Origin of the sequence: Microbacterium elymi, from assembly GCF_021582895.2 — a bacterium.
Classification (GTDB): Bacteria; Actinomycetota; Actinomycetes; order Actinomycetales; family Microbacteriaceae; genus Microbacterium; species Microbacterium humicola.
In genome coordinates this window covers 456,107-917,479 of the sequence record NZ_CP091139.2, presented here as the reverse complement: position 1 = coordinate 917,479, position 461,373 = coordinate 456,107, and the positions used below count along the sequence as shown (strand labels likewise).

Annotated in this window: 349 protein-coding genes, 3 tRNA genes, 143 pseudogenes and 2 riboswitches (2 of these 497 only partly in view); of the genes and pseudogenes, 293 read left to right on the top strand and 202 right to left on the bottom strand. The window is 70.8% G+C overall.

All coding sequences use genetic code 11. From position 1 onward, the window contains the following. From L2X98_RS04915 to L2X98_RS04830, 20 genes and pseudogenes are all read left to right on the top strand, one after another. On the top strand, positions 1–1,142 hold the final stretch of the coding sequence (locus L2X98_RS04915) for a hypothetical protein (RefSeq protein WP_259612509.1). It extends 1,414 nt beyond the left edge of the window; 1,142 of the gene's 2,556 nt are visible here — the last part of the coding sequence; the start codon falls outside the window, past its left edge; the stop codon is at positions 1,140–1,142. 1,185 nt (positions 1,143–2,327) lie between these two features. Next, a pseudogene (locus L2X98_RS20105) lies at positions 2,328–2,777 on the top strand (carbohydrate-binding protein); the annotation flags it as partial. Between the two features lie 91 nt (positions 2,778–2,868). Next, positions 2,869–7,233, top strand: a complete 4,365-nt coding sequence (locus tag L2X98_RS04910; protein WP_259612508.1) for a beta strand repeat-containing protein — start codon at positions 2,869–2,871, stop codon at positions 7,231–7,233. Beyond that, positions 7,139–10,924: a hypothetical protein gene (locus L2X98_RS04905; RefSeq protein ID WP_259612507.1), complete on the top strand. Its 3,786-nt coding sequence runs from the start codon at positions 7,139–7,141 to the stop codon at positions 10,922–10,924. The genes L2X98_RS04910 and L2X98_RS04905 overlap by 95 nt, the downstream gene beginning before the upstream one ends. A 467-nt stretch (positions 10,925–11,391) precedes the next feature. After that, the gene (locus tag L2X98_RS04900) at positions 11,392–12,564 is read left to right on the top strand and encodes a hypothetical protein (protein ID WP_259612506.1); all 1,173 of its coding nucleotides are present in this window, start codon (positions 11,392–11,394) and stop codon (positions 12,562–12,564) included. Then, the gene (locus tag L2X98_RS04895; RefSeq protein WP_259612505.1) at positions 12,447–14,552 is read left to right on the top strand and encodes a hypothetical protein; all 2,106 of its coding nucleotides are present in this window, start codon (positions 12,447–12,449) and stop codon (positions 14,550–14,552) included. The genes L2X98_RS04900 and L2X98_RS04895 overlap by 118 nt, the downstream gene beginning before the upstream one ends. Positions 14,553–14,560: 8 nt before the next feature. Next, positions 14,561–15,370, top strand: coding sequence for a hypothetical protein (locus L2X98_RS04890; protein WP_259612504.1), 810 nt, complete (start codon positions 14,561–14,563; stop codon positions 15,368–15,370). 158 nt (positions 15,371–15,528) lie between these two features. Next, positions 15,529–15,714: pseudogene (locus L2X98_RS20100) on the top strand (hypothetical protein); the annotation flags it as partial. A 379-nt stretch (positions 15,715–16,093) separates the two neighbouring features. Further along, a complete protein-coding gene (locus L2X98_RS04880) occupies positions 16,094–16,717 on the top strand; it encodes a calcium-binding protein (protein ID WP_354002997.1) in 624 nt (207 codons plus the stop codon). Continuing rightward, on the top strand, positions 16,693–17,544 hold the full coding sequence (locus tag L2X98_RS04875; protein WP_259613195.1) for a hypothetical protein: 852 nt from the start codon (positions 16,693–16,695) through the stop codon (positions 17,542–17,544). Before L2X98_RS04880 ends, L2X98_RS04875 begins: the two co-directional genes overlap by 25 nt. Before the next feature lie 4 nt (positions 17,545–17,548). After that, positions 17,549–18,604 (top strand): hypothetical protein, encoded by a 1,056-nt coding sequence (locus L2X98_RS04870; RefSeq protein WP_259612503.1) that lies wholly within the window; start codon positions 17,549–17,551, stop codon positions 18,602–18,604. Between the two features lie 111 nt (positions 18,605–18,715). Beyond that, positions 18,716–20,656 carry a hypothetical protein gene (locus L2X98_RS22115; protein ID WP_435526249.1) on the top strand — a complete coding sequence of 647 codons (1,941 nt, stop codon included), beginning with the start codon at positions 18,716–18,718 and terminating at the stop codon, positions 20,654–20,656. Beyond that, entirely contained in the window at positions 20,580–23,363 is a 2,784-nt protein-coding gene (locus tag L2X98_RS04865) for a DUF7507 domain-containing protein (RefSeq protein ID WP_435526268.1), read from the top strand. Before L2X98_RS22115 ends, L2X98_RS04865 begins: the two co-directional genes overlap by 77 nt. Before the next feature lie 95 nt (positions 23,364–23,458). Then, positions 23,459–24,576 (top strand): annotated as a pseudogene (locus tag L2X98_RS04860) (GuaB3 family IMP dehydrogenase-related protein). Positions 24,577–24,643: 67 nt separating this feature from the next. Further along, entirely contained in the window at positions 24,644–25,393 is a 750-nt protein-coding gene (locus L2X98_RS04855) for an SURF1 family protein (protein ID WP_259612501.1), read from the top strand. A 9-nt stretch (positions 25,394–25,402) separates the two neighbouring features. After that, positions 25,403–25,869, top strand: a pseudogene (locus L2X98_RS04850) (DUF3817 domain-containing protein). Continuing rightward, entirely contained in the window at positions 25,866–27,452 is a 1,587-nt protein-coding gene (gene guaA / locus L2X98_RS04845) for a glutamine-hydrolyzing GMP synthase (RefSeq protein ID WP_435526248.1), read from the top strand. Before L2X98_RS04850 ends, guaA begins: the two are co-directional and overlap by 4 nt. Before the next feature lie 4 nt (positions 27,453–27,456). Continuing rightward, positions 27,457–28,854 carry a glycosyltransferase gene (locus L2X98_RS04840; protein WP_259612500.1) on the top strand — a complete coding sequence of 466 codons (1,398 nt, stop codon included), beginning with the start codon at positions 27,457–27,459 and terminating at the stop codon, positions 28,852–28,854. Between the two features lie 355 nt (positions 28,855–29,209). Beyond that, positions 29,210–29,834: pseudogene (locus L2X98_RS04835) on the top strand (ClpP family protease). After that, positions 29,831–30,421: a ClpP family protease gene (locus L2X98_RS04830; RefSeq protein ID WP_259612499.1), complete on the top strand. Its 591-nt coding sequence runs from the start codon at positions 29,831–29,833 to the stop codon at positions 30,419–30,421. Before L2X98_RS04835 ends, L2X98_RS04830 begins: the two are co-directional and overlap by 4 nt. 44 nt (positions 30,422–30,465) lie before the next feature. Here L2X98_RS04830 and L2X98_RS04825 read toward each other — a convergent pair whose 3' ends face one another. The 4 genes and pseudogenes from L2X98_RS04825 to L2X98_RS04810 all read right to left on the bottom strand — a co-directional run bounded on the left by L2X98_RS04825 (position 30,466) and on the right by L2X98_RS04810 (position 32,846). Further along, on the bottom strand, positions 30,466–30,708 hold the full coding sequence (locus L2X98_RS04825) for an MBL fold metallo-hydrolase (protein WP_259613194.1): 243 nt from the start codon (positions 30,706–30,708) through the stop codon (positions 30,466–30,468). Positions 30,709–30,779: 71 nt separating this feature from the next. Further along, positions 30,780–31,040 (bottom strand): annotated as a pseudogene (locus L2X98_RS20095) (MBL fold metallo-hydrolase); the annotation flags it as partial. A 214-nt stretch (positions 31,041–31,254) separates the two neighbouring features. After that, positions 31,255–32,483: pseudogene (gene ligD / locus L2X98_RS04815) on the bottom strand (non-homologous end-joining DNA ligase). 39 nt (positions 32,484–32,522) lie between these two features. Beyond that, positions 32,523–32,846, bottom strand: a complete 324-nt coding sequence (locus L2X98_RS04810) for a helix-turn-helix domain-containing protein (protein ID WP_259612498.1) — start codon at positions 32,844–32,846, stop codon at positions 32,523–32,525. Between the two features lie 496 nt (positions 32,847–33,342). Between L2X98_RS04810 and L2X98_RS04805 the strand changes: the two genes are divergently transcribed. Then, complete coding sequence (locus L2X98_RS04805; RefSeq protein WP_259612497.1) at positions 33,343–33,639, top strand: alpha/beta fold hydrolase; 297 nt, start codon at positions 33,343–33,345, stop codon at positions 33,637–33,639. Further along, complete coding sequence (locus L2X98_RS04800) at positions 33,620–34,108, top strand: alpha/beta fold hydrolase domain-containing protein (protein WP_259612496.1); 489 nt, start codon at positions 33,620–33,622, stop codon at positions 34,106–34,108. Before L2X98_RS04805 ends, L2X98_RS04800 begins: the two co-directional genes overlap by 20 nt. A gap of 177 nt (positions 34,109–34,285) precedes the next feature. Here the strand turns inward: L2X98_RS04800 and L2X98_RS04795 are convergent, their stop codons facing one another. Both L2X98_RS04795 and L2X98_RS04790 read right to left on the bottom strand, forming a co-directional pair. After that, positions 34,286–34,993, bottom strand: a complete 708-nt coding sequence (locus tag L2X98_RS04795) for a Bax inhibitor-1/YccA family protein (RefSeq protein ID WP_259612495.1) — start codon at positions 34,991–34,993, stop codon at positions 34,286–34,288. Continuing rightward, positions 34,990–35,202, bottom strand: a complete 213-nt coding sequence (locus tag L2X98_RS04790; protein ID WP_259612494.1) for a hypothetical protein — start codon at positions 35,200–35,202, stop codon at positions 34,990–34,992. Before L2X98_RS04790 ends, L2X98_RS04795 begins: the two co-directional genes overlap by 4 nt. Before the next feature lie 155 nt (positions 35,203–35,357). Here L2X98_RS04790 and L2X98_RS04785 point away from each other — a divergent pair. Then, positions 35,358–36,442: pseudogene (locus L2X98_RS04785) on the top strand (glycerophosphodiester phosphodiesterase family protein). Between the two features lie 265 nt (positions 36,443–36,707). Here L2X98_RS04785 and L2X98_RS04780 read toward each other — a convergent pair. Beyond that, positions 36,708–37,295: a CARDB domain-containing protein gene (locus tag L2X98_RS04780; protein ID WP_259612493.1), complete on the bottom strand. Its 588-nt coding sequence runs from the start codon at positions 37,293–37,295 to the stop codon at positions 36,708–36,710. A 164-nt stretch (positions 37,296–37,459) separates the two neighbouring features. On the opposite strand from L2X98_RS04780, the gene L2X98_RS04775 reads away from it, so the two are divergent. The 3 genes and pseudogenes from L2X98_RS04775 to L2X98_RS04765 all read left to right on the top strand — a co-directional run bounded on the left by L2X98_RS04775 (position 37,460) and on the right by L2X98_RS04765 (position 38,767). After that, the gene (locus L2X98_RS04775) at positions 37,460–37,699 is read left to right on the top strand and encodes a hypothetical protein (RefSeq protein ID WP_259612492.1); all 240 of its coding nucleotides are present in this window, start codon (positions 37,460–37,462) and stop codon (positions 37,697–37,699) included. Positions 37,700–37,786: 87 nt separating this feature from the next. Then, positions 37,787–38,213: pseudogene (gene arfB / locus L2X98_RS04770) on the top strand (alternative ribosome rescue aminoacyl-tRNA hydrolase ArfB); the annotation flags it as partial. A 353-nt stretch (positions 38,214–38,566) separates the two neighbouring features. After that, entirely contained in the window at positions 38,567–38,767 is a 201-nt protein-coding gene (locus tag L2X98_RS04765; RefSeq protein WP_259612491.1) for a hypothetical protein, read from the top strand. 30 nt (positions 38,768–38,797) lie between these two features. On the opposite strand, the gene L2X98_RS04760 is transcribed toward L2X98_RS04765, so the two are convergent. Further along, positions 38,798–38,870: transfer RNA gene (locus tag L2X98_RS04760), tRNA-Met, on the bottom strand. Positions 38,871–39,181: 311 nt separating this feature from the next. Between L2X98_RS04760 and L2X98_RS20090 the strand changes: the two are divergent. The 3 genes and pseudogenes from L2X98_RS20090 (at position 39,182) to L2X98_RS20080 (ending at position 42,238) form a co-directional block, all read left to right on the top strand. After that, positions 39,182–40,802: pseudogene (locus tag L2X98_RS20090) on the top strand (S8 family serine peptidase). Positions 40,803–40,884: 82 nt separating this feature from the next. Continuing rightward, positions 40,885–40,977, top strand: a pseudogene (locus tag L2X98_RS22625) (S8 family serine peptidase); the annotation flags it as partial. Between the two features lie 61 nt (positions 40,978–41,038). Further along, positions 41,039–42,238 (top strand): DUF8811 domain-containing protein, encoded by a 1,200-nt coding sequence (locus L2X98_RS20080; protein WP_354002926.1) that lies wholly within the window; start codon positions 41,039–41,041, stop codon positions 42,236–42,238. 101 nt (positions 42,239–42,339) lie between these two features. On the opposite strand, the gene L2X98_RS04740 is transcribed toward L2X98_RS20080, so the two are convergent. After that, positions 42,340–42,768 carry a DUF8738 domain-containing protein gene (locus L2X98_RS04740; protein ID WP_259612490.1) on the bottom strand — a complete coding sequence of 143 codons (429 nt, stop codon included), beginning with the start codon at positions 42,766–42,768 and terminating at the stop codon, positions 42,340–42,342. Positions 42,769–42,854: 86 nt separating this feature from the next. Between L2X98_RS04740 and L2X98_RS04735 the strand changes: the two genes are divergently transcribed. From L2X98_RS04735 to L2X98_RS04725, 3 genes are read left to right on the top strand one after another with little or no spacing between them, the layout of a single operon-like run. After that, positions 42,855–43,286, top strand: a complete 432-nt coding sequence (locus L2X98_RS04735) for a hypothetical protein (RefSeq protein WP_259612489.1) — start codon at positions 42,855–42,857, stop codon at positions 43,284–43,286. Then, on the top strand, positions 43,268–43,399 hold the full coding sequence (locus L2X98_RS04730) for a hypothetical protein (RefSeq protein ID WP_259612488.1): 132 nt from the start codon (positions 43,268–43,270) through the stop codon (positions 43,397–43,399). The genes L2X98_RS04735 and L2X98_RS04730 overlap by 19 nt, the downstream gene beginning before the upstream one ends. 8 nt (positions 43,400–43,407) lie before the next feature. Further along, the gene (locus tag L2X98_RS04725) at positions 43,408–43,833 is read left to right on the top strand and encodes a hypothetical protein (protein WP_259612487.1); all 426 of its coding nucleotides are present in this window, start codon (positions 43,408–43,410) and stop codon (positions 43,831–43,833) included. A 116-nt stretch (positions 43,834–43,949) separates the two neighbouring features. Here L2X98_RS04725 and L2X98_RS04720 read toward each other — a convergent pair whose 3' ends face one another. Next, positions 43,950–44,381 (bottom strand): VOC family protein, encoded by a 432-nt coding sequence (locus L2X98_RS04720; protein ID WP_259612486.1) that lies wholly within the window; start codon positions 44,379–44,381, stop codon positions 43,950–43,952. 141 nt (positions 44,382–44,522) lie between these two features. On the opposite strand from L2X98_RS04720, the gene L2X98_RS04715 reads away from it, so the two are divergent. From L2X98_RS04715 to L2X98_RS04700, 5 genes and pseudogenes are all read left to right on the top strand, one after another. After that, entirely contained in the window at positions 44,523–45,113 is a 591-nt protein-coding gene (locus L2X98_RS04715) for a carboxymuconolactone decarboxylase family protein (RefSeq protein ID WP_259612485.1), read from the top strand. 9 nt (positions 45,114–45,122) lie between these two features. Beyond that, on the top strand, positions 45,123–45,395 hold the full coding sequence (locus L2X98_RS20075; RefSeq protein WP_354002925.1) for a sigma factor: 273 nt from the start codon (positions 45,123–45,125) through the stop codon (positions 45,393–45,395). Then, entirely contained in the window at positions 45,374–46,015 is a 642-nt protein-coding gene (locus L2X98_RS04710) for a sigma factor-like helix-turn-helix DNA-binding protein (RefSeq protein ID WP_354002924.1), read from the top strand. The genes L2X98_RS20075 and L2X98_RS04710 overlap by 22 nt, the downstream gene beginning before the upstream one ends. Before the next feature lie 47 nt (positions 46,016–46,062). After that, positions 46,063–48,479: pseudogene (locus tag L2X98_RS04705) on the top strand (ATP-dependent helicase). 114 nt (positions 48,480–48,593) lie between these two features. Next, positions 48,594–48,800 carry a hypothetical protein gene (locus L2X98_RS04700; protein ID WP_259612484.1) on the top strand — a complete coding sequence of 69 codons (207 nt, stop codon included), beginning with the start codon at positions 48,594–48,596 and terminating at the stop codon, positions 48,798–48,800. Between the two features lie 385 nt (positions 48,801–49,185). Here the strand turns inward: L2X98_RS04700 and L2X98_RS04695 are convergent, their stop codons facing one another. Both L2X98_RS04695 and L2X98_RS04690 read right to left on the bottom strand, forming a co-directional pair. Continuing rightward, the gene (locus L2X98_RS04695; protein ID WP_259612483.1) at positions 49,186–49,395 is read right to left on the bottom strand and encodes a hypothetical protein; all 210 of its coding nucleotides are present in this window, start codon (positions 49,393–49,395) and stop codon (positions 49,186–49,188) included. Between the two features lie 156 nt (positions 49,396–49,551). Next, positions 49,552–49,758, bottom strand: coding sequence for a hypothetical protein (locus tag L2X98_RS04690; RefSeq protein WP_259612482.1), 207 nt, complete (start codon positions 49,756–49,758; stop codon positions 49,552–49,554). A gap of 29 nt (positions 49,759–49,787) precedes the next feature. Here L2X98_RS04690 and L2X98_RS04685 point away from each other — a divergent pair, with 29 nt between their 5' ends. Continuing rightward, positions 49,788–50,828 (top strand): sunset domain-containing protein, encoded by a 1,041-nt coding sequence (locus L2X98_RS04685; protein ID WP_259612481.1) that lies wholly within the window; start codon positions 49,788–49,790, stop codon positions 50,826–50,828. Between the two features lie 18 nt (positions 50,829–50,846). On the opposite strand, the gene L2X98_RS04680 is transcribed toward L2X98_RS04685, so the two are convergent. Then, positions 50,847–51,461, bottom strand: coding sequence for a MerR family transcriptional regulator (locus L2X98_RS04680; protein ID WP_259612480.1), 615 nt, complete (start codon positions 51,459–51,461; stop codon positions 50,847–50,849). A gap of 80 nt (positions 51,462–51,541) precedes the next feature. Here L2X98_RS04680 and L2X98_RS04675 point away from each other — a divergent pair, with 80 nt between their 5' ends. The 4 genes and pseudogenes from L2X98_RS04675 to L2X98_RS04660 all read left to right on the top strand — a co-directional run bounded on the left by L2X98_RS04675 (position 51,542) and on the right by L2X98_RS04660 (position 54,993). Further along, positions 51,542–51,958, top strand: a complete 417-nt coding sequence (locus tag L2X98_RS04675) for a hypothetical protein (RefSeq protein ID WP_259612479.1) — start codon at positions 51,542–51,544, stop codon at positions 51,956–51,958. A 198-nt stretch (positions 51,959–52,156) separates the two neighbouring features. Then, on the top strand, positions 52,157–53,428 hold the full coding sequence (locus L2X98_RS04670; RefSeq protein WP_259612478.1) for an SseB family protein: 1,272 nt from the start codon (positions 52,157–52,159) through the stop codon (positions 53,426–53,428). 79 nt (positions 53,429–53,507) lie between these two features. Next, a pseudogene (gene ligD / locus L2X98_RS04665) lies at positions 53,508–54,534 on the top strand (non-homologous end-joining DNA ligase). Positions 54,535–54,588: 54 nt separating this feature from the next. Continuing rightward, complete coding sequence (locus L2X98_RS04660) at positions 54,589–54,993, top strand: nitroreductase family deazaflavin-dependent oxidoreductase (RefSeq protein ID WP_259612477.1); 405 nt, start codon at positions 54,589–54,591, stop codon at positions 54,991–54,993. Between the two features lie 107 nt (positions 54,994–55,100). Here L2X98_RS04660 and L2X98_RS04655 read toward each other — a convergent pair. The 5 genes and pseudogenes from L2X98_RS04655 to L2X98_RS04635 all read right to left on the bottom strand — a co-directional run bounded on the left by L2X98_RS04655 (position 55,101) and on the right by L2X98_RS04635 (position 60,284). Further along, positions 55,101–56,145, bottom strand: a pseudogene (locus L2X98_RS04655) (ATP-dependent DNA ligase). 258 nt (positions 56,146–56,403) lie between these two features. Beyond that, positions 56,404–57,522 (bottom strand): HNH endonuclease signature motif containing protein, encoded by a 1,119-nt coding sequence (locus L2X98_RS04650; protein WP_259612476.1) that lies wholly within the window; start codon positions 57,520–57,522, stop codon positions 56,404–56,406. Positions 57,523–58,075: 553 nt separating this feature from the next. Further along, positions 58,076–58,555 (bottom strand): hypothetical protein, encoded by a 480-nt coding sequence (locus tag L2X98_RS04645; protein WP_259612475.1) that lies wholly within the window; start codon positions 58,553–58,555, stop codon positions 58,076–58,078. A gap of 389 nt (positions 58,556–58,944) precedes the next feature. Continuing rightward, the gene (locus L2X98_RS04640; protein WP_259612474.1) at positions 58,945–59,493 is read right to left on the bottom strand and encodes a hypothetical protein; all 549 of its coding nucleotides are present in this window, start codon (positions 59,491–59,493) and stop codon (positions 58,945–58,947) included. Between the two features lie 194 nt (positions 59,494–59,687). Next, positions 59,688–60,284: a TetR/AcrR family transcriptional regulator gene (locus L2X98_RS04635; RefSeq protein WP_259612473.1), complete on the bottom strand. Its 597-nt coding sequence runs from the start codon at positions 60,282–60,284 to the stop codon at positions 59,688–59,690. A 153-nt stretch (positions 60,285–60,437) separates the two neighbouring features. On the opposite strand from L2X98_RS04635, the gene sucC reads away from it, so the two are divergent. The 4 genes from sucC to L2X98_RS04615 all read left to right on the top strand — a co-directional run bounded on the left by sucC (position 60,438) and on the right by L2X98_RS04615 (position 64,029). Next, a complete protein-coding gene (sucC, locus tag L2X98_RS04630) occupies positions 60,438–61,601 on the top strand; it encodes an ADP-forming succinate--CoA ligase subunit beta (protein WP_259612472.1) in 1,164 nt (387 codons plus the stop codon). A gap of 28 nt (positions 61,602–61,629) precedes the next feature. Then, positions 61,630–62,532: a succinate--CoA ligase subunit alpha gene (sucD, locus tag L2X98_RS04625; RefSeq protein WP_259612471.1), complete on the top strand. Its 903-nt coding sequence runs from the start codon at positions 61,630–61,632 to the stop codon at positions 62,530–62,532. Between the two features lie 219 nt (positions 62,533–62,751). Next, the gene (locus tag L2X98_RS04620; RefSeq protein WP_259612470.1) at positions 62,752–63,423 is read left to right on the top strand and encodes an MBL fold metallo-hydrolase; all 672 of its coding nucleotides are present in this window, start codon (positions 62,752–62,754) and stop codon (positions 63,421–63,423) included. A 165-nt stretch (positions 63,424–63,588) separates the two neighbouring features. Further along, positions 63,589–64,029, top strand: coding sequence for a nitroreductase family deazaflavin-dependent oxidoreductase (locus L2X98_RS04615; protein WP_259612469.1), 441 nt, complete (start codon positions 63,589–63,591; stop codon positions 64,027–64,029). Positions 64,030–64,160: 131 nt separating this feature from the next. Here L2X98_RS04615 and L2X98_RS04610 read toward each other — a convergent pair whose 3' ends face one another. After that, positions 64,161–65,624 (bottom strand): NCS2 family permease, encoded by a 1,464-nt coding sequence (locus L2X98_RS04610; protein WP_259612468.1) that lies wholly within the window; start codon positions 65,622–65,624, stop codon positions 64,161–64,163. 105 nt (positions 65,625–65,729) lie between these two features. Here L2X98_RS04610 and L2X98_RS20070 point away from each other — a divergent pair. The 23 genes and pseudogenes from L2X98_RS20070 to L2X98_RS04490 all read left to right on the top strand — a co-directional run bounded on the left by L2X98_RS20070 (position 65,730) and on the right by L2X98_RS04490 (position 83,508). Then, a pseudogene (locus L2X98_RS20070) lies at positions 65,730–67,177 on the top strand (cell division protein PerM). Positions 67,178–67,234: 57 nt separating this feature from the next. Next, a pseudogene (gene purN / locus L2X98_RS04595) lies at positions 67,235–67,835 on the top strand (phosphoribosylglycinamide formyltransferase). Between the two features lie 30 nt (positions 67,836–67,865). Next, a pseudogene (gene purH, locus L2X98_RS04590) lies at positions 67,866–69,471 on the top strand (bifunctional phosphoribosylaminoimidazolecarboxamide formyltransferase/IMP cyclohydrolase). A gap of 85 nt (positions 69,472–69,556) precedes the next feature. Continuing rightward, positions 69,557–69,901 carry a hypothetical protein gene (locus tag L2X98_RS04585; RefSeq protein WP_259612466.1) on the top strand — a complete coding sequence of 115 codons (345 nt, stop codon included), beginning with the start codon at positions 69,557–69,559 and terminating at the stop codon, positions 69,899–69,901. A gap of 619 nt (positions 69,902–70,520) precedes the next feature. Further along, the gene (locus L2X98_RS04580; RefSeq protein ID WP_259612465.1) at positions 70,521–71,006 is read left to right on the top strand and encodes an FHA domain-containing protein; all 486 of its coding nucleotides are present in this window, start codon (positions 70,521–70,523) and stop codon (positions 71,004–71,006) included. Positions 71,007–71,033: 27 nt separating this feature from the next. After that, complete coding sequence (locus tag L2X98_RS04575; protein ID WP_259612464.1) at positions 71,034–71,795, top strand: FHA domain-containing protein; 762 nt, start codon at positions 71,034–71,036, stop codon at positions 71,793–71,795. Between the two features lie 423 nt (positions 71,796–72,218). Then, positions 72,219–73,253 (top strand): annotated as a pseudogene (locus L2X98_RS20060) (FtsK/SpoIIIE domain-containing protein); the annotation flags it as partial. A gap of 187 nt (positions 73,254–73,440) precedes the next feature. Beyond that, a pseudogene (locus L2X98_RS20055) lies at positions 73,441–73,548 on the top strand (hypothetical protein); the annotation flags it as partial. A 550-nt stretch (positions 73,549–74,098) separates the two neighbouring features. Further along, positions 74,099–75,019, top strand: a complete 921-nt coding sequence (locus tag L2X98_RS04560; RefSeq protein WP_259612463.1) for an FtsK/SpoIIIE domain-containing protein — start codon at positions 74,099–74,101, stop codon at positions 75,017–75,019. Positions 75,020–75,196: 177 nt separating this feature from the next. After that, positions 75,197–75,562, top strand: coding sequence for a hypothetical protein (locus L2X98_RS04555; RefSeq protein WP_259612462.1), 366 nt, complete (start codon positions 75,197–75,199; stop codon positions 75,560–75,562). 23 nt (positions 75,563–75,585) lie between these two features. Beyond that, entirely contained in the window at positions 75,586–76,440 is an 855-nt protein-coding gene (locus L2X98_RS04550; RefSeq protein WP_259612461.1) for a hypothetical protein, read from the top strand. Positions 76,441–76,542: 102 nt separating this feature from the next. Next, complete coding sequence (locus L2X98_RS04545; protein WP_259612460.1) at positions 76,543–76,830, top strand: WXG100 family type VII secretion target; 288 nt, start codon at positions 76,543–76,545, stop codon at positions 76,828–76,830. A gap of 111 nt (positions 76,831–76,941) precedes the next feature. Further along, the gene (locus tag L2X98_RS04540) at positions 76,942–77,259 is read left to right on the top strand and encodes a hypothetical protein (RefSeq protein WP_259612459.1); all 318 of its coding nucleotides are present in this window, start codon (positions 76,942–76,944) and stop codon (positions 77,257–77,259) included. Continuing rightward, positions 77,256–78,176: a hypothetical protein gene (locus tag L2X98_RS04535; protein WP_259612458.1), complete on the top strand. Its 921-nt coding sequence runs from the start codon at positions 77,256–77,258 to the stop codon at positions 78,174–78,176. Before L2X98_RS04540 ends, L2X98_RS04535 begins: the two co-directional genes overlap by 4 nt. Positions 78,177–78,217: 41 nt before the next feature. Next, a complete protein-coding gene (locus tag L2X98_RS04530; protein ID WP_259612457.1) occupies positions 78,218–78,541 on the top strand; it encodes a hypothetical protein in 324 nt (107 codons plus the stop codon). A gap of 154 nt (positions 78,542–78,695) precedes the next feature. Continuing rightward, positions 78,696–79,127, top strand: coding sequence for a hypothetical protein (locus L2X98_RS04525; protein WP_259612456.1), 432 nt, complete (start codon positions 78,696–78,698; stop codon positions 79,125–79,127). Then, positions 79,124–79,750, top strand: a complete 627-nt coding sequence (locus L2X98_RS04520) for a hypothetical protein (RefSeq protein ID WP_259612455.1) — start codon at positions 79,124–79,126, stop codon at positions 79,748–79,750. Before L2X98_RS04525 ends, L2X98_RS04520 begins: the two co-directional genes overlap by 4 nt. A gap of 17 nt (positions 79,751–79,767) precedes the next feature. After that, complete coding sequence (locus tag L2X98_RS04515; protein WP_259612454.1) at positions 79,768–80,097, top strand: hypothetical protein; 330 nt, start codon at positions 79,768–79,770, stop codon at positions 80,095–80,097. A gap of 19 nt (positions 80,098–80,116) precedes the next feature. After that, positions 80,117–81,358, top strand: coding sequence for a hypothetical protein (locus tag L2X98_RS04510; protein WP_259612453.1), 1,242 nt, complete (start codon positions 80,117–80,119; stop codon positions 81,356–81,358). Between the two features lie 32 nt (positions 81,359–81,390). Continuing rightward, on the top strand, positions 81,391–82,032 hold the full coding sequence (locus L2X98_RS04505; RefSeq protein WP_259612452.1) for a hypothetical protein: 642 nt from the start codon (positions 81,391–81,393) through the stop codon (positions 82,030–82,032). Beyond that, entirely contained in the window at positions 82,029–82,457 is a 429-nt protein-coding gene (locus L2X98_RS04500) for a hypothetical protein (RefSeq protein ID WP_259612451.1), read from the top strand. The genes L2X98_RS04505 and L2X98_RS04500 overlap by 4 nt, the downstream gene beginning before the upstream one ends. Beyond that, positions 82,397–82,849 carry a hypothetical protein gene (locus L2X98_RS04495; protein WP_259612450.1) on the top strand — a complete coding sequence of 151 codons (453 nt, stop codon included), beginning with the start codon at positions 82,397–82,399 and terminating at the stop codon, positions 82,847–82,849. Before L2X98_RS04500 ends, L2X98_RS04495 begins: the two co-directional genes overlap by 61 nt. 2 nt (positions 82,850–82,851) lie before the next feature. Next, complete coding sequence (locus L2X98_RS04490) at positions 82,852–83,508, top strand: hypothetical protein (RefSeq protein WP_259612449.1); 657 nt, start codon at positions 82,852–82,854, stop codon at positions 83,506–83,508. 250 nt (positions 83,509–83,758) lie between these two features. Here the strand turns inward: L2X98_RS04490 and L2X98_RS04485 are convergent. Continuing rightward, positions 83,759–85,185: pseudogene (locus tag L2X98_RS04485) on the bottom strand (dihydrolipoyl dehydrogenase family protein). Positions 85,186–85,485: 300 nt separating this feature from the next. Here L2X98_RS04485 and L2X98_RS04480 point away from each other — a divergent pair. The 4 pseudogenes from L2X98_RS04480 (at position 85,486) to L2X98_RS04465 (ending at position 91,400) form a co-directional block, all read left to right on the top strand. Beyond that, positions 85,486–86,959 (top strand): annotated as a pseudogene (locus L2X98_RS04480) (AlkA N-terminal domain-containing protein). Continuing rightward, positions 86,956–87,451, top strand: a pseudogene (locus L2X98_RS04475) (methylated-DNA--[protein]-cysteine S-methyltransferase). Before L2X98_RS04480 ends, L2X98_RS04475 begins: the two co-directional pseudogenes overlap by 4 nt. 329 nt (positions 87,452–87,780) lie before the next feature. Next, a pseudogene (locus tag L2X98_RS04470) lies at positions 87,781–89,595 on the top strand (ABC transporter ATP-binding protein). Next, positions 89,592–91,400, top strand: a pseudogene (locus L2X98_RS04465) (ABC transporter ATP-binding protein). Before L2X98_RS04470 ends, L2X98_RS04465 begins: the two co-directional pseudogenes overlap by 4 nt. Before the next feature lie 165 nt (positions 91,401–91,565). On the opposite strand, the gene L2X98_RS04460 reads toward L2X98_RS04465, so the two are convergent. Further along, positions 91,566–92,018 (bottom strand): GNAT family N-acetyltransferase, encoded by a 453-nt coding sequence (locus L2X98_RS04460; RefSeq protein WP_259612448.1) that lies wholly within the window; start codon positions 92,016–92,018, stop codon positions 91,566–91,568. Positions 92,019–92,182: 164 nt separating this feature from the next. Between L2X98_RS04460 and L2X98_RS04455 the strand changes: the two are divergent. Continuing rightward, positions 92,183–94,404: pseudogene (locus L2X98_RS04455) on the top strand (NADP-dependent isocitrate dehydrogenase). Here the strand turns inward: L2X98_RS04455 and L2X98_RS04450 are convergent. Both L2X98_RS04450 and L2X98_RS04445 read right to left on the bottom strand, forming a co-directional pair. Then, on the bottom strand, positions 94,323–94,904 hold the full coding sequence (locus L2X98_RS04450) for a L,D-transpeptidase (protein WP_259612447.1): 582 nt from the start codon (positions 94,902–94,904) through the stop codon (positions 94,323–94,325). The pseudogene L2X98_RS04455 and the gene L2X98_RS04450 sit on opposite strands and share 82 nt — an antisense overlap. After that, entirely contained in the window at positions 94,865–95,908 is a 1,044-nt protein-coding gene (locus L2X98_RS04445) for a hypothetical protein (protein ID WP_259612446.1), read from the bottom strand. The genes L2X98_RS04450 and L2X98_RS04445 overlap by 40 nt, the downstream gene beginning before the upstream one ends. 179 nt (positions 95,909–96,087) lie before the next feature. Between L2X98_RS04445 and L2X98_RS04440 the strand changes: the two genes are divergently transcribed. Together L2X98_RS04440 and L2X98_RS04435 are read left to right on the top strand one after the other, a co-directional pair. Further along, positions 96,088–97,290, top strand: coding sequence for an ROK family transcriptional regulator (locus L2X98_RS04440; RefSeq protein ID WP_259612445.1), 1,203 nt, complete (start codon positions 96,088–96,090; stop codon positions 97,288–97,290). A 72-nt stretch (positions 97,291–97,362) separates the two neighbouring features. Continuing rightward, complete coding sequence (locus L2X98_RS04435) at positions 97,363–98,703, top strand: extracellular solute-binding protein (protein WP_259612444.1); 1,341 nt, start codon at positions 97,363–97,365, stop codon at positions 98,701–98,703. 303 nt (positions 98,704–99,006) lie between these two features. Here the strand turns inward: L2X98_RS04435 and L2X98_RS04430 are convergent, their stop codons facing one another. Next, positions 99,007–99,192, bottom strand: coding sequence for a hypothetical protein (locus L2X98_RS04430; RefSeq protein WP_259612443.1), 186 nt, complete (start codon positions 99,190–99,192; stop codon positions 99,007–99,009). A gap of 74 nt (positions 99,193–99,266) precedes the next feature. On the opposite strand from L2X98_RS04430, the gene L2X98_RS04425 reads away from it, so the two are divergent. Genes L2X98_RS04425 through L2X98_RS04410 form a run of 4 tightly spaced genes read left to right on the top strand, consistent with a single transcriptional unit; the run spans position 99,267 to position 102,391 of the window. Next, the gene (locus L2X98_RS04425; RefSeq protein ID WP_259612442.1) at positions 99,267–99,737 is read left to right on the top strand and encodes a carbohydrate ABC transporter permease; all 471 of its coding nucleotides are present in this window, start codon (positions 99,267–99,269) and stop codon (positions 99,735–99,737) included. After that, positions 99,734–100,633 (top strand): carbohydrate ABC transporter permease, encoded by a 900-nt coding sequence (locus L2X98_RS04420; RefSeq protein ID WP_259612441.1) that lies wholly within the window; start codon positions 99,734–99,736, stop codon positions 100,631–100,633. The genes L2X98_RS04425 and L2X98_RS04420 overlap by 4 nt, the downstream gene beginning before the upstream one ends. A gap of 43 nt (positions 100,634–100,676) precedes the next feature. Next, entirely contained in the window at positions 100,677–101,684 is a 1,008-nt protein-coding gene (locus L2X98_RS04415; RefSeq protein ID WP_354002923.1) for an ROK family protein, read from the top strand. Continuing rightward, positions 101,612–102,391 (top strand): glucosamine-6-phosphate deaminase, encoded by a 780-nt coding sequence (locus L2X98_RS04410; RefSeq protein WP_259612440.1) that lies wholly within the window; start codon positions 101,612–101,614, stop codon positions 102,389–102,391. The genes L2X98_RS04415 and L2X98_RS04410 overlap by 73 nt, the downstream gene beginning before the upstream one ends. On the opposite strand, the gene L2X98_RS20050 is transcribed toward L2X98_RS04410, so the two are convergent. The 4 genes and pseudogenes from L2X98_RS20050 to L2X98_RS04390 all read right to left on the bottom strand — a co-directional run bounded on the left by L2X98_RS20050 (position 102,352) and on the right by L2X98_RS04390 (position 104,991). Beyond that, positions 102,352–102,999, bottom strand: coding sequence for an NUDIX hydrolase (locus L2X98_RS20050; RefSeq protein ID WP_354002922.1), 648 nt, complete (start codon positions 102,997–102,999; stop codon positions 102,352–102,354). The two genes, L2X98_RS04410 and L2X98_RS20050, sit on opposite strands and share 40 nt — an antisense overlap. Then, positions 102,996–104,373, bottom strand: a pseudogene (locus tag L2X98_RS04400) (FAD-binding oxidoreductase). The gene L2X98_RS20050 and the pseudogene L2X98_RS04400 overlap by 4 nt, the downstream one beginning before the upstream one ends. Then, positions 104,370–104,744 carry a YrdB family protein gene (locus L2X98_RS04395; RefSeq protein ID WP_259612439.1) on the bottom strand — a complete coding sequence of 125 codons (375 nt, stop codon included), beginning with the start codon at positions 104,742–104,744 and terminating at the stop codon, positions 104,370–104,372. Before L2X98_RS04395 ends, L2X98_RS04400 begins: the two are co-directional and overlap by 4 nt. Positions 104,745–104,808: 64 nt before the next feature. After that, the gene (locus L2X98_RS04390; protein WP_259612438.1) at positions 104,809–104,991 is read right to left on the bottom strand and encodes a hypothetical protein; all 183 of its coding nucleotides are present in this window, start codon (positions 104,989–104,991) and stop codon (positions 104,809–104,811) included. Positions 104,992–105,686: 695 nt separating this feature from the next. Between L2X98_RS04390 and L2X98_RS04385 the strand changes: the two genes are divergently transcribed. Further along, positions 105,687–105,899: a hypothetical protein gene (locus L2X98_RS04385; RefSeq protein WP_259612437.1), complete on the top strand. Its 213-nt coding sequence runs from the start codon at positions 105,687–105,689 to the stop codon at positions 105,897–105,899. A 131-nt stretch (positions 105,900–106,030) separates the two neighbouring features. Here the strand turns inward: L2X98_RS04385 and L2X98_RS20045 are convergent. The 6 genes and pseudogenes from L2X98_RS20045 to L2X98_RS04360 all read right to left on the bottom strand — a co-directional run. Beyond that, positions 106,031–106,126: pseudogene (locus tag L2X98_RS20045) on the bottom strand (hypothetical protein); the annotation flags it as partial. Between the two features lie 73 nt (positions 106,127–106,199). Then, a pseudogene (locus tag L2X98_RS20040) lies at positions 106,200–106,682 on the bottom strand (RNA polymerase sigma factor); the annotation flags it as partial. A gap of 655 nt (positions 106,683–107,337) precedes the next feature. After that, a pseudogene (gene nagA / locus L2X98_RS04375) lies at positions 107,338–108,475 on the bottom strand (N-acetylglucosamine-6-phosphate deacetylase). A 2-nt stretch (positions 108,476–108,477) separates the two neighbouring features. Then, on the bottom strand, positions 108,478–108,690 hold the full coding sequence (locus L2X98_RS04370) for a hypothetical protein (protein WP_259612435.1): 213 nt from the start codon (positions 108,688–108,690) through the stop codon (positions 108,478–108,480). Continuing rightward, positions 108,663–108,830 (bottom strand): annotated as a pseudogene (locus tag L2X98_RS04365) (beta-N-acetylhexosaminidase); the annotation flags it as partial. The gene L2X98_RS04370 and the pseudogene L2X98_RS04365, both read right to left, overlap by 28 nt. 31 nt (positions 108,831–108,861) lie before the next feature. Further along, entirely contained in the window at positions 108,862–110,043 is a 1,182-nt protein-coding gene (locus tag L2X98_RS04360) for a beta-N-acetylhexosaminidase (protein WP_259612434.1), read from the bottom strand. Between the two features lie 86 nt (positions 110,044–110,129). Further along, positions 110,130–110,212, top strand: a riboswitch (ZMP/ZTP riboswitch). Between the two features lie 49 nt (positions 110,213–110,261). On the opposite strand from L2X98_RS04360, the pseudogene glyA reads away from it, so the two are divergent. Both glyA and L2X98_RS04350 read left to right on the top strand, forming a co-directional pair. After that, a pseudogene (glyA, locus tag L2X98_RS04355) lies at positions 110,262–111,539 on the top strand (serine hydroxymethyltransferase). Positions 111,540–111,737: 198 nt separating this feature from the next. Further along, positions 111,738–112,616, top strand: coding sequence for a bifunctional methylenetetrahydrofolate dehydrogenase/methenyltetrahydrofolate cyclohydrolase (locus L2X98_RS04350; RefSeq protein ID WP_259612433.1), 879 nt, complete (start codon positions 111,738–111,740; stop codon positions 112,614–112,616). A gap of 349 nt (positions 112,617–112,965) precedes the next feature. Here the strand turns inward: L2X98_RS04350 and L2X98_RS04345 are convergent, their stop codons facing one another. The 9 genes and pseudogenes from L2X98_RS04345 to L2X98_RS04300 form a co-directional block, all read right to left on the bottom strand. Then, positions 112,966–114,033 carry an RNA polymerase sigma factor gene (locus L2X98_RS04345; protein WP_259612432.1) on the bottom strand — a complete coding sequence of 356 codons (1,068 nt, stop codon included), beginning with the start codon at positions 114,031–114,033 and terminating at the stop codon, positions 112,966–112,968. Beyond that, positions 114,006–114,473: a YciI family protein gene (locus L2X98_RS04340; protein ID WP_354002921.1), complete on the bottom strand. Its 468-nt coding sequence runs from the start codon at positions 114,471–114,473 to the stop codon at positions 114,006–114,008. The genes L2X98_RS04345 and L2X98_RS04340 overlap by 28 nt, the downstream gene beginning before the upstream one ends. Positions 114,474–114,513: 40 nt before the next feature. Then, entirely contained in the window at positions 114,514–115,074 is a 561-nt protein-coding gene (locus L2X98_RS04335) for a hypothetical protein (protein WP_259612431.1), read from the bottom strand. A 32-nt stretch (positions 115,075–115,106) separates the two neighbouring features. Next, positions 115,107–115,909: pseudogene (locus L2X98_RS04330) on the bottom strand (HpcH/HpaI aldolase family protein). Further along, positions 115,894–116,679 (bottom strand): 2-oxo-hept-4-ene-1,7-dioate hydratase, encoded by a 786-nt coding sequence (hpaH, locus tag L2X98_RS04325; RefSeq protein WP_259612430.1) that lies wholly within the window; start codon positions 116,677–116,679, stop codon positions 115,894–115,896. Before hpaH ends, L2X98_RS04330 begins: the two are co-directional and overlap by 16 nt. Positions 116,680–116,923: 244 nt before the next feature. Further along, the gene (gene hpaD / locus L2X98_RS04320) at positions 116,924–118,087 is read right to left on the bottom strand and encodes a 3,4-dihydroxyphenylacetate 2,3-dioxygenase (RefSeq protein WP_259612429.1); all 1,164 of its coding nucleotides are present in this window, start codon (positions 118,085–118,087) and stop codon (positions 116,924–116,926) included. A gap of 120 nt (positions 118,088–118,207) precedes the next feature. Then, positions 118,208–119,767 (bottom strand): 5-carboxymethyl-2-hydroxymuconate semialdehyde dehydrogenase, encoded by a 1,560-nt coding sequence (hpaE, locus tag L2X98_RS04315; RefSeq protein WP_259613190.1) that lies wholly within the window; start codon positions 119,765–119,767, stop codon positions 118,208–118,210. Positions 119,768–120,304: 537 nt separating this feature from the next. Further along, positions 120,305–120,463 (bottom strand): annotated as a pseudogene (locus L2X98_RS04305) (GntR family transcriptional regulator); the annotation flags it as partial. After that, positions 120,460–121,965 (bottom strand): annotated as a pseudogene (locus tag L2X98_RS04300) (fumarylacetoacetate hydrolase family protein). The pseudogenes L2X98_RS04305 and L2X98_RS04300, both read right to left, overlap by 4 nt. A gap of 135 nt (positions 121,966–122,100) precedes the next feature. Here L2X98_RS04300 and L2X98_RS04295 point away from each other — a divergent pair. Beyond that, positions 122,101–123,530, top strand: a pseudogene (locus L2X98_RS04295) (MFS transporter). Positions 123,531–123,664: 134 nt separating this feature from the next. Further along, complete coding sequence (locus L2X98_RS04290; RefSeq protein WP_259612428.1) at positions 123,665–123,814, top strand: hypothetical protein; 150 nt, start codon at positions 123,665–123,667, stop codon at positions 123,812–123,814. Here L2X98_RS04290 and L2X98_RS04285 read toward each other — a convergent pair. From L2X98_RS04285 to L2X98_RS04275, 3 genes and pseudogenes are all read right to left on the bottom strand, one after another. Continuing rightward, a pseudogene (locus L2X98_RS04285) lies at positions 123,757–124,011 on the bottom strand (type 2 periplasmic-binding domain-containing protein); the annotation flags it as partial. The gene L2X98_RS04290 and the pseudogene L2X98_RS04285 overlap by 58 nt on opposite strands. After that, entirely contained in the window at positions 123,896–124,300 is a 405-nt protein-coding gene (locus tag L2X98_RS04280) for a LysR substrate-binding domain-containing protein (RefSeq protein WP_259613188.1), read from the bottom strand. The pseudogene L2X98_RS04285 and the gene L2X98_RS04280, both read right to left, overlap by 116 nt. Positions 124,301–124,437: 137 nt before the next feature. Then, positions 124,438–124,530: pseudogene (locus L2X98_RS04275) on the bottom strand (hypothetical protein); the annotation flags it as partial. On the opposite strand from L2X98_RS04275, the pseudogene L2X98_RS22620 reads away from it, so the two are divergent. The 4 genes and pseudogenes from L2X98_RS22620 (at position 124,518) to L2X98_RS04250 (ending at position 128,358) form a co-directional block, all read left to right on the top strand. After that, positions 124,518–126,087 (top strand): annotated as a pseudogene (locus L2X98_RS22620) (aminomethyl transferase family protein). The pseudogenes L2X98_RS04275 and L2X98_RS22620 sit on opposite strands and share 13 nt — an antisense overlap. A gap of 83 nt (positions 126,088–126,170) precedes the next feature. Next, a complete protein-coding gene (locus L2X98_RS04260; RefSeq protein ID WP_259612426.1) occupies positions 126,171–126,683 on the top strand; it encodes a TetR/AcrR family transcriptional regulator in 513 nt (170 codons plus the stop codon). Positions 126,684–127,019: 336 nt separating this feature from the next. Further along, a pseudogene (locus L2X98_RS04255) lies at positions 127,020–127,292 on the top strand (FAD-dependent oxidoreductase); the annotation flags it as partial. 379 nt (positions 127,293–127,671) lie between these two features. Beyond that, positions 127,672–128,358: an FAD-dependent oxidoreductase gene (locus L2X98_RS04250; RefSeq protein ID WP_259612425.1), complete on the top strand. Its 687-nt coding sequence runs from the start codon at positions 127,672–127,674 to the stop codon at positions 128,356–128,358. A 66-nt stretch (positions 128,359–128,424) separates the two neighbouring features. On the opposite strand, the gene L2X98_RS20035 is transcribed toward L2X98_RS04250, so the two are convergent. Together L2X98_RS20035 and L2X98_RS04245 are read right to left on the bottom strand one after the other, a co-directional pair. Next, complete coding sequence (locus tag L2X98_RS20035; protein WP_354002919.1) at positions 128,425–128,604, bottom strand: IclR family transcriptional regulator; 180 nt, start codon at positions 128,602–128,604, stop codon at positions 128,425–128,427. A 13-nt stretch (positions 128,605–128,617) separates the two neighbouring features. Then, positions 128,618–129,133 carry a helix-turn-helix domain-containing protein gene (locus L2X98_RS04245; RefSeq protein ID WP_354002918.1) on the bottom strand — a complete coding sequence of 172 codons (516 nt, stop codon included), beginning with the start codon at positions 129,131–129,133 and terminating at the stop codon, positions 128,618–128,620. A 127-nt stretch (positions 129,134–129,260) separates the two neighbouring features. Here L2X98_RS04245 and L2X98_RS04240 point away from each other — a divergent pair. Continuing rightward, positions 129,261–131,140: pseudogene (locus L2X98_RS04240) on the top strand (FAD-dependent monooxygenase). 10 nt (positions 131,141–131,150) lie between these two features. On the opposite strand, the gene L2X98_RS04235 reads toward L2X98_RS04240, so the two are convergent. The 4 genes from L2X98_RS04235 to L2X98_RS04220 form a co-directional block, all read right to left on the bottom strand. Further along, complete coding sequence (locus L2X98_RS04235; RefSeq protein ID WP_259612424.1) at positions 131,151–131,858, bottom strand: response regulator; 708 nt, start codon at positions 131,856–131,858, stop codon at positions 131,151–131,153. Further along, positions 131,855–132,286: a sensor histidine kinase gene (locus L2X98_RS04230; RefSeq protein WP_259612423.1), complete on the bottom strand. Its 432-nt coding sequence runs from the start codon at positions 132,284–132,286 to the stop codon at positions 131,855–131,857. Before L2X98_RS04230 ends, L2X98_RS04235 begins: the two co-directional genes overlap by 4 nt. Then, positions 132,262–133,455 (bottom strand): Spo0B domain-containing protein, encoded by a 1,194-nt coding sequence (locus tag L2X98_RS04225; protein ID WP_259612422.1) that lies wholly within the window; start codon positions 133,453–133,455, stop codon positions 132,262–132,264. The genes L2X98_RS04230 and L2X98_RS04225 overlap by 25 nt, the downstream gene beginning before the upstream one ends. A 127-nt stretch (positions 133,456–133,582) precedes the next feature. Further along, positions 133,583–134,278: a TetR/AcrR family transcriptional regulator gene (locus tag L2X98_RS04220; RefSeq protein ID WP_259612421.1), complete on the bottom strand. Its 696-nt coding sequence runs from the start codon at positions 134,276–134,278 to the stop codon at positions 133,583–133,585. A gap of 87 nt (positions 134,279–134,365) precedes the next feature. Between L2X98_RS04220 and L2X98_RS04215 the strand changes: the two genes are divergently transcribed. Further along, positions 134,366–135,538 carry an FAD-dependent monooxygenase gene (locus tag L2X98_RS04215; protein WP_259612420.1) on the top strand — a complete coding sequence of 391 codons (1,173 nt, stop codon included), beginning with the start codon at positions 134,366–134,368 and terminating at the stop codon, positions 135,536–135,538. A gap of 48 nt (positions 135,539–135,586) precedes the next feature. Here the strand turns inward: L2X98_RS04215 and L2X98_RS04210 are convergent. Continuing rightward, positions 135,587–137,235: pseudogene (locus tag L2X98_RS04210) on the bottom strand (thiamine pyrophosphate-binding protein). A gap of 328 nt (positions 137,236–137,563) precedes the next feature. On the opposite strand from L2X98_RS04210, the gene L2X98_RS04205 reads away from it, so the two are divergent. The 4 genes and pseudogenes from L2X98_RS04205 (at position 137,564) to L2X98_RS04185 (ending at position 140,189) form a co-directional block, all read left to right on the top strand. After that, complete coding sequence (locus tag L2X98_RS04205) at positions 137,564–138,982, top strand: aldehyde dehydrogenase family protein (RefSeq protein WP_259612419.1); 1,419 nt, start codon at positions 137,564–137,566, stop codon at positions 138,980–138,982. Positions 138,983–138,994: 12 nt separating this feature from the next. Next, positions 138,995–139,126, top strand: coding sequence for a hypothetical protein (locus tag L2X98_RS04200; RefSeq protein WP_259612418.1), 132 nt, complete (start codon positions 138,995–138,997; stop codon positions 139,124–139,126). Between the two features lie 142 nt (positions 139,127–139,268). Then, positions 139,269–139,720 (top strand): annotated as a pseudogene (locus L2X98_RS20030) (DUF2127 domain-containing protein). Positions 139,721–140,051: 331 nt separating this feature from the next. Continuing rightward, positions 140,052–140,189, top strand: a complete 138-nt coding sequence (locus L2X98_RS04185) for a hypothetical protein (RefSeq protein ID WP_259612416.1) — start codon at positions 140,052–140,054, stop codon at positions 140,187–140,189. 98 nt (positions 140,190–140,287) lie between these two features. Here L2X98_RS04185 and L2X98_RS04180 read toward each other — a convergent pair whose 3' ends face one another. Beyond that, on the bottom strand, positions 140,288–141,244 hold the full coding sequence (locus L2X98_RS04180; RefSeq protein WP_259613186.1) for an AraC-like ligand-binding domain-containing protein: 957 nt from the start codon (positions 141,242–141,244) through the stop codon (positions 140,288–140,290). Positions 141,245–141,425: 181 nt separating this feature from the next. Here L2X98_RS04180 and L2X98_RS04175 point away from each other — a divergent pair, with 181 nt between their 5' ends. The 4 genes and pseudogenes from L2X98_RS04175 to L2X98_RS20025 all read left to right on the top strand — a co-directional run. Beyond that, positions 141,426–142,940, top strand: coding sequence for an APC family permease (locus tag L2X98_RS04175; RefSeq protein WP_259612415.1), 1,515 nt, complete (start codon positions 141,426–141,428; stop codon positions 142,938–142,940). Between the two features lie 22 nt (positions 142,941–142,962). Then, positions 142,963–143,322 (top strand): YidH family protein, encoded by a 360-nt coding sequence (locus L2X98_RS04170; RefSeq protein WP_259612414.1) that lies wholly within the window; start codon positions 142,963–142,965, stop codon positions 143,320–143,322. Continuing rightward, positions 143,319–143,669 (top strand): DUF202 domain-containing protein, encoded by a 351-nt coding sequence (locus L2X98_RS04165; protein ID WP_259612413.1) that lies wholly within the window; start codon positions 143,319–143,321, stop codon positions 143,667–143,669. Before L2X98_RS04170 ends, L2X98_RS04165 begins: the two co-directional genes overlap by 4 nt. 196 nt (positions 143,670–143,865) lie before the next feature. After that, positions 143,866–144,543: pseudogene (locus tag L2X98_RS20025) on the top strand (DNA glycosylase AlkZ-like family protein); the annotation flags it as partial. Positions 144,544–144,921: 378 nt separating this feature from the next. On the opposite strand, the pseudogene L2X98_RS04155 reads toward L2X98_RS20025, so the two are convergent. Beyond that, positions 144,922–146,363 (bottom strand): annotated as a pseudogene (locus tag L2X98_RS04155) (helix-turn-helix domain-containing protein). A gap of 135 nt (positions 146,364–146,498) precedes the next feature. Here L2X98_RS04155 and L2X98_RS04150 point away from each other — a divergent pair. Beyond that, positions 146,499–148,392, top strand: a pseudogene (locus L2X98_RS04150) (phosphoenolpyruvate carboxykinase (GTP)). Positions 148,393–148,637: 245 nt separating this feature from the next. On the opposite strand, the pseudogene L2X98_RS04145 reads toward L2X98_RS04150, so the two are convergent. From L2X98_RS04145 to L2X98_RS04125, 5 genes and pseudogenes are all read right to left on the bottom strand, one after another. Beyond that, positions 148,638–150,644: pseudogene (locus L2X98_RS04145) on the bottom strand (ABC transporter ATP-binding protein). A gap of 80 nt (positions 150,645–150,724) precedes the next feature. Further along, a complete protein-coding gene (locus L2X98_RS04140; RefSeq protein ID WP_259612412.1) occupies positions 150,725–150,937 on the bottom strand; it encodes an AsnC family protein in 213 nt (70 codons plus the stop codon). Positions 150,938–151,022: 85 nt separating this feature from the next. Beyond that, positions 151,023–152,675 carry a class I adenylate-forming enzyme family protein gene (locus L2X98_RS04135; RefSeq protein WP_259613185.1) on the bottom strand — a complete coding sequence of 551 codons (1,653 nt, stop codon included), beginning with the start codon at positions 152,673–152,675 and terminating at the stop codon, positions 151,023–151,025. Positions 152,676–152,725: 50 nt separating this feature from the next. After that, positions 152,726–153,073 carry a hypothetical protein gene (locus L2X98_RS04130; RefSeq protein WP_259612411.1) on the bottom strand — a complete coding sequence of 116 codons (348 nt, stop codon included), beginning with the start codon at positions 153,071–153,073 and terminating at the stop codon, positions 152,726–152,728. Next, on the bottom strand, positions 152,962–153,762 hold the full coding sequence (locus tag L2X98_RS04125) for a uroporphyrinogen decarboxylase/cobalamine-independent methonine synthase family protein (RefSeq protein WP_259612410.1): 801 nt from the start codon (positions 153,760–153,762) through the stop codon (positions 152,962–152,964). The genes L2X98_RS04130 and L2X98_RS04125 overlap by 112 nt, the downstream gene beginning before the upstream one ends. 213 nt (positions 153,763–153,975) lie before the next feature. On the opposite strand from L2X98_RS04125, the pseudogene L2X98_RS04120 reads away from it, so the two are divergent. The 3 genes and pseudogenes from L2X98_RS04120 (at position 153,976) to L2X98_RS04110 (ending at position 156,649) form a co-directional block, all read left to right on the top strand. Continuing rightward, positions 153,976–154,918: pseudogene (locus L2X98_RS04120) on the top strand (ABC transporter ATP-binding protein). After that, positions 154,915–155,819 (top strand): annotated as a pseudogene (locus tag L2X98_RS04115) (ABC transporter permease). Before L2X98_RS04120 ends, L2X98_RS04115 begins: the two co-directional pseudogenes overlap by 4 nt. After that, positions 155,816–156,649, top strand: a complete 834-nt coding sequence (locus tag L2X98_RS04110; protein ID WP_259612409.1) for an ABC transporter permease — start codon at positions 155,816–155,818, stop codon at positions 156,647–156,649. Before L2X98_RS04115 ends, L2X98_RS04110 begins: the two are co-directional and overlap by 4 nt. Positions 156,650–156,868: 219 nt before the next feature. Here L2X98_RS04110 and L2X98_RS04105 read toward each other — a convergent pair whose 3' ends face one another. Further along, positions 156,869–157,156 (bottom strand): putative endonuclease domain-containing protein, encoded by a 288-nt coding sequence (locus tag L2X98_RS04105; protein ID WP_259612408.1) that lies wholly within the window; start codon positions 157,154–157,156, stop codon positions 156,869–156,871. Between the two features lie 850 nt (positions 157,157–158,006). On the opposite strand from L2X98_RS04105, the gene L2X98_RS04100 reads away from it, so the two are divergent. Further along, positions 158,007–158,480, top strand: a complete 474-nt coding sequence (locus L2X98_RS04100; protein ID WP_259612407.1) for a DUF2269 domain-containing protein — start codon at positions 158,007–158,009, stop codon at positions 158,478–158,480. 197 nt (positions 158,481–158,677) lie between these two features. Here the strand turns inward: L2X98_RS04100 and ribH are convergent, their stop codons facing one another. The 4 genes and pseudogenes from ribH to ribD form a co-directional block, all read right to left on the bottom strand. Beyond that, positions 158,678–159,151: a 6,7-dimethyl-8-ribityllumazine synthase gene (ribH, locus tag L2X98_RS04095; RefSeq protein WP_259612406.1), complete on the bottom strand. Its 474-nt coding sequence runs from the start codon at positions 159,149–159,151 to the stop codon at positions 158,678–158,680. Beyond that, positions 159,148–160,447 (bottom strand): annotated as a pseudogene (ribA, locus tag L2X98_RS04090) (GTP cyclohydrolase II). Before ribA ends, ribH begins: the two are co-directional and overlap by 4 nt. Next, on the bottom strand, positions 160,447–161,112 hold the full coding sequence (locus L2X98_RS04085) for a riboflavin synthase (protein WP_259612405.1): 666 nt from the start codon (positions 161,110–161,112) through the stop codon (positions 160,447–160,449). Before L2X98_RS04085 ends, ribA begins: the two are co-directional and overlap by 1 nt. Next, a pseudogene (gene ribD / locus L2X98_RS04080) lies at positions 161,113–162,149 on the bottom strand (bifunctional diaminohydroxyphosphoribosylaminopyrimidine deaminase/5-amino-6-(5-phosphoribosylamino)uracil reductase RibD). A 66-nt stretch (positions 162,150–162,215) separates the two neighbouring features. Continuing rightward, positions 162,216–162,375, bottom strand: a riboswitch (FMN riboswitch). 79 nt (positions 162,376–162,454) lie between these two features. On the opposite strand from ribD, the pseudogene L2X98_RS04075 reads away from it, so the two are divergent. Beyond that, positions 162,455–164,217, top strand: a pseudogene (locus L2X98_RS04075) (glycerol-3-phosphate dehydrogenase/oxidase). Between the two features lie 26 nt (positions 164,218–164,243). Continuing rightward, positions 164,244–165,787 (top strand): annotated as a pseudogene (gene glpK, locus L2X98_RS04070) (glycerol kinase GlpK). Positions 165,788–165,801: 14 nt separating this feature from the next. On the opposite strand, the gene L2X98_RS04065 reads toward glpK, so the two are convergent. From L2X98_RS04065 to trpS, 5 genes and pseudogenes are all read right to left on the bottom strand, one after another. After that, positions 165,802–166,662 carry an Fpg/Nei family DNA glycosylase gene (locus L2X98_RS04065; RefSeq protein WP_259612404.1) on the bottom strand — a complete coding sequence of 287 codons (861 nt, stop codon included), beginning with the start codon at positions 166,660–166,662 and terminating at the stop codon, positions 165,802–165,804. A gap of 62 nt (positions 166,663–166,724) precedes the next feature. Then, positions 166,725–168,841: pseudogene (locus tag L2X98_RS04060) on the bottom strand (RecQ family ATP-dependent DNA helicase); the annotation flags it as partial. Between the two features lie 189 nt (positions 168,842–169,030). Further along, complete coding sequence (locus L2X98_RS20020; RefSeq protein ID WP_354003095.1) at positions 169,031–169,195, bottom strand: GNAT family N-acetyltransferase; 165 nt, start codon at positions 169,193–169,195, stop codon at positions 169,031–169,033. A 12-nt stretch (positions 169,196–169,207) separates the two neighbouring features. Further along, positions 169,208–169,587 (bottom strand): annotated as a pseudogene (locus L2X98_RS04055) (GNAT family N-acetyltransferase); the annotation flags it as partial. A 74-nt stretch (positions 169,588–169,661) separates the two neighbouring features. After that, positions 169,662–170,672 (bottom strand): tryptophan--tRNA ligase, encoded by a 1,011-nt coding sequence (gene trpS, locus L2X98_RS04050; protein ID WP_435526247.1) that lies wholly within the window; start codon positions 170,670–170,672, stop codon positions 169,662–169,664. A gap of 223 nt (positions 170,673–170,895) precedes the next feature. Here trpS and L2X98_RS04045 point away from each other — a divergent pair, with 223 nt between their 5' ends. Further along, positions 170,896–171,993 (top strand): FAD-binding domain, encoded by a 1,098-nt coding sequence (locus L2X98_RS04045; protein WP_259613184.1) that lies wholly within the window; start codon positions 170,896–170,898, stop codon positions 171,991–171,993. 17 nt (positions 171,994–172,010) lie between these two features. Here the strand turns inward: L2X98_RS04045 and L2X98_RS04040 are convergent, their stop codons facing one another. After that, positions 172,011–172,661, bottom strand: coding sequence for a TetR/AcrR family transcriptional regulator (locus L2X98_RS04040; RefSeq protein WP_259612402.1), 651 nt, complete (start codon positions 172,659–172,661; stop codon positions 172,011–172,013). 137 nt (positions 172,662–172,798) lie between these two features. Between L2X98_RS04040 and L2X98_RS04035 the strand changes: the two genes are divergently transcribed. The 3 genes from L2X98_RS04035 to L2X98_RS04025 are packed head-to-tail and all read left to right on the top strand — an operon-like array spanning position 172,799 to position 176,743. Next, a complete protein-coding gene (locus L2X98_RS04035; RefSeq protein ID WP_259612401.1) occupies positions 172,799–173,557 on the top strand; it encodes an ABC transporter ATP-binding protein in 759 nt (252 codons plus the stop codon). A gap of 55 nt (positions 173,558–173,612) precedes the next feature. Continuing rightward, positions 173,613–176,483 (top strand): FtsX-like permease family protein, encoded by a 2,871-nt coding sequence (locus L2X98_RS04030; protein ID WP_259612400.1) that lies wholly within the window; start codon positions 173,613–173,615, stop codon positions 176,481–176,483. A 17-nt stretch (positions 176,484–176,500) separates the two neighbouring features. After that, positions 176,501–176,743, top strand: coding sequence for a hypothetical protein (locus tag L2X98_RS04025; protein WP_259612399.1), 243 nt, complete (start codon positions 176,501–176,503; stop codon positions 176,741–176,743). A 50-nt stretch (positions 176,744–176,793) separates the two neighbouring features. On the opposite strand, the gene L2X98_RS04020 is transcribed toward L2X98_RS04025, so the two are convergent. The 7 genes from L2X98_RS04020 to sdhC all read right to left on the bottom strand — a co-directional run bounded on the left by L2X98_RS04020 (position 176,794) and on the right by sdhC (position 182,475). After that, positions 176,794–177,666: an exodeoxyribonuclease III gene (locus L2X98_RS04020; protein ID WP_435526246.1), complete on the bottom strand. Its 873-nt coding sequence runs from the start codon at positions 177,664–177,666 to the stop codon at positions 176,794–176,796. Between the two features lie 21 nt (positions 177,667–177,687). After that, positions 177,688–178,575, bottom strand: coding sequence for a YihY/virulence factor BrkB family protein (locus tag L2X98_RS04015; protein ID WP_259612397.1), 888 nt, complete (start codon positions 178,573–178,575; stop codon positions 177,688–177,690). Beyond that, positions 178,572–178,817, bottom strand: coding sequence for a hypothetical protein (locus L2X98_RS04010; protein WP_259612396.1), 246 nt, complete (start codon positions 178,815–178,817; stop codon positions 178,572–178,574). The genes L2X98_RS04015 and L2X98_RS04010 overlap by 4 nt, the downstream gene beginning before the upstream one ends. A 162-nt stretch (positions 178,818–178,979) precedes the next feature. Next, entirely contained in the window at positions 178,980–179,750 is a 771-nt protein-coding gene (locus L2X98_RS04005; protein WP_259612395.1) for a succinate dehydrogenase iron-sulfur subunit, read from the bottom strand. Continuing rightward, complete coding sequence (sdhA, locus tag L2X98_RS04000) at positions 179,750–181,555, bottom strand: succinate dehydrogenase flavoprotein subunit (RefSeq protein ID WP_259612394.1); 1,806 nt, start codon at positions 181,553–181,555, stop codon at positions 179,750–179,752. Before sdhA ends, L2X98_RS04005 begins: the two co-directional genes overlap by 1 nt. 40 nt (positions 181,556–181,595) lie before the next feature. After that, on the bottom strand, positions 181,596–182,039 hold the full coding sequence (locus L2X98_RS03995) for a succinate dehydrogenase hydrophobic membrane anchor subunit (RefSeq protein ID WP_259612393.1): 444 nt from the start codon (positions 182,037–182,039) through the stop codon (positions 181,596–181,598). Between the two features lies 1 nt (position 182,040). Then, positions 182,041–182,475: a succinate dehydrogenase, cytochrome b556 subunit gene (gene sdhC / locus L2X98_RS03990; protein WP_259612392.1), complete on the bottom strand. Its 435-nt coding sequence runs from the start codon at positions 182,473–182,475 to the stop codon at positions 182,041–182,043. 188 nt (positions 182,476–182,663) lie between these two features. Between sdhC and L2X98_RS03985 the strand changes: the two are divergent. From L2X98_RS03985 to L2X98_RS03950, 9 genes and pseudogenes are all read left to right on the top strand, one after another. After that, a pseudogene (locus L2X98_RS03985) lies at positions 182,664–183,780 on the top strand (mannose-1-phosphate guanylyltransferase). A gap of 126 nt (positions 183,781–183,906) precedes the next feature. After that, positions 183,907–185,056: pseudogene (locus L2X98_RS03980) on the top strand (BMP family lipoprotein). 165 nt (positions 185,057–185,221) lie between these two features. Beyond that, positions 185,222–185,592, top strand: a pseudogene (locus L2X98_RS20015) (ATP-binding cassette domain-containing protein); the annotation flags it as partial. Positions 185,593–185,701: 109 nt separating this feature from the next. Then, on the top strand, positions 185,702–186,664 hold the full coding sequence (locus tag L2X98_RS20010) for an ATP-binding cassette domain-containing protein (protein ID WP_354002996.1): 963 nt from the start codon (positions 185,702–185,704) through the stop codon (positions 186,662–186,664). Then, a pseudogene (locus tag L2X98_RS03970) lies at positions 186,661–188,017 on the top strand (ABC transporter permease). The gene L2X98_RS20010 and the pseudogene L2X98_RS03970 overlap by 4 nt, the downstream one beginning before the upstream one ends. 5 nt (positions 188,018–188,022) lie before the next feature. Further along, positions 188,023–189,290, top strand: a pseudogene (locus tag L2X98_RS03965) (ABC transporter permease). Positions 189,291–189,326: 36 nt separating this feature from the next. Next, a pseudogene (locus tag L2X98_RS03960) lies at positions 189,327–189,729 on the top strand (cytidine deaminase). Between the two features lie 167 nt (positions 189,730–189,896). Beyond that, positions 189,897–191,207, top strand: a pseudogene (locus L2X98_RS03955) (thymidine phosphorylase). 49 nt (positions 191,208–191,256) lie between these two features. Then, on the top strand, positions 191,257–192,372 hold the full coding sequence (locus tag L2X98_RS03950) for an adenosine deaminase (RefSeq protein ID WP_259612391.1): 1,116 nt from the start codon (positions 191,257–191,259) through the stop codon (positions 192,370–192,372). Here L2X98_RS03950 and L2X98_RS03945 read toward each other — a convergent pair. The 8 genes and pseudogenes from L2X98_RS03945 to L2X98_RS03910 all read right to left on the bottom strand — a co-directional run bounded on the left by L2X98_RS03945 (position 192,369) and on the right by L2X98_RS03910 (position 200,932). Then, positions 192,369–193,299 (bottom strand): IS5 family transposase gene (locus tag L2X98_RS03945; RefSeq protein WP_259611794.1). Its coding sequence is split into 2 segments (ribosomal slippage): positions 192,369–192,923 and positions 192,925–193,299, totalling 930 coding nucleotides; the frame shifts between segments, so codons are not numbered across the junction. The two genes, L2X98_RS03950 and L2X98_RS03945, sit on opposite strands and share 4 nt — an antisense overlap. Positions 193,300–193,849: 550 nt before the next feature. Further along, complete coding sequence (locus L2X98_RS03940; RefSeq protein ID WP_259612390.1) at positions 193,850–194,722, bottom strand: endonuclease domain-containing protein; 873 nt, start codon at positions 194,720–194,722, stop codon at positions 193,850–193,852. A gap of 466 nt (positions 194,723–195,188) precedes the next feature. Further along, on the bottom strand, positions 195,189–196,337 hold the full coding sequence (locus tag L2X98_RS03935; RefSeq protein ID WP_259612389.1) for a mannitol-1-phosphate 5-dehydrogenase: 1,149 nt from the start codon (positions 196,335–196,337) through the stop codon (positions 195,189–195,191). After that, positions 196,334–196,774, bottom strand: a complete 441-nt coding sequence (locus L2X98_RS03930; protein ID WP_259612388.1) for a PTS mannitol transporter subunit IIA — start codon at positions 196,772–196,774, stop codon at positions 196,334–196,336. Before L2X98_RS03930 ends, L2X98_RS03935 begins: the two co-directional genes overlap by 4 nt. A gap of 105 nt (positions 196,775–196,879) precedes the next feature. Continuing rightward, a pseudogene (locus L2X98_RS03925) lies at positions 196,880–198,551 on the bottom strand (PTS mannitol transporter subunit IIBC). A gap of 31 nt (positions 198,552–198,582) precedes the next feature. Further along, positions 198,583–200,253 carry a phosphoenolpyruvate--protein phosphotransferase gene (gene ptsP / locus L2X98_RS03920; protein ID WP_259613183.1) on the bottom strand — a complete coding sequence of 557 codons (1,671 nt, stop codon included), beginning with the start codon at positions 200,251–200,253 and terminating at the stop codon, positions 198,583–198,585. Positions 200,254–200,255: 2 nt separating this feature from the next. Continuing rightward, the gene (locus L2X98_RS03915; protein WP_259612386.1) at positions 200,256–200,531 is read right to left on the bottom strand and encodes an HPr family phosphocarrier protein; all 276 of its coding nucleotides are present in this window, start codon (positions 200,529–200,531) and stop codon (positions 200,256–200,258) included. Further along, positions 200,528–200,932, bottom strand: coding sequence for a PTS sugar transporter subunit IIB (locus tag L2X98_RS03910; RefSeq protein WP_259612385.1), 405 nt, complete (start codon positions 200,930–200,932; stop codon positions 200,528–200,530). The genes L2X98_RS03915 and L2X98_RS03910 overlap by 4 nt, the downstream gene beginning before the upstream one ends. 121 nt (positions 200,933–201,053) lie before the next feature. On the opposite strand from L2X98_RS03910, the pseudogene L2X98_RS22110 reads away from it, so the two are divergent. Then, positions 201,054–203,024, top strand: a pseudogene (locus L2X98_RS22110) (BglG family transcription antiterminator). Positions 203,025–203,036: 12 nt separating this feature from the next. Here L2X98_RS22110 and L2X98_RS03900 read toward each other — a convergent pair. From L2X98_RS03900 to L2X98_RS03890, 3 genes and pseudogenes are all read right to left on the bottom strand, one after another. After that, the gene (locus L2X98_RS03900; RefSeq protein ID WP_259612384.1) at positions 203,037–203,621 is read right to left on the bottom strand and encodes a GNAT family N-acetyltransferase; all 585 of its coding nucleotides are present in this window, start codon (positions 203,619–203,621) and stop codon (positions 203,037–203,039) included. A 95-nt stretch (positions 203,622–203,716) separates the two neighbouring features. Further along, positions 203,717–205,439: pseudogene (locus L2X98_RS03895) on the bottom strand (phospho-sugar mutase). Between the two features lie 44 nt (positions 205,440–205,483). Then, complete coding sequence (locus L2X98_RS03890; protein WP_259612383.1) at positions 205,484–206,311, bottom strand: purine-nucleoside phosphorylase; 828 nt, start codon at positions 206,309–206,311, stop codon at positions 205,484–205,486. Positions 206,312–206,696: 385 nt separating this feature from the next. Here L2X98_RS03890 and L2X98_RS03885 point away from each other — a divergent pair. Further along, positions 206,697–208,137, top strand: a pseudogene (locus tag L2X98_RS03885) (NAD(P)H-quinone dehydrogenase). Between the two features lie 363 nt (positions 208,138–208,500). Here L2X98_RS03885 and L2X98_RS03880 read toward each other — a convergent pair. Beyond that, a pseudogene (locus L2X98_RS03880) lies at positions 208,501–210,269 on the bottom strand (acetyl/propionyl/methylcrotonyl-CoA carboxylase subunit alpha). 78 nt (positions 210,270–210,347) lie between these two features. Then, positions 210,348–210,993: pseudogene (locus L2X98_RS03875) on the bottom strand (Maf family protein). A 184-nt stretch (positions 210,994–211,177) separates the two neighbouring features. On the opposite strand from L2X98_RS03875, the pseudogene L2X98_RS03870 reads away from it, so the two are divergent. The 5 genes and pseudogenes from L2X98_RS03870 to L2X98_RS03850 all read left to right on the top strand — a co-directional run bounded on the left by L2X98_RS03870 (position 211,178) and on the right by L2X98_RS03850 (position 215,426). Continuing rightward, positions 211,178–212,529 (top strand): annotated as a pseudogene (locus L2X98_RS03870) (class I SAM-dependent RNA methyltransferase). 10 nt (positions 212,530–212,539) lie between these two features. Further along, positions 212,540–213,201 (top strand): annotated as a pseudogene (locus L2X98_RS03865) (response regulator). Continuing rightward, on the top strand, positions 213,185–214,441 hold the full coding sequence (locus L2X98_RS03860; protein WP_435526245.1) for an ATP-binding protein: 1,257 nt from the start codon (positions 213,185–213,187) through the stop codon (positions 214,439–214,441). The pseudogene L2X98_RS03865 and the gene L2X98_RS03860 overlap by 17 nt, the downstream one beginning before the upstream one ends. Beyond that, positions 214,438–214,575: a hypothetical protein gene (locus L2X98_RS03855; protein WP_259612381.1), complete on the top strand. Its 138-nt coding sequence runs from the start codon at positions 214,438–214,440 to the stop codon at positions 214,573–214,575. Before L2X98_RS03860 ends, L2X98_RS03855 begins: the two co-directional genes overlap by 4 nt. Before the next feature lie 2 nt (positions 214,576–214,577). Next, positions 214,578–215,426, top strand: coding sequence for a hypothetical protein (locus L2X98_RS03850; RefSeq protein WP_259612380.1), 849 nt, complete (start codon positions 214,578–214,580; stop codon positions 215,424–215,426). 417 nt (positions 215,427–215,843) lie between these two features. Here the strand turns inward: L2X98_RS03850 and L2X98_RS03845 are convergent, their stop codons facing one another. Together L2X98_RS03845 and L2X98_RS03840 are read right to left on the bottom strand one after the other, a co-directional pair. After that, on the bottom strand, positions 215,844–216,083 hold the full coding sequence (locus L2X98_RS03845) for an acyl-CoA carboxylase subunit epsilon (RefSeq protein WP_259612379.1): 240 nt from the start codon (positions 216,081–216,083) through the stop codon (positions 215,844–215,846). Next, positions 216,080–217,674: pseudogene (locus L2X98_RS03840) on the bottom strand (acyl-CoA carboxylase subunit beta). Before L2X98_RS03840 ends, L2X98_RS03845 begins: the two are co-directional and overlap by 4 nt. 140 nt (positions 217,675–217,814) lie before the next feature. On the opposite strand from L2X98_RS03840, the gene L2X98_RS03835 reads away from it, so the two are divergent. The 19 genes and pseudogenes from L2X98_RS03835 to L2X98_RS03755 all read left to right on the top strand — a co-directional run bounded on the left by L2X98_RS03835 (position 217,815) and on the right by L2X98_RS03755 (position 231,611). Next, positions 217,815–218,609 (top strand): biotin--[acetyl-CoA-carboxylase] ligase, encoded by a 795-nt coding sequence (locus tag L2X98_RS03835; protein WP_259612378.1) that lies wholly within the window; start codon positions 217,815–217,817, stop codon positions 218,607–218,609. Positions 218,610–218,863: 254 nt separating this feature from the next. Beyond that, positions 218,864–219,031 (top strand): annotated as a pseudogene (locus L2X98_RS19995) (PH domain-containing protein); the annotation flags it as partial. A 262-nt stretch (positions 219,032–219,293) separates the two neighbouring features. Continuing rightward, a pseudogene (locus L2X98_RS03825) lies at positions 219,294–220,431 on the top strand (5-(carboxyamino)imidazole ribonucleotide synthase). A 191-nt stretch (positions 220,432–220,622) separates the two neighbouring features. Continuing rightward, a complete protein-coding gene (purE, locus tag L2X98_RS03820) occupies positions 220,623–221,090 on the top strand; it encodes a 5-(carboxyamino)imidazole ribonucleotide mutase (protein WP_259613182.1) in 468 nt (155 codons plus the stop codon). A gap of 270 nt (positions 221,091–221,360) precedes the next feature. Further along, positions 221,361–222,212: an LCP family protein gene (locus L2X98_RS19990; protein WP_354002914.1), complete on the top strand. Its 852-nt coding sequence runs from the start codon at positions 221,361–221,363 to the stop codon at positions 222,210–222,212. After that, a complete protein-coding gene (locus tag L2X98_RS19985; RefSeq protein WP_354002913.1) occupies positions 222,146–222,466 on the top strand; it encodes a hypothetical protein in 321 nt (106 codons plus the stop codon). The genes L2X98_RS19990 and L2X98_RS19985 overlap by 67 nt, the downstream gene beginning before the upstream one ends. A gap of 66 nt (positions 222,467–222,532) precedes the next feature. Beyond that, complete coding sequence (locus L2X98_RS19980; protein ID WP_354002912.1) at positions 222,533–223,114, top strand: hypothetical protein; 582 nt, start codon at positions 222,533–222,535, stop codon at positions 223,112–223,114. Then, a complete protein-coding gene (locus L2X98_RS19975; protein WP_354002995.1) occupies positions 223,011–223,628 on the top strand; it encodes a glycosyltransferase in 618 nt (205 codons plus the stop codon). Before L2X98_RS19980 ends, L2X98_RS19975 begins: the two co-directional genes overlap by 104 nt. 382 nt (positions 223,629–224,010) lie before the next feature. Next, positions 224,011–225,216, top strand: coding sequence for an SH3 domain-containing protein (locus L2X98_RS03805; protein WP_259612377.1), 1,206 nt, complete (start codon positions 224,011–224,013; stop codon positions 225,214–225,216). Next, on the top strand, positions 225,150–225,653 hold the full coding sequence (locus L2X98_RS03800) for an SH3 domain-containing protein (protein ID WP_259612376.1): 504 nt from the start codon (positions 225,150–225,152) through the stop codon (positions 225,651–225,653). Before L2X98_RS03805 ends, L2X98_RS03800 begins: the two co-directional genes overlap by 67 nt. Beyond that, complete coding sequence (locus L2X98_RS03795) at positions 225,647–225,943, top strand: SH3 domain-containing protein (RefSeq protein ID WP_259612375.1); 297 nt, start codon at positions 225,647–225,649, stop codon at positions 225,941–225,943. The genes L2X98_RS03800 and L2X98_RS03795 overlap by 7 nt, the downstream gene beginning before the upstream one ends. Before the next feature lie 187 nt (positions 225,944–226,130). Beyond that, positions 226,131–226,406 carry a hypothetical protein gene (locus L2X98_RS03790; protein ID WP_259612374.1) on the top strand — a complete coding sequence of 92 codons (276 nt, stop codon included), beginning with the start codon at positions 226,131–226,133 and terminating at the stop codon, positions 226,404–226,406. Positions 226,407–226,428: 22 nt separating this feature from the next. Further along, entirely contained in the window at positions 226,429–226,986 is a 558-nt protein-coding gene (locus tag L2X98_RS03785) for a hypothetical protein (protein WP_259612373.1), read from the top strand. An 81-nt stretch (positions 226,987–227,067) separates the two neighbouring features. Further along, on the top strand, positions 227,068–228,204 hold the full coding sequence (locus L2X98_RS03780; protein ID WP_259612372.1) for an FG-GAP repeat domain-containing protein: 1,137 nt from the start codon (positions 227,068–227,070) through the stop codon (positions 228,202–228,204). A 95-nt stretch (positions 228,205–228,299) separates the two neighbouring features. After that, positions 228,300–229,175, top strand: a complete 876-nt coding sequence (locus L2X98_RS03775) for an ABC transporter permease (protein ID WP_259612371.1) — start codon at positions 228,300–228,302, stop codon at positions 229,173–229,175. Further along, positions 229,175–229,921: an ABC transporter ATP-binding protein gene (locus L2X98_RS03770; RefSeq protein ID WP_259612370.1), complete on the top strand. Its 747-nt coding sequence runs from the start codon at positions 229,175–229,177 to the stop codon at positions 229,919–229,921. The genes L2X98_RS03775 and L2X98_RS03770 overlap by 1 nt, the downstream gene beginning before the upstream one ends. 76 nt (positions 229,922–229,997) lie before the next feature. Continuing rightward, positions 229,998–230,507 carry an LbetaH domain-containing protein gene (locus L2X98_RS03765; RefSeq protein ID WP_259612369.1) on the top strand — a complete coding sequence of 170 codons (510 nt, stop codon included), beginning with the start codon at positions 229,998–230,000 and terminating at the stop codon, positions 230,505–230,507. Further along, positions 230,504–230,782 carry a hypothetical protein gene (locus tag L2X98_RS03760; protein ID WP_259612368.1) on the top strand — a complete coding sequence of 93 codons (279 nt, stop codon included), beginning with the start codon at positions 230,504–230,506 and terminating at the stop codon, positions 230,780–230,782. The genes L2X98_RS03765 and L2X98_RS03760 overlap by 4 nt, the downstream gene beginning before the upstream one ends. Before the next feature lie 19 nt (positions 230,783–230,801). Beyond that, on the top strand, positions 230,802–231,611 hold the full coding sequence (locus L2X98_RS03755) for a tyrosine-protein phosphatase (RefSeq protein ID WP_259612367.1): 810 nt from the start codon (positions 230,802–230,804) through the stop codon (positions 231,609–231,611). A gap of 36 nt (positions 231,612–231,647) precedes the next feature. Here the strand turns inward: L2X98_RS03755 and L2X98_RS03750 are convergent, their stop codons facing one another. The 3 genes and pseudogenes from L2X98_RS03750 to rfbA form a co-directional block, all read right to left on the bottom strand. Further along, positions 231,648–233,057: a bifunctional dTDP-4-dehydrorhamnose 3,5-epimerase family protein/NAD(P)-dependent oxidoreductase gene (locus L2X98_RS03750; protein WP_259612366.1), complete on the bottom strand. Its 1,410-nt coding sequence runs from the start codon at positions 233,055–233,057 to the stop codon at positions 231,648–231,650. Between the two features lie 191 nt (positions 233,058–233,248). Next, positions 233,249–234,248: pseudogene (gene rfbB / locus L2X98_RS03745) on the bottom strand (dTDP-glucose 4,6-dehydratase). Further along, positions 234,245–235,115, bottom strand: a pseudogene (gene rfbA / locus L2X98_RS03740) (glucose-1-phosphate thymidylyltransferase RfbA). The pseudogenes rfbB and rfbA overlap by 4 nt, the downstream one beginning before the upstream one ends. A 131-nt stretch (positions 235,116–235,246) precedes the next feature. Here rfbA and L2X98_RS19970 point away from each other — a divergent pair. The 5 genes and pseudogenes from L2X98_RS19970 to L2X98_RS03720 form a co-directional block, all read left to right on the top strand. Then, positions 235,247–235,939 (top strand): annotated as a pseudogene (locus L2X98_RS19970) (acyltransferase family protein); the annotation flags it as partial. A gap of 67 nt (positions 235,940–236,006) precedes the next feature. Next, on the top strand, positions 236,007–236,690 hold the full coding sequence (locus tag L2X98_RS03735) for an acyltransferase family protein (RefSeq protein WP_259612365.1): 684 nt from the start codon (positions 236,007–236,009) through the stop codon (positions 236,688–236,690). Then, on the top strand, positions 236,609–237,352 hold the full coding sequence (locus L2X98_RS03730; RefSeq protein ID WP_354002994.1) for an SGNH hydrolase domain-containing protein: 744 nt from the start codon (positions 236,609–236,611) through the stop codon (positions 237,350–237,352). Before L2X98_RS03735 ends, L2X98_RS03730 begins: the two co-directional genes overlap by 82 nt. A 137-nt stretch (positions 237,353–237,489) precedes the next feature. Then, positions 237,490–238,368 carry a glycosyltransferase gene (locus tag L2X98_RS03725; RefSeq protein ID WP_259612364.1) on the top strand — a complete coding sequence of 293 codons (879 nt, stop codon included), beginning with the start codon at positions 237,490–237,492 and terminating at the stop codon, positions 238,366–238,368. A 561-nt stretch (positions 238,369–238,929) separates the two neighbouring features. Continuing rightward, positions 238,930–240,144 carry a CDP-glycerol glycerophosphotransferase family protein gene (locus tag L2X98_RS03720; RefSeq protein ID WP_259612363.1) on the top strand — a complete coding sequence of 405 codons (1,215 nt, stop codon included), beginning with the start codon at positions 238,930–238,932 and terminating at the stop codon, positions 240,142–240,144. A 17-nt stretch (positions 240,145–240,161) separates the two neighbouring features. Here L2X98_RS03720 and L2X98_RS03715 read toward each other — a convergent pair whose 3' ends face one another. The 4 genes from L2X98_RS03715 to L2X98_RS03700 form a co-directional block, all read right to left on the bottom strand. Continuing rightward, positions 240,162–241,772, bottom strand: a complete 1,611-nt coding sequence (locus L2X98_RS03715; RefSeq protein ID WP_259612362.1) for a glycosyltransferase family 61 protein — start codon at positions 241,770–241,772, stop codon at positions 240,162–240,164. 451 nt (positions 241,773–242,223) lie between these two features. After that, positions 242,224–243,132 (bottom strand): CDP-glycerol glycerophosphotransferase family protein, encoded by a 909-nt coding sequence (locus L2X98_RS03710; RefSeq protein ID WP_259612361.1) that lies wholly within the window; start codon positions 243,130–243,132, stop codon positions 242,224–242,226. After that, the gene (locus tag L2X98_RS03705) at positions 243,077–244,573 is read right to left on the bottom strand and encodes a glycosyltransferase family A protein (protein ID WP_259612360.1); all 1,497 of its coding nucleotides are present in this window, start codon (positions 244,571–244,573) and stop codon (positions 243,077–243,079) included. Before L2X98_RS03705 ends, L2X98_RS03710 begins: the two co-directional genes overlap by 56 nt. Continuing rightward, positions 244,548–246,059: a bifunctional cytidylyltransferase/SDR family oxidoreductase gene (locus tag L2X98_RS03700; RefSeq protein WP_259612359.1), complete on the bottom strand. Its 1,512-nt coding sequence runs from the start codon at positions 246,057–246,059 to the stop codon at positions 244,548–244,550. Before L2X98_RS03700 ends, L2X98_RS03705 begins: the two co-directional genes overlap by 26 nt. 142 nt (positions 246,060–246,201) lie before the next feature. Here L2X98_RS03700 and L2X98_RS03695 point away from each other — a divergent pair, with 142 nt between their 5' ends. After that, complete coding sequence (locus L2X98_RS03695) at positions 246,202–247,638, top strand: glycosyltransferase family 2 protein (RefSeq protein WP_259612358.1); 1,437 nt, start codon at positions 246,202–246,204, stop codon at positions 247,636–247,638. On the opposite strand, the gene L2X98_RS03690 is transcribed toward L2X98_RS03695, so the two are convergent. The 3 genes from L2X98_RS03690 to L2X98_RS03680 are packed head-to-tail and all read right to left on the bottom strand — an operon-like array spanning position 247,589 to position 249,869. Continuing rightward, positions 247,589–248,158, bottom strand: a complete 570-nt coding sequence (locus L2X98_RS03690) for a CDP-glycerol glycerophosphotransferase family protein (protein ID WP_259613180.1) — start codon at positions 248,156–248,158, stop codon at positions 247,589–247,591. The genes L2X98_RS03695 and L2X98_RS03690 overlap by 50 nt on opposite strands. Beyond that, positions 248,080–248,517, bottom strand: a complete 438-nt coding sequence (locus L2X98_RS03685) for a CDP-glycerol glycerophosphotransferase family protein (RefSeq protein WP_259612357.1) — start codon at positions 248,515–248,517, stop codon at positions 248,080–248,082. The genes L2X98_RS03690 and L2X98_RS03685 overlap by 79 nt, the downstream gene beginning before the upstream one ends. Further along, positions 248,472–249,869, bottom strand: coding sequence for a CDP-glycerol glycerophosphotransferase family protein (locus L2X98_RS03680; protein ID WP_259612356.1), 1,398 nt, complete (start codon positions 249,867–249,869; stop codon positions 248,472–248,474). Before L2X98_RS03680 ends, L2X98_RS03685 begins: the two co-directional genes overlap by 46 nt. Before the next feature lie 233 nt (positions 249,870–250,102). Between L2X98_RS03680 and L2X98_RS03675 the strand changes: the two genes are divergently transcribed. The 4 genes and pseudogenes from L2X98_RS03675 (at position 250,103) to L2X98_RS19960 (ending at position 254,579) form a co-directional block, all read left to right on the top strand. Then, the gene (locus tag L2X98_RS03675; protein WP_259612355.1) at positions 250,103–251,941 is read left to right on the top strand and encodes a DUF4012 domain-containing protein; all 1,839 of its coding nucleotides are present in this window, start codon (positions 250,103–250,105) and stop codon (positions 251,939–251,941) included. Between the two features lie 13 nt (positions 251,942–251,954). Further along, positions 251,955–252,497 (top strand): glycosyltransferase family 2 protein, encoded by a 543-nt coding sequence (locus L2X98_RS03670; protein ID WP_259612354.1) that lies wholly within the window; start codon positions 251,955–251,957, stop codon positions 252,495–252,497. A 271-nt stretch (positions 252,498–252,768) separates the two neighbouring features. Beyond that, positions 252,769–253,974 (top strand): annotated as a pseudogene (locus L2X98_RS19965) (CDP-glycerol glycerophosphotransferase family protein); the annotation flags it as partial. A 119-nt stretch (positions 253,975–254,093) separates the two neighbouring features. Continuing rightward, a complete protein-coding gene (locus L2X98_RS19960; RefSeq protein WP_354002993.1) occupies positions 254,094–254,579 on the top strand; it encodes a CDP-glycerol glycerophosphotransferase family protein in 486 nt (161 codons plus the stop codon). On the opposite strand, the gene L2X98_RS03660 is transcribed toward L2X98_RS19960, so the two are convergent. From L2X98_RS03660 to L2X98_RS03650, 3 genes are read right to left on the bottom strand one after another with little or no spacing between them, the layout of a single operon-like run. Then, the gene (locus tag L2X98_RS03660; protein WP_259612352.1) at positions 254,517–255,845 is read right to left on the bottom strand and encodes an O-antigen ligase family protein; all 1,329 of its coding nucleotides are present in this window, start codon (positions 255,843–255,845) and stop codon (positions 254,517–254,519) included. The two genes, L2X98_RS19960 and L2X98_RS03660, sit on opposite strands and share 63 nt — an antisense overlap. Further along, positions 255,842–256,717: an O-antigen ligase family protein gene (locus L2X98_RS03655; RefSeq protein WP_259612351.1), complete on the bottom strand. Its 876-nt coding sequence runs from the start codon at positions 256,715–256,717 to the stop codon at positions 255,842–255,844. The genes L2X98_RS03660 and L2X98_RS03655 overlap by 4 nt, the downstream gene beginning before the upstream one ends. After that, entirely contained in the window at positions 256,630–257,235 is a 606-nt protein-coding gene (locus L2X98_RS03650; protein ID WP_259612350.1) for a hypothetical protein, read from the bottom strand. Before L2X98_RS03650 ends, L2X98_RS03655 begins: the two co-directional genes overlap by 88 nt. Between L2X98_RS03650 and L2X98_RS03645 the strand changes: the two genes are divergently transcribed. From L2X98_RS03645 to L2X98_RS03635, 3 genes are all read left to right on the top strand, one after another. Then, a complete protein-coding gene (locus tag L2X98_RS03645; RefSeq protein ID WP_259612349.1) occupies positions 257,234–257,575 on the top strand; it encodes a ribbon-helix-helix domain-containing protein in 342 nt (113 codons plus the stop codon). The two genes, L2X98_RS03650 and L2X98_RS03645, sit on opposite strands and share 2 nt — an antisense overlap. Further along, on the top strand, positions 257,572–257,949 hold the full coding sequence (locus L2X98_RS03640) for a type II toxin-antitoxin system VapC family toxin (protein ID WP_259612348.1): 378 nt from the start codon (positions 257,572–257,574) through the stop codon (positions 257,947–257,949). Before L2X98_RS03645 ends, L2X98_RS03640 begins: the two co-directional genes overlap by 4 nt. A gap of 176 nt (positions 257,950–258,125) precedes the next feature. Continuing rightward, positions 258,126–258,446: a WhiB family transcriptional regulator gene (locus L2X98_RS03635; protein WP_259612347.1), complete on the top strand. Its 321-nt coding sequence runs from the start codon at positions 258,126–258,128 to the stop codon at positions 258,444–258,446. 279 nt (positions 258,447–258,725) lie between these two features. On the opposite strand, the gene L2X98_RS03630 is transcribed toward L2X98_RS03635, so the two are convergent. Both L2X98_RS03630 and L2X98_RS22615 read right to left on the bottom strand, forming a co-directional pair. After that, on the bottom strand, positions 258,726–259,151 hold the full coding sequence (locus tag L2X98_RS03630) for a hypothetical protein (RefSeq protein WP_259612346.1): 426 nt from the start codon (positions 259,149–259,151) through the stop codon (positions 258,726–258,728). A gap of 74 nt (positions 259,152–259,225) precedes the next feature. Beyond that, on the bottom strand, positions 259,226–259,555 hold the full coding sequence (locus L2X98_RS22615; protein WP_259612345.1) for a hypothetical protein: 330 nt from the start codon (positions 259,553–259,555) through the stop codon (positions 259,226–259,228). Between the two features lie 491 nt (positions 259,556–260,046). Between L2X98_RS22615 and L2X98_RS03620 the strand changes: the two genes are divergently transcribed. Genes L2X98_RS03620 through L2X98_RS03605 form a run of 4 tightly spaced genes read left to right on the top strand, consistent with a single transcriptional unit; the run spans position 260,047 to position 263,817 of the window. Then, positions 260,047–261,477, top strand: coding sequence for a hypothetical protein (locus L2X98_RS03620; RefSeq protein ID WP_259612344.1), 1,431 nt, complete (start codon positions 260,047–260,049; stop codon positions 261,475–261,477). Next, a complete protein-coding gene (locus tag L2X98_RS03615) occupies positions 261,468–261,812 on the top strand; it encodes a hypothetical protein (protein WP_259612343.1) in 345 nt (114 codons plus the stop codon). Before L2X98_RS03620 ends, L2X98_RS03615 begins: the two co-directional genes overlap by 10 nt. Continuing rightward, positions 261,809–263,527: a type II toxin-antitoxin system ParD family antitoxin gene (locus L2X98_RS03610; RefSeq protein ID WP_259612342.1), complete on the top strand. Its 1,719-nt coding sequence runs from the start codon at positions 261,809–261,811 to the stop codon at positions 263,525–263,527. The genes L2X98_RS03615 and L2X98_RS03610 overlap by 4 nt, the downstream gene beginning before the upstream one ends. Next, positions 263,527–263,817: a type II toxin-antitoxin system RelE/ParE family toxin gene (locus tag L2X98_RS03605; RefSeq protein WP_259612341.1), complete on the top strand. Its 291-nt coding sequence runs from the start codon at positions 263,527–263,529 to the stop codon at positions 263,815–263,817. Before L2X98_RS03610 ends, L2X98_RS03605 begins: the two co-directional genes overlap by 1 nt. Positions 263,818–263,851: 34 nt before the next feature. Here L2X98_RS03605 and L2X98_RS03600 read toward each other — a convergent pair whose 3' ends face one another. Further along, a complete protein-coding gene (locus tag L2X98_RS03600) occupies positions 263,852–264,286 on the bottom strand; it encodes a metallopeptidase family protein (protein ID WP_435526244.1) in 435 nt (144 codons plus the stop codon). A gap of 168 nt (positions 264,287–264,454) precedes the next feature. Between L2X98_RS03600 and L2X98_RS03595 the strand changes: the two genes are divergently transcribed. From L2X98_RS03595 to L2X98_RS03585, 5 genes and pseudogenes are all read left to right on the top strand, one after another. Next, a complete protein-coding gene (locus L2X98_RS03595; protein WP_259612340.1) occupies positions 264,455–266,479 on the top strand; it encodes a CDP-glycerol glycerophosphotransferase family protein in 2,025 nt (674 codons plus the stop codon). After that, positions 266,451–266,849, top strand: coding sequence for a CDP-glycerol glycerophosphotransferase family protein (locus L2X98_RS19950; protein ID WP_354002910.1), 399 nt, complete (start codon positions 266,451–266,453; stop codon positions 266,847–266,849). Before L2X98_RS03595 ends, L2X98_RS19950 begins: the two co-directional genes overlap by 29 nt. Next, complete coding sequence (locus L2X98_RS03590; RefSeq protein WP_259612339.1) at positions 266,743–267,030, top strand: hypothetical protein; 288 nt, start codon at positions 266,743–266,745, stop codon at positions 267,028–267,030. Before L2X98_RS19950 ends, L2X98_RS03590 begins: the two co-directional genes overlap by 107 nt. Positions 267,031–267,089: 59 nt before the next feature. Then, a pseudogene (locus L2X98_RS19945) lies at positions 267,090–267,458 on the top strand (acyltransferase family protein); the annotation flags it as partial. A 43-nt stretch (positions 267,459–267,501) separates the two neighbouring features. After that, complete coding sequence (locus tag L2X98_RS03585) at positions 267,502–268,251, top strand: acyltransferase family protein (protein WP_259612338.1); 750 nt, start codon at positions 267,502–267,504, stop codon at positions 268,249–268,251. Here the strand turns inward: L2X98_RS03585 and L2X98_RS03580 are convergent. The 7 genes from L2X98_RS03580 to L2X98_RS03550 all read right to left on the bottom strand — a co-directional run bounded on the left by L2X98_RS03580 (position 268,225) and on the right by L2X98_RS03550 (position 273,839). After that, positions 268,225–268,980, bottom strand: coding sequence for a hypothetical protein (locus L2X98_RS03580; protein ID WP_259612337.1), 756 nt, complete (start codon positions 268,978–268,980; stop codon positions 268,225–268,227). The genes L2X98_RS03585 and L2X98_RS03580 overlap by 27 nt on opposite strands. 11 nt (positions 268,981–268,991) lie before the next feature. After that, positions 268,992–270,212: a glycosyltransferase gene (locus L2X98_RS03575; protein WP_259612336.1), complete on the bottom strand. Its 1,221-nt coding sequence runs from the start codon at positions 270,210–270,212 to the stop codon at positions 268,992–268,994. Next, positions 270,212–271,864 (bottom strand): stealth family protein, encoded by a 1,653-nt coding sequence (locus L2X98_RS03570; protein ID WP_259612335.1) that lies wholly within the window; start codon positions 271,862–271,864, stop codon positions 270,212–270,214. The genes L2X98_RS03575 and L2X98_RS03570 overlap by 1 nt, the downstream gene beginning before the upstream one ends. A gap of 184 nt (positions 271,865–272,048) precedes the next feature. Then, on the bottom strand, positions 272,049–272,603 hold the full coding sequence (locus tag L2X98_RS03565; protein WP_259612334.1) for a hypothetical protein: 555 nt from the start codon (positions 272,601–272,603) through the stop codon (positions 272,049–272,051). Further along, positions 272,600–273,076, bottom strand: a complete 477-nt coding sequence (locus tag L2X98_RS03560; RefSeq protein WP_259613178.1) for a DUF4012 domain-containing protein — start codon at positions 273,074–273,076, stop codon at positions 272,600–272,602. The genes L2X98_RS03565 and L2X98_RS03560 overlap by 4 nt, the downstream gene beginning before the upstream one ends. Then, positions 273,073–273,564: a DUF4012 domain-containing protein gene (locus L2X98_RS03555; protein ID WP_259612333.1), complete on the bottom strand. Its 492-nt coding sequence runs from the start codon at positions 273,562–273,564 to the stop codon at positions 273,073–273,075. The genes L2X98_RS03560 and L2X98_RS03555 overlap by 4 nt, the downstream gene beginning before the upstream one ends. Further along, on the bottom strand, positions 273,456–273,839 hold the full coding sequence (locus tag L2X98_RS03550) for a hypothetical protein (protein ID WP_259612332.1): 384 nt from the start codon (positions 273,837–273,839) through the stop codon (positions 273,456–273,458). The genes L2X98_RS03555 and L2X98_RS03550 overlap by 109 nt, the downstream gene beginning before the upstream one ends. 111 nt (positions 273,840–273,950) lie before the next feature. On the opposite strand from L2X98_RS03550, the gene L2X98_RS03545 reads away from it, so the two are divergent. The 3 genes and pseudogenes from L2X98_RS03545 (at position 273,951) to ahcY (ending at position 276,465) form a co-directional block, all read left to right on the top strand. Next, the gene (locus tag L2X98_RS03545; RefSeq protein ID WP_259612331.1) at positions 273,951–274,157 is read left to right on the top strand and encodes a DUF3499 domain-containing protein; all 207 of its coding nucleotides are present in this window, start codon (positions 273,951–273,953) and stop codon (positions 274,155–274,157) included. A 331-nt stretch (positions 274,158–274,488) separates the two neighbouring features. Continuing rightward, complete coding sequence (locus L2X98_RS03540; protein ID WP_259613177.1) at positions 274,489–274,731, top strand: nucleotidyltransferase family protein; 243 nt, start codon at positions 274,489–274,491, stop codon at positions 274,729–274,731. A gap of 260 nt (positions 274,732–274,991) precedes the next feature. Continuing rightward, positions 274,992–276,465: pseudogene (gene ahcY, locus L2X98_RS03535) on the top strand (adenosylhomocysteinase). 175 nt (positions 276,466–276,640) lie between these two features. Here ahcY and L2X98_RS03525 read toward each other — a convergent pair. Both L2X98_RS03525 and L2X98_RS03520 read right to left on the bottom strand, forming a co-directional pair. Continuing rightward, a pseudogene (locus L2X98_RS03525) lies at positions 276,641–278,249 on the bottom strand (tannase/feruloyl esterase family alpha/beta hydrolase). A gap of 242 nt (positions 278,250–278,491) precedes the next feature. Continuing rightward, on the bottom strand, positions 278,492–279,403 hold the full coding sequence (locus L2X98_RS03520; RefSeq protein WP_259612329.1) for an RDD family protein: 912 nt from the start codon (positions 279,401–279,403) through the stop codon (positions 278,492–278,494). A 17-nt stretch (positions 279,404–279,420) separates the two neighbouring features. Here L2X98_RS03520 and L2X98_RS22105 point away from each other — a divergent pair. The 3 genes and pseudogenes from L2X98_RS22105 (at position 279,421) to katG (ending at position 283,524) form a co-directional block, all read left to right on the top strand. Next, positions 279,421–280,418, top strand: a pseudogene (locus L2X98_RS22105) (stage II sporulation protein M). Between the two features lie 335 nt (positions 280,419–280,753). Beyond that, positions 280,754–281,191, top strand: coding sequence for a Fur family transcriptional regulator (locus tag L2X98_RS03510; RefSeq protein ID WP_259612328.1), 438 nt, complete (start codon positions 280,754–280,756; stop codon positions 281,189–281,191). A 57-nt stretch (positions 281,192–281,248) separates the two neighbouring features. Next, a pseudogene (katG, locus tag L2X98_RS03505) lies at positions 281,249–283,524 on the top strand (catalase/peroxidase HPI). A 149-nt stretch (positions 283,525–283,673) separates the two neighbouring features. On the opposite strand, the gene aqpZ reads toward katG, so the two are convergent. The 7 genes and pseudogenes from aqpZ to L2X98_RS19925 all read right to left on the bottom strand — a co-directional run bounded on the left by aqpZ (position 283,674) and on the right by L2X98_RS19925 (position 291,503). Continuing rightward, entirely contained in the window at positions 283,674–284,441 is a 768-nt protein-coding gene (gene aqpZ / locus L2X98_RS03500) for an aquaporin Z (RefSeq protein ID WP_259612327.1), read from the bottom strand. Positions 284,442–284,470: 29 nt separating this feature from the next. Beyond that, positions 284,471–285,703, bottom strand: a complete 1,233-nt coding sequence (locus tag L2X98_RS03495; RefSeq protein ID WP_354002909.1) for a calcium:cation antiporter — start codon at positions 285,701–285,703, stop codon at positions 284,471–284,473. 769 nt (positions 285,704–286,472) lie between these two features. Continuing rightward, positions 286,473–287,165 (bottom strand): DUF58 domain-containing protein, encoded by a 693-nt coding sequence (locus tag L2X98_RS19935; RefSeq protein ID WP_354002992.1) that lies wholly within the window; start codon positions 287,163–287,165, stop codon positions 286,473–286,475. Positions 287,166–287,775: 610 nt separating this feature from the next. After that, a pseudogene (locus tag L2X98_RS03485) lies at positions 287,776–288,832 on the bottom strand (AAA family ATPase). Between the two features lie 612 nt (positions 288,833–289,444). After that, entirely contained in the window at positions 289,445–290,125 is a 681-nt protein-coding gene (locus L2X98_RS03480) for a DUF4350 domain-containing protein (protein WP_259612326.1), read from the bottom strand. Further along, complete coding sequence (locus tag L2X98_RS19930) at positions 290,122–290,394, bottom strand: DUF4129 domain-containing protein (RefSeq protein ID WP_354002991.1); 273 nt, start codon at positions 290,392–290,394, stop codon at positions 290,122–290,124. Before L2X98_RS19930 ends, L2X98_RS03480 begins: the two co-directional genes overlap by 4 nt. Before the next feature lie 386 nt (positions 290,395–290,780). After that, the gene (locus L2X98_RS19925) at positions 290,781–291,503 is read right to left on the bottom strand and encodes a glycerophosphoryl diester phosphodiesterase membrane domain-containing protein (protein ID WP_354002908.1); all 723 of its coding nucleotides are present in this window, start codon (positions 291,501–291,503) and stop codon (positions 290,781–290,783) included. Here L2X98_RS19925 and L2X98_RS19920 point away from each other — a divergent pair. From L2X98_RS19920 to hpf, 8 genes and pseudogenes are all read left to right on the top strand, one after another. Then, positions 291,502–291,888: a hypothetical protein gene (locus tag L2X98_RS19920; RefSeq protein ID WP_354002907.1), complete on the top strand. Its 387-nt coding sequence runs from the start codon at positions 291,502–291,504 to the stop codon at positions 291,886–291,888. The two genes, L2X98_RS19925 and L2X98_RS19920, sit on opposite strands and share 2 nt — an antisense overlap. Positions 291,889–292,283: 395 nt before the next feature. Next, entirely contained in the window at positions 292,284–292,964 is a 681-nt protein-coding gene (gene mtrA / locus L2X98_RS03470; protein ID WP_259612324.1) for an MtrAB system response regulator MtrA, read from the top strand. 7 nt (positions 292,965–292,971) lie between these two features. Then, positions 292,972–293,925, top strand: coding sequence for a HAMP domain-containing protein (locus L2X98_RS22100; RefSeq protein WP_259612323.1), 954 nt, complete (start codon positions 292,972–292,974; stop codon positions 293,923–293,925). Next, positions 293,895–294,464 (top strand): annotated as a pseudogene (locus L2X98_RS22610) (ATP-binding protein); the annotation flags it as partial. The gene L2X98_RS22100 and the pseudogene L2X98_RS22610, both read left to right, overlap by 31 nt. 296 nt (positions 294,465–294,760) lie before the next feature. Beyond that, positions 294,761–295,045: pseudogene (locus L2X98_RS22605) on the top strand (LpqB family beta-propeller domain-containing protein); the annotation flags it as partial. After that, positions 294,939–296,381, top strand: a complete 1,443-nt coding sequence (locus L2X98_RS22600; RefSeq protein ID WP_494337244.1) for an LpqB family beta-propeller domain-containing protein — start codon at positions 294,939–294,941, stop codon at positions 296,379–296,381. The pseudogene L2X98_RS22605 and the gene L2X98_RS22600, both read left to right, overlap by 107 nt. 558 nt (positions 296,382–296,939) lie before the next feature. Next, entirely contained in the window at positions 296,940–297,227 is a 288-nt protein-coding gene (locus tag L2X98_RS03455; RefSeq protein WP_354002989.1) for a ComF family protein, read from the top strand. Positions 297,228–297,322: 95 nt separating this feature from the next. After that, on the top strand, positions 297,323–297,988 hold the full coding sequence (hpf, locus tag L2X98_RS03450; RefSeq protein WP_259612321.1) for a ribosome hibernation-promoting factor, HPF/YfiA family: 666 nt from the start codon (positions 297,323–297,325) through the stop codon (positions 297,986–297,988). Here hpf and L2X98_RS03445 read toward each other — a convergent pair. Beyond that, complete coding sequence (locus tag L2X98_RS03445; protein WP_354002905.1) at positions 297,948–299,213, bottom strand: hypothetical protein; 1,266 nt, start codon at positions 299,211–299,213, stop codon at positions 297,948–297,950. The two genes, hpf and L2X98_RS03445, sit on opposite strands and share 41 nt — an antisense overlap. A gap of 94 nt (positions 299,214–299,307) precedes the next feature. Here L2X98_RS03445 and L2X98_RS19900 point away from each other — a divergent pair, with 94 nt between their 5' ends. Beyond that, positions 299,308–299,628: a hypothetical protein gene (locus tag L2X98_RS19900; protein ID WP_354002904.1), complete on the top strand. Its 321-nt coding sequence runs from the start codon at positions 299,308–299,310 to the stop codon at positions 299,626–299,628. On the opposite strand, the gene L2X98_RS03440 is transcribed toward L2X98_RS19900, so the two are convergent. Further along, on the bottom strand, positions 299,609–299,938 hold the full coding sequence (locus L2X98_RS03440) for a DUF2249 domain-containing protein (RefSeq protein ID WP_259612320.1): 330 nt from the start codon (positions 299,936–299,938) through the stop codon (positions 299,609–299,611). The genes L2X98_RS19900 and L2X98_RS03440 overlap by 20 nt on opposite strands. Positions 299,939–299,995: 57 nt before the next feature. Here L2X98_RS03440 and L2X98_RS03435 point away from each other — a divergent pair, with 57 nt between their 5' ends. The 5 genes and pseudogenes from L2X98_RS03435 (at position 299,996) to L2X98_RS03415 (ending at position 304,586) form a co-directional block, all read left to right on the top strand. Beyond that, a complete protein-coding gene (locus L2X98_RS03435) occupies positions 299,996–300,421 on the top strand; it encodes a helix-turn-helix domain-containing protein (protein WP_259612319.1) in 426 nt (141 codons plus the stop codon). Between the two features lie 216 nt (positions 300,422–300,637). Beyond that, positions 300,638–300,979: pseudogene (locus tag L2X98_RS22595) on the top strand (DUF8744 domain-containing protein); the annotation flags it as partial. A gap of 49 nt (positions 300,980–301,028) precedes the next feature. After that, complete coding sequence (locus tag L2X98_RS03425; RefSeq protein WP_494337243.1) at positions 301,029–302,426, top strand: DUF8744 domain-containing protein; 1,398 nt, start codon at positions 301,029–301,031, stop codon at positions 302,424–302,426. Between the two features lie 191 nt (positions 302,427–302,617). Beyond that, positions 302,618–303,448, top strand: a pseudogene (locus tag L2X98_RS19895) (cupredoxin domain-containing protein); the annotation flags it as partial. 202 nt (positions 303,449–303,650) lie between these two features. Further along, entirely contained in the window at positions 303,651–304,586 is a 936-nt protein-coding gene (locus tag L2X98_RS03415) for a multicopper oxidase domain-containing protein (protein WP_354002988.1), read from the top strand. A 95-nt stretch (positions 304,587–304,681) separates the two neighbouring features. On the opposite strand, the pseudogene L2X98_RS03410 reads toward L2X98_RS03415, so the two are convergent. After that, a pseudogene (locus L2X98_RS03410) lies at positions 304,682–305,315 on the bottom strand (PadR family transcriptional regulator). A gap of 414 nt (positions 305,316–305,729) precedes the next feature. On the opposite strand from L2X98_RS03410, the gene L2X98_RS03405 reads away from it, so the two are divergent. The 4 genes and pseudogenes from L2X98_RS03405 to L2X98_RS03390 all read left to right on the top strand — a co-directional run bounded on the left by L2X98_RS03405 (position 305,730) and on the right by L2X98_RS03390 (position 310,507). Continuing rightward, the gene (locus tag L2X98_RS03405; protein WP_259612316.1) at positions 305,730–305,909 is read left to right on the top strand and encodes a hypothetical protein; all 180 of its coding nucleotides are present in this window, start codon (positions 305,730–305,732) and stop codon (positions 305,907–305,909) included. Beyond that, positions 305,906–306,286 (top strand): hypothetical protein, encoded by a 381-nt coding sequence (locus L2X98_RS03400; RefSeq protein ID WP_259612315.1) that lies wholly within the window; start codon positions 305,906–305,908, stop codon positions 306,284–306,286. Before L2X98_RS03405 ends, L2X98_RS03400 begins: the two co-directional genes overlap by 4 nt. A 123-nt stretch (positions 306,287–306,409) precedes the next feature. After that, positions 306,410–309,227: pseudogene (gene secA, locus L2X98_RS03395) on the top strand (preprotein translocase subunit SecA). 110 nt (positions 309,228–309,337) lie between these two features. Then, the gene (locus tag L2X98_RS03390) at positions 309,338–310,507 is read left to right on the top strand and encodes a pyridoxal phosphate-dependent aminotransferase (protein ID WP_259612314.1); all 1,170 of its coding nucleotides are present in this window, start codon (positions 309,338–309,340) and stop codon (positions 310,505–310,507) included. A 46-nt stretch (positions 310,508–310,553) separates the two neighbouring features. Here the strand turns inward: L2X98_RS03390 and L2X98_RS22090 are convergent. After that, positions 310,554–310,932: pseudogene (locus L2X98_RS22090) on the bottom strand (Rv3235 family protein). A 204-nt stretch (positions 310,933–311,136) separates the two neighbouring features. On the opposite strand from L2X98_RS22090, the gene L2X98_RS03380 reads away from it, so the two are divergent. Then, positions 311,137–311,679, top strand: a complete 543-nt coding sequence (locus L2X98_RS03380; protein ID WP_259612313.1) for a hypothetical protein — start codon at positions 311,137–311,139, stop codon at positions 311,677–311,679. Between the two features lie 147 nt (positions 311,680–311,826). Here L2X98_RS03380 and L2X98_RS03375 read toward each other — a convergent pair whose 3' ends face one another. Continuing rightward, the gene (locus L2X98_RS03375) at positions 311,827–312,108 is read right to left on the bottom strand and encodes a helix-turn-helix domain-containing protein (RefSeq protein ID WP_259612312.1); all 282 of its coding nucleotides are present in this window, start codon (positions 312,106–312,108) and stop codon (positions 311,827–311,829) included. A gap of 98 nt (positions 312,109–312,206) precedes the next feature. Here L2X98_RS03375 and L2X98_RS03370 point away from each other — a divergent pair, with 98 nt between their 5' ends. The 3 genes and pseudogenes from L2X98_RS03370 to L2X98_RS03360 all read left to right on the top strand — a co-directional run bounded on the left by L2X98_RS03370 (position 312,207) and on the right by L2X98_RS03360 (position 315,619). Next, complete coding sequence (locus tag L2X98_RS03370; protein ID WP_259612311.1) at positions 312,207–312,731, top strand: SAF domain-containing protein; 525 nt, start codon at positions 312,207–312,209, stop codon at positions 312,729–312,731. Positions 312,732–312,845: 114 nt separating this feature from the next. Then, positions 312,846–314,105 carry a CpaE/TadZ family protein gene (locus L2X98_RS03365; protein WP_259612310.1) on the top strand — a complete coding sequence of 420 codons (1,260 nt, stop codon included), beginning with the start codon at positions 312,846–312,848 and terminating at the stop codon, positions 314,103–314,105. Between the two features lie 20 nt (positions 314,106–314,125). Next, positions 314,126–315,619, top strand: a pseudogene (locus tag L2X98_RS03360) (sensor histidine kinase). Positions 315,620–315,670: 51 nt separating this feature from the next. On the opposite strand, the gene L2X98_RS03355 reads toward L2X98_RS03360, so the two are convergent. Continuing rightward, complete coding sequence (locus tag L2X98_RS03355; RefSeq protein WP_039397845.1) at positions 315,671–315,919, bottom strand: WhiB family transcriptional regulator; 249 nt, start codon at positions 315,917–315,919, stop codon at positions 315,671–315,673. A 490-nt stretch (positions 315,920–316,409) separates the two neighbouring features. Here L2X98_RS03355 and L2X98_RS03350 point away from each other — a divergent pair, with 490 nt between their 5' ends. Then, the gene (locus L2X98_RS03350; protein ID WP_259612309.1) at positions 316,410–316,574 is read left to right on the top strand and encodes a hypothetical protein; all 165 of its coding nucleotides are present in this window, start codon (positions 316,410–316,412) and stop codon (positions 316,572–316,574) included. Positions 316,575–316,602: 28 nt separating this feature from the next. Here L2X98_RS03350 and bcp read toward each other — a convergent pair. The 3 pseudogenes from bcp to aroA all read right to left on the bottom strand — a co-directional run bounded on the left by bcp (position 316,603) and on the right by aroA (position 319,931). Beyond that, positions 316,603–317,071: pseudogene (bcp, locus tag L2X98_RS03345) on the bottom strand (thioredoxin-dependent thiol peroxidase). Between the two features lie 438 nt (positions 317,072–317,509). Next, positions 317,510–318,558 (bottom strand): annotated as a pseudogene (rsgA, locus tag L2X98_RS03340) (ribosome small subunit-dependent GTPase A). A gap of 13 nt (positions 318,559–318,571) precedes the next feature. Beyond that, a pseudogene (aroA, locus tag L2X98_RS03335) lies at positions 318,572–319,931 on the bottom strand (3-phosphoshikimate 1-carboxyvinyltransferase). A gap of 96 nt (positions 319,932–320,027) precedes the next feature. On the opposite strand from aroA, the gene L2X98_RS03330 reads away from it, so the two are divergent. Both L2X98_RS03330 and L2X98_RS03325 read left to right on the top strand, forming a co-directional pair. Then, positions 320,028–320,618: a sigma-70 family RNA polymerase sigma factor gene (locus tag L2X98_RS03330; protein WP_259613174.1), complete on the top strand. Its 591-nt coding sequence runs from the start codon at positions 320,028–320,030 to the stop codon at positions 320,616–320,618. Beyond that, positions 320,615–320,857: pseudogene (locus L2X98_RS03325) on the top strand (zf-HC2 domain-containing protein). The gene L2X98_RS03330 and the pseudogene L2X98_RS03325 overlap by 4 nt, the downstream one beginning before the upstream one ends. Positions 320,858–320,985: 128 nt before the next feature. Here the strand turns inward: L2X98_RS03325 and L2X98_RS03320 are convergent. The 4 genes and pseudogenes from L2X98_RS03320 to L2X98_RS03305 form a co-directional block, all read right to left on the bottom strand. Continuing rightward, entirely contained in the window at positions 320,986–321,339 is a 354-nt protein-coding gene (locus L2X98_RS03320; protein ID WP_259613173.1) for a hypothetical protein, read from the bottom strand. A 97-nt stretch (positions 321,340–321,436) separates the two neighbouring features. Further along, positions 321,437–321,796 (bottom strand): annotated as a pseudogene (locus L2X98_RS03315) (diacylglycerol/lipid kinase family protein); the annotation flags it as partial. Further along, positions 321,793–322,686: an FAD-binding oxidoreductase gene (locus L2X98_RS03310; RefSeq protein WP_259612308.1), complete on the bottom strand. Its 894-nt coding sequence runs from the start codon at positions 322,684–322,686 to the stop codon at positions 321,793–321,795. The gene L2X98_RS03310 and the pseudogene L2X98_RS03315, both read right to left, overlap by 4 nt. Further along, a complete protein-coding gene (locus L2X98_RS03305; RefSeq protein ID WP_259612307.1) occupies positions 322,581–323,114 on the bottom strand; it encodes an FAD-binding oxidoreductase in 534 nt (177 codons plus the stop codon). The genes L2X98_RS03310 and L2X98_RS03305 overlap by 106 nt, the downstream gene beginning before the upstream one ends. A 356-nt stretch (positions 323,115–323,470) precedes the next feature. Here L2X98_RS03305 and L2X98_RS03300 point away from each other — a divergent pair, with 356 nt between their 5' ends. From L2X98_RS03300 to L2X98_RS03285, 4 genes are read left to right on the top strand one after another with little or no spacing between them, the layout of a single operon-like run. Further along, positions 323,471–324,067, top strand: a complete 597-nt coding sequence (locus L2X98_RS03300) for a TetR/AcrR family transcriptional regulator (protein ID WP_259612306.1) — start codon at positions 323,471–323,473, stop codon at positions 324,065–324,067. Further along, complete coding sequence (locus L2X98_RS03295) at positions 324,064–324,711, top strand: FAD-dependent oxidoreductase (RefSeq protein ID WP_354002902.1); 648 nt, start codon at positions 324,064–324,066, stop codon at positions 324,709–324,711. Before L2X98_RS03300 ends, L2X98_RS03295 begins: the two co-directional genes overlap by 4 nt. Beyond that, positions 324,597–325,367: an FAD-dependent oxidoreductase gene (locus tag L2X98_RS03290; RefSeq protein ID WP_354002901.1), complete on the top strand. Its 771-nt coding sequence runs from the start codon at positions 324,597–324,599 to the stop codon at positions 325,365–325,367. The genes L2X98_RS03295 and L2X98_RS03290 overlap by 115 nt, the downstream gene beginning before the upstream one ends. Further along, positions 325,331–325,618, top strand: a complete 288-nt coding sequence (locus L2X98_RS03285; RefSeq protein ID WP_259613171.1) for a hypothetical protein — start codon at positions 325,331–325,333, stop codon at positions 325,616–325,618. Before L2X98_RS03290 ends, L2X98_RS03285 begins: the two co-directional genes overlap by 37 nt. Positions 325,619–325,624: 6 nt before the next feature. Here the strand turns inward: L2X98_RS03285 and L2X98_RS03280 are convergent. Next, positions 325,625–329,338, bottom strand: a pseudogene (locus tag L2X98_RS03280) (multifunctional oxoglutarate decarboxylase/oxoglutarate dehydrogenase thiamine pyrophosphate-binding subunit/dihydrolipoyllysine-residue succinyltransferase subunit). Positions 329,339–329,516: 178 nt separating this feature from the next. On the opposite strand from L2X98_RS03280, the gene guaB1 reads away from it, so the two are divergent. Next, positions 329,517–330,974 carry a GMP reductase gene (gene guaB1 / locus L2X98_RS03275; protein ID WP_259612305.1) on the top strand — a complete coding sequence of 486 codons (1,458 nt, stop codon included), beginning with the start codon at positions 329,517–329,519 and terminating at the stop codon, positions 330,972–330,974. Between the two features lie 326 nt (positions 330,975–331,300). Here the strand turns inward: guaB1 and L2X98_RS03270 are convergent, their stop codons facing one another. Further along, on the bottom strand, positions 331,301–331,555 hold the full coding sequence (locus tag L2X98_RS03270; RefSeq protein WP_259612304.1) for a hypothetical protein: 255 nt from the start codon (positions 331,553–331,555) through the stop codon (positions 331,301–331,303). 58 nt (positions 331,556–331,613) lie between these two features. Between L2X98_RS03270 and L2X98_RS03265 the strand changes: the two genes are divergently transcribed. The 3 genes and pseudogenes from L2X98_RS03265 (at position 331,614) to L2X98_RS03255 (ending at position 335,161) form a co-directional block, all read left to right on the top strand. After that, positions 331,614–332,531, top strand: a complete 918-nt coding sequence (locus tag L2X98_RS03265) for a hypothetical protein (protein WP_259612303.1) — start codon at positions 331,614–331,616, stop codon at positions 332,529–332,531. Between the two features lie 241 nt (positions 332,532–332,772). Next, a pseudogene (locus tag L2X98_RS03260) lies at positions 332,773–334,094 on the top strand (hemolysin family protein). After that, positions 334,091–335,161: a hemolysin family protein gene (locus L2X98_RS03255; RefSeq protein WP_259612302.1), complete on the top strand. Its 1,071-nt coding sequence runs from the start codon at positions 334,091–334,093 to the stop codon at positions 335,159–335,161. The pseudogene L2X98_RS03260 and the gene L2X98_RS03255 overlap by 4 nt, the downstream one beginning before the upstream one ends. Positions 335,162–335,212: 51 nt before the next feature. On the opposite strand, the pseudogene L2X98_RS03250 reads toward L2X98_RS03255, so the two are convergent. Further along, a pseudogene (locus L2X98_RS03250) lies at positions 335,213–336,284 on the bottom strand (NADH:flavin oxidoreductase/NADH oxidase). Positions 336,285–336,330: 46 nt separating this feature from the next. Between L2X98_RS03250 and L2X98_RS03245 the strand changes: the two are divergent. The 4 genes from L2X98_RS03245 to L2X98_RS03230 are packed head-to-tail and all read left to right on the top strand — an operon-like array spanning position 336,331 to position 339,487. Continuing rightward, positions 336,331–337,242 (top strand): ADP-dependent NAD(P)H-hydrate dehydratase, encoded by a 912-nt coding sequence (locus tag L2X98_RS03245; RefSeq protein ID WP_259612301.1) that lies wholly within the window; start codon positions 336,331–336,333, stop codon positions 337,240–337,242. Between the two features lie 26 nt (positions 337,243–337,268). Beyond that, a complete protein-coding gene (locus L2X98_RS03240) occupies positions 337,269–338,507 on the top strand; it encodes a DUF2029 domain-containing protein (protein WP_259612300.1) in 1,239 nt (412 codons plus the stop codon). Between the two features lie 9 nt (positions 338,508–338,516). Beyond that, the gene (locus L2X98_RS03235; RefSeq protein WP_259612299.1) at positions 338,517–338,831 is read left to right on the top strand and encodes a thiamine-binding protein; all 315 of its coding nucleotides are present in this window, start codon (positions 338,517–338,519) and stop codon (positions 338,829–338,831) included. Further along, entirely contained in the window at positions 338,828–339,487 is a 660-nt protein-coding gene (locus L2X98_RS03230) for an NUDIX domain-containing protein (RefSeq protein ID WP_259612298.1), read from the top strand. The genes L2X98_RS03235 and L2X98_RS03230 overlap by 4 nt, the downstream gene beginning before the upstream one ends. On the opposite strand, the pseudogene metX reads toward L2X98_RS03230, so the two are convergent. Then, positions 339,484–340,691 (bottom strand): annotated as a pseudogene (gene metX, locus L2X98_RS03225) (homoserine O-acetyltransferase MetX). The gene L2X98_RS03230 and the pseudogene metX sit on opposite strands and share 4 nt — an antisense overlap. Before the next feature lie 278 nt (positions 340,692–340,969). Between metX and L2X98_RS03220 the strand changes: the two are divergent. Beyond that, complete coding sequence (locus L2X98_RS03220) at positions 340,970–342,106, top strand: hypothetical protein (protein WP_354002900.1); 1,137 nt, start codon at positions 340,970–340,972, stop codon at positions 342,104–342,106. Here L2X98_RS03220 and L2X98_RS03215 read toward each other — a convergent pair. Further along, a pseudogene (locus tag L2X98_RS03215) lies at positions 342,042–343,360 on the bottom strand (bifunctional o-acetylhomoserine/o-acetylserine sulfhydrylase). The gene L2X98_RS03220 and the pseudogene L2X98_RS03215 overlap by 65 nt on opposite strands. 170 nt (positions 343,361–343,530) lie before the next feature. Here L2X98_RS03215 and L2X98_RS03210 point away from each other — a divergent pair. The 6 genes and pseudogenes from L2X98_RS03210 to L2X98_RS03185 all read left to right on the top strand — a co-directional run bounded on the left by L2X98_RS03210 (position 343,531) and on the right by L2X98_RS03185 (position 348,037). Beyond that, positions 343,531–344,305: pseudogene (locus L2X98_RS03210) on the top strand (SDR family oxidoreductase). Continuing rightward, positions 344,302–345,021 (top strand): type 1 glutamine amidotransferase family protein, encoded by a 720-nt coding sequence (locus L2X98_RS03205; protein ID WP_259612297.1) that lies wholly within the window; start codon positions 344,302–344,304, stop codon positions 345,019–345,021. The pseudogene L2X98_RS03210 and the gene L2X98_RS03205 overlap by 4 nt, the downstream one beginning before the upstream one ends. 118 nt (positions 345,022–345,139) lie before the next feature. Further along, positions 345,140–345,640, top strand: a complete 501-nt coding sequence (locus L2X98_RS03200) for a thiamine pyrophosphate-binding protein (protein ID WP_259612296.1) — start codon at positions 345,140–345,142, stop codon at positions 345,638–345,640. Continuing rightward, a pseudogene (locus tag L2X98_RS03195) lies at positions 345,529–346,536 on the top strand (thiamine pyrophosphate-binding protein); the annotation flags it as partial. The gene L2X98_RS03200 and the pseudogene L2X98_RS03195, both read left to right, overlap by 112 nt. Then, positions 346,508–346,993, top strand: a complete 486-nt coding sequence (locus L2X98_RS03190) for a transketolase C-terminal domain-containing protein (protein ID WP_259613170.1) — start codon at positions 346,508–346,510, stop codon at positions 346,991–346,993. The pseudogene L2X98_RS03195 and the gene L2X98_RS03190, both read left to right, overlap by 29 nt. Positions 346,994–347,343: 350 nt before the next feature. Beyond that, positions 347,344–348,037: pseudogene (locus L2X98_RS03185) on the top strand (uracil-DNA glycosylase). Between the two features lie 34 nt (positions 348,038–348,071). Here the strand turns inward: L2X98_RS03185 and L2X98_RS03180 are convergent. The 8 genes and pseudogenes from L2X98_RS03180 to L2X98_RS03145 form a co-directional block, all read right to left on the bottom strand. Continuing rightward, positions 348,072–348,368, bottom strand: a complete 297-nt coding sequence (locus L2X98_RS03180; protein WP_259612295.1) for a protealysin inhibitor emfourin — start codon at positions 348,366–348,368, stop codon at positions 348,072–348,074. A gap of 46 nt (positions 348,369–348,414) precedes the next feature. After that, positions 348,415–349,317 carry a M4 family metallopeptidase gene (locus L2X98_RS03175; protein ID WP_435526243.1) on the bottom strand — a complete coding sequence of 301 codons (903 nt, stop codon included), beginning with the start codon at positions 349,315–349,317 and terminating at the stop codon, positions 348,415–348,417. Positions 349,318–349,531: 214 nt separating this feature from the next. Further along, positions 349,532–350,350, bottom strand: coding sequence for an ATP-binding cassette domain-containing protein (locus L2X98_RS03170; RefSeq protein WP_259612294.1), 819 nt, complete (start codon positions 350,348–350,350; stop codon positions 349,532–349,534). Next, positions 350,347–351,135: an ATP-binding cassette domain-containing protein gene (locus L2X98_RS03165; RefSeq protein ID WP_259612293.1), complete on the bottom strand. Its 789-nt coding sequence runs from the start codon at positions 351,133–351,135 to the stop codon at positions 350,347–350,349. Before L2X98_RS03165 ends, L2X98_RS03170 begins: the two co-directional genes overlap by 4 nt. Beyond that, positions 351,132–351,722 (bottom strand): annotated as a pseudogene (locus L2X98_RS03160) (ABC transporter permease); the annotation flags it as partial. The pseudogene L2X98_RS03160 and the gene L2X98_RS03165, both read right to left, overlap by 4 nt. Before the next feature lie 278 nt (positions 351,723–352,000). Then, positions 352,001–352,952, bottom strand: a pseudogene (locus L2X98_RS03155) (ABC transporter permease). A 46-nt stretch (positions 352,953–352,998) separates the two neighbouring features. Beyond that, on the bottom strand, positions 352,999–354,456 hold the full coding sequence (locus tag L2X98_RS03150) for an ABC transporter substrate-binding protein (RefSeq protein ID WP_354002899.1): 1,458 nt from the start codon (positions 354,454–354,456) through the stop codon (positions 352,999–353,001). Positions 354,457–354,540: 84 nt separating this feature from the next. After that, a complete protein-coding gene (locus tag L2X98_RS03145; protein WP_259612292.1) occupies positions 354,541–355,497 on the bottom strand; it encodes an alpha/beta fold hydrolase in 957 nt (318 codons plus the stop codon). Between the two features lie 44 nt (positions 355,498–355,541). Here L2X98_RS03145 and L2X98_RS03140 point away from each other — a divergent pair, with 44 nt between their 5' ends. Both L2X98_RS03140 and L2X98_RS03135 read left to right on the top strand, forming a co-directional pair. Continuing rightward, positions 355,542–356,018 carry a carboxymuconolactone decarboxylase family protein gene (locus L2X98_RS03140; protein WP_259612291.1) on the top strand — a complete coding sequence of 159 codons (477 nt, stop codon included), beginning with the start codon at positions 355,542–355,544 and terminating at the stop codon, positions 356,016–356,018. Positions 356,019–356,078: 60 nt separating this feature from the next. Continuing rightward, positions 356,079–356,543: an SIP domain-containing protein gene (locus tag L2X98_RS03135; RefSeq protein WP_259612290.1), complete on the top strand. Its 465-nt coding sequence runs from the start codon at positions 356,079–356,081 to the stop codon at positions 356,541–356,543. A 13-nt stretch (positions 356,544–356,556) separates the two neighbouring features. Here the strand turns inward: L2X98_RS03135 and L2X98_RS03130 are convergent. The 6 genes and pseudogenes from L2X98_RS03130 to L2X98_RS03105 all read right to left on the bottom strand — a co-directional run bounded on the left by L2X98_RS03130 (position 356,557) and on the right by L2X98_RS03105 (position 360,737). Next, a pseudogene (locus L2X98_RS03130) lies at positions 356,557–357,019 on the bottom strand (Fe-S oxidoreductase). Beyond that, positions 357,016–357,720, bottom strand: coding sequence for an arginase family protein (locus L2X98_RS03125; RefSeq protein ID WP_259612289.1), 705 nt, complete (start codon positions 357,718–357,720; stop codon positions 357,016–357,018). The pseudogene L2X98_RS03130 and the gene L2X98_RS03125 overlap by 4 nt, the downstream one beginning before the upstream one ends. Before the next feature lie 173 nt (positions 357,721–357,893). Further along, positions 357,894–358,679, bottom strand: a complete 786-nt coding sequence (locus L2X98_RS03120; RefSeq protein ID WP_259612288.1) for a PspA/IM30 family protein — start codon at positions 358,677–358,679, stop codon at positions 357,894–357,896. 27 nt (positions 358,680–358,706) lie between these two features. Then, positions 358,707–359,378, bottom strand: coding sequence for a hypothetical protein (locus L2X98_RS03115; protein ID WP_259612287.1), 672 nt, complete (start codon positions 359,376–359,378; stop codon positions 358,707–358,709). A gap of 281 nt (positions 359,379–359,659) precedes the next feature. Further along, positions 359,660–360,058 carry a hypothetical protein gene (locus L2X98_RS03110; protein WP_259612286.1) on the bottom strand — a complete coding sequence of 133 codons (399 nt, stop codon included), beginning with the start codon at positions 360,056–360,058 and terminating at the stop codon, positions 359,660–359,662. Next, positions 360,027–360,737 carry a TPM domain-containing protein gene (locus L2X98_RS03105; protein WP_259612285.1) on the bottom strand — a complete coding sequence of 237 codons (711 nt, stop codon included), beginning with the start codon at positions 360,735–360,737 and terminating at the stop codon, positions 360,027–360,029. The genes L2X98_RS03110 and L2X98_RS03105 overlap by 32 nt, the downstream gene beginning before the upstream one ends. A 131-nt stretch (positions 360,738–360,868) precedes the next feature. Here L2X98_RS03105 and L2X98_RS03100 point away from each other — a divergent pair, with 131 nt between their 5' ends. From L2X98_RS03100 to L2X98_RS03080, 5 genes and pseudogenes are all read left to right on the top strand, one after another. Then, on the top strand, positions 360,869–361,702 hold the full coding sequence (locus L2X98_RS03100; RefSeq protein WP_259612284.1) for a DUF3097 domain-containing protein: 834 nt from the start codon (positions 360,869–360,871) through the stop codon (positions 361,700–361,702). A 69-nt stretch (positions 361,703–361,771) separates the two neighbouring features. Beyond that, positions 361,772–362,483: pseudogene (gene trmB / locus L2X98_RS03095) on the top strand (tRNA (guanosine(46)-N7)-methyltransferase TrmB). A gap of 39 nt (positions 362,484–362,522) precedes the next feature. Continuing rightward, a tRNA-Arg gene (locus L2X98_RS03090) sits at positions 362,523–362,598 on the top strand. Positions 362,599–362,766: 168 nt separating this feature from the next. Beyond that, positions 362,767–362,949: pseudogene (locus tag L2X98_RS03085) on the top strand (MFS transporter); the annotation flags it as partial. 79 nt (positions 362,950–363,028) lie between these two features. Further along, complete coding sequence (locus L2X98_RS03080) at positions 363,029–363,961, top strand: MFS transporter (RefSeq protein WP_259612283.1); 933 nt, start codon at positions 363,029–363,031, stop codon at positions 363,959–363,961. Between the two features lie 157 nt (positions 363,962–364,118). Here the strand turns inward: L2X98_RS03080 and L2X98_RS03075 are convergent, their stop codons facing one another. After that, entirely contained in the window at positions 364,119–364,514 is a 396-nt protein-coding gene (locus L2X98_RS03075) for an NADPH-dependent FMN reductase (protein WP_259612282.1), read from the bottom strand. 137 nt (positions 364,515–364,651) lie between these two features. On the opposite strand from L2X98_RS03075, the gene L2X98_RS03070 reads away from it, so the two are divergent. The 11 genes and pseudogenes from L2X98_RS03070 to L2X98_RS03015 all read left to right on the top strand — a co-directional run bounded on the left by L2X98_RS03070 (position 364,652) and on the right by L2X98_RS03015 (position 377,859). Further along, a complete protein-coding gene (locus L2X98_RS03070; RefSeq protein WP_259612281.1) occupies positions 364,652–364,849 on the top strand; it encodes a hypothetical protein in 198 nt (65 codons plus the stop codon). Positions 364,850–364,955: 106 nt separating this feature from the next. Further along, on the top strand, positions 364,956–366,515 hold the full coding sequence (locus L2X98_RS03065; RefSeq protein WP_259612280.1) for an HNH endonuclease signature motif containing protein: 1,560 nt from the start codon (positions 364,956–364,958) through the stop codon (positions 366,513–366,515). A gap of 68 nt (positions 366,516–366,583) precedes the next feature. Continuing rightward, a pseudogene (argS, locus tag L2X98_RS03060) lies at positions 366,584–368,249 on the top strand (arginine--tRNA ligase). Between the two features lie 472 nt (positions 368,250–368,721). Further along, on the top strand, positions 368,722–369,279 hold the full coding sequence (locus tag L2X98_RS03055) for an LmeA family phospholipid-binding protein (protein ID WP_354002987.1): 558 nt from the start codon (positions 368,722–368,724) through the stop codon (positions 369,277–369,279). A 155-nt stretch (positions 369,280–369,434) separates the two neighbouring features. Continuing rightward, the gene (lysA, locus tag L2X98_RS03050) at positions 369,435–370,844 is read left to right on the top strand and encodes a diaminopimelate decarboxylase (RefSeq protein WP_259612279.1); all 1,410 of its coding nucleotides are present in this window, start codon (positions 369,435–369,437) and stop codon (positions 370,842–370,844) included. Next, positions 370,841–372,172 carry a homoserine dehydrogenase gene (locus tag L2X98_RS03045; protein ID WP_259612278.1) on the top strand — a complete coding sequence of 444 codons (1,332 nt, stop codon included), beginning with the start codon at positions 370,841–370,843 and terminating at the stop codon, positions 372,170–372,172. The genes lysA and L2X98_RS03045 overlap by 4 nt, the downstream gene beginning before the upstream one ends. Positions 372,173–372,174: 2 nt before the next feature. Then, positions 372,175–373,263, top strand: a pseudogene (gene thrC, locus L2X98_RS03040) (threonine synthase). Between the two features lie 18 nt (positions 373,264–373,281). After that, positions 373,282–374,231, top strand: a pseudogene (gene thrB / locus L2X98_RS19880) (homoserine kinase). A gap of 192 nt (positions 374,232–374,423) precedes the next feature. After that, positions 374,424–376,309, top strand: a pseudogene (rho, locus tag L2X98_RS03025) (transcription termination factor Rho). A gap of 24 nt (positions 376,310–376,333) precedes the next feature. After that, complete coding sequence (prfA, locus tag L2X98_RS03020) at positions 376,334–377,416, top strand: peptide chain release factor 1 (RefSeq protein ID WP_259613167.1); 1,083 nt, start codon at positions 376,334–376,336, stop codon at positions 377,414–377,416. Positions 377,417–377,442: 26 nt separating this feature from the next. Then, positions 377,443–377,859, top strand: coding sequence for a hypothetical protein (locus L2X98_RS03015; RefSeq protein ID WP_259612275.1), 417 nt, complete (start codon positions 377,443–377,445; stop codon positions 377,857–377,859). On the opposite strand, the pseudogene epsC reads toward L2X98_RS03015, so the two are convergent. Together epsC and cysK are read right to left on the bottom strand one after the other, a co-directional pair. Continuing rightward, positions 377,850–378,418 (bottom strand): annotated as a pseudogene (gene epsC, locus L2X98_RS03010) (serine O-acetyltransferase EpsC). The gene L2X98_RS03015 and the pseudogene epsC sit on opposite strands and share 10 nt — an antisense overlap. Before the next feature lies 1 nt (position 378,419). After that, positions 378,420–379,358 (bottom strand): annotated as a pseudogene (cysK, locus tag L2X98_RS03005) (cysteine synthase A). A gap of 318 nt (positions 379,359–379,676) precedes the next feature. On the opposite strand from cysK, the pseudogene L2X98_RS03000 reads away from it, so the two are divergent. The 10 genes and pseudogenes from L2X98_RS03000 to L2X98_RS02955 form a co-directional block, all read left to right on the top strand. Next, positions 379,677–380,702 (top strand): annotated as a pseudogene (locus L2X98_RS03000) (ABC transporter substrate-binding protein); the annotation flags it as partial. A 7-nt stretch (positions 380,703–380,709) separates the two neighbouring features. Beyond that, positions 380,710–381,467 (top strand): annotated as a pseudogene (locus L2X98_RS02995) (branched-chain amino acid ABC transporter permease); the annotation flags it as partial. A 201-nt stretch (positions 381,468–381,668) separates the two neighbouring features. Further along, positions 381,669–382,526, top strand: a complete 858-nt coding sequence (locus tag L2X98_RS02990; RefSeq protein WP_259613166.1) for a branched-chain amino acid ABC transporter permease — start codon at positions 381,669–381,671, stop codon at positions 382,524–382,526. Further along, the gene (locus L2X98_RS02985) at positions 382,523–383,149 is read left to right on the top strand and encodes an ATP-binding cassette domain-containing protein (protein WP_259612274.1); all 627 of its coding nucleotides are present in this window, start codon (positions 382,523–382,525) and stop codon (positions 383,147–383,149) included. Before L2X98_RS02990 ends, L2X98_RS02985 begins: the two co-directional genes overlap by 4 nt. A 63-nt stretch (positions 383,150–383,212) precedes the next feature. Next, positions 383,213–383,383 carry an ABC transporter ATP-binding protein C-terminal domain-containing protein gene (locus tag L2X98_RS02980; RefSeq protein WP_259612273.1) on the top strand — a complete coding sequence of 57 codons (171 nt, stop codon included), beginning with the start codon at positions 383,213–383,215 and terminating at the stop codon, positions 383,381–383,383. Then, positions 383,380–383,760, top strand: a pseudogene (locus L2X98_RS22085) (ATP-binding cassette domain-containing protein); the annotation flags it as partial. The gene L2X98_RS02980 and the pseudogene L2X98_RS22085, both read left to right, overlap by 4 nt. Before the next feature lie 52 nt (positions 383,761–383,812). Continuing rightward, positions 383,813–384,103 carry an ATP-binding cassette domain-containing protein gene (locus L2X98_RS22080; protein ID WP_259612272.1) on the top strand — a complete coding sequence of 97 codons (291 nt, stop codon included), beginning with the start codon at positions 383,813–383,815 and terminating at the stop codon, positions 384,101–384,103. Between the two features lie 178 nt (positions 384,104–384,281). Then, positions 384,282–384,545 (top strand): LLM class flavin-dependent oxidoreductase, encoded by a 264-nt coding sequence (locus tag L2X98_RS02965; RefSeq protein WP_259612271.1) that lies wholly within the window; start codon positions 384,282–384,284, stop codon positions 384,543–384,545. Positions 384,546–384,872: 327 nt separating this feature from the next. Further along, positions 384,873–385,139, top strand: a complete 267-nt coding sequence (locus L2X98_RS02960; RefSeq protein ID WP_259612270.1) for a hypothetical protein — start codon at positions 384,873–384,875, stop codon at positions 385,137–385,139. Continuing rightward, positions 385,136–386,317, top strand: a complete 1,182-nt coding sequence (locus L2X98_RS02955) for an alkylhydroperoxidase domain protein (RefSeq protein ID WP_259612269.1) — start codon at positions 385,136–385,138, stop codon at positions 386,315–386,317. The genes L2X98_RS02960 and L2X98_RS02955 overlap by 4 nt, the downstream gene beginning before the upstream one ends. A 24-nt stretch (positions 386,318–386,341) precedes the next feature. Here L2X98_RS02955 and L2X98_RS02950 read toward each other — a convergent pair whose 3' ends face one another. The 3 genes from L2X98_RS02950 to L2X98_RS02940 form a co-directional block, all read right to left on the bottom strand. After that, a complete protein-coding gene (locus L2X98_RS02950; protein WP_259613165.1) occupies positions 386,342–386,689 on the bottom strand; it encodes a histone-like nucleoid-structuring protein Lsr2 in 348 nt (115 codons plus the stop codon). Positions 386,690–386,723: 34 nt separating this feature from the next. Continuing rightward, a complete protein-coding gene (locus L2X98_RS02945; RefSeq protein WP_259612268.1) occupies positions 386,724–387,500 on the bottom strand; it encodes a helix-turn-helix transcriptional regulator in 777 nt (258 codons plus the stop codon). 1,163 nt (positions 387,501–388,663) lie between these two features. Then, the gene (locus L2X98_RS02940; protein ID WP_259612267.1) at positions 388,664–389,146 is read right to left on the bottom strand and encodes a methylated-DNA--[protein]-cysteine S-methyltransferase; all 483 of its coding nucleotides are present in this window, start codon (positions 389,144–389,146) and stop codon (positions 388,664–388,666) included. Between the two features lie 525 nt (positions 389,147–389,671). Here L2X98_RS02940 and L2X98_RS02935 point away from each other — a divergent pair. From L2X98_RS02935 to L2X98_RS02915, 5 genes are read left to right on the top strand one after another with little or no spacing between them, the layout of a single operon-like run. Next, positions 389,672–390,061, top strand: coding sequence for a hypothetical protein (locus L2X98_RS02935; protein ID WP_259612266.1), 390 nt, complete (start codon positions 389,672–389,674; stop codon positions 390,059–390,061). Then, a complete protein-coding gene (locus L2X98_RS02930) occupies positions 390,010–391,425 on the top strand; it encodes a DEAD/DEAH box helicase family protein (protein ID WP_259612265.1) in 1,416 nt (471 codons plus the stop codon). The genes L2X98_RS02935 and L2X98_RS02930 overlap by 52 nt, the downstream gene beginning before the upstream one ends. Then, positions 391,374–392,114, top strand: a complete 741-nt coding sequence (locus L2X98_RS02925; RefSeq protein WP_259612264.1) for a DEAD/DEAH box helicase family protein — start codon at positions 391,374–391,376, stop codon at positions 392,112–392,114. The genes L2X98_RS02930 and L2X98_RS02925 overlap by 52 nt, the downstream gene beginning before the upstream one ends. After that, positions 392,072–393,115 carry a hypothetical protein gene (locus L2X98_RS02920; protein WP_259612263.1) on the top strand — a complete coding sequence of 348 codons (1,044 nt, stop codon included), beginning with the start codon at positions 392,072–392,074 and terminating at the stop codon, positions 393,113–393,115. The genes L2X98_RS02925 and L2X98_RS02920 overlap by 43 nt, the downstream gene beginning before the upstream one ends. Beyond that, positions 393,105–393,305 carry a hypothetical protein gene (locus L2X98_RS02915; RefSeq protein ID WP_259612262.1) on the top strand — a complete coding sequence of 67 codons (201 nt, stop codon included), beginning with the start codon at positions 393,105–393,107 and terminating at the stop codon, positions 393,303–393,305. The genes L2X98_RS02920 and L2X98_RS02915 overlap by 11 nt, the downstream gene beginning before the upstream one ends. A gap of 1 nt (position 393,306) precedes the next feature. On the opposite strand, the gene mscL is transcribed toward L2X98_RS02915, so the two are convergent. From mscL to L2X98_RS02900, 3 genes and pseudogenes are all read right to left on the bottom strand, one after another. Further along, positions 393,307–393,717: a large conductance mechanosensitive channel protein MscL gene (gene mscL, locus L2X98_RS02910; protein WP_259612261.1), complete on the bottom strand. Its 411-nt coding sequence runs from the start codon at positions 393,715–393,717 to the stop codon at positions 393,307–393,309. 36 nt (positions 393,718–393,753) lie between these two features. Further along, a pseudogene (locus L2X98_RS02905) lies at positions 393,754–394,027 on the bottom strand (FmdB family zinc ribbon protein). A gap of 12 nt (positions 394,028–394,039) precedes the next feature. Further along, positions 394,040–394,636, bottom strand: a pseudogene (locus L2X98_RS02900) (5-formyltetrahydrofolate cyclo-ligase). A gap of 32 nt (positions 394,637–394,668) precedes the next feature. Between L2X98_RS02900 and galU the strand changes: the two are divergent. From galU to L2X98_RS02880, 4 genes and pseudogenes are all read left to right on the top strand, one after another. Then, positions 394,669–395,666, top strand: a pseudogene (gene galU, locus L2X98_RS02895) (UTP--glucose-1-phosphate uridylyltransferase GalU). Next, positions 395,666–396,205, top strand: a pseudogene (locus L2X98_RS02890) (GNAT family N-acetyltransferase). Before galU ends, L2X98_RS02890 begins: the two co-directional pseudogenes overlap by 1 nt. A 92-nt stretch (positions 396,206–396,297) precedes the next feature. After that, complete coding sequence (locus tag L2X98_RS02885; protein ID WP_259612259.1) at positions 396,298–397,317, top strand: large exoprotein; 1,020 nt, start codon at positions 396,298–396,300, stop codon at positions 397,315–397,317. Then, positions 397,296–397,367, top strand: a tRNA-Ala gene (locus L2X98_RS02880). The genes L2X98_RS02885 and L2X98_RS02880 overlap by 22 nt, the downstream gene beginning before the upstream one ends. Here L2X98_RS02880 and L2X98_RS02875 read toward each other — a convergent pair. The 4 genes and pseudogenes from L2X98_RS02875 to L2X98_RS02860 all read right to left on the bottom strand — a co-directional run bounded on the left by L2X98_RS02875 (position 397,359) and on the right by L2X98_RS02860 (position 401,294). After that, positions 397,359–397,943 (bottom strand): dihydrofolate reductase family protein, encoded by a 585-nt coding sequence (locus tag L2X98_RS02875; RefSeq protein ID WP_259612258.1) that lies wholly within the window; start codon positions 397,941–397,943, stop codon positions 397,359–397,361. The genes L2X98_RS02880 and L2X98_RS02875 overlap by 9 nt on opposite strands. A 10-nt stretch (positions 397,944–397,953) precedes the next feature. Beyond that, a complete protein-coding gene (locus tag L2X98_RS02870; protein ID WP_259612257.1) occupies positions 397,954–398,430 on the bottom strand; it encodes an FHA domain-containing protein in 477 nt (158 codons plus the stop codon). 68 nt (positions 398,431–398,498) lie between these two features. Continuing rightward, a pseudogene (locus L2X98_RS02865) lies at positions 398,499–400,096 on the bottom strand (AMP-binding protein). Between the two features lie 130 nt (positions 400,097–400,226). Next, positions 400,227–401,294 (bottom strand): Glu/Leu/Phe/Val dehydrogenase family protein, encoded by a 1,068-nt coding sequence (locus tag L2X98_RS02860; RefSeq protein ID WP_259612256.1) that lies wholly within the window; start codon positions 401,292–401,294, stop codon positions 400,227–400,229. A 521-nt stretch (positions 401,295–401,815) separates the two neighbouring features. On the opposite strand from L2X98_RS02860, the gene L2X98_RS02855 reads away from it, so the two are divergent. The 3 genes and pseudogenes from L2X98_RS02855 to L2X98_RS02845 all read left to right on the top strand — a co-directional run bounded on the left by L2X98_RS02855 (position 401,816) and on the right by L2X98_RS02845 (position 404,132). Further along, positions 401,816–402,451, top strand: coding sequence for a putative endonuclease domain-containing protein (locus L2X98_RS02855; protein WP_259612255.1), 636 nt, complete (start codon positions 401,816–401,818; stop codon positions 402,449–402,451). Between the two features lie 80 nt (positions 402,452–402,531). Beyond that, positions 402,532–403,009: pseudogene (locus L2X98_RS02850) on the top strand (YbaK/EbsC family protein). A 661-nt stretch (positions 403,010–403,670) separates the two neighbouring features. Further along, a complete protein-coding gene (locus L2X98_RS02845) occupies positions 403,671–404,132 on the top strand; it encodes an endonuclease domain-containing protein (RefSeq protein WP_259612254.1) in 462 nt (153 codons plus the stop codon). 129 nt (positions 404,133–404,261) lie between these two features. On the opposite strand, the pseudogene L2X98_RS02840 reads toward L2X98_RS02845, so the two are convergent. Continuing rightward, a pseudogene (locus L2X98_RS02840) lies at positions 404,262–405,045 on the bottom strand (IclR family transcriptional regulator). Positions 405,046–405,097: 52 nt separating this feature from the next. On the opposite strand from L2X98_RS02840, the gene hutH reads away from it, so the two are divergent. From hutH to hutI, 3 genes and pseudogenes are all read left to right on the top strand, one after another. Continuing rightward, on the top strand, positions 405,098–406,639 hold the full coding sequence (gene hutH / locus L2X98_RS02835) for a histidine ammonia-lyase (protein ID WP_259612253.1): 1,542 nt from the start codon (positions 405,098–405,100) through the stop codon (positions 406,637–406,639). Then, a pseudogene (gene hutU, locus L2X98_RS02830) lies at positions 406,639–408,289 on the top strand (urocanate hydratase). The gene hutH and the pseudogene hutU overlap by 1 nt, the downstream one beginning before the upstream one ends. Further along, positions 408,286–409,458 (top strand): imidazolonepropionase, encoded by a 1,173-nt coding sequence (hutI, locus tag L2X98_RS02825; protein WP_259612252.1) that lies wholly within the window; start codon positions 408,286–408,288, stop codon positions 409,456–409,458. The pseudogene hutU and the gene hutI overlap by 4 nt, the downstream one beginning before the upstream one ends. On the opposite strand, the gene L2X98_RS02820 is transcribed toward hutI, so the two are convergent. From L2X98_RS02820 to L2X98_RS02795, 6 genes and pseudogenes are all read right to left on the bottom strand, one after another. Then, positions 409,455–409,772, bottom strand: coding sequence for a hypothetical protein (locus L2X98_RS02820; protein ID WP_259612251.1), 318 nt, complete (start codon positions 409,770–409,772; stop codon positions 409,455–409,457). The genes hutI and L2X98_RS02820 overlap by 4 nt on opposite strands. A 124-nt stretch (positions 409,773–409,896) precedes the next feature. Beyond that, positions 409,897–410,079: a hypothetical protein gene (locus L2X98_RS02815; protein ID WP_259612250.1), complete on the bottom strand. Its 183-nt coding sequence runs from the start codon at positions 410,077–410,079 to the stop codon at positions 409,897–409,899. After that, positions 410,076–410,960 (bottom strand): arginase family protein, encoded by an 885-nt coding sequence (locus L2X98_RS02810; protein ID WP_259612249.1) that lies wholly within the window; start codon positions 410,958–410,960, stop codon positions 410,076–410,078. Before L2X98_RS02810 ends, L2X98_RS02815 begins: the two co-directional genes overlap by 4 nt. A 15-nt stretch (positions 410,961–410,975) precedes the next feature. Beyond that, entirely contained in the window at positions 410,976–411,122 is a 147-nt protein-coding gene (locus tag L2X98_RS02805; protein WP_259612248.1) for a hypothetical protein, read from the bottom strand. Further along, positions 411,119–411,442, bottom strand: a complete 324-nt coding sequence (locus L2X98_RS02800) for a SixA phosphatase family protein (RefSeq protein WP_259612247.1) — start codon at positions 411,440–411,442, stop codon at positions 411,119–411,121. The genes L2X98_RS02805 and L2X98_RS02800 overlap by 4 nt, the downstream gene beginning before the upstream one ends. Positions 411,443–411,449: 7 nt before the next feature. Further along, positions 411,450–412,720 (bottom strand): annotated as a pseudogene (locus L2X98_RS02795) (DUF445 domain-containing protein). Positions 412,721–412,757: 37 nt separating this feature from the next. Here L2X98_RS02795 and L2X98_RS02790 point away from each other — a divergent pair. Together L2X98_RS02790 and L2X98_RS02785 are read left to right on the top strand one after the other, a co-directional pair. Continuing rightward, complete coding sequence (locus tag L2X98_RS02790; RefSeq protein WP_259612246.1) at positions 412,758–413,027, top strand: metal-sensitive transcriptional regulator; 270 nt, start codon at positions 412,758–412,760, stop codon at positions 413,025–413,027. Position 413,028: 1 nt separating this feature from the next. After that, positions 413,029–413,435, top strand: a pseudogene (locus L2X98_RS02785) (pilus assembly protein CpaE). A 1-nt stretch (position 413,436) separates the two neighbouring features. Here L2X98_RS02785 and L2X98_RS02780 read toward each other — a convergent pair. Next, positions 413,437–414,647, bottom strand: a pseudogene (locus L2X98_RS02780) (MFS transporter). 350 nt (positions 414,648–414,997) lie between these two features. Between L2X98_RS02780 and nrdH the strand changes: the two are divergent. From nrdH to nrdF, 5 genes and pseudogenes are all read left to right on the top strand, one after another. Further along, complete coding sequence (nrdH, locus tag L2X98_RS02775; protein WP_259612245.1) at positions 414,998–415,231, top strand: glutaredoxin-like protein NrdH; 234 nt, start codon at positions 414,998–415,000, stop codon at positions 415,229–415,231. Beyond that, the gene (nrdI, locus tag L2X98_RS02770; RefSeq protein WP_259613164.1) at positions 415,228–415,677 is read left to right on the top strand and encodes a class Ib ribonucleoside-diphosphate reductase assembly flavoprotein NrdI; all 450 of its coding nucleotides are present in this window, start codon (positions 415,228–415,230) and stop codon (positions 415,675–415,677) included. Before nrdH ends, nrdI begins: the two co-directional genes overlap by 4 nt. Then, positions 415,659–416,264: pseudogene (locus L2X98_RS19870) on the top strand (ribonucleotide reductase N-terminal alpha domain-containing protein); the annotation flags it as partial. The gene nrdI and the pseudogene L2X98_RS19870, both read left to right, overlap by 19 nt. A 43-nt stretch (positions 416,265–416,307) precedes the next feature. Further along, positions 416,308–417,819, top strand: a pseudogene (nrdE, locus tag L2X98_RS02760) (class 1b ribonucleoside-diphosphate reductase subunit alpha). 37 nt (positions 417,820–417,856) lie between these two features. Then, entirely contained in the window at positions 417,857–418,834 is a 978-nt protein-coding gene (gene nrdF, locus L2X98_RS02755; RefSeq protein ID WP_259612244.1) for a class 1b ribonucleoside-diphosphate reductase subunit beta, read from the top strand. A 58-nt stretch (positions 418,835–418,892) separates the two neighbouring features. Here the strand turns inward: nrdF and L2X98_RS02750 are convergent, their stop codons facing one another. After that, positions 418,893–419,198: a hypothetical protein gene (locus tag L2X98_RS02750; protein ID WP_259612243.1), complete on the bottom strand. Its 306-nt coding sequence runs from the start codon at positions 419,196–419,198 to the stop codon at positions 418,893–418,895. Positions 419,199–419,218: 20 nt separating this feature from the next. On the opposite strand from L2X98_RS02750, the gene L2X98_RS19865 reads away from it, so the two are divergent. The 6 genes and pseudogenes from L2X98_RS19865 (at position 419,219) to L2X98_RS02725 (ending at position 422,109) form a co-directional block, all read left to right on the top strand. Continuing rightward, on the top strand, positions 419,219–419,575 hold the full coding sequence (locus L2X98_RS19865; protein WP_354002898.1) for a sigma factor: 357 nt from the start codon (positions 419,219–419,221) through the stop codon (positions 419,573–419,575). Continuing rightward, positions 419,535–420,551 carry an RNA polymerase sigma factor gene (locus L2X98_RS02745; RefSeq protein WP_354002897.1) on the top strand — a complete coding sequence of 339 codons (1,017 nt, stop codon included), beginning with the start codon at positions 419,535–419,537 and terminating at the stop codon, positions 420,549–420,551. Before L2X98_RS19865 ends, L2X98_RS02745 begins: the two co-directional genes overlap by 41 nt. Continuing rightward, positions 420,548–420,916: a YciI family protein gene (locus L2X98_RS02740; RefSeq protein ID WP_259612242.1), complete on the top strand. Its 369-nt coding sequence runs from the start codon at positions 420,548–420,550 to the stop codon at positions 420,914–420,916. The genes L2X98_RS02745 and L2X98_RS02740 overlap by 4 nt, the downstream gene beginning before the upstream one ends. Positions 420,917–420,953: 37 nt before the next feature. Then, a complete protein-coding gene (locus L2X98_RS02735) occupies positions 420,954–421,181 on the top strand; it encodes a hypothetical protein (RefSeq protein WP_259612241.1) in 228 nt (75 codons plus the stop codon). A 9-nt stretch (positions 421,182–421,190) separates the two neighbouring features. Then, complete coding sequence (locus tag L2X98_RS02730) at positions 421,191–421,619, top strand: MarR family winged helix-turn-helix transcriptional regulator (protein WP_259612240.1); 429 nt, start codon at positions 421,191–421,193, stop codon at positions 421,617–421,619. Positions 421,620–421,643: 24 nt separating this feature from the next. Continuing rightward, positions 421,644–422,109: pseudogene (locus tag L2X98_RS02725) on the top strand (DUF3817 domain-containing protein). Here L2X98_RS02725 and L2X98_RS02720 read toward each other — a convergent pair. After that, positions 422,066–422,710, bottom strand: coding sequence for a tellurite resistance/C4-dicarboxylate transporter family protein (locus L2X98_RS02720; protein ID WP_259613163.1), 645 nt, complete (start codon positions 422,708–422,710; stop codon positions 422,066–422,068). The pseudogene L2X98_RS02725 and the gene L2X98_RS02720 overlap by 44 nt on opposite strands. A gap of 115 nt (positions 422,711–422,825) precedes the next feature. Continuing rightward, a pseudogene (locus L2X98_RS02715) lies at positions 422,826–423,059 on the bottom strand (tellurite resistance/C4-dicarboxylate transporter family protein); the annotation flags it as partial. 158 nt (positions 423,060–423,217) lie between these two features. Here L2X98_RS02715 and L2X98_RS02710 point away from each other — a divergent pair. Beyond that, complete coding sequence (locus L2X98_RS02710) at positions 423,218–424,078, top strand: hypothetical protein (RefSeq protein WP_259612239.1); 861 nt, start codon at positions 423,218–423,220, stop codon at positions 424,076–424,078. On the opposite strand, the gene L2X98_RS02705 is transcribed toward L2X98_RS02710, so the two are convergent. Then, positions 424,079–424,447: a VOC family protein gene (locus tag L2X98_RS02705; protein ID WP_259612238.1), complete on the bottom strand. Its 369-nt coding sequence runs from the start codon at positions 424,445–424,447 to the stop codon at positions 424,079–424,081. Positions 424,448–424,616: 169 nt separating this feature from the next. Here L2X98_RS02705 and L2X98_RS02700 point away from each other — a divergent pair. The 6 genes and pseudogenes from L2X98_RS02700 (at position 424,617) to L2X98_RS02685 (ending at position 429,791) form a co-directional block, all read left to right on the top strand. Then, a pseudogene (locus L2X98_RS02700) lies at positions 424,617–427,169 on the top strand (ATP-dependent Clp protease ATP-binding subunit). Beyond that, positions 427,114–427,407: pseudogene (locus tag L2X98_RS19860) on the top strand (LLM class flavin-dependent oxidoreductase); the annotation flags it as partial. The pseudogenes L2X98_RS02700 and L2X98_RS19860, both read left to right, overlap by 56 nt. A gap of 58 nt (positions 427,408–427,465) precedes the next feature. Beyond that, positions 427,466–427,903 (top strand): LLM class flavin-dependent oxidoreductase, encoded by a 438-nt coding sequence (locus L2X98_RS19855; RefSeq protein ID WP_354002986.1) that lies wholly within the window; start codon positions 427,466–427,468, stop codon positions 427,901–427,903. Positions 427,904–427,964: 61 nt separating this feature from the next. Continuing rightward, positions 427,965–428,111: pseudogene (locus tag L2X98_RS19850) on the top strand (LLM class flavin-dependent oxidoreductase); the annotation flags it as partial. Positions 428,112–428,169: 58 nt separating this feature from the next. Further along, complete coding sequence (locus tag L2X98_RS02690) at positions 428,170–428,820, top strand: LLM class flavin-dependent oxidoreductase (protein ID WP_259612236.1); 651 nt, start codon at positions 428,170–428,172, stop codon at positions 428,818–428,820. Beyond that, the gene (locus L2X98_RS02685) at positions 428,817–429,791 is read left to right on the top strand and encodes an epimerase (protein WP_259612235.1); all 975 of its coding nucleotides are present in this window, start codon (positions 428,817–428,819) and stop codon (positions 429,789–429,791) included. Before L2X98_RS02690 ends, L2X98_RS02685 begins: the two co-directional genes overlap by 4 nt. On the opposite strand, the pseudogene L2X98_RS02680 reads toward L2X98_RS02685, so the two are convergent. Then, positions 429,788–431,144 (bottom strand): annotated as a pseudogene (locus L2X98_RS02680) (MFS transporter). The gene L2X98_RS02685 and the pseudogene L2X98_RS02680 sit on opposite strands and share 4 nt — an antisense overlap. Positions 431,145–431,270: 126 nt before the next feature. Between L2X98_RS02680 and L2X98_RS02675 the strand changes: the two are divergent. Beyond that, positions 431,271–432,866 (top strand): annotated as a pseudogene (locus tag L2X98_RS02675) (ATP-dependent DNA ligase). A 5-nt stretch (positions 432,867–432,871) separates the two neighbouring features. Here the strand turns inward: L2X98_RS02675 and L2X98_RS02670 are convergent. From L2X98_RS02670 to L2X98_RS02655, 4 genes are all read right to left on the bottom strand, one after another. After that, the gene (locus L2X98_RS02670; protein ID WP_259612234.1) at positions 432,872–433,525 is read right to left on the bottom strand and encodes an MFS transporter; all 654 of its coding nucleotides are present in this window, start codon (positions 433,523–433,525) and stop codon (positions 432,872–432,874) included. Positions 433,526–433,775: 250 nt separating this feature from the next. Continuing rightward, entirely contained in the window at positions 433,776–434,507 is a 732-nt protein-coding gene (locus L2X98_RS02665) for an MFS transporter (RefSeq protein ID WP_259612233.1), read from the bottom strand. Further along, on the bottom strand, positions 434,504–435,523 hold the full coding sequence (glsA, locus tag L2X98_RS02660) for a glutaminase A (RefSeq protein ID WP_259612232.1): 1,020 nt from the start codon (positions 435,521–435,523) through the stop codon (positions 434,504–434,506). The genes L2X98_RS02665 and glsA overlap by 4 nt, the downstream gene beginning before the upstream one ends. A 41-nt stretch (positions 435,524–435,564) precedes the next feature. After that, entirely contained in the window at positions 435,565–436,461 is an 897-nt protein-coding gene (locus L2X98_RS02655) for an NYN domain-containing protein (RefSeq protein WP_259612231.1), read from the bottom strand. 37 nt (positions 436,462–436,498) lie between these two features. On the opposite strand from L2X98_RS02655, the gene L2X98_RS02650 reads away from it, so the two are divergent. After that, positions 436,499–436,912, top strand: coding sequence for a PLDc N-terminal domain-containing protein (locus tag L2X98_RS02650; RefSeq protein WP_259612230.1), 414 nt, complete (start codon positions 436,499–436,501; stop codon positions 436,910–436,912). On the opposite strand, the gene L2X98_RS02645 is transcribed toward L2X98_RS02650, so the two are convergent. Both L2X98_RS02645 and L2X98_RS02640 read right to left on the bottom strand, forming a co-directional pair. Continuing rightward, complete coding sequence (locus tag L2X98_RS02645) at positions 436,858–437,877, bottom strand: Gfo/Idh/MocA family protein (protein WP_259612229.1); 1,020 nt, start codon at positions 437,875–437,877, stop codon at positions 436,858–436,860. The genes L2X98_RS02650 and L2X98_RS02645 overlap by 55 nt on opposite strands. Before the next feature lie 19 nt (positions 437,878–437,896). Further along, positions 437,897–439,219, bottom strand: coding sequence for an O-acetylhomoserine aminocarboxypropyltransferase/cysteine synthase family protein (locus L2X98_RS02640; protein ID WP_259612228.1), 1,323 nt, complete (start codon positions 439,217–439,219; stop codon positions 437,897–437,899). Positions 439,220–439,310: 91 nt separating this feature from the next. On the opposite strand from L2X98_RS02640, the pseudogene L2X98_RS22075 reads away from it, so the two are divergent. Continuing rightward, a pseudogene (locus L2X98_RS22075) lies at positions 439,311–440,142 on the top strand (sulfurtransferase). Here L2X98_RS22075 and L2X98_RS02630 read toward each other — a convergent pair. The 8 genes and pseudogenes from L2X98_RS02630 to hrpA form a co-directional block, all read right to left on the bottom strand. Next, positions 440,126–441,067, bottom strand: coding sequence for an alcohol dehydrogenase catalytic domain-containing protein (locus L2X98_RS02630; protein WP_259612227.1), 942 nt, complete (start codon positions 441,065–441,067; stop codon positions 440,126–440,128). The pseudogene L2X98_RS22075 and the gene L2X98_RS02630 sit on opposite strands and share 17 nt — an antisense overlap. Before the next feature lie 12 nt (positions 441,068–441,079). Next, positions 441,080–441,265, bottom strand: coding sequence for a hypothetical protein (locus L2X98_RS19430; RefSeq protein WP_290427314.1), 186 nt, complete (start codon positions 441,263–441,265; stop codon positions 441,080–441,082). Then, entirely contained in the window at positions 441,247–442,278 is a 1,032-nt protein-coding gene (locus L2X98_RS19425) for a sodium:solute symporter family transporter (RefSeq protein WP_290427313.1), read from the bottom strand. The genes L2X98_RS19430 and L2X98_RS19425 overlap by 19 nt, the downstream gene beginning before the upstream one ends. After that, complete coding sequence (locus L2X98_RS19420; RefSeq protein ID WP_290427312.1) at positions 442,272–442,784, bottom strand: sodium:solute symporter family transporter; 513 nt, start codon at positions 442,782–442,784, stop codon at positions 442,272–442,274. Before L2X98_RS19420 ends, L2X98_RS19425 begins: the two co-directional genes overlap by 7 nt. Beyond that, positions 442,784–443,092, bottom strand: a complete 309-nt coding sequence (locus tag L2X98_RS02620) for a DUF3311 domain-containing protein (protein WP_259612226.1) — start codon at positions 443,090–443,092, stop codon at positions 442,784–442,786. The genes L2X98_RS19420 and L2X98_RS02620 overlap by 1 nt, the downstream gene beginning before the upstream one ends. 84 nt (positions 443,093–443,176) lie before the next feature. Next, positions 443,177–444,318, bottom strand: a pseudogene (locus tag L2X98_RS22070) (DUF3418 domain-containing protein). 100 nt (positions 444,319–444,418) lie between these two features. Beyond that, positions 444,419–445,156 (bottom strand): annotated as a pseudogene (locus L2X98_RS22065) (DUF3418 domain-containing protein); the annotation flags it as partial. After that, positions 445,156–447,015, bottom strand: coding sequence for an ATP-dependent RNA helicase HrpA (hrpA, locus tag L2X98_RS22060; protein ID WP_435526242.1), 1,860 nt, complete (start codon positions 447,013–447,015; stop codon positions 445,156–445,158). The pseudogene L2X98_RS22065 and the gene hrpA, both read right to left, overlap by 1 nt. Positions 447,016–447,110: 95 nt before the next feature. On the opposite strand from hrpA, the pseudogene L2X98_RS02610 reads away from it, so the two are divergent. Together L2X98_RS02610 and L2X98_RS02605 are read left to right on the top strand one after the other, a co-directional pair. After that, positions 447,111–447,948, top strand: a pseudogene (locus L2X98_RS02610) (aldo/keto reductase). A gap of 4 nt (positions 447,949–447,952) precedes the next feature. Further along, entirely contained in the window at positions 447,953–449,791 is a 1,839-nt protein-coding gene (locus L2X98_RS02605; protein WP_354002894.1) for a thioredoxin domain-containing protein, read from the top strand. Here L2X98_RS02605 and L2X98_RS02600 read toward each other — a convergent pair. Genes L2X98_RS02600 through L2X98_RS02590 form a run of 3 tightly spaced genes read right to left on the bottom strand, consistent with a single transcriptional unit; the run spans position 449,778 to position 453,058 of the window. Further along, positions 449,778–450,950, bottom strand: coding sequence for a cation:proton antiporter (locus tag L2X98_RS02600; protein WP_259612225.1), 1,173 nt, complete (start codon positions 450,948–450,950; stop codon positions 449,778–449,780). The genes L2X98_RS02605 and L2X98_RS02600 overlap by 14 nt on opposite strands. A gap of 16 nt (positions 450,951–450,966) precedes the next feature. Further along, positions 450,967–451,461 (bottom strand): cation:proton antiporter regulatory subunit, encoded by a 495-nt coding sequence (locus tag L2X98_RS02595; protein ID WP_259612224.1) that lies wholly within the window; start codon positions 451,459–451,461, stop codon positions 450,967–450,969. Beyond that, the gene (locus L2X98_RS02590; protein ID WP_259612223.1) at positions 451,409–453,058 is read right to left on the bottom strand and encodes a dolichyl-phosphate-mannose--protein mannosyltransferase; all 1,650 of its coding nucleotides are present in this window, start codon (positions 453,056–453,058) and stop codon (positions 451,409–451,411) included. Before L2X98_RS02590 ends, L2X98_RS02595 begins: the two co-directional genes overlap by 53 nt. Before the next feature lie 22 nt (positions 453,059–453,080). On the opposite strand from L2X98_RS02590, the gene rsmI reads away from it, so the two are divergent. The 3 genes from rsmI to L2X98_RS02575 are packed head-to-tail and all read left to right on the top strand — an operon-like array spanning position 453,081 to position 456,393. After that, a complete protein-coding gene (gene rsmI, locus L2X98_RS02585; RefSeq protein ID WP_259612222.1) occupies positions 453,081–453,902 on the top strand; it encodes a 16S rRNA (cytidine(1402)-2'-O)-methyltransferase in 822 nt (273 codons plus the stop codon). A gap of 29 nt (positions 453,903–453,931) precedes the next feature. Beyond that, positions 453,932–455,506 carry a methionine--tRNA ligase gene (metG, locus tag L2X98_RS02580; protein ID WP_259612221.1) on the top strand — a complete coding sequence of 525 codons (1,575 nt, stop codon included), beginning with the start codon at positions 453,932–453,934 and terminating at the stop codon, positions 455,504–455,506. After that, positions 455,506–456,393 (top strand): TatD family hydrolase, encoded by an 888-nt coding sequence (locus tag L2X98_RS02575; protein ID WP_259612220.1) that lies wholly within the window; start codon positions 455,506–455,508, stop codon positions 456,391–456,393. The genes metG and L2X98_RS02575 overlap by 1 nt, the downstream gene beginning before the upstream one ends. Here the strand turns inward: L2X98_RS02575 and L2X98_RS02570 are convergent. Further along, positions 456,372–457,773 (bottom strand): annotated as a pseudogene (locus L2X98_RS02570) (sugar porter family MFS transporter). The gene L2X98_RS02575 and the pseudogene L2X98_RS02570 sit on opposite strands and share 22 nt — an antisense overlap. On the opposite strand from L2X98_RS02570, the gene L2X98_RS02565 reads away from it, so the two are divergent. The 4 genes from L2X98_RS02565 (at position 457,670) to rsmA (ending at position 459,517) form a co-directional block, all read left to right on the top strand. Then, positions 457,670–457,939: a hypothetical protein gene (locus L2X98_RS02565; protein ID WP_259613432.1), complete on the top strand. Its 270-nt coding sequence runs from the start codon at positions 457,670–457,672 to the stop codon at positions 457,937–457,939. The pseudogene L2X98_RS02570 and the gene L2X98_RS02565 overlap by 104 nt on opposite strands. Positions 457,940–458,070: 131 nt before the next feature. Then, positions 458,071–458,226 (top strand): hypothetical protein, encoded by a 156-nt coding sequence (locus tag L2X98_RS02560; protein ID WP_259612219.1) that lies wholly within the window; start codon positions 458,071–458,073, stop codon positions 458,224–458,226. Next, positions 458,223–458,657, top strand: a complete 435-nt coding sequence (locus L2X98_RS02555; RefSeq protein WP_259612218.1) for a type II toxin-antitoxin system VapC family toxin — start codon at positions 458,223–458,225, stop codon at positions 458,655–458,657. Before L2X98_RS02560 ends, L2X98_RS02555 begins: the two co-directional genes overlap by 4 nt. Positions 458,658–458,659: 2 nt before the next feature. Next, positions 458,660–459,517 (top strand): 16S rRNA (adenine(1518)-N(6)/adenine(1519)-N(6))-dimethyltransferase RsmA, encoded by an 858-nt coding sequence (rsmA, locus tag L2X98_RS02550; protein WP_259612217.1) that lies wholly within the window; start codon positions 458,660–458,662, stop codon positions 459,515–459,517. On the opposite strand, the gene L2X98_RS02545 is transcribed toward rsmA, so the two are convergent. Beyond that, a complete protein-coding gene (locus L2X98_RS02545) occupies positions 459,493–460,890 on the bottom strand; it encodes an HNH endonuclease signature motif containing protein (RefSeq protein ID WP_259612216.1) in 1,398 nt (465 codons plus the stop codon). The genes rsmA and L2X98_RS02545 overlap by 25 nt on opposite strands. A 158-nt stretch (positions 460,891–461,048) precedes the next feature. Between L2X98_RS02545 and L2X98_RS02540 the strand changes: the two are divergent. Beyond that, positions 461,049–461,373 (top strand): annotated as a pseudogene (locus L2X98_RS02540) (aldo/keto reductase); it runs 744 nt beyond the window's last position.

Here is a 461,373-nt window from a genome sequence, read left to right as displayed (position 1 = left end):
TCGTCGGCGCGGCCGGCATGCTGGCCGCGGGCGGCACCGCCGGGGTCGGCGCGGGCGCCGACGTGAAGGCGATCACGAAGAACACCACCGCGACGATCGGCGCCGCCGCGCATGTGCAGGCCGCGGGCGACATCGTGGTCGCAGCGACCTCGAGCGAAGACATCCTGTCGATCTCGGTGGGCGGTGCCATCGGCGGCGAGGGCAGCGGTCGCGCTGAACGCCGCTGTTCCGGTCATCACCGTGACCACCGCCGCGAGCCTGGGGGCGGACGCCATCATCCGGGCGGGCGGCAACGTCATCGTCTCGGCGAACGAGGCGATGACCCTCGACACCGTGGCCGGCAACATCGCGCTGGGCGGCACGGTGGCCGTCGGCGCCGGGGCCGCCGTGCCGATCGTCACCAAGAACACCACCGCCACGATCGGCGCCGCGGCCGACGTCACCGCGCTCGCGCAGTCGGCATCGATCACACACTCCACCGTCGACGACGGATCCACGCAGGTCATCGGGGTCGACCCCACGTTCAACCCGCGTCTTCCCGGCACACCGGGACCGACCGGCAGCCGCGGCCTCGAACCCGACGGCTACACGATCAACCTCGGCTACCAGCACGGCTTCTCCAACGGGCAGCAGGTCGCCTACGACGCCGGCGGTGGAGCTCGATCGGCGGACTGCGCGCCGGATACACGTACTACGTGATCGTGGTCTCGTCGACCGAGATCCAGCTCTCGCAGGCCCCGCGCGGACCCCCGCTTCACCTCACCATCCCCGCCAGCGGTCGGATGGGCCAGGCGCAGCGGTTCGTCGCGACGAGCAAGGCAGGCACCCCCATCACCCAGGGCAGCAAGATCGTGCCCGTCTTCACCCCGGCAGTGGACGTCACCGGTCGGCAGATCGTCCTGCCCTACCTGCTGGATGCCGTCACCGGCGACCAGGTCGTCTACAGCGCAGGTGGCGACACTCCCATCGCCGGCCTCGTCGACGGCCACACCTACTACGTCATCGTCGTCAGCGGCCCGACCGGCACGATGGGCCAGACCATTTCCCTCGCCGACACCAAGTGCCACGCCACCGGCGCCGCCGAAGACTGCAACGGCGACAACGTCGCCCGCAGCCCCTGGCACTGGATGTCACCGGCCTGACCGGCCGCTCGCACAGCATCGTCCCCGCCGGCCAGCTGCCCGCCTCGGACGGCACCCTCGCCGGTCCGCAGCGCGTGGTCACCGGCACCCGCACCGGGTTCGGCGGCGTCGCGGTCACCGCGACCAACAGCGACATGATCGCCTCGGTCGGCGTCAGCGCCGGCGTCTCGGGCGGCGTCGCCGTGAACATCTCCGGCGCGGTCGTGGTCGCACACATCACCACGACCGCCACGATCGGCAAGACGGCCACCGTCACCACCGGCGGTTCGGTCGCCGTCGCGGCCGGCAACAACTACCACCAGCTGGCGGTCGCCGCCGCGGCGAGCCTGTCCGGCTCGGTCGCCGCCGGCGCCGGCGTCACCGTGGGCGTCATCGACATCGTCACCTCGGCGGTGATCGACGACGGCGCGACCATCACCGCCGGGGGCGACATCATCCTCACGGCCCGCGGCCGGGAAGAGCTCGTCGACGTCACCGCCGCCGTCGCCGTCGGCGGCGACGGCGCCGCGGCCGGCGTGGTCGGGGTCACGGTGATCACCGTGACCACCACCGCCTCCAGCAGAACAGGCGTGACCCTGACCGCCGGGAACAACGTGCTGGTGGGCGCGAACGACGACACCCTGCTGACCCTGGTCGCCGCCAACGTGGCCGGAGGCCTGTGGGCCGGCATCGGCATCGGGGTCGGGGTGGCCGTCGTCACGAAGGACACCGAGGCCTTCCTCGGCGGCTCGAACATCGTGACCGTCCGTGCGAAGGGGTCGACGGGTCTTGTCGGCGTCGACGACGGCACGAGCGGTGACGGATCGTTCGGCACCGTGCCGGCCTTCCACGGCCTGGCGGTGCAGGCATCCTCGACCGAGCAGCTGTTCGGCATCGTCGCCGGCGTCTCGATCGGTGCGGGTGCCGTCAGCGGGAGCGTCGGGGTCACCCTGCTGACGGTCACCGTCAAGGCGTTCATCGCCGGCAGCACCCGCGTCAACGGCACCGCATCCGGCATCGACACGACGGTCGGGCCGAACCAGTCCGTGGCGGTGTCGGCCACCGACGCGATGAACACGCTGACCTTCGCCGGCGGCCTCGCGGGCGGCGTGGTGGGCGCAGCCGGCGGCGTCGACATCGGAATCGCGAACGTCAACGTCCAGTCGTACCTGGGCACCGGCAGGCATCATCTGGGCGACGCAGGGCGTGATCCTCTCGGCACTGGCGCTGAAGAACATCCGCACCTTCGCGATCAGCATCGGCGGCGGCATCGTCGGTGTCGCCGGTGCGGTGTCGGTGTGGACGGTCGGAGCGACCCCCACCACCACCTACCAGCAGAACGACCAGGGCACGAAGAAGGGCGCGTACAGTGCCACGGCCACCTACGACGTCGGCGATGTCGTCACGCTCGGCGGGAAGACCTACGCATCGCGGGTGAGCGGCAACAAGAACCACACGCCGACCCCGGGAGACACGGCCTACTGGTCGCTGAGCGATCAGAACCCCACCGGCGGGTCCACCGGCGCCGGCGACGACGTCGCGTCGGGCGCGGGCGGCGGATGGACGTCGATCCTCGCCGGCAGCGCCGTGGCGTGGCAGTCCGGGACTGCGTACCACACCGGCGACCTCGTGACGTACGGCGGCCAGACCTACCGGGCCACCGCCGACCTGGCGGCATCCACCGTCACGCCCGATGCCGACACCGCGAACTGGACCGTCGCGCCCGGGTACCAGGCAGCAGGCCGGCGTGTCCACCGCCGGGCAGGCCGGGGTCGCCGGGGCCGCTCCCGGCGACACCGTGGCATCCCGGCCGTTCACGCAGGCCGCGCCCGCCACCGGCACGTCGGCCACGATCTTCGGCACGGTGCACGCCGGCGCAGACGTACAGGTGCGCGCCACCGACACGCTCGATGTGCTGGCCGTCGCCGGGGTGGCCGCCGTCGGGCTCGGCGCGCTCGGTGCCGGCGTCGCCGTGCTCTCGCTCGACCAGAACACCGAGGCCCGCATCGCCGGCAGCGGGGCGGTCAGCGCCGGCGGCACCGTCGGCGTGCACGCGGTGCTCGACGAGGACGTGCTCGGAGTCGTCGCCAGCGGCGTGGTCGGCGGCTTCGTGATCGCCGGCCAGGTCATCGTGATCCACGACACCAGCGCGCAGGCAGCGCACATCGACGACCAGGCCACCGTGCCCACCGCAGGCAAGATCGACGTCACCGCCGCCGCCGCCCGGTCGGTCGCCGGCTACGCGGTCGGGGTCGGCCTCAGCGTGGTCGGCGTCGGCGCCTCGGTCGCCGTGGTGCTCGTCTCGGGCGACACGCGGGCATCGGTCGGCGACGTCGCCATCGGCGCGGCCGGCCCGATCGGCGCCATCTCGGTCACCGCGACCGACGTGTTCACTCCCACCGACCTGGCCGTCTCGGCTCAGGGCGGCGTGGCCGGTGCCCTCAGCGGGGCGGTCGCGGTCGTCACCTACGGCGGCACGACCCGCGCCGAGCTCGGCGCGCACGGCACCGTGCGCATCGGCGGCGACGTGACCGTCAGTGCCACCGGCATGCACCAGAACGTCCACGCCGACACCGTCAACCTCGCCGTGGCCGGAATGGCCGGCATCGGCATGACCCTCGCCCTGGCCACCGACGACCGCTCCACCGAGGCCGCGCTGCTGATCACCGGCCGCATCACCGCCGCCGGAGACGTCGCCGTGACCGCGACGGCGTGGAACTCGGCGGTCGCCACCGCACCCGGCGGCAGCGGAGGGGTCGCTGCGGCGATCTCGCTCATGCTGCCGTTCGCCACTGTGTCAGGTCACACCAGTGCACAGCTGGACGGCGACGTCGCCGGCGCGCGGTCGATCGCGGTCACCGCCCGCGCCGAGAACTCCGCTTCGGCCACGGCGACGGTCGCCTCGGTCTCGCTGGGTGTGGGCGCCAGCGGTGCGTACGCCCAGGCGCACGTCACCGACGGCGCGTACATCTCGGCCGGCGTCGGGGCCGCGGCATCCCTGACCAGCACCGGTGCGATCGCGGTGACCGCGGCGGTCCAGGGCAACGGCAACACGGCCACGGCGCTCGCACGCGGCGGTGCCGCCGGCAGCATCGGCGCCGGCGTGTTCGTCTCGGACGCGCAGATCGCCGCCGCGGTGACCGCGACCTTCGCCGGGGCGATCACCGGCGCCGCGTCGCTGGCCGTGACCGCGACGGGCACCAACACCGCGACTGCCAGCACCGTCGCCGTGGCGCTGAGCGCACTGGCCTCGGCGGCGGCCAGCGCGGCGCTGGCCGCCATCACCGACACCGCCGACGTGTCGGCGGTGACCACGGGCGGAACCGTCACGGTCACCGGCGCCGTGCAGATCACGGCCGGCGGCACGAACACGGCGACCGCCACATCGGACGCCGGGTCGGCCTCGATCGGGCTGAGCATCGGCGTGACCGTGCCCACCGCCCGCATCGCCGGCGCCGTGACGGCGTCCGCCGGCGGCGACGTCGCCCACGCGGCGTCGCTGCGGGTGCGCGCGACGGGCAGGAACACGGCTGACGCCGAAGCGGTCGCCATCTCGGCCGGGCTGTTCACCGGCAACGGCTCGTCGGCCGACGCGAGCATCACGACGGCCGCGGACGTGACCGCACAGCTCGCGACATCCGCCGACATCACCGTCACCGGCGCCGTCACCGTCACCGCGACCGGCTCGAACACCGCGACCGCCGCCAGCGACGGCGGCGCCGTCGGCGGCATCACGATCAGCGCGATGCTGCCGACCGCCACGATCGCCGGCGCAGTCCTGGCCACCGTCGACGGCACCGTGCAGGCGGCCGCCCTGACCGCGTCGGCCACCGGCGGCAACGCCGCCCGCGCCACCACCGTCGTCGTCTCGATCGGGCTGGCCGACGGAGCCGGCGCGACCGCGACCGCGACGGTGACGAAGGATGCCGGGACCACCGCCGCGATCGGTGCGACCGCGCACGTCACGGTCACCGGCGCCGTCGCCGTCACCGCCGGCGCGCAGAACGCGGCCACGTCGCTCGCGAAGGGCGGCGGCGGAGGTGCGATCCACGTCGGCGTCTTCTCTGCGGCAGGCACGGTGGGCGCACCCGTCACCGCCCGCATTGCCGGGTCGGTCAGCGGCGCGAGCCTCACCGTGACCGCCACCGGCAGCACCACGGCCAAGGCCGACACGCTGGCCGTGGGCATGGGCACTCTGTCGGTCAGCGCCTCCGCCGCGTACGCGCACGTCACCTCGGACGCCGACGTGAGCGCGACGGCCGCGTCCACCGCCGACATCGCCGTCGTCGGCGGCGACGCGGCGTTCACCGCCACCGGTGCGAATCACGCGGCGGCGACCTCCGACGCCGGCAGCGGCGGGCTCCTCGCCATCGGCGTGGCCGTGCCCACGAGCCGGATCGAGGGCGGGGTCGCCGCATCGTTCACCGGCGTGGTCACCGGGGCCGGACTGGACGTCACAGCGGCCGGGACGAACACCGCCACCACTTCGTCGACCCCCGTCGGCGTGGGTGTCGCGGCGGTCACGGTCGCACAGACGGTCGCCGAGATCACGCGGGACGCCGGCGTCAGCGCCACCGTCGGCACCGGCGCACAGCTCACCCTGGGCGCCGACGGCGCATCGGTGAGCGCGACCGCGACCAACACTGCGAGCGCTGCGACGAACGGCGGCGGCGGCGGCGCGGTGGGCATCACGGCGTTCGACGCGACCGCCACCGACGACGGCGGCGCGTCTGCGGGCTTCGGCGGAACAATGCTCACGGGCGCCTCGTTGACCGTGACCGCCGTCGGCACCGATGTCGCCACCAGCAACCTGCTCATCGTCTCGATCGGCCTGGCCGGCGTCAGCGTGGCGACCGCCTCGAGCAGCACGGGGTCTGGCGTGTCGGCGGGCCTGACCGCCGGCGCCCGGGTGCTCGGCGCCGGCACCACCGTGACCGTGAGCGCCCAGCACAGCCAGACCGCCGCGGCCACCACCAAGGGCGGCGCGGGCGGTCTGGTCGCCGCGACCGTGCTGGCCGCAGACGGCACCGTCGACGGCAGCACCACCGCAGCCGTGGCCGACGGCGTGGTCATCGGCACCGCCGGAGCCGCCCCGGCCGACCAGCCGCGGTCGCTGTCGGTGTCGGCCCGCGACACCTCGACCGCGAACGTCACGACGGTGGCGGGCGCGGGTGGGGCGATCTCGGTGCACGCGACGAGGTCCCAAGCGAGCGTGACCCCGACGGTCACCGCATCGATCGGCAGCCCGACGAGCACGACGGCCACGCCGCTCCGGGTCAGCGGCGATCTGAGCGTCACGGCCACCTCGACCCGCGCCGAGGGCAACGCCACCGCGAAGAGCTACGGCGGGGGCGGGGTCGATGTCGGCACCGCATGGGCGAGCGTCACGACGGCGCCGAACGTCACGGCGTTCCTCGGCACCGGCTCCCGGGTCGACGCCGGCGGTGACGTCACCGTGCAGGCCGAGACTCAGGCCACCGGAACGAACCTGGGCGACAGCTACGCTGCCGGCGGCAGTCACACGATCGCCGGCACCACGACGAACGAGGTCAACATCAACGCCGCCGCCGGCACAGTGTACTTCCCGGCACATGGACTGGCCGACGGCGACACCGTGCTCTACATCGGCAGCTCGGTCTCAGGGCTTTCCAACGGCCGCGTCTACACCGTGATCGCCGTCGATGCCGACACGCTGCAGTTCGGCGACACGTTCAACACCGCCACGATCGACTCCGGTGACCTCAGCGGCAGAGCCGGGGTCGACCCGAACCGATCGACGATCCGTTTCGCCTCGCCGCACAACTTCCACGACGGCGACCCGGTGGTGCTCGCCGGAACGGGGTCCATCAACAACACGATCAACGCCGGGCAGACGCTGTACGTGCGCGTCGTCGACGCGCACACGATCCAGCTGTACGCCACCGCTGCCGGCGACGGCCGCCGCCCTCTCGTTCACCCCGACCGCCGTCGGCGGCAACACGATCACTCTGGGCAACTCGTTCTCGGACGGCCAGCGCGTGACCTACCAGACCCCGACGGCACTGAACTTCCGTCAGGCGGCCGTGGGTGTCATCCCGACGTGCAACGACAAGGACCACTGCTACACCGATGACGCGGGCCAGTACGACATCGTCGTCGGCCCCTACGTGAGCACCAACGCCGACGGCACCCCGAACCTGGCCAAGCACGGCCTGGTCACCGGTCAGGCGATCGTCTACCACACCCGCGGCGGGGCACCCGTCGGCGGCCTGGTCGACGGCGGCACCTACTACGTGATCGCAGTCAACGACTACGTGATCCGGCTTGCCGCCACGAGGTACGGCACCACCTCGCACAGCTACGCATGCGGCAACACCACCTGCACCGACGACCCGAACCCCATCCACATCACCCGACCTGCCGACGACAAGGCGACGCAGGAGATCGCGGCGGCGCCGATCTCGGGGCTGACCGACGGCTACACCTATCTCGTCGCGAACCGCACCTCGTCGGGATTCACGCTGAACCACCTCGACGGCACCCCGGTGGTGCTCGGTACCACCGCGACCGACAACGTGCACGGTCAGAACTGGACCGCGCAGGCCGTCTACGGCACGCAGCACATCTTCGCGACCGGCCTCGCCCTGACCGACTGCACCGCCGCCGCATGCCCGACCGACACCTTGCGCCTCGTCTTCGGAGCGACGCTCGGCGGCGGCGCCTACAGCCTGTATGCGGCGAACCCGACCACCGCGCCGTACACGTCGCTGCGGCAGCTGTCGCCGCCGCCCGGTGACGGCCAGTCATCGGCCTCAGCCGCCGGCGGCAGCGGCGGGTTCGTCAGCGTCGCCGTGCCCACCGCGGAACTCTCCGACACCGCGACCGTCCACGCCTCGGCAGGGGGAACCATCACCGCGGGCGGCGACGTCAGCATCACCGCGAACGCCCGCACGAACGACAGCGTGTCCAGCGACAATGGATCGGGCGGCTTCATCGCCGTCGGCGTGGTGAAGTCGACGCTGACCACCGAGGTGACCACCTCGGCCATCGTCGCCGCCTCGGCGACGATCGACTCCGGCGGAAACGTCGCCGTGCTGGCGTCCACCACCCCCACCACGAACCTCTATGCGCACAGCGAGGGCGGCGGGTTCGCCGGCGGCTTCACCGCCGATGGCACGACGACCGTCACCGACAACACGACCGCCTCGATCGGGCGCAACGCGCACGTCGCCGGCAGCACGGCTCAGGTGCTGGCCACCTCGGGCGGCAGCAGCACGGCGTATGTGCACGCCACGATGTACGCGCTGTTCGGCGCGACGCACGTCGGCGGCGGCATGTCGATCACGTCGAATGACCTGGCGCTGCTCGACGGCGACAGCACCACGAACACGACGCTCAGCGGCCGCTACGGCGTCGACATCCGGTCGTGGCACACCCGGTGGTCGTACATGTCCGACCACAACTCGTCGTGCCACTGCATCGGCATCTCGCCCGACGGCTACGGCGGCTCGGCCGCCTTCGGCAACACCGTCATCGGCCGTCAGGGCGTGACCGTCTTCGCCGGCGCCCGCCTGGTCCCGGGCGTCAACGAGGCCGGCAACGCACCGGCCTCCCCGCTCGTGTCCAACGGCGACGGAGCGCTCGTGCTGTACGTGCAGGCCGAGTCCACCGCCCCCGGCCAGGACGGCTCCCTCGTCCGCAGCATCTCGTGGAACTCCGACGTCGTCGTCAATGCCGGGCCCGACCCCTATCTCGTGATCAACCCCGACGGCACCATCGCCACCGCGATCAACGTCACCGTCAACGGGCAGAAGAACCCCGATCTGCGCACCTCCCTGCTCACGACTGCACTCGATCCCGGAACAGTGACCGTCGGCGACATCCGCAACACCGGCACCGGCGACATCTACATGACCAGCGACGGCGGCTCGATCAGCGGCGGCGGCATGGCCGGCGGGCACTACTGGGGCACGTTCACGTACCACCAGAACTTCGACGCGGTCACCCTGATCAACCACTCGGCGCTGCCCATGATCATCGGCGACATCGACGTGATCAACGCCGACGGCACGCCCAAGGTCACGCTGAACACTGCAGGCGGCAGCAACAACGTCAGCGTGCACTTCGCCCTGGTGCAGATCGTCACCCCCAGTCGCGTCGTGATCGACAGCACCAGCGCCTCGACGCTGACCCTCGCCGGCACGATCACGAACCCGATCGGCGAAACCGACGTGCTGAACGTCGCCGGCCCGATCCTGGCCGCCACCGGCCGCGGTCAGACCGTCAGCGGCCACACGACGCTGATCACGACCAACGTCCTGCACCTGGACGCACCGGACGCGAGCATCGGCTCGGCCGCGCACCGCGTCAGCGTCGACCTGATCCAGTTCCCGGGAAGCCCGCTCGAGATCACCGCGGCCGCCGGCGCCGACCTGTATCTCGACCTGCGCACGTGGCTGCGCGATCCGTCGATCCCCGACCCCGCGATCGCCGGCAACCCGCCCTTCGTCATCGCCATCGACCACCTGGTCGCGGGCGGCGACCTGAACCTGCTGCTGCAGGCCACCCGGTACGGCGTCGGGTCTCGTGGTGTGCCGGGCGTCGAGGTCGTCGTGCCGTCCGAGCCGACCGATGCCACGTTCTACAACTTCTTCCGGCCCGACACGACGTGCCCGGGCACCACGGCCGTGAAGTGCCTTTACAACACCGGCGCATTCGGATCCACCCCGCACGCGGTGGCCAGCACGTACGACTTCAGCCTGCTCGACGCCGGCTCGGCCATCGCGAACGGCGCGATCACCGTCGCCGCGGTCGACCCGTCGCCGTCCGCCACCCGCATCAACGTGATCGGCCGGGTCGAGGTGCACCAGAACGGCAACGTCAACGTCCTGACGAACGGCTTCGTCACCCTCACCGAAAGCGCCACCGACAGCACCGCCGTGCATCTGCTGGTGCAGACGGGTGAACTGCCGGATGCCGCCGACTTCGTCACCACGACGACCACGGTCATCGCCGCCGGTCCCAACCGCGATCTGCGCGCGGGACTGATCCAGTCCACCGACGACGACGTCACGCTGACCTCGCCTGCCTCGATCGTGGACGCACCGGTGGGCTCCGGCATCCCGCCCGCCGCCGGCGACGCCGGCGCCGACGTCGTCGGCGTGGACATCACGATGACCGCGGTCGGCGGCTCGATCGGCCAGGACGGCAACTTCCTCGAGATCGACTCGTCGGTCGACCGGTTCGGCGTGCTGACCGCGACGGCCGCCGGCGTGATCCGCCTCACCGAGACCGCCGGCGACGCCTCGGCCGGCTACGCGCACCCCGGCGACCTGAACGTGAACACCGTCACCACCTGCTCCGGCGCGCGCGCCGCCGCGTGCGCCGACGTGAGCCTGGCCACCACCGCCGGCTCCATCCGCGACGGGCACAACCCGCGCGCCGACGGCACCGGCGCGAACGGCGGCACGACGGTGAATGTCACCGGCAACACGATCGACCTGCTCGCGGTCGGCGGCGGCATCGGCACGCCCACGAGCGCTGCGATCGGCGTGTTCACCGGCGACCTGAAGCTCGACTCCGCCGCCGGCATCGGATGCCTCAGCTCGTACACACTGGATTGGCTGCACGCCACCGCCGCCCAGCGCGCCGTGACCGCGACGTGCGACATCGCCGCGCAGGCGAGCTCGGGCATCTGGCTCACCGAACTGGACGGACCGGCGAACATCCTGCTCGCACACACGACGAACGGCGACGTGCGCCTGACCACGACCGAGACGCGCAAGCGAGGGCAACGACATCCTGCTCCTGCACAGCGCCATTGAGAACAGCGGCACCACGCTCGTCCGCGAGGGTGCGCCGCAGACCGTGCCGAACGGTCTGATCCAAGCGGAGCACGGCAACGTGCTGCTGGCGGCCGACGACGTCGTCACCGACCCGAGCGGGCAGATCCTGGCCGCCACCGCTGTGGGCGATGCCGGCACCGGCAACACCACCGACCCGAGCCGGCCCACCAGCACCACCGGCAACATCGACATCCACGGCGACTGGCACCCGGGCGTGAATGACGCCACCGCGAACGAAGGCACCATGATCGTGCTGCGCGGCGAGATCACCGCGGCCGGCCTGACCCGGGTGTTCGGCAACGGCGACGACGACCAGATCAGGTTCGACCAGACGCTGCTGGGCGGCCAGACCCGCGCCTACGGCTCGGCGCAAGCCCACCGCCTACCAGGGCTTCGCACCGGCCGGCGACGGCGAGGACACCCTCACCGTCTATCTCCTGCAGACGATGCCGCGCGCCGGCACCACGCTCACGCTGGACGGACAGGGCGACACCGATCACTACGTCGTCTACACGCACGGCAGCGAGCACGGCGACGCGCACTACGTCATCAACGTGCTCGACAGCGGCGCCGCCGCGGACGGCGTCGACACGCTGACCGCGTACGGCGCCGACAGCACCGCGAGCGGCATCGACCCGAGCACCGGGCGGCCCTACCCGACCGACGACATCTTCCTGCTGCGCGCCGCCTCGTACCTGCCCGGCGAATCCGCCGCCCGTCCCGACGTGTACTGCGGCACCGCCGCCGACGGCGGATGCACGAACCACCCCGCCTACATCGCCGTGCTGCACCCGGCGCCGGGCTCGGGCGACCCGCTGACCGTGGCGCAGACCTCGGGCTACGCCGGGGTCACCGAGCGCATCGCCTACGACAACGCCGTGAACGGCATGCTGAGCGTCTTGGGGCTCGGTGGCAACGACCACTTCGCCGTCGACGACAACGCCGCGATCACGAACCTCGACGGCGGCGCCGGCGCCGACTCGTTCCAGATCGGCCAGCTCTTCGGCATGCGGCGCGACGCGGCGTACAGCGGTCTGTCGCCGGCGGACTGGTTCCCCACCGTCGCCACGACCCGCGGGTATCTGTCCCGCGGCGCCAGCGCCCCCCTGACCGCACAGGGCGGCAGCGGCGACGACACGTTCAGCGTGTACTCCAACCAGGCGGCGCTCCGGCTGGAAGGCGGCGCCGGCAACGACCTGTTCCTCATCCAGGCGTTCGCCCTCGCCCGCACCGACGCGCACGGCACCCTCATCATGGGGCCGGTGTTCACCGGCACCGTCACGGTCAACGCCGCGGCCGGCACCCTCACCCGCAGCGACGGCGGCAGCTTCATCGCCGACGGGTTCGCCGTCGGCCAGACACTGGCGGTCGCCGGCGCAGGCGTCGGCAACGACCATGACGCGGCCCACGCCGCCGTCATCAGCGCGGTCACCGCCACCACGATCACGCTCGCCACGGGGCTCACGGTGGCCGCGCCCTGCAGCACGGCGGCACGTTCGCCGTGTCGCTCAGCTCGGGCCCGGTCACCCGGACGACGCTCACGATCGCCGCCGGGCCGGCGGCGGGCACCAGCACCATCACCCGGGCGGCGGGCAGCTTCCTGGCCGACGGCTACCTGACCGGTCTCGCCATCGGGCTGGTCGGCACCGGGGCCGACGACAACGTCGCCGGCTGCCAGGTCACCGCCACCCAGCCGTGCCTGCCCTACGTGATCACCGAGGTCACCGCGACCACGCTCACCGTGCAGGCGGTGCTCACCCCCGGCGTGTTCACCGCCGCGACGGTCAGCGGCATCCTGCCCAGCCCCGTGCTGACCACCGGCTTCAGCACCGCCGCGCAGACCGATGTGCGATCCGGTGACGGCGACGACCAGGTGTCGTACAACATCAACGCGCCGGTGTCGGTGGACGGCGGCACCGGGTTCAACAAGATGGTCGTGCTGGGCACCGAGTTCGCCGACCACATCGTGGTCACCGCCGCCGCGATCTATGGCGCGGGCATCGCCGTCAGCTACGTGAACGTGCAGGTCGTCGAGGTCGACGCCCTGCAGGGCGACGACACCATCGACGTCCTGTCCACCGCCCTGGGTGTGGTCACCCGCGTGCTCGGGGGCCTGGGCAGCGACGTCATCAACGTCGCCGGCGACGTCGTGGGCGACGTGGTCAGCCGCGACCCGAACGGCACCCACTCCACGATCAATGAGCTCGTCAGCTCGGCCGACCCGGCGTATCGCAACGTCGTGGCCGCCGGCACCCCGGTGTCGGTCGCCCGCCCCACGCAGGGGGCGGTCATCATCGACGAGACCGGCGGCGTCACCTCGGTGCGTCGGCTGAGCGGTGACAGCCCGATCGGCACGCTGGACTCGTACGGCGTGCGGCTCGCGTCCGCCCCGACCTCGGACGTCTGGATCACCGTGTCGGCCGGGCTCAGCCCCGACGAGACCCGCCCCGGCGCCGACACCGTCTTCCTGTGCACCGGAACCGCCACCGCCTGCTCGACGCCCGCCGACTTCTTCCGCACCGTGTACGTCGACGGCGTGCCGCAGTACGAGGGCCTGAACGGGCCGGGGGTCGCCAACCGGTCGATCGTCCTGCACTTCACCGCCACGGACTGGAACATCGCCCAGACCGTATGGCTCGCCGCCGCCAACGACACCACACCCCAGGGCGACATCGTCGTGGCGATCGCGCACTCGGTGATCAGCGCCGACCCGACCTTCGCCGGCGCCGTCGTGCGCGACGTGCTGGCCACCGTGCGCGACAACCTCACGCCGGGCGTCGAGATCGTGCAGCAGGATGCCGCCGGCCAGCCCGACGGCCACACCACGGTGATCGAGGGCACCACCGTCACGCAGCTGACCGACACGTTCACCCTGGCGCTGGCGCACGCGCCGACCGGCACGGTCACCGAGATCATCACCCCCACCGACGGCCGGGTGATCCTCTCCAGCACCGACGCCCGATTCTCGCTCGGGGCCGTGGTCGGCGGCATCCAGACGTACCTCGTCACGTTCAGCGCCGCCGACGACACCCCCGTCACGATCACGGTGCGCGCCGCCGTCGACTTCCGGCGGATGGATCCCGCCTATACGACACTGCAGCTCACCACGCTCGGCACCGGCGCCGGCCGCGACGCCACGTTCGACGCGGTGACCGGGCAGCTGGACGTGCTCGTCTACGGCGACAGCACTCCCGGCGTGTACACGGCGCCCACCGGCGGCAGCACCGTCGTCAGCGTCGCGACCGGCGGCAACCCGGGCGTCACCGACACGTTCACGGTGCGGCTGCTGTCGGCCCCGACCGCGCGGGTCACGGTGGGCCTGGTCACCGACGGCCAGGTGCTGATCACCACCGACTCCGGTTGCGCGACCAGCGTGCTCGGCCGGGTCTGCCTGGTCACGATCAACGGCACCCCGACGCCGGCGGTCACGTTCGACGCGACGAACTGGTGGATCCCGATCACCGTCACCGTCTCGGCCGACAGCGGCTACGTGCTGCCGGCGGGCCGCGCCGACCTGTACACGTTCCCGAAGGCGCCGCACCTGCTGTCGGCGATCCGCGGCCCGCTGCTGATCGACGGCGGCACCGGCGGCGAGCAGCACCCCTGACCACCGCGGTGCTGCTGCCCGCCGAGATCGACACCCCGCCGTTCGGCATCGGCCAGCAGCCGTCCGAGGCGCGCCAGGTCGACGTGCTGAACGTGTTCGACGACGGCAGCTTCGCCGACCACACCGGCGACCTCACCTCGACTGCGCTGACCGGCTTCGGCATGGGCCCGGGCGTCACCTACACCGGCCGCACCTCGTTCGGCGAGCCCGGCTCGTACCCCGGCGGCATCTCGTACGGCACGATCACGGTCGACGCAAACGGCGACTTTGTGACGGATGCCTCGAAGACGACGATCGAGGTGCTGAACATCATGCTCGGCCAGGGCAACGACACCCTGACCATCCACAGCACGATGATCCCCGGGCCCGACCAGCCCGCCGACGACAAGCTGCCGGTCGGCATCCCCGCCCTGCACGGCGGCCTGACCCTGGTGCAGGGCGGTGGCAACGCCCTGCTCGCAGGTGACCGGCACGTTCACCTGGGCGCTCGGCACCGGCGGCACCGCCACCCTGACCCGCACCGACGGCGCGTCGTGGCACGACGCCGGCTTCGCGGTCGGCCAGCGCATCACGCTGCCGGGCAGCGTGGCCTACGGCGCCTACACGATCACCGGGTTCGGCGGCACCGACGGGCAGACGATGCCTGCGCGGGTCCGCTGTGGGCGCTCCGGCCGCCGGCACCCTGGCCGGCACGGTCGCGGTCTACGACCCCGCGTCGCCCCAGACCGGCTACGTGCGCGTCGGCGGCGACCACATCGTCGTCCTGGACGGCCCCGGCATCGGCGCCGGTTCGCCCGGCCCGTCCTCGCCGCTCGTGATCTACGGCGACACGTCGCAGGACGGCGTCTGGTACAGCGGCAGCACGTCGCAGCCGTCCGGCCACGACTTCGGGCCCAAGCCCACGATCGAACCGGTCGGCAACGCGCCCGACTACGTGTTCCCCATCGCCCAGACCTTCACTTACGCCGGCAACGACATGATCGACGCGAGCGCGCTGGATGCCGCGATCCCGGGATCGGGGCTCCCGTCGGTGGGTGTGACGATCTACGGCGGCGCCGGAGACGACACGATCCTCGGCAGCCAGGCTGGCGACATCCTCGCCGGCGGCTCGGGCAACGACCTCATCCTCGGCGAGCGCGGACGCGACCTCATCTACGGCGACTCCGGCGTGAACATCGACGTCATCACCCGTGTGCTCACGGTGGCAACGGCATCCACCAGTTCGCTGCCCGACGCCGACAGCCTGGTCGCCGGCCACGACGTGCTGATCGGCGAAGGGCTCGGCTCGGCCCCCAGCGGCGCCGTCACGCCGGGGGATGCCGACAGCTCCGACGAGGACGTCATCTTCGGCGATCACGGTGCGGTCGTGCAAGACGTGCAAGACCAGCGCACCTGGGCGCTGGACGAGGCCACCGGCACGTTCGTCGAGACCACCGGCACCCGGCCGCAGCGTCTGCAGACCACGACCGAGCTGATGTCGCTGCAGAGCGTGCAAGCGCAACGGTGCGGGCGACACCCTCGAGGGCGACCTCGGCAACGACATCCTCATCGGCGGCGGCGGCAGCGACACGATCTGGGGCAACGACGGCAACGACCTCGTCTTCGGCGACTTCGGCGGCGTGTTCTGCACGCAGCTCGGCACCGCCCCCACCGACCCGACGCAGACGAACCCCGGCTGCCGCATTCAGGCGAGCCTGCTGCCGTTCGACGTGCCGCTGAACGACCACACCTTCGGCTGGACGTCGCTGGACACCCAGTCGGCCGCCAACTGGGGCAACGACCTGATCAACGGCAACGCGGGCGCCGACATCCTCATCGGCGGCGCCGGCAGCGACCGCATCACCGGCGGCGCCGGCGACGACGACATCGTCGGCGGCAACACCGGAGACGCGATCGCGGGAGTGGCGAACACCGGCGGCGCCGGCGGCTACAACGGCGGCGTCGACCACAGCGGCAGCCCGTCGCGTACGGCGACGTGTTCGACCAGACCGGCGGCACCGGCGGCGCGCGCAGCGCCTGCACCACGGCGGCCGCCTGCCGCTACGGCGACTTCCTCGACGGCGGCGCCGGCAACGACGTCATCGCCGGCGACAACGCCACCATCCTGCGGACCGGATCGACGTCCAGCGCCCGCATCCGCGTGCTCACCGGCACCCGCATCCTGAGCCCGGTCGACGGCTCGTCGCTGATCGCCGGCACGAACCTCGGCGCCGGCACCCTGCCGTGCCAGTGGATCGACCCCGACGGGCTGACACCGGCCGCATGCGCCGACTACGGCTACCAGCGCGACCCGCGCGGCGCGCACGTGCGATACATCCAGCTGTACGACCAGAGCTTCACACCGCCCGCCGGCACCTTCTCCGACAGCGACATCGCGGGCGGGGCGGGCGACGACGTGCTGTTCGGTCAGCTCGGCGACGACTGGATCCAGGGCGACGGCTCGGTCATCGACGACGCCGGACGCATCACGATCGACGTGCAGACGCGCGACACGGTCACCGATCGGCGCTCGTCTGCGGAGGATGCCGCAGGCCCGGGCAGCGACGGCGACGACTACGTCGAAGGCAACGGCGGCGCCGACGTCATCTACGGCGACCTCGGGCAGGACGACCTGGTCGGCGGCAGCTTCGACCTGTTCGGGCTCGTCACGCGCGATCAGCGTCCCGACGGCGCCGACACGATCTACGGCGGCGCCGGCACCCGCACCGCGCTGAACGACCCCGGCGACCTGTCGGCCGCCGGCCACGCCCACGACGCCGACGTCATCATGGGCGACAACGGCGACATCTACCGCCTCGTCGGCACCTCGGGCAGCGCGACGCGCGACGCGTACGGACGGGCCAAGCCCGCCCTGGCATTCCTGACGTTCACGTACGACACCGGCACCGAGAAGATCGTGCCGCGCTCATACAGCTCCCTGGACTACACGGTCGGGGTCGCGGCATCCACCGACATCGGCGCAAGCCGATCTGATCCACGGCGACGCCGGTGACGATGTGATCCTCGGTGAGCTGGGCGCCGACGTGCTCGCCGGCGACGGCCAGGACGACACCATCATCGGCGGCACCGGCGATGACCGCGGATACGGCGGCACCGGCGATGACCGCATCCTCGGCGACGACGGCTACTTCGCCGTCAGCCGCAACGGCCTGACCGAGCCGCTGTGGGGCCTGACCGCCCCGAACAGCACCGATGTGCTGCTGGCGTTGCCCGGCCCGTACACGCAGGCGACCACTTTCACCGCCGGTGCGCTGTTCAACCAGGCGCGGCTGCTCGGCTACGACGGCAGCGACCCCACGGTGGGCGGCTACGCCGACATCGTCTACGGGGGCCTGGGCAACGATTGGATCCACGGCGAAGCCGGCGACGACGCCATCTCGGGCGCTGCCCCGCTGCCGTTCTACTACCGCGACATCCCGCAGTCGGCCCTGCTGTCGACGTGGGGCATCGACCCGTCCGACCCGCTGGCGTACAACCCGGCCACCACGAAGTTCGCCGACTACAACGCCGACGACCCGTGGTCCAAGGTCTACGACTGCACCGACGGCACGAAGGACGTCGGCGTCGACGGCACCTGCGCGTCGGGCGCGAAGGTCGACTTCTTCTTGAACTTCACCCCGTATCTGCTGGATGCCGCGGGCCACCCGGTGCTGGATGCGGCGGGCAACGTCATCAAGAGCACGGACGGCTGCGACATCGTCTACGGCGACAACGGCAACGACTGGCTCGTGGGCGGCACCGACAGCAACTGGCTGTTCGGCGGATTCGGCGACGACCTGCTGCAGTCGTCGCAGAACCTCGAGACCGACGGTGAACGGGGCCGACGGCCCGAGGACGCCCTGTGGTCCGACCCGACGTTCGCGTATGGCGGGGCGGGGCGCGACGTGCTGATCGCCGCCAGCGGCCGGGCGCGCATGTTCGACTGGACCGGCGAGTTCAACAGCTTCATCGTGCCGTTCAGCCCGTTCGGCGCCCCGGTGGTCAACCGAGCCCGAACCCGCACATCCAGGCGTTCATCACCGCGCTGTCGGTCGCCGGCGGCCAGGATCTGACATTCACCCCGAACACGCCGCTGGACGAGACGGCGATGCCGATTCCGGGCGGCTCGTACTTCGGCGACCAGCACGGCGGACCGCGCGACCCGCAACCGGGCAACACGCCGGGTGTGCAGATCGACTACCGGGGTCTGGTCGACCTCGGCTTGCAACTGCAACCCGCTGACCACGATCGGCGTGCAGGGCGCCGTCGACGCCGTCGACTCCCGGCATCCGACCGCCGTCGAAGACGCCGACGCGGCACCCGGACCGACCCTGCCCGTGGGCTCGCCGCTCGTCCTGACCTACCTCGTGACCAACAGCTCGACGGTCGCCTTCCGGCTCGTATCGATCACCGACGACAACGCGACGCCCGCCGATACCACCGACGACTTCCACCCGGTGTACGTGTCGGGCGACGCCAACGGCAACGGGCTGGTCGACCCCGGCGAAGTGTGGCTGTTCACCGCCGTGGGCGTGGCCGGCGCCCCGCAGACCGTGCTGGCCGGCGGCCACGAGCACGTCGTGGTCGTCGTGGGCTTCGACCCGGTCGGGCGCGTGCAGGTCACGGCCGCCGACCCCACCGACTACACCGGCACCCGGCCGACCGTGCAGATCTTCAAGGACGTCAACGCAGCCTCACCGTTGCACCCGACCGTGACCGAGCAGGCCGACGATCAGGTCACCGCGCCGCACCTGGCCGCCGGAGCCGCAGTCGTCTACACCTACCGGGTCATCACGAACTCGCCCACACCGGTTCGGGTGGTCGGCGTCATCGACGACAACGGCACCGCCACCACCGCCGACGACTGGTCGCCGGTACCCGTGCTGGTCACGTTCCGCGGCGCGCAGTACAACGCCGGCGACACCGACTTCGACGGCGTGCTCGAAGCCGGCGAGGTCTGGCTGTACACCTCGGCCGGAGTCGCCGGCGCACCCGCCGTCGCGGCGCAGGGCTGGCACGGCAACATCGGCACCCTGACCGCAGCCGACGGCACGGGCGGGACCTACACCGCCACGAACCCGGCGTGGTACTTCGGCGACTCGGGGCTGAGCCTGGTCAAGGCCGTCAATGCGGCCGATCCGCGGCATCCGACCCCCGCCGAAGACGCGAACAGCACCGGGCCCACCGTCGCGGTCGGCTCGCGCCTCGTCTTCACCTACCTGGTCGGCAACTCCAGCGCCGGCGCCATGGTGATCACCGGACTCGTCGACGACAACGGCACCGCAACCACCGCCGACGACGTCACGCTCGCGCAGATGACCCCGCTGTCGGGCGCCGACGGCGTGCACAACGCCGGCGACCTGAACACCAACGGCCTGTTCGACGCGGGCGAGACCTGGATCTTCCAGTGGACGACCCCTGCGAAGCTCGGCGGGCCCTTCGTGAACACCGCGACCGTGACCGCCACCAATGGTGCCGGGCAGTCGGTGACGGCCGCCGACATCGCGCAGTACACCGGCCTCGGCGCGCACATCACGATCCAGACCGCGGTGAACGCGGCCGACCCGCAGCATCCGACGGTCGCAGAGGATGCCGACGCCGCTCCTGGTCCCCATCTGCAGGCGGGCACGACCGTCGTGTTCACCTCCCTGGTCACCAACGACGGGGCGCTTGCGCTGACCGGCGTGGTGGTCACCGACGACCATGGCACCGCGAGCACGGCCGACGACTTCACTGCGGTGGCGGTGCGCGACGCGAACAGCTGCATCGTGGGCGACACCGGCTTGCGACGGCGTGCTGGGCGTCGGCGAGACCTGGCTGTTCACCTCGACCAGTGCCGTGACCCCCGCCCTTGCCGCGGTGACCGGCCTCTACCGCGACGGCTCCTCGGTGACCGCGCAGCCCAGCACGGGCGCTGCGGTGACCGCGACCGACCCCACCTTCTACACCGGCAGCCCGGCTGGCGGCATCCGTATCGTCAAGGCCGTGAACGCGGCCAACCCGGGCGCTCCGACTGCGGCCGAAGACGCCAACGACCTGGCGAGCCCGATGTACGTCGCCGTCGGCGGCACGGTCGTGTTCACCTACCTGGTCAGCAGCCCGAACAAGGTCGCCATCGCCGGTAGCGCGCTGCTGCTCGTCGACGACAACGGCACCGCCACCACCACCGACGACTTCACGCCGGTGGCGGTGACCGTCACGGTCAAGGTGAAGGGCAAGCTCGTCACCTACAACGCCGGCGACGCGAACCGCAACGGCATCCTCGACGGTGCCGAGGTGTGGCAGTTCACGTCCGCCGGGGTCATTCCGGGCATCGCCGCGGCCGGCCTGCACGGCAATATCGGCACCGTGTCGGCCGTGGTCGGGGGCATGGCATATGTCGCCAGCGACCCGGCCTGGTACCTCGGCGTGGTCGCGCAGGTGCAGATCGCCAAGGCGACCAACGCGGTCGACCCGCGGCATCCCACCACCCTCGAAAGCGGCGCCGACGCTGCCCACCAGCTCGTCCTGCCGCTGGGCGCCGCCTTGACCTGGACGTACCTGGTGACCACCCCCGGCGTCGTGGCGGTGCGCGTCACCTCGATCACCGACGACCGCGGCACCGCGAGCACCGCCGACGACTTCCACCCGCGCTACCTCGCCGGCGACGCGAACGGCGACGGACTGCTCGATCCCGGCGAGGTGTGGCTGTACACGTCGGCCGGCGTCATCAGCGCCGCCGTCGTGGCCGGGCAGTACGCCAACACCGCGACCGTCGTGGTGACCGAGCCCCGCACGGGCGCGGAGGCCACGGCGACCGACATCAGCCACCACTTCGGCGCCACCAGCGCGATCTCGATCCGCAAGGCCGTCGACGCCGCCGACCCCTGGCACCCCACCGTTCGCGAGGACGCGAACACGTCGGGGCCGGTGCTGGCCGTCGGATCGACCGTGACGTGGACCTATCTGGTGACCAACACCGGCACCACGGTGCTGGATGTGACCGGACTGGTCGACGACGGCGGCACCGCCGACGGCAGCGGGGCGTTCGCCGTCGAGCAGGAGTGCGCGGGCGCCGCCGGCGACGTCAACGGCAACGGGATGCTGGACCCCGGCGAGACGTGGTGCTTCACGGCGACCGGCACGGTAACCGCCAGCGCGTACCGCAACACTGCGACGGTGACCGCCGACGTGGTCGGTCAGGCCGATCAGTCGGTGACCGCATCCGATGTCGCCACCTACACCGGCACCGTGCCGGGCATCATCGTGCGCAAGTACCTCGACGGCGTGGCGGCGCAGACGAAGGATGCCGCCGTGCTGGTCGCTGCCGGAAGTCACGCGACGTTCACCTATCGAGTGTCGGTGACGACCGCTGTGGCGCTCGCCGACGTCGTGCTGGTCGATGACAACGGCACCCCGGACGACACGTCGGATGACGTCACTCCGAGCTACGTGTCGGGCGACGTCAACGTCAACGGACTGCTCGACCCCGGCGAGGTGTGGATCTTCAGCGCACCGCACCTGGTGCCCGTCGGCGCGTATGACAACGTGGTGCGCGCCCGCGGCGACATGGTGGATTCTTCGGTGCGGGTGTGGGGCGCCGACATCAACTACTCCTTCGGGGTCGTGACATCCATCATCGTCGGCAAGGCGGTCAACGCCCTGGATCCGTGGCATCCGACCAGCATCGAAGACGCCGACACGCAGCCGGCCAAGGAGCTGCTGGTGGGCACCACCGCCGTGTGGACGTATCTCGTCACCAACACGGGCAGCCTCGCGGTGATGTTCGCGAGCCTGCGGGACGACAACGGCACGCCCGCCGACACGTCGGACGACTTCGCACCGGCCCCGGTGCTGGTGACCTGGGCGGGCGCCCAGTACAACGCCGGTGATCTCGACCACGACGGACTCATGGATGTCGGCGAGACCTGGCTGTTCCGGGCGACCACGGTCGTCGGCGTCGGCGCCTATCGCAACACCGCTGCCGCCGTGGTCACCGAACCGGTGACGCACCAGGCGGCCACCGGCAGCGACGTCGCCGGCTACTACGGCAACGGGTTCGGCGAGGGCCTCACGCCCGGGTACTGGAAGAACCACACCGCGCTGTGGCCGGCCCAGTCCGACGGCACCCTCATCTTCTCGCCCGACCAGCTGCTGACCTCGGTGTTCACCGGCGTCCCGGACGCGATGGCGGGGCAGACGCTGCTCGATGCGCTCAGCGCCGGAGGCGGCGGAGTGATCGCGCTGTTCCGGGCCGCGGTGTCGGCGCTGCTGGCGACGACGAGTCAGTACATCTCGTACCCGCAGAGCTCTGCGTGGGTCATCGCGACGGTCGACGCGGCGCTGACCTCGGGCGACGCCGCCCGGATATCCACCCTCGAGGGCCTGCTCAACGGCTGGAACAACTACGAGGCGGACCTGACGCCGCCGACGGTGCAGGCACCGACGGGCATGGCGCCGCCGAGTGCCGTGGTCGTGCAGGCGGCGGCGACCGTCGCGGCCGTGAATGCCGCGGCGGCGCCGGCAGGTCAGCCGGATGCCGCGGCGGCGCCGGCAGGTCAGCCGGATGCCGGCTCGTCCGTCGACCTGACCGCGGCGCCGGCCGCAGCCGTATCGCCCGACTCACCAGTTGATCCAGTGAGCGGATCAACTGGTGAGCCTTCGGCACCCACGGTGTCTGAGGCATCCGCGCCCACCGTGGCCGCGGCGTTCGCACCGACCGCACCGGACCAGACACCGGCACCGCTCGCACCCGGCTCCGACCCGACGCCGCCGCCGAGCACCGCCACCGCGACGATCAGCGGTCGCTCCCACCGGCGCAGTCGGGAGCCCGGCGCCCCCGCGCCGCGATGAGGCGGCGCGCACCTCGGTCCTCCCTCCCCGTCGACCGGGCGACGGGGAAGCCTCGCGTAGGCGGTGGATGCCTCGCGTAGGGTGGAGGAGTGAGCATGGAGATCGAGCTCGGTCGCGCCAAGCGCGCCCGCCGGGCGTACACGTTCGATGACATCGCCGTGGTGCCCTCGCGTCGCACGCGCAACCCCGAGGATGTCTCCACGGGCTGGTCGATCGACGCCTACCAGTTCGACATCCCGGTGATCGGCGCGCCGATGGACTCGGTGGTCAGCCCCCAGACGGCGATCATGCTCGGTCAGCTCGGCGGGCTCGGCGTGCTCGACCTGGAAGGCCTGTGGACCCGGTACGACGACCCCGAGCCGCTGCTCGTCGAGATCGCCGCCCTCGCCGACGGCGACGCCACCCGGCGGATGCAGGAGATCTACTCCGCGCCGATCAAGCCGGCGCTGGTCCGCGACCGGATCGCCCAGATCCGCGAGGCCGGCGTCACCGTGGCCGGCTCGCTCACCCCGCAGCGCACCCAGGAGCTCTACGAGACCGTCGTGGCCGCGGGCGTGGACCTGTTCGTCATCCGCGGGACGACGGTGTCGGCCGAGCACGTCTCGTCGGTGGCCGAGCCGCTGAACCTGAAGAAGTTCATCTACGACCTGGACGTGCCGGTCATCGTCGGCGGGGCCGCCACCTACACCGCGGCGCTGCACCTCATGCGCACCGGCGCGGCGGGCGTCCTCGTCGGGTTCGGCGGGGAGCGGCATCCACCACCCGGGCCACCCTCGGCATTCACGCGCCGATGGCGACCGCGGTCGCCGACGTCGCCGGCGCTCGCCGCGACTACATGGACGAGTCGGGCGGCCGGTACGTGCACGTGATCGCCGACGGCGGCGTGGGCACCTCGGGCGAGCTGGTGAAGGCCCTCGCGATGGGCGCGGACGCCGTCATGCTCGGCGTCGCGCTGGCGCGGGCCACGGATGCCCCGGGCCGCGGGTTCCACTGGGGCGCCGAGGCGCACCACACCCAGCTGCCGCGCGGACGCCGCGTGCCGGTGAGTCGGGTCGCGTCGCTCGAAGAGGTGCTGTACGGACCGGCCCCGGTCGCCGACGGCACCGCCAACCTCGTCGGCGCGCTGCGCAAGTCCATGGCCACCACCGGGTACTCCGACCTGAAGGAGTTCCAGCGCGTCGAGGTCGTCGTGGCCCCGTACGGGGTGGAATGAGCGAGACCCGTCCCGGGACGGACGACCTCCCCGAGGTCTTCCCGCCCACGCTTGCGCGAAGTCCTGCTTGCGCCCGCGGTGGCTCGCGATGCTCGCCCTGTGCCTGATCGTGGCGGGCGTGTTCGCCTGGCTCGGCCAGTGGCAGCTGGGCCGGGCGCTGGACACCGTCCCCGTGGACAGCGGCCAGACCGAGCGGGTCGTGCCGCTCACCGACGTCGTCGAGCCCGGGGAGTACCTGAACGCGCCGCTGGTCGGACAGAAGGCGACGACGGACGGACACTTCGTGGCCGACGACTTCCTCATCGTGTCGCGCCGGATGAACGGCGACGCGGAGGGGTTCTGGGTCACCGGGCAGTTCCGGGTGGATGCCGCAGCCCCCACCTCGCTCGCGGTCGCGCTGGGCTGGGCGCCCACCCGGCAGCAGGCGCAGGATGCCGCGGCCGCCCTGAACGCCGAGGCCGGGCAGGCCACCTCGGTCACCGGGCGGGTCGTCTCGGACGAGGGTCCGCAGGTGCCGCCGCGCGACGATCCGCTGGCGATGACCACCATGTCGCCGGCGGCCCTGCTCAGCCGCTGGCACGACATCGCCGGGCTGGACATGTACCGTCCCTACCTGATCTCGGACGCCGCCCCCGACGGCCTGGTCACGATCGCAGCGCCCGCCCCGGAGGGGCAGAGCGGGCTGAACTGGCTGAACCTCTTCTACGCCGCCGAATGGGCGGTCTTCGCCGGCTTCGCGTTCTACCTCTGGTACCGGCTGGCCCGGGATGCCTGGGAGAAGGAAGTGGAAGAGCTGGAGGAGAACTCGCCCGGATAGGATGGGGGCATGCCCCTCGCCCCGAAACTGGCGTCCTTCCCTGCCATTCGTGGCGCCCTGAAGCTCTACCAGATCTGCTCTGTCATCACCGGCACGTTCCTGCTCTGCTGGTCGCCGAGATGGTGATGAAATACGGCTTCGGCCAGGAGCTGTTCCTGGGCGGCACCGGCGGGTTCCTGTACCTGTCCCCGGTAAGCTACGATGGCCAGTCCACCGGCGACGGCCTCAACCTGAACATGACGATCCTCGTGATCCACGGCTGGTTCTACGTCGTCTACCTGTTCAGCTGCTTCCGGGTGTGGAGTCTGATGCGCTGGCAGTTCTGGCGGTTCATCATGCTGGCCGCCGGTGGCGTGGTCCCCTTCCTGTCGTTCATCATGGAGGGGATCGTCGCCCGCGACGTGAAGCACTACCTGTCCGAGCGTGAAGCCGCAGCATCCGATGCCGGCGCCCCTGCCACCGAAGGAGCCCGGTGACCGAACAGACTGAGACCTCCCAGCGGCCGGTCCTCGTCGTCGATTTCGGAGCGCAGTACGCGCAAGCTGATCGCGCGACGCGTGCGCGAGGCGGGCGTGTACAGCGAGATCGTCCCGCACACCGCCACCGCCGCCGAGATCGCGGCGAAGAACCCGGTCGCGCTGATCCTGTCCGGCGGACCGTCGTCGGTGTACGAAGACGGCGCCCCGAGCTCGACCCGGACGTGTTCGACCTCGGCGTGCCGACGCTGGGCATCTGCTACGGCTTCCAGATGATGGCGCGCGCGCTGGGCGGCGAGGTCGCCAACACCGGACTGCGCGAGTACGGCGCCACCGATGCGCGAATCGTCGGCGACGGCGGCGTGCTGCTGGGCGGTCAGCCCGTCGACCAGAACGTGTGGATGAGCCACGGCGACCAGGTGGCGCAGGCGCCGGCCGGCTTCACCGTGCTGGCCTCCACGCCCGCCACCCAGGTGGCCGCGTTCGGCGACGACGAGAAGTGCTTCTACGGGGTCCAGTGGCATCCCGAGGTGCGGCATTCGGCCCACGGCCAGCAGGTGCTGGAGAACTTCCTGCACAAGGCCGCGGGCCTGGCCGCCGACTGGAACAGCGGCAATGTGATCGCCGAGCAGGTGGAGCGCATCCGCGCGCAGGTCGGCGACGCCCGGGTGATCTCGGCGCTGTCCGGCGGCGTCGACTCGGCGGTCTCGACGGCGCTCGTGCACGAGGCGATCGGCGACCAGCTGACCGCCGTGTTCGTGGACCACGGTCTGCTGCGCAAGGGCGAACGCGAGCAGGTGGAGCAGGACTACGTCGCCTCCACCGGGGTGCGGCTGATCACCGTGGATGCCGCGGACACGTTCCTCGAGCAGCTGGCAGGCGTCACCGATCCCGAGCAGAAGCGCAAGGTCATCGGGCGCGAGTTCATCCGCGCGTTCGAGAAGGTGCAGCGCGACCTCGTCGAGGAGGCGCGGGCCGAGGGCGGCGCTCCGATCCGGTTCCTCGTCCAGGGCACGCTGTACCCGGATGTCGTGGAGTCCGGCGGCGGCACCGGCACGGCGAACATCAAGAGCCACCACAACGTCGGCGGGCTGCCGGAGGATCTCGACTTCGAGCTCATCGAGCCGCTGCGCACGCTGTTCAAGGATGAGGTGCGCGAGATCGGCCGCGAGCTCGGCATCCCCGAGGGGATCGTCGGCCGTCAGCCGTTCCCCGGTCCGGGACTGGGCATCCGCATCATCGGCGAGGTCACCCGCGACCGCCTGGAGATCCTGCGCGACGCCGACGCGATCGCCCGTGAAGAGCTGAGCAAGGCCGGGCTGGACGGCGAGATCTGGCAGTGCCCGGTCGTACTGCTGGCCGATGTGCGCTCGGTCGGGGTGCAGGGCGACGGCCGCACCTACGGGCATCCCGTCGTGCTGCGTCCGGTCTCGAGTGAGGACGCGATGACCGCGGACTGGACGCGGCTGCCGTACGACGTGCTGTCGAAGATCTCCAACCGGATCACCAACGAGGTGCGCGAGATCAACCGGGTGGTGCTGGATGTCACCAGCAAGCCCCCGGGCACCATCGAATGGGAGTAGCGCGATGAGCGCGACGTTCCCGGACGCGGACTACCTGGTCCTGTCCAGCCGGCTCATTCCCGACATGGACGGCGGCTACACGCTGGCCACGCTCGCCCGGGCGCGGCAGATGGCCGAGGCCGGCGTGCACGGGGGAGACGGTCCGCTCCTGCTGACGGTCGATCCCGGTACCCCCGCCGAGCATGCCCGGCACCGCCGCGTCTTCGACGAGCGCGCGCTGATCACCTCGCCGGCGCGCATGCGCAACCTGTTCGACGAGGCATCCGACCCCGTCGGCGGCGCGGCGCGATGGCTGCGGGACGCCGCGCACACCGGCGAGCCGGACCCGGCCCTGGAGTACCGCGTCATCGAGGACCCACGCGGCCGGCCCGCGGTCGCGCTGCCGGTCATCTCCGGCGATCCGGACTGGCATGTCAGCACGGCGGCGGTCGTCGTGTACGCCGCCGACGGGTCGATCGCCGGCGTCCTGGACGGGTTCGGCGCGCTGTACCGGGCCTGGCTCGACCACCTCGTGCAGGGGTTGCGCGCGGGGGACGCCGGGCGTCCGGTCGTCGTGCTGTGCGAGTCGCGTCAGCTCGGCGAGCTGCTGGCCGGCTGGGATGACGAGGGCGTGCGGCTCGTGCACGCGATCCATACGATCCACCTCGAACCGCCGTATCGTCCGGATGCTCCGGTCAACGCGCTCTGGTCGCGCTGGTTCGGCCTTGCCGAGCGGTTCGACGCCGTGCTGTGGCTGACCGCCGAGCAGCGCGCCGATGCGCGCGCACGGTTCGGGCTGGACGGGGTGCACGTGGTGGTGCCTCACGGGGTGGCGGCCGCGGCATCCGTCGTCCCGCCGGCCGAGCGGGATGCCGGCCGGGTCGTCATGCTGAACCGGCTCGCGCCGGGCAAGCGCATCGACCAGGCGATCCGGGCGTTCGCCGGAGTCGTCGCGGTCGTGCCCGAGGCGCGCCTGGACATCTACGGCGAGGGTCCGCAGCGGGCGGCGCTGCAGGGCCTCATCACCGAGCTCCACCTCTGCGCGCACGTCGCGCTCCGGGGAAGCACGGACGATCCCGGCCGGGTGCTGGACGAGGCATCCGCCCTCGTGTTCACCTCGGCGTTCGAGGGGCAGGGGCTCGCCGTGGTCGAGGCGCTCGCGCACGGCTGCCCGGTCGTGTCGTACGACGTGCGGTACGGCCCGCGGGATGCGCTCGCCGACGGCGGCGGCATCCTGGTGGCCGACGGCGACGAGGACGGCCTGACCCGCGCGCTGGTGCAGGTGCTGGACGACCCCGACCTGCGCGTGCGGCTGTCGCGCGAGGCGGTGCAGGCGGCGCGGCGGGTCGACCCGGAGCACGTGATGGATGCCCTGGCCGCCGCCGTGCGGGACGTGCTGGCGGCCCCGTCGCGCCGCGTCTGACCTCACACCCGTCGCAATGGCAGGCTGAATGTGCCCCCGCTGGCTGTGGCAGCGGGGAAGAGGTCGATCGGGCCTGCCGTTGCGACGCCGCCGGCCGGCCACCCCGGCCCGCGGCCCCGCCGCCCCGGCCCGCCGCCCCGGCCCGCCAAGCCCCGGCCCGCCGGGCCTGCCGCCCCGGCCCGCCGCGCCGCCAAGCCCCGGCCCGTCGCCCCGCCGAGTCTGCCGCCCCGGCCCGCCGGCCCGCCAAGCCCCGGCCCGCCAAGCCGCGGCCCGCCAAGCCCCGGCTCCGCCGCCGGCGGATCCGCACCCAGCGGATACCGGCCCGCACCGCGGCACCGGACGCCAACCTGGAGCCATGACACAAGACACGAAGCCCCCGGCCTTCGGCGACACGGCCCGCCGTGAGCTGTACCAGCAGCGGGTGCTGGTCCTGGACGGGCCGCTCGACGACGACAACGGCACCCTGCTGGCGACCCAGCTGCTCGCGCTGGCGGCCGAGGATGCCGCATCCGACATCGCCCTGTGGATCCACTCGCCGGGCGGGTCGGTGCCGGCGATGCTGGCGATCCGCGACGTCATGCGGCTGATCCCGAACGACGTCGCCACCCTGGTGCTCGGGATGGCCGCCAGTGCCGGTCAGTTCCTGCTCTCGGCCGGCACCCCCGGCAAGCGGCGGGCGCTGCCGCACGCGCGGGTGCTGATGCACCAGGGCTCGTCCGGCATCGGCGGGTCGGCCGTCGAGGTCGAGGCGCAGGCCGACGATCTGCGACAGCTTGCGCGACACCGTGCTCGGACTGATCGCCGCCGACACCGGGCAGAGCCCGGAGCGCGTGTTCGAGGATTCGCTGCACGACCGCTGGTACACGGCGGAGCAGGCCCAGGTGTACGGCTTCATCGACGGCATCGTGCGCGAATTCGGCGATGTGGTCCCCCGCCGTCGCCGACCGGTGGGCATCAGCACCGAGGGAGCGGCGGCATGAGCGGGTACACCATCCCGAACGTGATCGCGCAGAACCCGCGCGGCGACCGGATCATGGATGTCTATTCGCACCTGCTCAGCGAGCGGGTGGTCTACCTCGGCACCGCGATCGACGCGGGCGTGGCGAATGTGCTGATCGCGCAGCTGCTCCATCTGGACGCCGAGAGCCCCGAGCGCGACATCCAGCTCTACATCAACAGCGAAGGCGGCGATCCGTCGGCGATGCTGGCGGTGTACGACACCATGCAGCACATCCGGCCGGACGTGGCGACGACGTGCATCGGGCAGGCGGTCGGCGTCGGCGCGGTCATGCTCGCGGCCGGCACGGCCGGCAAGCGCGCCGTGCTGCCGCATGCGCGGGTCGTGCTGCACCAGCCGGCCGGGCAGGGCACCGGGGCGATCCCCGACCTGATCGTGCAGGCCGACGAGCTGGTGCGCGTGCGCGGCGACGTCGAGCAGATCCTCGCCGCGCACACCGGCCAGGACGCCGCGCGCCTGCGCGCCGACACCGACCGCGACCGGTTCTTCACGGCGGCGGATGCTGTGGCCTACGGCCTCGCGGATCGGGTGCTCGCCTCGGCTCGATGAGCCCGTTCCCGGGCCCGTGGGGCCCGTGGACGGGGCGCGGCGGCTCAGCCGGCCGCCGCGCGCACGGCGTCGACGGCGGCCTGCGGCGAGCCGTGCCACGGTGTGCCGTGACCGGGGAGCACCCACTCCGCGTCCAGCCCCGCGATCCGGTCGAGCGACGCGAGCGCCTGCGCCGGGTCGTCGGTGAACGGAGCCGGGGCGGCGCCGGCCCGGCCGGTGAGCACGTTGCGGGTGGTGAGGGCGTCGCCGACGAAGACCGCCCGCGCCACGGGCGAGTACACGGCGATGCTGCCGGGGAGTGCCCGGGCATGCCGATCAGCTGCGGCGCTCCGGGCAGGTCGAGGGTGTCGCCGTCGTGCACCTCGACCAGGTCGGTGAGCCAGGTCGTGCGCATGCCGCCCTTGCGGATGCTGTAGCCCAGAAAGCCGAGGACCGCGCCGAACCGCATCGCGCCCCAGGCGGTCTTGGGCTTGTCGCCGCCGCGGGCGCGATCGGCGTCGGCGGCGTGCACGTAGACCGGGACGCCGGCCTCGCGCCGCAGCCGCTCGGCGAACCCCAGATGATCGGAGTCGCCGTGCGTGGCGATCAGCCCCCGGATGTCGGCGAGCGAACGGCCCATGTCGCGCAAGCTCGTCCTGCAGGTCGCGCCAGTGCCCGGCCAGGCCGGCGTCGATGACGGTGATGCCGTCGTCGGTGACGATCAGATAGGCGGCGACGATGTCGTTGCCGATCCGGCGAAGGTGGGGTCCGAGCTCCATGGGGGTGCCTCCCGGGCGTGTGGGGCGGGTGGGGTGGGTGTATTGGGGTGGGTGCTGTGGGACGAGCGGGCGCGGTCAGCGGCCGGCCCACGGGTCGTAGTCGGCCAGCAGCGGCCCCTGCTCGGGGCGCTCTGCCTCGGGAACGTGCTGCAGGTTGATGCGGACGCGGTACCACTGCGAGCTCGAGCCGCGCATCCCGTCGACGAGCACGTCGGCGGGATGCAGGCATCCCGCCACCGCCGGATGCTCGGTCTTCCACTGTTCCAGCGCGTCCTCGGCCTCGTGCTTGGTCTTGGTCCGGGCGATCTCGATCAGCGGCATGGTCGAGGCGCGGCGCCCGGACTCGTTCTTCCCGCGCGGTGCCCGCTCGGCCGGTCCGAGCTCGTCCGCGAGCCGCAAGCGACTCCAGCGAGCCCGGGGCGTCGTCGATCCCGGCATGCGGGTCGCCCTGGTCGGCGAAGCGCTGCGGCACGGTGCGGACCGTGAACTCCTCGGGGCGCCGGGCCCGCACCTCGTCCCACGCCAGCGGCGTCGAGACCCGTGCATCCGGCAGCGGGCGCACCGAGTACGCGGATGCCACGGTCCGGTCCTTCGCGTTCTGGTTGAAGTCGACGAACACGCTCTCGCCGCGCTCCTCCTTCCACCACCGCGCGGTCGCGAGCCCGGGCGCGCGCGATTCCACGTCGCGGGCGAACGTCTCGGCGGCCAGCCGCACGGCGCGGAAGTCCCACTCCGGCCGGATCCGCACCAGGATGTGGATGCCGCGCGATCCGCTGGTCTTCGGCCAGCCCACCAGGCCGTGGTCGGCCAGCGCCTCGCGCGCGATGAGGGCCACATCCACGATCTGGCCCCACTCCACGCCGGGCATCGGGTCGAGGTCGACGCGCAAGCTCGTCAGGATGCTCGAGGTCGCCGGCGCGCACCGCGTGCGGGTTGAGGTCGAGGCAGCCCAGGTTCGCCAGCCAGGCCAGGCCCGCGGCATCCCGGATCACGGCCTCTTCGGCGGAGGTCCCCGACGCATAGTGCAGCGTCGCGGTGTCGATGTAGTCGGGGTGATTCTCGGGCACGCGCTTCTGGAAGAACGGCTCGGCGTCGATGCCCTTCACGAAGCGCTTGAGCACGAGCGGGCGGTCTCCGGCGCCCCGCAGCGCGCCCTCCGCCACCGAGAGGTAGTACTGCACCAGGTCGAGCTTGGTCAGCCCCGGCTCGGGGAAGACGACCTTGTCGGGGTGCGAGACGCGCACGTCGTGGCCGTCGATCTGCAGGTGCGCGTCGCCGGAGCCCTTCGCCTGTCGGGCGCTCATGTCCGCCACGTTAGCGGCCGAGGGATGCCGCAGCCAGCCCTACGCAGCGTTCACCACCGCGCCGGAAGAGACCGGGCGCAGCCCCTCGGCGACCGCGGAGGCCAGGTCGAGCAGAGTGAGATCCAGCGCTCCGGCGACCGCGGCCAGCATCTCGCTGGAGGGCTCCTTCAGCCCGCGCTCGATCTCGGACAGGTACTGCATCGAGACGCCCGAGCGGCCGGCGGTGTCGGCGAGGCGCTCGCCGCGCTCCTGCCGGGTGCGGCGCAGGACATCGCCCACGGCCTCGCGCCACAGCGGGTCGAGCTGGCGCTCCCGCGGGCGGTGGTGTGCGGGCGCGGGGTGCAGCGGGACGATCTCTGCCATGCGCTCACGATACGGCCACGGGTGCGTCGGCGTCCGGCCGTTCCGCTGACAGCGGACCCGAGACCGGGGCGGGCGCGGGGGTCCGAGTGCTCGCGGGGGACGGCGGGCGGGAGCCCGGGATTCGGCGCGTGTCCTCGCCGAGACCGGGGATCCTCCGCGTGTCATCGCCGAGACCGGGGATTCTCCGCGAAACCCAGTGGCGCGTCCTCGGTTTCGCGGGAGATCCCCGGTCTCGGCGTCGTGCGCGGGCGAACGCGGGAGGCCTGAGTGCTCGCGGGGGACGGCGCGGGCGGGCGGGCGACAGTGCCCGCGGGACGGCGCTTGTGGGATGACGGTGCGACCGCTACTGTGACGACGGTCGTGATCGATCGAGGAGGTGAGTGAGTCCCCGTGAACAGTTCAGCCCAGAGGGGCGCTCTTCCTCGCCTGCGCGACGAGGCGACGATCTAGACGTCGCGGAGGAGTGCCCCGAGACATCCTCTCGGAAGGCACCATCATGCACCTGAATTTCATCGCGGAGACCTCGTCGGATGGCGTGGTCGACCGCAGTTTCACCGTCGGAGACGTTCCCGGCGTCCTGTGGTCGCCGGAACGACCCGTGGCCGGAGCGCCGCTTCTGCTCATGGGTCACAGCGGCGGCCTGCACAAGCGGCACCCCGGCCTCGTCGCTCGCGCACGGAGCGCCGTCGTGCGCGACGGGTTCCACGTCGCGGCGATCGACTCTCCCGGTCACGGCGATCGTCCCCGGTCGCGTGCGGATCAGCAGTGGGTCGATGCGCTGCGACGCGCGTGAGAACGGCGAGTCGTTCGACCCGATCATCGGCCCCTTCAACGCCTCGCTCGCCGAGCGCGCGGTGCCGGAGTGGCAGCAGACGATCGACGCCCTGCAGACGCTCCCCGAGATCGGCGGCGCGGCGCCGGTCGGGTATTCCGGCATGACGACGGCGACCGCGATCGGCATCCCGCTCGTCGTCGCCGAGCCGCGCATCCGAGCGGCGATCTTCGGGGGAGTGTTCGTGTACGACGCGCTCATCGAGGCGGCGCGACGGGTGACGATCCCGATCGAGTTCCTTCTGCCGTGGGACGACCCCGAGATCGACCGCGGCCCGGGTCTGGCGCTGTTCGACGCGTTCGGGTCGGAGGACAAGACGCTGCACGCCTTTCCGGGCTCGCATTTCCGCGTGCCGATGGAGCGGATCGATACCCGGTTCTTCGCCCGCCACCTCGGCGTGCCGGCACGCTCCTCGGCCGAGTCGCGCTGAGCGGCGCCGCCTGACTCCCGAGACCGGGGATCCTCCGTGAAACCGAGCGGTATGTCCCCGGTGTCACGAGAGATCCCCGGCTTCGGCGTCGTGGCGGCCGGCAGGGCGGGCGGACGCGGCATCCGGGGACGACGAAGGGGACCGCCGGGTGGGCGGTCCCCTTCACAACGAGCAGGGTCAGTTGCTGCGCGCGATGGCGATGATCCGCAGGATCTCGATGTAGAGCCAGACGACGGTGACCATGATGCCGAAGCCGCCGAGCCAGCCGTACTTGCGGGGAGCGCGGTTGCGCACGCCCTGCTGGATGAAGTCGAAGTCCTGCACGAGCGAGTACGCCGCCATGATGACCACGAACACGCCGATGATCAGGCCGAGCGGGATGCCGGCGATCTTCATGCTGCTGAGCATGCCGAAAGCGCCCGCAGAGCCGGCCGGGAACGCGCCGAACATCATCATGATGACGTTGATCACCGAGAAGGCGAGGTAGCCGAGCATCGCGATCATCCAGATCTTGGTCGCCCGCTTGGACGCCCGGATCTTGCCGCTCGCGAACAGCGCCAGCGTCACGCCCACGACCGCCAAGGTCGCCAGGGTCGCCTGCAGCACGATCCCGGGCCAGATGAACTCGAAGAACATCGAGATCGCCCCGACGAACAGGCCCTCGAAGGCCGCGTAGGCGAAGATCAGCGCGGGACGGACGGTCTTGGAGAACGAGACGATCATCGCGAGGATGAACCCGCCGGCCATGCCGACGATCCACGGCACCATCGTCGGGCCGGAGGTCGCGGTGACCGTCGATGCCGACCAGATCCAGCCGGCGACGGCGCCGACGACCAGGACGGCGAACAGGGCGAGGGTCTTCAGGACGGTGTCCTCGACGCTCATCCGGTCGGTCTCGATGGCGCTCGCCGACGGGCCGGCGAACTGGCCCTCCAGCTTGCGCGTTGACCGCGGCGGTCTGCGCCTGCCTGCGTGAACGCGGCGCTCTGCGTCTGGCCGCCGATGTTCGCGGCCTGCGGGCCGCCCGGATAGCTCTTGACAGCGCTCTTGTCCTGGAACGCGGGGTTGTTGAAGGCGGGGTTTGCCGAAGGCATGCTCGCACTCTCCAGAAGTCTGTGTCAGGGTCACAGCACGTTGCTGTGCTTCCACGATAGTCGGCACCCCCGCACCGCGCGCCCCCTCGGCCTGTGATTCCCCTTTGAGAGGCCGCGCTCCCGCCGGGTGAACACCCCGCGATTACGCTGAAGGAGTGCCGGGATCTGCTCCGCTCGTGATCGGACACCGGGGCGCGCCCGGATATCGCCCCGAGCACACCCGCGCGTCCTACGCGCTCGCCCTCGCGGAGGGGGTGGATGCCGTCGAGCCCGACGTCGTGGTCAGCGCCGACGGTGTGCTGGTCGTCCGGCATGAGAACGAGATCTCGGGCACGACGGATGTCGCCGACCGGCCCGAGTTCGCGGCCCGGCGCACGACCAAGACGGTCGACGGGCAGCGGGTCGAGGGCTGGTTCACCGAGGATTTCACCTGGGACGAGCTGTCCACCCTGCGCGCCCGCGAGCGGCTGCCCGGCTGCGACCGGACAGCGCGGCCTTCGACGGGCGCGAGCCCGTGCTGCGCCTGCGCGACGTCCTCGACCTCGTCGCCGGGTGCGGCACCCGCGGCTCCGGCTCCCGCGACGCTGGCGGCCGCGGCCCCGGCACCCGCGACGCCGTCGGCCGCGACGCTCGCACCAGCTCCCGCGACGCCGGGATCGTGCTGGAGATCAAGCACGCCACGTATTTCGCCGCTCTGGGCTGGGATGTCGCGGCCCTGGTCGCCGACGAGCTGCACGCCGCCGGCTGGGCGGACGGCAGCCGCCCGCTGATCATCGAGTCGTTCGAGCAGACCGTGCTCGGGCAGGTGCGCGAGCACGGCATCGCCGCGCGTCTGGTGTTCCTGCTCGAGGCCTCGGGCCGGCCGTTCGACCTGGTCGCCGCGCGCGGCTCCGCCGCACCGACCTACGCGCACCTGGCGACGCCGGCCGGGCTGGACGGGCTCGCGGGCGAGGTCGACGGCATCAGCGTCGCCAAGAAGATGATCCTCGCACCCGACCGACTCGGCCGGGTCTCGACCCCCAGTGCGCTCGTCGCCGACGCGCACGCGCGGGGGCTCAGCGTGTTCGCCTGGACGTGCCGGCCCGAGAACACGTTCCTGTCCCGCGCGTTCCGGGGCACGGGCGGGAAGGCCTCCTTCGGCGACTACGCCGCGGAGTGGGGGATGCTGCGCGACACCGGCCTCGACGGGGTGTTCGTCGATCACCCCGACCTCGGCATCCGCGTCTTCCGTGAGGAGTGAATCCCCACACCCGCGCCGCCGATCCGCGAGATCGGGAGAATGCTCCACTTTGCGCCGCTCGAGCGTGCATTCTCCCGATCTCGCGCACGGTGCGCGGCCCGGCCGTGCCGCGCGACGCCCCGGAGGAGTGCCGGCGGCGACCGGGCTGGGCGGTGCCGAGCACGCTCCTCGCGACCGTCGTGCTCGTCGCGGCGGCCGCGTGCTCGTGCCGCGAACTCCTGGAAGGCATCGGCGAGGCGTTCGGCCTCGGCATCCTCACCTCGAATCAGGGCAGGATGGTCGATACCACCGACGCCGCGTTGTTCGACTCGTTCGATTCGCTCACTTGTAGGCCATAGTCGGCGGTCGCTGTCACCGTGGAGGCACCGGCGGTCCCATACACATCCCCGGGTGCCGGCGGCACGGCTGTGATCACAATCGTGGCGCTCGCACCGGGTTGCAGGGCGCCGTCGCCGTAGCAGTACACCGTCTGCTGCATGTATTCCGGCGGCACGATGCAGGTGAAGCCGATCGCGCCGCGGATCACGGCGTTCGCGTTCACGTCCCCGCGCCAATTGGTCAGCCAGCTCACATTGACCGGGGTCGCGACTGCGCTGCCGGCGTTCGTGACAGTGATGGTCCACGCGCCTGCGGCATAGAGCCCCCGCACCGACGCGGGACCGGATATCGTCGTCTGCAGGTCGGGTAGGGCGGGAGCCGTGACCGACGTTCTGACCAGCGCGGTGTTGTTCGTCTCGGACCTCTCGGTGATGGCGCCGGCCGGATCGGCCGAGACCGTGATGGAGACGGAGGCTGTCGCAACGGGGAAGTGCACCGTCACGGGGAGAGAAGCGCTTGCGGCGTTCGTCAGCATGCCGCCCGAGCAGGTGGCGACCGCGCCTGCGGTGCCTGCACGTCCAGCCCGCTGAAGACACGGCCGCGATCGTCGCTCCGCTTGCGGTGATCCGGAGCGACACGCCCCGGGCCGTCGCGCCATTCAGGGAGGACGAATTGGTCACCCTCGCGGTATAGACGGCCGTGCTTCCGCCCGTCGCCGACGTCGGTCCGCTGACACTCGCGACGAGGTCAGGAAGCCTCACGACGGGGTCGATCACGCCGCTGCAGATCGGTGGCGGGTCGGACACCGCACAGTTCGGTCGCGCTGATGCCGGCAACGTGGTGACGAAGACGCCGGTGGCGACCATGACCACTGCTGAGAAGATGGCGGTGAGACGAGACGCCCGACGGTTCATGTCGTACTCCTTGGATCGCGAATGAAGGATTGCCTTCCCACCACAGGAGCCCGCGGGTGCGCGCGCTGATACGCGGTCCCAGGCAGGTGGGACGTCGGGGGATGATGGAGGCATGCCTGCCGCCCATCGCCCCGGTCTGCGGGTGACGGCGGGGCTCACGATCCCCGAGTCGGAGCTGTCGTGGCGCTTCTCGCGTTCGTCTGGTCCGGGCGGGCAGGGGGTGAACACGGCCGACTCGCGCGTGGAGCTGGTGTGGGATGCCGCCGGCTCGGCCGTGCTCTCGCCGGTCCAGCGCGAGCGACTGCTCGACCGCCTGAGCGGGCGGCTCGTGGACGGCGTGCTGACGATCACGGCATCCGAGCATCGGGCGCAGCCGGAACCGGGATGCCGCACGCGCCCGGCTCGCTGCGGTGGTGGGCGAGGCCCTGCGTCCGCCCGCGCCGTCGCGCCGGCCGACCAGACCGGGTCGCGGTGCGCACGAGCGGCGGCTGGCGGCGAAGAAGCGGCGCACCGACGTCGAACGGCTTGCGCCGACCCCCGGATTAGGCCGATTCGTCGAGGACCAGGCGGTAGCCCATGCCCGACTCGGTGAGCAGGTGCCGCGGGTGCGCCGGGTCGGCCTCGAGCATGCTTCCACGTCCGGTTCCGAATGCGACGGTATGGTCGCGCACCGGCATGGCGCCCCGACGCAGTGTCTCAGATGCGCCGTACGCTCGCACCGTGGCCACCCTTGACGATCTGCGGCGCACGGCATCCGCCCTGCCCGGAACCGAAGAGAGGGCGATGACGGGCGGCGCTGCCTGGTTCGTGCGGCGGAAGCTCTATGCGTGGGAGTGCCGTCCATGGCCGAGCATCCCTCAGGACGTGCGCGAGATCATCGCAAGCCGAACTCGTGGTGGGAGTCAAGGTCGGCGATCGCCTCGATGCGCTGGCACTGGTCGAGATGGCGCCGGAGGTCTTCCTGCGCACGACGACCCCCTGGGGCGAGCCGAAGGTGGCGTTCCGCATGCCCCGCATCGACCCCGACCATCTCGTCGAGCTCGTCACGGAGGCCTGGCGCATCCAAGCGCCGAAGTACCTGCGCGGCGACTGATCGGGTTGGTGATGGTCAACCCCGATGTCGACGCGACGGCGGGAGTCGAACCCGTTGCGCGACCGGGTATGAACCGGCGCCCGGAACCAACCGGATCGTCGCGATGACCCCAGGCTAGGCGCGACCGGCGACACCCACACGTTGAGTGACGGCGCATGAACCGCGGTGACGGCGGATGACGACGCGTGTCCGGACGTGACATCCTCAGCGCCCTCCAGGTGAGATGGCTCTCATCTGCGGCGTCGCCCATTGACCGGTGTTCAGGTTGCTCATAGCGTTCACTCTGGTGCCTTCCAGCTCTGCACAACGGAGCCGGTTCTGGGCGCCGCTCAACGAAGAGAAGGCAGATCTGTGTACAGACGGATACTGGCCATCGCCGGCGCCCTGGCGCTGACGATCCCGGCAACAGCCGCGATGGCCGCAACATCACCTGATTCCGATCCCGCAGCACGGTTCACGCAGACGTCACCGTCGACGACGACGGGCGACTTCACGCCGGTCGGTGCCGACCCGACACGTCGCGTGAGCGTCATCGTGCAGATGACCGGCGACCCCGTCGCCGTCGTGCAGGCGGACAAGGGCCGCGCCCTCACCAAGAGCGAGCGCTCATCGATCAAGAGCAAGCTCAAGAAGGAGCAGGATGCCGTCACCGGCAGCATCCGCTCCAAGGGCGGCAAGATCGAAGCGCAGATGCAGTCGGCCTACAACGGCATCCAGTTGACCATCAGCTCCAACCAGATCGACGCCCTCGAGCAGCTGCCCGGCGTCGAAGCCGTGCACGCCACGCCGACCCACACCATCGACAACACCGTCTCGGTGCCGTTCCTCGGCGTCCCCGATGTGTGGCAGAACACCGGCTACACCGGCAAGAACATCAAGATCGCCGTCATCGACACCGGCATCGACTACACCCACGCCGACTTCGGCGGCCCGGGCACCGCTGCCGCCTACAAGGAGGCGCACACCACCGAGACCCAGCCCGCCAACCCCGCCTGGTTCGGCCCGAACGCGCCCCGGGTGAAGGGCGGCACCGACCTCGTCGGCGACGCCTATGACGCGAACGACGCCAACTCGGTCCCCAAGCCCGACCCGAACCCGCTCGACTGCCAGGGTCACGGCAGCCACGTCGCCGGCACCGCCGCCGGCAGCGGCGTGCTCGCCGACGGCTCGACCTACACCGGCGCGTACGACGACGCCACGGAGTCGAACGACTTCGCCGTCGGCCCCGGCGTCGCCCCGCAGGCTGACATCTACTCGGTGCGGGTGTTCGGCTTGCGCCGGCAGCACCAACGTCGTCGTCCCGGCCATCGACTGGGCCGTCGACCACGGCATGGACGTCATCAACATGTCGCTCGGCTCGGACTACGGTCGCGCCGGTGACCCGGATGCCGTCGCCGCGGCCAACGCGGTCGGGGCCGGGGTCGTCGTCGTCGCCTCCGCCGGCAACGAAGGCCACAACCCGTACATCGTCGGCTCGCCCAGCGTGGGCGGCGGCGTCGTCTCGGTCTCGGCCGTCGACAGCACGGCATCCTTCCCCGGCGCAAAGATCGCCCTGCCGGGCGGAACGATCGACGCCATCAACGCGAACGGCGCCGACCTCTCGCAGACGGCGGACATGACCGTCGCCTACCTGAAGGACGACCCGAATACGAGCGAGAACGAAGCGCTCGGCTGCTCGGTCGCCGCCTACACGTCGAACGGCGTCACCTCGGGCGGCAACCAGCTCGCCGTCTCGCAGCGCGGAACCTGCGCGCGCGTCGCGAAGGCGATCTTCGCGCAGCAGGCCGGCGCTGCCGGCGCCGTGATGGTGAACGACTCCGACGGCCTGCCGCCGTACGAGGGCACCGTCACCGAGAACCCCGACAACGGGGAGCCGTTCGATCTCACCATCCCGTTCCTCGGGGTGCGCAAGACCGACGGCGCAAGCGCTTCTCGCCGCCGACGGCCAGACCGCCTCGATCAGCGGCGGGACCATCGCCAACCCCGGCTTCCGGCACTATGCCGACTTCACCTCGGGCGGCCCCCGCTCGGGTGACAGCGCGGTCGCACCGGATGTCGCGGCCCCGGGCGTCAGCATCCGCTCGGTCGCCGTCGGCACCGGCAGCGGCTCGACCGTCATGTCGGGCACCTCGATGGCCAGCCCGCACGTCGCGGGCGTCGCCGCCCTCGCCGTGCAGGCGCATCCGACCTGGTCGAGCGCCGATGTCGCATCGGTGCTGACCACGACCGCCGACCCGTTGAAGGTCGTCGGTCAGGACAACACCGTCGGCGGTGTCGGCCTGGTCGACCCCGCCGCAAGCGGTCGCCGCCACGGTGACGGCTGCCGGCGACACGTTCCGCACCACGAGCGGTCGCGAGACGCAGCCGACGGTGAGCTTCGGCTACGACAGCTCGTCGCTCGGTTTCGTGAAGGCGCGCACCATCACGCTGACGAACCACGGCAGGTCGGCCGTCACCTACAAGGCATCGACGGTGGCCTCGGCCGCCTCGGCGAAGGCGAAGGTGTCGGTGTGGCCCTCCACGGTGACGGTGCGCCCGGGCAAGTCGGCGAAGGTGGCCGTCACGCTGACCGCCCGCGCCGGCGACGTCGGGTCGTCGCTCGCGGACGAGTTCTCGTTCTACCAGTTCGCCGGCGACGTGGTCTTCACCGCGAAGTCGTCGACGCTGCACGTGCCGTACCTGCTGGTGCCGCGCGCTGACGCGAAGGTCGGGGTGACCCACGGGTCGAAGTTCTCCAAGAACGTCACGAAGAAGGGCGGCACCGAGAAGATCACGTTGCAGAACCGGTTCGGTGCGCTGGACGCATCCGCCGACTTCTACACGTGGGGCCTGTCGGACAAGTCGGACCTCGCCAGGGGCCTCGATGACAGCGGCGTCGACTTGCGCGCTGCCGGCGTGCAGTCGTTCGACACGGCGGACGGCACGCTGATGGTGTTCGCGGTGAACACCTACAAGAGGTGGTCGAACGCGGCGAACAACGAGTACGACGTGGTGATCGACACGAACAACGACGGAAATGCCGACAAGATCGTGTTCTCGGCGGACAACGGGCTGGTGACAGCAGGATCGGTCGACGGCCGGTCGACGGTGTTCGTGTACGACGTCGCGACAGGCACCACGGCGGGCCCGTACTTCCTCGCACAGGCGCCCACCGACAGCAGCACGATCCTGCTGCCGATGTACACCAGCGTGCTGGGGATCACCGGGCCGTTCTCGTACACGGTGCAGTCGGCGTCGGTGGTCGACTCGGCCATCGGTGACGAGTTCTCGTCCTGGGCAGCGTACGACCCGAACGCCCCGGCGATCTCGAACGGCCAGTTCGGCACCGTCCCGGCGCACGGCAAGTCGGTGTCATTCGAGGTGGCGGTCGATCCGGCTCAGGTCGCGAAGCAGAAGCCGCTGGGCACGATGATCGTCGTTCCCGACAACCGCGCGGGCGGCGACGAGGCGCTGCTCGTGTCGGCGCGCTAGCGACGGCGCGGCAGCGATCGCGCGACAGCGATTCGCCGGGGCGGTCCGAAAGGGCCGCCCCGGCTCGCGTCACGGCCGGCTCGCGTCACGGCCGGCTCGCGTCACGGCCGGGCCGCGGGGCGGCCGTTCTCGCACGGCAGCGGGGTGTCCGACGTCCCGAACCGGTAGTCGTACGTCTTCCCGCCCGCGGTGACGACCACCCGCATCCCGTCGACGAGCGCCTGAGTGTAGCTCGCCCCCGGCGCCGGGCATCCCAGGGCGCCGTTGGGCCAGGTCATCGCCTCGGCCGAGACCAGGGTCGGAGTCGCCGTCACGCCCCGCCGGCCGAGGTCGGCGACGAGTGCGTCCCAGCGAGCGTCGGGCACCGTGGTCGGAGTGCCGGACGGCGCGGATGCCGAAGGCGTCATGCTGGTGAACGGCGGACGCGTGCCCGACGTCGGGCCGGTGGGGTTGTTCATCGAGGCTCCCGAGCAGCCGGTCAGACACAGCAGGAGGAGTCCCGCCGCGCCGGCCGCGATTCGTGCGGACATCTCGGATCCTTCCCGTTCGCCCCAGGATAAGCGGTCGCCGCCTCGCGCGGTCGGGCCGAGGTCGCGGGCGTCGGTAGGATCAGTCCATGGCGACGGTGGACAGACGAGGTACCCTCTCTGCCGCCCTCGCCGTCCTGGTGCTCGCGCTCGGCGCCGGCGCCGCGGTCCTGGTGGCCGACACCCTCGACACCGGTGCTCCGGGGCATCCCGTGAACCCGATCGACACCTCGGCCGACCCGGTCCTGGCCTGGTTCGCACGCCTCCTGCTCGTCCTGGCGGTGGCGTGGCTGGTGATCGGCATGGTCGCCGCGCGCACGAGCCTGGTGCGGCGCCCCGGCGCCGCTGCCGCCCGGGCCACCTGGCTGGCGGCCACGCGCCCCTGGCGGGCGCGGGAGTCCACGCTCGGGATGCTGTCGCTCGACCGCTGGCTGCTGTTCGGCGTGCCGGTGGCGCTTGCTGATCGCGACGCGCGTCGTGCAGAGCTCCTTCACGGGCTGGCTTGCGCCTGGGCATCGTGATCGGGGCGTGGATCGTCTTCGCGCTCGCTCTGCGGATCGTGGTGCGACGCCGGTCGCCGTGGCCGGTGATGGCGGCCGTCGGCGGAGTCGTGATGCCTGCGCTTGCATCCTGACCCTCATCGTGCTGTCATATGCCGGGCCCAGCGGCTACTGGTACGCGTTCTGGGAGCTGCCCGGTCTGCGCGGCGCATACATCACCGTCGCGTTCGCCCTGTTCCTGTGGCTGTTCATCGCCGCCGGGTGGTCGATGTTCGCCCAGCTGGGCGTGCGGCGGGCGGTCGGGGCGGTGCTGTGCGCGGTCGGTGCGGGCCTGGCGGTGCCAGCCTGGGTGATCGCCGCAGTCGGGATCGAGCGCGCGCTGACGGTCTGGGACGACCGCGGCGGGCTGCTGCCCTGGGGCCTGGAGCGGGTCGTCGCGGTCACACTCCGACTCGACATCCCGGACGAAGCGGTGTGGTGGGCGGCGATCGCCGGCACCGTGGTCCTGATCGTCGGAGCCCTGCTCGCCGTGCGCTGGGATGCCGTGCGCCGACCCGCGACGGGCTGACTCGCCTCACCCGGGTCGGCCCTCGCCTCACTCCAGCCCGCGACCGGCCGCCCGGCCCTCACCCCAGCCCGGCCTGGCCCTCGCCTCACTCCAGTCCGCGACCGGCCGCCCGGTCCTCACGCCAGCCCGGCCGCCCGCATCAGCTCCACGCCGAGCGGGTCGGGGTTGTACGCCACCTCCCAGCGGAAGCCGTCCGGATCGGCGAAGTACCCGGAATACCCGCCCCACTCACGCTGCTGTGCCGGCCGGACGATCTCGCCGCCGGCCGCCGCGACCTCGGCCAGCACGGCGTCCACGTCGGCCGGATCGGGCATGTTGTGCGCCAGCGTGATCGGCGGCGTGCCGCCGGCGGCCGGCAGCGGGCCGATCTCGGCCTCGAACCCGGACCGGGTCCAGAGCGAGAGCATCACGGTGTCGGCGACGCGGAAGAAGATCACCTCGCCCTCGGCTTCGAACGCGGGCGTCCAGCCCAGGCCGTCGACGTAGAACCGGCGAGACGCCACGATATCGGCGACGGCGAGGGTGACGAACGTGATGCGGGTGTCCATGGCCTCCACGGTAGCCAGCGGCCCCGACATCCGCCCGTCGACCAGGGAACCGGATGTCACATCACGCGGCCGGCCGGTGTCTTCATGATGACGGTGTCCAGATCGGCGCCGATCGTCATCACGAATGACGCAGGAGGAGAGATGACCGACACGACACGAATCCCGGCGACCGAGGTGTCGGGCCCGTACGGCGCGGTGGTGAAGTTCGCCGCCCGCAGGATGATGGGCCACGTCCCCGACTCGATCGGCGTGCTGTGGAACCACCGGGCGGTGATGAAGGACTCGATGGGAATCGGCCGCAAGGTCGAAGGATGGAGCGAGCTGGACCCCGAGCTCGCCTCGTACGCGGCCATGGCCGCCGCCGCCACGGTGGGCTTGAGCTTCTGCCTCGACTTCAACTACTTCATGGCGCACAACCACGGGCTGAACGAGGAGAAGGCCCGGCAGGTGCCGCGCTGGCGCGAGTCCGCCGACTTCACCCCGCTCGAGCGCCGGGTGATGGAGTATGCCGAGGACGCGAGCCAGACGCCGCCCGCCGTCACCGACGAGCTGTCCGACGCGCTGCTGGCCGAACTCGGTCCGGCCGCGCTGGTCGAACTGGCCGCCCGGGTGGCCTTCATGAACATGAGCGCGCGCATGAACGTGGCCCTCGGCATCCACTCCGAGGAGTTCGCCGATGCGTGCGGGCTGCCCCCGCTCGCGGCCCGCCCCGCCGGCGCCGAAGCCGCCTAGGCTCGCAATATGGCTGGTGTCGCGCGAGATGCCGAGGACCCGTTCATCACGCACCGCAACCTGCTGTTCACCGTCGCGTACGAGCTGCTGGGATCGGCCGCCGACGCGGAGGACGTGCTGCAGGAGTCCTGGCTGCGCTGGGCGTCGGTGGATGCCGCGCGCGTCCACGATCCGCGCGCGTACCTCGTGCGGATCGTCACGCGGCAGGCGCTGAATCAGCTGCGCACCACCGCACGGCGCCGCGAGGAGTACGTCGGCGAGTGGCTGCCGAGCCGCTGCTGACCCGCCCGGACGTCGCCGACGATGTGGAGCTGGCCGAGAGCCTGTCGATCGCGATGCTCACCGTGCTCGAGACCCTCGGACCGGCCGAGCGCGCCGTGTTCGTGCTCCGTGAGGTGTTCGACGTGCCGTACGACGAGATCGCGGATGCCGTGGGCAAGACGCCGGCCGCGGTGCGGCAGATCGCGCACCGCGCCAAGGACCACGTCTCGGCGCGGCGTCCGCGGATGCAGGTCGAGCGCTCCGAGCACGAGCACGCCGTGCAGCGGCTGGTGACCGCGCTGAACACCGGCGACATCCAGGGGCTGATGGACATCCTCGCGCCGGACGTGGTCTCGGTCGCCGACGGCGGCGGCAAGGTGCGCGGGGCCGCGCGGCGCCCGATCGTCGGGGCGGATCGGCTCGCGCGCTACCTCGTGGGCGGGATGTCGAAGGTCGAGGGCACGCTCGTGGCCACGGCGACCTGGGTCAACGGCGAGCCCGGCATCCGGATGGAGCTGGACGGGCAGCTGGCCGGCGTGGTCACGATCCGGGTCGAGCGGGGACGGATCGCCGAGATCTACTCGGTGGCCAACCCCGACAAGCTCGCGCGGTTCGGCCAGGAGGCGGCGCTGGGCCGGTGAGCCGGGGCGACGCGGGTGTCGGCGTGCGCGCCTAAACTCGTAGAGCCATGACCGACGCATCCTCGCCCCTCATCATCGGCGGAGACTCCGGTCCCCGCCCGGGCGGCCGCCCCGACGACGACCTGCTCGAGGGGCTGAACCCGCGAGCGCGAAGCCGTCGTCTACCGGGGGTCCGCGCTGCTGATCGTCGCCGGCGCCGGATCCGGCAAGACCCGCGTCCTCACCCACCGCATCGCCTCGCCTGCGCAACCGCGAGGCCTGGCCCAGCCAGATCCTGGCCATCACATTCACGAACAAGGCCGCCGGCGAGATGCGCGAGCGCGTCAGCCAGCTGGTGGGCCAGCAGTCGCAGGGCATGTGGATCTCGACCTTCCACTCCGCCTGTGTGCGCATCCTGCGGCGCGAGGCCGCGCAGTTCGGCTTCACCACCTCGTTCACGATCTACGACTCGGGCGACTCGCGAGCGCTGGTCAAGCGCCTGGTGAAGGAGCACGAGGCGGATGCCTTCGGCCTCACGCCGGGTGCGGTGCAGAGCCGCATCTCCAAGCTGAAGAACGAGCTCACCGACGCAGAGGCGTATGCCCGGCAGGCGAACCTGTCCGATCCGGCCGAGCGGAAGTTCGTCGACGTGTTCGGCGACTATCAGCGGGCGCTGCAGAAGGCCAACGCGTTCGACTTCGATGACCTCATCGCGCAGACCGTCTACCTGTTCCGGGCATTCCCGCATGTCGCCGACGTGTACCGGCGCCGGTTCCGGCACATCCTGGTCGACGAGTACCAGGACACGAACCACGCCCAGTACGCGCTGATCCGCGAGTTCACGAAACCGATCGTGGGCACGGCCGCCGAGCCGTATGCCTCCGGCGGCATGATGATCTTCGAGCCCGAGCACGCCCCCGAGGTCGAGGCGGCCTCGCTGACGGTGGTCGGTGACTCCGATCAGTCGATCTACGCGTTCCGCGGCGCCGACATCCGCAACATCACCGAGTTCGAACGCGACTTCCCCGGCGCGAAGGTGGTGCTCCTCGAGCAGAACTATCGGTCGACGCAGAACATCCTGAGCGCGGCCAACGCCGTGATCAGCCACAACTTCGACCGCAAGGACAAGCGACTGTGGACGGACGTCGGCGAGGGTGAGAAGATCGTCGGCTTCACCGGCTACTCGAGCACGATGAGGCGCAGTTCGTCGCGGACGAGATCGACGCACTCCACCGGGGCGGCATGGACTACGCGCAGGTGGCGGTGTTCTACCGCACCAACTCGCAGTCCCGAGCGCTGGAGGAGATCTTCATCCGCGCCGCGATCCCATACAAGATCATGGGCGGCACCCGCTTCTACGAGCGCGCCGAGATCAAGGATGCGCTGGCGTATCTGACCGTGGTCGCCAATCCCGCCGACGAGATGGCGCTGCGCCGGATCATCAACAAGCCGCGACGCGGCATCGGCGACGTCACGGTCCAGGCGATCGCGCGCTACGCCGCCGACGAGCAGATCACGTTCCGGGATGCGCTGGCCAACGCGTCCGCGCTCGGCCTCGGGCCGAAGCTGCAGGCGGCGATCTCGCGGCTGGACGCGGTGCTGGCCGAGGCATCCGAGCTCATGCTGCCCGCCTCGGGCGAGGTCGCCCCGCCGTCGGCCGTCGCCGACGGCCTGGCGCTGCCTGGAGAAGGGCGGCTACCGCGAGGCGCTGCGTGTCAGCCGCGATCCGCAGGACGAGGCCCGGCTGGAGAACCTCGACGAGTTCGTCGCCGTGGCGCGGGAGTTCGCCCGCAACAACCCGGACGGAACGCTGCTGGACTTCCTCACCGAGGTGGCGCTGGTCTCGGATGCCGACGACCTGGACGACGCGTCGGGCACCGTGTCGCTGATGACGCTGCACACCGCCAAGGGGCTGGAGTACGACGCCGTCTTCATCACCGGCGTGGAAGAGGACCTCATCCCGCACCGCATCTCGGCCGGCGAGCCGGGCGGTCCCGCCGAGGAGCGGCGGCTGTTCTATGTGGGCGTGACCCGCGCGCGCCAGCGGCTCTATCTCACGCTGGCGATGACCCGGGCGCAGTTCGGCGAGATCTCGGTCGCGATGCCGAGTCGCTTCCTGCAGGAGGTGCCGGCCGAGCTCGTCGACTGGCGCCAGTCCCCGGGCGATGTCAACTCGCGCGGCGGCACGCAGTCCCGGGCGCTGAACGCCCGTCGGCCCTGGGGACAGCGCCGCACCGACGACCCGCCGGCGCTGAAGCCGAAGTCCACGGCGATGGAGAAGTTCCCCAATCGCATCCCGGCGCGGGTGCGTGACAACGGCGCCATGGAGCTCGCCTCGGGCGACCGCATCCGACACGAAGACTTCGGCGAGGGGATCGTGGATGCCGTGACCGGTGAGGGCGCGAAGCGAGTGGCGCACGTGCGGTTCGAGACCGCGGGCGCCAAGAAGCTCCTGATCAAGATCGCCCCGATCGAAAAGCTCTGAACCGACTGTGCGGATCCGTTGCATCCCATGTCAGCGATCTGATTGAATGAGCGCAAGCGTCAGGGAGGGGCCTGACCACGGGGGCGCCGTTCTGGCGTGGGGGATCGGGGAATCATGGGGAGTTCTGTTCGCGCGCGCGCTCTCGTCGCGACGCTGACCGCGGCGCTGATCGCGTCGATGCTGGCACTGGTGCCGACGGCGGCATTCGCCGACGAGTCGGGGTCGATCACCGGTCACGTGCGAGCTCGACGGCGGCGGCTCGCTCGCCGGCGAGACCGGGTCGACCTGGGTCTTCGCGATTCCGGTCGGGGCGGCCGATGACCCGTACGGTCCCGAGGCCCGCATGTCGACCGAGCCGATCGGTGCGGACGGCGCGTTCGAGATCACCGGCCTCCCGGTCGGGGACTACACGATCCAGACGCGGTGGGGGTGCGACTGCTACCCGGCGCTTCGTCCGCACTTCGACGAGTTCTACGGCGACGTGACGGATGTCGCATCCGCCACGCCGGTGACGGTCTCGGCCGGTGCCATCTCGGCGGGCGTCGACATCTTCCTGGAGCCGGCCGGCTCGATCACCGGCATCGCGCAAGCCCGCATCGGCGACCCTGACGCTGTACCGGAAGATCGACGGCAACTGGACGCCGCTCCCCGCGGCGATCGAACGGCCGGGCGCGCAGTACGCGGTCGGCGGCCTGCACGCCGGCGACTACGCCGTGGCCGCCGCCGCTGCCGGGTACTGCCCGCAGACACCGGATGCGGCGGCTGCGCCCGAGCGCTCCGCCCTCATCACGGTGACCGCCCCGGGATCGGCGACCAGGGATGTCACGCTGTCGCCGGACACCGCCGGGTGCGGGCCCGACCTCGGCTCCGCCGTCCCGACGATCACCGGCACCGCCCGGTTCGGCGACGCGCTCACCGCCAGTCCGGGCGCCTGGACCGCCGGTGCGGTGCTCGCCTACGTCTGGTCCGCGGATGGCGTGGCCATCGCCGGGCAGACCTCCTCGAGGCTGAGCCTGACGGCCGGACTGGTCGGCAAGCGGATCTCGGTGACCGTGACCGGGACCCTGGCCGGCTACCGTCCGGTGTCGCGGGTCTCGGCATCCACCGCCGCGGTGACGACTCGACCGCTCACGGCGGCGACGCCCACGGTGTCGGGCACGGTCGCCGTCGGATCCACGCTCACGGCGAAGCAGGGCACCTGGACGTCGGGGGCCGCACTGTCGTACGAGTGGCTCGCCGATGGCAAGGTCATCGCCGGCGCCACGAGGTCCACGTTCACGATCGCCGCTTGCGCAGTATGCGAAGCGGGTGGCCGTTCGGGTCACCGGCCGGCTGGCCGGCTACACAACCACGTCGAAGGCGTCCGCGGCGACCGTCGCGGTCCGGCTCGGGACGCTGAGAACCGCCGCGCCGACGATCGCGGGCACCACGGCTGTCGGGTCGAGGATCACGGCGAGGCCGGGCACCTGGACAGCCGGCACCGCGTTCTCGTACCAGTGGTACGCCGACGGTCGGGCGATCTCGAGGGCCACCGCCAGCACCTACGCCATCGCCTCCACCCAGCTCGGCAAGCGGATCTCGGTCAGGGTCATCGGCCGGAAGTCGGGCTACCTCACCGTCGTGAGGACGTCGGCCGCGACGGCGAGGGCGCCCAAGGTTGCGACGCCGAGCATCTCGGGCACAGCTGCCGTGGGATCGAGGCTGACGGCGCGGCCGGGAACCTGGACGACCGGCACCGTCTTCTCCTACCAGTGGTACGCGAACGGCACCGCGATCTCGCGGGCGACGGCATCCACACTCGCCGTGACGAGCTCGCGGATCGGCGCCGCGATCACCGTGAAGGTGACGGGCAGGAAGTCGGGATACGCGAGCGTCGCCAAGACCTCCAAGGCCACGCTGCGCGTGCCGAAGGCGGTGACCCCGACCGTCTCGGGCTCGCGATATGTCACCCGGGTGCTCACCGCGAAGCCCGGTGCATGGACGGCGGGGACGGCGTTCACGTATCAGTGGTACGCCAACGGACGTGCCATCTCACGGGCGACCAAAGCCACGCTGAAGCTGGGCACGGCGCAGGCCGGCAAGAAGATCTCGGTGCGGGTCACCGGCAGGAAGTCCGGCTACACGACGGTATCTCGGACGTCCGCCGCGACCGGCGTCATCGGCTACCCGTCCCGCACCACGCCGGCGTCGCTCTGGAACTGTCCGTCGTGGGCGCCCATCAAGGGCAACGCCTCGTCCATGATCTACCACATGCCCGGTCAGCGCTTCTACAACGCCACCCAGCCGGAGGACTGCTTCCGGACTGAGACCGCCGCACGGGCCGCCGGATATCGGAAGGCGAAGGTCTGATCGGGCGCTGATCCGGCTCTACGGCTCGTCGACGGTCGGCCGCAACTCCAGCTGGTGCTGGTGCGCGAGCCGCCGCAGCGCGAGGATCACGGGTTCGTACAGGGCGGTGCCCAGCACGGCGTACGCGGTCGCCTCGGCGGGTGTCTGCCGGGCCGTCGGCGCGACCTCGGCGGCCGCGACATCCCGCATCGGGTCCGCGTAACGGTGCAGCGTCGCCTCGTCCCAGGGCAGGCCGGCATTCTCCACGGCACGGATCGCCGTCTCCAGCTGGCCCACCGCGGCGAAGTCCGGATCGTAGGTGAGGCCCGCCCAGGCGATCGCGGTGCGAGCCCGATCATCGGCGATCGGCTCGTCGACGTACGGAGGCAGCGCACTCACCGCCCGCCCCATGGTCGCGACGGGGTCGGCCAGGGGAGTGTCGATGAGCGCGAGGATGTCGCGCACTCGGCTGAGCGGGAGGCCGCGGACCCCCGCCAGCGCCGAGATGACCCGCAGCCGCGCCAGATGCTCGTCGTCGTACTCGGCGCTGGTCGGGGAGGTCGCCGCGCCGCGGGGGAGCATCCCCTCGCGGATGTAGTACTTCAGCGTCGCGACCGGGACGCCGCTGCGCTCGGACAGCTCGGAAATCTTCATTCCACCCTCGATGCGTTGACCGGATGGCTAGAGAGTACTACTATCCAACAATAGATACTGTGACTATCCAAGGAGGAGAGATGGACCCGATCATCGCGATCGTCGTCGGCGTGACCGTACTCACCGTGATCGGCATCGAGTCCGGGGGAGTGTTCCTGCTGCGGGTCGTCTCGCGCGGGCTGGAGTTCAATGCCCTGCAGAAGTCCTTCTTCCGCGCCGGCCACGCCCACGCCGGGGTGTTGGTGATCCTCGGGATCGTCTGCCTGCTCCTGCAGGCAGCCGCCGGGGTGACCGGCGGCTGGGAGTGGGCGGGCGTCGGCGTGCTGGCCGCGGCGCTGCTTGTGCCCGGCGGGTTCTTCCTGTCGGTCCTCGGATCCGACCCGAAGCGCCCGGGCCGAGCCATCGCGCTGCTGTGGACGGGCGTGGCCGTCCTGGCAGTCTCGCTCGCCGTCACCGGAGTGAGCGTCATCGTGGCGGGTGTCGCCGCGCTGGGATGATCGAGCGCGGCCGGATGCTGCGCCCCGGCGGGCGCCTGTTCATGAAGCGCCCGCGCTCCCAGGTTAGGCTGGCGTAATGGCTCTCTTCCTCGCGGCCCGAAGACGACCGACTCCGGGAAGGACGCGTCGGCGGCCGACGACGGCAGCGCGACGGCACCCGCCCCCGAGGCGGATGAGGCGTCGACTGCGGCTTGCGGCTTGCGGCTTGCGGTCTCGGCCTCGGGCGACGCGTCGGACGGTGGCGAGGCGTCGGACGCGGACGAGGCGTCGGACGCGGACGAGACGTCGGGTACTGCCGAGACGTCGGGTACTGACGAGACGTCGGGTACTGACGAGGCGTCGGACGGTGGTGAGGCGTCGGACGCGGACGAGACGTCGGATGCTGACGAAGCGTCAGACGCTGACGAAGCACCGGGTAGGGACGAAGCACCGGGTAGGGACGAAGCACCGGGTGCGGACGCGGCGACCGACGCGACGGGCGCAGCCGCGGCATCCGCCCCCGACGCGACCGACGACGCCGCGACGCCGTCGGATGCGGCATCCACCGAGGGCGCGCCGCAGGTCGGCATCTCGACCACATCGTACGGCGGCTTCGGTACGGAGAGCACCGCGCGGCCGGCCGCCGCTCCCGCACTGACGGGCGAGGCGCCGCCGCCGAGCGAGACGATCCCCGGGCTTCCGGACAATGTGGTGCTCCGGGCGGCCCTGGCCGCACTCGGCACCGACCCCGAGGGCCACGAGATCCTCAATGTGGCCCGCCAGCTCTTCCAGGGCAACGTGTACCTGCGCGTGCAGGGCAACGCCCAGGAGCTGATGAAGGCGGGCGCCGAGATCCCGCTGGCGGTCGCCACCCGCGATGACGGTCAGTACGTCATGGTCTACAGCTGTGGCGAGGCGCTCGCCGCCGCCGTCACCGCCGACGGCGACACCGAGACGTCCGCGATGGGCCAGGCGGCCCCGGCCGTGCTGCAGTACTCGCTGCAGGGCGACTTCGCCGGAATCATCCTGGATCACGCGTCCGCACCGGCGTCGGTGGTGCTCCCGCGCGCGCTCATCGAGCGCATGTTCGCCGAGGTCGACCCGAACCTGACGCTGAAGCGACTGGTGACCGGGGAGCGCACCGACGAGACCGTCGCTGCCGTCGCCGATGCCCTCGCCACCGTGCCGCTGTGGATCGCGGTCAACCGCGCCTCGGAAGAGGACGACTGGGGCGTCGCCGAGTCGCGCACCGACGACGGCGAGCGGATCCTTCCGGTGTTCTCGCATCCGCTGGAGGTCGTGGCGCTCGGTCGGGATGACCGCCCCACGCCGTTCTCACCCGCCCAGCTCGGCTCGGCGCTTGCGCACCGACGAGGGCATCTCCGGTGTCGTCGTCGACCCGGCAGGTCCCTGGATCCGCATCGACCGCGCCGATCTCGGCCCGGTGATGGCGCTGCCCGAGCCCGAGGCCGAAGAGCAGATCGCCGATGAGGGTTCCGCCGGCGAAGAAGACGACTGACTCACGCCCGGCCACCTGTACGCGGGAACCGGCCGCACGTTAGCCTGAGGCATGGCCTCCGACCGGATCACGCTGACCGCCCCGGGACCGCACGGCGCCCGTGAGATCGGGCTGTCCAGCCCCGACCGCGTCCTCTGGCCCGAGGTCGGCGTCACCAAACGCGAACTCGCCGAGTACTTCCTGGCCGTCGCCGACCCGTTCCTGGCCGCCAACGGCGACCGACCCGTCTCACTCGAGCGTTTCCCCGGCGGCATCGACGGCGAGAGCTTCTTCTCGAAGAATCCGCCGAAGGGGGCTCCCGACTTCGTCGAGGCCGTCACCGTGACGTACAACAGCGGGCGACGGCATCCTCAGCTCGTCCTCACCGAGATCGCGGTCGCCGTGTGGGCGGCGCAGATGAACACCGTCGTGTTCCATCCGTGGGCGTCGCTGGCCTCCGACGCCGACAAGCCGGTCGAGCTGCGGATCGACCTCGACCCGCAGCCCGGCACTGACTTCGCCGATGCGGTCGCCGTCGCCCCGGCGCTGCGCGACGTGCTCGCCGAGGCGGGACTGGATGCCTGGATCAAGACCAGCGGGAGCCGCGGGCTTGCACGTGTTCTGCCCGATCGAGCCGACGCACGAGTTCCTCGACGTCCGGCATGCGGTGATCGCGGCCGGCCGCGAGCTGGCCCGGCGGATGCCGGACAAGGTCACGATGGACTGGTGGAAGGAGGAGCGCGGCCAGCGCATCTTCGTCGACTTCAACCAGGCCAATCGCGACCGCACGATGGCCGGGGCGTACAGTCCGCGCGCGCTGCCGGGCGCCACCGTCTCGACCCCGGTGAGCTGGGACGAGCTGGCCGGCATCGACCCGATGTCGTTCACGGTGCGGTCGATCCCGCAGCGACTGGCCGAGGTCGGCGACCCCTGGGCGGAGTTCTCAGCGAAGCCGGGCCGCATCGACACCCTGCTGGAGTGGTGGGAGCGCGACGTCGCGGACGGGCTCGGCGAGCTGCCCTTCCCGCCCGAGTTCCCCAAGATGCCCGGCGAGCCGCCGCGGGTGCAGCCGAGCCGCGCAAGGAAGACCGATGAGTGAGAATGCGAGCATCGTCGACCGCCTGATCGCGGGGCGCTGCAGACCCCGCGACTGATGCGGATGCCGATCCCGATGTACCGCGCCGGGTTCGGCTGGCTGCTCGGCGGGCGTCTGGTGATGATCGAGCACCTCGGGCGCGTCTCGCACGAGCCGAAGTATGTCGTGGTCGAGATCGTGGAGCGTACGCCGCAGCGGATCGTGGTCGCTTCGGGGCTCGGCCGCCGATCGCAGTGGTATCGAAATCTCAAGGCGAACGGCGTCGCGTTCCTGAGCACCGGTCATGCGCGTCGCGTGCCCGCGCACGTGCGGTTCCTGGATGCCGCCGAGTCGGCCGAGGTGCTCGACCGGTACACGCGCGAGCACCCGCTTGCGTGGAAGCACCTCAAGGGGGCGATGGATGCCGCCGCCGGCGGCGATGCCGACATCCCCCTCGTCGAGTTCACCCGCCCTCGCCCCTGACCCCGGCCGCCGCCGAGGTTGTCCTCGGTTCGCCGAAGTTGTCTCTGGTTCGGCGAGATTGCCGTCATCCGACACGGGTATGCCGGGTTCAGCATGCGGCAGCGCCGCTATTGGAGCACGCTGTCAACATCGAACGCGGCGACCGTCTCGAGCTGCTCGAAGGTGCATGACCGCGGGTCGCGGTCGGGACGCCAGCGCTCGAACTGCACGGTGTGACGGAAGCGCCAGCCCTCGAGTTGGTCGTACCGCACCTCGAGCACGCGCTCGGGCGCAAGCCGCACGAATCTCACGTCCTTCCCGGCGCTGAATCGGGACTTGTCCGTCGCTCCGGTGACGGCATCGCCCGCGGCATCCCGTTCCACCAGCGGGGCAAGCTCGTCGACGAGCTCTGCACGACGGATGTCACTGAATGCCGACACTGCGCCGACGTTGTGCAGAGCTCCATCCGGCGTGTAGAGGCCCAGCAGCAGCGAGCCGACGCCGATTCCCGACTTGTGGATCCGATAGCCGAGAGCGACGACGTCGGCGGTTCGGGCGTGCTTGATCTTGAGCATCGTGCGCTTGTTCGGCGCGTACGGCTGGGCGAGCGGCTTTGCGACCACGCCGTCGAGCCCGGCACCCTCGAATTCGTCGAGCCAGCGGCGCGCGGTCTCTGTATCTCGGGTTGTGCGGGTGAGGTGGATCGGATGCGGGCAGCTGCGCCACGAGGCTCTCGAGTTCGCTTCGTCGCGCCTCGAACGGCTCGGGCTGCAGATCACGGTCGCCGCGGGCGAGCAGGTCGAAGGCGATGAACATCGCCGGGGTCTCGACCGCGAGCTTCGCAACGCGTGAGGCGGCGGGATGGATGCGCTGGCTGAGCGCTTCCCAATCGAGCCGACGGTGGCCGGCCTCACCCATCGGCACCGCGATCTCGCCATCGAGCAGGCATGGTTCTGGCAGGAGGTTCGCGAATGCCTCGACGAGTTCGGGGAAATACCGGGTGAGTGGCTTCGCTCCGCGGCTGCCGATCTCGACGTTCTCGCCGTCACAGGACACGAGGCCGCGGAATCCGTCCCACTTCGGCTCGTAGCTCAGCCCGCCGGCGACACTGTCGGACTCGGGGATGCGGGGCACGGACTTCGCCAGCATCGGCGCAGGGATGTCATACGGCATGAACCCATGATGCCGGTCCGAAGGTTCGGTCGCGAGGGTGACATCCGTGAGGGTGACATCCGTGAGGGCGACATCTGCGAGGGCGACATCCGTGAGGGCGACATCTGCGAGGGGTGATATCGGTGCAGGCGATATCGGTGAGAGCACCCGTCCGCCCCGGTCGCGCGCAGGGTATGCCTGCAAGAGAACCGCAGGGCGAGTCGGTGACCACCTCGGCGCCGCGCGCTTCTCTCTGCTGTCCTGCCCTCGTGTCGTCCGCTACGCGGCGCGCCAGTGTTTCCGCATGAGCGGCGGGGGTGGATCCCAGGCCCATCGGATCGCCGACCCGCTGGGCAGGGGGACGGGTGGATTGGAGCGGCCCGCCGGTGGATGCAGCATGAATTCGCTGTTGTGATCTCGGCGGATGCGCCATCCCTGGTTGTGCAGGAGAAGATGATGGAATCTGCACAGGAGGATCCCGCGATCGACGTCGGTCCGGCCGCCGTCATCACACCAGTGGTCGATGTGATGCGCTTCACAGTACGAAGCGGGGACGGTGCAGCCGCGCCATCGGCATCCTCCGTCTCGGATGGCCAGTGCGATGCGCTGCTTCGACGTGAACAGCCGCTGTTCCCGCCCCACATCGAGCGGATTTCCGCAGGAATCGACCGTCACCGTCACCGTTCCGGTGTCGCACAGCGCACGATCGATCATTGAGCCGGGAAGGACGTCTCCGCCGTCTTCGAGATGGGCGACTGTGGTGAGCCGACCGAACGCATCGCGGGGGCCGATCAGATCCTTGACGGCGACGAGCCGGACGCCCGGCTGGCGAGCGCCGAATACGTCTTCCGCCGAGGCGAGCGACCCCGCCCGCAGGACGCCCATGAGCAGATCGTAGGCGAGCTGGTCGTTCGTGCGTGGATCCTCGATCAGGTCTTGTGAGGCCGCGCGCTCTTCGTCGGTCATGAAGCGCGGGCCGCCTCGTCGGGGGCGGAGTCCCGCAGCCAGGATCGAGTCGACCCATGCTCCCATCTCATCGTCGAAGACGATGTGTCCCTGGTGGCGCCCTTCAGCGTCGCGCCAGGTGCGGAGGGATCGAGCGTCGAACCGCTGGTCGAAGCGCTCTTGCGCTCCGGATTCGTCCAGACTGTCGCGAACCTGCCGGGCGCGGCGTCGCAGCTCTTCGACCGAGTACTCGGCCGACTCCCGCAGGAGTTGTTCGGCCGCGAGCAGCCACGCCTCGTGGGCGAGGCGGGATGCTTCTTCGTCGCCGGTGTCTGCGGACTCCGCATCCGGATGCCCCGCCACGGAGCGGGGAAGGGGAGGCTCGCCGAGGCCCCAGAGGAGTGCCTCGTGTTGGGCGGCAGTGATGACACCGGCCAACAGGGCGCGGCGCAAGCGGTTCATCCCACCGCGTCCGACCCTCGGAACGTCCGGCTTCGACGTCAGTCGCAGCGGGTTGGTCGTTCGCGTCCGGCGGAGACGGGAGCTCGCCCTGATCATCGCCATCAAGCAGGGAGGTGCCCAGCTTGACCTGCCGGCGCGCCTCGGCGCGCGACGAGCCCGAGATCTTCTGCACCATATCGATCGGTGACCGGTGGCCGTCGACGGCGGCCAGGCCGCTCTGGCCCTGCGCGCGCGATGACCGGCGCGCCACGACCCCCGCGGCGACGACGCGAACGCGCTCGAGCGAGGTCGCGAGCGCCGCCGACGTCTTCAGGATCTGCACGACCTCATCGTCTGCCAACGCATCGACGGCGGCCGGCAGCTGAGCCGGATCGACGTCGAGTTCGGGATGCGCGGACAAGGCGTCCGTCAGGTCGCGCGTCTCGGACAAGAAGGTCATACTCAATAATGACATCGACCACGGACATTCGAAGCGAACAACGAGAAATGGTGGAGAACTCGCGTGATTGCGCGCTTCATCCCCGGCTGGGGAGGAACCGATGGATCAGCATCCGGGGCCGGAGGGGTCCTCGGTGCAGGTGTGCGCGACGAGCGCGGTGTGCGCCTCGAGGATCCGGATGCTCTGGGCCGAGCTGGTCGCCGTGACGTACCCCGCGACGGGCCGCCATCTGCCGTCGCCGAAGTTGACGGAGGGTGCGTAGGACACCGTGACGGTCGCGCGGTAGGTGCCGCGCTCGGAGTACGTGTGGCTCGTGCCGGTGGGCGTGAATTGGGCGTCTCCATTGTGCGCCCATGTGGTGCCGCCTGTTCTGGTGGTCGAGCCGCCGCCATCGCCGTACGACCAGTCGAAATGGTGCGGCACGAACCGGACTGCGACCGCGAAGTCGAAGAGTTCGCCGTGGAGCGTCTGCGTGCTGGTCGTGGCGACCAAGTTCAGGGGAAGTCCCGCGATCCCCACGCGGTCGGGTTCGCTGGTCAGCGTCGGGGGAGTTGGCCGGAACGAGACGAGATCGTTGAGGGTCACCGCCGGGATGGTGCGCGTCTTCGGCGACTTGGTGGGGGATGGAGTCGCCGTGGCCTCGCATTCGATGCCAGGCGTCTTGCAATCGACGGGGACTCGACTTCCCGGGATCGCAGGCAGGATGTCGGGGTTGGGGTCCCGTGTCACCAGGGGTGGAGGCGCGCCACGGTTCGACGCGTTGTGCCGGGAGTCAGCTCCATTGTGATTGCTCGACTTGGATGTCCCGGGATCCGTCTTCGAAGCAGCGATATCAATCGAGGACCCGGTGTTCTCAGTGCGTGGCTCTGTCGTCCTAGTCCAGCCGCCGAAGTCAGGTAGGCCCGGATCGTCTGACGTAACAGCGATGCCCCCTATCAACATCGACAGCGTTACGGATACTGCAACCCACGAAGCTAACACCGCGGACCACCGTCCCTGCCCTTGATTTCTGAGATAAGCAGGCTACGGCCGGACGTAGCGGTGTCGTTCAAAGTGACGGCGAGACGCTGAACGTCGACGCGGTTGGGGTCGACGAGCGATTTTCCGGCCGAGTCGACAACCTTGACGTCGGAGACATCGAGACAAATTGCGAGTTCCACCTTGCTCAAATCGGAGGCCGCTGAGGTCGCTCGAATGAGTTCAATTTGGGACTCACCACTCTCCGTGACGCCCGCGGCGTGGTATGCCGTTAATGCCTTCTTGTCGTCGGCGTTTTGTTGGCCTGTGGTCAGATGAAAGACATCCTCAAAAGTGGCGGGGTCGCTGAGATCGACCTTGTTGGTCGCGTCGACGTACGCCCGGTACGTCTCCTCCGCGGCTTGGAACGCCTGCGCCTCGCTGGTGAAGCGCGGCGTGGGGGTCGGCGTCTCGTGCGGCTCGGGTGCGCACCCGGTCAGCAGCCCCGCGGCGCAGACGCCGGCGACGACTGCGGTGACCGTGGCACGGATGAGACGAGAAGACACAAGCCCACGGTAGCGATTCGGCGCGACATCCCGTGGAAGTTATCCACAGCCCCGGACCGCCACAGCCCGACCGCCACAGCCCGACCGCCGCCCCGATCCCAGCCCTACCCCGCGCGCCCGCCCGGCAGTTCCCCCTGCAGGCGCCGCGCGACCTCGGCCGCCGGCATCCGGCGGGGAAGACGGCGATCACGAGATCATCGGGGCCGGCCGCGGCATCCTCGTCCAGCACCCCGAACCGGCGCATCGCTTCGTCCAGCGCCGCGCGCAGCACCGATTCCGGCACCCGCTTGGAACCGCGGATCAGCCGGCGCAGGCACATGGTTGTGGATCGCAGTGACCAGGGCGGCGAAGCCGACGGCATCCACCGGATCCAGCCCCGGCAGGGCCGCGCGCAGATACTCGTCGAACAGGCGCTCGTAGCGGAACACGGTCACGATCTCGCGCTCGCGCAGCGCCGGCACCTGCCGCACCACCGCGTAGCGCTGTCGCGCGAGCTCGGGGTCGGCGGCGAAGTGCCGGAACACCTTGAGCGAGGCGTCCCGCACAGCCACCCACGGGTTGGCGTGCGGCTCGGCCAGATAGTCGCGCAGCATCTGCAGAAGCAGCTCGTGGTCGGCGAAGACGACGTCGTCCTTGCCGCCGAACTGACGGAAGAACGTCGACCGCGAGACCCCGGCCGCCTTCGCGATCTGCTCCACGCTCGTCGCCTCGAAGCCCTGGCGGTCGAACAGGTCCAGCGCGGCCGCCATCACCGCCGTGTGCGCACGAGAGACGGGCGGGGAAGAACTCATCCTCTGAGGGTAGCGGGTGGGATGCCGCGGACCGAGGCCGTTCAGGCTCGGGTAGTAGGCTGTGTGATCGGTCGATTTATCTCGACGTCGAGACGTTTTTCGCCTCGCCACACCGCATCACCACCCCGCATTCGTCCCAGCGAAGGATTGTAAGTGGATCTCTACGAGTACCAGGCACGAGACCTGTTCGAACAGTATGGAGTGCCGGTGCTCCCCGGCATCATCGCCGACACCCCCGAGGAAGTGAAGGCCGCGGCCTTGCAACTCGGCGGCGTCGTCGTGGTCAAGGCGCAGGTCAAGGTCGGCGGCCGCGGCAAGGCCGGCGGCGTGAAGGTCGCCAAGACCCCCGACGAGGCATACGAGGCGGCACAGTCGATCCTCGGCCTGGACATCAAGGGCCACACCGTCAAGCGCGTGATGGTCGCCGGCGGCGCCCGCATCGCGAAGGAGTTCTACTTCTCCGTGCTGCTGGATCGCGCCAACCGCTCCTACCTGTCCCTGGCCAGCGTCGAGGGCGGCATGGAGATCGAGCAGCTCGCCGTCGAGAAGCCCGAGGCGCTCGCCCGCGTCGAGGTGGACCCGCTCACCGGCATCGACCAGACCAAGGCCCTCGAGATCGCGCAGGCGGCCGGCTTCGACGCCGAACTGGCGCCCAAGGTCGCCGACGTGTTCGTCAAGCTGTACAACGTGTACAAGGGCGAGGACGCGACCCTGGTCGAGGTCAACCCGCTGGTCCAGACCGAATCCGGCGACATCATCGCCCTCGACGGCAAGGTGTCGCTCGACGAGAACGCGGCCTTCCGCCACCCGAACCACGAGGCGCTCGAGGACAAGTCCGCCGCCGACCCGCTCGAGGCCAAGGCCAAGGCGAACGACCTGAACTACGTCAAGCTCGACGGCCAGGTGGGCATCATCGGCAACGGCGCGGGCCTGGTCATGTCGACCCTGGATGTCGTGGCCTACGCGGGCGAGAAGCACGGTGGCGTGAAGCCGGCCAACTTCCTCGACATCGGGGGCGGGGCATCCGCCACGGTCATGGCCGCGGGACTGGACGTCATCCTCGGCGACCAGCAGGTCAAGAGCGTGTTCGTGAACGTGTTCGGCGGCATCACCTCGTGCGTGGCCGTCGCCGAAGGCATCGTCAAGGCGCTGGAGATCCTCGGCGCCACCGCGACCAAGCCGCTGGTCGTGCGACTGGACGGCAACCAGGTCGAGGAGGGCCGTGCCATCCTCGCGGCCGCGAACAACCCGCTCGTGACGCTCGCCGCCAGCATGGACGAGGGCGCCGACAAGGCCGCCGAGCTGGCCAACGCCTGAGCCCGCTGACGAGACAAAGGAACAGAAGATGTCGATCTACCTCAACAAGGACTCCAAGGTCATCGTCCAGGGCATCACCGGCGGCGAAGGCACCAAGCACACGGCGCTGATGCTCAAGGCCGGCACCCAGGTCGTCGGCGGCGTGAACGCGCGCAAGGCCGGCACCACGGTCGCCCACACCGACAAGGACGGCAACCCGGTCGAGCTGCCCGTGTTCGGCACGGTCGCCGAGGCCATCGAGAAGACGGGAGCGGACGTGTCGATCGCGTTCGTCCCGCCCGCGTTCACGAAGGACGCGATGATCGAGGCCATCGACACCGACATCCCCCTGCTGGTGGTCATCACCGAGGGCGTCCCCGTCGGCGACACCGCCGAGGCGTGGGCGTACGCGCAGTCCAAGGGCAACAAGACCCGCATCATCGGCCCGAACTGCCCCGGTGTGATCACGCCCGGCGAGGCGCTGGTCGGGATCACACCGGCCAACATCACCGGCAAGGGCCCGATCGGCCTGGTCTCGAAGTCGGGCACCCTGACCTACCAGATGATGTTCGAGCTGCGCGACCTGGGCTTCTCCACCGCCATCGGCATCGGCGGCGACCCGGTGATCGGCACGACGCACATCGACGCCCTCGCGGCGTTCGAGGCCGATCCCGAGACCAAGGCGATCGTCATGATCGGCGAGATCGGCGGCGACGCCGAAGAGCGCGCGGCCGACTACATCAAGGCGCACGTCACCAAGCCGGTCGTCGGCTACGTGGCCGGCTTCACCGCCCCCGAGGGCAAGACGATGGGCCACGCCGGCGCCATCGTCTCGGGCTCGGCGGGCACCGCGCAGGCCAAGAAGGAGGCCCTCGAGGCCGCCGGGGTCAAGGTCGGCAAGACGCCGTCCGAGACCGCCGACCTGATGCGCGAGATCATCACGTCGCTCTGATCGACTGACGCCTCAGAGGGGGCGGATGCCGCGGCCCGCAGTGCGGGATGCTGCGGCATCCGCCCCCTCGGCCGTACGGCTGCGGCACGATGAGGTCATGACAACACTGCCCACAGCGCTCACGCTCGTCGGCGGCCCCACCGCCGTCATCGAATTCGCCGGCGTGCGGCTGCTGACCGATCCCACATTCGACGCCCCTGGCGAGTATCCGGGCGGGGAGTGTCGCTGCACAAGCTCACCGGTCCGGCGCTCGGACCCGACCAGGTCGGCGAGATCGACGTCGTGCTGCTCTCGCACGACCAGCATCCCGACAATCTCGACATCGCGGGCCGCCGCTACCTGGCCCGCGTCGGCACGGTGCTGTCCACCGCCGATGCGGCTGGGCGGCTCGACGGGGTGACCGGCCTGGCGCCGTGGCAGACCCACGCCGTCGACGGTGTGGAGATCACCGGGCTGCCCGCCCGACACGGCCCCGTGGGCGCCGAACGGCTCTCGGGTGCGGTCACCGGATTCCTGCTGCGCGCACCGGGCGAGCCGACCGTGTACGTCTCGGGAGACAATGCCGCCGTCGAACTGGTCGAGCAGATCGTCGACCGCATCGGCCCCATCGACATCGCGGTGCTGTTCGCGGGCGCGGCCAACGTCGGCCGGTTCGGCGACGACGACCTGACGCTCAACGCGCGCACCGCGGTCGAGGCCGCCCGTGCGCTGGGCGACGCGGTGATCGTGCCGGTGCACGCCGAGGGCTGGCACCATTTCAGCGAGACCCGCGAGCGGCTGGTGCGCGAGTTCGAGTACGCCGGCCTCACGCATCGGCTTGCGCGTGCCCACGGCGGGGGAGCGCCTCGTCCTCTGACCGCCCCGGATGCGCGCCGGATGCGCGCGGGATAAGCCCCGGATGCGCGCGAGATGCCGCAGCCCGCAGCATCCGCCCCTTCGTCGCGTCCGCAGACGGGCCTCTTCTCCTGCGCGAGATCACGCTCGTGCACGCGTGGAGCCGGAAAGGGCGTGCACGAGCGTGATCTCGCGCTGACGGCGGCGCGGTAGCGTGAGGACATGCCACTGACCGGAGAGTACAAGCCGAGCACCGCATCGTGGGCGCGCACGCAGGCCGAGACGTTCGAGGCGAGCGGCGGTGCCGAGGCGAACGAGCTGCGCGGCAAGCCGATCATCGTCCTGACCACGGTCGGCGCGAAGACCGGTGCGCTGCGCAAGACCGCGCTGATGCGGGTCGAGCACGAGGGGCACTACGCCGTCGTCGCGTCCAAGGGCGGGTCGCCCGACGAGCCGAAGTGGGCGTCGAACATGCGAAAGCACCCGCACGTCGAGCTGCAGGACCTCGGCGTGAAGCGCGACTATCTCGCCCATGAGGCAGCCGGGGCCGAGCGCGAGACGTGGTGGGCGCGCGCGGTCGAGGCGTTCCCGAACTACGCCGAATACCAGACGAAGACCGACCGGCTCATCGCCCTGTTCGTCCTCGACCCGATCGCGGACTGAGCGCCGCCGCGGCGACGCGCCGGCTCAGTCCTCGTAGCCGATCAGCCAGGTCACGCCGAACCGGTCGGTGGCCTGCCCGTCGTGGGCGCCCCGCGGCCGAGCTCGAGCGGGTCGAGCACCGCCGACACGCGTCAGCCGCCGATGACCGCCTCGAGCGGGCCGCGGGCGAAGTAGATCACGAAGCCGGCGGCGACGATCCACAGCAGCGGGCTGATCAGCCGCGCCTTGCCGGCGAGCGACCGGATGACGACCCAGGCGATGAACCCGGCGCCGATGCCGTTGGCGATCGAGTAGGTCAGCGGCATCACCGACACGGTCAGGAACACCGGGACCAGCACCGACATGTCCTTCAGCTCGATCCGGCGGATCTGCGACATCATCAGTGCACCGACGATCACCAGCGCGGCCGAGGCGACCTCGCTGGGCACGATCGAGGTCAGCGGCGTGAGGAACATCGCGAGCAGGAACAGCACACCCGTCACCAGGTTGGCCACCCCCGTTCGCGCGCCCTCGCCGATGCCGGCGGCGGATTCGACGAACACGGTGTTCGACGAGGCCGAGGCCCCGCCGCCGACGACCGCGCCGACGCCCTCGACGATCAGGGCGGACTTCAGCCGCGGGAAGTTGCCCTTCTGGTCGGACAGGCCGGCCTCCTCGGCGAGGCCGGTCATGGTGCCCATCGCGTCGAAGAAGTTCGTGAAGACCAGGGTGAAGACGAGCATGATGCAGGCGATGGCGCCGATCCGGCCCCAACTGCCGACCAGGTCGACCTGGCCGACCAGGCCCAGGTCGGGCAGGCTCAGCCACTGCGACGGCAGCGTCGGCACCGACATTCCCCAGCCACCGGGGTTCGACTCGCCGCGGGCGCCCAGGTGCCAGATCGCCTCGACGATCATCGCGACCACGGTGCCCGAGACCAGCGCGACCAGCAGCGCGGCCTTGATCTTGCGAGCCATCAGGATGCCCGCCAGCAGCAGGGTGAACACGAACAGCAGCGCCGGGACGGTCGCGATCGAACCGCCGCTGCCGAGGCCGACGGGCGGTGACGGCAGACCGGTCGCGGTGACGAATCCGCCGTCGACCATGCCGATGAACGCGATGAACAGGCCGATGCCGACGGTGATGCCGATCTTCAGCTCCATCGGGACGGCATCCATGATCATGCGCCGCAGGCCGGTGGCCGACAGCAGGACGATGATCAGGCCGTTGATCACCACCAGCCCCATGGCCTCGGGCCAGGTGAGCTGGCCGACCACGCTCACCGCGAGGAACGAGTTGATCCCCAGCCCCGCGGCGAACGAGAACGGCAGCCGCGAGATGAGGCCGAACAGGATCGTCATCACGCCGGCGGTCAGCGCGGTGACGGCGGCGACCTGCTGGTTCTGCAGGGCGTTGCCGGCCACGTCCTGCGTGCCGCCGAGGATGATCGGGTTCAGGATGACGATGTAGGCCATCGTCACGAACGTGACGATGCCGCCACGGATCTCGGTGCCCAGCGTCGAGCCGCGGCGGGTGATCTCGAAGAAGCGGTCGAAGCCGTTCTTCGGGGCGCGGTCGTGCTCTGCGGCGGTGTCGGTGGCAGGGGCTGTGCTCATAGTCGGGGGACCTCCGCCACAAAACCTAGCGCCCCGCACGCCGATTCACAGCATCCATCCAGGAACGCGCGCGAATCGCGCGCGCGGGCGTGGCCGCGAGGTCGGATGCCGCGGGCCTGGGTAGTGTCGACTGCGCCCATGCAACGCCTGCTCATCGTCTTCCTCGCCGCGTTCGACGCCGTCATCGCGGCCGCCGTCGGCATCGCCGTCGTGCTGGCTCCGCTGACGCTGCTGTGGGTGGTGGGGATCGGTGCGCCGGACTGGTCGGCGCTGTGGCCGGCGACCGGCGCGATCTGGCAGCTCGGCCACCTCGTCCCGCTGGCCGTGCACCTGCCCACCGAGTACCTCGCCGTCGCCGGGATCCCGGAGGATGCCGCCTCGTTCTCCCTCTCGCTTGCTCCGCTCGCCCTGGCCGGCAGCACCGCGGTGTTCGCCGCCCGATCCGGGGCGCGTGCCGGTCGCAGCGGGCACTGGGCGGTGGGAGTGCTCTCCAGCGGCGTCGTGTTCGCCGCGGCATCCGCGGTCATCGCGCTCACCGCCCGCACCCCGATCGCCGCACCGCAGCTGTGGCAGGCGGTGCTCCTGCCGACCCTCGTCTACCTGCTGCCGTCGCTGGCCGGCGCCGTCGGCACGGCCTGGCGGGATGCGCCCGGCCTTCTCGCGCAGCTGCGCCACGCGCTGACGGACCTGCCCGGATCCTGGCCCGAGGCGCCCGCGCTCATGCTGCGCGGAGCGGCGGTCACCCTCATCGCGATGATCGGCCTGGGCGCGCTGACGGTCGTCGGCGGTCTGATCTTCCGCGGCGACGAGGTGATCGCGCTGTTCCAGGCCGGCAACTTCGACGCCATCGGCGTGATCGTGGTCGCGCTCGCGCAGCTGGCCTATCTGCCCACCCTCGTGCTCTGGGTGCAGCGTTCCTGGCCGGCCCCGGGTTCGCCGTGGGCGCCGGGACGGCCGTCTCGCCGGCCGGCACCCAGCTCGGCGTGGTCCCGGGGCTGCCGGTGCTCGGCGCGCTCCCCGAGTCGGCCTCGCCCTGGCTGCTCGCCCTGGTCCTGCTGCCGATCGCGGCGGGCGCGCTGGCCGGATGGATGCTGCGCGCCCGGCTTGCCACTCCCGCACACCGGTCGGATCTCGGGCTGCGCGCCGGCCTTGCTGTGGGGGTCGCCGCGCTGAGCGGGGCCGGGGCGGCGCTGCTGGGCTGGCTCTCGTCCGGGGCGATCGGACCGGGCCGGCTGGCCGAGGTCGGCCCGGAGCCGGGACCGTTCGCGCTGGCGTTCGGGCTGGAGGTGCTCGTCGGGGCGGCGATCATCCTGCTGACCCCCCAGCGCCCCCTGCACCCGGAGGTGGCACCGGCGCTCGAGCCGCGTCGCGCCGATCCTGCGCCGACAGCGGATGCCGCGATCCGCGACGTCCCGCGGGACCCGAACCGGCTCGAGGACGAGAACGACACCGCCCCCATCGAGCCCGTGCCGATCGAGCGGGGTCTGCTCGCCTCATCCGAGGACGAGACCGACACCGCCCCCATCGACCCGGGCTTCCTCGGCCGCGACTGACCTGGCGACCGGCGGGACGGGCCGGGCGCCGCTTGCGCCCGTGGGTAGACTGGGCGCGTGCTCACGGTCGCCGTTCTCATCTCAGGCGCCGGCTCGAATCTGCGTGCGCTGCTCGAGGCCGCCGACGACCCCGCGTACCCCGCCCGCATCGTCGTGGTCGGCGCGGACCGGCAGGCCGACGGGCTCGATCACGCCGAGGCCTTCGGCATCCCGAGCTTCACCGTCCCGTACTCGGCCTACCCCACCCGCGAGGAATGGGGGGCCGAGCTGGACGCCCAGCTGCGCACCTGGAGCCCGACCTGGTCGTGCTCAGCGGTCTGATGCGGCCTTGCCGTCGTCGGTGGTGGATGCCTGGGCCCCGCACATCGTGAACACGCACCCCGCATACCTCCCCGAGTTCCCCGGGGCCCACGGCGTGCGGGATGCGCTCGCCGCCGGAGCCACCCAGACCGGAGCCAGTGTCATCGTCGTCGACGACGGAGTCGACAGCGGACCGGTGCTCGCGCAGGAGCGCGTGCCCGTCCTCACCGGCGATGACGAGCACACTCTGCACGAGCGCATCAAACCCGTCGAGCGGCGCCTGCTCATCGACGTGGTGCGACGCATCGCCACCGGCGAGCTGGATCTCGCCGCGTCCCGCCCCGCGCAGAGCGTCTGACCCGATCCCGACAACGAACCAGGAGCACCTATGGCCGGCCCCCGTCACGATCCCTCCCTGTACCGTCAGCGCGATGTCGTGCCGATCAGGCGGGCGCTGGTCTCGGTCAGCGACAAGACCGACCTGGTGCCGCTGGCCGAGGCGCTGGCCGGTGCCGGGGTCGAGATCGTCTCGACCGGGTCGACGGCGGCCACGATCCGCGACGCCGGGATCGCGGTGACCGATGTCGCCGCCGTGACCGGCGTGCCGGAGATGCTGGACGGGCGGGTCAAGACACTGCACCCGAACGTGCACGGAGGCCTGCTGGCCGACCTGCGGCTGCAGGCCCACGAGGACGAGCTGGCCGAGCTGGGGATCCAGCCGTTCGAGCTGGTCGTGGCCAATCTGTACCCGTTCGTGGAGACCGTGCGCTCCGGCGCCTCCAGCGACGACGTGGTCGAGCAGATCGACATCGGCGGACCGGCGATGGTCCGCGCCTCGGCGAAGAACTACGCGAACGTCGCGATCGTGGTCTCGCCGGAGTCGTACCCGGCCATCATCGAGGCCGTCGGCGCCGGCGGCACGTCGCTCGGCCAGCGCAAGGAGCTGGCCGCCCGCGCCTTCGCGCACACCGCCAACTACGACCGCGCCGTGGCGACCTGGTTCTCGGAGGAGACCCTCGCCGAAGGCGTCGACCTGCCCCAGCACCTGACCATCCGCGCCGAGCGGATCGAGCCGCTGCGGTACGGCGAGAACGCCCACCAGCGCGCGGCCATCTACTCGCGCGTCGGCGGTCACGGCATCGCCCAGGCCACGGGGCTGCAGGGCAAGGCGATGTCGTACAACAACTATGTGGATGCCGATGCCGCCCTGCGTGCTGCGTTCGACATGGTGCTGCCGGCCGTCGCCATCATCAAGCACGCCAACCCGTGCGGCATCGCGGTGACCGCGCCCAACGCGCTGGACCCGATCGCCAGCGCGCATCTGCGGGCGCACGAGTGCGACCCGCTGTCGGCGTTCGGCGGCGTGATCGCGGCGAACCGCACCGTCACCCTGAAGATGGCCGAGAACCTCCGCGACATCTTCACCGAGGTGATCGTGGCCCCCGGCTTCGAGCCCGAAGCCCTCGAGCTGTTCAAGCTGAAGAAGAACCTGCGCGTACTGCAGCTGCCCGCCGACTGGACCCAGGAGCGCATGGACGTGCGCCTGGTCTCGGGTGGTCTGCCTGCAGGACGCCGACCGGTTCCCGGACGACATCGAATCCGTCGCCGACAAGTGGGAGCTGGTCTCCGGCGAGCGCCCGTCCGACGCCGAGATGCAGAACCTGATCTTCGCGTGGAAGTCCTGCCGTGCGGTCAAGTCGAACGCGATCGTCTTGGCCAAGGACTCGGCGACCGTGGGCATCGGCATGGGCCAGGTGAACCGGGTCGATTCGTGCAAGCTGGCCGTCGAGCGCGCCGGCGACCGCGTGGTCGGCTCGGTCGCGGCATCCGACGCGTACTTCCCGTTCTCGGACGGTCCCGAGACCCTCATCAACGCCGGCGTCACCGCGATCGTGCAGCCCGGCGGGTCGGTGCGCGACCAGGAGACGATCGATCTGGCCAAGGAGCGCGGGATCACCATGTACTTCACCGGCGAGCGCCACTTCTTCCACTGATCGGGCCGCACCCGGCTTGCGCCCGCGCCTGTGGCCGCGGGCGCGGCCGGGTAAGGTCGATGCGGGAATACGGGAGGACGCATCGGTGATCTGGGAGATCGACGACGCCGCACGCACGATCGAGGGCCTCGACGCGCATGGTCGACCGATGCCCGGCTACGCGGCTTCGCTCGGACTGCTGCCGGCGCGTCCGGGTCAGCGCGTGCTGGCGACCCTGTGCGAGGCGGCGATCGCACTGATCCTGCTGCTGCCGTTGCTGATCGTGGCCCTGCCGGTCCTGGTCGGGGCGGCGTTGGACCCCGAGCCGCAGCAGGTGCTCGCAACCCGGTCCGACCTGATCATCGTGCTGATCTGCGCGGCCGCGTCGTGGTTCCTGTCGATCGCGTTCATCATCGTGCGAGCTCGTCGCTGCACGGCCGCCGCGGGGTGACCGTGGGCAAGGCGATCGCCGGCATCCGGTCGGTCAACGTGCGCACGCTGGAGCGCCCCGGCTTCTGGCGCGGCGCGGTGGTCCGCTACCTGGTCCTGGCAGCGAGCATGATCGTGCCCCTGATCGGGCCGGTGCTGGTGATCGCCGTCTCGCCCCTGATCGATCCTGAGCGCCGCGGCCGCGGATGGGCCGACCTGGCCGGTGCGACCTGGTTCGTCGACGTGCGCCGCGGCCTGAACCCGTACGACGGCAAGCGGATGCGCATCGCCCGCAAGACCGTGACCACCCCGCTGCGCGACGTCGTCACCCGGCTTCCGTCGCTGGCGACCCCGGCCGACCCGGTGGTCGGGGCGGCCGCGTTCCCGGTCGCGCGCAGCACCGGCGGGGTACTCGGAGCGCCCCGCACCCAGGCCTCCGGCGCCGCCGCGCCGGCGGGCGCCGCTTCGGCCGCTGCGCAGTCCCGCCCGCCGGTCACACCTGCGGCGCCCACGCCGCCGCCGCTTGCGCCGATGAACCCCGCGCCGGCGAGCCCCGCCCCGACGAGCCCCGCACCGACGAATGCGGTGGATGCCGCACCTTCGATCTCCCCTCCGGCCAGGGATGCCGCACCCGCCGCCGCGTGGGCTCCGCCCTCGCTGCCGCCCGAGCCCCCGGCGACGACGGGCCAGGCGGGCGCGCCGCCGGCTCCCGCAGCTCGGCCCCGGCGCCGTCGGCCGCAGCATCCCCCGCCCCGACGCCGCCGACCGCCCCTGCCTCGCCGGCCGTCCCGGCAGCGGGCACCGCCACGCTCGTCCTGGAGACGGGGGAGCGCATCGCGGTCGCCGGCGACGGCGTGCTGCTCGGGCGCGCCCCGGCCCGCGCGCGCGGGGACGCCGAGCTCCTCCCCGTCCCGATCGCCGACACGACCAAGTCCGTCTCCAAGACGCACGTCGCGGTGCACCGGATCGACGGGGTCTGGGCCGCCGAGGACCGGCACTCCACCAACGGCAGCGCGATCGTGCGGGACGGCACCCAGCACGAGCTCCTGCCCGGGCGACCGCTGCCGTTGCGGGACGGCGACGAGCTGCGCTTCGGCGACCGTCGCGCCCGCTTCCAGACCGACTGATCCGCCGACCCCGACGAGGAATCTCCGATGAGACTCAAGCTGACCCTGCGGCGCCAGAACGGCCAGACCACCGACATCGCGGTGACATCGGACGCGACCGCGACTGTGCAGGACGTGGCGCGCAAGATCACCGAGACCGACCCGGCACGCCTCGGCGCGGGCCCGGCGGAGGGCATCCTCACCCTCAGCGTCGCCCCGCCGACCTCCGGCGATCACACCGTCCTCGACCCCGACATGCCCATCAGCGACGCTCCGGTCGGGTCCGGGTTCGTCGCGACGGTCACCACCCTCGGCGACCGGTACGCGTCGTCCCGCTCTGCCGACGGCCCGGCGCTGGCGACCCTGCACGTGGTCGGCGGACCGTTCGCCGGGCACGAGTTCGCGCTGCGCAAGGGGTCGTTCACGATCGGGCGGGCGCCGGAGAACGACATCGTCGTCGACGACGCGCTCGTCTCCAAACGGCACGCCCGCATCGAGGTCGGCACGGGCGTGGAGGTCGTCGACCTGAACTCGGCGAACGGGATCGTGGTGGACGGCGGGCTGGTGCAGCGCCTGCGGGTCATCCCGGGCAGCGCTTCATGCTCGGCGACACCGAGCTGGTCGTGCGGATGCTCCAGGACTTCGCGCCGGTCACCCAGGATCCGGTGCTCGAGCGCGGCGGGACGCTGCTGTTCAACCGCAGCCCGCGGGTGGAGCCGCGGTACGCCGGGCAGGAGCTGTCCGAGCCGCGCATGCCCAAGGACCCGGTCACCCGACTCTTCCCGTGGCCGATGCTGGTGGCCCCGCTGATCCTCGGGCTGTCGATGTTCGCGATCAACGGCCACCCGCGCTCGCTGCTGATCGTGCTGATGTCGCCGCTGATGCTGTTCGGCAACTTCATCTCTCAGCGCACCAACCTGGGCCAGCGGCTGCGCAAGGAGTCCGAGGTCTTCGAGCGCACGTTCGAGGAGCTCGAGGAGACGCTCTACCGCGAGCGGCCCCGGGAACGCGAGACCCGCAACGCCGAGGTGCCGCCGGTGGCCGTGGTGTTCGAGCAGGCGATGCGGCTCGGCCCCATGCTGTGGACGCGCCGCCCCGAGCACTGGAACTTCCTCGCGGTGCGCCTGGGCACGTGCGAGGCGCTCTCGCGCACGGTGATCCACCGCTCCGAGGGCACCGACTCGCTGCCCGAGTACGTCGATCGCGTCGACCGGCTTGCAGGAGCGCTACCGCATGATCGACGGCGTGCCCGTGCTCGAATCGCTGCAGAGCGTGGGAGTCATGGGCATCGCCGGGCCGCAGCGCGAGGCGGCGGACGCGCTGCGCGGGCTGAGCGTGCAAGCTGTTCGGGATGCACTCGCCCAACGACCTGGTGGCCGTGGCGCTCACCGAGCCGGAATGGGCGCGGGAGCTGGAATGGCTGAAGTGGCTGCCCACACCTCCAGCGAACGCAGCCCGTTCCGCGACATGCCGCTGTCCGACTCGGCGTCCACCGGCGCCGCGCTGCTGTCCGGGCTGGAAGAACTGGTCATGCGCCGCTCGACCGCCACCGCATCGCCCCGGCCGCCCTACGGCGAGGACTGGGACCCGATGCGGTTCGGCACCGATGTGAAGCGCGCCGCCGAAGAGGCATCCTTCCCCGGTCAGACCGCGGTCGTGGTGATCGTGACCGCCGACGCGCCGGTCGACCGCGCACGCCTCACGCAGGTCCTCGAGCGCGGCGCCGACGTCGGCGTGTACGGGGTGTTCGTGGCTCCGGTCGTCGAGGCCCTGCCGGCGGTGTGCCGCAGCTTCGTGGATGTCGGCGGCGGACTCGAGCATGCCCGCGTGGGCACCGTGCGCAGCGGCGTGGACTACCCGGATGCCGCGGTCGAAGGCGTCTCGAACGAGCTGATGAACGTGCTGGCCCGGCGCCTGGCCCCGGTCACCGATGCCAGCACCGTCGTGGAGGACGCCTCCGACATCCCCAACTCGGTGATGTTCCTGTCGCTGGTGGGATCCGAGCTGGCCACCACCCCGTCGTTCGCGGTCGACCGCTGGCGCGAGAACAACACGATCATCGACCGGTCGGGCCCGGCCCTGCCTCGGCTGAAGAAGGCGGGTACGCTGCGCGCGCTCGTCGGCCACGGCGCGACCGACGCGATGACCCTCGACCTGCGCACCCAGGGCCCGCACGCCCTGGTCGGCGGCACCACCGGTGCGGGCAAGAGCGAGTTCCTGCAGGCGTGGGTGCTGGGCATGGCGGCCGCGCACAGCCCCGACCGGGTGACGTTCCTGTTCGTCGACTACAAGGGCGGGTCGGCGTTCGCCGACTGCGTCGAGCTTGCCGCACTGCGTGGGCCTGGTCACCGACCTCAGCCCGCACCTGGTGCGTCGGGCCCTGACCAGCCTGCGCGCCGAGCTGCACTATCGGGAGCACCTTTTCAACCGCAAGAAGGCCAAGGACCTCCTGGAGATGGAGAAGCGCCGCGACCCCGAGACCCCGCCGGCCCTGGTGCTGGTGATCGACGAGTTCGCCGCCCTCGCCGGCGAGGTGCCCGAGTTCGTGGACGGCGTGGTCGACATCGCCCAGCGCGGCCGCTCGCTCGGCATCCACCTGATCATGGCGACGCAGCGCCCGGCCGGCGTCATCAAGGACAACCTGCGGGCGAACACCAACCTGCGCGTCGCGCTGCGCATGGCCGACGCCTCGGACTCGAAGGATGTCGTGGACGACCCGATCGCGGGCAGCTTCGACCCCAGCATCCCCGGCCGCGGCATCGCCAAGACCGGCCCGGGCCGCCTGGTGCCGTTCCAGTCCGCGTACGCCGGCGGCTGGAGCACGGACGAGCCGCCCGAAGCCGATGTGAGCGTGGCCGAGCTGCGGTTCGGCTCGGTGCAGAGGTGGGAGGAGGATGACCGCGGCGATGCCGACGTGCACGACGGCGACCCCGGCCCCAACGACCAGAAGCGGATCGTGGCCACCCTCATCGCGGCAGCCGCGGACGCCGGCATCCCGGCCCCCCGACGCCCGTGGCTGGACGACCTGGAGGCCACGGTGGACGTGCGCGAGCTGTCGGCCGGGCGTGCCGGGTCGATCCTGCTGGGCAAGCGGGACGTCCCGGAGCGCCAGCTTGCAGGAGGCGGTCCACTTCGAGCCCGACCGCGACGGGTCGATGCTCGTGTACGGGACCAGCGGGTCCGGCAAATCCACCGTGCTGCGCACGATCGCGATCGCCGCGGCCATCGGCCGGCGCACCGAGAACGTCGAGGTGTACGGGCTGGACTTCGGCTCGGGCTCGCTGAAGAGCCTCGAGGTCCTGCCGCACGTGGGATCCATCATCCCCGGCGACGACGCGGAGCGCGTGCAGCGCGTGCTGCGCACCCTGGCCGCGGTGCTGGACGACCGCGGCAAGCGGTTCAGCGCGGCCAATGCGTCCAGCGTCACCGAATACCGCGAGCTGACCGGGCGCGACGAGTCGCGCATCATCCTGCTGCTGGACGGCCTGCCGCAGTTCCGTTCGGAGTGGGAGTCCACCAGCGCCCGGATGCCGTTCTACCAGGTGTTCATGCGGATCCTCGGCGAGGGGCGCCCGCTCGGCGTGCACGTGGTGGCGACCGCCGACCGCTCGGGCTCGGTGCCCACCGCGGTCAGCTCGAACGTGTCGCGCCGCGTCATCCTGCGCCTGTCGGACGAGAACGCGTACTCGCTGCTGAACGCCCCCAAGGATGTGCTGGACGAGCGCTCCGGCCCGGGCCGTGCCATCGTCGACGGCTTCGAGACGCAGATCGCGGTGCTCGGCGGCACCCCGAACGTCGCCGAACAGACCAAGCTGCTCGGCAGCTGGCCGAAGAGCTGCGGACGCGCGGGATCCGCGAGGTCGCCGAGATCGGGTCGCTGCCCACCCGCCTGGCGCTGGACGAGCTGCCCGACCGGGTCGGCGAGTTCCCTGTGCTCGGCGTCGCCGAGGACACGCTCGCGCCGCGCGGCTTCGACCCGGCCGGCACGTTCGTGGTTGCCGGGCCGCCGATGGCCGGCAAGACCACGGCGATGAAGGCGCTGATCACCGCCATGGTGCGCTTCGACCCCGAGGTCAAGCTGTTCCACCTGGGCGGGCGGCGCTCGAGGCTCAAGGAGTTCGCGCCCTGGGTGCGCAAGCGCGACCACCCCGGACGACGCGAAGGACCTCGTCACCGAGCTGAGCGACCTGGTCGCCGACGAGGCGCTCGGGATGCGGCTGATGATCGTGGTGGAGGACGTCCCGCAGTTCGCCGACTCGCCGGCCGAGCGGCCGCTGAAGGCGCTGTTCCAGGCAATCAACCGCAGCGAGCAGTTCCTCATCGGCGATGCCGACATCACCCAGGTCACCAGCGGGTTCGGACTCATCGGCGACTTCAAGGCGGGCCGGAAGGGCATCGTGCTCAAGCCGGATTCGTTCGACGGCGAGGCGGTCTTCAAGGTCCCGTTCCCGAAGGTCAAGCGCGCCGAGTTCCCCGAGGGGCGCGGCATCTTCGTGCAGGCCGGTCGGGCCGTGACCGTCCAGATGCCGCTGGCCGAGGCATCCGTGCTCACCGTCGCGTCCCCGGCCGCCGGATGATCCGCCGGTAGATTGGAGTGGTGGTGAGCAGCGAACCGATCCGTCTGACCGGGAGCGACGACGAGATCGTCGCCGTCGCGCGACGCGCCTGGCGGGTGGTGGCCGCGGACCGCGAGGCGCGCGGCCTGCTGCCGGCCCTGGACCAGCTCGGGCGACAGCGTCGCGCGTACATGGCGGGATTCGCCGCGCCGACGGTCGCGGCGGCCGGATCCGAGACCGCCGCACCGAAGGGCCGACCCGCGTCATCGACCGTCTGGTACGTGCTGCTCGCGCTGGGGCTGCTGGCCGCCACGGTCTCGGCGGCACTGGCCGGCCCGATGATGAAGCGCGTCACGCTCGAGGCGGCGACCGCCGTCCCGGTGATCTTCGCGACCCTGATCGCGGCGATCGTCCTGCTGGCCGTCGCACTGCCCGCGTGGCTGCGCCGCCGGCCGCGGTCCACCGGAGCGCTGACGATGGTGGTCGTCGTCGGGCTGATCATGGTCGCCGTGGTGATCTACCGGTTCGTGATCGGACCGGCCGGCGGCACGACCGACTTCACCGCGGCCCAGCTGGCCTGGTGGCACGCCGGAGCGATAGTGGTGGTGCTCGAACTCGCGGTCCTGGCGCTGCTGGTGCGGCCCGCCCCCGACGCCGCGCCGAACGCGGACGCCGGACGCCTGCGCGACGAAGGCCGGCGACTGCGGGCGGATGCCGCGCGGCTGGCCCGCACGGACGCGCCGGACGCCGTCGACCGGGAGTGGGCGCGCGAGCTCGACACGCTCACCGACGTGCCGGCCGCCACGCGCACCCAGGCGCAGGAGCTCGGACCGGTCGCCTGGCTGGCCTGGACCTTCTACGACGGCGACCTCGACGTCTCTGCCGTCGCGCGGCCCTGAGAACGGTGGGGAATTGTCCCCATCGACGGGGTCCGGCCGATCTTGTTAGGTTCTTCTCATCGGCCCGACGGGGGTCGGGCAATCTGAGCAGAGGAGTTGACGATGGCTGATTTCGGAGCATCGTATTCAGAGATGGAGCAGGTGGCGAACTCGCTGTCGCAGGCTCGTGATGACATTCAGGGTCAGCTGGACACGCTGAAGAGCCAGGTGGACACCCTGCTGGGCGAGGACTTCAAGACGCAGCACGCGTCCGGCAAGTTCGGTGAGGGCTACGAGGAGCTGACCACCGGCCTGAAGAACGCCGTCGACGGCATCGGCGACATGTCCGACGCGCTGACCGGCATGATGCACGCGATCCAGGACCTGGACCAGCAGCTCGCCGGCAGCTGACCGGCCACCGCGGCGTCCGACGACTGAGGTCGTCGGACGCCGCTGTCTCGACATCCGCGCGTCGTCCCGCACGAGGGCACGACCGTCCGCACCACAGGGGGAGGTTCTCACATGGCCTATGACGACATCGACATCCCGATGCGCAGCATGGAAGACCTGGAGAAGGCCGTCAAGGACACGATCGACGAGTTCGAGAACGCCACCCACAACAGCGAGGCGCTGGAATCGGCCATCGGCAGCCCGCTGGACCGGTCCGGTCTGCGCTCGCAGGCGCAGCGGTTCGAAGAGGCGTGGGACGACAAGCGCGACACGCTCAAGGAACACCTGGTCGACCTGCTGGATCGCGTCTCGGGGACGCGGGAGAAGTGGGCGGAACTCGACGCCGAGCTGGCCAAGGCCGTCGACACATCGGATGGAAACGACGGATGACCGAGAACGACCCGAAGTACCGCTCCCTGAGCATGCTGGCCACGCCGGACGGCGGGCACGAGCTGCGCCGGATCAGCGGCAACGCCGAGGACATCCACACGCGCGGCGTGGCGATGAAGGACCTCGGCGAGCGGATGCAGAAGGCGGCCAACTCCCTCAGCGCCCTCGCCTCCGGGACCGAGGGCAAGGGCGCCTCGATCGACAAGCTGCGCGACAGCGCCGATGACGTGCATGAAGACCTGAAGAAGGCGGGCATCCGGTACGCGCCCAGCGGCGAGGTGCTCTCCGACTACGGCAAGACCCTGGGTGAGGTGCAGGGCCCGATCGAGGTGATCGTCACGGAGTGCGAGACCCTGTGGGGCACCGTCCGCACGAAGTCCACCGACCTGGAGACGGCGTCGCAGACCGGCGACGACACCTCGACGCTGCAGTCCGAATTCGACACCGCCGTCCAGGACTGGGAGGACGAGGCACGCAAGTACAACGGCCACTGGGACTCCTGGGACGCCGCGTACGACCGCGCGCACAGCGGACTGGAGGACGCCAACGACAACGGCGTCAAGGACTCGTGGCTGGACAACGCGCTCCCGTTCCTCGATGCGCTGGGCACGGTGCTGACCTGGGTGGGGATCGCGCTGGTGGTCGCCGCCTGCATCATCGGCGGCCCGTTCGTGCTGGCCGCCGCGCTCGTCGGCCTGGCCGCCCTGGGCACCACCCTGCTGCGGTACGCGGGCGGACGCGCCACCCTCACCGACGTCATGTTCGCGGCGATCGCCGTCTTCCCGTTCGGCAAGGCCTTCGGTGCGCTCAAGGGCATCTCCAAGGCCGCCGGCCCGCTCGGCAAGCTCACCGCCGGCCTGAAGGGCGGGAAGGGGATGCTCGGCGACCTGGTGGGCCTGGGGGCAAGACCAGCCTGAAGAGCCTGAAGGGCGTCCTGCAGAACGGCAGGCTCGCGCAGGTGTTCCACGGCAGCGGCGCGCTGAACAAGAGCGGATCGTCCGTGCTTGCGCAACTTCTTCGGCCGCACCGGACAGCCCAGCATCCTCAGCCGTCTCACCCAGGGGTTCGACAACGCCGCCGGCGCGACCATGACCGATGCCGCGGCCGCCCTGTCGAACAAGGCGAAGGGCAACCTCGCCCAGTTCCTGTCGAACACCCCGGCGGTCAGGGCCTGGCCTCGCTGATCGGCGACAGCGCCAGCGGGATCGACAAGGCGCTGAACTTCGTGGATGCCTCCGGCAAGGGCGGGCTGAGCTTCGCCCACGACATGGGCTGGGTCTGAGATGTCGGACGGCATCGCACGACAGATCGAGGTGCCCTTCGACGCGCGGCTCTTCCTCGAGGTGCCGGAGCAGCTGCGGGCGACACGTCCCCGGAGCGCGCACCCTGGCTGCGTGAGGTCTGCGCCCAGAACACCGTCGCAGACGAGTGGAAAGATGATCCCGACGGGCTCCTGGCACGAATGGAGGCGCAGGCTCGCGCTCCTGTCGCCGGAGGCGTTCGCCGCGTTCGCCTACTGCCCGCGGGGACTGCCCGGGGATGTGCTGGTCGAGGTGCACGTCGGCGAGGTCGACGTGGACGAGCTGGATCAGCTCGACGAGCGTGCGACCCCGGTCGCGCTGCCGGAGCGGGTGCGGCCGGTCACCTCGCCGACGCTCGGCGAGGGGCGGGTGACCAGCTCGGTGGCCGCCACCGATGCCGGCGGCGCCATCGGCGAGCTGCGCTTCGAGTTCATCCACGACCGGGTCCTGGTCGAGGTGTACGCGGCGTCCGCCGAGCTCGGCATCCTGGGCGAGGGCCTGTCGATCCTGGAGGAGTTCGCGGCCGGGATCAGCGTGAGCCGGGCGGATGAGGGGATCGTGGCATGACGTCGCTGCGCGAGGAGCTGCTGGGCGCGCCGGACGTGCCCACGATGCGGATGCTGGTGCCCGGCGGCTGGGAGGTGATCCCGCTCGAGGGGGAAGGATACGAACGCTTCGCCCAGCGGTTCCGCACCACCGTCAAGCGCGCCGGCCGGCCCGACGTGGACGCGTACGTGACGTCGATGCTCAAGCGGTGGATCGGCGACCTCCGGGAGCGGGGCGGACTCTACGCGATCCTGCCGCTGGATCTGCCCGACCAGCGGACGCTGCCGATGTCGCTGACCGTCTCGCTCGTCGGCGACGACGCGGAGCATTCGCTGGAGGACTGGGTCACCGCCAAGATCCGCCAGGGGACGACCGAGTTCCTCGACGACGGGCGCACCGTCCTGGCCTGGCAGACCCGGACCACGGGCCGCGGCGAGATGGCGGGCACCGTCTCGTGCCAGTACTCCTACCTGATCCCGGTGCCCGGCACGAGCCGTCGCAAGGCGGTGATGCTGGCCGGGACGCACCTGGTCGAGGTGACCGACCCGGAGGACGCGCCGCACCGCGAGGCGGCCAATGCGCTGTTCGACGCGATGGCGCTCGCCCTCGACTTCGTGCCCACCCCGGCGGCGAATCGCGCGTGATCGAAAGGACCTGACCGATGTCGGATGGCGTGTGGGTGCATTACACCCAGCTCGAACAGGTCAACGAGAAGCTGAAGGCTATCATCACCGAGCTGGACGAGGCGAGCTCGCGGGCGGACGACCTGGATGAGGCGATCGCCCACCCGTTCGGCCAGAACAAGCTGAACGACCGCGCGCACGATTTCGAATCGCGCTGGGATGACAAGCGCCGAGACCTGTCCCGCGACATCGGCAAGGTGCAGCAGCACGTGCAGGGCGTCGTCGACGGGATGAAGGACTGGGACCACGACACGGCGGCCCAGTTCGAGGTCGATGTGAGCGGCCAGCACGAACCGCGACCGGTCTGAGGCAGGGGAGGACGAGCAGATGACTATGGACACGTCGCCCGCCGGCCGGTGGGTCACCACGCTGGACGGTGAGCCCGCAGAGATCCGCAGGCGCGGCAATCAGATCACGTCGCTGGGCAACCAGATGCAGGACGGTTCGACGTTCCTGAAGGGACTGGTGGACCAGGCATCCGATCAGCGCGGCAAGGCGATCGAGAAGCTGCGCGAGGTGGTCGGCGACACCTACGACAAGCTCGGGCAGGCCGGCGACCTCTACCGGCCCACCGGTCCGGTGCTGGTCACCTACGCGGATGCGCTCGCTGAGGTCCAGCCCAAGGTCAACGCCGCGTACGAGCGCTGCGTCGAACTGTGGCAGGAGTACCAGAACGCGCCCGGATATCTGGAGGGCGACCGCCCGTTCTGGGACAAGCCGGACGACGAGTCGCCGGAGGCGGAGGACGCGTCCACCGACGACGCGAACAAGCAGGGCAGGCTCGACGACTACGTCGCCGAGGCGCGGATCTGGGACGGGCACGTCGACACCTGGGAAGAGGCGTTCGACGCCGCCGCCGCCGGCATCGGCGATGCGGTGGCCGGCAAGATCAAGGACGGCTTCTGGGACAACGTCGACGGCTTCGTCGGCGGCGTGCTGAAGGTGCTCCAGGTCGTCGGCATCATCATCGCGATCGCCGCGATCATCATCGGCGGGCCGATCGTCGCGCTCATCGGCGCGGTCGTCGGGGTGCTCACCCTGGCGCTGACCGCCTACCAGTACATCCGCGGCGACACCGGGCTGACCCAGCTGATCTTCGCGGTGATCGGCGTGATCCCGATCGGCAGTCTGGGCAAGCTGTTCCAGGGCGGCGCCGGCCGACTGGCGTTCCTCGGCGAGATGGTCACCGCGTTCAAGCCTTCCAGCTGGTCGGCCGCGATCAGCCAGGGACGCTCGCTGAGCCTGCTGGGGGGCCTGGCCGGCGGCGGGTGGCGCGGGTTCTCCGCCATGTCGCGCGGGCTGTTCTCGATGAACAATCCGAACGGCGTCGGCGACGTGATGATGCGCCTCATGTTCGGCAAGAGCGTGTCGGGCATGGAGGACACCATCACCGCGATGACCGGCGCGACCAACGGCTACTGCCGCTCGACCACGATCGCGGCCGGGTGGGAGTTCGCGCACGGGATGCTGTCGGGCCCGTGGAAGATGGTCAACAACATCGCCACCTGGACCGGCCACGGCGACCAGTCGCCCGGTTCGAAGTTGCCCTGGGTCGGGGCGGCACTGTGAGCGAGGGCGGCCCTGTGAGCGAGGGCGGCCCTGTGAGCGAGGGCGGCTCGGGGTCCGCAGAGGGCCTCGACGGGGAGCTGACCGCCACGAGCTTCGCCCCCGGGTGGATGCCGGTCCCGGCGCTGGCCGGGACGGATGCCGCACAGCCGTGGATCGCGCAGAACGCGAAGGCGCTGCGCGAGGCCTGGGGCGACCGGTGGGAGCCGGTGCACGACCGGCTCGTGCCCGCGCTGCTGCAGGCCGCGCTGGACCACCGCCGGCCCGAGGACGCGCTCGCGTTCCAGGTCTGGCCCACCGACGCCCCGGTGTGCATCTTCGTGCACGCGGCCGTGGGCACCTTCCCCGATGGCACGCGGATGCCGCAGCCCGGCGACGGCATCCTGTGCGACGCCGAGGGACTCGGCCTCGGCGTCCAGCTGCCGATCGCCGAGGAGGTCGGCGGCGTCCAGACGCTGGGCGCCCAGTTTGTGTTCGCCTCGGCCACCCGTGCGGTCTCGGTCGTCGTCGAGCCGACGCTGCCCGAGCTGATCGGTATCCTGATGCCGCAGATCCACGGATTCGTGCAGTCACTGCGCCTGACCGCGCCCGACGGCACCGCGTTCCGCGCCGATCCGCCCGCCCTGCGGGAGGCCGACCCGGCCGAGACCTGGATTGATAGCCTGACAGCGACATGAGCACCCCGTACCCCGATGCCCGCACCTGGGCGCAGGAGCATTCCCTCGCCGACGTGCCGCGTCTGGCGCGACTGGAGGGCTTCGCGTTCCAGGCCCACCCCGAGATCGTCGCGTCGTTCGGGGCGGACGGCGCCGCCATGGCGCGCTTCACCGCGGAGCATCGGCGCACGCCGGAGCGGACCGCCAAGAACGTGCTGGTGGCGGTACTCGGCATCGTGATGGTGCTCGCGCCGATCCTCGGCGTGGCGATCTACGGCACCGCGGCGGCCTACATCGCCCCCAGTGCCGGCCCGCTGCCGGCCCAGGTCGCCGTGCCGATCGCCGGCGTGTGCTTCCTGATCGCGGCGCTGACCCAGGTCGCGCTGTGGATCGTCTGGCTGCGCGGGGTGCGCGCTGGTCGCCGCTGCTGCTGGGGCTGGCCGTGATCGCCGCCGTGCTCGCCGGCTTCGCGACCGCCGGCATCCCGCGGGTCTCCGCCCGCGACGACTTCGCATTCGGCGCGTGGATCGTGCCGGTGTGGGTCACGCTGGTGCTCGGCGGCGTGCTGGCCATCGGCATCCTGCTGCGCGTGCGCGTCCGCACCCCCGAGCCGACGGCGACTGCTGCGACCGCCGCGCCCGCCGTGTCCGACCGCGAGCGCGCACGGACGCTGGTGCGCGCCCTGCCCTCGAGCGAGCAGGGCGCGCTGCAGGCGGACCGTGACGACGCGCTGCGCATCCTCGCCGGCCGTGGCCTGATCGACGACGCCACGCTCGAGCGCGCACTGGGGACCGACCTCGGCACGCTGTTCACGCTCGACCCGATCCGGGAAGGATGACCGTGACCGAATCCGCCACGCCCCGTACACCCGACGAGGCCGGCACGCCCGCGCGGGTCAGCCTGCGCGAGGAGCTCGGCGGCGCGCCCGATCCCGACTTCACCCTGGCGCTGCCGCCGGGGTGGAACCGCCGGGACGCCACGCCCGAGGAGCAGGAGCGGATGACGGCCGCCGTGCGGACCCGGCTGATGCAGGTGCACCGGCCGGACCTGTACGCGCGGATGCGCCAGCTGCTGCGCGAGGCGTTCGCCCAGATGGAGAAGACGAACGTCGTCGCGATGTTCCTCCCGGATGAGGCCGCGCCGGAGGCGCTGTACCTGCCGGCGTCGCTGACCGCCAGCATCCTGCACGCACCGGCGGGGGGCTCGCTCGACGATCTGGTGCGCGAGGCGGTGGCCCGTGAGGGGGCCACGCCGCTGCTGGGCGACAAGCGGTTCCTGCGCGCGGAGCGCGAGCAGACGCAGACGCTGGACGGCGAGTCCGGAACGCTCACGACTGTGGTGTACCTGACGCCCATCCCGGGCAGCGGCCGCCGTCGTGCGCTCGAGCTGACGCTGGTGATCGTGCGCCCCCAGGACGTGCCGGCCGACGACGAGCCGATGGTGCAGATGCGGATGCTGTTCGACCTCTGCGTGTCGACCCTGACCTGGCTCCCCTGACCCCTCTCTCCTCGCCGAAATCGTACGATTTGGCCGAGTGCACATCATTCTGGGCCGGGTTTGATGTGCAGTCGCGAATTTGATGTGCAGTCGCGGGGGAGTGCGGGGGATGCGCGGAGCAGGATGCGCGGCGCGGGGGAGTGCGCGGGATGCTGCGCGGGGGAGTGTGCGGGGCGCGTGCGGGACGCTGCGCGGGGCGCGTGCGGGATGCTGCGCGGGGGCGATGCAGGATGGCGCCCGCCGCCCGCGCTCACGCCGCGTCGCGGCCGTACTGCTCGAGCCAGCGCAGCCAGACCTCGCTGATCGTCGGGTAGGCCGGCACCGCGTGCCACAGCCGGTGCACCGGCACCTCGCCGACGATGGCGATGGTCGCGGACTGCAGCATCTCGGCGACGTCCGCCCCGACGAACGTCGCGCCGACCAGCACTCCGCGCTCCTCGTCCACGATCGCCTGCGCGCGGCCCCGATAGTCGTCGGCGTGCGCGGCGGCGCCGGCGATCTGGGCGAGGTCGCAGTCCAGGACCCGGATGCTGCGGCCCGCCGCCCGCGCCTCCGCCGCGGTGACCCCGACCGACGCGACCTCCGGATCGGTGAACACGACCTGCGGCACCGCGTCGTGGTCGGCCGTCGCGACGTGGCGACCCCAGGGCGCGGCATCCGGTTCCTCCTCCCGGGCGCGGGCGGCGATCACGTCTCCGGCCGCGCGGGCCTGGTACTTGCCCTGGTGGGTCAGCAGCACCCGGTGGTTCACGTCGCCCACCGCGTAGAGCCATTCGGTCCCGGGTACGCGCAGGGTGTCGTCGACGTCGATCCAGCCGCCCGGCTCGAGCCCGGAGATCCCGACGGTCTCGAGCCCGATGTCGCGGGTGCGCGGTCCGCGACCGGTCGCCGCGAGCACCTCGTGTGCGCGCAGCATCCGTCCGTCGTCCAGGGTCAGCTCGACGGTGCCGTCCGGGTCGCGGCGCACCGCCGTCGTCTCGCCGGTGAGGATCTTCACGCCCGCCGCGGTGAGCGCGTCTCGCACGAGCTCCTGTGCGAACGGCTCGACCCGGCCCAGCGACCCCGAGCGCACGATCATCGTCACGCCGCTGCCGAGGCTCGCGTAGGCGGTGGCCATCTCGCACGCCACGACTCCGCCGCCGATGATCGCCAGCGACGCCGGCACCTCGTGCGCCGAGGTGGCCTCGCGGCTCGTCCATGGGCGGGCATCGCGCAGGCCCGGGATGTCGGGGACCGTCGCCTCGCTGCCGGTGCACACCGCCACCGCCTGGCGGGCGTGCAGTGTCACCTCGGGGCCGTCGGCCGGAGTCACCGTCACCTCGCGCTCGCCGGTGAGTCGCCCCTGCCCGCGCACGAGGTCGATGTTCGCGCTCGCAGCCACGAGACCTGGCCGTCATCGTTCCAGTCGTGGGTGAGCCGGTCGCGACGCCGGAACACACCCTGCGGGTCGATGTCGCCGGTGACCGCCTGCCACGCGCCGTCGACGTCGCGCGCGCCGCGCAGGGCGGCACCGGGCCGCAGGAGTCCCTTCGACGGCATGCACGCCCAGTATGAGCATTCGCCGCCGACCAGTTCGCTCTCCACGATCACGGCCGACAGCCCGCCCTGCACTGCACGGTCGGCGACGTTCTCGCCGACGGGGCCCGCGCCGATCACGATGAGGTCATAGGTGTCCATGCGCCCAGGCTAGGCCGGGATGCCGCGGCGCGCCACGCCGCGCGGTTCGCGACGCCGCGCGGGCGCGCCAGGCCGCGCGGTTCGCGGCGCCGCGCGGGCCGCGGCGTCGCGCCGGCCGGCGACCCTGGGCGGCTCGCGAAGGTGGGCGGCTCGCGAGGGCGGGCGGCTCGCGAAGGTGGGCGGCTCGCGAAGGTGGGCGGCTCGCGAGGGCGGGCGGCCTGACCCGGCGACCCCGGGCCGCCCCACGGTCATGTCCGATTTCCGCGAGCCGACGTCGGCGCAGCGTGTCAGGCTGGATCCATGAGCATCCCGAGCATGACCTTCGACGAGCGCTACCGCGCGATCGACTCGCGGGATTCGCGCTTCGACGGCCAGTTCATCACCGCCGTCCGCTCCACCGGCATCTACTGCCGACCCAGCTGTCCCGCCCGCACCCCGAAGCCGGCGAACGTGACGTTCTACCCGACGGCGGCGGCCGCGCACGAGGCCGGCTACCGCGCCTGCAAACGCTGCCTGCCCGACGCCGCGCCCGGCTCGCCGGAGTGGAATCTGCGGACGGATGCCGCGGGCCGAGCCATGCGGCTCATCCAGGACGGCGTCATCGAGCGCGAGGGCGTGCCCGGGCTCGCTGCGCGCCTGGGCTACTCGCCGCGCCAGCTCGACCGCATCCTCACCGCCGAACTCGGCGCCGGACCACTCGCCTTGGCCCGCGCGCACCGCGCGCACACCGCCCGGATGCTGCTGGTCGGCACCGAGCTGCCGGCATCGGACGTCGCATTCTCGGCCGGCTTCGCCAGCATCCGCCAGTTCAACGACACCGTTCGGGAGGTGTTCGGGATGACGCCGCTCCAGCTGCGCGCCCGCCGCCGCGCGGTGCCCGGAGCGCAGGACGGCGGCCGCATCCGGCTCGTGCTCGCCCACCGCAGGCCGATCGACGCGGCCGGGCTGTTCGCGTGGATGCGCGCGCGGGCCGTCCCGGGGATGGAAGAGGCGAGCGCGGACGCGTACGCGCGCACGCTCGCATTGCCGCACGGACCGGCCTGGATGCGCCTGTGGACCGAGGGCGACCGGATCCGCCTGGATGCCCAGCTGACGAAGCTCGCCGACCTGCCCGCGCTCATCGCCCGGGCCCGACGGCTGTTCGATCTGGACGCCGACCCGATCGGCATCGACGCCGCACTCGACCGGCACCCGCAAGCTGCGTCCCGCGCTCGCGCTGACCCCCGGCATCCGCGTGCCCGGCGCCGTGGATCCGGACGAGATGCTGGTGCGCGCCATGATCGGCCAGCAGGTCTCGGTCGCCGCCGCCCGCACGGCGCTCGGCCGGCTCGTCGACGCGCTCGGCGAGCGTCTGCCCGGCGGCGGCATCCTGTTCCCCACCATGGCCGTGATCGCCGAGCGCGGGCCCGAGGTGCTGCGCGGGCCGGGCGCGCGGATCCGCGCGATCACGGGTGCGGCGGCCGCGCTGGCGGCCGGCGATCTCACGCTGTCGGCCGCGGACGATCCCGTGCGGCAGCGCGAGGCGCTGCTGGCGATGCCGGGCATCGGCCCCTGGACCGCCGACTACGTCCGGATGCGGACCACAGCCGACCCGGACGTGTTCCTGCCCGGCGACGTGGCCGCGCGCGCCGGCGCGGCGCGGCTCGGGCTGCCCGGCGAGCCGCGACCGCTCACCGAGTGGGCGGCGCGGGTCGCGCCGTGGCGCAGCTACCTGACCGCGCATTTCTGGCGGGTGCTGACCGCACCCCTGCCCGAGAAGGAGGAAACCCCATGACCGCTCTGGTCGAGACCATCACCACCCCGGACGGGCCGTTCACGATCATCGTCGATGAGGACGGGCGGGTGCTCGCATCCGGCTGGACCGGCGACATCGAGGCCGCCCGCGTCCGGATACACCCCGGCATCCGGCCTGTCGACCTCGTGCCGGGGCGGACGGAGGCCGCGGCCGCCGTCCGTGCATATTACGAGGGCGATCTCACCGCGATCGAGGCCGTCCCGGTGCGTCAGCATGGCACGGCGCTCGCAGCATGACGGCTGGAGCGCCCTGCGCGGCATCGAACCGGGGCATCCGCTCGCGTATGCGGAGTTCGCCGCGGTGCTCGGGCGTCCCTCGGCCGTGCGGGCTGCGGCATCCATCTGCGCCCGCAACGCGCCGGCGCTGTTCGTGCCGTGCCATCGGGTGCTGCGCGGCGACGGCTCGCTGGGCGGCTTCGCCTGGGGGACCGGGGTGAAGCGCAGCCTCCTCGCCCGCGAGGCCGCCGCCTGACCCCGTCCCGCCCGGGGCGGGAGCGGGAGGGAGGGGCGCGGTGTTGCGCGGGGCGAGGGCGCGGGCATAGGCTGAAGGGCTGCCGCGCCATGAGCGCGCCGGCACCCCGCACGATCCGAGGAGGATGCCATGCACCAGGCCGTCTACGACGTCACGCCGGTCGTCCTCCGTCCGATCGTCGCCGGGCTTCGCGTCGCGGGGTAGCGCTTCCGCTTCTGCTGACGTCGTCGATCTCGTCGACCATCCCGCCTGACCCTCCCGCGGCATCGTCCGCGCGCCCCCGCCCGGTTCCGGGCCACCTCTGGCTCGCATCACCCCCTGCAAGGATCATGACCTCCACGTCCTCACCGCGACTGTCCACTCCGCGCGCCCTCGCGCGGCTCTTCCCCTTCGTCAAACCCGTGCTGCCGCGCATGATCGGCGGCCTGCTGACCGCCCTCGGCGCCGCGGTGATGACCCTCATCATCCCGCTGGTGCTGCAGGCGACCGTCGACGGCCCGATCGCGGCCGGCGACATCCCGATGATCGCCTGGGCCTGCCTGGGTGTGCTCGTGCTCGGCATCCTCGAGGCGCTGTTCGTGTTCCTGCGCCGTGCGTTCGTGCTCACCCCGGGCACGAAGGTGGAGTACGAGATCCGGCAGAACTTCTACCAGCGCCTGCAGCGCCTGCCGGTCGCGTTCCACGACCGCTGGCAGTCCGGGCAGCTGCTGAGCCGGATGATGCAGGACATCAACATCGTCCGCCGCTGGCTGGTGTTCGGACTGATCCTGCTCGTGGTGAACATGCTCACCATCGTCATCGGGGCGGTGCTGCTGTTCCGCTGGCACTGGGCGCTGGGCACCGCGTTCATCGTCGTCTCGATCCCGCTGTGGTTCTTCGGCTACCGGTTCGAGCGCAACTACGGCGTGCTGGCCCGACAGAGCCAGGACAAGGCCGGCGACCTGGCCACCGCGGTCGAGGAGAGCGTGCACGGCATCCGCGTGCTGAAGGCGTTCGGCCGCGGCAAGCACGCCCTGCAGAAGTTCACCCGGCAGGCCGAGAGTCTGCGCGGCACCGAGCTTGCGCAAGGCCCGCGAGGTGGGCGAGCTGTGGTTCTGGCTCGACACCATCCCGGTGGTCGCGTTCGCCGGATGCCTCATCCTGGGCATCTGGCTGGCAAGCCTCGGGCAGCTCACGGTGGGCGAGCTGTTCGCGTTCTTCGCGATGGCCACCGCGCTGCGCTGGCCGCTGGAGTCCCTCGGGTTCCTGTTCTCGTTCCTGGTCGACGCCCGCACCGCCACCGACCGCATCTACGAGGTGCTGGACGAGGAGAACACGATCGTCGACCCGGAGCACCCGGCCACGATCGCCGAGCCGCGCGGCGAGCTCGCGTTCCGCGGCGCCCGCTTCCGCTACCAGGATGCCGCGGCCTCCGAACGCGATCTGCTGGACGGCATCGACCTGGTGCTGCGCCCGGGCGAGACGATGGCCCTGGTGGGATTGACCGGGTCGGGCAAGACGACCCTGACCACGCTGCCGACCCGCCTGTACGACGTGACCGGCGGGTCCGTCGAGCTGGACGGCGTGGACGTGCGCGATCTGCGACTGGCCGAGCTGCGCCGGCACATCTCGATGGCGTTCGAAGACGCGACGCTGTTCTCGGCCTCCGTCCGCGAGAACGTGCTGCTCGGCCGGGACGACCTCGATCTGCACAGCCCCGAGGCGCAGGCCGTGCTCGATGAGGCCCTCGAGATCGCCCAGGCGCAGTTCACCTACGAGCTGCCCGACGGCGTGGACACCACCGTCGGCGAGGAGGGGCTGAGCCTGTCCGGCGGTCAGCGTCAGCGACTCGCGCTGGCCCGGGCCGTGGCGGCCAAGCCCGCCGTGCTCGTGCTGGATGACCCGCTGTCGGCGCTGGACGTGGACACCGAGGCGCTCGTCGAGGCCGCGCTGCGGCGCGTGCTGGCCACCACCACCGCCCTGATCGTCGCGCACCGGCCGTCCACGGTCGCGCTCGCCGACCGGGTCGCCGTGCTGGAGGACGGCCGGATCACCGCGGTCGGCACGCACGCCGAGCGCTGCGCACCAGCGAGCACTACCGGTTCGTGATCTCGAGTCTGGAGGCGGACGATATCCGCCAGCGAGAGATGGAGGTGAACCTGTGAGCTCCGTCGTCGGAACCCGCGGCGAAGACCGCGACGACTACACGAAGGCCGAGAGCCGCGCCATCCGGCGACGCTCGGTGCGGCTGCTCGGGTCGCTGATGAAGCCCATGACGCGGCTGGTGGTGCTCGGGGCATTCGTCATCGTGATCTCCACGCTTGCGCGTGATCGGCCCGACGCTGATCGCCTACGGCATCGACACGGCGCTGCCCGGGCGATCGAGGCGGCCGATTGGATGCCGGCGTTCGGGGTGACGATCGTCTACATCGTCACCGGGGGCATCGGTGCGCTGCTGATGGGCTGGTTCGTGGTGCTGTCGGCCAAGATCACCCAGACGATCCTGCTCGACCTGCGCACCCGGATCTTCCGGCACACGCAGCGACTCAGCCTCGAGTTCCACGAGACGTACACGTCCGGGCGGATCATCTCACGGCAGACCAGCGACCTGGAGTCGATCCGCGAACTGCTGGACGGCGGGCTGAACCAGCTGGTCTCGGGTGCCCTGTACGGCGTGTTCACCCTGATCATGCTGTTCCTGCTGGACTGGCGCAGCGGCGTCGTGCTCATCGCCATGGGCATCCCCCTGGCCATCCTGATGCGCTGGTTCTACCGCGAGTCGCAGAAGGGCTACCGCGCCTCGCGCGTGGTCAGCGCCCGGCTGATCGTGCAGTTCGTCGAGACGATGACCGGCGTGCGCGCGGTCAAGGCGTTCCGCAAAGAGAAGCGCAACGACGCCGAGTTCGGCGAGATCTCGGCCGAGTACCGCAACGTGAACCTCAAGCTGGTCAAGCTGTTCGGGGTGTTCGAGCCGGCGCTGATCCTGCTGTCCAACGTGACGATGGCGGTCGTGCTGCTGTGGGGTGCGTTCCGCGTCGTCGACGGCGGCCTGCTGATCGGCTCGCTGCTGGCCGCCGTGCTGTACATCCGCAACTTCTTCAGCCCGCTGGAGGAGGTGGCGATGTTCCTGAACTCGTACCAGTCGGCGACCGCCGCCCTGGAGAAGGTGTCCGGCGTGCTGGAGGAGGAGCCCTCCGTACCGGATCCGGCACGGCCGGTCGACCTGTGGGAGTCGCACGGCGGCCTCCGCTTCGACGACGTCGAGTTCGCGTACGGGTCGGGCAAGACGATTCTGCCCGACTTCACCCTCGACATCCCGGCCGGTCAGACGGTCGCGCTCGTGGGCACGACCGGCGCGGGCAAGTCGACGCTCGCCAAGCTCGTGTCGCGCTTCTACGACCCGACGCGCGGCGCCGTGCGCCTGGACGGCGTCGACCTGCGCGAACTGCATCCCAAGGACCTGCGCCGTGCGATCGTCATGGTCACGCAGGAGGCGTACCTGTTCAGCGGCACCGTGGCTGACAACATCGCGCTCGGCAAGCCCGACGCGTCGATGGACGAGATCCGGGCGGCTGCGCGAGCGGTGGGGGCGGATGCCTTCGTCATGTCGCTTCCGGACGGCTACGACACCGACGTGAACAAGCGCGGCGGTCGCGTCTCGGCCGGGCAACGGCAGCTGATCTCGTTCGCGCGCGCGTTCCTGGCGAACCCGGCCGTGCTGATCCTGGACGAGGCGACGGCGTCGCTGGACATGCCCAGCGAGCGGCAGGTGCAGGAGGCGCTGCAGACGCTGCTGGCCGACCGCACCGCGATCATCATCGCGCATCGGCTCTCGACCGTGGCCATCGCCGACCGGGTGCTGGTGATGGAGCACGGGCGGATCATCGAGGATGACGCACCCGACCGGCTGATCGGCGGCGACGGCAAGTTCGCGCAGCTGCACGCGGCCTGGCGCGAGTCACTCGTGTAGTCGGGCGTCGTGTCGGCTCGCTGCGCGGTCTCTGAGCGTCGGCTCGCTGCGCGGTCCCTGAGTGTCGGCTCGCTGCGCGGTCTCTGAGCGTCGGCTCGCTGCGCGGTCCCTGAGCGAGCGAAGCGAGACGAAGGGCGCGCGGCGACGAGACGAAACGGACCGAGGCTAGACGGAGATCTCGGCGATGACCTCGCCGTACTCCGTCTCGCCGACCGGGGTGAACCCGACGCGCTGGAAGAACTGCTCGGGGCCGCCGCTGCCGGCCTCGTAGATGACATCCACGTGGTCCATGCCGCGCTCGCGCGCCTCGTCCAGGAGCCCGTCGACGAGGAATCGGCCGACCCCGCGCCCCTGCTCGTCCGCGTCGACGTTGATCCGCCACAGCACGGAGCGGAAATGCTCCTGCGGGAAGTCGGCGTCGAAGTTCGCGCTGATGAAGCCGACGACCTCGTCGCCGTCGACCCCGACGCGCTGCCACGAGGTCTGCGGATTGACGACGGTCGCGGCGATCCCGTAGCTGACCGGGGACAGGAATTCCTCCTGGCCGGGCTTCAGTGAGAAATTGTTGACCGCAACGATCGTCGATGCGGACAGTTCCACCAGTCGCAGGTCACCCATACGGCCAGGGTATCCGCAAAGCACGACACGCACACTCCCGAGACGTCGGATGACGTGGGCCGCGGCATCCGAGATATCTCGATATCAAGATATATTGCCGTGCACGGTAGGCTGGATCGACCCTGACGAGCAATCTGTCGAGCAACGGAACGAAGAGGCGAGCGGTGACCGAATCCACCATCATCTACACCTACACGGACGAGGCCCCGGCGCTGGCCACGGCATCCTTCCTGCCGATCATCCAGGCCTTCGCGGGCTCTGCCGGCGTCGACGTCACGACCCGTGACATCTCGCTGGCCGGGCGCATCCTGGCGGCGTTCCCGCAGAACCTGACCCCGGAGCAGCAGGTCGGCGACGCGCTGGCCGAGCTCGGGGGACTGGCCACCCTGCCCGAGGCGAACATCATCAAGCTGCCGAACATCTCCGCGTCGATCCCGCAGCTGAAGGCCGCCGTCGCCGAGCTGCAGTCGCAGGGCTACGACATCCCCGACTATCCGGACGAGCCGACCACCGTGGAGCAGAAGGATGTCCGGGCCCGCTACGACCGGATCAAGGGGTCGGCGGTCAACCCGGTGCTGCGCCAGGGCAACAGCGATCGTCGTGCGCCGCTGGCGGTGAAGAACTACGCCCGCAAGCACCCGCACCTGAACAAGCCGTTCGCCCCCGGTTCGAAGACCCGGGTCGCGACCATGAGCGGCGACGACTTCCGCTCGAACGAGAAGTCGGTGGTGATCGCCGGCGACGACGTGCTGTCGATCCAGCACGTCGCCGCGGACGGCACGGTCACCACGCTGAAGGATGGCCTGAAGGTGCTGGACGGCGAGGTCGTGGACGCCACGTTCCTGTCCGCGCAGGCGCTGGACGCGTTCCTGGTGCAGACCCTGGACGAGGCGAAGGCCGAGGACGTGCTGTACTCGGTGCACCTGAAGGCCACGATGATGAAGGTCTCGGACCCGATCATCTTCGCCCACGTCGTGAAGGCCTACTTCGCCGACGTGTTCTCGAAGTACGGCGACCGGCTCGCCGCCGCCGGCCTCACCCCGAACAACGGGCTGGGCGCGATCCTGGCCGGACTCGGCGCGGTCGAGGGCGGCGACGAGATCGCCGCGGCGATCACCGCGGATCTGGCGGCCGGACCCCGCCTGTCGTACGTGAACAGCGACAAGGGGATCACGAACCTGCACGTCCCGTCCGATGTGATCGTGGATGCCTCGATGCCCGCGCTGATCCGCAACGGCGGCAAGCTCTGGGGTGCGGACGGCGGCGAGGACGACACACTCGCGGTGATCCCGGACTCGTCGTACGCGGGGGTCTACCAGGCCGCGATCGACGACGTGATCGCCAACGGCCCGCTCGACCCGGCCACCATCGGCAGCGTGCCCAACGTGGGGCTGATGGCGCAGGCCGCCGAAGAGTACGGCAGCCACGACAAGACGTTCGAGATCGCCGCGGACGGCCGCGTGCAGATCGTGGGCGGCGAGGGCGAGGTGCTCATCGAGCACGAGGTCCACGCCGGCGACATCTGGCGCGCGACCCAGACCAAGGACATCCCGATCCGCGACTGGGTGCGCCTGGCCGTCACCCGCGCCCGCGCCACCGGCGACCCGGCGGTGTTCTGGCTGGACGCGAACCGCGCGCACGACGCGCAAGCTGATCGCGAAGGTCGCCACCTGTCTCGGCAAGCTGGACACGAGCGGCGTGACCACCACGATCCTGCCGCCGGCCGAGGCGACCCGGTACTCGCTGGCGCGGCTTGCGCCAGGGCCTGGACACGATCTCGGTGACCGGCAACGTGCTGCGCGACTACCTCACCGACCTGTTCCCGATCCTCGAGGTCGGCACGAGCGCCAAGATGCTCTCGATCGTCCCGCTGCTGGCCGGTGGCGGACTGTTCGAGACGGGAGCCGGCGGATCGGCCCCGAAGCACGTGCAGGCATGCCTGAGCGAGGACTACCTGCGATGGGACTCGCTCGGCGAGTTCTTCGCCCTGGCGGCGTCGTTCGAGCACTACGCCCAGGTCACCGGCAATGCGCACGCGCAGGTGCTGGCCGACACGCTGGATGCCGCGACCGGCACGTTCCTGGAGAACGACAAGTCGCCGGGGCGCAAGCTCGGCACCACCGACAACCGCGGCAGCCACTTCTACCTGGCCCTGTACTGGGCGCAGGAGCTGGCCCGGCAGACGGTGGACGCCGACCTCGCGGCCGTGTTCGCGCCGGTGGCCGAGGAGCTCGCGGCGAAGGAGCAGACGATCGTCGACGAGCTGCTGGCGGTGCAGGGCGAGCCGGTCGACATCGGCGGCTACTACCGTCCGGACGGCGCGCTGGTCGCGAAGGTCATGCGCCCGTCGCCGACGCTGAACCGGATCATCGACGGCCTGAGCTGATCGAGGTGTGAGGAGAGGGCGGATGCTGCGGCATCCGCCCCTCTGACGTTCGGTGTGCGCCCGGCCGGCTGCGTGCGGGCGGCCGGTCGCCCTACGGCTGGACCGTGACCTCCATGCCGTACGGCGCCCAGTCGTAGATGTACTTGGCCACGTCGATGGTCATGTTCACGCAAGCCGTGGCTCATCACGTGACCGAAGTTGTGGTGCCAGTAGGTGCCGTGGAAGCCCACGTTCGGGGCGAAGTAGGTCACCCAGGGCACGTTCTTCGTGCAGTACGAGGCGCCCTCGAAGCAGCCCATGTCCTGCATCGGCACCTTCGCGAACACCCGGAAGTACCCGGTCGGGGTGGCGTGCCCGGCCGCACCGGTCGAGACCAGGTAGCTGCGCCACAGCTTGCCGTTCTGATAGAAGTACGCGCGCTGCTCGCTGAGGTCGACGACCGCGCTGCGCGAGATCTTCGTCATGCTCGCCTTGTCGACGGCCACCGGCAGCTTGTACACGCCGTTGCCGGCGGCCAGCTGGGCGGCGAATGCCGCAGCGACCCCTTCGTGTCGCCGAGCGTGCGTCCATCGAGCTGTTCGGTGTCAACGCGCAGCACCTTGCCGGCGGTGTCGGTGATCTCGGTGCCGTTCTGCGGCTTGCGGTCGACCTTCTTCGCCAGCGTGTCGACCGACTTCTGGATGGCCGCCGCGTCGGCGGTGATCGTGAACGCGCCGTCCTTCGGGGCGACGGTCAGCCAGGATGCCGCGACCGCGCGGTCGACGGGCACGGTCCGCTCGTCGCCGACGTAGAAGCCGACCTTCCCGAGCATCGTGTTCAGTGCGGATGCGGTCTTCTTCGCGGTGTCGGTGGAGATCGCCGCGGCCACCGGCACCGGCGCAGCGGTCACCGAGACGGTGGCCAGGCCCTCGGCGAACCCGTCCTGCAGAGCGGTGGCGAGCGCGTCCAGGTCGGCGCCGGTGCCATCGGCTTCCGGCGAGGTGACGTACTTCGCGGCGTCCGCATCGAACGTGACGGTCGCGTCGGTCGGGTCCTCGAACAGAGAGGGCGCCACCGCGCGCAGCGCGGCGTCCGCGGTGGCCGCGTCGACCGTGACCGGTGCGCGCCGGGCGCCGGAGAACCAGGCGCCGATCTTCCACATCGGGCTCTCGCTGTAGGCCGCCTCGGCCAGCGACCGGGCATCCACCTTCGCGCCCAGGTCGGCGCCGGTCAGCGTGGCGTCGACGCCGGCGCCGTGCAGCTCGACCGTGGTGTTCTCCAGCTGCGACTGGATGGCGGCGGCCGCGGCCCCCGGGGTCATGCCGCCCACCTGGACGCCCGCGATCGCGGTGCCGGGTGCGATGAGGACGAGGGATGCCGCGATCACGCCGACCAGGGCCACGGCGACCGGAGTGCCGATCCACAGGCCGACATGGCGCTTGCGCCGCTGCGTCGTCGGCGCCCACTCGTACGCGGTGTCGCCGGACGTCGTGGTCGCGTCCGGCTCTCGCGGAGTCTCGCTCACCTGGCCCCCCGGTTGTGTTACCCCTGCGTCTTATGATAGTCGACGGCTTCGGCGCGACCAGACCGCGAGGTGCTCTGGCGGGCTCGGAGTGCAACGAGAAGATAACATTTTTGTAAACTCCCTATGCAGATCACCCGGCGGGGTTGCGCGTCCGCTGTTCGTAAGGTGTACTAACAAACATGTCTGCACCGGAGCCGCGACGTGGCGCTTCCCCCACACCGGCGGCCGCGCCGTCCGCGAATGCGCCGTACGCACTCGGCGCCGGGGTGCGGCATCCGCGCCACGGCGTCAAGGTCCTGCCCGAGCACGCCCGCACGCACAATCGCGCGCTCGTGCTGCAGACCCTGTTCCACAGCGGGGCGATGAGCCGCGCCGACCTGTCCCGCGAGACCGGACTGACCCGAGTCACCATCTCGGACCTCGTCGCCGAGCTGATCGCCGACGGACTGGTCGCCGAGAAGGGTGTGCGCGAGGTCTCGCGCCCCGGCAAGCCGGCCATGCTCGTCGACCTCGACCACACCGGCCACCGCATCGTCAGCCTCGACCTGTCCGGGCCGACGAGCTTCATCGGCGGCATCCTCACCCTCGACGGCACCATCGTCGTACGCCGGGAGATCCCGCACCCGGGCGCCGGCGGCGCGGTGGTCCAGGCGATCGTCGACTTCGCCCGCGAGCTCGTGGCGGACTCGCACGAGCCCGTGCTCGGCGTCGGTGTCGGCACGCCGGGCGTCGTGGACGCGGCCGGGGTGGTGCTGACCGCGCCGAACCTCGGGCTGACCGGCTTCGATCTGGAGGGCGCGCTGCATGAGGCGCTGAGCCTGCCGGTCGTGGTCGCCAACGACGCGAACGCAGCGGTGCTGGCCGAGTACACGTTCGGCGGAGCGGGCGATGACGTCATCCTCGTCAAGGTCGGGCGCGGCGTCGGATCCGGCCTGCTCTCCGGCGGGCGCCCCATGCTCGGCAGTCGCTTCGCGGCCGGCGAGATCGGGCACGTGACCGTCGCGACCGACGGCGGTCCGGTCTGCTCGTGCGGCAAGGTGGGATGCCTCGAGGCATGGATCTCGGCGCCTTCGCTGACCGCGCGGCTGGCCGCGGCATCCGACGACGCCGCGCGGGAGGGCGTGCTGCGCGACGCGGGCGAGCGACTGGGCATCGCCCTGGCGCCGGTCGTGGGCGCACTCGACCTGTCGGAGGTGGTCCTGTCCGGCCCCACCGAACTGCTCGACGGGCCGCTGGCTGCGGCCGCCGTCGAGACTCTCCGGACCCGGACCCTCGCCGTCGTGCACGAGGGCATCCGGGTGCGCATGACCGATCAGGGGCAGGACATCGTCCTGCGCGGTGCGGCGGTCATGGTCCTGTCCGAACAGCTCGGGGTGTCCTGAACACCCCTTCCAATACCCCCCCGGATAGGTCACCCGGCCTGTCCACACCAAGAGAAAGCACAAGGAGACAGAATGCGCACATCACGCATTGTTGCGGTCGGTGCCGCCGGCATCGCGGCCGCGCTGGCGCTCAGCGCCTGCTCGAGCGCCGGCAACGGCGGGACCGGCGGCGACAACACCACGCCCGACACCAGCAAGACCATCGGCACGGTCGACGGCGCGGGCAAGACGCTCACCGTCTGGGCCATGACCGGCGACTATTCGGACGAGGTGATGAAGAAGATCAACGACGAGTTCGAGAAGCAGACCGGTGCCAAGGTCGACGTCCAGGTGCAGGCCTGGGACGGCATCACCACGAAGCTGACCACGGCGCTGGGCACCACCACGCCGCCGGATGTCGTCGACATCGGCAACACGCAGGTCGCCGGCTACGCCAACACCGGCGGGCTCATGGACCTGAGCGCGTACAAGGACGAGCTCGAGCAGGGCGGCACCTGGGTGGAGTCCCTCGCCGGCCCGGCCACCTTCGACGGCAAGCTGTATGCCGTCCCGTCGTTCGTCGGCAACCGCGCGGTCATCTACAACAAGAAGATGTGGGCGGATGCCGGGGTCACCTCGGCCCCGACCAGCTACGACGAGCTCAAGAGCGACCTCGACAAGATCAAGGCGAAGAACCCGGCGAGCGACTTCTCGCCGTTCTACCTGCCCGGCCAGTTCTGGTACGCCGGAATGAGCTGGGTCTGGGATGCCGGCGGAGACATCGCCACCAGCGACGGCGGCACCTGGAAGGGCTCGTTCTCCAGCGCCGAATCGCAGAAGGGACTGGACGAGTTCAAGTCGTTCCAGAACGCCTACTCGAGCAAGGCCAGCCAGACGCTGAACACCGACAAGCCGAACGAGGACCAGATCATGGCCGACGGCAAGACGGCGACCATCATCGGCGCCCTGTGGGACGCCGGCCTGATCGTGTCCGGCTCCAACGGCAAGATCGCCGAGGATGACCTGGGCACGTTCGCGCTGCCGAACACGGCGGGCGAATCCGGTGCCGCCCACAACTTCGGCGGCGGCGAGGTCTGGGGCATCGCGCAGAAGTCGCCCAACCAGGACCTCGCCCTGGTGTGGACGAAGATCGCGGCGAGCCCCGACATCCAGAACGCGCTCGCGGCGCAGCCGTGGATCCCGAACACCGAGGAGCTCGGCGCCGAGTGGGCCAAGAAGGCGACCACCCTCACGCAGGGCTTCTATGACGCGTCCGGCGTGACCCGGGCCACCCCGGGTGCCGCCGGCTGGGGCACCATCGAGGGCAACAAGAACATGGAGCAGTTCTTCTCATCGGTCGCCAGCGGCAGCAAGTCGGTCGCGGATGCCGCGAAGGACATGGATGCCACGCTGGACAGCACCCTGAACGGCTGATTCCCGCTCCACCCCGATTCGGTTCCCTCGGAACCCAGGAGGAACACCGATGAACACCCCGACTGCGGCCCTGACCGCAGACGAGGGCGTGGCCGCCGCGACGCTCGACGCGCAGCGGCGGCCACGCGGCCCTCGCCGGCGGCCACGCCGGCAGATCGCACCCTGGGTGATGCTCACCCCGGCCGGGCTCGTGATGATCGCGCTGACGGTCGTGCCGATCGCCTTGCTCGTGCTGTTCTCGTTCACCGACGCCAACGCGCGCACGGTGATCACCGGCGCCTACGACTCGGTGGGCATCGGCAACTACACCAAGATCTTCACCGATCCGGAGTTCTGGGCGTCGCTGTGGCGCACACTGTGGTTCACCGCCGCCATGGTCTTCGGCTCGGTCGTCATCGGCCTGGTGCTGGCGAACCTGCTCACCCGGCTCGGCACGGTCATGCGGTACGTCCTGACCATCGCGCTGATCTTCGCCTGGGCCATGCCCACCGTGGCATCGTCGCAGGTGTGGAACTGGCTCTTCCAGCCGGGCTACGGCGTGATCAACTGGCTGCTCACCCAGCTTGCGCATCTTCGGCGATCTGACCCAGACGAACTGGGCCGCCAACACGTGGCTCGGCTTCCTGTGCATCTGGCTGCTGATCGTGTGGCAGGCCGTGCCGTTCATCGCGCTGACCGTCTACGCGGCCCAGACGCAGGTCGATCCGGCCTACTACGAGGCGGCCCGCCTGGACGGCGCGAGCGAGTGGCGGATCTACCGCAACGTCACCCTGCCGTTCATCGCACCCAGCCTCATCCTCATCACGATCCTGTCGGTGATCTGGGACTTCAACGTCTTCAACCAGATCTGGCTGGTCACCCAGGGTGGACCGGACAACACCACCGCCACGCTCGGGGTGTTCACCTTCAAGCAGGCCTTCGTGAGCTTCAAGATCGGCACGGGCGCCGCGATCTCGGTCGTGACCACGCTGATCCTTCTCATCATCACCGGTTTCTACATCCGCCGGCTTCTGCGCTCCGGGGAGGACCTGTGACCGGCATCACCACCGACGAGCCCGTCGGCACCATGACATCCACCCCGACGCCGGTCGTGCGCCGCCGTCGTCGGCGCCGGCGCCGCACCGGCAGCAACATCCTGGCCCTCGTGGTCTCGGTGATCTGGATCTTCCCGGTCTACTGGATGGTCCTGACATCCTTCAAGCAGCCCTGGAACGTGCTCAACGCGACACCGGAGTTCCTGCCGCGCGATCCCAGCCTGCAGAACTACGTCAACGCGCTCACGCAGACCACGTTCTTCACGAACCTGAAGAACTCGGTGATCGTCGTCGCGCTGACGCTGATCTTCGCCATCGTGCTCGCGATGTTCGCCTCGGCGGCGCTCTCGCGGTTCCGCTTCCGCGGTCGCCGGCTGATCCTGGTGCTCATCCTCGCCGTCCAGATGCTGCCCGGCACGGCGCTGCTGATCCCGCAGTTCCTCGTGTTCAACCAGCTGGGTCTGCTCAACCACTACATCGGGCTGATCCTCGCCTATGTGGCCCTGACGCTGCCGTTCTCGATCTGGGTCATGCGCGGATTCTTCCTGGCGATCCCGCGCGAGATCGAAGAGGCCGCCCAGGTCGACGGTGCGAACACCTGGACGATCATGTGGCGCGTGCTGTTCCCGCTCGTGGCCCCGGGCGTGATCGCCTCCAGCGTGTTCTCCTTCATCGCCGCGTGGAACGACTATCTGGTCGCCTACGTGTTCATGAAGGACCAGACGATGTACACCCTGCCGGTGTGGCTGGCCTCGTTCGCGGTGCCGAACCAGCCGATTGACTACGCCGCCCAGATGGCCGCGTCCGTCATCTTCTCGCTGCCGGCCGTGATCTTCTTCCTCATCATCCAGCGCAACCTCGTGACCGGGATGTCGGCGGGGGCGGTCAAGGGCTGATGGGCGTGTGGGCGAGAGCCGCCTCCCGTCGGGAGTGCGGCCGATGAGAGTCGGGCTGGACGTCGGCGGGACGAAGACGGATGCCGTGGCCATCGGAGCGGACGGCCAGATCGCCGCGCGCCTCCGGCTGGCCACCGAGTGGGGGCCGGGCGGCGTCGTGCGCACGGTGGTGGAGGCGGTGCGCCGCCTCGGCCTGCAGGGAGTGGACCCGGCGACGTTCGAGTCGGTCGGGGTGGGGATGCCGGGGCAGGTGCTGCCCGGGTCGACCCACGTCGTGCATGCGGTCAACCTCGGCGTCACCGACCTCGACCTGGCCGCCGCGGTCGAGCCGCTGCTCGGGATCCCGGTGGCGGTGGAGAACGACGTGAAGGCCGCCACGCGCGGCGCCCACGCTCTGCGCCACGGACCCCGCGGTGAGACGATGGCCTACCTCAACCTCGGCACCGGCATCGCCGCGGGGATCGTCCGCGACGGCCGACTGTGGCGCGGCGGCCACGGCACCGCCGGCGAGGTCGGGCACATCTCGGTCGACCCGCACGGACCGCTGTGCCGCTGCGGACAGCGGGGCTGCATCGAGGCGCTCGCCGGTGGTGCGTCGATCGCGCGTCGGTGGGGGCATCCAGGCCGCATCCCGGTGCGGGACATGATGGATGCCGCAGATGCCGGCGACCCCACCGCCCGGGCGCTGCGCGCCGACCTGATGGCCGGCGTCGCCGCCGCGGTGCGCATCCTCGTGCTCACCGCGGATGTCGACGTGGTGGTGCTCGGCGGCGGACTGACCGCGCTGGCCCAGAGGCTCAGAGACGGGGTGGCCGCCGAGCTGGATGCCAGCGCCGAGGCATCCGAATTCCTGCGGTCGCTGCGGCTTGCGGGAGCGCATCGAACTGCTGCCGGCGGGCTCCGCGGCAGCGGCGATCGGCGCCGCACTGGTCGGCGCCGCCCCGGATCTCGACCCGAGAGCACAGGAGGCTGTCACCCATGGCTGAAGTCGTCATCGTCCCCGATCGAGCCGCCGCCGGTGCGCTGGTCGCCGACGAGATCGCATCGCTGATCCAGGCGGACCCGGAGGTGGTCCTCGGCCTGGCGACCGGGTCCACCCCGCTGCCGGTGTACCAGGCGCTGCCCGCGCGGCTGGGGGGCATGGACGTGTCACGGGTGCGCGGATTCGCCCTGGACGAGTACGTCGGCATCGACCCGACGCATCCGCAGAGCTACCGCAACGTGATCCTGCGCGAGGTGGTGGAACCGCTCGGGCTCGACCCGCGGCGCATCCGCACGCCCGACGGCGCGGTCGACGGCGCCGAGCACGCCGGTGCGGATTACGAGCGGGCGATCGCGGATGCCGGGGGCGTCGAGCTGCAGATCCTCGGGATCGGCACCGACGGGCACATCGGCTTCAACGAGCCCGGCTCGTCGTTCGCCTCCCTCACGCGGGTCAAGACCCTCACCGAGCAGACGCGGCGCGACAACGCGCGCTTCTTCGATTCGATCGATCAGGTGCCGATGCACTGCATCACCCAGGGACTGGGCACGATCCTGCGCGCGCGCCATCTGGTTCTGCTGGCGTTCGGCCAGCGCAAGGCCGAGGCGGTGGCCGGGGCCGTCGAGGGGCCGCTCACGGCCTCACTGCCGGGTTCGGCGATCCAGCTGCACCCGCGGGTGAGCGTCGTGGTCGATGAGGCCGCGGCATCCCGCCTGCGCCTGGCCGACTACTACCGTCACGCCTGGGAGAACAAGCCCGCCTGGCAGGGCCTGTAGCGCGCCTCGCCGCCCGCGGCACGGCCGGGCGCTGCGGGCGATCGCCGAGACGGGGGATACGCCGCGAAACCGGGGACTTGCCACTGGATTTCGCGAGGGATCCCATGTTTCGGCGATCGTCTGACGGCACGATCGGCCCGGGCGGACGCGGATCGCCCGGCCGGGCGGACCGGCCCGGGCGGACGCGGCGAGCGGGTCAGGCGACCGGGAAGGCCCAGGCGAGGGGGAGCAGGATGTCGCGGCTCAGCGGCGCGAGTCGCACATGCCCGGCGTCGCCCGGCGTGATCCAGCGCAAGCTCGGCGATCTCGGCGGCGGCCCGGACCTGGGCGGGATCCAGCGTGAGGGCGAACGCGTCGGCCACGACGTCGTGGCCGGGCTCGTTGGCCGCGGCGGCGGTGAAGGTTCCGAGCGATGTCAGGGCCGCGGCATCCGTCGTCACACCCAGTTCTTCCTCGAGTTCGCGCACGAGCGCGGCGGCAGCCGACTCTCCGGGCTCGGGCTTGCCGCCCGGCTGCATGAACGAGGCGGTGCCGCGCTTGCGCACCACCAGGGCGCGGCCGGCGGCATCCATCACAACGGCGGCACTGACGCGGATCGTCGCAGTCACGGGGCGAACACCTTTCCGGGGTTCAGAATCCCGTGCGGGTCGAAGACGGCCTTGATCTGCCGCTGCAGGTCCCACTGATCCTGCCCGAGCTCGTCGGCCAGCCAGCGGCGCTTGAGCACGCCGATGCCGTGCTCGCCGGTGAGCGTGCCGCCCAGCCGCAGCGCGGCGCGGAAGAGGTCGTCGGCGGCATCCCAGATCGGCGCCGGCACCTCGGGGCCGTCGAAGATGAAGTTCGGGTGCAGATTGCCGTCGCCGGCGTGCGCGACCGTGGGGATCGTGACGCCGTGCTCGCGCTCCACCCGCGCGATCTCGTCGAACATCTCGGCCAGGCGGCTGCGCGGCACCGACACGTCTTCGATCAGGGTGGTTCCGAGCGACTCCATCGCGGGGTGCATCGCCCGGCGCAACGCGAGCAGCCGCTCGCCCTCGTCCGGGTCGCCGGAGACCTCGACGGCTCCGCCGGCGGTCCGCAGCACCTCCGCGATCGCGTCAGCTTCGGCGGCGGATGCCGCCCCGTCGGTCTGGATCGTCAGCAGCGCGTCGTCCGTGCCCGGGTCGAGTCCGAGCAGCCGGCGTGCGGCGGCCAGGCACGTGGCATCCATCAGCTCCATGATCGAGGGCTGCAGGCCGGCCGCGGTCACTGCGGAGGATGCCGCGGCCGCCGCGCGCACATCCGGGAACGTGGCCGCGATCGTGTGCACGGTGCCGGGTACGAGCCGGCGCAGCTTCAGCGTCGCACCGACGACGACGCCGAGCACCCCCTCGGAGCCGATGAACAGCGAGGTGAGGTCGAGGCCGGTCACGCCCTTCACGCTGCGGTGACCGAGGTGCAGCATCCGTCCGTCGGCCAGCACCACGTCCAGGGCGAGGACGGCGTCGCGCACGACGCCGTATTTCGCGCACAGCAGGCCGCCGGCGCCGGTGGCGATGTTGCCGCCCACGGTCGAGATCGACCGGCTGGCCGGATCCGGCGCCCACCACACCCCCTCCGCGGCGAGGGCGTCGTTGAGATCGGCGTTGAGGATGCCCGGCTCGACGACGGCGAGCAGGTCGTCGGGGCGCACCTCCAGGATGCGATCCATCCCGCGCAAGCGACAGCGAGATCTCGCCCGCGCCGGTGTTGGCGCCGCCGGCCAGGCCGGTGCCGGCGCCGCGGGGGACCACCGGCGTGCCGGTGGCCGAGGCGATCCGCATCGTCTGCTGCACATCGTCGACGGATGCCGCGTGCACGACCGCCAGCGGCGTGCCGTCCGCCGCATGGCCCGACTTGTCCGCACGGACGGCGGAACGGCCGGCTTCGGTGACGTCGACGCGATCGCCCAGGGCCGCGCGCAGCCGGTCGGCGACCTCGGAGCTCGCGCGATCCGGGCTCATGCGAACCGGCGACGGCCGGCGATCACGCCCGTGGTGACGGCGACGACGGCGAACACGAGGCCGACCCAGGCCTGGCCCATGCTCCACCAGGCGATGGTCGCGCCGGCGTAGACGAGCAGCTCGATCACCGCGCGCACGAACGGGTGCACGCGCAGCACCGCCCGGGGCGAGACGAAGAACGCCCAGAGCAGGATCGCGACGATCGGCAGGCCCAGCCCCATCGCGATGTTCCATGGGAACGGCCAGCCGGCGAAACCCCAGAAGGCCAGGGTGAAGAACGCGAACAGCTCGCACACGAAGGCCAGGACATCCACCGCCGACAGCGGGGCGCGGGTCCCGGGGGCCGGCTCGGCGTGGTCGGGGGAGGACATGTCTTCAGTCTACGCGGGGCTCCGAGGGCGGATGCCGCGGGGCGGCGGCTGTCGTCGGAGCGGGTCAGCCGGCGGTGGTGACGTCGGCGGGGCCGGTGCCGGTGGGGGCGGTGCCGGCGGGGGCGGTGCCGGCGTCCGGGGCGGTGCTGGCGTCGGGGACAGTGCTGGTGTCCGGGGCGGCGTCCCATTCGGCGCCGAGGTCGAGTGGAAGCGGCTCGCCGGTCTCGTCGCCGGCGGCGTAGCGCAAGCGTCAGCGTGACGCCGGCGAATGGCGCGGAGGTGTCGAAGCTCGTCTCGGAGGTCACGGTGATGGTCCCGGATCCGTCGACGAGGACGACATCCTTCGTGACCCCGTTGTCGAGCGTCGCACGCACGGTGGACCCGGTCACGCCGGTCAGCGGGACGGTCAGCGTGTACAGGCGCGGGGTCGACTGGACGTCGCTCGCTGCGCGTGATCTGCCCGACCGCGGGGACGCCATCCGGGAGGCCGAGGGTGGGAGTGGGCGTCGGGGTCGGAGTCGGGGTCGGAGTCGGGGTGGGGGTCGGGGTCGGAGTCGGAGTAGGGGCGGGGGTCGGTGTCGGCGTGGGGCGCGGTGTCGGCGTGGGGCTCGCGGTGGACGACGAATCCGTCGCGGCCGGGGAGGGTTCGCGCGCTGCGGGCGGAGCGATCGGCTGGTCAGCGGGCGCCGGCGCGGATGCCGGAGGGCGGACCTGCTCCGTCCCGCTGACCGGCGCACTCTCGGTCGATGCGGGCACGCGAGTCGCGGCATCCGGCTTCTCGGCGGCGGTGTCGGATGCCGCGGCCGGATCGATCGCCTCTGCTCGAGCCGGCTGCTCCCGGGCTGCGGGAAGAGCACGCGCGGCAGGAGGATCGCGCCCACGGCGACGGCCGCAGCCATCAGGACGCCGGCGGCGGCCAGTCCCGCGATCGCTCCCGCGCCGATGCCGGCAGCGCCCGATGCCGCGCCGGAGCCGGATGCCGCGCCGGAGGCCGCGCCACCACCTGCCCCGGACCCGGCGGTGCTGGACCCGGCGGCTCCGGACCCGGCTCCGGACCCGGCGGCTCCGCCGGCGATCACGGCACCCTTCACGACGGCCGACGGCATCGCGGCGACGGCGGCCACCGGCGAGCCCAGCTCGAGCCAGGCCGCGTAGCCGGTGGCTCCGGCGCCCAGTGTCAACGGCAGCAGCACGAGGGCGAGCCGGTGCGAGACCTCCTGCGCCTCGGCGGCCACGATCGCGCACCGCGCGCAGTCGTGCAGGTGCGCGTCGACTTTGCCGCGATCGCGGGTGCCGAGCGTTCCGCGGGCGTACGCGCCGAGGCGGGTGATCGTCCACTGGCAGTCCGAGCCCTCCGCCGCCGACCGCAGGTGCGCCTGCACCCACGCCTCGCGCAAGCCCGCCGCGGGCGCGCACGGCCAGCTGGGCGACGGCGTTGGCCTTCATCCCGAGCAGCGGCGCGATCTCGGCCGGCTTCATCTGCTCGATCTCGGCGTACCAGAGCACTTCCTGCCACCGAGTCGGCAGGCTGCGGAACGCCTGATGGGTGAGCCCGCGATCGAGGGCATCGTTCGCGGCCTCGTCGCCGGTCGCCGGATCGGCGAGCTCGTCCAGTTCGTCGAACGGCGTCTCGTGCCGGGCGCGGCCCCAGCCGGCGGCGGTGTTGCGGATGCTGGCGAACAGGTAGGCGCGGAATGAGCCGGTGGGCCCGCCGCCGCGTTGGACAGTGCGGAAGATCCGGGTGAACGCCTCCTGGACGAGGTCTTCCGGATCCAGCGACGAGGTCACCGAGCGGGCGACCGCCAGGCCGGACACATGGTGTCGGCGCCACAGCTCGGCGAAGGCGTCGCCGTCGCCGAGGCGGGACAGCTCGACCAGGTCGGCATCCGCCGTCTCCGGCAGGGCGCGTGCGGCGTCCGCGGCGCGTCGACCTCTCATCGTCCCCCCAGAAAGACGGAGCATGCCTGCACCGGCTCGGGCGGTCGGCGCGTCTCCCATTCTGTCGGGGGCGCCCCTCGCGCGCCATCCGGGGGAAGGCTTTTTCACGCTTTACCAGAGGTTTCGGAGGTTCGTCGAGATTTCTCCGGAAGTCGCGTCATGAATCCGGCATCCGTCCGTCTCATGAAGTGACGGCTTGTTCTCCACCGGGGGGCGGAGGACGAGCGGGGCTGCTCCTCGAAGGCAGCCGACGAGGGGTGATGGCGCCGGGGGCGGCGCTTTCACCCCTCGGCCTGTGTCCGGCTGGGGAACGGAGCCAGGTGCCGGGCGCCTCGGTGCCCGGCAGGGTCGGGGTCCGCGCGCCCCTGGGGGCGGGAGCGCGGGCCCCGCCCACCCCCTCCACTTCGTCGAAATCGTACGATCTGGCCGAGTGCACATCAATTTCGGCCCAGGATGATGTTCAGTCGGCCAGATCGTACGATCCCGAGGCGCGTCACCGCCGGGCCCGTCACGCCCAGGGCCGCTCCACCAGCCGGGGCGCGCGTCGCCCGGGCCCCGCCCGCCCGGCCCGCGTCAGGCCCGCCCGGCCCGCGTCAGGCCCGCCCGGCCCGCGTCAGGCCCGCCCGGGCCCCGCGTCAGGCCCGCCCGGGCCGCGTCAGACCGGCCGGCCGTCCACCCACACGCGCCGCACGCCCAGGCCGTCGTCCAGCAGCACCGCGTCGGCGGCCGATTCCGGCCGCAGCGACCCGAACCGGTCCGACACGCCGATCGCGCGGGCCGGCACGATCGTGGCCGCGGCCACGGCGTCGGGCAGCGGCATCCCGCACTCCTGCACCATGAGCCGGACCGCGGCATCCTGCGTGAGCGTGGACCCGGCGATCGCGCCGTCGCCGGCCAGCCGGGCCCGCCCGCCGACGACCGAGACGGTCAGCCCGCCGAGCGTGTAGTGCCCGTCGGCGGCGCCGGCCGCCGCCATCGCGTCGGTGATCAGGGCCACGCGCCCCGGCGCGCGCGCGGTCAGCAGGCGGATCACGTCCGGGTGCACGTGCGTCCCGTCGGCGATCACCTCCAGCGTCACCCGCTCGTCGTTCAGCGCGGCCACCACCGGTCCGGGGGCGCGGTGATGGATGCCGCGCATGGTGTTGAACGCGTGCGTGAGGATCGTCGCCCCGGCGTCGAACGCGGCCGCCGCGGTCGTCTCGTCGGCGTCCGTGTGCCCGATCGCGACCGCCACCCCCGCCGCCCGCAGGCGCCCGATGGCGGCCGTGCCGCCGGCCAGCTCCGGTGCCAGCGTGAGCTGCCGGATCGTGCCGGCGCCCGCATCCAGCAGACGGTCGAGGGATGCCGCATCCGGCGCCCGCAGGCGACGGGGTGTGCGCGCCCTTGTGCCCGACATCCAGGAACGGACCCTCCAGGTGTGAGCCGAGGATCGTCGAGTCCTCGGCCGCCAATCGGGCCACCATGGCCGCCCGCTCGGCCATCGCCTCGATCGACGCGGTCACCAGCGAGATGACCGCACGGGTCGTGCCGTGCGCACGGTGCACGGCACGCGCGGTCGCGATCGCGGCCGGTCCGTCGTCGAACGCCGCCCCGCCGCCGCCGTGCCCATGGATGTCGACGAAGCCGGGAGTCAGCCATCCGCCGGCCGCGTCGTCGGCCTCGTGCGGCGCGAGGTCGCGCCAGCCGTCGCCGGTGCCGCATCCGGCAACCCGTCCGTCGCGGATCGCGACCCACGCGTCGTCCGTGATCTGCCCCTCGTCGATCAGACGAGCGGAGTGGATGACGCGGTCCACGCTCACCGGGACGCCGACCACTCGATCTCGGGCGAGGCGAAGAACCCGATCCCCGCAGCCGTCCACAGCGGCCCCAGCATCCCCACCCGCTCCCGGAAGGACGCCCATGCGCGCTCCGGGCAGCGGCCGGCGACCACGCGATCTCGGCGGCCGCCGCGATGCGCGGGAACGCCTGGGCGTCGAGGTGGGCGGCGGTGCGGAGCGTCTCGGTCCACAGCGGTGCCTCGACCCCGAGGATGTCGCTGTCTGCCAGCCCCGCGATCACCGCGGTCGGCTCCCAGTCGTATGCCCGCCGCACGCTGGTCGGGCCGTTCGCCCAGGTCAGGCCGAGCGGGCTGTCGGCGTCGTACTTCATGTCCAGGTAGACCGCGTCGGCGGGGAGAGGATCACCCGTCCGCCACCGGCGGGGAACGCGCGCGCCTTGTCGTCCATGCCGTCGGTGGGGAGACGTATCCCCAGTACTGGCCGATCGTGCCGGGGGCCAGTCCCGCCGCTGCGCCCGCCTCGTGCCAGGCGATCGGGGTCTTGCCGAGGTCGGCGGCGATCGCCGTGACCCGCCGCATGTATTCGGCGAAGTCCGCGTCGCTGGTGCCGAGGGCCTCGTCTCCGCCCACGTGCAGGTACGGCCCCGGGGTCATCGCCGCCAGGTCGCGGCAGACGTCCGCGAGCAGCGCATACGTCTGCTCGGAGCGGGTCTTCAGCGACGAGAATCCGACGGCGAAGCCGGTGTAGGGCTCTCCCTGGATGGGGATGCCGCCCCCGAACGCGTCCACCACCTCGGTGACCTGGTCGGTGATCACGACCGGCTCCATCAGCTCGGGGTGGGCCAGGCCGATGGCATGTGTGTGGCTCGGGCCGTCGATCTCGGGCACGACGACCATGTGGCGCGCGGCCGCATGCGCGACGATCCGGGCATAGTCCTCGGTCGTGTAGAAGCCACCGGGGTCGCCGCTCGCCGCCGAGCCGGACGCGCGCTCGGTCAGCTCCGGCCGGGACGGCACCTGGATCCGCCAGCCCTGGTCGTCGGTGAGGTGCAGGTGCAGCGCGTTGAACTTCAGGGCGGCGGCGCGGTCGATGTAGCCGCAGACCACCTCGACCGGGAAGAAGTGACGGGCCACGTCCAGCATCACGCCGCGGTACGCGTACCGGGGCGCATCCTCGATCCGGGTGGCGGGGATCGTGACGGACGTGCCGGTGGATGCTGCGGTAAATGCCTGCGCGAATGCTGCGGCGGATGTCGCGAGCAGCTGGACCAGCGTCTGCACGCCGTAGAACAGCCCGGCCTCATCGCCGCCCGTGATGCGCACGCCGTCGGCGTCGACGATGAGGGTGTATGTCTCGGGCGCTCCCTGGGCGAGCTGCGCCAGGACGATGTCACCGCGGCGGGTGTCGCGGTCCGCGACGATCTCGAACGTGCGGCCGACATGGGGTGCGAGCGCCGAGGCCGCGAGCTCGGCCGTCCCGCGGGTCGCGGGCACCGCCACCAGGCGAGTGGCGTCGGTCAGGACGAACGGGTCGGCCGCGGCATCCGTCGTCTGCGCGGCCGGAGTCGGCACCAGGGCTGTCATGCGCACCAGGGCAGTCATGTAAGGAACACTAACAAATCCCGATTGCGCCGACAAGGCACGCGTGCCGACCGCGACATCCGTTATGCTCGGGATGTCGCAACTGGCGTTGAGGTGGGCAACCACCGGGGAGCGACCGACCGGCATTCGACCGCACGCCTGGGCCGATGTGGAACTCAATTCCGTGCTGTTCCGGTGACTGCCGAGTCGAGGAGACTGCTATGACCGATCGCTATTTCAACGCCCCGCTCGCCGAGGTCGACCCCGAGATCGCCGAAGTGCTGGACCGCGAGCTCGACCGCCAGCGCTCGTACCTCGAGATGATCGCATCCGAGAACTTCGTGCCCGTCTCGGTGCTGCAGTCGCAGGGCTCGGTGCTGACCAACAAGTACGCCGAGGGATACCCCGGGCGGCGCTACTACGGCGGCTGCGAAGTGGTGGACGTCGCCGAGGAGCTGGCGATCCAGCGCGCCAAGGACCTGTTCGGCGCGGCCTACGCGAACGTCCAGCCGCACTCGGGCGCGACCGCCAACGCCGCCGTGCCTGCATGCCATCGCCCGCCCCGGCGACACCCTGCTCGGCCTGTCGCTGGACCAGGGCGGCCACCTCACGCACGGCATGAAGATCAACTTCTCCGGCCGGCTCTACGACATCGTCGCCTACGGGGTGGACCCCGAGACCTCGCTCATCGACATGGATGAGGTGCGGCGTCTGGCCATCGGGCACAAGCCGAAGGTGATCATCGCGGGCTGGTCGGCCTACCCCCGGCAGCTGGACTTCGCCGCGTTCCGGGCGATCGCCGACGAGGTCGGGGCGATCCTGTGGGTCGACATGGCGCACTTCGCCGGTCTGGTCGCCGCCGGCCTGCACCCCTCGCCCGTCCCGCACGCGCACGTGGTCTCGTCCACCGTGCACAAGACGATCGGCGGCCCCCGATCGGGGTTCATCCTGACCAACGACGCCGCCCTGGCGAAGAAGATCGACACGGCCGTGTTCCCCGGCCAGCAGGGCGGCCCGCTGATGCACGTGATCGCCGCGAAGGCCACGGCCTTCAAGCTCGCGGCGAGTCCCGAGTTCGCCGAGCGCCAGCAGCGCGTGCTGTCGGGCGCGCGGATCATCGCCGACCGACTGTCGCAAGCCGGAAGTCGCGGCCGCCGGCATCGCCGTGCGATCGGGCGGGACCGACGTGCACCTGGTGCTCGTCGACCTGCGCGAGGCGCAGATCGACGGCAAGCAGGCCGAGGACCTGCTGCACGACATCCACATCACGGTGAACCGCAACGCGGTCCCGAACGACCCGCGCCCGCCGATGGTGACATCGGGTCTGCGCGTCGGCACGCCGGCGCTGGCCACCCGCGGGTTCGGCGACGTCGAGTTCACTGAGGTCGCCGACGTGATCGCCCAGGCGCTGCTGCCGAATCCCGACGTCGCCGCGCTTGCGCGGCCGCGTCGCGGCGCTGGCCGCGGCGTTCCCGCTGTATCCCGACCTGCAGCAGTAGGCCGGGCCTGGCGTCCACAGCATCCGCCCCGTAATATCACTATCAACATAGGTATCCGCCTGGCCCTTGCGGCCGCGGTGACACCCGGGACTGACGGCGAGAAACGACACTCCGGCTGAGAAACGGCGCATTGCAGCGTTTCTCGACCGAGCCGGCGTTTCTCACCGGGACCACACGAGATCGACGAGGAGAAGATCGATGACAGCGCAGAAGCTGGACGGCAAGGCCGCAGCGGCGGAGATCAAGGCGGAGCTGACCGAGCGCGTCGCCGCGCTCAAGGCCCGCGGCATCACCCCCGGGATCGCGACGGTGCTGGTCGGGGCCGACCCGGGCTCGCAGCTGTACGTGGGGATGAAGCACCGGCAGTCCGAGGCGATCGGGATGAACTCCATCCAGGTCGAGCTGCCCGCCGATGCCACCCAGACCGACGTCGAGGCCGAGATCGACCGGCTCAACGCCGACCCCGCCTGCCACGGCTACATCGTGCAGCTGCCGCTGCCGGGGCACCTGGACACGGACGCGATCCTGGAGCGGATCGATCCGGCGAAGGATGCCGATGGCCTGCATCCGACGAACCTCGGTCGGCTGGTGCTCAATGTGAACGGCCCGATCTCCACGCCCCTGCCGTGCACGCCGCGCGGCGTGATCGAGCTGCTGCTGCGCAATGACTACGACCTGAAGGGCAAGCACGTGGTCGTCGTCGGCCGCGGCGTGACGATCGGCCGGTCGATCGGGCTGCTGCTGACGCGCCGTGAGATCAACGCGACGGTGACGCTGACCCACACCGGCACGGTCGACCTGCCGTCGTACCTGCGTCAGGCGGATGTGATCGTGGCCGCCGCCGGGGTCAAGCACATCGTGCGGGCCGAGGATGTCAAGCCCGGCGCCGCGGTGCTCGACGTCGGCGTCACCCGCGAGACCGACCCGGACACCGGCAAGTCGACCGTGTTCGGCGACGTCGACCCGGCCGTGGCCGAGGTGGCCGGCTTCCTCTCGCCGAACCCCGGCGGGGTCGGGCCGATGACCGTCGCGCTGCTGATGACCAACGTGGTCGAGGCGGCCGAGCGGTCCGCCTGAGGCTTCTCCGCTGCCCGGCCGCGCCCGCCGTTCGGATCGCAGGAAGATCTGGCACAGACCCGGCGACACGCCGTGCGACGTGCCCGGGACTGCGAGGCCTTCCTGCGATCTGAACGGCCGGCAGTGGTCCGGATCACGGATCTGGCTGGCCAACGGGCCTGCGACGCGATCGGCGTCTGCCCTTCGGTCGTCCTCGTTCCCGGCCTCGGCTTGCGTCACGCTGGCCGTGACACCGGCGGGCGGTGAGCCGTATGAAGTGGCCGTCCCGATCGGGCCTGACTGTCCCTGATCGCCGGGGAGAATACGGCGCCGGACAGTGCCGCGACCCGCCTTGCGGGACGACGACGCGTCACTCGCCGCCGGCGGCGAGTGACGCGTCCAGCGCGGCGCGGGCCCCGGCGGTCGGAGCCACGGTGACCAGGCCCCGGTACAGCGTGACCAGCGTCGCTCGGTCGAGCACACCCGTGCGCGCGCGGTCGCAGTGCACCGACTGGATGGCCGCCTCGAGCTGGAACCGCCCGAGCGGCCGGCCCAGCGCGGCGGCCCGCCGCAGGAGCGCTTCGCCCTCCGCGATCAGCTCCCGCGACCACAGCGTCGTGTCCTGCTCGTCCAACGGCGGCCAGGGGTCGCCGACCCGCGCGGGCGCCCGCGACTGGGCGAGGGTCAGCAATGCGGCGAGCCCCCAGGCCTCGGCATCCGTGTCCAGCAGCGTCGCGGTCAGCACCGCGAGCCAGCGTGCCTCGTCGGCGATGGACTCACGGATCCGCTCGCCCTGATCGAGCCAGTCGATGGCATACGCTCCGTAGATCGCCTCGAGCACGGCGTCGGTGCGCGCGGGCATATCGGTGCGGCTGGGCACGGAGAACGGGATGCCGCTGTCCCGGATCTTGCGTTTGGCCCGCACCAGGCGCTGGGACATGGTCGCGGGCTCCACGCCGAACGCACCGGCGACCTGCGCGGCGTCGAATCCCAGCACCACCTGCAGCATCAGCGGGGTGCGGATGTCGGGGGCGATGGCCGGATGCGCGCAGGCGAACAGCAGCTCCAGCCGCCGGTCCGGGATGGCCTCGGTGCGCTCGACCATGCCCGCCACGTCGGTTCCGTCCCGCAGGACCGACGCGACGGCGTCGTCCAGTGGGATGCTGGTGCGATGTGCGGCGGACCCGAGCGCATCGCGGCTTCGGTTGCGGGCCACGGAGAGCAGCCATCCTTCCGGATTGTCCGGCACGCCGGTGGCGGGCCATGTGCGCAGCGCCCGCTCGAAGGCGTCGGCGAGACTGTCCTCGGCGAGTGCCAGATCTCTTGTGCCGGCGGCCAGCAGCGCGACGAGTCGGCCGTACGAGGCGCGGGCGGTGCGCTCGGCGACCGCCCGCGCCTCGGCGGCCCGGTTCACTGCACGGGCGTCGTGCCCGACCATGCGCCGTCCACGAAGCGGGTCGCGGTGGGGCGGATCTCCACCGCGCCCCACGGTGCGGCCGGTGCCTTTCCGGCCCAGTCGATCGCGGTGTCGAGGTCATCGACCTCGATCACGAACGTGCCGCCGAGCTGCTCCTTGGTGTCGGCGAACGGCCCGTCCTGGACGAGGAGCTCGCCGTCGCGCCGCCGCACCGTCGTGGTCATCGACGAGGGATGCAGCACCTCGGCGCTGCGCAGCACGCCGGCCGCGTCCAGCGCTTCGGCGTAGGCGGCGAAGGCCCGCATGCCGTCGGCGAGCGCCTCGTCGCCCAGCTCGGCGGCGGTCATCTCGGGGTACTGCAGGAGAAGCGTGTAACGCATGATCCGTCCTTCCTCAGGGGTGTTGACGTGATGATGACGAACGAGCACGCCCCAGATCGACAGCACGCCGCCGATCGACACCTGGTCATCGACACCTGGTCATCGACACCGCGCCGGCGGATCAGTCCTTGCCGAGATCGTCGAGCATCCTGCGCTGCTCCGGGGTCAGGCCGTCGCCGGGACCGCCGGCCAGTTCATCCCGTCCGAGCTGCTCGGCCTCCGACGGCGTCGACCCCGCCGCATCCGCGCCGGCAGAGCGCCCGCCACCGGCCTTGTCATAGAGAGCGGATGCCTGGGCCTCGACCTTGTCGTCGATCAGGTCGTAGATCCACCAGCCGATCAGCAGGATGATCGGCGGCAGCACGTACCCCCACACCCATCCGCTGATCTGGACGCCGGACAGCAGCACCGTCGCGATCCAGACCAGGAACGCGACCGCCACCGCCAGCAGCCCCTGCACCAGCTTCTCGCCGAGCTTCGTGCGCTCTGCGGCCGACCGCGCCGCCATCGAGCGGAACCACTTCGTGACGAGGGGCTTGACCCAGATCACCAGCGCCGTCATCACGATGCCGGCCCACAGCGCCGCCCATCCGACGTGCGCGGGCGTCAGCCAGCCGATGAACAGCAGCACGACGATGTTGAACACCAGCAGCGAGCAGAACCGCACGACCCACTTCTTCATGGATTCAGGATGCCACGACCGGCCGCCTCGGGTCAGTACGAGGCGCGCTCGGCGCGGTCGGCGGCCGGAAGGAACCGGGCCGCCAGTGCCTCGGAGGCGCGGGCGAGCATCGCCACGTCGGCGCCGACGGCGACGAAGTCGGCGCCCCGGTCGATGTAGGCCTGCGCGGCGGCCGGGTCGAACGCGTTCACGCCGACCTTCTTGCCGGCGGCCCGCACCGCCGCGAACGTGCGGTGCACGGCATCCACCACCTCCGGGTGCGTCTGCTGCCCGAGCCGGCCGAGCGAGGCGGCCAGATCCGACGGACCTACGAAGACCTGGTCGACGCCGTCGACCGCCGCGATCTCGGCCGCGGCATCCACCCCCGCGCCGTTCTCGATCTGCACCGTCAGCGACACGTGCGTCGCCCCATCGCTGAGGTAGCCGTCGACCCGGTTCCACCGGGCCGATCGGGCCAGCGCCGAGCCGACCCCGCGCACGCCCGCGGGCGGATAGCGGGTGGCCGCGACCGCGGCGCGGGCCTCGTCGGCCGACGCGACCATCGGCACGATGATGTTCTGGGCGCCGAGGTCGAGCACCTGCTTGATCGCGACCGTGTCGTTGGCGGGCACGCGCACCAGCGGCGCGATCGGATACGCCGCCACCACCTGCAGCTGCACCAGCACCGACTGAAGCGAGTTGGGCCCGTGCTCCATGTCGATCAGCAGCCAGTCCAGGCCCGAGCCGGCAGCCACCTCGGCCAGCACCGGGCTGCCGTGCAGGCCCACATGCCGATGAGGGGGCGGGATGCCGCGGCCAGCCGATCGCGGAAGGTCGAGGTCAGGCGAAGCGACATGTGATGGTTCCCATCGGTCCGTAGTCGCACAGCACGCTGTCGCCGCGATGCACCCACATCGGCCGGGTGAACGACCCCGCCAGGATGATCTCGCCGGCCTCCAGCCGTGCGCCGTGCTGGTGGAACTTGTTGGCGAGCCACGCCACGCCGGTGGCCGGGTGGTTCAGGACGCCGGCGGCCACGCCGGTCTCTTCGATCGTCTCGTTGCGATACAGCATCGCGGCCACCCAGCGCAGGTCGATCTGGTCGGGGCGCATCGGGATGCCGCCGAGCACCATCCCGCCGTAGGCGGCGTTGTCGCTGATCGTGTCGACGATCGTGCGCCCCTCCAGTTCGATGTGCGAGTTGAGCACCTCCAGCGCCGGGGTCACGTACTCGGTGGCCCGCAGCACGTCGAACAGCGAGCAGTCCGGCCCTTCCAGCGGGCGGCTCAGCACGAACGCCAGCTCGACCTCGATCCGCACGTTCGAGAAGTCGTCGAACGGGATGACCGCGCCGTTCTGCCACACCGTGTCGTCGAACATGACGCCGTAGTCCGGCTCGGTGATCCCGGTGGCCGCCTGCATCGCCTTGGAGGTGAGGCCGATCTTCCGCCCCACCAGGCGCCGACCTGCCGCCAGGTTCTTGTCGCGCCACACGCCCTGGATCGCGTACGAGTCCTCGATCGTGGCGTCCGGATACCGTGCGGTGATCCGGGGGATGACGGTCTTGGCACGGTCGGCCTCGGCCAGCTCGTCGGCGATCTGCGCGATGGTGTCGGGGTCCAGCATCCTGTTCTCCTTCTTCGGCTGTTCGAGGTTACCGGCCCTTCGTCTCGCTTCGCTCGCTCAGGGACCTGGGGAAGCGAGTCCGCTCGCTCAGGGACCTGTAAGCGAGTCCGCTCGCTCAGGGACCTGGGGAAGCGAGTCCGCTCGCTCAGGGACCTGGGGAAGCGAGTCCGCTCGCTCAGGGACCGGTGTTCGCGCAGGTACCTGAGCGAGGAGCGCAGCGACGAGACGAAGGGCCGGTGACGACCTACAGCTGGTGGCCGAGCTTGTACTCGCCCTGCTTCCACTCCGGCATCTCGCCCTCGTCCGCGGAGCGCGTGTACGAGAAGCCGTCGGCGCCGATGGTCGCCTCCAGCTCGGTCGCCTCGGTGCGCGCCACCACCGGCTGCGGGGTGCCGTCCAGGTCCAGGACGAGCGAGGCATCCGTGTACCAGGAGGGGACGACGGGGTTGCCCCACCAGTCGCGGCGCTGGTTGTCGTGCACGTCCCAGGTGACCACCGGGTTGTCGGGGTCGCCGGTGTAGTAGTCCTGGGTGTAGATCTCCACCCGGTGCCCGTCCGGGTCGCGCAGGTACAGGTAGAACGCGTTCGAGACGCCGTGGCGGCCGGGGCCGCGCTCGATGCAGTCCGACTGCCGCAGCGCGCCGAGCTTGTCGCAGATCGCGAGGATGTTGTGCTTCTCGTGCGTCGAGAACGCGATGTGGTGCATGCGCGGCCCGTCGCCGCCGGTCATCGCGGTGTCGTGCACGGTGGGCTTGCGCCGCATCCACGCGGCGTAGACGGTGCCCTGCTCGTCCTGGATGTCCTCGGTCACGCGGAACCCGAGGTCCTGCATGTACCGCGTCGCGCGCGGGACGTCGGGGGTGACCTGGTTGAAGTGGTCCAGACGCACCAGCGACCCCGGGGTGTACAGGTCGTAGCGCCAGGCGAGGCGCTCCACGTGCTCCACGTCGTGGAAGAACTCGTACGGGAAGCCGAGCGGGTCGGTGACACGCACCGAGTCGCCGATGCCCTTGACATACCCCTCGGCGCGACGCTCGACGCGGCATCCGAGCTCGGTGAAGAAGGCCACGGCGCGGTCGAGATCTTCGGCGGCGCGCACCCGGTAGCTGAAGGCGGCGACCGCGGCCACCGGCCCCTGGCGCAGCACCAGGTTGTGGTGGATGAACTCCTCGAGCGAGCGCAGGTAGACGGTGGTCTCGTCCTCTTCGGTCACGGTCAGCCCCAGCACGTCGACGTAGAAGTCGCGCGAGCGCTTCAGGTCGGTGACCACGAGCTCCATGTACGCGCAGCGCAGGATGTCGGGGGCCGGTGCGGTCGGGGTCGGCACCGGGTTGGCGGTCACGATCGGCGCCTCCTGGGATACGTAGAAGCCCGAGGAGGTCATCGTCATGTCTTTGCGGTCGGTCATGTCAGCGTCCTTGCGTGTGATCTCAGGTCCCTGAGCGAGGATCGAAGCGACGAGACGAAGGGCCCGGGCGCTTCGTCTCGCTGCGCTCGCTCAGCGACCTGTGGGGTGGGGATGGTGGGTTCAGCGGGGGTCCGGGTCGTCCAGGTCGACCTCGGTGAAGTGGTCCTGCTTGCCGAAGGTCGGGTTGTGCACCGCGCCGAGCGTGATGTGCACGGCCTGCTGGTCGGTGTAGAAGTCGATCGAGCGGTAGCCGCCCTCGTGGCCGAGGCCCGAGGCCTTGACCCCGCCGAACGGGGTGCGCAGATCGCGCACGTTGTTCGAGTTCAGCCAGACCATGCCCGCCTCGACGGACTGGGCGAAGTTGTGCGCGCGCTTCAGGTCGTTCGTCCAGACGTACGCCGCCAGGCCGTACTTCGTGTTGTTGGCCAGGGCGAGCGCCTCCTCGTCGGAGTCGAACGGGGTGATCGCCACGACCGGCCCGAAGATCTCCTCCTGGAAGATCCGCGCGTCGGGGGAGACGTCGGCGAACACGGTCGGGGCGATGAAGTTGCCGAAGGCGAAGTCCTTCGGCTGGCCGCCGCCGGCGACCAGGCGCCCCTCGGTCTTGCCGAGCTCGACGTAGCTCATCACCTTCGCGTAGTGCTCGGGGTGCACCAGCGCCCCCACCTCGGTGTCGGGGTCGTGCGGGTAGCCGACCTTGACCCGCTGCGCCTGGGCGGCGTAGCGCTGCACGAACTCGTCGTAGATCGACCGCTCGACGAGGATCCGCGAGCCGGCCGTGCAGCGCTCGCCGTTCAGCGAGAAGACGCCGAAGATGGTGGCGTCGATGGCGGCGTCCAGGTCGGCGTCGGCGAACACGACGGCCGGCGACTTGCCGCCCAGCTCCATCGACAGGCCCTTCAGGAACGGCGCGGCGTTCCCGAAGATCAGCTGACCGGTGCTGCTCTCGCCGGTGAACGAGATGAGCGGGACGTCGGGATGCTTCACCAGCGCGTCGCCGGCGTCCTCGCCGAGTCCGTTGACCAGGTTGAACACGCCCTGCGGCAGGCCGGCCTCTTCGAAGATGCCCGCCCACAGCGACGCCGACAGCGGGGTGAACTCGGCCGGCTTGAGCACGACGGTGTTGCCGGTGGCCAGGGCCGGGCCCAGCTTCCACGACTCGAGCATGAACGGCGTGTTCCACGGCGTGATCAGTCCGGCCACGCCGATCGGCTTGCGGTTGACGTAGTTGATCTGCCGGCCGGGCACCTTGAAGGTGTCATCGGCCTGGGCGACGATCAGGTCGGCGAAGAAGCGGAAGTTCTCCGCCGCGCGGCGGGCCTGCCCGAGCGCCTGCGTGATCGGCAGGCCCGAGTCGAAGCTCTCCAGCTCGGCCAGCCGCGCGTCGCGGGACTCGACGATGTCGGCGATCCGGTGCAGCACCCGGGAGCGCTCGCGCGGCAGCATCCGCGGCCACGGGCCCTCGGTGAACGCGCGCGTGGCGGCGGCGACGGCCCGGTCGATGTCGGCCTTCTTGCCGGCTGCGGCCTGCACGTACACCTCGTTGGAGACCGGTTCGAGCACGTCGAACGTGTCGCCGTCCAGCGAGTCGACGAAGGCGCCGTCGATGTAGTGCTGGATGCGCGGGGGCAGGTCGGCGGGAACGTGGCGCCGATCGAGGGCGGGGGCGGTGTCGGTCATGATTCCTCCATCGGGGAGTTCGGGGAAGGGGAGTCGTGGTGGCGGGCGAGCAGGAACGCGTCCAGCGTCCGCCAGCGGTGGTTGCGCGCGGCCAGTTCGATCTGCAGCGCGTCGGCGCCGTCCTCGATCAGCCGCAGGAGCTGCTCGTGCTCGGCGACCGAGTGCGCGGCGCGGTCGGGGACGATCGCGAAGGTCGAGTCGCGCACTCCCGGCAGGCGCCGCCAGCCCCGGTGCACGAGGTCCAGGATGTGCGGATTCGGGCACTGCTCGAACAGGATGGTGTGGAACCGCTGGTTCAGGCGGGTGAACTCGTGCGGGTCGAAGTGGTCCAGCAGCGAGCCGCATCCGCTCGTTCACCGCGCGGGCCTGCGCGAGCTGCTCCGGCGTGATCCGCGGCGCGGCCAGCGAGATCGCCGACCCCTCGACGAGGCCGAGGGTCTGCATCGTGAAGACGTACTCGCTCTCATCGACCACCGAGACCCGGGCGCCGACGTTCCGCTCGAACGTGACCATGCCCTCGGCCTCCAGACGTCGGATCGCCTCCCGCACCGGCACGACGCTCATCCCCAGCTCGTCGGCGATGGTGCCGAGCACCAGCCGGTAGCCGGGTGTGTACCGGTGCTGCGTGATGCGTTCGTGGATGAACGCGTAGGCCTGCTCGGATTTGCTCAGCGCGGCGGCGACGGTGCTGCTCATCGGTCCTCCCGCGCGTGCTCGGCCTCGTACCGAGCACGCCACTGCGCGTTCATCGGGAACAGCCCGTCGATGCGGTGTCCGGCCGCGACCTGCGCGGCAACCCAGCCGTCCTCGTCCTCCTGGGCGAGGGCGGCGTCCACGACCTCTTCGACCATGGCCGTCGGGATGACGATCACGCCGTCGCTGTCGCCGACGATGACGTCGCCGGGCTGTACGGTGGCGCCGCCGCAGGCGACGGTGAGGTCGTGGTCCCAGGCGACGTGCTTGCGTCCGAGCACCGCCGGGTGCGAACCCTGCGAGAAGACCGGGATGCCGACGGCCGCGACCGCGTCGTAATCGCGCACCGCGCCGTCGGTGACGATGCCGGCCGCGCCGGCGGCGTGCGCGCGGATCGCGAGGATGTCGCCGAGCGTGCCGGCGCCCGCGTCGCCGCGCGCCTCGATCACGATGACCTCGCCCGGGCCTACGGCGTCGAACGCCTGCTTCTGCGGGTTGTAGCCGCCGCCGTGCGCGCGGAACAGGTCTTCGCGGTTGGGCACGAACCGCAGGGTCTTGGCGGTGCCGATCAGCTTGGCGTCGGGGTGCATCGGGACCAGGCCGTCGATGGCGACGTTGTTCAGGCCGCGCTTGCGCAGGTTGCGCCGACAGGCCGGCGACGGGGGCGCGCTCGAGCTTGGCGCGCTCGCGCGCTCAGCGCCGGCTGCGGGTCGGCCAGTCCCGCGGCGGCGCGCGTGCCCCAGGCATCCGCCCGCTGCGCGTCGTCGACCGCGGGCAGCGAGCCGATCGCGGCGTCGAAGCCGTCGGCGCCCTGGACCACGGTGGTCAGCAGGCGGCCCGAGGTCGGTGCGCCGGGGGCGGTGGGCGCGTCGAGCTCGACCTCGACGACATCCCCGGGGACGACGACGGAGGAGCCGGCCGGCGTTCCGGTGAGGATGACGTCGCCCGGCTCGAGGGTGAAGTGCTGCGACAGGTCGGCGACGAACTGCGCGAGCGGGAAGATCAGACCGGCCGAGGTGTCGTCCTGCACGAGTGCGCCGTTCACCCAGGTGCGCAAGCCGCAGGGCCGCGGGGTCGACGGTGCGGGCGTCGATCAGGTGCGCGCCGATCGGCGTGTAGCCGTCGCCGCCTTTGGAGCGGACGTTGGACCCCTTGTCGTTCGCGCGCAGGTCGTACACGCCGAAGTCGTTCGCGGCGGTGACCCAGCCGACGTGGTCCCATGCGGTCTCGAGCGGGACCCGGCGGGCGGCCGTGCCGATCACCACGGCGATCTCGCCCTCGAATGCGAGCAGCTCGGTGCCCGCGGGCCGCTCGATGCTCGCGCCGGAGGCGGCGACCGAGCTGGACGGCTTGAAGAAGTACGACGGGGATGCCAGGCGCCGGCCGCGCTGGTCGGCACGCGAGGCATAGCTCAGATGCACGGCGATGATCTTGCCCGGGCGACCGGGAAGCCCCGCGAAGCGCGGGTCGGCGGCATCCGTCGTCGATGTGCTGTCAGTGCTCATGAGCCCCCTCGCCCTTGTGTTGTATCTGAAATCGTATATGATCAATCGGAATCCGGCAAGCGTTCCGGTTCTCCCGGAATGGCACTAGCCTCGGGCCGGGGACAGCGCAGTCACCACAGACAGAGGAGTCGACACATGAGTACACCGGCAGCGGACGGCCCGGACGAGGACATCCTCACCCCGACCGGCACCATCGCGTCGCCCAAGGATCGCCGGCGGGTCGTGTTCGCCACGGTCATCGGAACCACCGTCGAGTGGTACGACTTCTTCATCTACGCGTTCGCCGCGGCCACCGTGTTCGCGGCCCTGTTCTTCGAGCCGATGGGCGAGGACTTCGCGCAGATCGTGTCGTTCTTCAGCGTCGGCGTGAGCTTCCTGTTCCGTCCGCTGGGCGCCTTCCTCGCCGGTCACTACGGCGACAAGATCGGACGTCGTCCGATGCTCGTGATCACCCTGCTGCTGATGGGTGCGGCCACCACCCTGGTCGGCGTCCTGCCCACGACGGCGGTCATCGGCGTCTGGGGGCCGATCCTGCTGATCTTCCTGCGCGTCGTGCAGGGCATCTCGGCCGGCGGCGAGTGGGGCGGCGCGGTGCTCATGGCCGTCGAGCACGCCCCGAAGAAGAAGCGCGGTCTGTTCGGCGCGTCACCGCAGATCGGGGTGCCGATCGGCCTGCTCCTGGCATCGATGGTCCTCGCGGTCGTCGAGGCGATCTTCCCGGGCGTGCCGGCCGGCTCCGACATCGCGCTGGCCGACACTCCGTTCGGCCAGTGGGGCTGGCGCATCCCGTTCCTGCTGTCGATCGTGCTGATCGGCGTGGGCTACTGGGTGCGACGCCGCGTCGAGGAGAGCCCGGTGTTCGAGGAGATCGCCGAGCGCAAGGCCGAGACGCGGATGCCCATCGTGAAGCTGCTGCGCCACCACCTGCTGCTGGTGATCGTCGCCGCGCTCGTGTTCGCCGGCAACAACGCCGTCGGCTACATGACCACGGGCGGATATGTGCAGCATTACGCCACCGACCCGAAGGGGCCGATCGGCCTCGACGCCGGCCCCGTGTTCTGGGTCGTCGCCCTGTCGGGCGTGACCTGGCTCGTGTTCACCTGGCTCGGTGGATGGCTCTCCGACAAGATCGGCCGCCGCAACATGTACATCATCGGCTGGGTCTGCATGCTCATCGGCATCGCCGTGCTGTTCCCCCTGGTCAACGTCGGCACCATCTGGTCGATGCTGATCGCGCTGGTCATCCTCACCGTGGGACTGGGGTTCACCTACGGCCCACAGGCGGCGCTGTACTCGGAGCTGTTCCCGGCCTCGATCCGCTTCTCGGGCGTGTCGATCTCGTACGCGATCGGTGCAGTGCTGGGCGGTGCGTTCTCGCCGCTGATCGCACAGGCGATCTTCCAGGCGACAGGGTCGACGACGTGGATCACCTGGTACCTCGCGGGCGTGGTCGTGATCGCGTTCATCGCGACGCTGCGCTGCGCGACCGCACCGGCATCCCGCTCGACCCGGAGCACGAGGATCAGCAGGCCCGCGGTCAGCTCTACGGCATGAAGCAGGCCTGAGCGCGCGGCGCGCTCTCTCGCGCGCGCGCGCAGCGCTGGGCTTGCAGCGCTCAGATTGCCGAGACCGGGGATTCCCGTCGAGACCGACGACATCGTCATCGGTCTCGACGGGATTCCCGTGTCTCGCCGCTGCCGTGGGGGATGCCGCATCCGTCCACCGGATCGAGCGGGCGAACGCGATCAGCGCCCGCACCCGCTCCGGCGGCTCGGTCTGCGCCGACCAGATCACGTCGATGCCCACCGGCGCCACCGGCGGATCGATCTGCTTCATGACCACCGGGTAGCCTTCGTAGCTCGCCGGGTTCGCGGGGCGCTGGACGAGGATGCCGTAGCCCAGCCCGCGTCCGACGAGGGTGCGCACGACCTCATAGCTGCTGGTGCGGTGCCGGATGCGGGGGACCAGCCCGCGCGCGGCGAACAGCGACAGCGTGTGGGCGCTGGACGGCGGCGCATCGAGGAGGATCAGGTCGCGGTCCGCGACGTCCTCGAGCCGGACCGCGGCGGCCTCCGCGAGCGGGTCGGATCCGGCGACGAGCACGTGCGCAAGCCAGGGCGAACAGCTGCTCTCGCCGCGGCATCCCCGGAACGAGCGTGTCGTAGACGAACGCGACATCCACCTCGCCGGACTCGATCCGGCCCTCCATCTGATCCTGGGTGGCCTCGAAGATGTGCAGCTGCACGCGCGGATGCGCCTCGCCGAAGTCGTGCAGCAGCGGCGGCAGGACGGTCGGGGCCAGCGTCGGGTAGCAGCCGATCGTGATCGGGCCCACCAGTTCGCCGCCGCTGCCGCGAGCGACGTCGTGAGCTCCCGCGCCGCGGCCAGCAGGGGCCGCGCCTGTGCCACGGCATGCGCGCCCGCGCTGGTCAGGGTGAGGCCGTGCGCACGCCGCCGTACGCACAGGCGCGTCCCCATCACCCGTTCCAGCTCGGTGATCGCATCCGAGACGGCGGACGCCGTGATGTGCAAGCTGTGCAGCCGCCGCGGCGATGGTGCCGGCATCCGCCGCCGCGGTGAGGTACGACAGCTGTCGGAGGGTGAAGTCCGGAAGGTCTGGAGCATCCATACGTAGATTCTGCTTGGGTTTCACCCAGACACAAACCGCTTTTGCATGTCAAGCTCGTCGCCCACACTGGAGGGGCGGCGATGATGCCGAACCGAACGACGGGAGAAAACGCCATGTCAGACAATCTCGAAGACGCCATCGCCGAGGCCGGCAGCCCGCAGAAGCTGCTGTGGAGTCGCAGACCCCGCCGTCGATCGTGCCCCGGGTGGTGCCCGAGTTCACGAACTGGCGCGATGAGCAGCGCGCGTGGCAGCGCACCGCAGTGCTCTACGACCAGTCGCACCATATGTCCGATCTGAACATCAAGGGGCCGGATGCGCTCAAGCTGATCAGCGACCTCGCGGTCAACAGCGTCGCGAACTTCCCCGTCGATGTGGCGAAGCAGTTCGTGGCGGTCAGCCCCGACGGTCACGTCATCGGCGACAACATCCTGTTCCACCTCAGCGACGACGAGTACCAGGCCGTCGGCATCCCGCCGTCGATCAACTGGATGCACTACCACGCCGAGACCGGAGGCTACGACGTCGAGGTCTGGCGGGATGACCACTCGGGCTATCGTGACGGCGACCCGGTGCTGTATCGGTACGAGATCCAGGGCCCCGGGGCGATGGAGGTCATCCGCGAGGCGATCGGCGGCGAGCCGCCGCAAGCTGAAGTTCTTTCACATGACCACGCTCACGATCGCCGGCAAGCCGGTGCGCGCGTTGCGCCACGGAATGGCCGGCGAGCCCGGCCTCGAGCTGTGGGGGCCGTGGGAAGACAACGCGGTGGTGCGCGCCGCGCTCATGAAGGCGGGGGAGACGACCGGACTCACGCCGGTCGGCGGCCGTGCGTATCACACGAATGCCCTGGAGTCCGGGTGGCTCCCGCGGCCGCTGCCGGCGATCTACACCGACGACAGCCTGGCGGACTATCGGCGCTGGCTCACAGACAAGGCCCGCGGGTACGAGCGGACCGCACCGCTGGGCGGCAGCTTCTACTCCGAGAACATCGAGGACTACTACGTCACGCCGTTCGAGCTCGGCTACGGCAAGATCGTCAAGTTCGACCACGACTTCATCGGGCGCGAGGCGCTGGAGCGCATGGTCGCCGAGGGCAGGACCGACACCCGCCGCAAGGTCACGCTGGTGTGGAACGGCGAGGACACCGGTGCGGCGTTCGCGTCGATGTTCCAGGACGGCGTGGGGGCGAAGTTCTTCAACCTGCCGATGGCGCTGTACGACACGTTCCACTTCGACCGGGTCGAGGTCGACGGGCGCCTGGTCGGACTGTCGACGTGGACCGGATACTCGGCGAACGAGCGGCGGATGCTGTCGCTGGCCGTCGTCGAGTCGGAGTTCGCCGAGCCGGGCACCGAGGTCGAGGTGGTCTGGGGCGAGGACCCGGTGTCGTCGAAGGCGCAGGTCGAGGAGCACGTGCAGGTCAAGATCCGCGCGACCGTGCAACCGGCGCCGCTCACGGTGGAGGCGCGCACCGACTATCGCGCGAACTGACGGCCGCGACGGTGCCGGGTGGATGCCGCGGCCTGGGTAGTCTGCCGGTGTGAGCGAGAGTGCGACCTCCGGCCGGCTGGCGCTTGCGCGCGACCATCGCGGTCGTGGCGCAGGGCGGGCTGCGGTCGCTGACCTATCGGGCCGTGGCGGCGAAGGCGGGGGTGTCGCACGGCCTGGTCCGGCACCATTTCGGCACCCGCGACCAGCTCATCGCGGCATCCCTCGACTACGCGGTGACCGAGAGTCTGCGCGCGTCGAGCATGTTCGACGAGGTGACGGATGCCGCGGCCTTCGCCGCCGGGATCGAGACGCTCGCGCAGCGGGACGGCGACATGCAGGCGTTCCAGTACGAGCTGCTGCTGGAGGCGCGGCGCCGGCCCGAGCTGCGCCCGCACGCGCAGCGCTACTATGCCGCGTATCGCGACGCGAACGCGGCCGCGCTGCGGCGGATCGGGGTGCGCGACGAGGCGCTGATCGACGCGATCTGGTTCGCCCTGGACGGGCTCGTGTTCCGCCAGGTCGTGCTCCCGGAGGACGTCGGGCCGGTGCTCGACCGCATCCGCGCGCTCGTCCGGGCCGCGGCATCCCCCGCCTGACTCGCCCTCCGCCGAGGTTGTCCTCGGTGCGTCGAGGTTGTGCCTTGTTCGCCCAGGTTGTCTTCGGTGCGTCGAGGTTGTGCTTTGTTCGCCGAGGTTGTCGTCGGTGCGTCGAGGTTGTGCTCTGTTCGCCGAGATTGTTCTCCGAACTTCGAGGACAATCTCGCGGGACGGAGGACAACCTCGCGGGACGGAGGACAATCTCGCGGGACGGAGGACAACCTCGGCGGGGGACGGGGAGGCGCGGGGAGGGCGGGTTGACTATCCATTTGGATAGTCATACAGTGTGGGCACCGCCGAGGACGGCGGAGACCACAGCGACCGAAGGCGGAACGCATGAGCACCGACCTGTCCACACGCCACGTCATCGTCGTCGGCGCCGGCTTCTCCGGCCTCGTCGCCGCGCGCGAACTCGAGGGCGCCGGCATCCGGGTGACCGTCCTGGAGGCGCGCGACCGCATCGGAGGACGCGCCTGGACCGACGAGCGGATGGGGCACGCCCTGGAGATGGGCGCCACCTGGGTGCACTGGTTCCAGCCCTTCGTCTGGACCGAGATCACCCGCTACGGCCAGTCGATCTACCCCAGCCCGTACCACGAGCAGGCGTACTGGCTCACGGCCGGCGACGTGCATTCCGGGCCGGAATCCGAGATGGATGCCAAGCTCAGCCGGCCGCAGGAGCGGATCTTCGAGGGGTCGCGCGAGTTCTTCCCGTACCCGCACGAGCCCCTGCACATCCTCGACTCCGGCGACGACGACCTGATCGCCCGCTTCCGCGCGGCCGACCAGGGCGGCGTCCTGGATGCCCTGCGCGACGGCACCTTCACCCAGGAGGAGATCGACCTCGCCGATGCCTACTGGAACGCCGGCTACAACGGGTACGGCGCCAGCGGGTCGCCGCTGATGGCCAAGCACTGGGCGTCCCTCAGCGACCACCGGCTTGCCCCTGCTCGACGACCAGACGCTGCGCTACAAGCTCACGAACGGCATGCGCGGGATCTACGAGTCCATCGCCGCCGACCTGCACACCGACATCCGGCTGAACACTCCCGTCGCGGCGATCGCCCACGACGAGCAGGGCGCGCAGGTCACGCTTGCCGACGGCGGCATCGAGCGAGCGGATGCTGTGATCCTGACGGCACCGCTCGGAGCGCTCTCGAACCTCTCGTTCACGCCGGCGCTTCCGGCGAAGGCGCAGGAGGTCGTCGATGCGGGCTGGAACTGCACGGGATTCAAGATCTGGATCAAGATCCGCGGGCATCACTCGTTCATCGCGACCGCGCCGACCGGCCACCCGATCGCGATGGCGCGCAGCGAGTACTTCCTCGACGACGACACGACGATCCTGGTCGGGTTCGGTCCGGACCGCACGAAGATCGACTGGGATGACCGCGACCAGATCCAGGAGATCGTCAGCCGCTGGCGTCCCGACCTCGAGGTGATCGAGGCCACCAGTCACGACTGGGGCGGCGACCGATGGACCGGGCAGACGTGGGCGACGCCGCGGTCGGGGCAGTTCCTCGAGGGGTGGAGTCTGTTCCGCGGCACCGATACGCGCCTGCGCTTCGCCGGCGCCGACTGGGCGAAGGGCTGGAACGGCGTCGTCGTCGACGGCGCGATCGAGTCGGGCATCACGACCGCGCGCGGCCTGATCGACGAGTTCCGCACGGCCTGACCGCGGCATCCCCGCCCCGACCCGGGCCGCCCCGCTCCGAACCCAGGCCCGCGCCGCCCGCCCCGGTCAGCCGCCGATCGAGGCGCGGATCACGTCGGCGGCCCGCTGCAGGCGCGCGGCGAGCTCGCCGGCCCGACGCTGGTCGCCCAGCGACACCACCGCGATCGCGGCCGGGGCGCGCCCGCGCAGCGGCAGGGGGACGGCCACGGCGTGCAGGTGGGGGATGACCTCGTCGTGGCTGACCATGAACCCGTGCGGCTCAGCCGCGCGCAGCTGCTCCTCGATCTGCGCCGAGATCGTGGCGGGCCACTGCGACCGCGGGAGCAGGCTGAGCACGGCGCGTCCGGGGGCGCCGATGCCGAGGGGATGCCGCGAGCCCGGCCGCTTGCGCCACCGACGCGCCGGCGTGCCGCGGCTCGACGCTCACCAGGGTCACGCACTCGTCGCGGTCGAGCACCACCAGAAAGCAGGTGAGCCCCACGTCGTTGGCGACCGCGGTCAGCTCGGGCAGGGCCTCGGACTGCAGATCCCGCGCGACGCCGGCGGCCAGTGCAGCCAGGCGCGCGCCGAGCGCGATCCGCCCGCCGTCGGTGCGGCCGGTGAGGCCGTGGTGCTCGAGCGTGCGCACGAGCCGGTAGGCCACTGAGCGGTGCACGCCGAGGCGCCGGGAGACCTCGTCGATCGCGAGCGGCTCGGCGGCATCGCTGAGGATCTCGAGGATCCGGATGCCGCGGCTCAGCGTCTGGCTGGCGGGCGCATCGCTCGTCTCGGTCACAGTCCTCCGCTCGCGGGCCTTGATCGGCGGCCGCCTGTCGTATACGATTCTGTTCAATAGTAGAGTGTCGCGTTCCAATATAGAACAATGCCGTGAGAAGCGACACCCTCGATGCCGAGGAGAATCCATGCAGTTCCATCACAACGGTTACGTGTCCGGTGAACCCCGCGTCCTGCCCGCGGCCGGAACCGGGATCGACCGCCCGACTGAACTCCCCGACGAGGTCGACGTGCTCATCGTCGGCTCGGGCCCGGCGGGGATGCTCCTGGCCGCCCAGATGTCGCAGTTCCCCGAGATCACCACGCGCATGATCGAGCGCCGGCCGGGCCGACTCGCCCTCGGCCAGGCCGACGGCATCCAGCCCCGCAGCGTGGAGACGTTCCAGGCGTTCGGCTTCGCGCCGCACATCGTCGCCGAGGCGTACAACATCGCGTGGATGAACTACTGGACCCCCGACCCGGAGCATCCCGAGAACATCATCCGCACCACGCGCCAGGCCGACTACGCGCAGGACATCAGCGAGTTCCCGCACCTGATCGTCAACCAGGCCCGGGTGCTCGACTACTTCGCCGAGGCCGCGGTGCGCGGTCCCGGCCGGATCACCCCCGACTTCGGCATCGAGTTCGTCGGCCTGACCGTGCACGACGAGGGCGAGTACCCGGTCGAGGTGCGGGTCCGCTACGTCGCGGGGGAGCGCGAGGGGCAGGAGCGCACCATCCGGGCCAAGTACGTCGGGGGCGCCGACGGCGCCCGCAGCCAGGTGCGCGAGGCCATCGGGCGCAAGCACGTGGGGGCGTTCGCCGCGCACGCGTGGGGGGTGATGGATGTCACGGTGGAGACCGACTTCCCGGACTGGCGCACCAAGTGCGCGATCAACTCCGAGGCCGGCAACATCCTGCACATCCCGCGCGAGGGCGGATACCTGTGCCGGGTCTACGTCGACCTGGGCGAGGTGCCCGAGGGCGACCACCACCACGTGCGGCAGACGCCGCTGGAGAAGACCGTCGCCAAGGCCAACGAGATCCTGCACCCGTACACGATCGAGGTGAAGCAGGCCGGCTGGTACAGCGTGTACGAGGTCGGGCACCGGGTCACCGACAAGTTCGACGACGTCGAGGTCGGCTCGGACCGCGCCCCGCGCGTGTTCCTGATGGGGGACGCCTGTCACACGCACTCGGCCAAGGCGGGGCAGGGCATGAACGTCTCGATGCAGGACGGGTTCAACCTGGGCTGGAAGCTCGGGCTCGTGCTCACCGGCCGCAGTCCCGAGGAGCTGCTGTCCACGTACTCGGCCGAGCGTCAGCCGGTCGCCCAGGAGCTCATCGACTTCGACCGGCAGTGGTCCTCGCTGATGGCGCGCAAGCCCGAGGAGATCTCCGACCCGCAGGAGCTCGCCGACTTCTATCTGGCCACCAGCGAGTTCCCGTCCGGCTTCATGACCCAGTACTCGCCGTCGATCATCACCGGCGACGCGACGCATCAGGAGCTGGCCACCGGCTACCCGATCGGCAAGCGGTTCAAGTCCGCCGCGGCGGTGCAGGTGTGCGACGGCAACGTCACGCACATCGGGCATCAGCATCAGGCCGACGGCCGCTGGCGGATCTATGCATTCGCCGACCGTCCCGGTCAGGGCGAGGCATCCGCCCTCGCCGACTGGGCGGAGTGGATGCGGACCTCACCCGATTCGCCGATCGTGCAGTACACACCGGCCGGGGGCGATGAGGACGCGGTGTTCGATGTCAAGGTCATCTACCAGCAGCACTTCGACGCGGTGGATGTCGTGGCGGCGCCCGCCGTGTTCCGCCCCGCTGCGGATCGCTCGAGCTGATGAACTGGGAGCGCGTGTTCGCCGCCGGCGACGGCATCGACATCTTCGCCGAGCGCGGGCTGTCGCGCGACGGCGTCGTGGTCGTCGTCCGGCCCGATCAGTACGTCGCGGCGGTGCTGCCGCTGACCGCGACCGACGAGCTGGCGGCGTTCTTCGCGCAGAACCTGGTCGCGGTGTGAGGCGGCCGGCTCAGCTCCCGCGCACCTCGCGGTAGCGGTGCTCGGGCCGGCCGGTCGCCCCGTACCGCAGGCGCAGCTCGACCAGCCCCTGCTGCGCCAGTGCCGACAGGTAGCGCTGGGCGGTCGGCCGACTCACCCCGATCGCCTCGGCGACGTCGGCCGCCGAGACGTCGTGGTCGGCATGGCGCACCGCGGCGCGCACCAGCCGCAGCGTCTCGGCCGACTGCCCCTTGGGCGGCGTGGTGATGCTGCCGGTGCGCATGAGCTGGAACAGGCCGTCGACCTCCTGCTGATCGGCCTCGCCGCTGTCGGAATCCAGCTCTGCGAGCCGGAAGTGCAGGTCGCGGAACGCGTTCAGGCGCTCGGCGAGCGTGGCGAACCGGAACGGCTTGACCAGGTAGTGCACCGCGCCCTGGGTGATCGCGGCCCGGATGTGCGCGAGATCGCGCGCGGCGGTGATGACGATCACCCCCGGCTGCGTCGGCGCCTCGCCGAGTCGGCGCATGATCTCCAGCCCCGACTGGTCGGGCAGGTACAGGTCCAGCAGCATCAGGTCGGGACGGTCCGCGCGCACCTGCTCGAGCGCTTCGGCGGCGGTGTGGGCGATCCCGCTCACCGTGAACCCCGGCACCTTCGCGACGAACTGCGCGTGCAGGTCCGCCACCCGGAAGTCGTCGTCGACGATCAGGGTGCGCACGGCGGGCAGGTCCTCGGTCACTGCAGCACCGCCGCGGTCTGCGGTGCGGTGCGCCGCGGCACCTCGACGGTGAAGACGGCGCCGGGTCCCTCCGAGACGTCGATCCGGCCGCCGTGCTGGACGACCACCCGGTGCACGAGCGCGAGGCCGAGCCCGCGGCGCCGCTCGCCGGCGTTCGGCTTCGTGGTGAATCCGTCGTCGAACAGGCGGGCTGCGGCATCCGGTGCGATTCCGGGCCCGCTGTCGCTGACCTGCACCCGCACCCGGTCGCCGTCCGCCAGGATCTCCACCTCGATCCGCCCGGGCTGGGGGCCGGCGACGGCGGCGTCGATGGCGTTGTCGACGAGGTTTCCGAGCACCGTCAGCAGCACCCGCGGGTCGGCCTCGGCCGTGCCCAGCTCGGACCGATCGGACAGCGTGAGCGTCACTCCGCGTTCGGCCGCCACCACCGACTTGGCGACCAGCAGGCCGACCAGCTGCGGGCTGGCGATCTGCTGCCGAGACGCGCGGCCAGGTCCGAGGCGGTCGCCGAGAGCTCGGCCACGTAGGCGGTCGCCTCGGCGACGCTGCCGAGCTCCAGCATCCCGGACAGCGCATGCATCCGGTTCGCGTACTCGTGCTGCTGGGCGCGGAGCGCGTCGGTGAGGCCGCGCACGTTGTCCAGCTCGCGCAGCAGGCCCTCCTGCTCGGTGCGGTCCGACACGGTGATCACATGGCCGAGGTCGCGGCCCTGCAGGTGCACCGGCATCCGGTTCAGCACCAGGACGTGCTCGTCGGTGAGCAGCACGAGGTCGGCACCGGTCACGTCGCCGCTGAGGATGTCGCGGACCCGCCCGGCTGGGACGACGTCGCCCACGCGCATCCCGAGTTCGGCGTGCGGGATGCTCAGCAGCCGACGCGCCTCGTCGTTGATGAGTGCCACCCGGTCGTCGGGGTCCAGGCCGATCACGCCCTCGGCGACGCCGTGCAGCATGGCTTCGCGCTCTTGCAGCAGGGTGGCGATCTCGCTGAGTTCAAGCCCGAACGTCTGGCGCTTCAGGCGGCGGGCCAGCAGGAACGAGCCGAGCACCCCCACGGCCAGCGCGATGCCCGAGTACAGGGCGATCGAGGGCATCCAGCGCCACAGGCCGGATTCGATCTCCTCGGCGTCGATGCCCACCGAGACCTCGCCGACGATCCGGCCGGACTCGGCACGCAGCGGCACCTTGGCGCGCGCCGACAGGCCGAGGGTCCCGCGCTCGACATTGACGACGGTCTTGCCCGACAGCGCCGAGCTCGGGTCGGTGGACACCCGCTGCCCGATGCGGTCGGGCACCGGATGCGAGTACCGCACGCCCTGGTCGTCGGTGACGACGACGAACAGCGCCCCGGTGGATCGCCGCGCCGCCTCGGCGCGGGTCTGCACGACGCCCTGGGGATCGTGCGCCAGCACGGCGTCGGCGATCCCCGGCTCGACCGTCACCGTGTTGGCGATCGCGAGGGCGCGCTGCTCGAACTGGTGCACGAGCATCTCGTGCGCCTGCCACAGCGACAGGGCGAAGCCCACGAGCAGGGCCGCCACCAGCATCGCCACCTGGGTGCGCAGGATGCTGGTGGACAGGCGGCTGCTGCGGGCCATCGGTGCTCCTGCTTCTTCGCGGGTGCGGGTGCGGATTCGAGGGGGCGGATACGGGTGCGGGTGTCATTGTCCCACCTCGGGACGGGCGCGGACCGGGAGTCGACCCCGCGCAGAATGCACGAAACCCTCAGCGACCGGCGGTGAGGGCGGCCACGCCGTCGAGGATGCGGTCGATCCCGAAGCGCAGCGCGTCGTCGCGGCGCGCGCCCGCGTCGGCGAAGGCGGCCAGGGTGAGCGGGTACGCGGCCGCGCGGTCGTCCGGGATGCTGCCGATGGTGTCGGCCAGCTCCTGCTCGGGCGCGGGCCGGGCGCGTTCCTGCCGCACCAGGCCGAGCACGTGGCCGACCAGGAGCACGAGCACGTCGAGCTTCTCGGCACCGGCCAGCGGCAGCTTCGTCATCGCCGCCAAGCCGGCCTCGTACCAGGCCAGCTCGGACGGGCCGGGGGATGGGGACGCTTGCGCCAACTCGACCGCCCACGGGTGCGGTGCCATCCGGTCGTGCAGCTGGGTGCCCCACGCGGCCAGACGGGCGCGCCACGATGGCCCCTCGATCGGGTCCGGCGCCCCGTCGAGGGCGCGGTCGAGCATGATCGCGTCGAGCTCGGTGCGCCCCGGGACGTAGCGATACAGCGCCATCTTCGCGGCGTCCAGCCGGTCGGCGACGACCTGCATGGTGACGGCATCCAGACCGCCTTCGTCGGCGATCGCGATCGCGGCATCTGCGATCGTCGGCACCGACAGTCGCGGCTTGGGTCCACGGCGGGGGCGCGGGTCCGATCCCCACAGCAGCGCGACGAGGGGCGCGGCATCCGGTGTGCTCATCGGCTCTCCTCGAGAAGATAATTGCGTCTAGCGTACGCGATAAGTATTGTGTCTGGGAGACGCAATTAATTTTCGGAGGAGCACATCATGAGGATCCTGATCTCGGGGGCCGGCATCGCCGGCGCGGCACTGGCCGGCTGGCTCGGCCGCAACGGGTGCGACGTGACGGTGGTGGAGAAGGCGTCGAGGATCCGGCCCGGCGGCCAGGCGGTGGACTTCAAGGGGCGCACGCATCGCACCGTGCTGGAGCGGATGGGCGTGTACGACGACATCCGCGCACAGCAGACCAGTCGGACCGATTGGCGCATCGTCGACGAGAGCGATCGGGTCCAAGCGGTGATCCCGGGCGAGTTCATCGGCGGGGATCTGGAGATCCTGCGCGGCGACCTCGCCGGCATCCTGCACCGGCGCAGCGCGGCGGACGCGAACTACGTGTTCGGCGACGAGATCACGGCCCTGACCGAGAGCACGTCGGGCGTCGAGGTCGGATTCGCGGGACGCCCCGCCGCGCGGTTCGATCTGGTGATCGGCGCGGACGGCGTGCACTCGGCGGTGCGCCGCGCCGCCTTCGGCCCCGAGTCGGATCATGTGCACCCGCTGGGCTACGTGTACGCGGTCGCGGGCGGCGCGGTCGATCTGTCCGGGCTGGAGACGTCCCTGCCGGACGGTCGCGCCGTCGCATACGGGTACAGCCGACCGGGCCGTCTGGCGCTGGCCGGTGGGCAGAAGGCCCCCAGCCTGTTCGTCTTCGCGGCGGATCCCGGCGACTACGACCGGCGGGATGTCGACGCCCAGCGCCGTCTGCTGCGTGCCGCATTCGAGGGGGTCGGCTGGCGGGTGCCCGAGATGATCGCGGCGGCGGTCGAGGCATCCGACTTCTATCTGGATGCGCTCACGCGCACCCGGATGCACTCGTTCACGCGGGGACGCGTGGCGCTGGTCGGCGACGCCGGCTACGGCAACACGCTCGGCGGCTTCGGCACCGGGCTGGCCCTGGTCGGCGCGTACATCCTGGCGGGCGAGCTGACGGCGGCCCGCGGCGACCATGCCGCCGCGTTCGCGGCGTACGACCGGCGCATGCGGCCGCTGACGAAGGTCGCGCGCAGCGGAAACGCCGGGCGCTTCCTCGCGCCCGGGTCCGATCGTGCGATCCGACGCCGGAACAGGACCTTCACGAACCGCGCGATGCTGGGCACCATGATGTGGATGACGGAGCGGTTCGCGACCGACCGGACCGTGCCCGACTACCGGATGGCGTGAGCGGTCCGATCGTGAACCCGACTCTCGATCGCACGCGGTTCGCCGTGATCAGGAGTTCACGCGGATGATCTCCTGCTGGTACGGCGCGATCACGCTCGACGAGATGCGGCAGTCCAGCAGCAGGAACGGGCGTTCTGCGGCCGGCTGCGCGGCCCACGCGGCGAGCCGGTCGAGGTCGCGCAGCGTGCGAACCACGACGCCCTCGGCGCCGACCGCTGCGGCGAGTCCGGCGAAGTCGACGTCGGGGATCAGCATCGGCGCGGTCGCCAGCCCCTTCAGCCCGTAGAGGTTCACCTCGGCGCCGTAGGCGCCGTCGTTCCACACCACCGCCAGGCCACGGCCGCCGGCGGTGCGCACGGCGCTCTCCAGATCGGCGATCGCCATCAGCCCCCCGCCGTCGCCCGTGGTCAGCACGATGGTCGCGTCGGGCTTGCGCGAGCGCGGCGCCCGGGACCGAGGGGAAGCCGAGGCCGATCGACTGGAACGCCGTGCCCACCATGATCATCCGGTCGGGGGAGGCGACCGGCCAGTACATGTTCGCCCAGCCGATGAAGTGGCCGCCGTCCGAGACGACGACGCGATCCTCCGGCAAGCGCCCCGATGCGCACGGCCACCGCCCGCGGGTCGAGGCGGCCGTCGGCGGCGTACTCCTCGCCCTGCTCGCGGGCCGTCAGCGCCGGCAGATCGATCTGCTCGCGCCAGCCGCGCGGCACGGCCCCGATCGCGTCGAGTTCGGCGACGAGGGCGGATGCCACGGTCGCCGCGTCGCCGCGGATGAAGCCGCCCACGTGCGCGTGCGTGGCGGCGGGCGCGACATCCACCTGCACCACGCGCGTGCCGGGGGCGAACAGCTCGCCGAAGCGCATCGTGAACTGGTTCAGCGCGGCGCCGAACACGACCGCGACATCCGCCTCGTGCACGAGTGCCATGCCCCCCTCGGCGCCGAACCCGCCCGCCACCCCCAGGTCGTAGCGGGCGTCGGGGAAGACGCCGCGACCCAGTGCCGTCGATGCCGTCACGGCGCCGATGCGGTCGGCCAGTGCCCCCAGCGGCCCGCTCGCCCCGGACAGCCAGGCTCCGCGGCCGGCGAGCAGGAACGGATGCTCCGCCCCCGCGAGCACCTGCGCCAGTTCGGCGATCTCGGCCCGGCCGAACGCGGTCGGGGCCAGGGGAGCGGGCAGGACCGGAGCGGGCGCATCCGGAACCGGGCCGGCCTCGAGCGCGGCGACATCATAGGGGATCGCCAGGACCGTCGGCACCCGGTAGGCCAGCGCATGCTCGATCGCGATGACCGTCGTGGCCGCCGCATCCGCTCGTCCCACGGTGTAGGTGCGCGCGCCGACCGCCGAGGCCATCGCGATCTGGTCCACGTCCCACGGCCGGGGCCCGCTGGTGGGCTCGTCGCCGACCACGAGGATGAGCGGGATGTGCGCCTGCACGGACTCGGCCAGGGCGGTCAGCGTGTTGGTGAATCCCGCGCCGTAGGTGGCGGTGGCCGCGGCGATGCGCCCGGAGGCGCGGAAGTGCGCGTCGGCGGCGACCACGCCGCCGGCCTCGTGGCGCATGGCGGTGTAGGTGGCGCCGGTGCCCCGCACCAGGGCGTCGAGCAAGTACGCATTGCCGTTGCCCATCACCCCGAACACGTGCTCGATGTGCGCGGCGAGGGTGGTGGCGACGTGGGCGGAGACGGAGGGCATGGCGAAGCCTTTCGAGACAGGGACGGATGCGGATGCCGTATGTGTCTCGCGCGCCGCGGTCATCGCGGTGGCTGCGTGCCCCTTTTCCGAGCACCGGCGGCGCGGGCCGCCCGACATCCCGATTCTAGTGCCGGTGGCCGGAACTGCGAGCACGGCCGCGACGGGATGCCGGGGAGGACCACCGGCCGCCCTCGCATGTGGCGCGGCCCTACGCGGGCAGACGAGACCTCTGCACTGGCAGTCAACCCTCCGTGCTTCGCGACGGCCGAGAATGGGAGCAGAGTGCGGTCGGATGCCGCGCCCCATCGACTTGACGAAGGAGACACCGATGTCTGAGCTCACGCCGGAAGAGACCGCGCTGCTGAACCGGGTCCAGGCCCCCGCGGGTCAGGGTCGTGAGATCCCGGATGCTGCGACCCGGGAGATCATCGGGCGGGCGCCGGAGCTGTCGGTCGCCGACCTGGACGACGCGATCGCACGCGCCAAGGCCGCGCAGTCCGGCTGGGAGGCGCTCGGGCACGCGCAGCGCAGCGCCCTGCTGCTCAAGGTCGCCGACGCGATCGATGCGAACGCCGAGCCGCTCGCACGCATCCTGTCGCGCGAGCAGGGCAAGCCGCTGAACGGTCCCAATGCCCGGTTCGAGGTCGGCGCGTGCTCCGCGTGGCTGCGCACCGCGGCATCCACGGTCCTGGAGCCCGAGGTGATCGTGGACGACGGCGAGACGCACGCCGAACTGCATTACCGCGCGATCGGCGTGGTCGGGGCGATCGGCCCGTGGAACTGGCCGATGATGATCGCGATCTGGCAGATCGCGCCCTCGCTGCGCATGGGCAACACGGTCGTGATCAAGCCCAGCGAGTACACGCCGCTGAGCGTGCTCGCGATGGTCGCGGTGATGAATGAGGTGCTGCCCGCCGATGTCCTGATCGCGATCTCGGGCGGCCGCGAGGTCGGCGCCCGGCTGGCCGCCCATCCCGACATCGACAAGGTGATGTTCACCGGGTCGACCGCGACCGGCCGCAAGATCATCGAGAGCTCGGCGGGAAACCTCGCCCGGCTCACCCTCGAGCTCGGCGGCAACGACGCCGGAATCGTCCTGCCCGGCACCGACCCGCAGGCGATCGCGCAGGACCTGTTCTGGGGTGCGTTCATCAACACCGGGCAGACCTGCGCGGCGCTGAAGCGCCTGTACGTGCATGACTCGATCTACGACGACGTCGTGGACGCGCTCAAGGGCATCGCCGAGCAGACCCCGATGGGTGACGGGCTCGACGAGGCCAACGTGCTGGGCCCGCTGCAGAATCGGCAGCAGTTCGACATCGTCAGCCGTCTCGTCGAGGACGCGAGGGCGAACGGCGGACGCATCGTCACCGGCGGCGCCCCGGCCACCGAGCTCGGCGAGCTGTTCTACCCGATCACGCTGGTGGCCGATGTCAAGGACGGCGACGCGCTCGTCGATGAGGAGCAGTTCGGGCCGGCGCTGCCGATCATCCGCTACTCGGACGTCGAGGATGCCGTCGCCAGCGCGAACCGCCTGAACGTGGGGCTGGGCGCCTCGGTGTGGGGCGACCGCGAACAGGCACGCGAGGTCGCCGCACGCGTGCAGGCCGGCACTGTCTGGATCAACTCGCACGGCGGCGTCCACCCGATGATCCCGTTCGGCGGCGTCAAGGGCTCCGGCTACGGACTCGAGTTCGGCGTCGAGGGCCTGAAGTCGGTCGCCGTCCCGCAGATCATCAACGGCTGAGCGAGGAAGAACATGACGACGACAGCGATCATCGTCGGCGGCGCCGGCGCGGCCGCGATCACCGCCGATGCGGCCGATACCGCGGCAGCCCGAGGCGTGGGAGGCGACGTGCCCACCCTCGCGTTCGAGCACGCCGGCGTGTGACGCCCGCGCGGCCGGGTCGTTCCCACAGGCCCCATCGACATCGGCGGTAACCTGCGCTGCATGAGGATGTCGCGCGCGCGACGGCAGTGGCTGCCTCGACCGCCTCTTCTGGATCGGGCTGATCCTGAAGGGCCTGGACGGCGTGCTCGAACTGATCGGCGGCGTCCTGTTCCTCGTGCTGACCCCGTCGCAGATCTCGCAGATCGTCCAGGTGCTCACGCAGCACGAGCTCTCAGAGGATCCCCACGACCTCATCGCGAACGCACTCGTGCGGTTCGCGGCATCCCTCGACGTGTCGGCCGCGCTGTTCGGCGCGATCTATCTGCTGCCGACGGGGCGGTGAAAGTCGTGCTCGTGGTCGCGGTGCTGCGCGATCGGCTCTGGGCGTACCCGTGGCTGATCGGATTTCTCGTCGTGTTCATCGGCTACCAGATCTACGACATGATCGTGCACTTCACGTGGGGGATGCTGGGGATCACGGTGTTCGACGTGTTCATCGTCGCGCTCACCCTGCGCGAGTACCGACTGCATCGGGCACGACATCATGCGCGTCACACCGAACGCAGCGGCAGCGCGCCCACTGACGGGCCGTGAGCGCCGCGGCGCTGATGCGGTAGAACGGTCTGGTGACGGGACCCGGCAGAGCCCGATCGGAGGCGCCCTCGCGCGTGCTCGCGCCGCGGTGTGGATCGCGCTGGCGCTGCCGGCCCCACCCGTGCTGCCCGCGCCCGCGCTACACGCTGGCTGACCTCGCGCGCCAGACCACCGAGCGCGGGTTCGTCGTGCCGGTGCTGGTGCTTGCGGCGACGACCGGGATGCTCGGGGTCGCGGTGGGCTCCCTTCCACTGCTGGGCACACGGCTCGGCCTCGATGCCGTGCTCAGCGCCGCGCCGGTCGCTGTGCTCGCGCTGGTTTCGGCCGCGAAGTGGGCGACGCGGGCGGACCTCTGCTCGTCGGCGCCGTCGGGACCGCGGCATCCCTCGCCGCCAGCTTCGGCGTGCTCGCCGTGATCACCGCCGCGATCGCGGTCATCGGCGTTGTGGGCCTGCGCCCGCCCCGCTGAGGGCTCCGGCGGGTGGAGCCGGCCTGCCCCCAGGTTCAGTCGCGCAGCGCACGGTTGACCAGCTCGGTGTCGGTGAACTCCATCTGCCGACGCAGGGATCACGTGGCCAGCGACGCCCGGAACTCGCTGGGCGCGACGCCGTATTCCGCCTTGAACGTGCGGCTGAAGTGCGCGGGGTCGGCGAACCCCCATCCGGCCGCGATCGCGGCGACCGGCCGGTCGGCGAGCAGCGGGTCGGTCAAGTCGCGTCGGCACTGCTCCAGGCGCCGCGACCGGATCCAGGTCGAGACCGTGGTGCCCTGCTCCTGGAACAGCCCGTGCAGGTGCCGGGTGGAGATGAAGTGCGCGGCCGCGATGGATGCCGGGGTCAGCTCGGCGGCGAGGTTGCCGTCGATGTGGGTGTGGATGCGCTGCATCAAGGCGCGGTGCGGATCGGCGGCATCGTCCAGCCCGAGCTCCTGGGAGAAGACCGTCGCGATCAGGTCGAGCGCGCTGTGGGCCAGGCGCGCGCCGACGGCACCGGTGAACTGCTCGAGGTTGGCGGCCAGCTGCGCCAGATAGGGGCCGACGACCGCACCCACACCCTCGCTGCCCGAGACGCGGACGGCCGTGAGCTCGCCGACCAGGTCGGTCGGGAGGCGGAGCAGGTGGCGGGGGAACATCGCCACCAGGGTGCGGAACTCGTCGTCGAACACGAGGGAGTACGGGCGGCTGGTGTCGTAGACCGCCAGGCTGCCCGGCTCGAGCACCGCCTCGCGGCCGTCTTGGACGAGCAGACCTCGCCCGGCCAGCATGAGGTTCACCTTGAAGAACGCGCGCTCGTCCCGGGCGATCAGCTGCGGCGTCCGTTCGACCACATGCGGTGTGGCCTGCACCTCGGTGAGGTGCACATCGTCGGCCCCGGCGGCGCGGATCACTCCGCCGAAGCGCTGAGCACGGGATGCCGTCACCAGCAGCGGGACGAAGGATTCGTTCACCGCAGCGCGGAACGCGGTCACATCGCGCGCGACATTGGTCGCGACCGGACCGGGCTTCGTGGTCGCCGACACGGGCATCATCACCTCGCACTCTGAGCGTTCCTGGCATTGTATACGATTCGGTGCGCCCTGCCCAGGGGTGCGGCGTGCCCGCGCGGACAAGGACCGTGCTCGCCCGGTCATGCACGACCAGGCGATTCGAGCCATGCTGGTGCTGGCGGGGTCACCCGAGTCCGCCCCGGCACCGAAGGAGCTGCCCATGTCTGCACCCACGACATCCACCACGCGCACCGCTGCGCACCGCCGCCTGGGCGTGATCGCGGTCGCCTTCATGATCGTCGCGGCCTCGGCCCCGCTGACGGTGGTCGCCGGCGGAGTGACGAGCTCGCTGTCGGTCACGCATGTCGTCGGCATCCCGTTCGGATACATCCTCCTGGCGGTCGTGCTGGGGATCTTCGCGATCGGCTACGCCGCGATGAGCCGCTTCATCACGAACGCGGGCGCGTTCTACTCCTACGTCGCGCAGGGCACGGGTCGCCCGATCGGCGTCGGGGCGTCGGTGCTCGCGCTGATCGCGTACAACGCGATGCAGATCGGCATCTGGGGGATGCTCGGGTTCCAGGTGTCCTCGTTCATCGAGCAGAAGACCGGGTGGGCCAGCCCGTGGTGGCTGTGGGTGCTGATCGGCATCGTCATCGTCGGCATCATGGGCGTGAACCGCGTCGACCTGTCGGCGAAGGTGCTGGGAGTCCTGGTCGCACTGGAGTTCGTCGTCGTGATCGTGTTCGACGTGATCGCTTTCGGGAACCCGGCGGAGGGGTTCACCGCGGCGCCGCTGACGCCGTCGGCGCTGTTCGTCCCGGGTGTGGGCGCCGCGCTCGCCTTCGGCATCGCGGCGTTCATGGGGTTCGAGTCCGCCGCGATCTACGGCGAGGAGTCGAAGGACCCCAAGCGCACGATCCCGCGCGCGACGTTCCTGGCCGTCTGCGTGATAGGTGTCTTCTACGCCCTCTCGTCCTGGGCGCTGACGCTCGCGGTCGGACCCGACAAGATCTCAGACCCCGCCGGCATCACCGCCGAAGAGGCCGGTCCGCCGCTGTTCTTCGACTTCGTCGCCGCGCACCTGGGTGTGATCTGGGTCGACATCATGTCGGTGCTGTTCATCACCAGCCTGTTCGCGGCCCTGGTCAGCTTCCACAACGCCGTCGCGCGGTACTCGTTCTCGCTCGGCCGCGAAGGCGTGCTGCCGGCCGTGCTGGGCACCGTCCGGGTGCGAAGCGGCGCGCCCTGGGCGGGCTCGCTGACCCAGAGCGTGGTGGCCGTGATCGTGATCGTCGGGTTCGCGATCGGCGAGCTGAGCTGGGACCCGGCCAGCGGACCTTTCGCGGTGCTCACGCTGTTCACCTGGCTGACGAACCTGGGTGCGTTCGGCCTGGTCCTGCTGATGGTGCTCGTCTCGATCGCAGTGATCGGATACTTCCGGCGCGACGCGCGGGACGTCGGCGTGGGCAGCCGCCTGGTGGCGCCGATCATCGCCGTGATCGCCCTGGGGGCGGTGTGGGTGCTGATCCTGGCGAACTGGAACGTCATGCTCGGGCAGACCGAGTCCACGCCGACCACGTTCATCCTGCCCGCCGTGCTGCTGGTGCCGTCCATCGCCGCGGTGTTCTGGGGAATGTGGCTGCGCAAGGCGCGACCCTCGGTGTACCGCCAGATCGGGCACGGCACCGAGCAGGAGCAGGCGGCGCGCCTGGGGGCGGATGACGTCGTCTGATCGCCGCCGTAGGATCGACGGTGTGACCGAGAAGCGCCATCCGCAGAGCGTCTATTCCGTGGGCGACGAGCCGGATCCGCGCTTCAGTCTCGCCAACGAGCGCACGTTCCTGGCTTGGATCCGCACCTCGCTCGCGCTGCTGGCCGTCGGGGTCGCGATCGAGGCGCTGAAGCTCGACATCCAGCCGGTCCTGCGCTTCATCGCCGCCGTCGTGTTCGTGCTGCTGGCCGTTCTCGCCGCGATCCACTCCTGGCTGTCGTGGGCCCGGCACGAGCGCGCGATGCGGCTCGGTCGCGCGCTGCCGGGGCCCTCGACCGGACCGGTGATCGTGATCGGGGTGGTGCTGGCCGTCCTGCTGCTGGTGGTCGGCCTGTTCCTATGACGGATGCTGCGCACGAGCGCCCGTTCGACCCCGGTCTGCAGACCGAGCGGACGCTGCTGGCCTGGCGGCGCACGTGTCTCGCGCTCGTGGTGGGCAACGCCGTCGCGATAAAGTACCTGATCGATGCGCTCGGGGGATGGGCGGCGCTGCTGGGTGTGGCGGGGATCGCGCTGGCGGGGATCGCCTGGGTGCTGTGCACGGTGCGCTATCGGCGGGTGCACCTCGGACTCGTCCGCGATCAGACGCTGGTCTCGGGCGGGCGGCTGCCGGCGCTGGTGGCCGCGGCGGTCGCCGTCATCTGCGTCGCGGCGCTGATCCTGCTGTTCACGCTGTGGCGCCCGTGGTGAGACCGGCCCGCACCGTGCTCCGACGGGCGGCGCCAGCGTGCGTGACGTCGCCGGCGACGTCGGAGCCCGGCGCGAGGATGTCAGAGTGACGATCACGCGCCGGGCCCCCGCCTCCCGCACCCGCCTGCTCGCCCAGCGCCTCCGGTCCCACCGGCTGTCGGCGCCGGCCGCCACCGTCGCGGAGGCCGCCGACCACATGCTGGCGGTGCAGGCGCAGGAGTTCTGGGGCGGGCGCTGGGCGCTGGCCGCCCGCACCCGCGGCGCTCCCACCCTCGCCGACGTGGACGCTCTGTTCGACGCGGGCCGGCTGGTGCGCTCCTGGACGATGCGCGGCACCATCCATATCGTCCCAGCGCGGGATCTGCCGTGGATGCTGTCGGTCACCGGTGCCCGGCAAGCTGCGCGCCGCGGCCGGCCGTCAGCGCCAGCTCGGCCTGGACGAAGAGAGCATGCGGCGCGCCGAGACCGCCGCGGTGGTGGCGCTGCGCGGTGGCGGGCGTCTGAACCGCGCCGAGCTGTTCGAGGTCTTCTCCGCAGCCGGGGTCGATCCGGGCGGGCAGCGGGGCTACCACCTGCTGTATGCACTCGGCGTGCGGGGCGTGCTGTGCCAGGGTCCGGTGGTGCGCCGCGAGGGCGCCATCGCGCGCGAGCAGTGCTTCGTCCTCGTCGACGAGTGGGTGACGGATGCCGTGACCCCGCCGGATCCGCTGGTCGAGCTGTTCGTCCGCTACATCGACGGGCACGGCCCGGCCGACGCGGGCGACTTCGCATGGTGGTCGGGACTGCCCCTGACCGTCGCGCGGCAGGCGGCTGCAGCATCCGCCGGTCGCCTCGTCGAGGTCGACGAGGACGTGTTCGTCGCGCGCGACCTGCCGCGCAGCCGGCCGCGCGCGCCGAGCGTGCTGGCGCTGCCGTCGTTCGACGAGTACTACCTCTCCTACCTCGATCGCTCTCGGGTGTGCGCTCCCGACGTTGCCGCGGTCGTCGGGCCGGCCAAGAACGGCATGGTGCGCCCGATCGTGCTCGCCCGCGGTGCGGTCGCGGGGGTCTGGGCGCACTCCAAGGCGGTCGGCCGACACGCGGACGACCCGGTGCCGGAAGCTGCTCGTCCCGGATGCCGCCACCGACGCCGAGGTCGCTGCGGCGCTGGAGCGCTACGCCCGATTCATCACGGGCTGAGGCATCCCGGCCGGGGCATCCGGACCGCAGGCATCACGGGAGGGCCGAGCGGGGCTGCGCCGGGCGCACCGGCTCAGGCGGGCGCGTGCTTGTCCAGGAAGGCGTACACCTCGCCGTCGTCCACGCCGGGGAACAGACCGCTCGGCAGCGGGCTGAACATCTGCATGTGCACCCGGGCGCTCGGCCAGGCGCGGCCCTCCCACCGGGTCGACAGCTCCCGTGAGGGGCGGCGGCAGCGCTCTCGTCCGGGCAGGTCGAGGTCGCCCGCGCGGTCGTCCCGCGGCCGCGGAACCATTTCGCGTCGTCGAACGGCACGCCCACGGTGATCGAGAACTCGCCGTTCGTGCTGGTCCCGGTCTGAGTCGCGCACCAGAACGTGCCGGCCGGGGTGTCGGTGTACTGGTAGTGCTCGACGGTGCGGTTCTGCTCGTCGAACGCCGATCGGGCGGAGAACTTCCGGCACACGGTCTGCCCCTCGACGGCGCCGGTGACATCCATCGGCAGCGGCAGATCGTCGTTCTCGTAGACCCGCGAGATCGCGCCCGAGCCGTCCACCCGCAGGAAGTGCAGCCGGATGCCCAGGTGCTGGGTGAGCAGGTTCGTCATCCGCATCCCGGCCGCCTCATGCGTGACCCCGAATGCGTCGCGGAAGTCCTCGACCGCCAGGTTGCGGTCCTTCTTGGCCTGCTGCAGGAACCCGACCGATGCTGTCTCGGGCATCAGGCAGGAGGCGGCGTAGTAGTTGATCTCCAGCCGCTGCCGGAGGAAGTCGGCGTAGTCGGTCGGCGGCGTGTGGCCGAGGAGCCGATGCGCCATCGCCTGCAGCGCCATCGAGCGCAGACCGTGGCCGCCGGGGATCGAGGCGGGTGGCAGGTAGATCCGCCCGTTCTCCAGATCGGTCACCGACCGGGCCGAATGCGGGAGGTCGTTGACATAGATCAGCTCGAATCCGAGCTGCCGAGGCCATGATGCTCACCGAGCGGTGGGTGAGCGCACCCGAAGTATGACCGGCCGCCTTCAACTGCTTCTCGGCGAGCTGCTCGATCTCGGGCAGGTAGTTGTTCTGCGTGCGCATGTGCAGCCGCAACCTCGGTGTTGGCCCGGCGCGCCTCTTCGGGGGTGGCGATGGCCTCGTGCTCGCGCCGCTGCAGTTCACGGTGCGAGCCCGAGCACGGACTCGATCATCTCGTCGCTGGTGCTCTTGGTGACCTTGATCGGCGGGATGCCGAGCCGCCGGAAGACCGGGCTGGTCTGCGCGCGGTCCAGCTCGATCTCCAGGGCGGCCCGGTGATTGGGCGGCTCCGCCGACAGCAGGTCCGTGACATCCGTCCCCGTCACCCGGGCGATCTCCTGCAGCAGCGAGAGCTTGGGCTCGCGCTTGCCGTTCTCGATCAGGCTGAGGTGGCTGCCGGCCACGCCGACCTGGGCGCCGAGCTCGTCGAGCGTGAGCCCGAGGGTGACGCGATGGTGACGGATGCGGTGGCCCAGAGTGCTGAGCTGGACGGAGGACGCCATTCCTTGAGGATAGCGAAAGAACCCGGCTTCTTTGCGCGCATTTCCCGGGAAAGACCCGCGATGACCTTGCGAGAGTGGAGGCAGCGAAGATCTGATCGTCCGATCCGATCCACCTGTCGACTTTTGGGAGCAGACATGGCCCTTGCCGAATCGTTCACCCGCACCGCCTCGAACGGCATCCGAGCCCTGCGTGACGTGCGCGAGTTCGGCAGCCGCCCGGACATCACCGGTCCGGGGATGCAGGAGCTCGTCGACTGGGTCGACGAGATCGCCGCGCTCACCCAGCCCGACCGCGTCCACTGGATCGACGGGTCTCGGGCCGAGAACGACGCCCTGCTGCGCCAGATGACCGACGAGGGCAAGCTGATCAAGCTCAACCCCGAGTGGCGGCCGGGCTCGTACCTGGCCCGCTCCGATGCGAAGGATGTGGCGCGCACCGAGGCGCGCACGTTCATCTGCTCGGCCACGGCCGACGACGCCGGGCCCACCAACAACTGGGCCGATCCCGCGCAGATGCGCGAGACCCTGAACGGGGTGTTCGCCGGCTCGATGCGCGGCCGCACCATGTTCGTGATCCCGTTCTCGATGGGCGCGGTGGGCGGGCCCCTGTCGCACATCGGCGTTCAGATCACCGACAGCGCCTATGCCGTGGCATCCATCGGCATCATGACCCGAGTGGGCGAGAGCGTCACGCAGCTGATCGCCGAGGGTGCGCCGTGGGTGAAGACGGTGCACTCGGTCGGCGCTCCGCTCGAGTCCGGGCAGCCGGATGTCGTGTGGCCGTGCAACGACGAGAAGTACATCGTGCACTTCCCCGACACGCTCGAGGTCTACTCCTACGGCTCCGGCTACGGCGGCAACGCGATCCTCGCGAAGAAGTGCTTCGCCCTGCGGATCGCCTCGGTCATCGGCCGGAATGAGGGATGGCTCGCCGAGCACATGCTGCTGATCCGCGTCATCTCGCCCGAGGGCAAGAAGTACCACCTGGCGGCGGCGTTCCCGTCCGCGTGCGGCAAGACGAACCTCGCGATGCTGCGGCCGACGATCCCCGGCTGGCGTGTCGAGACCCTCGGCGACGACATCGCCTGGCTGCGGCCCGGCGAGGACGGACGGCTGTGGGCGATCAACCCCGAAGCGGGTTTCTTCGGCGTCGCGCCCGGGACCGGCGAGTCGACCAACGTCACCGCGGTCGAGACGCTCTGGGGAAACACGATCTTCACGAACGTCGCGCTGCGCGCCGACGGCGATGTGTGGTGGGAGGGGCTGACCGACATCGTGCCCGAGGGCCTCACCGACTGGGAGGGCAACGCCTGGTCGCCCGACTCGGGACGCCCCGCCGCCCACCCCAACTCGCGCTTCACGGTCAGCGCGGCGCAGTGCCCGCAGATCGCCGACGACTGGGAAGAGGCCGTCCCGCTGGACGCGATCCTGTTCGGCGGCCGCCGCGCCACGAACGTCCCGCTCGTGGTCGAGGCCACCGACTGGACGCATGGAGTGTTCCTCGGCTCGACCATCTCCAGCGAGCGCACCGCCGCCGCCGAGGGGACGGTCGGCGAGCTTGCGCCGCGATCCGTTCGCGATGCTGCCGTTCTGCGGATACAACATGGCCGACTACTTCGGCCACTGGCTCAAGGTCGGGCAGAAGATGCGGTTCGACAAGGCGCCGCGCATCTTCCAGGTGAACTGGTTCCGCAAGGGCGCCGACGGCCGGTTCCTGTGGCCGGGCTTCGGCGACAATTCCCGTGTGATCGAGTGGATCGTCCGCCGTGTCGACGGTGCCGTCCCGGCCGTCGACAGCGCGATCGGCCGGCTGCCGCGCACCGAGGACCTCAACCTGGACGGACTGGATGTCTCCGCCGACGACCTCGCGGAGCTGTTCGCGGTCGACCCGTCGACCTGGGCGCAGGAGGCCGATCTCACCGAGGAGTTCTACGCGAAGTTCGACGGTCGCGTCCCGCCGGCGCTGCAGGCCGAGCTGTCGGCCCTGCGCTACCGCCTGAACCAGGCCTCCGCCGCCGCCACGTCCTGATCTCTCCTCGAGATCGTACGATTTGGCCGAGTGCACATCAGTCTTGACCGAGATTGGTGTGCACTCGGCGATTTGATGTGCAGTCGCGGCGCGGGTCGGGCGCAACGCGCGGGTCGGGCGCAACGCGCGGGTCGGGCGCAACGCGCGGGTCGGGCGCAACGCGCGGGTCGGGCGCAACGCGCGCCGGGCGCCCCGGGCGCGGGCGCGGTGGCGCAGGCCGCGGGTGCGGGCCGCCCCGACCCGCGCTACACCAGCAGCTGGTGCTTGGCCAGGTCGCGGTACAGGGGCGTGGACTCGACCAGCTCGGAGTGCGTGCCCTGACCGACCACCCGCCCGTGGTCCATCACCACGATGCGGTCCGAATCGACCACGGTCGACAGCCGGTGCGCGATCACGATCAGCGTGCGCCCCGTGGCCACCGCGTCGATGGCCTCCCGCATCCGCTGCTCGTTCAGGCCGTCCAGTGACGAGGTCGACTCGTCCAGCAGCAGGATCGGGGGAGCGGCCAGCAGCGCCCGCGCGATGGCCAGCCGCTGCCGCTCGCCTCCGGAGAGCATGACCCCCGCCTCGCCGACCTGCGCGTCGATGCCGAGCCGGCTTGCGCTCGATCACCTCCCCGAGGTTGACCGCCCGCAGCACGCGCTCGCAGTCGGCATCGGATGCCTCGGGTGAGGCCAGCCGCAGATTGTCGGCGATGGTGCCGGCCAGCGTCGGAGCATCCTGCTCCACATATCCGAGCTGGGCGCGCAGGGCGTCGCGATCCAGGGCGCGCACATCCTGCCCGCCGACGAGGATCGCGCCCCCGGTCGGGTCGTAGAACCGCTCGATCAGGGCGAGCGTGGTCGACTTGCCCGCCCCGGACGGCCCGACCAGCGCCACGCGAGTGCCGTGCGGCACCGTGAACGAGACGCCGTGCAGCACCTCACCCCCGGCATCCGTCGCCCGCTCGACCTCGTCCAGGCCCGAGGTGTCCACCCGCGCCGACTCGAGCAGCGCCAGCGCCTCGGACTCGGTCTTGCGGCGCGCCTCGACCACCGCGGCGGGGTACGCGAAGCGGACGTCGCGGAACTCGATCGCGGGGAAGGATGCCGCACCCTGGGCCGCGTCGCGCTCCGAGATGCGGAGATCTGACGAGACGAGGACGTTCTCGGCCGATCCGGTCCTCATTTCGGGAGATCTCCGCACCTCGTGCGCGGGCGAGCCGGCGACCCTCGCCGCGATCGCGGCATCGTCGGCGGTCTCGGTGGGCAGCTCCAGCACCTCCTGGATGCGGCCGAGCGCACCCAGGGCCTGGTTCACCGACATGATCGCGCCGAAGAACGTGCCCAGCGGCTGGATCAGCATGAACAGGAACATCACGAACGTGACCAGCGACGCGATCGAGATCGCGCCTGCGGCCACCCGGTACCCGCCCACGCCCAGCACCACCAGCAGCGACACCTGCAGCGCGATCCCGGCGATCGGCACGACCAGCGCCGACGCCTTGGCGATCCGCACGCCGACGTCGTACGTCTCGCGCGCCACCGTCGTGATCGCCGTCTGCTCGCGCTCGGCGGCGCCCGCGGCGCGGATGGTGCGGATCGACCCGACCGCCCGCTCGACCCCCGAGGCCAGCTCGCCGACCTTCTCCTGCTGCACCCGGGTGTGCCGGCGGATGCGGCCGGACAGCGTGCCGACCACCGCGACGGATGCCCCGATCACGATGAGGATCAGCACGAGCAGCGAGCGGATCGATGACGGCCATGGCGATCAGGGCCCCCAGGAAGATGAGCGAATTGCCCACGGCATCCGCCAGTCCCTGCGTGAGCACCGCGTACAGCAGCGTCGTGTCGGTGCCCACGCGCGAGACGATGTCGCCGGTGCGGCGCGCATCGAACTCGCTGATCGGCAGGTGCAGGATGCGGGCGATCAGGCGCCGTCGACTCGAGTACACGACCGCGGTACCCGTCCGCTCGAGCAGATAGTGCTGGTAGCCCGAGACGATGGATGCCGCGACCACCAGCGCGACGAGGATCCACACCAGCGATCCCAGCGGACTGCCGGACTGGACGCGGGCGATCACCTGGCCGACCACCAGCGGCTGCCCGAGGCTCGCGGCCGCGCCGACGATGCTCAGGACGATCACGATCGTGATCACGCCCCGCTGCTCGAATATGTACGGGCAGCAGCTGGCTGATGCTGGCGCGCGGGCCGTCCGGCTTGCCACGACGGAAGGGGGAGCGGCGTGCGGGAGCCTGCGTGGTGGCGGACATGGATGTCTCCAGGGGATGTGGCAGAGGATGTGACAGCGGATGCGACGATGACGAATCGGACGACAGCGATGGCGCCGGGTCTATCTTCGTCCGAATTTCTTATGAGCGGCCTGGCGCGTCACGGCGAGGGCATCGGCGATCGCCACCCAGGAGTAGCCCTGGTTGCGCGCGCGCCGCACCTGCTCGGCCTCGGCGCGGGCCAGCTCGGCCCGTGCTGCCCGCAGTCGCCGCAGTTCGGCCAGCGGCTCACCGCCCTCGGCTGCGCCGATCGCCGTGCGTGCTTCGTCACTCATGCTGTCAACCATAGTTGACACCTTTCGAGGATGTCAACTCAGGTTGACATCCTCGACGCCACCCGCGCTATCCGCGCTATCCGCGCTACGGCGAGACGAACCGACCCTCCTGGGCGTCGGCGGACGCCTGCTCCTTGAGCTTGAAGTGCTGCTTCTTGCCGGTCGCCGTGTACGGCAGCTCTGACACGAACGTGTACCGTCGCGGCCGCTTGTAGTCGGCCAGCTTCACGCTGGCGCGCAGGTGGGCGTCCAGCTCGGATGCCGCGGCCGCGACATCCGTCAGCGCACCATCCCGCGGCTGCACGTACGCGACGACCAGCTCGCCCCATTCCGGGTCGGGCAGTCCGACGACGATCGAGTCGGCCACCGACGGATGCGAGGCGAGCACCTCTTCCACCTGGACCGGGTGCACGTTCTCGCCGCCGGAGATGATCATGTCGTCCTTGCGGCCGACGATGGTGACGATCTCGTCCTCGTCCCAGCTGGCCAGGTCGCCGGGGTAGACCCAGCCGTCGCGGAACTTCTCCGCCTGTTCGTCGGGGTTGCCCAGGTACGCGTAGCCGGACTTCACCGACCGCATGATGATCTCGCCGATCTCGTGCCCGTCCTTGCGCGCCAGCTCGTCGGGGGCCGAGATCCGGTCGGTCTGGACCCGCACCACGGCGACGTCGTCGTCCAGGCAGGCGCGGCCGGCGGCACCGGCGGCCGCGGGCAGGTCGTCCGGTCGCAGATACGTGTTCCAGAACGCCTCGGTGGTGCCGTACCCGTTGGCGATCCGCGGGGTCAGCACGCGCTGGTAGCGCAGCGCCGCATCGTGGCTGAGCGGGGCGCCCATGGTGACGATGCCGTGCAGGCTGGACAGGTCGCGGGGCCGTGCCTCCTGCGCGTCCGCCAGGCGCTCCAGGTTGGTCGGTGCCCCGACCACATAGGTGAGGCGGTGCTCCTGGACCGCATCGAGCACGATCTCGGGGTCGAACTGTGGGAGCGTGACGACCTCGGCACCGACGAAGAACGCGGTGTTCGGACCGGCGCAGTAGTTGCCGCCGCGGTGGAACCAGGGCGACATGTTCATGGTCTTGTCACTCGGTCCGAGCGGGAAGTGCATCGTCACGTCGTGCGCGGTGAGCATCTCGTTCAGGCTCGTCAGCGGCACCGCCTTGGGCATGCCGGTGGTCCCGCTGGTGTACAGCCGGCTGGTCTCGTCCCAGGTGCTCGCGCCCTCGGGGGCGTGGAAGGATGCCGCGTCCGCGGCGATCAGGTCCTCGAACGGGATCGCACCCTCGACGAGCCCGTCGGATCCGCCGCCGACGGCCGCGAGGATGCGGGGTCGGTGCGCGGCGATCTCGAGCGCGGCCGTGACGTTCGCGGCATCCGTTCCGTCGTAGACGAACACCGCGGGCTTCGCGCCGTCGAGGATGTGCGCGGTCTCGGCCGGCGCCAGCCGGAAGTTCATCGGCGAGCTCACCGCGCGCAGGCCCTGCGCGGCGATGTACAGGAACGCGAACTCGGGGGTGTTCTTCAGCTGGTGGCAGACGATGTCGCCCACGCCGACGCCCCGGGATCGCAGCCCTGCGACGAGGCGCCCGGTGACGGCGCCGAGCTCGGCGTACGTCCACGACCGGCCCGTCGGCGGATCGGTGAGGGCAGGGCGACGCGCGTAGCGGTGCGTGTTCCGCGCGAACGCGGCCGCCCAGGTGAAGCCTCTCGAAGACCCGCTGCAAGCTCGCTCGGGTCGTATTCCGTGTTGCCGGCCATCTGATCACTCCTGACGACGTCGTGAGACTGTCGTCAGCTTATCCAGCCCCGGGCCGTGCGCGCGATCAGCGCCAGACATCCGCCGCGATGTCGACCACCGAGCGGATCTTGGCCCACTGCTCGTCCTCGGACAGCTCGTTGCCCTCTTCGGTCGAGGCGAACCCGCACTGCGGGCTCAGCGCCAGCTTGCTCCAGCGGCGCGTACGCGGTCGCCTCGTCGATGCGGCGCGTGATGTCGTCCGGATTCTCCAGCTGCCCGGTCTTGGTCGTCACCAGGCCCAGCACCACGGTCTTGTCGCCGGCCGGCAGGAACCGCAGCGGCTCGAACCCGCCGGCGCGGTCGCTGTCGTACTCGAGGAAGTAGCCGTCGTACTGCACCACGTCCAGCAGCTTGCCTCGGCGATCGGCTCATACCCGCCGGACGAGATCCAGGTGGAGCGGAAGTTGCCGCGACACACGTGCGTGGTGACGGTGAGGTCGTCGGGCTTGCCGGCCAGCACCCGGTTGAGGATGTCGGCGTAGCGCTCGGCGATGCCGTCGGTGTCGATGCCGCGCTCGCGCGCCTTGGCCAGCTCGGCGTCCGAGCACAGATAGGCCCACGCGGTGTCATCCAGCTGCAGGTACCGCGCTCCCGCGTCGTAGAAGGCCCCCAGCGCGTCGCGGTACGCCTGCACCAGGTCGTCGACGATGGCGTCCCGTCCGTCATATGCCGATTCGGCGATATGCCCCGGCTCGAGGCGGAAGTCGAGCACGGTCGGGGCGGGGATGCTGAACTTCGGCGTGGCTCCGGTGCGGGCCGCGGCATCCCGCACGTACCGGAAGTGGTCGAGGAACGGATGCTGCGCGTCGAACCGGATGGGGCCCGAGATCTCCACGCCGCGCGGCTTGGTCTGCACGCCCTGGAACTGGATGCCGTGGTCCAGCTCGACGATGTCGACGCCGCCGAGGAACCCGAGGAAGTCGAAGTGCCACCACGACCGCCGGAACTCGCCGTCGGTGGCCGGCTGCAGGCCGGCGTCGCGCTGGGCGCGCACCAGGTCGTCGATCGCGGCGTCCTCCACCGCGCGCAAGCCCGGCGTCGTCGAGCTCGCCGTCGGCGTGGCGGCGGCGGGCGGTCTTCAGGGAGGCGGGGCGCAGGAAGCTTCCGACGATGTCGGCGCGATACGGGGGAGTGGTCACCGTGCGATGGTAGAACGGCGCCGCGCCGGCCGCGGCATCCGCGTGTCATCCGGCGTCATGCGCGACGGCCGATCCGTGTCGGCGGTCTTGGTTAGAGTGGTGCGGTGCCCGCCCCCGTGATCCGCGCTGCCCACCTCGTCAAGGCCTACAAGGTGAAGGGCAAGGCAGACTTCCTCGCCGTCGACGGCCTCGACTTCGAGGTCGCGCCGGGCGAGTCGTTCGGCCTGCTCGGCCCGAACGGCGCCGGCAAGTCCACCACCATGAAGATGGTCGGCGCGGTGTCGACCCGCACCTCCGGCGAGCTGGAGATCCTGGGTCTGGATCCCGACCGGTACGGCCCCGAGATCCGCTCGCGGCTGGGCGTCGTCCCGCAGGAGGACAACCTCGACGGCGAGCTGAACGCCCGCGAGAATCTCTACGTCTACGGGCGGTATTTCGGCCTGCCCGGCAAGGTGTGCGCGCAGAAGGCCGACGAGCTGCTCGAGTTCGCCCAGCTGGCCGACAAGGCCAAGAGCAAGGTCGATCAGCTCTCCGGCGGCATGAAGCGGCGCCTCACCATCGCGCGCGGCCTGATCAACGACCCGCGCATCCTCCTGCTCGACGAGCCCACGACGGGCCTGGATCCGCAGGCGCGGCACATCCTGTGGGACCGCCTGTTCCGGCTGAAGGAGCGCGGCACCACGCTCGTGCTGACCACCCACTACATGGACGAGGCCGAGCAGCTGTGCGATCGGCTGATCGTGGTCGACCACGGGCGGATCATGGCCCAGGGCACGCCGTCGTCGCTGATCCGCGAGCACTCCAGCCGCGAGGTGCTCGAGCTTGCGCTTCGGCGCCAGCCGCAACAGCGAGGTCGCCGCGACGCTGGACGGCATCGGCGAACGCATCGAGGTGCTGCCGGACCGCATCCTCATCTACGCCCGCGACGGCGAGGCGGCGCTGGACCGCGTCACGGCGCTGGGCCTGCAGCCGCTGACGAGCCTGGTGCGCCGCTCGAGCCTGGAGGACGTGTTCCTCCGGCTGACCGGAAGGTCGCTGATCGAATGACCCTGCGGCCGGCTCAGGGGGGACCGGATGCTGTCGCCCGCGTGCATCCGTCGCTGGACGAGCTGCGGGCCGAGGCGCTGGAGCGCGGCCGCCTGCCGCGACGGTTCGGCTCCTGGTACGCCACCGAGCACATGCTCCGCGCCATGCGCGCGTACGGCTGGACGATCGTGGTCGGCGCGCTCGGCAGCCACTGGTCTACCTGTTCGGCCTCGCGATCGGACTGGCCGCGCTCATCCAGCAGGACATTCCGGTCGGCGACGGCCGGAGCGTGTCGTACCTGGTGTTCGTGGCGCCTGCGCTGCTGATGACGGCCACCATCTCGGTGGCGTCCGAAGAGTTCACCTACCCGGTGATGGCCGGGTTCAAGTGGCGGCGCTACTTCTATGGATTCAACGCCTCGCCGCTGTCGTCGCCGCAGATCGCGAACGGCGTCACCCTCGCGGCCTCGGCGCGGATGCTGTTCGCGGCGGCCGCCTACTACCTGTTCATCTGGGTGTTCGGAGCCGTCTTCCCCCTGATGACCGTGCCGGCCCCCGCGACGGGCTGGATCTCCATCCCGGTGGGCATGCTGGCCGGTCTGTCCTTCGGTATGCCGCTGATGGCATACGCGGCATCCCTCGAAGAGGACAAGGGCCAGTTCGCGCTCGTGCAGCGCTTCGTCTTCATGCCGATGTTCCTGTTCTCGGGCACGTTCTACCCGCTTCAGGTGCTGCCGGTCTGGCTGCAGTGGATCGGCTGGGTCTCACCGCTGTGGCACGCCACCGAGCTCGGGCGGATGGCCACGTTCGGCGGCCCGGTCGATGCGCTGATGCTCGTGGTGCACCTGGCCTACCTGCTCGTGCTCACCGTCGGCGGCTACCTGCTGGTGCGTCGTGCGTTCACTCGGAGGCTGGCGAAATGACGGATGTGGCGCAGGACCTGCGGCCCGAGGTGAGCTCGCGGCGCGGCGGCGTGCGCGCCCTGTGGGCGGGCAACCCCGGTGCCGTCGTGCAGCGCGGGCTGATCGCGGCGCGCTCCTCGAGCTGGGTGGTCATCCTGTCCGGCTTCTTCGAGCCGGTCTTCTACCTGGCATCCATGGGCCTCGGGCTGGGCACCTTCATCGGCGACGTGGACGTGCCCGGCGGCGGATCGGTGTCGTACGCCGCCTACATCGCGCCCGCGCTGCTGGCGGTCTCGGCGATGAACGGCGCGATCTACGACTCGACCTGGAACGTGTTCTTCAAGCTGAACTACGGCAAGCTCTACGAGGGGATGCTGGCGACCTCGCTGGGCCCGCTGGATGTCGCGTTCGGCGAGATCCTGTATGCGCTGCTGCGCGGACTGCTGTACGCGTGCGGATTCATGATCATCATGCAGGCGTTCGGGCTGAACCTGGCGGCGACGGCGATCCTCGCGATCCCGGCCGTGCTGCTGGTGGCGTTCGGGTTCGCGAGCCTGGGCATGGCCGTGACCAGCTACATGAAGACGTTCCAGCACATGGACTGGGTGAACATCGTGCTGCTGCCGATGTTCCTGTTCTCGGCGACCCTGTACCCGATCTCGATCTACCCGGACTGGATCCAGGGCGTGATCATGGCGTTCCCGCTGTGGCACGGCGTCGAGCTGATCCGGGCACTGACCACGGGCGCGTTCACGACCGCGATGATCTGGCACGTCCTCTACTACCTCGTGATGATCGCGGTTGGCCTGGTCTTCACCACCAAGCGCCTGCGCGCCCTCTTCCTGGACTGACGGGCCCCCGGCATCCCCACCCCCTGGACCCGTGGGCCCTCACCCCGCGCCCCCGCGGTGCCCTCACCCCCGCGCCCGGTGCCCTCACTCTCGCGCCCGGTGCCCTCACCCCCGCGCCCCCGGGTGCCCTCACCCCGGCATCCACGTCCGTGACTCGTCAGTTGTGGTCGGAATTCGTGCGGCGATACCGACCGCTTCTGACGAGTCACGAGAGGGGAGTCACGACCGGCGGGCCAGGGCGGTGCGCAGGTCGGCGAGGAAGTCCTCGGGATCGTCGAGGTCGGCCTGGGTGACGGCGAGATAGACCCATCCGAGCGCCTCCAGACGGCGGCGGCGCGCCAGGTCCTTCCGCCACTGGGTCCGGTCTTCGCGGTGCTGGTCGCCCTCGTACTCGATCGCGATCTTCAGGTCGGGATATGCGAGGTCGACGCGGGCGACGAACGCCGCATCGCCGTCGACCACGTCCCGGTTCACCGCGGGCGGAGCGAAACCGGCCTCGATGATCAATACGCGCAGCTCGGACTCCTTCGGCGATTCGGACTTCGGGTCGAGCAGGCTGCAGAGCCCGAAGGAGCCGTCGCCGGTACGTGCGGCGCGGATGGGACGCGACCGCCGCCGTCAGTCGTGTGCGCGCGGACGACCCGCCCCGGCGCACGATCACATCGCCGACGGCAACGAGCTGGGCGAGCGTGAGCATCGATGCGAGGTCGCAGAACGTGCGCTCCGGTGTGGTGGCGGGCACGCGCGTCCGCGTGTCGGCGTCCTTCTCGTCGAACGCGGACTCGTGGCCGCGCACCCGCTTGCCGCGCGGCGCCCGCCCGCGAGGCACCATCACGTCGAAGACATCCTCGCTCTCCAGCGCGAGCGGCAGCGGCAGATCGTGCAGCCGGGCGGCCGTCACGTGGCTGAACGCGGCCGATGCCGGCAGCCGCGTCTGCAGCGCCGCGCATTCGTGCCCGAAGGGCAGCGCCACGCCGGCGGGCGACCGGACGCCGCGGTGCGGGCGGGTGAGATCCTGCGCCCGCGTGCGGCCGCGCGGGATGCCGTGGGCACGTGCGGTCGCGACCGAGAACGACCGCCCGGGGAAGGGATCGGGAAGAGGAGCGGGACGCCGGGGCATCCCCCAGCATGTCGCGTCGCCCCTCACCCGCGTCGAAGTTATCCACAGCGCCGGCCACCGGCATCCGCCCCCGGATGTGACTCGTCAGAACCGGTCGGAATCCCGCGTGTGATTCCGACCACTTCTGACGGCTCACGGACGGGACGGGAATAGGGACGGGACGGGAATAGGGACGGGAGACGGGGACGGGAGACGGGAGGGGCGGCGGGCACCTTCAGTGTGACGTAAGCTTGGGGCATGGACACTGTCATGAGCATCCTGCACGTCGCCAGCGCCGTCTTCATCGTCGGTCCGATGGCGATCATCCCGATGACCGGGCTGCGCACGCTCCGCTCCGGGAACGCAGGCCAGGCGCGGTCGCTGGCCAAGTCGACCGTGCTCTTCTCCTGGCTGTCGCTGCTGACCTTCATCTTCGGCTTCGGCGCGATGGGGATGGCGCCCAAGGAGTACGACCTGAGCTTCACCACCCCGTGGATTCTGTGGTCGATCATCGCCTACGTGATCGCGTTCGTGCTCACCGTCTTCGTCGTGGTGCCCCAGATGAACAAGGCGGCGGACCAGGCCGAGGCCGCGGGCGCGGATGCTGCGGCCAAGCCGGCCGGCTACGGCGCGATCGCCGGCAGCAGCGGCATCGCCACGCTGCCTGCTCGTGGTGGTCGTGCTCATGATCTGGAAGCCCTGACGCGCGGCACCGGCGCCGCCGGACGCTGAGACCGGGGCATCCTCGTCAGACCGACGGGGATGCCCTTGGTCTGGCGGAGGATCCCCGGTTTCGGCGATTCTCGACCGGGCGCGGCCGGATGGCCTCGACCGGCGATGAGACCTCGACCGCACAGGATCAACCATGCAGGCTCGACCGCACAGGATCAACCATGCAGGCTCGACCGCACAGGATCAACCAGGCAGGCTCAGCCGCGCAGCGCGCGCAGCACCCCGACCATCCGCATCGCGGCCTCGGCGGCCTCGGCGCCCTTGTCCTCCTGTGATCCGGGGAGGCCGGCGCGGTCCAGCCCCTGCTGCTCGTCGTCGCACGTCAGCACCCCGAAGCCGACCGGACGGCCGGCATCCAGCGCGACGCGATTCAAGCCGTCCGTGGTCGCCGCCGAGACGTACTCGAAGTGCGGGGTGCCGCCGCGGATGATCACGCCCAGCGCGACCGCCGCATCCGCGCCGCCGGCGAACGCGGCCTGCGCCGCCACCGCGAGCTCGAACGACCCCGGCACGCGCACCAGCCGGTGCGCGGCGCCGGCCGCATCCAGCGTGCGCTGCGCCCCGGCGATGAGCCCGTCCATGATCGTCTCGTGCCAGGCCGCCGCGATCACCACGACGTCCAGCCCGGTCCCGTCCACCGGCCGCGCCGAGGGCGCTCCCGTTCCGCTCACGCGTTCGCTCCCTCGTGCTGCGGCGCATCGCCGTCCGACCCATGCATCCCGGCCAGCGCCTCGGCCAGGTCGTCCGCGTCGATGATGTGGCCCATCCGGTCGCGCTTGGTCTCCAAGTACTGGTGGTTGTTCGGCCCGACGCCGACCAGCAGCGGCACCTGCTCGACGATGTCCAGGCCCAGCGCGCGCAAGCGCGTCACCTTGTCGGTATTGTTGGTCAGCAGCCGCACCCGCTGCACGCCCAGGTCGGCGAGGATGCCCGCCGCGGCGGCATAGTCGCGGGCGTCGGCGGGCAGGCCCAGGGCCAGGTTCGCGTCGACCGTGTCCAGTCCGCCCTCCTGCAGGCTGTACGCGCGCAGCTTGTTGATCAGTCCGATGCCGCGTCCCTCGTGGCCGCGCATGTAGACGACCACTCCGCCCTCGGCGGCGACGGCATCCAGGGCCGCCTGCAGCTGCGGGCCGCACTCGCACTTCAGCGATCCGAACGCCTCGCCGGTCAGGCACTCCGAATGCACCCGCACCAGCGGCGCCTCGTCGGACAGGTCGCCCGAGACCAGAGCCAGGTGGTCGGTGCCGGTGATCCGGTCCTTGTACGCCAGGAACCGGAACCGTCCGTGCGCGGTGGGGACGGATGCCTCGGCCCGCAGGCTCACGCGGCGCTTGTGCGCCGGCGGCTCGGTGCGCGGCTCGTGCTCGTCCAGGTACGCGATCAGCTGCTCGATGGTGATCACCGGGATGTTCTCGCGCTCGCCCATCTCGATGAGTCCGGGCAGTCGCATCATGCCGCCGTCGTCGGCGACGACCTCGGCGATCGCGCCGACCGGGGTCAGCCCCGCCAGCCGCATCAGGTCGACGGCCGCCTCGGTGTGGCCGCTGCGCTCGCGCACGCCGCCGTCCACCGCGCGCAAGCGGCAGCACGTGCCCGGGGCGGATCACCGACGCGGGCGTGGCCTCCGCGTTGGCGAGCACGTTCAGCGTGTGCGCGCGGTCGGCGGCGCTGATCCCGGTCGAGATGCGGTCGGCGGCGTCCACGCTCACCGTGTAGGCGGTGCCGCGCGAGTCCTCGTTGTGCGCGACCATCGGCGGCAGATCGAGCCGGTCGGCCCACTCGGCGGGCATCGGTGCGCACAGGTAGCCGCTGGAGTAGCGGATCGTCCACGCGAGCCATTCGGGCGTCGCCAGCTGGGCCGACAGGATGACGTCGCCCTCGTTCTCGCGGTTCTCGTCGTCGGCGACGAGCACCGGGCGGCCCGCGCGCAGGCTCTCCAGCGCTTCGGGGATGGTGGACAGGCTCATCATGCGACCCCTTCGGTCGATGCGGATGCGGCGGCGAATGCGGCGGGGACGGCCGCGGTCGGGGAGAAGGCCAGCAGGCGTCGCACGTGCCGGGCCAGGATGTCGGTCTCGAGGTTCACGCGCTCGCCAGGTGCGCGCTCGCCGAGGGTGGTCGCCTCGAGGGTCTCGGGGATCAGTGACACCTCGAACCAGGGCTCGGCGGCCGTGGCGGGGCTCGCCGCGCTCACCGTGAGCGAGACGCCGTCCACCGAGATCGACCCCTTGTCGACGACGAGGTCGGCCAGGGCCGCCGGCATCCCGATCCGCAGCACCCGCCACCCCTCGCCCGGTCGCACGTCGAGGATCTCGCCGGTGCCGTCGATGTGGCCCTGCACGATGTGGCCGCCGAGGCGGTCGTCGGCGGTGAGGGCGCGCTCGATGTTCACCCGCCGGCCGGTGGCCGCCTCGTCCAGGGTCGACATGTCCAGCGTCTGGCGCATCACGTCGGCGGTGAACCAGTCCGTGCCGCGGTCGACGACCGTCAGACACACCCCCGACACCGCGATGGAGTCGCCGTGCCCCGCGTCGGTGACGGCGGTCGGGGCGTGCACCGTGAGACGGGTGCCGTCACCGGCCGGTTCGACGGCGGTGATCTGCCCGATCTCCTCGATGATTCCGGTGAACATCTACGATCTCCTTTCGGCCCGGGGCGCGTCCGGGCGGGGGTGCGCGACGATCAGCAGGTCGTCGCCGAGCTTCTCGATCGACGTCACGCGCAATCGGCGTGCCGCCGCGATGGTGTCCACGCCGACGTCGGTGATCGCCATCCGGTCGCCGCCGAGCAGGACCGGTGCGGTGTACGCGAGGACCTCGTCGGCCAGTCCGGCGCGCAGGAACGCGCTGGCGACCGTGGGGCCGCCCTCCACGAACAGCCGGTGCATGCCGCGCGCATGCAGGTCGTCGACGGCGGCGCGCAGATCGTCGTAGAACAGAGGGGGTGCGGATGCCGGTGCACGGCCGCGTCCGCCGGGATCGGGCGCGTGCCCAGCACGACCGGGACGGGCTGGTCGTCGGTCAGTCGGCCGTCGCGGGTGCGGGCGGTGAGGGCGGGGTCGTCGGCCAGCACGGTGCCGGTGCCGACGAGGATCGCGTCGGAGGCGCCGCGCCGCTCGTGCACGTCGGCGCGGGCGGCCGGTCCGGTGATCCACCGGCTCGTGCCATCGGATGCCGCGGCCCGGCCGTCCAGGCTCTGCGCCCACTTCACCGTGATGAACGGACGCCCCAGCCGGGTCGCGATCAGCCAGTCCTCGATCAGGGCGACGCCGTCGTCGACGAGCACGCCGCCGGAGACATCCACCCCCGCGGCGCGCAGCCGGGCGGCACCGCCGCCGGAGCGGAGGCCGGGATCCTCGGCGCTGAACACGACGCGGGCGACGCCGGCCTCGATCAGGGCGAGCGCACACGGGCCGGTGCGGCCGGTGTGGTTGCACGGCTCGAGGGTGACCACCGCGGTGGCCCCACGGGATTGTCCGGGCTGCAGGTGGGACAGCGCGTCGACCTCGGCGTGCGGGGTGCCGGCGCCGTGATGCCAGCCTTCGGCGAGGATCCGCCCGTCCGGGGAGAGGATGACCGCACCCACCTGCGGGTTCACGCCGCGGGGGCCGCGCCGGGCGAGTTCGAGCGCACGACGCATGGCGTCCTGCTCGATCCTGCTCGCCGGCATCCGCACTCCCGATTGGCCTGGTGGCTCCGGGGCGGGCGGCGGCAGCACATCGAATGATGCGCTGCGCGTCGCTGCCTCCCATCCGGACTCGCGATGGCGGACCATCGCATCACCGTCGGTCCCGGAATTGCACCGGGTCAACCGCGTCGGCATCTCGAGGATGCGCGTCCGCGGCTCGCGGACTGTCACCGCCGGTTCGGATTCTCACCGACCCCGGAGCACGTTAACGCTCCGAGTCTACCCAACGCGCGTGCACCTGGATCATTCCCGCCTCAGACCGACATAGCCTGGAGGCAGGGGGACGCATGGACGACGGCACGGGAACGCTGGATCGGGACGGGTTCGCGCGGTTGCGGGCGCGGCCGTACGCGGACGTGCTGGTGGTCGGCGGCGGCATCAACGGCATCGCGACCTTCCGCGACCTCGCCCTGCAGGGTGTGGATGTCGCGCTGGTCGAGCGCGGGGACTTCGCCGGGGGCGCCTCTGCGGCCTCCAGCCACATGATCCACGGCGGCATCCGCTACCTGGAGAACGGCGAGTTCCGGCTCGTGCACGAGGCGGTCACCGAGCGCAACATGCGCTGCGCACCGCGCCGCACTACGTGCGGCCGCTGCAGACCACGATCCCGATCTTCTCCACGTTCTCCGGCGTGCTCTCCGCGCCGCTGCGGTTCCTGCGCCATGGCGTGGGGGCGCCGCGCGAGCGCGGTGCCGCGCTGATCAAGATCGGCCTGGTGATCTACGACTCGTTCTCGCGCGGCGGCGGCCGGGTGCCGCGGCACGCGTTCCACGGGCGGAGGGGCTCGCTGCGGCGGATGCCGCACCTGAACCCCGAGGTGAAGTACACGGCGACGTACTGGGATGCGTCGCTGCGCGACCCCGAGCGGCTCGCGCTGGACGTGCTGCGCGACGGCGTGGCCTCGGCCCGCGCGGCGGAGGGCGGGGCGGACCGCGCCCGCGCGGCCAACTACACCGCGGCGGTCGGCCTCGACGACGGCCGCGTCGTGCTGCGCGATGCCGACACCGGCGACGAGGTGCGGTTCACGGCATCCGTCGTCGTCAATGCGACCGGCCCGTGGGTCGACCTGACCAACGCCGAGCTGCGTGAGCCCACCCGCTACATGGGCGGCACGAAGGGATCGCACATCGTCCTGGACCACCCCGATCTGCTCGCGGCCACCGGCGGCCGGGAGCTGTTCTTCGAGCACCGCGACGGACGGATCGTGCTCATCTACCCGCTGAAGGGGCGGGTGCTGGTGGGCACCACCGACCTCGAGCACGACATGGCCGACCCGATCGTGTGCACCGACGCCGAAGTCGACTACTTCCTCGGGCTGATCGCGCACGTGCTGCCCGGAATCCCGGTCGCCCGCGACCAGATCGTCTACCGCTATGCCGGGGTGCGCCCGCTGCCCGGCCACGGCGACCTGGCCCCCGGGTTCGTCTCGCGCGACTACCGGATCGAGCAGGAGCGGCTGCCGGGCCGGGCGGATGCTGCGATCCTGAGTCTGGTCGGCGGAAAGTGGACCACCTTCCGGGCGTCCGCGGAGCACCTGACCGATCGCACGCTGCAGGCGCTCGGGTGGCCGCGCCGACGGTCGACCCGGGGGCTGCCGATCGGCGGCGGCCTCGGGTTCCCGGTGACCGAGCGCGCCCGGCAGCAGTGGATCGCCGACCACGGGACGGCGGTGGGCCCGGTGCGGGCCGGGGTGCTGCTGTCGCGTTACGGGACGATCGCGGCCGACGTGATCGCCGCGATCGGCGACGACCCCGACGACGCCGCGCTGCGCACCGTCGCCGAGTACAGCACCGGCGAGCTGCGCCACCTGGCCCGCACCGAGGCCGTGCACCACCTCGAGGACCTGCTGATGCGCCGCACGAGCATCGCGTTCACCGGGCAGGCGAGCGAGGACGCCGCGCGCGAGGTGGCCGACGCCGTCGCGCCGGTGCTGGGGTGGGATGCCGCGGCCTGCGATGCCGAGGTGGCCCGGGCCGTCGCGGCCGTGCACGCGGCCACGCCGTCGCCCGCCACCGGCGCCGGGGCGGAGGGCGAGCCCGCGATAGCCTGACCTGACGGATCGGCGAAGGAGGCAGCGTGGCCGGACATGTCCTGGCGATCGACCAGGGGACGACCTCGACCCGGGCGATCGTGTTCGACGCGCAGGGGCAGATCGTCGCGGTCGCCCAGCGCGAGCACGAGCAGATCTTCCCGCACGCGGGATGGGTGGAGCACGACCCGGTCGAGATCTGGACGAACACCGAGTGGGTCGTCTCGCACGCGCTCAGCCGCGCCCGGCTGACCGCCCGCGAGGTCGCCGGCATCGGTGTCACCAATCAGCGCGAGACCGCGATCGTCTGGGACCGTCGCACCGGCCGCCCGATCTGCAACGCGATCGTCTGGCAGGACACCCGCACGCAGGAGCGCATCGACGCGCTCGCCGCCGACGACCCGGCCGGCACCCAGCGGTTCGCCGACGTGACCGGGCTGCCGCTGGCGACCTACTTCTCGGCCTCCAAGATCGCCTGGATCCTGCGCACCGTGCCCGGCGCGCGCGAGGCGGCCGAGGCCGGCGACCTGCTGTTCGGCACCCCGGACACGTGGGTGATCTGGAACCTCACCGGCGGCGCGCGCGGCGGCGTGCACGTCACCGATGTCACGAACGCCTCACGCACCCTGCTGATGGACCTCGAGCGCCTCGACTGGTCCGAGCGGATGCTGCAGGTCTGGGACATCCCGCGCGCCATGCTCCCCGACATCCGCTCGTCGTCCCAGGTCGTCGGCGAGGCGCAGCTGCCCAGCGTGGCCCGCGGCATCCCGATCGCCGGGATCCTCGGGGATCAGCAGGCGGCCACGTTCGGGCAGGCCGCGTTCGAGGTGGGCGAGTCGAAGAACACGTACGGCACCGGCAACTTCCTGATCGTGAACACCGGTGAGGAGATGGTGCGCAGCGAGCACGGCCTGATCACCACGGTCGCCTACCGGTGCGGCGACGAGCTGGCCCGGTACGCGGTGGAGGGGTCGATCGCCGTGACCGGGTCGCTGGTGCAGTGGCTGCGCGACAACCTCGGCATCATCTCGCGCTCCGAGGATGTGGAGACTCTCGCCGCCACCGTCGACGACAACGGCGGCGCCTACTTCGTGCCCGCGTTCTCGGGGCTGTTCGCGCCCTACTGGCGGCCGGATGCGCGGGGAGCCCTGGTGGGGCTCACCCGGTACGTGAACAAGGCGCACATCGCCCGGGCCGCGCTGGAATCCACCGCGTTCCAGACGCGGGACGTGATCGAGGCGGTGGTCGGCGACACCGGGCAGACGCTGCCGGATCTGCGGGTGGACGGCGGCATGACCCGCAACGACACGCTGATGCAGTTCCAGGCCGACATCCTCGGGCTGCCGGTCGTGCGCCCCGGGTGGTCGAGACCACGGCGCTCGGCGCCGCGTACGCGGCGGGCCTGGCCACCGGAGTGTGGTCGGGCTTCGACGAGCTGCGCGCGCTCTGGCAGGAGGACCGCCGGTTCGAGCCGATGATGGACGCCGACGAGCGCGAGCGGCGCTACCGGATGTGGCAGAAGGCGGTGTCGAAGTCGCTGGACTGGGTGGATGACGATGCCCGCACGCTGATGGGCACGCACGACACGTGATCGCCCGGTCGCGGCTATTTCAGCAGCCGCGACAGCCGTCGGTCGGCGAGCGGCTTGCCGCCGGTCTGGCAGGTCGGGCAGTACTCCAGGCTGCGGTCGGCGAAGAACACGCTGCGCACCGTGTCGCCGCAGACCGGGCACGCCTCGCCGCGCCGCGCGTGCACGCGCATGCCGCGGCGCTTCGCGTCCTTCAGATCGGCGGGTGGCTTGCCGGATGCGGTGGCCACGGCATCCGTCAGGGTCTCGATCATCGCCGCGTACAGGCGATCGACGTCGTCCGGGCCGAGGCCCGCCGCCAGGGCGTACGGCGACATGCGCGCGGCATGCAGGATCTCGTCCGAGTAGGCGTTGCCGATCCCGGCGATCACGGCCTGGTCGCGCAGGCAGCCCTTGATCTGGGTGCGCTTGCCGGCCAGCAGGCCGGTGAACACGTCGCGGGTGAACGCCGGATCGAGCGGATCCGGACCCAGCCGGGCGATCCCGGGCACGTCCTCCGGCGCCCGGACGACGTAGACGGCGAGCGACTTCTTCGTGCCGGCCTCGGTCAGGTCGAACCCCGAGCCGTCCGACAGCGCGACCCGCAGCGCGATCGGCGTCCGTCCCGGCCGGATGATCGTCGACGGCAGGGTGTCGTACCAGCGCAGCCAGCCCGCCTTGGCGAGATGGAAGACGAGATGGCCGGCGTCCGTGGCGATGTCGATGAACTTGCCATGTCGGCTGACGCCGGTCACGGATGCCTCGCGCAGCGCCTCGATCGGCGGGTCGTAGGTCTTCAGCGCCGCGATGTTGGCGACCGTGGCGCGGACGATGCGCACGCCGGTGATGCGGCCGTCGAGGAAATCGGCCAGACCCTGCACCTCGGGCATCTCCGGCATGGAGCCATCCTGCCACCTGCGCCCGACGTCCGGTGGGGCGGCTCGGCGGACGTCAGCGCTTGCGCCAGGGTGAACGGCAGTACGCCGGCCGCCCCGGCATCGTGCAGCGCCCCGGCCGCGACCGTGAGCGACCAGCGGCTGTCGGCCACGTCGTCCACCAGCAGCACGGGTCCGCCGAGCGAGGCGAGCGCGGTGGCCGCGGCATCCGGCACCGCGAAGCGGCCCCACACGGCGGCGAGCCGATAGGCGCTGTTGCCGCCGGGTTCGCCGCGGGGCCCGTCGTCGACCGCGTCCAGCGCACCCAGGTACGGCAGGCGGCCGATGCCGGCGAGTGCTTGTGCGAGCGAGGCGATGAGCGCGGGCCGGCTGCGGGAGGGCATCGACACGACCGCGGCGGGCCGCAGCTTCCACTCCCATTCGGCGAGCACCCGCGTGCACGCCTGCACGAGCGCCGTGTCGACCGGCGCGTCCGGTGCCCCGGTCGCGAACAGCTCGCGCATGCGGTTGCCCCAGCCGAGGTCGGTGAGGCGGGCGAGCGAACGCCCAGGCGAGAGGTTGCGTCCGGCCGCGATCCGGCCGGACACCGGGATGCCGAGAGCCGCCATCCCGGTCGGCCACAGTGACCGCGGTGCGAGCTCGACCCCGACGCGGTCGAGGGTGGCGGATGCCGCGGTCGCCGCATCCACCGGGACCTCGACCGGGTACCAGCCGCCGGCGCAACGGTCGCAGCGGCCGCAGGGCTGGGCGTCGGGGTCGTCGAGGGCGGACTGCAGGAACTGCATCCGGCATCCGTCGGTGGTCTCGTACGCGAGCATCGCGGCGGCCTCGTCCTGCCGCGCCTGGCCGATGCGGTCGTAGCGCGCGTGGTCGTACGCCCAGTCGGCGCCGGTGGCGACCCATCCGCCCTGCACGCGGCGCACCGCGCCGTCGACGTCGAGCACCTTCAGGAGCACCTCGAGCGTGGACCGCTTCAGGTCGGCGCGGGTCTCCAGCGCCGCGGTGGACAGGGGCCTCTCCGCGCCGGCCAGGGCCTCGAGCACCTGCGTGACCCGTTGCGGGGTCGGCATCGAGGCGTGCGCGAAATAGCTCCAGATCGCCGGATCCTCGCGGCCGGGCAAGAGCAGCACGTCGGCGTTCTCGGTGGCGCGCCCCGCGCGGCCGACCTGCTGGTAGTAGGCGACGGGGGAGGAGGGCGCCCCCAGATGCACGACGAACCCGAGATCGGGCTTATCGAACCCCATGCCCAAGGCGCTCGTGGCCACGAGCGCCTTGACCGTGTTCGCCTTCAGGGCGTTCTCGGCGTCCTCGCGCTCGGCCGTCTCGGTCCGGCCGGTGTACGCGCGGACGTCGTACCCCGCCTCGCGCAAGCGCAGCGGCGGTGTCGTCGGCGGCCGCCACCGTCAGGGTGTAGATGATGCCGCTGCCGGGCAGGTCGCGCAGGTGCGCGATCAGCCAGCCCAGCCGAGCGGCATCGGCGGGCAGTCGCAGCACGCCCAGCCGCAGCGACGACCGGGCCAGCGTGCCGCGGATGGTGAGCACCTCGTGCCCCGCACCGCCCAGCTGCTCGGCGACGTCGGTGACGACCCGGGCGTTGGCCGTGGCGGTGGTCGCCAGCACCGGGACGCCGGACGGAAGCGTCGCCGCCAGCTCGCGCAGGCGCCGGTAGTCGGGGCGGAAGTCGTGACCCCAGTCCGAGATGCAATGCGCCTCGTCGATCACCAGCATCCCCATCCGGCGCACGAGTGCCGGCAGCTGCTCGTCGCGGAAGCCGGGGTTGTTCAGCCGCTCCGGCGAGACCAGCAGGACGTCGACCTCGTCCGCCTCGAGCGCGGCCCTCACCTGCGCCCACTCGGTCGGATTCGCCGAGTTGATCGACACCGCGCGCACTCCGGCGCGGGCGGCGGCCTGCACCTGGTCGCGCATCAGCGCGAGCAGCGGCGAGACGATGATCATCGGTCCGGCGCCGCGTCGGCGCATCAGCAGGGTGGCGACGAAGTAGACGGCGGACTTGCCCCACCCGGTGCGCTGCACCACCAGCGTCCGGCGCCGGTCGCGCACCAGCGCGGCGATCGCCTCGAACTGCCCGTCGTGGAAGTCGACGGCCGGCGCGCCGACGAGGGTGCGCAAGCACCTCCAGCGCCTCGGCCCGCAGTGCGGTGTCGTCGGGTGCGTCGGCCATCCCTCCAGCGTGCCATGCGCGGCCGACATCCCCTCGCCGTCGAAGCCCGTCGAAGCATGACTCGGCAGAAACGGTTGGAATCTTCGCGGCGATTCCGACCACTTCTGACGGCTCACCGGATGGTGACGGGTGCCACCGCGCCAGACCTCCAGGGCGAGACGTCCCGGGCGAGAGGCCAGGGCAGAGACGTCAGGGCAGGACGGGCCAGTCGACCGGGGTCCGGTCGTCGCCGGACAGCAGCGCGGCGATCCAGCCGTCGTGCCGACCGCGCACATCGGACAGGCCCTGCCGCAGCATCCCCTCGTACCGGAAGCCGAGGCCGCGCGCCGTGCGCGCCGACGGGACGTTTCCCACGACCGCGCGCCATTCGATCCGTGCCAGCTCCAGCTGAGCGAAGCCGACGTCGATGACCGCGCGCGCGGCCTCGGTCAGCAGCCCTGGCCGCGGGCGGATGCTGCCATCCAGTATCCGATCTCGGCGGCCTGACCGCGCTCGAGGTGCGCGAGCCCCAGCATCCCGATCCAGGCGCCGTCGCGCCGGATCGCCCAGTTCAGCTCGGTTCCGGCATCCCACCCGTGCGCGGCATGCTCGATGAACTCCTCCGCGTGCTCGCGCGTGTACGGAGACGGCAGCGTGGTCCAGCGCGGCACCTCGGGATCCTGCGCCGCCGCCGTGATCGCCGCGGCGTCGGCGAGGGAGGGCGGGGCGAGTTCGAGGCGCGCGGTGCGCAGGACGATCGGTTCCATCCGTTCAGGCTAACGGTCCGACGCCACGCCGACGCCACGCCGACGCCACGCCGAGGCGCGGCAGGATGCCGGGGTCAGAGCACGACGCGACGAAGCAGGCCGACCTTCTCGTACACGTCGGCCAGGGTGCGCTCGGCGATCTCGGACGCCCGCGCGGCGTTGGCGGCCAGTGCGCGGTCCAGCTCGGCCGGGTCGTCCAGCAGTGCCAGCGCGCGCTCGCGCACCGGCCCGAACTCGTCCACCACGACCTCGGCCAGGCCCTTCTTGAAGTCGCCGTAGCCGCGGCCGGCGTATTCGTCCTCGATCGCGGGGATCTGCCGGCCGGTCAGGGCGGCATAGATCACCAGCAGGTTCGAGACGCCCGGCTTGTTCTCGCGGTCGTAGCGGACCGAGCCCTCCGAGTCGGTCACTGCGCGCATGACCTTCTTGGCCGAGGCGCTCGGGTCATCCAGCAGCCACAGCACCCCGGCATCCGACTCGGCGGACTTCGACATCTTCGCGGTCGGGTTCTGCAGGTCGTAGATGCGGGCGGTGTCCTTCTGGATCACCGGCGTCGGCACCTCGAACGCCCGGCCGTAGCGCGTGTTGAAGCGCTCCGCGAGGTCGCGGGTGAGCTCGACGTGCTGCTTCTGGTCCTCGCCGACCGGCACGATGTCGGTCTGGTACAGCAGGATGTCGGCGGCCATCAGGACCGGGTAGGTGAAGAGTCCGACCGTGGTCTGGTCGGCACCGTACCGCTGCGACTTGTCCTTGAACTGGGTCATCCGGCCGGCCTCGCCGAACCCGGTGATCGTGGACAGGATCCAGGTCAGTTCGGCGTGCGCGGGCACGTGCGACTGCACATACAGCGTCGACCGCGACGGCTCGATGCCGGCGGCGATGTACTGCGCGGCGGTGCGCCGCGTCTTGACCCGCAGCTCGGCCGGGTCGTTCGGCTGGGTGAGGGCGTGCAGGTCGACGACCGAGAAGAACGCGTCGTAGGTGTCCTGCAGGGTGCGCCACTGCAGCAGGGCCCCGATGTAGTTTCCGGCCTGGAGGGAGTCGGCCGACGGCTGCATTCCTGAGTAGAGACGGGGCTTGTTCACCACACAAGTCTATTGAGCGGATGCTGCGCCCTCTGCCACGCGGTCCGGAGGCGTCCGGAGCCCGGCCCTCGGTGGCGCTCGCCGCCGGGCGGAGCTACTCTTAGACCATCGGTCGAACCGTTGGTCTAAGAGGTGATCCGAGTGAAGGTGCTGATCGTCGGAGCGGGTATCGCCGGCCCCACCCTGGCCTACTGGCTCGCGCAGGTCCGGACACGAGCCGACACTGCTCGAGCGCGCGCCGCGACCGCGGGAAGGCGGCTATCTGCTCGATTTCTGGGGATCCGGCTTCGACGTCGCCGAGCGGATGGGCATCGTCCCCCGGCTGATGGAGCTGGGCTACCGGATGGAGGAGATGCGCGAAGTCTCCGCCGACGGCAGACGGCGCGCCCACTTCGATCCGCTCCGCCTCGTGGACATGGCCGGAGGACGCTACGTCAGCATCGCGCGCTCGGACCTCGCGTCAGCCATCCACGAAGCGCTGGACGGACAGGTGGAGACCATCTTCGACGACACCGTGCAGGCCCTCGACGACGACGGCGACCGGGTCCACGTCCGATTCGAGCGCGGCGGGACCCGCGATTTCGACCTCGTGGTGGGGGCGGACGGACTGCATTCCCGGGTGCGCACGCTGGCGTTCGGACCGGAGCAGGACTACGAGCGCGACCTCGGCATCGCCGTTGCCGTGTTCGACGTCCACGGCTATCGGCCGCGGGACGAGCTGGCCGCCGTCACGCACACCGAAGTCGGCGTGCAATCGCTGCGGGTGGCGCTGCGCGACGACACCACGATGTTCTGCTTCATGTTCCGCCACGACGGCGCCGTGCCGGTCGATGACCTGCCCGCGCAGCACGAACTGCTGCGGATGCGGCTGCGCGACGTGGGCTGGGAGGTGCCGGCGATCCTTGCCCAGCTGCCGAACGCCCGCACGTTCTACCTGGATCGGGCCAGCCAGATTCTGATGCCGTCGTGGAGCCGCGGCCGGGTGGCGCTGATCGGCGACGCGGCGGCCTGCCCGTCGCTGCTGGCCGGGCAGGGATCGGCGCTGGCGATGATCGAGGCGTACGTGCTGGCCGCCGAGCTCGCCCGCTCGGACGGCGACCACGCCGCGGCCTTCGCAGCCACCGAGCGGCGACTGGCCCCGGTCGTCCGCGGCAAGCAGGATGCGGCCATCGGGCTGGGATCGGCCTTCGCCCCGCGCAGCCGGCTCCAGCTGATGCTGCGCAACGCCGTGCTCGGCTTCATGGGGATCCCGTTGGTCGCGGGACTCGTGATGGGCCGGAGCCTGCGCGATCCGATCGAGCTTCCGCCGCCGCCCGCGTGAGCCGGGCGGCTCAGCCCTCAGTGCTGAGCCGTACCATCGCGTCGTACAGCTTGCTCCTCCGACAGGGGCGGCTCGGGGAGCGGATGGGCCCGCTCGGCCCGATAGGCGTCGAGCATGAGAGCGAGCTGACGCCGCCAGGACTGGGGCGCTCCGGTGCGGGTGGCATCGATCATCCGGCCGTTCGACCAGATCAGGGTGACGATGTCGGCCCGTCTGAGGTCGGCACGCACCCGGCCTGCCTGCTGGGCTCGCGTGAGCACATCATCGATCTGCCGGCACATCTCGTCGTGGATGCGCTCGGTGTGCGCGTTGCCCGGGAAGCGACGGGAGAGGAAGTCGTTGAAACCGCGGTCTCCCGCCTGCACGCGGAACAGGTTCTCCAGATAGGCGGCGAACCCTTCCCACGGGTCCTCGATCTTCAGCGCCCGCTCGGACCCGTCGACGAACTCCCGAAGCCGAGGCTCGAGCGCGGCCAGGAGCAGGTCCAGGCGGGTCGGGAAGTGGCGATAGAGGGTCCCGATGGCGACGCTGGCATCGCGAGCGATCCGTTCCAGGGAGGCATCCACTCCGGACACGGCGAACTCGCGCCGGGCCGCGGCCAGGAGGCGGTCTCGGCGCTCCTGCGCATCACGGCGCCGGGGCCGCTGCGTGCCTTCGACCGTGCTCATGGACCAAATCTACCTCGGATCGGGAATGCATGAGGCATCCCTCCGGTTTGACCCGGACAGTCGGAGGGGTGCCTCATGTTGGTGCTCGATCGACTACGTGGGCGCAACCGCGCACCACCGCTACGAAGGAAGTCATCATGACAGTGACAGCGGCGCGAGCCGATTCCGACGGCCGCGCCGTGCGGCTCGAGTCGGTCGTCAAGCAGTACGGCAGCGGCCCGTCGGCGGTGGTGGCGCTGCGCGGCATCGATCTCGTCCTGGACCGGGGATCGTTCACCGCCATCATGGGACCGTCCGGCTCGGGCAAGAGCACCTTCCTGCACACCGCCGCCGGCCTGGACACCCCCACGAGCGGCTCGGTCTGGATCGGCGACACCGACATCTCGCGGATGCGGGCCAACCGGCTCGCGAAGTTCCGGCGCACGCATGTCGGGTTCGTCTTCCAGGCCTACAACCTCCTTCCCGCGCTGACGGTCGAGCAGAACGTGACGCTGCCGCTGCTGCTGGCCGGCCGGCGCGTGGAGCGCGCCTGGCTGGACCGCATCATCCGCGCCGTCGGCCTCGACGAGCTTCGACGGCGTCGGCCCGCGGAGCTGTCCGGCGGCCAGCAGCAGCGGGTGGCGATCGCGCGTGCGCTGATCACACGACCGGATGCCGTCTTCGCCGACGAGCCGACCGGCGCACTCGACTCGCGGACCGGCCGACAGGTGCTCGACCTGCTCGCGCAGATGACCCGCGAACTGGACCAGACCATCATCATGGTCACGCACGACCCGGCCGTCGCCGCACGCGCCGACCGCGTCATCTTCCTCGCCGACGGCGCCTTCGTCGGCTCCGAAGTCGGAGCGACGACGCAGCAGATCGCCGATCGCATGACCGCCTGGGGGACGTGGTGAACGCGCTCATCCGGGCGATGATCCGGCAAGGCGAGGGACACTCGCCGGCGTCTTCGTGGCAGTTCTCACCGCGACGATGCTGGCGACCGGGCTCGGCGTCCTGATCGAGTCCGGCGCACGCGGCGGGGTCGTCCCGGAGCGCTACACCGCCGCCGACGTGATCGTGGGGGCCGAGCAGTCGTGGCGGACCCCCGAGGGGACGACGTACGCGCTTCCCGAGCGCGTGCCGCTTCCCGCCGACGCGGTCGCGGCCGTTCGGTCGCTTCCGGACACGGCGCACGTCGTCGCGGACGCGACCGTGCCGCTGACCTGGTCCGGATCTCGGGTCGAAGGCCACGGCTGGAGCGCCGCGGCGCTCACCCCGTACCGGATCAGCGCGGGGCATGCTCCCCGCGCCGCGGACGAGGTGGTCCTCGACCGCAAGCCGGGGGCGCGCACGAAGCTCGGGGCGACGATCGTCCTCGCCCATGGCGGCATCGGCCGCGACTATCGGGTGGTCGGGATCGCCGCGGCCACGACGGGCGACCAGCCGTCGCGCGCCCAGCACGTCTTCCTCACGGATGCGGCGGCATCGGCACTGGCGCCCAACGCCGCGGCCGTGCAGATCATCGGCGTGTTCGCCCGCCCGGGCGTCCCACCGCGCGCACTGGCCGACCAGATCCGCGCACGAGTGCCCGACGTCGTCACGTACACGGGCGACGACCGCGGCGCCGCCGAGTTCCTGGATGCCGGTGCCGCACGAGCAACCTTGGTGGAGATCGGCTCGTCCTTCGCCGGCACGGCCATCCTCATCGCGCTGTTCGTGGTCGCCGGCACGCTTTCGCTGTCGATCCAGCGCCGTCGGCGCGACTTCGCCCTGATGCGCGCCGTCGGGTCGACGCCCCTGCAGATCCATCGACTCGTCGCCCAGGAGGTCCTGATCGTCGCGGGCGCCGGCGCGCTCGCCGGCGTGATCCCGGGGTTCCTGCTGGCCGGCGCGATGCGAATCGGCTTCGCGCAGGCGGGCGTCATCCCATCGGACTTCGCCCTCACGTTCGGTCCGCTCCCGGCGCTGGTCGCCGTCGCGGTGATGGTCGCGGCATCCCAGCTCGCCGCCGCCGTCGCGGCTCGGCGCCCGGCGCGCATCAATCCGATCGAAGCGTTGCGGGAGGCATCCACCACCCCGTCCCGTCTCGGGCGTGGTCGCCTGATCACCGGCGTCGTCTTCGCCGTCATCGGCGTGCTCCTCAGCGCCGTTCCGCTGTTCGTCCCCGGCACCATCGCCGTCGCCGGGCCCGTCGCGGCCGCGCTGCTGCTCATCGTCGCGGTCGGCCTGCTCGGTCCTCGCCTCGTGCGCGGTGCCGTCACGCTCTTCGGCGGGCCGCTGCGGCACCTGAGGTCGCCGTCCGCCTTCCTCGCGGCCGCGAATGCGCGCAGCAACTCGCGGCGACTGGTCGCAGCGATCGTCCCCTTGGCGCTCGGCATCGGCCTCGGCCTGGTGCAAGCCGGCACGCAGTCGATCATCGCGGCCGAGGCCGCCACCCAGTCGCACGCGGGCGTGACGGCCGATCTGATGGTGACCGGCGGCGGATCCGGTCTGGGAGCCGACGCGCTCGCGGCCATCTCGCGGACGTCGGGTGTGACGGTCGCGAACCCCGTGGCGCTCAGCGAGATGATCTTCCGCTTCGTCCAGCTGGGCGACCCGACATCCGAGCAGTACTCGGTCCAGGGGATCGATCCGGCCGCGACGTCGGCGACGATGGATCTGGGCGTGGTGGCCGGATCGATCGGATCGCTGACCGGTGCGCGCACCGTCGCCTTGAGCTCCGATGCCGCCCTTGCGTCGAGTGTGGGTCTCGGTGACACGGTGCAGGGGCGTCTCGGCGACGGGTCGGCGGTCACAGCGAAGGTCGTCGCGATCTACACCCGGGGGCTGGGGTTCGGCGATGTGACGATGACCAATGCCGCGCTGCGCGCCCACACCACGACCGGCCTCAGCGACTATGCACTCGTCGACGCGCAGCCGGGGCAGACGGCGCACGTGCAGACGGCACTGGATGCCGCCGGCTTCACCGTCGCGGACCGCAGCGGACTGCGCGCGGCGGGCGACGGTGCGCGCGCTGCGAACTCGCTGGTCAACCTGATCGCGCTCGCGGTCATCCTCGGCTACATCGCCATCGCGGTGGTGAACACCCTGGTGATGGCGACGGGGGAGCGGCGGCGTGAATTCGCGCTGATGCAAGCTGGTCGGGGCGACCCGGCGTCAGGTGCGGGCGATGATGCGCACGGAGTCCGTGATGGTCGTGGTGCTGGCGGCGGTGCTCGGGGTGCTCATCGCGGTGCCGCCGCTGATCGGCATCAGCTTCGGAATCGCGGGTCGGCCTCTGCCGGACATCTCGCTCGTGGAGAGTGTGGCCATCGTCGGCTCGCTGAGCGTGATCGGGCTGATATCGCTCGCGATCGCGACGCGGACGGCGATGCGCAGCGCGCCCATCGCCGAGATCGGCTCGCGACAGTAGACCACCCCGACGCACCCGGTCAGAAGGGCGTCCTTCCGCCTGTCCGGCGGCGGATCGCGGTTGAATGGTGGACATGGCCCGCCCCCGCTTCCAGCGACTGCCCGCCGACCGGCAGGACACGATCATGGATGCTGCGCTTGCGCGAATTCGCCGCGCACGGGTTCGGCGGGGCGTCGCTGAACCGGATCATCGCCGCGGCGGAGCTGTCCAAGGGGTCGCTCTACTACTACTTCGACGGCAAGGAGGATCTGTACGCCGACGTCATCCGTCGACAGGTGGAGCGGCTGGTGCACGACGGCGGCCCCGCGCCGACGTTCGCCGGGTCGGATGCGGACGCGTTCTGGGGCCGCCTCGAGGAGTACTACCTGCGGCTGATGCGACTGCTGGAGGAGGTTCCCGCGACCGGTGCGCTGCGCGCGACTGGCTGACCGGCCCCGCTCCGTCGATGCGCGCCGCGGAGGAGGAGGCCGAGCAGGCGACCCTCCCGTGGCTGATGGAGGCCGTGGCGGCGGGGCAGCGGATCGGCGCTGTGCGCACCGACCTGCCCGACGAGCTGCTGATCGCCCTCGCCCTGGGTATGGGGCAGGCGATGGACACGTGGCTGATCACGCGCCGATCCGGCGAACGGGACCTCGCGGACGCCGTGCATGCGCTGATCGACATGATGCGGCGCGCCTTCCAGCCCTGACTCCCGCACGCCGGAGCGGGGAGGAACCACGGCCGCGTGCCTCGGCGGGATCAGACCGCGTACTCCGCCACGACGGGGGCGTGGTCGCTCCACCGGGTGTCCCAGGATGCGGCGCGCCCGATCCAGTAGCCGCGCACCCGCTCGGCCAGCGCGGGGGTGGCGAGGTGGTAGTCGATGCGCCACCCGGTGTCATTGTCGAACGCCTTGCCCCGGCTCGACCACCAGGTGTACGGGCCGTCGACCTCGCCGTGGAACCGGCGGCCGACGTCGACCCAGCCCAGGCCCGTGCCGGTGGATCCGTCCACGCCGTCGACGGGGGCACCGGCCTCGCCGAGGAACCGGTCGAAGTACGCCCGCTCGCGCGGCAGGAAGCCTGCGTTCTTCACGTTCCCGCGCCAATTGCGGATGTCCAGTTCGCGGTGCCCGACGTTCAGGTCGCCCATGATCAGCGCCAGCGCGCCGTCGGCGGCCAGCTGCGGCATCCGCTGCTCCATCGCGTCCAGGAAGACCCACTTCGCGTCCTGCTTCGGGGTCCCGACCGCGCCGCTGTGCACATACGCGCTGACGAGGGTCAGGGTGCTGCCGCCGAGGTCGAAGTCGGTCTCGAGCCAGCGACCGGCCGAGTCGATGCTGTCGTCGCCCAGCTCGGTGCGCACCGCCTGCGGTGCCACGCGCGAGACCACCGCCACGCCCGCGCGCCCCTTGGCGACCGCCTCGTCGTTCACGATCTCCCAGCCGGGGAGCACCGCGTGCAGCTGCTCGGCCGTGGCGCGCACCTCCTGCAGGGCCATGATGTCGATGTCGGCGGACTCGAGCCAGTCGAGCATCCCGTTGCGCACGGCGGCGCGGATGCCGTTGACGTTGATGGAGGCGATGCGGAGGGAATCGGGGACACGTTCGAGTGCAGGCACGCGTTCCACCATAACCGCGACGTGCGACAACGCTCAGCGAGCGGGCGGAGGTGCGGACGACTCGATCTCGGCGAGCTCGTCTTCCGCTTCGCGCACATCGCGGGCTGCGCGCCGGCGATGCCACCACGGCGCCGAATCCTGCGCGGAGCGAGCATCACGCAGTCGTACATGCGCGGCCAGCAGCTGCGCTTCATGCTCGGCCAGGGCCCGGTCGGCCTCGCTCGGAGTCGCGAGCGGGATGTCGCGATCCGTCGCGGAGACGGCGATCCACGACGCGGCGACGAGGATCACGATGCCGATCAGGCGGAACCACAGCAGAAGGGCGATGATGACCGAGAACGTCGTCAGCAGGGGGTTCGACGGTGTGTAGGCGAACAGGAGGCCGACCCCCAGCTGAAGGACGGCGATCGCCGCGCCGCCGAGCATCGCCCCGGGCCAGATGCGTCGCCAGGGAAGCGACGTGCCGGTCAGGAAGCGGAAGAGTCCGGCCAGCGCCGCCCCGGTGATGATGAACCCGATGACTCCCGACAGCAGCTCGACCGCGACCTGAATCCACAGGGACCGCTCGTCCAGTCCCACCAGCCGCAGCGCGTCCAGTGCGCCACTGGCGATGCTGCCGACCACCGCGCCGACGATCAGCGCGAGACCGAACATGGCGCCGGCGACGAAGTCACGCGCCTTCAGGAACACGTAGCTGCGCGGGTCGAACGGCAGCCCGAAGATGTCGCGCACCGCGCGACGGGTGAACGTGACGAATCCGATCGCCGTCCAGATCGCGACGACCACGGCGACGGCGCCGGTGATCGCCAGAACACCGCTCGCGTTGCGGGTGACCTCCGTCACAGCGTCCGGCGAGATGAGCCCGCCGTCCTGCGGGGGACTGATCAGGTTCGGAATATAGCTGTTGACGAGGTGGATCATCCGGTCGACGGCCGCGGGCTTGCCCCGACCCAGATCCCGACCGCCGCGAACGCCACGTACACGACCGCGAAGATCGCGAACAGAGACTGGTAGCTGATGCTCGCCGCCAGCAGGAATCCGTTGTTGCGCAGGAAATGCCGCCATACCCGGATGGGGAACCACGCCAGCGTGCGTCGGGTGATCTCGGATGCACGGGTCAGCGGATCGTCGAACCGCTCCCGCAACGCTGCGGCTTGCGGCATCCCACCGCTTGCGCAACGTCTCTTCGTCGGGCGTGCCAGGTTCCAGCAGCGCCCGCTTGCGGGCGTCTGCCGCCATCGCCCGTGCACGCGTCTGACTCACAGCTCACACATTAGCGAGCGCCCGGCGGAAACCGCCGAGCGCTCGCACAGAGGGGATGAGGATCAGCGCCCGCCGCGCAGGACGGCCTGCTTGACCTCGGCGATTGCACGGGTGACCTGGATGCCGCGGGGGCACGCCTCGGTGCAGTTGAAGGTCGTGCGGCACCGCCACACGCCCTCCTTGTCGTTGAGGATGTCCAGGCGCACGTCGGCGGCGTCGTCGCGCGAGTCGAAGATGAACCGGTGCGCGTTGACGATGGCCGCCGGGCCGAAGTACTGGCCGTCGGTCCAGAACACCGGGCAGGACGAGGTGCACGCCGCGCACAGGATGCACTTGGTGGTGTCGTCGAAGCGGGCGCGGTCCTCGGCGGACTGCAGCCGCTCGCGACCCGGCTGCGGTGCGGAGTGGGCGACCAGGAACGGCTGGACCGCCTTGTACGCGTCCAGGAACGGGTCCATGTCCACGATCAGGTCCTTCTCCAGCGGCAGGCCCTTGATCGCCTCGACGTAGATCGGCTGGGAGATGTCCAGGTCCTTGATCAGCGTCTTGCAGGCGAGCCGGTTGCGGCCGTTGATGCGCATCGCGTCCGAACCGCAGATGCCGTGCGCGCACGACCGACGGAAGGTGAGCGACCCGTCCTGCTCCCACTTGATCTTGTGCAGGGCGTCCAGCACGCGCTCGGTCGGGTACATCTCCACGTCGTAGTCCACCCAGCGGGGTTCGGCATCCACCTCGGGATCGAACCGCCGGATGATGAACGTGACCAGGAAGGACTGGATCGGCGCCTCGCCGGCCGGTGCCGGCTGTTCCGACTCGACGACTGCGGCGGACATCAGTACTTCCTCTCCATCGGCTGGTAGCGCGTGATGACCACGGGTTTCCAGTCCAGCGTGATGTGGTCGGTGGCGTCCGAGGAGTGCGGGTCACCGGTCAGGTACGCCATCGTGTGCTTCATGTAGGTGTCGTCGTCGCGCTTCGGGTAGTCGTCGCGCATGTGGCCGCCGCGGCTCTCCTTGCGGTTGCGGGCGGCGTAGACGACGACCTCGGCGATGTCCAGGAGGAAGCCCAGCTCGACGGCCTCGAGCAGATCGGTGTTGTACCGCTTGCCCTTGTCGTCGACGTGGATGTTCTTGTACCGCTCGCGCAGCTCCTCGATCGTGCCCAGCACCTCGGTCAGCGACTCCTCGGTGCGGAACACCTGGGCCTTCAGGTCCATGTCGTTCTGCAGCGTCTTGCGCAGCGCGGCGACCCGCTCGGTGCCCGAGTTGTCGCGCAGCGTCTCGATCAGCGTGCGCACCTCGGCGGCCGGGTCCTCCGGCAGCGGCACGAACTCGGCCGTCTTGACGTACTCGACCGCGTTGTTGCCCGCGCGCTTGCCGAACACGTTGATGTCCAGCAGCGAGTTGGTGCCCAGGCGATTCGATCCGTGCACCGACACGCACGCGCACTCGCCGGCCGCATACAGCCCGGGCACGACGTCGGTGTTGGTGCGCAGCACCTCGGCGTCGTTGTTGGTCGGGATGCCGCCCATCGCGTAGTGCGCGGTGGGCATGACCGGCACCGGCTCGACCACGGGGTCCACGCCCAGGTAGGTGCGGGCGAACTCGGTGATGTCCGGCAGCTTGGTCTCGAGCACCTCGGCGCCCAGATGCGTGCAGTCCAGGTAGACGTAGTCCTTGTGCGGGCCCGCACCGCGGCCGTCCAGCACTTCCTGGACCATGCTGCGGGCGACGATGTCGCGGGGTGCGAGGTCCTTGATGGTGGGGGCGTAGCGCTCCATGAAGCGCTCACCCGACGCGTTGCGCAGGATCGCGCCTTCGCCGCGGGCGCCTTCGGTGAGCAGGATGCCGAGGCCGTACAGGCCGGTCGGGTGGAACTGGAAGAACTCCATGTCCTCCAGCGGCAGCTTCTTGCGCCAGATGATGCCGACGCCGTCGCCGGTGAGCGTGTGCGCGTTGGAGGTGGTCTTGAAGATCTTGCCGAACCCGCCGGTGGCGAAGATGATCGCCTTCGACTGGAACACGTGCAGCTCGCCGGTGGCCAGCTCGTATGCGACCACTCCCGCGATCTGGGTGCTGCCGTCGGCATCGTCCACGGTGATCAGATCGAGCACGTAGAACTCGTTGAAGAAGTTGATGCCCAGCCGCACGCAGTTCTGGTACAGCGTCTGCAGGATCATGTGGCCGGTGCGGTCGGCCGCGTAGCAGGCGCGGCGGACCGCCGCCTTGCCGTGGTCGCGGGTGTGCCCGCCGAACCGGCGCTGGTCGATCTTGCCCTCGGGCGTGCGGTTGAACGGCAGGCCCATGTTCTCCAGGTCGATGACGGCGTCGATGGCCTCCTTGGCCAGGATCTCGGCCGCGTCCTGGTCGACCAGGTAGTCACCGCCCTTGACGGTGTCGTAGGTGTGCCACTCCCAGTTGTCCTCCTCGACGTTGGACAGGGCCGCCGCCATGCCGCCCTGCGCCGCGCCGGTGTGCGACCGGGTGGGGTACAGCTTGGAGATGACCGCCACGTTGGCGTTGGGGCCGGCTTCGATCGCCGCTCGCATGCCGCCGCCGCCGGCGCCGACGATGACGATGTCGAACTGGTGGTAGTGCACGCCGTCCTTGACGACGTCGCCGGATGTGGAGGTACTCACGTGTGGGCTGCCTTCGTTTCTCTCGGGCCGTTCGTGCGGGTCAGGCGGGGCAGATGCCGGCCAGCGAGCTGGGCACCGGCGGGATGCAGGGGTCGAAGGTGAAGACCACGAGGGTCCCCAGCAGGATCAGCAGCCCCGCGACGATCCACAGCGCCCAGATGAGCACGCGGCGGGTGCCGTTGTGCGTGACGTAGTCGTTCACGATCGTGCGCATGCCGTTCGTGCCGTGGATCAGGCCGAGCCAGAGCATCAGCACGTCCCACCACTGCCAGAACGGCGTGGCGTACTTGCCCACGACGAAGGCGAAGTCGATCTGACGCACGCCCTCGCCCATGACGAGGTTCACGAACAGGTGGCCGAAGATCAGCACCACCAGCAGCACGCCCGAGACGCGCATGTACGCCCAGCCCCACTTCTCGAGGTTGAGGCCCTTGCGGCGCGGCGCGAGCGGAGTGCGCGGATCGGCGATGGTGTCGCTGGTCATGTCAGTGCCCCCCGGTGATCTCGGCGACGATGACCATGAGCTGGCGCGGGACGAATCCGGCCATGGTGATGAACCACAGGCCCAGCACGCCCCACCACAGCTGGCGCTGGTACTTCGCGCCCTTGGCGGAGAAGTCGACGATGATGATCCGCAGTCCGTTGTACGCGTGGTAGGCGATGGCGGCGACCAGGATGATCTCGCCCACGCCCATGATCGGGTTCTTGTAGGTCCCGATCACGGCGTCGTATGCGTCCGGGGCGACCCGGATCAGCGCCGTGTCCAGCACGTGCACCAGCAGGAAGAAGAAGATCCCGATGCCGGTGATGCGATGCAGCACCCAAGACCACATGCCCTCGCGACCGCGGTACAGCGTTCCCCGCGGTGTTCGGGATGTCGTCTCGGCCACCGTCGGTGTGACGCGTGCTGGTGCAGACACGTCCGTCCTCCTTGGGTCGAACTCGAGGTGGGGCGGGTCGATGCCCCTTCGGGGCCGGAAGGCCTCGGCGTCACGCAGGCGCGTCCCCATCCTATTCCCCCGCTGTGGGTCGGGCGATTTAGGCGGCCCTAACCGGACGGGTGCACCGCGGGCTGTGTCGGGGGACTGGCCGCGGATACCCTGGGGGCATGGCCGATCCCATCTCCGACTTCTATGCGATCATCCCTGCCGGTGGCATCGGCAGTCGGCTGTGGCCGCTCTCCCGTGCCGACGCGCCGAAGTTCCTGCACGACCTGACCGGCTCCGGGCACACCCTGCTCCGCGACACCTGGGATCGGCTGGAGCCGCTGACCGGACCGGACCGGATCGCGGTGGTGACCGGTCGCGCCCACCGCGCCGCGGTGGAGAAGGAGCTGCCGGCGATCGCCGACCGCAACGTGCTCCTGGAATCCGAGCCGCGCGACTCGACGGCCGCGATCGGCCTGGCCGCGGCGGTGCTGTCCCGGCGTGAGCCGGACGTCATCGTCGGCTCGTTCGCCGCGGACCACGTGATCGCGGTGCCGCATCTGTTCGACTGGGCGGTGCGCCAGGCGATCCAGGTCGCCCGCGAGGGATACATCTGCACCATCGGCATCCCGCCCACCGAGGCCTCGATCGGATTCGGCTACATCAAGAAGGCCGATGAGCTCCTCGTCGACGGCGCCCCTGAGGCGGCTCTGGTGGAGCGGTTCGTGGAGAAGCCGGATCTCGAGACCGCGCAGCAGTACTTCGCGGATCGCTCGTACCTGTGGAACGCGGGCATGTTCATCTCCCGCGCCGACGTGCTGCTCGGCGAGATCGCCGAGAGCCGACCGCAGCTGTACGCCGGGCTGATGGATCTCGCCGAGGCGTGGGACGACCGGGATGCCCGGGGTCCGGTGGTGGACCGGGTGTGGCCGACGCTGGAGAAGATCGCGATCGACTACTCGGTGGCCGAGCCCGCCGCCGAGCGCGGCCGGCTCGCGGTGATCCCCGGGCACTTCGACTGGGACGACGTCGGAGATTTCGCCAGCCTCGCCAAGCTCAACTCGCACGGGCGCAAGAACGATCTGGCGATCCTCGGTCCGAACGCGCGGGTGCTCTCGGACGCGGCCAGCGGCATCGTGGTCAGCCAGACCACGCGGGTGATCTCGCTGATCGGCGTGAAGGACATCATCGTCGTGGACACCCCGGATGCGCTGCTGGTGACCACCAGCGAGAACGCGCAAGCGGGTCAAGGGCGTCGTGGACGCGCTCAAGCTCACCGGTCGCGGCGACGTGCTCTAGCCGCCGATCGTTGCGGGTTGATAACCATTCACCCGCGCACGGGGGCGGAATGCGCAATTCGAGTGTCACACTGGGTAACTTGTGAAGAATCGCCGTAACCCTGCGGCCCGTTCTGTGGAGGTCGAGTTGACCATCTCTTCTGCTCGCAAGCTCGTCGGCGTCACCGCCGCCGCCGGCCTGCTCCTCGCGCTCGCCGGCTTGCGGCACGGCACCCGAGGCCAACACCCCGACCGAGGGCGGCCAGACCGCCGTCGCCGGCTTCAAGCCCTGCATCGTCTCGGACGACGGCGGCTGGAACGACCGCTCGTTCAACCAGTCGGCCAAGGAAGGCATCGACAAGGCCGCCAAGGAGCTCGGCGTCACGTCCGTCGACGTCGAGTCGGACTCGGCGAGCGACTTCGCCCCCAACCTCGAGAGCCTCGTCGGTCAGAACTGCACGCTGATCATCTCGGTCGGCTTCAAGCTGTCGGCTGACACGGTCAAGTCGGCCCTGGCCAACCCCGACATCAACTACGCCATCATCGACGACGGCGCCGACAACACGGGTGCCAAGGACAAGGACGGCAAGGACATCCCGGACGGCAAGCCCGACGCCCCGAACATCAAGCCGATCCTGTTCAACACGGTCGAAGCGGCCTACCTCGGCGGCTACGCGGCCGCCGCGGTCTCGCACCAGGACGGCGTCGACAAGGTGGGCACGTTCGGCGGCCTGCAGATCCCGTCGGTCTCGATCTTCATGGACGGCTTCATCGACGGCGTCAAGAAGTTCAACGACGACAACAGCGCCAAGGTCGCCACCTACGGCTGGGACGTCGACTCGCAGAAGGGCTCGTTCACGGGCGGCTTCGCCGCCAACGACACCGCCAAGCAGACCGCGAAGGGCATCCTCGACCAGGGCGTCGACGTGATCCTGCCGGTCGGCGGCCCGATCTATCAGAGCGCCGCAGCGGCGATCAAGGACAGCGGCAAGGACACCATGATGATGGGCGTCGACTCCGACCTGGCCGTCGCCGACCCGTCGGTGGCGGACATCACCCTGGTCTCGGTGATGAAGCAGATCAACCAGGCCGTGTACGACACCGTGCAGTCCGCGGCGACCGGCAAGTTCGACGTGGCGCCCTACATCGGCACCCTGGAGAACGGCGGCGTGGGCCTGTCCAGCTTCCACGACTTCGAGAGCAAGCTGCCCAGCGGCCTGACCGACAAGCTGGACGAGCTGAAGAAGCAGATCATCTCGGGTGACCTCAAGGTCACCTCGGTGAACTCGCCCAAGTAGTCGAATGGGCGCGGGCGGTCGGATCGGATGCCTCGCATCCGGCCCGGCCGCCCTCCTTCGTGGGGACCGGCAATGCGGATAGGGTGCACAGTATGAAGCTCGAGCTGCGAGGCGTGACGAAGCGCTTCGGAAGCCTGGTGGCCAACGATCACATCGATCTCGAGCTTGCGCAGCGGAGAGATCCATGCGCTCCTCGGTGAGAACGGCGCCGGCAAATCGACGCTGATGAACGTGCTGTACGGGCTGTACCAGGCCGAGGAGGGCGAGATCCTCCTCGACGGTGTGCCGCAGCACTTCACCGGACCGCGCGACGCCATCGCCGCCGGGATCGGGATGGTGCACCAGCACTTCATGCTCATCCCGGTGTTCACGGTCGCCGAGAACCTGATGCTGGGCAACGAGGACACGAAGGGTCCCGGCATCCTCGACCTCGCCGCTGCCCGCCGCCGCGTGCGCGAGGTGTCCGACCGCTTCGGCTTCCACATCGACCCGGACGCGCTCGTGGAGAACCTTCCGGTGGGCGTGCGCAGCGCGTCGAGATCGTCAAGGCGCTCGCCCGCGACGCGAAGATCCTCATCTTCGACGAGCCGACCGCGGTGCTGACCCCGCAGGAGACCGACGAGTTCATGCGGATCATGCGCCAGCTTGCGCGACGAGGGCACGGCCATCGTGTTCATCACGCACAAGCTGCGCGAGGTGCGCGAGGTCGCCGACCGGATCACCGTCATCCGGCTCGGCAAGGTCATCGGCGAGGCCAGTCCGACCGCCAGCAACACCGAACTGGCCTCGATGATGGTCGGCCGGGCGGTCGAGCTGACCGTGCACAAGGATCCGCCGAAGATCGGCACCGGGGGGCTCGAGGTGCGGGGCCTGCGCGTGCTCAGCGCCGACGGCACCGTGGTGGTCGACGGCGTCGACTTCGACGTGCGTCCGGGCGAGGTGCTGGCCATCGCCGGCGTCCAGGGCAACGGCCAGACCGAGCTGAGCGAGGCCATCGTCGGCCTCCAGGAGCGCGTCGAGGGCTCGATCGTGCTCGACGGCACCGAGCTGGTTGGTCAGAGCGTGCGCGAGGTGCTCGACGAGGGCGTCGGGTTCGTGCCCGAGGACCGGCAGGAGGACGGCCTGGTCGGCACGTTCTCGGTGGCCGAGAACCTGATCCTCGACCGCAGCGGCGACCGTGCCTTCCAGTCCTTCGCCACGATCCGCCGCGGCGATCTGGACACGTTCGCCCGCGACAAGATCGCCGAGTTCGACATCCGCACCCAGGGGCCGGCGAGCCCGGCCGGATCGCTGTCCGGCGGAAACCAGCAGAAGGTCGTGATCGCCCGCGAGCTCAGCCGCGACCTCAAGCTGCTGCTGGCCACCCAGCCCACCCGCGGCGTCGACGTCGGCTCGATCGAATTCATCCACAAGCGCATCGTCGCGACGCGGGATGCCGGTGTCCCGGTGGTCGTCGTGTCCACCGAGCTCGACGAGGTCGCCGCCCTCGCCGACCGGATCGCGGTGATGTACCGCGGCGGCATCGTCGGGATCGTCCCGGCCGACACCCCGCGCGACGTGCTGGGCCTGATGATGGCCGGCGAGACCCCGACGGAGGACGCCGCATGAGCGACCGAGTCCCCGGCGCAGGACCCGAGAACGTCGGCCTGCCCCCCGAACAGCTGCCCACGGCATCCGGACCGCTCACCGGACAGTCCGCACCCGGTCCGCAGGAGGTCCCGCCCGCGCCGCGCTCGAACCAGCTGATCCGCGAGATCCTGCGCGGATCAGTGGTGACCACCATCCTCGCCATCGTGGCGGCGATGGTCGTCGGCGGGATCCTCATCGCCGTCACCGACGAGAACGTGCAGAAGGCGTCCGGCTACTTCTTCTCCCGCCCCGGCGACACGTTCGTCGCGATCTGGCAGTCGGTCTCGGGCGCGTACTACGCCCTGTTCCAGGGCGCCGTGGTCAACCCCGGGGCGAACTCGTTCATCAAGTTCATCCGGCCGCTGACGAACACCCTCGGCTTCGCTTGCGCCGCTGATCGCGGCCGGCCTCGGCGTCGCGCTCGCCTTCCGTGCGGGCCTGTTCAACATCGGCGCGCGCGGCCAGATGCTCATCGCCTGCGCGGTCGCCGCGCTGGTGACGTTCAACCTCGACCTGCCGATGTGGCTCCACCTGCCTCTGACGCTGGTGGCCGGCATCGTCGGCGGCGCCCTCTGGGGCGGCATCGCCGGCCTGCTGAAGGCGCGCACCGGCGCGCACGAGGTGATCCTCACGATCATGCTCAACTTCGTGGCGCTGTACCTGGTCAGCTGGCTGGTGCGCACCCCGGGCCTGCTGCGCAAGCCGGGGCAGAACCAGCCGATCTCGGCCGCCACGCCCGAATCGGCGCAGTTCCCATCGCTGCTCGGACCGCAGTTCCCGCTGCTGAACTGGGGCTTCCCGGTGGTCATCCTGGCGACCCTGATCGTCTGGTGGCTCATCGAGCACTCCAGCCTCGGGTTCCGGCTGCGGGCGGTCGGCGAGAACCCGCACGCCGCCCGTGCGGCCGGCATCAGCGTGCCGCGGATGTACGTGTACGCCATGCTCCTGGCCGGTGGGCTGGCGGGTCTGGCCGGCATGAACCAGATCCTCGGGTCGGTCACCAGCGGCTTCGATGGCGGCATCGACGCCGGCATCGGCTTCGACGCCATCACCGTGGCGCTGCTCGGTCGCAGCCGTGCCTGGGGCACGTTCTGGGCCGGACTGCTGTTCGGCGCGCTGAAGGCGGGATCGTTCACCATGCAGGCGGCCGAGGGCATCCCGGTCGACATCGTGCTGGTCGTCGAGTCGATGATCGTGCTGTTCATCGCCGCCCCGCCGCTGGTGCGGGCCATCTTCTTCCTGCCGAAGGACGACTCCGAACTCCCGCCGCGAGCACGCGCCCGGCGCGCCCGCAAACGGGCGGCGGCCCAGACGAAGGCGGTGGCCTCATGACCGCGATGACCGCCGCGGTTCCGCCGCTCGAACTGGGCGTGGTGCGCATCCGGAATCTCAAGCTGCCGATCACCCTCACGCTCGTGACCGTGCTGCTGGGACTGCTGTTCCTGCTCTCGCCGGTCACCGGCCAGAGCCTGTTCCGGATCGGGGACGGCGTCTCGTTCTCGATCGCCGACATCTCGGTGCCGTCCGCCCTCACGGTGTGGATCAGCTGGGTCATCCTCGTCGTCCTGACCGCGTGGAGCTGGTGGGATGCCGTCGGCTACCGCCGCACCGGGCTCTGGCTGCCGATCGTGTATGCCGTGCTGGGCATGTTCGGGTTCCTGACCTGGGCGGCCCAGGACGGAGGAGTCGTCCCCGTCGCGGGCACGCTCGCCGGTGCGCTGTCGCTGTCGGTGCCGCTGGTCTACGGCGCGCTGGCGGGCGTGATCGGCGAACGTGGCGGCGTGGTGAACATCGCCATCGAGGGCAGGCTTGCCTGGGCGCGTTCAGCGCCGTGCTGCTGTCGAGCATGACCGGCAACCCCTTCGTCGGACTGCTGGGCGCCATGTTCGGCGGCGTGTTCGTCGCGTTCATCCTCGCGGCGTTCGCGATCAAGTACCTCGTCGACCAGATCATCGTCGGCGTCGTGCTCAACGTCCTCGTCTCGGGACTGACCGGGTTCCTGTACGGCGCCCTGCTGGCCCCGAACCAGCAGACTCTGAACAGCGCCGCGACGTTCCCCAAGTGGAAGATCCCGCTGGTCGGCGACATCCCGGTCATCGGTCCGGTGTTCTTCAATCAGCCCTTCATCGTGTACCTGATGTACATCGTGGTCGCCGTCGTCGCCTGGGGGCTGTACCGCACCCGCTGGGGACTGCGCCTGCGCGCGGTCGGCGAACACCCGCAGGCGGCCGACACCGTCGGCATCAAGGTGAACCCCACCCGTTTCTGGAACGTGCTGCTGGCCGGCGCGATCGCCGGCATCGGCGGCGCGTACTTCACCTTGGTCTCGGTGCCGCACTTCACCAAGGACATGACCGCCGGCCTCGGCTTCATCGCGTTGGCCGCCGTGATCTTCGGCGGCTGGGATCCGATCAAGGCCACCCTGGCCGCGCTGCTGTTCGGGTTCGCCACGAACCTGCAGAACCTGCTGACCGTGCTGAAGACGCCGATCCCCAGCGAGTTCATGCTGATGCTGCCCTACATCGTGACGATCCTGGCGGTCGCGGGGTTCGCCGGCAAGATCACCGCCCCGGCCGCCGACGGCAAACCGTATGTCAAGGGATAGCCGCGGGCGCGGCATCCGCCACCCGAGGAGCAGAACGTGACCGACATCGACTGGGACGCGCTGCACACGGCCGCGCGCGAGGCGTCCGAGCGCGCGTACGCGCCGTACTCGCGATACCGCGTGGGCGCCGCGGCACTGGTCACGGACGGCCGACTCATCCAGGGCTGCGATGTCGAGAACGCGTCGTACGGGGTCACCCTCTGCGCAGAATGCGGGCTCGTCTCGGATCTGCACATGTCCGGCGGCGGCCAGCTGGTCGCGTTCGTCTGCGTGAACGGCGACGGCGAGACGATCATGCCGTGCGGCCGGTGCCGGCAGCTTGCCGTTCGAGCATGCGATTCCCGGGATGCTGCTGGACACCGTCTCGGGCATCCGCACCATCGACGAGGTCCTGCCGGACGCGTTCGGCCCGCGCGACCTGGAGAGGGCCGGCCGTTGAGCGCGGAGGGCAGGTCGTTGAGCGAGCGCCGGCGAGACGAAACGACCACGCGGGGTCGGGAGGCGGGTCGTTGAGCGAGCGCCGGCGAGACGGAACGACGGGGGAGAGTCATCGGGAGGCGGGTCGTTGAGCGAGCGCCGGCGAGACGGAACGACGGGGGAGAGGCGATGACCGAGCTCTTCGACGCCGTCGACATCATCCGCGCCCAGCGCGACAAGACGGGGATCGACCCGGACGCGCTGCGATGGCTGGTCGACGCCTATACCCGCGAGTACGTCACCGACGCCCAGATGGCGGCGTTCGCGATGGCGGTCCTGCTGAACGGCATGGAGCGGGACGAGATCCGGGTGCTCACCGAGGCGATGATCGCCTCGGGCGAGCGGATGAGCTTCGCCGGTCTGGGCAAGCGCACCGTCGACAAGCACTCCACCGGGGGCGTGGGCGACAAGATCACCCTGCCGCTGGCACCGCTGGTCGCCTCTTTCGGCGTCGCCGTGCCGCAAGCTGTCCGGTCGCGGGCTCGGACATACCGGCGGCACCCTGGACAAGCTCGAGTCGATCCCCGGCTGGCGCGCGGCGCTGTCGAACGACGAGATGCGCGCGCAGCTGCGCGAGATCGGCGCCGTGATCTGCGCCGCCGGCTCGGGCCTGGCACCCGCCGACAAGCGCCTGTACGCGCTGCGGGATGTGACCGGCACGGTTGAGGCGGTGCCGCTGATCGCGTCCAGCATCATGTCGAAGAAGATCGCCGAGGGCACCGAATCGCTCGTGCTCGACGTCAAGGTCGGCTCCGGCGCGTTCATGCACGACCTCGCGAAGGCCCGGGAGCTCGCTCAGACGATGGTCGCGCTCGGCACCGACTCGGGGGTGGCCACCACCGCGCTGATCACCGACATGGACACGCCGCTGGGCCGCGCGATCGGCAACGCCAACGAAGTGCGCGAGTCGGTCGAGGTGCTGGCGGGCGGCGGACCGGCGGATGTCGTCGAGCTCACCGTCACTCTCGCCCGCGAGATGCTCGCCCTGGCCGGGCAGCCGGACGCCGACGTCGAGGCCGCCCTGCGGGACGGCCGGGCCATGGATGTCTGGCGGCGGATGATCCGCGCACAGGACGGCGATCCGGATGGCGCGCTGCCCACCCGCAAGAAACGCAGACCGTCACCGCGGACGCCGCGGGAGTCGTGAGCCGGCTGGATGCCTGGGACTTCGGTGTGGCCGCCTGGCGGCTGGGGGCCGGGCGCGCCCGACCGCAGGATCCGGTGGTGCATGCGGCCGGGATCGACCTGCACGTCAAACCGGGTGATATCGTGGCGGCCGGTCAGCCGTTGTTCACGCTCGGCGCCGACGATGCGGCGCGCATCCCGCGCGCTCTGCAGTCGCTCGAGGGCGCCTGGGACATCACCCCCGGCACCGCCGAGCAGGCTGCGGCGACATCGCCCGCACACCGCCCGATCGTCATCGAGCGCATCACGGCGTGACCGGCCGCGGCCGGCGGCCGCGGCATCCCCACACCCGGCAAGGAGAATCATGCCCATCGACCAGAACGGCGACACCCTGATCGGCGGCGTCTCGCTGCGCAGCCTGCCGAAGGTCTCGCTGCATGACCACCTCGACGGCGGCGTCCGCCCGGCGACGATCATCGAGCTCGCCGAGGCGGCCGGCATCGACGTGCCCGCACCGGATGCCGCCGCGCTCGGCGCGTGGTTCGCCCGGCAGAGCGACTCGGGCTCGCTGGTCGAGTATCTGAAGACGTTCGACCTCACCCTCGCGGTGATGCAGACGCGGGAGGGGCTGACCCGGGTCGCGCGTGATTTCGTCGAGGACCTGGTCGCCGACGGCGTGGTCTACGGCGAGGTGCGGTGGGCGCCCGAGCAGCACCTGACCGCCGGGCTGAGCCTGGACGACGCGGTCGCCGCGGTGCAGGAGGGCATCGCGCAGGGCGAGGATGCGGCCGCCGCGGCCGGCAGCGACATCCGGGTCGGGCAGCTGATCAGCGCCATGCGGCACACCGATCGCGCGCTGGAGATCGCCCGACTCGCCGTGTCGTGGCGCGACCGCGGGGCCGTCGGGTTCGACATCGCCGGGCCCGAGGACGGTTTCCCGCCGTCGCGGCTGCGCGAGGCGTTCGACTACCTGGCATCCGAGTTCTTCCCCGCCACGGTGCACGCCGGTGAGGCCGCCGGGCTGGATTCGATCCGCTCGGCGCTGCTGGACGGGCGGGCGCTGCGGCTCGGTCACGGCGTGCGCATCGCCGCCGACCTCGAGTTCGCCGGGCGCGAGGGCGACGACGTGCAGGTGCGCTTCGGCGACCTGTCGCGCTGGGTCCGCGACCGCGAGATCCCGCTCGAGCTCTCGCCCTCATCGAACCTGCAGACCGGCGCGATCGCCGCCTGGGGGACCGAGCTGGCCGACCACCCGTTCGACCTGCTGTACCAGCTCGGCTTCGCCGTCACGGTCAACGTCGACAACCGCACGATGAGCGCCACCTCGCTCACCCGCGAGCTGGCGCTGCTGGCCGAGACGTTCGACTACGACCTCGAAGACATCCAGGCGTTCCAGCTCAACGCCGCCGCGGCGGCGTTCCTGCCGGTCGAGGAGCGCGCCGAGCTGATCGACGTGATCGCCACCGGGTTCGGCGACTAGGGCGTGTCTCCCAATAGGCGTTGCCAGGTGAGGATGGCGCAGAGGGTGACGCCGGCGCGGTAGGTGATTGCGAGTTTGTCGTAGCGGGTGGCGATGCCGCGCCATTGCTTGGCGAGGGCGAAGAATCGTTCGACGACGTTGCGGCCCTTGTATGCCTCGGCATCGAGCGCGGGCGGGCGACCACCGTGGCGGCCGCGGCGTTTGCGCGCTGCGGCTTGGTCGCGCTTGTCGGGAATGACCGCCTTGATCGCCCGCCGCCGCAGTTCGCCGCGGATCACGCCGGTTGCGTACGCGCGATCGGCGAGCACCGCGTCGGGGCGGGTGCGTGGCCTGCCACGGCCGAGTCGGGGAACGTGGATCTGGGCGAGCACCTCGATCAGCATCGCGCCGTCGTTGCGCTGCCCGCCGGTAACGATCATGCCCAACGGTCGGCCGTGCCCGTCGACGGCCTGATGGATCTTCGTGGTCAGGCCGCCGCGGGAGCGGCCGATGCCGTGACCGGGCGGCTCAATCTCCTGCCAGGGCAGATTCTTGTGATTCGATCCCGCCCCCTGTGTCCTGCTCGGGGCGGGTGGTGTTCGTCGCGTGCTGATGTGCGCGGGCGATCGTGGCATCGATCGAGACTGCCCAGTCGATCTTGCCGGCCGCGTCGGCCTCCGCGAGGATCTGCGTCAGCACGCGATCCCACGTGCCGTCGCCGGCATAGCGGCGGTGCCGTTTCCACACCGTCTGCCACGGACCGAACTCATCGCGGGGCAGGTCACGCCACGGGATCCCGGTGCGGAACCGATACGCGATCCCCTCGACGATCCGCCGGCTGTCTCCGAACGGGTGCCCACGCCGGCCTGAGTTCGAGGGCAGCAATGGCTCGATCCGCGCCCACTGCTTGTCCGTGAACACCCGATACCGCGACCCCGTCGACCTCACCCAGCCAGCATCCCGCGAGCCTCACCAAACATATGGGAGACACGCCCTAGCGGCATCCCACCGCCCCGGCGAGAGCGGGAGGTTCCGGCGTCGACACACTGCGCGCCGGCGCCCCTGGCCGCGGCGGCGTCGGGGCGGCGGCGGCGCGGTCTGGGCGGCGGCGGCGCGCAGAACTCCGGAGATTCGAGGCGTCGACCGCCGGCACGCCGGGGCACTCCCGCTCGGTGGCACAGGTTTCCGGAGTTCTGCACGCCCGCGGCTGGCGCCGATTTCCGCACGCGGGCGGCCGGCGCCGGCGTTCTGCGCGCCGGCGCCCTGGCCGGCGGCGGTGTCTGGGCGGCGGCGGTGTGCAGAACTCCGGAGATTCGAGGCGTCGGCCGCCGACACGCCGGGGCACTCTCGCTCGGTGGCATAGATTTCCGGAGTTCTGCACGCCCGCGGCTGGCGCCGATTTCCGCACGCGGGCGGCCGGCGCCGATTTCCGCACGCCGGCGGCCGGCGCCGGCGTTCTGCACGCCGGCGGGCGGCGCCGCGGGCGACGCGGCCGTGCTCAGCGGCGGTGCGGTGCGGTCGCGAGGACCGCCTTCAGAGCGGCGAGGACGCGCTCGGGATGGTACAGGATGTCCTCGGCGAGCAGCCGGATCGTGGTGTACCCCTGCGCGGCCGCTTCCAGGTCTCGCCGCCGGTCCCGCTTCTGCGCCGTCCAGCCCGAGTGGAACTCCTCGCTGTCGCATTCCACGATGAGCCATCCGTCGACGACGATGTCGACACGACCGACACGCGGGATCCTGACCTGCACGACCGCATCACACCCCAGACCGCGCAGCATCAGCCGCACCAGCGTCTCGGGTCCGGACTCGGCCCGTTTGTCGAGCAGGCCGCGCAACCGCCGGAACCTCCGCGGCAGCCGCGCGAAGACGGCGTTGATCTTCTTCTCGTCGACGATCCCGTGATGCCAGGCGCTGTCCATCGTTGCGAGGGCATGGCGGGCTGCTGGCACCGGCAGGCCTGGGCCAGTGCCTCGACGACATCGGCGGCCAGGGCGCCGCGTCGGCGTGAACTCGGCCGCCAGTGCCGGATGACGCCCTGCGCCGGAACGGGCAGCCGGCTCGCCTTCGGCGGCACCTGCACATGCAGGGCGTCGTGCGTGTGCACGAAGATCCCCAGCGAGCTCAGCAGCGAGACGCAGTCGAGCCGAGCCCCGAGGCGACCGGCCCGGACGAGCTCGGCCGGGGTGTCGGGGCCGACATAGTGGCCGTTGCGCGAACCGGATCAGCTGCTCACCGGCGACGAGGGCGGCGACCTGACGCCGGGCTATTCCTTGCTCGGCGAGCGCGGCCGGCCCCAGGAACGTCGCCGGCAGGATGGCGGCGGCCAGCTCGCGCGGAGTCTTCTTCGCCGTCGCTCGCTGCCATGACCCCATGACACCGGTCCGATCCGCGCCGTGGGGCGCGGATCGGCAATCTGTGGACACGTCGCGCACATCGCAGCCCTGGGGAGGAACCGATGGCCGGCTCCCTGTCCTGGCGTGGCCGCGCAGAACTCCGGACTTTTCGCCTCCGGCAGCCCGACACGCCGAAGATCGACGACTCGGGCGCGCGATGTTCCGGAGTTCTGCACGCCCCGGGCCGGGAGAGCCGGGTGGCTCCCTGCCCTGGCGTGGCCGCGCAGAACTCCGGACTTTCCGCCCCCGGCGGCCCGACACGCCGGAGATCGGCCACTCGGGCGCGCGTTGTTCCGGAGTTCTGCACGCCCCGGGCCGGGAAGGCCGACCGACTGCACGCCCCGGACTGGGAAGGCCGGCCGGGCCCACGCCCCGGACTGGGAAGGCCGGCCGGCTGCACGCCCCGGGCCGGGAAGGCCGGCCGGGCGAGCACCCTTCCGGTCCCTCAGAAGCCGACCTGCTGCTCAGCGACGATCTCGCGCACGGACCCATACAGGGGGTGGGATGCCGCGAGCCCGGTGACCTCGGTCGTGAACTGATCTGCATCCAGGTCGCGCAGCATCTGCCCGAGCTGGACGGACTGCGGGTCCTCGGCGGAGTCGAACCGCAGTGCGGCGGCCATCGCCTGCACCAGCGCGCCCACCGGCAGCCCGCGTTCGGCGGCCTCGGCCGCCGGGCCCACGAACCGCTCGTGCCGCGACAGCTTGCGCAGCGGCTGACGGCCGACGCGCCAGACCGTGTCCGGCAGCGCGGGGTTGCGGAACCGGTCGAGGATCGTCGCCCGGTACTGGGCCAGTTCGGCCGGGTCGAACTCGTGCTTGGCCGCCAGCAGCGCCGAGGTCTCCTCGAGCGTCGCCGCCACCCGCGCGGCGATACCGGGCTCGGCCAGGGCGTCCGAGATCCGCTCGATCCCGGCCACGGCGCCGTAGTACGCGGTGGTCGCGTGCCCGGTGTTGACCGTGAACAGCTTCCGCTCGATGTAGGGCGCGAGATCGTCGACGAAGTGCGCACCCGGGATGGTCGGCGGGTGCGCACCGAACGGCGGCCGCTCGATCGCCCACTCGAAGAACGGCTCGACCGTGACATCCACCCCGGCGCCCTCCGGCTGCCCGGGCACGATGCGGTCCACGGCGGTGTTCGCGAACACCGCGCGCGCCGACAGCGACGTCCACTCGTCGCCGGCGGCGGCCACGATCTCGTCGCGGAGCACGTCCGTCGCGTTGATGGCGTTCTCGCACGCCATCACCTGCAGCGGCGCCGCGTCGGCCGCCCGGCGGCGCAGACCCTCGAGGATCAGCGGCGCGACGAAGCGCAGGATCGTGGGACCCACCGCGGTGGTGGCGACCTCGGCGGTCGCGACCTGGTCGGCGACCTCGTCGGGATGCTCCGCGCTGTTGATCGCGCGGAATCCGGTCACCGTGACATCCCGGCCTCCCGCGCCGACCTCGTGCACGGTGTAGGAATCGGCCGCGTTGATCGCGTCGACCAGGGCGGCCGCGACGTCCGAGAACACCAGCTCGTACCCGCCCTCGTGCAGCAGCAGGCCGACGAAGCCGCGCCCGATGTTGCCGGCGCCGAAGTGGACGGCCTTCATGATTCGTTGACGCTGGACAGCAAGGCGAACAGCTCTTCGGGCGTACCGGCCGCCTTCAGCTTGGCGACCTCGTCGTCGTCGGAGAACATGATCGCGATCTGGGACAGGATCTCGAGGTGCTCGTCGCCCCTTCCGGCGATGCCCACCACGAACGTCACCGGCTCGCCGCCCCAGTCCACGCCGCCGTCGTAGCGCACGAACGACAGCGCCGAGTCGAGGATGGCGTCCTTCGTCTCGTTCGTGCCGTGCGGAATGGCCAGCTCGTTGCCCATGTAGGTCGAGACCGTCTGCTCGCGCTGCTGCATCGCGTCGTAGTACGCGTTCGTGACCGCGCCGGCCGCCTCGAGGATGTCGGCCGCCTCCTTCATCGCATCTTCCTGCGTCGCACCGGACGAATGGATGCGCACCTGCCCGAGGGCGAGGACTTCACGTGCCATGGCTGTCTCCTGTCTGGCGGATGTCTCGACCTGCGAGACCCGGATGTCGGCCGAGGGCCGCGGGGCCGGGGGCGTCACGCCGGCCCGACCCCGCGGCGGTCTCGGTTACTCCTTATCCTGGTGCTGCTCGCGCACCAGGTCCACGACCTCGTCGTACTTGGGCGAGTTCATGAAGTTGTCCACCGACACATGGATCGAGTTCGGCGACTTCGCCCGGGCCCGGTCGGTGAGCTGGTTCTGCGTGATGATCAGGTCGGCCGTGCCGTCCAGGTTCGCGATGGCCTGGTTGACCACCGTGACCCCCTCGACGCCCGCCTTCTTGATCTTGTTGCGCAGGACGCTGGCCCCCATCGCGGACGAGCCCATCCCGGCGTCGCAGGCGAACACGATGTGATCGACCCGCTTGTCGGTGAGCACTGCTCCGGCGGCCACACCGCCGGCGGTCACCTCGTCGGCGATGGTCGTACCCTCGCCGGCCGCGGTCCCCTCGGCCGAGGCGCGCAGACCCGACAGCGCGTCGGACGACTTGCCCTTGTTCGCCTCGGTCTGCGCGATGGCCGCTGCCAGATCGCCGGCGCCCTCGGTGGCCAGATCCCGCTTGCGCGTGCGCAGCAGGAACAGCGCGGACACCAGGAACGACACGGTGGCGGCGAGGATCACCGACAGCGTGACCCCGACGTACCCCCACCCCGGCCCGAAGTTGCTGTCGCCGGATGTCTGGATCAGCACCGCGATGATCGACCCGGGAGCCGCCGGCGCCCGCAGTCCGCTGCCGAAGATCGCGTTGGTCGCGACGCCGGTCATGCCGCCGGCGATCGCCGCGATCACCAGGATCGGCTTCATCAGCACGTACGGGAAGTAGATCTCGTGGATGCCGCCGAGGAACTGGATGACGATCGCACCGGGGGCCGAGGCGCGTGCCACGCCGACGCCGAAGAACGTGAACGCCAGCAGGATGCCCAGGCCCGGGCCGGGGTTGGCCTCGACCAGGAACAGGATCGAGCGGCCGAATTCGAGCGATTGCCTGCGTGCCGATCGGCGTGAACACGCCGTGGTTGATCGCGTTGTTCAAGAACAGGATCTTCGCCGGCTCGACGATGATCGACAGCAGCGGCAGCACGCCGTGCTGGACGAGGAAGTCCACGATGGCGCCCAGGCCGTCGCTGATCCAGGTCATCACCGGACCGAACACGAAGAAGCCGATGATGGCCAGGATCATGCCCAGGATGCCGGCGGAGAAGTTGTTCACCAGCATCTCGAAGCCGGGGCGGATCTTGCCGTCCCAGATCCGGTCCATCCACTTGGTCAGCAGCGCCGCCAGCGGCCCCATCACCATGGCTCCGAGGAACATCGGGATGGTGGTGCCGACGATCACGCCGACCGTGGCGATCGAGGCGACGACGCCGCCGCGCTCGCCGTAGACCATCCGGCCGCCGGTGTTGGCGATCAGCAGCGGGAGCAGGTAGGTGATCATCGGCGAGACCAGGCCGACGTACTGCGGGAACGTGGCCCCGCCTTCGGCCGCCTGGGCGAGCTGGGTCATCGCGTGCTGCCAGCCGATCTCATCGGCGTTGCCGAAGCCGCCGAGCACCGGGGCCAGCGGCGTCCACCATCCGAGCCAGCCGGTGGCGATGAACAGCGCGGTGATGAACCCCCACGCGATGAATGCGGCGATATTCGGCATGATCATGCCGGACAGGAAGGTGCCGAAGCGCTGGACTGCGACTTGGGCCTTCTTGCCACCCGCCGGTGGGGCGGTGAGCGACGTCGTCGTCATGGTGACTGCCTCTTTCTTGTGTGCGTGGTTTTCAGGAGGATGCGGCGGCCCGGGCGGCCGCGCGCGCGGAGGCCGCGTCGTCTGCGGCCAGAGCAGCCTCGGCGACGCGTCCGGCGTCGTCGAGCGTGTGGTCCCGCAGCAGCGCGCGCACGTCGGCCAGCGCGGCGGGGGCCATCGACAGGGTGGTCGCGCCCAGCCCCACCAGGACCAGCGCGAGCAGGGGGTCGGCTGCTGCCTCGCCGCAGATGCCGACCGGTTTGTCTGCGGCGCGGCCCGCAGCGCCCACGGACTGCACCAGCCGGAGGACGGCGGGATGCCACGGGTCCTGATAGCCGGCGACCGAGCCGAGCACCCGGTCGGCGGCCATCGTGTACTGGGTCAGGTCGTTCGTGCCGATCGAGGCGAAGTCGGTGACGGCCAGCACCCGGTCGGCCAGCAGCGCCGCCGCCGGGATCTCGATCATCACGCCGGCGGTGCGGATGCCGTGCTCGCGCGCCAGTGCGGTGAAGTAGCGGGTCTCCTCGACGGTGGCCACCATCGGGGCCATCACCCACAGATCGGCGCCCTCGCCGCGTTCGCGGGTCGCGGCATCCGCTTCGGCCAGCGCGGTCAGCTGGTCGCGCAGGATGCTCTCGTGCGCCCGCAGCGCCCGCAGTCCGCGCAACCCCAGCGCCGGGTTCTCCTCGTCGGCGTCGTTCAGGAACGACAGCGGCTTGTCGGCGCCGGCGTCCAGCATCCGCACCACGACCTTCTGGCCGGGGAAGGAGGCCAGCAGCGGCTCGTACTCGGCCCGCTGCGCGGACACCGTGGGGGCCTCGTCGGCGCTCAGGAACAGGAACTCGGTGCGGAACAGCCCGACCCCTTCGGCTCCGAGCGCGACAGCCGCGGCCGCATCGCCCGGCTTGCCGAGGTTGGCCAGCAGCGGCACCGCCGTCCCGTCCTTCAGGGCGCCCGGCGTGACCGGCGCCGTCGCGGCCGCGGCGTGCGCGTCGGCGCGTCGGCGTGCCTCGGCCAGCTGGTCGGAGCTGGGCTGCGTGGTCACCACGCCGGCCGCGGCATCCACGATCACCGTCTCGCCGTCGGTCAGGGCCGTCGCCTCGGCCACCCCGACGATCGCGACGATCGACTTCTCCCGGGCCAGGATCGCCGTGTGCGAGGTCGGACCGCCGTCGGTCGTGATCAGCCCGAGCACGTTGTCCAGGTCAAGCAGGGCGGTGTCGGCCGGTGCCAGGTCGCGGGCCACCAGGACGAACGGATGCCCGGGGTCGGGCACCCCGGGCGCGGGAACGCCGCGCAGCCGGGCCAGCACGCGCTGCGCCACGTCGTCCAGATCGGCGGCGCGCTCGCCGAGGTAGCCGCCCATCGCCGACAGCGTGTCGCGGAATGCGGCGAAGGCGTCGAAGACCGCCCACTCGGCGGTCTTGCCCGCGGTGATGCGCGCGTCGATCTCCTCCGCGAGGGAGGGATCCTCGGCCATCATGGCCTGCGCCTCCAGGACCTCCTGGGCCAGCCCCCCGGCCTTGGCACCCCGGTCCTCGAGTTCGCGCGCCACCGCGGGCAAGGCATCGTGCACCCGCGCCGTCTCTTCGTCGGGCGAGCGGGTGCTGGCCGCGTCGGTGGGGGCGGGCAGCGGATCGGCCATCCGCGCCACCGGGCCCTGGGCCACGCCCAGGCCGATGCCCACCCCGGTCATGGTCGCCATGGTCACGCCGCGTCGTGGTCGGTGGTCAGCAGCTCGCTGAGCCGGTCCAGCAGCTCTTCGGCGCCGTCGCCGTCGGCGGTCAGGGTGACCTCGTCGCCCTGCTCGGCGCCCAGCGAGATGACGCCGAGGATGCTGGCGGCGTTCACCGGCTTCGCGTCGCCCTTGGCGACGGTCACGGGGATGCCGGCGTCCTTCGCCGCCTGGGCGAACAGCTTGGCCGGTCGCGCGTGCAGCCCGTGTGCCGAGCCGATCTGCACCGTTCTGGTGGCCTGCGTCATCTCTGATTCCTCTCGTCGGCCCGCTCCGGCGGGATGTTGATGGGCGGGATGCTGATGGGCGGGATGTCGGTGGGTGCGGCGTCGGCGGGGGAGATGGGCGCGTGGGCCACCTCATCCGCCAGGGCGAGTGCGCGGCGGCCATCGCGATCGCCGAAGATGTCGCCGGGCAGCACCGCCACCCGCACGCCGTGGGCGGCGGCATCCCGTTCCAGCTGGGGGCGGCGGTCGGACAGGTGCGGGCCCAGCAGCAGCACGTCGGCGGCGTCCAGGCAGCCCGGCAGCGAGGCGAGCGAGACGGCCGCGGCACTGTGCGCGAGCCCGCGCTCGGCGATCGCGCCGCGCAGTCGCTGTGCGACGAACGTGCTGGACGCTCCCGCGCCGCACATCACGATGATCTTCATCGACCGTCCTCCTGATGGTCATTGTGGCCAAGGGCGCTCGCCGGTGACAACCAGAGCTCTTTCCCCGGGGAGGAAAGCCGGTCGCCGTCCGGCGGGGCGTCCGCGGCGCGGCGGGTCCGGCATGGTGTTGACTGGATGGCGACGCATCCGACGCGCGGCATGGAGGCCGACGGTGACCAGAGCACGACAGGACCGGCTGCTCGGGCTGCTCGTGCGCGACGGGGACTGGATCACGGCGGCCCGCCTGGCCGACCTGCTCGGGGTGACGCCGCGCAGCGTCCGCTCGTACGTGGCCGCGGCCAACGCGCGGGTGCCCGGCGCGGTCGCGGTCGAGTCGGGTCCGCAGGGCTATCGGGCCGGCCCGGATGCCGGCTCCGCCCTGCGTTCGGAGGCGGATGTCGGCACCCCCGCGACCGGCTTGCACACGCTGGTGCGGACGCTGCTGGACGCGCCGGATGACCTGGACGTGTTCGAGACCGCCGACGCGCTGCACGTGTCCAGCGCCACGCTGGAGGCCGACCTGGCGCGCGTGCGCGGGCTGCTGGGCGGCACGACGCTGGTGCTGGAGCGCTCGTCCTCGCGGGTGCGGCTGGACGGCACCGAGGGCGCCCAGCGACGACTGCTGAGCCGCCTCGTCCACGAGGAGACCGAGGCGGGCGGGTTCGATCCGCGCGCGCTGCGGCGCGCGCTCGGCGAGGACTCGACCGGAGCGGCCGCGTTCGGCCCGTTCGAGGCCGCCCTGCGGACCGAGATCGGACGCCGCGGATACTTCGTGAACGAGCTCGGCATCGCCGACGTGCTCATGCACATCGCGATCGCCGCCGACCGGGTGGCGCAGGGACGGCCGCTGGAGGCCGCGCACGAGACGTCCACCCCCGCCGTCGACGAGATCGGCGAGCTGCTGGGTGCGCTCGTGCACGAGCACCTCGGCGTGCGACTCGGGGCCGGCGACCGGCAGCATCTGGCCACGCTCGTGCTGAGCCGGTTCGTCACTCCCGGACCGGCGGTGCCCGCGGCATCCCGCCCGCCGCTGGACCCCGAGATCGAACGCGTCGTGCGCGACCTGGTGGTCGAGGCGGCCGACGAGTTCCTGGTCGACATCGTGTACGAGGACTTCATCCGGCGACTGGCGATGCACGTGCAGAACCTGCGGCAGCGGGCCCGCGAGGAGGCGTGGTCGCGCAATCCGCTGACCCGGTCGCTGAAGTCGACGTATCCGATGATCTTCGACATCGCCGTCTCTATGGTCAGCGGCCTGCGCGACCGGCTCGACATCACCGTGCCCGACGACGAGATCGCCTACATCGCGATGCACGTGGGCGGGCGGCTGGAGCGCAGCCGACGGGCCGAGCAGCTTGCCTGACCGCGACGATCGTGTGCCCCGGGTACTACGAGCTGCGACGAGCCGCTGCGCTCGAGCATCGACCGGTCGCTGGGGCAGGCGATCGAGGTGGTCGGGCTCGAGTCGCGGCTCGACCTGGACTGGGACGCGATCGACACCGACCTCATCCTGACCACCATCGACGCGCCGTCGCTGGGGGAGCGCGTGGTGCGGATCCAGCCCTTCCTGACGGATGCCGACGTCGAGCGGGTGCAGGCCGCGGCATCCCGCATCCGCCGTTCGCGCCGACTGGCCCGCCTGCGCCGCGAGCTGGAGCGCTACTTCGACCGGGCGGCGTTCGTGCCGCAGCTGGCCGAGGGAAGCGAGGAGGACGTCATCCGCACGCTCGGCGGGATGCTGGTGGCCCAGGGCGTGATCGACGACGACTACGTGCAGCGCACGATCGAGCGGGAACGACTGTCGTCCACGGCGTTCACCGACGCGCTGGCCGTGCCGCACGCGCTGGGCATGACCGCGACCCGCACCGTGATCGCCGTCGGGATCGCCGTGCCGTCCATCGCGTGGGGCGACACCCGCGTGCAGGTGGTGGCGATGGTCGCGTTCTCCGAGGCCGACCGCGAGGCGTTCCAGACCGTGTTCGAGCAGCTCGTCGAGGTGTTCAGCGAGAACGACTCGGTGCAGCGCATGGTGCGCCGCGGCGCCGACTTCTCGTCATTCCTGGACGAGCTGGTCGCCGTGATCGACGGCTGAGCCCGCCCGCGCTCAGTCCCGCTCGAGGCGCGCCAGCAGCCCACGGCGCACGGCCGGCCACTCGTGCGGCAGCACCGAGTACACGACGGTGTCGCGCAGCGTGCCGTCCGGCAGCACCCGCGCGTTGCGCAGCACGCCGTCCTGCTTCGCGCCGAGCCGCTCGATCGCGGCGCGGGACTGGCGGTTGTGCCAGTGCGTGCGGAACTCGACCGCGATCGCGTCGCACGCCTCGAACGCGTGCCCGAGCAGCAGCAGCTTCGCGGCCGCGTTCACCTCGGTGCGCTGGGCCTCCAGACCGAGCCAGGTGTGGCCGATCTCGACGTGCCGGTTGGGCTGGTCGATGTTGCAGAAGCTGGTCATCCCCACGATCCGCCCGGTGGCGATGCGGCGCACCGCGAACGGGTTCATGTGCCCCTCGTCGCGCCAGGCGAGGCGCCGTGCGATCTCGGCGGGGACATCCGCCGGCGACGGCACCGTGGTGTACCACGCGCCCTCCAGCCCGACGGCCGCCTCGGTGAGATCGCCCGCGTGCGTCGCGGCCAGCGGCTCCAGCCGGACGTGACCGTTCTCCAGAGAGACAGACTCTACGAAATCCACGGCACGAGCCTAGACCCTGCCGCCGCGCGTCCCGGGCCGCGGCATCCGTCCGTCGCCGGCGCGGCCGCGCACTCTCGCCCCGCGTACCGGCGCCGCTATTGCAGGGCGTCGAGCAGGGCCGCGACCGCGTCGCGCAGCGCGGAGAGGCGGGATGCCGCATCCGCCGCCGACGCGCCCCGCACATCCAGGTACGCCTTCAGCTTCGGCTCGGTACCCGACGGCCGGATCAGCACGCGCGCGCCGTCGTCGAGCCGCAAGCCGCAGCATGTCGGTCGGCGGCAGGCCGTCCAGTCCGTCCTGGAAGTCGTCCATGCCCGCCACCGGCGCCGCGCCCAGCGTCTCCGGCGTCGAGGTGCGCAGGGCCGCCATGATCCGGCCGATGACCGCGACATCCTCGACCCGGATCGCGACCTGATCACTCGCGAAGGCGCCGAACGTCTCGTCGAACTCGGTCAGCAGGTCGCCGAGCGTGCGCCCCTCGGCGCGGGCGCCGCAGGCCAGCTCGAGCACCGCGACCGCGGCCGAGATGCCGTCCTTGTCGCGGACGATGTCGGGACTGACCAGGTAGCCCAGGGCCTCTTCGAACCCGTAGACCATGCCGGGGGCGCGCGAGATCCACTTGAAGCCGGTGAGCGTGGCCGCGAACCCGAGCCCGTAGTGCTCGGCCACGGCCTGCAGCCCGGGGGACGACACGAGCGAGCAGGCCAGGGTGGCGTCCTCGGTGTCGGGTGCGGTCGCGTCCCCGGCCGCGCGCGCCGCCGCGACCGCGCGGGCCGCCCGCCAGCCCAGCAGCAGCCCGACCTGGTTGCCGCTGAGTCGGCGCCAGCCCCCTCGGCGTCCGGATCGGGGATGCCGACGGCCAGCCGGTCGGCGTCCGGGTCGTTCGCGATGATGAGGTCGGCATCCGACTCGCGGGCCGTCTGGAACGCGAGGTCCATCGCCCCCGGCTCCTCCGGGTTCGGGAAGGCCACCGTGGGGAACGCGCCGTCCGGCTCGACCTGCGCGGTCACCGGCACCGGCGGCGGGTAGCCGGCGGCGTCCACGATCCGCTGCACCGTCTCGAACCCGACGCCGTGCATCGCGGTGTACACCCAGCGCAGGCCGTCGGCGCCGTCGGGCGCCGGGCCGACCGCCGCGGTCGCGGCGACGTACTCGTCGATCAGCGACTCGGGCGCGGTGGCGTAGCCGGTCGACCGCGGCAGCGCGCTGACCGCGGTCTCGTTGGCGATCCGCTGGATGTGCGCGGCGATCTCGGCATCGGCGGGCGAGACGATCTGCGAGCCGTGGTCGGGGCCGCCCAGATACACCTTGTAGCCGTTGTCGTCGGGCGGGTTGTGGGATGCCGTGACCATGACGCCGGCGTCGGCGCCGAGGTGGCGCACGGCGAACGCGAGCACCGGCGTGGGCAGCATCCGCGGCAGCAGGACGGCCTGCAGGCCGGCTCCGGCGAACAGCTCGGCCGAGTCGGCGGCGAACACCGCCGAGTTGCGGCGCCCGTCGTATCCGATCACGACGGTGGGCGGGGCATCCGGTCCGGTCCGCTCGTTCAGGTAGGCGGCCAGGCCGGCGGCCGCCTGCGCGACCAGCACCCGGTTCATGCGGCGGCTGCCGGCGCCGAGGCGTCCGCGCAGGCCCGCGGTGCCGAAGGCAAGGCGCCCGTCGAACCGGTCGGCGAGGTCGGCCGCGGCATCCGTCTGTCCGTCCTCGGCGCGGTCGAGCGACTTCCCGCAGCTCGGCGCGGGTGTCGCCGTCGGGATCCTGCGCGAGCCAGGCCCGGGCGCGGTCCAGGAGGGCCTCGTCCGGCCCGGAGCCTGGCATCGGGTCGCCCTCGGCGGGATCGGTGTCCATCGGGTCTCCGCTCATCAGATCGCCGCCACGACGCGGGCCAGCAACTGCGAGATGACCGGCCCGGCGGCCTGTCCGGCCTCGAGCACCTCTTCGTGGCTGAGCGGAGTCTCCTGGATGCCGGCGGCGAGGTTCGTGATCAGCGAGAAGCCGAGCACCTCCATGCCGGCCTCGCGGGCCGCGATCGCCTCGAGCGCGGTCGACATCCCGACGATGTCGCCGCCGATGATGCCGGCCATGCGCACCTCGGCGGGCGTCTCGTAATGCGGGCCGCGGAACTGGCAGTACACACCCTCGTCCAGCGCGGGCTCGACCGTGCGGGCGAGGGCGCGCAGGCGGGCGGAGTAGAGGTCGGTGAGGTCGACGAACGTCGCGCCCTCCAGCGGCGAGGCCGCGGTGAGGTTGATGTGATCGCTGATGAGCACGGGCTGGCCGGGCGAGAATGTGCGGCGCACCCCGCCCGCGCCGTTGGTGAGCACCATGATCGTCGCGCCCGTCGCGGCGGCGGTGCGCACGGAGTGCACGACCCGGCGCACGCCGTGGCCCTCGTAGAAGTGGGTGCGGGCGCCGATGACCAGCACCCGGGTGCCCGACGGGGTCAGGATGCTGCGCAGCGTGCCCGGATGCCCCTCCAGGGCGGGGCGGCTGAATCCGGTGACCTCGGTGGCCGGAACGGTCGCGGTCGTCTCGCCGACCAGGTCGGCGGCCCGACCCCATCCGCTGCCGAGGGTGAGCGCGATGTCGTGGTGCTCGACGCCGGTCAGGCGCGCGATGTCGGCGGCGGCGGCGCGGGCGATCTCGAACGGATCGGCGCCCGGGTCGTCCAGCGGGTTGGCGTCATTCATGCCCCCACGGTAGCGCCGCGCGCCCGCCACGGCGAGATCCGCCGAGGTTGTGCTTGGTTCGCCGAGGTTGTGCTCTGTTCGCCGAGGTTGTGCTTGGTGCGCCGAGGTTGTGCTTTGTTCGCCGAGGTTGTGCTTGGTTCGCCGAGGTTGTGCGTGGTGCGCCGAGGTTGTCTTCGAGCTCGGGGACGATCTCGCGGGTCGGGGAACAACCTCGCGTGACGGAGGGCAATCTCGCGGGACGGGGGACGATCTCGCGTGACGGGGGACAATCTCGCGTGACGGGGGACAATCTCGGCGTACCGAGGACAACCTCGCGGGGAGGGATGCCGCGGCCCGGCCGGCCGGCATTTCAGTGCGGAGGGGGTGCCGGGAGAGAATGGATGCCATGTCCTTGAGCTTCGAGCGCACCCAGTCCGTCGCCGTCCTCGGCGGGGGGCCCGGCGGTTACGAGGCGGCGCTCGCCGCCGCCCAGCTGGGAGCCCAGGTCACGCTCGTCGAGCGCGCCGGCGTCGGTGGATCCGCCGTCATCACCGACGTCGTCCCGTCCAAGAGCCTGATCGCCACGGCCGACGCCGCGGTCGCCATCGCCCAGGCATCCGATCTCGGAGTGCAAGCTGTTCGCGAAGGGCAAGGAGGGCAAGCCGCTCAAGCCCGAGGTCGCGATCAACCTCGCCGCGGTGAACCATCGCCTGCTCTCGCTGGCGCGCCAGCAGTCCGACGACATGCGCGCGGCCCTGGTCGAGGCGGGGGTCCGGATCATCTCCGGTCACGGGCGGCTCGAGGGCGGCAACGCCATCGTCGTCTCGACCGGCCCCGGCGGCACCGACTTCGACCGCATCGAGGCCGACACCCTCGTCGTCTCGGTCGGCGCCGCTCCGCGCGAGCTGCCGAGCGCGAAGCCGGACGGCACGCGCATCCTCACCTGGACCCAGCTGTACGACATGAAGGCGCTCCCCGAGCACCTCATCGTCGTCGGGTCCGGCGTCACCGGCGCCGAGTTCGCCGGCGCCTACATGAACCTCGGATCGAAGGTCTCGCTGGTCTCCAGCCGGGATCGCGTGCTGCCGGGGAGGACCAGGATGCCGCGGCCGTCCTCGAGAAGGTGTTCAAACGCGGCGGCATGCAGGTGCTGTCGAAGTCCCGCGCCGAGAAGGTCGTCAACACCGGCGACGGCGTCGAGGTCACCCTGTCGGATGGACGCGTGATCACCGGCAGCCACTGCCTGATGGCGGTCGGGTCGATCCCGAACACCCGCGGGATCGGACTCGAGGAGGCCGGCATCCAGCTCACCGATTCCGGGCACATCCAGGTGAATCGGGTCGCGCGCACGTCCGTGCCCAACATCTATGCGGCCGGTGACTGCACGACGTTCGTGCCCCTGGCATCCGTCGCCTCGATGCAGGGCCGCACCGCGGTCTTCCACGCGCTGGGGGATGTCGTGATCCCGCTGGAGCGGCGCCGGATCGCCTCGAACATCTTCACCGCGCCCGAGATCGCGACCGTCGGCTGGCAGGAGGCGGATGTCGAAGCCGGCCTGATCAACGGCGTCGCGTACAAGCTCCCCTTGGCGGCAAACCCCCGCGCGAAGATGATGGGCATCGCCGACGGCTTCGTCAAGATCATCGCCCGCTCGGGCAGCGGCACCGTGATCGGCGGGGTGATCGTCGCGCCGAAGGCGTCCGAGCTGATCTATCCGGTGGCGGTCGCGGTCGAGCGCCGGCTGACCGTCGACCAGCTCTCCCGCGTGTTCGCGGTGTATCCGTCGCTGTCGGGCAGGCATCACCGACGCCGTCCGCGCGATGCACCAGATCAACGCCGACGGCTGAGGCCCCGCGCCGCTGCCGGCCGCGGCATCCCACGCTTGTGCCCGCGGGGAGAGGTTCGGTCGTCGCGAAATGCGGGTCCGAGGCATCCGAAGTCGCCGTTCGTGACGACTGAATCCCGCGGTGCGCCTTCGGTCGACGCGAATAGCTGCTGTTCGGCGTGCGGGAGCGCCATATGCGTCGACGGAATCCCGCCGGTCCGGTTCGGTCGACGCGAAATGCGGGTCCGAGGCATCCGAAGTCGCCGTTCGTGACGACTGAATTCGGCGCTCCGCCTTCGGTCGTCACAGAGTGTGGGTCCGAGGCATCCGAAGTCGCCGTTCGTGACGACTGAATTCGGCGACGACGGGATGCCGCATCCGCCCCTTACGAGATCGTCAGCAGCTGGTGCCCGGCCGACACCGTCGACCCGGCCACGGCGTTGATCGCACCGATGACGCCGTCCTTGTGCGCTTGGATCGGCTTGCTCCATCTTCATCGCCTCGAGCACGACGACCAGGTCGCCCTTGACGACGGGCTGGCCGTCCTGCACGGCGACCTTGACGACGGTGGCCTGCATCGGCGACTTCACCGCGTCGCCGGACGCCCCGGCCGAGGCGGTCGTGGTGTGCGAGCGGCGCGACGGGGGAGCCACGGCCGGACGACCCGAGGCCACCGGCGCGGCCGCGATGCGGTCGGGCAGGCTCACCTCGAGCCGCTTGCCGCCGACCTCGACGACGACGGTGTGTCGGGTCTCGGCCGGGTCCGGGTCGCCGATCTCGCCGTCCCAGGGCGGGATGTCGTTGACGAAGTCGGTCTCGATCCAGCGCGTGTACACGCCGAATCGGCCGTCCTCGGCGGTGAATGCCGGGTCGCGCACGACCTTGCGGTGGAACGGCAGCACGGTGGGCAGACCGCCGACCTCGAACTCGTCCAGCGCGCGGCGCGCGCGCTCGAGCGCCTCGGCCCGGTCGCGCCCGGTGACGATGATCTTCGCCAGCAGCGAGTCGAACGCGCCGCCGACCACGTCGCCGGCGGTGACGCCGGAGTCAAGGCGGGTGCCGGGTCCGCCGAACGTCTTGAACACCCGGATCGGCCCCGGCTTGCGGCAGGAATCCGCGCCCCGGGTCCTCGCCGTTGATGCGGAACTCGAAGGAGTGCCCGGTGGGCTCGGGGTCGTCGTAGTCGAGCGTGCCGCCCTCGGCGATGCGGAACTGCTCGCGCACCAGGTCGATCCCGGTGACCTCCTCCGAGACCGGATGCTCCACCTGCAGGCGCGTGTTCACCTCGAGGAAGGACACCGTGCCGTCGGCGCCGATGAGGAATTCGCACGTGCCCGCGCCGACGTAGCCGACCTCGCGCAGGATCGCCTTCGACGATGTGTAGAGGATGTCCCGCTGCGCGTCGGTCAGGAACGGCGCCGGAGCCTCTTCGACCAGCTTCTGGTTGCGTCGCTGCAGGGAGCAGTCGCGCGTGGAGATGACGACGACGTTGCCCGCGGCATCCGCCAGGCACTGCGTCTCGACGTGCCGCGGCTTGTCCAGATACTTCTCGACGAAGCACTCGCCGCGCCCGAAGGCGGCGACCGCCTCGCGGGTGGCCGACTCGAACAGCTCGGCGATCGTGTCCATGTCGCGGGCGACCTTCAGCCCGCGTCCGCCGCCGCCGTACGCGGCCTTGATGGCCACCGGCAGGCCGAACTCCTGCGCGAACGCGATGACCTCGTCGGCGCCCGAGACGGTGCCCTGCGTGCCGGGGGCCAGCGGCGCGCCGACCTTCTCGGCGACGTGCCGTGCGGTGACCTTGTCGCCGAGCGACTCGATGGCCTCGGGCGACGGGCCGATCCAGATCAGTCCGGCGCCGATCACGGCGCGGGCGAAGTCGGCGTTCTCGGCAAGGAAGCCGTACCCGGGGTGCACCGCATCGGCGCCCGAGCGGCGGGCGATGGAGAGGATCTTGTCGATCGACAGATACGTCTCGGCGCTGGTGGCGCCCTCGAGGGCGTAGGCCTCGTCGGCGAGGGTGGCGTGCAGCGCATCGCGGTCCTGGTCGGCGTACACCGCGACCGAGGCCTTCCCGCTGTCTCGCGCCGCTCGGATGATTCGTACGGCGATCTCGCCGCGGTTCGCGATCAGGACCTTGGCGATTTCAGGCATGGACTTCAGCCTACCCAGCGCCTTCCGACCGCTTTTGAGTGCATCGCACAAGAAACACGCGAAATGATGTGCAGGTATCTACGAGGACGTCCACGTATCCGTCCACCGCAGCCCCAGCGCACGCACGAGTCGACGCAGGGTCGACAGCGACATCCCGACCACCGTCGACGGGTCGCCGTCGACGCGCTCGATGAACGGTCCGCCCAGGCTGTCGATCGTGAACGCGCCGGCCACGTGCAGCGGCTCACCCGAGGCGACGTACGCGTCGATCTCGTCATCGGTCATGTCGGCCGTGAAGGTGACGGATGCTTCGGCCACGGCATGCTCTTCGACCGGAGACTGCCCCGGGGCCAGCCGGAACACGCTGTGCCCCGAATGCAGGACGCCGGTGCGCCCCCGCATGTCCCGCCACCGCGCGGTGGCCGTCTCGGCGGTGTGCGGCTTGCCGAGGATCTGGCCGTCGAGCACGAACATCGAGTCGCCGCCGATCACGATCCCGTCGAATGCCGGGTCGTCCGCGGCCAGGCGGGCCGCGACATCCGCCGCCTTGCGCCGGGCCAGGAGCAGGACGTACTCGTCCGGATCCAGCGCCCGGCCCTCGGAGGACTCGACCGCGCTGACCACCGCGTCCTCGTCGACGTCCGGCGCGAGGGTCTCGGGCTCGATGCCGGCCTGCCGGCAGCATGAGGCGGGCGGGGGATGTCGAAGCCAGGCACACGCGCATGGGCTCCACCGTATCCTCACCCGCGTCCAGATCGCCGAGACAGGGGATCGGCCGTGAGACCGGGGACGTGGCCCGTGGTTTCGCGGAGGATCCCCGGTTTCGGCGAACCGCCGCCCCGAGCCCACCCCGCCCCGCACCCCACCCGCCGGACCCCCCGCCCCGCACCATGTGAAACGATCGGATGATGCAACCGGGCGACCAGATCGATCTCGACATCACCGCCGTCGCGCACGGCGGGGTGTTCGTGGCGCGACACGAGGGCCGGGTCGTGTTCGTGCCCGACACCCTCCCCGGCGAGCGGGTGCGCGTGCGGCTGACCCAGACCGGAGAGAAGTCGTTCTGGCGCGGCGAGGCGCTCGAGGTGCTGGATGCCTCACCCCACCGTCGCCCGCATGTCTGGCGTGCCGCCGACATCGACACCCCGCCCGAGCAGCGACCGGGCGGCGCCGATTTCGGGCACATCGAACTGGACCACCAGCGCACGCTCAAGCTCGAGGTGCTGCAGGACGCGCTCACCCGGATGGGCGGTATCGACCTGCCGGTGCGGATGCTGTCGGTGCCCGGCGACGATGACCGCGGCGGCCTGCGCTGGCGCACCCGGGTCAGTCTGCACGTGGACGACGAGGGCCGGATCGGCCCGTTTGCGGCCCGCAGCCACCGCATCGTTCCGGTGGACGAGCTGCCGTTGGCGACCGCCCCGATCGAGCGGGTCGCGGCGACCCTGCACGCGAACGCGCCGGGCCGGATCGACCTGGTGCAGCCCTCGGACGGCCGGGTCCGGATCGTCCCGCGGCCCGCCGAGCGCGCCGCCCGTCGGCCGGCCGCCCGGCACCGGCGCGGCGCCCGGCATCTGAGCGAGACCGCACGCCGCCAGAACCAGGCCGTGGCCGCACGTGCCCAGCACTCCGCCCAGGTCGCGCACGAAGTGGTCGAGCAGCGCGTGGGCGAGCGCGCGTTCCGAGTGGATGCCGGCGGCTTCTGGCAGGTGCACCACAGTGCTGCCCTCACTCTCAGCGACCTCGTCGCGGCAAGCGCTGCCGGACGCGCTGGACCCGGACGGGTTGCACCTGGACCTGTACGGCGGGGTCGGCCTGTTCGCCGCGACGATCGGCGAGCGGGCGGGCGAGTCCGCGCGGGTGATCAGCGTCGAATCCGATGCCCGGGCCACCGAGCACGCGGGCGAGAACCTCGCCGAGTGGGTCGGCGCGCGGGCCGAGACGGCGCGGGTCGACCGCTGGCTGCCGCAGCCTGCGCGAATCCGCCTCGCCGGGCGAGCTGGAGCGGCTCCGCCGCGGGGCGGTGGTCCTGGATCCGCCGCGCTCCGGCGCGGGCGCCGCAGTGGTGGCCGAGATTGCGGCGCTGGGTCCGGCATCCGTCGTCTACGTCGCGTGCGACCCGGTGGCGCTCGCGCGCGACCTGAAGACGTTCCGCGCCGCCGGATACGAGGCATCCGACATCACGGCGGTCGACCTGTTTCCGCACTCGCACCACGTCGAGGCCGTGGCGGCGCTCACCCGGACGGCGGCACCGCGCTAGCCTGATGCCTATGACCGACGTGGCCCTGATCGACGACCATGAGTCCGTGCGCCTGGGGCTGGAGGCCGCCTGCGCGCGCGCCGACGAGATGGATGTCGTCTTCTCGGCAGCTCGGTGACGGCCTACCTCGAGTGGCGTGCGCTGAGCGGCTCGCGCCCGGCCGACGTGGTGGTCCTGGACCTGACCCTCGGCGACGGCACGACCGTGACCGAGAATGTGCGCCGGATCGCGTCGGACGGCTCGAGCATCATCATCCACAGCGTCGCCGACCGCCCGGCCGCGGTGCGCGAGGCGCTGGCTGCCGGCGCCGCGGGGATCGTGAGCAAGTCGTCTCCGATCGACGAGGTCATCGTGGCGGTCGGGGCGGTCGCCCACGGCGAGCCACTGAACAACGTGGAGTGGGCCAGCGCAGTGGATGGCGACCGGGCGTTCGCCGACGCCCAGCTGTCGGCGCGCGAGCGCGATGTGCTGCGGCTGTACGCGGCCGGGCTTCCGCTGAAGATGGTCGCCGACCGGCTGGGGATCGCCTATTCCACCGCGAAGGAGAACATCAACCGGGTCCGGGTGAAGTACGTCGATGTCGGACGCCCTGCTCCGACGAAGGTCGACCTCCTGCGCCGCGCCGTCGAGGACGGCATCCTGACCCCCATCGAGGATGCCGGTGACGCGTGACACCGATCGCGCCGCGCTGAGCGCCGCGTGGGGCCAGCTGCCGCAGTCCCGCGAGACGGTTGCGCGACTCGGCTCGTTCACCCGCACCCGGGTCGAGCGGATCATCGGCCTGGTGGTGGCCGTCGGCTGCATCGCCCTCGGGCTGCAGGGGCTGTTCGCCGCGATGGATGCCCCGGCCGAACGGCCGGAATGGCACCCCATCCTCGAGATCATCGTGTTCGGCGCGCTCGCGCTCATGCTGCTGGCGTGCTTCGCGGGCCGCGGGCTGCGGGTGTTCGCCCCGTTGTTCGCCGCCGCCTACATCGCCTGCCTCGTGCTCTGGCCGATCGCGGCGGCGGGCATGCCCGCCTCGCACTCGGTCGAGCCGTGGATGTTCTACCTGATCAACATCGGCACCGTCGCCTCGGTGCTGGCGTTCACGCTTCCCTGGCAGATCGTCTTCACCCTGGCGATCCCGGTGCTGTGGGGCATCTCGCGCCTGGTGCAGTGCGGATTCGCCCCGGGCTTCGCCGTGCCGGTCGCGCTGGACGTGTCGTTCGCGCTGATCCTGGGCGGCATCCTGGTCGCACTCGGCTGGGTGTTCCGCACCGTCGCCGCCAACGTCGACACCGCACGCGCCCAGGCGGTCTCGTCCTACGCCGCCGCGGCCGCGGCCGAGGCCACCGAGCAGGAGCGGGTCGCGGTGGGCGCGCTCATGCACGACAGCGTCCTGGCGGCCCTGATCGCGGTCGAGCGCGCGCAGAGCCCCCGCGAGCGCACCCTGGCGGTCGGGATGGCACGCGAGGCCCTGACCCGCCTGGCCAACGCCGAGCGCGATGCGGGGATGGGGTCCGAGGCTCCGGTCGATGTGGACTCGATCGCACGCGAGATCGAGGCATCCGCTGTCGAACTCGGCCACCCGGTGCGAGTGGAGCTCACTCGCGGCGCCGGTGAGATCCGGCTCCCCGGGGTCGTCGCCCGCGCCCTCGCGCTGGCGGCCGCGCAGGCGATCGCCAATGCCATCCAGCATGCGGATGCCGCGGGTCTGCGCGTGAGCGTGACCTGCGCGAGCGAGCCCGTCCAGGTCTCGGTGCTGGTCCGCGATTCCGGTCCGGGATTCGATCCGGCAGCCGTCCCGGACGACCGTCTGGGGATCAGCGCGTCGATCGTGACCCGGGTGGCCGCTGTCGGTGGACGGGCACGCATCGCGTCGGACGAGCACGGAACCCGCGTCGCCCTGGAATGGGCGGAGGGCGCATGAACCGGAGTGTGCGCGGCATCCTCACCGCCCTCGGGGCGGCGTTCGCCCTCTACCTCGCCGCCCGCGGCCTGGTCTGGGCCGGCGGCGACGTCGACCGCCCGATCATGCGCTGCTGTCGGTCGCGCTGTACATGATCGTGGCCGCGCTCTGCCTGTTCATCGACGGGCCGCCTCCGCCGCCTCCGGCGGCCGAGTCCGGCGATGACGAAGAGATCGGCATGATGACGACGGGACGGCGGGGGCCGAACACCCTGCCGCTGTGGGTGTGCGGGCTGGCGCTGCTGGTGGCTCTGGTGATCCCCAACACGGTGCCGTTCGCGTTGGATCCTGCCTCGCGGACCTCGTCTTTCGGCACCTGGTACGTCGGGGCGATCGGGCTGCTGATGACGATCATCATGGTGCGGCGGCGGCCGTGGATGTCGTGGATCGGCCTTCTTGCGCTGGGGGTGTCGACGATCGCCTGGCTGGGTGTGGGGCCTGCGTTGACGGCCGGACTCGTCGGCTCGGTGATGTGGGTCGTGGCCGCGCAGCTCGCCTGCTGTCGATGGACCGTGCCGCGCGCGACACGGCACGCCTGGCCCAGCTGCGAGCGGGCGGCGTCGGCGTGGCGGGCCGCGCAGCTCGGCCGGCAGCGCGAGCGGCGCATCCAGGTTCAGCGTGCGCTGGCGGTGGCGGGGCCGATCCTGTCGCGCGCGATCGAGAAGGGCGGCGACCTCGACGAGCGCGAGCGTGCCGAGGCGCGCATCTCCGAGGGCAGCTGCGCGACGAGCTGCGCGGGGCGCGGCTGCTCGACGACGGCGTGCGGGCCGAGCTGGATGCCGCCCGTCGTCGCGGCGCCACGGTCTCGGTCGTCGACGAAGGCGGGCTCGACGGGCTCGCCGAGCCCGATCTGGAGGAGATCCGCGCCGATCTGGCCGCCGCTGTGCGCGAGGCCGAGTCGGACCGGCTGTACATCCGTGCCTCGGCGCATCCGCGGATCGCGGTGACCGTCGTCGGACGCTCCGCCGCCGGGGGATCCCAGTCGGCCCACTCCGATGAGGACAGCGTCGACCTGTGGCGTGAGATCCCGCGCCCGGCGGTCGACGAAGACTGAACCCGCCAGAGCGCGAGCCCGGCGGGTCGAGACGACCCGTGACCGGGCGCCTGCGCCGAGGAGCGCCGAGGCGAAGAGAAAGGCGAGGGGCGGCGAAGCCGCCCGCCCCTCGCCCGTGGTGGACGGTTACCCGAAAACCATCCACGGTGGCCGAACCTGAACTCGTCTACCCTGGACGAGCCGGCCAGCCGAACGCAGAAGCGTTCCAGCAGTTCAAGTATCCGACGGTGGCAAGCGGTGTGTCTGTAGGTATTTTGGGGGACATTTACGCGCGTAACGTCGGGCAGGATGCGGCATCCACCCGGCGCCCTCAGCCGCCGAAACGCCCCCAGCCGAGGTCCCGTCGCAGCGGGCTGCGCAGGCTGCGCGCCGAGATCTGCCAAGCCGAGCGGTCCGACCGGTCGGCGGCGGTGGCGGATGCCTCTTCCTGGCTGTAGACCTCGGTGACGACCGCGATCAGGGCGGCCAGCTCCTCGTCGGTCGGGGTGCCGCGCACCACGTCGACACGCAGCGTCGAAGCGTCCGCTGCGGGCGTGTCCGGCAGGCTCATAGCGGGATGTTACCGTGCTTCTTCGGCGGCTGGCTGGCGCGCTTGCCGCGCAGGGCGCGCAGCGACTTCGCGATGAACACGCGGGTCTGGGCGGGCTCGATGATGCTGTCCAGCTCGCCGCGCTCGGCCGCCAGGAACGGGGACGCCACGTTGTACAGGTACTCGTTCGCCAGCCGCGCCCGCACGGCGGCGATGTCTTCACCGGCCTCTTCGGCGCGCTTGAGCTCGCCGCGGTACAGGATGTTGACGGCGCCCTGACCGCCCATCACGGCGATCTCGGCCGTCGGCCAGGCGACGTTGACGTCGGCGCCGAGCTGCTTGGAGCCCATCACGATGTACGCGCCGCCGTAGGCCTTGCGCAGGATGACGGTGACCAGCGGCACGGTCGCCTCGGCATACGCGTAGAGCAGCTTCGCGCCGCGGCGGATGACGCCGGTCCACTCCTGGTCGGTGCCGGGCAGGTAGCCGGGCACGTCCACGAGCGTGACGATGGGGATGGAGAATGCGTCGCAGAACCGGACGAATCGGCTCGCCTTCTCACCGGCCTCGATGTTCAGGGTGCCGGCCATCTGGTTCGGCTGGTTGGCGATGATCCCGACCGTGCGGCCGTCGATCCGCCCGAGCCCGACAACGATGTTCGGTGCGAACAGCGGCTGCACCTCGAGGAAGTCGCCGTCGTCGACCAGGTGCGTGATCACCTGGTGGATGTCGTACGGCTGGTTGGGCGAGTCCGGGATGATCGCATTCAGCGTGCGATCGGCATCCGTCGTCTCCCATTCGAACCCGGTCTCGTACACCGGCAGCTCGGCCATGTTGTTGTCGGGCAGGTAGCTGAGCATCGTGCGGACGTAGTCGATCGCGTCGTCCTCGTCTTCGGCGAGGTAGTGCGCGACGCCCGAGCGGGTGTTGTGCGTGTAGGCGCCACCCAGCTCTTCCATGCCGACGTCCTCGCCGGTGACGGTCTTGATCACGTCCGGCCCGGTGACGAACATCTGGCTGGTCTTGTCGACCATGATCACGAAGTCGGTCAGGGCGGGGAGTAGACCGCGCCGCCGGCCGCCGGGCCCATGATGATCGAGATCTGCGGGATCACCCCGGATGCGGCGGTGTTGAGGCGGAAGATCTCGCCGTACTTGCCGAGGGCGACCACGCCCTCCTGGATGCGCGCGCCGCCGGAATCCAGGATGCCGATGATCGGCATCCCGCCGCGCAGCGCGAGCTCCATGACCTTGATGATCTTCTCGCCGGCCACCTCGCCCAGCGACCCGCCGAACGTGGAGAAGTCCTGCGCGTAGACGGCGACGGTGCGCCCGTGGATCGTGCCGACGCCGGTGACGACCGAATCGCCGTAGGGCCGGGACTTGTCCATCCCGAACGCGGTGGTGCGGTGCCGCACGTATTCGTCGATCTCGGTGAACGAGCCGGTGTCCAGCAGCAGCTCGATGCGCTCGCGCGCGGTGAGCTTGTGCTTCGCGTGCCGCTTCTGCAGCGCGGATGCCTCGGCATCGACGACCGCCTCCTGGTAGCGGTTGCGCAGATCGGCGATCTTGCCGGCGGTCGTGGAGAGGTCGGGTTCCGTCACGCATTCCACCCTAACGATCCACCTGCCGCGACGGTTGGAGACCACGCACAAGGGGTTGCCCGATCCCCTGTGGACCTCCTCTGCCTCCGCCTCGTCCCGCCCCGCCGGTGGCGGCTCCGCGCGCGGGCGATGCCCCGTAGGGTGATGCCATGACTGAGGCATATCCGCGGACCGCCGCGGTCAGTCCCCGGGTGCAGGTGCGCTCCTCGACCGGGTCGACGAACGCGGATGTCGCGGCCGCCGTCGCGGCGGATCCGCTGGGGTGGCCGCATCTGTCCCTCCTGCTGACGCACGATCAGCGCGCCGGTCGCGGCCGGCTCGACCGCTCCTGGACCGCACCGCCGGGGACCGCCCTGGCCGTCTCGGTGCTCGTGCGGGTGGCGGATGTCCCGCCCGCCGCGCGCGGCTGGATCCCGCTGATCGCGGGGGCGGCGATGACCCGTGCGATCCGCGCGCAGCTGGGTGGCTCGGGGCATTCGGCGGCGCTGAAATGGCCGAACGACGTGCTCGTGGACGGCGGCAAGATCTGCGGCATCCTCGCCGAGGTCGTCGCCCCGGATGCCGTGGTCATCGGATCGGGGATCAACACGACCATGGCCCGGGTCGACCTGCCGGTGGTCACCGCGACCTCGTTCGCCGCCATCGGCCGCACCGTGGATGAGGACCGGCTGCTGGCCGACTACCTCGTGGCGCTGGACGAGCAGCTGACCGCGCTGGCCCGCAGCGGCGGACGCGCGGCCGAGGCCGGGGTGCGCGGCGAGGTCGAGGCGCTGTGCGCGACGATCGGCGCCGACGTGCGGGTGTCGATGCCCGACGGTTCGACGCTGGAGGGGCGCGCGCAGCGCCTCGACGACGAGGGCCGGCTCGTGGTGCAGTCGGGTGCGACCGAGATCGCAGTCTCGGCTGGGGATGTCGTGCACGTGCGCGGCGCCGCCCCGCTCTGATCGCGACCCGCCGACATCCCGCGCGGATGCGGGAGATGTCGGCGGCGGCGGCCAGAATGGGGGCATGACGCAAGCCGACGAGCATCGGGGGGCGGCCGTTCGCGCCTGCTCCGGGCTCGCCCACGCCCGAGCTGCGGGTGGCGCGGTTCCGCCCGCACGCCCGCCGCCTCATCTGGTCGGCCCTCGTGCTCATCGCCGTCGCCGGCGCCGTCGGCTACTTCTGGAGCAACCTGCCGTCGCCCTTCGAGAATTGGATGCTGGCGGCCGGCGCCGCGGTGGTCGTGTTCCTCCTCGTCCTGCTGCCGTTCCTGGCCTGGTGGGCACACGTCTACACGCTCACCACCCGGCGGATCATCGAGCGCCGCGGCATCCTGCGCGTGCGACGCCGCGATCTCGAGCATGTGCGCGGGTACACCATCACCGTGCGCCGCGGCATCCTCCAGCGTCTCTGGGGCGTGGGCACACTCACCCTCTCGGACGGCGTGGACGACCCGATGCAAGCTGGAAGAACGTGCCCAGCGTCGCGCTCGTGCACGAGGCGCTCGTCGACCAGGTCGAGGTCAACCAGATCCTCGCGCACCGCGACGCGACCTCGATCCCGCTCGCCTCGTCGACCTGACCGTCGCGGCGGCGCCGACACGGGCGCCCGGCGTGCGCGAGAATGGACCGGACGAAAGGAGCGGGATGTCCCTGCGAGTCGGAGTCGTCGGTGGTGGCCAGTTGGCGCGGATGATGATCGCTCCGGCGGTCGAGCTCGGGATCGAGCTGTCGGTGCTCGCCGAGCAGGAGGGCATGTCCGCGAAGCTGGCGGCGACCGCCGTCGGCGATTACCGCGACCTCGACACGGTGCTCGCCTTCGCGCGCGACGTCGACGTCGTCACGTTCGACCACGAGCACGTGCCGCAGGAGGTGCTGCGCGGTCTGGTCGATGCCGGCATCGCCGTGCGGCCCGGTCCCGATGCCCTGCAGTACGCGCAGGACAAGCTGCTCATGCGCGCACGGCTGGACGAGCTCGGGATGCCGCAGCCCGACTGGGCCGCGGCATCCGAGCCGGCGCAGCTCCAGCAGTTCCTGGACGGCCACGGCGGCCGGGCGGTCGTGAAGACCCCGCGCGGCGGCTACGACGGCAAGGGAGTGCGGGTCGTCCGCGTCGCGGCCGAGGCCGAGGACTGGTTCGCGAGCCTGGCCGAGGACGCGCGCGGCGGGGCGCTGCTGGTCGAGGAGCTCGTCGACTTCCGGCGCGAGCTGTCACAGCAGGTGGCGCGTCGGCCGTCCGGCCAGATGCGCGCCTATCCGGTCGTCGAGACCGTGCAGCGCGAGGGTGTGTGCGCCGAGGTCTTCGCGCCCGCGCCCCATCTGACCGCGCGGCTCGCCAACGCCGCGGCCGAGGTCGGAACGGGGCTGGCCGAGGGGCTGGGCGTGACCGGGATGCTGGCGGTCGAGCTGTTCGAGACGACCGATGACCGGGTGCTGGTCAACGAGCTGGCGATGCGGCCGCACAACTCCGGGCACTGGTCGCAGGACGGCGCGGTGACCGGCCAATTCGAGCAGCATCTGCGCGCGGTGCTGGATCTGCCGCTGGGCGATGCCACGCCGCGGCAAGCCGTGGGCGGTCATGGTGAACATCCTGGGCGGGCCGTCCTCCGGCCGCATGGACGAGCCGTTCGCGCGCGTGTTCCAGGCCCACCCCGACGTGAAGGTGCACACCTACGGCAAGGAGCCGCGGCCCGGTCGCAAGGTCGGCCACGTCACCGCCGTGGGCGATGACCTGGACGACGCGGTCTACGACGCCCGCGCCGCCGCGGAGTTCTTCGCGAGCTGAGCGCGGCTTGCGCTCGGTCGGGGTGCCACGAGCCCCGGACGGCAGCCCCGTGGCGAGCAGGCCGGTCCGCCCATCCCGCCGGTTCGCCATGAAGAACCGCGCCGTTGCGGGGATCTTCCAGGCGGGCGCCCTACCCTTGTCGGGTGACCGAGCCGCTGCATTCGTCCGCCTCGCCCCTCGTCGGAGTCGTCATGGGCTCCGACTCGGACTGGCGGGTCATGAGTGACGCCTCCCAGGCGCTGACCGACTTCGAGATCCCGCACGAGGTCGAGGTGGTGTCGGCCCACCGCACGCCGGACAAGCTGATCGAATACGGGCGTTCCGCCCGTGCGCGCGGCCTGAAGGTGATCATCGCCGGCGCCGGCGGCGCCGCCCACCTGCCCGGCATGCTCGCCTCGGTGACGGCGCTTCCGGTGATCGGCGTGCCCGTGCCGCTGGCCACCCTCGACGGGATGGACTCGCTGCTGAGCATCGTCCAGATGCCCGCCGGCATCCCGGTCGCGACCGTGTCGATCGGCGGGGCGAAGAACGCCGGGCTGCTCGCGGCGCGCATCCTCGCGGCATCCGACCCTGCCCTCGCCGACCGCGTCGAGGCGTACGCACGAGAGCTGCAGGCACAGGTCGAGCTGAAGAACCACCGGCTCAAGGAGTCTCTGTGACGGCGGCCACCGCCGGCCGCCACCTCATCGAGGAGCGGCCGATCCGGTATCCGGATGCGTCATCGACCCCGATGATGACCCGGCGCGGGTGGTGGCTGGTGATCCTGAACTTCCTGATCCCCGGGTCGGCACAGGCGGTCGCCGGCAACCGTCGCCTCGGCCGATTCGGCCTGGGCGCGACCCTCGTGATGTGGCCGCTGCTCGATCCTCGCCCTGCTGGGCGCGCTGCTGTGGCGATCCGGATTCCTCACCATCGTCACCAACCCGATCGTGCTGCTCGCCGTCGAGGCGCTGCTGGTGCTGTACGTCGTGCTGTGGATCATCCTCACGATCGACACGCTGCGCCTGGTGCGCCTGGTCAAGACCGGACCGCGCGCCCGGGTCGCGATCGCCGTGCTCTCGGTGGCGATGCTGGTGGTCGCCGGCGGGACGGCCGCCTACGCGGTGCGGGTGACGGATGCCGCGCGCAGCGCGCTGGGCAGCATCTTCAGCGCGTCCGGCCCGGCCGTGGACCCGTCCGACGGCTACTACAACATCCTGCTGCTGGGGGCCGACAGCGGGAAGGGCCGCGACTCGATGCGGTTCGACTCGATCTCGGTGGTCTCGGTCAACGCCGACACCGGGCGGGTGATCATCACCGGCATCCCGCGCGATCTCGAGGGCTTCCCGTTCCCGAAGGACAGTCCGATGCACGCGCTGTACCCCGACGTGCACACCGGGCACGGCAGCGCGACCTGCGGCTGGACGGGCGCCATCAACCAGCTCAACACCGAGCTGGACGTCTGCCGTGACGGCAGCAAGATCTATCCGGACGCCGAGAAGAAGGGGTCGACCCCCGGCGTCGAGGCGACGAAGGATGCCGCGGAGGGACTGCTGGGCATCGACATCCCGTACTACGCGTTCATCGACATGGCCGGCTTCGCCGCCCTGGTTGACGCGCTCGGCGGCGTCGACATCACGGTGACCGAGCGCCTGCCCGAAGGCGGCGGGCCGAAGTACGAGGGCAGCCGGTCACCCAGTGGGCGACGGGCTGGATCGAGAAGGGCAAGCAGCACATGGACGGCAAGACCGCCCAGTGGTATGCCCGTTCGCGCAAGACGACGAGCGACTGGGACCGCATGAAGCGGCAGCGGCAAGCTGCAGGAGGCGATCCTGAAGCAGTTCACCCCGGCGACCGTGCTCAGCCGGTTCGAAGACATCGCGAAGGCGGGGGAGCACCTGGTCAAGACCGACATCCCGTCCTCGATGCTGGGGTACTTCACCGACCTCGCGATCAAGGCGAAGGGGCACAAGGTCACGACGATCGAGCTGACGCCCGCCCAGCAGGTCGACCAGACCGCGCCGGACGTCGAGTACGTGCATACCCTGGTGCATAAGGCGCTGCATCCGCCGACTCCGTCGTCGTCGCCGAAGGGATGAGCCTGTGAGCGTGCCTGCGGGTCGTGCTCGACCAGCTGGTCGGCCCGACCGACCCCGATCTGGCCATGGCCTCGCGCGAGCTCGCGCACGCGCTGGTGCAGGCGGCGCCGGCGGGCTGCGACGTCGGGGCGATCGTACCGTCCGGGCCGTTCGACATGGCGGGCCTCGCCGAGGTGCGGCGGCTGGGCATGGCGCGGCGTGAGCTGGCGGCGGCCTGGCAGCTGGGCGTCACCGCGGGCGTGGGCGGGGGACTGATCCACTCGCCGACGCTGCTCGCGCCGCTGTCGCGGCACGACCGGGTGAACGATCACGATCAGACCGTGGTCACCCTGTGGGACCTGCTGGCGTGGGAGCACCCCGACGAGCTGACCCGCCCGGCGCAGACCTGGTCGAAGGCGATGCCTGCGGCGCGTGCGCAAGCACGCCGATGCGGTCGTCGTGCCCACGCATGCGATGGCCGAGCGGCTGGCCGGCATCGTCGACCTGGGCGGACGCATCCGGGTGATCACGGGTGCCGCGCCCACGGGGTTCACGCCGCCCACCGATGCGGTCGGCCGGCGGCGCACCCTCGGCGTCCCGGAGGCCGTGATCGCGCTCGTGGGTGATGCCGCACCCTCTGCCGCGCTGACGACGGGCTTGCGCGCGGTGGCGGCATCCGGAGCCGACCTGCCCATCGTCGTACTCGACGCGCAGGAGGGGCAGGAGCCGGCCATCGTCGACCTGGCCGCCGCGGCCGGCATCGGCGAACATCGGATGCAGGTGCCCGTGGGCATGGATGCCGCGGACCGCGCCGCCGTCCTGGACGCGACGACGCTGCTGATCGCCCCGACCCGGCGCTCCGCCTTCCCCTGGCGCGTGGTCGAGGCGATGGCCATGGGGGTGCCGGTCGTGGCCGCCGCCTCGGCCGATCACCGCGAGGTGATCTTCGACGGCGGCAGTGTCGTCGGCGATGCGACGGACGATCGGCAGGATGTCGACGCCCTGGAAGACGGGATCCGCGGGGCGCTGGCATCCGTCGCCGGGCTCGAGCGGCTCGGCGTGCTCGCCGGCGACCGCGGTCGTGCGTTCTCCTGGCGCGGTGCCGCCGACCGCGTGTGGCAGCTGCACGCCGACCTCTGAGCCCCAGCTCGTTGGGCGAGGGAGTGCCGCCCCTCTCACAGCTCGTTGAGCGAGGGAGCGCCGCCCCTCTCACAGCTCGTTGGGCGAGGGAGTGCCGCCCCTCTCACAGCTCGTTGAGCGAGGGAGTGCCGCCCCTCTCACAGCTCGTTGAGCGAGGGAGCGAAGCGACCGAGACGAAACGCCGCCGACCCCCGTTCACGCCCTCCTGCCGACACTGTGAACACGTCGCATTCGGCGTGTCGCAAAACGAATTCTCGGTTCCGGGTGGTAATCACCCGCCACATCAGTCACAATGTTCACATGTTCGCCCGCAGTCATTCGATCCTGTCCGCGCGCTGGCGTTGGCTCATCCTGATGCTGGCCGCGTTCCTCGCCGCAAGCCGTGCTCACCGCCGTCTCGCCCGCGCCGAAGGCGCAGGCAGCCGAGTTGCCGGGGACGATCGTGGACGGTGGATACTTCATCTCGGATGCCGAGTTCTATCGGGCGAACTCGATGACCCAGGCGCAGATCCAGACCTTCCTGAACAGCAAAGCCTCCTGCGCCAGTGGTGCGACGTGCCTGAAGAACTATCGGGGCGACCTGACCGCGCGTAAGGCCGACAGCTATTGCAAGGCCGTGGCGGCCGAGAAGAATGCGACCGCCGCCCGGATGATCTACCGCACCGCCAACGCATGCGGGATCAATCCCAAGGTCATCCTCGTGATGCTGCAGAAGGAGCAGGGCCTGGTCACCTCGAGCAGGCCGAGCGACTGGAATATCGAGCACGCCATGGGCCAGTCGTGCCCCGACACGCCTGCCGGCTGCTCCGCGGCGGCGGCGGGCTTCTGGAACCAGGTCTATCTGGGCGCCCGGCAGATGCAGATCTACACGAAGTACCCCGCCTCGTTCGGGTATCGCGCCAAGCAGTACAACACGATCAAGTGGGCGCCGAGCTCGTCCTGCGGCACGTCGAAGGTCTACATCAAGAACCAGGCCACGGCGAATCTCTACAACTACACCCCGTACCGTCCGAACATCGCGGCCCTCGCTGCCGGCTACGGGACGGGTGACAAGTGCTCCACATACGGCAACCGCAACTTCTACAACTACTACGTGAGCTGGTTCGCCCCGGGCTCGTCCAGCTCGAAGGGCGCCCCCGCCCAGGTGGGCTCGTGCACGGTGCCGGCGACGGCGGATGTCGCAACCCGCAGCGCGACCGCCACGGTCAAGGTGCAGTCGCTGAACGCACGCAAGGCGCCCACGACGCTCTGCGGCAGTGGCATCCGAGCGCTCGACAAGGGGACGAAGGTGACCGTCACCGGCGTTTACGGGGCGTGGTCGCACATCAAGGTCGGCGGCTCGACGCTGTGGGTGGTCAGCGAGTATCTGAAGACCAGCAGCGGCAAGGCTCGGGAGGCGGATCTCCGGCGTCGGTGGGGTGTGCGCAGCCGGCCCGCGTTGCGAGCGCGTCTGGCACGGCGATTGTCACGGTGGCCGCGCTCAACGCCCGGACTGCGCCCAGCACAGGCTGTGCCGTCGGCGTGCAGACCCTCAAGCAGGGGCAGAAGTACACGCGGACCGGGACGTCCGGCGTCTGGTGGCGGTTGAAGGTGGGCACCAAGACGCTGTGGGCGCACAGCGACTACCTGGCGCTCGAGAAGGCCGCCTCGACACCGAAGCCGTCGCCCAAGCCGACGACCAAGCCCACCCCGAAGCCGACCACCACCACGAAGTACGTGGCGGTCGCGCTGAACCTGCGCGCGAGCGCGAGCCTGTCGGCCAAGATCGTGACCACGATGCCGCGCGGCGCCAAGGTCACGGTGCTGAAGAAGGCTGGCAGCTGGAGCCAGGTCAAGTACGGCACGAGAGGCGGATGGGTCGCGAACGCCTACCTGACCAGCTCGGCGGGCTCGTCGTCCGCGAAGCCGTCGACGCCTTCCTCGACGGCGCAGAAGACCATCGCGGCTCTGAACCTGCGCACGAGCGCGAGCCTGTCGGCCAAGATCGCGATGACGCTGCCCGGGGCGCGAAGGTCACGGTGCTGAAGAAGAGTGGCAGCTGGAGCCAGGTCAGATACGGCTCGCGGACCGGGTGGGTCGCAAACGCCTATCTGACCAGCACGTCTTCCTCCGCTTCGAAGCCGGCCGCATCAGCCTCGAAGACGCAGACGACCGTGGCCGCGCTGAATCTGCGCACGAGCGGCAGCATGTCGGCGAAGATCGTGACGGTCCTGCCGCGCGGTGCGAAGGTCACCATCCTGAAGAAGAGCGGAAGCTGGAGCCAGGTCAAGTACGGCTCGAAGACCGGCTGGGTGTCCAACCGCTATCTGAGATGATCCGCGCGCCGGGGTGTGGATGCTGCCGGCACCGACACCTGCGTACGCTGTGAGGGCTCTGAATCTTGGCGTGTCGCACTCGACCAGAGAAGGCCGAGTGGTATTCGCGAGTCACTTCAGTCACAATGTTCACATGCCCCCTCGCAGCCGCCCGCTTCCGACTGCCCGTTGGCGATGGCCCATCCTCTTGCTGTCTGCCGTCGTCGCCGCGGCTCTTTTGACCGCCGTGGCACCGGCGCCACGCGCCCAGGCCGCCGAGTTGCCAGGGACGATCGTCGACGGCGGATACATCATCTCCGATGCGGAGTTCTACCGGTCGGGGTCGATGACGGAGGCGCAGATCCAGACGTTCCTGAACGCCAGGGTTGGGACGTGCGCGTCAGGAGCGACCTGCCTGAAGAACTACCGCGGAGACATCGGGGCGCAAGCCCAAGGACTCGTACTGCACGGGTGCAACTGCTGAGAAGGGCGTCACTGCGGCGCGGATGATCTACCGGGCCTCGATCGCCTGCCACATCAACCCCAAGGTGATCATCGTGATGCTCCAGAAGGAGCAGGGGCTGGTCACCTCGACCAAGCCCAGCGCCTGGAACTTCGAACACGCGATGGGGCAGAACTGTCCCGACACGCCGGCAGGCTGCTCGGCGGCCACCGCAGGCTTCTGGAAGCAGGTCTACCTGGGCGCGCGCCAGATGCAGATCTACACGAAGTACCCCACCTCGTTCACCTACCGCGCCGGCCAGTACAACACGGTCAAGTGGGCTCCGAGCTCGTCGTGCGGCACGTCCAAGGTGCTGATCAAGAACCAGGCCACCGCGAACCTGTACAACTACACGCCGTATCGGCCGAACATCGAGCTCTGGCCGCTGGGTGGGGCACCGGTGACGCCTGTTCGACCTACGGCAACCGCAACTTCTACAACTACTACGTCGCGTGGTTCGCACCGACGGCATCGACGTCATCCGGCGCGCCGGCGCAGATCAGCGCGTGCACGAATCCAGCTGCGGCGGATGTCGCGACCCGCACCCAGACGGCGAAGGTGAACGTCTCGGCGCTGAACGCCCGCACGGCACCGACCACGCTGTGCGGCAGCGGCAAGCCGTTCCCTGTCCGGCGGGACCGCTGTGACCGTCACCGGCGTGTACGGGGCATGGTCGCACATCAAGGTGGGCACGGCGACGTTCTGGGTGGTGAGCCAGTATCTGACCATCGACGGCACATCCGGCGATGGGGCGCCGGCGGTGACCGGTTGCGCCGTCCCGGCGAACGTGGCGAGCGCCTCGGGGACGGCGGTGGTCACGGCATCGTCGCTGAACGCGCGGAGCGCTCCGACCACCGACTGCTCGACCGGCATGGTGTCGATCACGAAGGGGCAGAAGTACAGCCGCACCGGCACCTACGGCGAGTGGTGGCGGCTGAACATCGGCGGCAAGGCGATGTGGGCGCACAGCGACTATCTGGCGCTCGAGGCGGCCCCTGCCCCGGCCGCAGCACTGACGCGAGCGGGCGTCGGCGATCTGAACGGAGACAAGACCTCGGATGTGCTCGCGGTGCGCAACGACGGAAGGCCTTGCCTGTACCCCGGCGACGGCAAGGGCAGATGGCGCGCGTCGTCGACTCCGGTTCCGTCGTGGGGGAGCGCACGACTCGTTCCGCTGGGCGACTTCTCCGGTGACGGCCGTCCCGACGTCGCTGCGGTGCGCAGCGACGGAAGTCTGTGGCTGTACCGGGGCAACGGCACCGGGGGCTTCGCGTCGCCGGTGCGGATCGGCACCGGCTGGGGCTCGTTCACCGCGCTCATCGGCGGAATCGACTTCGATGGCGACGGTCACACCGATCTGATCGCGCGCAGCAGAACCGGCTATCTGACCCTCTACCGGGGGAATGGGAAGAGCGGCTGGGTGTCCGAGCGTCGGCCGGTGATCGGCAACGGCTGGGCGCCATTCACCGCGCTGTTCACCGCGACCGACTTCGACGGCGACCGACGTCCGGATCTGATCGCGCGCAAGTCCGACGGCACGCTGTGGCTGTACCGGATGAGCGGAAGCGGCTCGTGGTCGGGTGCACGGAAGATCGGCACCGGGTGGGGAGCGTTCACCTCTGTGTTCAGCCCCGGGGACTTCAACGGCGACGGCAGTTCCGACGTCCTGGCCCGAAAGCGCAACGGCGAACTGTGGCTGTACCGCGGCAACGGCTCGGGGGGCTGGTCGGGCTGGTCCGTCGTCGGCACGGGCTGGAACGGCATGGTCCAGATCCACTGAGCAGACAGCCGTGCCCCAGACGGTTCTCAGCCACGCGTCTACTAGGATTGCGGATGGCCCGGAGCGGACTCACGCGGCCGCTAGGACACACACCCGTGACAAATACTCTCGATAAGAGCGCCTTCGATACGCCTGGGCGCGGCAGGGGCCTGCTGGATGTCTTCCGGTACCGCTACCTCCTGCGCCTGCTGATCAGCAAGACGACTTCGCTGCGCTACCGCAACTCCGTGCTCGGCTGGCTCTGGTCATACGTGCGACCGACCGTCCAGTTCCTCGTCTACTTCCTTGTCGTCGGCGAGATCATGGGGTTCAAGCGGGGGATCGACTCCTTCCCCATCTACCTGTTCTCCGGGCTCGTCGTCGTCAACCTCTTCAACGAGGCGATCGGCGCCACGACCCGCGCGATCGTGGACAATAAGGCACTCGTCCGGAAGATCTATCTTCCCCGAGAGCTGTTTCCGATCTCCGCCGTTGTCGGCTCGTTCATCCACTTCCTTCCGCAGCTCGCGGTGCTTCTGCTCGTCTGCATCCTGTTCGGATGGGTGCCGACCTTCGCCTCTGTCGGTCTCCTTCTGGCCGGTCTGCTCATCGTGGTCCTGTTCGTTCTGGGCGTCGGACTGCTCTTCTCCGCCATCAACGTCCGGTTCCGAGACGCGCAGAACTTCATCGAGATCATCCGGACCATCGCGACCTGGGCCTCGCCCATCATGTACACCTGGGTGATGGTGCATGACCGCGCCCACCACTACCCCTGGATCTTCGATATCTACATGAGCAACCCCATCACCGTCGCGGTCGAGATGTTCCATGAGGCGATGTGGTCGCCCATCGTCCCCGAGACCGCGCGATTCGGGTGGCCGCCCGACTTCGGCTGGAACATCGCCGCAGCCATCGGCGTCATCATCGTCGCTCTCGCGCTCGGCCAGCTCGTCTTCCGCCGCTTCGAGCGCACGTTCGCTCAGGATCTGTGATGCGCGCGCACACCACCACACAGCAGCCGGCCATCGTTCTCGAGCATGTCTCGAAATGGTTCAACAAGCGCTCCACGCGCTCCTTCAAAGAGACGTTCATCAACTGGGTGAAGCATCAGCCCGTCCGGGCACAGCAGTTCCAGGCGCTGAAGGACGTCACGTTCAGCATCGACGAAGGCGAGTCCGTCGCTGTGATGGGGCTGAACGGTTCGGGCAAGTCCACGACATTGAAGCTGGTCTCGGGGGTGATGGGTCCGGATGAAGGACGTGTTCTCACCCGAGGCCGCGTCGCCGGTCTGATCGAGGTCGGTGCGGGCTTCCATCCCGATCTCACGGGACGTGAGAACGTCTTCCTGAACGCGGCGATCCTCGGCATGAGCGAGAAGGAGACCAAGGAGCGCTTCGACGAGATCGTCGCGTTCAGCGAGATCGGCGAGTTCATCGATCAAGAGGTCAAGCACTACTCCTCGGGCATGTTCATGCGTCTGGCGTTCAGTGTCGCGATCCACGTCGAGCTGGACGTGCTTCTGGTGGACGAAGTGCTCGCCGTCGGTGACGCCCCGTTCCGTGCCAAGTGCAATGCGAAGCTGAAGGAGATGGCTGAGCAGGGCATCACCATGATGATCGTCAGTCACAGCGCGGGCCAGGTCAAAGAGCTGTGCAGCCGCGGGATCGTCATCCGCAAGGGTGCGGTCATCTTCGACGGCCCGATCGATGACGCGTTGCAGGTCCTCGAGCAGAACTAGGCTCGTTGCCGTGTCTCCGCCTATGTGCCTGCTTTCGGTCCGATAGCCTGGTGCTGTCAACTGCCCCAGAGCGATTTTGGACCCCGTGATCACTGTCTCCCTTGCCCCGTACGAAGATGACGAGGGCAATCGCATCGAATACGACGGCCCGGTCACCGACACAATCAAGGTCACCTTCCGCGGCAAGAACAATGTGGCCAGGATTCATGCGAAGGCGAGCGCACCGGGCCTGAAGGTCGACTTCAACAGCAGCAACGGCACGTTCGTGCTCGGGGCCAATCCGGTTCGGCGCCCCTTCTCAGGTGGTGTTCGCGTCGGTGAGGATGCCACGGTTGAGATCGGCGACAACGTCTCGTCGACGTCCGGGATCACGATCTCGGCCGTCGAGGGTGTGTCCGTCATCATCGGCAACGACGTGATGTTCGCGAGCCAGAACCAGGTGCGGGCCGATGACGGTCATCCGATCTTCGACGTCCGCAGCGGCGAACGCGTCAATCGGGCACGGACCATCCGCATCGGCAACCACGTCTGGGTGGGCTTCGGTGCGATGATCCTCGGGGAGCTTCGATCGGCGAGGGAAGTGTGATCGGCGCCGGAAGCATCGTCACACGCAAGATCCCCAACAATGTCGTCGCGGTGGGGACCCCCGCGCGAGTGATCCGCAAGCACGTTGCCTGGGAGCGCATCCATCTCGGCGCGGACGCACCGTTCTACAAGCCGGATGCCTCGACGGTCAAGAAATCGAAGTACTGGAACCTCACGCTCGAGACTGGCGCTCCCGAGCGGCGGACGCTCGCAACTCGGGTTCGGCGGCGCCTGGGCCGCGAATGGATCCGCATCAGAAACCGACGGTGTTCGTGAGCACGATGAAGGGCCTCTGATGACCGGTTCCGCCTCGTTTCTGCAGGTGACGTACAACTCGCGTGGACTGGGCGGATTGCCGACGGCAGACGGTGGCGCTCTGGCATCCGGGATCCTGTATCGGGCAGACGCCCTCTCCGGTCTGACGGATGGGGGCCAGCAGGCCCTTGCCGATCATCGGATCGGCACGGTCATCGATCTGCGCACCGATGCCGAGCGGGCCCGGGCAGCTGACCGGTTGCCGGCCGACGGCAGCGTGCGACTGGTCTCGCTGCCCGTGCAGGGTGGCGCGATGGACGAGCTGGTGCAGAAGCTGATGCCCTCCACCGACGATGTCGGACTGTCCGAGGAGCAGATCGCGCTGGTCGTGGATCAGGTGCCCACGCTCGAGGATCTGTATGTGGCGATCCTCGACGGCAGTGCGACGCAGTTCGCCGAGATCGGGCGCGTGGTCGTGGCGGCGTCGGGCACCGATCGCCCCGGCGTTCTGTTCCACTGCACCGCGGGCAAGGATCGAACCGGACTGGCGGCGGCGCTGCTTCTGCTGGTCGCCGGCGCGGCGCGCGATGTCATCGTCGCGGACTATGTGCAGACCGGCACGAACCTGGCGGGCGGTCTCGCAGACACGCTCACCGCGCTGATCACGACTCTCGGTGTTCCCCTCACGCCACGGCTGAAGACGCTGGCGACCGAATCCCCGGCATCTGCGATCGAAACGGCACTGGACTGGATCGAGTCCGAGCACGGCGATGTCGCGGGCTACCTCCGCACCGGCGGCCTGACCGACGCCGAGATCGACGAACTGAGGCGGGTGCTCCGGGTCGCATAGCCTCGGTCCGATGCGGCAGGCGAGGTGCTGGTGGGCTCAGGTGCCGAGGTACGCACGCAGGCGCTCGTCGGCCTCCGCCGGGACGAAACCGGTGTGTTCCATGCGTTCCAGATCCAGCAGGCTGTTGCGCGGCCGCGGCGCGACCGGCGCAGTCGCCGACGCGAAGTACTCTTCCGTCGACACTCCGGTGACCCGCGCGGGGTCGTGGCCGGTGAGCTCGAAGACCCGTCGGGCGACGTCGGCCCAGCTGGTGGGCTGTCCGGCGCCGGTGAGGTTGTACGTGCCGTAGGCGGCTCGCCGAGTGAGCAGATGGCGGATGCCGCGGGCCAGGTCATCGGTGAAGGTCAGGCGTCCGATCTGATCGTCCACGACCTTCGGGTCGACGCCGCGCTCCGCGAGTGAGGCCATGGTGCGCACGAAGTTCTTGCCCTCGCCGATCACCCACGAGGTCCGCACGATGTAGTGCCGGCGCACGGTCGAGACCAGCGCGTCGCCGGCGGCCTTCGTCTGCCCGTAGACGCCGAGCGGGCTGATGGCGTCGTCTTCGCGATACGGCCGGTTCAGCGTCCCGTCGAACACGTAGTCGCTGGAGACGTGGACCAGGGTCAACTGGTTGTCGGTCGCGATCTGCGCGAGCGCCGCCACGCCGGTGACATTGGCGGCCCACGCGTCGGAGCGCCCTGACGCCGTCTCGGCGCCGTCCACGGCGGTGTAGGCGCCTGCGTTGATGATCGTGTCGTACTCGCGCCAACGTCGGGCGGTGGTGAGGTCGGGGGACGACAGGTCGAGATCGGCGCGCGTCGCGTATTCGACGTGTGCCGCATCGCCGAACTCGGCGTGGAGGGCGCGGCCGAGCTGGCCGCTCGCCCCGATGACCAGCGTCTTTCGCGGCGGCACCGGGGTGACCTCGGCGAGGCCGGGGTGCGCGGCATCCTTCGCCGAGAGCTCGGCGTCGGCCAGCGGGATCGGCCAGTCGACCGCTGCCGTCTCGTCGGCCAGGTTCAGGAAGGTGTACGACGCATCGGGCGACCAGTGGTCGTTGACGAGGTAGGTGTAGGCGGTGTCGGCCTCGAGGGTCTGGTACGCATTGCCGACGCCGCGCGGAACGAAGATCGCCCGTGACGGGTCGAGTTCGCAGGTGAAGACCGCGCCGAACGTCGGGCCCTCGCGCAGGTCGACCCAGGCTCCGAAGATGCGGCCGGTGGCCAGCGACACCCACTTGTCCCACGGCTCGGCGTGGATGCCGCGGGTCGTGCCCACCGCGTCGTTGAACGAGATGTTGTTCTGCACCGGCCCGAAGTCGGGCAGCCCGGCCGCCGTCATCTTCTCGCGCTGCCAGTTCTCCTTGAACCACCCGCGGCTGTCGCCGTGGACCGGCAGCTCCCAGACGACGAGGCCTGGAATGGGCGTGGGCGTTGCGCGCAGCGGCTTGCCGTATTCGGTCATCGTGAGTTCCAGGTCCCTGAGCGAGCGAAGCGAGGAACCAGCCAGGTCCCTGAGCGAGCGAAGCGAGACGAAGGGCCGGTCATCGCGGGCTCCAGGTCCCTGAGCGAGCGAAGCGAGACGAAGGGCCGGTCATCGCGAGTTCCAGGTCCCTGAGCGAGCGAAGCGAGACGAAGGGCCGGTCGACGCGATCATCACTGCCCCTTCGAGGCGTAGAACGCCTCGGTGGCGTCCTTCGCGGGCGCCCACCACGCCTCGTTCGCGCGGTACCAGTCGATCGTGGCGGCCAGACCCGCCTCGAAGTCCTGATATCGGGGGAGCCAGCCGAGTTCTTCGCGCAGCTTGGTGGAGTCGATCGCGTAGCGCAGGTCGTGCCCGGCTCGGTCGGTGACATGGTCGTAGGCGTCGGCATCCCGTCCCATCTGGGTGAGGATGAGCTCGATCACCGCCTTGTTGTCCTTCTCGCCGTCGGCGCCGATGAGGTAGGTCTCGCCGATGCGGCCCTTGTCGAGGATCGTCAGCACCGCCGACGAGTGGTCGTCGGCATGGATCCAGTCGCGCACGTTCAGGCCCGCGCCGTAGAGCTTCGGCCGGATGCCGCGGATCACGTTCGTGATCTGGCGGGGGATGAACTTCTCGACGTGCTGGTATGGGCCGTAGTTGTTCGAGCAGTTCGAGATCGTCGCCTGCACGCCGAACGAGCGCACCCACGCGCGTACGAGCAGGTCAGAGCCGGCCTTGGTCGACGAGTACGGCGACGACGGGTTGTACGGGGTCTGCTCGGTGAACCGGTTTGGGTCGTCCAGTGCGAGGTCGCCGTAGACCTCGTCGGTGGAGATGTGATGCGAGCCGCGTGCCGTGGCGACGGGCGGCCTCGAGCAGGGTGTACGTGCCGACGATGTTCGTGTCGAGGAACGGACGCGGGTCGTGCAGGGAGTTGTCGTTGTGCGATTCCGCGGCGTAGTGGACCACCGCATCCGTCTGCGCGAAGAGTTCGTCCACCAGCGCGGCATCGGCGATGTCGCCCTGCACGAAAGCGAACCGGTCATCGGGCAGGCCGGCCAGCGACGCGCGGTTGCCGGCGTAGGTGAGCTTGTCGAGCACGGTGACGTGATGGTCGGTGTGCTCGATCACGTGGTGCACGAAGTTCGATCCGATGAACCCCGCCCCACCCGTGACGAGCAGGCGGCTCATGAGCGTCCTCTCTTGAGCAGGTCGAGCAGGTACGAGCCGTAGCCGGATTTCACCAGACTCTCGGCACGGTCCTGCAGCTGGATGTCCGACAGGAATCCCTGCCGCCAGGCGATCTCTTCGGGGCACCCGATCTTCATGCCGGTGCGGCGCTCCATCGTGCGGACGTAGTCGCCGGCGTCGGTCATCTGGTCGAACGTGCCGGTGTCGAGCCAGGCGGTGCCACGGGGGAGAACCTCGACCTGCAGCGCGTCCCGCTCGAGGTATGCGCGGTTCACGTCGGTGATCTCATACTCACCGCGCGGGCTGGGCTTCAGGCCCCGGGCGATCTCGATCACGTCGTTGTCGTAGAAGTAGAGCCCGGGAACGGCGTAGTTGCTCTTGGGCTGCGCGGGCTTCTCCTCGAGAGATCGCCCGTCCGTCGCCGTCGAATTCGACGACGCCGTACGCCTCGGGCTGCGACACCCAGTATGCGAAGACGGCACCGCCGTCGACCTCGGCGAATCGCTTGAGCTGCCGGCCGAGGCGCGGCCCATAAAGCAGGTTGTCGCCCAGCACGAGGGCGACCTTCTCGTCGCCGATGAAGTCGGCGCCGATCGTGAACGCCTGCGCCAGCCCGTCGGGTGAGGGCTGCTCGGCGAAGGTCAGCGAGACCCCGAACTGCGACCCATCACCCAGCAGCCGTTGGAAGAACGGCGCATCGTGCGGGGTGGTGATGACGAGGATGTCGCGGATGCCGGCGAGCATGAGTGTCGACAGCGGGTAGTAGACCATCGGCTTGTCGTAGACCGGGATCAGCTGCTTCGAGACGCCCAGGGTGATCGGGTGAAGTCGTGTCCCCGAACCCCCAGCGAGAATTATGCCCTTCACATCAGCCATCTTGGCAGAGTGGGCCGGGACTCATCGATGCTTCCGGAGTCATTCAGGGTGGGTCGCGTAGGATCCATGGGTGACCGTCTCTGAAAAGCCCGACTTCGTCGCGCCCGCGAGTCGAAGCTCGCGTGCGGCCACGAAGGCGCAAGCGGGCCCCCTCGGCGCCGACACCCGTGCGGGCCGACATCCAGGCGCTGCGCGCTCTCGCCGTGCTGCTCGTGGTGGTCTACCACTTCTTCCCGGGCCGCGTTCCCGGCGGTTTCGTCGGCGTCGACGTCTTCTTCGTGATCTCCGGCTTCCTCATCACCAGCCATCTGGTCTCCAAGCCCCCTCAGAACGGCCGTCAGCTCGCCGATTTCTGGGGCCGCCGCATCCGCCGGCTGCTGCCCGCCTCGTTCCTCGTGCTGGTGGTCACCCTTGCGGTGACCGTCATGTGGGCCCCGCAGACGGTCTGGACGAACGTCGCGAAGCAGGTCGCCGCCGCCGCCGCGTATGTGGAGAACTGGTTCCTCGCCGGACAGGCCGTGGACTATCTCGCCATCGACGACGCGCCGAGCCCGGTTCAGCATTTCTGGTCGCTGTCGGTCGAAGAGCAGTTCTACCTGGTCTGGCCGATCGTCGTGCTGTTCGCCATCTGGTTCATCCGCAAGCGCCGGCGCGATGCCGACCGGAAGGCCGTCGGCATCGCAATCGCGGTGATCGTGGGTCTGTCGCTGATCGCATCGATCTGGATCACGGCGACCGATCCTGCGGCGGCCTATTTCGTCTCGTGGACGCGCGCCTGGGAACTCGGGCTCGGCGGCCTCGCCGCCTGCATCTTCCCCTGGGTGCAGCGAGCGGCTGGACGGGCACGGCGTCACCCGTCTGGTCGTCGCCTACGTGGGCCTGGTGTTCATCGCGATCGCGGCGTTCACCTACACCGGCGCGCTGCCGTTCCCGAGCTACACCGCCGCGCTGCCGGTGGTCGGCACGGCACTGGTGTTGGTCGCGGCGATCCAGCGCGGCCCACTCTCGCCGCTGCGCGCGATGTCCTGGCAGCCGGTCCAGGTGGTGGGGGATGTCTCGTACAGCATGTACCTCTGGCACTGGCCCGCCCTGGTGCTCCTGCCGTACGTGCTCGGCCACGATCTGCACCGATCGACCAAGGTGCTGGCGATCATCGCGGCCTTCGTGCTCGCGTGGCTCACCAAGATCTTCGTCGAAGACCGATTCCGGGGGCGCAAGCCGCTCGGTGTCCCGCTGCGACGGTCCTTCATCTTCGCCCTCACCGGCATGATCGTGATCGCCCTCGCCAGCGGTGCGGTCGTCGGCACCGTCAGCGCACAGGCGGCGGCCGCCCAGTCGAAACTCGACCACGCGCTCAACGACGCCGACTCGTGCTTCGGCTCGCGGGCTCTGGTGAACGCCACGTCGTGTTCGCCGCACGGTGACAAGCTGCTGACGACGCCCGTCTTCGCAGCACAGGACAAGCCGAAGCCGTACACCGACGACTGCTGGATCCTCGGCGACTTCAGCGACCAGAAGACCTGCCACTACGGGCAAGCGACCCCAAAGCGAAGAAGGTCGCGCTGATCGGCAACTCGCACGCCGGACACTGGCTGCCGGCACTCGAGGAGATCGCCAAGACCGAGAACTGGTCGATCACGACCTATCTCATCTCCGAGTGCTACACGGTCGACGTCATGGTGGACTTCGGAACGCCCGAGCGCTCGCAGAACTGCCTCGACTGGAACAAGAAGGTCATCGACGAGATCCCGAAGGACCACTACGACCTCGTCGTCTTTTCGAATCGGACGTGGGCGAAGATGCCGGGCAAGACCCGCGCTCAGACGTGGACGGCCGCCGGCGCCGCATACACCCGCGTGCTGACGAAATGGGCAGACGCCGGCACTCCGACGCTTGTGCTGCACGACACGCCCTACGCCACCGAGTTGAAGAACGTGCCGGATTGCGTGGCGGCCCATCTCGACGACCTCTCGGCCTGTGACGGCACCAGAGCGCGTGAGCAGAAGGACCCCCTCGCCGATGCGGCCGCCCGGATGTCGAATCCCGACGTGAAGATGCTCGACCTCACCGATCGCATCTGCTCGGGAGAGACCTGCTACTCGGTCCTCGGCGGCGTGATCGTCTACTTCGATCGCGGTCACATGTCGGCGACGTTCGCGAAATCGCTGACCCCCGACATCAAGAAGGCGGCGCTGTCGGTCATGGCGGCGAGGTCCGGCGCAAAGTAGCCGCTCGCGCCGCGCGGTCGGAGTCCACAGCGTTCCCACAAGCACGACGTCCTTAGACTGGACAATCGCCCGTGGGGACTGTGATGGGCGGACGACAGGACGAATGAGACAGTGACGGCAAGGCACCACGCTTCTCAGTGATCACGCCGATGTACAACGTGGCGGCCTACCTGCCTGACTTCTTCGAGTCACTCGAGAGCCAGTCCGTCGGCATCGATGGACTCGAGATCATCCTCGTCGATGACGGATCGACGGATGACACGGCCGCGGTGGCGGCGGAGTTCGCTCACCGGCACCCGCAGTCGGTCCGCGTCCTCCACAAAGAGAACGGCGGCCAGGCAAGCGCCCGCAACCACGGACTCGACCACGCCACGGGGGAGTGGGTGACGTTCCCGGACCCTGATGACCGTGTCTCGAAGCACTATTTCCGAGACGCCGCGGCGCTCACCTCGGACGACCGTCCTCAACCGGTCGCGATGGTCACCGCTCGGATCAAGATGTGGCACGAGGTGGAGGAGGGCGCGGACGTTGTACGTGACACCCATGCGCTCGCCGACCGCTTCGAAGACGGCACGCGGATCGTCGATCTGGACGTGGAGCCCGACACGATCCAGGCCCACGTCACCACGGGGTTCTTCCGCCGCGACATCATCGAAGGCCGTGGCCTGCGGTTCCGTGAGAACCTGCGGCTGCGTTTCGAAGACGGAAATTTCGTCTCCCGTTACCTGCTCGGCTTCGACCGGCCGCGCGTCGCCCTCGCTGCGCACGCCGACTACTTCTACCGCCAGCGGGCGGACGCATCGTCACTCGTGCAGAGCAGCGCGACGAATCCGGCGAAATACACCGACACCATTCGCCATGGCTATCTCGATGTCGTGGCGGCAGGCCGACGGCGCGCTCCCGGCCTGGGCGCAGATGCTCATCATCTACGACCTGCTCTGGCTCTTCCGTGCGTCGCAGGGCGGCGTGGTGCGCCGCGCCCGGTTCCCGGAGAGCATGTATCGCGAGCTCGATGAACTGCTCCCCGAGATCACTCGCCATCTCGATGAGGATCTCATCCGAGGCTTCAACGCGATGGCGGTCTCGGATTGGATGAAGGACGCCCTCATCCTCATCAAGCGCGGCGGCGGGCACGGGACGGTTCACCTCGGACGCATCGATCCGACGCGCGGTCTCATCGCACTCAACTACCGTTATCGCGGCGATGAGCCGCACGACGAGCAGCTTCTCGTCGATGGGGAGCGCCACGCGCCCCGCTACACCAAGGACTGGGCTCTCGAGTTCGCGGGGCGTCCCATCGTCTATCAGCGGACGATCTGGACCACGATCACGCCCCACCTGGTGCTCTCACTGGACGGCGTAGAGGTGCCGATCCTCGTTCGACAGAAGCCCGCAGGCTTCGCTCCGGCGACCCCAGAGGTCATCGCGGAGCGGATCGCCGGCGCCACCCGGAAGTCCGTTCCGTCGGCGTCCGGGCTCTCGACCTATCGCAGGCTTCGACGGCGTGCCGGGCTGACCGTGCGCGAAGCGGGCGCCGTGATGATCCGGCGGGTTCGTCCCGGGAGGCCCTCGGCCGCGTGCGCACGGCCTGGGGGGCGATGCCCCTCGTTCCGGAGAAGTTCTCGCGGGCATGGGTCTTCATCGATCGGGATGTCGACGCGAACGACAGCGCGGAGATCCTCTACAAGTGGGTGGCACAGAACCATCCGGAGATCAATTCGTGGTTCGCGATCCGGAGGGACTCTGCCGATTGGGCGCGCCTCGAAGCAGAGGGTGTGCGGCTGGTCGACTACGGGTCACCCGAGTTCGCGCGGCTGCTGCTCTCGGCCGAGCACGTGGCATCGAGTCACGCCGACCGGTTCATCACGAATCCGATTCCGAAGCGGCTGGGGCGGTACGCCTGGACCTTCACCTTCCTTCAGCACGGCGTGATCAAAGGTGACATCTCCGACTGGTTGAACCCGAAGCCGATCTCGACGTTCATCACCTCCACCCAGGGCGAGTACGACTACATCGTGGGACGCTCCGCCTTCCGATATGGCGCGAAGGAGACGCGACTGGCCGGGCTTCCGCGGTTCGATGCCCTCCTCCGACAGGACGCCGCCGTTCCGGACGAGGAGCGCGACATGGTCCTCGTCATGCCGACCTGGCGCGACTACCTCGTCACCGGCATGGTCGGCTCCTCGCGCGGACGCGGGGCAGTGGACGGCTTCGCCGACACGCCCTACGCCCAGCAGCTCGCGGCTTTCTTCCGCTCACCGCGCCTGGCGGAGGCCGCCCGCAGGACCGGTTCGCAGGTCGTCTTCATGCCCCACCCGAACATGCACGCCTACCTGGATCGCTTCGATCTTCCCGCGGACGTGCGGGTGGTGTCCTACGACGACGTCGATGTGCGCGAGATGATCGTGCGCGCTCGCGTGCTCGTCACCGACTACTCCTCGACGGCGTTCAACATGGCGTACATCCAGCGACCGATCGTGTACTTCCAGTTCGATCGTGACGAGTACTTCACCAGCCACACCGAACGCCCGGCGTACTTCGACTACGAACGCGACGGATTCGGGCCCGTGACGACGGAGGCCGACGCAGCGGTGGCCGCGGTGGACGACGCGTTGTCGGGGACGCTGGACGGCGTCTACGCCGAGCGCATGCGGCTGACATTCCCCGTGCGCGACGGACAGAACTGTCGGCGGGTGTTCGAAGCGATGCTCGAGGCGCGACGCGTGCGCCCGGCCGAAGAGCGGCTCACGGCGGCGCCCAACGACTCCTGGACGGTGGACGTCGCCGGCTGACACGTCCGGCGCGAGAGTCACCCGAGGGAGCGAAGCGTCTCGCGCAGCGCGGCCCCGTTCCGCTCGAAGTCGAATTCCCATGCCGAATGGAACGCCCGCGGATCGAATGTCCTGCCGGCTTGAACACGGTCCGGTGCGCTCCAGAAATAGTGGAGTTCAGCGCCGAGGCCCATGGCGTAGAGCTGCTCATTCCGGGCCGCATAGGCCTCGTGATTCAGGACGATCATCGCCTGCAGCTTCTCTGCGAAGAGCACGTTGAACATCGCCGAACCGCCGAATCCCGCCACCACGCGGGCATCCGCGAAGAGCTCGGCCTGGGTATGGAGCGTGTGGTCTTCGGGGAAGACCACTTCGAAGCCGTGCTCACGGAAGAGCTCCTCCACGGCCGGCGCATTCCGGCAGTCGCGGTGCACCATGCCGGGGCGACGGGACACGAACAGCTTTCGGCCGACTCCGGTCCGGTCCGCATCGACGAGCCCCTTCCGGAGGCGCGCCCACACGTCGCGGATCATCGGATGGAACCAGAACGGCTCGTGGTTCTGCCACAGGACAGTGCAGGCGACGAGCGAATCCACTTCGGCGGGAGCCGGCTGCCAGACCACGTCGTGGTCGTCAAGCCCGTACGCGAGCAGCAGTTCCCGCTCATACGTGGGCTGATAGCCCGGCGGTATGCGGACGATCGCCCGGAGGTCGGGAAGACGTCTCTTGGCCTCATCCCACCCCCACAGCTTGGCCGGAACCTCGGTGATGAAATGGCCGAAGTGCCCGTGGTAGGCCGTGGTCAGGTCGTAGATCGGGCCGCGGAGAAGGGGGACCGGACCATCGAATCTCGCCGGGATCGATACGAAGTCGGGCGTGACATCGGGGGCGAGCACGGTGCCGGGAATCGCCTCGGTCGGAAATCGGAACGACGGCGGCAGGAGCGTCTGATCGTGCACCCATGCCATGTGGCTGAGCACACGGATGCGTCCGCGATAGTGGCGCATCGTGATCTCGGGGGTGTCCAACTCGGTGTGCAGATTCTCGACGGAAGGATTCGGCGTGTTCGTGCGCACCGCGGCTTTTGCGGTGACATGGGCGCCCGGCCGCGTATCGATCAGGTCGATGGACAGGCGTGGCGTGCGCGTGGCAAGAGAGGCGATCCGCCGCTCCGGCACCTTCAGATAGTGGGCTCTCGCCTTCGTGTGCACCGCGTAGGAGTCGATCCCTTCGACATGTGAGGTCGCGGAGATGAGGTCGTCTGCCAGCGGTCCGGTCGTCGGTTGGGACGGCAGGCGCCCCTCGACCACGCCGGCCCAGCCGGACACGCCATCCCGGGCTTGGGCGCCGGGACGATGGTGGACGTACAAGCCGTTCGCGGCAAGATGCGGGTACACGGCGCGCCAGAGCGCGACCGACTGCCCCTCGTCGGCCGGGCGGCGCGCATCGATGATGATGTCCGGTGGCGGCGCGTCACGCATCGAAGCCGCGATGGAGTCGGGCGATGCCATCCGGTGGACGTGCACCCCGGGTTGACGGGTGCGGCTCGGCACGAAACCGGTTGCGTACACGGTGACGTCGTCGGTGAAGAACGTGCGAAGCCAACGTTGGACCCGCCAGCGTGAGGGGCGATCGGCGACCACGACCACCCGGCGGACCCGGCCGGCAGCGGGCGGCAGAAGACCGCGGATGCGATCTGCGGCGGACGCCGTCGACGGGCGCCGTCGCCACTGCCAGAGGAGGTACCCCAGGGCGCGGCGCGCAGCGCCGCGTGCCGTCACGCCCCTGTCCTCTGCCCGGCGTCAGGGCGATGGAGACCGGTCGCCGCAGGCGGCAGGCATGGCAGCGCGGGCACGGTCCGGCGATTCATATCGTCATCCTAGGGACAACCGGCCCCGACCGGCCCCTCGTCAGCTGAGCAGATCTCTCACCTGATGCGTGATGCGTCTGCACGACTGCCCATCGACGAGCGGGAGAGTGCGCTCGACACGTGCCCGGTAGAGGTCACGCTCGGCGAGATACCCGAGGTCGTCCAGCTGCCTTCTCACGATCTCGACGGCATCCGGGACCGAGGTGGCGACCGGTCCGAAGCCGTGGTCTTCATAGGACCAGTACCCGGGAACGTAGGTGTGGCCGCCATGGAGGAAGTCGTCCCGGTCGAATTGGAAGTACGCGACATCCGCCCCGGCGAGTCGCAGCCTCGAAGAAGATCGAAGAGTAGTCGGTCACCACGACCCGGCAACGCGTCAGGAGTTCGTGCACGTCGTGGACCACGGTGATCAGGTCGACATGCGGTGCAACCAGATCGGCGTCGATCTGCGATCGGAAGTTCGGATGCGGGAGGAAGGCGATCCTCGCCCCGGCCGCCTGCGCCAATGCGGCGAGTCGGGGGTCGTTCACCAGCGCGAGCCAGTTCTGTCCGAACTCCGAGCGCTCGAAGGGCTCCCTCAATGTGCGCCCGCCGCCGACCGCCTTCGGCCCGAGAAGGCGGTGTCGCCAGGTTGGAGCGAGCAGGATGATGTTGCGTTCAGCGGGGTCGGCGGCGGCCACGAGCCGTGCGACCTCGTCGTGGCGGGGGAATCCGGTCAGCTTCGCCTGCATCCCGGTGAGGACATAGGACGAACCGTCCTCGATGATCGAGTTCTGCTCGTCCACACTCGCAGTGGTGATGAGGTCGATCCGCTTGCGGTTGAACCAGATGGAGAGATCATGCTGCAGGACGCCGTGCTCGAGGTAGACGTATCGCCACGGTCGGGATCTGCCCGGGTAGTGGCGTTCGGGAACGGGGTCAGACACCTCCACGTCGAGATGTGTGGAGAGCACGACGAGAGCTTCAGCGAGGACAGCGCGATGCTCCCCTGACCCGTATGCGATCAGGCGGAATCCCTCTCGCTTCAGGCGATTCCAATCGGCGCTGTCCTCGGCCACGACGAACCATGCGTTGATGGCCGGCTCATGCCGACGCAGGTGACGGTAGAGGTACTCCGCGCTGTCGCCCGCCGCGCTCACCCGATCCATGAGGACCCAGGCGTCGGAGTACTTCCTGTTCATCCCGAGGAGTCGCCGCATCCTGGTCCAACGGCGGGCGCGCATCCCGTCGCCGCGTCCCCGCACCCGCGGACTGGATCGGAACGACCCGGGCACCAGCGCAAGCCAGCTCGGCACGAGCGCGCCCTGCCACGCGGCGGAGGAACCGCGCGGCTTGCGCCCTCGTCGCCGACGATGCCCGGCGCTGGCGCGGGCGCGGACGCAGTCCGCGTGCCTGGTACACGGACGATTCCAGGGCGACGGCGTGGTCATCGAGCTGTACGGTGACGACGGAGCGGGGAGCGAACCACAGGATGCGCTCCCGCACGAGTGTCTGCCCGAAGACGTCGAGCCGACGGGTCTTCGATACCACGGGCTCCACCGGTCGCCCGTCGTGCGCGAAACGCTCGACAGGCAGCGCTCGGGCGAACAGGTATCTGATCTCGACGCCACGATGATCATCGGTCACCACCTTCGCGATGCCCTCTGCGGGCAGCGGCGATCCCTTGAGCGCGAGCAGAAGGCAGCGGTGGTCGACACCGAGGCTGGTGACGTTGTACGAGTGGATGCTCGAATCCGCGACGTGCGCGAGCACGGCGGCGAGGGCGGCCAGGACGCGCTCCCGGTCAGCGTCCGACATCCACGTGGCCTTCTTGCTGATGTCGTTCTCGCGCGGGAGGAACCATCTCACGTCGTAGAGGAACATCATGTCGAGCCAGGCAGGGACATTGCCGTCGGACTCTGCTCGTTCGAAGAGCGGGAGGTATCCCCGTTCGAATCGGCCGAAGTTGAAGTCGGGATTGTGGCCGCTGTTGTCGACGGCGGAATCGGCGGCGGTCCGCTTCCGGTAGAAGTACTCTGCGTCGGAGACCATCAGGACACGGCGCGACGGGGCGGCGAGAAGGTATTCCGCGACGAAGAGCGCGTCCTCGGCGATGCTCAGCGATTCGATGAACCGCACGTCGTCCCGTTGGAGCATGTCGCGTCGGAAGAACGCCGACGCCGCCTGCGACTGCACCGCCTGCGGTTCGCGGTCGAGGTCGATGACACGAGTGCCATCGGCGAACTTGAACTTCAACGCGTGCGTGTCCGTGGCGCGCCCCGCGGCCTCGGAGAACCATTTGACGTTCGCCGCGGCGATGACAGCATCCTTCGAATCCGGTGCCAGGAGCGCGTCGGCGGTCGCGGCGAAATAGCGGTCACCCACGAAGTCGTCGCCGTCGGGCAGCGCGATCCAATCGCCGGCGGCCACGGCGATGCCGGCGTTCCGTGCCGAGCTCACGCCGCCGTTCGCCTTGCGGATGACCCTTCCGGAGCGGGCAGCGGCGTCGAGCCAGCGTTCCGCGATCTGAGCGGAGTCATCCGGCGAGCCGTCATCCACGAAGATGAACTCGAGTTCATATCGCCCGCGGCGCTTGCGCATCGAACGCGCGCAGCAGATCGGGCAGGTATCGCGCCGACCGGTACAGCGGAACGACGACGCTGAACCGGACGATCGAATCGGTCATATCGGATCTCGGAGCGATGCCATGGCGGCGACCTCGACGGTCACGACCTGACCGGTCAGGTCCGCGCCGATCACGTGGGTGGTCACCCGTGCCACTTCGTCGGGGTCGAGGCAGCGTCCCGCTCGGCTCGTCTCCGAACGCGGCCGTGCGCATCGGCGTTGCCGTGCGCTGGGGGTTGATGCAGTTGATCCGTACGCCGCTGTCGGCCCATTCCTCGGAGAGCGCCTGGGTGAGGTTGACGACACCGGCCTTGGTCGCCGAGTACGTGCTGTAGTTCGCGCGTCCCCGGGTGTACGAACTCGACGTGAACAGGATCACCTGACCCTGCGTCTGCGCCAGGTATCGGTACGCCTCGCGACACACCAGCGCGGGAGCGGTGAGGTTCGTCTGGATCGTCCTCTTGAGATCGCTCTTCTTCGTATCGATCAACGGCGCGATCTGGAGCACCCCCGCGGTGATCACAACGGCGTCGATTCGGCCCAGCTCATCGGCGGCCTTCGCCAGCGCCTTCCGCACATGCTTGGCTGAGGTGACATCCGTCCCGGTCGTCGAACGGCTGAACTCGACGACACGCGCACCCGCCTCCTGCGCGAGTCGGACGATGCTGGCACCGATCCCGTAGCTTCCGCCGAACACGACGACGCCCTTTCCGGAAAGATCGGGAAGGGTGCCCATTTCCTCGAGGGATAGGCTCGCGGACTGCAGCTGGAAGAGCTTGTCTGCGATGTGGACGTCGATGGGCTCGGTGACCTTCATGTTCTCGGCTGTGCCTTCGACGACGAAGATCGGCACGTCGGGAAGGTACGTGAAGACGACCCCGCAGTCGTCGGTCGCGTGGAAGTCCGGATCGCGACGGGCGATCGCGTAGGCCTCGCGGATGGTGCGCAGACGAAAGGCCTGCGGGGTCTGCCCGCGACGGAGCATCGAGCGGGCGGGGATGCCCGAGACCAGACCGTTCCCGTCGACCTCGATGATGGTGTCTGCCGAGGGGATGGCGGTGTCGACCGCGTCGTAGCGGTCGAGCGCGGTCACACAGTCATGGATGATGCGGCTGTCGATGAACGGACGCACCGCATCGTGGAACAGCACCTTCAGATCGTCGCCGTCCAGGGCCGCGATCGCGAGTTCGGTGGTGTCGTTGCGCGTCGCCCCGCCCGGCAGGATGCGCGTGAGCTTCGGGAACCTCGCGTCGTCCTTCAGATGATCGAGCTCGGCGATCGCTCCGGGGTTCATCATCACGATGATCTCGTCAACGTCGTCGCTGGCCTGCACCGCTTCGAGCGTGTGCTCGACGATCGCCTTGCCCGCGATGCGGATGAGCTGCTTCGGAATGCCGAGGCCGACGCGGACGCCGATGCCGCCGGCCAGGACGACTGCCACCGTGCGGGTGCTGTCACTCACGTGTCGATACCTCGTGGGATTCATGGGTCTTCAGGATGCGCCGCCGTATGCGGCGTCCGCCCATATCCTACGGTTCACCCGCTGGGACCGTTCACGGAGACGGCGGCGCCGCGAGGGCTGTCACGCATAGGATCGATGAGCCATGATCCTGTTGAGCGCAGTCATCCCTCTGTACCGCGTGGAGAAGTACCTGCCCGATCTGCTCGGGAGTCTGTCTGCGCAGAAGCCCGGCGGGTATCGGCTCGAGGTGATCTTCGTCGACGATGGATCTCCCGACAGGTCCGGAGCCATGGCGCAGGAGTGGCTCGAGCGATCGGGGATCGACGGTCGCGTGATCCGCCAGGACAACGCCGGCGTCAGCGCCGCGCGCAACGCCGGCCTTCGCGCGGCTCGCGGCGAATGGGTGACGTTCCCCGACTCCGACGACTACGTCGCCCCCGACTTCTTCCGGCGTGTCTCGCGTTTCCTCGCGCGGCACGGCGAGCGGGTCACGATCGCATCCACCCGCCTGGTGCGGCTCCGCGAGCCCGATCCCAAGATCCGCGATGTGCACGCGCTGAAGTTCCGCTTCATGGCGGGCGATCGCGGCGTGCCGATGGCGACGAACCCCGACTTCTTCCAACTGAACGTGGCCTCGGCCTTCTTCCGGCGGCGGGATATTCTCGATCGCGGCCTACTGTTCCGCTCGGGACTGCACGCGTCCGAGGACGCGCTGTTCGTCGCCGAGTTCCTCCTCGACATCCCCGATCCGGTGCTCGGGCTGGTGGCGGATGCGCGATACGTCTATCGCAAGCGGGCCAGTGGTGACTCGGCGGTCGACCGGTTCCGGAGCGACCCGGACACGTACATCGAGCGCTTCCGCGACGGCTATCGCGGGATCCTGGAACGCGCCGCCGCCCGCGGGGCCGTGCCCGGATGGCTCCAGTCGATGTTCCTCTACGAATGCCAATGGATCCTGCCGCCTCAGCTGACCAGCGAGGGGTACGCGGCCGTGCTCGATGACGCGGGACGCGCGGCGGCTCTCGACGCGCTCGCCGCCTGTGCGCGCCACGTGACCGAGCAGCGCCTCTTCGAGTACGACGCGACCGCGCTGCCGATGGAGTCTCGCCTGCTGCTGCAGCGTCTCGCGGGCCGGTCGATTCCGGCCTGGGTGGGCGCCTATCGCGACAGCCGGGACGTGGTGACGATCCCGGTCGCCGACCCGGCAGCAGTGGAACTGCACGGTCCGCACGACGAGATCCTCGTCGTCGAGCCGGTGGTCAGCACTCCTGACTATTTCGGACAGCGGCTGCTCCACCGTTGGGAGGCGTCTGCGCCGGCAGCCCGCTGGGCGTTCGCCGATGCGGAGTATCGATCGATCGTGGAGCGCACATCCGGCGACACCGGTGCGCAAGCAGGACCGCCATCGTCGTCGACAGTTCGGTCAGCTCCGCCGGGCCGTGCCGGCCCGCGCCGGCGAGGTCCGGGTGTGGAAGCCGGTGCCGGGCCCGGGGGATCACTTTGGCGGCGTCTGGTCTGGGAAGCGCAGCTCACGCGCCACCGCGCGGTGCGGCTGATCCGGCGTCTACTGCGTCGATGATCAGCCCGGCGATGGCGTCGGCGCACGGGGTCTTTGTCGTCTTCGCCACAGCCGAGACCTGGACCCACCGGCCCGCGAACGCCTGGGTTGCTTCCCGAGTTCCTGTGCCGGCGTCGATCGCCGCCGCCAGAGCAGGGATGTCGCGGACGATCGGTCCGGGCAGATCCCGACGGTAGTCGAGGTAGAAGTCCCGCGACGCGATGTACTCGTCCAGATCAGGCGCGAGGAAGTAGCAGGGGACGCCGAGCACGGCCGCCTCGTACAGCGCCGATGAATAGTCGGTGATGAACAGGTCCGCCACCTGCAGCAGCTCCTGCGTCGAGAAGCCGGGCGCCGTATCCACAGCCGGGCCGAAATCCACCGGCATGAGCGGGTGGACCTTCACCACCAGGTGGACGCCGATCTCCGCCAGCGCCGCAGTGAGCGCCGCGGCATCCACGATCACTGTGCCGTCGAGCCGGAAGGTCGGCGCGAAGACCGCCACGCGGGCAGTGCGCAGGTGCGGATGAACGTCGTGGATGCGGGCACGGGTGGCGTTGGAGCGCTCCGGGTCGAGCAGCCGATCGACCCGGGCAGCGGCGCGACCGTGACGTTGTCGATGCTCGTCCCGAACGCATCGGCGAACGCGGGGCGGCACTCCGGTCCGCTCGCGAGCACGACGTCGTACCCCTGGTGCATCCGCATGGCCTGCGCCAGCCGACGATCGCGACCCTCTTCGTGATCCAGGATGCTGAGGCCGAACTTCTTGAACGCACCGAGTGCGTGCCAGATCTGCACGACGGTGAGTCCCGGGCCGTGCCGCAGCAGGCTCGCGACCATCGCGTACGTGTCGATCACGAGCGCCCGAGAGGTGGCGACATGATAGAGCTGCGCCAGCATGTGGAACGAGTAGCCGATCTTGGCGAGGTACCCCGGGGGACCATGCGCACGAGCGTCACCACGCGCACGCTCGGGTCGGCGCGCCGGATCGCTGCGGTGAGATCGACGAAGTCGTTCGGCACCGTCTCGTGCTCGCGGCTGATCATCACGACCTTGCGGCGGCGCGGCAGCACGCGCAGCGGTGCGTAGGCGATGTTCAGCCCGATCCGTGCGGCGTGGGCGACCAGGAGCCGCAGGCCCATCGACCCGGATGCCCGGGTGGGCTCGACGGCGCTGCCGCCCGGGGCGGCGGCCTCGGGGCGTCCGGCGTCGCGCGGAGTCAGGATGAGCTCGCGGGTGATCCGCTCCGAAGAGTGACCGTCGCACGCTCCCATGAAGAAGTCGACGAAGCGCTCCTGCGTCTCCCCGTGCCGCACAGTCCTGATCGCGTCTGCGAGCCGAGCGGTGTCGGTCACCAGCGGGCCGGTCACATAGTCGGTGAGCGGGTAGTAGAAATCGCGGTCGGACGTGTACTGCTCCAGGTCGGGGCAGAAGAAGACGATCGGCCGGCGCAGGAGCGCGTACTCGAAGATCGTCGACGAGTAATCGGTGACCAGCACGTCGGCCGCCATCAGCAGCTGGGTGATCTCGCGATCGCCGGTGACGTCGATGATGCCGGTGACGCCCGGGCGGGCGACGGTCAGCGGCGCGACGAACGGGTGCATCTTGACCATCACGACCCACTCGTCGCCGAGGCCGCCGGCCAGGGCGTCCCAGTCGATGCCGTCGTAGTCGAAGGTCGCGGTCAGCTGCCCGTTCCCGCGGAACGTCGGTGCGTACAGGGCGATGCGCGTGTGCTCACCGATCCCATACCGAGCCCGCACCTCCCGATTCGCCTCGGCGACCGTCGCATCATCGAAGAACACGTCGGTGCGGGGGACGCCCAAGGGCTTCACCCTCGAGACGTCGATTCCATACGCTTCGGCGTAGTTCCCGCGGACTCCTTCGCTGCTGACCGTGGCGTCCGTGTAGTTGCGGTGGATGATCGACCCGGGGATCGGCCCCCCGGGCAGGCCCGCCCGGCTGTGGCCGACGCGCTTGAACGCGCCTGCGGCGTGCCAGACCTGCAGCAGACGCGACTCGGCTCGAATCCGGAACGGGTAGATCAGCGGGTAGAAGTCGTCGAGGACGATCGTCTGCGCTGTCGCGGTCACCCAAGGCAGGCGCAGGGTGTCGCGGATCGACCGGCGCGCACGCAGGTTCCGCTTGAAGATCCCGATGATCTCGGCCTCGGGGTTCTGTCGCATGATCTCGTCGCGGAGCGATCCGATGTTGCCGGAGTAGTCGGAGCGCGAGTCGGAGAGGAACACCACCCGGTCGGGCTTGACCCGAGCGAGGCGGGTGAACAGGTGGTAGGCGAGGAAATACGGTGCCCAGCGCCACTTCTGGAGGAAGCGCTGCGACGCAGCATGTTGCGCAGGCTCGGCATCTCACCCCTTCCCGGTTGCGTGCAGGAGTGCCTGATTCTATGTGACCGCGCTATGGGGTGAAGAGGACGGGCGTGGCTCTCGGCCTGGTCACAGTGAGCTACCGGTAATCTCGTCAGGTGCCCAAGACTCCTTCATCTGGACGCTACCGCGTGGATCGTGCCGGTTCCCACGCGGCACCGCGGCGACGCCGCCGCTGGCCCTGGATCACCACCTCGGTGGTCGGCGGGGTCGTCGTCGCCCTGGGTGCCGTCACGGCGGTGTTCGCCGTGCAGGCGATCTCGGTGAAGGACGACCTGATGTCGGCCAAGTCCGAGATCTCGTCGATCACGAAGTACATGAAGAGCGGCGACTCGGCCAAGATCGCCGCCGCCGGCGACGAGGTGCTCACGCTCACCCGTCGAGCCGACTCCACGGTGAAGGGGCCGCTGTGGGAGGTGGCCGCCGGCATCCCGCTCGTCGGCCAGAACGTCGATGCGGTGCGCAAGGCGACCGAGGCGACCCACGTGCTCGCCGAAGGCGCGATGCCCGCGGGCGTGAAGCTGCTGAGCACGCTGCAATTGGACAAGATCTCAGTCAAGGGCGGCGGAATCAACCTCGCCCCGATCAGCGAAGCCGCAGACTCGCTGCCGGCCATCACCACCGCGTTCACCCAGGCTCAGAGCGAGCTGAAGAGTGTCGACCGCTCCAAGCTCCTGCCGTTCGTGGACAGTGCCGTCGGCTCGCTGTTCGACGTCATGGACCAGGCGGGTCCGGCGTTGAAGAACGTCCAGCACTATCTGCCGACGCTGTTGAAGATCGCCGGTGCGGATGAGAAGCGCACGTACATGCTGATCTTCCAGAACAACGCCGAGTCGCGAAGCGGCGGCGGGTTGCCGGCGGCGACAGCGATCGTCAACGTCGACAACGGCAGCGTCAAGCTCGCGAAGCAGACCGGCACCTACAGCTTCCCGCGCAACCAGCAGGTGGTCGACCTGCCCCCCGAGACCCTGGCCCTCTACGAGCCCGACACCTTCATGGGGTTCGGCAACTTCACCCGCACGCCGAACTTCCCGACGACTGCCCAGGCCTTCGACAACCTGTGGTTCAACACCAACGGCGAGCACCTCGACGGTGTGATCTCGGTCGACCCGGTCGTGCTCTCGCACATGCTCAAGGTGACCGGACCGATCGAGACGGCCGATGGACGCAAGCTGACCTCGGGCAACGTGGTCGAAGCCCTGCTCTACGACGCGTACAGCCGCTACCCGGTGAACGCCGTCCAGGACGCCTTCTTCGCCGACGTGGCCGCCCGCGTGTTCAACAAGGTGGCGTCGGGCAAGTGGGACGTGATGAAGATGCTCACCCAGCTGGAGACATCGGTGAAGGAGCAGCGCCTGCGCGTCTGGTTCCCGCGCAAGGACGAGCAGGCGATGGCGGTCGAGCTGGGCCTGGACGGTGCGATGGCGACGACCAACAAGAAGACGACCGAGGTCGGGATCTTCGTCAACGACGCGGCCTACAGCAAGCTCGAGTACTTCATGAAGACGAAGGTCAATGTGACCTGCAGCGCCGCGGACCGTACGATCACCACCTCGATGAGGATCGCGAACAGCGCACCGCTCGAGGGGATGACCAAGTACCAGCTCGGCATCCGGAACAAGCGCTACGGGCTGCCTGAAGAACACGTTCATCCAGGACATCATCTACTTCGCGCCGACCGGCTCGAAGATCACCGCGGTCGATCCGCAGTTCGGCGACTCCTACGCCGACATGCGCAGCGGCGTCGAGGACGGGCGCAACGCCCAGAGCATCCGCGTCTTCGTCCCGAGCGGCGAGACGAAGACCGTCTCGTTCACCAGCACACTGCCCAAGGGCGACCTCGGGCCGCTGTCGGTGCGGTACACCCCGACGGTGACGACCACACCGGTCACCGTGGCGAAGACCTGCGACGGACTCTCTCGTCGCCGCAGTCCTGACAGACTGATGCCTGTGTCGGCCCACACTGACGTGTACTCCATCGTCACGCCCCTGTTCAACGTGGCGGCCTACCTGCCGGAGTTCCTGGAATCGCTGGAACGGCAGACGATCGGGTTCCACCGGCTGCAGGTCGTCCTGATCGACGACGGGTCCACGGATGATGGTGCGACGGCCCGCATCGCCCGGGCGTTCGCCGCCGAGCATCCGCAGAACGTCACGTTCCTCTCTCAGTCGAACGCCGGTCAGGCTGCCGCACGGAATCGGGGCCTCGAGCTGGCGACCGGCGACTGGCTGACCTTCCCCGACCCGGATGACGTGCTCCGTCCTCGGTACCTCGAGGAATGCGAGAAGGCCCTCGCGCGCCATGGCGACGACGACGTCGACATCGTCTCCGCCCGAATCCTCCTCTGGTACGGGAGGGGGATCGGGCATGACAGCCACGCTCTGGCGGCACGGTTCCATCAGGGTCCGACGCTTGCGGCATCTCGACGAAGAGCCGAACTGGATTCAGCCGCACGTGACGTCGGCCCTCATCCGCCGCCGGGCCGTCGCTGAACTTGGCATCCGGTTTCCGGAAGAGCTCCGCCTCCGGTTCGAAGACGCCGCATTCGTCGCCGAGTATCTGCTGCGGACCACGGACCCGACCGTGCTCTTCGTCCCGCGTGCGCATTACCTCTATCGGCAGCGGGCCGACCACTCCTCGACCGTGCAGGCCAACCGCGGCGACCCCCGCAAGTACGTCGATCATCTCCGACACGGGTTCCCTCGGCTCATCGCCGCCGCAATCGAGCAGCATGGTCGCGTTCCGCGTTGGGCGCAGAACCTCATGCTGTACGACCAGTTCTGGATCCTGCGGTCGTCTCAGAAGGGGGAGGCTCGTCACACGCGCTTTCCCGAGCAGATGTATCGCGATCTCGATGACCTCGTCTCGGCGTATCTGACCCACATCGATGCCGAGAGCATCCGCGAGTTCTCGATCATGTCCGTCGAGGCATGGATGCGCGACGCCCTCCTCATCAAGAAGGGCGAGATCACCCACGGTCAGCTGCTCGCGGGTCCGCGAGATGAGCGGCGCGGTCTGCGCGCGGTCGTCTATCGTCATGGTGAGGATGCTCCGACCGAGCGGGTCTTCGTCGGTGAAGCGGTCGTGGAGCCGCGATTCGCGAAGACGCAGGGGCTGGAGTACGTGGGGCGGACGATCGTCTGGCAGCGGACCATCTGGCTGCCGGCCGAAGCGCGCGTGCGGATCGCGCTCGATGGCGTCGATCATTATCCCCAATCGCCGGCAGGGAGTGGGAAGCCGCCCTTCGCCCCGGATGACCGGGGCTGGCGCGTGCGCGCACACCGGCTCGGGCACGCCGTCGAGGCACAGGTGCTTCGCATCGGCAGAGGGCTGAATCGTCGTCGGGGCCGAAGCCTCGCCATCGTCCGGCGCACGCTCGCCACCCGTTCGGTCCGCTCCGCCCAGGAGTTCCGGAACGCGTGGGTGTTCATCGACCGCGATGTCGATGCCAACGACAGCGGCGAGGACCTCTACTGGTGGGTGCGGGAGAACCATCCCGAGATCAACGCGTGGTTCGTGGTGCGACGGGGCACGCCTGACTGGGAGCGAATGTCCCGCCAGGGCGCCCGGCTGGTCGGATACGGCGAGCCGGAATTCTTCAGCCTGATGGCGCACGCGGACCACTTGGCATCGAGCCATGCCGACCGATTCATCACCGACGCGCTCCCGCGGAGGATGCGCGGCAGGTATGTCTTCACCTTCCTTCAGCACGGAGTCATCAAGGGCGACATCTCGGAATGGCTGAACCGGAAGAGGATCGACGTCTTCGTGACGTCCACCCGGGCGGAATACGACTACATCGTGGGACCGTCGCCGTTCAAATTCGGCACGAAGGAGGTGCGCCTCACCGGGCTCCCGCGCCACGACGCCCTGCTCAAGCTGGCGCAGCGACGCGACGGAGGTCGAGCCTCGAAAGTCTTGATCATGCCCACCTGGCGCGACTACCTGGTCGGCGACATGGGGAAGACCTCGGCCGACCGCGCGCAGATCGCGGCGTTCTCGCAATCGCGCTATGCGCGCAGCTGGGGGAGCTCCTGCGCCGCCCCGAGATCGCCGAGCTCGCCGAACAGGGGTACGAGCTCGTCTTCATGCCGCACCCGAACATGCACGGCTATCTGGCGGATTTCGACGTCCCGCCGCACGTGCGCAGCGTGTCGTACGCGGATGAGAACGTCCGGCATCTTCTCGCCGACTGCGCCGCGCTGGTCACCGACTACTCATCCGTCGCATTCAACGCTGCCTTTCTGCGGATTCCGGTTCTCTACTATCAATTCGATGCCGAGGAGTATCGGGCAGGGCACACCGAGCGGGATGGGTACTTCGACTACGCGGACGGAGGCTTCGGGCCGGTCGCATCGGATGCCCGCTCGGCTGCCGGCGCACTCCAGCACCTCGTCACGGAGGGGGTCACGCCCGTCTATCGTCGGCGCATGGAAGACGCCTTCCCGGTTCGGGACGGAGGGAACTGCGCGAGGGTCTTCCGGGCGATGGTCGAGGCGACGCGGCCGCCCTCACTCGGCGGGGAGCCCCCGTTGGCTGTCCGCGGCATCCATCCTCTCGCGCCACGACCGTGACTGACCGGCCCTGACGAGGCAGACGACGAGGATCAGCCAGCCGGCGCCGAACAGGGCGAAGCTCTCGAACAGCGAGTTGACCACGATCGTGACCAGGATCAGCGGAGTCCAGGCGTAGACGGGGGAGCGGCGCTCCCCGGCGACGAGCCAGGCGCGGATGAGGGCGACACCGACCATCGCCACGAACAGGAACGCTCCTACCCACCCGACCTGCAGCACGAGGTCGGCGTATGCGTTCAGCGCCGTCGTGTAGTCCTTGCCGAGGGAGAAGTTGATCGCGACGAACGGGTACTGCTCGCGGGGCCACGGACCGAACCAGCCGAACCCCTGCACGGGGTAGAACCGCACGTACATCGACAGCACCCGCCAGAGGTTCGCACGGATGGAGAAGTCCGACCCGGCGGCCGCGATGAGCTGGTGCCGGAAGAGGTAGGCGGTGGCAAGGCCCAGCACCACGACCGCGCCCAGGCTCCACTGCAGCGTCATGCGGTTGTGTGGGCTGGTGCGCCGCACGAGCACGAGGGCGCCGGTGGCCAGCCCCACCGCGACGGCGAGCACCAGCACGGTGGGGGAGCCGCTGAGCACCGCCAGGACGCCGCCCGCGGCCACGGAATAGACGGCCACGCCCGGGCGCACCGAGGCCGTCCGCCACTCCACCACGAACGTGATGAGGGCCAGCACCGCCACGAACCCCAGCATGTTGCGGGTGCCGAAGATGCCCTCGACGGGCCCGAACTCGATGATGTTGCCCTCGATGCCGAACCAATGCACGGGGGTGGTCATCAGGATGCCGATGACGATCTCGATCGCCAGCGAGATCGACAGCAGCCAGCGCATGACATCGCCCAGCGCCCGTGCGGTCTGCAGGGTGTCGCGCACGTGGCCCACCACGATCGCCAGGAACGCGATCGCCACGAGCGAGACCCACCCCACCACCGTGTCGGGCGCCGACTCGCTCCAGAAGACGCTGATGATCGTCCAGGCCAGGAACACCAGCAGCGACACCGGGACCAGCCGCAGGAACGAGAGCTCGCGGCGGCGGGCGATCAGCATCCCGAAGCCGATGACGCACAGCCCGACGATGATCGTGACGTAGGTGACGAGGCCGGCCATCCATTGGATGGCGTGCGACGAGAACACCACGGCGAACGCGGTCAGCGTGAACGCCCGTGCCATGCCCGCCGAGCGCAGCGCTCGGGCAGCCAGCGCGGGGTCGGGATGCTGCGGTCCCCGCTCACCGGCGGCTCCCGGCCGGGGACTGCTCATCGCCGATCAGCTCGCCCCGCTCGATCGCCACCCGCTGCTCGATCGGCCCGACGCCGACGTGCGGCGACTGCTTGATCTTGAACGCGAGCATGACCACGAACATCCACCCCCACAGCAGCAGGGGCTCGGACTCGGCCAGCCCCTGCACGAGCAGGCACGGCGATCACGAGCGTGGGCAGCAGGGTCAACGGGGAGTACGGGCGGTCGGCCCGCAGATCCCAGCGGGGACGATCGACAGCGAAGAACCACGCCCGCCAGGTGAACGCGAGATACAGCAGCGCCATCAGCACGACGCCGATGATGCCCAGCTGCATCGACACGTCGATCCACATGTTGTGCGCCTGCATCACCGACTGGCCGTGGTCGACGACCCAGCGGTCGAAGTGCGGGTCGCTGGGCAGCCAGGGGGTGGCGAATCCCCACCCGACGACAGGATGCTCCCCGGTGCGCGCCAGCACCGCCTGCCAGATGCGCTCGCGACCGGTCAGGTCGGCCGAGCGGCCGAGGACGGCGAAGATCCGATCGCGCAGCAGCCAGACCGTGAGCGCCCCGCCGATGCCCACGACCGCGAACAAGCCGTAGTAGAGACTTCGCCGCTCCGGGGTCTTCGCGCTGCGCATGAGCAGGACGGTGACCAGGACGACCGCCGCGAACACCGCCGACAGGTACACCGTCGCCGACGACGCGCGGTACAGCAGATAGACCGCGATCAGGATCCATACGCCCAGCAGCGCGCGCCGCGGCGCTCTGGCGGCCATCCTGATCGCGAATACGATGATCGCGATCAGGCACACTGCCGCCAACGGGTTCGCGTTGCCGAAGATGCCCTGGATGCGACCGCCGTTGAACAGGTTGCCGCGACTCCAGAACACGATCGGGTCGTACTCCTGGGCGGGTAGCTGGAATTCGGGCGCAGCGGCCCGCGCACGAACAGCGCGACCGCCAGTTCGAACAGGAGCGACAGCCCCAGGCACCATTTGAGGGCCGAGCCGATCGCCCTCACCACCTCGCGCCAGGTGAGCACCGCCGCCACGAACAGCCCCTGGAAGGTCGTGATCACCAGCAGCAGCCAGGTCAGCGCCGAGGTGCCGAGCCAGTGCGACCACAGCATCGACAGCCCCGCCCACACCAGATAGGCCATGACGAACCAGGGCACGCGCCGCCAGTTCACCGGGGGGCGGATGCTGAGCCAGAGCGTGATCGAGACGACCGCCGACAGCACGGTCACGGCGCCGGCGCCGGCCGCGCCGACGGCGTTCACAGTGAAGGTTCCGGACAGGGCCAGGAACAGCACGAAGATGCACCACGCGCGCAGCAGGATATGCCGCGTCTTCTCGCGCACCGGTGCGCTCGGCGGTGCCGACACGGGGTGTTTGGAGAGGACGGCCATGGTGGCATTCAGGCTATCGCGCGCACCTGTGCGGGACGGCTTCGACGCTGCTGGTTCGCGTGCGGTGATGTATGATTACATCATGTTGCGTACGCAGATCTCGCTGACGGTCGAGGAGCGGCGGCTCCTCGACGCTGAAGCGGCGCGGACCGGGCGTTCGATCTCTGCGCTCATCCGGGACGCGGTCAGCAGAACATACAGCTCGCGGCGCGACGTCGATTCTGATCTCGTGGCGATCGACGCGGCAATCGGCGCCTGGGGCGGCCGCGACCTCGATGGCGCGGCGTATGTCGAGAGCATTCGCTCGGGTCGTCGCCTCACGGGCACGGCCGCGCTGTGACGGTCGTCGTCGATACCTCGATCCTCATCGATGTCCTTCGGGGAGAACTCGCCGCGGCCGCGGTGCTCCGGAAGGCGCGAGCGTCGGGGCCGCTGCAGGCAAGCGAAGTCACCAGGTTGGAAGTCCTGGCGGGAATGCGACCCCGTGAGGAGGATGCGACTCGGGCGCTCTTCGCGGCATTCACCTGGCACTCCATGGATGGGCGGATCGCCGAGATCGCCGGAGAACTCGGCCGTCAGTGGCTTCCCGGCAATCGCGGCATCGACTCCGCCGATCTCGCCATCGCCGCTACCGCTGTCGCGCTCGACGCAGGTCTGCTCACACGGAACGTGAAGCACTTCCCGATGTTCAGCGGACTGTCTGCACCGTATTGACCATCCGGGTGGTGTGCGGGCGGGTCGTCATCCGATGGGGACACGCTCCCGGCGCGTCGCGAAGCTTCAACCGAAGGATGAGGCTTTAGTATCTGCGACTTGACCATCTCGAATGACACCTGTGTAATTATCAGCAAGCGCGTATCGCGTGGGGGGAAAGCAGGTTGGAGAACGAGATGACGGGCGCACAGTACCGCTCAGGCGTTCCCGCAGATTGGTTCGTCGATCCGGTCGATCTGGGAGTGCCGGGAGTCCGGCATCCAGTCGAAGAGGACAATCCGCTCGCATGGCAGGCAGATGCACTGTGCGCGCAGACCGATCCGGAAGCGTTCTTTCCGGAGAAGGGCGGCTCGACGCGCGACGCGAAACGCGTCTGCACGACGTGTGAGGTTCGGGCTCAGTGTCTCGAGTATGCGCTTCAGAACGACGAGCGCTTCGGGATCTGGGGCGGACTCAGCGAGCGCGAACGCCGCAAGCTCAAGCGACGGGCGTCGTAGGGGGGTGTAGCCGGGGCGGGTCGATTCGACTCGCCTTCGGCTCGCTCGCCGATGCGGGCGGGTAGGTGGCCTCGCGGGGCACCGGCCCTTCGTCTCGCTTCGCTCGCTCAGGGACCTGGCGGGCTTGCGCGGGGCACCGGCCCTTCGTCTCGCTTCGCTCGCTCAGGGACCTGGCGGGTTTGCGCGGGCACCGGCCCTTCGTCTCGCTTCGCTCGCTCAGGGACCTGGTGGGTTTGCGCGGGGTACCGGCCCTTCGTCTCGCTTCGCTCGCTCAGGGACCTATCGGACACCGGCATCTCGCTTCGCTCGCTCAGGGGCCTGGCGGGCTCGGCGCGTCGAGCGGGAACCGCCGCGCGGCTCGCCTAGGCTGACCAGGTCATGCCCGCCCGAGTCCACGCCCTTCTCGTCGTGCGTTCCGACGCGCGTCTGCCCGCCGCACACCGCCTGGAGCGGATGCTGGCCGCGCTGCAGGCGCAGACGCGCCCGCTCGAGGCCGTCACGATCGTGGTGTGCGGCGAGGATGCCGACGTCACCGCGTTCGCCGCGGCATCCGGTTCTGCCGCCGTGCTGACGGCGCCGCGGACCACGGGCTTCGCCGCGGCGGTGCAGCTGGCCGGCGCCCGGATCTCGGACGCCCAGCTGGCCGGCGACGCCGTCTGGCTGCTGGCGCAGGACACGGTGCCCGAGCCGGACGCGCTCGCCCACCTCAGCGACGCGCTCGAGATCGCGCCCTCGGTCGGGGTCGCCGCGCCCAAGCTGGTGCAGTGGGACGACCGCGATCACATCGTGTCGCTCGGCACCACGATGACGAAGTTCGGCCGCACCGTCGGGCTCGCCGACGGCGAGTACGACCAGGGCAGCACGACGCGACCGAGGACGTGCTCGGGTCGGACGTGCGCGGCATCCTGGTGCGGGCCGACGCCTGGCGCGAGCTGGAGGGCCTCGACCCCGCCCTCGTCGGCGCCGACGAGGGACTCGACCTCGGCGTGCGGACCCGGTTGGCCGGCGGACGTGTGGTCGTCGTGCCGGCGGCCCGGGTGGCCGTGTACGGCGACGGCGTCGCCGGGCTGCCGGCCTTCCCCCGAGCGCACGTTCCACACCTGGTACATGCGCCGCCGCGCGCAGGTGCATCGGCGCCTGGCCTATGCGCACCCGGCGGCGCTGCCGTTCCTCTGGCTGGCGATCCTGCCGATCGCGCTGTGGCGCGCGGCGGTCCAGCTGGTCGCCAAGACGCCCGGGCGGATCCTGCCCGAATGGGGGGCGGCACTGGCCGGGTTGGTCAATCTGGTCGCCGTCCGCCGCGCGCGTGCCCGCATCGGCCGCGCACGTCGGGTCGCGTGGAGCCAGCTGGCACCGCTGCGCGTGAGCCGCGACGAGCTGCGCAGCTCGCCTGCACCCGATCTCGACGTGAACGAGACCGGTGCGCGTCGCGACGATCTGCGCTTCTTCTCCGGCGGCGGCGCCTGGACCGTGCTCGGGGCGCTGCTGGTCTCGATCGCGGTGTTCCCGTCGCTGCTGGTGTGGCCGGCGCTGGGCGGCGGCGCGCTCGCGCCGCTGCGCTCCACCGTGCTGCGCCTGTGGTCGGATGCCGCCTTCGGGCTTGCGCCCGACCGGGCTGGACGAGGTCGCCCCCGCCGACCCGTTCTCGGCCGTGATGGCGGTGCTGGGAACGCTGTGGCCCGGCGACCCGTCCCGCGCGCTCGTCCTGCTCTGGCTGCTCGCGCTGCCGCTGGCGGTGCTGGGCGCATGGTTCGCCGCGACGCGAGTCACCGATCGGTCGATGCTGCGGATCACCGCCGCCGTCCTCTGGGCGCTCGCGCCGACGTTCTTGACGGCGCTCATGCAGGGACGGCCCACCGGCGTGCTCGTGCACCTGCTGCTGCCCTGGCTGTTCTATGCCGGCACGGTCGCGCACCGGTCGTGGGGCGCCGCCGGCACCGCGTCGCTGCTGTTCGCCGCGACCGTCGCGTGTGCGCCGTCGCTGGCGCCCGCTCTGGTCGTGCTGTGGGCGGTGACGCTGCTCGTGATGATCACCGTGCGCCGCGGCCACGGCGCCGCCCGCGTGGGCTGGATCGTCATCCCGGCGGTCGTGCTGGCGATCCCGGTCGTGTTCCATCAGCTGCGCGCGCAGAACCCGTGGGCGCTGCTGGCCGACCCGGGCATGCCGTGGGCCGGACCCCAGGTGGGGGCGGATGCCGCGGGTCGGGCGCTGCTCGCCGCGGGATCGCCGACCGCCGACCCCGGGGGCTGGGCCGCACTGCTGCACGACGGCGCCTTCGGCGGCGGGGCGACCGGCCTGCCCGCCGCCTGGCTGCTCGTGCTGCTCGCACCGATCGGAGTGCTCGCGGTGCTCGCCGTGTTCACCCGCCGATGGCTCGCCGGCGGCGCGCTGCTGCTGGTCGCCGTGCTGGGGCTGGTCACCGCCTTCGTCGCCGTCGGGATCGCGGTGGCGTTCGACGGGGGCCAGGCCGTGCCCCTGTGGCCGGGGGCGGGGCTCAGCCTCGCCTGGGCCGGCGCGGTGGCCGCCGCCGTGCTCACCCTCGACACCGGTTTCGCGCTGCGCCCGTCGCCGGACGCCGACCGTGCGCTGGCGGCCGGTCGCACCCGCGTGCTCGTCGGCGCCGTGGCCATGCTGGCCTTGGCCGTCTTCGCCCTCCCGATGCTCACCGCCAACCTGCGCGGGACCGCCCCGCTCGCGGCGGGACCGGCCTCGACCCTGCCGGCGTTCGTCGCCGCCGAGGGTCGCAGGCAACGTCGACACCGGGACCGTCATCCTGCACCCCCTCGCGTCCGGCGCCGTCGGCGCACAGGTGGTGTGGGGCGAGAGCCAGACGCTCGGCGGGCAGACCACGGCCCTGTCCACCCGCACCGCCGTCGACGATCACGACCGAGTGCTGGCCGCGATGGCCGCCGACCTGGTCACTCCGACCTCGTCAGAGGTGGTCTCGCGCCTGAAGGCCGAAGGCATCGGCTTCGTGCTGCTCGCGCCCGCGGACGAGAACGCCGACCTTGCGCGCGGGCTTGCGGCTGACCGCCCTCACCGCGCTCAACCAGCGGTCGGGCCTGGATGCCGTCGGCGACACCGACAAGGGCACGCTCTGGCGCGTCACCGGCGCCGTGACGCCCCGCGCCGACGCGTCTTCGGGGGTGACCTCGCTGGCACGCGGCATCGCGCTGGCCCAGCTGATCGCGGTCGGCGCCGCACTGCTGCTCGCCGTGCCCACCGCCGCATCGCGTCGTCGGGCGCGCCACTCGCCGCGGGTGGTCGGACGTCGCGAGGCCGGCCCCCCGCCGGTGCGCGAGGACGAGCGTCCACCGGCCCCCGCCGGCCGCCACCTCGGATCCGACGAGGAGGACGAGACATGACCCGCCCCGCGTGGATGCGCGCCGCCCGGATCGGCACGACCGTCCGGTTCACCGCCGGTGCCGTCATCGCCGCCGCGACGGCCGTGGTCGTCGTCGGCGGGGTGGCGTTCGCCTGGGTGCCGCACACGGCGGCTCCGGCATCCGTCACCGTCGCCCCGGCCGCCGCCGACACCGTGCTCACCTGTGCGGGCCCGCTGCTGGCCATCGGCCGCGATTCGGCCGAGGCCGGCAAAGTCTCGGTGGCCGCCGCCGAGAGCCTCGCCACGGCCGGATCGTCGATGACGCAGGACGTCCTGAAGGTGCCCGGCGTGGCGGGCGACGCCGGTCCCACGCGATTGATCGCCCCCGCCGAGGGACGCGCGATCCCGCAGGCCGCCGGCGCGGGCTCGGCCAGCGTGAACGCCGAGGACCTCAGCGGATTCAGCGCCTCGGGCTGCACGCCCGCGCTCATGGAGTCCTGGCTCGTCGGCGGCGGGACGACCACGGGGGAGTCGGGTCTGCTGCTGCTGGCCAACCCCGGCACCGTCGCGGCAACCGTCGATCTGACCGTGTACGGCACCGAGGGCCCGAGCACGCCCGGTGCCGGCACGAACATGGTGATCGCCGCCGGTTCGCAGCAGGTCATCGCGCTGGCCGGACTCGGCATCGGCCAGGAGTCGCCGGTCATCCGGGTCACCGCGCACGGCGCACCGGTGCGTGCGGCGCTGCAGTCGAGCGTCACCCGGGGGCTGAACCCGGGCGGCGTCGATCAGGAGGGCGCGATCGCGGCCGGCTCGACCACCCAGGTGATCACCGGCGTGCGGGTCACCTCCGAGCCGCAGGACCAGCCCACCACGATCGTGCGACTGCTCTCGCCGACCGCCGAGGGCACCGCATCCATCAGCGTCGTCGGCGCACACGGGACCACCGGCCCCGCCACCGAGGTGCCGATGAAGGCCGGGGTCCCCGTGGAGGCCCCGCTGGACGGGCTGGCGCCGGGGGAGTACACCGTGATCGTCACGGCCGCGCAACCGGTCGTCGGCGCGGTCTGGCAGGCCACCGGCACCGGCAAGGGCGACGACTTCGCGTGGGTGGCGGCGGCCCGGCAGCTGCCGGCCGGCGACGACGGCACACTGTTCGCGGTGCCGGACGGGCCGGATACGCAGCTGGACGATCGTGCCGGCCGGAGCAGACCCGGCCGACGTGGTCCTGACGTCGGCCGCCGGTGGCGGTACGAAGAAGTTCACCGTGCCCGGCGGTCAGACTTCGGTGGTCTCGGTCGAGGCCGGCGCGGCATACCGGCTCGCGGCATCCGCCCCGGTGCACGCAGCGGTGACGTTCGCCGGCGACGGCGCGGTCGCCGGCTTCCCGGTCTGGCCGCAGGACGCGGCGTCCGCGCCGGTGAAGGTGTATCCGTAGCGCGCCGCTGTTGTCGCCCTTGGCGCGGGCGGCGGCGGGGCTGCCGCCGTGCGGCATCCAATACCAATTCTTGGTACTATCTCGCTATGGCGCAGAACACCTCTATCAGCCTTGATGATCACTTCACCGACTTCCTCGCCAAGGAAGTCGAATCGGGACGCTATCGGTCAGCCAGTGAAGTCATCCGTGCCGCGCTCCGGATGTTCGAGGACCAGGAGACGCAGATGACCGCACTCCGAGCCGCTCTCATCGCGGGTGAGGAGAGTGGGGAGCCCGAGGCCTTCGATTTCGATGCGTTCATCGCGTCCAGGCGATAGTGAAGACCTATCGGCTCACGCCGGCCGCGAAACGAGATCTCTCGTCGATCTGGGACTACACGCAGGAGCGATGGGACGCCGACCAGGCCGAGCTGTATGTCACTGAGATTCGTGCCGCGATCGAGCGCATCGCCGCCGATCCCGCTCGCGGACGCGCGTGCGACGAGGTCCGTCCGGGATATCGTCGGTACAGCATCGGCAGCCACATGATCTTCTACTTCGACCGCGCTGACAGCGTCGACATCATCCGCATCCTGCATCAGCGGATGGACCCGATGCGGCACCTCTGAACTCTGGCACGAGCCCGGCACCGTCGTCCGGACGTCAGAAGTCGCGGAAGCGCTCCGAGCCGAGGTCCCACGGGTCGCGGTTCATGTACTCGGCCGCGGCGCGGAAGACGCATCCCTCGACCTCCACCCGGCGGTGCAGATCGTCGTTGCGGTGCAGATGGCTGAGTCGCTCGATCGGGATGCGGAACAGCACGATCCGCTTCGCCGCGCGATCGACGAGCCAGCGCGGGATGCCGTCGTCATCGGATGCCGCGGGCATGTCGGCGACCTCGAAGCTGACGTCGCGGAGCTCTTCCCACGCGGAGCGCAGGAATTCTGCGGCCGTGCCGACGGTGAGATCGAACTTCTCGTAGCGGTTCTCCAGCGGCGGCAGCGGCGGCCGGACCACCGGACTGCGCCCCTGGCGGCCATGCCGGCCGTGCCGCGCCGGCACCGGGCGCGGGAGCTCAGGAGCCTTGCGCCGCATCATTCGTCCATCCTACGGGCGCCCGGAGATCGCTCGGAGTCTCCAACGTGCGGAGGGCCTCCATCGGCCCGTCGATGACACGGGTAGAATCAACGGGATATGAGACGCGTCTCACGAATTTCCGATCTCGAATCGGGTGGGACAGACACAGGAACGAACGATCGCGCACACATGACTTCGGCCGCCCTCTCGTTGATCGTCCCCGTGCGCGGCACGGGCCCCAACCTCGAGTACTTTTTGGGAACTCTGGCCACCCAAACGCTCTCCGTCGATACTGAGTGCATCTTCGTGGTCGCAGGCGACCCCGCACTCCAGGGCAAGGTCGCGGCACGCGTTGGCGTCCACGGGATTCAAGCCGAAGTCATCAGCTCGGCGAGTGTCGACATCGCGATCGCGCGCCGCGAGGGTCTTGCACACGCGACGGGCGATTGGGTCACCTTTCCGAATGCTCGGGACGGACTCGGGGAAGGCTATGTGGCTGCGATTCGTTCCGCAGTTGACGCCTACGGAGACGAAGCCGATGTCTTCGCGGTGCCCTCGGTGGCGATCGGCCGGAGCACGGCGACAAATCCCGCCCGCGAGCCGAGCCTGACCAGGCTGGACGAAGCTCTCATCGGACTGCCGTCCGATGTCAGCCGCCTGGTGTTTCGTCGCCGTCCGGTCCCCGCGAGCGGGACGGCACTGGGGTCGTATGCCGACGTCCTCCTCATCCTGGATCTACTGGAGACACCGCCGAAGAAGCTGCGGGTGATCGAGGGCGCGCGTTACCTGCGCCGACCGATGCCATCGACCGATCCGCAGACCGACTTCATCCGCCGCGCAGGGGAGAACTACCTCGCCTTCCTCGACGACGTGGCCGGTCGCGTCGAGCCCGACATGTCGTCCGGGTCCAGCTGGCGGCACCGACTTGCCGCGCGCGAGTTCTTCCGGCTCGTGGAGTTCGAGAATGCCACGACCAAGCGCGCTACCACGCTGGCCGGCGAGATGGGCGAGAGGTTCCGGGCTGAGCCGCGTGGCCTGCTCCTCCTTTTCGACGAAGACTTGCTGGCGAGAGTGGGAGCCGAGACGGCATTCGACGAGCGCCGCGACATCCTGTTGGGACTTCGCGGGCAGGGCGGCGTGTCGCCGGTGGCGCACATCGTGAACGTCGACGTGGACGCGGGACTCGTGGAGCTTCGGCATTCGCGTTGGGAGGCGGTGCCAGACGAGACGGTCGCCATCGACGGCGAGGCGATCACTCCGGCTCACGGAAAGACGCGCGTGCTCGAAGCGTTCGGCATTCCCGTCCTGAATCAGCGGATCATCTGGGTTCCTGCGACCGGCCGGCTCCTGATGTCGGTCGCGGACACCGCGGTCACCATCGCGTTGGCGGACGGCCGCACGCCACCGGAGAAGGCGGATGCCGCCCGGCTGTCGGCGCTTCAGCGCCGCGGTGCACGAAAGCGCACGGGAGCGCATGTTCGCGAGCAGTCACTGGCCGCGCGGCTCACACGCGGGCAGAAGCCGCTGCGCCGCGCCCGAGCCACATGGTTGAGCCGCGCCGCCGCCGTGCGGGTGCTGGCGCACATGCCCGTATTCGGCCGTCAATTCCGTGATGCCTGGCTGTTGATGGATCGTGCGGACATGGCACGTGACAACGCCGAGCACATGTACCGGTGGCTGCGCGAGCATCATCCGGAGGTGAATGCGTGGTTCGTGCTCCGCTCTGACTCGCCCGATTTCGCCCGACTCAAGTCGGAGGGTTTCCGGATGGTGGAGTATGGCTCTCTGCGCCACCAGATACTCCTGAACAACACGAAGCAGTACCTGTCGTCCCACGTCGGAATCGATGTGAGTCGGCCGATCTTCGACCGATACCTGCTGCGAGACGCGCCGTGGACATTCACGTTCCTGCAGCACGGCGTCATCCACAACGACCTGTCACTTTGGCTGAACCGCCAGAAATTGCGGCTGTTCATCGCCTCGACCCACCAGGAGTACGCGGGGCTCGCCGGCGATGGTTCCCCCTACGTCTTCACCGACCGCGAGGTGCGGTTGACCGGGCTGCCGCGATTCGACAAGCTCCGCCGGATCGCCGATGCGAATCCGGTCGATGAACGACGGACGATCGTGATCGCGCCGACCTGGCGGAACGGCCTGTTCCAGCCGGCAGAGCGGACCGGACAGCTTGCGCAAGCCGAAGCCCGGATTCCGTGAGTCGCCGTTCATTCAATCGCTTCTGGCCGTGCTCAACGATGAGCGTTTGAAGGCTCTGTCAGAGCGCGGATACACAATAAAGTTCGTGCCCCATCCGAACCTGGCGGCGCACTTCCCGTACGCGGATGTTCCGCCCTACGTGTCGGTCACCACCTACGACTCCACGGACGTGCAAGAGCTCATCGGCAGCGCCGCGGTCTTCCTCACCGACTATTCATCGGTCGCATTCGACGCCGCCTTCGCCGGGGCAAGCCGTCGTATACATGCAGTTCGACGAGGGCGCCATCTATGGTGTCGACCACACGCTCTTCCCGGGATATTTCGACTTCGGTCGCGACGGGTTTGGGCCGGTCTGCCGCAGCCTCGATGAGGCCCTCCATGCGGTGAAGGCCGCCGCCGACGACGGTGCGCCAGCTGTCTATCAGCAGCGCGCCAAGGATACTTTCGCTCATTGGGATTCGAGTGCCTGCGCGCGTGTGTACAGCGCCGTGCTCGGGCTTGTTGAGGCACAGGGCCCCGAAGATCCCGTGCTCTTGCGAACACGCTTGTAGACTCGTCGCGGTGCTCCTGTGGGCACGACGCTCTCTCGCCTTCGTCCTCAGGAGATCACATGCCGGCCACACCTGCCTCTGGGCCGCATACGCGGTTCAGGTTGCTCGACGGCCTTCGACTGGTGGCAGCATTCGCCGTTGTCGGCTACCACTACACCGCGTTCCGCCATCAGTTCTGGGGTGACGTCTTCCCCGCCCAGGAGTTTGCGTTCCTGTCCAAGTTCACGGCGTACGGTGCCCTGGGTGTTCAGCTATTCTTCCTGATCAGTGGCTTCGTCATTCTCATGTCGGCGCAAGGGCGAACGGTGCCACAGTTCGTCACCTCGCGCGTTTCGCGTCTGTATCCGACATATTGGGTCGCCGTCATCGCGGCGACGTTCCTCACAACCGTGATAGCTCCGGGCCTCTTGAAGCCCGTGTCGCCCCAAGGATTCCTCGCCAATCTCACGATGGTGCAGGCAAGGACTTGGCGTGCCGCACATCGATGGCGTGTACTGGACATTGTGGGTCGAGCTGCTGTTCTACGTGCTTATGTGCGGCTTACTGTCGATCGGCCTGACCGAGCGTCGAGTCCTCGCCTTCGCGTTCCTTTGGCCTCTTGTGGCCTCGCTCGCGCGAGTCACTCACGTTGACTTCCTCACGTGGGTGCTCTGGCCACAGTACGCACCGCTCTTCTGCGGCGGGATGGCCCTCTACCTCATCTATTCGAACGGGCACAGCCTCATTCGTTGGCTCCTTGTGATCTACAACCTCTGTATCGCCGCACAGCAAACCGTCGACAACTTCGTGATGACTTCTCTCCAGCGGAACACGGGCCTGGATCTGTCTCCGCTGGTGGGGACGCTTGTGGTTGTGGGAATGTTCGCGGTGGTGGCTGCCGTAACGGTCACGCCGTTGCGCAGAGTGGGGCCTGCGTGGCTTTCGTATGCCGGTGCACTGACCTACCCGCTCTATCTCTTCCATGAGGCATGGGGTTGGTGGATCATCGATATCCTTCACGACAACGTCGGAAAGTGGGTCACGCTCGCCGTCGCGGTAGTGGTAAGCGTGGCGATCGCGGCGGCTGTGGAACGGTGGATCGATCGTCCGCTACGCCCGCGATTCACCAGTCTGTTGAAGCGAGGCTTCGTGCGAGGCGGCCGCGATACATCGGTAGCGAAGGTGTCCGAACCAGCTGCTGTAGAGCGTCCGGAATTATCGCTCGGAGAGCTGGATCACTAGGGCATTGTCCCGAGCGAATGCAAGACGGGCGTAGGAGCGTCGCGCGGGGGTTGTCCGGAACAACTCCTCGTCCACGTCGTCAATCACCTCGCGCTCCGGGAAAACCCGTCGACGGCGGAGGTCAGGAATATCGGACATAACCGCCGCAAGAGGCACTGCCTGTGTTTGGACTCCTGCAGGGGAAACCGCGAGGTGGAACGTCTCAGAACGGGCAAGCCAGAGGGATGCCAGCATCGCAGTATCGACAGAAAAGGTCATCGTCGGTGAGAACGGGCGAGGCGCAGTCGTGTGCGGGCTCTCAACGGTCGCGCTGCGCGCAAGAAGCAACTCCACGGCCTCGTCACGGTTCCACGCTCCTGACATTCGCACCGTGAGAATGAGCTCACCTTTGGCCCATCGCGCTGAGAGCAGTTCCGAGTGTCGAGGCTGGTTCCAGATCTTCAGTCCCGCATAGCCGTCGAAGGTGCGATACGGGATGCCCCACTCAAACCCTGCAGAAGCTGCTGGTGGGCGGCCAACGAGGGCGCGTGCATCGATCGAGGTCGGCCGTACACGAGCTGAGCGTGTCGCGGAGAGCGGACGGTGCAGGTTCCAAATCCCGGCAGTGAAGTCCGATACCCGGCTCTCTCCGTGCTCGTCAAGGTCGACACGATCACCGGCAGCATTCTTCCAGAAAGTGCCAGAAGGGATGCCGGTGACAGCGATCGTCTGCGGGGACTGCGACAGCACACGCACTGGCTTCATCGGACTGGCGGCGTGGCGACGCCGGATGAACGCTCTCGCATGCTTGATGACACTCCGGGCGCGACTCCGCATCGTCGTGTGGGCGCCTCGACCGCGGACAAGCCGCTCGAATGTGTCGGCGACTCTCTCCGGCGCATATCGCTGGGAAGACTTGCGCGCAAGCCGAGCCGAGCAATTGCCTTCGCTCGTCGTCGGCCATGAGATCCGTTCAGCTGCCGGGCGATGGCATTCTTGTCGCCGAGCGGAGTCAGGATGCCGTCAGCATTGTCGTCGATGATCTCACGTGGTCCATCCGGGCAATCGGTGCTGATGACTGGGACTCCGTTGCGCATACTCTCGACGATCGTCATCCCGAACGACTCCCGCTCGGATGTCGAGACCGTGATGGATGCGCGAGGCCATTCGGAGTCCATGTCAATGGCGGCGCCCATGAAGTCGACGAGTTCTCTGACACCAAGTGCCAGGGCGTGAGCTTCAAGCTGTCCGCGGGCTTGACCGTCGCCGTAGAGGCGCAGTCGCCACCCTGGGTACTCGTCGACCGCGAGCGCGAAGGCATCCAAGAGAAGGTCGTAGCGCTTTTCTCGGGCTAGTCGGCCTACGCCGAAGACCAGCCTTGTGTCGAGAGTAGCGGGGGCAATGAGAGGCTCGGGAATACTGTTTGGCAGTACTTCCACGCGCCCTGGTGGCATCGACAGCGATGCCATGACGCGATCGCGATCGGCGGCCGTGACTGTCGTGATGAGGTCAAGCCGCGAGTACACCTCACGCATCCGAGACACGACAGTGCGGGGGATGGCCGAGTGTGTCATGTGCTCCTGCGCAACGAGCGTGGCCCGTTCAGCGCCGTACTCCGCGACAAGAAGGTTGAGCGAGGGACGAGTGCCGACGATGACGTCGGACCGGGACTGATTGAGATGTTGGACGATGCGTTCGTCCGTCAGTTCGCTGTACTGTCGGAAGTACTCTTCGGCGGCTGGCACTAGTCTGCTGGGCTTGTTGTGTAGGCCGTTTCCGCGATCAGCGCCAGCCGGCCGCATATCGACGAGGTACCGAACTCGGATCCGTCGGTCGATGACGAGCGACGGCGCTGCCACACGGCGGAAGACTGATGTGATCGTGACGTCATGGCGCTCTACCAGAGCGTTCGCCAGGTTGATGACGGAACGAACTGTGCCACCGACACCGTAGATGTTCTGGTGGAGGAACTCGATCCGCATCACTTTTCCCAGGGGGAAGCGATGGGGAAGTAGGCATCCAGGAAGGGGCGGACGACGTCGAGCTGGGCGTCGAGGTCTGTGTCCGCCGTGAACGTATCGTTCAGGCAGAATGCATCAGCGTCACGCCTCGTCCGGAGCCTGTCGAGTCGGAGCTGGAGGTCGCGCACCGACAGGCCGATGTAACTGAAGGAGAGACTCGATGCCACTGCACGCCCGACGTTGAAGGCATAGTGGTGTGCGAAGTTCGACGGGACGTTGATATCTGTGGGGGAACGGAAACGTGCTCGAGCTGTCTTAGCAAATGCTTCGCCATAGCGATCGGCCATCTCAGCGATCACTGACTTCAGCAGAGGGTACGGCGCGTGCTCCATGACCTGGGCGATTGAGACGCCGAATGAGTCCTTGATGAGGTCCCGCACATTTTTGGTCGCGGCGTCAACGGGAGAGTCCAGCGCGCTCCGCTCGCTGAAGGGTACTCGTGTCGGCGACGGGAAGAACTTGGCAAGTCCGTTCGGGAAGAAGAATTTGCTCGGGAGGACCGGGCGGCCCAAAAACATGTCGTCGTTGAAATAGAGGAAGTGTTCGGACAGATTCGGGATGCGGTGAAGGTTGGCCTCTATGGCATGCGAGTTGAAGACTGGAAGGACGGAGAGGTCGGGGAAGATCTCGCGATGATCGATGATCTCCACGCCGTTACCGGTGCTCAACCAATCCGGGGACTGCCCGTCCGTCACGATATAGACGCGATTGATCCATGGGGCGTTCGCGTAGAGCGAGCGAAGCGAGTATCGCAGTTCGTCGCGATTGACGAAGCGTGACAGGGCGGCGGCCTCGGAGTGGATAGGTTCACCGGAATACGCCGCTCGCCTCTGTTCCCAGTCCGGATCGTTGCCGTCCACCCATGTGTACACGACGTCGATCGGGAAGCGGACTTGATCAGGGAGGTCCTGGACGAGTTGCGAGCGCGCGGTCAGGCGGAGACCGCTCGGGCGCCGGTGATTGCTCAGCCGCGTAAACGCCGACGCATCGATCTCGACTTGTGCGCTCTCATCGGTGATGATCTTCGTGGCGCGATTCGGTCGGGGCGCAACAAGCCGATGTCGTCGGTCTTCATCCGACAGGGCCACGAAGGAATGAACTCCTTCCCTCCACTCGTCTCGAGTCCAGAATTCAATCTCAACCCCATGGGATGCGCCGAAGACATGTGACTGAGTTGGGTCGGCGACGCTCCACCAGACTCGGATGACCTTCGCGTTCTTCAGCTGCCGAGTGATGTCCACTGAAGTGCTGGTCAGTCCGTGCTGTGAGGTCGTGGGCGCAGGAGTGAGCTGACGGACATGCGCGGGGCGGTCAGCACTGACGGTGGTATTCCGTATGGCCTCGATGGCTGCATCACGGTCGTCCGCAAGTACGCCGAGAGTCGCCCCGTACGGGGAGAACCCGGGAACGGCGAAGTAGCCTATTTGTGCTTCCGTCAGAATTCGCTGGACAGCATCAACGGATGCATATCGGACCGTAAGGGAACGTGGAAGCGGATGTACGAGGACCTCGGCGTCAGTATCGTCCTCACTGCGCTCGGTCGGGAGCGTGAGCAGATCGATGGGGGTGAACGTCTCGGCGATGTCGCTGAATCGAGTGTCCGAGTCCGTCATCGCGGTCTGTGTTTCCTTTCGCGGCAGTCGTGGATGTCATCGGCTCATTGGGCGATCGCCCGATACCCCGGCAGCGACGGTCGCTCTGGCACTGACGTGCCTTCCTGCGCACGATGACGTCATAAGTATCTCAGACCGAGTGGACAGCGCGCGGCGACGTGGGCGACGATGCCGCAGGCCGGGCTCAATTCCCCGCGAACAGCGGGGCGCAGGAGTTGGAGATCGACACCGGAGTGTCGGTGACGGTCGGCGAGTAGCGCACCGACAGCGGCCCGAGTATACCGGCGGGCAGGGTGCTCGTGTACGAGATGGTCTTCGTCTCGCCGCTGGCCACGAAGTAGCGGGTGCTCTGCACGTTGCGATCGCGCTCGACGCCGGTGCGCGTGGCCGCGGGGTCGTCGGCGTCGGGCGTGACGCCGGTGATCTTCGAGCCCGGCGGGGCGAAGTACATGACGTCGAGGATGAACGACTGGCGAGGGATGCCGTAGCCGACGTTGCGGATGCCGAGCTGGTAGTTGGTCATCCCGTCCATCGGCACGTCGTTGGTAATGGTGACAGAGGTCGTCACGGTGCGCGCGGGCGCGTCGCAGGTGATGGCGACCTTCGTCTTCATGAAGTACTCGAGTTTGCTGGCCGCATAGTCGTTCAAGAAGATGCCGACCTCGGTCGACGCCTTGTTCGAGGTGGGCAGCGCGCCATCCAGCCCCAGATCGGTGACCATCGCCTGCTCGGCCTTCACCGGGAACCAGAGGTGCAGCCGCTCGCTCGTTCACCGATCGCTCGAGGGCGTCGAGCATCTTCAAGACGTCCCACTTGCCGGCCGCGACCTTCGTGAACACGCGGGACGCGACATCCCCGAAGAACAGGTCCTGCCTGCGCGCCCGAGTAGCGCTGATAGGTGTCGTAGAGCAGCGTCTTGACGACGTTGCCCGAGGTGAGCTTCGTGCCGTCCGCCGCAGTGACCGGACCGGTGACGGCCAGGATGTGCGAGAGCACGACGGGGTCGACCGTCACGACGCCGTCGAGGTGGCTCCCGGTCGTGATGTTCCACAGCGAGTTGAACGCTTCGGCGGTGGTCGGGAAGTTAGGTGTGCGGGTGAAGTTGCCGAATCCGGTGAACGTCTCGGAGTCGTACAGCGCCTGCATCTGCTCGGGCGGGTCGATGACCTTGATGTCGCGGCGGAAGCTGTAGGTGCTCGTCTGATCGGTCAGCGTCGTCTTTCCGTCGTCGACGTTGACGATCGCCGTGGCGGCGGGCAGCCCGCCGCCGAGCGCACCTCGGCGTTGTTCTGGAACACGATCATGTAGGTGCGCGGGCCGTCGCCACCGGCGATGTCGAGGATCGTCGGCAGATACTTCTCGGCATTGCGCAGCGCCGGCGTCGCCTCTTCGATCACGTCGACCAGCGAGCCGATCGCGTTGTCCACCGCGGGAAGGATGCTGCCGCGATCGATGCCGTCGACCTTCTCGTACGCTGCGGCGAACGCCTTGTTGATCGCGGGGAGGGATGCCTGGGCCTCACGCAGCGGTGCCAGGTCGACGCCGCCCTCCTCGGCCGTCTGGTTGTCGGCCTGCAGGTTGCCCAGGACCGTCAGGCCCGGGGCAGCGCGCCGTCGACGAGGTCGTACGTCGCCTGCGTGGCCCGCCGGACGGCGTCGACGTTCGGACCGGCGAACGGGATGACCGAGGCGACCGTCCACAGCGGGTTGCCGACCGTGTCGTTGGCGTGCGCCGCCTTCTCGTGCGCGTGCTGTGCGGTCGCGTCCACCCGGGCGGTGTCGCCCTTCTTCACGTCCTTCAGCACCGACGACAGGTCGCTCTTGGCCGCGGTCAGGTCCGACCACACCGACCGCGCCTGGAAGGCGAACACGACGCCGCCCACGATGAGGACCAGCAGGATGCCGCCCACGGTCCAGGCGGTGATCCGCGGCCAGCGGCGGCGCGTGCGCGCAGGAGAAGCGGTGGGTTTCGGCATCCCACGAGCGTAGCCAGGGCATCCTGTGACGCACCCGTGGGGCGCGGGGTGTGTCGCCGGCGGCGCGCCGGTGGGCGGATGAGGCATCCCGGCCCGCTACCGTGGAGGCAAATGCGCCAGAGACTGTGCTCCAAGGTGGGGTGTGCCCGCGAAGCGGTGTCGACCCTGACATACGACTACTCCGACCAGATGGCGGCCGTGGGCCCGCTGGGGCGCGAGGGCGATCCGCACGCGCACGATCTGTGCGCCATCCACACCGAGCGGCTCTCGGTGCCGCGCGGCTGGGTCGTCGTACGGCACGAGACGCTGCAGGCGTAGGCGACGGCGACTCGGGAGTCGGTTCGACTCGCCGTACTCGCCCGCGTGTAGGAGGCGCCAGCTCCCTGGGTCGGTCAGTATAGTAATTGCTATACTGACGGTATGAGTTCAAGCCTGGCGGACATCGCCCGCCACAGCGATGAGATCACGGCAGCTTGCTCGTCGTGAGCTGGTGGGGGCAGTGCGACGGGCGGCCGCCGAGGGCCGGACGCAGGCGGAGATTGCGCACGAGATCGGCCGGAGCCAACCCGAGGTGTCTCGTCTCCTCCGATTCCATGGAACGACTCCGCTTGGGCGGCGACTGCGGAAGAATGCCGGCGCCGTGCGCAAGATGGTCGCTGATGCGGGCGGCTCTCGGGTACGTGTGTTCGGTTCTGTGGCCACTGAAGAGGAACATGCAGCCTCGGACGTCGATCTGCTCTTCAGCATGGGAAAGCCCTTGAGCCTCATGCAGTTGGAGCGACTGGAGGGCAGCCTCGCCGAGCTTCTCGGCGTCTCCGTGGACCTCGTGCCCGAGTCGGCCCTGCGCCCCGACATCCGCGACCGGATTATGTCGGAGGCGGTCGCACTGTGAGCCGGACGACGGCCGAGCTCCTGCGTGAGGCGTTCTCGCATCTTCAGATGGCGGACAGATAGCCCGATCTTCCGACGATTCTCCGAGCCGTCGAGCAGGAGCTTGCGACCGGTGCCCACGACCATGAAATGCTTGATGCGAAGCGCGATGTTGATGAACTCCGGGCCGCCAAAACAGCGGAAGATGGCGATCGTGTGTCACCCGACGAGTTGCGCGCCGAAGACGATTCCTGATTCTGACCGCCGTGGGACAATGGGGGGATGCCGACATCCACGCCCGAGGCTCCCGTACGCCCGCTCGACTACCGCGTCGCCGACCTGTCGCTGGCCGAGGCCGGACGCCACCAGCTGCGCCTGGCCGAGAACGAGATGCCCGGGCTCATGGCGCTCAGGGACGAGTTCGCGGCATCCCAGCCGCTGAAGGGCGCCCGCATCGCCGGCTCGCTGCACATGACCGTGCAGACGGCGGTGCTCATCGAGACGCTCACAGCGCTCGGCGCGCAGGTGCGGTGGGCCAGCTGCAACATCTTCTCCACCCAGGATGAGGCCGCTGCGGCCGTCGTGGTCGGCCCCGGCGGCACGGTCAGCGCGCCGCGCGGCGTGCCCGTGTTCGCGTTCAAGGGCGAGACCCTCGCCGAGTACTGGGACTGCGCCGACCGCATCTTCGACTGGTCGGCCGAAGGGTTCGACGGACCGAACCTGATCCTCGACGACGGGGGAGACGCCACCCTCCTCGTGCACAAGGGCGCGGAATTCGAGAAGGCGGGGGCGGTTCCGGATGCCGCAGCCGCCGACTCCGCCGAGTACCGGGTGATCCTCGACCTGCTCCGCAAGAGCCTGCAGCGCGACCCGCAGCGGTTCACGCGCATCGCCGAGGGCCTGCTCGGCGTGACTGAAGAGACCACGACCGGGGTGCACCGCCTGTACGAGCTCGCCGCATCCGGCGACCTGCAGTTCCCCGCGATCAACGTGAACGACTCGGTGACCAAGTCGAAGTTCGACAACACCTACGGCATCCGGCATTCGCTGCCGGACGGGATCAACCGCGCCACCGACGTGCTCATCGGCGGCAAGGTCGCCTTCATCGTCGGCTACGGCGACGTCGGCAAGGGCGCCGCCGAGGCGCTGCGCGGCCAGGGCGCCCGCGTCATCGTCAGCGAGGTCGACCCGATCTGCGCGCTGCAGGCCGCGATGGACGGCTTCCAGGTCGCGCGCCTCGAGGACGTCATCGACCAGGTCGACATCCTCATCACAGGCACCGGGAACACCCGGGTCGTCACGGTCGAGCACCTGCTCGGGCTGAAGCACCTGGCGATCGTCGGCAACGTCGGCCACTTCGACGACGAGATCGACATGGCCGGGCTCGAGGCGCTGCCGGGCGCGGTGAAGGTCGAGATCAAGCCGCAGGTGCACGAATGGCGCCTGCCGAGCGGGCGCAGCATCCTGGTCCTGTCGGAGGGCCGGCTGCTGAACCTCGGCAATGCCACCGGCCACCCCTCGTTCGTGATGAGCGCCTCGTTCACGAACCAGGTGCTCGGCCAGATCGAGCTGTTCACCAAGCACGAGCAGTACCCGATCGGCGTGTACACGCTGCCGAAGATCCTCGACGAGAAGGTCGCACGGCTTGCACCTGGACGCACTCGGGGTGCGGCTCACGACCCTGAGCGACGAGCAGGCCGCCTACCTCGGCGTGCCGGTCGACGGGCCGTACAAGCTCGACCACTACCGGTACTGAGGTCTGGGCGGCGCGCGCGCCGCGGGCGCGGGCGCCTACGCCGTGCAGAACTCCGGAGATCTGGGGCGCGGCGAGCGGCGTGTCCGCGGAATCACGCCGTCCCGGTGCCGCGCCATGCGCGATCCTCCGGAGTTCTGCACGCCGCTCAGCGTCGGGCGGGGCGCAGGCATCCGGATCAGGGCGCCACGCAGGTGAAGCTCGACGCCTTGTCGGGGTTGTGGCCCGTGTACTTCGGCCAGTTCGGGTACTCGCACAGCGGACGGGTGCGGTCGTTGCTGGCGGCGTTCGCATCGATCGTCTGCAGGTGGCGGGGCGCCTTGTTCTTCTCCACCCAGTTCATCAGCGCGGGCAGGGCGTCGTACGTCGCGCTGTACGGGCCGAAGCCGTGCGAGAAGCCGGGCATCGTGTAGAACTTCAGGAACGAGCCCAGCCGGTCGCCGTACTTCGCCGACTGGCGGTCGTAGAACTGGATGGTGTTCTCGGGCGAGATACCGTCGTCAGCCAGTCCGGTGGTCAGGAGCATCTTGCCGCCCCGCTTGGCGAACGCCGAGAGGTCGACGCTCGTGCTGTCCAGCTGCTTTCCGACCTCTTGGATGCGGCTGGCCCACTGGTTCAGGTTGAAAGTGCGCGTGTCGTAGCTCGGATCCCGCGTCACGATGTTGGTCGCGATCGCGTTCAGCACCGAGTACTGGAAGGCCTCCTTGCCGCTGGCGGGGTTGGCCGGCTGGTCCACCGAGCCGAGCGTGAACACCGTGTAGGTGCCGCCGTACAGGATCGGCGCCCCGGCGGCCACGCTGTTGCCCTCGATCGGGAACCCGATGTTGTGCGGGCTCGCGATCTTCGTCACCGCATTGATCTGCGCATCCGAGAGGCACGTGTCCCCGGCATCCGCCCCATCCGGGCAAGCGCAGCGTGGTGACGTTGAACGTCTGCTGGCACGCCGTCACGTTCGAGATCACGCCGTCCTTCAGCCCGTCCAGCGGATCGCAGGCGGCGTACACGGCGTGCACCAGCAGCTGCGTCTTGGCGGTGTTCAGCCAGCCCGCCCCGCCGTCGGAGTACAGCGCATCGCGATACACCGACCCGATGCCCGCGTGCATCATCGCCACGTTGTAGGACGGCGTGCCGGCCACGACCCCGTCGTAGTCCTTCGGATACAGGCCCGCGGCGTTGATCGCCTCGTGCCCGCCCTGCGAGAAGCCGATGAAGTAGAAGTACTTCGGCGTGCTGCGGAACGCGGTCTTCATCAGCGCCATCGCCACGTCGTGCGTCTTCTTGATCGACTGCGTGCCGTAGTTCGCGAGTGCCTCGTCGTTGAGTCCGAACGTCGAGTCGAAGCCGCCGGTGCCCTTGTGGCCGCCGTCGGAGCCGAGCGTGACGAAGCCCTGCTCGAGCGGGGTCTTCTGACCCGCCGGCTGCAGGGCGTAGGCATCCAGTCCGGTCACCAGCGAGCCGTCATAGCCGCCGCCGCCCATCTGCACGGCGCGGTGGTTCCAGTTCGCGGGCAGGTTCACCTGGAACTCGATCGGGGGCGCCGCCGAGTCGACGGGCAGGATGTCGCCGACGACCTGGCACCGGCCGACGCCGTCGTCGACCACCCAGGTCGCGGTGGTGACCGTGGCGCCCGTCGTGGGCAGCCCGATCTTGTTCGCCCCGATGGAGGCGTCACCGAGACCGGTGCACGCGCGCTCGGTGATCGCTGCGCTGGTGCCGTGCCCCGGACCGTGCCCGGAGTTTCCATGGGCCGAAGCCGGCCCGGCGCCTGCCACCCATCCGTTGATCATTCCGCCGGTGAGCAGCACGGCGCTCAACGCCGCGATCACTGCTGTCCTTCTCATCGCCATTCTCCCTCGATCGGCTCTGTGGGAAGGCCTTCCCGCGCCCGACTCTCTCGGGCTGTGACCAGGATTGTCAACGAAATTGGATGAGCTTTCGGTGAGAATCGGCGGGGGCGCGGCGCGCGCTGGCGCGCGGGCCGTGCAGAACTCCGGAGATCTGGGGTGCCGCGGGTGGCGTGTCCGCGGAATCACGCCGTCCCGGCGCCGCGCCCTGCGCGATCCTCCGGAGTTCTGCACGCCGCGCGGCGGCAGCGCCCGGCACTCAGCGCTGCGGGAACCCGCGGGGCGCGGCGGTGGTGCCGGCCAAGAGCCGGGCGACGCGCTCGTCCTCCAGCCGCAGGGCCGTGTACTCCCGGTCGCGACGCGCCGCCACCGCCGCGCGGACGAGGGTCTCGGCATCCGTCTGCGGGACGGGTGAGACGAACGGCGTCACCTCGGCGGCGAGGGATGCCGCGAGCCGGGCGCGTGCGGACGGCTCCATCCGCTCGGCCTGGCGGACGAACTGCGCGCAAGCGCCGGGCCAGCGGGTCGGGCAGGCGCGAGACATCCGCCACCTCGGCCCACGGCAGCAAGGCCGGCGGCATGTCGGGCGCGTGCGCGGGCAGCGCGGGCGTGCGCGTGCGCTGACAGTAGGTGCCGGCCATCAGATCGCCCAGCCGCTGCGACCGGGGCGTGAACGCGCCCACCAGCGCGGCGATGCCGCCGAGCGTCATCCACAGCTCGAGCACCCCCACCAGCGCCCGGATCAGCGCCTGACGGAACCCGGCCGCGCCCCCGTCGGCTCGCACGATCCGGCCGCCGACGGCGAAGCGGCCGAGGCTGCGCCCGCGGGTGAGGGTCTCGACCGCCGTCGGCAGCACGACCGTGACGAGCACGATCACCGTCACGCCCAGGATGCTGGAGGCATCCGTGCTGATGATGTTGCGCCCCAGCATCCAGCCCGAGACCCAGGCCAGCAGCAGCAGGAACGCGACTCCGACGAGCATGTCGATCACGGTGCCGAGGGCCCGCAGGAAGAAGCCCAGCGGCTGCACGTCGAGCGCGACGGCCTCGCCGGTGAGCACCTCGTCCGGCACGATCGCGATGGGTTCGGCGGCCATGACCTACAGTGAACCACATGGACCTCGACGCCCTGGCAGCCGCCCGAGGCCCGGAGTGGGAGCGCCTGGATGCGCTCAGCCGGCAGCGTCGGCTCGACGGGTCGCAGGTGGACGAGCTGGTCACGCGCTACCGTGCGGCGTCGGCCGACCTCGCCGACATCAAGACCTCGGCCGGACGCACGACGCTCGGCGACTACGTGTCCACGATCCTGGCCCGGGCGCGACTGCGCCTGACCGGCAGCGGCGTCGAGACCGGCGGCGCGCTGCCCCGGTTCTTCCTGCGGCAGCTGCCGGCCGCGCTCTACCGGCTTGCGCTGGACCACCCTCGCGATCGCGCTCGGCTTCTTCGCCGTCGGATCGCTGGTCGCGGTCTGGATCGCCTCGGACCCGCAGGTGCTGGCGGCCCTGGGCAGTCGCGCCGACCTGGAGTACTACGCCGAGCACCAGTTCACCGACTACTACCGCGAGAACCCGGCCGCCGTGTTCGCCGGCACCGTCTGGACCAACAACGCCTGGATCGCGGTGCAGTGCGTGCTGTTCGGCATCACCGGCATCTGGCCGCTGTACGTCGTCATGCAGAACGCCGTCGGCGTCGGCACGGCCGCCGCCGTGATGACCTCGCTCGGCCACGGAGACGTGTTCTGGCAGTTCATCGCCCCGCACGGGATGCTGGAGCTGACCAGCGTGTTCGTCGCGGCCGCCGCCGGGCTCCACGTGTTCTGGTCGTGGGTGGCGCCCGGGCGGCGCAAGCCGCGGCGAGGCGCTCGCCGCCGCCGGGCGCTCGCTGGTCACCGTCGCGGTCGGACTCGTCTTCAGCCTCGCACTGTCCGGCGCGGTCGAGGGCTTCGTCACGCCGCAGCAGTGGCCCTGGCCGGTGAAGGTCACGCTGGGCGCGCTCGCGCTGGCGGTGTTCCTCTTCTACATGCTCGTGGTGGGCGGCCGGGCGTTCCGCGATGGCGAGACCGGCGACCTGGTCGAGAGCCAGACCGGCACCCCTCGGCTCGTCGCGGGGTAGTGCGGGGCGACGGCAGCCCTTCGTCTCGCTCGCGCTGCGCGCGGGCTCGCTCAGGGAGCTGGGGGATAGCGCGCGGGCTCGCTCAGGGAGCTGGGTGATAGGTCCCTGAGCGAGCGCAGCGAGACGAAGGGCCGGGGGTGATGGCGCGGGCTCGCTCAGGGAGCTGGGGGATAGGTCCCTGAGCGAGCGCAGCGAGACGAAGGGCCGGGGGCGAGAGCTGGGCTCGCCGAGCGAGCTGGGTGATAGGTCCCTGAGCGAGCGCAGCGAGACGAAGGGCCGGGGGTGAAAGCCGCGCCGCACTTTTGTTTTGATCAAATAAAGGCTAGGGTGGGGGCATGCACGCGTACGCCGAGACTCCGGATGCCGCGACCGCCATCCGCGGCGCGGGGCTGCGGGTGACCGACTCGCGCCGCGCCGTGTTCGACGCGCTCGGCTCCCGCCCGCACGCCAGTGCGGAGGACGTGTACCGGGTCGTCGCGCCGGTGCTGGAGCATCCCAGCCTGCAGTCCGTGTACAACGCGCTCGGCGATTTCGCGGATGCGGGCCTGGTGCGCCGCATCGAGCCGGCCGGTCGACCCCAGCTGTTCGAGCTGCGCGTCGGCGACAACCACCACCACCTCGTCTGCACCGAGTGCGGAGCCGTCGTCGACGTCGACTGCGTCGTCGGCGAGGCGCCGTGCCTGTCGCCGTCCGACGCGGCCGGATTCACCGTGCACGAGGCCGAGGTCACGTTCTGGGGCACCTGCGCCGACTGCGCAGCATCCGCCGCCTGAACACGACCCGAGACACCGCACCTCAAGACAACGCACACATCGGAGAAGGGATATCAGATGACCGACAACATCACCGAAGAGACCGAGGGCGTCATCCCCACGCCCACGGACGAGGAGCAGGCCGTCGCCACCGAAGAGGCGAGCTGCCCGGTCGTGCACGGCGTGAGCCGGGCCGGCGGCTCGAGCGCACGCAACTGGTGGCCGAACCGCCTGAACCTGCGCGTGCTGGCCAAGAACCCCGCCGAGACCAACCCGCTCGACGAGGACTTCGACTACCGCGCCAACTTCGAGAACGTCGACCTGGACGAGCTCCGCCGGGACATCGAGGACGCGCTGACCACCCGCCAGGACTGGTGGCCCGCCGACTTCGGCAACTACGGTCCGGCGATGATCCGCATGGCCTGGCACAGCGCCGGCACCTACCGCGTGACCGACGGCCGGGGCGGCGGCAACTCGGGCAGCAGCGGTTCGCCCCGCTGAACAGCTGGCCCGACAACGCCGGTCTCGACAAGCCGCGGCGCATCCTGTGGCAGGTCAAGAAGAAGTGGGGCAAGCAGATCTCGTGGGCCGACCTGATGATCTTCGCGGGCAACGTCGCGCTCGAGCAGATGGGCTTCACCACGTTCGGCTTCGCCGGCGGACGGGTGGATGCCTGGGAGCCCGACGACGACGTGTACTGGGGCTCGGAGAACACCTGGCTCGGTGACGACAAGCGCTACACGCCCGGTCAGAAGCGCGACCTGGAGAACCCCCTCGCCGCCGTGCAGATGGGGCTGATCTACGTCAACCCGGAGGGCGTGGGCGGCAACCCCGACCCGCTCGAGCTGGCCGGCGACATCCGCGAGACGTTTGCGCGCATGGCGATGAACGATGAGGAGACCGTCGCGCTGATCGCCGGCGGCCACACCTTCGGCAAGACCCACGGAGCCGGCTCGGCCGACCTCGTCGGGCCCGCGCCGGAAGGAGCCCCGATGGAGCAGATGGGCATCGGCTGGAAGAACGCCCACGGCACCGGCAAGGGCGACGACCAGACCGCGAGCGGCCTGGAGGTCACCTGGACCTATCACCCCACCCGGTGGGACAACGAGTTCTTCCACATCCTGTTCGCGTACGAGTGGGAGCTGATGGAGAGCCCGGCCGGCGCCAAGCAGTGGCGGCCGAAGGCGGGCGCCGGCGCCGACATGGTGCCGATGGCCCACGACGCCACCAAGCGTCGCGAGCCGCGGATGCTGACCAGCGATCTGTCGCTGCGGTTCGACCCGATCTACGGGCCGATCTCGAAGAAGTTCAAGGACGACCCGCAGGCCTTCGCCGACGCGTTCGCCCGGGCCTGGTTCAAGCTCACCCACCGCGACCTGGGTCCCTCGACCCGGTACCTGGGCGCGCTCGCCCCGACCGAGGAGCTCATCTGGCAGGACCCGGTGCCGGCCGTCGACCACGTGCTGATCGACGCCGCCGACGCAGCCGCGCTGCGCCAGGAGATCCTCGCGTCCGGTCTGACCGTGCCCGAGCTGGTCGCCACGACGTGGGCGGCGGCAGCATCCTTCCGCAACAGCGACAAGCGGGGCGGTGCCAACGGCGCACGCCTGGCGCTGGCGCCGCAGAAGGACTGGGAGGTGAACAACCCGGTGCGCTCGGCCAAGGTGCTCGAGGTGCTGCGCGGCATCAAGGAGCGCTTCGACGCGGCGCACGCCGCGGACGGCAAGCGCGTGTCGCTGGCCGACCTGATCGTGCTGGCGGGCAACGCCGGCGTCGAGAAGGCGGCGAAGGATGCCGGATTCGACGTCACCGTGCCGTTCCACCCGGGACGCACCGACGCCACGCCCGAGCAGACCGACGTCGACTCGTTCTCGTACCTCGAGCCGGTCGCCGACGGATTCCGCAACTACACCGGCCCGATGGCGGCGGCCGCCGACCTGCCGGCCGAGTTCCTGCTGGTCGACCGGGCGAGCCTGCTGAACCTCACGGCTCCGGAGATGACGGTGCTCGTCGGCGGGCTGCGGGCGCTGGACGCGAACTGGGACGGGTCGAAGCTGGGCGTGTTCACCGACCGGCCGGGCGTGCTCACGAACGACTTCTTCGTCAACGTGCTCGACATGGGCACCGAGTGGAAGCCGGTCGACCCCGGATCTCACGCGTTCGCCGGCACCGACCTGAGCACCGGGGCGCAGAAGTGGATCGGCACCCGTGCCGACCTCGTGTTCGGCTCGAACTCCGAGCTGCGCGCCGTCGCCGAGGTGTACGCCGCGGATGACGCGGGCGAGAAGTTCGTGAACGACTTCGTCGCCGCCTGGGGCAAGGTCACCGAGCTGGACCGCTTCGACCTGGAGTGACACGCGCCCGACGGAGGGGCCCGATTCCACCGTTCGGTGGGACCGGGCCCCTCTGGCGTGGGTGGGGTCTGGCGCGGGTGTGTCGGCGCGGTGCGTCGGCGCGGTGCGTCAGATGCACTCTCGCGGGAGGCGGTCAGGCCGGGAGGTGGTCAGGCCGGGAGGCGGTCCATCGCGGGGGCCAGCAGCGCGCGGTGCACGAGGCCGGCGATCGCGCCGCCGACGAGCGGGAACACGATGAACACCCACAGCTGGGCCAGCGGCCCGACGCCGCCGTAGACCGCCGCGGCGATCGAGCGGGCGGGGTTGACCGACGTGTTGTCGATCGGGATCGAGATGAGGTGGATGAGGGTCAGGGTGAGGCCGATCGCGATCCCGGCGAAGCCGACCGGAGCCCGCTTGCTGGTGGATCCGGCCACGACCAGGACGAACACGCAGGTCAGCAGGATCTCGATCACGATCGCCGCCCCCAGGCCGAACCCGCCGGGGGAGTGGTCGCCGAAGCCGTTGGAGGCGAAGCCGCCGGACTGCGCGGTGCTGAGCCATCCCTCCGGTCCGAACAGCCCGACCAGCACGAGCAGCGTCGAGCCGACGAGACCGCCGACGACCTGCGCGACCCAGTAGCCGACGACATCCTTCCAGGCGAACTTGCCGGCGATGGCCATCCCGAGCGTGATCGCCGGGTTGAAGTGGCCGCCTGAGATCGGGCCCCATGCATAGACGCCGACCAGGACGGTCAGGCCGAACGCGAGCGCCACGCCGAGGTGGCCGACCCCGAGCGGGGTGCCGGCCGATCCGACCGCGAAGTCGGCGGCGAACAGGGCGGTCCCGACACCGCCGAAGACCAGGACGAGGGTGCCAATCGCCTCGGCGATCATTCGAGTGACGAGCGTGGGTGCTGCTGAGGTGGAATCCGACATGGGATTCTCCTTTCATCGATGCCGCGAGATTATCGGCACCCGTGCACGTTTCCGGGCGCGCGACACGGCGTTATCGAAGAGTTCACCTTGATCGGGTGAGTCAGGCGAACACCGCGATCGCGTACAGGGCGAACACCGCCAGATGCGCGGAACCATGCACTGCGGTCACCCGGCGAGCGGCGAACGTGGCGATCGACAGCACCACCGAGACGGCGAGCAGCGAGCGCCATCACCGGGTCGAGGGCGAACACCGGGTGCGCGCCGGTGACGAGGCCGACCACGAGCACGGCGGGCACGGTGAGTCCCACCGTGGAGACGAGGGCTCCGTGGCAGAGGTTGCTCACCCGCTGGATCTCGCCCGCGTTCGCCGCCCGCACGGCGGTGATCGCCTCGGGCAGGAAGACGATCGCCGCGATCAGGATGCCGGACAGCGCCGGCGGCGCCTGCACCAGCGCGAGCGCGCGATCGAGCATCGCCGCCAGATCGTGCGAGAGCAGGACGATCGGCAGCATCGTGAGCGCGAGGAGCGTGAACCGGCCGCCCAGCTCGCGGGAATGCGCGCGCACGGCGGCACGGGAGAGTGGATGCTGCGCCCCGGCCGCGCGCACCTCGGTGAAGTCCATCGCCTGCGCGCCGGTCTGCCGCCAGAGGAAGAAGCCGTACAGCACGACCGTCACCGCGATCACGGCGACGGCCTGGGGCACGGTGAACGAGCCGTCGGCACCGATCAGCTGCGGCATCCCGAACGCGACGGCGACGAGGACCACCAGCATCCCGAGGTACTGCGAGGTGCCGGTGCGATTGTGCCGCAGGCCGCCATGCCGGATTCCGCCGACGAGCAGCGCGACGCCGATGACGAGGTTGAGGATGATCATCGACACCGCCAGCACCGAGTCGCGCGCGATGGTGGTGTGCTCGCCCGGCCCCAGCATGATCGCAACGATCAGCACGACCTCGATGAGCACGATCGACAGGGTCAGCACGAGCGTGCCGAACGGGTCGCCGAGGCGGGCGGCGAGGCGTTCGGCCTGGTGCACCACGCCGAACGCGCACACGACGATCACCGCGATGGTGCCGACGAGTCCGGCGATCAGCAGCGGCGTGCCGAGCAGCGCGCCGAGCAGCGCGAGGATCGCGACGGCGAGCCAGCCGAGCAGCATGCGGCTGACGGCCGCGGGGGTGAAGAGGCGGCGCAAGCGGGTGCGGGATGCCGCGGCATCCCGGTCGGAGGGAGCCGGTGCCGTGCGGGTCGGGACGATCATGGCGGATCCTGTTCCCGGGGTCGTCCCCGTCAGGATGTCGCCGCGCCGGGTCGTCCCGGGCAGGCATCCAGGCTATCAACGGAGCCTGTGCAGACGCGGAGCGCGGGGCACGCGGTGGCGGGCGGGTTGCAGCTGGAGGCGTGGCCGGGGCGCGGCGGTTGCTGCCGTGGTTCGGTCGTCACAAAGTGTGGGTTCTGCGGCGACGGGGCGCGGTTCGTGACGACTGAAGGCGGATGCCGTGGTTCGGTCGACGCGAATGGGGGGGTTCTGCGGCGTCTGGGCGCGGTTCGTGACGACTTAGCTCGGATGCCGTAGTTCGGTGGACGCGAATGGCTGCGTATTCGCGTCTGGAGCAGCGATATGGGTCGACTGAACTCGGATGCCGCAGTTCGGTCGACGCGAATGGTTGCGTCTCGTCCCGCGGAGCAGCGATATGCGTCGACTGAAGACCGACTGGGCGTTCGGTCGTCACGGACTGCGGGTTCTGCGGCGCCAGGGCGCGGTTCGTGACGATCGAAGATGGATGCCGCGGTTCGGTCGTCACGAACTGGGGGTCCTGCGGCGTCTGGGCGCGGTTCGTGACGACTGAAGGTGGATGCCGCGGTTCGGTGGACGCGAATGGCTGCGTGTTCGCGTCTGGAGCAGCGATATGGGTCGACCGAATTCGGATGCCGCAGTTCGGTCGACGCGAATGGTTGCGTTTCGTCGCGCGGAGCAGCAATATGCGTCGACTGAACGCCGCCGCACAGCGCCGCCGCCGCGCGCCGCCTCAGAGCCGCCCGGCGGCCTTCAGCGCGAGGTAGCGGTCGGCGACGCGGGGCGGCAGATCCTCCGGGCCGTCGGCCAGGGCCTCGGCACCGGCCCGGGCGACGGCCTGTGCCACCTGCGCGGCATCCGCGAGCGTCTGCTCGGCAGCGGCCGCCCGATACACTTCGCCCACGGTCGTCCGCGCCGCGGTGCGCGCGGCGAGCGACGCATCGGTCACCGTGCCGACCAGCACGCGCGCATGAGCGGTCAGGGCCGGCAGCGACCCGAGGAATCCGCGCGCCGAGGCGGGGTCGTCCTGCGCGGTCAGCAGCACGACGAGGGACGGTCGCACCGCGAGGGCGCGGATCTGCGCGAACGCGGCATCCCAATCGGTGTCGATCAGCGACGGCTCGACCGGAGCCATCGCATCCACGAGGGCCGGCAGCAGCGCCTCGCCGTCCACGCCCGACACCCGGGCGCGCACGGCGCGGTCGAACATCACCAGATGCACGTGGTCGCCGGCCTGGACGGCGAGGGCCGACAGCAGCAGCGCGGCTTCCATCTCGGCATCCAGCCGGACCCCGTCGCCCACCCGCGCCGCCGAAGTGCGCCCGGTGTCGATCACGATCACCACGTGCCGGTCGCGCTCGGGCCGCCAGGTGCGCAGCATCGTCGTGCCCGCGCGGGCGGTCGCCCGCCAGTCGATCGAGCGCACGTCGTCGCCGCGCACATACGGGCGCAGGCTGTCGAACTCGGTGCCCGCCCCGCGGATGAGCACGCTCGTGCTGCCGTCCAGCTCGCGCAGCCGCGCCAGGCGCGAGGGCAGATGCCGCCGGGAGGTGAACGGCGGCAGCACCCGGATCGCGCCGCGCACGTCCAGGCGCCCCTGGCGTCCGGCGATGCCGAGCGGGCCGAGGCTCGCAGCACCACGAACTCCGACACCAGCTCACCCCGGCGCCGCGGCCGCAGCGGCACGCTCAGCCGCAGCGGCTCGTCCGGCGCGAGCCGCACCGGCAGCCGCTCGCGGGGAGCCCCGGCGGTGGGCTGCCACGCGTCGCGCAGCCACCCGCGCAGTCGCCGCGGCCCGCGCAGGGTGAGGGATGCCTCGACCCGGTCGTGCAGCAGGCTGCGGCGCGGCAGCGACCGCTCCACGCGCACGCCCCGCGGATCGGCCGCGGCCGCAGCATCCACCCCCGCCACCACCGCGGACAGCAGCGGCCATCCGGCCGCCGCCGCCCAGGCATCCACGCCGGCTGTCGACAGCAGCACGACGGGGATCGCTCCGAGAGCGATCAGCATGGGGAGGCGGCCGGTGACGTACATGCTCACATCGGGACGCGGGTCTGCTGCAGCACCGAGGTGAGCACGGCGTCCACCGAGACGCCCTCGAGCATGGCCTCCGGCCGCAGGCGGATCCGGTGCCGCCAGGTCGGGACCAGCATGGTCTGCACGTGGTCCGGCGTGATCGCCGGGTATCCGCCCAGCCATGCCCACGCCTTGGCCGCCGCCAGCAGCGCGGTCGCCGCGCGCGGGCTGACCCCCAGCTGCACCGACGGGCTCTGCCGGGTCGCCCGGGCCAGGTCGACGAGATAGCCGAGCACCTCGTCGGTGACGGCGACGGATGCCGCGGCCGCCCGCGCCGCCCGCAGCTGCGTGGCATCGGCCACGGGCCGGATTCCCTCCAGCGTGTGCGGATCGAAGCCGTCGGCGTGCCGGCGCAGCGCCTGCAGCTCGGCGTCGCGCTCGGGCACGCCGATCACGAGCTTGAGCAGGAACCGGTCCAGCTTGCGCCTCGGGCAGCGGATAGGTGCCCTCGTGCTCGATCGGGTTCTGCGTCGCCGCCACCAGGAACGGGTCGGGCAGGGCGCGGGTCACGCCGTCGGCGGTGACCTGGTGCTCCTCCATCGCCTCCAGGAGCGCGGCCTGCGTCTTCGGCGGCGTGCGGTTGATCTCGTCGGCCAGCACGATGTTGGTGAAGATCGGCCCCTCGCGGAACTCGAACTCGCCGGTGCGCGCGTCGTACACCAGCGAGCCGGACACGTCGCCGGGCATCAGGTCGGGCGTGAACTGGACGCGCTTGGTGTCCAGCCCGAGCGCGCGGCTGAACGCGCGCACGAGCAGCGTCTTGGCGACGCCGGGGACGCCCTCCAGCAGCACGTGGCCGCCGGCGAGCAGGGCGATGAGCAGGCCGGTGATGGCTCCGTCCTGGCCGATCACGGCGCCGCCGACCTGCTGGCGCACCTGGTGCAGCGCCTCGCGGAGGGCTGCGTCGTCGCGGTCGGGGCTCAACGACCCGGGGTCGGCGCTCAACGACCCGGGGTCCTCGCTCAACGTCCCGGGGTCGGCGGTCGGGGACGGGGGTGCGTCATACGGGTCTGTCATGGGTGGGTCCTCCCGGTATCGGTGGGCGGCTGGTCTTGTGTCGTGCCGGTGGTGTCGGAGGCGGGGTGCAGCGCCCGATGCGCGGCGCGCTCCAGCTCGCGCAAGCCGGTCGCTGAGCGCGAGCAGCTCGCGATCGGTGCCGACGGGATCGTCCCGCAGGATGCCGCGGACCAGCGCCCGCGGCATCCCCAGCAGGTCGGCGACCGCATCGGATGTCTCGTCCGCCGCCGCGGTGGTCCCGATTCCCAGCAGCCGGGCGAGCCGGGTCAGCGCGCCGATGCGCAGCCGGTCGGCGACATGGGCGGTGTCGCGCGAGCGGGCATAGAGCCGGGCGCGGCCCTCGGTGGTCTCGGCGGCGCGCACGGTCACGGGCAGGCTCTCGGCCACGAGCGGTCCGAACCGGCGGCCGCGCCAGATGCCCGCGCCGACGCCGGCCGCCAGCAGCGACGATCACCGGACTCACCCACCGCGGCGTGAGCTGGCCGAGCGTGGGGGTCGCCGCGCCGGCATCGGCATCCCGCGCCGAGGGGATGTACCAGATCAGGGTGGGGTGCACGCCCATCAGGGTGATGCCGAGCGCCGCGTTGCCGTGCTGGGCGAGGGCGGCGTTGGTCAGCAGCGCCGTCCCATCGACGATGGTGGCGGTGGTGCCGGCGGTCGTCCGCTTCGAGCAGGGCGGCGTCCGGGCCGACGCGGTAGCAGGCCGTGACATCCCGGTCCTGCGGCAGCGTGTACAGCGCGCCGGGCACGATCGCGCCCGCGCGCTGCGCCGCGGGCAGCGCGCAAGCCGGGGGCGACCGGCGCGTCCGCGCCGTAGCCGGAGGCGCCGGAGTCGAACAGCAGCCGGGCGCTGCGCGACTGCGGCTGGACGATGACGACGTCGTCGGCGGCGTCGGCCAGGCCCTGGAACGTCTTGTCCGACAGCAGCGGGCTGTCCGGCAGCACCAGCGTGGCGACTGCGGCGCGGGACTCGGTGCGCCCCGCGGCGCTCAGGGCCCGGTCCAGGGCGTCGCGGTCGCGGGCCACCTGCACCTGCACCCCGTGACCGCGCAGGATGTGGGCGAGCGCCTGTGCGCCGTCCGGTCCCGCCGACTCGGGGTCGAGCATGTCGCGCTTGGTCCACTGCCCGACGCTGGAGAGCACTGCCGCGGCGATCCCGGCCGCCACGAGCACGACCGCGATCACGACCCATGCGGTCGCGCGCCGGCGGCGCGGGTCGGCCGTCCGGCGGCCGACCGCGGGGGCGACGGCGGCGGGTGCGTCGGTCGCCGCCGTGCGGACGGCGGTGGTCATCGGACGAGCTCCGCGGCCGCATCCACCGGTCGCTCCGCCTGCACCGCGTCATCCGCGCGGGCCACGGCGCCGTACAGCGCCGCGGTGCCGGGGCGGCGCAGGTAGCGGACGTCGTCGAAGGCGGATGCCGCGGCATCCAGGTCGTCCGCACGCCCGGGGAAGGCCCGACCGGCGGCACGGGCGAACGCGTGCACGGTGGCGCCCGGGACCAGCTCGACGGCGCGGCGCTCGACCAGGCCGCGCGCCAGCGCCCGGAAGCGGAGGATCACCGCCTGCCCCCAATCCTCATCGGCGACGGCGGATGCCGCGGCCCGGCGCAGCTGCGCGGCGGTGCGGGTCTCGGTGTCGCCGAACAGCTCGGTCGCGGCGCTCGATCCGCGTCGGGCCAGACGCGAGCGGCCGGCGAGGATCGCCGAGACGATGATCAGCGCGATCAGGATCGCCGCGACGGCCAGGGCCAGCCAGAGTCCCCACGCGTCGGGGGCCTGCCCGCCGACCAGGGAGGAGAGGAAGTCCTGCACCGCGCGGGCGATGCGGTCCACCGGGGTGGGGCGCGCCTGGGCATACGCCGGATCGCTGAGCTCGTGCTCGGCCCACTGGCGCGCCTGATCGCCGTCGGGGGTGAGCGGCGGGATGCCATCCGACAGCGGTCGGATCACGGCATCCCCTGCTCGTCCGGCCTCTCGCCGGGCGCCGCCCACTGCGTGGGCGCGGGTGCGGATGCCGGGGGTGCGGATGCCGGGGGTGCGGATGTCGGGGCTGCGGCCGGCGGCGGGTACGGGCCGGTGGCGGACGCCGCGTACGGGCCGGAGCCGGGCGTCGCATACGGCGGCTGCGCGGGAGCGGTCGGCGCGGATCCGGCACCGTACGGCGGGTACGCCGCACCATAGGGCGGCGCCGTTGCATACGGTTGCGCGGGACCATAGGGCGCGTATGCGGGCATCGGGGGGCGGGCCATCGTCCGGCCGATGTGCAGCGTGTACGGATCCGCGAGGTCCTGGGCCCCGGCATCCCGCCGTTCCACGTAGGCGAGCAGGTCGAGGTCGAGGCCCTCGCGGCGCATGCGGCAGTCGATGTAGAGGATCGAGGTGGCCGTGGCCTGCACGACGATCGCGACGGACTGGATCAGCAGCGTGATGATCTCGGCCAGCCCGAGCGTGACGATGACGCTGATGATCGCGCTGGTGTCCGCATCGCCGGTGGGGGCGATGAACTGGGTGAGAAGACCGCCGATCAGACCGAACGGCAGCGTCACGATCTGCGCCATCGCGCCGAAGATCAGCTGGATCAGCACGACGATGCCCAGGATCGGCCAGAACCGGCCGCGGGTGAGGCGCCACGACCGGGCGATCGCCCCGCGGATCGTGGCGCGCTCCATGATGATCGCCGGCGGCGCCAGCAAGCTTCGTCGACAGCCACAGCACGACCGGAATGGCCGCGAGCACCGCCAGCACGGTCAGCACGATCGCCGCGACCGGCGCCAGGGCGCTGAGCGCGAAGACGATCCCGGTGACCGCGCCGATGGCCAGCAGCATGGCCAGCGTGAGCAGGAACGTGTAGCCGATCAGCCGCCCGGCCACCGGCCGCACCTGGGCCCACAGCCGGGCGAGCTCGAGCCTCTCGGCGACCGCGCCGCGAGCGACCTCGGTCATCACGACGCCCTGCACGATGACGCCGAGGGCGGCGGCGGCCAGACCCAGCACGAACGCGGTGACGATCACGATCGCCACGGATCCGGCCCGGATCGTGGCGAAGTCGGGTGAGGATTCGGGCACCGTCTGCAGCCGCGAGAACGACCAGAACGAGACCGCGCCCACCCCCAGGATCAGCACGAGGAACGCCACCACCTGCACCACCAGGGCGAAGCCCAGCAGCACGCGCGGGTTCTGCCGCAGCGCGGTGAACGACCGGCCCAGCACCGTGCCGAAGCCGAGCGGATGCAGCGGGATGATCCCCGGGCGCGACGCCGGCGTCCAGGTCGGGTACGCGGTCACGAAACCTCCTCGCGCGAGCGGGTCCGACTCCCATCGTGTCACACCCGGGCGAGGCTGCCGCCCGGATTCGGCGTGCTCGGCTACGCTGTGGACAGCGCACGGGGACTGCGCTGTCGCAGCGTGCGGCCACGAGCCGCGCCGGATGAAGGACGAAACGCGATCATATGACTTCACGGATCCTGGTGGTCGACGATGACACCGCCCTCGCGGAGATGATCGGCATCGTGCTGCGCACGGAGGGGTTCGAAACCGCCTTCTGCGCGGACGGGGCCAAGGCCGTCGATGCCTGGCGGGCCGAGCGGCCCGACCTGATCCTGCTGGATCTGATGCTGCCCGGCATGGACGGCATCGAGATCTGCACCCGGGTGCGCGCCGAGTCCGGCGTGCCGATCATCATGCTCACCGCCCGCACCGATACCGCCGACGTGGTCAAGGGGCTCGAGTCGGGCGCCGACGACTACATCGTCAAGCCGTTCAACCCCAAGGAGCTCGTCGCCCGCATCCGCACCCGGCTGCGGCCGGGCGCCTCCGGCACCGTCGAGGTGCTGCGCATCGGCGACCTCGAGGTGGATGTCGCGGCCCACGAGGTCCGTCGCGCCGGCGAATCCATCTCGCTGACCCCGCTGGAGTTCGAGCTGCTGGTGGCGCTCGCGTCCAAGCCGCAGCAGGTGTTCTCGCGCGAGATGCTGCTGGAGCAGGTGTGGGGGTACCACTACAAGGCCGACACCCGCCTGGTGAACGTGCACGTCCAGCGGCTGCGCGCCAAGGTCGAACTCGACCCGGACAACCCGAAGATCGTCACCACCGTGCGCGGCGTGGGCTACCGCGCCGGTGCCGTCACCTGAGGCATCCATGTCCGCCTCGACGGCGTCCACGAACGTCCCGAACGGCACCACCTGGCGGGACTGGGACTGGTGGCGGGCGCGCCTGGAGGATCTGAGCACCCTGTGGCGGCGGTCGCTGCGGTTCCGCACCCTGGTGATCACCCTCGCCCTGACCGCGCTGACGATCATCGTCGCCTGCGTCTGGATGGCCCTGGCGATCCAGAACGACCTGTTCGAGTCGCGCAAGTCCCAGGCGCTCACCGACGCCCGCCGCGCCGTCGACACCGCCCAGACCACCCTGTTCGACGCGGTCATCCAGGACGACCCGGTGCAGGTGCAGAACCTGCTCAAGAGCGTGCAGACCTCGCTGGCCCAGCAGTCGGCCACCGACATGACCCTGGCCGTGCGGATCGACAAGACGCCGTCTGCGCTGGCGCCGCCCGGGTTCACCTCGGGCGGCCTGCGCGAGGACATGATCTCGCCCGAGATGCGCAAGCATGTCAGCGCCGAGGGCGCCACCGACACGCAGTGGGGGCAGTCGATCGCCCTGCCGTCGCCGGACGGGTCCATGCGCCCCGGCATCGTGGTCGGCCAGCAGATCATCGTCCCCGAGATCGGGGCGTACGAGCTGTACCTGGCGTACGACCTGGATGACGCATCCAAGACCCTCAGCTTCGTGCAGGCGACCCTGTGGATCGTCGGAACCGCCCTGGTCGTGCTCATCGGGGCGATCGCCTGGTTCACCCTGCGGGCCGTGACCACCCCGATCCGGCAGGCGGCCGAGACCAGCGCCCAGCTCGCCGGCGGCGACCTGGGCGTGCGCCTGACCGTGCACGGAGAGGACGAGCTGGCGACCCTGGGCCGCTCGTTCAACGCAATGGCCGACAGCATCCAGTCGCAGATCAATCAGCTCGCCGAGCTGTCGCTGGTGCAGCGAGCGGTTCGTCTCGGATGTCTCGCACGAGCTTGCGCACCCCGCTGACCACGATCCGGCTCGCCGCCGACATGCTCAACGACCGGCGCGACGACTTCGACCCGGCCACGGCCCGGTCGGCCGAGCGCTGCACGCGCAGGTGCAGCGCTTCGAGCTCGCTGCTGACCGACCTGCTCGAGATCAGCCGCTACGACGCCGGGTCGGTCGAGCTCGAGCTCGAGCCGACGAGCCTGGCCCACCTCGCCGAGGACGTGATCTCGTCGATGTCGCAGCTGGCCGAGCAGGACGGCAGCGACGTGCGACTGGTCGCCCCGGGCGGGTATTCGCCGGTCGAGATGGATCCGCGGCGCATCCGCCGGATCGTGCGCAACCTGCTGGGCAACGCGATCGAGCACGGGGAGGGGCGGCCCATCGTGGTCACCGTCGACAGCAACCAGCAGGCGGTGGCCCTGGCCGTCCGCGACTACGGGATGGGGATGACCGAGGCCGACGCCGAGCGGGTGTTCGACCGATTCTGGCGCGCCGATCCGTCGCGCAAGCGCACGATCGGCGGCACCGGACTGGGGCTGTCGATCGCCCTCGGCGACGCCACGCTGCACCGCGGCACCCTGTCGGTGTGGTCGAGCTGGGCCGCGGCACCAACTTCGTGCTCGCCCTGCCGCGCGGGGCGGGCCCGGTCGAGGGCGCCTCGCCGATCCCCGTCGACCCGGGGGACGACGGCGGGTCGCTGGACGAGCTCGGACTCACCCAGCCGATCTCGCTGCACGACATCGACGCGGCCTCGCCGCACACCGAGCGGGGAGGTGCGGCATGACCCGCCGGCCCCTGCGGCGCACCGCGATCCTGGCCCTGCTGACCGCCGTCGCGCTCGCCGCCTCGGCGTGTGCCGGGCTGCCCGCCTCGGGCCCCGTGTTCGCCGGGCTGCCCCGGGGCCGCCGCCCCGCCGGACTTCTCCTTCGTCCCGCAGAAGCCGCAGGACGGCGCCTCGCCCGAGCAGATCGTGCAGGGCTTCATCGACGCCGGTCTCGGCCCGGACGGCAACTGGTCGGTCGCGCAGCTGTATCTGGCGCCGTCGTTCCAGGGCAAGTGGAAGCCGAGCGAGAACACCACGATCGACGACCGCTCGGCGCGCGAGTACACCGTCGCCGACGACGGCACGGTCACGCTCACCGTCACGCAGCGGGCCACGGTCGACGCCACCGGCGCCTACAAGCCGTCCGAGGGCGGGCGCAAGCCCGCTGAAGTTCAGCCTCGACCAGGTGGACGGGGAGTGGCGGATCAGCGCTGCGCCGAACGGCATCGTGCTGGGCGCCGACCAGTTCACCAGCGTGTTCCACCAGTATCCGCTGATGTACTTCGACCCGGCTTGGCGCTACCTCGTGCCGGACGTGCGCTGGTTCCCGTCCAGCAACGCCGCGACTCGCGTGGCGCAGACCCTGATCGACGGCAAGCCCAGTCCCTGGCTGAGTCAGAGCGTGGTCTCGGCGTTCCCGGACAACGTGTCGATGAACGTGCCGTCGGTGCCGATCCAGGGCGGGGTCGCGCAGGTCGAGTTGTCCGGCCCGCTGCTCGCGCTCGAGTCGGCCACGCTCGACCGGATGCAGACGCAGCTGCAGCGGAGCCTGGCCAGTGTCGGCGGGGTCACCGACGTCTCGATGACCTACGGCGGCACCCCGCTGGAGGCACAGGGCGTGTCCACGGCATCCACCCGCATCGACACGCGTGCCCTCGTCCGCACCGACAAGGGCTTCGGATTCATCGCCGCACAGGACAAGATCGAGCCGATCCCCGGCATCACCGAGGCGATGTCCACGATCAACCCGGTGGCGGTCGACCTGGCCCCCGACTACACGGTGGCCGCGGTGCGCACCCGCTCCGGGGTGGTGGCACGGGTCCCATCGCACGGCCCGATCGTCAGCCTGGACCAGCGGACCGGGCTGATCAACCCGACGATCGACCCCCGCGGCTACATCTGGTCGGTCCCGCGCGACAGCCCCGACGAGCTGCTCGCCTACGACTCGGCGGGCAAGGCGATCGAGATCGCCGGCGGCGCCTGGTCGAACGCGTCGCAGGTGACGAGCATGACGCTCTCGCGAGACGGGACGCGCCTGGCGGCGATCCTCACCGTCGGCGGGCAGCCGGTGGTCGAGGTGTTCGGCATCGTCCGCGACGCCGACGGCCGGCCGAAGTCGCTGGGGGATGCCACGCCCGTGGCCAAGCTGCCGGCGGCCGGGATCGACCTGGCCTGGCTGGACGACAGCACCCTCGGCGTGATCGCCGGGTCCGGGGCATCCACGGTCGAGATCCGCCAGGTCGTCGGCGGGCCGGGATCGTCCATGTCCGCTCCGGAGGGGGTGACCGCCATCTCCGGGACGACGGGCACGACGGTCCGGCTGCTCGGGCGCGACGGCACGCTGTACGCCCAGCGCGGATCGAACTGGGAGCAGGCCGGCGCGGGCATCCGCGTCCTCGGCGACGCGCAGGGGATGCCCGCCCAGGGCTGATCCGTCGGTTCCTCCCCAGCTGTGCCCGCGCGGGCACGGATGCTGCGGCATCCACAGATTCGGCAGCTCGGCCGCGCGGTCGCCCGCCCCGCGGGCAGGATCGGTGCATGGCCGAACCGGGGGATGCGGGCGCGCTGCACCGGATCGTCGGCGACGCGGTCGCGGACGCGCTCGCCCTCGTGTTCCCGATCGACTGCGCCGGGTGCGGTGCGCCGGATGTCGCCCTGTGCGACGACTGCCGGTGGATGCTGCGGCCCGCCGTGACCGAGCGCACGCTCGAGGACGGACTGCGGGTGCGCAGCGGCCTGGACTTCGCCGGCGTGCCGGCGCGGGTGCTGCGCGCGCTCAAGGAGGACGGGCGCACCGGCCTGGCGCGGCCGCTCGCCCGCGCGCTGCGGGCCGCCGCCGGCGGGCCGGCGGACGCGTGCGGGGTCGCGCGGGGCGCGCTGGTCGCGCCCGACGTGGTGGTCGTGCCGGTGCCGACCTCGCGGGCCGCGATGCGCCGCCGCGGGTATCGGGTGGCCGAGCTGGTGGCCCGCCGGGCCGGGCTTGCGCCCGATGCGGGGGCTGCGCGGCGTCCGGACCGTCGCCGACCAGCGCGCGCTGGACCGGGACGCGCGGGCGGCCAACGTCGCCGGGAGCATGCGCGGGCGCGCAGCGCTGAAGGGAGCGCGCGTGCTGATCGTGGACGACGTGGTCACGACCGGGGCGACCCTGACCGAGGCGGCCCGCGCGCTGCGCGCGGTCGGCGCCGAGGTGGTCGGCGCGGCGACGGTCGCAGGCGACCGGGCGTCGGCATCCGTCCTCGGGGTCTGCGCCTCAGGATCCGTGATGAGATCGCGCTGAGGCGTGACAGCGGGCAGTGCGCCGACTACGGTGGGGGACACAAGGCGACTGATGGTCCGCCCTTGGCCGGGGGGACCGGAACAAGGAGGTCAGGGATGGAAACCAGCATCGTCGGCGTGGGTGTGAGCGTCTCCGATCGATTCCGCAGCGTGGTCGAGGAGAAGTCGATCCGCATCGAGAACCTCGCGCCGCGCGCACAGAGCATGGACGTCAAGGTCACGCACCGGGCGTACCACAACGGGCGCATGGAGGACTCGACGGTCGAGCTGACGCTCACCGGGAAGGGACTGCCGATCGTCCGGGCCGAGGCCGTGGACGGCGACAAGTTCACCGCCCTCGATCTGGCCGTGGACAAGCTCACCGAGCAGGTCCGCCGGGCGAAGGAGAAGCGCGTGGACGCGCGACGACACCCGCGCGGAGCCAAGCTCGACAAGGGCAGCGGCGCCCTGCAGGGCGTGGATCTGCAACCCGCGTCCGCCGACATGCTGAAGGCGGTGGCCACCGGCGAGATCCCGATCCTGACCGGGGCGGAGGACGAGGAGGACTACACCCCCGTCGTCATCCGGACGAAGCGGTTCGACCCGGAGTGGATGACCGTCGAGGATGCCGTGGACCGGATGGAACTGGTCGGCCACGACTTCTTCCTCTTCATCGACGCCCGCACCGACCACCCGAGCGTGGTGTACCGGCGCAAGGGCTGGGACTACGGGGTCATCTCGCTCACGGCGGTGGCCCCGCCGGAGGCCGCACTGGTCTCCTGACAGGCGCGGGTGCGGGGGCGCCCGCCCGCGGGCGGTCGAGGGGCTCGACCGCCCGCGCTCTGCGGCCCGGTCGTGGTCGCGAGTTCGACGCCCGTGGCCGCCTACGCGGCCGGTCACACGGGTTCAGCTGTCGCGCTTGCACACCGGACGCGCGCTTTCGCGTGCAACAGCGACAGATGAGGCAACCGCCCGGAGCGGTGCTCAGTCGAAGATGTCGCCCAGGATGCTGCCGATGACCAGGCCGCCGAGGATGCCGCCCATGGCGTCGCCCGTTCCGCCGCGCCGGCCGCCCTGGCCCCAGCCGCCGGGTGCGCCGCCCCAGCCGGCATCGGCCTGCGGCCGCGCCGCGTCGATGTCGCGCTGGGCCAGCTGCGAGCGCCTCGGCCGCAAGGTATCCGGCGCGGCGGGCCAGCGCCAGCGCCTGCTCTCGCTGATCCTCGTCGATCTCGCGGGCGCCGAGCGCGGCATCCGGTCCGACCAGCCGCGAGAGCTCTTCGCGGATGCGCTCGGCCTCGGCGTGACGGGTGCGGGCGTCCGCCCCGATCCAGCCGCGATGCCCGCCGATCAGGTCGCGCACGATCGCCAGCTGCCGGTCGGCGTCGTCGATCGCGTGCCGCACCTGGTCGGCGGACGGGATCGGATGCTCGGCCCGCTCGCGTGCGGTCGCGATCGCGGCATCCAGCCCGGCGTTGGCCTCCCTCAGCGCGGTCAGCAGCGAGAACGGGTCGGTGGTCACCCCGGCGGGAGGCAGGGCGGACAGTGCCTTCTCGAGGCGCTCGACCGCGGCGCCGACCTCGGGGGTCTGCGGCGCGGTGCGGGCGACGACGAGGTCTTCGCGCGAGTCGTCGACGACCGCGCCGAGCGTGGACTCGGCCCGCAGCGCCTCGATCTCGAAGTTGTCGACCGCGTCCAGCAGCGCGCGAGCGCGGCGGACGGCTTCGGTGGCGGCCTCGAGCGCGAGATTGGCCGGCTCGCGCTGATCGGCTTCGCGTCGGTCGTGCGCGACGCGCGCGCTGTGCTCGGCGAACCCGATCAGCTGCTCGGCCTCGGCCGGGTTGGAACGGACCTGCCGCAGGGCGCTGTCCGCATACCGGGCGCCGAGCCGATCGATCGCGGCGCGGGCCGGGTCGAGACGGGCGCGCAGCGCGACGGTGTCGTCGCGCACGCCGGCGAGGATCTGCGGCGCGCGCCGCGCGAGCGCGATCCGGTCGGACAGCGCCGACATCCGCTCTTCGATGAGGTTCTCGGCCCACTCGCACAGCTTGCACGATGCGGGCGTTGCGGGTGCGGAGTTCGTCCGGGGTGTCCGGGATCTCGTCGTGGTTGAGCTGGTGCAGCTGGAACGCCTCGCGCAGGTGATGGCGCACCGAGGTCAGCGCCTCGCGCAGGGGCGCCGTCGCGTCCTCGCCGAGCTCGGCCTCGGCGAAGGCCAGCTCGTCCGCGGTCAGCCGCAGGCGCTCGTCGGTCGCGATCAGCGCGGCGTCGGCGCGGCGGGCGAGGTCGACGTCCTGCCCGGTGATCTGATCGCGCGTGCGCCGTCCCCAGAATCCGCTCATGGCGGCATCTTAGGAGGGCTCGCTTGCAGAGCGCTGTGTGCCCAGTGCTGTGCGCGCGGCCGGATCAGGCGACGTTGCGGATGATGATGCGCCAGCGCTCCGGGCCCTGCTCGAGGTAGGCGGTCTTGAACGCGTCGCCGTACCGGGCCTCGAGCTGGCTCAGCAGCGGGATCGGGTTGTGGGTCGCCGAGATGATCATCGCGGCGCCGGGGCGCAGGGCGTCGATCGCGCCGAAGATCGCCGCGTGCCGGATCGCGTGCGGGATGGTCTGGACGTCCAGCTCGGGCAGATCCTCGTCGACCTCTCCGCAGGTGCACCCTGCCGTCGGGTTCTGGGCGGTGGGGTTCTGGTCGACCGCCTCGTCGTGTGAGCGGTGGATCTCGATGCTGGCCATGGCTGCTCCGTTCGTCAGTGTGTACACGCGTGCCCAGAGTTTATTACACTGGATCCCGTGGAAATTGACGAGGGCAGACGCCGCCGCATCGCGGCCAACGGGAGACGTCACTCCGCGACGCGGGAAATGGTGCTGCGGATGGTCGAGGCGCAGACCGCCCCCGTCTCCACCGCGGCGCTGACCGACGCCACCGGACTGCACGAGAACACCGTCCGCGGCCACCTGGAGCAGCTGCGGGCAGACGGATATGTCCGCCGCCAGCGCGAGGATTCCACCGGCCGCGGCCGGCCCGCCTGGCTCTGGCAGGCCACCAGCCCCGAACCGGCCAACCCGTATGCCGGCCTGGCCGCCGCGCTGGCCGACACCCTCGCCCGCACGAGCGCGGACCCGGCCGGGCAGGCCCGCGAAGCGGGGCGCGCCTGGGGGAGCAGATGGTCGCCGACCGCGACGGCGAGGACGCCCGGTCCACGGTCGTCGAGGTGATGCGCGAGCAGGGCTTCGCCCCGAACGACACCGGAGACGTCGTGCTGCTCGAGCGCTGCCCGCTGATCGAGGCAGCCTCGCGGCATCCGGCCATCGTCTGCGCGGTGCACCAGGGCATGATCGACGGCATCCTGGGCGCCCGCGGCTCGGATGCCGAGAGCCGGCTGATCCCGTTCACCGGACCCGGCGAGTGCACCCTGCGTTGCAGGCCGCGTCGTGAGCGCCGCCCACGACAGACGCCGTCCGACCTGGCGTCTGGTCTGGATCCTGCCGGCGGGGCTGGCACTGCTGGCCGGGCTCGACGCGGCGCTCCTGCTGATCGGCGTGCCCGCCCCGGTCACCTCCGCACGCCTGCCCGAGGTGCACGGTCCGCTCATGGTGCTCGGCTTCGTCGGCACTCTCATCGCGCTGGAACGCGCCACGGCGCTGCGCCGCTGGTACGGCTACCTCGCCCCGGCGCTGCTCGGGCTCGGCGGCATCCTGCTGCTGGCCGACCCCGTGCCGCTGACGGCGGCCAAGGCCGTGCTCGTGGCCGGCACCGCCGCGTTCGCGCTGGTCTACGTGCCGCTGTGGCACCGCCAGTTCGACGCGCCGCTGCTGGTGCAGCCTGCTGGGCGCCGCGATCGGATGCGCGGGGGCGATCATCTGGCTCGGCCAGTCCACGATCGACCGCACGCTGCCGTGGCTGATCGGCTTCGTGGTGCTCACCATCGCCGCCGAACGGGTCGAGCTGGCCCGCATCACGATGGGCCCGCACGCCGGCACGCGGCTGCTCGTGCACGCCTGGACGGTCGTTGCCGCCCTCGTGATCGGCGTCGTCTCGCCGACGCTCGGCGCGATCGCGATGGGCCTGGCGCTGCTCGGCCTGGTGCTGTGGCTGGTCGTGCACGACGTCGCCCGGCGCACCATCCGCGCCGGCGGCGGCGCCCGGTACATGGCCGCTTGCATTCTCGCCGGGTACTTCTGGCTGGCCGTGGCCGGCGTCGCGCTGCTGTTCGGCGAGCCGACCTCGCAGCCCGTCTACGACGCGGTGGTGCACGCCGTGTTCCTCGGCTACACGATCTCGATGATCATGGCCCACGCCACCACCATCCTGCCCGGCGTGCTGCACATCGCGCTCCCGTACCGCCCCGCGTTCTGGGTGCCGGTCGTGCTCGTGCAGGCTGAGCCTGGTGGTCCGCCTCTGGCTCGGCGACGCGCTCGGCCTGCCGCTCGGCTGGCAGATCGGCGGCGTGCTGGGGGTGGCCGGGCTGCTCCTGTTCGTGATGACCGCGGTGACCAGCGCCGTCCTGGGCCCGACGAAGAACGCCGCGAAGAACCCGCCGAAGAAGAAGACGACGGATGCCGCGACCGCGACGTTCGGGATGTTCGCACACCGCGTGACGACGGCGCCGCGCCCCACCCCCGGTGCCGCACCGGCCTCGCCCGAAGGAGACGCATGAGCGCCCCCACTCCGCCGACCCCCGCCCCCGCGCCGCGGCCGCAGGATGAGAAGGCGCCGAACCGCGGATTCTGGGTGCTGCGCGACATCCCGACCCTGATGTGGCTGATCTTCGTCGTGATCGCGGTGATCGCGCACCGCTGGCTGCCGGTGGCCACCTGGCTCATGCTCCACCTGCTGCTGCTCGGGGCGGTCACCCACGCCATCCTGGTGTGGAGCCAGTACTTCTCGTATGCGCTTGCGCTCCGCACCCACCCGGGGCGATCGCCGCCGCCAGTCGGTGCGGCTGCTGCTGGCCAACGGGGAGCGCTGCTGGTCGTGGCCGGGATGATGAGCGCCCTCTGGCCGCTCACGCTCGTGGGCGCGGCATCCCTCATCGTCGCGGTCATCTGGCACGGCGCGAGCCTGTACGCGCGATCGCGGGCAGCCTGCCGGGCCGGTTCGGACACACCATCCGCTACTACATCGCCTCGGCGGCGATCCTGCCGATCGGGGCGGGGTTGGGCGCCTGGCTCGCGCACGACAACTCCGCAGGCACCCTGGTGCTGGCCCACGCGCTGCTGAACGTGCTGGGCTGGATCGGGCTGACGGTGGCCGGCACGATCGTGACGCTCTGGCCGACGATCCTGCGCACGCGCGCCGATGCGCGGGCCGCGGCGCGCGCGGATGTCGCGCTGCCGGTGCTGGCGGCGGGCGTGCTGGTGGCCGCGGCCGGCGCGGCGGCGGGACTGCTGCCGGTGCTGGCGCTCGGGTTGATGGCGTACGCGGTGGGTCTGGGCATCATCGCGACCTCGCTCTGGCGGGCGGCGCGGCAGGCGCCGCCGCACACGTTCGCGGCGCTGTCGGTGGGGATGGCGTTCCTGTGGTGGACCGGGTGCGTGATCGCGATCATCGTCGCCACGATCGTCAGCTTCTGGAACGGGGCGGGCCTGGCCGGCGTCGAAGCCGCGGTGGCCGGGACGGTGCCGTTCCTGGCGGCGGGCTTCGCCGCGCAGGTGCTGGTCGGCGCGCTGAGCTATCTGATCCCGGTCGTCGTGGGCGGCGGGCCGACGCCGGTGCGCGTGGGCACGGCGGCGTTCGACCGCGGCGGCGCGCTGCGGATCGCGACCGCCAACGCCGCGCTCGTGGTGTGTGCGCTGCCGGTCTCGAGTCTCATGCGGGTCGTGGCATCCGTCCTCTACTTCGTCGCGATGGCGTCGTTCCTGGTGCTGATGCTGCTCGGGATGCGCGCGCAGGCGCGGGCGAAGCGCTCGGGGGCGGGGCTGGCCGCGACGAAGGCCGGTATGGCCTCGGGCGAGCGGCCGCACGGGCCGATCACGCCCGAGGGCGACAAGCCGCACCGGGCGGGCCAGGCCGTGGCCGGGCTGCTGGCGGTGGTGCTGGCGGTGGCGGTGACCGCGGCGATCGACCCGATCTCGCTCGGGTGGGGCGCGCCGGCGACCGGCCCGACGGATGCTCCGGTGAAGGTCGTGCAGGTGGATGCTGCGGACTTCCGCTATTCGCCGAGCACGATCGAGGTGCCGGTCGGCACGCGACTGAAGATCGAGCTGACCAACACCGACCCCTCGATGGTGCACGACCTGGTGTTCGCGAACGGTGTGGCCGGTTCGCGGCTCGCGCCCGGGGCGAGCGAGACCATCGATGTCGGCGTGATCACGGGCGACCTGGAAGGCTGGTGCTCGATCATCGGTCATCGGCAGCGCGGGATGACGATGACGATCACGGCGACTGGGTCCGCGGCATCCGCCGGGGCCGCGGCATCCGCTTCTCCGTCCCCATCCGCGATGGATGCCATGGGCGACATGCCGGGGATGCCGGGCATGGACCACGGCGCCGCCGGCGGCATCGATCTCGCGGCCGATCCCGGGCCGGGGTTCCGGCCGTACAAGGCGGCGCTGCCCGGCGCTGCCCGCGGCATCCGGCCCGGTCACGCACCGGGTGACGATGACGGTGACCGACAAGAAGGTCGAGGTGGCGCCCGGGGTCATCCAGACGCTCTGGCTGTACAACGGGACGGCGCCCGGCCCGGTGCTGCACGGGCGGGTCGGAGACACGTTCGTGGTGACCCTGGTGAACAAGGGCGACATGGGGCATTCGATCGATTTCCATGCCGGATCGCTGGCGCCGGACGAGCCGATGCGCACCATCCCGCCGGGGGAGTCCCTGGTCTACACGTTCACCGCCAACCGCTCGGGCATCTGGATGTATCACTGCTCGACCATGCCGATGACGGCGCATATCGCCAGCGGAATGTACGGCGCGGTGGTCATCGAGCCCGCCGGCCTGCCGGCGGTGGACGAGTCGTACGTGCTGGTCCAGGGGGAGTACTACCTGGGCGCGCACGACGGCGGCCTGGTCGACACCGCCAAGATCGCGGCCGGCACGCCCGACCTCGTGGTGTTCAACGGCTATGCCAATCAGTACGACCACGCCCCGCTGCCGGCGAAGGTCGGCGACCGGGTGCGCATCTGGGTGCTGGATGCCGGACTCGACCGCGCCACGAGCTTCCATGTGGTCGGCGGCCAGTTCAACACCGTGTGGGCGGAAGGCGCATACCTGCTGAAACGGTCCGGAACCTCCGGTTCACAGGCGCTGGCGCTGGCGCCCGCGCAGGGCGGCTTCGTCGAGCTGACCTTCCCCGAGGCCGGGCACTATCCGTTCGTGTCGCACTACATGATCGACGCCGAGCGCGGCGCGCACGGCGTGTTCGACGTGACGAAGTAGGCCGCGGTGAACCGGTGAAATGGGGTCGGGACCGCGCTCGACCCGCAGGCTGAGGCTACCCGTGCCCACGCCGACCGGGCGCAGGATCGCCTCGCTCATCGCGCGGCCTCCTCGACGCGGACCGGCTCGACGCGGACCGGCTCGACGCGGACCGGCCGGCCGCGCCGCGGCCGCTCGGTCGACAGCTCCAGGCCGATGGCGTGGCGCGGCCGCAGCGCCAGGCGCTGCTCGGTGTGATCCAGCCACCGCACCTCGGCCTCCGTGGCGAAGATCATCGAGTCCACGACGAGCGACCAGGCGAGCTCCTCCGCGCCCTCCGGATCGGCGCCCGCATACTTGGCCCGGTTCAGCTCCTGCAGCTGCGCCAGCGACGCCCGCCGCTGCGTCTGGATCACCGCCGTGACATCCACCCCCGGCAGCGTCGCCGCCAGCGCGAGCTTGACCGCGAGCTCGTCGCGCGTGCCCTGGCCACGGGCCACGGGCGAGCCGAGCCATGACCGCACCTCGGCGCGGCCGGCATCCGTGATCTCGAAGAAGACGTGCCCCTGCTCGTCGACCTCGCCCTTGGCGACGAACCCGTCGCGCTCGAGGCGCTCCAGCGTGTTGTAGATCTGCCCCACATTCAGCGGCCACGTCGACCCAGTGCGCCGGTCGAATTCGTGGCGCAAGCTGGTATCCATAGCAGGGACCCTGATCCAGGATCGCCAGCAGGCTCTGCTTGACAGACATCCGCGTCTCCTTCGATGGCATTTCCGGGTATGTAATTGCCGAGTATATACATACCGAGAAACCTGGCCCCCTGCTCTCGGACGCGGCGTGTCGCGCCTCGTCGTCACTCCCGCTCCTTGCCGAGACCAGGGATCTGCCGTGAGACCGATGACGCACCCCTCGGTCTCGCGGCGGATCCCCGGTCTCGGCGAAAGGTCGCGGCGGATCCCCGGTCTCAGCGGATCCGCGGTCGCGGCGGGTCCCCGGCGGCGAAGGCGCGCGCGAGGGCTCGGGCGTGTCGGGATCGGTAGAGTCGGGGCATGGATGCTCCGACAGTGCCGCCGGCGCCGGTGCGCATCGTGCGGCGCACCTGGGTGTGGGGTGTGGGGCGGCATCTGCCTGATCGCGAGCGTTCTGCCCGGCCTGCTGTGGTCGGTGAGCGTGCCGATCGGCGCGTCGGGCGTACTCGATGTGGCCGGCGCCGCGCTCTGGTGCGCCGCGTTCGTGCTGTTCGCCATCGGCCGCGACAGCGTCGTGGCCCGCCGGATGCTGGGGATGATCATGCTGATCGGCCTGGGCGTCTGGCCGCTGCGCTGCGCAGCATCCTGCCCATGATCCCCGCGCTGGGCGCTCCGGTGGACGACGCCAACGAGGACGCTCGGGCCATCGTCGGGATCGTGATCGAACTGGTCCCGGTCGTGCTGGCTGTCGTCGCCGTTGTGCAGGTCTGGCGCGCCGGCGTCGTTCCGCGGGCGTTCGGCTGGATTCCGGCCATCGCGCTGGCCCTGTGCGTGGTTCCCGCCCTCGTGCAGTACGCCGTGTTCGCCACCCCGGCCTTCGCCACGGGCGACGCCATCCTGGCGTACGGTTCCGTGCTCATCCTCTGTCGGACGGTGGCGCTGGTCGGCCTCGGGGTGGTCGCGATCGTCGCCGGGCTGCAGGCCCGGGCCGCGGCATCCGGTGTGCCGGTGTATCCGCCGGCGGACGCCTGATCGGATCCGCCGCCTGCCAGCCACCTCAAAGGTCACCGATGGATAACATAGGTGGATGTGCCCGGGCGTCGGCGCGCGACGAGCGTCAGCGCGGCACGCCCACCCGATAGATGGAGATCCTCCGTGGCCAACCCCCTCGAGAAACTGCTGCGCGCCGGTGAGGGCCGCCTCATTCGGCGACTCCAGCAGGTGGCGCGAGCCGTGAACGCGCTCGAAGACGAGTACGCGGCGCTCACGGACGACGACCTGCGCGACGAGACCGCGCAGTTCCGCGAGCGGCACGAGAACGGCGAGTCGCTGGACAAGCTCATGCCCGAGGCGTTCGCCGCGGTGCGCGAGGCCGCCAAGCGCACCCTCGGCCAGCGCCCCTACGACGTCCAGCTCATGGGCGGCGCGGCGCTGCACCTCGGCAACATCGCCGAGATGAAGACCGGTGAGGGCAAGACGCTGGTCGCCACCCTCCCGTCCTATCTGAACGCGATCGCGGGCAAGGGCGTGCACGTCATCACGGTCAACGACTACCTGGCCAGCTACCAGTCCGAGCTGATGGGCCGCGTGTTCCGCGCGCTGGGCATGACCACCGGCACCATCGTGTCGGGGCAGACCCCCGAGGTGCGCCGCGAGCAGTACAACGCCGACATCACCTACGGCACGAACAACGAGTTCGGCTTCGACTACCTGCGCGACAACATGGCCTGGCAGAAGCAGGACCTCGTCCAGCGTGGCCACCACTACGCCATCGTCGACGAGGTCGACTCGATCCTCATCGACGAGGCCCGTACGCCGCTGATCATCTCCGGGCCGTCGTCCGGCGAGGCCAACCGCTGGTTCACCGAGTTCGCCAAGATCGCGCGCACGCTCGAGCCCGAGGTCGATTTCGAGTTCGACGAGAAGAAGCGCACCGTGGGCGTGCTCGAGCCGGGCATCGCCAAGGTCGAGGACTACCTCGGCATCGACAACCTGTACGAGTCGGCCAACACCCCGCTGATCTCGTTCCTGAACAACTCGATCAAGGCGATGGCCCTGTTCAAGCGCGACAAGGACTACGTCGTGATGAACGACGAGGTGATGATCGTCGACGAGCACACCGGCCGCATCCTGGTCGGGCGCCGGTACAACGAGGGCATCCACCAGGCGATCGAGGCCAAAGAGGCGGTGCCGGTCAAGGCCGAGAACCAGACCCTGGCCACCGTCACGCTGCAGAACTACTTCCGGCTCTACGAGAAGCTCGCCGGCATGACCGGAACCGCCGAGACCGAGGCGGCCGAGTTCATGTCGACCTACAAGCTCGGCGTCGTGCCGATCCCGACGAACAAGCCGATGATCCGCAAGGACCAGGCCGACCTGGTCTACAAGAACGAGCAGGCCAAGTTCGTCCAGGTCGTCGAGGACATCGCCGACCGGCACGAGACCGGCCAGCCGGTGCTGGTGGGCACGGTCAGCGTCGAGAAGAGCGAGTACCTGTCGCGGCTGCTGGCCAAGAAGGGCATCAAGCACGAGGTCCTGAACGCGAAGAACAACGCGCGCGAGGCCGAGATCGTCGCCCGCGCGGGGCGCAAGGGCGCCGTCACCGTCGCCACGAACATGGCCGGCCGCGGCACCGACATCATGCTCGGCGGCAACGCCGAGTTCCTCGCCGTGCAGGAGATGAAGGCCAAGGGACTGGATCCGGAAGAGACCCCGGAGGAGTACGAGGCCGCCTGGGACGACGTGTACGCCGAGATGAAGGCGAAGGTGGATGCCGAGGCCCAGGATGTCGTGAAGGTCGGCGGACTGTACGTGCTGGGCACCGAGCGGCACGAGTCGCGCCGCATCGACAACCAGCTGCGCGGCCGCTCGGGCCGTCAGGGCGACCCCGGCGAGAGCCGGTTCTACCTGTCCCTGACCGACGATCTGATGCGCCTGTTCCAGTCCGGCGCCGCCGAGGCGATCCTGAACCGGACGAACTTCCCGGACGACGTGGCGATCGAGTCGAAGATGGTCTCGCGGGCGATCAAGAGCGCCCAGGCGCAGGTCGAGGCGCGCAACGCCGAGATCCGCAAGAACGTCCTGAAGTACGACGACGTGCTCAACCGCCAGCGCGAGGCGATCTACGCCGACCGCCGGCAGATGCTCGAAGGCGACGACATCGCCGACCGGGTGGAGCACTTCATCGAAGACACGATCACCGCGATCATCGACGACCACACCTCGGTGGGCCACACCGAGAGCTGGGACTTCGACGCGCTGTGGACCGAGCTGAAGACCCTGTACCCGGTCAGCGTCACGATCGACGAGGTGGTCGCCGAGGCCGGCACGAAGGGCCGGATCACGCCCGAGGGCCTGAAGCGCGAGATCCTCTCCGATGCGAAGATCGCCTACGGCAAGCGCGAAGAGACCCTGGGCGACGCCGCAGTCCGCGAGCTCGAGCGCCGCGTGGTGCTCCAGGTGCTCGACCGTCGCTGGCGCGACCACCTGTACGAGATGGACTACCTCAAGGACGGCATCGGCCTGCGTGCCATGGCGCAGCGCGACCCGCTGGTGGAGTACCAGCGCGAGGGCTTCCAGATGTTCCAGACCATGATGGGACAGATCAAGGAGGAGTCGGTCGGCTACCTCTACAACCTCGAGGTCGAGGTGCGCGCACAGGCCGAAGGCGAGCTGGATGTCGAGGCCAAGGGCCTGGTCGCGCCGGCGCCGGACAACCAGCGGCTGCAGTACTCGGCATCCAATGACATCGGCGAGGTCGAGGTGCGCAACGACCGCGGGCAGGTGCGAGCAGGCCGCGACCAGCCGGCTGCGCCAGGCAGCCGCGGCGGCCGCAGCCGCGACGCCGGCGGCCGAGCAGACGGATGCCCCCACCGCCCGCGGCGCGTTCGGTCAGCCGACCTCGGCCCCGCCGCAGTCGGCCCCGGCCGCGCAGAACCGCGCCGATCGCCGCGCCTCGCAGAAGCGGAAGTAGCCTCCCGGCCCCGGCGCAAGGGCCGGGGCGCGGGGGATATCCTGATCGGATGACTCCGCTTCGCCCGCTCGACCAGTCGACCAAACTCAAGGACGTCCTCTACGAGATCCGTGGAGCAAGCCCTGGTCGAGGCCGGACGGCTGGAGGCCGACGGGCACAAGATCCTCAAGCTGAACACCGGCAACCCGGCGATCTTCGGCTTCGACGCGCCGTACCAGATCGTGCGCGACATGATCGAGGCCGTCCCGTACGCGCACGGCTACAGCGACAGCCGCGGCATCATGTCGGCGCGGCGCGCCGTGGTCTCGCGCTACGAGGAGATCCCCGGATTCCCCGCCTTCGACCCCGACGACGTGTACCTGGGCAACGGTGTGTCCGAGCTCATCACGATGACGATGCAGGCGCTGCTGGACTCCGGGGACGAGGTCCTCATCCCCACCCCGGACTACCCGCTGTGGACGGCGATGACCAGCCTCGGCGGCGGGACGCCGATGCACTACCGGTGCGACCCCGACAACGACTGGCAGCCCGACCTCGAGGACATCCGCAGCAAGGTCACCGACCGCACCAAGGCGATCGTGGTGATCAACCCGAACAACCCCACCGGGTCGGTGTACACCCGCGAGACGCTGCAGGGGATCGTCGACATCGCCCGCGAGCACTCGCTGCGCTGCTGGCGGACGAGATCTACGACCGCATCCTGTACGACGGGGCGCAAGCACATCAGCCTCGCGACCCTGGCCCCGGACCTTCTCTGCCTCACCTTCAACGGCCTGTCCAAGACCTACCGGGTGGCCGGCTACCGCAGCGGGTGGCTGGTGATCACCGGGCCGAAGGACCACGCGAGCGGCTTCATCGAGGGCATCACCCTGCTGGCGTCCACGCGGCTGTGCCCGAACGTGCCGGCCCAGCACGCCGTGCAGGCGGCGCTGTCGGGCGTCCAGTCGATCGACGCGCTGATCGGACCGACCGGGCGGCTGCACGAGCAGCGCGACATCGCCTGGCAGGGGCTGGAGGCCATCCCCGGAGTCAGCTGCTACCGGCCGCAGGGGGCGCTGTACGCGTTCCCGCGGCTCGACCCGAACGTGTACGAGATCCGCGACGACGAGAAGTTCATCTACGACCTGCTGATCGCCGAGCACGTGCTCGTGGTGCAGGGGACGGGATTCAACTGGCCCACGCCCGACCACTTCCGGATCGTCACCCTGCCCGAGCCGCGGGTGCTCGCCGACGCCGTGGAGCGGATCGGCAACTTCCTCTCGTCGTACAAGCAGCGGTAGCCAGAGCAGCGCTGGTCAGAGCAAGCGGTAGTCAGAGCAGCGGTCGTCAGAGCAGCGCGAGGGACGTCGCCCGCCAGCGGTGGTCCATCCCCTCCAGCCGCAGCGCCACGGCGCGCGTGCGCGCAGGTCCCCCGATCACGACCACGGCTTCGACCACGTCGTCCGCGGGCGACGTGCGGTGCACCGACCGGATGACGTGCACCGGCCGGGTGGGGGCGACGCCGCGGGCGCTGCGCGCGCGGGCCGCGAGCGCGGCGCGCAAGCGCGACCGAGCGGAAGACGTCCTCGGTCATCCAGCGCGCCAGCTGGTGCACGTCGCGGACGCCGGCGAGCGCCTCGAGAACGCCCTGGGTGAGGTTCGCGAGCAGGGGATCCGGGTCGGGGAGAGCCTGCGGCCGAGGTCCGCTCCGGCGCGCCCGGATCATGGTCGTGCTCTCGCCGGGGGACCATCCGCACCGCGGGCTCCGTCGCCATCGGGCACCTCTCTCCCTCTCCCACGTCCTGTGCGCGGAAGGTCGCCAGGTCTTCCGCGACCCAGTAGAGCACACAGGCAACTCCCAGGTTGATGAGAAGCCTCTCACCTGTGGATAACTCGTCTCGTCCGGAGCGGATCGCGTACTCTCTGGGGCGTGCGCTGGGATCGGTTCTTCGAAGACCTCGAGGATCAGCTCGACTCCGAATGGGAGGCCGAGCGCGTCGCGCTGGACTCCGAGGCGGAGCGACTGCGCCTGTCCCGTCTGCCGCTGCGCGAGCGGCTGCGCGCCCTGGCCGCCGATCCGGCGCCGCCGCTCTCCCTCACCCTGGCCGACGACCGCACCCTGGCCTGCCGGCTGACGGCGGTCGGCGTGGACTGGATCGGCTGCACCCTGCTCGCCGGGAGTGCGAGGCCGGAACTGCGTGCGGGGCACGGAGCGGGCGCGGTGATCGTCCCCGCCGAGGCGATCCGCGAGTTGGGGATGCCGGAGGCCGAGCGCTGCGCGAGCGCCCGGGGCGACGGCATCCCGACCCGGGCGGGGCTGAGCGAGCGGATGACCCTCGGCTTCGTGCTGCGTGACATCGCCCGGCGGCGCGCGGCGGTGACCCTGCAGCCTGCGGGGCGGACGCACCCTCACCGGGACGATCGACCGCGCGCTGGCCGATCACCTCGACCTGGCCGTGCACGACCTCGGTGAGCCGCGCCGGTCCGGCACCGTCACCGGCATGCGGCTGGTGCCGTTCCACGCCCTCTCCTGGGTGGCATTGGACGAGCCGACCGCGCCCCGGTGACGAAGACCCGGACCGACGGCGGCCCGTGACGGTTCGTCAGTCCGGCCGGCGGGTCAGTCCGGCCGGCGCACCGTCCCGGTGCCCCACAGCTCGGGGAAGCTGGCCGCGTTGGACTGCCGCCACAGCGCGATCCGCCGGGCCTCCTCGGCCTGCTCGTCCAGGTACCCCGTGACGCTGTCCTCATCGATCCGCCACTGCGGCGGGCGCCCCACCCGCACTCCGCGCAGCCGGCCGTCCATGGCCAGTGCGATCACCTCGTCGACGGACACGCTGAGCGCCTCCGCCACCTGGGCGGGGGTGATCAGACGCACCTCGGGACGAGGGGTATCGGGCATGCACTCATTATGACCGGGGAGGGGGCGCGCACCGCCGCTCGGCGGCACCTGTGGATAACTTTCGACGCCCTCGTCCGTTCTGGGCCACGATGGAGGTCATGAGTGGACTGGACAGCGCGGCCGCGGCCGATCGACGCGTCCCCGCGCGCCGACGCGGCTTCTGGACGGATGCGCGCTTCTTCCTGGGGATCGTTCTCATCGCGGCATCCATCGGCGGCGTGTGGGCCGTGGTGGCGCTGTCCCGGCAGACCACGCCGGTCTATGCCGCCTCGCACACCATCGTGCCGGGGCAGGAGCTGACCGCCGACGACCTGACGGTGGTCGACGTCGCCCTCGGGCACACCGTCGATTCCTATCTCGTCCCCGGCGGCGCACTCGACGCGGTCGCCACCCGCACGATCGAGGCGGGCGAGCTGGTCCCGCGGGCGGCCTCGGCCCCGGTATCGGCGGCGACCGTCACCACCGTCGTGGTGCGCAGCGCGTCGAGGTGCCCACCGCCGTGCGGGCCGGCACCGCGGTGGAGCTGTGGGCGGCTGCACAGACCGGACGCGACGAATACGACCCGCCGAGCATCCTCATCCCGCGCGCCACCGTGGTCCAGGTCACCCGCGACGACTCGATGATCGGCGGCGGGGCGGCCTCGCTCGAGCTGGTCATCCCGCGGGCCGAGGTCGCCGACACGCTGGCCGCGATCTCGGCGCAGTCCGCCCTGTCGGTCGTGCCGCTGGGGGTCGCGGATGACCTCGCTCGTGCTGGCCATGGCCGCTGCGCAGGCCGCCGTGCTGGCCGCCCAGCTGACCCGGGCGGGCACGCCGCCGGCCGCGGTCGTGGACCCGCGCGCCCCGGCCGACGGCGCCGCGGACGAGGCCCTGCGGGCCGCCGACGCCCTGGTGCTCGACGTGGACCGACAGACCCTCACCGCGCCGCTGGTCGCCGCCTGCGATGCGGGCGGCGTGCGGATCCTGCCGCTGTGCGGGACGGATGCCGACGCCCGACTGGCCGCGACGTTCGGGCTCGGCCCGATCCTGCCCGCCGACGCCGACGCGTGGGCGATCATCGACGCCGTCGCCGTCGCGCCGGACGCGGCCGCGCGGCCGGGAGCGAGCACCCGTGCCGAGGGATCGTCACGGGTGATGGCGGTGTGGGGGCCGTCCGGCGCGCCTGGACGCTCCACCCTGGCGATCGAGCTTGCCGCCGAGCTGAGCCGCGGCGGCACGCACGTGTGCCTGGCCGACGCCGACAGCCACGCGCCGTCGCTGGCGCTCATGCTCGGCCTGGCCGACGAGGGGCCCGGCTTCGCCGTCGCCTGCCGGCAGGCCGGCCGAGGCGCCCTGGATGCGGCCGAGCTGGAGCGGATCAGCACGCCGGTGAGCGTCGGCGACGGCTCGATCGACGTGCTTCCCGGCATCAACCGCCCTTCGCGCTGGCCCGAACTGGCCGAGCAGCGGGTGGCTGCGGCGCTGCAGGCGTGCGGGCAGTGGGCCGCGCACACGGTCGTGGATGTGGCATCCTCGCTGGAGCGCGACGAGGAGATCGTCAGCGACCTGACCGACGGACCGCGACGGAACGCGGCCACCCTCGCGGCCCTGGCCGCGGCCGACCGGGTCGTCGCGGTGGTCGCCGCCGACCCGCTGGGGGTGGCGCGATTCCTGCGCGCACATGCCGAGCTGCGGGCGACCATCGGCACGACCCCCGTCACGGTGATCGCGAACCGGCTCGGCCGGGGACGCTCGGCATCGATGCGCACGGGCAGGTGCGGCGGACGCTGGAGCGGTTCGCCGGCATCCGCGACGTGTGGTTCGTGCCGCAGGATCCGCGCAGCGTCGACGCCGCACTGCTCGCGGCCCGCCCGATCGCCGACGTCGCGCCGAAATCTCCGCTCACCCTGGCGATGCGCCGCGTCGTGGCCGAGGCGATCGCCCCACCCGCGGCATCCACTCGCCCCACCCGGCGACGTGCTCGCGCGCGGACGCGGGTGCTCGCACCGGATGGCGTGATCGCCCCATAGGCTGTTCAGGTGTCGACCCTCACCGATCTCGTCTATGCCGAGGGCCTCTCCGATGAGGCCGACGTGGAATGGTTGCACCGCCTCGCCGGCGACGGGCAGCTGCTGGCCGACTTGGCCGTGGCCGACATGGTGATGTGGGTGCCCACCGCGGACGGGTCGTTCGCCGCCGTCGCGCACACCCGGCCGGGGGAGCGGCGACGCTGTTCTATCGCGACATCGTGGGCGAGCGGGTGCGCCCGCAGTGGCGCACGCAGGTGCGGTCGGCGTTCACCAGCGGCGAGATCGTCGACTCGGCCTCGCCGGACTGGTTCGAAGAGACCCCGACCCGGGTCCGGGCCGTCCCGATCGTGCGCACCCGGCCGCGGGCGGGCGAGCAGCCGCACGTCATCGGCGTGCTGACCCGGCACACCAACCTGGGCGAGGCGCGCACGCCGTCCCGGCAGCAGATCACGTTCAACGACTGCGCGGACGACCTGTTCGGGATGATCGCGTCCGCCGACTTCCCCGATCTGTCGGCCCCGACCGGGCCGCGTCGCGGGGCGCCGCGTGCATCCGACGGGCTGATCCGGCTGGACGTGGACGGGATGACCACGTTCGCCAGCCCGAACGCGCTGTCGGCGTTCAACCGGCTCGGGTTCGACGACGAGCTCGAGGGGCTGCCGCTGATCGAGATCGTGACCGACATCCTGCCTGAGAAGCATCAGTTCGACGAGTCGCTGCCGCTCGTGGTCACCGGCCGGGCGCCGTGGCGCACCGATCTGGAGGCCCGAGGCGTGACCGTCTCGCTGCGTGCCATCCCGCTTGCGCGATCACGGCACCCGGATCGGGGCCATCGTGCTCTGCCGCGACGTGAGCGAGATGCGTCACCAGGAGCAGGAGCTGATCACCAAGGACGCGACGATCCGCGAGATCCACCACCGGGTGAAGAACAACCTGCAGACGGTGGCGTCGCTGCTGCGCATCCAGGCCCGACGCACGCACTCGGACGAGGCGCGGGACGCCCTCACCCAGGCGATGCGGCGCGTCTCGGCGATCGCCGTCGTGCACGACACGCTCTCGGAGGGGCTCGCGCAGAACGTCGACTTCGACGACGTGTTCCAGCGGGTGCTGAAGCTGGTCGCCGAGGTGGCCGCCGGCGCGAACACGCAGGCGCGCACGCACACCACCGGCACGTTCGGCACGCTGCCGAGCGAGTACGCGACGCCGCTGGCGCTGGCGCTGACCGAGCTGGTCACCAACGCCGTCGAGCACGGGCTGGCCGGCAAGGAGGGCGTCGTAGAGATCGACGCCAGCCGGAACGACGAACGGCTCGAGGTGAGCGTGCGCGACAGCGGCGTGGGCCTGCCCGAGGGACAGGTGGGCCAGGGGCTGGGCACGCAGATCGTGCGCACCCTCATCCAGGGCGAGCTCAGCGGATCGATCGACTGGCACACGCTGGAGGGGCTGGGCACCGAGGTGACCATCGACATCCCGCTGCGCTACATCGAGCGCGACGTCAGCTGAGGAGTGCCGGCTCGCGCGGTCTGCTGACCGGGGGTCGGCGGGCGGGCGGCGTCAGCTCGCGCGGCGCGCGCGGGCCGCGCGGCGCTTCAGGGCGCGGCGCTCGTCCTCGGAGAGGCCGCCCCATACGCCCGAGTCCTGTCCGGTCTCAAGGGCGTACTGCAGGCAGATCTCGGTGACCGTGCAACGGGCGCACACCGCCTTGGCCTTCTCGATCTGATCGACGGCCGGCCCGGTGTTGCCCACCGGGAAGAACAATTCGGGGTCGACGGTGAGGCATGCGGCTTTGTCGCGCCAATCCATTGCAGGGTGCTCCTTGACTGAGGGATGTCTGGTCGTGTCGGGTCGCGATCCAGGGCGAATTCGGGTTCCGCTAGCCTGGAAGCTGTGCGAGCTCGGTGCTCGCCCCACGCCGCTGTGGGAGCACACAACGTGAACAATGCTTTCACAGCCCTGCGGCCGAATCAAGGTTTTTTCTGACGACTTCCCCGCCGGAAGCTAGCAGTTCGCCGAGTGCGCGGGCTGCCGCGGCACGGACGGAAGGAAGACCAGAGGATGCGAACCAACGCGTCGGCGCGGATCGCGACGATCGTCCTGGCGCTGGAGGCGCTCGGCCTGCTGATCGTGGCGGGCTGGCAGGTGCTGGAGCTGATGTCGGGCGATGCCGGCTCGGCCGTGAGCGGGATCGCGCTGATCGTGCTGACAGTCATCGGCGCGGCCGCCGTCGCTGCGTTCGCCGTCGGCACCGCGCGCGACATCTCCTGGGGACGCAGCGGCGGGATCGTCGCGCAGCTTGCTCGTCCTGGCCGTCGCTCTGGGCGCGGTCACCGGCGCCTACGCCCACCCGCTCATCGGGCTCGGGCTGGCCGTCGTCGGTGTCGCGGGGCTGGTGCCGCTGATCCTCGAGGTGCGCCGCGCGGGGATCGATCGCAAGCGCGACGAGGACGGGCGCCGCTGACTGCTCGACGCGGGGCCGTGGGCTCGGTTCAGTCGACGCCGAGCGCCGCGCGCAGGCGGGCGACGTGGCCGGTGGCCTTCACGTTGTACTGAGCCAGCGTGATCGTGCCCTCGGCATCCATCACGAATGTCGAGCGCAGGACGCCTTCGATCTCCTTGCCGTAGTTCATCTTCTTGCCCCACGCGCCGTACGCGTCGTGCACGGCGTGGTCGGGGTCGCTGAGCAGCGGGAAGGTGAGGCCGTCGCGCTCGCGGAACTCGCGCAGCTTCTCCTCGGTGTCGCGCGAGATGCCGAGCACGGTGTAGCCGGCGCCCTCGAGCGAGCCGATGCTGTCGCGGAAGTCGCACGCCTCGGTGGTGCAGCCGGGCGTCATCGCCGCGGGGTAGAAGTAGACGATGACCTTCTGCCCGCGCAGGCTCGTGCAGCGACACCGGGTTCCCATCCTGATCGGGGAGGGTGAAGTCGGGCGCGGGGTCTCCGGGATTCAGCTGTGCCATACCCCCAGCCTACGGCCGCCCCGCCTCCGCCTCCCGCCGAGGTTGTCTTCGGTCCCGCGAGGTTGTCTTCGGTCCCGCGAGGTTGTCTTCGGTCCCGCGAGGTTGTCTTCGGTCTCGCGAGGTTGTGCTCGGTCCCGCGAGGTTGTCTTCGGTCTCGCGAGGTTGTGCTCGGTCTCGCGAGGTTGCGCTTGGTCTCGCGAGGTTGTCTTCGGTCTCGCGAGGTTGTCTTCGGTCTCGCGAGGTTGTGCTCGGTCTCGCGAGGTTGTGCTCGGTCTCGCGAGGTTGTGCTCCGGGTCCGGGACAACCTCGGCGGACGGAGGACAACCTCGGCGAACGGAGGACAATCTCGGCGGACGGAGGACAACCTCGGCGAACGGAGGACAATCTCGGCGGACGGAGGACAACCTCGGCGAACGGAGGGGGAGTGAGGGGAGGGGGTCAGCGATCGGCGAACGTGACGAGGAGGCGCTGCAGGGAGTCGAGCCGGCCGGGGGCCGTCGGGCCGAGGCGCCCCGACTCCACCGCCTCGATGATGGCGCAATCGGGCGCGTCCGGCAGGTGCGTGCACCCGCGCGGGCATTCCTTCGCCGCCTCGGCGAGATCGGTGAACGCGTCGAGGATGTGGTCGGGGTTCACGTGCCCGAGGCCGAACGAGCGCACCCCCGGCGTGTCGATCACCCAGCCGGCGCCCGCCGGCCCGCGATACCGCAGCGACACCGTCGAGCTCGAGGTGTGGCGCCCGCGCCCGGTGACCTCGTTCACGTGCCCGGTCGCACGCCGGGCCTCCGGCACGAGGGCGTTGACCAGCGTCGACTTGCCGACGCCGGAGTGCCCGACGAACACGGTGGCGTGCCCGACCAGCGCCGCGCCGATCTCGTCGGCCGGCATGTGGTCGCGCCGGCTCCGGAAGACGGTCAGGTCGATGCCCTCGAAATGGCGCAGGAACTCGGTCGGGTCGGCCAGATCGGTCTTGGTCACCACGAGAAGAGGGCGGATGCCGGCATCCAGCGCCGCGATCAGGTAGCGGTCGACGAGCCGCTCGCGCGGCTCCGGGTCGGCGGCGGCCACCACGACCAGCATCTGGTCGGCGTTGGCCACCACGATCCGCTCGACCTGATCGGTGTCGTCGGCGTTGCGTCGGCGAGCGTCCGGCGCGGCTCGATCCGGACGATGCGCGCGAGCGTCCCCTCGTCGCCGGACGTGTCGCCGACCAGCCGCACGCGGTCGCCGGTCACGATGGGCTGCTTGCGCAGTTCGCGCGCGCGACTGGCCAGCACCGTGTGCTCGGTGGGCGTGTCCTCCTCGACCAGCACGTGATATCGCCCGCGGTCGACCCCCCAGACCTGGCCGGTGATCGCGTCGGCGTGCTCGGGCCGGCGCTTGGTGCGCGGCCGGTTCGCCTTCGGGTTCGGGCGGACGCGGACATCCGACTCGTCGAACTCCTCGTCGTCGTCCTCGTCCTCGTCGTCGCCGTCGAGCCAGCTCATCGCGCCTGCGCGGCTATGCCGCGGATTCCCCCGACTCGTCGCCCAGCATCCGCGCCCACAGCTGCGGGAACTGCGGCATGGTCTTGGCGGTGGTGCCGATGTCGTCGACCTCCACCCCGGGCACGACCAGGCCGATCAGGGCGCCGGTGGTGGCGATCCGGTGGTCGTGGTGGGCCTTCCACAGCCCGCCGTGCAGCGGCCGCGGCACGATGCGGATGCCGTCCTCGAGCTCGTCGGCCTCGCCGCCGAGCGCCCGCAGGTTCGTCACCAGGGCCGCCAGGCGGTCGGTCTCGTGCTGCCGGATGTGGCCGATGCCGTGGATCGTCGTCGGCGCATCGGCCAGCGCGGCCAGCCCGACCAGCGTCGGGGCCAGCTCGCCGGCCGCCGACAGGTCGATGACGACGCCGGCGATGCGCTCGCCGGCCGTGACATGCAGCGCCCCGCCGCGGCGATGGGTGCGCGCTCCCATGAGCGAGAGGATGTCGGGGAGCATGGCCCCCGGCTTGCGTCGAATGCGCGGGCCACCCCGACACCGACACACGTCCGCCGACGGCCATGGCCGCCGCGAGGAACGGCGCGGCATTGGACAGGTCGGGCTCGACGTGGAGGTCCTTGCCCCGGATCGATCCGGCGGGGACGACCCACTCGGTGGGGCTGGGCCGCTCCACCAGCACGCCGCGTCGGCCCAGGGCCTCGATGGTCATGTCGATGTGGGGGATGCTGGGCAGTCGGGCACCCTCGTGCACGAGGTGCAGTCCGACGTCGAACCGGGTGGCCGCCAGCAGCAGGCCCGAGACGAACTGGCTGGATGCGCTCGCGTCGATCGTCACCTCGCCGCCGCGGATCTGCCCGCGCCCGCGGACCGTGAACGGCAGCGCCCAGTGCCCGCCGTCGTCGATGTCCACGCCCAGATCGCGCAGCGCCTTGATCATCGCGCCCATCGGCCGGTGCAGCGCACTGGCATCGGCGGTGAGTTCGATGTCGCCGGCCACGAGTCCCGCCAGCGGCGCGACGAAGCGCATCACGGTGCCGGCCTGACCGCAGTCCAGCGTGCCGGTGCCGCGGAACGGCGTGACCGGGGTGATCACCAGGTCGTCGCCGAACTCGCCGTCGCCGGGTTCGGCGACGATGTCCACGCCGAGGGCGCGCAGCGCCTCGATCATGCGGGCCGAGTCATCCGAGTGCAGCGGTGCCCGCAGCCGGCTCGGGCCGTCCGCCAGGGCGGAAAGCACCAGCTCGCGATTGGTCAGCGACTTGGAGCCGGGGATACTGACGGTGGCATCCAGCGGGCCGGGGGCCTGCGGCGCGCACCAGGGCGCGTCCGGGGTCGGCGCGGGCCCGGACGTGTCGGGGGAATACCGGAGGTCGGTCATCGGGTTCTACCCTAACGAACCCCCGAGAGGAGCCGGATGATCGCCACCCTGGAGCGCGCTATCGCGCCGGAGATCGCACACGTAGACTTGCCCGCGATGGACCAGTCACAGGCCGCCTCAGACGCGCGCACCCAGTTCGAGGAGCAGGCCCTCCCCTTCATGGACCCGCTGTATGCGGCGGCCATGCGCATGACGCGCAATCCGGCGGATGCCGCCGACCTGGTGCAGGAGACGTTCGTCAAGGCGTTCGCCTCCTGGAAGACATTCACCCAGGGCACGAACCTGAAGGCCTGGCTGTACCGCATCCTCACCAACACCTACATCAACACGTATCGCAAGAAGCAGCGCGAGCCGTACCAGAGCCCGATCGACGAGCTCGAGGACTGGCAGCTGGGCGGGGCGGAGTCGACGACCGCGCGGACCACCCGCTCGGCCGAGGCTGAGGCCATCGACCACATGCCGGCCAGCGTCGTCAAGGACGCGCTGCAGTCGATCCCCGAGGATTTCCGGATGGCGGTGTACCTCGCCGACGTCGAGGGCTTCGCCTACCAGGAAATCGCCGACATCATGAAGACCCCGATCGGCACGGTCATGAGCCGTCTGCACCGTGGCAGACGCCTGCTTCGTGAACTGCTCGCCGAATACGCACAGGAACGCGGGATCACCGCAACAGGGAGCAAGAAATGACGGACTGCGGCTCGAGAAGGCCAGGAAGGACCTCGAGGAGTACCTCCGCAACGAGGTGTGCAGGCACCGCCGCGACGGACATCCGGGACCACCTGGAGACCTGCCCGGGATGCCGCGACGAGGCGCTCGTCTCGCGCACGCTCACCGAGGTGGTGGCGCGTTCGTGCGCCGAGGCGGCACCCGAGCAGCTGCGCGAGCAGGTGCTGTCGCGGCTGCGCGAGGTGCAGGCCACCCACTGAGTCTGCACTCCGGCGGTTCGACGTCACGTCGTGCCCGCGCCGTCAGGTGGTGAACACCCGCAGCGCGCCGGGGACGGCATCCACCCGCACCGGGAGCGGCCCGACCGGATCGCCGTCGGCGTACGCCGTCACGCCGGGGAGTCCAGCCGGATGCTGCGCACCCGGTACGTCGACACCTCGTCGAGCGCGGTGTGCGTGCCGCGATAGACCCGCGGCAGCAGGCGCAGCAGATGCAGGCGCCCGGCGGGGTGGACCACGGTCACCTCGAGCAGGCCGTCGGCGAGGTCGGCGTCCGGGCAGATCGGGATGCCGCCGCCGTAGCTCGGCCCGTTGCCGATCGCCACGAGCACCAGATCCTGGTCGAGGCGGGTCACGGTGCCGTCGGCCTTTTCGAGTTCGAGCGCGAACGGGAGTCCGCGCAGCGTGAGGAACTCGATCAGCAGGGCGATGTTGTAGCGGGACGAGCCGCGGGGCCATCGCATCCGGTTCGCGCGGTCGTTGACCCGCGAGTCCAGGCCGCTGGCCAGCACGGTGCCGAACAGCGTGCTGCCCGTCGGCGCGGGTGATCCGGGCGAGATCGATCGTGCGCGTGCGGCCCGCGACGACGGCGTCGACCGCGGCATCCACGTCCCCCTCGGCCAGGCCGAGGGCGCCGGCGAAGTCGTTGCCGGTGCCGATGGGCAGGATCCCCAGCGGGATGCCGCTGCCGGCCAGCTCGGGCAGTGCGAGCGCGACCGTGCCGTCCCCACCGGCCACCAGCACCGCGTCGGCGCCGGCGTCGATGGCGATCCGCAGGAGCGCCGTCGATTCGGCCGCCGAGCCGCCGGCGACCATCGACACCGCCACCCCGCGCGCCCGCAGCCGTGCCGCGGCGCGCACCGCCGCATCGGATGCCGTGCCGGCCCGGGCGGCCGGGTTCAGCAGGAGGGCGACCGTCATGCGTCGCCGTCCGCGGCCACCAGCACGCCGGGATTCATGATCCCGTGCGGATCGAGCGTGCGCTTGGCGGCGCGCAGCAGGTCCACACCGAGCGGTCCGATCTCGTCGACCAGGTAGGGGCGGTGATCGCGCCCCACGGCGTGGTGATGGGTGATGGTGCCGCCGGCGTCCTCGATGGCGCGGGATGCCGCATCCTTGGCCCGCTGCCACTGGCCCAGCGGATCCGGCCCGAGCGCGGCCACGACCGTGAAGTACAGCGACGCGCCGGCCGGGTAGACGTGCGAGATGTGGCACATCACGATCGGCCGGGACAGTGCGGCGTCCAATGCCGTCGTGACCGCGTCCTTGAGTGTCGGCAGGCCGGCCCAGGTGGTGGCGGTCTCGAGCGTCTCGGCGAGCACGCCGATGTCCATCAGCGCGTCCCGCAGCCCGGGGGAGGAGAACCGCCCGCGCTCCCAGGAGTGAGCCGGATCGTCGCCGCGGTCGCGTCCCCCGTGCGCCGCGCAGATCTCGGCCGTGCGCAGACGGGCGGCTGCGGCATCCGTCTCGGTCTCGGCCTCGAACGTGGCCACGGCCAGGCAGCCGCGCAGGCGGGTGAGATGCCCGCCGAGGGTGGCGTTCACCCGCGTCTCGGCCGCATCAGAGAGCCGGATGACGGTGGGACGGATGCCGCGCTGGGTGAGCGCGCGGATCGCCTCGGCGCCGGAGGCGAAATCCGGGAAGGTCCAGGCCCCGTAGCCGGTCGCCGCCGGGCGCGGCCGCACCTGGACGGTGACCTCGGTGATCACGCCGAACGCGCCCTCCGAGCCCAGCAGCAGCTCGCGCAGATCGGGCCCGGCGGCGCTGCGCGGGGCGCGCCCGAGGTCGAGCTCGCCGGCCGGGGCGGCCACCCGCAAGCCGGTGCACCAGGTCGTCGAACCGGCCGTACCCGCGCGAGGCCTGCCCGCTGGAGCGGGTCGCAGGCATACCCGCCGAGCGAGGCGAATTCGAAGCTCTGCGGGAAGTGCCCGAGGGTGAGCCCATGCGCGGCGAGGAGCTGCTCGGCCTGCGGGCCGGTGGTGCCGGCGCCGAACGTGGCCAGCAGCGACATCTCGTCCAGCACGAGCAGGGCGGCGGTGCGGGCGAGGTCGACGGCGACCACCGGGCGTCGGCGGCCGGTCGCGGCATCCGTCCCGCCGTCCGGCTCGACTCCGCCCACCACCGAGGTCCCGCCGCCGAACGGCACGACGGCGATGCGGCGGGCATCGCACACGGCCAGCAGCGCCGCCACCTCGTCGTGCGAGCGCGGGCGGGCCACCGCATCGGGTGCGGCCTGCACGATCCCGAGCCGGCGGCGCAGGCAGATCGGGACTGCTCTTGCCGCCCAGATGCCGCACGCGCGGCTCGTCGTCGACCGTGATGTCGGCGGCGGTCCGCAGCGCCGCGAGGTCGTCGGCGCCCAGCCGCGAAGCCGGCAGCACCGGCGGATCGCCGCGGGGAACCGGATGCGGGCTCCCGCGCAGCAGGGCGCGGGCGATGGTACGCGCGCCGGGCGGAAGAGCGGTCTCGTGCGTCCCGTCGCCCCACGCGTCCCACCTCAGGGGCGGCTGCGGGTCGGGAACGGCGAGCGGGGCAGGCGTCGTCGCCTCATCCGAGGGCATGGCGACAGTATGACATAGAACGTATATTTGTCACATGGTCGACGCCGATACCCAGACGGTCATCCTCGAGGCCGCACTGCACGAAGTGCGGGCGCACGGCATCCGGCGCACCACGGCGTCGGACATCGCCCGTCGGGCCGCGGTCTCGCGTCAGACCCTCTACCGGTACTGGCCGGACGTGCCCGCACTCCTGGCCGCTCTGATCACGCGCGAGCTGGTGGCCGTTCTGCCGCCGCCGGGAGCGCCGGCCGATCTGGAGCACCTGGTCGGGATGCTGGTGGACACCGCCGACCGCATCCGCCGGATGCCGCTGCTGGCGCGGCTGCGCGAGAGCGACCCCGAGCTGCTGGCCCGGTACACGTTCGAGAGGCTCGGCACCAGCCAGCGGCAGATCCACGCCGAGGTGCGCGGGCGGCTGGAGTCCGGGCAGCGGGCCGGATTCGTGCGGGCAGGGGACGCCGCCGCACAGGCGGCGATGGTGCTGCTGATCACCCAGTCCGCCGTGGTGTCGGCACCGCTGGTGGCCGAGTGGGTGGATGCCGCGGCCTGGCGCCGCGAGCTCGCTGACGCGCTGGGCGGCTACCTCGGGCACGGCGATCTGGGACGGGCCGGGACGGGGCGGGCGGGATGACGATCCTCGGGCGGTTCCCACAGCCGACGGCGCTGAACGCCGCCCGGCGCCGACGCGAGCTGGCCGTCCTCGGCGACCGTCCGCAGGTCGACGTGCTGGTGATCGGCGGCGGCATCACCGGCGCCGGCATCGCGCTGGATGCGGCATCCCGCGGCCTGCGCACCGTGCTCGTGGAGGCGCACGACCTCGCGTACGGCACCAGCCGGTTCAGCTCCAAGCTCGTGCACGGCGGCCTGCGCTACCTGGCGACAGGCCAGTTCGGCATCGCCTACGAGAGCGCCGCGGAGCGCCACCTGCTGATGACGCGCATCGCGCCGCACCTGACCCGTCCGCTCGCACAGCTGACGCCGCTGCACGGATCCGGGTATATCGCCCGCGGGGCATATATCGGACTCGGGTACGGCCTGGGGGACGGACTGCGGCGCGTGGCGGGCACCCCCGGCCGCGTGCTGCACGCCCCGGCCCTGATCGGTCCGGCCGAGCTCGTGCGGCGCGCGCCCGCCGTGCGGCAGGAGGGCTGCACGGCGGGGTGCTCGGCTGGGACGGGCAGCTGTTCGACGACGCCCGCCTGGTGGTGGCCGTCGCACGCACCGCGGCCGGGTACGGGGCATCCGTCCTCACCCGCACGCGCGCGCAGCGGGTGACCGGCGACGGCGCCGTGCTGCGTGACGAGCTCAGCGGCGACGAACTGGTCGTGCGGGCACGGGCGGTGGTCTCGGCCGTCGGCGTGTGGGCGGGCGGCATCGACCCCGACGTGCACCTGATGCCCAGCCGCGGTACGCATCTGATCGTCGAGACCGCGCGGCTGGGCGGCTCTGACGTCTCGTTGACCGCCCCGGTGCCCGGCTCGTCCAGCCGCTTCGTGTTCACCGTGCCCGCCCCGCACGGCCGTGCCTACATCGGGTTGACCGACGTCCCGGCGCCCGGTCCGATCCCGGACGTGCCTGCGGCGACGGATGCCGAGATCGACATGCTGCTGGCCACGATCAACGGCGTGCTGGCGCGGCCGCTGACCCGCACCGACGTGATCGGCACCTTCGCCGGCCTCCGGCCGCTGCTGACCGACGGGCCCGGGGCGAGCAGACCAGCGATCTGTCGCGTCGGCACGCGGTGGTCGAGTCGGCGGACGGCGTGCTGTCGGTGGTCGGCGGCAAGCTCACGACCTATCGCCGGATGGCGCAGGACGGGGTGGATGCCGCGCTGCGCCGCCGGTTCGCACAGGATCCCGACGACCGGCCGTGCCGCACGGCGCGGCTGCCGCTGGTGGGGGCGTGGCCGCGCGCTCGGATCGGCGAGCTGACCGCGCCCGCGCGGTTCGTGCGCCGCTACGGTGCCGAGGCGCCGTTCGCCGCCGGGCTGGCGGCCGGGCCGGACGCCGCCCGCGGCGTCACCGCGCAGGAGCTGGTCTGGGGCGTCGCGGTGGAAGGCGCGCTCACCGTCGACGACCTGCTGGATCGGCGCACCCGGCTCGGGCTGGTGGCGGCCGACCGCGACGCGTCCGCGTCGGCCGCGGCATCCGCCTTCGACCGCGCGGGCGTGACGCCTGCCTGACCTGGGCTACAGCGTGAGCGCCTGCTCGAGGATGGCGGCGGCCTCGGCCGCGTGCACCTTCGGCGAACCCGTGGCCGGCGACGCCGCCGCCGCCCGCGAGATGCGGCGCACCGGGCGCCCGCCCAGGTGTTCGGCGATCTCGAGGGCGATGAACGGCCACGCGCCCTGGTTCTCCGGCTCGTCCTGCACCCATACCAGCTCGGCGTCCGGGTACTGCGCGAGCACGGTGTTCAGCTCGTCGATCGGGGCCGGGTAGTACTGCTCCAGACGGACCAGCGCGATCTCGGGGTTCGGGTTCTTCTCCAGCTCGGCGCGCAGATCCCAGTGGATCTTGCCGGCGTGCAGCAGCACGCGCTTGACCCCGGCCTTGTCCGCACCGCGGTCGTCGTCCAGCACCGGCTCGAACTTCCCGCTGAGGAAGTCCTCGACCTGACTGGTCGCCCCGCGCAGACGCAGCATCGCCTTCGGCGTGAAGACCACGAGCGGACGACGCGGCAGCGCGTACGCGTGCCGGCGCAAGCAGGTGGAAATAGGATGCCGGGGTCGAAGGCCGGGCGACGGTCATGTTGCTCTGCGCGCACAGCTGCAGGTACCGCTCGATCCGGGCCGACGAGTGGTCGGGTCCCTGACCCTCGTACCCGTGCGGCAGCGGCAGCACGACGCCCGACTGCTGGCCCCACTTCTGCTCGGCAGACGAGATGAACTCGTCGACCACGGACTGGGCGCCGTTGCCGAAGTCGCCGAACTGCGCCTCCCACAGCACCAGGGCGTCCGGCCGCTCGACCGAGTAGCCGTACTCGAACGCCATCGCCGCGTATTCGCTGAGCAGCGAGTTGTACACCCAGAAGCGCCCCTGGTTCGCCGACAGGTTCGTCAGCGGGATCCACTCCTGCCCGTTCTGGCGGTCGTGCAGCACCGAGTGCCGCTGCACGAACGTGCCGCGCTGGGAGTCCTGGCCGGCCAGCCGGACGGCGGTGCCCTCCAGCAGCAGCGATCCGAACGCGAGCAGCTCGCCCCAGCCCCAGTCGATGCCCCCGCTGCGGGTCATCTCGCGCCGCTTGTCCAGCAGCTTGTCGAGCTTGGGATGCACGGTGAAGCCCTCGGGCTTGTTCACGAACGCGTCGCCGATGGACTCGATCACCTCGCGGGTGACACCGGTCGTCTCGGGCTCACCCGTGAACGCCGCCGTGACCGAGGCATCCTGATGCACGACCGGCGAGGTCCCGGTCTCGGCCGCATGCGTCTCGGCGAAGGCGATCTCGAGGCGGTCCTGGAAGTCCTTCTTCGCGGTCTCGTACTCGTCCTCGGTGATGTCGCCGCGACCGACCAGCGACTCGGTGTACAGCCGGCGCACGGAGCGCTTCGCCTCGATCAGGTTGGTCATCAGCGGCTGCGTCATCGACGGATCGTCGCCCTCGTTGTGCCCGCGGCGGCGGTAGCAGACGATGTCCACGACGATGTCGCGGTGGAACTGCTGGCGGTAGCGGAACGCGACCTCGGCCACGTGCACCACGGCCTCGGGGTCGTCGCCGTTCACGTGCAGGATGGGCGCCTGGATCGTCTTGGCGACATCCGTGGCATACACCGAGGTGAAGCCGTCGTTGGGCAGCGTGGTGAAGCCGACCTGGTTGTTGACCACCACGTGGATGGTGCCGCCGGTGCGGTAGCCGCGCAGCTGCGACATCTGCAGCGTCTCGACCACCACGCCCTGGCCGGCGAACGCGGCGTCGCCGTGCACGATGATCGGCAGGTAGGTGAACGAGCCCATCGGCTTGCGGTCCTGCTTGGCCCGCACGATCCCCTCGACCACGCCGTCCACCGTCTCCAGGTGGGACGGGTTGGCGGCCAGGTGGATGGGCAGCTGCTCGCCGCCGTCGGCCACGAACGTGCCGTCCATGCCCAGGTGGTACTTCACGTCGCCCGAGCCGCTCTTGTTGCCGACCGCTACCGACCCCTCGAACTCGCGGAACACCTGGCCGTACGTCTTGCCGGCGATGTTGCTGAGCACGTTCAGCCGGCCGCGGTGGGCCATGCCGATGGCGGCGCCGTCCATGCCGGTCGTGGCCGCACCCTGCAGGATCTGATCGAGCAGGGGGATCAGCGATTCGCCGCCCTCCAGGCTGAACCGCTTCTGGCCCACGTACTTGGTCTGCAGGAACGTCTCGAATGCCTCGGCCTGGTTCAGCTTGCCGAGGATGCGCAGCCTGCTCGTCGTGGCCGGGCTTCTGGTACTTGACCTCCATGTTGTCCTGGAACCACTTGCGCTGGGTCGGGTCCTGGATGTGCATGTACTCGATGCCGATGGTGCGGCAGTACGAGTCGCGCAGGACACCGAGGATGTCGCGCAGCTTCATCTGCCGCTTGCCGCCGAAGCCGCCGGTCACGAATTCGCGGTCGAGATCCCAGAACGTCAGCCCGTGGGTCTCGATCTCCAGGTCCGGGTGCGTCCGCTGCACGTACTGCAGGGGATCGGTGTCGGCCATCAGGTGTCCGCGGACCCGGTACGAGTTGATCAGCTCCTGGACGCGCGCCGTCTTGTCCACGCGCTCGGCGACGTCGACCTTGATGTCCTGCGCCCACCGGATCGGCGCGTAGGGGATCCGCAGCGCCGCGAAGATGTCGTCGTAGAAGCCGCGCTCGCCGGCCAGCAGCTCGTGCACCTTCTTCAGGAACTCGCCCGAGCCGGCACCCTGGATGACGCGGTGGTCGTAGGTGCTGGTCAGCGTGATCGTCTTGCCGATGCCCAGTTCGTTCAGGGTCTTCGCGCTGGAGCCCTGGAACTCCGCCGGATACTCGAGGGCGCCGGCGCCGATGATGCAGCCCTGGCTCTTCATCAGCCGCGGCACGGAGTGCACGGTGCCGATTCCGCCCGGATTGGTCAGCGACACCGTGGTGCCGGCGAAGTCGGCGGCCGTGAGCTTGTTCGCCCGGGCGCGCTTGATCAGATCCTCGTACGAGGCGAGGAACTCGTTGAACGTCAGGGTCTCGGCGCGCTTGATGCTCGGCACGAGCAGCGCACGGGTGCCGTCGGGCTTGGGCAGGTCGATCGCGATGCCGAGGTTCACGTGCACGGGCGCGACGACCGAGGGCTTGCCCTCGACCTCGGCGTAGAACACGTTCTGGCTCGGGAACTCCTTGAGCGTCTGGATCAGCGCCCAGCCGATCAGGTGGGTGAAGCTCACCTTGCCGCCGCGGGTGCGCGCCATGTGGTTGTTGATCACGATCCGGTTGTCGATCATGAGCTTGGCCGGGATCGTGCGGACGCTGGTCGCGGTCGGGACGGTCAGCGACTGGTCCATGTTGGCCGCGAGCGTCTTGGACATCCCGCGCAAGCGGGGTCACGACATCCTCGTCGGCCTCATGCTCGGCCTCGCCGTTGGTGGGCTTCACCTTCGGGGCCTGGGCCGGCACCGGCTGGGGCGCGGCGGGCTTGGCGGTGGTGCGCGCCACCGGCTTGGCGCCGATCACGGGCACGGGCGCCGTGACCGGGTGGGCGTCGGCGGACGGGCTGGTCACCGCGGGGGCCGTGGTGGCCGTGTCGTCGGTGCCGCTCGGTGCGCTGGTGTCGACGGGGTGGTAGGCCTCGAGAATCGGCCACCACGCCTTGTCGACCGAGTTCCTGTCCTTCGTGAACTGCTCGTAGAGTTCGTCCACGAGCCATTCATTGGCCCCGAACTCTCCTTCGCTTGAAGTCCCGACGCCGCTGACCTGGCTCGACACGTCCGTTCGCCTGCTTTCCTCGCTGAGAATGTGGGTCATACGAGGCCCTCCGAGGGCCCTGCCGCATAACGGTCAAGCCTAGTCCAGACACCTGGGCACAGGCTTGGCGCGCGGCGCGCGTCGAAGGCACGATTCGGCATCACTTTCCGCTCCGGAAGGAATCGTTACCCTTGACGTCATGGAGTTCTACGGCGAGCAGCCCGCGGTCGATCTGACGTATTCCGACGTGTTCCTGGTGCCGCGCCACTCGGACGTGCGCTCGCGGCTCGACGTGGACCTGTCACCGGGCGACGGGACCGGGGCGACGATTCCGCTCGTGTCGGCCAACATGAACTCCGTCACCGGCGCCCGGCTGGCTGCCACGCTGGCCCGACGGGGCGGGCTCGGCGTGCTCCCGCAGGACATGCCGCTGCAGGAGCTGGATGCCGCGATCCGCTGGGTGAAGGCCCAGCCGGTGCCGTGGGACACGCCGATCGTGCTGCCCTCGCACACGACGGTCTCGGCCGCGGCCCGCATCCTGCCGCCGCTGGAGGGCTACGGCATCGTCGTCTCGGATGCCCCCAGCGAGCAGATGACGATCGACGACGTGCACGGCGTGGTCTCGGCGGGGCGGCTGGGCACGGCCCTGCCGGACGCACGGCTCGGCGATCTCGTGCACGCGCGACCCACCGCGATCGACGCCGACGACGTGACCGATGCCCGGCATGCGTTCGACCTGATCGTGGACAGCGCGGCCGAGACCGTCTGCGTGCTGCGTCACGGCATGCTGGTCGGCACGCTGTCGCGTCGCAGCGCGCTTCGCAGCACGGTGTATCGACCGGGCGTGGACGCCGACGGCCGACTCATCGTCGCGGCGGCGATCGGCATCAACGGCGACGTGGCGGCCAAGGCGCAGGCGCTTGCGGCGGCCGGGGTGGACGCCCTGGTGGTCGACACCGCGCACGGACACCAGGACGGCATGCTGCAGGCGCTGCGGACGGTCGCCGATCTCGGGCTGGACCTGCCGCTGGTCGCGGGCAATGTCGTGACCGCCGAGGGGGTGCACGACCTCGTCGTGTCCGGAGCGTCGATCGTCAAGGTGGGCGTCGGTCCGGGTGCGATGTGCACGACGCGGATGATGACGGCGGTCGGCCGTCCCCAGTTCTCGGCGGTGCTGGAGACCGCGCAGGCGGCGCACCTGATGGGCGCCCACGTGTGGGCGGACGGCGGCGTGCGCTACCCGCGCGACGTGGCGCTCGCGCTCGCGGCGGGCGCGGCATCCGTCATGATCGGCTCGTGGTTCGCCGGCACTGTGGAGGCGCCCGGCGAGCTGCTGGCCGACCTCGACGGCCGCGTGTACAAGGAGTCGTGGGGGATGGCCTCGACCAAGGCCGTGCACGAGCGGTTCGGCCGGCTGGACGCGTACGAGCTGGCGCGCAAGGAGCTGTTCGCCGAGGGCATCTCGTCGTCGCGCATCTATCTGGACCCGCTGCGCCCGGGCGTGGAGGACCTGATCGACATGATCACCGCCGGCGTCCGGTCGTCGTTCACCTACGCGGGCGCCCGCAGTGTCGCGGAGTTCCAGGACCGCGCCCGCGTCGGCCTGCAGTCCGCCGCCGGGTACGACGAGGGCAAGGCTCTGCCGGTCAGCTGGTAGGCGGGATCCCGGCGTCCGCGCTGTCGTTTCCCGCTTACGCTGTCGTCTTGGCGGCGGCGTCCGGGTCGCGCTGTCGTTTTCTGCTTGCGCTGTCGTTTCTTTCGGGCGCGGATGCTGATTTCGGTAGCGCGAGTCGGTCGGACCTCGCGGGGCGCTTCACTCCGGCGTCCGCGCTGTCGTTTCCCGCTTACGCTGTCGTCTTGGCGGCGGCGTCCGGGTCGCGCTGTCGTTTTCTGCTTGCGCTGTCGTTTCTTTCGGGCGCGGATGCTGATTTCGGTAGCGCGAGCGCTCGCCGCCGGGGCGTTCGAGAGCCGGACCGTCGACGACTACGGGCGCGGCTTGGCGCAGGGCAGGCCGTCGCCGGTCAGGATGTCCCACAGTCGTCGCGGGTCGTCGGCATCCTTCGCCTCCCAGCGGGAGAAGCCGCGCACCTCGCGGCGGATCTCGTTCTCGCGGTTCTTCTCGTCGATCACGATCGCGGCGGGATTCCGATCCACTCCGAACTCGGGGCTCAAGTACTTTCCTCGCCCGTCGACTTCGCCCCAGTGATCGGCGTCGGGGAAGTAGAAGTCGCCGAACACGAGGCGACCGCTCGGCAGCGTTCGCCGCTCCTGCAGCCGTGGCGTCGGGAATCCGAGCTTGCGCGATGACGACGCGGCTCTGCGATTCGCGGACGTTCGCGGCCAGCGGGTTGGCGAACTCGATGACGCGCCGGGCTCGCGCGTCGCCGCGACGGGGTTCGCTGCGGTCGAGCAGGGCGAGAATCTCCGCGATGGTGGTCAGCGGTCCGCCGGGTCGGTTGAGCCAGATCGCCTGATCCACGGCGCTGACCGCGCGGATGAACGGAAGGTACCGGGCGAGATCGAGCGCGGTCTGGGCTGCGCTGGTGATCTCGTGTGCGCCGAACGGCGTGCGTTCGACGTCGTCCAGGCCGAGCGCGTGTCGCCGCACCGCCCCGCCGGAGCGGCCTCCCGTGGTGCGCCGGGTCGTGACATCCACTCGGCGCGGCCACATGCCGAGGACGTCGATGCCATGCACCGCGGCCGCGGCGAGATGCGAGACAGCGGCGGGCTTGACGAGCCGACGCACCACCTCGTGGACGCGGGCGGCATGCTGCTCGATCGGCTTCAGGCCGTTCCAGTCGTCGGTCCTGGCATACGCGCCGGCCGTGATCCGGATCCATTGACGGGACTCGATCGCGCGTCGCAGGGCCGTGTCATCGATGAGTTCCAGGGGGCGGTCTCGGCGGCGGACGATCAGCAGGTCGGCGGCGGTGCGAACGGTCATGTCTCGACTGTGCCGCATCGGCGGGGACGTCCGAGGCTGAGCGAGGCGATCTGGGGAAGGGAGCACGGTTGCTTTCGGATTCGACCGTCTGGGAGGAGGCGCCGCCGCCCCGGCGCGATCGTTTTCTGCTTGGGCGGTTGTTTCTGTTCGCGCGGTCGTTTTCTGTTCGCGCTGTCGTTTTCTGTTTGCGCGGGTGTTCTGGCCGCGCCTCTCCGGGTCGCGCTGTCGTTTTCCGCTTGCGCGGGGGTTTCTTTCGGGCGCGGATGCTGATTTCGGTAGCGCGAGTCGCAAGCGCTGGTGGTGAGCGCGGGTGGGGAGCGCGAGTGGTCGCGCGGCGCACACGGCCCCCGCGCGGCGCAGCTCCCGCCCGGCCGCAGCCCCCACGGCCCCCACACCGCCCCGCGCAAGCGCCGGCCGGCGGCTGTCGTAGACTGTTCCGCACGATGGACGACCCGCCGAGTCGCAGACCCACGCCCCACGAACCTGCCCCTGCGAACGGGGGTGACGCGTGATGGACTACGTCATGCTGGGCGTGGGGCTCCTGTTGACAATCGGGACCGGCCTGTTCGTGGCCAGCGAGTTCGCCCTCGTGAATCTGGACCGGGCCGACCTCGAGGCGCGTCAGGATCGCGGCGAGACCCGGCTGCAGATCACGATCGGCGCGCTGAAGAAGACCTCGACGCATCTGTCCAGCGCCCAGCTGGGCATCACGCTGACCACGCTGCTGACCGGTTACATGATGGAGCCGGCGATCTCGAACCTGCTGCGTCCGGTGTTCGCCGCGTGGGGTGTGCCGGTCGCCGCCTCCGGGCCGATCGCCGCGATCATCGGCGTCGCGATCGCCACGATCCTGTCGATGATCCTGGGCGAGCTGGTCCCGAAGAACTTCGCCCTGGCCCTGCCCCGGCAGACCGCCAAGCTGGTGCTGCCGTTCCAGGTCGCATTCACCGCCGTGTTCCGGCCGGCCGTGGCCGCGCTCAACGGCTCGGCCAACGGGGTGCTGCGCGCGATGGGCGTCGAGCCCAAGGAGGAGCTGTCCGGCGCCCGCACCGCGTCCGAGCTGTCCAGCCTGGTCCGCCGCTCGGCCAGCGCCGGCGTGCTCGAGCAGGACACGGCATCCCTGCTGGATCGCAGCCTCACCTTCTCGCGGCTGACCGCGGCGGACGTGATGACCCCCCGGCCCAGCATGCATGCGCTGGCCGCGGACGACTCCGCCGACGAGGTCATCCAGCTCGCGCGTCGCACCGGGCACAGCCGCTTCCCGGTGTACGACGAGTCGATGGACGACATCGTCGGCATCGTGCACCTGAAGGCCGCCGTCAGCGTGCCCGCCGAACGTCGGGGGATGTCCCGGCCGCCGCGCTCGCGTCGGAGCCGCTGCGCGTGCCCGAGGCGGTGCACCTGGACAGCCTGCTGGCCGAGCTGCGCTCGCGCGGATACCAGCTGGCGATCGTGATGGACGAGTACGGCGGGACCGCCGGGATCGTCACCCTCGAGGATCTCGTCGAGGAGATCGTCGGCGAGGTGCTGGACGAGCATGACCGCCGTCGTGCCGAGATCGTGCGCGGCGGAGAGACCGTCACGTTCCCCGCGGACTGGCGCCCCGACGAGCTCGAGGACCGCGCCGGGGTGCGCGTGCCCGTCGGCGACGTGTACGACACCGTCGGCGGTTACATCATGAGCGTGCTCGAGCGGGTGCCCCGGCCCGGGGACGAGGTCGAGATCGAGGACGGCACGCTGAGCGTCGCCCGGATGGACGGCCGGCGCATCGAACGGGTCACGTTCACCCCGGCTCCGCACCCCGCCGAGTCCGAGGACGGTGAGCGCCGATGAGCGACTGGGCCGGAATCGCATGGCTGGTGATCCTGCTGCTGTTCAACGCGTTCTTCGTCGGCGCGGAGTTCGCCGTCATCACCGCGCGCCGCTCGCAGATCGAGCCGCTCGCCGAGGCCGGGTCGCGTGCGGCCAAGACGGCGCTGTTCGCGATGGAGCACGCCACCCTGATGCTGGCGACCACCCAGCTGGGCATCACGATCTGCTCGCTGCTGATCCTGAACGTGTCCGAGCCGGCGATCCACCACCTGCTGGCGGCGCCGCTGGGACTGACCGGGGCGGCCGAGGCGACCGTCGACGTCATCGCGTTCGTGATCACCCTGGTGCTGGTGTCGTACCTGCACGTCGTGTTCGGCGAGATGGTGCCGAAGAACCTGGCGTTCTCGCTGCCCGACCGGGCGGTGCTCCTGCTGGCGACGCCGCTGGTCTGGGTCTCGAAGGTGTTCCACCCGGTGATCGTCGTGCTGAACTGGATGGCCAACGCGGTCGTGCGCCTGTTCCGGGTCGAGCCGAAGGACGAGGCGGCGTCGACCTTCACGCTGGACGAGGTGGCCACCATCGTGAACCGGTCGCGGATCGAGGGTGTGCTGGAGGATGCCTCCGGCACGGTCGCCGCGGTCGTCGAGTTCACCGACAAGAAGGCCGCCGACACGGCAGTCCCGCTTCCGGACCTGGTCACGCTGCCGCGCACCACGACCCCGGCCGCGATCGAGCGCGCCGTCGCCCAGCACGGCTTCTCGCGCTACGTGATCGTGGACGAGACGGGCGAGCCGGTCGGGTACGTGCACCTGAAGGACGTGCTGGCCGCTGCGGAGAATCCGGATGCCCCCGCCGACGTGGACCGTCCGATTCCGGCCAAACGCATCCACCACATGGTGCCGCTGCTGGCCACCACCGACCTGGAGGACGCCCTCGCCCTCATGCGGCGCGCCGGCCGGCATCTCGCCCAGGTGCGGGACGCGGAAGGGAACACCGTCGGCGTCCTGTTCCTCGAGGACGTGATCGAGGAGCTGATCGGCGAGGTGCAGGATGCCACGCGCCGCAGTCATCGCGGCAACGGGCGCTGACCGGCCCGGCCCTCAGGCCCGGCGCAGCCGCCCCGGCGATGCGCCCGGCCCTCAGGCCGGCCGCGGCCGCGCCCGCAGGTACTGCGCCGGCCAGTAGTCGATCGTCTCGCCCAGCTCGGTGCTGGCCCGCAGGGCGAAGTGCGGGTCGCGCGACCACTCCCGCGCGGCCATCACCGCGTCCGCCGAGCCGTCCGCCACGATCTGCTCGGCATGGGCGGCGTCCTCGATCAGCCCCACCGCACTGACCGGCACGCCCGCCTCACGGCGCACGTGCGCCGCGAATCCGACCTGATAGCCGGGTCCGGTCGTGATGCGCTGGTGCGCGACCAGGCCGCCGCTGGAGATGTCGAACAGGTCGGCCCCGTGCTCGGCCGCCCAGCGCGCGACCGTCGTGGTCTGGGCGAGATCCCAGCCGCCGTCGGCCCAGTCCGTCGCCGACAGCCGCACCAGGATCGGCAGCTCCGGCACCGCCCGGCCCACGGCATCCACGATCCGGCAGCAGCCGCGCGCGGCCGCGCAGATCTCCGCCGTAGTCATCGTCGCGACGGTTGGACAGCGGCGAGAGGAACTGGTGCAGCAGGTAGCCGTGCGCGCCGTGCAGCTCGACCAGGTCGAATCCCGCCTGGCGTGCCCGCACCGCCGCGGCGGCGAAGCCGTCGACCACCCGGTCGATCCCGGCCTGATCCAGCGCGGTCGGCGCGGCCAGCCCCTCGAACGCCACCGGCGACGGGGCGACGGTGGGCCATCCGCCGTTCACGACCGGCACCGAGCCGGACTGCGGCGCGAACGGCGCCCACGTGGACGCCTTGCGCCCGGCGTGGGCCAGCTGCACCCCGGCCACCGCACCGCGGGCGTGCAGCGCGGCCACGATCGGCGCCCAGGCATCCCGCTGCGCGTCGTTCCACAGCCCGGTGTCGTCGGGTGAGATCCGTCCCTCGGGCACGACGGCGGTGGCCTCGGCCATGACCAGGCCCGCCCCGCCGGAGGCGAACTGCGCGAGGTGGGTGTGATGCCACTCCTGCGGCATCCCGTCCACGGCGCTGTACTGGCACATCGGCGAGACCCACAGCCGGTTGCGCACGGTCACGTCGCGGATGGTCAGGGGAGTGAAGAGGATGCTCATTCGCGGGACTCCGTGCGGGATGGGCGGTGCGGGATAGGGTGGCGACATGGTCGAGGCGGCGGTGTCGTGGACGGCTGCCGATGCGGCCGGTGCCCTGACGGGCCCAACCGCCGCCGATGACAAGTATTCCCGGGGAGTGGTCGGAATCCGCACCGGATCGGACCGGTACCCCGGCGCGGCGGTGCTCGGCGTCGAGGCGGCCTGGCGCACCGGGACCGGCATGGTCCGCTACCTCGGCGACCTCCGGCCCACCGAACTGGTGCTGGCCCGGCGGCCCGAAACCGTGACGGCGGATGGCCGGGTGCAGGCCTGGGTGGTCGGGTCCGGGACGGATGCCGCATCTCGTCCGCCGCAGCAGACCGCGGCGCTGCGGCACGTACTGGCCGGCGCCGTGCCGGTGGTCGTGGACGCCGGCGCCCTGGACCTGGTGGACCAGGCCGGTGCGCCGTGCGTGCTCACCCCGCACGCGCGCGAGCACGCGGCCCTGCGGGCCCGGCTCGGGCTGCCCGGCGACCAGCCGGACGACGATGCCGGGCGTGCAGCATCCGCTCGTCAGACCGCCGCGACCCTCGGCGCGACCGTGCTGCTGAAGGGCTCGGTGACGATCGTGGCCACCCCGTCGGGCTGGACGGCCCGGGTCGACGCGGCCACGCCCTGGCTGGCCACCGCCGGCACCGGCGACGTGCTGGCCGGCGTGCTCGGTGCGCTCGTCGCGTCCGCGCAGGCGCAGGCTCAGGCGGACGGCGCGGGACTGGATGCCGAGGCCCTCGGCGCGCTGGCCGCGACGGCCGCGTGGGTGCACGGGCAGGCGGGGCTCCGCGCCGCGCGGCGCCGCGGGGGCGACGCGCCCGGTCCGCTGACGGCACTGGATGTCGCCGATGCGGTCCCGCCGGTGATCGCGGCGCTGCTGGCATCGCATTCGGCCCCGACATCCGCCCCGGCCCGGTCAGGGGGATGATCGCCGCGCCCGCTTAGGATGTCAGGGTGTCGAGGCGGGCGGGGATGTGGATCGCGTTCGTCCTCGTGCATCTGCTGGTCGCGGTCCTCGGCTTCGTGCTGCCGAACCAGCCGATGGGCGACGTCTACCTGGTCTATGAGCCGTGGTCGCTGAAGGCGCTCGCCGGCAGCGGAATCGTCGGGATCACCGAGCCGTGGGTGTACCCGCAGCTGGCACTGGTGCCCATGGTGCTCGCGCACGGGTTCGGCTGGATCTTCGGCTACGTCGTCGGCTGGGTGATCCTGGTGACGCTCTGCAACGCGCTCGCGTTCGGGATGCTGCTGGGCAAGGGACACTCCCGAGGGCGCACCGCGGCGGCGGCGTTCTGGCTCGCGTCCATCCTGCTGCTCGGTCCGGTCGGGCTGTACCGCATCGACGCGATCACGGTGCCGCTGGCGATCGCCGGATGCCTGTGGCTGGTCGGCCGGCCCTGGCTGGGCTCGGTGCTGCTGGCGGTCGCCACCTGGATCAAGGTGTGGCCGGCGGCGCTGCTGGCGGCCGCGGTCATCGCGGTGCGGCGTCGCGCGGCGGTGATCGGGGGAGCCGTGGTGGTCAGCGCGCTCACCCTGGTCACGGTGATCGCCGCCGGCGGGGCGCGCTACGCGTTCGGGTTCATCGGCGACCAGACCGGTCGCGGGTTGCAGCTGGAGGCGCCGGTGAGCACCGTCTACCTGTGGCGGGCCGTGGCCGGGATCGACGGCTCCTTCATCTACTACGACCCCGACATGCTGACGTTCCAGGTGACCGGTCCGAATGTCGATGTCGTGATCGCGCTGATGACCCCGCTGCGCCTGCTCGCCATCGTGGTGGTCGCGGCACTGGGCGCCGTGCAGGCGTGGCGCGGAGCATCCTTCGTCGCCCTCTTCCCGACCCTGGCGCTGGGCCTGGTGACGGCGTTCATCCTGTTCAACAAGGTCGGCTCGCCCCAGTACCTCACCTGGATCGCGGTGCCGCTCGTGGTCGGGTTGGCCATCCGCCGTCGGTACTGGCGGGCACCGGCCGCCCTGGCCCTGGCGATCGCGGTGCTCACCCAGGCGGTCTACCCGCTGACCTACGGCGGGCTGCTGGCCGCGCAGCCGTTGCCGGCGGCGCTGCTGACCGCCCGGAACGCCCTGGTCCTGGTCCTGTTCGTGTGGACCGTGGTGCGGCTGGCGCGGGTGCCGGTGCGTCCGCGGACGGCACGGACGCGCGTGCACCAGGGTGTGCGCCCGACCGCGGCGCGGTAGCGTCGGAACATGCTGATCGCCTTCTCCATCGCCCCCAGCGGGACGGGCCGTTCGGACGGCTCGGTCCACGATGCCGTCGCCGCCGCGGTCCGGGTCGTCCGCGATTCCGGCTTGCCCCATCGCACCACCTCGATGTTCACCGAGCTCGAGGGGGAGTGGGACGAGGTGATGGATGTCGTGAAACGGGCGACCGAGGCGGTGATGCCGTTCGGCTCCCGCGTGTCGCTCGTGCTGAAGGCCGACATCCGCCCGGGCTACACCGGCGAGCTGGACGCGAAGGTCCAACGATTGGAGACCGCGCTGGAGCGGTCGGACCAGGAATGACCGACATCCCGGTCGCGGGGACGGCGATCCTCGTGCGCGACGGCGGCCACGGCCCCGAGGTGCTGATGATGCAGCGCCCCGACCACGGCTCGTTCGCCGGCGCGTGGGTGTTCCCCGGAGGGCGGATCGAGTCCGTCGACCTGAGCGACGGCGCCGACGAGATCGACGACGCCCGGCGCGCTGCCGCCCGCGAGACCGCCGAGGAGGTGGGGCTGCTCATCGACGCCGACGACCTCGTGCCGTTCAGCGCCTGGACGCCTCCGGTGGGCATCCCCAAGCGCATCCGCACCTGGTTCTACCTGGGACGCGCGGCCGACGCCGCGCTCACCCTGTCGGCGGCCGAGGTGGTCTCGGCCGAGTGGGCGCGTCCCGAGGACGTGCTGGCGCGGCACGCGCGGGGCGAGCTCACGCTGTATCCGCCGACGTGGGTCACCCTGCACGGGCTGACCGGAGCCGACGATGCGACCGCGCTGACGGCATCCGTCCAGGCCACCGGCATCCGCTCGTTCCGCACGGTGGTCCGGCGGACCGAGGGCGCGCCGGCGTTCGTCTGGGAGCCGGATGTCGCGCACGACCCCGCGGTCGCCTTCGACGCGCCGGGAGTGCGGCACCGGCTGCTCACCGACGAGCTGCCCTGGCGGTATCTGGTCGACTAGCTGTCCATCAGCCGTCGCAGGTGCGCGCCCACCCGATCGGTCTCGATCAGGAAGCCGTCGTGGCCGAAGTCGCTGGACAGCACGACGGCCTCGTCCCCGTCGAGGGTGTGCGCGATGCCGCGGGCGATCCGGTGCTGCCCTCGACCGGGAACAGGCGGTCGGTGTCGATGCCGAGCACGAGCGTGGTCGCCGTCACGCGCGCGAGGGCGTCCTCGATCCCGCCGCGGTCGCGGCCCACATCGTGCGAGTCCATCGCCTCGACCAGCCGGATGTACGTGTTCGCATCGAACCGTCGGGTGAACTTGTTGCCGTGGAAGTCGAGGTAGGACTCCACCGCGAACCGGCCGTCATGACCCAGCGGACTGACGCCGGACTGCCACGACCGGCTGAAGCGCATGTTCAGCTCGGCCGGGCTGCGGTAGTTCAGCAGGGCCATCCGGCGGGCCAGGGCCAGCCCACGATGCGGACCGCCGCCGTCGCCGGAATCGTAGTACTCGCCGCCCGCGAAGTGCGGGTCGATCTCGATCGCCTCCAGCTGCACCGAGTTCAGCGCGATCTGGTCGGCCGTGTTGAACGGCGGCGCCGACAGCACCCCGAGCCGGGCGACCCGGTCGGGGAACGTGACGGCCCACTCCAGGGCGTGCATGCCGCCCATCGATCCGCCGATGACGGCCGCCCAGCGATCGATGCCCAGCGCATCCGCCAGCATGGCCTGTGCGGCCACCTGGTCGCGGATCGTCAGATACGGGAAGCGCGAGGCCCATTCCCGCCCATCCGGCCCGATGCTGGCGGGACCGGTCGACCCCTGACATCCGCCCAGCATGTTCGGGGCGACCACGAACCAGCGGTCGGTGTCGATGGGGCCGCCGGGGCCGACGATCTCGTCCCACCAGCCGCCGGTGGGATGCCCCGGCCCGGCCGGTCCGCGCAGGTGGCTGTCGCCGGTGAGCGCGTGCAGGATGAGCACGGCGTTGTCGCCGGCCTCGTTCGGCTCGCCCCAGGTCTCGTACGCGAGCCGCACGAACGGGAGGTCGCGGCCGCCCTCGGTGCGGAAGGCGCCCAGTCCGGCGAAGCGGCGACCGCCGACCGGGTCACCGTCCCGCCACGCACCCGTGGCCGGGGGCCGCCCGAGCAGGGATCGGGCATCCGCCTCCGTCACCGGTGCGCTGGGCACGGTGTCCTCGGAGGTCTGCTGCCAATCCATGGGTCCATTCTCTCGTGTTCGCCCCCGGCCGCCCGGCCTGTTACGCGGCGCCGCCGCGCGGCATCCCGGCCCCGCGGCATCCCGGCCCCGCGGCATCCCGGCCCCGCGCCAATCCGTCGAAACCGGGGATTCTCATCCAGACCGGGTGCGTTTCACTGGGTTTGGCGGAGGATCCCCGGTTTCGACGATGGCGGGGCGGGCACGAGCGGGCTGGGGCGCAGGGGCGCCAGCGCGGGCGCGAGCGCGGGATGTCGGAGGGGCGGCATAGGGTCGCGCGCATGGACGAAGCGATCGAATATCTGCTGGCCGGCGACCCCGCGATCCGCTGGCAGGTCATGCGGGATCTCACCGACGCGCCGGCCGCGCAGGTCGCGGCCGAGCGGGCGCGGGTGGCGAACGAGGGCTGGGGTGCGCGCCTGCTGGCCGAGCAGGCCGAGGACGGACTATGGGACGGCGGTGTGTACCGCCCCGGCTGGGCCGACGAGGCCCGCCCCATGTACGACGCCTGGACGGCGACCCACTTCAGCGTGCAGCAGCTCGTGGACTTCGGAGTCGATCCCGCCGATCCGGCGGTGCGCCGGGCCATCGACCGGATCCGCGACGCGGTGCGGTGGGACCACGGCGGCGAACCCTATTTCAGCGGCGAGACCGAGCCGTGCATCAACGGCGTGGTCGTCACGGCGGGCACGTACTTCGGCCAGGACGTCGACAGGGCGGTCGCGACGATCCTGGCCGGGCAACTGCCCGACGGCGGCTGGAACTGCTGGGCGGAGTACGGTGCGACCGTCTCGTCGCTGCACTCCACGATCTGCGTGCTCGAGGGCCTGTGGGCCTGGGAGCAGGCCACCGGGGGGACGGATGCTGCGCGGCAGGCGCGACGCGCGGCCGAGGAGTATCTGCTGGACCGGCGGCTGTTCCTGCGGCGCAGCACAGGCGCCGTGATCGACCCCCGGTTCACCTTGGCGTCCTACCCCGTGCGGTGGTTCTACGACGTCCTGCGCGGGCTCGAGTATCTGCGCCGCGCCCGGCCGGAGCGCGATCCGCGGTGCACCGAGGCGATCGAGCTGATCCGCGGCAAGCGCGATGTGCACGGCCTGTGGGCGCTGGAGAACACGCACGAGGGCCCGATCCTGTTCGAGCTGGACGACGAGCGGGAGGGCTTCCCGAGCCGCTGGGTCACGCTGCGGGCGCTGCGCGTGCCTGCGCTGGTGGGACGACGCCTGAGCCCCGACATCCTGGCGCACGCGGCCGGAACGCCGAAACCAGGGATCCTCGTCCAGACCGAGCGCGTTGCGCTGGGTGTGGCGGAGGATCCCTGGTTTCGGCGAATCCTGGCGGCGGCCGGAGCGGTCAGACCCGCGCGGCCTCGCCGACCTTGCGCGCGGCGGCCAGCGCCTGCTCGAGGTCGTCCTTGAGGTCGGCGACGTTCTCCAGCCCGACCGACAGCCGCACCAGGCCCGGGGTGACGCCGCTGCTGAGCTGATCCTCGGGGAGAGCCTCGAGTGCGTGGTCGAGGCCGGGTGGATCACCAGCGAGCGGACGTCGCCGATGTTGGCGAGGTGGCTGAACAGCTTGAGGTTGTCCACGAACGCGCGGCCGACGTCCACGCCGCCCTTCAGCTCGAACGACAGCACCGCGCCCACGCCCTTCGGCGCATAGGTGTTGGCGGTCGCGTACCAGGGCGAGCTGGGCAGTCCGGCGTAGCTGACGGTCGCGACATCCTCATGGGCCTCCAGCCACTCGGCGATCTCCTGCGCGTTCTGCACGTGCCGTTCGATGCGCAGCGAGAGGGTCTCGATGCCCTGGATCAGCTGCCAGGCGCTGTTCGGCGAGATCGCCGGGCCCAGGTCGCGCAGGCTGCACCCGCGCCTTGATGATGTACGCGATGCCGTCACCGAGGACGCCGGAGTAGCTGACGCCGTGGTACGACGGGTCCGGTTCGGTCAGGCCCGGGAACCGGTCGGCGTGCGCCGACCAGGGGAACGTGCCGCCGTCGACGATCACGCCGGCGATCACGGTGCCGTGCCCGCCGAGGAACTTCGTCGCCGCGTGGATGACGATGTCGGCGCCGTGCTCGAACGGACGGATGAGGTACGGCGTGGCAATCGTGTTGTCCACGATCAGCGGAACACCGGCCGCGTGCGCCACGTCGGCGACCTTGCGGATGTCGAGCACGTTGATCTTCGGGTTGCCGATGGTCTCGGCGAACAGCAGCTTGGTGTTCGGGCGGATCGCGTCGGCCCAGGCCTGCGCGTCGTCCTGGTCCTCGACGAAGGTCGTCTCGATCCCGAGCTTGGCCAGCGTGTACTTGAGCAGGTTGTACGTGCCGCCGTACAGCGCGGAGGAGGCCACCACGTGGTCGCCGGCGCCGGCGATGTTCAGGATCGACAGCGTGGCCGCCGACATGCCGGATGCCACGACGAGGGCTGCGGTGCCCCCTCCAGCGCGGCGAGGCGCTGCTCGACGACATCCTGGGTCGGGTTCTGGATGCGGGTGTAGATGTTGCCGGTCTCGGCCAGCGAGAACAGGTTGGCGGCGTGCTCGGTGTTCTTGAACACGTACGAGGTGGTCTGGTAGATCGGGGTGGCGCGCGCGCCGGTCACCGGGTCGGGCTGGGCGCCGGCGTGGATCTGCGCGGTCTCGAACCGCCAGTTCTCGGTTGCGGACATCGGAATCTCCTCGGGGTCGGGTGCCGTGCGGGTCGGGATCGCTCCGCCGGGACACGTCCGACAGTACGGATGCCGCGGCCCGTCGACAACGCCCGGGAAATGTGACGTAACCTGCCCGGTCGCGCGCCGGGTGCGGCGCTTGCGCCCCGCGGGCTGAGTACCGTGGAGGGATGAGCAGACGTGCAGTGGTGACAGGGGCCAGCTCGGGCATCGGGGAGGCGACGGTGCGTGCGCTGCGCGCCACCGGATGGGATGTCGTCGGGGTGGCACGCCGCGCCGACCGGCTGGCCGTCGTGGAGGCCGACACCGGGGCCGTCGCGTTCGCGGCGGACCTGACCCAGCAGGCGGATGTCGACGCCCTGGCCGGCTGGCTCGATGAGACCGGAGGCGTGCGCGCGCTGGTGCAGGTGGCCGGCGGTGCCCGGGGCACCGATCGGGTCGAGGACGGCGATCCCGCCGACTGGCAGTGGATGTTCGACGTCAACGTGCTGGCCGCCCAGCGGCTGGTGGCGGCGCTGCGCCCGGTTGCGCCGGGCCGCGGCATCCGACGGCCATGCCGATCTGGTGTTCGTCACGTCGACCGCCGCGCAGGGCGCCTACCCGGGCGGCGCGGGCTACAACGCGGCCAAGGCGGGCGAGGCCATGCTCGCGCATGCGCTGCGGCTGGAGCTGAACGGCGAGCCGATCCGGGTGGTCGAGGTCGCGCCCGGGATGGTGCGCACCGAAGAGTTCACCCTGAACCGGCTCGGCGGTGACGCGGCGGCCGCGGAGAAGGTCTATGCGGACGTGGAGGCTCCGCTGCGCGCGGAGGATGTCGCCGACGTCATCGCGTACGCGCTGAACGCGCCCGGCCACGTGAACCTCGATCTGATCACGATGCGGCCGGTCGCCCAGTCCGCCCAGCATCTGCTCGCGCGCGGGCCGCTGACGGTGCGCGGCGAGTGAGCGTCCATCTCGTCGGCGGGGGCTGGCAGGACCAGCCGGACGGTGTCGCCTACGCGCCGTTCGTCGCCGAAGCCACCGCGCGCGCACTCGAGGCTGGTCGCGACATCCCGCGCGTCGCCGTCGTCGCCGTGCGCCACGGTGACGGGGAGGATCATGCGGCACGCCTCATCGCCGCCGCAGTGCCGGCCGGGGCGATCGACCCGGTCGTCACCGCGGTCGCCGAGACGGGCCGGGTGCCAGAGGCGGCCTTCGACGGCGTCGACGGCATCATCATCGGCGGCGGACTGACGCCCGCCTATCGCGACGTGCTCGAGCCGTGCTTCGACCGCATCCGGGCAGCCGTCCTCGCCGGCGTCCCGTATCTGGGTTTCTCAGCCGGCTCGGCGATCGCCGCGACGCACGCACTCGTCGGCGGATGGCGCATCGGCGGGGTCGAGATCGCACCCGAAGACGTCGCAGAGGACCTCGAAGAGGTCACCGTGGTGCCGGGCATCGGCCTCATCGACATCAGCGTGGAGGTCCACGTGGCGCAGTGGGGCGCGCTCTCGCGACTGGTCGCCGCCATCGAGGCCGGGCTCATCGAGTCGGGCGTCGGCATCGACGAGAACACCGTCCTCATCGCGGGGGACGGCGCCCTGCGCGTGGCCGGCGCCGGAAGCGTCTGGACGGCAGCCGGATCGCCGCAGGGCGTCGTCGTCCGCACGCTCGGCAGGTGAGTCGCGACACCACTAACTCGCGCCTCTCCATCCCGCAAGGGGGTGGTTCCGGCCCGTCCGCCGTCTTATCGTCGGACCATGTCGGAGTCACACACCACCACCTTCGGAACGGGATTCGATGACATCCGCCGGCTGGCCGCACAGCTGCGGGTCGATTCGCTGCGGGCGACGCAGGCGGCGCAGTCGGGACACGCGACCTCGAGCCTGTCGGCCGCCGATCTCATGGCGGTGCCTGCTCGCGCGGCACCTGGAATACGACTGGCACGCCCCGAACGATCGCGACGGCGATCACCTCATCTTCTCGAAGGGGCATGCCTCACCGCTGCTGTATTCGATCTTCAAGGCCGCCGGGGTCATCGACGACGACGAGCTCGTGCACACCTACCGGCAGTTCGGGTCACGCCTGCAGGGTCACCCCACTCCGGTGCTGCCGTGGGTGGATGTCGCGACCGGATCGCTGGGGCAGGGCTGCCGATCGGCGTGGGTCTGGCCTGGGTCGCCGACCGGCTGGAGAAGCGCGACGATCACGTCTGGGTGCTGTGCGGCGACGGCGAGTTCGCCGAGGGCTCGGTGTGGGAGGCGCTGGAGACCGCCGGCGGCAAGCGGCTGGCCGGGCTGACGGCGATCGTCGATGTCAACCGGCTCGGCCAGAGCGGCTCCACCGCGCTCGAGTGGGACATGGACGCGTACGTCCGCCGGGTCAGCGGCTTCGACGTGGACGCGGTCGTGATCGACGGACACGACCTCGAGGCGATCGACCGCGCGCTCTCCGACGCGCGTGCGAGCGACCGGCCCACGGTCGTCCTGGCGCGCACGATCAAGGGCAAGGGCGTCCCCGAGGTCGAAGACCTGAACGGCTGGCACGGCAAGGCGCTGCCGGACGACATGACCGCACGGGCCATCGACCGGCTCGGCGGGGTGACCAACGGCATCCTCGAGCGGCATCCCGCCCGGCACGTGCCCTCGCCGACGGATGCGGACCGGGCCGCGGCGGGCGGGGTGCCGCGTCCGAGCGTCGAGCTGCCGCGGTACGAGAAGGGCGACGAGGTCGCCACCCGTGCGGCGTTCGGCGCGGCGATCGAGGCGCTCGCCGTGGTCGAGAAGGTCGCGGTCGTGGACGGGGACGTCGGCAACTCCACCCACGCCGGTCAGTTCGCCGAGGCGGCCCCGGACCGGTTCTTCGAATGCGGCATCGCCGAGCAGCAGCTGATCTCCACCGCGGTGGCGCTGTCGGTGCGCGGCTTCACCCCATACGCCGCGACGTTCGCCGCCTTCTTCTCGCGCGCCTACGACTTCATTCGGATGGCGGCCATCTCGCGGGCGGACCTGCGCCTGTGCGGGTCGCACGCCGGCGTGGAGATCGGCGAGGACGGCCCGTCGCAGATGGCGTTGGAGGACATCGCCGCACTGCGGGCGATCCTGGGCTCGACGGTCCTGTACCCGGCCGACGCGACCAGCGCGGCGGCGCTGACGGCGGCCATGCTCGATGTGCACGGCATCTCGTACCTGCGCACCACCCGCGGCGCGTACCCCGTGCTGTACGACGCGGACGAGACGTTCCCGATCGGCGGCAGGCAAGACCCTGCGCGAGGGGGAGGATGTCGCACTGATCGGCGCCGGCGTCACCGTCCACACCTGTCTGCAGGCCGCCGAACGCCTCGCCGAGAAGGGCGTGCAGGCGCGGGTCATCGATCTCTACTCGGTCAAGCCGGTCGACGCCGAGGGACTGGTCACGGCGGCCGAGGCATCCGGCGGCCGTCTGGTCGTCGTCGAGGACCATCACGTCGAGGGCGGTGTCGGGTCGGCGGTGCTCGAGGCGCTGGCCGACGAGGGGGCCCGGCCGCGGGTCCGGCTGCTGGGCGTGCGCGGGCTGCCCGGCTCGGGCACCGCGCAAGAGCTGATGGATGCCGCCGGTATCGGCGTGGACGACGTCGTGCGGGCGGCGATCGGCCTGGTGGAGGGGGAGTCGTGAGCGATGACGAGCGGCGCGATCCCTCGGCGGTCACCGCCCAGCCGGCGCTGACCCGGTCGACCGGCCGACGCTGGCTCATCTGGGGCGCCGCGCTGGGCATCGTCGTGGTGGTGGTGCTCGGGTTCCTGGTGCCCGTCGAGCCGACCACGGCGATCATCGGCCTGGTCCTGGTGATCGCGATCTATCTCGCCATGGTGGTCGTCCGGCTCGCCGTGCGGCCGCGGCGCGCGCGGCTGCTGACCCTGGCCTCGCTGCTGGGCGGGATGGCGGTGGTTTCGGTGATCTCCATCCTCATGGTCGGCGTGGTGTCCTCCGGGCAGGTGTGATCGCCCACCGCCTACGCTGGTCGGGTGGCGATGACACTTCCCGAACTTGCCGATGCCGGACTCATCGACGCCGACTGGGCCGGCGAGCTCGCCCCGGTGGCCGGCGACATCGCCGCATTGGGGGAGCGCCTGCGCGCGGAGGTGGCCGCCGGGCGCCACTACCTGCCCGCCGGCGACCGGGTGCTGCGCGCGTTCGCCCGGCCCCGCTCCGAGGTGAAGGTGCTCATCGTGGGTCAGGACCCGTACCCGACCCCCGGGCATCCGATCGGGCTGTCCTTCGCGGTGGACAGGCACGTGCGGCCGCTGCCGCGCAGCCTGTCGAACATCTACCAGGAGCTGCAGGCCGACCTCGACATCCCACCCGCCGCGCACGGTGACCTGTCGGGCTGGAGCGAGCAGGGGGTGATGCCTGCTGAACCGTGTGCTCACCGTCGCGCCGGGGGCCCCGGCATCCCACCGCAACTGGGGGTGGGAGAAGGTGACCGAGCATGCCATCGGTTCGCTGGTGGCCCGCGGCGGACCGCTCGTGGCGATCCTGTGGGGGAGGGATGCTGCAAACCTCCGCCCGCTGCTGGGTCAGACCCCGAGCATCGCATCCGCGCACCCGTCGCCGCTGTCCGCGCACCGCGGGTTCTTCGGCTCGCGCCCGTTCTCCCACGCGAACGAACTGCTGGTGGCGCAGGGCGCGACTCCCGTGGACTGGCGCCTGCCGGACTGACCGGGAGCGGGACGATCCCTCGGGCCGCGCTCGCTCAGCGGCCGGTGCGACGTTCGCGCTCGAACGCCTGCACCTCGTGCACCAGATCGCGCCACGGCCCCTGCATCCGCGACTCGGAAAGCCGTGCCGCGCGCTGCGCCTCGTCCAACTGGGCACGGATCTCCCACGCGAACCTGTCCGCCCCCTCGGGCGGCTCCTGGGCGGTGGCGTCGTCCCACGGGCACTGTCGGATCAGCGCAGCCCAGCGCGACGCGTCATCCCCGGACGGACGAGCGGTCCAGGACCGCCGCAGGCCGGCGATGCCGCCGGTGCGGATCACCGTCACCGACACGGCCGACGCATCGGCCGGGACGTCGGCGGGACCATCGTCCGGTTCGTCAGCGGGATGCGGAGTGTCCATCGGCGAGCACGCCGACGCTCGTCCACGCGGAGCGAACGGCGGCGACCTCCTTCGCATCCTCACCGTACTCTGCCGCAGCGGCCGCGAGGGTCTCGTCCGCGAACCGGGCGAAGTCGGCGTCCGCGGGCAACTGCCCGCCGGTGACGGTCCGATACCAGATGAGGCCCGCGCGCTCCCAGGCGTACCCGCCGATCGCGATGGCTGCGAGATAGAACGCGTGGTTCGGGATGCCGGAGTTGATGTGCACGCCGCCGTTGTCGTCGCTGGTGGTCACGTAGCCAGCCATCGTCGCCGGCTGCGGATCCTTGCCGAGGACGTCGTCGTCGTACGCGGTGCCGGGTGCCTTCAGCGAGCGCAGGGCGACGCCCTGCACCTCGGCCGAGAAGATGCCGGCCCCGACCAGCCAGGTGGCCTGGTCGGCGGTCTGCTGCTTCTGGTACTGCTCGGTGAGCACCCCGAACACGTCCGAGATCGACTCGTTCAGCGCGCCGGACTGCCCCTGGTAGTCCAGGCCGCCCGAGCTCTCGGTCACGCCGTGGGTCAGCTCGTGCGCGATGACCGTGATCGACCCGGTGAACCCGGTGAACACGTCGCCGTCGCCGTCTCCGAACACCATCCGCTGCCCGTTCCAGAACGCGTTGTCGTAGTCCGTGCCGTAGTGCACGGTGGCGTCCAGCGGCAAGCCGCGACCGTCGATCGAGTCGCGCTGGTAGGCGTTCCAGTAGAAGTCGAACGTCACCCCGAGCCCGTCGAACGCCTGATTGACCGCGGTGTCGGCCACCGGGGGCTCGTCCTCGGTGCGCACCGTCGTGCCCGGCAGCGTCTCGGTGCCGGCCGCGTCGGCGATCGTCCGATCCGGCGACGGGGAGGTGCGGGCCACGAGGGTCCCGCCCTCGACGCTGAGTTCGAGCCGGCTGCGCTTGCTCGTGATACCGCGGCGCCGCGACCAGTGTGTGCTTGCGCCGCCTGCGCCGCCCGCGCCAGATGCGGCTTCTGCGTGCCCGCCACCCGCGTCAGCAGGAAGGGCGGGACGATCCCGTACTCCATGATCCGAGAGTAACCCCCACCCCCGACGGCGGGGCGGATGCCGCGGCTCAGGCGCCCGGGTCGATCACCGGGATCGATGCCAGCAGTCGGCGGGTGTACGCCACCTGCGGCTCGAGCAGCACCTTCTCCGTCGGCCCCTCCTCGACGATCCGGCCGTCCTTCATCACGATCACCTCGTCGCACAGGCTCTGCACCACGCCGATGTCGTGCGAGACCAGCACCAGCGCCAGCCCGTCCCGTGCCCGCAGCTGGCGCAGCACCTCCAGGATCTGGGCCCGCACGGTCACGTCCAGCGCCGACAGCGGCTCGTCGCCGATCAGCAGCCTCGGTCGGTGCACGATCGCCCGCGCCAGCGCGATCCGCTGGCGCTGGCCGCCGGAGAACTCGTGCGGGAACCGGCCGGCCATCTCCGGCTCCAGGCCGACGTCGGCCAGCACGTCCCGCACCCGCTCGCGTCGCCCGGTGCTGCCCGGCCGGCCGTCGCCGTCCAGGCCGAGCGCCCACAGCGGCTCGCCGACGATCCGGCCCACGCTCATGCGCGGGTCCAGCGACGCATACGGGTCCTGGAACACGATCCCGGTCCCGCGCCGCAGCCAGTGCAGGGCACGTGCGCCCGCCCTGGCGTCCACCGGCCGGCCGTCGAAGGCGACGGTGCCGGCCGTGGGCGCGTCCAGCGCGAGCAGGAGACGGACCAGCGTCGATTTGCCCGAGCCGGACTCGCCGATGATCCCCATCGCCGAGCCCTCCCGCACGTCGATGTCGGCGTCGTCCAGCGCCGTGGTCAGTGCGCGCGGGCCGAAACCGGTCCGCCGGGCGGGGTAGCGCCGGGTCAGACCCCGTCCGCTGAGCAGGAACGGCGCCGTCATGATCGTCCCTCCGGCTTCCACAGCGTCGCGGTCGCGTCGCGCAGCGAGCCCTGGGTCACCGGTGAGGCCGGTTCGGTGAGCAGCCGGCGCACCGGCGCCGACTCGACGACGTGGCCGTGCTCGAGCACCACACCGTGGTCGGCGATCTTCGACAGCACCGCGAGGTCGTGCGTGATGAACACCAGCGACATGCCGTCGTCGTCGACCAGGGACTGGAGCAGCTCGAGGATCTCGGCCTGGATCGTGACATCCAGCGCCGTCGTCGGCTCGTCCGCGATCAGCAGCCGCGGCCGGCAGGCCAGCGCCATCGCGATGGCGACCCGCTGGCGCTGCCCGCCGGAGAGCTGATGCGGGTAGCGGTCCACGATCCGCTCCGGATCGGGCAGGTGCACGCGCGCGGCCTCGGCCACGGCGCGCTCCCGCGCCGCCCGACGGGACACGTGCTCGTGGATGCGGACGGCTTCGGCGATCTGCCGGCCGACCGTGCGGATCGGGTTCAGCGCCGTGCGCGGCTCCTGGAACACGATCCCGATCTCGTCGCCGCGGATGTCGGCCAGCTCCCGGTCGGGCAGGCCGATCAGCTCGCGATCGTTCCAGCGGATGCTGCCGCCGGCGGTCGCGCCGTCGGGAAGCAGCCCCAGCACGGCCAGGGCGGTCAGCGACTTGCCCGAACCGGACTCGCCGATCAGGCCCATCCGCTGCGAGCCGGCCACCTCGAACGAGATGCCGTCCACGACCCGCCGCCCGGCGATCTCGATCGTGAGGTCGCGCACCTGCAGGCTCACGCGATCACCTCCGGTTGCGGCATCCGCTCGTCCGACCGCCCGGACAGGGTCGGGTCGGTGACCTCGCGGAGGGCGTCGCCGAGCAGATTCAGGCCGAGCACGGTGAACGTGATCGCCAGCCCCGGCCACAGCACGGACAGCGGGTGGACGGTCAGGTACTGCTCCAGCTCGGCCAGCAGGAGCCCCAGCTCGGCTGGGTGGCCTGCGCGCCCACGCCCAGATACGACAGCCCGGCCTCGGCGAGCACCGAGACGGCCATGCCCCAGGACAGCTTGCACGATGAAGATCGGCGCGACATTGGGCAGCAGATGCCGGAACAGGTTCTGCCCGGGGGTGAGGCCGGACGCGACGCCGGCCAGCACGAAGTCGCTGTGCAGCACGCGGCGCAGTTCGGGGCGGGTGACCCGCGCGATGTTCACCCCGAATCCGATCCCGACCGCCCAGATCACCACCCACAGCGAGCGGCCCCAGATCGCCGAGATCATCAGGGCGATCAGCAGCACCGGAAAGGCGATCAGGATGTCGACGAACACCGCGACCGATTCGCGGAGCCAGCGCGCGGTGAGGGCCCCCAGCGCGGCCAGTGCGATCCCCACCACGGTGGCGACCACGGCCGACCCGATCGCGACGACCACCGTCGTGCGCGCCCCGTTCATGATCAGGCTGAGGATGTCGCGGCCCGACCCGTCCGTGCCCAGCAGGTGCGGCCACCCCGGCGTGAGCCAGCGGGCGGCGATGTCGACGTGCTGGGCGTCGAACGGGGTCCACACCAGCGAGACTCCGGCGGTGACCAGGATGACGGCCGCCACCACCACGCCGAATCGGCCGGTCGAGCGGCGCCACAGGCGGCGCACCCACGAGCCGTTCATGCCGCCTCCCGCTGCCGCGGGTCGATGGCCCGGTGGAACAGGTCGACGAGGAAGCCGATCAGCAGGACGAACCCGGTGAGGACGAGCAAGCTCGCCCTGCACCTTGATCAGATCCCGGTTGCCCACGTCCTCCACCAGCATCCGCCCGATCCCGGGGAGGGAGAACAGCTGCTCGATCACCACCGCGCCCACGATGATCCCGGCCACCTGCAGGCCGAGCACGGTGATCACCGACAGCGCCATGGTGGGCAGTCCGTGCCGGATCAGCGCCTGGGTGCGGGTCAGTCCCTTGGCGGCCGCGGTGCGCACGAAGTCCTGGCCGACCGCCTGCAGGGTGGCGCTGCGGACGAAGCGCAGGAGCATGGCGCCCTCGACCACGCCGATGGTCACCGCGGGCAGCAGGAGCGCTCGCGCGGCCAGGCCGGGCTGCTGCCATCCGGCGCGGGGGAAGCCCTGCGCCGGCAGCCAGCCCAGCCACACCGCGAACACCACCACCAGCATCATCCCCGCCCACACCACCGGCACCGCGGCGACCGCCTGGGAGGAGACGTTGACGGCGGTTCCGCCGGCGCGACCGCGCAGGATCGCGCTGAGCACGCCCAGCGGCACGGCGATCACGAGCGCCACCGTCATCGCCATCAGCCCGAGCGGCACCGTCACCTGCGCCTTCTGCGCGAGCTCGCTGAGCACCGGCGTCCCGGTGATCAGCGACGCGCCGAAGTCGCCGTGCAGGATGCCGGTGATCCAGGTGCCGTACTGGGCGGGCAGCGGCGCGTCGAGGTCGAGCTGACCGCGAATGGCATCGATCTGCTCGGGCGTGCTGTTCGTGCCGGCGATGAGCTGGGCCACGTCTCCGGGCAGCACCCGGAGGGTGAGGAAGATCAGCACGCTGGCGACGAACAGCCCGACCACCAGGAGGGCCAGTCGCGTCAGCGCGTAGCGGATCACCCCTTGCTCTTGGCGATCTCGGCCAGGTTGAGGCGTTCGTTGACGTTCACAGACGGCATACCGGTGATGTTAGTGCCGACCGCGACCACGGATGCGCCGTTGTACACCCAGTCGGCCGCCGCGTCCTCGGACACGATGCGCGCGGCCTGCCGCAAGCCCGGCCGCTTCGTCCTCGCTGGTCGCGCTGAGCGACTGCTGGTACAGCTCCTGCACCTTCGGGTTGTCGTAGGTGAAGTAGTAGTCCGGGTTCGCCCAGTTCTCGAAGTCGCGGGCCTCGGTGTGCAGCACGAAGCTGAGCTCGTAGTCCTTGTTCTGGTACACGTCGTTCAGCCAGGTGGGGAACTCGACCTGGTTCACCTTGAGGGTGATGCCGACGGCGTTCAGGTCCGAGACCAGGATCTGCGGGATGGTCGTGCCGTACCCGTTGTAGATGGTCAGCGTCAGCGTGATGTCGGAGGCGCCGGCCTCCTTCAGCAGCTTGCTTGGCCTTGGCCGGGTCGTACGGGGCGATCGAGGACAGGTCCTCGTAGCCGGGGTCCAGCTCGGGGATCGGGCCGTACAGCGTCTGGCCGGAGCCGAGGGCCGTGATCACGGCCTTGTGGTCGATGGCCTGCCGGATCGCCTGGCGCACCCGCTTGTCCTTCAGCCACTTGCTGTGGCTGTTCATCGCCAGGGTGCCCTTGTCGGTGGACTTGCCGAGCACGAGCTTGTAGTCGCCGTTCGCCTCGATCTGGTCCTTCAGATTGGCGTCGAACCCGGTGACCACGTCCACCTCGCCGGCCTGGGCGGCGTTCAGAGCCGCCTGGTTGTCGGGGATGTAGTCGAACACGATCTCCTTGACCTTGGCCGGGGTGCCCCAGTATGCGTCGTTGCGCGCGAACGTGATGGAGTCGCCCTGCTTCCAGCTGGACAGCGTGAACGGCCCGGTGCCGTTGGCCTTGGTCTTGTAGTCGACCTTGTCGTCCTTCTTCAGGATGACGCCGGACCGGCCGGACAGATTCCACAGCAGGGTGGAGTCCGGCTCGGACATCGTGATCGTGATCTTCTGTCCGTCGGCGGTGACCGACTTCACCCGCGACAGCCGGCCCGCGTCGGCCCAGCCCTTCTGCGTGCGGTGCTGGTTCAGCGACCAGACCACGTCCTCGGGGGTGAGCTTCTGCCCGTCGTCGAAGGTGACGCCCTCGCGCAGGGTGAAGGTGTAGCTGAGACCGTCCGGAGCGGCGGTGAAGTCGCTGGCCAGGGACGGCACGATCTTCTGGTCCGGGGTCCGCGAGACCAGGCCCTGGTAGATGTTGTCCATCAGGATCTGGTCGAGGGCGGCCCCGGAGGTCTGCCGGATGTCGAGATTGCTGGGCTCGAGGACCAGACGGATCGCGACCGACGCGTCCGGGTCGGGCGTCCCGCCCGCGGTGGGCGTCGTCCCGCCGTCGCCGGTGCAGCCGGTCAGGGCGAGCGAGGCGGCGGCGACGAGTGCGGCGGCGGCCACCAGGGTGCGTCGAAGCATGAGGTTCCTTTCGCGGGCTGCGGACAAGCCTAGACCGACCGATCGACGACCGTTCGCCGTAAGTCATCCCCACGCAACACAGCGTCAGTCGCCGGCCGCTGCGCCGGATGCCGTCGCGCGCTCGCGCAGCATCCGCCCGAGCGGCACCGGCAGCTCCTCCTGCACGTTGTGGCCGGAGGCCACCACGACGACCGCGGCCTGCGGCAGACGCGCGGAGAAGTCGGCGGCCTCGTCCGCGGTGACGTAGCCGTGGTCGCCGCGGATCAGGGTGACCGGCGCGGTCACGCGCGCCAGGTCGCCCCACCCGCCACGGTCCAGGACGGTGCCCACGGCATCCGGCCCTCCGGTCGGCGGGTTCGCCGCCATCGCGGCGGCGAGGTGGGCGAAGTGGTGCTTCCACTCCACCCGTCCGTCCGCGCGCACCCGGGAGTTCAGATATACGCCGCGGGTCGCGGCGGTGCGTGAGCCGCCGAGCCCGAACGCGAGCGCCCGCTCGACCAGTTCGTCCCGGGTCGCCCAGTCGGTGGGTCCGGCGAAGAACTGCGCGATCTGCTGGGCGTTGCCGTTCGGGTCGATCCCCGGCGTGATGTCGACGATGACGAGCTCGCGCACGAGCTCGGGGGCGGATGCTGCGACGGATGCCGCGGTCAGGCCGCCGAGCGACTGTCCGACCAGCAGCTGCGGACGATCGGTCCACGCGCGCAGGCCGGCAACGACATCCGGTGCGAGCACGGGCGGGACATAGGCGAGGTCGTCCCGCCAGGACGAGTCGCCGTGCCCGGGCAGGTCGATGGCCAAGGCGGGCAGGCCCAGGGCGAGGATCGTGGTGTCCCAGGTGTGGGCGTTCAGCCCCGCGCCGTGCAGGAATGTGACGGCGGGGGCCGCCTCCGGGTCGTCGGCGGGCGTGTAGCGCAGAGCGCTGAGGGTGCGCCCGTCCGGCAGGGCCAGGCTCAGCCGCCGGCCGGTGGGAACGGGACCGTCCAGCCCGTTCTCGGCGGACTGTGCGGGCAGGAACGAGAATTCGTTGAAATCGTCGGTCACCCCGACATTCTCCCAGCACGCAGGCACTCGATAGGCTGGCGCACATGACCGATCAGCCCCGCGTGCACCTGTCCCGGGCGTTCCGGCCCGCCTTCGATGCGCTGGACGCCTTCTCCAAGACTGTGCGGGAGCAGGCGACTCAGTCCGGCATCGACGACCGGCTGGCCGAGATCGTCCAGGTGCATGCCTCTCAGCTCAACGGCTGCGCCTACTGCGTGCGCATCCACGTCGACCGGGCGGTGGAGGCGGGGCTGGATGCCGACGTCATCGCCCAGATCGCGACCTGGCGCGAGTCGGGCGTGTTCACTGAGCGCGAGCGGGCCGGGCTGGAGCTGGCGGAGGCGTTCGTCTTCATCCACGAGGACGGCATTCCGGACGACGTGTACGACCGGGTGGGCGGCATCCTCTCCGAGAAGGAGTACGTGGCCCTGAGCTGGCTGCTGGTCTCGATCAACTCGTTCAACCGGGTGGCCATCGCCGGGCGCTACCCGGTGCCGCCGCGCACGAAGACCGGCGCCTGACGTCTGACGCAGCTTCCGCAAGGTTAGGCATGCCTATCCTTGCGGTACACTGATCAGGTCATGGCCGCACACACCTCCACCCGCACGCCGATCAGCGCCGTCGCGCGCCGCCGCGCACGGCTCGGACTGGTGCAGCACCTGATCGCCGCCGACGAGTCGTCGCTGGGCGAACTGCAGGCGCTGCTTGCGACGCTGCCGCTGTGTGCGACCGGCCGCGTATACGTCGAGGTGCCGGATGCCTCCTGGATCGGAGAGCTGACGGTCCCCGGCCGGATGACGGTGACCTGGCTGGACCGCTCGGCCCGCAGCGGCGCTCCGGGCTCGGGTCGGGCCTGTGCGCGCGGCGCGGCGCTGTCGCGCGCCGTCATCGCGTGGGCCGACGAGATGATGTGCGCCCCGGGTGACGAGACCCGGGTGTTCCTGCTGGGCGGCTACCTCGGAACCGCCGAGATCGCGGACCACTTCGCCGAGCACCTGGATCGTCCGGTCGAGACCCTGCACGTGCCGGCCGAATACGGCCTCTGAGTCCGCACGGCCGTCAGCGCGCCGATCCTCGCGGCACGTAGTTGCCGTCCTCCAGCCCGGCCTCGATCTCGAATCGGTTGCGCAAGCGGGTCGCGCCCGGCCAGCAGGTACAGCAGCGGCATCAGGATGCCGTATCGGCGCCACTGGCGGGCGTGCACGGCCTCGTGTCTGAGCACGGCGTCGCTCGGCTCGGCGTCGCCGGTGAGGAAGCAGGATCCGACGCACACGCCTCCGCGGCGGAACGTCCACGGCGGCAGCCCGCGGAACACCCAGAGTCCGTCGCGCCGTTCGACCCGACCGGTGCTCCACAGTGCGCCCCACATCCAGCCGGTGACCGTGCCGTACCAGGCCCCGGCGTGGCTGATCGGAGAGTCGAGCAGGAACGGCGGGATCAGACGGTCCCAGACCCGGCCGCGTGCCACCGCCCGCTGCGCCCGCCGCTGCCAGTCCTCCGGCGGAATCGGGATCGGGCTCATGCCAGCGCCCCGACGATGCGCAGGATCGCCCCGAGATCGGCGACCGCGGCGGACGGAGAGGCGGGCGAGAACTCGGTGATCGCCCCGCCCAGCAGCGGGGCGACCTTCCGCACGTCCGAGATGGCAGAGGTCACGGCCGCGACATCCGGTCCGAACGGCTCGGGCGCGCTCAGCCCGGTCATCGCGGCCGGGTCGAGCACGTCGAGGTCGACGTGGATGAACACGCCCGAGGGGCGGCGCGCGGCCACGGCGTCCGCGAGCGTGCCCAGTTCGTCCACGGGCACGACGGCCACGCCCAGGCGCTCGATCAGCTCGGCCTCGGCGGGGTGGATCTCGCGCACCCCGACCAGAATCAGCCGATCCGGCGCGAGACCCAGCTCTGCCGGGCGGGGGACCCGCTCGTCGACCAGGGCGCGCACGGCCATCGAGTCGTAGGCGCCGGTGGGTGACGATTCCGGGTCGTGCAACCCGGCATGGGCGCTGAACCACACCACGACCGCGTCCGGATCGGGCGCGCCACCGGTGGCGCCGATCGCGGCCAGCGCCGCCGTCGTGGCCACCCCGGCGTCGCCGCCGACCGTCAGCACCGGCTCGTCGATGTCGGCCAGCGCCGTCAGCTGCGCGCGAGCGGAGTGCTGCAGGGCGCTGAGCCGGTGGACCCCGGAGTCCAGGGACTCGCCCGCCTCCATCGGGACGTCCACCGTCAGGCAGGCGGACCGGGGCAGGTCGCCGGCGATGGCCGTGGCGCCGTCGATCAGCTTGCATCGCGCGCGACGAACTCGACCCCTGCCATTGGGGGACGACGAGGAATCGGGTCATCGTGACCTCCTGGCGGCGCCGACCATCGCGAGGATACCCGGCGCCGCGGTCCGGCTCAGGAGCCGGGGGTGTACGGCGCGGACGGCGCGTCGATCGCGTTCTGGGCGGGGGCGGCCGCCACGGCGGGAGCGTCCCCGGCCTTCAGCGCGGCCAGCCGCGCCTCGACCTCGGTGAGCTCGCCCATGTCGTCCAGCTGGTTGAACTGGGCGTCCAGGCTCGAGGCCGCCAGCTCCTGCTTACCCTGGGCGAGGGCCTCCTCGCGGCGGATCTTCTCCTCGAAGCGACCCAGGTCGCTGGTCGGGTCCATCACGTCGATCGACTTGACGGCATCCGCGACCTTGTTCTGGGCCTCGGCCGTCTTCTGCCGGGCGATCAGCTCGGCCGACTTGGCCTTGAGCTCGCCGAGCTTCTGCTTCATGCCGTTCAGCCCGTCCTTGAGCTGTTCGACGGTCTTGTTCTGCGCGGCCAGCTGCGGCTCGGCGGACTTCGCCTCGCTCTCGGACTGGATCTGGCGCTGCAGGGCGACCTTGGCGAGATTGTCGAACTTGTCCGCCTCGGCGGTGTGCCCGGACCCGCGCAGCTGGTCGGCCTTCTTGCTGGCTGCAAGCGCCTTGCCTGCCCAGTCGGCGGCGGCCTGGACATCCTCTTCGTGGTCGCGCTCGAGCAGACGCAGATTGCCGATCGTCTCGGCGATGGCCGTCTCGGCATCGGCGATGTTGTTCGTGTAGTCGCGCACGAGCTGGTCGAGCATCTTGCGCGGGTCCTCGGCGGAATCGAGCATCGCGTTGATGTTCGCACGCAGGAGCGTGGAGATCCGGCCGAAGATGGACTGCTTTGCCATCGGGTGTTCCTTTCCTGAAGGGTCGTGTCAGGTCGTTGCGGGCACGGGCGGGGGAGAGCTGGGCAGGTTCAGAAGCGACCGCCTCCTCGCCGGCCGCGGGTGCCGCCGCCGCCGAAGCTGCCGGCGGAGAACCCGCCGCCACCCCCGCCGCCGCCGAACCCGCCGCCGAAGCCGCCACGGCGTCCGCCGCCGCTGAGCAGGGAGTTGATCACGATCCCGCCCAGCATGGCGCCGAGCATATTGCCGCCGCCTCCGGATCCGCCGAGTCCGGCTCCGCCGAAACCGCCGACGTCGCTCTGAGCCCCCTGCAGGGCGAGCCCGGCCAGCTGGTCGGCACGCTGGGCGTGCCTGCAGGGCCTGATCCGGGTCGGTCGATTGCAGCTGCTGCGCCTGCACGAGTTCGGCCCCGGCCTGTGCGAGCCGGGTGCGGGCGTCGGCGCCGATCGCGCCGCGCCGCGCGGTGACATAGTCCTCGGCGGCCGAGACCTGCGCCTGGGCTTGGTTGATCGTCTGCCCGAGCATCTGCTCGGCCCGGCGGCGCCGTGCCTGGGCGTCGCGCGCGCCGGCGACCACCTGGTCGATCTGCGCGTTGACCGCCTCCAAGCCCTTCAACGTGGCGAGGGGGCGCTTCTGCGCGCTCGCGATGTCGGCGCGGGCCGCCTCGACCTGCGCCTGCGCGGCCGTGACCGCCGCGGCCACCTGGCCGTCGGCGTCGGGCAGCCCCGACGCCGTGGCGATGTCGCCCTCCAGCTCCTGGATCAGCGCGGCCGCCTGCTGCTGCCCGGCGGCCAGGTCGTCGCCGAGCTTGCCGATGGCCGCCTCCAGCGGCTGCGCCTGGTCGGCGGCCTGCTCGGCCGCGCGGATCGCGACGGCCGCCTGGCCGCCCTCGCCCGCCGCGATGGCCTGCGCGGCGGCGGCGAGCTGCTCGTCGGCGAACGCGAGGCGCTGCTGGGCCTGCGCGATGTTGTCGGTGACGGTGGTCAGGGCCTCGGGGGCGTATTCGGCGGTGAGCGTTGCAGGCGGGCGGCCGCGGCATCCATCGCCGCCTGTGCGTCCTCGCGCTGCCTGTGCACCCGGTCGAGCGCCTCGGGCGCGTTCTGCTCCAGCTTGCGCAAGCTCGTCGAAGGCGGCGGCCTTCTCGTCCAGGCTCTTGTTCGACTCCTCGCACAGCTGGATGATCTGCGCGTTCCAGGCGCGCTGCGCTCCTCGGTGTCCTCGGTCGCGTCGTCGAGCTTCTGCTTCAGGGCGAAGGCCGCGTCGAGGTTGGCCTTGGCCTGGGCGAGCGCGGCGGCGAACTCGCCGGTCGCGTCGTCGCCGAACTGCGCGCGGGCGAAGCCCAGTTCCTGCTCACTCGTGCGCAGGGCGTCGTCGGTCTGCACCAGTGCCGATCCGGCGCGACGCACCAGCTCCTTCAGATCGAGCCGCTCGCAGCGCCGGGCCGCTCGTGCCGGCTGCGGCCTTGCGCCGCCGGGAGCGCACGAGCACGATGACGAGCACGATCGCCACGACCACGACGACGATGATCAGGATGACGGTGAGCACGCCGCCCCCGGAGCCGCTGGAGCCGTCGGCCGCCCCGGATCCGCCGGAGGCGGCGTCGGCCAGACCCGCGGTGGCCGCCGTGACCGCCCCCGCCCAGTCCTCGGAGGCCAGCGCCGGCTGGATCCGCTGCTGCTCGATGGTGCCGAGCGCCTCGGTGGAGACCGGGCCGGACGAATCGCCGGACAGATAGAACTGGCGCGAGGTCACCGCGACCGCCAGCAGATACTGGTTCGGGCCGAGGCCGTTCTGGCTCGCGGTCTGGTTCGCCCATCCTTCGGCGTCCGACGGCGAGGTGAACTCGTCGACGTAGACGACCCAGAGGTTCATGTCGGTGTCGTCGGCGAACTTCTGCGCGGCCTGCTCGGCGTCATCGTGCTGTGATGCGGTCAGCGCCCCGGCGTCGTCGAGCACGTAGTCCTGGCCGAGCGTGACCGGATCGGTCGCGAACGCCGCGGCCGGGGCGAGGATCAGCGCGGCGCACGCCACGAGACCGGCCACGATCCGACGAACGCGCATCGGTCTCCCTTCCCACCGGGCGGACAGCCCTGACGGCGAGTCTATTCAGACTGTGCGACGCTGCGGTAGAGGGCGCGTCGCTTCGCCGCTGCGGCCCCGATCCGGATAGGCTCGCCGATTCGGGAGGCGACATGGACGACCGCTACGGAGCCGATGTGCTGGCCGGCGGATGGCGTCGGCAGTTCCAGCGCGAGCTGCCGCGCGTGGAGGCGGTCCGCGACACCGTCGTGGAAGTCGCCGAGGACGGGTTCTGCGGTGCGGTGGTGTCGCTGTCCGGCGGGCTCGCCGAGCTGGAGGACCGCCACGGCCGCCGCCGCGTGTTCCCGCTGGGACCGGGCTTCCTCGTCGACGGGGAGCCGGTGATCCTGACTGCGCCGACGGCGACGCCGTCGAGCGGACCTCGACGCACGGCATCCGGTTCGTTCGTCGCGGGGAACGAGCGCGCACGGGTCGCGCGCGCCAGCCGCATCTTCGTGGAGGGGCGGCACGACGCCGAGCTGGTCGAGAAGGTCTGGGGCGACGACCTGCGCGCCGAAGGCGTGGTGGTCGAGTACCTGCAGGGCGTCGACCTGCTCGATGCCGCGCTGCGCGAGGACCCGCCCTCGCCGGCGCGCCGCTACGGCGTGCTCGTGGATCACCTCGTGCGCGGTTCGAAGGAGTCGCGCATCGCCGAGGCGATCGAGCGCGGCCCGCACGGCGCGCATCTGCGCATCGTCGGGCATCCGTTCGTGGATGTCTGGCAGTGCGTGACCCCGGCCGCCCTCGGGATCGCCGCCTGGCCGCAGATTCCGCGCGGGATCGAATGGAAGGTCGGCGTCTGCCGGGCCTTCGGGTGGCCGGCCGACGACCAGGCCGACATCGCCAGGGCCTGGCAGCACATCCTGTCCAAGGTCCACTCGTTCCGCGATCTGGAACCGGCGCTGCTGGGTCGGGTGGAGGAGCTCATCGACTTCGTCACCGCATGACGCCACCGCGTGACGACGCCGTGTGACCGTGCGGGATCGGGCGCCGCATACCCTTGAGGCGTGTCTGACATGGAACCGCGCACCTACCGCGAGAAGCCGGTCTCGTTCGTGCGCCGCGGCGGGCGGATGAGCGACGGGCAGGAGCGCGCGTGGACCGAGCTGTCGCCCCGCTACCTGCTGCCGGTGCCGCGCGACGCGGCCGCGACCAGTGTGGCGCCGGACGCGCGCATCGACCCCGCCCAGGTGTACGGACGCTCGGCCCCCTTGATCGTGGAGATCGGATCGGGCCAGGGGCACGCGATCGTGCATGCCGCCGCGGCGCGCCCCGAGGTGGACTTCCTCGCGGTGGAGGTGTTCACCGCGGGCCTGGCCCGCACCATGCGCGACGCGGACGTCGCCGGGGTCGACAACCTGCGCCTGGTCGAGGCGAACGCGCCCGAAGTGCTGCGGCATCTCGCCCCCGGCATCCGTCGACGAGCTGTGGATCTTCTTCCCGGACCCGTGGCACAAGAAGCGGCACACCAAGCGGCGCCTCGTCACCGCCGAGTTCGCCGGCATCGCCGCCGTATCGCTGCGCGTCGGCGGGACGCTGCGGCTGGCCACCGACTGGGAGGACTACGCCCGGCAGATGGTGGTCGTGATGGATGCCGCACCCGGCTTCCGTCGTGCGTTCGAGGGGGACTGGGCGGCGCGTTTCGACGGCCGGGTGATGACCGCGTTCGAGCGGAAGGGGCTCGCGCGGGGCCGCGACATCCGCGACCTCGCGTACCTGCGCGCGTGACGGGAGGGCGCGTTCCGCACTGATAGTCTTGACCGGTGCGCCTCCGTAGCTCAGGGGATAGAGCGTTGGTTTCCGGTACCAAAGGTCGCAGGTTCGATTCCTGTCGGGGGCACCATCCGCAGAGCCGGTCCGTTCGGACCGGCTCTTGCTCACTCAGTGAGCGGCAGCGGTCCGCGGCATCCCGCACCCCTGCCACGATGGGGCGGTGACCGTTCCCGCCTCCGCCCCGAAGTTCGGCGTCCTGCGCAGCTGGAAGACCGCGCCCTATCTGGTCGGCGCGGGCATGGCGATGATGGGCGACAACATCGAGCACGTCATCACCTACCTGGTGCTGTGGAACACGTTCCACTCGCCGGTGCTGGTCGGGTTCCAGCTGGTCAGCCACTGGCTGCCGTTCCTGCTGCTGTCGGTGTACGCCGGGAGTCTGGCCGAGCGGTTCGACTGCCGGCGGATCATCCAGGTCGCCCAGGTGCTGTTCATGCTGGTGTCGCTGTGCTGGGGCATCCTGTTCCTCACGGGCACGCTGCGAGCTGTGGGAGGCCTGCGTGCTCCTGGTCGTGCACGGCCTGGCCGGATGCCTGTGGGGACCGGCCGAGCAGATGATGCTGTACGACTTCGCCGGCCGCGAGCAGCTGCCGTCCGCGGTGCGGATCAACGCGACCTTCCGCAGCCTCGGGATCCTGTTCGGACCCGTGGTCGGCTCGGTGCTCCTGCTGCTGCTCGGGCCCACCGGCGGCATCTTCTTCAACATCGTGTTCTACCTTCCGCTGACGATCTTCCTCATGCGCACCCCGTTCACCGGACACACCCGGTCGGCCAGCCCGGCGAGCGGGCGGGTGTCGCTGTGGGCCTCGTTCCGGGTGCTGGGAACGGTGCGCCGCAATCACGTCATCACCGGAATGCTGATCCTGGCCGCGCTCGCATCGGTGACCATCGGCGCGGTGCTGCAGACCGCGATGCCGGTCTTCGGCGCCCGGTTGACGCCGGTGGGAACCGACGGCGAGCTCGTCTACGGCGCGCTGCTGTTCGCCCTGGGCATCGGCGGGGTGCTCGGCGGATTCTTCCTCGAGGCCAGCGGATGGTTCCGACCCACCCCGACCACTGCGGTGGTCAGCGCGGTGGCGTTCGGCGGCTTCGCCGTGCTCTTCGCCTTCACCGGCTCGATGATCGTGGCCGTGGTGGCCTTGGTGCTGACCGGAGTCGCCCAGATCACGGCCACCTCGACCGGGCAGGCGCTCGTGCAAGCTCGAGGCGCCGCCGGGCGAGCGCGGCCGGGTCCTGGGCGCCTACAGCATGTTCGGCCCCGGCATGCAGACCTTCAGCGGCGTGACCGTGGGAGTCGTGGGGAGCCTGGTGGGCATCCCGCTCACGGTGATCATCGGCGGCTCGGTGCTCGTGGCCGGAGCCGCGCTGACCGGCCTGTACATGTCCCGCGGCCGGCGAGCCGCGGGCGCGCTCGGCTGATGCGGCGCCGCTGAGGCTGACGCGGAGGTCGGCGACGCGGATGTCGGCGACGCGGACGGTATCGGCGAGACCGGGGATTCGCGTCGAGACCGAGTGCGATCTGCTCGGTCTCGCGGCGGATCCCCGGTTTCGGCGAGTGGATGCCGCCGCCGCCCGGCCCGCGGCGCCCGGTCAGCCGCGCAACGTGCGCAGCGCCCCGTCCAGGGCTGAGATCTCGTCGAGCTGGGCGCGCAGCATCCGTTCGTTGCTCTCCGTGGGCTCGAATTCGCCGTCGTCATTCAGGTGCTGTGCCGCCCACGCGAGTTCGACGTTCGCGCTGGTGGGGACCAGCCCCAGCGCCTGCTGCACCGGGCGCAGCGCGACCACGCCGCGGGTGCCGCCCGAGATCCCTCCGTAGCTCACGGTGCCCACGGGCTTGCGTCGCCACTCCTGGTGCAGATGGTCCAGCGCGTTCTTCAGGCTGGGCGCATAGCTGTAGTTGTACTCCGGCTGGACGAAGATGAACGCGTCGGCGGCGTCCACGCGCGCGCTCCACGCCTTGGTCGTCTCGTGCGTGTACTGCCGCAAGCCGAGGATGATTCGGCTCGTCCATCAGCGGCAGGGCGATCTCCTTGAGATCGGCCCAGTCCAGCTCGAAACGCGCGTCCTGATCCGCCTCCCGGCGCACCCACTGGGCGATCGGCAGTCCGATGCGCCCCTCCCGGATGCTGGCGACGACGATCATGAGTCGGATCATTGCTCTCCCTTCCGGCATCCATTCAACTCGCCCTCGGGGAGCGGCGCGGACCGAGGATGCCGCGTTCCGGCGGTTCGCGCGCATCAAATATTCGAGAATGGACGACCTGAGGGACGGGATGCTGCCCGCGCGGCCGTCGATGGACGGCGTCCACGATCCCTTTTGAAAAAGGGAGGCAAAGGTATTGTGATGCGTAGAGAGATTCGATACTATGGAGGTATTGAATCAGCGATCCAGTCAGCAGTGATCCAACGAGCCGAGAGGGGAACCAGATGTCATCATCGTCTGCGGGCCGGTCTGCGGTGCTGTCGGAGTTGGATCAGCTGGTCGAGGACCTGACCGGGTCGCGGGCTCTGGCGGCGCGGGCGTTCGCGGCGGAGATGTTCTTCTTCGAGCGGGTCGGCGGGGTGGTCGAGGAGCGGGAGCGGGAACGCGCCGTCCGGGACGGGAATGGGGCGGTCATCGCGTCGTCGCAGTTGGGGATGCGGGAGGTGTATGCCGAGGTCGCGGCCGCGTTGCGGCTCAGTGAGTGGCAGGTGGCGCGGAAGGTGTCACAGGCGTGGAGCCTGACCCACCGGTTCTACCAGACGCTGTGCGAGGCCAGCGACGGCCGGATCTGGCCGGAGCACGCGACCCTGATCGCGGAGACCGGTGCGGTGATCGAGGACGATCAGGTGCGCCGTCAGTACGAGGCGGTCGCTTTGGATATGGCGGGGGAGATGACCCCGGCCCAGCTGCGGCCGGCGCTGTCCGGGCTGGTGTCCCGGCTGGACCCGGAAGGCACCCAGCAGCGGGTCCGGGACGCCGTGAAACGCCGGAGGGTGACGGTGCGGGAGTTGGAGCCGGGGCTTGCCCGGATCACCGCGGACCTGCCCACCGCCCAAGGTGTCGGGATCGTGAACCGGCTGCAGGAGATGGCCGATCAGCTGTACGAACAGAACGCCGCCGACCGCGCCCAAGCCCAAGCCCAAGCCGAAGCCGCGGATGCGAACGCGGATGCGAACGCCGGGGCAGACCCGAACGGCGACCGTGCCGACGCCGACGCGAACGCGGATGCAGACCCGAACAGCGACCGTGCCAACGCCGACACGGACACGGACTCGGACGGCGTCGCGGACGGCGGCAGCGATGATGCCGAGTCTGGGGAGGCCGAGTCTGAGGAGGCCGGGTCTGGGGAGGCCGGGTCTGGGGAGGTCGTGTTCGATGAGCGGACCCGGTCGCAGATCATGGCGGACGTGTTCTGTGACCTGCTGCTGACCAACATCCCGGACGGGCACGGCACCACAGAGCAGGCGAGAGAGAACCTCGGGGCGATCACCGGGACGGTGCAGGTCACCATCCCGGCCCGCACCCTGACCGGCGAAACGGTCGGCGGGGGTGAGGTGGTCGGGTTCGGGGCGATCGATGATGACACCGCCCGGGACCTGGCCGGGACGGCGCGGGTCTGGACCCGGGTGTTCACCGACCCATGCACCGGGGTCCCGACCAGTGTGGACCGGTACCGGCCCTCGAAGCGACAGCGGCTGTTGTTGCGGGTGCGGGATGAGCACTGCCGGTTCCCCGGCTGCCGCCGCCCCGCCCACAAATGCGACATCGACCACACCACCGCGTACGCCGACGGTGGCACCACGTGCCTGTGCAATCTGGCCCACCTGTGCAAACGGCACCACACCCTGAAACACGAGACCGACTGGACCGTGATCCAGCTGCCCGGCGGGATCCTGGAATGGACCGCCCCCACCGGACGCATCCACCACACCCGACCACCCGGCACCGTCAGATTCCAACCCATCACTGCGAACGCCCTCGCCCGCGACCCCGCACCCTTCTGACTCGTCCCGTTCTGACTCGGTCCCTTCCGAGGGGTTCCGCAGGCGCCGGACCGTAGAATCGATGACCTATGGATCCCGCAGCCCTCTCCGCCGCCCTGCTCGATGTCATCCGCCCGCTCGCGCAGGCGCGACGAGCCGGGTCCGTCGACGACCTCACGGCGGATGATCTGCCGCTCGATCGCCCGAAGAACCGCGACCACGGCGACTGGGCATCCAACGCCGCGATGAAGCTCGCCAAGCGGTTCGAGGCCAACCCGCGCGAGCTGGCGGCACAGATCGCCGACGGCCTGCGCACCGTGGACGGCATCGCATCGGTGGAGGTGGCCGGTCCCGGCTTCATCAACATCCGGCTGGATGCCGCGGCCGCCGGTGCGCTCGCGAAGACCATCGTGGACGCGGGCCCCGCCTACGGCACGAACGACTCTCAGCGCGGCCTGTCGGTGAACGTCGAATTCGTCAGCGCCAACCCGACCGGACCGCTGCACATCGCGCACACGAGATGGGCGGCCCTCGGCGACTCGATCGTGCGGCTGCTGCAGGCCAGCGGGGCGCATGCGGCGCGCGAGTACTACATCAACGACGCCGGCGTGCAGATGGACCGCTTCGCCGACTCGGTGCTGGCCGCCGCCCGCGGCGATGCCACGCCCGAGGGTGGGTACCCCGGCGCGTACATCACCACGCTCGCGCAGCGCGTGCTCGCCGCGCGCCCCGATCTGCTCGATCTGCCGCCGGAGGAACAGCTCGAGGTGGCGCGCGAGCTCGGCTACGAGTACCAGCTCGGCGAGATCCGCGGCTCGCTGGAGCGGTTCAACGTCCCGTTCGACATCTGGTTCTCCGAGCGCACCATGCACGTGAAGGATGCCGACGGACTCAGCCTCATCGACCGCGCGGTGGAGCGGCTGCGCGAGCAGGGGCACGTGTTCGAGCAGGACGGCGCGGTCTGGGTGCGCACCACCGACTTCGGCGACGACAAGGACCGCGTCATCCGCCGTTCGAACGGCGAGTACACCTACTTCGCCGCCGATGCCGCCTACTACCTGGACAAGGGCGACCGCGGCTTCACCGAGCGGATCTACCTGCTCGGCGCCGATCACCACGGCTACATCGGACGGCTCAAGGCCCTGGCCGGTGCCGCCGGCGATGACCCGGACACCAGCATCCAGGTCCTCATCGGGCAGATGGTCTCGATCAACGGCGCGCGGCTGAGCAAGCGGGCCGGCAACATCATCGAGATGGACGACCTGATGAACTGGCTCGGCACCGACGCGCTTGCGCTACTCGCTGGAGCGCTCGCCCGCCGATTCCCCCCTCGATCTGGACCCGGAGGTGCTGCAGAAGCGCACCAACGACAACCCGGTGTTCTACGTGCAGTACGCACACGCGCGCACGCACAACGTCGGCCGCCATGCGGCCGACAGCGGCGTGGACCGCGGCCAGTTCGCCCCGGCGACGCTCACGCACGAGACCGAGTCGGCCCTGCTGGGCGCCCTGCAGGAGTTCCCGCGGATCGTGGCGTTCGCCGCCGAGGTGCGCGAGCCGCACCGGATCGCCCGGTACCTGGAAGAGCTGGCCGGGCTCTACCACCGCTGGTACGACAACTGCCGGGTCATCCCGCTGGGCGACGGCGAGGTCGAGCCGGTGCATCACACCCGGCTGTGGCTGAACGACGCGACCGGGCAGGTGCTGCGCAACGGTCTGGGCCTGCTGGGCGTGAGTGCGCCGGAGCGCATGTAGACAGCCCATGTGAAAGGGCAGAGGAGGCGAGAGCAGATGGATGATCGACAGCCGGCGGATCCGACCGAGCCGCTGAACATCCCGCCGCGCCCGCCGCTTCCGGATGCCGTCACCGCCCCGATCGCGGGGCAGAGCGCGCCGGAACGAGCGGCACTCGTCGAGCCGGAGGCGACGACGCTGCCCCTGCCGGTGGTGCCACCGCAGACCATGGCGCAGCCGGGCTACGCGCCGGCGGCGCCCGCGCCCGTGCCGCCCCGGCCGAAGCGCCGCCGCCGCGGGCTGCGCGTCGCCGTGGGACTGAGCATCACCGTGGTGGTGCTGGCGGTCCTGGCCGGCGTCGGCTGGTTCGCCGGCAACGCCTGGGCGAAGAACCTCGTCATCGATCAGGTCACCAGTCGCACGCAGGAGGCGCTCGGCGTGGCCTCGGACCACCCGGTGGACGTGCAGGTGACCGAGCCGATGCTTCCGCAAGCTGATCACCGGCGCGCTGGACGAGTTGACCGTCACCGTCCCGGACGCGCCGCTGGGCAAGACCACCGGCACGGTGACGGTGCACGCGACCGGCGTGCCGGTCAGCGGCGACGCGCCCGCCCGCAGCGTGGACGCGTCCGTGAAGCTCGCCCCGGACGCGATCGCGAAGCTCGCCGGCGACCTCGGGCGCACCGTTCCGGGGTCGTTGAAGGTCGACGGCGGAAACGTGGTCGTGGAGCTGGACCCCTCGCAGTTCCTGTCCGGCGTCTCATTCGGACTGACGCTGAAGCCCTCGGCGAAGGACGGCCAGCTCGTCCTCACCCCGGTCGCGTTCGACGTCGGCGGGGCGTCGATGTCGGCCGACACGATCCGTGCGCGGTTCGGCTCGCTGGCCGACGGCATCCTCGCACCGCGCCGGGTGTGCGTGGCGTCCGCGTTCCCGAGCGGTCTGACCCTGTCGAAGATCGCCGTCGACTCCGCCGCGGTCACCGCCGACTTCGCCGTGGACCCGCGCATCCTCTCCGACCCGGCGCTGCAGAAGCCGGGAAAGTGCCCGTGAGTCCCGGCGCAACGCAGAAGGGCGCACGCGCCCGGTGCCATAGACTGCTGGCAACACCCGGTGAATGCGTCTGCGCGCCGCTTCAGGCACGCGGAGCGACCGGAGAATCCGTTCCGGAACCCCCGCGCCGAAGCATCCACTGATTGGTCCCCGCCTTGTCCGCCTCGCACTCCTCCGCCGCCGCACCGGAATGGCTGGCCGTTCCCGACGACGCGAATGCGCTCACGGCCGGGATCTGGCCGGCCTCGGCCGCCCGCGACGCCGATGGCGAGCTGCGCATCGGCGGTGTCGGTGTGCAAGCGCTGCGCGCCGTCCACGGCACCCCGCTGTACGTCGTGGACGAGGACGAGGTGCGCGCCCACGCGCGACGAACCCTCGCCGCCTTCACCGCGGCGGCCGCGTCGCACGGCACCCGCGCCCGGGTCTACTACGCCGGCAAGGCGTTCCTGTGCACCGAGGTCGTCCGCTGGGTCACCGCGGAAGGGCTGGCGGTCGACGTGTGCAGCGGGGGAGAGCTCGAGGTCGCCCTGGCTGCCGGCGCCGACCCGGCCCGGATCGGGTTCCACGGCAACAACAAGAGCGTCGCCGAGCTGGAGCGCGCCGTGACGGCGGGCGTGGGCACGATCATCGTGGACAGCCTGATCGAGGTGGAGCGCCTCGCGGCAGTGGCCGCCCGACACGATGTGGTCCAGCCCGTCCTGGTGCGCGTCAACAGCGGCGTGCACGCCGAGACGCACGACTTCCTGGCCACCGCGCACGAGGACCAGAAGTTCGGGTTCGCGATGGATGACGCGCCCGCCGTGGTCGCGCGCATCCGCGACCTGTCCGCCCTGCACCTGCTCGGTCTGCACTGCCACATCGGCTCGCAGATCTTCGGCGCCGCCGGCTTCGCTGAGTCGGCCGCGCGCCTGGTCGACCTGCACGCGCGCCTGCGCGAGGACGGCGAGCTGCCCCTGCTCAACCTCGGCGGCGGCTTCGGCATCGCCTACACCGCCGCCGACACCCCGGAGCCGATCGAGCAGCTCGCGGCCGGGATCGTGGACGCGGTCGCGCGCGAGTGCGCGGTCCGCGGCATCCCGATCCCAGACCTCGCATTCGAACCCGGCCGCGCCATCGTCGGCCAAGCCGGGGTCACGCTGTACGAGGTGGGCACGGTCAAGCCCGTGCACCTGGACGCGGACCGGACGCGCACGTACGTGAGCGTGGACGGCGGGATGAGCGACAACCCCCGCCCGGCGCTGTACGGCGCGCAGTACTCGGCGCGGATCGCGTCGCGGATGGCGGATGCCGAACCCGCCCTGGTGCGCGTGGTGGGCAAGCACTGCGAATCCGGTGACATCGTCGTCGATCACGAATACCTGCCGGGCGACGTCACGCCCGGAGACCTGCTGGCCGTGCCGGCGACCGGGGCGTACTGCTTCTCGCTGGCCAGCAGCTACAACGACCTGCCGCGACCCGCCGTGGTCGCCGTGCGCGCGGGCCAGGCCCGCGTGATCGTGCGCGGGGAGACGATCGCCGACATCCTCAGCCGGGATGTCGGGGTCGCATCGGAAGGGACTGCATGATCGACTACCGCCGCCTCCGCGTCGCGCTCCTGGGAGCGGGCGCGGTCGGATCACAGGTCGCGCACCTGCTGCACACGCACGCCGACGAGCTGGCCGACCGGGCCGGCGCCGCGCTCGAGCTGGCCGGCATCGCCGTGCGCGACGTGGATGCGCCGCGGGATGTCGAACTGCCCCGCGAGCTGCTGACCACCGACGCCGAGACGCTGATCGTCGGCAGCGACATCGTGATCGAGCTGATGGGCGGCATCGAGCCGGCCCGTGCGCACATCCAGCTCGCGCTGAACTCCGGCGCCGACGTGGTCACTGCGAACAAGGCGCTGCTGGCCACCCACGGCACCGAGATCTTCGATGCGGCCGACCAGGTCGGCGCGTCCGTGTACTACGAGGCGGCCGTCGCCGGCGCCATCCCCATCATCCGGCCGCTGCGCGATTCGCTGGCCGGCGACCGGGTCAACCGGATCATGGGCATCGTCAACGGCACCACGAACTACATCCTCGACCGGATGGACGGCGAGGGGGCCGAGATGGCCGAGGTGCTCGCCGACGCGCAGCGACTCGGCTACGCCGAGGCCGATCCCACCGCCGACGTGGAGGGCTACGACGCGGCGCAGAAGGCCGCCATCCTGGCCAGCCTCGCGTTCCACACCACGGTGCCGCTGGACGCGGTGCACCGCGAGGGGATCACCGGCATCACCAAGGGGATGATGGATGCCGCGCGGCACGCGGGGTACGTCATCAAGCTGCTCGCGGTGTGCGAGCGGCTGAGCGGCCGAGCGGATGTCGCGGACGGTGCAGAGGCCATCTCGGTCCGCGTCTACCCCGCCCTCGTCCCTCGCGATCACCCCCTGGCATCCGTGCACGGCGTGAACAACGCCGTGTTCGTGCAGGCCGAAGCCGCCGGCGATCTGATGTTCTACGGCGCCGGGGCGGGTGGGATGCAGACCGCGTCCGCCGTCCTCGGCGATCTGGTCTCGGCGGCCCGGCGTCACATCGCCGGCGGCGCCGGGGTGGGCGAGTCGACCCGGGCCAACCTGCCCACCGTCGACATCGGCAAGGTGGTGACCCGCTACCAGGTCACCCTCGAGGTGGACGATCGCCCCGGCGTGCTCGCCCGGGTCGCCGGCATCCTGTCCGACGGGCGGGTCTCGATCGCCACCGTGGAACAGTCGATCGCCGAGCCCACCGGGCCGGACGAGGCGGGGTCGGCCCGCCTCGTGATCGGAACACACACAGCTGTCGAGCAGGACCTCAGCGAGACCGTCATGCGGCTCGCCGAGGACGACGTGGTCGAACGCGTCGTCTCGGTCCTGCGCGTGGAAGGAGACTGACAATGGCACACCTCTGGCGCGGAGTGCTCCGCGAATACGCCGACCGGCTCGGCGTCACCGACGCCTCGACGGTGGTCACCCTCGGCGAGGGCGGCACACCGCCTTGCCGGCCCCGTCGCTGTCGCGCCGCACCGGCGCGGACGTCTGGGTGAAGTACGAGGGGATGAACCCCACCGGCTCGTTCAAGGACCGGGGCATGACCGTCGCGCTCTCCCGCGCCGTCGAGCGCGGTGCGAAGGCCGTGATCTGTGCCTCGACCGGGAACACCTCCGCGTCGGCGGCCGCCTACGCGGCACACGCGGGCATCACCGCGGCGGTCCTCGTTCCCGAGGGCAAGATCGCGATGGGCAAGCTGAGTCAGGCCGTCGCGCACAACGGCAGGCTCATCCAGGTGCGCGGCAACTTCGATGACTGCCTCGAGATCGCCCGCGAGCTGGCCGACAACTACCCGGTGCACCTGGTCAACTCGGTCAACCCCGACCGCATCGAGGGGCAGAAGACCGCCGCCTACGAGGTCGTCGAGGTGCTCGGCGACGCGCCCGACTTCCACTTCATCCCGGTCGGCAACGCGGGCAACTACACCGCCTACAGCCGCGGCTATCGCGAAGAGGCCGAGCGCGGCGTGGCCACCCGGGTGCCGCGCATGTTCGGATTCCAGGCCGAGGGGTCGGCACCGATCGTCCGCGGCGAGGTGGTCACCGCGCCCGAGACCGTCGCCACGGCCATCCGCATCGGCAACCCCGCCTCGTGGCATCTCGCCCTGGAGGCGAGGGACGCCACGAACGGCTGGTTCGGGGCGATCGATGACACCCGCATCCTGGCCGCGCAGAAGCTGCTGGCCGCCGAGGTCGGCATCTTCGTCGAGCCGGCGTCGGCGATCAGCGTCGCCGGACTGCTGGACCGCGCCGAGGCCGGCGTCATCCCCGCGGGCGCCAAGGTCGTGCTCACCGTCACCGGGCACGGGCTGAAGGACCCGCAGTGGGCGCTTGCGCAACGCGGACGGATCCGAGGTCACGCCCACGGTCGTGGATGCCGAGACCCGCTCCGTCGCCGAGGTGCTCGCGCTGAAGCCCGCGGAGGCGACCGCGTGAGAGCACCCGTCCTCCCCGGTGGTGCCGGGACGCGCCGTCGCGGTGCGCGTCCCGGGCACCAGCGCGAATCTGGGGCCGGGGTTCGACACGCTCGGACTGGCACTGAGCGTGTACGACGAGCTGGTCGTGCGCGCCCTGCCCGAGGGCGAGCTGCGCATCGAGGTCGAGGGCCCGGGGGCCGACGCCGTGCCGCGGGACGCGTCCAACCTGGTGGTGCGCGCGATCGCCTACGCGTTCGAGGCGGTCGGGCGTCGCATGCCCGGCATCGCGCTGACCACGCACATCGTGATCCCGCACGGCCGGGGACTGGGCTCGTCCGGTGCGGCCGTGGTCGCGGGGCTGCTGGCCGCGCAGGGACTGCTGACCGGGGACGTCGAGTTCGGCCCGTCCCTGCTGCCGTCTGGCCACCGAGCTGGAGGGTCATCCGGACAACGTCGCGCCGGCCCTGTTCGGCGGACTGACGATCGCGTGGATGGATGAGAACGGTCCGCAGTTCAAGAAGCTGCTGGTCCACCGGGGCGTCTCGCCGCTCGTGTTCGTCCCCGAGTTCACGATGCCGACCAGCATCGCGCGCGAGCTGGCGCCGCTGCAGGTGCCGCGCGAGGACGCGGTGTTCAACGTCTCGCGCTCCGCGCTGCTGATCGCCGCCCTCACCCAGAGCCCGGAGCTGCTGCTGGCGGCCACCGACGACAAGCTGCACCAGAACTACCGGGCGCAGGCGATGCCGGCCACCGATCAGCTCGTGCGCGCGCTTGCGCGCGGCCGGCTTCGCCGCGGTGCTGTCGGGCGCCGGGCCCAGCGTCCTGGTGCTGGCCGACGGACCCGGCCGCCGCCTCGAAGCGGCGCGGCTGGCGGCATCCGTCACGGACACGCCCTGGGAGCCGCTGATGCTCGCCGTCGACTTCAAGGGTGGTACAGTGAGAGAGCATATGGAGGATGCTCCGCAGCCTGCATCGCCCGCGAAGTAGGACCGCGAGAATCTCCACCTCCATCGCATTTCTGCGAACCCCCGCACTGCACCCGATGCCGACGTGAACGTCGTGTCCGGGCCCAGGAGGCCCGTACCCGGTCCATGACCCGGTCGAGGGGTTGCCGACGCGCGTCGATGACGGCGTCATGTGCGGTCATGCATATCCATTCGTTTTCACAAGGGAGTACTCGTGGAGTCCATCTCCGAGATCCACGCCGACGCATCCACCGCGCCGGCCGCCGATGCCGTCGAGCCCGCCAAGGCTCCGCGCAAGCGCGCCCCGCGCCGGGCCAAGTCCGACACCGCCGCACCGGCGACCGAGTCTGCTCCGGCCACCGCGGCCGTCGAGTCCGCTCCGGCTCCCGCGGTCGAGTCCGCTCCGGCCTGCCACCGAGCAGGCGCCCGCCGAGGAGGCACCGGTCAAGAAGGCGCCCGCTCGCGGACGCCGCACGTCCACCAAGAAGACCGCCGACGCCGAGGCGCCCGCCGAGGCCGGCACCGAGCAGACCAAGGCCGAGCCCGCCGGCACCGAGGCCGCCCCGGCCGAGCCGACGAAGTCCGAGCCCGCGAAGTCCGAGCCGACGAAGGCCGAGCCCGCGAAGAGCGAGCCCGCGAAGAGCGAGCCCGCGAAGTCGGAGTCGTCGGACAAGCCCGACACGTCGGACAAGCCCGACAAGTCCGAGAGCGAGCAGTCCGAGTCCGGTGAGCAGTCCGGCCGCAACCGCAACCGCAATCGGAACCGCAACCGGAACCGCAGCGGGAACGGCAGCGGCAGCGGCGGCCAGCAGAACGCCTCGACCGACGACGACGACCAGTCCGGCGCCAACGCCCGCGGCCGTCAGCGCAACAAGCGGCGCGGTCAGCCCGGCGACGAGTTCGAGACCGAGATCAGCGAGGACGACGTCCTCATCCCGGTCGCCGGCATCCTCGACGTCCTGGACAACTACGCGTTCGTGCGCACCACCGGCTACCTGCCCGGCGCCACCGACGTGTACGTCTCGCTCGGCCAGGTGAAGAAGTACAACCTGCGCAAGGGCGACGCGATCGTCGGCGCGATCAAGCAACCGCACGAGGGTGAGCAGTCCGGCCGGCAGAAGTATCACGCCCTGGTCAAGGTGGAGTCCGTCAACGGCCTGTCCGTCGAGGATGCTGCGGGCCGGGTCGAATTCGGCAAGCTGACGCCGCTGTACCCCCAGGAGCGCCTGCGCCTGGAGACCGCGCCGGAGAAGCTGACGCAAGCGGATCATCGACCTGGTCGCCCCGATCGGCAAGGGCCAGCGCGGCCTGATCGTCGCCCCGCCCAAGGCCGGCAAGACGATCGTGCTCGAGCAGATCGCCAACGCCATCGCGACGAACAACCCCGAGGTGCACCTGATGGTCGTGCTCGTGGACGAGCGCCCCGAAGAGGTCACCGACATGCAGCGCACGGTCAAGGGCGAGGTCATCGCCTCGACCTTCGATCGTCCGGCCGAGGACCACACCACGGTGGCCGAGCTGGCGATCGAGCGCGCCAAGCGCCTGGTCGAGCTGGGTCGCGACGTGGTCGTGCTCCTGGACTCGATCACGCGCCTCGGCCGTGCGTACAACATCTCCGCGCCCACCAGCGGCCGGGTGCTCACCGGCGGTGTCGACGCCTCGGCGCTGTACCCGCCCAAGCGCTTCTTCGGCGCCGCCCGCAACATCGAGAACGGCGGATCGCTCACGATCCTGGCCACCGCGCTGGTGGAGACCGGCTCGAAGATGGACGACGTCATCTTCGAGGAGTTCAAGGGCACCGGCAACAGCGAGCTGCGGCTGAGCCGCCAGCTGGCCGACAAGCGGATCTTCCCGGCGGTGGACGTGAACGCGTCCAGCACCCGCCGCGAGGAGATGCTGCTGAACCCCGACGAGGTCAAGATCACCTGGAAGCTGCGCCGCGCCCTGGCGGGCCTGGACCCGCAGCAGGCCCTGGAGGTCGTGCTGGGCAAGCTCAAGGAGACGCAGTCCAACGTCGAGTTCCTCGTGCAGATGCAGAAGTCGATCCCGGCGCCCACGGCCGGCGGCCACAGCCACGGGCACGAGAACAGCATCCGCTGAGGCGCGTCCGTGTCCGAACCCGTCATGTTCGAGTCGGTCAAGGCGCTGATCGATGAGCACCGGGCCGTCCAGGAGGAGCTGAGCGACCCGGCGGTGCACGCCGACGCGGTCCGCGCGAAGCGGGTCAACCGCCGCTACGCCGAGCTGTCGAAGATCGTCGCCGCGCACGACGCGTGGCGCACGGCATCCGATGATCTTGACGCGGCCCGCGAGCTGGCGAAGGAAGACGACGCGTTCGCGGCCGAGGTGCCGGGGCTGGAAGAGCAGCGGGCCGCCGCGCAGGAGCGGCTGCGGCGACTGCTGATCCCGCGCGACCCGGACGACGCCCGCGACGTGATCATGGAGATCAAGGCGGGGGAGGGCGGTGCCGAATCGGCGCTGTTCGCCGCCGACCTGCTGCGCATGTACCTGCAGTACGCGGCCTCGAAGGGCTGGAAGACCGAGCTGCTGGAGCGCAACGACTCCGACCTGGGCGGCTACAAGGACGTCCAGGTCGCGATCAAGGGCTCGGGGACCGATCCGGCGCAGGGCGTGTGGGCGCACCTGAAGTACGAGGGCGGCGTGCATCGCGTGCAGCGCGTGCCGGCCACCGAGTCGCAGGGGCGCATCCACACCTCCACCACCGGGGTGCTCGTCTTCCCCGAGGTCGACGCGCCGGACGAGATCGAGATCAGCCAGAACGACCTGAAGATCGACGTGTACCGCTCCAGCGGACCCGGCGGGCAGTCGGTGAACACCACCGACTCGGCGGTGCGCATCACCCACGTCCCGACCGGGATCGTCGTCTCGATGCAGAACGAGAAGAGCCAGCTGCAGAACCGCGAAGCGGGCATGCGCGTGCTGCGGGCGCGGCTGCTGGCCCGGCAGCAGGAGGAGCTGGCCGCCGCGGCATCCGACGCCCGCCACTCGCAGATCCGTGGCATGGACCGGTCCGAGCGCATCCGCACCTACAACTTCCCGGAGAATCGGATCGCCGACCATCGCACCGGGTACAAGGCGTACAACCTCGATCAGGTGATGGACGGGGCGCTCGAGCCGATCATCGACTCGTGCATCGCCGCAGACGAGGAAGCACGGCTGGCGGCCCTGGCCGACGGCGAGGCGTGAGACCGCCGCGCCGCTAGGCTCGGGCCATGATCACGTTCCTCATCCGTGCGCTCATCTTCCTGGTCTCGGCGGCGCTGGGGCTGATCGTGGCCGACCTCGTCCTCCCCGGATTTGTCCTGCACTGGAGCGACTGGTGGGGCTTCGTCCTGGCGATCGTGATCTTCGCGATCCTGCAGAGCATCCTCGCCCCGTGGCTGGTGAAGATCTCCCGCCGGCACGCGCCGGCGCTCCTGGGCGGCATCGGCCTGGTCTCGACCTTCGTGGCACTGCTGATCGCCGTGCCTGCCCGCCGCCGGCATCGGCATCGACGGCCCTGCGGCGTGGATCTTCGGCACACTGATCGTCTGGGTGGTCACGGCCCTTGCCACCTGGCCGCTGCCCGGGCTGTTCCTGAAGAAGAGGATCGCCGCCCGGCGGGCCGGCTGAGCCGGTCTCAGATGTAGTACTCGGGCGCCGTCAGCAGCGCGCGGGTCTGCTCGCCGTCGCGGCGCGGCCGGGGCTTTGCCGGGATCCCGACGAGGATGCTGTCGGCCGGGGCATCCTTGGTGACCACGGCATTCGCTCCGATCACGAGCCCTCGCCGATCGTGATGGGACCGAGCACCTTGGCGCCGGCGCCGATCGCCACCCCCGCGCCGATGGTCGGATGCCGCTTGCCTCCCTCGCGCTGCCGGCCGCCCAGCGTCACGCCGTGGTAGATCAGCACATCGTCGCCGACCTCGGCGGTCTCGCCGATCACCACCCCCGCGCCGTGGTCGATGAACACGCGCCGGCCCAGGACCGCGCCGGGATGGATCTCGATGCCGGTGAGCCAGCGCGTGAGCTGCGACCCGGCCCGGGCCGCGAACCGTATCTTCCGGCGCCACAGCGCGTGCCAGGCCCGGTGCGCCCAGACCGCGTGCAGCCCCGGATACAGCATCGCGATCTCGACCGCGCTGCGCGCGGCCGGATCGCGCAACCGTGCGGCGGCGAGGTCCTCACGAATCCGGCCGATGACAGCCATCTCAGTCCTCGCGCAGATCCTCGAACAGGGCGGTGGACAGGTATCGCTCGCCGGTGTCCGGCACGATGACCACGATGTTCTTGCCCGCGCTCTCCGGGCGCGCGGCGATCTGCAGCGCCGCCCACACCGCGGCGCCGGCCGACATCCCGGCCAGGATCCCCTCCTGGGCCGCGAGCTCCCGGGACACCCGCAGCGCATCCTCGAACTCGACGCCGATCACCTCGTCGTACACCTCCGTGTCCAGCACGGGGGAACGAAGTTCGGGCCGATGCCCTGGATCTTGGCCGGGCCGGCGTGGCCCTCGCCCAGCAGCGGCGAGGCGGACGGCTCGACGGCGACCACCTTCACGCCCGGGCGGCGCTCCTTGAGCACCTGCCCGACGCCGGTGATCGTGCCGCCCGTGCCGACGCCGGCCACGAACACGTCGACCTCGCCGTCGGTGTCGCGCCAGATCTCCTCGGCGGTCGTCGTGCGGTGGATCTGCGCGTTCGCGGGGCTGGAGAACTGCTGGGCGAGGATGCTGCCGGGCGTTTCGGCCACGATCCTCTCCGCCTCGGCGAGGGCGCCGGTCATGCCCTTGTGCGGGTCGGTGAGGACGATCTCGGCGCCGAACGCCTTGAGCAGGATGCGCCGCTCCTTCGACATGGACGCCGGCATGGTCAGCACGACGCGGTAGCCGCGTGCGGCGCCCACCAGCGCCAGGGCGATGCCGGTGTTGCCGCTGGTGGACTCCACGATCGTGCCGCCGGGCGCCAGCGCGCCCGCCTTCTCGGCCGCATCGACCAGGGCGATGCCCAGACGGTCCTTCACGCTCGAGCCCGGGTTGAAGTACTCGAGCTTGGCCAGCACAGTGGCCTGCGAGCCCATCGGTGAGGCGATTCAGCCGCACCAGCGGGGTCTGGCCGAACGCCGTGGTGATGTCGTTGTGGATGCCGGCCATCGGGCTGCCTCTCAGTCGGTACGTGCGGGGTCGGTACGTGCGGGGTCGTCGGTACGTGTGGCACTCAGCCTAGAGCGGCCGGGCCGCGTCCGCGGCGCATGTGTCGGACGGCCGCCGTCACATTGCGTCACTGAAAGTCACACGTGGACACGCGCGCCGCGGCGGCCCGACGTCGGCCTATCGTCGGCGGCATGCCCCGAATCATCTCCCGCATCGCGCTGACCGGCGCCAGCATCCTCGCCCTCGGCGCCCTCGCCGGCTTGCAGCCTCTCGGCCCAGGCGACCGGCGCGAACACGACCTCCGACACCGTCACCTTCGGCGTGTCCGCGCCGCTGACCGGCGAACTGGCCGACTACGGGCGCCTGTGGAAGGAAGGGTTCGCCGTGGCCCTGGACGAGATCAACGCCGCCGGGGGAGTGGACGGCAAGCAGGTGCGGCTGGAGTGGGAGGACAGCCAGTCCGACCCGAAGCAGTCCACCGCGATCGCGCAGAAGTTCGTCGCCGACAACGACATCATCGCCGAGCTCGGCGACTTCTCCTCCAACGCGTCCATCGCGGCCAGCCCCATCTACACCGCCGGCAAGCTCGTCCAGTTCGGCTTCACCAACTCCAACCCCGACTTCACCCTCAAGGGCAGCAAGTATCAGTGGAGCACCTCGCTGACGCAGGACTTCTTCCAGGACTGGAACGCGAAGACCGTGCGCAAGTATGCCAAGAGGGTGGCCGTGGTCTACCAGGAGACCGACTGGGGCAAGAGCGCGTACGGCTTCTTCACGGACGCCGCCGCCAAGGACGGGCTGGACATCGTCTCGTCGGCGGCATTCCAGCCGGACGGCACGGACTTCCGGCCGATCCTGATCCAGGCCCGGGACGCGCATCCGGATGCCGTGGTGCACATCGGGTACGGGCCGGACGGCGCACTGGTGGCCAACCAGCTGCGCGCCGTCGGCTTCGACGGACCGTTCTTCGGCGGGCAGAATGTGCCCGAGTTCACCCAGAGCGCGGCCAAGTCCGCCGAGGGAGACATCATCTCGGGCGCGTTCGTGGCCGATGACCCGAGCCCGGCCGTGCAGAAGTTCGTGGCCGCGTTCGAGAAGAAATGGGACGGCGAGGTGCCCGGCGACTTCTCGGTGTACGCGTACGACGCGCTGACCACCATCGTGCAGGCCGCGCGCACCGGCGGGGCCACCCGTGAAGGCGTGCTGAAGGGCCTCACCGAGTCCACCACGTTCCCCAGCATCCAGTGGGGCGAGTTCTCGTTCGACACGCAGACCCGGCGCCCGGACAGCCCCTCGCTGAAGGAGCTCATCCTCAAGGACGGCTCGTTCGTCCTCAACGAGTGACCGGCCCATGCTCGACACCTTCATCGCCGGCCTGCTGCACGGCAACGCGTACGCCCTGGTGGCGATCGGGATCTCGCTGATCTTCGGGGTGACGAACGTGGTGAACTTCGCGCACATGTCCGTGTTCGGACTCGGCGCGATGCTCGCCTGGTTCTTCGTCGTCCAGCTCGCCTGGCCGTTCCCGCTCGCCCTGGTCGCGGTGCTGGCCCTGACCGGCCTGCTGGGGGTGCTGATAAACATCACCGTGGTCCGTCCGCTGGCCCGCTATCTGCCGATCGCCGCGCTGCTGGCGACCTATGCGGCCGCACAGATCCTGGACAGCCTGTCGCAGTGGGGCTTCGGACCGCGGGTGCGCCCCTTCCCCGACGTGCTGCCCACCGGCAACCTGCAGCTGGGCGGGCTGCGGCTGGGCACCTCCGACGTGGTCATGTTCGCGATCACGATCGTGGTGATGGCGGGGCTGGCGGCCTACCTGAAGTTCGGCCGCAACGGCCGGGCGATCCGGGCCACCGCGCAGGACCCGGATGCCGCGCTGCAGATGGGCATCCCGGTCGGGCGGATCCAGAACCTTTCGTTCTTCATCGCCTCGGCCCTGGGGGACTCGCAGGTGTGTTCGTGGCGCTGTACACCTCCACGGTCTCGCCGACCATGGGCACCACGCAGGGGCTGACCGCGTTCGTGGCCGCGACCCTGGGGGGTCTGGGCTCGATCCCGGGTGCGGTGATCGGCGGATTCCTGCTCGGCGTCGGCGAGGCGTTCGCGGTGTCGTGGTTCGGCGACGGCGTGCACGACATCATCACGTTCACGGTGCTCATCCTCGTGCTGCTGATCCGCCCGGGCGGGATCCTCGGCCGCACCCCGGCGATCCCGGCCGAGCCGCTGACCGGCACCTTCCTCGGACGCGGCCGACCCATCCGCCTGCCGGTGTGGGCGGTGGTGGCGGCGATCGTGGCCGGCGGCGTGCTGATGCCGCTGTTCGGCGACCGCTATCTGCTCACCGTCGGCGCACAGGTGGCCGTCTACGCGCTGATCGCCGTCGCCTTCACGGTGACCACCGGCCAGGCCGGGGTGATCGCGCTCGGGCAGGCCGGGCCGATCGCCGTGGGCGCGTACACGTCGGCGCTGCTGACCATGAGCCTGGGCTGGTCGTTCTGGGCGGCGCTGCCGATCGGCGGCCTGGTCGCCGCCGTCGTGGCGTCGGTGCTGTCGGCGCCGCTGTGGCGGGTCAAGGGGCATTACATCTCGATCGCCACGCTGGGGCTGGGCATCGTCACCGTCGCCCTGATCCGGGTCGCCGAGCCGATCACCGGCGGCGTCTACGGGCTCTACGGCATCCCGGCGCCGACGATCGGCTCGCTCAGTCTGAACACCCCGCTCGCGTCCTACCTCATCTCGGTGGTCCTGCTGCTGGTCACGCTGCTGGTGGTCACCCGCCTGCGCCGCTCGCACCTCGGCCGGGTGATCTCGGCGACCGGCTCGGATGAGACGGCGGTACTCGCCTCGGGCGTGCGCGGCCGCGACTACAAGGCGCTCGCATTCGCGGTCTCGGCGTTCTTCGCGGGGATCGGCGGCGTGCTGCTGGCCTACCAGTACACGTACATCGACCCCGACGTGTTCTCCCTGAACATGTCGCTGCTCGTGCTGACGATCGTCGTGCTGGGCGGGGTGAACGCGCCGTTCGGCGCCGTCCTCGGCTCGATCGTGCTCATCGGCGCGATGGAGGTGCTGCGCATCGCCCCGGAGGCGCGCGTCATCCTCTACGGCCTCGCGGTGATCCTCGTGGTCCGGTTCCGTCCCGGGGGATTGTGGGTGAGGAGCGCATGAGCGCGCGCACGCCGCTGCTGGCGGCATCCGGTCTGCACCGTCGGTTCGCCGGCGTCCAGGCCGTCGACGACGTGAGCCTGCAGGTGGATCGGGGCGAGGTCGTCTCGATCATCGGACCCAACGGGTCGGGCAAGACCACCACGCTGAACCTGATCGCCGGCACGCTCCGACCCGACGCCGGCCAGATCGAGCTGGAGGGCCGGCGCATCGACGGGAAGGGGCCGGCCGCGATCGCCGATGCGGGGATCGCCCGCACGTTCCAGAACGGCCGGGTCTTCGGCGCGCTGTCGGTGCGCGACAACGTCGAGGTCGGCCTGCACTCCACCCTCACCGCGATCCGGCCGTTCCGCCGGCTGTCCACCGTGTTCGGGCTTGCGCTGGATCGCGCTGGTGGCCGAGCTCGTCGTCGCCCTGGTGCCGACGCCGGCCGCGCGCCGGGAGCAGGAACGGATGTCGGCCGCCGTCGACGCCGAACTCGGCCGCTTCGGGTCGCGCCTGCAGCCGCGGGCCGACGACTTCGCCTACACCCTGTCGTACGCCAACCGGCGCCGCACCGAGATCGCCCGTGCCCTGGCGCTTGCAGCCGACGCTCCTGGTGCTGGACGAGCCGACGGCCGGGATGAACCAGAGCGAGACCGCCGAAGTGCTCGAGGCTTGCCCTCGAGCTGAAGGCGCAGGGGCAGACCATGCTGCTGGTGGAGCACAAGATCGATCTGGTCATGACCCTGTCGGATCGGGTCATCGTGATGGACGGCGGCCGGGTCGTGGCATCCGGTTCGCCCGACGACGTGCGCCGGGAGCCGGCGGTCATCGAGGCCTACCTCGGCCGACGGCGCGAGCGGAAGGGCGTCGCATGAACGCGCTGCTGAGCCTGGATGCGGTCGACGTGTACTACGGCGCATTCCACGCCCTGCGCGGGGTGAGCCTGGATGTCGGCGAGGGCGAGATCGTGAGTCTTCTGGGTGGCAACGCCTCGGGCAAGTCCACCACGATGAAGACGATCCTCGGGCTGAACCGGGTGCGTGCCGGCACCATCGCGTTCGACGGGCGGCCGATCACCACCCTGCCCACGCCCGCCCGGATCGCCGCCGGGATCGCGTCCGTGCCCGAGTCGCGCCGCATCTTCCCGGAGATGACGGTCGACGAGAACCTGCTGGCCGGCGCCTACACCCGCCGCGACCGCGACGGGATCGCCGCCGACGTGGAGCGGATGCGCGTGCACTTCCCGCGGCTGGCCGAGCGGCGCCGCCAGCACGCCGGCACCCTCTCCGGCGGCGAGCAGCGAGATGCTCGCATTCGCCCGCGCGCTGATGAGCCGGCCGCGGCTGATCTGCATGGACGAGCCCACCATGGGGCTGTCGCCGAAGCTCGTCGACCAGGTGCTCGACGAGATCGTGCGGCTGAACGTCGAACTCGGCGTGGCGGTGCTGCTGGTCGAGCAGCAGGCCGAGCTGGCCCTGTCGATCGCCGAGCGCGGCTACGTGCTGGCCACCGGCGAGATCGCCCTGGCCGGGCCGGCCGACGCGCTGCTGGACGACCCGCACATCCAAGAGGCCTACCTCGGGAGGAACAGATGACACTTACCGACCGTCAGCGACTGGGGTTCTTCACCCGGGTCCTCGAGGACGCGCCCGCCGCGGATCGCTACCGCTTCGCGGTGGAGCAGATCGCAGCGGCCGAGCGCGTCGGCTACGACACCGCCTGGGTGGCCCAGCACCACTTCCACCGCGACGAGGGCGGCTGCCCTCGCCGTTCGTGCTGCTCGGCTACGCCGCCGCCCTCACACGCCGGATCACGCTCGGCACCGGCATCGTCACGCTCCCGCTGGACCACCCCCTGCGGGTGGCGGAGGATGCCGCGGTGCTGGCGCGGCTGTCCGGCGGCCGGTTCGAACTCGGCGTGGGCAGCGGCGGCACGCCCAGCGCGTTCGCACCGTTCGATCAGGATCCGGGCAGCGCCCCGCGATCTACCAGGATCATCTGCGCCGGCTGGACGAGGCGCTGGCCGGGGCCACGCTGACCGCGGACGGCGGCGCCCTCTACCCGGCGGCGCCCGAGCTGCGCGCCACGCTGTGGGAGGCGACGTTCTCCGCCTCCGGCGCGGCGCGGATCGGCGCGGCCGGCCACGGGCTCATGCTCTCGCGCACCCAGCCCCGCACCGACGGCGAGCCGGACCTGTCCACCGTGCAGGCCCCGATCGTCCAGGCGTACCGCGAGGCGCTGCCCCCGGCATCCGTCCTCGCGTCTTCGCCTCGCGCAGTGTGTTCGTCACCGACGACCGGGTCACCGCACGCGCCCTGGCCGAACGCGGGCTCGAGCGGGCGCTGCCGTATGCGCTTGCGAGCGGGTGGAGATCCCGTCCGGGGCGACCACTGCGCAGGCGCTGGCCATCCTGGACGTGCACATCGGCACGCCGGACGAGGTGATCGCGCAGCTGGCGTCGGACGCGGTGCTGCGGGAGGCGAGCGACATCGTCTTCCAGGCGCATCCGGTCGATCCCGCGCACGAGCTGGTGGTGCGATCGATCCAGCTGATCGCCGGCACCGTCGCGCCCGCCCTCGGCTGGGCGCCGGCCGGCGCGCGGGCCGCCGCACCGGTGGGAGGACGCGGATGAGCGCCGGGACAGACGCGCCGGATGTGATCGACGCGCTCGCCGGGATCGGTGCGGGATCCGACGCCGACGCGCTGCGACGGGCCCGGCCCGCCGCGCGGGAGAACGCCCAGCTCGCGCACACCGCGCTGTTCGTCCCCACCGACGCGAGCCAGGTGTCGGTGATCGAGCGACACACCATCGCGGCGTGGACCGCCGCCCTCGCCGGGGCGGCCGCGACGGCGGAGCCGCACCGCCGGGCACTGGCCGAGGCCGCCCCGGACGTGGATGCCGCGCTCGAGACCGCGCTGCCGGAGGCGGTCGCCATCGGCCCGTACGGCGCGTATCCGCCCGGTCCGCTCAGTATCGAGGACGAGGACGGTCCGCACTGGACCGCGTCCGCGCCGCTGCGCGCGACGGTCGGCGGGCGGTTGGCCGCCGCGCTGGAGCACGCGCATCTGCTGACTTATCGGCCGCGGGATGCCGATCGCGCGGCACTGGGACGGCTCGGCGAGGCCGGGTGGTCCGACACCGGCATCGTCACGCTCTCGCAGCTCGTCTCGTTCGTCCACTTCCAGCTTGCGCGTGGTCGCCGGCCTGCGTGCCCTCCAGGAGGCCTGACCATGCCCGCACCCGCCGTGAACACTTTCACCCAGGACATGCTGGGCTGGGCGCCGTGGCTGCCGCCGCTGCCCGAGGAAGAACTGACCGACGAGCATTACGCCGCGCTGGTGGAGCGCTCGCGCGCGTCGAACCCGTACTTCCGCCTGCTCGTGCGCGACCCGGCGATCCTCGGCGCGCGCACCCGGGCCGACAACGACATCTTCTACAACGAGGATGCCGGACTCGGACGGGCCGAGCGCGAACTGGCCGCCGCCACGGCATCCCGTGTGAACGGCTGCCTGTTCTGCGCGTCGGTGCACTCCCGCTTCGCGTCGTTCCACTCCAAGCGCCGCGACGATGTGCAGCGCCTGCTGGACGAGGGGATCGACGGCGCTCAGGACCCCCGCTGGACGGCTGTCATCGAGGCATCCGCCGCACTGACGGCCACGCCGCCGGTGTTCGGCACCGCACATGTGCGGGCGCTGCGAGACGTGGGGCTGGACGATCTGGCGATCGCCGACGTCATCCACGCCGCCGCGTTCTTCAACTGGGCGAACCGGCTGATGCTCTCACTCGGCGAGCCGACCGCGCCGCAGTGATGTCGGCGGGACGGTCGGCGGGAGTCAGTGCGCGGCGTCGTAGGCGTCCAGGACGGATGCCGGAACCCGGCCGCGGTCCGAGACGGTGAAGCCGTTCTCCTTGGCCCAGGCGCGGATGGGAGCGTAGTCGCGCTGGCCGGCACGCTGGCGTCCGCCGGACTGCGTCGGGCGCCGACCGCCGCGACCGGACACGGCCCGCGCCGCCGACACATACGACGACAGCGCGTCACGCAGCTGCGCGGCGTGCTCGTCGGTCAGATCGATCTCGTATGCGACGCCATCGAGCGAGAACAGCACGGTCTGGCCCGATCCCGGGTCCAGAACGGCGCCATCGATGTCGTCGACGAGCTGATGAATGATTTTGCGAGCCATGACGGATATCTTATCGGCCGGATATTCAATTGCGTCAAGGAAGGATTCCGGCACGCCGGGCGGTGGCCACCGCCGAATACCGGGTCGACGCATTCAATTTCGACATCGCGGAGGCCAGATAGGACTTGACCGTCCCCTCGCGCAATCCGAGGGACAATGCGATGTCGCCATTCGTGGCACCGAGTGCCGCACAGGCGAGCACGTCGATCTCGCGCGGAGACAGCCCGGCATCGAGCCGGATTCCCGGACTCGGGGCCGACAGCGCGGCCAGCCGCGTCTCGATCTGCGTCAGCCGTGCCCGCAGCTGCGGGTCCTGCACGTCGGCGGCGACGCGGCGCAGTTCGGCGTATGTCTCGCGCAGCTCCTCCTGCACCGCCGGCGCCATCGTCTGGTCCGCGGTGCGGCGCGCGTCCTCCTGTGACCGCAGGTCGGCAGCGAGGTCGTCGGCGATCGCGAAGGCCGGGCGGGCGGCCAGGTCGCTGACCGGGGCCTGTCCCCACGAGCCGCAGTAGAGCACGCCGCGCGCACTGCCGGCCACGATCACCGGCACCGCGAACAGGGTGGCGATGCCCTCGCCGAGCACCATCGGATCGTAGTCGTGGGTGATGCCCTTGGCCGTGCGATAGTCCAGCGTCAGCCGCGGGCGCGTCTCGACCACCGCCCGCCCGCCGAGGCCGCGGCCAGCGGCCACGATCAGGCCCTGCAGGTGGCGGGTGCGGGCGCCGGCGACGGCGCTGACGTGCACCGCGCCGTCCCGCAGCATCCCGCCGAAGGCCACCGGAAAGCGCGTCCGGCGCGGGAGCTCGGCCACCGCGCGCGCGACGAGGTCCGCATCGGGATCCGCCGTGGACCGACCGGGTGACGCTGCTCGCACGCGCTGCCTGCTTCCGACGTCGCATCCGGATGTGGCTTCCGGATGTCGCGCTCTTCGTGGCCTCGACGCTACCATCGCCATCGCCCTCGCCCTCGCCCTCGCCGTCGCCGTCGCCGTCGCCGTCGCCGCCCCTGCCCCCGCCCCCGCGCCGCGCTCGCCGGCGGCCCCGCGCCGCGCCTCGCGCCTCGCCCGCCGCTCGCCCGCGTCGCCCCCGCCCCGCGCCCGCCGGCGGCCCCGCGCCGCGCCTCGCCCGCTCGCCCGCCCCGCGCCCGCCGGCGGCCCCGCCCCGCGCCTCGCCCTCTCGCCCGCGCCTCGCCTGCCCCGCGCCCGCGTCGCGCTCGCCGGCGGCCCCGCTGGGTTCGCGCTGCTGTTTTCGCCATTCGCGCATGTTTCTTTCGGGCGCGAAAGCGGGAAACGATAGCGCGACTGTCATCGCATCGATAAAAGGGGCAGCGCGACCGGAAATCGACCGCGCGAACGGGAATCAGCAGCGAGCGGGAATCGACCGCGCGAAAGGACCGCCGGGATGAGATATCGACTGGATGAGATATCGACTGGATGAGTGGGGGATCTCGACGGTGGGATGACTCTGCGGAGATCACGCGCTATCGACTTCTGCATTCGCGCGTGATTCTTTCGGGCGCGAATGCGGGAAACGATAGCGCGACGCTCATGCCGCCGAAAAGCCGACAGCGCGAGCGGAAAGGGACAGCGCGAGTCGAAAGGGATAGCGCGAGCGGAAAGAGACAGCGCGAGTCGAAAGGGATAGCGCGAGCGGAAAGGACAGCGCGAGCGGGAGACGCAGCGCGAGCGCCGTTACGCGGCGGCAACATGACCGCGACGCGCGTCGACATGACGCGGCAACATGAGCGCGCTGCGACGCGACGCCCGGGACACGACGCTGCGACGCGACGCCCGGGACGCGACGCTGCGACGCGACGCCCGGGACGCGACGCGGCGACGCGACACCCGGACGTGATGCCGCGACACGACGCGGCGACACGAAGTCGGGACACGACGCCGCGCGTCGACACGACAACACCGGCCCGGACACGACGCGGCCCCGGACGGGTCCGGGGCCGGGTCGCGCGGCGGGCGGCCTACTCGCCTGCTGCGCGCTCGTGTTCCAGCAGGAAGCGCTTGACCTCGGCGCGGCCGCCGTAGCCGCCGATCGATCCGTCGGCGCGGACCACGCGATGCACGGGCACGACGATCGAGAACGGCGAGTGCGCGCAGGCGTTGCCGACGGCGCGCGCGGCACGGGGGTGGCCGGCCATCGCCGCCACCTCGCCGTACCCGGCCGTCTCGCCGTAGGGGATGTCGCACACCGACTCCAGCGCAGCCTGGGCGAAACCGCGGGTCAGCCGCCAGTCCAGCGTGAGCGCGAACGCCCGCCGGGTGCCCGCGAAGTACTCGTCGAGCTGGCGGCGGACGTCGTCGGCTCCGGCGTCGTCGCGACCCGGGCAGCGTGTGCAGCGCGACGGTGAGCGCGGCCACCTGCGCGTCGACGTCGCGCTCGTCGTCGTCCCCGCGCAGGACGTGCGCGGTGACCAGGCCGGCCTCGGTGAACGCGAGGAGCACATCCCCGACGGGAGACGGGTGGACGGTGAAGGTCGCGTGCATCATGGGTCCATCCTGGCAAGGGCCGCCGAACGACCGAGGCCGAGAGAGCCGATCGGTGGACAAGTCGGGTCGAAGGCCGGTCCCTGGCGACCTGGGGAGGAACGGCCGATCAGCCCGGCGTGTCCGTGCAATCCGGCGAAACTCGCCCGCGCTCCCGGCTTGCGCCCACCCTGCGCGCTTAGGGTGTGTCTGTGTGGCGAGCTGGAGCAGCGCTCTGGTGGGCGCGGAGGATGACCCGATCGCGGCGGGGGTGACGCCGGCGTCGCTCATGCTCTCCGAGCCGGGGGTGAGCGTGATGCACGTGGCAGAGCCCGAGCGCGAGCGCATCCGCGCCCAGGCCGCCGAACTCGGCGGACGCTCCACGTCGCTGCCAGTTCTCGGACGCGATCGACGCCGGCATCGAGATCACCAAGGCGCACCCGGGCAGCCTTCCGCAGTTCATCACGGGGCGCTCCACGCTCCTGTCGAACCTCTTCCGCGACGAGGTGGGGCTGCGCGGCGCTCGCCGGGCCGCCGCCCAGGTGGCGACGAAGAACGTCGAGCTGCGCACCGCCCGCGGACTGGATGTCGTCCGGCTGGCCGTGGGGCTGGCCACCTGGGCCGACGGCGACCGGGCGTACTGCGCGCCGATCCTGCTGCGCCCCACCGCCATCCGCCGGCACCACACCGATTTCGAGGTCAAGCTGCACGGGTCCTTCACCGCCAACCCCGAGCTGGTCCGGGCGCTGGCCACCCAGTTCGGGGTGCAAGCTGGACGGCGCCCATCTGGCGGCGCTGGCCACGGCCGGCGGCGTGTTCAACCCGCAGCCGGTGATCGACCGGCTTGCGTCAGCTCACCGCGCACATCCCGTCCTTCAGCGTCCGCCCGCGGCTGATCGTCTCCACGTTCGGCGACATCGGGGCGCGGATGTCGCGCGATCTCGCGCGACTGGACCACCCGGTGCTGAACGCCCTCGGCGGGCACCGCGACGATCGTGAGCTGCTCGCTCTGCACCGGGCGCGCCCCGCGGTCACCGACCCGGACGAGCGGCCCCCGGCATCCGACACCTTCCTCCTGGACGCGGATGCCGAGCAGGAGGACGTCCTGGCCCGGATCACCGACGGCCAGTCGCTGGTGGTGCACACGCTGCCGGGCACCGGCGGGACCCAGACCGTGATCAATGCGCTCGGCGCGCTCATCGACGACGGCAAGCGCGTGCTGGTGGTCAGCGCGCGCCGGTCCACCCTCGAGGGGGTCCGTCACCGCCTCGCAGGGATCGGACTGGGCGGACTGGCCGTCTCGCCCGTGCACCTGCGGCGTGATCTGATCCGCGCGATCGGCCGCAACGAGAAGGCCGCCCAGCCGCGCACCTCCGACATCGACGACGCCCTGGTCCGCCTGCGCACGGTGCTGCGCGACTACCGGCGCGCGCTGACCGCCGACCGCAGCGAGCTGGGCGTCTCGGCGCTGGAGATCGTCCGTGAGCTGACCGCACTGGCGGCCACGCATCAGCCGGCTGCGGCCACCACCCGCTTCGACTCGGCGACGCTCGAGCGGCTGAAGAACGCGCGCGCCGAGGCCGCCGACAAGCTCGTCGCGGCGGCGCGGCTGGGCGAATTCCGCTTCGGCCCGGACGACTCGGCCTGGTACGGGGTGACGTTCGGCTCGACCGAGGACGCCCGCGCCGCGCACGCGCTCGCCCGCCGGCTTGCATCGCGAGGACGTGCCGGCGCTGCTCGAGCGCGGGTACGAGCTGATCGCGCAGACGCGCATGCGGCCGTTCGCCACGATCGCCGAGCTCGGCGCGTACCTGCGGCTCCTGCAGGGCATCCGCGACTCGCTCGACAAGTTCAGCCCGACGGTGTTCGAACGGGGGCTGACCGAGCTCATCCAGGCGCACGGTCCGCGCCGCGACGCCGGGCAAGCTGTCGGCGGCCGACCGCCGACGGCTGCGTCGCCTGGCCCGCGAGTACGTGCGCCCGGGCGTGCACGTGCCCGACATGTACGAGTCCCTCGTGCGGATCCAGCGCCAGCGCACCGAGTGGGAGAGGTACGCCGAGGCGGCACTGTCGGCCCCGGGCGTCCCGGTCGGGCTCGGCGACGTCTGGGCCCTGTGGCAGCGGACGCAGGCGGGGCTGGAAGAGCTGGATGCGGTCCTCGGGCGGACGGATGCTGCGCGCCTGTCGACGCTGCCGGCCCCCGGTCTCGTGCGCAGCCTGGCGGGACTGGCCGCCGATTCGGAGTACTTCGACAACCTGATCGAGCGGGCGACGCTGCGCGCCGAGCTCGCGCGGATGGGTCTGGAGCCGCTGCTGGTCGAGCTGAGTGTGCGACACGTGCCCGAGGACCGGGTGCGGGCCGAGCTGGAGTACGCCTGGTGGCAGTCCGCTCTGGAGCACGTGCTGCGCAGCGACCGGGCGCTGCTGGGTGCGAACACCGCCGTGGTCGACCGGCTGGAGCGCGATTTCCGGCTCGTCGACGAGGCGCACGTTGCGGCATCCGGCCCCCTGCTGGCCGCGCGGCTGGCGACCCAGTGGCGCATCGGCATCGTCGATCACGCCGACGAGGCCGCCGCTCTGAAGCGGGCGCTCAAGCTCGGCGACGTGACCGCCGACCAGGTGACGCGCATCGCGCCGGAGCTGACCGACACGCTCGTCCCGGCGTGGATCGCCTCGCCGTACGACATCCCGCTGATCCCGGACACCGTCCGGTTCGACGTGGTCCTGGTGGCGGATGCCGGTGCCCTGTCGCTGGCCGAGGCGGCGCCCGCGCTGCGCCGGGCACGCCAGGTGGTCGCCTTCGGCGACCCGGTCACGCAAGGCCCACCCCGTTCCGCATCGCCGCCGGCCGCCCCGGTCCCGGCGACGAGCCGGCCGAGGACGACGAGCCGTTCGACGCCACCAGCGTGTTCGCGCGCCTCGCCGAGCTGGTGCCGGTCGAGACCCTGACCCGCAGCTATCGCGCCGGGGGCGAGGACCTGGCCGCCCTGGTCAACGACGCGTTCTACGGCGGCGAGCTCGCATCGCTGCCCTGGGCAGGCTCGTACCTCGGCCGTGGCAGTCTCTCGGTGGACTATGTCGAGGGCGGATCCGGCGCGCCCGACGCGGACAGCGGGGCGGTGGAGAGCCCGGACGCCGAGGTCGCCCGGGTGGTGACCCTGGTCGTCGAGCACGCCGTGAACCGTCCGCGCGAGACCCTCATGGTGGTCACCGCGAGCCCCAAGCATGCGGAACGGGTCCGCGTCGCCGTCGATTCGGCGTTCGCCGGCCGTTCGGACGTCGCCGACTTCGTCTCGCGCGACACGGCCGAGCCGTTCGCCGTGCTCACTCTCGAGGAGTCGGTGGCCGAGAGCCGCGACCGGGTGATCTTCTCCCTCGGGTTCGGCCTGACCCGACACGGCCGGGTGCTCAGCGACTTCGGCGATCTGTCCACCCCCGACGGCGAGCGGCTGCTCACGGTCGGGATGACCCGGGCCCGCCGGTCGATGGTGCTGGTGTCGTGCATCCGTCCGTCCGCGTTCGACGACGGACGTCTCGAGCACGGCGCCGCGACGCTGATGACCGTGCTCGGCGGGATCGCCGCCCGCGCCCGTGAGGCACGGCTGGAGGACCTCGCCGACCCGCTGACCCTGGCGCTGGCGCGCGAGCTGCGGCGCCTGGGCGTCTCGGTGGACGTGCACTACCGCGGACTGCTGCCGCTGGTCGCGCAGTACGGCGGCAAGGCCGTGGTCGCCGAGAGCGACCCCGAGACCGGCTCGGGCTCGCTGCGCGAGGCGCTGCGCCTGCGCCCGCAGGTGCTGCGGCGCCTGGGCTGGCATTACGTGCGCGTGCACTCGTTCGACCTGTACAGCGATCCGGCCGACGTCGCCCGGCGCATCGCCGGGATCCTCGGTGTGAATCCCGAGTCGCCGACGTCGGATGCCGACACCCAGCCGATCGATGTCGACTGAGCAGGTTCCGCCCGAGGGTGCGTCGCGGGACGGCGACCACCAGCGCATCGTGCGGGTGCGCGGGTCGCGGCGGGCGAAGCTGACCCCGGCGCCGGGGACGACGAACGAACCGGTCCCCGCCGACGAGGAGTCGACGGGGACCGGTCCGAATGACGAGCGGATGCGGCAGGAGAAGCCGCCGCACTACTGAGTCAGGACCGCGGCTTCTCCAGCAGGTCGCGGATCTGCACCAGCAGCTCCTGCTCGCTGGGAAGGGCGGGCTCCTCCTCGACGACGCCGGCAGCGAGCTTGGCCGCGCGACGCTCCTTGTATCTGTTCATCGGCAGGACCAGCACGAAGTAGACCACCAGCGCCGTGGCCAGGAACGTGATCAGCGCCGAGATGATCGCGCCGATGCCGAGGTGGGCGGTCGCGAAGATGCCGGGGAAGTCGATCGTCCACTTGGCCAGGTCGCCGCTGGGCACGAACGCCCCGACCAGCGGGTTGATGATCGCCTCGACGAACGCGTTGATGACCGCCGCGAACGCAGCGCCGATGACGACTGCGACGGCCAGGTCGATGACATTGCCCTTGGTGATGAATTCCCTGAAGCCTTTGATCACGTCGGTTCCCCCGAGAGTGTGCCGGCCTGGGCCGGGTCAAGAGCCCGCTGATGCGGCGGAGGCTTTTGTCTCCGGCTTCGATGATGTACCAGCGGCGGCGGTACCGCCGCTCGAATCGCCGGATGACGGGGCTTTCCGTGAGTCGGTGCGGTAGAAGCCGGACCCGTTGAAGGTCACGCCGATGGATCCGTACTGCTTGCGCAAGCGGGCCGCCGCATTCCGGGCAGACCGTCAGTGCGGGCTCGGCGAACGACTGGACGGCGTCGAAGCGGTGACCGCATTCCTTGCAGGCGTAGGCGTAGGTGGGCATTGTTCTCCGATTTCAGCGCCCGGCGGGCGCAAGGACGACGGTGCGGGTCGGGGTGACCACTCCGGTGACCGGCTGATCGTGCAGATCGCGGGGCACCTCGTCGACGAGTTCGCTGTCGTAGACGACGGCGTACACCGGCGGGCAGTTCTGGATCGAGCCGAGCGTCTTGTCGAAGTAGCCGCGGCCCCAGCCCAGGCGCATGCCGGATCGGTCGACCGAGGCGGCCGGGATGATCATCAGGTCGACGTCGTTGACCGCGATCGGCCCGAGCAGCTCGCCCACCGGCTCGGGCAGGCCCAGCAGCCCTCGGCGACGTCGCCGTCCGGGTCGGCCACGGTCCAGTCCAGGAGTCCGTCCACGCGGGTGATCGGCAGCAGGACGCGGATGCCGCGGGCCACGGCCGCGTTGACGAACTCGCGCGTTCCCGGCTCGGTCGCGGTGGACAGATAGCACGAGACCGACCGGGCGCCGAAGGATTCCACCAGCGCGTCCAGCTTGCGCGGTGATGCCCTCCGCGGCCGCGCGGCGCGCGGCTTCCGTCAGCAGCTGGCGTCGTTCGCGCAGCTCCGCGCGCAGGGCGCGCTTCGCGTCATCTATCGGATCCGCCATGCACTCGAGTCTACGGTCGCTAGCATGTTGCCATGCCGCACAAGCCGTTCAAGGCCGTCATCCCGGCCGCAGGTCTGGGGACTCGCTTCCTGCCCGCCACCAAGGCCATGCCCAAGGAGATGCTTCCGGTCGTGGACAAGCCGGCGATCCAGTACGTCGTCGAGGAGGCCGTGAACTCCGGCATCCAGGACGTGCTGATCATCATCGGACGCAACAAGAACAACATCGCCAACCACTTCGACTCGGTGCCCGAGCTGGAGTCCACGCTCGAGCGCAAGGGCGATGTCGACCGGCTGGCGCAGGTGCAGTACTCCAGCGATCTGGCCGACATCCACATGGTGCGCCAGGGTGAGCCGCGCGGCCTCGGGCACGCGGTCTGGCGGGCCAAGGCGCACGTCGGAGACCACCCGTTCGCGGTGCTGCTCGGCGACGACCTGATCGATGAGCGCGACCCGCTGCTGCCGAAGATGCTCGGCGAGTACGACAAGCACAACGCGACCGTGATCGCGCTGATGGAGGTCGACCCGGCGCAGATCCACCTGTACGGCGCGGCCGCCGTCGAGCCGACCGACGACCCCGATGTCGTGCGGGTGACCGGCCTGGTGGAGAAGCCCACCGCCGAGGAGGCGCCGTCCAACCTCGCCGTCATCGGCCGCTACGTGCTGCCGCCCGAGGTCTTCGAGATCCTCGAGCGCACGCAAGCCGGGCAAGGGCGGCGAGATCCAGCTGACCGATGCTCTGCAGGAGCTCGCGGCCGACCCGGGCGCCGGGGTGTACGGCGTCGTGTTCCGCGGGCGGCGCTACGACACCGGCGATAGGCTGGACTACATCAAGGCCATCGTGCGAGCTGGCCGCAGACCGTGAGGATCTCGGCCCGAGCTTGCGCCCATGGCTCGCAGGAGTTCGCGGCGACACTGTAGCCGCCCGGGCCGAGGGGGCGACGTGGATCTCACCGACCCGCACCAGTACGGGGCCGTGTCAATCCGGCTGGTCCGCGCCAAGGACGCGCGCGCACTGCAGCACGAGCTGATGGCCAACCGCGGATGGCTGCGCCCGTGGGAGGCCACCAGCCCGGACGGGCCGGTGTCGCTGGACATGCGGCTGGGCATCCGCCGGCTGCCAGCAGTACCGCGACGGGAACGGCGTGCCGTTCGTGATGGAGTGGGACGGGCAGCTGGCCGGACAGCTGAACGTGTGGGGGATCGCCCGCGGCTCGCTGGCCTCGGCGACGATCGGCTACTGGGTCAGCGAGCGGTTCGCCGGCCGCGGCATCACGCCGATCTCGGTCGCGCTGGCCACCGACATCTGCTTCACCGAGATGCGCCTGCACCGGATGGAGATCTGCATCCGCCCCGAGAACAAGGCCAGCCTGCGCGTGGTCGCCAAGCTCGGGTTCCGGTATGAGGGCTGCGGCGGCGCTACATCCACATCGACGGCGACTGGCGCGACCACTACGCCTTCGCGCTGGTGCGGGACGAGGTCCCCGAGGGGGTGCTGGCCCGGTGGGTGGCGGGGCGCGCCCCGCAGGATGCCGCGGCCATCCCGCCGGCGGATCGTCTGTCTGCCTGAAGCCGCACTCGCGGTCCGTGCGGGCGGCATCGTCGCCGCGACACGCGAGCGGATGCCGGGGTACCGGGCCCCCGTCGCATACCGTGGTGTGCATGGGTGGGCAGGTGCTGGGTGGGGGGATCGTCGTCCTCGTGGCGGTGGTGCTGTGGCTCGTGTACCTGCTGCCCAGCTGGTACAGCCGGCATCAGTTCGACGCCGCCGAACGCAACGCGGTGCGCCTGAACCAGGCGCTGCGGGTGCTCGCCCAGACGAGCGAGACCCCGGACGAGGTGCGACTGGAGCTGAACGCGCGCACCGCTCTGGCGCAGCAGAAGGTCGCACGCAAGGCGCAGTCCGAACGCGAAGAGGCCGCACGCCGGGCGCAGGTCGAGCGGGATGCGCTGGCGAAGAAGACCCTCGACGAGCGCGAGCAGGCCGAGCTCGCCCTGCGGCGCGCCGAGCTGGAGCGCGCACGCGCCGAGCGGGTGGCCGCGTCGCGGCAGCCGGAGGTGCGCCGCGCGCGCGCCCGTCGGCGCCTGCGGCTGACCGCCACCGTGATCGGGCTGGCCGGGCTGGGCCTGGCCGGATGGGGCGCGGTCGTGCTGGCCTTCGGCCCGTCGGCGACGGGTGCGGCGCCGGCGCTCATCGGGACCGGCGGTGCGCTGGCTGCGGCATCCGCCCTCGTGCTGGTGCGGATGTCGCGGGTCGGCGCCCGCGCTGCCGTGCGGGCTGTGGCGCCCATCGTGGCCACGCCGCGTCGGGTCGTGGCCGCGCCGCAGGATGTGTCGCTCGAGGACGAGCGGGCGTGGCGTCCGCGCGAGCTTCCGCGGCCGCTGACGGCCTCGGCCGGATCGCGCGCCGCCGCCCTGCTCGATGCCGCCGCAGCCCGCGAGCAGGCTGCGCCAGGCCGCGCTGGACGACGCGCTGCGCGAGCGCGCCGAGCAGGCACGACCGCCCGAGCTGGACACCGCCCGACTGGCGCGGATGGGGCACGTGGACGACGCCGAGATCGAGGCGCACGTGCGCACGCTGCGGCAGCGGGCCGCCGGCTGACCCGTCCCGGCGCGATTCTGACACCCGCGGCAGCCATGATATTGTTGCTGAGGTTCACGGGCCTGTGGCGCAGTTGGTAGCGCGCTTCGTTCGCAATGAAGAGGTCAGGGGTTCGAATCCCTCAGGTCCACCGTGTGATGCCGTAGCGGTGCAGTTCCACGTCGCCCTCGAACCGCGCGTGCTCGATCAGTTCGAGGTCGACCGGCTGTGCCCCCGGGTCGAACAGCGGCCGCCCGCTGCTCAGGATGACGGGGTGGACGAACAGCATCAGCTCGTCCAGCAGCCCGGCGGTCAGCAGCTGCGTGGCGATCGTCGCGCCGCCGATCCCGATGTCGCCCTCGCCGTCCGCGCGGATCCGGGCGAGCCGCTCGATCGCGTCGGGTCCGCCGACGACCTGTGTGCGGTGCCCGGCCTCGGTCCGGGTGCGCGAGACCAGGTATTTGGGCTTGTCCGTCCAGATCCGCCCGTACTCGCGCAGCACTTCGTCGAGCGACTCGTCGTCCCGCGCGTTCGGCCAGAAGGCCTCCATCGTGTCGTAGATCACCCGACCCTGCACCATCGCCGACAGCGCGGCGGCGCGGGCGTTGAACTCGCGGTGCAGGTTCTCGGTGATGTGCAGCCAGTCTCCGCCGCCCCGCTCGTCGGGGTCGCGTTCGATGCGCAGGTCGACGGACACATTCATCCAGTACACGAAGCGGGCGGTCATGGGTCTCCGGTCAAGTCATCGATGGCGGGCTCGTGATCACCGGATGCTCCCCGGTGTAGTCCGGACGCTCGGGCTGGTGCGGGTCGTGCGCACCCTCGCCGCCCTGGCGGCCGCCGTACGGGAGTCCGTGGTCGGCGTACTCGTCGCGCGCGTATACGAACGCCCACTCGCCGAGCACGAATCGCGCCCCCGTGCGCAGCACCTCGCCGAGCTTGCCGCCGATCGAGTCGACGGGCACGTGCCGGGCGCTGGTGGTCGCGGGTCCGTGCAGCACCAGGACGTACTCGTCTTCCGGATCGTGGTGGATCTCGGCGTGCAGCGGCTGCAGTCCCGCCAGCCTCAGCTCGACGTCGTCGGCGGAGCCGATGCGGACGACGTCGCGATCAAGCGGCAGCGTCCGGTGCCGGTCCTCGTGGCTGACGATCAGATGCGGATTCCCCGAGCCCCACGAACTGTGCGTCGTGGTCGGGGTGTATTTGCCGTTCATGGCCAAACCCCCTCGTCGCAGAGTTGGATCTGTAGCCAGGATAAGCCTCCGCGTGCCGACCGGGGCGGTCAGGCCGTCGCGGCGACCGCCTCGCGGGCGCGAAGGTCCTTGCGCAGGATCTTGCCCGAACTCGACTTCGGGATCGCGTCGATGAACTCGACCCGGCGCACCTTCTTGTACGGCGCGACCTGCGCGGCGACGAAGTCCATCACCTCTTCTGCCGTCAGCTCGACCCCTGCCGCCGGCACGACGAACGCCTTCGGGATCTCCTGCTTCTCATCGTCGAGCACCCCGATCACCGCGACATCCGCCACCTTCGGGTGGCCCAGGCAAGCGCCTCGAGCTCTGCCGGCGGCACCTGATAGCCGTGGTACTTGATCAGCTCCTTGACCCGGTCCACGACCGTGAACCAGCCGCCCTCGTTGTAGGTGGCCACATCGCCGGTGTGGAAGAAGCCGTCCGCATCGATCGCGTGGGCCGTGGCATCCGGCTTGTTCAGATAGCCCAGCATCACCTGTGGCCCCTTGATCCAGACCTCGCCGGCGCGCGTCTGCCCGTTCTCGTCGACCTCGGTGATCTCTTCTCCGGTGTCCGGATCGACGAGCTTGGTCAGCGTGTTCGGCAGCGCGCAGCCGACCGAGCTCAGCGGCATGTCGTGGCGGGTGTGCGGCACCGCGTGCGTGACCGGGCTGGTCTCGGTCAGCCCGTACCCCTGCATCACGCGGGCGTGGATGCGGCGGCCGGCCGCGTCGGCGGTCTCGCCGTCCAGCGGGGCGGCGCCGGAGAACACGGAGTGCACGGTGGAGATGTCGTACTGGTCCACGATCGGATGCTTGGCCAGGGCCACCGCGATCGGCGGCGCGATGTACAGGTAGGTGCAAGCCGAAGTCCTGGATGTTCTTCAGGAACTCGACCAGGTCGAACCGGGGCATCGTCACCAGGCTGGCGTGCTGGCGCAGGGCGAGGTTGAGCAGCACGGTCATGCCGTAGATGTGGAAGAACGGCAGGACCGCCAGGACCCGGTCATCCGACTTCAGGTCGATGTTGACCCGCGACTGCTCGACGTTGGCGACGAGGTTGCGGTGGCTGAGCATGACGCCCTTGGGCACGCCGGTGGTGCCGGACGAGTACGGCAGCACGGCGATGTGCGTGGCCGGGTCGAAGCTCACGGCCGGGGAGTGCGCTGCTCGGTCAGCAGTTCGCGCAGGTTGGGATGGCCCTCGGCGCCGTCCAGGACGATGACATGGTCGTCCGGGATGTCGCAGGCTGCGGCGGCTGCGGCGGCCTGGGGGAGGAGGGGGCTGACCGTGACGATCCAGGTGGCCCCGGCATCCTCGATCTGCTTCTGGATCTCGCCGGCGGTGTACAGCGAGTTGAAGGTGGTGACCGTCGCGCCCAGGCGCAGCGCGCCGTGGAAGACGGTGGCGAACGCGGGCACGTTCGGACAGAGCACGCCGACCACGGTGTCGCTGTCGACGCCGCGGACGGCCAGCGCCCCGGCGAACGCGTCGATCTGCGCCTTGAGGGCGCCGTAGCTCGTCTCGGCGCCGGTGGCCGGGTCGATGAGGGCGATGCGGGCGCTGTCCTGCGCGCTCAGGTCGCCGAAGAGGTAGTCGTAGACGCTGAGCTCGGGGATCTCGACGTCGGGGAAGGGGCTGTGGAACACGAGGTCTCTCCTTTGATTCGTCGTGCACGCCGGTGCTGGTGCCGGCCCCCGGCGTCGTCGCCGGTTGCGTCCATCATGCCACCCGGACTCGGTTCCACGAATGCTGGAACCGAGTCCGGGTTCCCGGGCGCTAGACCCGGGCGCCGCGGGCGGCGTCGAGCCGTTCGGCGGCGAGGCGCTCCGCCGCCACCAGCGGTGACGTCCCGGACGCCTCGGCATCGTCGAAGATGCGGCGCAGAGTGTCGCCGATCCCGCTCACGCGCTGCATGATCTCCTCGCGGGTGCCGTGGTGCTTGGCCTCCAGGTCGAGGTAGATCACCCCGCCCGCGTTGACCACGAAGTCCGGCGCGTACAGGATGCCGCGGGCGGCCAGGCGGTCGGCGCCCGAGCGCTCGGCGAGCGGGTTGTTGGCCGGGCCGCAGACGGCCTTCACCGCCAGTGCGTCGATGGTCTCGTCATCCAGCACCCCGCCCACCCCGGCGGGCACGAACACCTCGCCGGGCACGTGCCGCTCGGTGCCGGGGGTGACCCAGGTCGCGCCGAGCCGGGTGGCCGATTCCTTCTTGGCCGGGTTCACGTCGGTGACGGTCAGGATCGCACCCTCGGCACACAGCCGCTGCGCCAGGCGGCTGCCGACCTGGCCGAGGCCCGATATGGTGATCCGCGTGCCGGCGATCTGGCTGCTGCCGGTGACGCGCTCCAGCGTCGCACGCAGCGACTCGTACACGCCCAGGCTCGTCGGTCCGGCGGGCTCGCCGGCGCCGCCGGCGGCATCGGGCAGTCCCACCACGTGGTCGGTGCGCTCGCTGACGGTGAGCATGTCCTCGGCGGTCGAGCCGACATCCTCCGCGGTGCGGTAGAGGCCGCCCAGCGACTGGACCGCGTCGCCGAGGTCGAGGAACGCGGCGCGGCGCTGATCGGCATCCAGCGTCTGACCGGGCTCGAGCCGGATCACCGACTTGCCGCCGCCGGCATCCAGCCCCGCTGCCGCGTTCTTCAGCGTCATCGCGGCCGAGAGCCGCAGCGCGTCGCCGAGCGCGTCGCTCCAATGCGGGTAGGTCCACAGCCGAGCGCCGCCGAGGGCGGAGCCGAGAGCGGACGAATGAAGCGCGACGGTGAGGAACAGGCCGCTGCGCGGACCCGTGATCACCTCCACGCGTTCGTGGGTGAATTCGGGCAGGGGCAGGGTGTGCGTCATCGCGACTTCTTTCGGCGGGCCTTGTGGGCGTGTGCTGAGCGATGCCGCCGCTTCGCGGCATCCGTCTCCATTGTGCCCGGTTTCGCTCGGGCTCGTCGTGTCGCAACGGCAGGCTGAACCCGACGCTTTGGCTCTGGTCGAGCGCGACCAGCCCCGTTTCGCCCTGCCGTTGCAACCGATGAGCATCCCGTCCCCGTCCCTTCCTCCCCAGTCCGGGGCGGAGACGGTGTTGTCCACCGATCGACGGGTGCGGCCCCACGGGGACGGGCATGACTGCCAGCGTGTCGGGCATGACACAGCCCGATGTCGGACCGGCCCCGATGCTCCGCCGCACGAAGAGGCTCAAGGCCGAAGGATGGACCGACCGAGGGATCCGCGCGGCGGTCGCGGACGGCGGCATCCTGCGACTTCGGCAGGGCGCCTTCGGTGATCCCGCGACCGACCAGCGTTGCCTCACAGCTGCCCGGCTCCGCGGACGATTGACCTGCGTCACCGAACTGCGACGGCGAGGGATCTTCGTCTTGGAGAAGTCCGCGGATCATGTGCACATCGACCCCTCGGCCGCGCGGCGGAAGGTGCTGCCGGACAAGGAGGTCGTCCACCGTCGAGAGCTTCGGCGCACGCCGCACCCGGACGCGATGAGCGTGGAGCCCTTCGACGCCCTGCTGGATGCCGTGATGTGCCAGGAGCCACGTGCGGCGATCGCGTCGATCGACTCCGCGCTGCACCACGGGCTCTTGCCCGCGTCAGATGTGGATGAGCTCTTCCAGGCGCTGCCGCGGCGGTTCCGGCGACTCCGGCATCTGGTGGACGCGAGCGCCGAGTCGGGGCCGGAGACGTTCGTCCGCCTGATCCTGCGGGCGCTGGGATGTTCCTTCCAGCCGCAGGTGGTGATCCCGGGCGTGGGACGGGTCGATTTCCTCGTGGACGGATGGCTGATCATCGAATGTGACAGCAAGGCGTATCACTCGTCGTGGGACGATCAGCTGGAGGACCGCCGCCGGGACCTGGCGGCAGGCCGAGCGGGGATACGTGACGCTGCGCATCGTCGCCGCGGACATCCTGGGACACCCGGACAAGGTGCGCACGGCGATCGCAGGCATCCTCCGCACGCACGACCGCTGACGTCGCAACGGCAGGCTGGATCACAGGAATAAGTGGTCTGAACCGACCCGGCGGCCGATTCCGCCTGCCGTTGCGTCGTCGCCGGGCTCTGGCCCGCCTCTAGGCTGAGGGCATGTCCGACACCCTCTCCGCGCGCAGCCGTCTGGTCCAGGACGCGCTGACGCGGGCCGGCATCTCCGGCGAGATCGTCACGCTTCCCGACTCCGCCGCGACCGCACCGCTGGCCGCGGCGGCGCTCGGGGTCGACGTGGGCGCCATCGCGAACAGTCTGGTCTTCTGGTCTGACGACCAGCCGCTGCTGGTGATGACCAGCGGCGCCCACCGCGTCGACACCGCGGCGCTGGCCCAGCGGCTCGGGCGCGGCGGCATCCAGCGGGCCACACCCGACCAGGTGCGCTCGGCCACCGGCCAGGCGATCGGCGGCGTCGCGCCGGCCGGGCACCCGACGCCGATCACCACGGTCGTGGACCGGTCGCTCGCCGACCACCCGCAAGCTGTGGGCCGCCGGCGGCACCCCGCACACGGTGTTCCCGCTCACCTTCGCCCAGCTCGTCCACCTCACCCGCGGCACCGTTGAGCGGGTCGACTGATCACTCCGACAGGATTTGCCGGCAGGTGATGGCCGCGGTCGCCGACCATGCCTGCGGCCGGCACGCCGCCGGATGGGGTTCGCTGACGCGCTCTCGACAGGACGCTCCGGCACCGGCTCCTCCCCAGCGGCGGACGTGCCCGCCGTCGTCCACAGATCGGGGACGGGCCGGCCGCTGTCCACCGCCGTCGGGGACGATCAAGGGATGCCACAGCCCCTGAATCGCCCCGTGAACCGCCCCGTGAACCGGCCCGCCCGCGATGACGTGCCGGCGGCGTTCGTGCGGCGATGCAAGAAGGAGACGAAGCTCGTCCCGAAGCATTGGCCGGCGTGGTCCCGCGGGGAACTGCTCGCGGCAGGATGGCGCCCCAGGCAGATCACGGCGGCTGCGGCATCCGGCACGCTCGTCCGTCCCCGCGGCGGCGTGTACCTGACGCCCACCGCGCCGGACGACGTCGTGGATGCCTGCCGCGTGGGCGGCAGACTCGCGTGTGTGTCCGAGTTGGCGCGCTGGGGCGTCTTCGTGCTCGACGGCGCCGCCCTGCATGTCGCCGTGCCGCGGACGAGCGGCCGCCTGCGGCAGGTCGATCGGAGCGTCCGGGTGCACTGGGTCGCGTCGGCTTGCGCACGGGTGGGCCAACACAGACATCGTCGAGGCGCTCGTGCAGGCTGTGCTCTGCCAGCCGGTCCGAGCGGCGATCGCGACGCTGGATTCGGCGATTCATCGCGGACTCGTCGGCGCCGAGCAGCTCGATGCCGTGTTCGACGCACTTCCGCGGCGGTTGCGGGTCATCCGCAAGCATCTGGATGCCGCGGCCGAGTCGGGGGCGGAGAGCATCATGCGCATCATCCTGCGCCGACTCGGGTGCCGCGTGCAGAGTCAGGTGAAGATCCCCGATGTGGGACGGGTCGACTTCCTCGTCGACGGCTGGCTGATCGTCGAGTGCGACAGCGAGGCCTATCACGCGGACTGGGAGCAGCAGAAGAAGGACCACCGTCGCGATCAGGCGGCGGCCGCGCGAGGTCTGGTGACCTACCGCCCGATCGCCGAGGACATCTTCTGGAACGCCGACGTCGTGGTCCGCGCCGTGAGGGGCCTGCTGCTCACGCGTGCGGTTCGCTGAGCGGCCGTGTTCACATCGCAGGAAGATCCGCGCCGCCGGGCTCCAGATCCGGCGTGTCGCGGGGTCTGACGCAGACGGTCCTGCGATCTGAACACGCCGACACCGAGATCCGCACGGAAATAAGCGGCCTCAGCGCCCCGAGATGCGGCGGGACAGTTCGGCCGAAGCGGCCGCCACGACGGGCGCGAGGGATGCCGCATCCCGGCCTGGCTCGTCGGGCCAGGTCACCGCGATCGCGGCGGCAGGCCAGCCGGCATGGTCGGTCACCGCCACGCCGATCGAGCGGAGTCCGAGGGTGACCTCGCCGTCCTCCAGCGCGTAGCCGTCGGCGCGGACCGTGCGCGAGCTCCACGCAGCTGGCCGGGGCGGGACGGACCGCGTCCCGTGCGGTCGGCGAAGGCCGAGGCGTCCGGGTACAGCGCCCGCACCTGCTCGCGGGCAGCGCCGCGAGCATGGCCCGTCCGGTGGCGGTCAGGTGCGCCGGCAGTCGCACACCCACATCGGTGACCAGCGCCGGCCGGCGCGGGGCGCGCTCCTCGACGAGGTAGAGCACGTCGCGCCCGGTCATGACGGCCAGGTGGGCGCTCTCGCCGGTGCGGTCGGCGAGCCCCGCCACCAGCGGCCGGCCGAGCCGGGCCAGGGCTGCTGCCGGGCGAAGCCGCCGGCGAGCTCGAACGCGGCGGTGCCCAGCCCCCAGCGCTGCTCGCGCTCCAGGTGCACGGCGAAGCCGTGCTCGGCGAGCGTGCCCAGCAGGAAGTACACCGTCGAGCGCGGCAGCCCGAGGTGGTCGGCGATGGTGCGCGCCGCGACCGGCCCGCGCTGCCCGCGCCAGGAAGGAGAGGATGCGCAGCGTCTGGTCGGATGCCGGCACCTGAGGCCGCGAGGGACGCGCCCGGTCTGGGATCACAGACACAGGATGCCATACGGATCTCCCGCACGGGGCGGCGACGGTGTGGAATCAGGGCATGGCCACCCCGCAGCCTCCCGTCGTCATCGGCATCACCCCGCTGACCCCCGCCGAGGTCGTCGCCGTCGCCCGGCACGGCGCGCCCGTCGAGCTCGCCCCCGCCGCGCTGGACCGGGTCGCCGAATCGCGCGCGCTGATCGAGCGGCTGGCCGGCGACCCGGCGCCGCACTACGGCGTCTCGACCGGGTTCGGCGCCCTGGCCACCACGTTCATCGCCCCCGATCGGCGCCGGCAGCTGCAGGCCAGTCTCATCCGCTCGCACGCTGCCGGCACCGGCGCCGAGGTCGAGGATGAGGTCGTCCGCGCGCTGCAGGTGCTGCGGCTGCAGACCCTGGCCAGCGGACGCACCGGTGTTCGCCCCGAGGTCGTCACCGCCTACGCCGGCCTGCTGAACGCCGGCATCGTGCCGATCGTGCGCGAGTACGGCTCGCTCGGCTGCTCGGGCGATCTGGCCCCGCTCGCGCACGTCGCCCTGGCGGCCATGGGCGAGGGAGAGGTCCGGGTGGCCGGGCAGGCGATGGATGCCGCGGCCGCGCTGGCCGCGGCATCCCTCACGCCCCTCGTCCTGGCCGAGAAGGAGGGGCTGGCGCTGATCAACGGCACCGACGGCATGCTCGGGATGCTGCTGCTGGCCCTCGCCGATCTCGAGGTGCTGCTGGACACCGCCGATGTCACCGCCGCGCTGTCGGTGGAGAGCCAGCTGGGCACCGATGCGGTCTTCGCCGCGGATCTGATGGCGCTGCGTCCGCAGATCGGCCAGGCCACGAGCGCCGCGAACCTGCGCGCGCTGCTGAACCAGTCGCCGATCGTGGCCAGCCACAAGGGTCCCGAGGACGGGCGGGTCCAGGACGCCTATTCGCTCGCGCTCTCCCCGCAGGTGCACGGCGCGGCCCGCGACACCGTCGACCATGCCCGGCAGGTCGCCGTCCGCGAGCTGGCGGCCGTGGTGGACAATCCGGTCGTCACGGTCGACGGCCGGGTCGAGTCCAACGGCAACTTCCACGGCGCGCCGATCGCGTACGTGCTGGACTTCCTGGCGATCGCGGTCGCCGACGTCGCCTCGATCTCGGAGCGGCGCACCGACCGTGCGCTGGACGTCGCGCGCAATCGCGAGCTGCCGCCGTTCCTGGCCGACGAGGCCGGCGTCGACTCCGGGCTGATGATCGCGCAGTACGCGGCCGCAGGGATCGTGTCCGAGCTCAAGCGTCTGGCCGTCCCGGCATCCGTCGACTCGATCCCGTCCTCGGCGATGCAGGAGGACCACGTGTCGATGGGCTGGGCGGCGGCCCGCAAGCTGCGCCGCGCGATCGACGGCCTGGCCCGCGTGCTGGCGATCGAGACCATCACCGGCACCCGTGCGCTCGACCTGCGCGCGCCGCTGCCGCCCGGGCCGGGCACCGGGGCGGTGCGCGACCTGCTGCGCGCGCAGGGGGTCGCCGGTCCCGGCCACGACCGGTTCGTCAGCCCCGACATCGAGACCGTCACCGGTCTCGTCCTGAACGGCGCCGTGCGCGCCGCCGCGTTCGAAGGAGAAAGATGATGGATGGAGCACGTCCGGTCACCGCGCCGCGCGGCGCCGTGCGCACGGCCAAGAGCTGGGGCGCAGAAGCCGCAAAGCGGATGCTGATGAACAACCTCGACCCGGAGGTGGCCGAGCACCCCGACGACCTGGTGGTCTACGGCGGCACCGGGCGGGCGGCGCGCAAGCTGGGAGGCGTTCGACGCCATCGTGCGCACGCTCGACGAGCTCGAGTCCGACGAGACGCTGCTGGTGCAGTCGGGCAAGCCGGTGGGTGTGTTCCGCACGCATGAGTGGGCGCCCCGGGTGCTGATCGCCAACTCGAACCTCGTCGGCGACTGGGCGACCTGGCCCGAGTTCCGCCGGCTCGAGTCGCTCGGGCTGACGATGTACGGCCAGATGACGGCCGGCTCGTGGATCTACATCGGCACCCAGGGCATCCTGCAGGGCACGTACGAGACGTTCGCCGCGGTCGCCCGCTCGCTCGGCCGGGAGTCGCTGGCCGGGACCCTGACGCTCACCGCCGGATGCGGCGGCATGGGCGGCGCGCAGCCGCTGGCGGTCACCATGAACGACGGCGTCGTGCTGATCGTCGACGTCGACGAGTCGCGCCTGGCGCGCCGGGTGGCCAAGCGCTACCTGGACGAATACACCACCGACCTCGACGACGCGCTGGCCCGGGTGCTGGCGGCCAAGGAGCAGCGGCACGCGCTGTCGGTCGGGGTGGTGGGCAACGCGGCCGAGGTGTTCCCGGAGCTGCTGCGCCGCGGCATCCCGATCGACATCGTCACCGACCAGACCAGCGCGCACGACCCCCTCGCGTACCTGCCGATCGGCATCGGCGTCGCGGACTGGAAGGCCGAGGCATCCCGTGATCCGGAGGGCTTCACCGCACGGTCGCGCGCATCGATGGCCGCACACGTGGACGCCATGGTGGGCTTCCTGGATGTCGGGGCCGCCGTCTTCGACTACGGCAACTCGCTGCGCGCCGAGGCGCAGGCCGGTGGCTGCGAGCGCGCGTTCGCGTTCCCCGGCTTCGTGCCGGCCTACATCCGGCCCCTGTTCTGCGAGGGCAAGGGCCCGTTCCGCTGGGCGGCGCTGTCCGGCGACCCCGAGGACATCTACCGGACCGACCGGGCGATCAAGGAGCTGTTCCCGAAGGATGCCGCGCTCCACCGCTGGCTGGACAAGGCGCGGGAGCGGGTCGAGTTCGAGGGACTCCCGGCGCGGATCTGCTGGCTCGGGTATCAGGAGCGGCACCTGGCCGGGCTGAAGTTCAACGAGATGGTCGCATCCGGAGAGCTGTCGGCCCCGATCGTCATCGGCCGCGACCATCTGGACGCCGGCTCGGTGGCCTCGCCGTACCGCGAGACCGAGGCGATGGCCGACGGGTCGGATGCCATCGCCGACTGGCCGCTGCTGAACGCCCTGCTGAACACGTCCTCCGGCGCGTCGTGGGTGTCGATCCACCACGGCGGCGGCGTGGGCATCGGCCGGTCGATCCACGCCGGACAGGTCTCGGTCGCGGACGGATCGGCGCTGGCCGCCTCCAAGCTCGAACGGGTGCTGACCAACGATCCGGGCTCGGGCGTGATGCGACACGTGGATGCCGGATACGACCGCGCGCGAGCGGTCGCCCGCGACCGCGGCCTGAAGGTGCCGATGCTGTGACGGCCACACTGCTGACGAACATCGGTGAGCTGACCACCAACGTCGCCGCGGCCGGTGACGCCTGCGGCACGCGACGCGACGCCGCCGTCCTGATCGAGGGCGGGCGGATCGCCTGGGTCGGTTCTGCGGCGCGCGCCCGCGAGGCGGACGGCGTCGAGGTGGTGGATGCCGGGGGTCGGGCGGTGATCCCGGGGTTCGTCGACAGCCACACCCACCTCGTCTTCGGCGGCGACCGGGCCGACGAGTTCGCCGCGCGGATGGCCGGCGAGCCGTATGCCGCGGGCGGCATACGTACGACGGTGGCCGCCACACGCGCCGCGGGCGACGACGAGCTGCGGCGCCGGCTCGCCGGCTTCGTGGCCGAATGCCGCCGGCAGGGCACCACCACGCTGGAGGTCAAGACCGGCTACGGACTGACCGCGCACGACGAGGCGCGGCTGGCGCGGCTGGCCGCCGAGGTCACCGGCGAAGTGACGTTCCTGGGCGCGCACGTGGTGCCCGCCGAGTACACGCACCGTCGCGACGACTACGTCGATCTGGTCTGCGACGAGATGCTGCGCGCGGTCGCACCGCACGCGAAGTGGGTCGACGTGTTCTGCGAGACCGGCGCGTTCAGCCCGGACGAGTCGCGCCGGGTGCTGGCCGCCGGCATCGCGCACGGGCTCGTGCCGCGGGTGCACGGCAACCAGCTCGGCCCCGGCGAGGGTGTGCGCATCGCGGTCGCGCTGGGCGCGGCATCCGTCGATCACTGCACCTACGTGACCGACGCGGATGTCGCGGCCCTGGCCGGCACCGAGACGGTGGCGACGCTGCTTCCCGGCGTCGAGTTCTCCACCCGGCACCCCTACCCGGACGCCCGCCGGCTGATCGATGCCGGCGTGACCGTGGCGCTTGCCAGCGACTGCAACCCCGGCACCAGCTTCACCAGCTCGATGCCGCTGATGATCGCCCTGGCCGTGCGCGAGATGGGGATGACGGTGCCCGAGGCGGTCTGGGCGGCCACCGCCGGGGGAGCCGCCGCGCTGCGCAGAGACGACATCGGCGTCCTCGCGCCCGGAATGCGCGCCGACCTCGTGGTCCTCGAGGCCCCCAGCCGCACGCACCTGGCCTACCGGCCGGGAGTTCCGCTGGTCGACCGCGTCTACCGGGACGGCGTCCGCGCGAACTAGCCCGGCAGGGCCACGACCTCGCGGGTGCGGTCGGGCCACCGGACGGTGATCTCGTGGCCGGAATCGGCGGGCGCCAGCTCGATCTCGGGGATCAGCGAGCCGGTCTGGTGGATTCGCAGCGGCTTGCCCTGTCCGTCCACGGGCACTTCGCGCATCTGCGGGATCGGCGGCGGCTCGGGTCCACGGCGCACCGCGACGATCACCGGGTAGCCGGCCGGCACGTCGCGCACCGTCACGTGGGGGACGACCTGGACCGCGCCGTTCGGCAGGTCGGAGCGCGCGGTGTCGACCACGGCGTCGAAGGGCACCAGCACGCGCAAGCTCGGAGTCGGAGCTCGTGGCCGTCCTCATCGGGCACGCAGATGTCGACGCCGCCGGCCACCGGCGTCAGCAGCACGTCCTCACGCCCCGCAGCGGTCACCGCCCAGCCGGTGAGCATCACGCCGGGGACCGCGCCGGCGCCCTCGACGCGCAGGCATCCGCAGCCTGCCAGTCGCCGTGCGCGGCCACGCCCACGGTCATCCGGCCGGCGGTGCGCGGCCGGTGATCGAACGGGACCCACTCCGTCGCTGTGCCCGCTTCGTCCAGCAGGGTCGCGGCGTCGGGTGCGGTCTCGCTCATGTCGTGCGTCCCGCGAGCCCGGCCAACAGCTCCAGCACGCACAGCGCCGCCAGGCGCACGGTGCGTCCGTCCGGGGCGTCGGCGGTGGCATCCACCTCGGCCAGGTCGGCCGAGACCACGTGCGGCGATGCGGCGATGCCCCGCACCAGCGCCCGCAGCTCCCACGCCTGCAGACCGCCGGGAACGGATGCCGGGCAGCCGGGCGCGACGGATCGGTCGCACACGTCCACGTCGATGTCCAGATGCACCCGGCCGGGCCCGGCGACCTCCACCGCCTGCGAGACGACGTCGTCGATGCCGCGCCGACGCACCTCGTCGAGTGTGATCACCGTGATGCCGAGGTCGGCCGCGCGGCGCGCGTAGGCGGCGGAGTTCGCGAAGTCGGCGATGCCGATCTGCACGATCTGCCGCCCGTCCAGGCCCGCTGCCGCCAGCCGGCGCACCGGCGAGCCGTTGGACTCGCCGTCGCGCAGGTCGTAGTGCGCATCCAGCGTGATCAGGCCCGCGGCATCCGCGCCCTGCGCTACCCCGTAGGTCAGTGAGTTGTCGCCGCCGAGGGCGATGACCAGCCGGGCGGCCGCCGCGAGTGCGCGCACCCGGTCGCGCACGCGCGCCTCGCCCTCGCGGCCGTCGGGGTCTGCCACATCGCCGGCGTCGACGATGCGCAGCACCTCGTCCAGGTCGACGGCGGGCGGGCCGATCAGCGTCGGGCTGTAGCGCGCCAACGCCGCACGGACCGCCGCGGGCGTGGCATCCGCCCCCGTCGGCGAGAGCGAGGTCAGGTGCGCCGGCACGCCGACCAGCGCGGCGTCGCAGGAGCCGCCGTCGAACGCCGGCCACGAGCCGGCGCGCGGCCAGAGCGCGTCTTGGGAAAGAGCCACATCGGCACCGTATCGCTACCGCGGGGTGTCGAGGGTGAAGGATGCCGGATCCGGCGTGGTCGCGGCATCCGGCTCGTCCGCGTCCCAGGTGAACACGGCGACCGCGCAGGTGGGCATGCGGGCGATCCCGCCGCCGGACAGCCGCGACGCGAGCGCGCTCATACCGGGGTCGTGCGCGACCACCATGACCGATCCGGCCCCGGTGCGGGCGGCGCGGGCCAGCAGCGCTCGGCCGGAGCCCCGTACAGCTCCGGCTCCAGGTCGACCGCGACGCCGAGCTCGGCGGCGAACGCCTCGGCCGTGGTCCGGGCGCGCAGCGCGGTGCTGGACAGGATCACGTCGGGGCGCAAGCCCGGTCTCGGCGATCCGCCGGGCCATCCGGGGCGCGTCGCGCAGCCCCGGTCGTTCAGCGGACGGTCGTGGTCTTCCCGCGCGGTGGTCCAGTCCGACTTCGCGTGGCGCACGAGCGCGAGCACCTTCATATCGCCATCATCCCAGCAGCAGGTTCGCGACGGTGTAGATGGCCAGGCCGGCGAGGGCGCCGATGACGGTGCCGTTCAGGCGGATGTACTGCAGGTCGCGGCCGACCATCAGCTCGATCTTCTCCGTGGTCTCGGCGGCATCCCACCGCTCCACGGTGTCGGTGATGATCGAGGCGATGTCGTGCCGATAGCGGTCCACGGCGAACACCGCGGCATCCGTCACCCACCCGTCCACGCGGCGCTCGGAGCGCGGGTTCGGTGCGCAGCCGCCCGCCCACGTCGGCGACCGCGGCCACCGCCCGGGTGCGCAGGGCGCCGGCCGGATCGGCGAGGGCCGACAGCAGGCCGCTCTTGACCGTGCCCCACACCTGGGCGGCGAGCTCGCGGACCCGCGGGCTGTCGAAGACGGCGGTCTTGGCGTCCTCGAACCGCCCGATCATCGCCGGATCGTGCTGCAGCCGGTCGGCCAGGCGCACCAGGTATCCGTCCAACGCCAGCCGGGCGGGATGCCGCGGGTCGGCCCGCACGGCGGCCGCGAACTTCACCGCCTCGCCGTACACGGTGTCGTCCACGAACCGGTGCGCCACCCGCGGCACCCACGACGGAAGCCGGCGAGAGACCAGGCCACGGAAGGCCGGGCGGTTCGCCGACAGCCAGGACGACAGGCTGTCCACCGCCAGATCCACCGCGCCGTGGTGGGCGTCGGCATCCACCACCCGCTCGAGCCACGCCCCGGCCGGCGGCCCCCACTCGGGGCGAGCAGGTGCTCGCGGGCGAGGGAGGTCAGCACCTCCTGCACGTCCGCGTCCGACAGCGCGCGCAGCACGCCCGAGGCCATCGCGGCGCCCTCGGCGGTCACCCGCTCGGCATGCGCGGGCTCGCCCAGCCAGGCGCCCAGCCGCGCAGCCAGGGCGGTCGACTCGAGCTTGGTGCGCACGACCGGGCCGGACAGGAAGTTCGTCTCGACGAACTCGCCCAGAGTGCGGCCGATCTCGTCCTTGCGGGTCGGGATGATGGCGGTGTGCGGGATGGGCAGGCCGAGCGGATGCCGGAACAGGGCCGTCACCGCGAACCAGTCCGCAAGCGCGCCGACCATGCCGCCCTCGGCCGCCGCCCGCACATAGGCGAGCCAGCCGAATCGCTCCTCCAGCACGAAGGCCACCACGAACACCGCGGCCAGAGCCAGCAGCGCCCCAGGGCGATCCCCTTCATCGTGCGCAATGCGCGCCGGCGCTGCTGGTCGGCGGGGCTCAGCAGGGCCGTCGGAGTGCGCACCATGGCGCCATCCTGCCACGCAGGCGGGTACTCTTGCGGCGTGATCGACGACATCAAGAAGCGCGCTCTCCACCGCACGGCCATCGTGGAGGGACAGGTGCGGGGGCTTGCGAAGATGATCGAGGGCGAGGACTACTGCATGGACATCATCGCCCAGTCCCGGGCGATCCAGAAGGCGCTCGAATCGCTGGACAAGCTGCTGGAGAACCATCTGCGCACGCACGTGACACACATGTTCGAGCAGGGGGGCGACGAGCGCGAGCAGGCGGTGGCCGAGCTGCTCAAGGCGTACGACGTGCAGAACCGCTGAGATGATCTCGACCGAAGCCGCGCGCGCCCTGCACGATGCCGGCCTGCTCTGGCATCCGCACTCGGGCGATCGCTTCCAGCTGGACGAGCCGGAGTTCGAGGCGGACGTCTTCACGGTCAGCGACATGACGATCGAGGCCCGCACCTACCCGACCGGCAGCATCCTCGCATTCAACGGGACGACCGAATGGGCGCTGGACTCGGTCGCGCAGGAGGACGCGCTCTGGCTGCCCAGTGAGGAGCAGCTGCGCGAGCCCTGCGCGGCACCTTCCGGTCGCTGCGGCGGCTGACCGACACCTATCGGGTGGAGATCGAGCTGGACTCCCGGATGCTCGGGTTCGAGCATCCGGAGCCGTGCGACGCGTACGCGGCCGCCCTGCTCGAACTGCTGCGCCGCGTCACCGACTGAGTCACGAGGTGATGGTGCCCACCGGCTCGGTGTCCGGGATCGGGCTCGGATCGCGGAAGCGCAGGTCCGGGAAGCCGCGGACGAACACGACGCACACCACCAGTCCCGCCGCGGCGAACGCGGCCGCCGTCCAGTAGGCGCCGGACGGGCCCATCCCGTCGATCAGGAACCCGGCGAACGCCGAGCCGGCCGCCGCGCCGATCAGCTGCCCGGTGTTGACCCAGCCGAACGCCTCGGCGGTGTCGCTGAACTTCACGCTCGCCGTGGTCATCGCCGAGATCACTGCGAACGCCGGCGCGACGCCGATGCCCGCGATCAGCAGCGAGCCGCTGACCCACCACACGTTCAGGAACAGGGTGGTCACCAGCAGACCGACCAGCACGATCGCCATCCGCCGGGCCATGGCCCACCGGCCCATCGGGATGCTGCCGAGACCAGGCCGCCGGCCAGGCTGCCGACCGCGAACACGGCCAGGACCAGCCCGGCCTCGACCCCGCCGTTCCCGAACGTGGCGACCACGCCGGCCTCCACGGCCGCGCAGGCGCCGACGAGCAGGAATCCGACGAGGGTCGCCAGCAGCGACGGGCGGGCGGGCGAGCACCTTGCCGAACCGGCGGCGGCTTGCGCGGGATGCGCACCTGGCCGAGCTCGGGGGACAGGATGAACCACGTCCCGCCCGCCAGCAGGATCACCACGATCAGCAGCAGACCGGTGACCGTGCCGATCTGGGTGGACACCAGCGTGATCACCACCGGCGCGAGGATCCAGATGATCTCCTGCAGCGAGGCGTCCAGCGAGAACAGGGGCGTGAGCTGGCGCGAGTTGACCATCTTCGGATAGATCGTGCGCACGGCCGGCTGCACCGGCGGCGTGGACAGCCCGGCCAGCAGCCCGAGCACCATGTACGCCGGCAGGGGCACGTGCAGCAGGGCGATGCCGGCGACGGATGCCGCGCACACGAGCATGGTGAGGGTCAGCACCCGCCGCATGCCCCAGATGCCCATCCAGCGGCTCGTGATCGGGCCGGCCACGGCCTGCCCGATCGACGCGGCCGCCAGCACGAGTCCCGCCGCCCCGTACGAGCCGGTGATCTGCTCGACGTGCAGCAGGATGGCCAGGCTCGTCATCCCCGAGGGGAAGCGCGCCGTCAGCTTGCGCCGTGATGATGCGCCCGATGCCGGGCGTGCGCAGTAGATCCCGGTATCCCGCCACGGGTCAACGTTACCGGGGCGCGACACGCCGCGACACGCCGAAGGGCGTTTTCCACAGCGGATCGGATGTCGGAACCGGCTCGTAGCGTCGGGGGTGTGGATGGATGCGTCCGCGGTGTCCGAAAAGGCACGTGATTCAGGCGTTTCCCAGGCTCGAAACCCGGTCCGGTCCTGTGGATGAATCGGTGGAGAACCTGTGTTGTAGATGGGGAGAGCGGTGGAAAACTACACGGATGTAACTACTATCCCTTGTGGTGCTTCCCGTTGTCGGTACCCATATGTAGTATTGGAGCTCCGGCGGGGGGATCGCCGGGACAGACGGATCGAATGATGAGGGGAGAGGTGGTCGACATGGCGATCACGGTCTACACGAAGCCTTCCTGCGTTCAGTGCAACGCGACATACCGCGCACTGGATTCGAAGGGCCTCGAATACGAAGTCCACGACCTGACGGAGGAGCCGGCGGCCCTCGAGCAGGTCAAGGCGCTGGGCTACCTGCAGGCGCCCGTCGTCATCACCGACGACGGCCACTGGTCGGGGTTCCGCCCGGACAAGATCGACGAGCTCGCCGCCCGTCTGGCCTGACATGCCCACCGCGGTCGCAGGCACCGCTGCTCGTCGACTTCTCCAGTGTCTCGGGGAACACGGCGCGCTTCGTGGACAAGCTCGGCCTGCCGGCGCGGCGCATTCCGCTGCACTCCGGTCCGCACAGCTCCGAGCCGCCGCTGCGGGTGGACGAGCCGTTCGTGCTGGTCACCCCGACGTACGGCGGCGGGCAGGGGCGCGGTGCCGAGAAGGGCTCCGTCCCGAAGCAGGTCATCAGGTTCCTCAACGACGAGGACAACCGCAAATGGATCCGCGGGGTCATCTCCGCGGGGAACACGAATTTCGGCGAGGCGTACTGCCTGGCCGGAGAGATCATCAGCCGCAAGTGTCACGTGCCGCACCTGTATCGGCTTGAACTGTTCGGCACGCCCGAGGACGTGGCTCAGGTGAGCGACGGATTGGAACGATGGTGGAAGCTGCATTGACGGATGACGTCCCCTTCAAGACCGACGCGCGGTTCGAGGGCATGGATTATCACGCTCTGAACGCGATGCTGAACCTGTACGGCCCGGACGGGAAGATCCAGTTCGACGCCGACAAGCGTGCGGCACGGGAGTACTTCCTGCAGCACGTCAACCAGAACACGGTGTTCTTCCACTCGCTCAAGGAGCGCCTGGACTACCTGGTCGAGAAGGAGTACTACGAGCCCGAGGTGCTCGCCAAGTACCCGTTCGAGTTCATCCAGGAGCTCAACGACCGCGCCTACGGCATGAAGTTCCGCTTCTCCACGTTCCTCGGCGCGTTCAAGTACTACACCAGCTACACGCTGAAGACCTTCGACGGCAAGCGCTACCTCGAGCGGTTCGAGGACCGGGTCGTGATGACGGCGCTCGGCCTGGCGGACGGCGACCAGCAGGTGGCCCGCGACCTGGTCGACGAGATTGTGTCGGGTCGGTTCCAGCCGGCGACCCCCACGTTCCTGAACACCGGCAAGGCGCAGCGCGGCGAGCTCGTCAGCTGCTTCCTGCTGCGGATCGAAGACAACATGGAGTCGATCGCCCGCGGCATCAACTCGGCGCTCGAGCTGTCCAAGCGCGGCGGCGGCGTCGCGCTCGCTGCTGAGCAACATCCGCGAGTCCGGCGCGCCGATCAAGCAGATCGAGAACCAGTCCTCCGGCATCATCCCGGTGATGAAGCTGCTCGAAGACAGCTTCAGCTACGCCAATCAGCTGGGGGCGCGGCAGGGCGCCGGGGCGGTCTATCTGAACGCCCACCACCCCGACATCATGCGGTTCCTGGACACCAAGCGTGAGAACGCCGACGAGAAGATCCGCATCAAGACGCTGTCGCTGGGCGTCGTCATCCCGGACATCACGTTCGAGCTGGCCAAGAACGGCGAGGACATGTACCTGTTCTCCCCGTATGACGTCGAGCGCGTCTACGGCGTGCCCTTCGGCGACATCTCGGTCACCGAGAAGTACCGCGAGATGGTGGACGACCCGCGCATCAAGAAGACGAAGATCAATGCGCGCGAGTTCTTCCAGACGCTGGCCGAGATCCAGTTCGAGTCGGGCTACCCGTACATCATGTTCGAGGACACCGTGAACCGGGCCAACCCGATCAAGGGCCGGATCAACATGTCGAACCTGTGCAGCGAGATCCTGCAGGTCAACACGCCGACCACGTACAACGAGGACCTCTCGTACAACGAGATCGGCAAGGACATCTCGTGCAACCTCGGTTCGATGAACATCGCGCTGGCGATGGACGGCGGCGACCTCGGCAAGTCGGTGGAGACCGCGATCCGGGGGCTGACCGCGGTCAGCAACCAGAGCCACATCTCGTCGGTGCGCTCGATCGAGGACGGCAACGACCGGTCGCACGCGATCGGCCTGGGTCAGATGAACCTGCACGGCTACCTCGCGCGGGAGCACGTGCACTACGGCTCCGAGGAGGGGCTGGACTTCACGAACATCTACTTCTACACGGTGCTGTACCACGCGCTGCGCGCGTCGAACAGGATCGCCATCGAGCGCGGCGAGGCCTTCGACGGATTCGCCGACTCGACGTACGCGTCGGGGAGTTCTTCGACAAGTACATCCAGCAGGAGTGGAACCCCGCCACCGCGAAGGTGACGGAGATGTTCGCCGGTCACAGCATCCCCACCCAGGAGGACTGGGTGCAGGCTGAAGGCCTCCATCCAGGAGCACGGCATCTACAACCAGAACCTGCAGGCCGTGCCGCCGACCGGATCGATCTCGTACATCAACAACTCGACCAGCTCGATCCACCCGATCGTCTCGAAGATCGAGATCCGCAAGGAGGGCAAGCTCGGCCGCGTCTACTACCCGGCGCCGTTCATGACGAACGACAACCTGGAGTACTACCAGGACGCGTACGAGATCGGCCCGGAGAAGATCATCGACACCTATGCGGTGGCCACGCAGCACGTGGACCAGGGGCTGAGCCTGACGCTGTTCTTCAAGGACACCGCCACCACGCGCGAGGTCAACCGGGCGCAGATCTACGCCTGGCGCAAGGGCGTCAAGACGCTCTACTACATCCGGGTGCGTCAGATGGCACTGGAGGGCACGGAGCTGGATCAGTGCGTCAGCTGCATGCTGTGACCCCGGTATCGACAGACTTCGCGAAGAAGGACCGAACATGACCCCTGAACCGCTCAAACTGCTCTCGACCGTGCAGGCGATCAACTGGAACCGCATCGAGGACGAGAAGGACCTCGAGGTGTGGCACCGGCTGACGGGCAACTTCTGGCTGCCGGAGAAGGTGCCCCTGTCCAACGACGTCCAGTCGTGGAACACGCTCACCGCCGACGAGAAGCTCCTCACGATGCGGGTGTTCACCGGGCTCACCCTGCTGGACACGATCCAGGGGACCGTGGGCGCCGTCTCGCTGATCCCGGATGCCATCACCCCGCACGAGGAGGCGGTGTACACGAATATCGCCTTCATGGAGTCGGTGCACGCGAAGAGCTACTCGTCGATCTTCTCGACGCTGGCCTCGACGAAGGACATCGACGAGGCGTTCCGCTGGTCGAACGAGAACGAGAACCTGCAGCGCAAGGCGCAGATCGTCATGGAGTATTACCGTGGCGACGACCCGCTCAAGCGCAAGGTCGCCTCGACGCTGCTCGAGTCGTTCCTGTTCTACTCGGGCTTCTACCTGCCGATGCACTTCTCGTCCAAGGCCAAGCTCACCAACACGGCCGACATCATCCGCCTCATCATCCGCGACGAGGCCGTGCACGGCTACTACATCGGGTACAAGTTCCAGAAGGGGCTCGAGCGGGTCGACGAGGCCCGGCGTCAAGACCTGAAGGACTACACCTTCTCGCTGCTGTACGAGCTGTACGACAACGAGGTGCAGTACACGCAGGACCTGTACGACGGCGTCGGGCTGACCGAGGACGTCAAGAAGTTCCTGCACTACAACGCCAACAAGGCGCTGATGAACCTCGGCTACGAGCCCATGTTCCCGGCGACCGTGACCGATGTGAACCCGGCCATCCTGTCGGCCCTGTCGCCGAACGCCGATGAGAACCACGACTTCTTCAGCGGGTCGGGCTCGTCGTACGTCATGGGCAAGGCCGAGGCCACGGAGGACGACGACTGGGACTTCTAAGCCTCTGAGTTGCACAGACGAGGGGTGGATGCTGCGCAGCATCCACCCCCTCGTCGTGTCATACACCTCGTGAACCGCGCGTACCCGCATGAAGCAGCACGGCGAACGACGTCGGGATCGAGCGGATGAATGCCGCGTGGCGCGCCACGGCGGCCCGACGCCGCGCCATGCGTTCCTGCTCGCGTTCCCAGCGCATGTCGCTGATCCGGTCGCTGAACTCGCGGGCCGCGGAGTGGCTCATGGTGTCGGCGTACATGTCGCTTCCTCTCGTCGTGGGCCGGCGCGGTCGGCCGTCCTCATCGACACCACGATCGACACCGGAGATTTCGACACGCACGAAAGGGTTGAGAATCTCTTCCGGCATCCTGTCGAATTGACCCGGACGTGTTCGTGGTGATGATGAGGGTCGCCGCACGTGCGATCGAGAGGAGCGCGATGGTCGACGCGGATGCCGCGATCTCGCGCACCTACCGCGAGGAGTGGAGCATGATCGTCGCCGGCCTCGTCCGCCGCTACGGCGACCTCGACATCGCCGAAGAGACCGCTGCTGAAGCGTTCGCCACGGCTGTCGAGCGCTGGCCCGTCGACGGTGTGCCGCCGAATCCGGGTGCCTGGATCACTACGACCGCGCACCGCAAGGCGGTCGACCGGCTTGCGCCGCGAGGCCAGGCGCGACGGCAAACAGAGGGAGGCGCTTCTCATGGAGGACGACTCGCCTGCCGAGCCGGTCGGCGTCGTTGAAGACGACCGGCTGCGGTTGATCTTCACGTGCTGCCAACCGGTGCTGTCGATGGATGCCCGTGTCGCGCTCACCCTGCGGATGATCGGCGGTCTCACCGTCGCCGAGATCGCCCGGGCCTTCCTGGTGCAGGAGAGGACGATGGGGCAGCGGATCAGCCGCGCCAAGGCGAAGATCAAAGCTGCGGGCGTGCCGTTCCGGATGCCAGAGCATGACGACGTACAGGAGCGTGTCGCCGGGGTGCTCGCCGTGCTCTATCTGATCTTCAATGAGGGCTACTTCGCGTCGGGGGAGGACGTTGATCCGATCCGTCGCGACCTCACCGATGAGGCGATCCGTCTCGCACGACTCGTGAGAAGACTTCTCCCTGCGGGTACACCCGAGGATGCCGAGGCGACAGGCCTGCTGGCGCTGATGCTTCTCACCCAGGCGCGTGCCGATGCGCGCCTCTCCGCCGACGGGGAGCTCATCCGACTGGATGAGCAGGATCGCGGCTCCTGGAACCAGGACCTCATTCACGAAGGCATCGCACTGCTCGACGGTGCGCTGGAAACCAACGGCAGGAACATCGCCGGGCTGGGCCGCTACCGACTGCTCGCCGCGATCAACGCGGTGCACGTCTCCGCACAGCGGGCGCAGGACACCGACTGGGGCCGAATCGTCGCTCTGTACACCGCCTTCGAACGCATCGACCCGAGTCCGATCGTGCGGCTCAACAGGGCCATTGCGATCTCCGAGTACGACTCACCCGACGTCGCCCTCGCGCTCATCGAGCCGCTGGGCGGAGAGCTGGGCGGCCATCACGCCTTCCAGACGACGCGCGCGGAGCTGCCGCGTCTGACCGGGCGTCGGCAGGAAGCGCGCGCAGCCTACGACCGCGCGATCGAATTGGCGGTCAACCCGGCCGAGCTCGCACTTCTCACCCGTCGGCGGCACGAACTCGCCGACACGACGAACAACGACGGAGGAACCTCATGACCAGCACATATCTCGTCATCCACATGACGGATCGGACAGGAACCGCGCTCGACCAGGCGGAAGATCGTCGGATGCTCGATACCTGGGCCGAACAGGGCACGAACGCCGGGATGCTCGAGCTGGGCGGCCCGGTCGCCGGGCCGGAACGGGCGAAATCGGTCGCCGTGCGCGACGGCGAGGTTCTCGTCACCGACGGTCCGTTCCCGGAATTCAAGGAGTGGTTCGCCGGGTACGACCTCATCGAGGCCGAGTCGATCGAAGAAGCTGCCGCCTACATGTCGGGGCATCCGTTGGCCGTCGCCGGGCGAATCTACCTCCTTCCCGTCGTCGCTCTGCCCTGGGACGGGCAACAGGGCGTGTCTTGAGAAGTAGTCTGACGCCTCACCGAGCTATGGTGAGCCTATGAACGACTACTCCGGAATGGCCGGCCTGGGCTTCGGCGTCCTGCTCGTCGGGCTCATCGTCTACCTGGGCACGCTGGCACTGGCCCTGTGGATCGGGTACCTCATCATGCGCACCGCCGTGAAGAACGGTGTCCTGCTCGCCGACGAGGAGCGCGCGCGGCGAGCAGGCGGGTTCCCTCCCGGAGCGGGGCCGCGTCCGCCGATGCCTCCGGGTCGCCCCTACTAGCATTGCCCTATGCCTCAGCGTCCGCCGTTCAGTCCCGTGATCTCCCTGCTGACGGTCGGGAGCATCTGGGACGGGCAGCTGAACGCGCAGCTGAAGGACCTGGGCCTGACCACCCGGAAGTACGGGCTGCTCGCGCACATCCAGGCCACGCCCGGCATCTCGTTCTCGGAGTTGGCGCGGCGTTCGCAGATCACCGTGCAGACCGCCCACACGGCGGTGCGCGCGCTGGTCGGAGACGGGCTGGCGGCGGATGCCACAGCCCACGCGGGCGCAGCATCCACCCTCCGCGTCACCGAGAAGGGGGCCGCGGCGCTCGCCGAGGCCGATGCGCGGCTCGCGCGCCTGGACGCCGTGTTCTCGCAGGCCTCGCCGGCGCTGACCGACGCTCTCGAGGGGCTGCACGAGGAGCCGTTCGGAGAGGACCTTCAGAATCCCTGAAGGATCTTCAGTTACACTGAAGGTATGTTCCGCTCTCCCTCCCGACTCTTCCGTGTCTTCGCCGTCGCCGAAGCCATCACGTGGACCCTTCTGATCACCGGTCTGATCCTGCGCGCGACCGCCGGGCTGGCGGTGGCCGTGCTGATCGGCGGCGGCATCCACGGGTTCGTCTTCCTCTGCTATGGCGCCACCGCGATCCTGGTCGCCAAGAACAACCGCTGGGGCGCGTGGCCGACGATCGTCGCGATCGGCTCGGCGATCGTGCCCTACGCGACGATTCCGGCCGAGATCTGGCTGCACCGCACCGGGCGGCTGGCCGGCGACTGGCGCCGGGAGGCCACCGACGATCCGCGCGACAGCACGTGGCATGACCGGCTCGCTGCGCTTCTTCCTGGTCCGACCGGTGCTCCTGGGCGGCCTGGCCGTCGTCGCGGTGGCGGTGCTGTTCACCGCGCTGGTGGTGATCGGTCCGCCCGGCGGGCGGGCCTGACCGGCCGCAGCACGTCGCGCCAGATGGTGACCAGCATCCAGACGAAGGTCCCGGTCCACGCCGCCAGCGCCACCCACATCTCGACGTAGCCGATCGTGTGCACGATCGGCAGATGGTCGACGTCGCCGAGGAACTGCGAGCCCACGCCGTACATCCCCAGCGGGAAGACGATGCTCCACAGCGTGGCCTCGTAGCGGAAGGGGATGCGGTGGCGCACGTGCCGCCACCAGCCGGCGATCACCAGCGGCGGGATCAGCCAGGTCCCGAACGCCCAGAAGAACACCGAGGCGCCCGCGATCAGGCCGCGCGTGGCATCCACCATCGGCGCATCCGCCATCTGCACGATCCGCGCACCCGCCACGACGGTGATGGCGGTGGCGCCCATCGCGACCCAGTACGGCGGCGTGAGGTCTGCGGGCCGGAACGGCACGGTCAGCATCCGCACCCCCACGAACACCCCGACCGCGCAGTAGAGGAAGGTCCCCACCGACCAGGAGAAGACGGCCAGCAGCGCCAGGGCCGGCCGCGCGGGAGCGAGTTCGGGCTCGACCTCGAGGGTCGCCGCCAGCACGGCGATCGATTGGCTGGCGACCGCCCAGATGAACCAGGTGCCGTTGGCGGTGGTGATCGGCTTGCGCCTTGCGGTCGCCGAGCACCGCCGTCCACGGCACGGTGTAGCCGAGGATGATCCACGCGATGGATGCCACGAGCAGCAGCACCAGCGACACGATGTGGAAGCCGCCCTCCTGACTGAGCCGGCTGCCCAGCACGCAGGTGGCGGCCACGAATGTGAAGAACCCGAACGCGCGGGCCGGGTCGGCGAAGTCCTCCGCCAGATTCGCGCGGTGGCGCACCGTCCGCACGATGTTCAGCACGATGAGGACGACGTACGCGATCGCGGCGACGGCCAGGAGCAGGACGGATGCCGCGACCCAGCCGTTCGTGCGCATCCCGACCGAGACGATTCCACTGGCCATGACCAGCGCGAAGTACCCCGGGGTCAGCTCCGCGACGCTCCGGTCGGCACGGCCGAGCAGCGTGGACGTCGTGGACACGCCCCAAGGCTAGCGCCCCGCGGATCCGGCCCGCGGGGTGCAGGATCGTGAATATGCAGCTCTCCAGCACGTCCACCCAGCGCACCTACCGGTATCTGCGGATCTCGATCGTCGGCGCCGTGGCGGCCCTGGCGGCATCCCTGGTCGCCGTCGTGGTGGCCGACGGCGCGGTGACCTCCCTGAGCGCACTGTTCTACACGCCGGGGCGCACGGTGTTCACCGGGGTGCTGTTCGCCATCGCGCTGGCGCTGCTGGCCCTGTCCGGTCACAGCCTCGAGCAGATCCTGCTGGATCTGGCGGCGCTGTTCGCCCCGCTGATCGCGATCATCCCCACCCCGATCCAGGCCGGCGATGCCCCGGGCGTCGACCCGGAGTGCTCATCGTCGGTGCCGTGCGTGCCGGCGGATGCCGCCCCCGACGTGCGCAACGGCATCGTGACCTTCGCGGTGATCGCCGTCCTCGGCGTGGTGCTGGCGCTCGTGCTGGCCCGCGTGCAGCGCACCGCGTCGACCGGCGTGCTCGTGGCCGCCCCAGTGGCGGTGATCGTCGCGATCGGCGTGATCGGCTGGATGCTCACGGCACCCGACAGCCTCCTGCGCCTCGGCCACCTGGTGGCCACCGGCGCCTTCTTCGCCCTGACCGCCGCGGTCGCGGTGACCGCGGCGATCACGTCGGCGGATCGGTGGCGCGCGCTGTACGCCGGCGTCGCCATCGGGATGGCGGCCTTCCTCGTCTACCTCGGCATCGTCATGATCGCCCGGCTCGCCGGCGCCGACCAGACCGGGCAGCCCTGGATCCTGGTGGGGGAGTCCGGTCTGGTCGTGCTGTTCGCGGTGTTCTGGATCGCCCAGACCGTGCAGAAGTGGGACGAGGTGGATCCGTCGCTGCGGGCGCGAGCCGTGCCCGCCCGCTGACTACCGGGCCGGCACCTGCTGCAGCGTCCAGCGGTTGCCGTCGGGGTCGCGGAACGTCACGAAGCGGCCCCACGCCTGCTCGTCGACTCCCTCGGCCTCGGCGCCGGCCGCACGCAGGTGCGCGAGCGCCTCGTCGGCATCCGGAACGACCACCTGGATGGTGTTCTGCCGCCCCGGCTCGAGATCGATGCCGAGGTTCGTGCCGAACGCGATCGAGCACGCCGACCCGGGCGGGGTCATCTGCACGAACCGCAGTCCGTCGAACGGCGTCTGGTCGTGGTCGGGGTGGAACCCGATCCGGGTGTAGAACTCCTTCGCGCGGTCGACGTCGGTCACGGGTACGAAGATCAGCTCGATGCGCCAGTCCATGGGGTCTCCTTCGAATGTGTGACTCCGACGCTACGCGGGGGCTCCGACATGCTCGGACGTGCTGCCCGCGACCTGGAATACCCGGTGCACCGTCGCGTTGTAACTTGATACAACCGTGCTCAAGTTCGTAGACTTGATGCACATACACTCAAGTTTCGAGGAGTACTGAATGTTCGATGACGGCACACCCCCGATCGAGGGCGCCGAGAACGGCGCGGGCGCGTTCGACGACTTCCTCGCGCGCTACCTCGCCGGCGAGCGGGCGCGTCAACAGCGCTCGGTCGATCTGAGCCGCTTCATGACCGCCCGCACCCAAGAGGTGCTGCAGAACGCGGTCCAGTTCGCTCTGGGGCGCGGCCAGCGCGAGGTCGACACGCTGCACGTGCTGCGGATGCTGATGGACGTCTCGCCCACCCGCGAGGCGGTGCGGCGCGTCGGCGCCGACCCGGCGGCCATCGCCCGGGCGGCCGAGCAGCGGCTGCCGGCCGAGACGCGTGCGATCGGCGAGACCGACGGCGCTGTGATGACCCCGTCGCTCGAGCGGGCGCTGTTCCACGCGTTCCAGGTCGCCCGCTCGTCCGGATCCACCTACGTCGACCCGGAGCACCTGTTCTTCGCCCTCGTGCTCGCCCAGGACATCCCGTCCGGGCAGGTGCTGGCCCAGGCCGGGGTGACCGCCGAGGCGCTCACCCAGGGTGCGAACGAGACCATGACGGCCGGCGGAACGTCGGCTGCGGGCGGCGCGGAGCAGGGCGACACGCCGATGCTGGCCCAGTTCGGCACCGACCTGACCGCCCTGGCCGAGGCCGGCGAACTCGATCCGGTGATCGGACGCGCCGACGAGATCGAGCAGACGATCGAGATCCTGTCACGCCGTACCAAGAACAACCCGGTGCTGGTCGGCGAGGCCGGCGTCGGCAAGACGGCGATCGTGGAGGGCCTGGCCCGAGCGATCGTGGCGGACGAGGTGCCCGAGCAGCTTGCGCGGCAAGCGGGTGATCGCCCTGGACCTGGCTGCCATGGTCGCCGGCACGCGCTACCGCGGCGACTTCGAGGAGCGGCTGACCAAGATGATGGACGAGATCGCGGCTCACTCCGGTGAGCTGATCGTGTTCATCGACGAGGTGCACACCGTGGTCGGCGCCGGCGGCGGCGGGGATGCCGGCGGGATGGATGCCGGCAACATCCTCAAGCCGCGCCTGGCGCGCGGCGAACTGCACCTGATCGGCGCGACGACGCTGGGCGAGTACCGGCGGATCGAGAAGGATGCTGCGCTGGAACGCCGGTTCCAGCCGGTCAAGGTCGGCGAGCCGAGCGTGGGCGACGCGATCCGGATCCTGCACGGCCTCAAGCCCGCGTACGAAGAGCACCACCGGGTGAGCTACACCGACGACGCGCTGCGCGCCGCCGTCGAGCTGAGCGACCGGTACCTGACCGAGCGGGTGCTTCCGGACAAGGCGATCGACCTCATCGACCAGGCCGGCGCCCGGCTGCGGCTGCGCCTGGGCGTGCGGACCGACTCCGGCGTGCTGCCGGCAGCTGGCCGATCTGGAGGCGGAGAAGAACGCCGCCGTCTCGGCAGAGCACTACGAGGACGCCTCGCGGCTGCGCGATGACATCGCGGACGTGCAGCGGCAAGCTGGACGAACTGGTCGCCGCGCCGGCGGCGGATGCCGTCGTGGACGAGCCCGAGATCGCCGCCGTGATCAGCCGGGCCACCGGCATCCCGGTCGCGCGTCTCACCGAGAGCGAGCGCGACCGCCTCGCGATGCTCGAGCACGAGCTGCACGCGCGGGTCATCGGACAGGACGACGCGGTGACCGCCGTCGCCAAGGCGGTGCGGCGCAACCGCACCGGCATGGGCGACGCGCGCCGGCCGATCGGCTCGTTCCTGTTCCTGGGCCCGACCGGCGTCGGCAAGACCGAGCTGGCCAAGGCTCTCGCGCAGTCGCTGTTCGACGACGAGAGCTCGGTGATCCGGTTCGACATGAGCGAGTTCGGCGAGCGGCACACGGTGTCGCGCCTGGTCGGCGCACCCCCGGGATACGTGGGCTACGACGAGGCCGGGCAGCTCACCGAGCGGGTGCGGCGCAACCCGTACTCCGTCGTGCTGTTCGACGAGATCGAGAAGGCGCATCCCGACGTGTTCAACCTGCTGCTGCAGGTGCTCGATGACGGGCGCCTGACCGACGGGCAGGGGCGCACGGTCGACTTCCGCAACACCGTGGTGGTGATGACCTCCAACCTCGGCAGCGAGTTCCTCGCGTCCCGCGGCGGGGCCATCGGATTCCTCGCCGACGGCGGGGGAGAGACCGGGTTCGGGTCGGAGAAGGACCTGCGCGATCGGGTCATGGGCAAGCTCCGCGAGGCGATGCGTCCGGAGTTCCTGAACCGGATCGACGAGATCGTGCTGTTCCGCAAGCTGGATCGCACGCAGCTCGGCGAGATCGTCCGGCTGCTGCTGGACGCGAGCCGCACGCGGCTGGCCGGACGGGACGTGCGCATCGAGGTCACCGACGCCGCCGTGGCGTGGCTGGTCGAGAACGGCTACGAGCCCGAGTACGGGGCGCGCCCGCTGCGCCGGCTCATCCAGCGCGAGGTCGACGACCGCATCGCCGACCTGTTCGTGTCGGGTGCGCTGGGCGACGGCGGAGCGGTGACCGTGGATGCCGTGGAGGGGGCGCTGGCCGTCACGGCGGCGCCCGTGCACCAGGCGGCGTGACCCGCACGGGGGAGGTGCGTGGCACACTCGGGACATGAGCGATGCACCCCTGTCCATCGGAGTGGCCGGCACCCTCGGCCCCGCGGCGATCGCACAGATCGCCGCGGCGGCCGAGGGTGCCGGCCTTTTTGCCCTCTGGGTGAACGACACCCCCGGCGGCGACGCGCTGGCCGCGCTGCAGGCGGCCGCGCGGGTCACCGATCGGCTGATGCTGGGCACCGGTGTCGTGCCGCTGGACCGCTTGCACCCCGGAGGAGATCCTGGCCAAGGCAGACGGCCTGCCCGAGGGCCGGCTGATGCTGGGGATCGGCTCGGGTCAGGCATCCGGTCCGGTCCTGGCGCCCATGCGCAACGGCATCGACGCCCTGCGTGCGGGGACGGATGCGCCGATCGTCGTCGGCGCGCTCGGCCCGAAGATGCGGGCGCTGGCGGCCGAGGCCGGCGACGGGATGCTGCTGAGCTGGCTGACCCCGCAGGACGCCGCCGCGCAGACGGCGAGGGCGCACCTGGCTGCGCCGGGCTGCGCATGTCGCGCTCTACGTCCGCACGGCCCTGGAGCCGGGCGGGATGCCGCGGCTGCGCGCCGAGGTGCAAGCGCTACGCCCGCTTCCCGAAGTACGCCGCGAACTTCGCACGGCTCGGCGTCGACCCGGCCGAGACCGTGCTCACGCCCGACAGCGGGACGCTGCCGGCCTACCGTCGCGCCGTCGACGAGGTCGTGCTGCGGGCGATGACCGCCGGCGACGATGTCGCCGATTACCTGCGGTTCGTGCAGATGGCGGGCAGGATGGGGGGATGACGAGCGTCGGCGCCATCTTCACGCCCCACCCGAATCCGCCCGAATCGTTCCGCGCCGCGGTGCTGGCCGCCGAGGACGCGGGGCTCGACGCGCTGTGGGTGTGGGAGGACTGCTTCCGCACCTCGGCGTTCGCCGCGGCATCCGCGGCCCTGGCCTGGACCGCGCGCCTGCGCATCGGGATCGGCATCGCGCCCATGCCGCTTGCGCAACGTCGCGGCCACCGCGATGGAGATCGCGACGATCGAGCGACTGTTCCCCGGCCGGCTCATGCCCGGGGTCGGCCACGGCGTGCTGCCGTGGATGGCCCAGGCCGGCGCCCGAGTCGCGTCGCCGCTCACCCTGATGCGCGAGTACGTCCCGGCGCTGCGCGCGCTGCTGGCCGGCGACGAGGTCACCGTCGACGGACGATACGTGACGCTCGACCGGGTGCGGCTTGACTGGCCGCCGACCGCGGCGCCCCGGGTCTACGCGGCCGCCGAACGGCCGAGGACCCTGGCACTGGCCGGCGAGGTCGCCGACGGCACGGTCCTGGACATGGGGCACACCGTCGACGAGGTGGCCACGGCCGTGCGGACGGTGCGCGCGTCGAACGCCGTGCAGCACGTGGTGGCCTACGTCGTCGCCGCCTTCGGGACGGATGCCGCAGCCCGCGCCGTCGGCCACTTCGGCGACGACGCGCCGGACGACGCCGCCGATCGGGTGCTCGCAGGCTCGATCGAGGATATCGCCGCCGGAGTGCGCCGCTTCGCGGCGGCCGGCGTCGACCACGTCGTGCTCATGCCCACCGACGACGCCGATCTGACCGACTACTACACGGCGGCGGCGGAGGTCGGGCGGCGGGTGCGGGGGTGAACCCGGTCGCCACCCTCGCGGGCGGGTCGGGCTTCGTCGGACGAGCGCTGACCGAGGCTCTGCACGCGGACGGGTACCGGGTGCGGCACATCGGCCGCGCCGGCCCGGACGCGCGCTGGGACGACGCCGACGGCGTGCGGCGAGCGGTCGACGGCGCGGCCGTGCTGGTGAACCTCGCCGGCAAGTCGGTCGACTGCCGGTACACCGATCGGAACCGGGACGAGATCCACCGGTCGCGGGTCGCGACCACGCGGATGCTCGGCGATGCGGTGGCGGCGGCATCCGCCCCGCCCGGCCTCTGGCTGAACGCGAGCACCGCGACGATCTATCGGTACGCGCTGGACCGGGCCCAGACCGAGGACGGCGGCGAACTCGGCGAGGGCTTCTCCGTGGACGTCGCGCGCGACTGGGAGGCGGAACTGTTCGCGGGCGACCTGCCCGGCACGCGGCGGGTCGCGCTGCGGATGGCGATCGTCCTGGGCGACGGGCCGGCGACCGCTCGCCTGTTCACGCTCGCCCGGCTCGGGCTGGGCGGCCCGCACTTCGACGGACGATGGTTCCCACATCGGCGCTATCGCGGCATCGGCACACAGCCCAGCGGTGACGGACGCGCGGCGTGGCACCGCTCGGGCGGGCGACAGCGATTCAGCTGGATCCACCTCGACGATGTCGTCGGCGCGGTACGGTTCCTGCGCGATCACCCGCAGATCACCGGTCCGGTCAATCTGTCATCGCCGCACCCGACCGATGACCGCACGCTCATGGCGACGTTGCGTCGTGTGGTGGGGATGCCGATCGGGGTGCCTGCCCCGCGGTGTGTGCTGGAGCCGGCCATGTGGGCGCTGCGCACCGAACCCGAACTGGTGCTGAAGAGCCGGTGGGTGCTCCCGCAGCGGCTCACCGATGCCGGATTCGCGTTCACCCACCCGGAGCTGGAAGAGGCGCTGCGCGACGTGTGGCGGGGCCGCTAGCGCCCCCGGCCCTCGTCGGCGATCGGCACGTGCGGGATCAGCACGGTGCACGCCACCAGGAGCACCGCAGAGGCGGCGACGCCGATGAAGACGGCCACCGACCCGGCCTGGATGGCGGAGGGATGCTGCGGCCCGCCGCCGGTGGCGATGACCGCGTTGGCGATCGCGCCGTACACGGCGACGCCGATCGAGCTGCCCACCGAGCGGGCGAGCATGTTCGTGCCCGAGACCACGCCGCGACGGCGCAGGTCGACCGAGGACTGCGCGGCGATCAGCGACGGATTGGCGACCAGGCCCAGGCCGAGTCCGACCACGAAGCACGCTGCGGCGGTGAGCACGAGCGACGGCGTCGCGGCGAACGCGAGCAGGCAGCGCGCCGCCCACGGCCAGCACGCTGCCGATCACCGCGGTGGACCGGAACCCGATGCGCAGATAGAAGCGGCCCGCCAGCGATCCGCTGATCGGCCAGCCTAGGCTCAGCGCCGCCACCGCGAGCCCGGCCAGCAGCGGCGACGCGCCGGCGGTGGACTGGAGGAACGTCGGGACGAACGAGGTCAGGCCGATGAGCACGGCGCCCACGCCGAGGGCGGCCAGAGACGTGGTGACCACGACCCGGCTGGACAGCACCCATGGGGCGAGCACGGGATCGGCCGCCCTCCGCTCGACGAGGGCGAACGCCACAAGGAGCGCGCCGCCCAGACCGAAGCATCCGATGCTCTGCCAGCTCGCCCACGCCCAGCCCTGCCCGCCCTCCAGCACGCCGAGCACGAGCAGGACCAGGGCGGCCGTGAGCAGCGCCGCCCCGGCCACATCGATCCGCTGGCGGTGCCGCTCGAATCGCTCGTGGTAGCTGCGGGTCAGCATGAACAGGGCCAGCAGGCACAGCGGCACGTTGATCCAGAAGATCCACCGCCACGACAGGAACTGCGCGAACACGCCGCCCAGGGTCGGCCCGGCCACCGACGAGATCGCCCACACGCTGGCCAGGTACGCCTGGGCGGTGGCGCGTTCGCGCACCGTGTAGATGTCGCCGGCGATGGTCATGCTCGTCGGGGTGATCGCGCCCGCGCCGAGACCCTGGACGGCGCGGAACACGATCAGGGCGGTCATGTTCCAGGCGAGAGCGCTGGCGACCGAGCCGGCCAGGAACAGCAGGATGCCGATGATCATCATCGGCTTGCGGCCGAACGTGTCGCACAGCTTCGCGTACACCGGCACCGACGCGGCCTGGGCCAGCAGGTAGATCGAGAATAGCCAGGGGAACTGGCCGAATCCGCCCAGGTCGGCCACGATCGTCGGCACGGCGGTGGCCAGGATCGTCGAGTCGATGGCGATCAGGAAGCCGGCCAGCATGAGCGAGAGCAGGATCTGTCCGCGTTCGCCGCGCAAGCCCGACCTCAGTGACCATATGCCCACTCAACCATGCGTCGCGGGGTGCGCATTCCCCCGGCTGTCGGCGGTGGGTGCGAGAATGCGGGGATGCTGCTGGCTGAGGTCGTCGACACGCTCGAGGCGGTCACCGCCACCTCTTCGCGCCGGGCGAAGACCGAGGCGCTCGCGACGCTGCTGGCCCGCGTCGAGCCGGCGGAGATCCCGGCCGCGATCGGGTTGCTGACCGCGGCGCCGCGGCAGGGGCGGCTCGGCGTGGGCTGGCGCGCGCTCGCCGCGATGACCGCCGCGATGACCACCGTGCACGCGGATGCGGCGGCCGTGGGCATCGCCGACGTCGATGCGGTGTTCGCGGAGCTGGCCGCGACATCCGGTGAAGGATCGTCCGGGCGACGGACCGCCCTGCTGCACGAGCTGGCGGAGCGCGCGACGGCCCGGGAGTGGGACCTCCTGGCCCGCGTGCTGCAGGGGAGCTGCGCACGGGCGCCCTGCAGGGCGTGCTGCTGGAGGCGATCGCCCGCGCCGCAGATGCCGACCCGGCACTGGTGCGGCGCGCGGCCATGCTCTCCGGCGATCTCGGCGAGACCGCGCAGCTCGCCCTGACCGGAGCCGATCTGGCCGCCGTCGGCCTGCGGGTGGGCCGCCCGGTGCTGCCGATGCTCGCGGGGACCGCGGCATCCGTCGCCGCCGCGCTGGAGACGACCGGTGCGGCATCCGTGGAGTACAAGCTCGACGGCGCCCGCATCCAGGTGCACCGGCGCGGCGACGACGTGCGCGTGTACACCCGCACCCTCGCCGACGTCACCCATCGGGTCCCCGAGATCGTCGCCGCCGTGCGGGCGCTGCCGGCGGATGCGGTGATCCTCGACGGCGAGACGCTGACCCTGGACGAGGACGGCGCGCCGCGTCCGTTCCAGGACACGATGGCCCGGTTCGGCACGGACGGGATCGGCACAGCGGGGATCGGCACAGCGGGGATCGGCACAGCGGGGATCGGCACAGCGGGGATCGACACAGCCCCGCCGGCGCTGCGCCCGTGGTTCTTCGACATCCTGCACGTGGACGGACGTGACCTCATCGACGAGCCGCTGCATGTGCGGCAGGCCGAACTGGCGCGTGTGGCCGGGCAAGTCTGCGGGTCCCGGGGATCGTCACCGCCGACCCGGACGCCGCGCAGCGGCTGTCGGCCCGCGCACTGGCGGCCGGCCACGAGGGCGTCGTGGTCAAGGGGATCGAGGCGCCGTACGCCGCCGGGCGGCGCGGGGCGACGTGGATCAAGGTCAAGCCGGTGCTCACCTACGACCTGGTGGTGCTGGCCTGCGAATGGGGATCCGGCCGGCGGCGCGGCTGGCTGTCGAACCTGCACCTGGGTGCCCGCGACCCGGCCGGCGCGTTCGGCGATCCGGACGGGTTCGTGATGGTGGGCAAGACGTTCAAGGGGCTCACCGACGAGCGCTGCGCTGGCAGACGGCGCGCTTCGCCGAGATCGAGACGCGACGCACCGCGTCCACCGTGTACGTCGAGCCGGTCACCGTGGTCGAGATCGCGATCGACGGCGTGCAGCGCTCGACCCGGTACCCCGGCGGCATCGCGTTGCGCTTCGCCCGGGTCAAGGGGTACCGGCCGGACAAGAGCCCGGCCGACGCCGACACGATCCAGACGCTGCGCGCGCTGCGCGGCTCGTGACCGGATCAGGCCGCGTCATGCCCCGGGTCTGCGCCGCTGGCCACCGACTCCGGGATCTCACCGGGCCGGAACTTGGGCAGACGACTGGCCGGCACGATGGCGGCCGCGCTGACCCCGGCCAGGATCAGCAGCCCCAGGCGCAGCGCGCCCAGGCGCGCGCTCTCGTTGATCTCGACCGCGGCCGCCACCTGCTGGTCGGTCAGGTCGGTCGCCGCCAGCACCTCGTCGAGCCGGTCGTTGCTGACGAAGTTCACGCTGCTCAGCGGGATCTGCGCGGTCACCTCGTCCGGAAGATCGGGATGGGCCGCGATCGCCGTGGTGATCCCGCCGGCCAGCAGACCCACCAGCAGCGCACCCGAGACCGCCGTCCCGACGGCCGAGGCGAGATTCTGCGTGGTGCCGCGCACCGAGCCGACGTCGCCGGCGAGCTCCTTCGGCGAGGCCGTGACCAGTACGTTGAACACCAGCGTGACCAACGACCCCTGCCCGACGCCGAAAACGAACAGCCCGAGGATCGTGGGCAGCGTCTCCCAGTTGTTGGTGACCACGAACGAGAGCCAGACCAGCGCGGCGGTGGTCAGGATGAACCCGAACACCCCGATCTGGCGCGGCGAGAACCGGCGGTAGAACCGCACCACCACCATCGCGGCGACGAACACCGTGAGGTTGAACGGCAGGCATGGCCAGGGACGTGTCGAACGGGGTGCGCCCCTGCACGATCTGGATGTACAGCGGCACCGTGAAGTTCAGCGCCGCCTCCAGCGCCACCACGATGAACATCGCGTACACCGCGGCGCGCTCACGGGACGAGCCGAACACCGACAGGCTGACCAGCGGCACCTTCCCCCGCTTGGTCCGCCGTCGCGTCCACAGGAAGAACAGCTTGCACGAGCACGATCCCGACCAGGATCAGCACGGGCGCGGGGGAGAGCCCGAGCACGTCGAACGGGGCGTTCTCGGTCGCCTGCAGCAGCCCCAGCCGTTCAGGTTGTTCACCCCGAGGGTGAGGCACATGATGCCCAGCCCGATGATGACCGCGGCCACCACGTCGATCTTGATGCCCGGGTTGCCGCGCGACGCGGTCAGGCCGAAGCTCAGCACGAAAACCGCCACGGCGATCACCAGCACGACCGCGAACACCCACCGCCAGCCGACGAACGTGGCGAGGGTCCCGCCGAGCAGGAAGGCGGTGACGCCGGCCAGCGCCCGCGCAGAGCCGAGCGAGCCGATCGCCGTCTCCTGCTGCCGCCCGTGATAGTTCTCGGCGATCAGGGCGACGAGGGCGGGGACGATGATGGCGGCGGATGCTCCGGCCAGCGCCTGTGCGAGGATCACCCAGCCCACGCCCGGGGAGAGGATCATGATCAGCGCGGATGCCGCGAACACGAGCACGACCACGCGGAAGATGACCACCCACCCGATGCGCTGCCCGATCTTGGCGCCGACCATCACCAGCGCCGCCACGAACAGTCCGTACACCACGATCGCGGTGGACACGTCGGTGGGCGGCACGCCGAAATCGTCGACCATGCTGCCCAGGGTGACCGGCAGCGCGGCGACGTTGTAGGACATGAGGATCTGCGCCAGGAACAGGCCGATCAGCGGGACCCAGGAGGTGCGCGCGGGCGCGGAAGCGGTCATGGGGTGTCCTCTCGATGGAAATGCGACGCGGAGGCGAAGATGTTCAGTCCCAGCGAGCGTGCAAGGTAGGCGGTCGCCACCTGTCCTCGGACGCTGTTGCCCGCGGCATCCAACCGCGGGGCGTACGCCCCGATGCCCACCTTGCCCGGTGCCACGGTGACCAGTCCGCCGGCCACGCCGCTCTTGCCCGGCAGGCCGATCTCGAACAGCCACTCGCCGCTGGTCTGGTACAGGCCGCTGGCGGCCATCACCGCCAGCGTGTCGCGGCAGACGTCGGCCGAGACCACCTGGTCGCCGGTGAGCGGGTTCACGCCGCCGTCGGCGAGGGTCGCGCCCATCACCGCCAGATCGCGCGCGTCCACCCGCAGCGAGCACTGGCGGGTGTAGACATCCACCGCCTCGGCGGGGTCGGTCCGCATCCGCCCGTAGCTGTGCAGGAGCGCCGCGATCGCCTGGTTGCGCTGATTCGTGCCGCTCTCGGAGCGGTACACCTCGTCGTCGAGGATCAGCTCGTGCCCGGCGAAGCGGGAGAGCCCCTCATGCAGAAACCGCCATTGCCCGTCGGGGCTGCCGCCCGGCAGGAGCGCCGTCGTGGCGATCGCGCCGGCGTTGACCATCGGGTTCATCGGGTGGCCGTCGTTCATCTCGATCGCGATGACCGAGTTGAACGCGAGTCCGGTGCTGTTCACGCCGACGAGTTCGCGGACCTCGTGGTGCCCGACGGCCTCGCACAGCAGGGCGTATGCGAAGGCCTTGGAGATGGACTGGATCGAGAACGGCACCCGGGTCTGGCCCGCCTCGTGCAGGCCGCCGTCGACGTCGGCCACGCACAGGCCGAACGCATCCGGATCGGCACCGGCCAGCACCGGGATGTAGTCCGCCACGGCGCCGTCGTGCCGGTCACGGGCGCGGCGGTAGGCACTGTCCACCGCCGCATCGATCGCGCGGTCCTCAGGGACCGGGCCGGTGCGCGCCCGCTGGTGGACATCGGTGACATCCAACTCGTCGTCGCGCACGCGCCCACGCTAGCGCACCGCGAGTCCGCCGTGGGGTGGTCTCAGGAGCGCGAGGGCTGCAGTCGCACGGTGACGATGTTGGTCGACTCGTCGAGCTCGGCGACCTCCGGATGCGCCTTCACGAAGTCCGAGAACGACCGGTGCCCGAGCGCCTTCTCGCTGAAGGACGGGTCCATCCGCTTGAGCAGGTTCTTCACCGCCGACAGATGCACCCACTCGTCGTCGGTGCGCACGTGCTCGAGCTTGAGCGCGCGTTCCAGGAGCTCTCCGGAGGCGTCGCTCTGCTCCTTCTCCTCCTTCTCCTTCTTCTTCGTGCGGGTGCGGCCGGCGGGAGCGGCATCCGATTCGGACTTTGACTCCGGCGCCTCCACCACGGTGATGCCGGGCAGGGAGTCGTACGAGTCGAACTGATCGCACGCGGCCGCCAGCGACTTCGCCGTGGATCCGGCGACGCCCACCCCGACCACGAAGCGGCCGAGGCGCTTGCAGCGCTGGGCGAGCGGCACATAGTCGGAGTCGCCGCCGACGATCACGACGTGGGTCAGGTCGGGCAGTCGGAACATGTCCTCGACGGTGTCGACGGCCAGGCGGATGTCGGCGCCGTTCTTCGCATACGCGGCCGCCGGGAACAGCTGCACCAGGTCGACCGCGCGGGCCACCAGCTGCGAGCGGTACTGTGCGTTGACCGGGCTGGACCAGTCCGCGTAGGCCCGGGTCAGCACCAGGGTGCCGAAGGATGCCGCGTAGTCGATGATCGCGCCGACGTCGATGGTGGCCGCGGCCAGGCGCTGCGCGATCTCGGGCTCGCTGGGATCGGCGGTGATGCGCTGCCGGTCATGCGAGTACGAGTTGCGGCCGTGCACTCGGTCGTACCAGCTCATCACGATGTTGTCGAAGTCGAGGTAGACGGCGACGCGGGCATCCTGTGCAGTGGGCATGGTCCCAGTGTCGCAGGTCGCCACCTATGCTCGTGTCATGCCGTTCCTGTTCTGGCTCCTGGTGATGGCGGCGATGGTGTTCGCCGTTGTGGACATCGTCACCCACGACGAGGCGCGGATCCGGTTCATGCCGAAGTTCGTCTGGCTGATCCTGGTGATCCTGCTGCCGGTGCTGGGAGTGGTCCTGTGGTTCGTGCTGGGGCGCGAGTATCCCGATCGCCCGCCGCGTCAGCATCGCCGCGCGCGCACCGCGCAAGCCCACGGCATCCGTCCCCTCGCCGCCGGCCCGCCCGCAGGACACGCGCACCACCGAGCACAGCTGGCCGATCTGGAGCGCGAGATCGCACAGGACCGCCTGCGCTCCGAGGGGCGGCGACGGCAGTCGGGGGACGTAGGTCAGTCGCCTGCGGATTCGTCAGCGGAGCCCTCAGCCGGGTCGTCGGCAGAGTAGCGGACGCCGATCTGCGCGCGGATCTCGTCCAGCGTGCCCATGATCGCGACGGTCTCGGCGATCGGGAGCAGGTCGCCGTCGCGCCGGCCCTCGGCGATGAGGCGCTCCGCCTCGAGCGCCTGGAACTGCATGCCACGGCCGTCGACCTCTGACACGTAGTCCTCGACGACGGTGCCGTCGGGGGCGGTCAGCCGGAACGAGGTGGGCGTGTACCAGACCCGGTCGATGTCGATGCGCCCGGCAGTGCCGACGATGTGGGCGGTGTTCGGCCCCGCGGCCCGCGACGACGACAGTGTCGTGGAGACGGCGCCGGAGGCGTGCGTGAAGACCGTGGCCACTTCGGTGTCCGCGCCGGTGTCGCCGAGCCGGGCCTGCGCCTGGACCGTCATCGGCGCGCCGAGGATGTCCCACGCGAACGAGACCGGGTAGATGCCCAGGTCCAGCAGCGCCCCACCGCCCAGCTCGAGTGCGTTCAGCCGATGCGTCGGGTCGGTGCTGATCTGCTGCGTGTGGTCGGCGAACAGCGCCCGCACCTCGCCGAGCGCGCCGTCGGCGATCAGCGCGCGGATGCGGCGCATGTGCGGCAGATATCGCGTCCACATCGCCTCCATGGCCAGCAGGCCGCGCTCGGCGGCGGCGGACTGCACCGCCCGCGCCTGGCGGGCGTTCACGGTGAACGACTTCTCCACGAGCACGTGCTTGCCGTGCTCCAGGCACAGCAGCGCGTCTTCGGCGTGCATCGGGTGGGGCGTGGCCACGTAGACGATGTCGACATCGGGGTCGGCGGCGAGCTCCTCATACGAGCCGTGCGCGCGCGGGATCGCGAACTCCCGGGCGAACCGCTCGGCGGCGTCCGGGCGGCGCGAGCCGACGGCCCGCACGTCGCGTCCCGCGGTGCGCAGGTCGCTGGTGAACGCGTGGGCGATGCCGCCCGTGGCGAGGATGCCCCATCGAAGTCCGGTCATGTCCTCAGACTATGGGTTCTCAGACGGCGGCCAGGGCGCGGTCGAGATCGGCGATCAGGTCGGCCGGGTCCTCCAGGCCGATCGACAGGCGGACCGTCGCCGACGAGATCCCCGCCTCGCGCAGCTGCACCGGCGACAGATGGCTGTGCGTCATCGACGCCGGGTGGGTCACGATGCTGCGGGCGTCGCCGATGTTGGCCAGCAGCCGCAGCACCCGCAGCCCGGAGATGAACCGTTCGACCCGGTCGAAGTCGGCGGCGGGGTCTCCGGCAGAGCGCAGCTCGATCGAGAACACCGACGGGACGCCGCGGCTCAGGTAGGTGCGGGATGCCGCGTGCCAGGGGCTGGTGGGCAGCCCGGGGTGGTGCACCGCGGCCACGGCGGGGTGCGACCGGAGATGCTCGGCGATCAGCTGGGCCGATGCCGAGTGCCGCTGCATCCGCAGGTCGAGCGTCTCCAGCCCCTGCAGCAGCTGGAAGGCGGAGGACGCTGAGAGGGTCGGCCCGAGATCGTGCAGGTATTTCGCCTTGATCAGGGCGATCAACGGCGATCCGCCGGCGAAGTGGTCGGCCAGGCTGGCCTGGCCGCCGAGCCGGCGCGAGGGTGCGGACAGCGCCGGCCAGCGTTCCGGTGCGGCGGTGAAGTCGAACGTGCCGAGATCCACGATCACGCCGCCGAGGACCGCACCGTGGCCGCCGATGAACTTCGTCGCCGAGTGCACCGCGACATCGGCCCCGAACTCCTTCGGACGCTGCAGGTAAGGGGTGGCGACGGTGTTGTCCACGACCAGCGGCACGCCGGCGGCATGGGCGATGTCGGCGATCCGCCGCACGTCCAGCACCTGCGCGATCGGGTTGGCGACGGTCTCGGCGAGGAAGACGCGCGTGGACTCGCGCACCGCGTCGCGCCAGCCGTCCACATCGTCCTGGTCGACGAAAGTGGTCTCGATGCCCCAGTCCGGGAGCGTGTCCTCGAGCAGGTCGACCGTGCCGCCGTACAGCTGCCGGGCGGCGACGATGTGCCCGCCCCGGCCGGCCAGCGCCAGCAGGGTCAGCGCGACGGCCGCCTGGCCGGAGGCGAGGGCGACCGCGGCGATCCCGCCCTCCAGCGCGGCCACGCGCTGCTCGAGCACGGCCACCGTGGGGTTCGCCGTGCGCGAATAGACGTCTCCGTCCCGACGGTGCGCGAACAGGTCGCGCGCGTGCGAGAGCGACTCGAACTCGAACGCGTTGGACTGGTAGATCGGCGGCACCGCCGCCGGCACCGGGGCGCTCGCCGTGAACCCCGCCTGGACCTGGACGGTCGCAAACGAGGGGGTGGGACAGTCGGCGGCGTCAGACATGGTCCCATTCTCGATGCCGACCCCGCCCGATCGCGCCTCGTGTGTCGAACTGTTGCGCCGACCCCGGCCGCGAAGGGGGCACGATGGGGGAGTGCACCCGCTGATCGACGTCCGTACCCTGTCCGCCCTGATCGACGAGGGCGCACCGCTGCGCCTCCTGGATGTGCGCTACCGCCTCGACGAGCCCGACGGGCGACCGGCGTACCGGTCCGGACACCTGCCGGGCGCGGTCTACGTCCAGATGGAGACCGAGCTGGCCCGGCTCGGCGCACCCGGCGAGGGGCGGCATCCGCTCCCGCCGCTGTCCGTGCTGCAGGACGCGGCCCGGCGGTGGGGCGTGGACCCCGGCGACACGGTCGTCGCCTACGACGACTGGAACATGCTGGGGGCGGCGCGGCTGTGGTGGATGCTTGCGCGGTGCCGGCGTCGCCGACGTGCGCGTGCTGGACGGCGGCCTGTCCGCGTGGCGTGCGGCCGTGCTGCCATTGGAGGCGGGTGACGTGGTCCCCGCGCCCGGGTCGATCGTGCTGCACGAGCGGACGGAGGGCGTGGCATCCATCGACGACGCGGCGGCCTGGCCGGAGCACGGCGTGCTGCTGGACGTGCGCGCCGGCGAGCGCTATCGCGGCGAGGCGGAGCCGCTGGACCCGGTGGCCGGGCACATCCCCGGTGCGGTGAACCTGCCGAGCCCGGAGTATCTGCGCGACGGACGGTTCGCCGATGCCGCGGACATCCGGCAGGCGTTCGCCGCCGTCGGCGCCGGGCAGGGCACGGAGGTGGCCGCCTACTGCGGCTCGGGGATCACTGCCGCACAGGCCGCACTGGCCGGGGCGATCGCCGGAATCGATGTCGCCGTGTACCCCGGGTCGTGGAGCCAGTGGGCGAACACCCCGGGCCGGCCGGTCGCTACGGGACCAGCGTGATCTTGCCGTCGACGCCGGCGGCCAGTGCGCGCAGCGCGGCGGCGGCATCGGCCAGCGGGAACGTCGGCCCGAGCTCCACGGTGAACCTGCCGGCGGCCATCAGTGCGAGGGTGACCGGCATCGCCTCGGCGCGCAGCGTTGCTGACGCGGCGTGAGCGGGTCGGGGGCGCCGCCCAGGAATGCGCGGATGCCGAGGGCCGCGGCATCCTTCCCGCGCACGAGCGTCGCGACCCGTCCACGGTCCGGTGCGAGCCGCAGCGAGGTCTCGATCGCCTCGTCGGTGCCGGCGATGTCGATCACCGCGGTGATGCCTTCCCGGGCAGCGTCGCCGCACCCGCGCGGCGAGGCCGCCGCCGTAGGCGACCGGGATCGCCCCCAGCGCGCGCAGGCGATCGTGGCGACGGGGGATGCCGTGGCCACGACCCGTGCGCCCCACAGGATCGCGAACTGCACGACCGCCTGCCCGACCGATCCGGATCCGCCGTGCACGAGCACCGTGTCGCCCCGGCCGACATGCAGCGAGCGCAAGCGTCTGGTACGCGGTGCCGGCGGGGACGCCGAGAGCCGCGCCCGCGGCGGCCGAGACCTGCGGCGGGCGCGGCTGCACGTGCGCGATCGGTGCCGTGAGCTCGGTGGCGCAGGTGCCGGTCACGCCGAACACGATCACGTCCTGCCCGACGGCGACGCCCTCGGTGTCCGGTCCGACGGCGATCACCGTGCCCGCGGCATCCCCGCCGATCCCGCGCGGTGCGGTGATCGGCCCGGTCGGCCGGAGCCCGGAGAGCACCTTCGCGTCGATCGGGTTGATCCCGGCCGCCGCCACCCGCACGGCGACCTCCCCGGCCCCGGGGGACGGGGAGGTCACCTCCTGCAGCGTCAGGACCTCTGGTCCGCCGAACTCGACGTACTGGACTGCCTGTGCCATGTGATCAGGATGTCACGGGGCCAGCGGGTTGCCCTGCTCCAGCGCCGCCTGGCGCTCGATCTCGGCGACCTTCGGGTCGTCCTCGTCGGCGCCGTAGTCGCTGCGGCGAGTCGAGTCGGCCGTGTCCTTCACCTTGAAGGCCCGAAGGATGAGGGTGAGCACGACCGCGACGACCGCGTTCAGCGCGAACGCGGACACCCCGATGTAGACCGGGATGTCGGTGAACGGGAAGTTCGCGATCGAGCCGCCGAAGTTCCGGTGCGTGGCGGGGTTGACGACGTTGTACGCCGTGATCGTGCCATACAGGATGCCGGCGGCCCAGCCGGCGAACAGCGCCCACCGGTTGAACCATCGGGTGTACAGGCCGGCCACGATCGCCGGGAACGTCTGCAGGATCCAGATGCCGCCGAGCAAGCTGCAGGTTGATCGCCGACGAGGCGTCCATCCCCAGCACGAACGCCAGCGCGCCCAGCTTCACGATCAGCGACACGAACTTGGAGACCTTGGCCTCCTGCTTGCGGCGTGGCGTCCTTCTTGAAGAAGTCCCGGTAGACGTTGCGGGTGAACAGGTTGGATGCCGCGATCGACATGATCGCCGCCGGCACGAGCGCCCCGATCGCGATCGCCGCCAGGGCGATCCCGGCGAACCACTTGGGGAACAGATCGCTGAACAGCTGCGGCACGACCAGCTGCGCGTTCACCGAGCCGTCGACGTCGATCGGCTGGGTGCCCGCCTTGATCGCCACATACCCCAGCAGCGCGAGCCCGCCGAGCATCAGCGAGTACAGCGGCAGGATCATCGCGTTGCGGCGGATCGTGTTGCGGCTCTTCGTGGCCAGCACTCCGGTGATCGAGTGCGGGTACATGAACAGCGCCATGGCCGATCCGAGGGCCAGCGTCCAGTACGCGTTGAACGACCCGGCGCCGGGGATCACCGCGCCGAACGGGTTGCCGGTGGCGGGGTTGGTCAGGCTCAGCTTGTCGTCCGCGGCCTGGAAGATGCCCTCCCATCCGCCCACCTTGCCCGGCAGGTAGATGATCGCCACGATGATGGCCGCGTAGATCAGGATGTCCTTGACCACGGCGATCAGCGCCGGAGCGCGCAGGCCTGCGGTGTACGTGTAGGCGGCCAGCACGACGAACGCGATGATCAGCGGCAGGTCGGCCATGAACCAGTTGGTGTTCGACCCGAGCCCCAGCACGGTCAGCACCGCCTTGATGCCGACCAGCTTGCGAGCGCGATGTACGGCATGGTCGCGATGATGCCGGTCACGGCGATCGCCAGCGACAGGGTGCGGCTGCCGTAGCGTCCGCCGATGAAATCCGCCGGGGTGACGTAGCCGTGCCGGTGCGAGACCGACCACAGCCGCGACATCAGCAGGAACACGATGGGGTACAGCACGATCGTGTACGGCACCGCGAAGAACCCGCTGACCGCGCCCGATGCCCACATGGCGGCGGGCACGGCGACGAACGTGTACGCGGTGTACAGGTCGCCGCCGAGCAGGAACCAGGTCACCCAGGTGCCGAACCCGCGACCGCCCAGCCCCCACTCGTCGAGCGATTTCAGGCCGCGGTCGGCGGGGGCGGTGCGCCAGCGCGAGGCGAGGAAGCCGACGATGGCGACGGCGATGAACAGGACCACCACGATCACCAGCGGGACCCACTGGATCTCGCGCTGGGGAGCGGCGGCGGCGGCTTCGATGAGGGAGGGCATCAGGCGTCCTCACCGCTGCGGGCCTGCGGATGACCGGGCTGGCCGGACGCCGGCCGGCGGACCTCGGCGCGGCGGCGGCGGTCCTCCTTGCGCATGATCACGTAGGCGATGGCCAGCAGACCCGAGGCGAGGAAGACCCAGAGCAGCTGATACCAGTAGAAGAACGGGATGGCCCCGAGGGTGGGGTCCCACCGGGCGTACATCGGGACGAGCAGCGGCATGATGATCGCCAGCGCGATCAGGATGCCGGCAATGACGTATGGTCCGGGGCGAGCCGGGCCGCGGGTGGGGGTGTCTGGGGACGTCATCGTCGTTCCTTCCGGATTCAGTCTTCTCCCGGACCGCGTTGTGCACGGCCCGGGATGAACTTTTCACCCGGTGGGGTGCCGGCGTCAAGACCCCGTCAGCGCCCGGTGGATCCGCTGCGGCGAGACCGACTCGGCGGTGCCGAGGGTCTGCGCGAACAGGCTCACCCGGTATTCCTCCAGCAGCCACCGCGTGTGCACCAGGGCGTCCGAGGCATCCGGGGCGGGCGGGATGCCGCCGCCGGCCTCGGCGTACAGCGCCGCCGCGCGTTCGTACTCGGTGAGCCGCTGCCGGTCGCGGCCGGGGTTCTCCGGCAGGGCCTTCAGCCGCTGCAGCGCCCCTGCAGGTAGCGGGGCAGATGGGCGAGGCGGGCCAGGCCCGTGCGGGACACGAAACCGGGGTAGACGAGTCCGGCGAGCTGTCCCTTCACATCGTTCAGCGCCGCCAGCAGCGTCAGGGCATTGGTGGCCTTCACCGCCCGTTCGACCTCGCGCGCGGCCGTCAGGATGCGGGCCAGCAGCGAAACGGCCTGGAACAGCTCGTCCACGACGGCGGCCGAGAACGCGTCCCGCGCGGTGGCGAAGGCGGTGCCGGTGCGGATCGGGCCCGGCGCCGAACGCTGGATCACGGCATCCGCGACCGCGAGGCGGCAGTCCTCGATCGCCGCGCGCGCCGAGGGATACGGCGAGGCGGCGAGCGCGAGCTTCTCCGCGGCGGTGAGATGCTCGAGCACGTAGTCGGCCGGGCTCGGCGTCGACAGGAGCACAAGGCGACGCACCCCCACGCGGGTGGCGGCCGCCGCGGCCTCGGCGGTGGCCTCGATCCGCAGCGACACGCTGTCGCCCGCGTCGACGAGGGCCGGGTAGCCGCGCACGACGCCGCCGGGCACTCTGGTGTCCACGACGTCGGGGAGTGCCTCCACGTCCCACGTCGTGATGCCGCTGCGCTCGGTGAACCCCGTGCCTTCGGGCGGACGGAGCGGGGCGGGGCGGCGCTGCTCGCTCAACGACCGGGTCACGGCCTGGCGCGCGCGATCGGACAGCCGTCCCTGCAGGGCCGCCAGATCGTGATCGGACCCCACGACCCGTCCGCGCGCGTCCACGGCGCGGAACGAGATCTGCAGGTGGTCCGGCACGCGCTCCGGCGCGAAGTCGGCCGCGCCGACGGGCTGGTTGGCCACGCGTCGGATGCGGTCGGCCAGGGCTTCGCGCAGGCCGGTCGCCGGCATCCCGTCGTGGGATTCCGGGCCGGCCCCGGCGAGCTCCTCGGCGAACCGCGCAAGCCCAGTCGGCGGCGGGCACGACGTGCCGCCGGATCGTCTTCGGCAGCGCGCGGATCAGGGCGGCGATCAACTCGTCGCGCATGCCCGGCACCTGCCAGTCGAACCCGTCCGGCTCGAGCTGGGCCAGCAGGGCGAGCGGGATCACGGCGGTCACGCCGTCGTCCGGGGCGCGGGGCTCGAACCGGTAGGCGAGGGAGAGGACCTGATCGCCCTGCCGCCAGCGGGTGGGGAAGTCGCGCTCGTCGGATCGTGCCACGTCGCCGCGCAGGTCGGCCTCGCTCAGGTCGAGCAGGTGAGGCGTGCGCGGCAGCGCGTCCTTCCACCAGGCGGTGAACGAGCGGACGTCGTACACATCACGGGGGATGCGCGCGTCGTAGAAGGCGAACACCGCCTCGTCGCCGGCGAGGATGTCGCGGCGCCGCTCGCGCTCTTCGACCTTCTCGAGCCGCCGGCGCAGTTCGTGGTTGCGGCGCGTGAAAGCGGTCAGGCCCTTCTCGAGCACGGACGGGTCCCATTCGCCGTCGACCAGGGCATGCCGCAGGAACAGCTCGCGGGCCAGCGGCCGATCGATGCGGGCGAGCTGGACCCGGCGGTTCGGGACGATGGGGACGCCGAACAGCGTCACCCGCTCGGCGGCCACGGCGGCGCCGGCATCCTTCGACCAGTGCGGCTCGCTGAGCTGGCGCTTGGCCAGATCGCCGGCCAGCGGCTCGGCCCAGGCGGGATCGATCGCCGCCACCGTCCGCGCGAACAGCCGGCTCGTCTCGACCAGCTCGGCGGCCATCACCGCCGCCGGTGCCTTGCTCGCACGCCGGATCCGGGGAAGATCGCGAATCGGGCGCCGCGCGCGCCCAGGTACTCGGGGCGCGGCTTGCGCGGCTTGCCGCCACCCGGGCGCGTGGGCTCGGCGCGGGCGCTCCGCTCGTCGAGGATGCCCAGCTGCGAGAGCAGGCCGGACAGGATCGCCTTGTGGACGGCGTCCGGATCGGCCGCGCCGGTGCGGGACGCGGGCGCCTTCAGCAGCGAACGCAGCTGGCGATGCACGTCGAACCATTCGCGCACCCGCACGTAGTTCAGATGCTCCGCACGGCATGTCCGACGGAACGCACTGGAGCCGAGGTCGTGCTGGAGCTCCTGCAGGTGGTTCCAGAGGTTCAGCATGCTGAGGAAGTCGCTGGCCGGGTCCGTGAACCGCGCATGCAGGCGGTCGGCCTGCTCGCGCTGCTCCTCCGGGCGCTCGCGCACGTCGGGGATCGACAGTCCCGCCACGATCGCCTGCACCTCCGGCAGCACGCCCTGTGCGCGCGCCTCGACGAGCATGCGGGCGAACCGCGGGTCGATGGGCAGGCGCGCCAGCTCGCGGCCGATGTCGGTCAGCGCGGGGGACCGGCCGGTGACCGCCCCCAGTTCGACGAGCAGGTCGAATGCCGCCTTCACGCCGCGCGAGTCGGGCGGCGTGAGGAACGGGAACTCGGTGATCTCGCCGAAGCCCAGCGAGAGCATCTGCAGCACGACCGAGGCCAGGCTGGTGCGCAGCACCTCGGGTTCGGTGAACTCCGGGCGGGACGCGAAGTCCTCTTCCGAGTAGAGCCGGATCGCGACGCCCGGCGAGGTCCGTCCGGCGCGACCGGCCCGCTGCTGCGCCGAGGCCTGCGAGATCGGCTCGATGGGCAGGCGCTGGATCTTGCTCGGTTGCCTGTACCGGGCCATCCGGGCGGTGCCGACATCCACCACGTACCGGATGCCGGGAACGGTCAGACTCGTCTCGGCGACGTTCGTCGCCAGGATCACCCGGCGACGCAGCCCGGGCACGCGGGACCGCTCGAACACGCGGTGCTGATCCGCCGCGGAGAGCCGCCCGTACAGGGGGAGGACCTCGGTGGGGGCGGCATCCTTCGCATACATGCCGCGAACGGCATCCATCGCGTCGCGGATCTCGGCCTCGCCGGGCAGGAACACCAGAACGTCGCCGGTCGACTCGCGGTCGAGTTCTCGCAGGGCCGCCGTCAGCGGTTCGATGTCGTCGGCGGTGTCGAGTCCGGGGCGGTAGCGGATGTCGACCGGGTAGGTGCGGCCGGACACCTCGATGATCGGCGCCGGAGTGCCGGAGGCGTCGGCGAAGTGCTGCGCGAAGCTGGCCGGGTCGATGGTCGCCGAGGTGATGATGACCTTCAGATCGGGCCGCCGCGGCAGGATGCGGTGCAGATATCCGAGAAGGAAGTCGACGTTCAGCGAGCGCTCGTGCGCCTCGTCGACGATGATCGTGTCGTAGCGGCGCAGCGACCGGTCGCGGTGGATCTCGTTCAGCAGGATGCCGTCGGTCATCAGCGCGATCCGGGTGTCGTCCGAGACCTTGTCGGTGAACCGGACCTTGTATCCGACGGTCGTGCCCAGCGGCACCTGGAGCTCTTCGGCGACGCGTTCCGCGATGCTGCGGGCGGCGATTCGTCGCGGCTGCGTGTGCGCGATGCGCGTGCGGCCCAGCTCGAGGCAGATCTTGGGCAGCTGCGTGGTCTTGCCGGACCCGGTCGCGCCCGCCACGATCACGACCTGATGGTCGGCGATGGCGCGCGCGATCTCGCCCCGCGCGGCGCTGACGGGCAGCTCCGGCGGGTAGACGAGGACGGGTTCTGGTGCGGACACAGCCCTCGATCGTATCGCGCCGCCCGCTCATGCTCGGCCGTCGCGGCGCGGGCGACAGACGGTCCGGGGACGCGCGCGGCTCCTAGGCTGGAGGCATGACCATCCCCGAAATCTCCCTCAACGACGGGAACAGCATCCCCCAGCTCGGCTACGGCACGTTCAAGGTGCCTGCGGAGCAGGCCGAGCGCGCCGTCGCCGAAGCACTCGAACTGGGCTATCGGCACATCGACACGGCCGCCATCTACGGCAACGAGCAGGGCGTGGGCGCGGCGGTGGCCGCCAGCGGCATCCCTCGCGACGAGCTGTTCATCACCACCAAGCTGTGGAACGACCGGCACGACGGCGACGAGCCGCGTGCGGCCATCGGCGAGAGCCTGGACCGGCTCGGCCTGGACCGTGTCGACCTGTACCTGGTGCACTGGCCGACCCCAGCCAAGGACAACTACCTGCACGCGTGGGAGAAGCTCATCGAGCTGCGCGAGGAGGGCCTGGCCCGCAGCATCGGCGTCTCGAACTTCCTCGTCCCGCACCTGGAGAAGATCGTGCAGGCCACCGGCGTGGCCCCCGCGGTCGACCAGATCGAGCTGCACCCGGCCCACCAGCAGCCCGATGTGACAGCTTGGGCCGCCGCGCACGACGTGCGCATCGAGTCCTGGGGTCCGCTCGGCCAGGGCAAGTACGACCTGTTCGGCACCCCCGCCGTGGCCGAGGCGGCCGCCGCGCACGACCGCACCCCCGCGCAGATCGTCATCCGCTGGCACCTGCAGCACGGCTACATCCTGTTCCCCAAGTCCGTGCACCGCGAGCGCCTCGCCGAGAACATCGACGTGTTCGACTTCACCCTCGCCGACGAGCAAGCTGCAGGCCATCGACGCGCTCGAGCCCGGCGACGGGTCGGGCCGGGTCAGCTCGCACCCCGAGACGGTGAACTGAGCCCATGACATCCCGTCTCGCCGCGTCGGCGAGCCCCTACCTGCGGGCCCACGCCGACAACCCCGTCGCCTGGTTCCCCTGGGGGCCGGAGGCGTTCGCCGAGGCGGCGAAGCGGGACGTGCCGGTGCTGATCTCGATCGGCTACTCCACCTGCCACTGGTGCCACGTCATGGCCCGGGAGTCGTTCTCCGACCCCGAGATCGCCCGCGAGCTGAACGACGGCTTCGTCGCGATCAAGGTCGACCGCGAGGAGCACCCCGCCGTCGACGACGCGTACATGGCGGCGGCGTCCGCGTTCACCCGCAACCTGGGGTGGCCGCTCACCGTGTTCGCGACGCCGGAGGGGCGGGCGTTCTTCGCCGGCACCTACTTCCCGCCCGAGCCGCGCGCGGGACTCGCGTCCTTCGGCGAGGTGCTGGCGGCGGTCCGGCAGGCGTGGACGCAGCGACGCGACCAGGTGCACGACACCGCCGCGACCGTGGCCGAGGCGCTCGCGACCGTCCGCGGGGCGAGTGCGGCACCGGGCGGCCTGCCGCCGTTGGACGATCTCGTCCGCGCCGCGCACACCGCGCTCGCGCGGGAGGACCGCGAGTACGGCGGCTTCGCGCCGCCCGATGCCGGCATGACGACCCCGAAGTTCCCCACCGTGCCGCCTTGCGGTTCCTGCAGAGCCCGGCGCTCGCCGACCCTCTGCCGGACGCGTCGGATGCCGCATCCCGGGCGATCGCCGCGATGGCGGCGTCTGCGCTGCGCGATCCGGTCGACGGCGGATTCTTCCGCTATGCGACCCGCCGGGACTGGACCGTCCCGCACTACGAGCGGATGCTCACCGACAACGCCGGCCTGCTCGAGACCGCCCTGGACGCCGGCGACCAGGCGACGGCGCGGGAGATCGCCGGCTTCCTCACCCAGGTGCTGCAGCAGCCCTCCGGCGGCTTCGCCGCAAGCCCAGGACTCCGAGTCCTGGATCGACGGGGAGCGCCGCGAGGGCGGCTACTACGGGCGGGATGCCGCGGCCCGCGCGGGGCTGGAACCTCCGGCCGTCGACGGCAAGATCGTCACCGGATGGAACGGGATGGCGATCGGCGCGCTGGCCTCCGCCGGGGTCCGCCTCGGCGACGCCCGTCTGATCGAGGCCGCGCAGTGGGCGGCCGACGCGGTGCTGGCCACCGCCGTCGGAGAGGACGGGCGGCTGCGCCGCGCGAGCCTGGACGAGATCATCTCGCCCGCGACGGCAACCCTCGAGGACTACGGCCTGCTCGCCGGCGGGCTGGGCCGGCTGGCCGCGGCGACCGGGGAGCCGGTCCTGGCCGGTGCGGCCCGCGACCTGGTCGAACAGTGTCTCGCCGCCGGCGCGGAGGACGGCCGACCGTCCGCCCCCGGCGGGGGCGACCCGGTGCTCGCCGCACACGGGCTGGGCACCGACGGATCGGCCGCCGACACCGACCATCCATCCGGCCCGGCCGCGCTGGCCGACGCCGCGTGCCTGCTGTGGCAGCTGGGCGCGGGCGACCGCTTCCGCGAGGCCGCGGCATCCGTCGTCGCCCGCCACGCGGCGGCGGCTCTGGCCGAGCCGCTCGCGCACGGCGCGCTGCGGGTCGCGACCCAGCTGATCACCGCGCCGCGCCAGACGGTCGTGGTCGGCGCGCTGGGCGACCCGCTCACGCGGGCGGCCGCGGCCCGGCCGGCGGACGTGCTGGCGGTGGTCACCGACGATCAGGCGGCGGCGCTGGCCGCCGCCGGCTTCACGCTGTTCGAGGGCAAGGTCGGCGCCGTGCCCACGGTGTACGAATGCCGCGACTTCGCCTGCCGGATGCCGGTGACCGACCTCACTTCGCTGTGACGGGCTTGCGCACCGTGACCCGGCGGAACCAGGCGGTGTCGCTGAGCCGGCTGAGCAGGGTCGCCCCGATCACCGTGACGAACACGTAGACCGCCGCCAGCGGCGCCAGCATCGGAGCGGTCCCGCCGGCGATCCCGGCGATGACGATGGAGAACTCCCCGCGCGGTATCAGCCCGATGCCGGCACGCCAGCGGCCGGGCACGCCGATCCCGGCGCGGCGGGCGGCGACGTAGCCGGTGATGATCTTGGTGGTCATCGTCACCGCGGCCAGGATCAGGCCGGGCACGATCATCTGCGGCAGCTGCGACGCATCGGTGGCCAGGCCGAAGAACACGAAGAACACGGCGGCGAACAGGTCGCGCAGCGGCGTCAGCACCTCGCGGGCCGATTCGGCGACCCGGCCGGACAGCGCGATGCCGACCAGGAACGCGCCCACCGCCGCCGACACGTTCACCTCTTCGGCCAGTCCCGCCACGAGCATGGTCAGCCCGAGCACGCCGAGCACGAGGGGCTCGGCGAGGTCGGGGGTGAACAGCCGGGACACGAAGCGGCCGAACTTCAGGGCGATGAACAGGATGACCAGCACCACCGCTACCGCGATCGCCACGCGGACCGCGCCCTGGGCCAGGCTCACCCCGATCACCAGCGCCGAGACGGTGGGCAGGTAGAACGCCATCGCGAGGTCTTCGATCACCAGGATCGAGAGGATGACCGGCGTCTCGCGGTTGCTGATCCGGCCGAGGTCGCGCAGCAGCTTCGCGGCCACGCCGGAGGAGGTCACCCAGGTGATACCGGCGACGGCCACCGCCGCTGCCGGCCCCCATCCCAGGATCAGTGCGAATGCGGCGCCCGGCAGCGCGTTGAGCACGGCGTCCAGCACGCCGGCGGCCTTCGATCGCCGCAGGCCCGTCGGCAGCTCCTCGGCGGAGTACTCCAGCCCGAGCAGGGCCAGCAGCAGGATCACGCCGATCTCGGAGCCGATCTCGAAGAACCCGGCGCTGGCATCCATCGGCAGGATGCCGCCGGTGCCGAAGGCCAGGCCGGCGATCAGATAGAGCGGGATGGGAGAGAACCCGAGACGCGCCGCGAGCCTGCCCAGGAGGCTCATCGCGAACAGGAGGGCGCCGACCTCGATGAGGACGATGGTGGGTTCGCTCATCCGCGGCGCCCGGGGATCACTCGGGTCCGTCGCTGATGAGCCGGGTGGCCGCATCCAGGCCGGCACGTGTGCCGACCGTCACAATCACGTCGCCTTCGCGCAGCGTCTCGTCCGGGGTGGGCGAGGCGATGATCCGCCGGTCGCGGATGATCGCCACCACCGAGACGTGGGTGCGGGTGCGCGTCTTCGTGTCGCCGAGGGTCTTGTCCACGAACGGCGAACCGGCCGGCAGCGCGATCTTCTCGGTGTAGAGCCCGTCGGTCTCTTCGGTCAGCTTGGTCAGCCGGCTCACCGCGAGCGAGGCGCTGAACAGGTCGGCCAGGGCCTCGGCCTCGTCGTCGGTGATGCGCATCGACTCGCGGCAGCGATCGGGGTCGTCGGCGTCGTACACGCCCAGTTCGCGCTCGCCGTCGCGGTACCGCACCACCGCCAGGCGGCGGCCGCTCTCGGTGACGAGGTCATGGCGCACGCCGATCCCGGGCAGATCGACCTTCTCGATGTGGACAGTCACAGAGTCGAGGGTACCGCTCAGATCCAGCTCGGGATCCAGTTGTGCAGCAGCCAGAACTCGTACGGCACGTTCGTGGCCGTCCACACCGGGTACCAGAGGGCGGAAAGGACGACGACCACGATGAGGAAGACCCACACGACCCGCTGCCCGGCGAGCCGTCGCCGGACCGCCGTGGAGCGGAAACCAGCGATCTCGCGCAAGCGCGAACGTCAGCGCCAGCACCGTGAACGGCAGCATCGCGATCGTGTAGAACTGGAAGATCGTCCGCTCGGGGAACAGCAACCAGGGCAGGTAGGCGCCGGCCAGCCCGGTGAGCACGACCGCGTGTCGCCAGTTCCGGCGCAGGATGAAGGCGATGATCAGGAACACCGACGCGGCGATCCCCGCCCACCAGATGATCGGGTTCGGGATCGACGAGATCGACTGCACACAGGTGCTCGGCCACGAGCATCCGTTCTGCCCCACCTGATCCTGATGCCAGTACATCGAGGTCGGCCGCAGGCAGCGGCCACTGCCAGGCGGGGCTGGCATAGCTGTGCGGCGTGGTCAGGCCGACGTGGAACGCATAGATCGCCTGGTGGTAGATCCACAGGCTCTGCAGTGTGAGCGGCACCCACGCGAACAGCCCGGTCGCCGGCGCGGCGTCGGCGGCGTGCCGGTCGTACCCGCCGTCGGTGACCAGCCATCCGGTCCACGAGGCCAGGTAGACGATGACGGCGATCGGAACCAGCAGGACGAAGGATGCCGCGCCCTGTGCGAGCGCCCCCCACGGCCACAGCGGCAGCCCGACGCGCCTCCGGGCGAGGGCGTCGCTGACCACGACGTAGATCCCGATGGCGGCCAGCGTGTACAGCCCGGACCACTTCACCGCCGTCGCGGCCCCGGCCGCGGCCCCGGCCGCCAGCAGCCAGGGCCGTCCCCACAGCACGGGGCCCCACGGCGACCGCTCCGGGTCGGCGCCGAGCCGCCGCGCGAGGCGGATGCGGTGCCACTCGTGGTCGTACACCAGGAACAGCACCGCGAGCACGGAGAAGAACGTGAGGAAGATGTCCAGCAGCGACACGCGGCTGAGGACGATGCCCAGGCCGTCGATGGCCATCAGCAGCCCGGCGACCGTCGCGAACACCGTCGACCGGGTCAGACGCCGGGCCAGCAGGTATACGAGCAGGACGGTGGCGGTGCCGAACAGCGCCGCGGCGATCCGCCAGCCGACCGACGAGTCCGGCCCGAACAGCCACATGCCCAGGCCGATGAACCACTTGCCCAGCGGCGGATGGACCACGAAGCTGCCGGTGTCAAGGAACGTGTTCGTCGCTCCGGCGACGAATCCCTTGTCGGCGTCGCTGGGCCAATCCGCCGGGTAGCCGAGGTTCCACTGGCTCCAGGCATCCTTCACGTAATAGGTCTCGTCGAACACCAGCGCGTGCGGATGCCCCAGGTTCCACAGGCGCAGCACCGCGGCCAGCAGCGTCACGAAGACCGGTGCGAGCACGTCGATGCGCCGGCGCAGCACCGGCGTGTGGCGCACCCGGGCGCACCAGCGATCGAAGTGGGACGGCCGGGTCTCGGCCAGCAGCGCATCCACCGTCGCAGTCACCGCCCCAGCCTATGCTGGGGCGGTGATCATCCTCGCGGCCACGCCCATCGGGAATCTGGGCGATGCCTCGCGTCGCCTGATCGAGGCGCTGGAGCGCGCGACGGTGATCGCGGCCGAAGACACCCGCACCACCCAGCGGCTGCTGGCCGCGCTCGGCGTGACGAACCGTCCGCGGCTGCTCGCGCTGCACGACCACAACGAGAAGGAGCGCGCCGGCGAGGTCGTCGACCTGGCGCGCGAGGCGGACGTGCTCGTGCTCAGCGATGCCGGCATGCCCACGGTCAGCGATCCCGGGTACGGGCTGGTCGCGGCCGCGGCGGCCGCCGGCGTGCCGGTGACCGTGATCCCCGGGCCGAGCGCCGTCGTGACCGCCCTGGCGGTGTCGGCGCTGCCCACCGACCGGTTCACATTCGAGGGCTTCCTGCCCCGCAAGGACGGCGAGCGTACGCAGGCGCTCGCGGCCCTGGCCGGCCAGGAGCGCACGATGGTGTTCTTCGAGGCGCCGTCCCGGGTGGCCGCGACCCTGCAGGCGATGGCCGAGGCGTTCGGCGCCGACCGCCCGGCGGCGGTGTGCCGCGAACTGACCAAGCTGCACGAGGAGATCGCCCGCGGCACGCTGGGCGAGCTGGCGGCCTGGGCGGCCGAGGGGGTGCGCGGCGAACTGGTCGTCGTGGTGGGCGGTGCCGCGCCGCGCCGGGTCGCCTTCGCGGACGCCGTGACCCAGCTGCTCGAGCTCACGCGGTCGGGCACCCGTCTGAAGGATGCCGCCGCCGAGGTGTCCGAGCTGACCGGACACTCGCGGCGCGAGCTCTACCAGGCCGCGCTCGCCGTCAAGAACGGGTGAGGCTCCGCGCCGCAAACTAGACTCGCAGGGTGACTTCCGCGGGCTCCTTCTACATCACCACGCCGATCTACTACCCGAGCGATCTGCCCCACATCGGGCACGGGTACACGAGCGTCGCCGTGGACACCCTCGCGCGGTGGCATCGACAGGGCGACGACGACACCTGGATGCTGACCGGCACCGACGAGCACGGCCAGAAGATGCTGCGCGCGGCCGCCGCGAACGGCGTCACCCCGCAGCAGTGGGTCGACAAGCTGGTGTCCGAGTCGTGGTTTCCGCTGCTGAAGACCCTGAACGTCGCCAACGACGACTTCATTCGCACCACGCAGCCGCGCCACGAAGAGGCTGTGCAGGCGTTCTTCCAGACTTTGTACGACCGCGGCTACATCTACGCCGGCGAGTACGAGGCGCTGTACTGCGTGGGCTGCGAGGAGTTCAAGCCCGAATCCGAGATCGTCGACGGCACGGGGCCGTTCGAGGGCCTGAAGGTGTGCGCCATCCATTCGAAGCCGCTGGAGCTGCTGCAGGAGAAGAACTACTTCTTCAAGCTCAGCGAGTTCGGCGACAAGCTGCTCGAGCTGTACAAGACCGAGCCCGACTTCGTGCGCCCGGATTCGGCCCGCAACGAGGTCGTCTCGTTCGTCAGGCAGGGGCTGAAGGACCTCTCGATCTCGCGGTCCACGTTCGACTGGGGCATCAAGGTGCCGTGGGACGAGTCGCACGTCATCTACGTGTGGGTCGACGCGCTGCTGAACTACGTCACCGCGATCGGCTACGGCAGCGACGAGGAGAACTTCGCGCGCCGCTGGCCGGCCTATCACGTGGTCGGCAAGGACATCCTGCGCTTCCACGCCGTGATCTGGCCGGCGCTGCTGATGGCCGCGGGGCTCGAGGTGCCGCGCGGCGTGTTCGCGCACGGCTGGCTGCTGGTCGGCGGCGAGAAGATGTCCAAATCGAAGCTCACCGGCATCGCGCCCACCGAGATCACCGATGTGTTCGGGTCGGACGCGTACCGCTTCTACTTCCTCTCGGCCATCCCGTTCGGGCACGACGGCTCGTTCTCGTGGGAGGATCTGTCGGCCCGCTATCAGGCCGAGCTGGCCAACGGCTTCGGCAACCTGGCCTCGCGCACCACGGCGATGGTGGAGCGGTACTTCGAGGGCATCGTGCCGGTGCCGGGCGAGTACGCCGAGGGCGACCGGGCGGTGCAGAAGACGGTGGCGGATGCCGCGGCCGCCGCGGATGCGGCGATCGAGCGCTTCCGCATCGATGAGGCGATCGCCGCCATCTGGACGATCGTGGACGAGCTGAACGGCTACATCACCGACAACCAGCCGTGGGCGCTCGCGAAGGACGACGTGCAGCGCGAACGGCTGGGCACCGTCCTGTACACGGCGTCGGAAGGGCTTGCGTGCGCTTGCCGTCCTGCTGTCGCCGGTGATGCCCGAGGCCACCGAGAAGCTGTGGGTGGCCCTCGGTGCGGCCGAGTCGCTCGGCCGGCTGCAGGATCAGCCGATCCGCGCGGCCGGCAGCTGGGCATCCTCCACCCGGGGACCAGCGTCAACGGCCTGGCACCGCTGTTCCCGCGCGTCGAGCAGAGCTGATGGCGGCCGACGACCCGAGCAACTACGTGCGTCGGCGTGAGAAGGGCGGCCGCGACGTCACCTACCCGCCGCTGCCCGAGCCGCTCGCGGTGCCGGTGTACGACAATCACTGCCACCTCGAGATCGCCGACGGCGACGACCCGCTGAGCCTGGACGAGCAGCTGGCGCGTGCGGCGGCCGCGGGCATCGCCGGGGTCGTGCAGGCCGGCGGAGACATCGACTCCAGCCGCTGGTCGGCGGATGCCGCGGCCCGCCACCCGCGGGTGCTGGCGGCGGTCGCGATCCACCCGAACGAAGCGCCGGAATATGCGGCGGCCGGGCGGCTGGACGAGGCGATCGCAGTGATCGACGAACTCGCCGCCCAGCCGCGGGTGCGGGCGATCGGCGAGACCGGGCTCGACTTCTTCCGCACCGGCGAGGACGGCCGGCCCGCGCAGTTCACCAGCTTCGAGGCGCACATCGCACTGGCCAAGAAGCACGACATCGCGATGCAGATCCACGATCGCGACGCGCACGAAGCCGTGCTCGCGACGCTGGAGCGGGTCGGCGCGCCCGAGCGCACGGTCTTCCACTGCTTCTCCGGCGACGCCGAGATGGCCCGGATCGCGACCGATCGCGGCTGCTACCTGTCGTTCGCCGGCAACATCACGTTCCGCAACGCGCAGAACCTCCGCGACGCGCTGGCCGTGGCATCCCGCGACCGGATCCTGGTCGAGACCGACGCGCCGTTCCTGACGCCCACGCCGTTCCGCGGGCGGCCCAACGCGCCGTACCTGGTGCCGGTGACCGTGCGGTTCATGGCGGGCGAGCTGGGCGTGGACGTCGACGAGCTGTGCGCACAGCTGGCCGCCAACACGCTCGCCGTCTACGGCTCGTTCCTGGACTGACCACCGGCAGTCTTCGGCGTCCGCACGAACAGGGTCTCGGTCTGCTCCAGCTCCATGCCCTTGGTCTCGGGGATGCGCCAGGCCACGAACACGAACGACAGCGCCGCGAACAGCGCGTACATCCCGTAGGTCAGCGGCAGCGACCAGCTCGACATCGCCGGGAAGCTCACCGTGATCAGGAAGTTCGCGATCCACTGGGCGCCGGCCGCGACGCCCAGGGCCTTGCCGCGGATCCGGCTGGGGAAGATCTCACCCAGCAGCACCCACACCAGCGGTCCCCAGGACGCGCCGAAGCCGACCACGAACACGTTCGCCGCGACCAGCGCGATCGGCCCCCACGGCGCACCGAGCGAGACCTCGCCCTGGGCGTTCGTGCTGGCGAACACGAAGGAGACGGCCATCAGCGCCAGCGAGAGCGTCATCAGCACCGAGCCGGTCAGCAGGATCGGCTTGCGGCCGACCCGGTCGACCAGGAAGATCGCGATCAGAGTGACCAGGACGTTGGTGATCGAGGTCACCACGCTGATGCCGACCGACGCGCTCTCCGGGAAGCCGACGGACTGCCACAGCGAGGTGGAGTAGTAGAAGATCACGTTGATCCCGACGAACTGCTGGAACACCGAGAGGATGATGCCGATCCACACGATCGGCTGCAGGCCGAGCGCGGGGCCCCGCAGCGAGACCCCGGCGTGGGCACGGTCGGCTTCGATCGCGCTGCGCAGATCGTTGACGGTCTTCTCGAGGTCGACCTCGGGGACCAGCCGGGAGAAGATCTCGCGCGCCTCGTCGGTGCGGCCCTTGGCCAGCAGGAATCGCGGCGACTCGGGCAGGGCGAACGAGAGCAGGCCGTACACCACGGCCGGGATCGCCCCGACGAGGAACATCCACCGCCACGCGTCCATGCCCAGCCACAGCGGCGCGTTCGCGCTTCCGGCCGACCAGGACAGCACGGCGTCCGACAGCAGCGCGACGAAGATGCCCATCGTGATCGCCAGCTGCTCGAGCGAGGCCAGCCCGCCGCGGATCTGCCGCGGCGCGATCTCGGAGATGTAGGCCGGCGCCACCACCGAGGCGATGCCGATGCCGAGCCCGCCGATGACCCGCCAGAACCCGAGGTCCCACACGCTGACGCACAGACCCGCCCCGATCGAGCTGGCGAAGAACAGGATGCCGCCCAGCAGCATCACCCGCAGCCGCCCCCACCGGTCGGCCAGCTGACCGGCCAGGATGGCGCCGACCGCGCAAGCCGAGCAGGGCGATGGCCACTACGAACCCGGTGATCACCGAGTTCAGCGCGAAATCGTGCTGGATGGAATCGACCGCGCCGTTGATGACGGACGAGTCGAAGCCGAAGAGGAATCCGCCGACGGCACCGGCCACCGACAGCCCGATCGCACGGCGCCCGAACGGCCCGCGCAGCGTGAAGGTACCTGTCGGCAGCGATTCCGAACTGGTCATGCCGGTCACACTACCGATGCGCGGACCTCCGCGGCAGGGGCCATCGTCGCAGATGTACGGCGGACCGATTGTACCCTCGGCGTCGTAGAATGTGACTACAGGGACGGGAGCGCTGATGGGGCGAGTCGGGATCCGTGCGTTGAAGGCGCAGGCTCAGCGCGTACGTGACGGCTTGCCCACAACGGTGATCGTGTGACGATCACCGATCGTGGCGTCGCCGTGGCGCAGATCATCCCGCTCGAAGGCGATGCCGCACTCCAGCGACTGATCGACGAAGGGCTGGCGATGCCGCCGCGTCACACGCATCGGCCTCGTCCCCGGCCGCACGTCACCGAAGGCCCCGTCAGCGATATCGTGTCCGAGCAGCGCGAATGATCGTCTATTTCGACACCTCGGCATTCCTTCCACTCGTCGTCCAGGAGTCCGGATCAACGGCTGCCAGCCGCCTGTGGGGCGACGCCGATCAGGTGGTGAGCACTCGGCTGATCCTCGTTGAGGCCGCCGCGGCCGTCGGACAGGCGCACCGGCTGGGGCGACTGACCGAACATGAACACGATGCCGTCCAGGAGGATGTCTGGCGCTTGGCGACCGAGCTGACGCTGATAGAAGTCTTCTCGGACCTCGTCGATCGAGCCGCTCGCCTGGCGGTCACGCATGCGCTGCGCGGATACGACGCCGTCCACCTCGCCTCGGCGACCCTCATCCAGGCGCGTGAGGTCCTCTTCGCGTCGGGTGACCAACGGCTGCTTCGGGCCGCGCACGACGCCGGCTTCATCACGGCCGACACCGGTGGTACAGGATGGTGAGCATGCCCGTGACACTTCTGGGCGCGGGCGAGATCCGCGCACTCGCCGCCGCCCTCGACGTCACCCCGACCAAGAAGCTCGGGCAGAACTTCGTCGTCGACGCGAACACGGTGCGGCGGATCGTCCAGATCGCGCAGGTGCGGGCGGGTGAGCACGTGGTCGAGGTCGGGCCGGGGCTCGGCTCGCTCACGCTGGCGATCCTCGAGACCGGGGCGCGGGTCACCGCCGTCGAGATCGACCACCGGCTGGCCGCACGGCTGCCCGAGACTGCGGCATCGCACGGCGTGGACCCGGACGCGCTCGCGGTGGTGGATGCCGATGCCCTGCGGATCGCAGAGCTGCCCGGCGACCCCACGGTGCTGGTCGCGAACCTCCCGTACAACGTCTCCGTCCCGGTGCTGCTGCACTTCCTGCACACCTTCCCGCAGCTGGAGCGCGGCGTGGTGATGGTGCAGGCCGAGGTGGGGGAGCGGCTCGCGGCCGGACCGGGATCGAAGGTGTACGGCGGCCCGAGCGTGAAGGCCGCCTGGTACGGGCCGTGGCGGCTGGCCGGCACCGTGTCGCGGCAGGTGTTCTGGCCGGTCCCGAATGTGGACAGCGTGCTGGTCGCGTTCACCCGCGACCCGCAGCCGCGCGGCACCGAGGGGGAGCGACGCCGCACGTTCGAGATCGTGGATGCCGCATTCGGTCAGCGCCGGAAGATGCTGCGTCAGGCGGTGTCCGGCGTGCTCGGCGGCTCGGCGTCCGCGGCATCCGCCGTCCTGGAACAGGCGGGCATCGACCCGACGGTGCGCGGCGAGCAGCTCACGATCGACGACTTCGTCGCCATCGCGCGTCAGAACGGCGGGTCGTCGGGATAGGGGCCGGCGCGATCGAGCAGCGCACGCACGCGCTCTTCGATACCGGCGAACGGGTTCGCCGTACGGTGCCCGGTCGGGAATTCGCGCTCGATCGTCCCATCGTCCCGCCGCCGATGTCGGATGCGGGTCGTGTCCTTCATCGCATGATCGGGATCGCACAGCGGATCGAGGTTGTCGATGTCGGTCGCGCCCCGACCGCGGCCGTGATACGCGCAATGGTGATCGATGTCGGCGTCGATGGCCAGCCGCGTGCAGCCGTCACGCAGGCACGTGCCGTGCCGCAGCACGAGCCAGTCGCGCTGCGCACGTGTCGCCCGACGGGATCGGCGGTCCATGTCGAGGATGACCCCGCTGACCGGGTCGGTGATGACCCGGGTGAACGCACCGGCATCCAGGAGCAGCTGGCGGGCAGTGGCATCGTCGATCCTGCCCTCGCCGGGGATGAGGCAGTCGCGGTTCAGATCCAGCCCCGTCCCGGTCGACGTTCCGGTCGACGTCGCGGCCGATGTGCCGGAGCGGACCGACGTGCGGGCCGCGGGGGAGAGCCGGTCCAGCGGGATCGTGACGAACACCTTGGTCGTGACCATCCGATCCGGGCCGACGCCGGTGAGCAGGTCGGCGAACAGATCCGCACGCAGCTGGGCGTGCGTGCGACCGTCGCGCTCGTCGGTGGTCATGTTCTTCGCCGTGGCGGTGATCCCGCGATCGGTGGCGTGCGCTCGCTCGGCGGAGACCAGCGCATGCACCCACGCCATGCCGTCCGCGACATCCTCGACCTCCACCCTGCGACGCGCGAAGGCCTCGGCGTGCCGCTGCGTGCGGGTGCGGCTGGTGAGCCGATCGGCCACGTCCCGAGCCTTGTGCCGGGTGGCGCCGACCGTGGCATGGAGGGCGACCTCGCTGAGCAGTCGGTCGAACTCGCCGACGAGCTCGGGGCGGGTGCCGAACACCGGCAGCTGACCGAGGATCGCCTCCACGTGCGCGACCGTGAGCAGGCCCTCGCGGGCGGCGTGCCAGGTCAGCGGCAGCCGGGTGCGCGCGTGCTGGGCGGTCGAGGCGAGCGAGCGCACCTGATGCTCGGTGAAGTTCAGGCGCGAGCCGGCCTCGGCGACGGCGCACCGGGTCGCCAGCTCGGCATCGCCGCCCAGCGGCGGGATCGCGCGTCCGGCCAGCGGATCAGGACCGTCCGGATCGGCCGAGACGTAGAGCTCGGGATGGCGACGGGCGTACTCGAGCACATCGGCCAGCGCCTCGCAGCGGCGCGCCTCGCGGCGGTTGGCCGCATACTGCTCGGCTTCGGCGTCGGAGAACAGCGAGCGCAGCACGAACGCGTCGTCGATCCGCTCGGGGACGGTCTGCGACGGCGCTTCCATGCCTCTAGACTAGAACAAACGCACGATCAAGGCAAGAGATTCCGCAGAGAAGTCGGCGCGATTTCTCGACCTGACTCGCTCAAAGCTTCGTATCATGACCCTCCGACATCCTCGTGCACCCGCCCACGCACCCGCCCGTGAATCGATACCCTGGACGAGTGAGCGAGCAGACACGATTCCGCGGTGACATCGACGACATCCATCGGCCGTACACGGCCGCCGACGACCGCTACCGGCGGCTCGGCTACCGGCAGGTGGGCCAGTCGGGCCTCTACCTTCCGCCGATCTCGCTCGGCCTGTGGTGGAACTTCGGCGACAACATCCCGTTCGACCGGCAGCGCGAGCTGCTCCGGCACGCGTTCGACTCCGGCATCACCCACTTCGACCTCGCGAACAACTACGGGCCGCCGTACGGATCCGCCGAGACGAACTTCGGGCGCATGATGCGCGAGGACTTCCGTCCCTACCGGGACGAGCTGATCA

Excerpts from the sequence above, each read along its gene's own strand:
- L2X98_RS04900 (WP_259612506.1), top strand. The coding sequence starts at position 11,392 with ATGCCGCGCGCCGGCACCACGCTCACGCTGGACGGACAGGGCGACACC.
- L2X98_RS04865 (WP_435526268.1), top strand. The coding sequence starts at position 20,580 with ATGTACGTCGCCGTCGGCGGCACGGTCGTGTTCACCTACCTGGTCAGC.
- L2X98_RS04840 (WP_259612500.1), top strand. The coding sequence starts at position 27,457 with ATGAGCGCGACGTTCCCGGACGCGGACTACCTGGTCCTGTCCAGCCGG.
- L2X98_RS04830 (WP_259612499.1), top strand. The coding sequence starts at position 29,831 with ATGAGCGGGTACACCATCCCGAACGTGATCGCGCAGAACCCGCGCGGC.
- L2X98_RS04810 (WP_259612498.1), bottom strand. The coding sequence starts at position 32,846 with ATGGCAGAGATCGTCCCGCTGCACCCCGCGCCCGCACACCACCGCCCG.
- L2X98_RS04805 (WP_259612497.1), top strand. The coding sequence starts at position 33,343 with ATGCACCTGAATTTCATCGCGGAGACCTCGTCGGATGGCGTGGTCGAC.
- L2X98_RS04800 (WP_259612496.1), top strand. The coding sequence starts at position 33,620 with ATGCGCTGCGACGCGCGTGAGAACGGCGAGTCGTTCGACCCGATCATC.
- L2X98_RS04795 (WP_259612495.1), bottom strand. The coding sequence starts at position 34,993 with ATGAGCGTCGAGGACACCGTCCTGAAGACCCTCGCCCTGTTCGCCGTC.
- L2X98_RS04790 (WP_259612494.1), bottom strand. The coding sequence starts at position 35,202 with ATGCCTTCGGCAAACCCCGCCTTCAACAACCCCGCGTTCCAGGACAAG.
- L2X98_RS04780 (WP_259612493.1), bottom strand. The coding sequence starts at position 37,295 with ATGCTGACGAACGCCGCAAGCGCTTCTCTCCCCGTGACGGTGCACTTC.
- L2X98_RS04740 (WP_259612490.1), bottom strand. The coding sequence starts at position 42,768 with ATGTCCGCACGAATCGCGGCCGGCGCGGCGGGACTCCTCCTGCTGTGT.
- L2X98_RS04735 (WP_259612489.1), top strand. The coding sequence starts at position 42,855 with ATGGCGACGGTGGACAGACGAGGTACCCTCTCTGCCGCCCTCGCCGTC.
- L2X98_RS04720 (WP_259612486.1), bottom strand. The coding sequence starts at position 44,381 with ATGGACACCCGCATCACGTTCGTCACCCTCGCCGTCGCCGATATCGTG.
- L2X98_RS04715 (WP_259612485.1), top strand. The coding sequence starts at position 44,523 with ATGACCGACACGACACGAATCCCGGCGACCGAGGTGTCGGGCCCGTAC.
- L2X98_RS20075 (WP_354002925.1), top strand. The coding sequence starts at position 45,123 with ATGGCTGGTGTCGCGCGAGATGCCGAGGACCCGTTCATCACGCACCGC.
- L2X98_RS04700 (WP_259612484.1), top strand. The coding sequence starts at position 48,594 with ATGGGGAGTTCTGTTCGCGCGCGCGCTCTCGTCGCGACGCTGACCGCG.
- L2X98_RS04680 (WP_259612480.1), bottom strand. The coding sequence starts at position 51,461 with ATGAAGATTTCCGAGCTGTCCGAGCGCAGCGGCGTCCCGGTCGCGACG.
- L2X98_RS04675 (WP_259612479.1), top strand. The coding sequence starts at position 51,542 with ATGGACCCGATCATCGCGATCGTCGTCGGCGTGACCGTACTCACCGTG.
- L2X98_RS04660 (WP_259612477.1), top strand. The coding sequence starts at position 54,589 with ATGCGGATGCCGATCCCGATGTACCGCGCCGGGTTCGGCTGGCTGCTC.
- L2X98_RS04635 (WP_259612473.1), bottom strand. The coding sequence starts at position 60,284 with ATGAGTTCTTCCCCGCCCGTCTCTCGTGCGCACACGGCGGTGATGGCG.
- sucD (WP_259612471.1), top strand. The coding sequence starts at position 61,630 with ATGTCGATCTACCTCAACAAGGACTCCAAGGTCATCGTCCAGGGCATC.
- L2X98_RS04615 (WP_259612469.1), top strand. The coding sequence starts at position 63,589 with ATGCCACTGACCGGAGAGTACAAGCCGAGCACCGCATCGTGGGCGCGC.
- L2X98_RS04610 (WP_259612468.1), bottom strand. The coding sequence starts at position 65,624 with ATGAGCACAGCCCCTGCCACCGACACCGCCGCAGAGCACGACCGCGCC.
- L2X98_RS04575 (WP_259612464.1), top strand. The coding sequence starts at position 71,034 with ATGAGACTCAAGCTGACCCTGCGGCGCCAGAACGGCCAGACCACCGAC.
- L2X98_RS04555 (WP_259612462.1), top strand. The coding sequence starts at position 75,197 with ATGCGGCTGATGATCGTGGTGGAGGACGTCCCGCAGTTCGCCGACTCG.
- L2X98_RS04545 (WP_259612460.1), top strand. The coding sequence starts at position 76,543 with ATGGCTGATTTCGGAGCATCGTATTCAGAGATGGAGCAGGTGGCGAAC.
- L2X98_RS04540 (WP_259612459.1), top strand. The coding sequence starts at position 76,942 with ATGGCCTATGACGACATCGACATCCCGATGCGCAGCATGGAAGACCTG.
- L2X98_RS04535 (WP_259612458.1), top strand. The coding sequence starts at position 77,256 with ATGACCGAGAACGACCCGAAGTACCGCTCCCTGAGCATGCTGGCCACG.
- L2X98_RS04525 (WP_259612456.1), top strand. The coding sequence starts at position 78,696 with ATGATCCCGACGGGCTCCTGGCACGAATGGAGGCGCAGGCTCGCGCTC.
- L2X98_RS04520 (WP_259612455.1), top strand. The coding sequence starts at position 79,124 with ATGACGTCGCTGCGCGAGGAGCTGCTGGGCGCGCCGGACGTGCCCACG.
- L2X98_RS04515 (WP_259612454.1), top strand. The coding sequence starts at position 79,768 with ATGTCGGATGGCGTGTGGGTGCATTACACCCAGCTCGAACAGGTCAAC.
- L2X98_RS04510 (WP_259612453.1), top strand. The coding sequence starts at position 80,117 with ATGACTATGGACACGTCGCCCGCCGGCCGGTGGGTCACCACGCTGGAC.
- L2X98_RS04500 (WP_259612451.1), top strand. The coding sequence starts at position 82,029 with ATGAGCACCCCGTACCCCGATGCCCGCACCTGGGCGCAGGAGCATTCC.
- L2X98_RS04460 (WP_259612448.1), bottom strand. The coding sequence starts at position 92,018 with ATGGGTGACCTGCGACTGGTGGAACTGTCCGCATCGACGATCGTTGCG.
- L2X98_RS04440 (WP_259612445.1), top strand. The coding sequence starts at position 96,088 with ATGTCTGCACCGGAGCCGCGACGTGGCGCTTCCCCCACACCGGCGGCC.
- L2X98_RS04435 (WP_259612444.1), top strand. The coding sequence starts at position 97,363 with ATGCGCACATCACGCATTGTTGCGGTCGGTGCCGCCGGCATCGCGGCC.
- L2X98_RS04415 (WP_354002923.1), top strand. The coding sequence starts at position 100,677 with ATGAGAGTCGGGCTGGACGTCGGCGGGACGAAGACGGATGCCGTGGCC.
- L2X98_RS04410 (WP_259612440.1), top strand. The coding sequence starts at position 101,612 with ATGGCTGAAGTCGTCATCGTCCCCGATCGAGCCGCCGCCGGTGCGCTG.
- L2X98_RS04395 (WP_259612439.1), bottom strand. The coding sequence starts at position 104,744 with ATGTCCTCCCCCGACCACGCCGAGCCGGCCCCCGGGACCCGCGCCCCG.
- L2X98_RS04385 (WP_259612437.1), top strand. The coding sequence starts at position 105,687 with ATGCCGGCAGCGCCCGATGCCGCGCCGGAGCCGGATGCCGCGCCGGAG.
- L2X98_RS04360 (WP_259612434.1), bottom strand. The coding sequence starts at position 110,043 with ATGACAGCCCTGGTGCCGACTCCGGCCGCGCAGACGACGGATGCCGCG.
- L2X98_RS04350 (WP_259612433.1), top strand. The coding sequence starts at position 111,738 with ATGACAGCGCAGAAGCTGGACGGCAAGGCCGCAGCGGCGGAGATCAAG.
- L2X98_RS04345 (WP_259612432.1), bottom strand. The coding sequence starts at position 114,033 with ATGGTCGGGCACGACGCCCGTGCAGTGAACCGGGCCGCCGAGGCGCGG.
- L2X98_RS04335 (WP_259612431.1), bottom strand. The coding sequence starts at position 115,074 with ATGAAGAAGTGGGTCGTGCGGTTCTGCTCGCTGCTGGTGTTCAACATC.
- hpaH (WP_259612430.1), bottom strand. The coding sequence starts at position 116,679 with ATGCTGGACCCCGACACCATCGCGCAGATCGCCGACGAGCTGGCCGAG.
- hpaD (WP_259612429.1), bottom strand. The coding sequence starts at position 118,087 with ATGACCGACCGCAAAGACATGACGATGACCTCCTCGGGCTTCTACGTA.
- hpaE (WP_259613190.1), bottom strand. The coding sequence starts at position 119,767 with ATGACCGACACCGCCCCCGCCCTCGATCGGCGCCACGTTCCCGCCGAC.
- L2X98_RS04250 (WP_259612425.1), top strand. The coding sequence starts at position 127,672 with ATGCGCGGGATCTACGAGTCCATCGCCGCCGACCTGCACACCGACATC.
- L2X98_RS20035 (WP_354002919.1), bottom strand. The coding sequence starts at position 128,604 with ATGGTCAGCCACGACGAGGTCATCCCCCACCTGCACGCCGTGGCCGTC.
- L2X98_RS04225 (WP_259612422.1), bottom strand. The coding sequence starts at position 133,455 with ATGGCCCGCAGCAGCCGCCTGTCCACCAGCATCCTGCGCACCCAGGTG.
- L2X98_RS04220 (WP_259612421.1), bottom strand. The coding sequence starts at position 134,278 with ATGAGCACACCGGATGCCGCGCCCCTCGTCGCGCTGCTGTGGGGATCG.
- L2X98_RS04215 (WP_259612420.1), top strand. The coding sequence starts at position 134,366 with ATGAGGATCCTGATCTCGGGGGCCGGCATCGCCGGCGCGGCACTGGCC.
- L2X98_RS04205 (WP_259612419.1), top strand. The coding sequence starts at position 137,564 with ATGTCTGAGCTCACGCCGGAAGAGACCGCGCTGCTGAACCGGGTCCAG.
- L2X98_RS04200 (WP_259612418.1), top strand. The coding sequence starts at position 138,995 with ATGACGACGACAGCGATCATCGTCGGCGGCGCCGGCGCGGCCGCGATC.
- L2X98_RS04180 (WP_259613186.1), bottom strand. The coding sequence starts at position 141,244 with ATGCCCGTGTCGGCGACCACGAAGCCCGGTCCGGTCGCGACCAATGTC.
- L2X98_RS04175 (WP_259612415.1), top strand. The coding sequence starts at position 141,426 with ATGTCTGCACCCACGACATCCACCACGCGCACCGCTGCGCACCGCCGC.
- L2X98_RS04165 (WP_259612413.1), top strand. The coding sequence starts at position 143,319 with ATGACGGATGCTGCGCACGAGCGCCCGTTCGACCCCGGTCTGCAGACC.
- L2X98_RS04140 (WP_259612412.1), bottom strand. The coding sequence starts at position 150,937 with ATGAGTGACGAAGCACGCACGGCGATCGGCGCAGCCGAGGGCGGTGAG.
- L2X98_RS04110 (WP_259612409.1), top strand. The coding sequence starts at position 155,816 with ATGACGGATGTGGCGCAGGACCTGCGGCCCGAGGTGAGCTCGCGGCGC.
- L2X98_RS04100 (WP_259612407.1), top strand. The coding sequence starts at position 158,007 with ATGGACACTGTCATGAGCATCCTGCACGTCGCCAGCGCCGTCTTCATC.
- L2X98_RS04085 (WP_259612405.1), bottom strand. The coding sequence starts at position 161,112 with ATGTTCACCGGAATCATCGAGGAGATCGGGCAGATCACCGCCGTCGAA.
- L2X98_RS04065 (WP_259612404.1), bottom strand. The coding sequence starts at position 166,662 with ATGCCGGAGATGCCCGAGGTGCAGGGTCTGGCCGATTTCCTCGACGGC.
- L2X98_RS04040 (WP_259612402.1), bottom strand. The coding sequence starts at position 172,661 with ATGAGCACGGTCGAAGGCACGCAGCGGCCCCGGCGCCGTGATGCGCAG.
- L2X98_RS04035 (WP_259612401.1), top strand. The coding sequence starts at position 172,799 with ATGACAGTGACAGCGGCGCGAGCCGATTCCGACGGCCGCGCCGTGCGG.
- L2X98_RS04025 (WP_259612399.1), top strand. The coding sequence starts at position 176,501 with ATGCGCGCCGCGGAGGAGGAGGCCGAGCAGGCGACCCTCCCGTGGCTG.
- L2X98_RS04020 (WP_435526246.1), bottom strand. The coding sequence starts at position 177,666 with ATGGTGGAACGCGTGCCTGCACTCGAACGTGTCCCCGATTCCCTCCGC.
- L2X98_RS04015 (WP_259612397.1), bottom strand. The coding sequence starts at position 178,575 with ATGATCCACCTCGTCAACAGCTATATTCCGAACCTGATCAGTCCCCCG.
- L2X98_RS04010 (WP_259612396.1), bottom strand. The coding sequence starts at position 178,817 with ATGCCGCAAGCCGCAGCGTTGCGGGAGCGGTTCGACGATCCGCTGACC.
- L2X98_RS04005 (WP_259612395.1), bottom strand. The coding sequence starts at position 179,750 with ATGTCCGCCGCAGTCGTCGAGTCGGAACAGCCGGCACCGGCCGGCGAG.
- L2X98_RS03995 (WP_259612393.1), bottom strand. The coding sequence starts at position 182,039 with ATGACCAGCGACACCATCGCCGATCCGCGCACTCCGCTCGCGCCGCGC.
- L2X98_RS03950 (WP_259612391.1), top strand. The coding sequence starts at position 191,257 with ATGCCCATCGACCAGAACGGCGACACCCTGATCGGCGGCGTCTCGCTG.
- L2X98_RS03940 (WP_259612390.1), bottom strand. The coding sequence starts at position 194,722 with ATGGGGTCATGGCAGCGAGCGACGGCGAAGAAGACTCCGCGCGAGCTG.
- L2X98_RS03935 (WP_259612389.1), bottom strand. The coding sequence starts at position 196,337 with ATGAAGGCCGTCCACTTCGGCGCCGGCAACATCGGGCGCGGCTTCGTC.
- L2X98_RS03930 (WP_259612388.1), bottom strand. The coding sequence starts at position 196,774 with ATGGCACGTGAAGTCCTCGCCCTCGGGCAGGTGCGCATCCATTCGTCC.
- ptsP (WP_259613183.1), bottom strand. The coding sequence starts at position 200,253 with ATGGCGACCATGACCGGGGTGGGCATCGGCCTGGGCGTGGCCCAGGGC.
- L2X98_RS03915 (WP_259612386.1), bottom strand. The coding sequence starts at position 200,531 with ATGACGCAGGCCACCAGAACGGTGCAGATCGGCTCGGCACACGGGCTG.
- L2X98_RS03910 (WP_259612385.1), bottom strand. The coding sequence starts at position 200,932 with ATGAAGATCATCGTGATGTGCGGCGCGGGAGCGTCCAGCACGTTCGTC.
- L2X98_RS03890 (WP_259612383.1), bottom strand. The coding sequence starts at position 206,311 with ATGAATGACGCCAACCCGCTGGACGACCCGGGCGCCGATCCGTTCGAG.
- L2X98_RS03860 (WP_435526245.1), top strand. The coding sequence starts at position 213,185 with ATGCCGGTGACGCGTGACACCGATCGCGCCGCGCTGAGCGCCGCGTGG.
- L2X98_RS03855 (WP_259612381.1), top strand. The coding sequence starts at position 214,438 with ATGAACCGGAGTGTGCGCGGCATCCTCACCGCCCTCGGGGCGGCGTTC.
- L2X98_RS03845 (WP_259612379.1), bottom strand. The coding sequence starts at position 216,083 with ATGAGCCTGCCGGACACGCCCGCAGCGGACGCTTCGACGCTGCGTGTC.
- L2X98_RS03835 (WP_259612378.1), top strand. The coding sequence starts at position 217,815 with ATGACTGAGGCATATCCGCGGACCGCCGCGGTCAGTCCCCGGGTGCAG.
- purE (WP_259613182.1), top strand. The coding sequence starts at position 220,623 with ATGGGCTCCGACTCGGACTGGCGGGTCATGAGTGACGCCTCCCAGGCG.
- L2X98_RS19985 (WP_354002913.1), top strand. The coding sequence starts at position 222,146 with ATGGACGGCAAGACCGCCCAGTGGTATGCCCGTTCGCGCAAGACGACG.
- L2X98_RS03785 (WP_259612373.1), top strand. The coding sequence starts at position 226,429 with ATGATCTACCGGGCCTCGATCGCCTGCCACATCAACCCCAAGGTGATC.
- L2X98_RS03770 (WP_259612370.1), top strand. The coding sequence starts at position 229,175 with ATGCGCGCGCACACCACCACACAGCAGCCGGCCATCGTTCTCGAGCAT.
- L2X98_RS03755 (WP_259612367.1), top strand. The coding sequence starts at position 230,802 with ATGACCGGTTCCGCCTCGTTTCTGCAGGTGACGTACAACTCGCGTGGA.
- L2X98_RS03750 (WP_259612366.1), bottom strand. The coding sequence starts at position 233,057 with ATGACCGAATACGGCAAGCCGCTGCGCGCAACGCCCACGCCCATTCCA.
- L2X98_RS03705 (WP_259612360.1), bottom strand. The coding sequence starts at position 244,573 with ATGCGCAAGCGCCGCGGGCGATATGAACTCGAGTTCATCTTCGTGGAT.
- L2X98_RS03695 (WP_259612358.1), top strand. The coding sequence starts at position 246,202 with ATGATCCTGTTGAGCGCAGTCATCCCTCTGTACCGCGTGGAGAAGTAC.
- L2X98_RS03685 (WP_259612357.1), bottom strand. The coding sequence starts at position 248,517 with ATGCTGGCGCAGCTCTATCATGTCGCCACCTCTCGGGCGCTCGTGATC.
- L2X98_RS19960 (WP_354002993.1), top strand. The coding sequence starts at position 254,094 with ATGCCGCACCCGAACATGCACGGCTATCTGGCGGATTTCGACGTCCCG.
- L2X98_RS03660 (WP_259612352.1), bottom strand. The coding sequence starts at position 255,845 with ATGAGCAGTCCCCGGCCGGGAGCCGCCGGTGAGCGGGGACCGCAGCAT.
- L2X98_RS03645 (WP_259612349.1), top strand. The coding sequence starts at position 257,234 with ATGGTGGCATTCAGGCTATCGCGCGCACCTGTGCGGGACGGCTTCGAC.
- L2X98_RS03650 (WP_259612350.1), bottom strand. The coding sequence starts at position 257,235 with ATGGCCGTCCTCTCCAAACACCCCGTGTCGGCACCGCCGAGCGCACCG.
- L2X98_RS03635 (WP_259612347.1), top strand. The coding sequence starts at position 258,126 with ATGACGGGCGCACAGTACCGCTCAGGCGTTCCCGCAGATTGGTTCGTC.
- L2X98_RS22615 (WP_259612345.1), bottom strand. The coding sequence starts at position 259,555 with ATGTACCAGGTGTGGAACGTGCGCTCGGGGGAAGGCCGGCAGCCCGGC.
- L2X98_RS03610 (WP_259612342.1), top strand. The coding sequence starts at position 261,809 with ATGACCCGCCCCGCGTGGATGCGCGCCGCCCGGATCGGCACGACCGTC.
- L2X98_RS03600 (WP_435526244.1), bottom strand. The coding sequence starts at position 264,286 with ATGATGCGGCGCAAGGCTCCTGAGCTCCCGCGCCCGGTGCCGGCGCGG.
- L2X98_RS03595 (WP_259612340.1), top strand. The coding sequence starts at position 264,455 with ATGACTTCGGCCGCCCTCTCGTTGATCGTCCCCGTGCGCGGCACGGGC.
- L2X98_RS03590 (WP_259612339.1), top strand. The coding sequence starts at position 266,743 with ATGCAGTTCGACGAGGGCGCCATCTATGGTGTCGACCACACGCTCTTC.
- L2X98_RS03575 (WP_259612336.1), bottom strand. The coding sequence starts at position 270,212 with ATGCGGATCGAGTTCCTCCACCAGAACATCTACGGTGTCGGTGGCACA.
- L2X98_RS03570 (WP_259612335.1), bottom strand. The coding sequence starts at position 271,864 with ATGACGGACTCGGACACTCGATTCAGCGACATCGCCGAGACGTTCACC.
- L2X98_RS03550 (WP_259612332.1), bottom strand. The coding sequence starts at position 273,839 with ATGCCGAAACCCACCGCTTCTCCTGCGCGCACGCGCCGCCGCTGGCCG.
- L2X98_RS03545 (WP_259612331.1), top strand. The coding sequence starts at position 273,951 with ATGCGCCAGAGACTGTGCTCCAAGGTGGGGTGTGCCCGCGAAGCGGTG.
- L2X98_RS03540 (WP_259613177.1), top strand. The coding sequence starts at position 274,489 with ATGGTCGCTGATGCGGGCGGCTCTCGGGTACGTGTGTTCGGTTCTGTG.
- L2X98_RS03520 (WP_259612329.1), bottom strand. The coding sequence starts at position 279,403 with ATGGCCGCCGAACCCATCGCGATCGTGCCGGACGAGGTGCTCACCGGC.
- L2X98_RS03510 (WP_259612328.1), top strand. The coding sequence starts at position 280,754 with ATGCACGCGTACGCCGAGACTCCGGATGCCGCGACCGCCATCCGCGGC.
- aqpZ (WP_259612327.1), bottom strand. The coding sequence starts at position 284,441 with ATGTCGGATTCCACCTCAGCAGCACCCACGCTCGTCACTCGAATGATC.
- L2X98_RS03495 (WP_354002909.1), bottom strand. The coding sequence starts at position 285,703 with ATGATCGTCCCGACCCGCACGGCACCGGCTCCCTCCGACCGGGATGCC.
- L2X98_RS03480 (WP_259612326.1), bottom strand. The coding sequence starts at position 290,125 with ATGACCACCGCCGTCCGCACGGCGGCGACCGACGCACCCGCCGCCGTC.
- L2X98_RS19920 (WP_354002907.1), top strand. The coding sequence starts at position 291,502 with ATGATGATCGCCGGCGGCGCCAGCAAGCTTCGTCGACAGCCACAGCAC.
- L2X98_RS19925 (WP_354002908.1), bottom strand. The coding sequence starts at position 291,503 with ATGGAGCGCGCCACGATCCGCGGGGCGATCGCCCGGTCGTGGCGCCTC.
- mtrA (WP_259612324.1), top strand. The coding sequence starts at position 292,284 with ATGACTTCACGGATCCTGGTGGTCGACGATGACACCGCCCTCGCGGAG.
- L2X98_RS22100 (WP_259612323.1), top strand. The coding sequence starts at position 292,972 with ATGTCCGCCTCGACGGCGTCCACGAACGTCCCGAACGGCACCACCTGG.
- L2X98_RS03455 (WP_354002989.1), top strand. The coding sequence starts at position 296,940 with ATGCGGGGGCTGCGCGGCGTCCGGACCGTCGCCGACCAGCGCGCGCTG.
- hpf (WP_259612321.1), top strand. The coding sequence starts at position 297,323 with ATGGAAACCAGCATCGTCGGCGTGGGTGTGAGCGTCTCCGATCGATTC.
- L2X98_RS03445 (WP_354002905.1), bottom strand. The coding sequence starts at position 299,213 with ATGTCGGCGCTGTCCGACCGGATCGCGCTCGCGCGGCGCGCGCCGCAG.
- L2X98_RS03440 (WP_259612320.1), bottom strand. The coding sequence starts at position 299,938 with ATGGCCAGCATCGAGATCCACCGCTCACACGACGAGGCGGTCGACCAG.
- L2X98_RS03415 (WP_354002988.1), top strand. The coding sequence starts at position 303,651 with ATGCCATGGGCGACATGCCGGGGATGCCGGGCATGGACCACGGCGCCG.
- L2X98_RS03400 (WP_259612315.1), top strand. The coding sequence starts at position 305,906 with ATGATCCCCGCGCTGGGCGCTCCGGTGGACGACGCCAACGAGGACGCT.
- L2X98_RS03375 (WP_259612312.1), bottom strand. The coding sequence starts at position 312,108 with ATGCCCGATACCCCTCGTCCCGAGGTGCGTCTGATCACCCCCGCCCAG.
- L2X98_RS03370 (WP_259612311.1), top strand. The coding sequence starts at position 312,207 with ATGAGTGGACTGGACAGCGCGGCCGCGGCCGATCGACGCGTCCCCGCG.
- L2X98_RS03365 (WP_259612310.1), top strand. The coding sequence starts at position 312,846 with ATGACCTCGCTCGTGCTGGCCATGGCCGCTGCGCAGGCCGCCGTGCTG.
- L2X98_RS03355 (WP_039397845.1), bottom strand. The coding sequence starts at position 315,919 with ATGGATTGGCGCGACAAAGCCGCATGCCTCACCGTCGACCCCGAATTG.
- L2X98_RS03330 (WP_259613174.1), top strand. The coding sequence starts at position 320,028 with ATGGACCAGTCACAGGCCGCCTCAGACGCGCGCACCCAGTTCGAGGAG.
- L2X98_RS03320 (WP_259613173.1), bottom strand. The coding sequence starts at position 321,339 with ATGCGATGGCCCCGCGGCTCGTCCCGCTACAACATCGCCCTGCTGATC.
- L2X98_RS03300 (WP_259612306.1), top strand. The coding sequence starts at position 323,471 with ATGGTCGACGCCGATACCCAGACGGTCATCCTCGAGGCCGCACTGCAC.
- L2X98_RS03295 (WP_354002902.1), top strand. The coding sequence starts at position 324,064 with ATGACGATCCTCGGGCGGTTCCCACAGCCGACGGCGCTGAACGCCGCC.
- guaB1 (WP_259612305.1), top strand. The coding sequence starts at position 329,517 with ATGGAGTTCTACGGCGAGCAGCCCGCGGTCGATCTGACGTATTCCGAC.
- L2X98_RS03255 (WP_259612302.1), top strand. The coding sequence starts at position 334,091 with ATGAGCGACTGGGCCGGAATCGCATGGCTGGTGATCCTGCTGCTGTTC.
- L2X98_RS03245 (WP_259612301.1), top strand. The coding sequence starts at position 336,331 with ATGGTCGAGGCGGCGGTGTCGTGGACGGCTGCCGATGCGGCCGGTGCC.
- L2X98_RS03235 (WP_259612299.1), top strand. The coding sequence starts at position 338,517 with ATGCTGATCGCCTTCTCCATCGCCCCCAGCGGGACGGGCCGTTCGGAC.
- L2X98_RS03230 (WP_259612298.1), top strand. The coding sequence starts at position 338,828 with ATGACCGACATCCCGGTCGCGGGGACGGCGATCCTCGTGCGCGACGGC.
- L2X98_RS03220 (WP_354002900.1), top strand. The coding sequence starts at position 340,970 with ATGGACGAAGCGATCGAATATCTGCTGGCCGGCGACCCCGCGATCCGC.
- L2X98_RS03200 (WP_259612296.1), top strand. The coding sequence starts at position 345,140 with ATGACATCCGCCGGCTGGCCGCACAGCTGCGGGTCGATTCGCTGCGGG.
- L2X98_RS03190 (WP_259613170.1), top strand. The coding sequence starts at position 346,508 with ATGTGCACGGCATCTCGTACCTGCGCACCACCCGCGGCGCGTACCCCG.
- L2X98_RS03170 (WP_259612294.1), bottom strand. The coding sequence starts at position 350,350 with ATGACGGCGCCGTTCCTGCTCAGCGGACGGGGTCTGACCCGGCGCTAC.
- L2X98_RS03150 (WP_354002899.1), bottom strand. The coding sequence starts at position 354,456 with ATGCTTCGACGCACCCTGGTGGCCGCCGCCGCACTCGTCGCCGCCGCC.
- L2X98_RS03140 (WP_259612291.1), top strand. The coding sequence starts at position 355,542 with ATGACCGATCAGCCCCGCGTGCACCTGTCCCGGGCGTTCCGGCCCGCC.
- L2X98_RS03135 (WP_259612290.1), top strand. The coding sequence starts at position 356,079 with ATGGCCGCACACACCTCCACCCGCACGCCGATCAGCGCCGTCGCGCGC.
- L2X98_RS03120 (WP_259612288.1), bottom strand. The coding sequence starts at position 358,679 with ATGGCAAAGCAGTCCATCTTCGGCCGGATCTCCACGCTCCTGCGTGCG.
- L2X98_RS03105 (WP_259612285.1), bottom strand. The coding sequence starts at position 360,737 with ATGCGCGTTCGTCGGATCGTGGCCGGTCTCGTGGCGTGCGCCGCGCTG.
- L2X98_RS03100 (WP_259612284.1), top strand. The coding sequence starts at position 360,869 with ATGGACGACCGCTACGGAGCCGATGTGCTGGCCGGCGGATGGCGTCGG.
- L2X98_RS03070 (WP_259612281.1), top strand. The coding sequence starts at position 364,652 with ATGCTGGCGACGACGATCATGAGTCGGATCATTGCTCTCCCTTCCGGC.
- L2X98_RS03065 (WP_259612280.1), top strand. The coding sequence starts at position 364,956 with ATGTCATCATCGTCTGCGGGCCGGTCTGCGGTGCTGTCGGAGTTGGAT.
- L2X98_RS03045 (WP_259612278.1), top strand. The coding sequence starts at position 370,841 with ATGATCGACTACCGCCGCCTCCGCGTCGCGCTCCTGGGAGCGGGCGCG.
- prfA (WP_259613167.1), top strand. The coding sequence starts at position 376,334 with ATGTTCGAGTCGGTCAAGGCGCTGATCGATGAGCACCGGGCCGTCCAG.
- L2X98_RS03015 (WP_259612275.1), top strand. The coding sequence starts at position 377,443 with ATGATCACGTTCCTCATCCGTGCGCTCATCTTCCTGGTCTCGGCGGCG.
- L2X98_RS02990 (WP_259613166.1), top strand. The coding sequence starts at position 381,669 with ATGCCGCTGTTCGGCGACCGCTATCTGCTCACCGTCGGCGCACAGGTG.
- L2X98_RS02985 (WP_259612274.1), top strand. The coding sequence starts at position 382,523 with ATGAGCGCGCGCACGCCGCTGCTGGCGGCATCCGGTCTGCACCGTCGG.
- L2X98_RS02980 (WP_259612273.1), top strand. The coding sequence starts at position 383,213 with ATGCTGCTGGTGGAGCACAAGATCGATCTGGTCATGACCCTGTCGGAT.
- L2X98_RS22080 (WP_259612272.1), top strand. The coding sequence starts at position 383,813 with ATGCTCGCATTCGCCCGCGCGCTGATGAGCCGGCCGCGGCTGATCTGC.
- L2X98_RS02955 (WP_259612269.1), top strand. The coding sequence starts at position 385,136 with ATGAGCGCCGGGACAGACGCGCCGGATGTGATCGACGCGCTCGCCGGG.
- L2X98_RS02950 (WP_259613165.1), bottom strand. The coding sequence starts at position 386,689 with ATGGCTCGCAAAATCATTCATCAGCTCGTCGACGACATCGATGGCGCC.
- L2X98_RS02940 (WP_259612267.1), bottom strand. The coding sequence starts at position 389,146 with ATGTGCTCCTCGCGTTCACCGAGGCCGGCCTGGTCACCGCGCACGTCC.
- L2X98_RS02915 (WP_259612262.1), top strand. The coding sequence starts at position 393,105 with ATGTCGACTGAGCAGGTTCCGCCCGAGGGTGCGTCGCGGGACGGCGAC.
- L2X98_RS02885 (WP_259612259.1), top strand. The coding sequence starts at position 396,298 with ATGGGTGGGCAGGTGCTGGGTGGGGGGATCGTCGTCCTCGTGGCGGTG.
- L2X98_RS02875 (WP_259612258.1), bottom strand. The coding sequence starts at position 397,943 with ATGACCGCCCGCTTCGTGTACTGGATGAATGTGTCCGTCGACCTGCGC.
- L2X98_RS02870 (WP_259612257.1), bottom strand. The coding sequence starts at position 398,430 with ATGAACGGCAAATACACCCCGACCACGACGCACAGTTCGTGGGGCTCG.
- L2X98_RS02860 (WP_259612256.1), bottom strand. The coding sequence starts at position 401,294 with ATGACGCACACCCTGCCCCTGCCCGAATTCACCCACGAACGCGTGGAG.
- hutH (WP_259612253.1), top strand. The coding sequence starts at position 405,098 with ATGGCCACCCCGCAGCCTCCCGTCGTCATCGGCATCACCCCGCTGACC.
- L2X98_RS02815 (WP_259612250.1), bottom strand. The coding sequence starts at position 410,079 with ATGAGCGAGACCGCACCCGACGCCGCGACCCTGCTGGACGAAGCGGGC.
- L2X98_RS02805 (WP_259612248.1), bottom strand. The coding sequence starts at position 411,122 with ATGAGCGCGCTCGCGTCGCGGCTGTCCGGCGGCGGGATCGCCCGCATG.
- L2X98_RS02800 (WP_259612247.1), bottom strand. The coding sequence starts at position 411,442 with ATGAAGGTGCTCGCGCTCGTGCGCCACGCGAAGTCGGACTGGACCACC.
- nrdH (WP_259612245.1), top strand. The coding sequence starts at position 414,998 with ATGGCGATCACGGTCTACACGAAGCCTTCCTGCGTTCAGTGCAACGCG.
- nrdF (WP_259612244.1), top strand. The coding sequence starts at position 417,857 with ATGACCCCTGAACCGCTCAAACTGCTCTCGACCGTGCAGGCGATCAAC.
- L2X98_RS02750 (WP_259612243.1), bottom strand. The coding sequence starts at position 419,198 with ATGCCGGAAGAGATTCTCAACCCTTTCGTGCGTGTCGAAATCTCCGGT.
- L2X98_RS02745 (WP_354002897.1), top strand. The coding sequence starts at position 419,535 with ATGGAGGACGACTCGCCTGCCGAGCCGGTCGGCGTCGTTGAAGACGAC.
- L2X98_RS02740 (WP_259612242.1), top strand. The coding sequence starts at position 420,548 with ATGACCAGCACATATCTCGTCATCCACATGACGGATCGGACAGGAACC.
- L2X98_RS02735 (WP_259612241.1), top strand. The coding sequence starts at position 420,954 with ATGAACGACTACTCCGGAATGGCCGGCCTGGGCTTCGGCGTCCTGCTC.
- L2X98_RS02730 (WP_259612240.1), top strand. The coding sequence starts at position 421,191 with ATGCCTCAGCGTCCGCCGTTCAGTCCCGTGATCTCCCTGCTGACGGTC.
- L2X98_RS02710 (WP_259612239.1), top strand. The coding sequence starts at position 423,218 with ATGCAGCTCTCCAGCACGTCCACCCAGCGCACCTACCGGTATCTGCGG.
- L2X98_RS02705 (WP_259612238.1), bottom strand. The coding sequence starts at position 424,447 with ATGGACTGGCGCATCGAGCTGATCTTCGTACCCGTGACCGACGTCGAC.
- L2X98_RS19855 (WP_354002986.1), top strand. The coding sequence starts at position 427,466 with ATGCTGGGGATCGGCTCGGGTCAGGCATCCGGTCCGGTCCTGGCGCCC.
- L2X98_RS02665 (WP_259612233.1), bottom strand. The coding sequence starts at position 434,507 with ATGACCGCTTCCGCGCCCGCGCGCACCTCCTGGGTCCCGCTGATCGGC.
- L2X98_RS02655 (WP_259612231.1), bottom strand. The coding sequence starts at position 436,461 with ATGCCCACTGCACAGGATGCCCGCGTCGCCGTCTACCTCGACTTCGAC.
- L2X98_RS02650 (WP_259612230.1), top strand. The coding sequence starts at position 436,499 with ATGCCGTTCCTGTTCTGGCTCCTGGTGATGGCGGCGATGGTGTTCGCC.
- L2X98_RS02645 (WP_259612229.1), bottom strand. The coding sequence starts at position 437,877 with ATGACCGGACTTCGATGGGGCATCCTCGCCACGGGCGGCATCGCCCAC.
- L2X98_RS02640 (WP_259612228.1), bottom strand. The coding sequence starts at position 439,219 with ATGTCTGACGCCGCCGACTGTCCCACCCCCTCGTTTGCGACCGTCCAG.
- L2X98_RS02630 (WP_259612227.1), bottom strand. The coding sequence starts at position 441,067 with ATGGCACAGGCAGTCCAGTACGTCGAGTTCGGCGGACCAGAGGTCCTG.
- L2X98_RS19420 (WP_290427312.1), bottom strand. The coding sequence starts at position 442,784 with ATGCCCTCCCTCATCGAAGCCGCCGCCGCCGCTCCCCAGCGCGAGATC.
- L2X98_RS02620 (WP_259612226.1), bottom strand. The coding sequence starts at position 443,092 with ATGACGTCCCCAGACACCCCCACCCGCGGCCCGGCTCGCCCCGGACCA.
- L2X98_RS02605 (WP_354002894.1), top strand. The coding sequence starts at position 447,953 with ATGACATCCCGTCTCGCCGCGTCGGCGAGCCCCTACCTGCGGGCCCAC.
- L2X98_RS02600 (WP_259612225.1), bottom strand. The coding sequence starts at position 450,950 with ATGAGCGAACCCACCATCGTCCTCATCGAGGTCGGCGCCCTCCTGTTC.
- L2X98_RS02575 (WP_259612220.1), top strand. The coding sequence starts at position 455,506 with ATGGCGGCCGACGACCCGAGCAACTACGTGCGTCGGCGTGAGAAGGGC.
- L2X98_RS02555 (WP_259612218.1), top strand. The coding sequence starts at position 458,223 with ATGATCGTCTATTTCGACACCTCGGCATTCCTTCCACTCGTCGTCCAG.
- rsmA (WP_259612217.1), top strand. The coding sequence starts at position 458,660 with ATGCCCGTGACACTTCTGGGCGCGGGCGAGATCCGCGCACTCGCCGCC.
- L2X98_RS02545 (WP_259612216.1), bottom strand. The coding sequence starts at position 460,890 with ATGGAAGCGCCGTCGCAGACCGTCCCCGAGCGGATCGACGACGCGTTC.